The following is a 457,624-nucleotide window of genomic DNA, read 5'->3' as shown; positions in this document are numbered from 1 at the left end:
GCGAGCGGCGAGGCGTCGACGCCCGCGAGGGCCTGCGCCGTGCCCGTGGTGGAGAAACACAGCGCCGCGGCGAGGATCGCGAGGGCGGGGAGCATGCATGAATTGTTACACAATCTGCGCGTCGTCGTGCGTCTCAGTCGCGGAGCGCCGTGACCATCGATCGCAACGCGTGCAGGGCGGCGGCCTGCTCGGCATCCGTCATCCTGCTCAGCATGCGCTTCTCGACGGACCGCACCGCCGCGCTCGCCGCCTCGAGCGACCGCCGGCCCTTGACGGTGAGCCGCGTGGGGAGGGCCTTGCCGACCGGCGGCGCCGCGGGACGCTCGACGATGCCGTCGCGCTCGAGGCTCTGCAGCAGCACGTTCATCGACTGTCGTGTGACGAAAGCGCCGCGCGCGAGGTCGGAGTTCGACAGGCCGGGCCGCTGGGCGAGCAGCTCGAGGCACGAGTAGTGCGTGATCGTCATTCCGAGTGGGCGCAGCACGTCTTCCATTGCTGCGCGCAGAGCGCTCGCCGCTTCTTTCAGGAGGTAGCCGAGCGAGGTGTCCAGATCGATTGCCTCTTGCGCCATGTCAGTATTCTGACATACACTCTGTGTCAGATAACTGACACGCAAGGAGCATGCCATGCCCGCCACCGGACCCGACTTCATCTCTCTGCAGGTGCGCGACCTCGCCGCCTCCCGCGCCTTCTACGAGAAGTACCTCGGCTTGCGCCGTTCGCCCACCGGCCCTCCTCACGCCGTCGTCTTCGACACCGCACCGATCGCCTTCGCTCTGCGCGACCTCGCGCCCGGCACCGACCTCACCGGCGTGGACCAGCCGGGCGTCGGCGTCGCCGTCTGGCTCCACGCCACCGAGGTGCAGCAGATGCACGACGCCCTCGCCGCCGACGGGCACCGGATCGTCACGGCCCCGATCGACGGACCGTTCGGCCGCACCTTCACCTTCGCCGACCCCGACGGCTACCACGTCACCCTGCACGACAGGGCCTGAGCCCGGGGCGGTCCGGGACCGTCCTGCGGAGGCGAGGGGGGAACATCGCGATCGACGCGGCCGTCAGACGCCGTGTCGGCGGCACACTCCGCGGGACGGCGGGGCCCGCCGTGAGAGGGGACCGGATGCCGGCACCCGGGGCGTGCGCCTGAATCCACCCGCCCCGATGCCCGCCGCCGGCCGGTCGGGAGCCCAGGAACGGGCGGGTAACGTAGGTGCATGGCGACGACGGCGGGGCGAGGCATCCTGGCCCTCAGCATCGTCGCGATCCTCCTCGCCATCGGCACGGTTCTCGCCGTGCTGGTCGATCCGTTCACGCGCGAGCAGATGACGGTCGACCCGGCGGCGGAGTGGGTCGCCCGCGTCCTGCTCGTCCTCGGCGTGGTCTGGCTGCTGATCGGCGCGATCGCCGCTCGCACGCGTCTCGTCCGCCGACCCGGAGCGGCCGCCGCCCGCGCATCGTGGATCGCCTCCACCCGCCCCTGGCGCTCTCGAGAGTCCAGCCTCGGGCTGCTCCCGCTCGACCGTTTGCTCATGATCCTCGTGCCCGGCGCGCTTCTCGTCATGACGCGGGTCGTGCAGACGCCCCGCGACGGGCTGTGGGGGATGCTCATCGCCGTCGCCGGGTGGCTCGTGTTCGCCGCCGCCGTGCGTCTGCTGCTCGGACGCCGCTCGCCCTGGCCGATCATCGCGGCGGTGGGCGGGGCCCTCGTCCTGCGGTGCGTGGTGGCGCTGCTGGCCGTGTCGTTGTCGGGGCCGGAGGGCATCTGGTCGACGATCTGGGCGCAATCCTGGGTGCGGGTCCTTTACCTCGCGGTCGCTTTTGCTCTCGTGGCCTGGGTGTTCGTCGTGGCCGGTTGGTCGCTCTCGGCGCAGCTCGGTCGCCGTCGCGCCGCGGGCGTCGCCCTCGCCGGGATGGGCGTCGGTTACGCCCTCCCCGCGGCGACCATCGCGGTGATGGGGGCACGCGATGCCCTCCGCACCTGGAACGAGCAGATCGGCGTGCTGCCGTGGGATCTCGCGCGCTTCACCGGCGCGCGCGACGGGGCGTTCCCCCTCGAGATCATGACGACCACGGCCGTGATCGGCGGGGTCGCCCTGATCGTCGGCATCCTGCTCGCTTTACCGCGCCGCGTGTACGTCCGCTCCGCGCGCTGAGAGTCAGCGTCCGGGGGTCTGGTCGAACGGACCGCCGCGACCGATCTCGCGTACCTCCTTGCCGAGGGGCATGAGCGACACCGGAACCAGTTTGAAGTTCGCGATTCCGAGCGGGATGCCGATGATCGTGACGCACAGCAGCAGCCCGGTGACGATGTGGCCCAGGGCGAGCCACCATCCGGCGAGGATCACCCAGACGACGTTGCCGAGGAACGATCCGACACCGGCGGAGCGCTTCGCGACGATCTCGCGGCCGAACGGCCACAGGGCGTACAGGCCGATACGGAACGAGGCGATGCCCCAGGGGATCGTGACGATGAGGATGCACAGCACGATCCCCGCGGCGAGGTAGCCGAGGAAGAGCCAGAAGCCCGAGAGGGCGAGCCAGAGGACGTTGAGGATCAGGCGCATGCGTCCATCATGGCGACGTCGGCTGAACGGCATCCGAGGGTGACTTCCGGCTCTAACCCGGACCGTCTCGGCGCGCAACCGCCTGCCTGCCGCGCGGAGTCGCCGTTAGCGTGGGCGCACCGAGGAAAGGGATTCGCCATGTCCGACATCACCCGTGCCACACCCGAACGCCGCGTCCTGTCGAGCTTCAGCGACTACACCGGGGCGCAGGCCGCCGTCGACCGGTTGTCGGACGCCGGTTTCCCCGTCGAGCACACCGCGATCGTCGGAACCGGCGTGCGCATCGTCGAGCAGGTGACCGGCCGCCTCACGCGCGGTCGCGCGGCCGGGCTCGGAGCCGCCTCCGGGGCGTGGTTCGGGCTGATGATCGGCGTGCTGATCGGTCTGCTCAGCGTCGGGGGCTTCCTCGGTTTCGTCTTGCTCGGTCTCGTGCTCGGCGCCGTCTGGGGCGCCGTCTTCGGCTTCGTCGGCCACGCCTTCACGGGCGGCCGCCGCGACTTCTCGTCGGTGCAGGGGTTCGAAGCCGAGCGGTGGGATGTGACGGTGGATGCAGAGCACTTCTCCCGCGCGCAGTCGCTGCTGTCGTCGGGAGCGGCGGGCGAAGCGCGCGGCTGAGGTATCCGCGGGCGCCCGGGTGGGTGCCGGGGTCGGCGGTCCGGTCGTGTTGGGGCGTCGTGCGTGGCCCCGGGGCGTGTTCGGTTGCCCCGGGCCACGAGCGGGAGAAGCGCGACCCCCGGGTCTGACCGGCGACGGGTCCGATGTCGGAGGCCCCGCCTAGACTTGACCCCGCCATGACCGATGCCTCCACGCCCCTCATCTTCGATGGCCCTGTGCCGTCGTCGGCCCGACCCGACGCCGACCTCCTCGAGGGGCTGAACGGTCCGCAGCGCGAGGCCGTGACCTATCGCGGCCCGGCGCTGCTCATCGTCGCGGGCGCCGGTTCGGGCAAGACCAGCGTGCTCACGCGGCGCATCGCCTCACTGCTGCGCACCCGCGAGGCGTACCCCAGCCAGATCCTCGCGATCACCTTCACGAACAAGGCCGCGGGTGAGATGCGCGAGCGCGTGCACCAGCTCATCGGTCAGAAGGCCGACGGCATGTGGATCTCGACGTTCCACTCCGCGTGCGTGCGCATCCTCCGCCGCGAGGCCGAGCAGTTCGGCTTCACCAAGTCGTTCACCATCTACGACTCCGGAGACTCTCGTGCGCTCATCAAGCGCCTGGTGAAAGAGCACGAGGGAGACTCGTTCGGCCTGACCCCGGCCGGAACCCAGAGCCGCATCTCGAAGCTCAAGAACGAGCTGGCCGATGCCGAGTCCTACGCGCGGTCCGCCAACATGAGCGACCCGGCCGAGCGGGTGTTCGTCGAGATCTTCGGCTCCTACCAGCGCGAGCTGCAGCGTGCCAACGCCTTCGATTTCGACGACCTCATCGCCCAGACCGTGTACTTGTTCCGAGCATTCCCGCAGGTGGCCGATCGGTACCGCAAGCGGTTCCGGCACATCCTGGTCGACGAGTACCAAGACACCAACCACGCGCAGTATGCGCTCATCCACGAACTCACCCGGCCTCCCGGATCCGACGCCGAGCCGTTCTCGTCGGGCGGCATGATGATCTTCGATGCCGAGCCCGCCGGAGAAGATGCGGCGTCGCTCACGGTCGTCGGTGACTCCGACCAGTCGATCTACGCCTTCCGCGGCGCCGACATCCGCAACATCAGCGAGTTCGAGCGCGACTACCCGGGCGCCAAGGTCGTGCTGCTCGAGCAGAACTACCGCTCCACGCAGAACATCCTGTCGGCGGCCAACGCGGTGATCTCGAACAACTTCGACCGCAAAGACAAGAAGCTCTGGACCGACGTCGGCGCGGGCGATCCGATCATCGGCTTCACCGGCTACTCGCAGCACGACGAGGCCCAGTTCGTGGCCGACGAGATCGAAGCGCTGCATAAGAAGGGCGTCGACTATTCGGGCGTCGCGGTGTTCTACCGCACCAACTCGCAGTCCCGCGCGCTCGAAGAGATCTTCATCCGCTCGGCCGTGCCCTACAAGATCATGGGCGGCACGAAGTTCTACGAGCGCGCCGAGATCAAGGACGCCCTCGCCTACCTCGTCGCCGTCGCCAACCCCGCGGACTCGATGGCGCTGCGGCGCATCCTCAACCGGCCGCGCCGCGGCATCGGTGACGTCACCGAGACCGCCATCGCCCGCTACGCCGCCGAGCACGACATCACCTTCCGTGACGCCCTGGCCAACTCGGCCCAGATCGGCGTCGGCCCGAAGCTGCAGAAGGCCATCGACCAGCTCGACGCGGTGCTGACCGAGGCCACGGCGGTCATGCTCCCGGCATCCGGAGAGCTCGCCCCCTCCACCTCGGTCACCGAGGGTCTGACGCTGCTGCTGAACAAGAGCGGCTACTTCGACGCCCTGCGCGCGAGCAAAGACCCGCAAGACGAGGCGCGCCTCGAGAACCTCGACGAGCTCGTCGCCGTGACACGCGAATTCGCGCGCAACAACCCCGAGGGCACGATCATCGATTTCCTCACCGAGGTCACGCTCGTCGCAGATGCCGACGACCTCGACGACGCGTCGGGTTCGGTGTCGCTCATGACCCTGCACACGGCGAAGGGCCTCGAGTACGACGCGGTGTTCCTCACCGGCGTCGAGGAAGACCTGTTGCCGCACCGCATCTCGGCGAACGAGCCGGGCGGACCGCAGGAGGAGCGCCGACTGTTCTATGTCGGCATCACCCGCGCCCGCAAGCGCCTGCACCTCTCGCTTGCGATGACCCGCGCACAGTTCGGCGAGGTCACGGTCGCGATGCCGAGCCGGTTCCTGCAAGAGATCCCGGCCGACCTCATCGACTGGCGGCAGTCGCCCGGCGACGTCAACGGTCGCGGAGGTTCGCAGTCGCGCGCGCTCAACGCACGCGGCCGACGCCCGGGTCAGCCGGGCAGCGGGGGTAATCGTTACGGTGACGACCTCGTGCCGCTGCCCAAGCGCGCGCCGGCCGACCCGAGCAAGTTCCCCAACCGCATCCCGGCGAAGGTTCGCGACAACGGCGATCTGGAGCTCGCGTCGGGCGACCGCATCCGCCACGACGACTTCGGCGAGGGCCGGGTCGACGCGGTAACTGGCGAGGGCGCGAAGCGCGTGGCGCACGTGCGCTTCGACACGGTCGGGCCGAAGAAGCTGCTCGTCAAGATCGCGCCGATCGCCAAGCTGTAGGGCACGTCGCGCGGCGGTCCGCGGGCGCGGCCCGCGTGGTGGCGTGCGGGTCTGGGTCGTGCGGCCGCGCGCCAGCTCTCGATCCGGCCCGCTCGGCGTGAGACGCCGCCCGCGGGCGGGCTGCGGCGTGCCGCCCCGGGTATGGGCGGTCCTGCGGCGGTGTGCTGCCCCGGTATGCGTGGGCGGGCTGCGGCGGTGCGGCCCCGGTGGGGGCGGTCCTGCGGCGGTGTGCTGCCCCGGTGTACGTGGGCCTGCGGCGGTGTGCTGCCCGCGGCAACACGCATAAACGCTCTTTGCTCTCATAAACGCGCTGTGCTCGCGTTTATGAGAGCAGATCGCGTTTATCGCTGCTCAGTGCGGTCGGTTGTCCGCGTCTTGACCCGCCGGCCGGGCGCGTAAACGCGATCCCGCGGCGTGAGCGCGGTCTCGGCGCCCGCGGCGTGAGCGCTGCTCCGACCCGCTCCGCCCCATACATAAACGCGATTCCGTCGCATAAACGCGCTCTGCTCGCGTTTATGGGCGCGTATCGCGTTTATCGGCGCCTGGATGTGACCGGCCCGACCCGTGGGCGCGCCCCGCTGGCCGGCGGGCCCGGGTCGCGGGCGCCGGCCGAGGCGCACGCACGGGGCCACGCACCCGCCTGGACATGGGGCCACACACGGGGTCACACACGGGCTGGACACGGGGCTGCACCCGGGGCCACGCACGGGGCTGTGCGATGCGCCGGTGCGCTCGCTGTGCGCCTCCGCGCCGAGCGGACGTGCGCCGCGCACCCGCCCTCGCGGACCCGGCCGCGTGAACGGCCCGGATAGGCTTGCGCAATGGCTCTCTTCTCGCGCCGCAAGAAGTCCGACTCCGACGACGCATCGGTCGACCGGCCCGACACCACGATCGAGCCGGGCGAACAGCCCGTCGATCCCGCAGGCCCGAGCGACGCCGCTCCTGTCGCAGAGGTCCCGGCCGAAGCCGCCCCGACCGTGGGCATCTCGATGTCGTCGTTCCGCGGCGTGGGCGCCGGCCCCGACGTGCCGGACCCCTCGTCGACGCCGCCCGTGGCGGCCCGCCCGTCGGCGCGACAGCCCGGCGCGATGGAGGCCCCCGAGGCTCCCGAGACGGTGCCGGGTCTTCGCGACAACGTCCTGCTCGGTAACGCTCTCGCCGAGATCGAGGGGCAGCCCGAACCGACCCAGCTGCTCAACATCGCGCGGCAGCTGCTGCAGGGACACGTCTTCCTTCGCGTGAAGGGCGACGCCCGCGCGCTCCTCGCCGAGGGCAAGGACCTCCCGCTCGCCGTCGCCAACAACGGAGACGAGCAGCTCGTCCTCGCCTACAGCGGCGGCCAGGCCCTGCGCGCCAGCGTCGAGGCGGACGGCGACCGCGACACCTCCGCGATGGGCCAGCCCGTCATGGCCCTGCTGCGTCACGTGCTCGCGGGTCCCTTCGCGGGTCTCATCCTCGATCCCGCGTCCCAGCCGAACCGCGCCGTGCTTCCCAAGGCCCTCCTCGAGCGCATGGTCGCCGAGGTCGACCCCGAACTACGCATCAAGACCGCGCTGTGTGAGACTCGCGATGACTCCACGGCATCCACGATCGTCGATGCCATCGTCGCCGAGGCGCCCCTCTGGATTGGAGTGAACCGCTCCGAAGAGGGGGGCCCGATCGGCGTCGCCGAGTCGCGGTCGGCCACGGGCGAGCGCTTCCTCGAGGTCTTCACGCACCCGCTCGAGCTCCTCGCCCTCGGACGTGGCGACCAGCCGCTGCCCATCCAGCGCACCCAGCTCGCGAAGGCTCTCGCCGGCGACGCGGCGCTGACCGGCATCCTGATCGATCCTGCCGGCCCGTGGATCCGCATCGACCGCGACGAGCTCGCTCCGGTGATCGCTCTGACGGAAGAGGGCTCCGAGCCCACCGCCTGATTCGATGACACGACGGCGGGCCGCTCCCTTTCGGGGGCGGCCCGCCGTCGTTCGTGTCAGACCCCGTACAGTTCGCCGACCGGCACCGCCACCGGAAGCACATTGCCCGCCGGTGCCAGCGGGCACGCCCACATCGGGTCGTACGCGCACGAGGGGTTGTACGCGAAGTTGAAGTCAATGACCAGGGTGTCGGGGGCGGCACCCCGGCCGAGGTCGGCCCCCTTGATCGTGTCGAGCAGGTAGCGCCCACCGCCGTACGTACCGCCGGGGCGGCCGGCCGCGGCATCCCGAACAGGGACGAACAACCCGCCCCCGTACGAGGTCAGCCGCCAGACGTCGAGAGACCCGGTGTCGGGCAGCTCGACGCGACCGATGCGTTCGAACCCCACCTCGCCGTCGGTGCCGGTCGTCGCGACGAACGAGGCCTCATCGGCGTCGAGCAGGGGTACCTCGAAGCGCCATGCGGCGTCGTACGGTGCGAGTGGCAGGCCGACGAACCCTTCGCGCTGCTCCGGGAGCAGGGGAGTGGCCGGGTGATCGGCGAACAGCGCATCTCGCTCGATGCGCCATAGCTCGTGGGCGTCTTCGGGGTCGTCGGCTTCGCGCACCGCGTCGTACAGGGCGAAGACGCGGCGGCGCCAATCGGCGATGTCGAGGGCGGTCCGAGCGGCTGCGGTGGTCATGTGTCGAGCGTAAGGGGCGGCCGGATGCCAGGACTCGGGCTGGACAGCGGGAGCGGTGAGACTGTGGGCGGGGCTGGCGGGCGGGCACCCCGGCGACCGGGACTTCGTGCGGACAACGTCGGGCTGCGAAACCGTGGGTCTCCGCCCCGGGAAATCGCCGTGGCATGGAGGGGCGCTCCAGGTTTCACCGATCGATCAGGTGAGTTGGTCGGCGACACCCTGCAGCTGGTCGGCAAAAGCGATAGACCCTGTTGAAGGACGAAAATCCCAACCGATCGACCCGCTCGATCTGGGCGGCTGGCCCGAGGGTGCACCGGCAGATGCTGTTGATGTCGTGGAGTTCGGAAGACGAGATCGTCGGGACCGACGCGGTCACGCGTGTGCCCCCATATGAGCTCGGAGAGCTGAGCCTTCCAGGGCGACTCCTATGCCGAAGCCGACGAGAACCGTTCCCGTGACGCCATCGATGGTGCGAGACACCTTTCGGCGTCGAAGCCACCGGCTGGACTTCTGGGCTACCAGGGCGAGAGCCGTCGACCAGGCACTACCGATCAGCACGTGCACTCCAGCGAGCGCGAGACCCCACACGATGTGAGGCGCCTCTTCGGGGATGAATTGGGGGAGGATCGCGACGTAGAACGCGCCCATCTTCGGGTTGAGCAGATTCGTCAAAGCGCCTTGGCGCCATCCGCGGAAGAAAGAATCCCCACTGACGGGGCCCTCGTCGCCCGCTCCGGCGGTGCCGGTCCCGCGGATCGCCGACCAGATCATCCGCCCACCGATCCACGCGAGGTAGGCGGCCCCGACGAGACGGATGGCGTCGTAGAGCTGAGCAGAAGCCAGCAGGATCGCGCTGACGCCGATCGCCGCCAGGAAGCCCCACAGGAGGGTTCCTGTTTGGATACCGGCAATGACTCCGAAGGCTCGCCGCTTTCCGCTGACAGCGGCACTGCGGAGGACGAGGGCTGTGTCCAGGCCGGGGGTGACAGTGAGCAGGCCAACCACGAGGGCGAATGACGCGATCACCGAGACGGAGGGCAGCATGTATCGAGGGTAGCGTCGGGGTATCTCGCGGTTGATGTCCTGCCGCTCGACACACGTCGGCTTCGCATGAGGTTGGACGACCCGACCCGAACCCCGTCCCGCAGTGCAACCCGGCAGACACCACCGCCACCCGGGCGCTAGCGTCGGGACATGGCATCCCCCCGCATCACGCTGACCGTGCCGGGCCCCGAGGGTGATCGCGAGGTGGGCATCTCCAACCCCGATCGCGTGCTGTGGCCCGAGGTGGGTATCACCAAGCGCGAGCTCGCCGAGTACCTCATCGCCGTCGCCGATCCCTTCATCGCCGCGAACGGGCACCGGCCGGTGTCGCTCGAGCGCTTCCCCGAGGGCGTGGGCGGCGAGGCATTCTTCTCGAAGAACCCGCCGAAGGGGGCGCCGGACTTCGTCGAGGCCGTGACCGTGACGTACAACAGCGGGCGCCGGCATCCGCAGCTCTTCCTCGGCGAGATCGCGTCGGCGGTGTGGGCCGCTCAGATGAACACGATCGTGTTCCACCCGTGGGCCTCGCTCGCGAGCGACGCGGATCACCCGGTCGAGTTGCGCATCGACCTCGACCCGCAACCGGGCACCGGTATCGCCGAGGCGGTCGCGGCGGCGCACGAGTTGCGGACGGTCCTGCGCGAAGCGGGTCTTGAGGCCTGGATCAAGACCAGTGGCAACCGCGGTCTGCACGTGTTCTGCCCGATCGAGCCGACGCATGAGTTCCTCGACGTCCGGCACGCGGTCATCGCCGCGGCGCGCGAGCTGGAGCGACGGATGCCGGATGCCGTGACCACCAGCTGGTGGAAGGAAGAGCGCGGAGAGCGGATCTTCGTCGACTTCAACCAGGCCAACCGCGACCGCACGATGGCGGGTGCCTACTCGCCCCGAGCGCTGCCGACCGCGACCGTGTCGACGCCGGTGACCTGGGACGAACTCGACGACATCGACCCGCTCGCCTTCACCGTGCGTTCGATTCCCGAGCGATTGGCATCCGTCGGCGATCCGTGGGCGGGATTCGCCGAGAAACCCGAACGCATCGACACGCTGCTGCAGTGGTGGCAGCGCGACCTCGACGACGGGCTGGGGGAGCTGCCGTTCCCGCCCGAGTTCCCCAAGATGCCGGGGGAGCCGCCGCGCGTGCAGCCGTCGCGGGCGAAGGCCCCGGGCGCTTAGGGGTTCAGCGCGTCGCCCGCGGCGCTGCGGTAGTAGAGCACCGCGCGTCCGTACCGCGTGCGGTTCAAGAGCCCCGCGCGTTCCATCACGCGCAGGTGCTGGTTGATCGCCGAGGTCGAGACACCGAGCTGCAGAGCGAGATCGGTGGAGGATGCCGGCTCACCCAGCGCCGCGAGAAGTGTCGCGCGCGTGCGACCGAGCAGGTCGACGACGGCGTCGGGTGCGGGCTGCGCGCTGGTGGACCACATCGCCCCCTGCCCGCGTGCGGGATACATCACCGTGGGCGGGAGGTCGTCGTCGATCGGCGTCGAGACGCGGACGGTGAAGATCGACGGGACGAGGGTGAGGCCTTCGCCGAGGACCGGTCGGCGGCGAATCTCGGGGTTCCACAGCCGCACGTCGAGGTGGCGTCCGTCATAGCGCGCGGCATCCGACAGGCCGTTCAAGACGGTGCCCATGCCCGCTTGCGCGGCGATGCGTCCTCGGTAGGCGATGTCGGCGCGCAGCACCGCGCTCATGCGTGCCCAGTGCGGGGCGAAGCAGAGGTCCCACGTGGTGGCGAGCGCCCGCTGCAGGCGCGCGACGACCAGATCATGACGCCCGCGGAAGACCGCCGGCACCTCTCCGTGCACCCGCTCGAGATCTATATGCAGGCGCGACCGCGAGATGCGGCCGAGCTCGGCCAGTTCGTCGTCGAACGACGTGAGGGGCGAGGCGGGCCGCGGGTTGACGAAGTCGGCCGTCCACTTGCGGTCGTTGATCAGTGCGAGCAGCACGTCGAGATCCAGGAGCGGGCGCACGTCTGCGATCTGGCGGAGCCACGGAGCCTGCAGCGGGTACCCCTCCGGCTGCGACAGGGCCCGGAGTCCGAGGCCCAGCTCCGACAGCGGCGAGATGCCGAAACGGATCGCCGAGATGTCGGCGGCCTCCAACTCGTACCGGATCATGAAGCCCCACGCTACATCGATTGAACGGCATCCCGGCGCCTGGATCAATGGAGACGTGACCAGCACGATCCCCACCGTCCCCCTGAAAACCCTCGTGCAAACGGACAAGACCCTGGGCCGCCTGCTCACGATCACCCTGGTCGACACCCTCGGACGCGGTGCCTTCTTCACCCTGACGACGCTGTACCTCACGCTCATCGTGGGGCTCGAGCCGGTGACGGTCGGCATCGGTCTGACCGTCGCCGGGGCGGTGGGCGTCGCCAGCTCGCTCGTTTTCGGCCACCTCTCGGATCGCTTCAGCGCGCGGATGATGCTGATCGTGCTGCACGTCGTGCAGGGCGCGGCGCTTATCGGCTACCTCTTCGTCCGCGACCTGCCCTCGCTCGTGATCGTCGCCTCTCTCGTCCTGCTCGCTCAGCAGGGCGGCGGGAGCGTCCGCTCCGCCGTCGTCGGACGGGCGTTCCGCGGAGACGACCGCGTACGCATCCGCGCGGCCATGCGCACCGTGACCAACGTCGGCATCGGGGTCGGCACCGCGGTCGCGGCGATCCCGCTCGCCCTCGGCACCCCGTTCGCTTTCCACCTGACCATGACGATCGCGGGCTCGTTCTTCCTCGTGTCCGCCGTGCTCGTCGCGGGGCTCGATCCTGCCCGCGTCGACCTCTCCGTCGCCGAACCCGCGCCGGATGCCCCCGCCGTCGTCGGTCGTAGCCCCTACCGGGACCCACGCTTCTTGTGGTTGACGGCTCTCATGGGGGTGTTCGGCATCCAGTTCGGTGTGTTCGAGATCGGTGTGCCGCTGTGGGTCGTCGCCCACACGATCGCGCCCGACGTCGTGGTGAGCCCGCTGCTCTTGGTCAACACGGTCGTCGTGGTCCTGCTGCAGGTGCGGATGAGCCGTGGGACCGGGACCTTCGCCGGGGCAGGACGCGCGATGAGCAGGGCCGGGTGGCTCATGGTCGCGGCGTGCGCGCTGTGGGCGGGCGCCGGATGGATCGGGGGCGAGGGAGGGGGTCCGGTGGCCGCGGTGATCGTGGTGCTGCTGGCCGCGGCGGTCGTGCACTCCCTCGCCGAGATAACCTCGAGCGCCGCGGGGTGGAGCCTCAGCTTCGACCTCGCCCCGCAGGAGCGCATGGGCAGCTACCAGGGCGTCTACGGCACCGGATACGCGGTCGGCGCGATGATCGCCCCCGTGGTGGTGACGCTCACGGCGATCGATCTCGGCACGGGCGGGTGGGCGATCCTCGCCGCGATGTTCGCCGCGGCGGCTGCCGGGGTCGTCGTGATCGCACGTCGGGCCGAGCGGGAGAGGGGTGCCGCTCCCACCGACTGAGCGACAGTGCGGGAGCCGCCGGACTCAGTCGAGCACGTCGCCCAGGTCGTACGACGCCACCGTCTCGAGCTGTGTGAACGTGCAGGAGCGGGCATCGCGGTCGGGGCGCCAGCGGTCGAACTGCACGGTGTGGCGGAAGCGCATGCCCTCGAGCTGGTCGTAACGCACTTCGAGCACGAGCTCGGGGCGCAGCCGCACGAACGACACGTCTTTCGATGCCGAGAAGCGCGAGCGGTCGGTTTCGCCGACCACGGCGGCGCCGTCTTCGTCGCGCTCCACCAGCGGAGCGAGTTCGTCGATCAGCTCTTTACGGCGTTTGTCGGTCCAGGCGGAGACGCCACCGACGCCGTGCAGGCGACCCTCGTCGTCGTAGAGGCCGACGAGCAGCGATCCGACGCCCTCGCCCGACTTGTGGATGCGGTAGCCGAGGGCGACCACGTCCGCGGTGCGGGCGTGCTTGATCTTGAACATCGTGCGCTTGTTCGGCGCGTACGGCTGGGCGAGCGGCTTGGCGATCACGCCGTCGAGGCCCGCGCCCTCGAACTCGGCGAGCCACCGGCGCGCGAGGTCGGGGTCGTCGGTCGTGCGGGTGACGTGGACCGGGTGCGGCACGGAGCCCAGCAGGTCTTCGAGATGCGCCCGGCGCTCCGAGAACGGCTCGTTCTGCAGGTCGCGGTCGCCGCGCGCGAGCAGGTCGAAGGCGATGAACATCGCCGGCGTCTCTTCGGACAACATGGTCACGCGCGACGCCGCGGGGTGGATCCGTTGCGACAGGGCTTCCCAATCGAGGCGCTGGTGGCCGGCGGCGCCGCGGGCCACCACGACCTCTCCGTCGATCAGGCACGGCTCGGGCAGGATCTCGGCGAACGCCGCGACCAGCTCGGGGAAGTACCGAGTGAGGGGCTTGGCTCCGCGGCTGCCGATCTCGACGTCGGTGCCGTCCCACGACACCAGCGCGCGGAAGCCGTCCCATTTGGGTTCGTAGCTGAAGCCGCCCGCGACCTTGCCGTGCTCGGGCACCTCGGGCACCGACTTCGCCAGCATCGGCGCGGGGATGTCGTAGCCCATGGGTCAGTCCGTGCTCTCGCCCCCGGCCAGCGGCACGGGGTTGCGGCGCTTCTTGCGTCGCGCCCACTCCGCGGGCTTGTCGTCGCCGTTCCAGACGGTGATGATGCCCCACACCACGGCGGTCAGCGGGACCGCCAGCAGGGTGCCGAGGATGCCGCCGATCGCGGTACCGCCGGCCAGCACGACCAGCACGACGAAGGAGTGCAGCTTCATCGAGCGGCCCATGAGCACGGGCTGCAGGAAGTTGCCCTCGAGCTGGTTCACGAGCACGACGATGCCGACGACGATCAGCGCGACGACCCAGCCGTTGGTGACGAGGGCGACGAGCGCGGCCAGGATGCCGGCGGTGACGGCCCCCACGATCGGGATGAACGCGAGCAGGAACACCAGGACGGCCAGCGGAAGGGCGAGCGGGACCTGCAGGATCGCGAGACCGATGCCGATGCCGATCGCGTCGACGGCCGCGACCGAGGCGGTACCGCGGACGTACGAGCCGAGAACGGTCACCGTCTTGTCGCCGATGCGGCGCGCGCGGTCGTAGTCGCGACCGTGGAAGGGGCGGAGCACGAACTCCCACATGCGGGGTCCGTCTTTGAGGAAGAAGAACAGGATGACGACCATCAGGACGAAACCCGTGACGAACGAGGCGATCGCGCTGACGCCGGCGAGAGCTCCGGTGCCGAACTGCGAGCTCGTCACGAAGTCTTGAATGCCTTGCACGGCCTGGTTGACCTGGTCGGGCGAGATGGCGAAGGGGAGCGTGTGGTACCAGTCCTGCGCCTGCTCGAAGCCCTTCTGCGCCTGCGAACTGAGGTACGGCCACTGGTCGATGACCGCGTTGACCACGAGCCAGCCCAGGGCACTCAGCACCACGACGACAGCCAGCAGCGTCAGCAACGTCGCCAGCACCGCCGGCACGCCCTTGCGCCGCATCCACATGGTGACCGGGCCGAACGCCGAGGCGAAGATGAGCGCCAGGATCAGGGGGATGATGACGAGTGTCACTTGCTGGATACCCCAGATGAGACCGGCGACCAGGATCACCACGACGATGATCTGCACCGCGCGAACGGCGAGGCGCCCGAACCCGTCGGCCCAGAGACTCTTCGGCGGCGGTTGGACCGCCTCGGCGACGGAGGTGACGGCGTCGCGCGGCGCGGGGTGACGAGAGAACAGGCCCATGAGCACACGGTAGCGGGGGCCTCCGACATGGCGACGGAGGTTGCGCCGTGCCGGGGTGCCGGATAGGGCGGCGGATGCCGGGAGCCGCGCCGTTCCGCGTGCCGCGGCCCCGCCGTTCACGGTCGACCGGGCCGCGACGTCGCCCGAGGCGGTGACCGGCGCCCGCTCGGAGGGGATCGGGGCGCCGCGTCCCGGCATCCGGGATCGCACGAGCTCGGCCACCTCGATCGGATCAGGGTGCCGGGGATGCGGCATCCGGGATCAGACGAACGCGCTCATTCCGGTGATGTCGCGGCCGAGCAGGAGGGCCTGGACGCTCTCGGTGCCCTCGTACGTGTGGATGGCCTCGATGTCGGCCATGTGCTGCATGACGCCGTTCTCGAGCAGGATGCCGTTGCCGCCGAGCAGGTCGCGGGCGATCGCCGCGACCCGGCGCGCGGCGCGGGTGTTGTGGTACTTCGCGAGCGACGCCTGGGTGGGACGCAGGCCGCCCGACGACTCGAGGTCGGCGAGACGGCGGCAGTACAGCTGCATGGCGGTGAGCTCGTCGAGCATCTGCGCGAGGCGCTCCTGCACCATCTGGAACTTCGCGAGGGGCTTTCCGAACTGCATGCGCTCGGTGGCATACGTCCGCGCGATCTCGTAGCAGGCGGTCGCGTGACCGAGCGCCGACCAGGCCACACCCGAGCGGGTGGCGAACAGCACGACCGACGCGTCCTTGAAGGTGTGAGTGCCGGGCAGCACGGCATCCGCGGGAAGACGCACGCCGTCCATCGCGATGTGAGCCTGGTGGATGCCGCGGAGCGACACCTTTCCGGTGATGACGGTGCCCGTGTAGCCCGGGGCGTCCTGCTCGACGAGGAAGCAGCGAACGTTGCCGTGGTCGTCGCCGCCCTCGTTCTCGACGCGGGCCCAGACGAAGGTGATGCCGCCGGAGGCACCGTTGCCGATCCACTTCTTCGTGCCGCTGAGCGACCAGCCGTCGTCGGTGCGGGTCGCCGTGGTCTCGAGCGAGACGGAGTCGGATCCGTGGTCGGGCTCGGTCAGCGCGAAGGCGCCGAGCACGGTGCCGTCGGCGAGGGGCTTCAGCCACCGCTCCTGCTGCTCGGGCGAGCCGTAGAACGCGAGCGTCCGCAGCGCGAGTCCGCCCTGCACGGCGAGGGCTGTGGCGAGAGAGCCGTCGTGGCGCGAGATCTCCATGTTGACCAGGCCCGCGGCCAGCGGCGAGGTGTACGGGAGTTCGGGGTGCTCGATGCCGTCGGTGAACAGCTCGAGCTCACCCATGCGCTGCACGAGGTCGATCGGGTAGCTCGCGGCATCCCATTCGCCCTGCATGCGCGTGCCGACCTCGTCGGCGAAGGCCTTGGCGGTGTCCCAGACGGCGCGGTCGGCGTCGGGGATGTCGGCGAACACCGCGTAGTAGTCGGTGTCGCGGCGGCCGAGCAGGTCGTAGCGGGCGACGCGCTCTCCGGGGAGCGTGTGGGCATCGGCGTCGATGGTCATGGTTCCCAGTATCGCGCATGTTGGTACTGGGTGTCACGCTTCGGAGTGGACTCGCGGCGAACGCTCGGATGGGTGCGCGGGTGGGCGCCCGGGTGCGCGCGGCGCCGTGTCGCGCGCCCCGCGATGACCGGGCCCGCTTCGACGTCGAGTGTCCACGACACCCGGAAGGTTTTTCGAGATGTCCGGGTGTTTTGGACACTCAACGCAGGGGCCCCGTCCCGCGATGGCGGTGCGTGATTGGACGTTGAGTGTCCACAACACCCGGACGATTTTTCGCAACGTCCGGGTGTTGTGGACACTCAACGGGTGGGTCGGCGGGCGGGCACGCGAGGGCAGGGGCGGGCGGGCACGCGACGGGCGGGTGAGCGGGCACGCGAGGGACGGCCCCGCGAGCCCCGCGCGTCAGTCCCCGAGAGCCCCGCGCAGGCGCCGCGTGACCTCGGCGGCGGGCATGCGACGGGGGAAGGCTGCCACGATCAGGTCGTCGCCGGCCGCGTCGTCGCCGTCGGCGTGCACGCCGTAGCGGCGCAGCACGTCGTCGAGCGCTCGACGGAGAACGGATGCCGGCACCCGAGCCCCCCGCATCAGCCGGCGCAGCACGTGGTTGTGCACCGCCGTGACCGAGGCCGCGAAGCCGACGGCATCCAGGGGGTCGAGGCCGGGGAGCGCCTCGCGCAGGTATTCGTCGAAGAGGCGTTCGTAGCGGAACACCGTCACGATCTCGCGGTCGCGCAGGCCCGGGATCTGCCGCACGATCGCGTAACGGCGCCGCGCGACCTCGGGGTCGGCGGCGAAGTGTCGGAACACCCGCACCGATGCCTCGCAGACGGCGGCCCACGGGTCGTCGTGCGGTTGGTCGAGGTACGCGCGCGTCTCGGTGAGCAGCACCTCGTGGTCGGCGAAGACCACGTCTTCCTTGCCGCCGAACTGCCGGAAGAACGTCGACCGCGATACCCCGGCCGCCTGTGCGATCTGCTCGACCGAGGTCTGGTCGTAGCCGTGCTCGACGAAGAGGTCGATGGCCGCGGACACGACGGCCGTCCGGCTCGAGGGGGCGGCGCTGTCGGTCACGCCCCGAGCCTATCCGCGGCCCGCCGTCGCGCGGGGTCGGGTTACGCGGGGCGGTCCGTAGATGATCGGGGCGGCGGAGGCAACCGGATGCCGAGACCCCCACGCCCGCGATGGGATGAAGGCATGACCTCCTCCCTGTGGCACAGAGACCAGACGCCCGTCGACGGGACGCCGTTCGCACCCGATGCCCGGCACGACGTCGTCATCGTCGGCGCCGGGATCACCGGCCTGTCGACCGCCGTGATGCTCGCCGAGGCGGGAGTCGACGTCGCGATCGTCGACGCGGGCCCCGTGGGGCAGGGGGCGACCGGGGCGTCGGTGGGGATGGCATCCCTTCTGCAGGGGACGACCCTCGCGGCGCTGCGCGCCCACCACCCCGCCGGACTCGTGAAGGCGTACGTCGACGCGAACCGCGCGGGGCAGGAGTGGCTCGCCGAGCGTGCGGGAGCCGCCGCCGACCGCCGCACCGCCTTCACGTTCGGCCGGGGACTCTCGACCGACCCGGCGCTCGACGCCGTCCGCGATGCCGCACGCGAGGCCGGGCTGCCGATCCGTGAAGACGCCCCCGGCGACCTCGGCGGACGCACCCCCGTGCGGGCCCTCGCCCTCGACGACCAGCTCGCCCTCGACCCCGACGCCCTCTCGCGCTCTCTCGCCGAGGCGGCACTCGCGGCCGGGGCGACGCTGCACACGGGCGTCCGCGTGACCGACGTCCGCGCTCTTCCCTCCGGCCGCGTCGACACCGACCACGGCACGATCTTCGGAGACACCGTCGTGCTCGCCACCGGCACGCCCATCACGCGCCGCGGCCTGTACGACCTCAAGACTCGCGCGCTGCGGTCGTGGGCGATCGCGTTCGAGATGGAGGGGGATGCCGAGGCCCCCGGCGGCATGTGGAGCGAGGTCGGCACCGACGGGCGCAGCGTCGTCGCCGCACCGTCGTCGTTCGGGCGCGGGGTGCTGCTGGTGACCGGGGCACGGCATCCGGTCGGCTCCGCACCCTCGGAGGTCGCGCTCGCCGAAGGCCTCGCCGCGTGGGCCCGTCGCACGCTCCCCGTGGGAGCCGAGATCGCCCGCTGGTCGGGACAGGATTACCAGTCGCACAACCTCGTGCCCTTCGTCGGAGGGATGCCGAGGGGCCTCGGGCGCCTGCGCTTCGCCACCGGCTACGCCGGGTGGGGCCTGACCAACGCCCCGGCCGCCGCGATGCGGTTGAGCGACGAGATCCGCGGGGTCTCGCGCAGCGACCGGCCGCAGTGGATGCGCACGATCGGCACGCGCATGACGGTTCCCGCCGACCTCGGCCGCGGCATCGGCGAAGCGGCCCGTCGGGTGGGCGTGGCGGCGGGGGCGTTCGCTGCGGCGGCGCCCGCACCGGTCAAGCGGCCCGCCGAGGGCGCCGGGCTGGTGTCGCGGCAGGGAATACGGATCGCGGCGGTGTCGACGATCGAGGGAGAGACTCGCGCGGTGGTCGCCCCGGCTCCGCTGACGTGGAACGACGCGGAAGGCTCCTGGGACAGCCCCGTCGACGGCTCGCGCTACGCCCCGGACGGGACGCGGCTCGAGGGCGCGGCATCCGCGGATCTGGGCGTGCGCTGAGGCCGCACGGGGTTCGGCTCGGCCGCGCCGAGACGGCACCTCGCTGACAAACCGGTTGCAGGCTGACGCGGAGTCGTCAGCCAGTTGCCGTCCCGACGGCCGCCACCTGGACGACCGCCAGAGTCAGCTCTTCGGCCGGTCAGCTCTTCGCACCCGACAACGCGAGCGCGCCGCCGAGACCGATCATCATGACCCCGCCGGTTCCCGACAGGGTCGAGATGCGCCTCGGCGACCGGGCGAACCACTCGCGGGCGGTGCCGGCGGCCAGGGCCCACACGCTGTCGCAGGTGAGCGCCATGATCTGGAACGTCAGGCCGAGAACGAGCAGCTGCAGCCACACCGCCCCCGCGTGCGGGTCGACGAACTGCGGCAGCACCGCGACGAAGAACGCGATCGTCTTCGGGTTGGTCAATCCCACGACGAACCCTTGACGCAGCAGGGTCCACGACGACGAGGGCCCCCGCGTCGCCCCGGCGACATGAGCGTGGCGGTGACGGATGGCCTGGATGCCGAGCCACACGAGATAGATGGCCCCGACGATCTTCAGGATCGTGAAGGCGACGATCGACGACGCGACGATCGCCCCGACGCCGAAGGCCACCGCGAGCACCGCCGGCACGGTACCGAGCGCGTTGCCGACGACGCTCAGCACGCCCGCGCGGCGGCCGAGCGCGATCGAACGCCCGATCACGAAGAGCACGCTCGGACCCGGGATGACGATGATGATGACCGACGCGGCGACGAACGCCAGCACGTTCTCGATCGGAGGCATGCGTGAACTGTACTGCCGTCGCGTTTCGGGACGGTATCGCGCGTCGGGGCGGGCCGAACACCTGAGATTCGGGATGCCGGTGGCCGTGAACGCGCGCAGGGCGGGGTGGGCGCTCGGTTTCTCAGGAGTTCGGCCCGGCCGCCGCCGTGACCCGCCGCCGCCGAGGCCGCCGGACCTGGCGGCCGCGGCCTCACGCCGGGACGGACTCGCGAGCCAGCAGCTCCGTGATCCGGCCGACGCAGCCGCCGCAGCCGGTACCGGCACGGGTCGCGGCCTTCACGCACGCGACCGTGGGTTCGCCCGCCGCGGCCGCCTCGCGTATCGCCCCGGCGCTGACGCCATTGCACCAGCACACGGTGGCGTCCGCGGCGAAGGGGTCGCCGACGGCGGGCATTCCGGCATCCGCGGCGTCGAGGCGCAGCAGCGATGAGCGGTCGGCGGGCAGCTCTGAGCCGCGCTCGAACAGCAGGGTCAGCTCGGCGCCGGTGCGCGGCATCCCGACCGCGACGAAGCCGGTCAGCACCCCCTCGACAGTGACGAGCTTCACGTAGGCGCCGCGCGCGGGGTCGGCCCAGAGCGTGACCTGGGGGCCGTGGCATCCGGGTGCGTGAGAGAAGGGGTCGGCGTCGACCGCGCCCCCGGCGACCACGTCGATCCCCTCGGCCTTGAGCATCACGACACCGGGGCGCTCGACCGGTGCGGGCGCCTCGACACCCGACGACAGCAGCGCCGCGAGTCGGTCGGCCTGCCGCCAACCGGGGCCGATGAGTCCGCTCGGTCCGCCGGGCACGCGTCCGTCGGGACCGGTGTCGGCGGGGTCGGCGACGTGCGCGCAGTCGCCGATCGCGAAGACGTTCGGGTCGGTCCACGAGCGCGACGATCCGTCGACGAGCACGCCGGCCGAGGTGGCGAGACCCGCGAGCGAGGCGATTTCCGTCCGTGCCCCGACCCCGCACGACAGCACGAGCAGGTCACCGGCGAGCACTTTGCCGTCGGCGCAGACGAGCCCGTCGAACCAGGCCTGACCGTGGTCGTCGTAGCGCTGCACGATGCTTTCGGCGCGCGCGTGGTGCATCATCTCGATGCCCACGGCGCTCGCCGCGGCGGCGAGCACGCGTCCGCCGTTCTCATCGAGCGTCCGGTTCATCGGCGCGGCGGAGTGATACGCCACGACCACCTCGGCGCCTGCCTCGGCGGCGGCGAGGGCGAGTTCCATGCCGAGCACTCCCGCGCCGAGCACGACGATGCGCTGACCCGCCGAGATCGCCGCGCGCACGTGCTCGGCGTCGGCGAGGTCGCGCAGGGCCACGACACCGCGGGGGAGCGGCGCAGTGCCCTGATCGAGAGCAGAAGGGTCGGCCGGTCGCGCGGACCGATGCCGCTGCGCCCGCTCGAGTCCCGCGAGCGTCGGCACGTTCGCCCGCGCGCCGGTGGCGAGCACGAGTCGGTCGTAGGGAATCCGGATGCCATCGTGCAGGCGCACCACCCGGAGGTCGCGGTCGACGCCGACTACCGTCGTCCCGAGCACGAACCGGACCCCGGCATCTTCGGCGACGCGGCGATCGCCCAGGTCGAGCCCTTCTCGGTTCATGCGCCCGACGGCATATTCTGCGAGCAGCACGCGGTTGTAGACGTCGTGCTGTTCGGCGCCGATGACGGTGAGGTCGATCCGCCCCTCGCGCACGGCGGGCAGGAGCCCCTCGATCAACCTCGCCCCGACGGGACCGTAGCCCACCAGCACCACACGCTCAGACATGGGTCTCCTCCTCCGTGCTCGGCGACGGGGTGCTCGGCGACAGGCTGCTCGGCGACGGCGCGCTCGTTACTAGAACGCCCGGCGCCGCACCTCCCACGACTCCGACGAGCGCGGGAGCCACACCCGGGTGCTCCGCCACGACGACCGGCGAAGCCGCGATGTGATGAGGTGCCGGGGTCGTGGCATCCGGGATTGCCTTCACTTGAACCCGCGTGCGCTTGAACTCGGGCATGGCCGACGTCGGGTCGACGATCGCCTCGGTCAGCCGGTTGGCGCACTCGTCGCCCGCGTAGTGGAACGGGAGAAAGACGGTGTCGTGCCGGATGTCGGTGGTCACCGTCGCCCGCGCCCGTACCTCGCCTCGCTCGTTCGACACGGAGACCAGCGCGCCCTCGCGGATGCCGAGCCGAGACGCCGTCGCGGGGTGGATCTCGAGCCGCGCCTCGGGGCGGGCGCCGTCCAGCTCGGCGACGCGGCGGGTCTGCGTGCCCGACTGGTACTGCTGCAGGTAGCGGCCCGTCGTGAGGGTCAGGTCGCCGCCGCGGTCGGTGGGCGTCGGGGGAGTGGCATCCACCGGCACGAGACGAGCCCGACCGTCGGCGTGGGCGAAGCGCTGCGTGAAGGGCCGCGGCGTGCTCTCGGTGCGGTACGGCCAGTACGCCTCGATCCCCGTGTCGAGCAGGGCGTGCGAGAGGCCGGAGTAGTCGGCGACCCCACCCTCCGACGCGCGGGCAAGCTCGTCGAACACCCCGGCCGGGTCGATCGACCAGGTGGATGCCGCGCCCAGGCGCCGCGCGAGCTCCGACATGATCCACAGCTCGCTGCGGGCACCCTCGGGGCCGGGCAGGGCCTGACGACGGCGGATGACCCGGCCCTCGAGCGAGGTCATCGTGCCCTCCTCCTCGGCCCACTGCAGCACGGGAAGCACGATGTCGGCGAGCTCCGCGGTCTCGCTGAGGAAGAAGTCGCACACGATGAGGGTGTCGAGGGCCTGGAGCCGCTCCCGCAGCGCGTCGACGTCGGGCGCCGACACGACGACGTTGGAGCCGGCGACCAGCAGCGTCTTCACCGGCCCGCCGAGTTCGCCGAGCAGGGCGGTGGCGGGGATGCCGGCATCCGGGATCTCCTCCGGTTCGATGCCCCACACCCCGGCGACGTGCCGGCGCGCCTCGGGGTCGCGGATGGAGCGGTAACCGGGGAGCTGGTCGGCCTTCTGGCCGTGCTCGCGTCCGCCCTGACCGTTGCCCTGCCCGGTGAGGGTGCCGTAGCCCGAGCCCTGGCGGCCGACGAGGCCGAGCACGAGCGCGAGGTTGATCGCGGCGGTCGCGGTGGCGGTGCCGTCGGCGTGCTGTTCGACGCCGCGCCCGGTGAGGATGTACGCGCCGCCCGCGGCGAGGCGCCGTGCGGTCTCGCGCAGCTGCGCGACGGGGACGCCGGTGGTGGCGGAGGTGCGCTCGGGCCACCACGCCGAGACGCTGCGGCGGAGGGCATCGAAGCCCTTCGTGCGCTCCTCTATATAGGGACGGTCGGTGAGGCCCTCGGCGAGGACGATGTGCGCGAGGCCGAGCAGCAGCGGCAGGTCGGTGCCGGGGGCGGGCTGCAGGTGGGTGCCGGCGCCGTCTTCGGTGAGGCGTGCGGTGGCCGAGCGGCGCGGGTCGACGACGATCAGGCCGCCCGCGGCCCGGGCTCCGGCGAGGTGCGCGAGGAACGGCGGCATGGTCGCGGCGACGTTGGAGCCGAGCAGCAGGATGGTGCGCGCGTCGTCGAGGTCGGTGACGGGGAACGGGAGGCCGCGGTCCATTCCGAAGGCCCGATTGGATGCCGCTGCCGCCGACGACATGCAGAACCGGCCGTTGTAGTCGATGCGCGAGGTGCCGAGCGCGACGCGGGCGAACTTGCCGAGCTGGTACGCCTTCTCGTTGGTGAGGCCACCGCCGCCGAAGATGGCGTTGGCGTCGGGGCCGTGAGTGGCCTTGGTCTGCCGGAACGCCGCAGCCACGGCATCCAGGGCTTCATCCCAGGTGGTCTCGGCGAGGGTTCCGTCGGGTTGGCGGAGCAGTGGCATCCGGAGTCTGTGGGGGGATGCCAAGAGCTCCGCCGACGTCCAGCCCTTCGCGCAGAGCCCGCCCCGGTTCGTCGGGAAGTCGCGGCCCGTGACCGTCGTTGCGCTGTCGTGCGTGACGGTCATGGCGCACTGCAGCGCGCAGTAGGGGCAGTGGGTGTCGGCGGAGCTCACGGCGTCAGATCCGGGTGCCGGACTTCTTCGACATGCGCAGGTACACGCCCGCGGTCAGGGCGAGGAAGGCGACGTACGCGAGCGCGAACCAGCCGAGGGCGGGGGTGTACGAGCCGAACGTCGTCTTCGAGAAGCCGAGCAGCTGCGGGATGAAGAAGCCGCCGTAGGCGCCGATCGCCGAGATGAGACCGAGGGCCGCGGCCGCCTTGCGCTGGGCGCCGATCCCGCCGTTCGCGCGCAGGGTGAAGATCGTCGGGATCATGCGGTACGTCGAACCGTTGCCCATGCCGGCCGCGGCGAACAGCACCAGGAAGCACAGCAGGAAGACGGCGAAGTTCTGCATCGGCAGGGTGAGGATGACGCCCAGGATGCCGAGACCCATCACCGTGAACGCGCCCATCGTGATGACGGTGCCGCCGAAGCGGTCGGCGAGCTTGCCGCCGTAGGGGCGGGCGAGCGAGCCGACAAGCGCACCCATGAACGCGAGGGTGACGGTGGCGGTGCCGATCGCGAAGCCCTTGAAGTCGGGGAACGTGTCGGCCAGCAGCTTCGGGAAGACCCCGGCGAAGCCGATGAACGAGCCGAACGTGCCGATGTAGAGCACGGCCATGACCCACAGGTGCGGCTCTTTCAGAGCGGCGAGGGATGCCGTGATGTCGGCCTTGGCGCTGGACAGGTTATCCATGCGGAGGTACGCGCCGACCATGGCGACGATGATGAGCGGCACCCAGATGAGACCCGCGAGCGGCAGGTTGAGGGTGGCGGCGGCGCCGACCGTGATGACGATCGGGACGACGAACTGCGCGACCGAGGCGCCGAGGTTGCCGCCGGCGGCGTTGAGTCCGAGGGCGTAGCCCTTCTGCGCGGCCGGGTAGAAGAACGTGATGTTCGCCATCGAGCTGGCGAAGTTGCCGCCGCCGAAGCCGGCGAACGCGGCGATCAGCAGCAGCAGGCCGAACGGGGTCGCGGGGTTGCTGACCGCGATGGCGAGGCCGATGCTCGGGATGAGCAGCAGGCCGGCCGAGACGATCGTCCAGTTGCGGCCGCCGAAGCGCGGAACCATGAACGTGTAGGGGATGCGCAGCGTCGCGCCGACGAGGCTCGGCATGGAGATGAGCCAGAAGATCTCACCCGTCGAGAGCTGGAAGCCCGCGGCCGGCAGTGAGACGACGACGACCGACCACAGCTGCCAGACGACGAACCCCAGGAACTCGGCGAAGATCGACCACCGCAGGTTGCGGGAGGCGATGGCCTTGCCTTCCTTGGCCCACTGCGTGGCGTTCTCGGGGTTCCAGTTGTCGATCCAGCGGCCGGGGCGGTGGACGAGCTGTGCCGCGGCTTCCGCGCTCGCGGCTTCGGCTCGGGTGGTGGGCTGCGCCGGCGTGGCTTCGGGGCGCGGGTCGGTGACGGTCACGGGGTCCTCCGGTGGGCGATGCGGGGGAGGTGCAGCGACCCGCATGGGCGGGACGTGCCGCCAGCGTAGGGAGCGGGCGTTACCCGGGACCGCGTCGGGAGGGGCGGGGAGGTAACGGTTGTCTCACCCGCGGAGGGGGTGGGGGAGAGGGGGAGTTTACGTGGGCGTTACACGAGAGGGGGCGGTGCGATGCGAGGAGTCAGGCAGCGGCGGCTGATATACGACCGACTATCGGTTGCGCCTCACGTTGGCCGATGACTGTTCGGGGGAGTGGTGTCTGGCGGCGCCTCCTCGGCAGGGTGACTCCAATGCGGCTACACGTAAGTAGTGTTCACAGCGACCCTTGGGGGGATTGTCAGACTGCGAGGATGGAGACGAGTGCCCACCCATCGGGCTCGGAGTGTCGAGGAACTATCTGCCTCTCGCTGCCCCTCGCTGCTCATCCCGGTACTCCTTGCCGATGCGATCAATGACCCAGGGAGCTAGTGCCGCGCCGCCAAGGATGACGACAGCGCAGGTGACGAATGCGGGGGCCCACTGGCCGTCGGCGACGATGGCGCCCACGGTGACCACGCCGACTGCCGCGCCGATTGTGTCCGCGTTCGCCTGCAGGCTCATCCCGCGGGCCACCCGGTCGCCGCTCGCCTCTGAGACAAGGGTCTTCTGCAGCGGATAAAGGAGCGCCAGTGAGGCGGACATGATGATCCAGAGTGCGGCGATGAGGATCACGGGCGGTGAGAGGGCGAGCGTTGCTGTGCTCACAGCGGTCGCGAGAGAAGCTGCAATGTAAGCGGGTTTACGACCCCACCGCTCGACGAGACCGTGAAGGGGGCGCGGGAGTAGGGTCATCGCGATACCGCCTGGCAGGTAGACCAGAGCGATTTGCCACACCTCGAGACCAGCCGCTTGCAGCTGGAGCAAGAGCGCCAATCCGACACCTGCCTCGGCGGCAGTGACGACGCCCCCAATCGTCATCAGAGGTGCGAGTCGGCGGGCATGTTCACGGATTCCGCCGGCGAGTTCCGTTCGCACGACGAGCGGTTCCTTAGGGGTGAGCAGCAAGCGCGCGCCGGCGGCGGCCGCCGTGACGGCAAGTCCGATGAAGACCGCCGAGTATCCGAACGCCCCGAGAAGGGCCATCGCTGGCCCCCAGAAGATCCACGATCCGAGAGCCTCTGCGGACATGAGCCCCGCGTATGTTCCCGAGTCGTCGGCGAGGTACTCCGCTGCTATCGCGCGCAGCGAGATCCAGAACAGAGGACCTGCAACCCCGCCGAGGAACGCCGCAATGAATGCAAGTGCGGGTGTATCTGCTATTGCGTAGATCACGCAGCTGAGGCTGAGGGCGAAGGCGCCGACCGCGGCAATTCGGGACCGTGCTCGTGTGTCGGCAAGATATCCGGCGAGGGGTCGAACGAGCACCGATACCACGAGCTCGGCGGCCACTAGCCATCCGATCGCGGGGGCGCCGAGCCCGAGCATCGCGCCCGCCCAGAGCGGGACGAGGAAGTCGAGCAGTTCGACAGGCCCACTCAGCAGGGTTGCCGATGTCCGTATCGCACGGCCGCGCACGGCATTCGTCGACATCTCACCACATTAAAGGAGGGCCCACCTCTACGCCCTGAATAAATCGCAGGGAGGACTCATCCCACTGCCGAGGCAGGTATGCGGGGCCGAAGCCGGTCGTGTCGTGCGCGGTTGCCGCGCGACGCCAGCGGTCCATATTAGGTGAGCGAAAGAGGTGTCAATCGGTTTCCCTCGTGCGGTTACCTGTCGACGCGGCAGGAGGTCAGCCCAGTGCGAAATCCAGACGTGTCAGTAAACTGACATAACTGTCTACTATCGGTTCGGCCGTTCCCGACCCGCCGCCATTGTAAGCGGGTTACCGCTCGAGCTGGCCGGTTGTTGCTGGTCGACCCCGCAAATGGCGGCACAAGCTTGCCTGATTACGCCCCACTACGCCCGAGATCGCCCGCCTCTGCGGCATCCCGTAGCTTCATCTCGCCAACCCCTCCGAAGGCAGGTGAAGCCATGTCCCGCACGATTTCGTCGACAGTCCACCCGATCCAGCGCTGCATGGCGGCCTCGAACCCGTCTGCGTGGTGGGACGGCCTCGTCATCGATACCGACGGCGCGACCGCGACGGTCGCGCTGCTGAACGGCAGCACGGTGCAGCTGCGGATCGTCGGCCCGGCCGTCGACATCGCGGTGGGGGAGCCGGTGGCCTACCACCCGGTCGCCGAACTCCTCAGCGCATCCGCGATCATCACGACCGCGCGCGCCGCATAACCGAGCGGCCGCCGACGACACGTCAGCGGCCGCGCGAAGAAGAGAACTCAGGCGGTCATCGAGGACATCATGGCCTCGCACTTCATGACCATGTCGTCGCAGGCCATGGCGCAGTAGCGGCACATTTCGTCCATGTCGCCGTGCGCGCGGCACTCGGCGGCGCATGCCTTGCCCATGGTCATGCAGGCGGTCATCATGGCGCTCATCACGTCCATGTTCATTCCGGCGGGACGCATCATCATGTGCATCGTCGCCTGAGCCATCTCGACCATGTTCGAGCACATGGCGCAGCACGTGGCCATCTCGGCGCCGTGCATCATGTCGCTGCCGGCGCACATCGCCGCGGCCATCGCGCACGCGTTCAGGGACTGCATGCTTTCCTGCATGGCATTTAGCCCGAAACCGCAGCTGCTGACTCAGTCAGGACAAAGACGGGATGGTGGTGGGGCCGGCGAACCACTCTGGTGGGAGTTCCGGTGCGCGCGCAGCTTGGACGGTGACTTGCGCGGCGATCGCGGATCCCTTGACCTTCACCCACGTCGCAGCGACGAGCCCGTCTCTTTCCAGATGTTCGATGGTGGGCAAGAAGTGCGGGCTGGTCGTCGCGGTGAGTGACCCCACGGCACGGCCGTCGATTCGCACTTCGACTGTGTGCTTCACGATTCCGCGCGCACTCGTCGTCTCGACGCGATGGAGGGTGCCGATCGCGATGCTTTCGGAGCCCGGGTTGACGTGCGGTGAGATTGCCTCGAGGTGGTTCTCCTCCCCCGTCACCTGGACGGCGTTTCCCCACGGGAGGAGAGAGTAGGAAACGCTTGGTGGCTCATTTATAGGGTGAAGCAGATGCGGCTCATTCAGAGCGAGTGAGACCCGAGCATGCAATTTCTTGACTTCATCCCACCCGCGCCGTTGAACAGCCCAGAGCCGGGCGCGAGTCGTGGGCACGTACCCGGCTCGTTCGACTCGGCTGATGGCTGCGTGATAGCGGTCGGCGTCGTCTCGCGCGAGATAACCGACGTGTGAGCCCTCGACGACGACCATGATGGCGCGACGGTGGTAGCGGTTCTCGGGCTCCGTTCGCAGTACGGCGGGGACGTCGGGAATCTCGACCTCGTGATCCAGGCGGAGGGCTCGACCGGTCAAAGTCTTGACCACGGCGGCGATCTCGGAGGTCCTGGCGAACTCTCCCTCGACTTCCGTTGACTTGTACTTGTCGCTGCCGAGCAGCATGTAGGAACCGCGGTTCGACGTCGGCAGAGCTTCGCGTGGCGCGGATGGGGGAGGGGTGGGGCCGGCGCCACGAGCGACCATGCCGTTGGCCCCCGCTTTGTTCGCCGCAGCAGCGGCGCGAGCTTCGGCGCGGGTCGCGTACGAGGTGCGATTGGACCGATCTGCGTCTACGCGAGGCCCAAGGGGTTTCTCGGAGTGCGTGGGCGCTACTCGCGGTAATTCCGCGCGGGCGGGCTGATCGGCTTGGACACTGTTCCATGCTCGGCTGGGCGGCGCAGTCGTCTTAGCGCGTCGACGGAGAATCATCGACCAGATGATCGCGCCTATCGTGAGGAGCGGGGCGAGGAAGATGCCCGCCAGGAACCATCCGGCGGCGGCGGAGAATCGACCCGGAGTTCCTGACGGTTGGCTCGTGTCGACGCCCACCAAGATCACGAACACGATGAGTGCCGCGACATGGATCCCCACCATGATGAGGAGCGGCGTCCTCGGTTGCAGAGATGATCTCGACATTGAGTTGTCGCCCTTCGTTCTTCCGCTCTCGCGCGCCTGAGTCGTTGGTGCTGCGGCCGTGATGCTTTCGGGCGATCGTATAAGCGGGATCGCGGTCGATGCACCGTGCGGGCGGCGGAGAGTCGAAGGTGAACGCGTGACGGTTCCTGCGGTGGGGCTGTGGCTGCGGCCTTGGATCAGGATGCGCGAGGATTCCCTCTTACGAACCTGTGAGACGGATCGTTACCAGGTAATATTACCTGTATACGTTTCGTATCACCGAGGAGGAGCAGTGCAACTTGTCACGCCGAACTCGGCTACGCGCGCGAAGGGCAGCCGCAGCGGCTTCTACCGCAGCGCGAACAGGGGAGCATGGGTGCGGATCGCTCGAGGCGTCTATCTCCCCGAAGGCGCGCCCGCAACGGACTGGGACCAGCTCGAAGCATCGGCCCGACGTCCTGAGGCGACCATCTGCCTCGTTTCGGCGCTCGCCTACTACGACCTCACTGATGTCATACCCGACGCACTCGACGTTGCTATTCCTCGTGGTACCCGCGCTCCCGCGTCAGAAAGTGCCATCCAGTGGCATCGGTTCGATGCGGGCACCTTCTTGTTGGAGCGAGAGGAAGTCGTCATCCCCGGCAGCACTCAGCGGATCGGCATCTACACGCCCGAACGAACGATCGTGGACTGCTTCCGCTTACGAGCCGACACGGGTTATGAGATTCCGCGCGACGCGCTGAAAGAGTGGTTGCGACGCGGAGGGAAGCCCGCGACCTTGATGAAAGTGGCTCGAGCCCTTCCTCGGAGCACCAAGCCTGTACGCGACGCACTCGAGATTCTCGCGTGAGCGGTGTTGAGGTTTTCCGAGCGGTGCGGGCGTTCGCGCGTTCGGGTGCCAGGAACGGCGCTCCGGTGGCGACGCAGGAGTATCTTCTCCGGCACGCACTCGAATCCTTTCTCGCCAGGCTCACGCAAACGAAGGCCATGCATCATGTCGTTGGTGGCGCAAGTCTTTACCGTCCGTCTACCAACGCGGCGACGGATGGATCGAGGTAAAGGCTCGCTGGGCGGATCTCGCTTGAGAACTGCTGGCCCTCAGCTCCCCGCGCTGGAGGGGCCGGGGGAGTTCGTGCGCGATCTGCGGGAGGGGTTGGCGGCGGTGCTTGCGGCGTCGCGGAGAGGTGCCACGAGCTCGGCCGTGCCGCTGCCCCCCGGACGGCATTCGGCCCGCCGTTAGGAGGAAATGTCCGTCGCGACGACGTCCGAAACCGGACGAGCACGTCGCGCCCGCGCCACGAGCACGAGTATCCCCAGACCGCCGGTGATGCCCACCCAGACGACGAGCAGCCCGGTGGCTATCAGCGCCGTGAGCGGGAAGACGGAGAAGGCGACGTCCACTCCTACCGAGCCGGAGTTCGGGGCCCAGGTCGCTCCCGCGGTGAGAAAGGCGTACGCGAGGGCGGTTGACGTGAGCCAGGCGCCTCGCACCCGGCGGCCGCGACGCACCATCGTCGTGGTTCCGCCCACGAGGCCCGCGATGATGGCAACGCTCACCGCCACCAGGGCAACCCACGGCATCGCGGAAGCCGCGAAGCCCCCCATCACGTCGCGGCAGAAGAATGCCCTGTTGTTGCCCCAGCTGGTGCCCGCATGATGGCACTCCGCGCCCAGAAAGGCGATGGAGAAGAGGACGGTTGTGCCACTCGCCACGATCGCGCCGAGGCTGAGGATGAGCCAGCCCCAGCCGAAGCCTGAGCGCGGCCATCGCCCCTTTCCCCTGATCCCCACGTTGTCAGTGTGGCATTTCCCGTGGAAGGTGACCGAGTGTTCTCCGGATGCCGAGGCGTCGATGGGTGCGGTGGGGTCAGTCACGCGGACCGGAGTCGACCACCGCAGCCACCGTCTCGATCTCCACAAGCTGGTCGTCGTACCCCAGCACGGTGACACCGAGGAGTGTGCTCGGCGCGTCATGCTCGCCGAACGCCTCCCGGACGACCTCCCACGCCGACACCAGGTCGGCTTGGCGAGTGGAGGCCACCAGAACACGCGTACTGATGACATCCGTCAGACCTGCGCCCGCCTCGCGAAGTGCGATCGTCATGTTCTCGACGCACGTGGCCGCCTGGGCTGCGTAATCGCCGATGCCGGCGGTCGTGCCGTCGAGGTTCAGCGGGCAGGAACCGGCGAGGAAGATCAGCCGCGCCTCAGCGGGAGCGGTGGCGGCGTACGCATACTCCGCGCGGCCGGAGAGGGCGGTCGAATGGATGAGCGTGACGGCGGAGGGCATCTTCTGACCTTTCGAGGGCGGGCTCAGACGGTGCGGGTCATGAGCACGATCGGGGCGTCGAGCGTCTCGGGGACGGCGACGATTCCGAGCGACTGCACGCCTCTCACCGTAGACCGGGCCGCTGCCGTCACCGCAGGATCCGCTGACCCCTCGGCATCCGGGCGCACGTCATCGCGCCCAGCGTTCCCGCTCCGGCACCGAAGACCACGGCCACCTCTCCTCGGTCCCCGCCTCCACCGGCTTGTACGCCGGCCGGCCGCGAATACACAGTCCGTACAACCAGGTCGTTCCGCACGCGGCGCACTGCGCGAAGAGGACGATCGTGTATTTCAGGTCGGATTCCGCCAGCGGCATCATGTCGCGGAGGGGGACGTCGGCGCGGAGGACGTGCATGCGCCCGTCATCCAGTCGCTCGGCGAGCCGGTCCTCGGTGACGCGAATGTCCAGCTCGCGCTGGCCGTAGCTCATCCGGTACTCAGCGACCGACGTGCAGACGTCGCAGTCGGGGAGTGGGGGATCGGGCGAGAGAGGTGGCATCCCTTGATTCTGCCTGCGCCGTGAAGAGCGGTATGCCTCCCGCGACCGGCCGAATCACGTCGGCGGTGTGCCCGAACGACCTCGCGGATACATCACCGCTCCGATCGTGATCACTGCGCTTCCGATGAACAACACCCGACTCACGGCACCGGTTGGACGCTGCCGGCGACGACCTGCCACCGCCCATCGATGATCGACCAATAGCGGAGGTAGCTCATCTTTCCTTCGATGCGGTGACCGTCGTCGATCAGCCGTGCGTCGACCAACGAGTCGACCCGAGCCCTCCCCGCGTGCTCTCGCGTCGATCGGTGCAGTTCGAGTATCTGCTCGAAGCGCACCGCTCCGGTCGAGTGGGCGTTGAGGTCGGCTTCGCGGTCGGTCACCGAGCCATCAGGAAGCTCGAATGCCAGACCCTCGAAGAGCACGTTCCGCAAGGCATCCGTGTCGCTGCGTCGCATGGCTTCGTGGAGGGCGTCTTGGGCCTCGTCGACGGAGCGCCCCGACGCATCGCGCGTGGTCATGCCCCGAGGCTAGCGCGGGAAGAAATGGCTCGGGACGCGCTTTGCGACGGGCCCGACGGGGTTGTGCTCGTCCGCCCAAGAACGACGACCACCCTCCCGACAGCTTGAAGCCGATGGGCCGGGATTCCTCCCCGCCGACGCACCGTGGCATCCGTGCACCGTGCACACTCCCCGGTGTGAAGTTCGCCACCCGCGCCACTGTGCTGCCCGGCCGACCTTTCTAGCGTGAGGGGAGCGCGAAGACGCGCACCAGAACGCTCGAATCGCGTCCGACGCAGCCGTCGGCGCGGGGAGGTGAACGACGATGTCTCTCGACGAACTCGACACTCGCACCACGACACCGCTCTCGGTGTCCGGCCTCGCGCATCTGCCGTGGCGGAGCCCCTCAGCCGGGACCGGTCGGCCCGCTGTGCGTGACGTGACCGAAGAACTCAGCTACAGCGGACTCGAACGGCGGGCGGCCGCGTGCGCGGAGCAGTTCGCCGCGCGCGGCATCGGACGCGGCGACGTGGTGGCGATCATGCTGCCGAACTCGGTCGCGTTCCTTGCCGCGATGCTGGGCGCCTGGCGCGTGGGCGCAGCCGTCACGCCGGTGAACCCCACGTTCACGGAACGGGAGCTGCGCTACCAGCTCGACGACTCGGGTGCGCGCCTGCTCGTGACGGCCAGCGCCCCCGCGGTCGAGGTCGAGACGCTGGCGCCGGCGGATCTCGCGCGCATCCCCGACGGATCCATCGACGATCCGCCCATCACCCCCGACACGCTGGCCCTGCTCGTGTACACGAGCGGCTCGACCGGCCAACCCAAGGGCGTCATGCTCGATCACGCCAACCTCAGCGCGATGGCCGCCTCCCTCCGCCGCCACATCGAGCTCGGACCCGACGATCAGGCACTGCTCGTCCTGCCCCTCTTCCACGTCAACTCGCTCTGCGTGAGCTTCCTCGCCCCCATCAGCGCGGGCGGCAGCGTGTCGATCCTGGAACGTTTCGCCCCGGGCACGTTCCTCGACGCGGTCCAGCGCTATCGACCCACCTACTTCTCGGCGGTGCCGGCGATCTTCGCGAGACTGGCCGAGGTCCCGCGGGAACAGATTCCGCGCCTGCCCTCGCTGCGCCTGGCGATCTGCGGTGCCGCACCGGCCAGCCCCGAGCTCCTCGCCCTCAGCGAGAAGCGATTCGGCATCCCGATCCTCGAGGGCTACGGCCTCACCGAAGCCACGTGCGCTTCGGCGTGCAACCCCCTGTGGGGCGAGCGCAAGCCGGGCACCGTCGGTCGTGCCCTCCCCGGCCAGCAGATCGCCATCCTCGACGACGAGGGCCGTCTCGTGCCCCCGGGCGTGCGGGGGGAGGTCGCGATCCTCAGCCCCACGGTCATGCGCGGGTACCTCGGACGACCGGATGCCACGGCAGAGGTGATGCGCGGAGGATGGCTGCGCACGGGGGACATCGGCATCCTGGACAAAGACGCCTATCTGACGCTCGTCGATCGGGCCAAGGACATGATCATCCGCGGCGGCGAGAACCTCTACCCCAAAGAGATCGAGGGCTTCCTCGCCACGCACCCCGCGGTGCTCGAGGCCGCGGTCATCGGTCGTCCCGACCCCGTGTACGGCGAGGTCCCCATCGCCGATGTCGTGCTGCACCCCGGCGAGGTCGTCACCGAGGATCAGCTCCGCGCCCACTGCGCCGAGGGCCTCACCAAGATCAAGGTGCCCGCCGAGATCCGCATCGTCACGGATCTCACGCGCAACCCGGTCGGCAAGGTCGACAAGCCCGCGATGCGCCGCGCACTCGCCGCGGCCACCGCCTGACCTCTTCGCTTCCCCCATCCCGTCACCGAAGGAGTTGATCATGGGATTCAAAACCGCGGAGTTTCCGCCCGTCGACACGAGCACATTCCTGCACCAGCCACTGCGCGAGCGGATCAAAGCCCTGACTCTGCACTGGGTGGAGTACGGCTTCGGATCGCCCCGCATGATCGCCGCGACCTACCTCGTGAAGATCGCCGTGCTGTGGCTCTTCATCGGCAGCATCGTCATCACGGCGACGAGCGGCGTGGGATGGTTCTGGCAGGTCGACCAGTGGTGGAACCAGCCGATCGTCTACCAGAAGGCGATCATCTGGACCATGCTGCTCGAAGCGATCGGCCTCGCCGGATCGTGGGGGCCGACGGCGGGCAAGTTCAAGCCCATGACCGGTGGCATCCAGTTCTGGGCGCGACCGGGCACGATCCGGCTACGACCGTGGGCCTGGGTGCCGGGAACGGCCGGTGACACGCGGACCGTGTTCGACGTCGTCGTCTACCTCGGGTTCCTCGCGGCGCTCGCCACGGCGCTCGTGCTCCCCGGCACGGTGACCCCTGCGCTCGCCGCGGCGCTTCCCGAGAACACGAGCGGGTTGGTGCAGACCACCCCCGTGATCGTCGCGATCGCGCTGCTGGTGATCGTGGGCGTGCGCGACAAGACGATCGCGGTCGCCTCGCGCATCGAGCAGTACCTGCCGGCGCTGGTGTTCTTCTCGGTGCTGTCGTTCGTCGACATGATCATCGCGCTGAAGCTGCTCATCGTGGCCGTGTGGGTGTGCGCGGGCATCTCGAAGTTCGGCAGGCACTTCGTCAACGTCATCCCGCCGATGCTCAGCAACACCCCGTTCTGGCCGCCGAGATGGCTCAAGCGCGCCCTGTACCGCGAGTTCCCTCGGGACGTGCGCCCGTCGAAGCTCGCGCACTTCATGGCGCACGCGATGGGGACCACGGTCGAGATCGCCGTTCCGCTCGTGCTTCTGTTCTCGCAGAACTTCTGGGTGACGCTCGCGGCGGTCGTCCTCATCGTGGGCTTCCACCTCTTCATCTTCTCGACCTTCCCGCTCGCCGTCCCGCTGGAGTGGAACACCCTGTTCTGCTACGCCGCGGTGTTCCTCTTCCTCGGCTTCCCCGCGCAGGCGGGGTACGCGGTCACCGACTTCTCGAACGGGTGGCTGCTCGCCGGGATCGTCGCGGCCCTGCTGTTCTTCCCCGCGCTCGGCAACCTCCGCCCCGACAAGGTCTCGTTCCTGCCGTCGATGCGTCAGTACGCGGGCAACTGGGCGTCGGCGCTGTGGACCTTCACGCCGGGGGCGGAGCAGAAGCTGGATGCCGTCATCCGGCCCACGTCGAACCAGGTCGATCAGCTCGTTCAGCTGGGTTACGCCCCCGAGATCGCCGAGATCACGATGCAGCAGACGCTTGCGTGGCGCTCGATGCACAGCCAGGGTCGCGGACTTTTCTCGGTGCTCTACCGGGCGCTGCCCGACATCGAGACCCGCACGATCCGCGAGGGCGAATTCGCCTGCAACTCGGTGATCGGCTTCAACTTCGGCGACGGCCACCTGCACGACGAGTCGCTCATCCGTGCCCTGCAGAGCCGCTGCCACTTCGCGCCCGGGGAGTTCGTGGTGGTATGGGTGGAGTCCCAGGCCATCCACGCGGACTTCCAGGAGTACAAGGTGATCGATGCGGCACGCGGCGTCATCGAGCGGGGAAGATGGCGCGTCGCGGATGCCGTGGCGGCCCAGCCGTGGCTCGCGGACGGCCCCATCCCGCTCGAGCGCTCCTGGCGCGCTGACGCCCCGGGCCAGGTGGCCGACGTGACGAACAACGTCCGCACGGTCTCGCGCAGGCGGGGAGAGCGGGTCCCGAAGTGACGCGCGCGGTGGTCGTCGGCAGCGGTCCCAACGGGCTGGCCGCTGCCGCGACCCTGTCGGCCGCGGGCCTGGACGTACACGTCGTCGAGGCGGCGGACGAACTCGGGGGAGGGGCGCGCAACAGCGAGCCCCTCCTCGCGGGGCTCATCCAGGACCACTGCGCCGCGGTCCACCCGATGGCGGCCGGCTCGCCGTACTTCGCCGACCTCGACCTACCGGAATCGCCCTGGGTGCTCCCCGAGATCGACTGCGCCCACCCGCTCGACGACGGCGACGTGGTGTTGCTCCGTCGCTCGATCGTCGAGACCGCGGCCGGCCTCGGCGCCGACGGATGGCGGTGGCAGACCCTCTTCGGCCCCTCGTCGCGCTCGTTCGCGGCGCTGTCGGAAGACATCCTCCGCCCCCTCGTCGGCATCCCTCGTCACCCCCTGCTGCTCGCGCGGTTCGGCGCCGCTGCCGCGCTGCCCCCGGTGTGGACCGCGCGTGCCTTCGCCGAGGAGCGAACCCGTGCTCTGTTCCTGGGCGTCGCGGCTCACGCGTTCCAACGCCTCGACCAGCCGCTCGTCGGCGGGATCGGCGCGGGCATCATCACCGCCGGACACGCCGTGGGGTGGCCCGTCGTCGCAGGCGGAACGGGAACGCTCACCGCGGCCGTCATCTCCCGGCTCCGTGAGCGTGGCGTGACGTTCGAGACCGGTCGTCGCATACGATCCCGGCGCGACCTGCCCCCGCACGACGTCGCGATGCTCGACGTGCACCCGCACGCCGTCGCCGAGATCCTCGGGGGGAGCCTGCCCCGTCGCATCGCCGAGGCGTTCCGCCGCTTCCGCCCCGGACCCGCGGCCTTCAAGGTCGAGTTCGCGGTCGCCGGCGGCGTGCCGTGGCGAGCGGAAGAGACCGGCCGCGCCGGCACCGTGCACCTGGCGGGGTCGGCGCGCGAGATCGCGGCCGTCGAACGCGACGTCGCCGAGGGGCGGATGCCGGAACGTCCCTTCGTGCTCCTGGGTCAGCAGCACGTCGCCGATCCGCAGCGCTCGGTGGGCAATGTGCACCCCTTGTACGCGTACGCCCACGTGCCCGCCGGCTACACGGGGGATGCCACCGACGCCGTCGTGTCGCAGATCGAGCGGTTCGCGCCGGGCTTCCGCGACCGCATCCGGGCGATGCGGGTCATCACCGCGACGGAGTGGAGCCAGCGCAACCCGAACTTTGTCGGGGGCGACATCCTCACCGGTGCCAAGACACCGCTGCAGTTCATGCTCGGCCCGCGAATCTCGGCGCAGCCGTACGATACGGGGGTGCCGGGCTTCTACCTCTGTTCCGCTGCGACGCCGCCGGGGCCGGGAATCCACGGGCTGTGCGGCGTGAACGCCGCCCGGCGCGCGCTGCGGGGCCTTGCGCCCGCGAGACGGGCCAGGGAGGCGCAGCCCGCGTGACGACGGCATCCGGTTCCGCCGAAGAGCACACGGGCGACGTTTCCGAGCTCCTCGCGCTCGTCGCGCGGCAGCTCGACCTGCGCATGCCCGAGATCGTCCGCGAGATGCGAGACCTGTTGGCATCCCGCATCGACGACCTGGGCGGCGACCCCCAGCTGGTCGAGATGCTGCAGGCGAGCATCGAGGGCAACGTCACGACGATCTGCCACATCCTCGCGAACGGCATCGATCTGGAGAGCCTGCAGCCGACCACGGCCGCCGTCGAGTACGCGGCGCGTCTCGCGCAGCGCGATGTGCCCCTGGCGGCACTGACGCGCGCCTACTACCTGGGTCAGAGCATGTTCCTGCGGCTCGGCATGGACGAGGCCGAGCGCCTCGGCGTGAGCGATCGCGTCAAGATCGACGTCGTCCGCGACATCGCCGACGTCGTGCACCGTTACATCGACTGGATCCTGCAGCTCGTGACCGGCGTGCACGAGCAGGAGCGTCGCCGCTGGTGGACCACCCGAGCGACCCTCAACGCGAGCATCATCCTCAAGGTGCTGCGCGGAGACTCGCTGCCGATCCGCGGGTTCGTCTCGGAGACCGGATACACGCTCGCACAGACGCACCTCGGGGTGATGGCCTGGTCCGACGTGGATGCCGAAGACGCGGCGCGCCAGCACGAGATCGACCTCCTGCTGCGCCGACTGGCCACGGTGGTGCACTCGTCCGCCGCGCCGCTCATCACCGTGGTCGATCGATCCACGGCCTGGGCATGGTTCGGCGGGGCTCGGCTCGACGCGGGAACACTGGCACGGGTGGAGGAACTCGTGGCGACGGTGCCCGGGGTGCGGACCGCCCTCGGCGAGCCGGGCCACGACGTCGAGGGTTTTCGCCGAACGCACGAGCAGGCCGCGATCGCACGGCTCGTGGCGCTGTCGTCGCCCCGCTACCGGGACAGAGCGGTGGTGTCGTACGCCGACCCCCAGGTCGCGCTGGTCCAGCTGCTGACGAAGGATGCCACGGCGACGGCGACGTGGGTGCGCGAGGTTCTGGGCGACTACGCCGGTGCCGGCGAGCAGGCGCGCGTGATGCGCGACACCGTCGCGGCCTACTACGCCGCCGACAAGAACGCGGTGCGCACGGCGGAGCAGCTCGGCGTCCACCGCAATACGGTGCGCCAGCGCGTAGACCGGTTCGAGGCCTCGGTGGGAGCGCGGGGAGTCGATCCCCTGCAGGTGGCGCTCGCCCTGCGGATCTACGACGACCTTCTGCTCGAGGGAGCCGACGCGCGCCACACGTGACAGGCGTTGCGCCGCTCGGCGTGTCCATGCGCCTTCGACTTTCGCCACCAGCGTGCGCCTCGGCGTGCTGCCCCAGCCTCCCGGGTGTCGGTGGTGGGAGCTATCGTCGTGATCGCGAGGGCGACGTGGTCGCTGAACGGTGTGCGGCAAGGACGACGGTGAGCCCGCCGGCCCCGGTCGCGAGCCGCGGGCTTTGTCACGGGAACACGACGCAGACGGAGAGGATCGACATGGGAAAGCGCAAGACTCCGAAGGAAAGAGCCGACGAGGAGCGCCGGTACGCGCGGGCGTCGGCGGCGAGTTCCGATGACGAGTTCGAGCCGTTCTTCACCGATCCGAACCAGGCGATCCGCAACGTCGCCGCCCTGAATCCGAACGCCAGTGCTGCCGTGCTGGATCGTTTCGCCGACGACCGTTTCTGGAGCGTCAGGATCGCCGTGGCCGAGCATCCGTCGACCACGCGTGAGACGCTGTTACGTCTCCTGGAGACCGATCCGCGGCGGCGCGGCGTCGTGCATCACGCGGCACGTGAGCGGCTCGAAGCCGAGGGTGTTCGTTTCGACGACGACGGGGGGATCGTCGCCGAGTGACGCCCGGACTCTGTCGTTGACCTACGTCGTCATGTGCGGTGTTACGCCCCGCTACGCCCCAGATCGCCCGCCCCCGCGGCATCCCGTAGCTTCATCTCACCAACCCCTCCGAAGGCAGGTGAAGCCATGTCCCGCACGATCTCGTCGACAGTCCACCCGATCCAGCGCTGCATGGCAGCCTCGAACCCGTCTGCCTGGTGGGACGGCCTCGTCATCGAGGCCAACGGCTCGACCGCAACGGTCGCCCTGCTGAACGGCACAACGGTTCAGCTGCGGATCGTCGGTCCGGCCGTCGATATCGAGGCGGGGGAGCCGGTGGCGTACCACCCGGTCGCCGAACTGCTCAGCGCGTCCGCGATCATCACGACCGCGCGCGCCGCATAACGGAGCGCCCGTCGACGTGAGTTCGGTGGGTGGTGCTTCGCGAACCGCTGCAGGCGATTGCGCCTTGGCGAAGTCGGGTCGCGACTGAGTTGATGCTTGTCGCGGTTGCGGGTTTGAGTCCGAGGCCCGTGATTGACTCGTGATTATGAGCCCCATTGCGCAGGCCGCCCTTCGAGGTGGCATCCCGCTCGTCATCATGGGCGGAATCGGAAGTGCGCTCCTTCTTCAAGGGCAAGCGGAGAACGGACGCGCGACGCTCGCGGTCGCCGTCATAAGCGCTGCGGTTGCCGGTACCTCGGTCATCTATCAGATCGACCGCTGGTCGCTGCGACGGCAGTCAATTCTTCACTTCGCGATCATGGCGGTGACCGTGTTGCCTGCCCTTTTTCTCAGCGGATGGTTTGCGATAGATACTCCCGCTGGCGTTCTTCTTGTTATCAGCTTGTTTCTGTTTGTGGGATTCGTGCTCTGGTCGAGCTTCTACCTGATCTTCCGCGCGATTAACGCTCGGCCGGCGCGAGCATCGCGCTGAGAAGCACCTCGCCCGCTCCCTGGTTGATGGCTGAAAAGCCGAGCGGCCGCCGACGACACGTCAGCGGCCGCGCGAAGAAGAGAACTCAGGCGGTCATCGAGGCCATCATCGCCTCGCACTTCATGACCATGTCGTCGCAGGCCATGGCGCAGTAGCGGCACATCTCGTCCATGTCGCCGTGCGCACGGCACTCGGCAGCGCATGCCTTGCCCATGGTCATGCAGGCGGTCATCATGGCGCTCATCACGTCCATGTTCATGCCGGCGGGACGCATCATCATGTGCATCGTCGCCTGCGCCATCTCGACCATGTTCGAGCACATGGCGCAGCACGTGGCCATCTCGGCGCCGTGCATCATGTCGCTGCCGGCGCACATCGCCGCGGCCATCGCACACGCGTTGAGCGACTGCATGCATTCCTGCATGGCATCCATGTCCATGGTCATCTCGCCCATGTCCATCGACTTCATCATGTCCATCGTGTCCATCTGGATCTCCCGTGCTCTCGTCGGTTCGGAGGAACCGGAGGCCGCGGAGGGACTCCGGCGTACCGCGATGCTACGCCGCGAGCCGCGTGATTCGACAGGGCTCAGGGGAGGTTGATCAAACCGCCGATGCCGGCTCACATCGTCTTGGACGGCTCCGATCAATCGCCCTCGAGCGGGCGATCTTCCTTGGCTGTCGGCGCTGGATTCGTCATAGTGATCCAGTGACGTGGAAGTATCAGGCGGCGATCATCGGGGGCGGCCCCGCGGGCCTGCAGGCTGCTCTCACCCTCGGGCGAATGCACGTCGAGACGGTCGTCTTCGACGACGGGCGGTACCGGAACGCCTCTTCGTCGGTGATGGGCAATGTGCTCGGGTGGGCGGGCGCGGAGCCCGCAGCGCTCCGGGCCGCCGTGCATGAAGAACTCGCCGCCTATCCCTGGGTGCGCCGCGTGCCCGAGCGCGTCGAGACCGCGCGCGAGGACGGGAGCGGGCTGGTGCTCGTCACCCCGAGCGCGCAGTGGAGCGCCGAACGCCTCCTTCTCGCGAGCGGCGTCGACGACGCGTTGCTGCCCATCCCCGGGGTTCGCGAACTCTGGGGCGACATCGTGCTGCCGTGCCCCTACTGCCACGGTCACGAGTTCGCGCCCGGCCCGATCGCCGTCATCTCCGACGGGGGCCACGCCGAGCATGTGGGCGGGCTGCTACGCGGGCTGTCGTCATCCGTACCGGTCGTCGCACCGGCAGATGTCCTGTCCGTGAGCCGGTCGGCTACCGGGGTGCGGATCGACCTGCGCGACGGCGACGCGGTCGAGGCTGCCTGCGCGTTCATCCCCCCGAACGCACGCGCTCGATCGGGGATCGCGGACGATCTCGGCATCCGCTCCGCCCCGGAGGGGATCGAGATCGATGCGCTCGGGCGCACCAGCCGAGCGGGCGTGTGGGCAGCGGGCGACGTCGCGAAGAGGGTCGATTCTCGAATCCCCGCTGCGGTGGTCACCGCGATGGCGTCGGGGCTGACCGCGGCGGCCGACATCGCGGCATCCGTCGCCCTCGTTCGTGACGGACGGTCCTAACGCACGCTCGCCGCGGTATTCGGCCCCGGTGAGGGGATTCGGATGCCGACAGACCTCAGCTCCAGACCGGCGAGGCGCTGCATGACGACGGGGTCGCCGCGGCGCCAGGCGGCCGCCGCGTCGGGGTCGACCTTCGTGAGTGTGCCCACCTTCTGATGCGAGAGAGCCCGCAGCGCGAGAAGGTCGGTGGTGAGGCCCGCGCGCACCTGAGCCCGGGTGCGCGTCGCGAGCGAGACGAAGCGGAGGCGGGGGAGGAGCCAGACCAGCAGAACGATGAGGATCGGTAGCGCCGCGACTCCGACGCCGAGCGCGATCGCCGCCTGGCGAACGATGTCCTGCTGCGTCTGGCCGACCGCCGCGAGGGTGTCGCCCGCGGAGCTCGCCCTGGTGAACGGGCTGCTGATCCCTTCTCCGATGAAAGGAACTCCTCCGAGTCGCGTGCCCGCGTCGGTCATCGACGTGCGGAAGTCCACGCCGGTGGTCTGCAGCTGACGGCCGAGCTGAGAGAACTGGTCGACGGCGGAGGAGACGGTGATCCCCGCGAAAATGCTCACCGCGATGAGCGCGAGAGCGACGAAGTCGGCGATCACCTGACGCCCGCGTTGCACGGCGAAGTCGGAATACAGTTTCACGCCGTCACTCTGTCACGGGAGGACCGCCGTCGAGGGGAACGTCGAACGGATGCCGTGAACCCGGCGGAGCACACCGGGAGCGATGTCAGCTCGAGGGGCCGACGCGCCGGAACCGCGGGCCCGAATATCCATCGCGTTCGACGTGCTCGGTGAACATCGCGATCGGGCGCACCCACAAAGAGTGGTCGCCGTAGAGCGTGCGGTACGAGACGAAGACCTCTTCGGTCTCGGAGTGCCTCGCAATGCCGAACACCTCGTAGCGCTGGCCCTTGAAGTGCTCGTAGACGCCGGGTTCGATGTGCGGCAGCTCGCTGTGCGTCACGAAGCCGCGGCGGCTTCGTCGGTGCGCGCCTGCAGGTATTCGCAGAGCTTGCCCGTCGTGTACAGCTCCTCGCCGAGGGCGATGAGATTGCCGCCCGAAAGGGGGAACTCGCCGGAGCGCTCCGAGAGAGAGGCCGTCCACGTCCGCTCGCAGTCCACGTTCAACGAGATCGACGCGGGTCCGTGGTTGAGGTGGATTGCCACCATGCCGGATTCGAGGTGCTCGGGGTCGTCCTGGCGGAGCACGTGAACCGTGGCGTGGGCGACACGGTCGTGCTTTTCGTATTCGGTCACCCACTCGTGGATCTCGGCGAAGGTGGGGCGAGCGGAGCAGGTCATGAGTCGAGCCTAGCCGCGGGGGTTGGCGGCGGTTCGATGGCGGCCGGTTGGAGGCTCAGACGCCGCGTGCCTCCCCACCAACCGCGTCGGCGATGGTGGGGGCGATCTCGGCGGATTTTCCGACGCCCTCGCTCGAGTTGAGAGAGAGAACTGCATTTCCTGACGAGACGAAGATGCCGCCGCAGGCGCCGCTGAGTTTCCCCCACGCGGCGAGCGTGTTAGCGCCAGGGAAGACGTTGATGCCGGCTTCGAATCCGTTCACTGTGATGTCGAAGCGTGCCTTCGCGCCCGAGGCGCCAACCTCCGCTCGGACCGGCTCGGAGTGCTCAATGCCCAGCTGATCGAGCGCCCCTAGGAAAGTGTCCGCGGCAGCTTGGATGTCCGAGATGGGCGCTGTGCTTGCTACGTCCGGCGTCGGCGCGGGGGTGACAGCTGCAGTCGCAACGACGGCCGCCGTCGGGGCAGGCGCAGCCTCTCCCGGCTGTGGGGATGAGCACCCTGCGAGAGAAAGAGTCGCAACAACGGCTGCGGCAGCGATAAAGAAGTGGGCGCGTGACATGTGGGGTCTTTCAGTGGAAATGCCTCTGTTCGTCAACGTGATCTCCATGCCGCGCACTGCTCCGTGGAGGATTTCCCACAGGAGCAGTGCGCAACGCAAAGGGTGCTCACGTCATCGATAACGGACGACAGCCTCGCGAATAGCGTCCGCGTGCTCGTAGATTTCATCGAGCTCGTCGATGGCGTGACGAGTCTCGACCTTCTGCTCGTCCAGGAGGCCCAGATATTTCTGTCGTCCATTGAAATGCAGGCGGGCGATCGGCTTTCGGTTGTTGTCGTCGAGCAGCACGGCGAAGTAACTCTTGGCGTCGCGGTGCGTGACGCGGTGCGGCTTAGTCTCTCCGCATGCGATGGCCTTGACGATCTGATAGCCCTCGAGCTCTTCGAGAGTCGTCTCGATCTCGGTGTCGCGCTCGAGGTCCGCCTGCGCCGCGGGCTCGCTCGAAACGGCGGCGGGCGCGTCGCTCGACAGCGGGACGGCGACCCCAGCGCCGGCTCCCAGCGCCGTCTTCAGACGGTCGTTGACGCTTTCGGTGAGGAACTGGCGCGACGCCTTGGTCACGAGCGAAGTGAACTGCTCGCGGACCTTCGCGGTGTACGCACCTTCGTAGACCCGCTGGGTGAAGAACTTGATCCATTCGTCACTCGGTTCGCGGAACTGCCCAGCGATCTCGCGCTTGAGAGCACCGACGTACTTGAGCTCCTCAGCCGCGCTGATGATGGAGTCCAGGTCGAAGTTGTCCTTGCTGAGCTTTTGGACCTCAGGAATCAGTGTGTCGTCAATGTCGAGCAGGTCCAGGACGAGGAACGGCTTGGCATCCATCTTGTTCGGGGCATCGAGATCGGTGAAGAACTGCCAGATCACACCGTTGGTCAGAGCGGCGATACGGGCGTTCGTGGTGGAGAAGTACCGGAACAGTTGCGACGCGTGTTCGATTTTGGGGGCACCGGTCGACGCCTTGCATTCGATGAGGATCTGCACCTCGGCGTCACGCATAATCGCGTAATCGACCTTCTCGCCCTTCTTGATACCCACGTCGGCGGTGAACTCGGGAACGACCTCGAGTGGATCGAACACGTCGTAGCCCAGGATGCTCGAGATGAACGGCATGACGAAAGCGTTCTTGGTCGCCTCCTCGGTGCCGATTGCTGACGCTTGATTGTTCACCTTGGTTGCGAGCGCGGCGAGGCGGTCTTGAAATTCCATCGGTCCCCCATGCTGAGAAATTACTTCCCCGATGGTGGCACGCGCCGACTTCCCTCTGCGCCGTACTCAGGCGGGTTCTTTCGCAATTCGGCCCGGCATTTCCGATTTTGGAAGAGACCGCACTTATCCGGTTATCCGACGTCGGGCTCTCGCACGCCAGCGAGATCCTTCAGGGCGCGGAAGCTCGCCTCGTGCTGCTCCCGGAGGGCCTCCCACCCGGCACTCGGGTCCATCGACTCGGGAGAGGGAATCGCTACCGCGAACCCGTGCTGGGCGCGCGGAACCGCCTCGCCGGGCAGCCGCAACTCCTGCGTGAATGCGCCGGTATCGGGCGCGAACGTCAGGGTGTGCGCGGCGATGTCGTGGTCCCAGTCGGCCGACGGCCACGACATGAAGGCGACGTGGCGCGGGGGATCGAGCGGGGCCGTGACGGACACCCAGCAGCCGTGGTGATCTTCGCCGGGGGAGAGGATCGTGTACGTCCCGCCCTCGCGGTAGATCAGCAGCGCTTCGCGGAACGGCTTTTGCGAGAACATGGCCGTGTAATAGAGGGCTTGCGCGTAGATCGGCTGTCCGAGGGTCAGGGTGACAGTCTGCTGCGGCATCGGGTGGGTGTCCTCTCGAATGCGGGCGGGGTCTCCTCTATCCAGCCATGCGGGCCGCGGGCCGAGGTTGCGCGGAGCGAGGTCTTCGCTATGACGTTGCTGACCGCGCGCGGAACTCAGCGCAGACGTCGAGACGCGGCATCCCTCGTCCGAAGGGAAATCTCACGCCACCGCCCGGACCACCCCCGTGATGATCAGCGTGATCACCGTCGTCCACAGCACGATCGCGGCGGCCTGCCAGGCGAGCACGCGCATCGGCGGCACGCCGGTGGAGGTGAGGGCCGCGGCGGTGAACTGCGTCGGCAGCAGCAGGGGGCCGAGCAGGCTCACGCCCGGGGTTCCGTAGCGGTGGTAGGCCTTTTCGAACTTCTCGCGGCGGGCGGTCGGGGGCTTCTCGATGGCGCCGCGGCGGGTGGTGACGGCGGTGCGCACGCGAGAGGTCGCGAGCACGACTACGGCGACGCAGATGATGTTGCCGACCGCGCCGGCGATGGCGGCGACGATCGGAGGGATGCCGCCGATGATGCCGATCGCCGCGGCACCTTCGCCCTCGATGAACGGCACGGCACCCGCGAGGGCGAGGATGAGCGGTTGGACGAGGTCGGGCACGTCGGCGACGAGGCCCTGGAAGCCGAGGATGAGGTCCGACACGGGATTCGACATGGGGACTCCGGGGGAATGAGGACGCGGCGTATTCCGCGGTGATTCCATCCCATCGGCGGGCGGCTCGTCGCGGCAGTGTCGCGGTGTCACGACCGGGCGGGAAAATGCGGCGCCCCACCCCTGACGAATGTCAGTGGTGGCCTTCACGGCGTCTTCCGGATCGCGTATCGTCGCAAGCCCCGTGGCCGATCCGAAGGAGGAACCGTGCCGAGCTTCCTCGTGTGGATCGAGTACCTCTTCTGGGCGGTCATCGCGGTCGGGGTGCTCGTTCGTCTCGGCGTCGCGCTCGGACGTCGTCGCTCGGGCCGGCGCAAAGACGCCGTGCGACAGGCGATCCGCCCCGTGATCGATGCGGGTGCGGTCGAGTCCGCGTTCTACGGATGGACGCCATCGACCTCGGGGCAGCTTCGGCAGGAGCCCACCTCGATCGAGACGGCGCAGGACCGCGACCGCGTTCCGCCCGAGCTCCCCGACGACCGACCGCTGAGGTGACGCTCCCGCGGCATCCGCGCCGGATTTCGGACAGCCTGAACACTGGGAATGGCGCTCGACGTTCCGCGTCATCACGGGGTGAGGCAACCCGAAATCCTGTCAATCGCGCTCTCAGCTTGCGTTCAGAAATATCGCTGGCCGAGGCTGGAGGCAACGAAGGGGAGTAGCTCCGGGCCGCCTCCGGCCCGCGGCGGTGTCGACATACTGGCGTTCACGATGATCGCCCGGCATCCCACCTCGACCGCTCAGCGGTGAGGCGAGCGAGACCTTCGGCCCGCCCAGGCCGAAGCGTCGCTGTCCCGTCTTCGGTCGCGTCCGACCGGAGTTCTTCCATGCCACGCGCTCTCATCCGCCGTATCGGCCTGTGCCTGCTGATCGCGGCCCCCGCGATCGTCTTCCGGGTGCTCGGGTTCCACCCGAACGCCGTGCTCGATCTCATCGTCTTCGGTGCGGCCGTCGTCGCCGCGAGCTTCCTTCTGGCGTGGGCCGCCGAGGCCGCGCAGAAAGACATCTCGGGCCCGCTGGCCATCGCCATCCTCGCACTGATCGCCGTGCTCCCGGAGTACGCGGTCGACCTCTACTACGCGTTCCGGTCGGGGTACGACCCGTCGTACGAGCAGTTCGCGGCGGCGAACATGACCGGCTCGAACCGGCTCCTTCTCGGCTTCGGGTGGCCGCTCGTCGTGATCGTGGCGTTGATGGTCGCGAACCGCGTCGCGAAGAGCAAGAAGGCCGCACGGGTGACGTTCCTGCAGCTGCCGCGCGAATCCCGCCTCGACGTGGGCTTCCTCGCGGTGCTCGCGGTCGTCGCCTTCGCGATCCCGCTGCTCGGCCACCTCCCGATCTGGTTCGGACTCGTCCTCATCGCCGCGTTCGCCTTCTACCTCTGGCGCGCAAGCCAGGCCGAGAGCGACGGCGAGGAGCACTTCGTCGGCCCCGCCGCGCTCATCGCCGACCTGCCCCAGCGGCCGCGCCGCCTCACCGTCATCGCGCTGTTCGTCGTGGCCGCGGCCATCATCCTCGCGTGCGCCGAACCGTTCGCCGAGGCGCTCGTGGAGTCGGGTTCTGCGTTGGGAATCGACAGCTACTTCCTCGTGCAGTGGCTGGCGCCGCTGGCATCCGAGGCTCCCGAATTCATCATCGCCGTGATGTTCGCGCTGCGCGGTATGGGGGCTGCCGCCATCGGCACCCTCATCGCGTCGAAGATCAATCAGTGGAGCCTGCTGGTCGGCTCGCTGCCCCTCGCGCACTTCTTCGGCGGCGGTGGGGGAGACCTTTCCCTCGACGCGCGCCAGATCGAGGAGTTCGTGCTCACCGGTTCGCAGACCGTGATGGGCGTGGCCATCATCATGGCGCTGCGGTTCCACTGGTGGTCGGCGGCGTCTCTCGCGGCGATCTTCGCGGTGCAGTTCTTCGTCACCGACACCGGAGGCCGGTACATCCTGTCGGGGGTGCAGATCGCGATCGCGATCGTCGCGCTGATCATCCACCGACGCAGCATCCTGCCGACGCTGGCGGCGCCGTTCCGCCGTCGGGTCCGCGGCGACGGGAGCGACGATGCGCTTCTCGCGGGTGCGGAGCCGGCGGCGTCGGGACCGCGACGAGAGGGCGCCTGAGCGGACGGCGGGCACGGAACCCACCCGTGCCCGCCCCCTCTCGCGGGGTCGTCCCGCCCCGCCCGTGACGAATGTCATGCCCGTACTGTGGCGGGTGTGAGCGCCCCCGCACCCGCACCCCTCCGCACTCCCGCGGCGACCTACGCCCGTGACGTCCGCGTCACCTGGTGGTACACCGCCGCCTCGGTGATGTTCCTGCACGTGTTCGCCCTCTTCCTCTGGACGTTCGTCGTCGTCATGCGGGGGACGCCGCTCGACATCGCGCTGGTCCTGATCGGGGCGGCCGGGTCGATGGCATCCGGAGTCCTTCTGCTCGTGCACTACCGCCGCGAGCCCCTCGACGACGGCGACGACTCGGCGCGGCGCCGGGTCTGGCCCCTCGTGCTGGTGGGGATCGCCTCGGCGGCGGTGTTCGGCCTGGGGGCGGGATCCGTGCTCGTCGCGGTGGCCCTCGCGGCGCAGGCGCTGTGCACGGTGCGGTGGCGGGGCGGCATCCGGCTGCGGCTCGTCGTGCTGCTGCTGGTCGTGATCGTGGCGGCGTGGGTCGTCGAGGCCACGCGCCTGAATCCCGACGGCTACCTCACCCTGACCTTCGCCCTGCCGTTGTTCGCGTCGATGCTCGCGCCGCTGACCGCGACCTCGCTGTGGTGGTGGGACATCGTGCGCGAACTCGACCGCGCGCGTCGCGCCGAGGGGCGTCTCGCCGCCGCTCAAGAACGCCTGCGTCTCGCGGGAGACCTGCACGACCTGCAGGGCCACCACCTGCAGGTCATCGCGCTGCAGCTCGAGCTCGCCGAGAAGATGATGGGGAGGGATCCGGATGCCGCGGTCGAACAGGTGCGCGCGGCTCGTGCGAGCGTCGATGAGGCGCGACGCGGCACGCGGGATCTGGCCGCACGGTTCCGCGGGGTGCCCCTGCCCGACGAACTCGCGAACGCCGCAGATCTGCTGCGCGCGGCGGGCCTGACCGTCGACCTGCTGGTCGATACCGAGGCCGGTCGCGCGCCGGCGGACGTGCTCGGGCCGGTGGTGCGCGAGTCCACGACGAACGTGCTGAAGCACGGCGGCGGGGTGTCGGCATCCCTCTCCCTCGCCCGTCACGAGGGGGCGTGGGTGCTGATCGTCGAGAACGACGCGCGGGGGGCCGCGTCTGTCGTCGGCGATGGGGCGGGGCTGTCGGGAATCGTCGAACGCGTGGGTTCGGTGGGAGGGGCAATGGATGCCACCCGCGTCGGCGACCGATTCCGCCTCACTGTCCGCGTGCCCGAGGGGGTGACGGCATGATCCGCGTGCTCATCGCCGACGACGAAGACATGATCCGCACAGCGCTCGCCGCCCTGCTGCGGTTGGAGGACGACCTCGAGGTCGTCGCCGAATGCCGCGATGGCGAGAGCGCCGTGACCGAGGCGCAGCGGCTGAGGCCGGACGTCTGCCTGCTCGACCTCGAGATGCCCGGGCTCGACGGCGTCGACACGGCCGCGAAGATCCTGCGGAGCGTGCCCTCGCGCTGCGTGATCGTCACGCGGCACGCGCGGCCGGGGGTGCTGCGGCGGGCGCTCGGTGCGGGAGTGAGCGGATTCCTGTCGAAGTCGCGACCGGCGGACGACGTGGCGGCCGTCATCCGCGAGGTCGCGGTCGGGCGCCGGTACGTCGACCCCGAGGTCGCGGCCGACGCGCTGAGCGACGAGCGCAGCCCGCTCACCGACCGGGAGCTCGACGTGCTGCGAGCCGGCGCACGAGGGCAGACGGTTGCCGAGATCGCGGCATCCCTCCATCTGTCGGCGGGGACGGTGCGCAACCACGTGTCGTCGGTGCTCGGCAAGCTCGGACTCGCGAGTCGGCAGCAGGCGACGATCCACGCGCGCGAGCGGGGGTGGATTTAGTCGGTGCATCCGACGGGCGAGGGGACGAGTCGGTGGCGACCGTGACGCGGCCGTCGCGAGCGAACGGAGGGGACGAGCGCGGAGGAGCCGACGCACGCGGCGTCACGATGCCCAACGCTCGGCCGAGTGGAACTGGCCGCGCCCCAGCCGGGCGCGCGTATAGGTGACGCCGCGCAGACGCGTGAGGTCGTTCTCGAGGAAAACGCGCAAGAGCTTGGGCGTCACGCCCAGTTCTTCGGCGATGTCGTTCTCGGGCAAACCCATCGCTTCGAGCCGGGCGAATCGCTCCGGATCGACGAGGAGCCGAGCGGCGTACGCGTCGGCGGCGGCCTCCGCACGGGGATCACCCGGGCCCCGGTGTCCGTGAAAGGCGTGTCCGAGTTCGTGTGCGACGACGCAGGCGCGCTCGACGGGGGTGAGGGTGAAGTCGTACACGATCATGCGACGCTCGTGATCGTAGAAGCCCCGATAGGGCTCGGGGAGATGAGCGACGTGAACGGTGACCCCGAGGCGTGCCGCGAGGGCGAGTAGTTCTCGCAAGGCTCCTCCGTCGATGATCAGTCGGTCGACCTCGTCCTCTCGTCGGTGTTGGCGGCGTCGAGGAGACCGGGAGAGACGTGACCGAGGTAGGTCACGTTGTCTGTTTCGTCGAGGGTACGAGGGGCTTCCGACATGGAGGCGAGCAGCTTGACGAGGCCGTCGTGCGGCGAGCCGCTCGACGTGGAGCCGTCGTCGCTGTAGTCGACGAGGGCCATGTCGACGATCTCGCGCGTCGGCACGCGCAGGACCGCCGCGATGCGCTCGAGCTCGGAGACCGTGGTCTCGTTCACCCCGTCTTCGCGTCGCTTCAAGTTCGACAGGGGGATGCCGGTTTGCCGCGCGAGAGCCTCGCGCGTGACATCTCTGCGCCGACGCGCCGCCCGGATCGCCGAACCCAGATGCCGGTCGAACGGGTGGGGCGTCTTCTTCTTACGGGCCATGCCCCCAGCGTAGGAGAGTCCTCCCGTTTCACCGGGCGGGTGAAATCGTTTGAGGGAGTCAAACATGACCCTCTAGCATTCAAACATGACCACTGAGGCGCGCGGGGAGCACCCGACAACGGACGAAGAGGGCGCGCTTCCCGGCGGCGATCGCGGCGCGTGCTCGAAGCGAGATATGTCGGTGCGTGAATTCCTCGCGGAAGGCGCGCGGCGCGGCGTCACGACGGAACAGATGTTCCCGGAGTGAGGCATTCGAGGCATCCGGTCCCCCCGGCGTCGAGTACGTCGTCGCCGCGGCACACGCCCGAGCGGCCCGCTCGGGTAACCGAAAGCCGGTTCACCGCCCGCATCGGGCCCCGACCATCCGCCCAGCCGCCTCGTCGATGTTTCGACCCACTGCAAGAGACGAAGGAAATGACATGACCGAACACACCATCGAGCGAGAGATCGTCTCGGCCATCGTCGAACGACTGGGGCTCGAGATCGATCCTGTCGACGTCGACCTCGACGCGCCGATCTTCTCTTCCCTGGCGGAGGGAACGGAACACGAGGAGTCCTCGCTCAACCTCGACTCCATCGACATCCTCGAGGTCGTCCTCGCCCTCAACGCGACCTTCGATGTCGAACTCCCCGACGATCAACCCGAGGTCTTCACGTCCGTTCGTACGATCGCGGATTACGTGCGCGCGCACCGCGTCGACGCCGCCTGATCGGCGCCCGCTGACCACCGTCGAGAGGCTCCACCGAGGATGAGCACACGCGTATACGTCACCGGCGTCGGGTTGCTGAGTCCGATCGGGAACACGATGAGCGACTTCACCGAATCGCTCCGCGCGGGATCGAGCGGATTTCGGGCGATCCCGTACTTCGACACCGCAGCCTTCCCGTTCGACCGTGGAGCGGTCATCACCGAGCTCCCTGCGGAACTCACGACCCTCGTGGCGGAGCATCCCGAGTGGGAAACCGCGGAGCACTACGGCGTGCACTGTGCGGCCGTCGCGCTTGCCGACGCCGGGTTCGCCGTCGAAGCGCTCGACCCGTTCCGCACGGCCGTGGTCGTCGCGTCGTCGAACGCGGGCGTCGAGACGAATCACACGTACGCGCAGCAGAAGCTCCGTGACGAAGTGATCCCGGGGGCGACCGTCGTGCGAACGCCCGCGACGGTCACCGCGACGATCCGCCGTGCGTTCGGATTGCGCGGGCCCCAAGCCGCGGTCTCCACCGCCTGCGCGGCCGGAAGCAACGCCGTCGGCCGCGCCTACGACTTCATCACGACCGGGCAGGCGGACGTGGCCATCGCGGGCGGTGCGGAACCGTTCTCGATGCTCTCCTTCTCCGGCTTCACCCTGCTCAAGTCGCTGACGCACGACGCCGTCCGGCCGTTCGACGAAGGGCGAGACGGTACGGGTCTGGGAGAAGCGGCATGCGTGTTCGTCCTGGAGAGCGCGGAGTCCGCGATCGCGCGCGGCGCGACGATCTACGGCGAAGTCTGCGGCTACGGCCTCTCCGACGACGCCTTTCACGCGACTGCCCCCGATCCGAGCGGAACCGGTGCCGTTCTGGCGATCACGCAGTGTCTCGCCGACGCCCGGATACGGCCGGAGGACGTGGACTACATCAACGCTCACGGAACCGGAACGCGTTACAACGACGCCATGGAACTCGCCGCGCTGACCCGCGTGTTCGGAGACAGCCTGGCACGTATCCCCATCAGTTCGACGAAGCCGCTGCACGGACACACTCTCAGCTGCGCGGGCAGTCTGGAGATGCTCGTGTGTCTCGCCGCGCTCGAGGGTGGTTTCGTTCCCGGCAACATCGGCACCACGGAGCCGATGCACGGATTCGCCGGACTCGACATCCCACACACCTCCCGTGACGTCGATGGGATGAGCGTCGCGATCTCCACCTCGTTCGGGTTCGGGGGGAACAACACCTGCGTCGCCCTCCGGAGGGTGAGGCGGGGAGAGTGATGGACGCACCGACGTCGCTCGCGCGACATTCTCATCCTGCTCTCGCGCCCGCGGGAATGATCTTCGACGCGTTGGACATCTCCATCGAGCCGAGCGCGGTCGTGGTCATGGCATCCGGAATCCGGTACGCCGATCCGGACGGCCTCGATGACTTCGGCGGACTCGATGCGGCATTCGACCTCTTCGAGGCCGCGGGGTTCAACTGCGAGCAGTTCCGGAGCATGGACGCCGGGCCGTTCCTCGATGCCGCTCGTCGGGAACACGCTCTTGCCGAGCGGCGCTGGAGAGCGACGCCGTTCTACTCCCTCCATCCCGAGTGCGACCCGGTGAGCGGGGCGACGACCGTGCGCCCTGTCGCTCTGAGCGAATTCGGCGACACGACCGTGCGGATCACCTCGACGTTCGCCGACCGGACGGCGTCCTACGAGGATCTGCTGCGCGGCGAATCGTCCCTGTGGGGATACGCGGCGCCCGTGCCCTCGCTGCGGGCGATCCTGGCACCCGCGCGCTACGACCTCGCCGCGCGGGCCCGACGGTCCCTCCGACTCCTCTTCCTGCGAATGGCGACGGCCCGGGACGGCCTGTCCCGACTCGAGTCGTTCGTCTCGAGCCGCCCTCTGCGCGAGAAGACCCAGGCGTACCGGCGCGGCCTGGCGGCGATGGGCGCCGGCGACGACTCGTTCCACCGCTCCGTGCTCGTGGCGGCGATCGAGTCGTACGGCACGGCAACGGTTCCCGATGAGACACACGCGGGCTTCGCCCGCTCGGCCGCGCTGCACCTCGAGTTCCTGGACGGCGCCGATGCGGCGCTCGCCGAGATCGCCCGTGTCGAGCGCGCCGCGCTCGACGCCCATGCACGCGGTGTCGCGGGACGGGTCTGCTCATGAAACTCACGCCACGCACGCAATGGCCCGACCCCTACCTCAGAGGGTCCCATTGCTTCTCGACCATGATCAGAAACGCGTTCCTCGGGACGGAGTTCGTCTTCGATGAAGAGCTCGCGTACGTCATCGGCGGCGGACTCGGGCTGCTGTTCCACCGCGACGGCGACGCCTACTACATCAACAGTCGCATTCACGATCTCGAGCACTTCTTCGCGCGACGAACGGGCTCGCGCATCGAGTTCGTCTCCCACGCCACGGCGGACGCGATGCTGGCCCGCACCCGTGAGTGGGCAGACGCGGGCACGCTCCCGTACCTGTACTGCGAAGCGCGAGAACTGTCGACTTTCCGCGGCGTGCTTCCCTGGGAGGAGGTCCACGCCTTCGGCGAGCACGCGTTGCCGGTGCGGTCGGTCTCGGCGGCCGGCTCGTTGCTCGTGAACGACTACCTGTGGGCGCATCCGATAGAGATGGACGCGGAGGAGGTCGCGACGGCGGCGGCGATGCCGAGTGACGGTGCGATCTCGATGGCCTGCCCTGCCCGCCGATTCGCGGTCGGCCGGCTCATCCCGCCCGAGCACGTGCCCGACGTACGCGAGGTACTCGCCCTGTCCCTCGTCGAGAGTGCGGAGCTCTTCCTCAACCCCGCGAACAACAGCCAGGGGGAGCGGGCTCTCAAGGCCTTCGAGCGAGAACTGGCATCGATGCCCGACACGGTGACTCCCCTCGTCATGCAGGTCGAGCTGGTGTCGATGGCGACGACGCTGGAGAAGATCGGTTCCGGGGGCGGTGCCGGGCGGCACCTGTTCGCACGGGGTCTCCGGACCGCCTCGACGCACCTGGACAACGGCCGTCTCGCGGCGATCGCTACGGAGTACGCCGCCCTCGGCGGGAGGTGGCGTGCACTCGCTCGGGGCATGCGCGCCCACGCCGCACAGCAGGATCCGCGCGTCGGATGGGCGAGCGTGATCACCGCGGTGCGCGAGATCCGGCGGCGCGAGGTCATCGCCGTCACCGAACTGCTGCGCGTCAGCTCCGCTCTCCTGGGGGAGGCCGCGTGATCGTCGCACAGTGGATCGATCGCTCCGAGTACGGCGCGGGTGGACGGCCGTTGCGCCGTGCGGCGGGTCGGGCGCTGCTCTCGGACACGGCACGACTTCTGGGGCTCGGCGGCCTGCGGGTACGCCGTCGTCCCGGCCAACGACCCGAGGCCGAGACTCCCGGCGTCTGGTTCTCGATGTCGCACACGGGCGACCTGACGGTGTGCGCCGTGGCGACGAGCAACGTGGCCATCGATATCGAGCAGCAGAATGCGCGACGGGAGCGTCGCATGGTGAGCGGACCACCGGTCCGCTTCTTCACCGCAGCGGAGCGGGAGCTCATCGCACGCGACCCCTCTCGCCTGCTTCCCGTCTTCACGGCCAAGGAGGCGTGGGCGAAGTATCTCGGCCTCGGCCTCGCCCTCGGGTTCGGCAGCTTCGATGAGGCCAGCGTTATCGCTCGCGACCCGGGTGTCGAGTTCACGCGGGTTTTCATCGACGGCACGGTAGGCACCGCGGTCCACAGGGCGGGAGAGGGCCTCGTCATCCGCCGGCGATCGCTGCGCCCGGAACAGCTCGCGGCGGGGGCCGACATCGATCGAGCGGAGCGGGCGCGATGATCGGAATCGCCGTACGAGACGTGGTCCACTACCGGCGTGAGACGGTCGGCGTCGTCGCGCAGGTGGCCGTGGGTATCGCGCTCTTCGTCATCGCTCTGTCGTTCGTCGCAGCGATCGGGCAGAACGCGGATCGACTGCTCTTCGGCACCGTCGGGGCGCCCTGGCTCGTGCAGCCGGCAACGCGCGATGACGTCCTCTCGGTCGACGCACACGAGATGTCGGACATCGCCGCTGCCGTGGGGGCGACGTCCGTCCATTCGCGCCTGGATCTGAGTGCCAACCTCGAGAGCCCCTCGGCCTCCCCGGATCGGCCGGCGAGCGCATCCGTGACTCTCGTCGGCGCGGACCTGGCAGCCGAACGCACGCTGGCCGAGAACTTCGGACTCCCTCCAGAGCCCCTCGGCGCCGATCGCATCGTGCTCACCGACACCGTCGCCCGGCAACTCGGAGTCGCCTCTGGTGACGTGCTCGTCATCTCGATCGGCGCCGCGCGGCTCACGTACACCGTCGACGCGGTGGTCACGGCATCCACACCCAGCTTCACCCTCGAGAACTGGGTGCTCGTCGATCGAGAGTCGCTCGCCCGGAAAGTCTTCGGCGACGCCGACCGAGCCAACGAATTGCTGATCGATGCACCGCAGACCAGCACCGTCCGCTCCGAGATCGACGCCGCAACCGCCGGCCTCGGCTGCGCGACCACACTCTCCCTCTGGTCGGACACGATGTGGTCGTCCCTCATGCTCGGACCGGCGATCTGGGGTGTCGTGCTCGTCGCGGCGTCGACCTTCACCTTCTTGATCATCTGCATCGGCTTGACCTCGCTCGTCTACTCCGGCTTGCTCGCCCGCGTCGCAGACATCGCCGTGCTGAAGACAGCAGGAGCCCGATCGAGTGCGCTGGGGCGGATGTACCTGACCGAGGTCGTCGCCCAGTACGTGATCGGCTACGTCGTCGGCGGCATCCTGGCCGCGGTCCTGATCGCCGGCGCGAATGCCGTCGGTTTCACCTCGACCGACCAGGCGTTCACCTTCGTGGTCGGGGCGACGACTCTGTCCTTCGCGCCGACGTGGTGGGCGTTCCTCGCTCCGCTCGGCATCGGCTTCGTCCTGACCGTCGCCGTGCTCTGGTTCCCCATCCGTTCGCTGTGCCGGTACCCGGTGCTCGACCTCCTGGAGATTCGATGACCGCATCACGGATCGCGCCGCCGAACGAGATCAGGTTCTCGGTCCGTTTCGCCGAAACGGACATGGCCCGCGTCTACCATCACAGCAACACGTTCGTGTGGTTCGAGGCCGGCCGCTTCGCGCTCATCGAAAAGATGATCGGGGGACAGCCGATGATCGAGGTCGACGGGGTACCGATCTTCGCCCCCGTCACGAAGACTCGTGTCTCGTTCACGGGCTTCGCCAGGTTCGGCGACGAGCTGCGGCTCGAGACCTTCATCAAGCCGCAGGAGACCACGAAGCTCGTCTTCTACTACCGACTGACGAAAGTCGGTGACGGAGCCACCGTCGCCCTCGGGACGACCGAACACGTCACTCTCGTGGAGGGCGGGAGATTCCTCTTCCGCTGGCCGGAGGCGGTCGGGGAGAAGATGAAGACGTTCTTCTTCGAGAATCCCGGCGTGGTGACCGACGGGCGGGGTTTCGATGCGAAGCTCTGACGTCGTGGTCGTCGGCGCCGGAATGGCCGGTCTCGTCGCCGCGGCGCGAATGCTCCACCACGGTCACCGCGTCGTCGTCGTGGAGCGCACCGGTCAGGCGGGCGGTTACTTCGGCGGCTTCGAGAACGAGGCGGGAGACCGATTCGATCTGGCCGTCTCGCATCTCCTCGGCGGAGGGGAAGGCGAGTCCCTCGCTCGCTTGCTCGCGTCGCTCGACCTGAGTGCCGCGGTAGAGTTGGAACCGTTCGACATCGCTGACATCCTCACGATCGGCGAGCGGCGTATCGAAATGCCGATCGGACTGGACCGACTCCAGAAGGAGCTCGCGCGAGAGTTCCCGGCATCCGTCGACGACCTGGCCCGCTTCTTCGACTTCTTGCGGTCGTTTCTCAGCGACGACTCAGCAGATCCTCGCGAACGCGGACGCTTCATGATGCGCCATCACCGTCGCGGGTTCGAGGAGTTCTGCCGGGAGACGATCACCGACCCCGAGCTGCGGACGGCCCTGGCGATGAGGATCCAGTGCGACGACTCATCGCTGCTGGTCATGGCCGGATTCATCACCGAGTGCTACGGCAAGGGGATGGTGTATCCGCGCGGCGGTGTGCGGAACCTCGTCGAATCGATCGTGGACCGCCTGCGGAGCGCGGGCTGCGAGATCATCTTCGACTCCTCGATGACGGACCTGGTCATCGAGGGCAGCCGAGCGAGCGGGGTCGTTCTCGCCGACGGCACGGTGCGACGCGCGGACGTGGTGTTCTTCACCGGGGACGCCCCGAGCCTCGGCGCCCTGCTGGAACGTCACGGTCTCGCCGGCATCGACGCGGGCGGCCGGAGACGAGGGCACTCGTCGCTGAGCCTCTTCCACACTCTCGCCGGCGTCGATCTGACACGCTTCGGTCGTGCCGCGCGTCACTACGTGACTGCGTCGACCGACGTCTTCGAGACCTACCGCGTTCTCGAAACAGGTGCCCTGCCCGAGCACCCGGTCATCAAGGTGCACGTCGTCACCAACATCGATCGCACCGTCGCCGCCCCCGGTCGAGACCTCGTGCGGATCGAGGTCGACATGTACCACGATCCCGACCTCCACGATGCGGATTTCTATGCGGAGTACGCAGATCGCATCGAGGCGACGCTCGCCGGCACGCTCCTGCCCGAACTGCGAACGAGCAGCGTCTATCGACGCATCGTCACACCCATCGACTACGCCGAGTGGTTCGGACACACGGGAGGGTCGGCGACGGGGTGGGCGCACGACGTCGACAACTACATGGTTCGGCGCATCAGCCAGAGGACGAGCCTCGAGAACCTTTTCATCACGGGCCAATGGGGGGAGCACGGCTCGGGATTGCCGCAGCTGATCGCCTCTGCCGACCGGTCCGTCTCCCTCGCGCAACAGCAGCTGAGAAAGCGAGAAAGAGCATGAACGAGCCCCTGGCGATCACCGGCGTCGGCGCGATCTCGTCGCTGGGCCTGTCGGCGAGAGAGCACGCGAAAGACCACGAGAACTGGATCTTCGCCGATGTCGACACGGTGGAGGCCACGTCCTCCGGTTCGATCGGGCACTCGGTCCGTGAGGTGCCGGCGGGGTTCCGGATCCGGGACTACGTCACGTCGGTGGGTCTGCGGCGCAAGCAGAGGTTCAGCCAGCTCGCGATGGCAGCGGCCGTCGACGCGTTCGCGGGGGCCCACTTCGCCGAGCTTCCCGCCGACGCGGAACGGATCGGGATCGTCGCGAACACCGAGTACGGACCGCAGCGGGTCGTCAGCGACTATCTCGACGGCCTGCTCGGGGGCGGGCTCATGAACGCGAGCCCCGCACTGTTCACGCAGACCGTCTACAACGTGGCCAACGGCCAGGCCAGTCTCGCGCTCGGTCTGAAGGGTGCGAACTCGACCCTCGTCGGCGGTTCCGCGGTCGCTTACGGAGCGCAGCTGATCGAGACGGGCAAGGCCGACGCGATCTTCGCGATGTCGCTCGACGAGACGAACGAGATCATGACGGACCACTTCGATGCCGCCGCTGCGGACCTCGACCGCGAGCTTCCCTTCAGCACGGGCGAAGCGGCCGCTGTCGTGGTCCTCGAATCCCCGCGATCGGCCGGGCGACGCGGTGGCGAGCCCATCGCGCACCTCCTCGGGCTCTCCCTCGCCTCGGCGACGAGTGCCGGCGTCAGTTACGTGGACTGGCCGGAGAACGACGACACGATCGCGCACACGATGCGGGCAGCCCTCGGCGATGCGGGACTCGGGGTGGGCGACGTGGACATCGTCGTCGGTACAGCGAACGGACTCGGCGCCATTACCCGGAACGAGATCGCTGCGATCCGGGGGATCGGACACCGAGGTCCTATCGCCCTGCCCCGACTCCTTGCCGGCGAATGCTTCGGCGGCAACGAGGCGCTGGCCCACGTGCTCGCTCTGTCCGCAGCCGAACCCGGCCAGACATTGCTGGTGACGGTATCGACGGTGAACGGCGGCGTCACCTCCGCCCTCGTGAGAAAGGCCTGATCTCAATGCAAGACGCACGAGTGTGTGTGACAGGGGCGACGCGCGGGATCGGCCTCGCCATCGCTGAACGATTCCTCGCGGACGGTGCATCTGTCGCCGTGAACTACCGCAGTGACCGTCCGGAGACCCTCGCCGTCCTGGACCGGCTCGAGAAAGAGCACCCCGGGCGGGTCCTTCCGGTCCGAGCCGATATCTCGTCGTTCGACGAGGTGAAGCGCATGTTCCAGCAGATCAGAGCCGCGTGGGGAGGCCTCGATGTGCAGGTGAACAACGCCGGTCACGCGCAGGACTCTTTCGCGCTCATGATGAGCGAGGACGCCTGGCGATCGGTCGTCGACACGGATCTCTCCGGCACATTCGCGTGCGCCAAGCAGGCCGCGTGGCTCATGGCGGCGCAGAGGTCGGGAACGATCGTCAACATCTCCTCCGTGAGCGCCATCACCAGCCCCGCGGGTCAGGCGAACTACGCGGCAGCCAAGGCCGGGGTTGTCGCCTTCTCGCGGACGCTCGCCAAGGAACTCGCGCGCATGAACATCCGCGTCAATGTGATCGCTCCGGGGTTCGTCGAAACGGAGATGCTCGATCAGCTGCCGTCGGCGATGAAAGACGAGTATCTGGCGCTCATCCCCGACCGGCGATTCGGGAGTGCGGAGGAGATCGCCAACGCCGTCTTCTTTCTCGCGAGCCCTGCGGCTTCGTACATCAACGGGCACTGCCTCGTCGTGGACGGGGGCTTGACCGCATGACCGGGCCGATGAACGCTCCCCGCTCCGCCCCCGTCACCGCCTCTCAGATCATGGAACGGTTGCCGCATCGTCATCCGTTCCTCCTCCTCGATCGCGTCGACGAGCTCGTTCCTGATGTGCGGATCGTCGCCATCAAGAACGTGACGATCAACGAGCCGTACTTCGCCGGACATTTCCCCGGCAACCCGATCATGCCCGGCGTGATGATCATCGAGGCGCTCGCGCAGACGGGCGGCCTGCTCTTCGACATCGGGGGCCGTCTCTGCGTGCTGGCTCGGATCGACGCGGCGCGATTCCGGGGGGTCGTGCGCCCGGGTGACCGGCTCATCCTGACGGCCGACAATCTCGCCCGCCGTGCATCGATGGGCAAGGTGCGTGCGGCCGCCACCGTCGATGGGCGCACCGTCGCGAGCGCCGAGATCAGCTACAGCTTCGTCGAGGGGGCGTCCTCGTGATCGTCGTCGACCATCTCCATCGCACCTATGGTGACGGCCCCGATCTTCTGCACGCGAATCGCGACATCTCTCTTCACATCTCCTCGGGTGAGTTCGTCGTGCTGGCGGGACCGTCCGGGTCGGGCAAGACCACGCTCCTCAACATCATCGGCGGTCTCGATACCGCATCGTCGGGATCGGTTCGGGTCGACGACGTGGAGGTGACGGCCCTGTCGCCCCGAGCGCTCGCCGACTTCCGCCGTGACCGCGTCGGATATGTGTTCCAGCGGTCGAACCTCGTCTCATCGCTCTCGGTGTACGACAACGCGGTGTTGCAGCTCCGGCTGCCGAAGAGGTTGACCCGTGCGGCGCGTGAGCGTACCCGTGCCCTCCTCGACGCGGTCGGGCTCGGCGACAAGCTCGACGCGCTCCCCGCGCAGCTATCGGGCGGGCAGCAGCAGCGCGCGGCCATCATCCGCGCGGTCGCGAGCGATACCGCTCTGGTCGTGGCGGATGAGCCGACGGCGAGTCTCGACTCGGTGAGCGCCGACGGGGTTCTCCGGCTCTTACGTCGGCTCAACGACGAGCACGGCGTGACGATCCTCGTCTCGTCTCATGACGACCGTGTGATCGAGACGGGGCGACGCGTGATCCACCTGACCGACGGCGCGATCGTCTCGGATTCGGGAGCCCCCGGCGGAGGTGGGTCGTGAAGATCGTCGCCGTCCACTCGAGCCCGCGGCCGAACACCCTGAGTCACACGCGGGTGCTGCTTTCCGCCGTGCGGGATTACCTGCTCGGTCGTCGACCCGACTGGTCGTTCGACGACATCGCCCTGTGGGAACGAAGAATCTCGGTGTGCGACGGCAATGGCCGATGCTTCCGCACGGACGGCTGTGTGTTCGACGACGACGTGGAACGGATCATCGAGCAGATGCTCGATGCAGACGGCGTGATCCTGGCGAGTCCGAACTACTGCGCCAACGTGAACTCGACAATGATGACCTTCGTCGAGAGAACGACGCGCCTGAGCCACCGCCGACTGCTCGTGGGAAAGGGAGCGTTGGCGTTGTCGACGTCCGCGAGTCCGGTCGATTCCACTCATGCCTCGGACTATCTCCGACGAGTGCTCGGCAGCTACGGTGCGAGCGTCGTCGAGGCGTACAACGTCGGAAGCCCGATGATCGTCTTCGACTATGGCGACTCGGAGCACGGCCGGATGATGCGCCGTCGCGTCGACGACTTCATCGACGCGGTCTCCGATCCATCGCGACATGTTCCGGATGAGAACTTCGGTGTCGATGTGCGGCAGCAGCTGCGCGACAACCCCGAGTTCACGAGGCGGCTGTTCCGCAGCGATGCCGCTTACTTCGCTGCATCCGAACGTCGGGAGGCAGCCGCTCATGGCTCGGACCGATGACTCGTCCTCGCGTCGCGGACACGCAGGCTCCGGTGAGCGAGGAGCGGGTGTGACGGCGCGCTACATCCTGTTCATGGCGTTCGCGATGATCCGCGCCGATCGGCGAACGGTCCGCACCTTCTCGAGCGTGGCCGTTGCGACGCTCGGCCTTCTGCTTTCCTTCGCCGCCATCAACGGCATGGGCACGATGATGACGCAGTCCGCGAAGGACCTCATCAGCGGTGATGTGTCCGGCTTCGCCCCGGGCTACCGGTACTCGATGCTCAACCCCGCGACCGACGTGGTCTCGTACCTCGACGACGCCGGCGGGCAGTTGGTCTCGGATCTGCGGCGATCGACGGGAGTCACCGCCGTCCGGCCGAGGATCACGGCGGGTGCGCAGCTCTCGGCGCGAGGGACCGATACCGGCGTCGTCGTGGTCGGATCGGACACCGCGGCAGAGGGCTATGTGCTCCTTGCGGGCTCGGCACCGAGGGGAGCCGGGGAGGTGTGCATCAATCAGCGGCAACGCGACGACCTCGGCCTCGCGGTCGGCGACACTCTGACGCTGTCCGTCGCGGGCGCGCCGGAGTCCAACGCCTCGACGCCGGTGCGGGTGTCGTGCGTATACGACAACAGTCGGTTCGGCCTGTTCCGCTCCAGCTTCATCGTGATGGACGTCGCCGGCGTGCAGCAGATCCTCCAACGTCCCCACGCGCTAACACAAGTGCTTCTCACGGTGGCGCCAGGGGTCGACGCAGCGGCCGAGACGAAGGCGTTGGCGACCCGGTTTCCGGGGGTCGCCTTCTTCACCGCGCGAGACACCGCCGGGCTCATCTTCGGGATCCGGGCGGCCCAACGCACGACCATGTGGGCGCTCGTCGGCGTGATGGCGCTGATCTGCGCGGTGCTCGTCGCGAACGTCGTCGCTTTCGCGCTCCGACGGCAGCGCGGCGAGATCGCCACGATGCGGGCGATGGGCTTCGGGGCGAACGCGGTGCGCGCGGTGTACGCCGCACAGACGTTGATCGTCGGAGCCTCGATGATCGCGGTCGGAACGATCGTGTCGATCGTGAGCGTCGTGATATGCGGGGTGATCGGCATCCCGATCGGGAGCGGCGTGCAACTGTTCGGAGAACGCACGCTTCGGCCGTGGCTCGGCATCGGCGATGTAGCCGTCACCGCCGCGGTGATGCTGATCGCCCTGCTCCTCGGGAACGTCCTCTCCACCCGGAGGATGTTGCGCCTGTCGCCGGTCGCGATCGCTCGCGACGTCTGATCCGCCGTCCATGAACCGAGAGAAGACCGCACCCATGGCTCGTCTGTCGCCTTACCGTCGTGGCCACTTCGCGCCCGTTCGGGAGGAGGTGACCGCCTTCGATCTGCCGGTCACGGGCATCATTCCCGAAGACCTCGACGGGCGTTACCTGCGTAACGGCCCCAACCCGCTCGGTGTCGAGCATCCGCGTTTCCACTACTACCTCGGCGCCGGGATGATCCACGGAGTCCGCATCTCCGGGGGCCGCGCCGAGTGGTATCGCAATCGATGGGTCCGGCAGGCTCCGGTGTCTCGCGCGCTGAGGGAGCCGCGGCGCACCTACCGAGTTTTCGGAGGGATGGATGCCGCATCGAACATCAACGTGATCGGCCACGCGGGAAGGACCCTTTCCCTCACAGAGGGGGGAACACTCCCGTTCGAGCTCACGGACGAACTGGACACTGCCGGCCCATGCGACTTCGAGGGTGATCTGCACGGGGCGATGTCTGCTCATCCGAAGGTCGACCCGGTCACCGGGGACCTCCACAGCCTCGGCTACTTCGCGGGGTCGTCCACGGTGGACTACACCGTGGTCGCAGCAACGGGGGCGGTGGTCCATAGCGAGAGCATCGAGCTCCCGCATGCGACGATGATGCACGATTTCGCGCTGACACCGAGCTACCTCGTCCTCATGGATCTGCCGGTGACCTTCCATGCGCTGTCGGCCGTCGCGGGCGACCCGTTCCCCTTCCGATGGAACCCGAGGGCGGTGGCGCGGCTGGGCCTCCTGCGGCGCGGGAGCTCCGAGGCGGAGCCGAAGTGGTTCGAGATCGAGCCCGTGTGGGTCTACCACACCGTCAACGCGTACGACACGCCGAGCGGCATCGTCCTCGACGTCGTGACGCACCCATCCATGTTCCGCGGACGCACGGGGGAGATCAGCGGTCACGGGACTCCGTCGCTCGAACGCTTCACGATCGACACGCGTACGGGTCGAGTGAAGCGAGAGATTCTCGACGATCGCCCGCAGGAGTTCCCCCGTGTCGATGATCGCGTTCTCGGGCGTCCGCACCGATTCGTCTACACCGCGAGCGCCGCCGCGTTCGTCGACACGTGGAGGCCGCGAGAGCTCGACACGATCGCGGACGCCGAGTTCGACAACGTCCTGTTCCGGCACGACCTCCTGGGCGGTCCTACTCAGCGGCGGAGCTTCCCCCGGGACGCGGCGATCGGAGAGGCGGTCTTCGTGGCGCGACGCGGGGGGACGGGCGCCGAAGACGACGGCTACGTGCTCAGTTACGTGCACGAGCCCGGGAGGGGAGCCAGCGACCTCGTGATCCTGTCCGCCGCCGACTTCGAGGGCGACGAACTGGCACGGGTCCATCTGCCCGCGCGCGTACCGCTCGGGCTCCATGGCAACTGGATCCCGACGGATGAGCGCGCCGCCGCAGCGCTCTCCGACGGGGGAGCGACCGCAGTGGACGCGCACGACGTGGCCACTCCGCCCGTCCCGGAGACGGGCCCGTGAGGACGGGACGGCGCCGCGGATGCACGGGGAGAGGGAAGAAGGAGCGCTCATGTCGATAGAGGTCGTCAATCTCTGCAAGGACTACGGGGGACGGCGCGCTGTGCACGACGTGTCCTTTTCTGTGCCGTCGGGTTCCGTCTTCGCGTTCCTCGGGGAGAACGGCGCGGGTAAGTCGACGACGATCGGCTGCATCACGACCACGCTCGCGCCGACGTCGGGCGTGATCTCGGTCAGCGGCTACGACGTGGAGCATCACCCGCACGACGTTCGTGCGAGCATCGGAGCCGTCTTCCAGTCCTCCCTTCTCGACCCTCTGCTCTCCGTGCGCGAGAATCTCGCGGTCCGAGCCGGTTTCTACGGACTCGACATGCGCGAGGCGGGTCGCCGTATCGGAATGCTGTCCGATCTCGTCGGACTCGGCTCATTCCTCGAACGGCGATACGGGACGCTGTCCGGCGGTCAGAAGCGGCGGGCGGACATCGCCCGTGCGCTCGTGCACGAGCCGCGTGTGCTCTTCCTCGACGAGCCCACCGCCGGTCTCGACCCTCAGTCCCGGGAGAGGATCTGGGCGACGATCCACGAGTTGCGCGCGACCGCCGGGACGACGGTCTTCCTCACGACGCATTACATGGAGGAGACCGAGAACGCCGATCGCGTGTGCATCATCGATCGGGGGCGGATCATCGCCGGGGGGACGCCTGCGCAACTGCGCTCTCGATACAGCTCCAGCATCCTCACCGTGCGGTCCGAGGACCACGCCGGGGTGATCGCCGCGTGCCGCGCCCGGGGGATCGATGTCCGTGCGGTGGGTGCTGATCTCGTGATCCCGATGGCGTCGTCGCAGACAGCCAAAGAGCTCCTCGCGGTCCTTCCGATCGACGACTTCGAATTTCGCCACGGAACGATGGACGACGTGTTCCTCACCCTCGTCGGGGGAGCGGACGCATGAGGAGCATCGCCGTGCTGACGACTCGCAACCTCCGCGTGTTCTTTCGAGACCGCGTCGGAGTGTTCTTCTCCTTGCTCTCCGCGCTCATCCTCATCGCGCTCTATGCTCTCTTCCTCGGCGGCATCCAAGTCGACAGCCTCGAAGCGCGGTTCCCGACGGCTCCGGATGCCGATGTCCGATGGTTCGTGAACTCCTGGGTGTTCGCGGGGATCACCATGATCACCACGTTGACGACGTCGATCGCTGCGCTCGGCGTCTTCGTGGACGACAACGTCTCGGGCCGCTTTCGCGACTTCATCGTTTCGCCTATTCGCCGGACTCATCTCATCCTCGGGTACATGATCGCGGGTTTCACGGTCTCCGTCGTGATGACCTCGATCATCATCGCGATCGGCCAGGTGTACCTTCTGACCCAGGGCGACGAGTTGCTGAGCCCCGCCAATGCGGGCGAGACCTGGGGGGCCGTTCTTCTCTCGAGCGCCGCGTTCTCGGCGCTCGCCGCTTTCGCGGTGACGTTCCTGCGGTCCGCGGGAGCATTCACCGCCCTGTCGACCGTCGTCGGGTCGTTGATCGGGTTCTTCTCGGGCGCGTATGTTCCCGCGGGCACCCTGCCGACGTCCGTTGTCGATGGCATCAACCTCCTCCCGTTCGCGCAGGCGGCCATGCTCATCAGACGCCCCTATACCGAGCAGGCGCTCGTCGCGCTCGTCGGGGGACAGGAGGAAACGGCACGCGCCCTTCGCGAGTTCTACGGGATGTCGGCCTCAGTCGGCGGGTTCGCGGTCAGTGCCGGCGTCGCGGTGGGCACGCTCGTGATGGTCGCCGTCGTGTTCGCCTGTCTCGGTGCGTGGCGGTTGTCGCGGACCATCCGGTGATCGTCGTGGTCGACATCCGTGTGTTCGATCCGGTCCGTGACGCGCACCGAGTAGCGGCGTTCTACAACGAAGAGGGGTACGGCCCCATCGCTTCGGGCCGTGCGGCCACCGCCGGCATCCTCCTCGACATCCTCGCCGAACGCGCCGTGAAGCTGTTCATCGTGGCGGAGCAGCACGGCAGGATCGTCGGGACCCTCGGGTACGCCAGGATGTCCGGTCGCCGCGTCGCCCCGGACGGGCAGCTCTTCGCCGTGATGTTCTTCGTCAGCCCCTCCCTGCGCGCCGGTTTCCTCGTCGGTCGGTTGTTCAACGATTCCTTTGCGCGTTTCGCCGACCTCGGTGCGCGATCCCTGCGCGTCGAAGTCGATCCCGCGAATCGTCGGGCTTTCCCCCTCTACGTCCGTATCGGGTTCCGACTGGTCGGTGACGGACGCCCCGACGAGGACGGCTATCTCGAACTCGTCAACCATCTGCCGGGTGTGGCGGCCGCGCTCCAGCCCGAACGATCATCGGTGTCGGGCCCCTCTCGGTACAGTGCCCAGACGATCAGGGAGGCGCGCAGGAAGACCCTGACCAGTGGCGTCGGACGAGATCGAACGGGCGAACCGACGATCTCTTACCACCTCGAGATCGATGGTCGTCCGGTCTCCGCGGTGACCCACGCCGACACCGGAGAGATCCTGTCGGCCACCGTCGGGGGACTCCGGATCGACGGTCGGCGGACCGGCGCGGAGCCTCTCGCCGGTGACTCCCCCGCAGAGGTGGTCCATCCCCTGCCCGGCGGCTTCTCCGCGGTGTTGCAGACCGCGGACGGCACGATTCGCATCGAGCATCCCCGTCATCTCGGTCCGCTCGCCCTGGATCCGTTCCCCGTGGATCGGCGGATTCCGGCCGGGGTCCGTCGTCCGGCGGCACGGATGGTCACGAGCACCGTGGAGGATCAGCGGTGGATCTCTACCGATGGAGAGATCGTGAGGACCGTCGAGTTCGCACGGGGAGGGCTCGACGTCGCGGTGACGCATCGCGACGGGGAGCGCATCGCGATCTTCCCGTGGTCGGGGTTCCGGGCGGCAACGTTGACGGTCACGTCGCCGTCGGCTGGTTCCCCCGCCTCGGCGCATTACATCCGTGGAGTGTGGCCCCGCGATCTCACGGATTTCGAGGCGGCCGCAGAGGATGTCTGCGAGGCGCAGGGTACTCAGGCGGTGTGGATCGAAACGTCCACGGGGCTCGAGCTGCGGATCGAGGTGAATTCCCCCGGACAGTGGCGGATCGAGGGTCCTCATCTTGCTCGCGTCTGCGCCGAGGCGTCGCTGAACTACAGGTATGTTCCCCGAAACGGGTCCGTCTCCGTCATCGCTGCGCGGTCGAGGAACGACGCTCGACGTGGGCGCGAGTCCACGGACCTCCCTGATACCCGTTGTCACGCGCGAGACTCGCCCGTCCGTGTCGAGGCCGCCGCTCGTTGTTCCGCCGCCGATGCCGTCGCCGTCGATGTGAACGAGGGCGTCATGGAATGGAGACTCGGCGGTGTGAGCATCGTGGAGGCGGCACCGCCGGATCGTCGGCTCGGCCCCCTGAGCGGGTTCCGCTCGTCGATGTGGTTCGCGCTGCAGCCCATCCGGTACGACCCTGATGCGGGTGCGGTGTGGGCTCCGCCCGACCCGCGTCTGAGCTATGGAACCGGGATCGACGAATGGTGGGTCGAACCATGCTCGGGTTCGCATCTCATCCTTCACGCGCGCGCGCGACGTGCGGGGTCGAAAACGAGCGAGCTCGTCGTGTATCTCGCGGTGCCGGATGCGGAAGCAGAACTCTGGGACCCCGAACAGGGGTGGTATGCGGAGAGCGCAAGCGGATCCACCTGGCGAGCGTGGACGACGCGATGTCGTATGCATACCCCTCACGGAGTGATGGAGATCGAACCGATGGTGGGTCTCTTCCCCGAGATTCTGGTGAGACGGGGGTCATTCGGCGTCGTCCTGGCGATGCACTCGCAGACCGACCTCCTCGGAGTCGAGGCGGCGTGGCACGTGCGTTTCGTCGCTCGCGCGTCCGCCTCATCCGCGCCGGCCGATGGGTGATGCGCTCCGGGTGGCACAGGATGCCGCCCGCGCGGCGTCGTCACCCCGCCCGCTGTCGATCGCGGTCGTCCCGAGCCAGACGACCGCCGGGACGTGCGCTCGCGCCTCGACGGCCCCACCCGGGATCGCGTACCGTCGACGCGTGACGAACGGGATCTTCAGCTCGGTGAGATGTGAGACCGAGGTGCGGGAGACCGAGACGCCGTACGTCGACCAGCGGAACATCCACTTCTCCGTCAACCGGTGCGGCTTCCACATCGTCGAGTTCTTTCACCCCGGGCATCGCCCCGAGGCCGGGAGCGAGGGCGATCGCCGCGGCCCCGACCGCATGTTCCGGTTCGAGAAGCGGATGCCGGCATGAGCGGCGGCCTGCCCGCGATCGAGTTCATGTTCCCCGGGGCGGGGCGCGACCGGATCGTCGCGGCGATCCGTGCGGGAGAGAAGACGGCGACCAGCTCGCTCGTGCGGGAGTATCTGGTCGCGGGAGACCCGCTGCCTGCCGTCGGGGACCGCGGCGCGGTGGTCGACTCGGCCGGTGAACCGGTGTGCGTCATCGAGACGACCGGGGTGGAGATCGTCGCTCTGCGGGACGTCTCGCTCACCCATGCGCTCGACGAGGGCGAGGGATACACGTCCGTCGCGGAGTGGCGCCGCGGACACGTGCGGTTCTGGACCTCGGATGCCATGCGTGAAGAGCTCGGGGATGATTTCGTCGTCGACGACGACACGTCGGTGGTGTTGGAGCGGTTCGCGGTCGTGGGGTGAGCCTCGCGGTCAGTCGACGACCGCGGCGACCGCCTCGATCTCGACCAGCTGGTCGTCGTAGCCGAGAACGGTGCCACCCATCAGCGTGCTGGGCACGTCATGGTCGCCGAAGGCGTCGCGAACGACGTCCCAGGCGGTGACGAGGTCGGCCTGGCGGGCGGAGGCGACGAGCACGCGCGTGCTGATGACATCGGTCATCTTCGCGCCCGCCGCGCCCAGAGCCCCCGTCATGGTCTCGACGCATTTCGCCGCCTGCGCCGCGTAGTCGCCCACCCCGGCCGTCGAGCCGTCGTCGTTCAGCGGGCAGGATCCGGCGAGGAAGATCAGTCGGGCGTTCGCCGGAGCGGTGGCGGCGTAGGCGTACTGGGCCGCATCCGACAGGGCGGCGGCGCGGATGAGGGTGACGGCGGAGGGCATGGGGCTCCTGACGGCGAGGCGAATGTCGGAGGTCATCGCCAGACTAGGCGCATGCCTCTGTTCGACCACCTCAGTGTCAGCGTCGCCGACGTCGAACGTGCCATCGCGCAGTTCGATCCGATCCTCACCGCCCTCGGCCTGGAGCGGACGGACGGCGAAAACGGGGCGTCGTGGTACGCCGAGGGCGAGACGGAGTTCATCATCCTGCCGGCTCGAGACGCGGCATCCGGTCCCCATGAACACGGGCGGGTCGGCTGGCAGCATCTCGCCTTCGCCGTGAGGTCGCGAGCCGAGGTCGACCGCATGCACGCGCTGGCGACGGATGCCGGCTGGACCGTCGTCCGCGAGCCCAAAGAGTACCCCCGGTTCACGCCGACGTACTATGCGTCGTTCGTCGAGAACGCCGACGGGATCCGCATCGAGTTCATGCACAACCCGGGGTGAGCGGCATCCGCATCCCCTCCCGTCGAAGGGGCAAGGGTCGGGGGTCTCCAGCCCCGTCTAGTAGGGTTGTCGACTGGCGAAGATCTCTTGATATCGAGAGAGTTCGCCTCCTCCCACCACCGATCTCCCAGCGAAGGATTGTCCGTGGATCTCTACGAGTACCAGGCACGTGATCTGTTCGAAAAGTACGAGGTGCCGGTACTCGCCGGCATCATCGCCGACACCCCTGAGGAGGCGAAGGCGGCCGCGGAGAAGCTCGGCGGTGTCGTCGTCGTCAAGGCTCAGGTCAAGACCGGAGGCCGCGGCAAGGCCGGCGGCGTGAAGGTCGCGAAGAACCCCGACGAGGCATTCGAGGCGGCCCAGGCCATTCTCGGCCTCGACATCAAGGGTCACGTCGTCAAGCGCGTCATGGTCGCCGCCGGCGCCCGCATCGCCAGGGAGTTCTACTTCTCGGTGCTGCTCGACCGCGCCAACCGCTCCTACCTCTCGCTCTCGAGCGTCGAGGGCGGCATGGAGATCGAAGAGCTCGCCGTCGAGCGTCCCGAGGCGCTCGCGCGCATCGAGGTCGACCCGATCGAGGGCATCACGCCCGAGAAGGCCCTCGAGATCGCCAAGGCCGCGAAGTTCGACGACGAGCTGGCCCCCAAGGTGGCCGACGTCTTCGTCAAGCTCTTCAACGTCTACAAGGGCGAGGACGCCACCCTCGTCGAGGTGAACCCCCTCATCCAGAGCGAGGACGGCGACATCATCGCCCTCGACGGCAAGGTCTCGCTCGACGAGAACGCCGGCTTCCGCCACCCCGACCACGAGGCGCTCGAAGACAAGGACGCGGCCGACCCGCTCGAGGCCAAGGCCAAGCAGCACGACCTCAACTACGTCAAGCTCGACGGTCAGGTCGGCATCATCGGCAACGGCGCGGGCCTGGTCATGTCGACCCTCGATGTCGTCGCCTACGCCGGCGAGAAGCACAACGGCGTCAAGCCCGCCAACTTCCTCGACATCGGCGGCGGCGCCTCTGCGACCGTCATGGCCGCCGGTCTCGACGTCATCCTCGGCGACGAGCAGGTCAAGAGCGTCTTCGTCAACGTCTTCGGCGGCATCACCTCGTGCGTCGCCGTCGCCGAGGGCATCGTCAAGGCCCTCGAGATCCTCGGTGACGCCGCCACGAAGCCGCTCGTCGTGCGCCTCGACGGCAACCAGGTCGAAGAGGGTCGCCAGATCCTCGCCGCCGCCAACCACCCGCTCGTCACCCTCGCCGCCGGTATGGACGAGGGCGCCGACAAGGCCGCCGAACTGGCCAACGCGTAAGGGATAGGGACAGAAACAATGTCGATCTACCTCAACAAGGACTCCAAGGTCATCGTCCAGGGCATCACCGGCGGTGAGGGCACCAAGCACACCGCCCTCATGCTCAAGGCCGGCACCCAGGTCGTCGGTGGCGTGAACGCCCGCAAGGCCGGCACCACGGTCTCGCACAAGGACGCATCGGGCAACGACGTCGAGCTCCCCGTCTTCGCGTCGGTCGAAGAGGCCATCCGCGAGACCGGCGCCGACGTGTCGATCGCGTTCGTGCCCCCGGCCTTCACCAAGGACGCGATGGTCGAGGCCATCGACGCCGAGATCCCCCTCCTCGTCGTCATCACCGAGGGCGTGCCCGTCGGCGACACCGCCGAGGCGTGGGCGTACTCCAAGGCCAAGGGCGAGAAGACCCGCATCATCGGCCCGAACTGCCCCGGCATCATCACGCCCGGCGAGGCGCTCGTGGGCATCACGCCCGCGAACATCACCGGCAAGGGACCCATCGGCCTCGTGTCGAAGTCGGGCACCCTGACCTACCAGATGATGTTCGAGCTGCGCGACCTCGGCTTCTCGACCGCCATCGGCATCGGCGGCGACCCGGTCATCGGCACCACGCACATCGACGCCCTCGCAGCGTTCGAGGCCGACCCCGAGACCAAGGCGATCGTCATGATCGGCGAGATCGGCGGCGACGCCGAGGAGCGCGCCGCCGACTTCATCAAGGCGAACGTCACCAAGCCGGTCGTCGGTTACGTCGCGGGCTTCACGGCCCCCGAGGGCAAGACCATGGGCCACGCCGGCGCCATCGTCTCGGGCTCGGCCGGTACCGCTCAGGCGAAGAAGGAGGCCCTCGAGGCCGCCGGTGTCAAGGTCGGCAAGACGCCGTCCGAGGCCGCCGCCCTGATGCGCGAGATCATCGAGAGCCTGTAAGCAGCACTCTCTGCGGGGCCCGGATGCCACGGCATCCGGGCCCTTTCGCATGTCCGGCGGGGGCGGGGTGCGGCTGGCCTCGCGCGCGACAGGGTTGCGTGCGTGCGACGACGGGGCGCGAGATCACATGACTCGGCCGAGAACACCTGCCCCGGCGTGTGCGCTCGCCCCGATCACGTGATGTCGGCGGCCGGGCCTGGGCTTCCCGTGCGAGGTCACGTGATCTGGCAGCCGGGCGCCGCCGCCGGGGCCGCATTGCGCGCCGTGCGGAGCACCGCGACAGAGAAGGGGCCCGGATGCCGTGGCATCCGGACCCCTCGCTGGCGCAGGCGTCAGCCGAGCAGGGCCTCGACCGGTCCGCGGGCGAAGAAGACCACGAAGCCGGCGGCGACGATCCACAGCAGCGGGCTGATGCGGCGCGCGCGACCCGACAGGGCCTGGATCAGCACCCAGCTGACGAAGCCCGCGCCGATGCCGTTCGCGATCGAGTAGGTGAGGGGCATCACGGTCACCGTGAGGAAGACCGGGATGAGCACCGACATGTCGCTGAGGTCGACGTGGCGGATCTGCGCCATCATCAGCGCGCCGACGATGACCAGGGCCGCGGCGGCGATCTCGGTGGGGACGATGCTCGTCAGCGGGGTGAAGAACATCGCGAGCAGGAACAGTGCGCCGGTGACGACGTTGGCGAGTCCCGTGCGGGCGCCCTCGCCGATGCCGGAGCCCGACTCGATGAACACGGTGTTCGACGACGACGAGGTCGCACCACCCGCGACGGCGCCGATGCCCTCGATCACGAGCGCCGAGCGCAGACGCGGGAAGGTGCCGTCGGGGGCGGCGAGGCCCGCTTCGCGGGAGAGGCCGGTCATCGTGCCCATCGCGTCGAAGAAGTTCGTGAACACGAGCGTGAAGACGAGCATGAGGGCGGCGAGCACACCGATGCGACCGAACGAGCCGACCAGGTCGACCTGACCGACGAGTGACAGGTCGGGAAGGCCGACCCACTGCGCGGGGAGCGTCGGCACGCTGAGGCCCCAGCCGCCGGGGTTGCCGTCGGCCTTCGCGCCGAGGCCCGTGACGGCCTGGACGATGACCGCGATCACGGTGCCCGAGAGCAGACCGATGAGCAGCGCGGCCTTGACCTTGCGCACCAGCAGCACGGCGGTGATGACCAGGGTGAGCACGAACAGGGCCGTGGGGATCGTGGTGATCGAGCCTCCGACGCCGAGTCCGACCGGCGGAGAGCTGAGACCGGTCGAGGTGACCAGACCGCTGTCGACGAAGCCGATGAAGGCGATGAACAGTCCGATGCCGACCGTGATCGCCGTCTTCAAGGCGAGGGGCACCGCCTCGAAGATCATGCGGCGCAGGCCCGTGACGGCCAACAGCACGATGATGAGGCCGTTGATGACGACGAGGCCCATCGCCTCGGGCCAGGTGACCTGACCGACGATGCCGACCGCGAGGAACGAGTTGATGCCCAGGCCCGCGGCGAACGCGAACGGCAGGCGCGTGACCAGACCGAACAGCATCGTCATCACACCCGCGGTGAGCGCGGTGACGGCGGCGACCTGCGAGAAGCCGAGCGCGTTGCCGGCGACGTCAGGAGTGCCCGACAGGATGATCGGGTTGAGGATGACGATGTACGCCATCGTGACGAAGGTGACGACGCCGCCGCGGATCTCTCCGCCGACGGTCGAGCCGCGGGCGGTGATCTCGAAGAACCGGTCGAGGCCGTTCTTCGGTTCGGGGACGGCCGTGGTCTCGGGAGCGGAAGCGCTCATGAAAGCTCCAGGGAAAAGGGGGAGGGGCTAGACCGGAGGGGAAGACGCCGACGTATCGTGTGAGCTATGTCACTCTCAGGAGAGTATCTCCCCAGCACCAGCGAATGTGCCCGTCAGCAGGCAGAGACCTTCGAAGCCACGGGGGGCAAGGAGTCCGCCGACATGCGGGGCGTACCCATCATCGTCCTCACCACCGTCGGCGCCAAAACCGGTGGTCTGCGCAAGACCGCCCTCATGCGCGTCGAGCACGACGGAAAGTACGCGGTCGTGGCATCCAAGGGCGGTGCTCCCGAGCATCCCGCGTGGTTCTACAACCTCGTGAAGAACCCTCGTGTGGCCCTGCAGGACGGCGACGTGAAGAAGGAGTACGACGCGCACCAGGCCGAGGGCGCCGAGCGCGAGGAGTGGTGGGGCTACGCGACCGAGGTCTGGCCCGACTACGACGAGTACCAGAAGAAGACCGAGCGCCGCATCGAGCTGTTCGTGCTGGAGCCGGTGGACTGAGGCGTCACCCGCGCGCCTGAGCTGCTGAGTGTCCAAGACACCCGGTCGTGTCGAAATTTCATCCGGGTGTCTTGGACACTCAACGCGGGTCGCACGCGCTTTGGCGCCACGCGCGGACTCGGGTGCCACGCGCGCGCGAGCTTGTCGCCGCCGAAAAGTTGAGTGTCCAAGAAACCCGGACGTTCTCGAAATTCGTCCGGGTGTCTTGGACACTCAACGAGAATCACCGGTACGAGCGGGACCGGGGAGGACGCGGCAGCGGCGGATGCCGAGACGTCACGGCCGCGAGCACGCACGGGCCCCGGACGGAGAGCGGATGCCGGGACCCAAACCTCACACCACAGTCACCGCCGCGTGAGCGAAACGTTCGCCGGGGGTAACGCCGGGGCGAGGCCGGGGGAAACCTCGGCTGCCTAGCGTCGGGGCATGGCCCGCTCGAACCCCGCAACCGGAACGAAACACGCCGCAGACGCCCCGGCAAACTCCGTCGCGTACGGTGACGGCATGCTCCACCCCGCGTCATCCGGATCCGTCGTGGTCGTGGGTGCGGGGATGGTGGCCCACCGCTTCGTCGAGAGCCTCACCAGCCGCGACACCGACGGCCGCTGGTCGATCACGGTGCTCGGCGACGAGGCCCGCGGTCCCTACGACCGGGTCGGCCTGACCGGGATCTTCACCGGCAAGACGCCGGACGACCTGGCCCTCGACGCGGCGGTCCTCGACCACGACCGTGTGCGGGTGCACACCGACGCCCGGGTCACGAAGATCGACCGCGCCGCCCGCACCGTCACCACGGTCGGCGGCTCCCTCCACTCGTACGACCGCCTCGTGCTCGCCACCGGGTCGTACGCCGCGCGCCTCGCCCTCGACGGCTTCGACCACCAGGGGTGCTTCGTCTACCGCACGCTCGACGATGTCGCCGGCATGCGCGCCTGGGTCGCGAAGCGCTCGGCCCAGCTCGGCCGGCCCCTGCGCGGCGCGGTCGTCGGTGGGGGTCTGCTCGGACTCGAGGCGGCGGGAGCGCTGCAGGCCGAGGGCGTCTCGCCGTTCGTCCTGCAGTCGAACGAGCGGCTCATGTCGGCCCAGCTCGACCTCGGCGGCGCGAAGGCGCTGCAGCGGCTCATCGAGGCGCGCGGCATCGAGGTGCGCACGAGTTCGGTGACGACGCGGGTGGATGCCGACAAGACCGGCGCCGTGTGCGGCCTCGAGCTGCGCGACGGCACGTGGGAGGCCGTCGACATCGTCGTCTTCACGGTCGGTGTGCGCCCCCGCGACGAGCTCGCGCGCACCGCGGAGCTCGCGGTCGATCCGCGCGGCGGGGTCGTCATCGACGCGGGCTGCGATACCTCCGACCCGGCGATCCTCGCGATCGGCGAGGTCGCCAGCTTCGACGGACAATGCATCGGCCTCGTCGCTCCCGGCTACGCGATGGCCGAGGTCGCCGCGACCCGCCTGCTCGGGGGCGAGGCCGCATTCGACGGCTTCGACACCTCGGCGAAGCTCAAGCTCTCGGGCGTCGAGGTCGCGAGCTTCGGCGACGCGTTCGCCGAGACCCCCAACGCCCTCGACGTCACGTACGCCGACCCGATCTCGGGTGTCTACAAGAAGCTCGTGCTGAGCGACGACGCGCAGACGCTGCTCGGCGGCATCCTCGTGGGTGACGCCTCGGCTTACACGTCGCTGCGCCCCCTCGTCGGTCGCGCGCTGGGCGGCGATCCCGCCGCGTACCTCATGCCGTCCGACCTCGCGCCCGCCCCGCAGGGCGACCTGCCCGACGACGCCATCGTCTGCTCGTGCAACGGCGTCACGGCCGGTACCGTGCGCGGCGCCGTCACCGAGCACGACTGCGCGGATGCCGCCGAGGTCAAGGCGTGCACCAAGGCGGGAGCGGCCTGCGGCTCGTGCTTCACGCTCGTGAAGAAGCTCGTGGCGACCGAGCTGGCGGCATCCGGGAAGGAAGTCTCGAACGGTCTGTGCGAGCACTTCTCGTTCACGCGCGCGCAGCTGTTCGACGCCGTCCGCATCTCGGGGCTGAAGACCTTCACCGCGATCGTCGAGCGCTTCGGCACCGGCCGCGGCTGCGACATCTGCAAGCCGGCGCTCGCGAGCATCCTGGCCAGCCTCTACTCGGGGCACGTGCTCGAGGGCGAGCTCGCGACGATGCAGGACACCAACGACCACGTGATGGCCAACATCCAGCGCGACGGGACGTACAGCGTCGTGCCGCGCATCGCGGGCGGGGAGATCACCCCCGACGGTCTCGTCGTGATCGGCGAGGTCGCCCGCGACTTCGGGCTGTACACGAAGATCACCGGCGGCCAGCGCATCGACATGTTCGGCGCTCGCCTCGAGCAGCTGCCCGCGATCTGGAAGCGCCTCGTCGACGCCGGCTTCGAGTCGGGACAGGCCTACGGCAAGTCCCTGCGCACCGTGAAGTCGTGCGTCGGACAGACGTGGTGCCGTTACGGCGTGCAGGACTCGGTCGGCATGGCCGTGCAGCTCGAGCTGCGGTACCGAGGCCTCCGCTCGCCGCACAAGATCAAGTTCGGCGTCTCGGGCTGCGCGCGCGAGTGCGCCGAGGCGCGCGGCAAGGACGTCGGCGTCATCGCGACCGAGGCCGGCTGGAACATGTACGTCGGCGGCAACGGCGGCTTCACCCCGCGCCACGCGGTGCTCTTCGCCGAGGGTCTCGACGACGACGGCCTCTTGCGGGCCATCGACCGCTTCCTGATGTTCTACATCCGCACCGCCGACCGGCTGCAGCGCACGGCTCCGTGGATGGAGGACTACGAGGGCGGCCTCGAGGCGCTCAAGGGCGTCGTGTTCGACGACACGCTCGGCATCGCCGACGACCTCGACCGCGCCATGGCCGCCCACATCGACAACTACGAGGACGAGTGGGCCGCGACCCTCGCCGACCCCGAGAAGCTCAAGCGCTTCCAGAGCTTCGTCAATGCCCCCGACACCGCCGACCCCACACTGGCGTACGTGGCGGAGCGCGGCCAGCCCCGCCCGGCGACCGCCGAGGAACGCTCCTCCGGTGCGGTCTTCATCGGCGGCACGACCCTGGCGGTGCGCTCGTGACGATCCTGGAGGCGACGAACATGGATGCCGAGACCCCGGCGCCCGACGCATCGGTCGACGCCCTCGCGGGCGCAGGGCGCTCCGCGTGGACCCGCATCTGCCGGGTCGACGACCTGCTCGTCGAGCGCGGTGCCGCAGCCCTCGTCGGCGACCGCCAGATCGCCCTCTTCCGCACCTTCGACGGGCGCATCTTCGCCACCGACCAGGTCGACCCGTTCAGCGGGGCCGCCATACTGTCGCGCGGGATCGTCGGCGACCGCGCGGGCGTGCCCACCGTCGCCTCGCCCATGTACAAGCAGGTGTTCGACCTGCGCACCGGCGCGTGCCTCGACACACAGGGCAAGGAGCCGCTCTCGGTGCGCGTGCACCCGGTGGCGGTGACCGACGGTGACGTGTTCGTCAAGCTCGCCCCCGTGGCGGACGACGGAGAAGGAGACCCCCGATGATCGCTCTCGCAGGACTCGACCTCACCGACAAGCTCGTCGTCTGCGTGGGCGGCGGTTCCGTCGCCCAGAGACGTATCGCCCGGCTGCGCGCGGCTGGTGCCCGGGTGCGGCTCGTCGCCCCCGTCGCGACGCCGGCCCTCGCCGCCCTGGCCGCGTCGGGCGATATCGCGTGGATGCCGCGTGGGTTCGTCGCTGAAGACCTCGACGACGCCTGGTTCTGTCACACGGCCACCGGCTCGGCATCCGTCGACGCCGCCGTCGTCGCCGCCGCCGACGCCCGCCGCGTGTGGTGCGTCAACGCCGGACACGGAGGCAAGGGCACCGCGCGCCTCGCCGCCGAGACCGCGAGCGGCGACGTCATGGTCGGGGTCGTCTCGACCGCCGGCGCCGATCCTCGCCGTAGCGTCGCCGTGCGCGACGCGATCGCCCAGCGCCTCGCCGCGGGCGCCCTCCCTCTCCGCCGCCGACGTCGTCCGCTCGTGGGGAGCGTGGCGCTCGTCGGCGGCGGTCCCGGCCCGATCGACCTGATGACCGTGCGCGCCCGCGCCCTGCTCGCCGAGGCCGACGTCGTCGTGCACGACCGCCTCGGACCCACCGGCGTGCTCCGTGAGCTCGGCGACGACGTGGAGCTCGTCGACGTGGGCAAGCGCCCCCAGCACCACCCCGTGCCGCAGGACGAGATCAACGCGATCCTCGTCGATCGCGCCGCGAAGGGCCTCCGTGTCGTGCGACTCAAAGGCGGTGACCCCTTCGTCTACGGTCGTGGCGGCGAAGAGGTGCTCGCGTGCCGGGCCGCGGGCATCCCGGTCGAGGTCGTGCCGGGCATCTCGAGCGCCATCGCCGTGCCGTCGGCGGCGGGGGTCCCCGTGACTCACCGCGGCGTCGCCGGCACCCTGCACGTCGTGAACGGTCAGGAGACCCCGAGCGAGGCCACCCTCGCGGCCCTCCGCGACGACAGCGCCACCGTCGTCGCGCTCATGGGCGTGAGCGCCCTACCCCGTTTCGTCGCCGCGGCCCGCGCTGCCGGTGCTCCCGAGACCCGCCCCGTCGCCTTCGTCGAGAACGGCCACACCCCCGCTCAGCGCACGATCCGCACGACGCTCGGAGCAGCGATTCAGGATGCCGAGGCCCACCGGCTCGCCAACCCCGCCGTGCTCGTGTTCGGCGAGGTCGCCCGGGCAGATCTGCTCATGCCGGTCGCGGTCGCGGCGCAGGGGGAGGGCATCGGGTGACGACACCCGCGCGGACGATCAGCACGGTGCTCCTCGGATGCACCGTGCTGCTTCCCGTCGACCGGCGGTCGGGGGAGCTGTCGGCCGCGCTCGAACGGCACGGTGCTCGCGTGCGGGTCGCCCCGGCGCTGACGATCATCCCGCACGTCGACGACGACGAGCTCATCGCCGCGACGCGCCAGCTCGTCGCCGACCCGCCCGACGTCGTGGTGGCGACCACCGGGGTGGGTTTCCGCGGGTGGATGGAGACCGCCGACGAGGCGGGGCTCCACGACGAACTGAGCGCCGTGCTGCAGCGCGCACGGATCGTGGCCCGTGGGCCCAAAGCGCGCGGGGCGATCCAACAGGCGGGGTTCGAAGCCGACTGGGTCGCCGAGAGCGAGACCTCGGCGGAGCTGCGCGACTTCCTCGTCGCCGAGGGCATCGCGGGGCTCCATGTCGCGGTCCAGCACCACGGCTCCGGAGCCGACGGCCTCGACGACGCCTTCGAGGCAGCGGGCGCGCGCGTGACGAGTCTCACGATCTACCGGTGGGGCCCGCCGCCCGACCCCGAGGCCGTGGCCGCCTCGACCCGGCAGGTCGCCCGCGGCGAGATCGACGCCGTGCTGTTCACCTCGGCCCCCGCGGCCCGCGAGTGGATCCTGGCTGCCGAGCGCGCCGAGGCGCTCGCGGGGGTGGCATCCCGTGCGCGAGACGGACGGGTGCTCATCGCGGCGGTCGGCCCGATCACGGCCGGTCCCTTGCGCGACGCCGGGATCGATCCCCTCGTCCCCGACCGCGGGCGCCTGGGCGCGCTCGTGCGCGCGGTGGTCACGCACTACGGCGGGGCCGATGCGCCCGTCCTCGCCACGACGGCCGGGCTGCTCGGCATCCGGTCGTCGGGGATCGTGCTCGACGGGGAGTTCACGCCGCTCCCGCGCACGGGCGTCGAGATCCTGCGAGCTCTCGCGCGCGTGCCCGGCGCGGTCGTCTCGCGCGCCGACCTGGTCGCGGCGCTGTCGAACGCCGAGGCCAGCGGCCACGCCGTCGAGGTCGCCGTGGCCCGCACCCGCGAGGCGCTCGGCGGCGCCGATCTCATCCGCACGGTCTACAAACGCGGATACCGGCTCGACGTGATCGATGAGGAGGACTCATGACCGCGGTACTCATCGCCTGCGCCCACGGCACCCGGTTCGAGGAGGGGCGCGTGGTCGTGCGCGAGCTCCTCGAGGTCGTACGCGCGACCGCCCCCGCCGGTGTCGAGGTGCACGAGGCGTACGTCGACGTGCACGGTCCGTACGTCACCGACGTCGTCGCGGCCGCACGCAAGCGCACCTCAGACATCGTGATCGTGCCGCTCCTGCTGTCGACCGGGTACCACACCGAGGTCGACCTGGTGGAGGCGGCCGGCGGTCTTCCCGTGGCTCCCGCGCTCGGCCCGCACCCCGTGCTGGCGGAGATCCTCGCCGATCGCGTCCGCGAGGCGGGAGCGGGAGCGGGCGACACCGTCGTGCTGGCCGCGGCCGGTTCCACGCGGCCGGGCGCGGTCGTCGACGTCGAACGCATGGCGGAGCTCATGGCCGAGGCCGGTGTCGCAGGCCCCGTCGTGACGGCGTACGCCGCGGCATCCGATCCCCGCATCCCGGATGCCGTGGACGCTGCGCGCACCGCCGGTCAGCGAACGGTCGCAGCGAGCTACGTCCTCGCCCCGGGGCACTTCTCGCGTGTCATCGAGAAGGCCGCGGCCGACCTGACCACCGCCCCGATCGGAGCGGATCCGCGGGTGGCGACGGTGGTGTGGGAAAGGTGGCGCGACGCGCGGCGTGCGGGGACCGGCGCGGAGGCGACGGCGTCGGTCGGGGCCGCCCGGGGCGTGCTGGACGCACTGCGCGCTCTCGTCTCGCGCGCTCGCCGCCGCGCCTGAGAGGCGGGCCGGGACGACGCGGGTAGGGTTCCTTTGCCCATGCATCGCCTCCTCATCGCTCTCCTCGCCGCCCTCGACGCCGTCCTGGCTGCCGCGGGCGGTATCGCGGTGGTGCTCGCGCCGCTCGCGCTGCTCTGGGTCTTCGGCATCGGCGATCCCGACTGGGGCGCGCTCTGGCCCGCGTCGGCCGCGGTCTGGCACCTCGGCCACCTCGTGCCGGTGACCATCACCCTGCCCGACGCGTACCTCGCCGCGACCGGCATCGACCCGAGCTTCGCGACCTTCACGCTCTCGCTCGCGCCCCTCGCCTTCGCCGCCTTCACCGGCCTCTTCGCCGCCCGCTCGGGTTCCCGCGCCGCCGAGGCGGGCTCCGGTCTCACCGGGTGGCTGTCAGGCTCGCTCGTCTTCGCGGCGCTCTCCGCGGGCATCGCGCTCACCTCGCAGGCCTCGCTCGTGACATCCGAGACCTGGCTCGCGATCCTGCTGCCGTCACTGGTCTTCCTCGTGCCCTCGCTCATCGGTGCCATCGCGGGCGCGTGGCGCGTCGGCGACGACGGCCCTGTCGACGCCGTGCGCGGATGGATCGAACGGATGCCGTCGACCTGGGCGTCCGTTCCGGGACTCGCCCTGCGCGGACTCGCCATCGCGACCCTCGGGCTCGTCTCGGTGGGCGCCGTGGTCGTGCTGGCGGGGCTGATCGCCCGCGCTTCGCAGGTGATCGGGCTGTACCAGGCGAGTAACGCCGACGGCGTCGGTGCGACCGTCATCGCCCTCGGCCAGCTCCTCTACCTGCCCACACTCGTGCTGTGGGCCGTGTCGTTCGCCGCCGGACCCGGCTTCGCCCTCGGCACCGACACCGCGGTCACCCCCGCGGCGACGCAGGTCGGTGCGCTTCCCGGCATCCCGGTGCTGGGCGCGGTGCCCGATTCGACCTCGTCGTGGCTGCTGCTGCTCGTGCTGCTGCCGGTCGCCGTGGGGGCGCTCACCGGGTGGATCCTGCGATCCCGGATGCCGGTCACCGCCGGCCCCGAGCCGCTCGCGCCCCGACTGGTCCTGGCCGTCGTGGTCGCGGTGCTCACCGGGGGAGTGGGGGCGCTCGCGGCCGTCGTCTCGTCGGGGTCGATCGGCCCAGGACGCCTCGCCGACACGGGCCCGCAGCCGGGGCCGCTCGCCCTGACCCTCGGGCTCGAGGTGCTCGTGGGCCTGGCGATCCTGCTGCTCAGCCCGCGTCTCGGTGGGGACGAGGGCGACGAGCGGCACGAGGAGCCCGATGAGCGCGGCTTCTCGTACGCCGCGCGCGAGCACGTGCCCTTCGACCGCGACGAGCACGGGACGGGCCCGACCCCCACGGGGTCGCCCACCGGGGCGGGGATCCCGCACGACGTGTGGCCGAGCGCGTACCGTGACCCGGATGCCGTCGCCACCGACACCGGACTCGGGGCGCGGGGGAGTGCTCTCGGCGCATTCTCTTCGCCCGTGCCGGCCGTTTCCGCGCCGCCCGTTTCCGAGACCCCCGCGGCGGGTTCGAGCGGCGAGCTCAGCGACGACGAGGTGCGCGCGCGCATCCGCGCGGCCTGGTCGGAGCACGGCGGCGAGCCCGACGGCACGAGCTGAACCGGGCGCGATCGGGGCGGCCGGACAGTGGCGCCCGGACGCGGTGTCCGAGTGGTGCTGCCGGTCCCGAGGGGCCCGCGCGCGCGGACGCACCTGCGTAGACTGAGCGCGTGCTCACGGTCGCCGTCCTCATCTCCGGCGCCGGCTCGAACCTCCGCGCCCTGCTCGAGGCGGCCTCGGCCCCCGGGTTCCCGGCGCGCGTGATCGCGGTCGGCGCCGATCGCGAGGCCGACGGCTTCGCCTACGCCGAGCACTTCGGCATCCCGACCTTCCTCGTTCCCTTCGGGGCGTTCGCGTCCCGCGAGGAGTGGGGCGCCGAGCTCGGTGCGCAGCTCGCCGTGTGGAATCCCGACCTGGTCGTGCTCAGCGGCATGATGCGCCTGCTGCCCGCGGACCTCGTCGCCGAGTGGGAACCGCGCATCATCAACACCCACCCCGCGTACCTGCCGGAATTCCCCGGAGCGCACGGGGTGCGCGATGCCCTCGCCGCGGGCGTCGATCAGACCGGAGCGAGCGTGATCGTCGTCGACTCCGGCGTCGACACCGGCCCGATCCTCGCGCAGGAACGCATCCCCGTGCTTCCCGGCGACGACGAGGACTCCCTGCACGAACGCATCAAGCCCGTCGAGCGACGTCTGCTCATCGACGTCGTCCGTCGGATCGCCGAGGGTGAGCTCGACCTCGCCGCCACGGCATCCCGAACCGCCTGACCCGCTCGACGGGCGCCGGCCCGTCACGCACCCGAACCCGACTCGAGACACAGGAGCCGAACGCCATGGCCGGACCCCGCCACGACCCCGCCGACTACCGCCCCCGCGACGTCGTCCCGATCCGCCGAGCGCTGGTGTCGGTGAGCGACAAGACCGGTCTGCTCGAACTCGGCGCAGCCCTCGCCGCCGCCGGAGTCGAGATCGTCTCGACCGGTGGCTCGGCCACGCTGCTTCGCGATGCCGGCTACGACGTCACCGACGTCTCGGCCGTCACGGGCTTCCCCGAGTCGCTCGACGGGCGCGTCAAGACCCTCCACCCGAGCGTGCACGCGGGTCTGCTCGCCGACCTGCGCCTGGCCTCGCACGAGGCGCAGCTCGAGCAGCTCGACATCCGCCCCTTCGAACTCGTGGTCGTGAACCTCTACCCGTTCGTCGAGACGGTGGCATCCGGTGCCGAGGGCGACGACGTCGTGGAGCAGATCGACATCGGCGGCCCCGCCATGGTGCGTGCATCGGCGAAGAACCACGCGAACGTGGCCATCGTCGTCTCGCCCGAGTCGTATCCCGCCATCATCCAGGCTCTGCAGACGAACGGGGGGACGAATCTCGTGCAGCGTCGCGAGCTCGCGGCGCGCGCCTTCTCGCACACGGCCGCCTACGACACCGCCGTGTCGACGTGGTTCGCCGAGGGCACCCTCGCCGACGACATCGACCTCCCCGCGCACCTGACCATCCAGGCCGAGCGCCTGTCGACCCTGCGCTATGGCGAGAACTCGCACCAGCGCGCCGCGATCTACACGCGCGTCGGCGGACATGGCATCGCCCAGGCGACGCAGCTGCAGGGCAAAGAGATGTCGTACAACAACTACGTCGACGCCGATGCGGCCCTGCGCGCCGCCTTCGACATGGTCAAGCCGGCCGTGGCGATCATCAAGCACGCGAACCCCTGCGGTATCGCGGTCGCGGCCCCGAACGCCCTCGACCCGATCGCCTCGGCGCACCTGCGCGCGCACGAGTGCGACCCCGTCTCGGCCTTCGGCGGTGTGATCGCCGCGAACCGCACGGTCACGCTCAAGATGGCCGAGAACCTGCGTGACATCTTCACCGAGGTCATCATCGCCCCCGACTTCGAGCCCGAGGCGCTCGAGGTGTTCAAGCTCAAGAAGAACCTGCGCGTGCTGCGCCTGCCGGCCGACTGGCAGCAGGAGCGTATGGACGTGCGCCTCGTCTCGGGTGGCCTGCTGCTGCAGGACGCCGACCGGTTCCCCGACGACATCGAGTCGGTGGCGAAGAACTGGGAGCTCGTCTCGGGTGAGCGTCCCGCCGACGAGGACATGGAGAGCCTCATCTTCGCGTGGAAGTCGTGCCGCGCGGTGAAGTCGAACGCGATCGTGCTCGCGAAGGGTTCGGCCACGGTCGGCATCGGCATGGGCCAGGTCAACCGCGTCGACTCCTGCCGCCTCGCGGTCGAGCGCGCCGGTGACCGCGCTGCCGGCTCTATCGCGGCATCCGACGCTTTCTTCCCGTTCGCCGACGGCCCGCAGGTGCTGATCGACGCCGGGATCACGGCGATCATCCAGCCCGGCGGGTCGGTTCGGGATGCCGAGGTCGTCGACGCCGCGCGCGCCGCCGGCGTCACGATGTTCTTCACGGGAGAGCGTCACTTCTTCCACTGAGCCCGCTCGGTGCGTTCGACGCCGTCGCAGCTTCGGTTGCGGCGGCGTCGTCGCGTGTGCGGGGGCGGGGCGCGTGGGCGGGGCGCGCGTGCAGGGGTGGGGCGCGTGTGCGGGGCCGGGGCGCGCGTGCAGGGGCGGGGCGCGTGTGCGGGGCCGGGGCGCGCGTGCGGGGGCGGGGCGCGTGTGCGGGGTTCTCCGAGCTGTCGAGGAGGCTGGGCGTCCGGATACTCACGCATAAACGCTGATCGCGCGCATAAACGCGATGACCACGCGTTTATGCGCGCGATCAGCGTTTATGGCAGCGCGGCGGCGGGCGCGAGGGACGGCCCAGGCAGGAGCGCGATGACGGGGCAGACCGCCGGGGCGGGGAGAGCTCCGCCCGCGTCTCGCTGCGTCAGGCGCTCATCGCGACGAGCGTGGCCACCGTGTTCGCGTTGCGCGCGGTGCCCGTCACGCCGAGGCGTTTCTCGAACCAGCCGGCCTGCAGCTTCGAGCCGCCGATGCCCTCGGGATACCGCACGAACACCTCGCAGCCGTCGAGCACCGCCTCTTCAGGAAAGTCCGCCGGCACATCGAGCGACGCTCCCGGGGCCGGGGGGTCGGCGAGGAACACCGTCTGCACCCACCGTCCTTCGGCGGCATCGGCGAAAGGGTTCCGAGCGTGCGCGTCCGCGAGCTCGGCATGGGTGCGCACGATGACCGGGAGATCGAACCCGAAGGCCTCGCGCACGGCGCCGCGCACCCGATCCGCGACCTCGCGGGGGGAGCGTCCGCCGTCGTCGAGCACGACATTGCCGGCCACCTGGAGCGTGTCGACCTCACCCAGACCCGCGGATGCCAACACCTCGCGCAGCGCGGACATCTTCAGTGCCGTGGGGCCGCCGACACCGCGGAGGAAGGCGACGGTGCGGGACATGAGGTGACTCTACGCCGTTGCCGCGCGGGCACCTCGGGTGCGAATGCCCCGTCTCACGCGGAATCGCGCCCGAGCGTCTCGAGCAGGCGCAGCCACACCTCGCTGACGGTCGGATACGAGGGCACCGCGTGCCAGAGCCGCTTCACCGGCACCTCGCCGACGATCGCCACCGTGGCGGAGTGCAGGAGTTCGGCGATGTCGGGCCCGACGAAGGTGGCGCCGACCAGCACGCCCCGGTCGAGATCGACGATCGCGCGGGCCTTGCCGACGTAGGCGTCGGACTGCTCGCTCGACCCGGCGATGCTCGCGAGGTCGTAGTCGAGCACCTTGGCGTTCAGCCCCTTCTCTTCCGCCTGCTTCGCGGTGAGACCCACCGACGCCACTTCGGGATCGGTGAACGTCACCTGCGGGACGGCGTCGTGGTCGGCGGTGGCGACGTGAGCGCCCCAGGGAGCGTCGTCGACCTCGTCGCCCTTCGCACGAGCCGCGATGACGTCTCCCGCAGCGCGGGCCTGGTACTTGCCCTGGTGGGTCAGCAGCGCGCGGTGGTTGACGTCGCCGACCGCATAGAGCCAGTCGAACCCGCGGACCAGGAGGGTGTCGTCCACATCGAGCCAGTCTCCGGCGGTCAGGCCCACGGCATCCAGCCCCAGGTCCTGCGTACGGGGCGTGCGACCGATCGCGACGAGCACCTCGTCGGCCGTGACCGCCGTGCCGTCGGAGAGCTCGAGCGTGACGCGGCCATCGTCGTCGCGGCGCGCGGAGGTTGTGTCGACGCCCGTCTTGACCGTGACCCCGCGGTCGCGGAGGGAGTCGGCCACGAGTTCGCCGGCGAACGGCTCGTTGCCGCCGAGAAGGCCCGAGCGCGCGACGATGGTGACCGCGGAGCCGAGGCTCTGGAACGCGGTCGCCATCTCGGCACCGACGACTCCGCCGCCGATGATCGCGAGAGATGCGGGGATCTGCTCGACCGCGGTGGCTTCGCGGCTGGTCCATGGCGAGGTGTCGGCCAGGCCCGGGATGTCGGGCAGGAGCGCCGCCGACCCGGTGCACACGGCGACCGCGTGGCGCGCGACGAGGTCGGTGGTCGAGCCGTCGTCGGCGGTGACGCGCACGGTCTTCTCTCCGGTGAGTCTGCCGTGTCCGCGGACGAGGTCGATGCCCGCGCCCTGCAGCCACTCGACCTGACCGGAGTCGTCGTAGTGGCTGGTCATGGTGTCGCGTCGACGCAGCACCGCGGCGACGTCGAGGTCGCCGGTGACGGCCTGCGTGGCGCCGTCGACGTCGCGAGCGGCGCGGAGGGCGGCGGCGCTGCGCAGCAGAGCCTTCGAGGGCATGCACGCCCAGTACGAGCACTCGCCCCCGACGAGTTCGGACTCGACGATGGCCGCCGTGAGACCCGCTTGCACGGCTCGGTCGGCCACGTTCTCGCCGACGGGGCCGGCGCCGATGACGATGAGGTCGTATTCGCGTTCGCTCATGGTGCTCACGCTACCGACGACCTCCGACATCGCACGGGGGTTGCGCCTCGACGGGGCGAGCAGGACGGATGGTCGAAACGGGACCCACGGCCGTGTCCGATTTCCGCCAGCCGATGTCGGAGGTCGATGGCAGGGTGGATGCCATGACCACCACCGTCTCCGAGCTTCCGGGCTTCGCCGAGCGCTATCGCGTGATCCAATCGCGCGACCGCCGCTTCGACGGGCAGTTCGTCACCGCGGTCCGGTCCACGCGCATCTACTGTCGTCCGAGCTGCCCCGCGCGCACGCCCAAAGAAGAGAACGTCACGTTCTACGCCACCTCGGCGGCCGCGCACGAAGCGGGTTACCGCGCCTGCAAGAGGTGTCTGCCCGAGGCTGCCCCCGGTTCGCCCCTGTGGGACGTCCGCGGTGACGTCGTGGCGCGCGCCATGCGTCTCATCGCCGACGGCGTCGTCGATCGCGAAGGGGTTCCGGGACTCGCCCGCCGATTGGGCTATTCCTCGCGTCATCTCACGCGCCTGCTCACCGCGGAGCTGGGGGCCGGTCCTCTCTCCCTCGCCCGTGCCCACCGGGCCCACACGGCCCGCGCGTTGCTCGTCGGCACCGATCTGTCGTCGGCTGACGTCGCTTTCTCGGCCGGGTTCTCGAGCGTCCGACAGTTCACCGACACCATCGGGGAGGTGTTCGGCATGCCGCCGCGCGACCTCCGCGCGCGGCGCTCGCCCGACTCGGGAGTCGAAGCCTCGGCGGGCGAGATCGACCTCGCTCTCCCCGTTCGCGGCCCCATCGACACGATCGGTCTGTTCGGATGGATGAGGGCCCACGCGATCCCCGGTGTCGAAGAGGGCGACGACCGTTCGTTCGCGCGGGTCGCGCGTCTTCCGGCGGGGCCGGCGTGGTTCGAGGTGCGCCTCGCCGACGACGGACGTCTCCGCCTGCGCGCCCGGCTTTCAGCGCTGGCCGACCTGGGTACTCTCATCGCCCGGGTCCGGCGGCTGTTCGACCTCGACGCCGATCCGCTCGCGATCGACGAGGCCCTCGCCCGGCATCCCGAGCTCGCCCCCGCCGTCGCCGCGATTCCGGGCGTCAGGGTGCCCGGGGCGATCGATTCCGGCGAGATGCTGCTCCGCGCCATGATCGGGCAGCAGATCAGCGTCGCCTCGGCTCGGACGATGCAGGGGCGTTTGACCGCCGAACTCGGCGAGCAGACCGCCGTCGGTCCCCGGCCGTTCACGCTCTTCCCCTCGCCTGCCCTGATCGCCGAGCGCGGGCTCGAAGTCTTGCGTGGCCCCGCCGCACGCATGCGGGCGATCGTCGAGACCGCGGCGGCACTGGCCGACGGCAGCCTCGAGCTCGGCGCCGGCGATGACGGCGCCGAGCAACGGGAGCGGCTCCTGTCGATGCGGGGGATCGGTCCGTGGACCGCCGACTACGTGCGGATGCGCGTGCTCGGCGATCCGGACGTCCTCCTCCCCGGAGACGTGGCGGCCCGCGCCGGTGCGGCGGCCCTCGGCCTGCCCTCCGATCCGGCAGGTTTCACGAGCTGGTCCCAGCGACTGGCTCCGTGGCGCAGTTACGCGATGGCGCACTACTGGTACGCCGCACCGGTGACGCAGGCCTGGCGCGCGCCGGCGGAGTCCGCGGCGGTGGTCTCCGCGGCGCCGGCCCGCCGGCGAGGCCCCCGCCTCCGCGCCGACATCGTCCTGCCCTCCTCACCCGCCCCCGAGACAGAGAGCGAGAACCTCGCATGACCGCTGCCACCCTCCAGTTCGTCGAGACCCCCGACGGGCCGTTCGCGATCCTCGCCGATGAGGCCGATCGGGTGCTCGTGTCCGGCTGGACCGACGACACCGAGGCCGTCCTTGCGCGACTTCGCCCCGAACGGCGTCCCACCGACATTCGCGCGGGCGACACTTCGGCGGCCGAGGCCGTGCGCAGGTACTACGGCGGCGACGTCGCCGCGATCGACTCCGTGGTGGTCTCGCAGTGGGGGACGCCCCTCCAGCTCGCCGGGTGGGAGGCGCTGCGCGCGATCGCGGTGGGCACGCCCCTCACCTACACGGGCTTCGCCGCGGCGCTCGGCTCGCCGTCGGCCGTGCGGGCAGCGGCTTCCATCTGCGCCCGAAACGCGGTGGCGCTCTTCGTGCCCTGTCACCGCGTGCTGCGTGGCGACGGGACGATGGGCGGTTTCGCCTGGGGCACGCATGTCAAAGAAAGCTTGCTGGAACGCGAATCCGCCGTCTGATCGGCCCGTCGTCACAAGACGCTCTTGCCTCCAGCGTTTTCTCAGGGATATTCTGGAGGGCTGCCGTCCCCCCGCGGAAGCTTCACCGAACAAGGAGGATGCCATGGACCAGATCGACGCCCCCGTCGCACCGGTTGCCGCCGCGCCCTCCGCCGCTGCACGACTCGGCCGACGCCCCTAGGGCTCCGCGTCCGCGCTCCGGCGCTCCGCTCCGCCCCGATCGACGAATGTCGTCGCGCCCCCCCGGGCATCCCTTTCCGCGCCCGATCCCGGCGCCCGCTTCGACCCCACGAGGATCATGACTCCCTCTTCGCCTCCGCCCCGTCTTTCGACACCGCGCGCGCTCGCGCGGCTTCTCCCCATCGCCCGGCCGGTGCTCCCGCGTCTCATCGCGGGTGCCGTGACCGCCCTCATTGCGAGCCTCCTGGCGCTCGCGATCCCGCTGGTTCTCGAGCAGATCGTCGCCGGCCCCATCGCCTCGCTCGATCCCGCTGCCCTGGTGTGGGGGTCGCTCGCCGTGCTCGCGCTCGGTCTCGCCGAGGCCGCGATGGTGTGGCTGCGGCGCTGGTTCGTGCTCGCGCCGGCGACCAAGGTCGAATACGACCTCCGCCAGTCCTTCTACTCGCGCTTGCAGCGCCTGCCGGTCGCGTTCCACGACCGGTGGCAATCCGGTCAGTTGCTCTCGCGCATGATGCAGGACATCAGCATGCTCCGCCGCTGGCTGGCCTTCGGCGTCATCCTCCTCGTCGTCAACATGCTGACGATCGCCATCGGCGCCGTCCTGCTCTTCCGCTGGCACTGGCTGCTCGGCGCGCTGTTCCTCGTCACCTCGGCGCCCGTGATCTATGTCGGATTCCGCTTCGAGAAGCGCTACGGCGCGCTGACCCGCCAGAGCCAGGACCAGGCCGGAGACCTCGCCACGTCCGTGGAAGAGAGCGTCCACGGTATTCGCGTCCTCAAGGCTTTCGGCCGCGGTGCGCACGCCCTGAAGAAGTTCACCCGCCAGGCGGAGTCGCTGCGCGAGACCGAGATCGACAAGGCCCGCGCGGTCGGATGGATCTGGTTCTGGCTGGTGCTGCTGCCCGACATCGCATTCGCGGTCTGCCTGGGCGCGGGCATCGTCCTGACGCAGCTGGGTCAGCTGCAGGTGCCGGAGCTCGTCGCGTTCTTCGCGATGGCGACCGTGCTGCGGTGGCCGATGGAGTCGATCGGCTTCCTCTTCTCGTTCCTGCTCGACGCGCGCACGGCGACCGACCGCATCTTCGAGGTGTTCGACGAGCAGAACACCATCGTCGATCCCGAGAACCCGCGCAGCATCGGTGAACCCCGCGGGGAGCTCACCTTCGAGAACGCCCATTTCCGGTACCAGGATGCCGCGGACACCGAGCGCGACCTGCTCGACGGAGTCGACCTGGTGCTGCACCCGGGCGAGACGATGGCGCTCGTGGGCCTGACAGGTTCGGGCAAGACGACGCTGACGACCCTCCCCGGCCGCCTGTACGACGTCACCGGCGGACGCGTGCTGATCGACGGCGTCGATGTGCGCGACCTCACGCTCGCCGAACTGCGGCGTCACGTCGGTATGGCGTTCGAAGACGCGACGCTGTTCTCGCAGACTGTGCGCGACAACGTGCTGCTGGGTCGAGAAGACCTGACGCCCGGTTCGGACGAAGCCGACGAGATCCTGCGCGAAGCACTGCAGGTCGCCCAGGCCCAGTTCGTCTACGACCTGCCCGACGGACTCGACACCGTCATCGGTGAAGAGGGGCTCAGCCTCTCCGGCGGACAGCGTCAGCGTCTCGCCCTCGCGCGTGCCGTCGCCGCGCGCCCGGCCGTGCTCGTGCTCGACGATCCGCTGTCGGCTCTCGATGTCGACACCGAGGCGCTCGTCGAGGACGCCCTGCGAGAGGTCCTCAGCGAGACGACCGCCCTGGTCGTCGCGCACCGCCCGTCGACGGTCACCCTCGCCGACCGGGTCGCCCTTCTGGAAGAGGGGCGCATCACCGCGGTCGGCACGCACTCCGATCTGCTGCGCGAAAGCGACCACTACCGTTACGTGATCTCGAGTCTCGAAGAGGCCGAACAGGCCGAACGCGAAGCCCGCACCGGGGCCATCCCCGTCATCACCGACGATGCCCTCGCCGATAAGGAGGCGACCCGATGAGCACCGCCACCGTCTCCGGAACCAGCGGCGAAGACCGCTCCGATTACACGCGCGATGAGAGCCGGTCGATCCGCCAGCGTTCGCTGCGCCTCCTCGGCACGCTCGTGTCCCCCCTGCGCTGGCAGCTCGTCCTGGCCGGTGCCGTTCTCGTCGTGTCGACCGCTCTGCGCGTCGCCGGGCCCGCGCTGATCGCCTTCGGCATCGACAACGCCCTGCCGGCCGTCATCGAGCGATCGGACTGGATGCCGACCATCGGCGTCGTCGGCGTGTACCTGCTCGCGGGCATCGGCGGTGCCGTCCTCATCGGGTGGTACGTGGTCGTCGCTGCGCGCCTCACCCAGGCCGTCATGCTCGACCTCCGCAAGCGCATCTTCCTGCACACGCAGAAGCTGAGCCTCGAGTTCCACGAGTCCTACACCTCGGGCCGCATCATCTCGCGTCAGACGAGCGACCTCGACACGATCCGCGAGTTGCTCGACGGCGGTCTGAACGAACTCGTCTCGGGTGTCCTCTACGGACTGTTCACCCTCGGCGCCCTGTTCCTCATCGACTGGCAGTCGGGTCTGATCCTGACCGTCATGGGGATCCCGATGTACCTGCTCATGCGTTGGTTCTACTCGCGCTCGCAGGTCATCTACCGCGAATCGCGCGTGATCAGCGCGCAGGTGATCGTGAAGTTCGTCGAGTCGATGACCGGCATCCGCGCCGTCAAGGCGTTCCGCAAAGAACCCCGCAACGACCAGGAGTTCGGCAAGCTCGCCGCCGACTACCGCGACGTCAACATGCGCTCGATCAAGCTCTTCGGCACCTTCGAGCCCGGGATCATGGCGGTCGCCGCGGTCTCGGTCGCCGTCGTTCTGCTCTGGGGCGGCGGCCGTGTGATCGCCGGGCCCCTCGAGATCGGCGTGCTCACCGCGGCGGTGCTGTATGTGCGCAACTTCTTCTCGCCTCTGCAGGAAGTCGCCTTCTTCCTCAACTCCTACCAATCGGCGACAGCGGCGCTCGAGAAGGTCTCGGGGGTTCTGGAAGAGGAGCCGACGGTTCCCGACCCGACCGACCCCGTCGACCTGTGGACCGCGAAGGGCCACGTGCGCTTCGACGATGTGACCTTCGGGTACTCCGACGACCGCGTCATCCTGCCGCACTTCTCGCTCGACCTCCCGGCCGGGCAGACGGTCGCCCTCGTCGGTACGACGGGTGCCGGAAAATCGACGCTGGCGAAGCTGGTCTCGCGGTTCTACGACCCCTCGAAGGGGGCCGTGACCCTCGACGACGTCGACCTGCGCCGTCTGCACCCGAAAGATCTGCGTCGCGCGATCGTCATGGTCACGCAGGAGGCCTACCTGTTCAGCGGAACCGTGGCCGACAACATCGCCCTCGGAAAGCCCGATGCCACGATGGACGAGATCCGCGCCGCCGCCCGCGCTGTGGGGGCCGACGCGTTCATCTCGAAGCTGCCCGACGGCTACGACACCGACGTGAACAAGCGCGGTGGCCGCGTCTCGGCGGGTCAGCGTCAGCTGATCTCGTTCGCCCGCGCGTTCCTGGCAGACCCGGCCGTTCTGATCCTCGACGAGGCCACGGCTTCGCTCGACATCCCGAGCGAGCGCCAGATCCAGAACGCGCTGCAGACGCTCCTCGCCGACCGCACGGCCATCATCATCGCCCACCGCCTGTCCACGGTGGCGATCGCCGACCGCGTCCTGGTGATGGAGCACGGCCGCATCATCGAGGACGACACTCCCGCCGCGCTCATCGCGGGGACGGGCAAGTTCGCCCAACTGCACGCCGCCTGGCGCGAGTCCCTCGTCTGACCGGCAGTGCACACCGGATGCCACGTTCCCTCGGGGGCGTGGCATCCGTGTTCCTGCGGGCCCACCGGGGGCCGCCCCGCCGTCCGGGTCGCCAGCGGATTCGGACGAGTGCAGGGGATTCGGATGCAATGCTGATTCTGCCCCGAATCCGTTGCTTGGCGCCGAATCTGTTCGCGTGCATGGGGTGATCCCGCCGGCCGCGGAGCGGCGCGGGGCCTGCTCGCACTTCGCACGGCCGCACGCCGCGCGGGCAACGAATTCGGAGGTTTGCACCAGATTCGGATCGGCAGACCCGAAGCGTCCGAATCCGTTGCACTCATCCGCATCCGTTGGCCTCCGCGAGACGGGGTGGTGCCGCTTCCTCCCGGTCATCGCGCGAGATGCAGCCCCTGAGCGATCACCGTCGAGAGCGTGCGCTCCACGCTGGCCCAGTCCGTCACCACGTCGCGATAGCTGAAGCGCAGCACGGTGTAGCCGCGGGCGATCAACTCGCGATCGTGGGCGAGATCGCGCTGCCGGTCCTGAGGAGTCGAGTGATAGGCGAAACCGTCGAGCTGAACGACGAGACGGTCACCGATCAGAACATCGACGCGGTGGCCAGCGATGAGCACCTGCTGGCGCACCGACACGCCCCAGGGGGACAGGCGCACCACGAAGATCGTCTCGAGCCCGGAGTCCGACCGCCCCGTCGCGATGGAGGCCAATCGCCTCGATGCGGGAGTCCGCCATGACATCTTCGCGACGGCGTCGGGGTGCAGGCGTTCGTGCCGCAGCGCCGATTCCCACACGATCAGGGCCTGCTCGAACGGAAGACAGCTTGCGACGTGCTCGAGACAGTCGGGAACCGACTCGATGAGGTGATGTGCGGGCAACGGCACGAGAGGAGCCGACCAGTGCGTGACGACGTGCGCCGGTGGAGCGTGGCCGTCAGGTTTCACCGCGACGTGAAGCGACGAATCGACTCCCTCGGGGATCCACCAGCCACGCACGGAGGCGGCGCTGACGCATGCGAGCCTGCCGGAAGCCTGGGCGGCGCCGACGAGAGCGGCGGGGGCGTTCTTCGTCGTAACCCAGTATCGCCTGACTCGGTCGACCTCGCCCCGCGTGATGGTTGCGCGCAGTCGACTGGCCGGGATCCCGGCATCCAGGATCTGCTGACGGTGCACGATGCCGCCGCGCGCTGTCACCCACTCGGCGATGTCCATGCGCCCACCCTGCTCCACCGAGCAGAGGAGGATGCGCCGAGCCGGGGCAGATGTGCAGGGGACCGTCGATCCGCATCCTGGGGAGGAGGAGTGGCGATTAAACAGAATCGGATCGCTACAACAGATACGGACGACGAAGCCGATACAGATCCGAATCTGTTGCCTGAATCCGAATCTGTTGCAACGCCAACGCAGCGCCGCGCAAACCCGACGCCGCGCCCGCGCCGGGTTCTACACCCGTGCGCGGGCGATGACCTCGCCGTACTCCGTCTCGCCGACGGGCTCGAACCCCACGCGCTGGAAGAAGGCCTCGGGGCCGCCGACGCCGGGCTCGTAGATGACGTCGACGTGGTCCATGCCGCGCCCGCGGGCCTCTTCGAGCACGGCGGCGATGGCGTAGCTGCCGACACCGCGACCCTGCTCGTCGGCGTCGACGTTGATGCGCCACAGCACCGAGCGGAAGTGCTCCTCGTGCGCCTCGGGGTCGAAGTTCGCGCTGACGAAGCCGACGACCTCGTCGCCGTCGAGCACGACGCGCTGCCACGACGTCTGCGGGTTGCTGACGGTCGCGGCGATCCCGTAGCTGACCGGAGCGAGGAACTGCTCCTGCCCGGGCTTGAGCGACAGGGTGTTCACGGCCACGATCGTGGCGGCGGACAGTTCGACGAGACGCAGGTCAGCCATGGGCCCAGGCTACCGGCACCGCCACCCCGCCCCCAAGATCGCATGCCGTCGCATGCGGTTCTCGTCGCTGCTGCATACGCTGGGCGGGTGCACGATGCCGACCGGCCACCGGGAGCGTCCGAGACGAGTGCGGCGCGCCACCGGATCGCCCTCTCCTGCACGGTGCACGTATCGCAGGACGTTCAGGACGCCGCTCGGCGGGCGTTCGAACAGGCTCTGCAGCGCGCACATCTGCATCCCGCACCGGAGCGAGCGGCGCGCGCGAACCCGAGTGCGACGGGGGAGGCCCTCAGCGTCTACGAGCGTGGCGGCGCCGTCGCCGACGCGCTCTTCACCGGGACCGGTCTCTCCCTGCTGACCACCCGTGTCGGCCCCCTGTCGATGAAGGCGGTCGTCGTCCTCACCACCCGAACGGCGGACGATCAGTGCCGCGTCATCGTGTCGATGGTGGTCGGCGACGAGGTGGCGCCGGAGATCGCCCGAGAGATGGATGCCGCCATCGACGATCTCGTCGCTCGCGGCATCGTCGTCGAGGGCCCCGGCTGGGCGCGGGCGGTCGACGTCCCCCGCGAGAGCCTGGGGCACCCGCAGACCGCGCGAGAGCACGGCATCCGGGGGTGAGAAATCCTCTCCAGACGGCGGAGGGATGCCGAGAACTATCTCGACATCAAGAGACTTTGCCCACGTGCGATAGGCTGAAACGCAACCCTGGCCGCCTCTACGGAGAGATCTGACGTGCCCGATTCCACCATCATTTACACGTACACCGACGAGGCGCCGGCTCTCGCCACCGCGTCGTTCCTGCCCATCGTGCAGGCCGTCACCAAGCAGGCGGGTGTCGACGTCGAAACCCGCGACATCTCGCTCGCCGGCCGCATCCTCGCGGCCTTCCCGCAGCGCCTCACGCCCGAGCAGCAGGTCGGCGACGCTCTCGCCGAGCTCGGCGGGCTCGCCACGCTCCCCGAAGCGAACATCATCAAGCTGCCGAACATCTCGGCATCCATCCCGCAGCTGAAGGCCGCGATCGCCGAGCTCCAGTCGCAGGGCTACGACATCCCGGACTACCCGGACGAGGCGTCGAGCGTCGAAGACAAAGACGTGCGCGCCCGCTACGACCGCATCAAGGGCTCCGCCGTGAACCCCGTGCTGCGCGAGGGCAACAGCGACCGCCGCGCCCCGCTCGCGGTGAAGAACTACGCCAAGAAGCACCCGCACCGCAACAAGGCGTTCGCCGAGGGCTCGAAGACCCGTGTCGCCACGCTCGGTCACGACGACTTCCGCTCGAACGAGAAGTCGGTCGTCCTCGCCGACGACGACGTGCTCACGATCCAGCACGTGGCCGCCGACGGCACCACGAAGACGCTCAAGGAGGGGCTGAAAGTCCTCCAGGGCGAGATCGTGGATGCCACGTTCCTCTCGGCCGCGGCCCTCGACGCGTTCCTCGCCGACACGCTGGCGCAGGCGAAGGCCGACGACGTGCTCTACTCGGTGCACCTGAAGGCCACGATGATGAAGGTCAGCGACCCGATCATCTTCGGTCACGTGGTGAAGGCGTTCTTCGCCGACGTCTTCGACCGTCACGGCGACGCTCTCGCGGCGGCGGGGCTCACCCCCAACGACGGCCTCGGCTCGATCCTCGCCGGTCTGTCGAACGTCGAGGGCGGCGACGCCATCGCCTCCGAGATCCGTGAGGCCCTGGCATCCGGGCCCCGTCTGTCGTATGTCAACAGCGACAAGGGCATCACGAACCTGCACGTGCCCTCCGACGTCATCGTTGATGCCTCGATGCCCGCGCTCATCCGCAACGGCGGCAAGCTGTGGGGTACCGACGGGGGAGAGGACGACACCCTCGCCGTCATCCCCGACTCGTCGTACGCCGGTGTGTATCAGGCGACCATCGACGACGTCATCGCGAACGGCCCGCTCGACCCGGCCACCATCGGTTCGGTCCCCAACGTGGGCCTCATGGCGCAGGCGGCCGAGGAGTACGGCAGCCACGACAAGACGTTCGAGATCCCGGCCCCCGGCCGCGTCCAGGTCGTCGCCTCGAACGGCGACGTGCTGCTCGAGCACGAGGTCGACGCCGGCGACGTCTGGCGCGCGACCCAGACGAAGGACGTCGCGGTCCGCGACTGGGTGAAGCTCGCCGTCACGCGCGCCCGCGCCGCCGGCGTTCCCGCCGTGTTCTGGCTCGATGAGACCCGCGCGCACGACCGCAACCTCATCGCCAAGGTGCACGAGTACCTCGCCGACCACGACACCGAGGGTCTCACGATCGAGATCCTCGCGCCGGCCGCAGCGACGACCTACTCGCTCGAGCGCATCCGCCGCGGAGAGGACACCATCTCGGTCACCGGCAACGTGCTGCGCGACTATCTGACCGACCTGTTCCCGATCCTCGAGGTGGGCACGAGCGCCAAGATGCTCTCGATCGTTCCGCTGCTCGCGGGCGGCGGCCTGTTCGAGACCGGCGCCGGCGGCTCGGCTCCCAAGCACGTGCAGCAGCTCGTCGAGGAGGACTACCTCCGCTGGGATTCGCTGGGTGAGTTCTTCGCCCTCGCGGCCTCGCTCGAGCACCTCGCCGACACCACGGGCAACGAGCGCGCCCGCGTGCTCGCGCAGACCCTCGACGCCGCGACCGGCACGTTCCTCGAGAACGACAAGTCGCCCGGCCGTGCCCTCGGCACGATCGACAACCGCGGCAGCCACTTCTACCTCGCCCTGTACTGGGCGCAGGAGCTGGCGCAGCAGTCGACGGACGCCGACCTGGCCCGGGTGTTCGCCCCGGTCGCCGAGAAGCTGGAAACGTCGGAGCAGACGATCGTCGCCGAGCTCAACGCCGTCCAGGGGCACCACGCCGAGATCGGCGGGTACTACCGACCGAACGCGGAGCTCGTCGAGAAGGTCATGCGCCCCTCGGCCACGCTGAACGCCGTGGTCGACGCCCTGCGCTGAGCCTGAGAACGGAAGAGGGGCGGATGCCGTTGGCATCCGCCCCTCTTCCGTTCGCGTGAGTGGCCAGAAATCGTCGCCCGGCCCGGCCCCAGGCGACGATTCTTGGCCCCTCACGCGCCACGGGCGCCCCGGGAGCCGGGCCGCTCACGCAGGTACGAGACGCACCGGGGGAAACGAAGAGGGGCGGATGCCGATCGGCATCCGCCCCTCTTGGGGACCCGGGCTCAGTAGTGGACCGAGACCTCGGTGCCGCGGTAGGCCCAGTCGTACAGCTCTTTGGCCTGCGGGATCGTCATGTTGATGCAGCCGTGGCTCATCGGCGTTCCGAAGTTGTTGTGCCAGTAGGTTCCGTGGAAACCCTCGTCGCCGTTGAAGTACGCGACCCAGGGCACGTCCTTGGTGCAGTAGTCGTACCCGGGAACGCAGCCCATGTCCTGCATCGGGGTCTTCCAGCCGATACGGAAATTGCCGGTGTGGGTCGCGTGGTCGCCCGCGCCCGACGAGATCGTGTACGTGCGGTACACCTCGCCGTTCTGCCAGAGCGTCGTGGTCTGCGTGCTGAGGTTGACGTCGATGCGGCGCTCGGTCTTGGTGGTGTCGAACGCCGTCTCGGTGACGGGGAGGGCGTACCGCCCGTTGCCTTCGGCGAGCTGCTTCGCGAAGGCTGCGGCCACTCCGCTGGTGTCGCCGAGCGCGCGGCCGGTCTGGCCCTCGGTGAGGGCCTTGATGACTTCTCCGCCAGTGTCGACGATCACGTCGGCGTTGACGGGGGCGCGGTCGACAGCCCCGGGCAGGCCCGCGACGGCGGATTGGATCGCGGCGGTGTCGGCCGAGATGGCGAAGTCGCCCTTGCCGTCGGGGGTGACGGTGAGCCACGAGGCGGCGGTGGCGCGGTCGACGGGGACGGTGCGCTCTTCGCCGACGTAGAAGCCGACCGAGTCGAGGATGCCGTTGAGCGTGGCGACGGCGGCGCCGGCCTCATCGGTCGAGACGGGGGCGTCGACGGGCACGAGGCTCGCGGTGACGGTCGCGCTGCTCTGACCCGCGTCGAACGCGGACTGCAGGGCCGCGGTCACGGCGGCGACGTCGATGCCTTCGCCGGCTTCGGCGGGGGTGGCGACGTACGCCTGCGAGCCCGCGTCGTACGCGATGGAGGCGTCGACGGGCGCACGGTAGGTGCCGGGGGCGCGGTTCTTCAGCGCGGTGGCGGCCTCGTCGGCGTTCACCTGCACCTGCACGCCGGTGCCCTCGGGGAACCACGAAGCGGGCTTCCACATGGGGTTGTCGGCGAAGGCCTTGTCGGCGAGGGCGGCTGCGTCGACGGTCGCGCCGAGGTCGGCTCCCGTGACGGTGACAGCGCCGGCGGGGGAGTCGACGGTGATGGCGGTCTCGGCCAGGCGGTTCGAGATCGCCTGGGCGGCGGCACCGGCGGTGAGACCGCCGATCTGCACGCCCGCGACCGAGGCTCCGGGAGCGATCAGCACGAGCGAGGCGGCGATGAGAGCCACGGCCGTCGCGCCGGCGGGGATGCCGATCCAGAGGCCGGAACGGTTCTTGCGCTTCGTCGGCTCGGGCGGTGCCCAGGCGTAGGTTGCGCCGTCGGTGCCAGGTGCGCCGTCGGTCATGAGTCAAACCCCCCGATAGTCAGTCTTCCTATGCTACGAGTGGATGTTGCGCATACGCCCTGAGCAATATCACGGTCTGATCACGTCGATGGCGCGACGCGGCCATAACGGCCGAGAACGACGCGGAGGTCAGGGGCCGAAGACCTTGCCCGGGTTCAGGATGCCGAGCGGGTCGAAGGCGTGCGCGATGTCGCGTTGCAGCTTCCACTGGTCGTCGCCCAGCTCGTCGATCAACCAGCGCCGCTTCAGCACGCCGATCCCGTGCTCCCCGGTGAGGGTTCCGCCGAGCGCGAGGGCGGCGCGGAACAGTTCTTCGGCCGCCTCCCAGACCACGGGCGGCACCTCGGGGCCCTCGAAGACGAAGTTCGGGTGCAGGTTGCCGTCGCCGGCGTGCGCGACGGCGGGGATGACGAGTCCGAACTCCCGCTCGATCCGGGCGATCTCGTCGAACATGGCGGGCAGAGCGCTGCGGGGGACCGAGACGTCCTCGATGAGGGTCGTGCCGAGCGTCTCCATCGCGGGATGCATCGCGCGGCGGACGGCCAGCAGCGCCTCGCCCTCGGCGGCGTCCGCGGCCACGGCGACGGCGCCGCCCGCCTCGCGCAGGATCTCGGCGATCGCGGACGCCTCGTCGGCGGCGACGGGGCCGTCGGTCTGGATGGTCAGCTGCGCAGCGCCCTCGGGAGGTGCCGGAAGAGACAGCAGGCGGTGCGCGGCCGCGAGGCTCGTGGCATCCATCAGCTCCATGATCGCGGGCTGCACCCCCGAGGCCGTGACCGCGGCGGATGCGACGGCAGCGGCGCGGACACCGTCGAACAGCGCCGTGAGGGTGACGCGCTCGCCCTCGACGAGGCGGCGGAGCTTGAGGGTGGCGCCCACGACGACCCCGAGGGTCCCCTCGGATCCGATGATGAGGGAGGTGAGGTCGAGTCCGGTGACGCCCTTGACGCTCCGGTGGCCGAAGTGCATGAGGCGCCCGTCGGCGAGGACGACGTCGACGCCCAGTACCGCATCGCGCACGACGCCGTACTTCGCGCAGAGCAGGCCACCGGCGCCCGTGGCGATGTTGCCGCCGACCGTCGAGATGGCCCGGCTCGCGGGATCGGGGGCCCACCACACGCCGTGCGGTTCGAGCAGGGCATTGAGTTCGGCGTTCAGGATGCCGGGTTCGACCACGGCCAACAGGTCGTCGGGGCGGACCTCGAGCACGCGGTCCATGCCGCGCACCGAGAGGCTGATCTCGCCGCCGCCGGTGTTGGCTCCGCCCGCGAGTCCGGTGCCGGCTCCGCGGGGGACGACCGGGGTGCGGGTGGCGGTGGCGATGCGCATCACCGTCTGGACGTCGGCGACGGATACCGCGTGAACGACGGCGAGCGGGGTGCCCTCGGCCGCATGTCCCGACTTGTCGGCGCGGGCCGCCTCGAGGGCGGTGGGGTTGGTGTCGACGCGCGGGCCGAGGTCTGCTCGGAGCAGCGCGAGAGTCTGGTCGGCCGCGCTCCGGGGGCGCACGGACGGCGTAGAGTGCGCCGTCTCGTCCGCCGTCATGCCAGGCGCCGTCGGCCGTTCAGCGCGCCGAGGACGACGGCGACGATCGCGAAGATCAGGCCGATCCAGGCCTGGCCCATGCTCCACCACGCGACGGTGGCGGCGGCGTAGACGAACAGCTCGACGAGCGCCCGCACGAAGGGGTGCACGGCGAGCACGGCCCGCGGCGAGACGAAGAGAGCCCACACGAGGATCGCGAGCGCCGGGGCGCCGATGCCGGCGACGATGTTCCCGGGGAACGGCCAGGCGAGGAAGCCCCAGATGGCCAGCGTCACGAAGGCGAACAGGCCGCAGACGACGCTCGCGATCTCCAGCGCCGACGGCCGGGGGCGCATGCCGGGAGCGAGGGGCGCCTGGGCGCGGACGTTGCGGGAGTCGGTCACTCCCTCATTTTACGCGGGCCCCGGGCTCCGGCATCCGCAATGCCTCGGCGTCGAGTCGACCGCGCGGGCGGGGAGTTCCTGTGGAGGAACGGTGGATGCCGAGATACGCGGAGCCGCGAAGGGTTTACCCGCTAAAGTGGCACCGTCGCGACTGGCGTTGAGGTGGGGAACCACCGGGGAGCGACCGCTTGACGGTATTCGACCGCACGCCTGGGTCGATGCGGTATCTACGCGGGCTCGCCGAGCCCGCGGCATCCGGAACCATCGTCAAGGAGATCGCATGACCGATCCGTACTTCAACGCCCCCCTCTCCGAGGTCGACCCCGAGATCGCCGAGGTCCTCGAGCGCGAGCTCAACCGCCAGCGCGGGTTCCTCGAGATGATCGCCTCCGAGAACTTCGTGCCCGTGTCGGTGCTGCAGTCGCAGGGCTCGGTGCTGACCAACAAGTACGCCGAGGGCTACCCCGGACGTCGCTACTACGGCGGCTGCGAAGAGGTCGACGTCGCCGAGTCGCTCGCGATCGAGCGGGCGAAGACCCTGTTCGGTGCCGAGTTCGCCAACGTCCAGCCGCACTCCGGCGCCTCGGCCAACGCCGCCGTGCTGCACGCGATCGCCCGCCCCGGCGACACGCTGCTCGGTCTCGCCCTCGACCAGGGCGGTCACCTGACCCACGGCATGAAGATCAACTTCTCGGGCCGCCTGTACGACATCGTCGCCTACGGCGTCGACCCCGAGACCAGCATCATCGACATGGACGAGGTGCGCCGCCTCGCCCTCGAGCACAAGCCGAAGGTCATCATCGCCGGCTGGTCGGCCTACCCGCGCCAGCTCGACTTCGCCGCCTTCCGCGCGATCGCCGACGAGGTCGGGGCCCTTCTCTGGGTCGACATGGCGCACTTCGCCGGCCTCGTCGCCGCGGGCGTGCACCCCTCACCCATCCCGCACGCGCACGTCGTGTCGACCACCGTGCACAAGACGATCGGCGGTCCCCGCTCGGGCCTCATCCTGACCAACGACGCCGACCTCGCCAAGAAGATCAACACCGCGGTCTTCCCCGGCCAGCAGGGCGGTCCGCTCATGCACGTCATCGCCGCCAAGGCGACGGCGTTCAAGCTGGCTCTCACGCCGGAGTTCAAGGAGCGCCAGGAGCGCACCCTGCGCGGGGCCTCGATCCTCGCCGACCGCCTCACGCAGGACGACGTCAAGAACGCCGGCATCGCCGTGCGCTCGGGCGGCACCGACGTGCACCTCGTGCTCGTCGACCTGCGCGAAGCCGAGATCGACGGCAAGCAGGCCGAAGACCTGCTGCACGACATCCACATCACGGTCAACCGCAACGCCGTGCCGAACGACCCCCGTCCGCCGATGGTGACCTCGGGCCTGCGCATCGGCACCCCCGCGCTCGCGACCCGTGGCTTCGGCGACACCGAGTTCACCGAGGTGGCCGACATCATCGCGCTCGCGCTGATCCCCGGCGCCGACGTCGAGGCCCTGCGCGCGCGTGTGGCGAAGCTCGCCGAGGCCTTCCCGCTCTACCCCGACCTGCAGCAGTGAGTCCGGCCGGGGCGGGCGTCGCGCGTGCGGCCCCGTCCCGGCATCCGGCCCGTCCGTCCTCACCGGGGCGGGCCTCGGCATCCACCGGCCATCATCGCGACGTCGGGCGCCGAGCCCGGCCGGCCCCCTCCCCGCATAAACGCGATTCGCGCACATAAACGCGGGGAGTGAGCGTTTATGCGACCGAGGAGCGTTTATGCGTGACAGCGGATCTCACCGGGCCGGGGCGCCCGCGGCGACGACCCGGCGGTGTCGGACCGGTGCCCGGCCCGCCCCACCCCCGCATAAACGCGATTCGCGCACATAAACGCGGGGAGAGCGCGTTTCTGCGACCGAACAGCGTTTATGCGTGCGATTCCTCGCCCGCACGACCCCGATCGATACTCAAGAAAGAGGGATGCCATGACGGCGACGATCCTCGACGGTAAGGCCGCGTCGGCGGCGATCAAGGCGGAGCTCGCCGAGCGCGTCGCAGCGCTCCGCGAGAGGGGCGTCGTCCCGGGCATCGCGACGGTCCTCGTCGGTGCCGACCCGGCGTCGCAGCTGTACGTCGGCATGAAGCACAAGCAGTCCGAGGCGATCGGCATGAACTCGATCCAGGTCGAGCTGCCGGCCGAGGCGACCCAGGACGAGGTCGAAGCGGTCATCGACCGCCTCAACGCCGACCCCGCGTGCCACGGCTACATCGTGCAGCTGCCGCTGCCGAAGCACCTCGACACCGACGCGATCCTCGAGCGGATCGATCCGGCGAAGGATGCCGATGGCCTCCACCCCACCAACCTCGGCCGTCTCGTGCTCAACGTCAATGCGCCGATCCACACGCCGCTTCCCTGCACGCCGCGCGGGGTCATCGAGCTGCTGCTGCGCAACGACTACGACCTGAAGGGCAAGGAGGTCGTCGTCGTCGGCCGCGGCGTGACGATCGGTCGCTCGATCGGGCTGCTCCTGACGCGCCGCGAGATCAACGCGACGGTGACCCTCACCCACACCGGCACCGCCGACCTCGCGAAGCACCTGCGCGAGGCCGACGTCATCGTCGCCGCCGCGGGCGTCAAGCACATCGTGCGCGCCGCCGACGTCAAGCCGGGCGCCGCGGTGCTCGACGTGGGTGTCACGCGCGAGACCGATCCCGAGACCGGGAAGTCGCGCGTCTATGGCGACGTGCACCCCGACGTCGCCGAGGTCGCCGGCTTCGTCTCGCCCAACCCGGGCGGAGTCGGCCCCATGACGGTCGCCCTGCTGATGACCAACGTCGTCGAGGCCGCGGAGCGCGCGACCGCCGCCTGACGGTGAACCGCGGCCTGCCGCCGGTTGAACAGACGGAGCGTCGCGCGCAATGGGGAGGCGCGCGTGCCCGCGACGTGGCAAGGTTTTCTCATGACTGAGTCCGTGTTGAACGACCTCCTCCGCCGCGTCACCGAGAGCGGCCTGCTCGAAGACGCCCAGATCGACGAAGACAGCGTCATCGGGTCCGGACACCTCGATGCCGCCGGCGTCGAGGTGGAGGTCGACCTCGACCCCGAGATCGACGAAGACGAAGAGCCGGATCTCGACGCGATCATGAGCAACCTCAAAGACGTGCTCTCGGTCGGTGAGGAGCGCTGGCGCGCGATCGTCGAGGAGATCTCGAGCGACATCGAGGACGCCCTCGACGACGACGAGCTCGATGCCGACGTCGACCTGCGTACCGACCTCGAGGCCATCGGCGTGGGTGTGTTCGCCGACGCGATCATCGTGGTGTTCGCCGGTCAGACGTCGTTCCCCGATGCTCTCGTGCACGTTCAGCTCACGCCCGAGCTCGAGGTCGAAGACATCGAGATCATCGGTGACGACGACGAGGAAGACGACGACGCCGACGAGGACTGACTCCCGTTCGAAAGGGTCGCGCCGTACCGGCGCGGCCCTTTCGCGTTCTCAGGCAGTACCGGCGAGGGAAGCCTTCATCGACGTGACCCGCGCCTGCTCGTCGAAGCCGAAGGTGACCGAGCCGGAGGAATCGGTGACGACGGCGCCCGAGAAGGCGTCGTCGGTCCACGTCATGGTCCACCCGGCCAAGCGCGCGAGGTTCCACACGGCCGCGCGCGGATCGGCGGGCGTCGTGGTCGACATGATGCGCGGCATCCGGATCATCGCCTCGGCGACGGTCGGCGCGGGCAGCGGGGCATCGAGAAGCAGCACCGCGCGTGTGCCGGATTCGCCCGAGGGTGCGGAGTAATACGCCGAGCGGCCGGTGATGTCGACGGCGGCTCCGGCGATCTCGTGCGAGACCTGAGTGATCCAGTCGGCGTCGCCCGGGGCGTCTGCGGGGAACGGCACCTCGGGTGAGGTGAGCTCGGCGATCCCGTGGGCCTCGCCGTAGGCGCGGAGCTGCGCGGCCACACCCTGATCGCCGCCTCCCGCGGGGTGCGCCCACCCCCACAGCACGGAGCGGGGACCGGGGGCGATCGACGCGATGAGGTGCGCGCCGCAGACGAAACGTCGGGTCGGGTCGGTGGTCGACGAGAACGCGAACGTCCCCGTCGCGAGGTCGACGTCCCACCGGTGGTCGCCGAGCTGTTCCGCCGCCTGGCCCAGTGCGTCCTGGCGGAGCGCGGTGAAGAACGAGGCGCGATCGGCGAGAGCCCTGAGAGTCGGAAAAGTCGTCACCGCTCCACGCTAGACCGGTCGCTCGGGATCGCGAGCACGAGAACGAGGACTGGCCCTCGACACGACGACGGGCCGGGCCGGTGATCGCCCAGCCCGTCGTCGATTCGAGGATGTCGGCGGCTCTCAGACGATCGCGGCACGGAGCGCGGCGGCGGCGGCGCCCACATCGGGAGCGCTGTAGATGGCGCTGCCGGCGACGGCGACCTGGGCGCCCGCCTTCTGCACGTCGGCGATGCTCGACGCGTTGACGCCCCCGGCGACCGAGAACGGCACGCCCGAGGCTTCTCCGTCGCGCAGCAGCGTGGTGAAGGTGAAGCCCTCCTCGGCCTGCTCGTCGAGTCCGGCGTGCATCTCGACGAACTCGACGCCGAGGGCGATGACCTCCTTCGCGCGGGCCGGCTTGTCGGCGACCCCGATGAGGTCGACGACCACGCCCTTGCCGTGCTTCTTGGCGGCGGTGACCGCTCCGACGATCGTGCTGTCCCCGGCGCTGCCGAGCACCGTCACGAGGTCTGCTCCGGCGCCGAAGGCGATGTCGGCCTCGAGCTCACCGGCATCCATCGTCTTCAGATCGGCGAAGACGATCTTGTCGGGGTGCGCCTTCTTGATGGCGGTGATGGCCGACAGGCCCTCGCTCTTGATGAGGGGCGTGCCGAGCTCGAGGATGTCGACGTGCGGCGCCGCGGCGGCGGCGAGGTCGAGGGCGGCCTCGGTGGTGAGGGTGTCCATGGCGAACTGCAGCTTCATTCGGGGGTCCTAACTGTCGGGGTGGAGGGTCATTCGAGATTCGCGTGGCGGGGCCACAGGTCGTCGGACGAGAGGCCCGAGCGCTGCCAGAGCGCGTCGAAGATCGCGTCGCCGACGAGCACGACGGCCTGCTCGAACAGGCCGCCGGCGTATTGGGTGGAGGCTGTGCCCGAGCGGTCGAGCTTGGTCGCGGCGGGCACCACGACGACGGCGTCCGCCGCCCGTCCGAGGGGTGAGTCGGGCGCGGTGGTGATCGCCACGATGCGTGCGCCGACCTCGGCGGCCGTCTCGACGGCGCGGACGATTCCGGTCGTCGTCCCCGAGCCGCTGGCGGTGAACAGCACGTCGCCGGCGCGGATCGCGGGTGCGGTGGTCTCGCCGACGACGTGAACCGCGAGGCCGAGGTGCATGAGGCGCATCGCCGTCATCTGCAGGGCGAGGCCCGAGCGGCCGGCGCCGAGGACGAACACGCGGTCGGCACCGCCCAGCACCTCGAGCACGTCGTCCGGGGCTTCGCCGGTCGCGAGGCGGTCGACGACCGAGATCAGCTCACCCGAGATGCGGGAGAGGGATGCCGCGATGCCGGCGTCGGAGGAGGTCATGGCTCCATGCTTCGCCGGGGGAGCGGAGCGCGTGGCCGGTCGACGGCACAGGTCGACCTACCCGATCGGGTAGGTTGCCATCCCTGGACTAGGTTTGGGCGGGTGAAGCCGTCCGCCGAGTTGTCGTCCCCCGCGTCTCGCGCCCTCGTCATCGAGCACGAACGCATCGTCGCCGAGCAGGCCGACCGCCACGCCCTGACGCTCGAAGCGGTGCTGGCGATCCTGCGGTCCACGCGCCTCGACGACCGGGCCGCGCGCGCCCTCGCCGTGGAGACCGCGGCCGCCGCTCTCGTCGTCCTGCGGACGTCCACCGATCAGCAGCGCAGCGCCCTGCTGGAACCCGTCACCGGGGCCTTCGCCCGATTGCGCACCGACCTCCGTCCGCTGGTCCGGCACGGCGACCTCGACGTGCAGTTCGTCGAACCGCCGGCGACCGGGCGCGCCCTGCCGGGCGAGGTCGCGCACGAGGCCCGGGCGATCGTCCGCAGCGCCGTGCTCGCCCTGCTCGACCGGGGTACTCCGCACCGCGTGCGCATCCAATGGGACTGCGACGGGCTGAACCTGCTCATCGGTATCCGCGACGACGGAGCGGGCACCCTCACCGCTCATGACGACTCGCTGGGGCCCATCGTCGAGCGGGTCAGCGCGCTCAACGGCGCGTTCGACGTCGCCTCGACACCCGGCTGGGGCTCCGAACTGTCGGTCGTGCTGCCGCTCGATCCGCCCCCGCGCCCCGACTTCCTCGACGAGGCGGTGGATCTCAGCCCCCGAGAGAGCGAGGTGCTCAGCCTCGTCGTGGCGGGCTCGCGCAACCGCGCGATCGCCGAACGCCTCGGGATCAGCGAGAACACCGCGAAGTTCCACGTGTCGAATCTGCTGCGAAAAGCGGGCGTCTCCACGCGGGCCGAGCTCGCGGCCCTCGGGACGGCGCGCGCTCAGTAGCTGTCGCGTTGCGGCGCGCGGGCGGTGACGAACCGCGCCGCCAGCGCCTCGGACGCCCGGGCGAGAAGTGCCACGTCGGCACCGACCGCGACGAAGTCCGCTCCCGCGTCGAGATAGGAGTCGGCCACCGCGGGGTCGAAAGCGTTCACACCCACCGGGATGCCGGCATCCCGAACCGCGGAGAAGACGCGGTGGACCGCGGCCACCACGTCGGGATGCGTCTGCCGACCCAGCAAGCCCATCGACGCCGAGAGGTCGCTGGGCCCGACGAAGACGGCATCCACCCCCTCGACTGCGGCGATGTCGGCGGCGGCGTCGACGCCGGCGGCGGTCTCGATCTGCACGGTGAGCGAGACCTGGTCGGCGGCTTCGGCGAGGTAGCCGTCGACGCGGTTCCAGCGGGCGCTGCGGGCCAGGGCGCTGCCCACTCCCCGGATGCCGTCGGGCGGGTAGCGGGTGGCGGCGACCGCGGCGCGGGCTTCGGCGGCGGACGACACCATCGGCACGATGAGGTTCTGAGCCCCCACGTCGAGCACGCGCTTGATCGTGACCGGGTCGTTCGACGGCACGCGTACGACCGGGGTGACCGGGTAGGCCGCCGCCACCTGCAGTTGCCCGAGGACCTGCTCGATCGAGGTCGCGGAGTGCTCCATGTCGATCAGCAACCAGTCGAGGCCCGAGCCCGCGGCGATCTCCGCGACGACGGGATTCCCCGTGCACAGCCACATCCCGGCCAGGGGACGATCGGATGCCGCGAGGGCGGCGCGGAAGGTCGGGGTCAGACGAAGCGGCACGAGATCGTTCCCATCGGTCCGTAGTCGCAGAGGACGTCATCGCCCCGCGACACCCACATCGGGCGCGTGAACGATCCTGCCAGGATGATCTCGCCCGCCTCCAGGCGCGCGCCGTGCTGGTGGAATTTGTTCGCGAGCCACGCGACCCCGGTGGCCGGGTGGCCGAGGACGCCCGCGGCGACGCCGGTCTCTTCGATCTCGCCGTTACGGCTCAGCAGGCCGGGAACCCAGCGCAGGTCGATCTCGTCGGGACGCTTGTGCACGTCGCCGAGCACCATGGCGCCGTAGGCGGCGTTGTCGCTGATCGTGTCGACGATCGTGCGACCCTCGAGTTCGATGTGCGAGTTCAGGACCTCGAGCGCGGGGACGGCGTAGTCGATCGCGGCGAGGGCGTCGTCGAGCGTGCACTCGGGGCCTTCGAGCGGCGTCTTGAGCACGAAGGCGAGCTCGACCTCGACGCGGACGTTCGAGAAGTGGTCCACCGGGATCTCGGCCCCCGAGCGGTAGACGGTGTCGTCGAACATCACGCCGTAGTCGGGCTCCGTGATCCCTGTCGCCTGCTGCATCGCCTTCGAGGTCAGGCCGATCTTGCGCCCGACGAGCGTGCGGCCGCCGGCGAGCTGCGTATCGCGCCAGCGGCCCTGGATCCGGTACGCGTCGTCGACCGTGGCATCCGGGAATCTCGCCGTGATGCGCGGGATGACGGAGTGGGCGCGGTCGGCCTCGGCGAGTTCGGCCGCGATCGCGTCGATCTGTGCGTCGGTGAGCATGTGTTCTCCTTGGTCGGTCTCCGGAACCTCGTCCCACTTTTGGCGAAGCGTGTCCCACTTCTGGTCGGCTGGGGGGCGCTCAGGCAGCCATAAGTGGGACATCGTCGGGGGAGCGGGCGCGGTCAGAGCTGGTTGCCGAGCTTGAACTCGGCGGAGGGGGCGGATGCCGGCTCCTCCGGAGCACGGGTGTAGCTGAAGCCGTCGGCTCCGATCGTGACGGCCATCTCGCTCGAGTCCTCGCGAGCGCGGACCGGCTGCGGGTTCCCGTCGAGGTCGAGCACGAGCGAGCCCTCGGTGTACCAGCTGGGGACCACGGGGTTGCCCCACCAGTCGCGGCGCTGGTTGTCGTGGACGTCCCAGGTGATGACGGGGTTGTCGGGGTCGCCGGTGTAGTAGTCCTGCGTGTAGATCTCGACGCGGTGGCCGTCGGGGTCGCGCAGGTACAGGTAGAACGCGTTCGAGACGCCGTGGCGGCCGGGGCCGCGCTCGATGGCGTCGGATCGGCGGAGGGCGCCGAGCTTGTCGCAGATGGCGAGGATGTTGTGCTTCTCGTGCGTGGCGAAGCACACGTGGTGCATGCGGGGGCCGTCGCCGCCGGTCATCGCGGTGTCGTGCACGGTGGGCTTGCGGCGCATCCACGCGGCGTAGACGGTGCCCTCTTCGTCCTGGATGTCCTCGGTCACGCGGAACCCGAGCGACTGCATGAAATTCACCGCGCGGGGGACGTCGGGCGTGATCTGGTTGAAGTGGTCGAGGCGAACGAGCTCACCGGGGGAGTGCAGGTCGTAGCGCCACGAGAGGCGCTCCTGGTGCTCGGTGTCGAAGAAGAACTCGTACGGGAAACCGAGCGGGTCGACCACGCGGACGGAATCGCCGATGCCTTTCGTGAAGCCGTTCGGCTCGCGGCGGACGTGGCAGCCGAGCTCCTCGTAGAAGGCGACAGCCCTGTCGAGGTCTTCCGCCGAGCGCACCCGGTACGAGAAGGCGGCCACGGCGGCGATCTCGCCCCGGCGGAGCACCAGGTTGTGGTGGATGAACTCCTCGGTGGAGCGCAGATAGATCGCCTCGTCGTCCTCTTCGGTGACGTGCAGTCCCAGGATGTCGACGTAGAAGACCCGGGATGCCGCGAGGTCGGTGACCACCAGCTCCATGTACGCGCAGCGCAGGATGTCGGGCGCGGGGGCCTTCGGGGTGGGGATCGGGTCGTCGGAGACGATCGGGGCCTCCTGGGTCACCCAGAACCCGGATGAGGTCTTCTCTTCTTCGGTGTGCTTCGTCATTGTTCGCGTCCTTGCGTGGTTGTCGTCGGGGGTCGGAGTTGGCGGTCGAGATCACGTGACGACGACGAGCCCACCCGTCAAGGGCGGTGATGTCGTCCAGGTCACGTGATCTGGTCGGCAGCGCGGCGAGGCGATCCGCCGAGCTGCCGCGCGGACCGGGCTCAGTGCCCCGGGGCCTTGCCGAACGTCGGGTTGTGGGCCCCGCCGAGCGTGATGTGCACGGCCTGCTGGTCGGTGTAGAAGTCGATCGAGCGGTAGCCGCCCTCGTGGCCGAGACCGGAGGCCTTCACCCCGCCGAAGGGGGTGCGGAGGTCCCGGACGTTGTTGGAGTTGAGCCACACCATGCCCGCCTCGACGTTCTGCGCGAACAGGTGGGCGCGCTTCAGGTCGTTCGTCCAGACGTAGGCGGCCAGGCCGTACCTCGTGTCGTTCGCGAGGGCGAGGGCCTCGTCGTCGGTGTCGAAGGGAGTGATAGCGACGACGGGGCCGAAGATCTCCTCCTGGAAGATGCGGGCGTCGGGTGCGACGTCGGCGAACACCGTGGGCCGCACGAAGTTGCCCTCCGCGAACCCCTCGGGGCGGCCGCCGCCGGCGACGAGACGCCCTTCGCTCTTGCCGAGCTCGACGTACGACATGACCTTGTCGTAGTGCTCGGGGTGCACGAGCGCCCCGACCTCGGTGGCGGGGTCGTCGGGGTAGCCGACCCTCACGCGATCGGCCTGGGCGGCGTAGCGCTGTACGAAGTCGTCGTACACCGAGCGCTCCACGAGGATGCGGCTGCCCGCGGTGCAGCGCTCGCCGTTGAGCGAGAAGACCCCGAAGATGGTCGCGTCGATGGCGGCGTCCAGGTCGGCGTCGGCGAAGACGATCGCGGGGCTCTTGCCGCCGAGCTCCATCGACAGGCCCTTCAGGAAGGGCGCGGCGTTGGCGAAGATGAGCTGCCCGGTCGAGCTCTCGCCGGTGAACGAGATGAGCGGCACGTCGGGATGCTTCACGAGCGCATCGCCGGCGTCTTCGCCGAGGCCGTTGACGAGGTTGAACACGCCCTCGGGCAGGCCCGCCTCTTCGAAGATGCCCGCCCACAGGGATGCCGAGAGCGGGGTGAACTCCGCGGGCTTGAGCACCACGGTGTTGCCGGTGGCGAGCGCCGGACCGAGCTTCCACGACTCGAGCATGAACGGGGTGTTCCACGGCGTGATGAGCCCGGCGACACCGATCGGCTTGCGGTTGACGTAATTGAGCTGGCGCCCGGGAACCTTGAAGGCGTCGTCGGTCTGGGCCACGACCAGGTCGGCGAAGAACCGGAAGTTCTCGGCGGCGCGGCGGGCCTGACCGAGGGCCTGCGTGATGGGCAGGCCCGAGTCGAACGACTCGAGCTCCGCGAGGCGCTCGTCGCGAGACTCGACGAGGTCGGCGATGCGGTGCAGCACGCGCGAGCGTTCGCGGGGGAGCATGCGCGGCCACGGGCCGTCGGTGAAGGCCGTGCGGGCGGCCTCGACGGCGAGGTCGATGTCGGCCTTCTTGCCGGCGGCGGCCGTGACATAGGTCTGGTTCGTCACCGGGTCGAGCACGTCGAACGTGTCGCCGTCGACCGAGTCGACGAAACGGCCGCCGATGTAGTGCTGGATGCGCTCGGGCAGCTCGGCGGGGATACGGCGGGTCATGGATGCTCCTTCGTCGGAGGGGGCGGATGCCGATGGCATCCGGGATCAGAAAGCGGGCAGGCCGAGCACCTGGTCGGGGTGCTCGTGGATCATGTAGGCATCGAGAGTGGCCGAGCGGTGACGCCGAGAGACCTTCTCGATCTCGGCGAGCGGGGCGCCGTTCTCGATCAGCACGAGGATGTTCTCGTGCTCGCGGACCGACTCGGCGGCGCGGCCGGGGACGAAGCTGAAGGTGGAGTCGCGCAGGTGCCCGAGGCGCGCCCACTCGGCCTGCACGAGCTCGAGCATGCGGGGGTTGGCGCACTTCTCGAACAGGATCGCGTGGAACTCCTGGTTGAGCGCGGTGAAGGCGCGGGGGTCGAAGTGCTCGAGCGTCTCGACCATGAGCTCGTTGACCTGGCGCGCGCGACGTATGTCGTCGGTCGTCAGAGCTCGGGCCGACAGCGCGGTCGCCGCTCCCTCGAGCAGGCTCAGCGCCTGCATGCTGAAGCGGTAGGCGGTGTCGTCGACCATCGAGACGCGGGCGCCGACGTTCCGCTCGAACATGACCAGCCCCTCGGCCTCGAGCTGGCGGATCGCCTCGCGCACCGGCACGACGCTCATGTCGAGTTCCCCGGCGATCGAGCCGAGCACGAGCCGGTAGCCGGGCGTGAACTCCTGCGAAGCGATGCGGTTCTTGATCCAGTGGTACGCCTGCTGCGACTTGCTCTGGCTCGACGCGTGCGCGGTGGGCGGGGTCGCGGCATCCATCAGGCGTTCCTCTCGCCGTCGAAGCGGGCGCGCCACGCGGCGTTCATCGGGAAGAGTCCCTCGAGGGGACGACCGGATGCCACCTGACGGGCGATCCACGCATCCTCCTGCTCCTGTGCGAGGGCGGCGTCGGCCACCTCGTCGGCCAGAGCGGGCGGGATGACGATCACCCCGTCGCCGTCGCCGACGAGGATGTCGCCGGGCTCGACGGTGGTGCCGCCGCAACCCACCGCGACATCGGTCTCCCACGGCACGTGACGGCGGCCGAGGACGGCCGGGTGCGGGCCGGCGGTGAAGACGGGGATGCCGACCGCGGCCACGGCTTCGGCGTCGCGCACGCCCCCGTCGGTGACGATCGCGGCGGCCTTGCGGGCATGAGCGCGGATCGCGAGGATGTCGCCGAGCGTGCCCGAACCGGTCTCGCCACGGGCCTCGATGACGATCACCTCGCCCTCCTCGACGGCGTCGAAGGCGCGTTTCTGCGCGTTCTGCCCGCCGCCGTGCAGGGCGAAGAGGTCTTCGCGGTGGGGGACGAACCGGAGGGTCCGCGCCGTGCCGACGAACCGGCTGCCGGGGGTGAGGGGGTGCACGCCGTCGATGGTCACGTCGTTGAGGCCGCGCTTGCGCAGCTGCCCGCTGAGGGCGGCGACGGGGACGCGCGAAAGCTTGTCGCGCAGTTCGGGCGAGAGCGAGGGGGCTGCGGCGGTCATGGGGACAGGGGAGTCGGCGGGAACAGGTTCATCCGCGGCGGATCGCCCCGCGTCGGTGGCGTCCCCTGTTCCCGCGGCAGCGGCGGCCGCGGCCGACCCCCACGCCTCGGTGCGCTGGGTGTCATCGACCGCGGGCAGCGAACCGATCGCGGGATCGAACGACCGGTCGCCCTGGGCCACCGTGGTGCGGAGCTTCCCGGTCGACAGGGGGCCGGCATCCACCTGCACCTCGACGACCTGGCCCGGCGTGACGACCGAGGATCCCGCGGGGGTGCCGGTGAGGATGACGTCGCCGGTCTCGAGGGTGAAGTGCTGGGAGAGGTCGGCGACGATCTGCGCGAGGGGGAAGATGAGCCCGGCGGTCGAGTCGTCCTGGACGAGGTCGCCGTCGACCCAGGTGCGCAGGCGCAGGTCCGCCGGATCGACGTCGCGGGCGTCGAGGAGCGCCGGTCCGAGGGGCGTGTAGCCGTCGCCGCCCTTGGAACGGACGTTCGAGCCCTTGTCGTTGGCGCGCAGGTCGTAGAGACCGAAGTCGTTCGCGGCGGTGAGGGATGCCACGTGCGACCACGCGGCGTCGGGCGTCACCCATCGGGCGGGCTCGCCGATGACGAGGGCGATCTCGCCCTCGAACGCGAGCAGCTCGGTGCCCGCGGGACGTTCGATCTCGACGCCCGAGGGGGCGAGGGAGCTCGACGGCTTGAAGAAGTACGAGGGGGCGGCCGGGCGGCGGCCGCGCTGGTCGGCGCGCGAGGCGTAGGCCAGGTGGACGGCCACGATCTTGCCCGGGCGCTCGCCGAGGACGGCGAACCGGGGGTCGGCGGTGTCGTTCATGAAGCTCCCTTGCGTCGTATTCGAAATCGTATATGATCCGAGAGGCGGGGGCAAGCACGACCCCGCCGACCTCTCGACAGCGACGTCGCGGTCTCGACGATGACGTCAAAGGAGCCACTCATGTCCACCGCACCCTCTCGCCGCTCGGCCGGGTTCACCCCGACCGGCACCATCTCGACCTCGGGCGATCGCCGCCGCGTGGTCTTCGCCACCGTGGTCGGAACCACCGTCGAGTGGTACGACTTCTTCCTCTACGCCTCGGCTGCGGGGCTGGTCTTCGGCCAGCTCTTCTTCGCGCCGGCCGGACCCGGGGTCGCGCAGATCCTGTCGTTCCTCACCGTGGGGCTCAGCTTCCTGTTCCGTCCCCTCGGCGCCTTCCTCGCCGGCCATCTCGGCGACAAGTACGGCCGCCGGGTCGTGCTGATGATCACGCTCATCCTCATGGGCGCCTCGACGACCCTGATCGGCGTGCTCCCGACCTTCGACGTCATCGGCGTCGCGGCCCCCGTGCTGCTGATCCTGCTGCGTGTGCTGCAGGGCATCTCGGCCGGAGGCGAGTGGGGCGGCGCGGTGCTCATGGCCGTCGAGCACGCCCCCAAGGCCAAGCGGAGCCTCTTCGGCGCCGCCCCCCAGCTCGGCGTTCCGCTGGGTCTGCTGCTGGCGAGCGGCATGCTCGCCCTCATGGCGGTCGTCGCCCCCGGCGACGCCTTCCTCGCGTGGGGCTGGCGCGTGCCGTTCCTGCTGTCGTTCGTCCTGATCCTCATCGGCTACTATGTGCGCCGGAAGGTCGAGGAGAGCCCGGTCTTCCTCGAGCTCGCCGAGCGCAAAGAGAAGACGCGGATGCCGATCGTGCAGCTGTTCCGCAAGCACGCGCTGCTCGTGCTGATCGCCGCCCTCGTGTTCGCCGGCAACAACGCGGTGGGCTACATGACCACGGGCGGCTACATCCAGCGCTACGCCACCAACCCCGACGGACCCGTGGGTCTGGCCACCGCCGACGTGCTCGGCGCGGTGACCCTGTCGGCGGTGTCGTGGCTCGTCTTCACCTGGATCGGCGGGTGGATCGGCGACGTCATCGGCCGACGCGCCACCTACCTGATCGGGTGGGCGGCGCTGCTGGTCGGGGTCTTCGTGCTGTTCCCGCTCGTCAACACCGCGAGCATCGGCCTGCTGACCCTGGGTCTCGTGGTGCTGACCGTGGGCCTCGGCCTCACCTACGGACCCCAGGCCGCGCTGTACGCCGAGCTGTTCCCGGCATCCATCCGCTTCTCGGGGGTGTCGATCTCGTACGCCCTCGGCGCGATCCTGGGCGGGGCGTTCGCCCCGACGATCGCCGAGGCGCTGGTCAAGGCGACGGGGTCGACCATGTCGGTGACCTGGTACCTCGCGGGCATGGTCATGCTCGGCGCCGTCGCGACGCTCGTGCTGCGCGACCGCAGCGGGATTCCGCTGGGCCCCGACCACGAGGCCGAGCAGTCGGTCAGCCCGGTGCGCGGGCTGTCGAAGGCCTGAGCCCGGCCGTCGCGGTCCCGTCGCGCTTCGGTGCGGCGGGGCCGTTCGGCGCGCCGGGGCGTGCCAGGCCCGGAGCTCTGTGCCCGCACCGAACTCCTGAGATCCGGGCCGCCGGGGGTCGGGCGCGCCGCTCTCCAGACGGCACAGCCCGAATCATTCAGGAGTTGGGCACGGCGGGGCGGGTGCCCGAGGAGGGCGCCCCGGCTCTTTGCGGACGCGCGGATTCTCGGGAGTCCCGCGCCCGACCCGGTCAGCGCGCCGCGATCTCTTCCCAGTACGGTGCGACGACCGCCGCGCTCACGCGCAGATCCAGCAGGAGGAAGTCCCGCTCGGAGGCCGGGCGAGTGACCCAGGATGCCAGGGCCTCGAGGTCGTCGACCGACTCGACCACCACGCCCTCGGCGCCGAACCCGCGCGCGACCGCGGCGAAGTCGACCTGGGGGATGAGCATGGGATCGGGGTGCAGGCCCTTGAGGCCGTAGTTCAGGACCTCGGCTCCGTACTGCGCGTCGTTCCAGACCACGGCGATACCGCGGCCGCCCGCGACCCGGACGGCGGTCTCGAGGTCGGCGAGGGCCATGAGCCCGCCCCCGTCGCCGGTGGTGAGCACGATCGTGGAGTCCGGGCGGGCGACGGCGGCGCCGGGGACGCTCGGGAAGCCCAGGCCGATCGACTGGTACGCCGTTCCGACCATGATCATGCGGTCGGGCGAGGCCACCGGCCAGTACATGTTCGACCAGCCGAGGAAGTGCCCACCGTCCGAGACGATCACGCGGTCCTGGGGCAGCAGTTCGGCGATGCGGGCGGCGGCGGTGCGCGGGTCGAGGCGCCCGTCGGGACCCGTGCCCTGACCCTCGGGCTGGCGGCGGGCGGCGGCGAGGTCGAGGCCCTGGCCCCAGGCCGAGGGCGTCGCGCCCTGCGCGCGGAGGCGGCGCGTGATCTCGATGGCGACGTCAGCGGCATCCCCCCGCACGTACCCGCCGATGTGCGCGTGCGTCGCCGTCGGCGCGAGGTCGACCTGGAAGACGCGCGAGCCGGGGGAGAAGAGCTCGCCGAAGCGCATCGTGAACTGGTTCAGGCTCGCACCGAAGACGACGGCGACATCGGCCTCGCGCACGATCTCCATCGCGCCGGGAGCGCCGAAGCCACCGGCGACACCGAGGTCGCGCGCCGGATCCGAGAACAGGCCGCGGCCCAGGGCGCTGGTCGTGGTCAGCGCTCCGGCGGTGGCGGCGAGGTCGTCCAGCGCCGCTCCCGCGCCGGCCAGCCAGGCGCCGCGTCCCCCCAGGAGCAGCGGTCGTTCGGCCGATGCCAGCGCGTCGACGATCTGGTCGATGACCTTGTCGGCGAAGGCGCCGAGAGGGGGGTGCTCGGGCGTGACCTCGGGGGCGGCGCCGGGGGCCTCGGCGGGCGGGATCGAACCGGCCTCACGGGTGGCGACGTCGTACGGGATGCCGAGAACCACGGGCAGGCGGTAGGTGAGGGCGTGCTCGATCGCGATGACGATGGTGGCCGCCGCGTCGCGGTGACCGACGGTATACGTGCGCGCGCCGACGGCGGCGGCGAGGGCGATCTGGTCCACACCCCAGGGGCGCGGGCCCGAGGTCGGCTCATCGCCGACGATCAGCACGAGAGGCGTGCGCGCCTGGACGGCCTCGGCGAGCGCGGTGAGCGTGTTGGTGAAGCCGGCGCCGTAGGTGGCGGTGGCAGCGGCGAGGCGGCCGCAGGCGCGGTAGTGCGCGTCGGCGGCGACGACGCCCGCCGCCTCATGCCGCACGGCGACGAAACCTGAGGGAGTCTCGCGCCCCAGCGCGTCGAGGAAATAGGCGTTGCCGTTGCCCATGACGCCGAAGACGGTGTCGATGTGGCGAGCGAGGGTGTGCGCGACGTGCGCGGAAACGGTGGGCATGACGAGGGGAGCCTTTCGAGACGGAACGGATGGATGCCGTATGTGTCTCGCGGGGATTCCGCTACGTGCCCTTTTTTCGAGCAGCGACGCACGGCCTCGTGCGCCTGACGGGATCGAGTATAGGGGCGCGGGGCGGTTGTACTCCGGGACCGGGGACGAGAATCCGGCTGCGGGGTGCGATGCCGTCGGTATTATCGAGCGATAACCTCCCCGGAAGGAGAACGGATGCCGAGCCCCCGCCGCCGCACCGCGCGCGACGACGAGTTGCTCACGGCTTCCGTCCGTGCCTTCGCCGCCCGCGGTTACTTCGGCACCTCGACCGCTCAGGTCGCGAGCGAGATGGGGGTGTCGCAGCCCTACGTCATTCGCACCTTCGGGTCGAAGCTCGAGTTGTTCGTGCGCACGCACGCTCACGCCGGGGCCGAGATCACGCGCGCCTTCCGCGGAGCCTCGGGCGCCGGCTTCGACCCCGACCGGCTGGGCGCCGCCTACCGTGAGCTCGTCCTCTCGCGGCCGGAGGCCGTTCTCGTCTGGGCTCACGCGTTCTCGGCCGCGACCGCCGAACCCGAGATCGGGGTCGAGTCACGTCGGCAGTTCGACGAGGTCTACCGCACGCTGCGCGATGCCGGCGCGAGCGACCTCGACCTCTGGGCGTTCATGGGGCGCGGAATGCTGATGAACAACCTGCTCCTCATGCAGGCCCCGCACTTCGGCGATCGCTACGACTTCGGACCTCTCGTCGACCTCGTCTTCGGGCCGCGGCCCGCAACCCCCCGCGGCGCCGCCGGCGCCCCTCGCCTCGATCAGGAGTGACATGAGTGACCTCGTCCCGTTCACCGACAACTTCACCGACCTGTCCAACATGGACGGCTTCCAATTCGAGTTCCGCTGCGAACGCTGCGGCAACGGCTACCGCTCGGCGTTCCGCCCCGACCCGCGCGCCGCGGGGCAGAAGCTCGCCCGCGGCATCGGGAACCTCTTCGGCGGCCCCGTGTCGCAATTCGCGTCGATGGCCGATCGTTTCCTCGACCGCGGCACCAACTCACCCGCGAAAGACGAGGCGCTCCGTGCGGCGACGGCCGAGATCGCGCCGCGATTCCATCAGTGCCGGGGCTGCAGCGACTGGGTCTGCGGCGACGGGTGCTGGAACGACGGGGTGGGTCAGTGCGTGCGCTGCTCGCCGAATGCCACGGAAGAGCTGGCTCAGTTGCAGGCCGAGGCGCGACGTCGTCAGGTGCAGGAGCGGCTCGAGACCGTCGACCTGCTGGGCGGTGCCGACCTCAAGACGCAGGCCCGCCCGCGCTGCGGTGCGTGCGGGGCGCAATCGCACGGCGGGAAGTTCTGCGGCGAGTGCGGTTCCCCGCTCGCGGTGGTCGCGTCGTGCGGCGGATGCGGTTCCGAGAACCCGGCGGGAGCGCGCTTCTGCTCCTCGTGCGGGACGGGCCTGACGGGCTGACGCGCCCTAGAGTGCGCGGCGGATGGCCTCGGCCGCCGCTGTCAGCCGCGACCCGATCGCCGCGTCGTCGCGATCGGTCGCGACGTACACGGCGGCGACGGCGGCCGGCTGCCGCCCCTGCACGCTGAGCGGCGCGGCGACGGCGCGCAGGGTCGGGATGACTTCGTCGTGGCTGGTCGCCCAGCCGCGCTCGGCGGTGTCGGCGACCTCGGCCGCGAGTCGGGCGTCGGCGGCGTCGGGCCAGCGGCCCGGGGGCATCTGCGCGAGGATCGCCCGCCCCGGGGCTCCCCGGGTGACGGGATGCCGCGTCCCCGGCCGCTGCGCGACGGTCGTCGTCGCGTGGCGTGGTTCGACGCTGAGGAGGGTCACGCACTCGTCGTGGTCGAGCACGACGAGGAAGCACGTCATGCCCAGCTCGTTCGCCGCGGCCGTGAGCTCGGGCAGGGCCTCGGCCTGCAGGTCGGCGGCGACCCCCGCGGCGAGAGCCGCCAGGCCCGTTCCCAGGCGCACCGCGCCCGCGGCATCCCTCGTCACGAGTCCGTGGTCCTCGAGCGTGCGCAGGAGTCGATACGCCACGGAGCGGTGGAGCCCGACGCGCGTGGCCAGGTCGTCGATCGTCAGCGGGGTGCGGGCATCGGCGAGTTCTTCGAGCAGGCGGATGCCGCGGCTGAGCGTCTGCGAAGCGGGCGTTGCGTCTTGCCGCGATGACATGGCTCGGCTAACCTTTCGTTCGATAGCAGAACGTTGCGTTCGAATATAGAACACGACGGTCTGGTGAGCAACCTCGACATCGACGTCAGGAGAAACAGTGCAGTTCCACCACCACGGCTATGTCTCGGGTGACCCGCGCGTGCAGAACGCCGCCGGAACCGGCATCGACCGGCCGGCACGCCTCCCCGACGAGGTCGACGTGCTCATCGTGGGGTCCGGTCCCGCCGGAATGCTGCTCGCGGCCCAGATGTCGCAGTTCCCGCACCTCACCACGCGCCTCATCGAGAAGCGGGAGGGGCGACTGTCGCTGGGCCAGGCCGACGGCATCCAGCCGCGCAGCGTCGAGACGTTCCAGGCGTTCGGTTTCGCCGACCGCATCACGGCCGAGGCGTACAACATCGGCTGGATGAACTTCTGGGCACCCGACCCCGAGCACCCCGACCGGATCGTCCGCACGACGCGCACCGAGGACTACGGGTACAAGATCAGCGAGTTCCCGCACCTGATCGTCAATCAGGCGCGCGTGCTCGACTATTTCGCCGAGGCGGCGGCCCACGGGCCCGCGCGCATCGCCCCTGACTACGGCGTGGAGTTCCTCGACCTCGAGGTGCAGGGCGACCACGTCGAGGTGCGCGTGCGTACGACCGAGGGGGAGCGCACGATCCGCGCGAAATACGTCGCGGGGTGCGACGGAGCGCGCAGCGGTGTGCGCCAGGCGATCGGCCGCACGCACGTCGGCGCAGCCGCCCGCCACGCGTGGGGTGTGATGGATGTGCTGGTGGAGACCGACTTCCCCGACTGGCGGATCAAGTGCGCGATCAACGCCGCGGCGGGCAACATCCTGCACATCCCACGCGAGGGCGGCTACCTCAGTCGCATGTACATCGACCTCGGCGAGGTCGCCGAGGACGACGACCACCGCGTGCGTCAGACGCCGATCGACGAGGTCATCCGGAGGGCGAACGAGATCCTGCACCCGTACTCGATCGACGTGAAGCAGGTCGCGTGGCACAGCGTCTACGAGGTGGGCCATCGGGTCACCGATCAGTTCGTCGATGATCTCGATGACCCGCGCGTCTTCCTCACGGGCGACGCCTGCCACACGCACAGCGCGAAGGCCGGCCAGGGCATGAACGTCTCGATGCAGGACGGCTTCAACCTCGGCTGGAAGCTCGGTCACGTGCTCACCGGCCTCGCGCCCGTCGAGCTGCTGCGCACCTACGATCAGGAGCGCCGCCCGGTCGCCCAGCAGCTCATCGACTTCGACCGCGAGTGGTCGTCGCTCATGGCCCGCAAGCCCGGTGAGATCACCGACCCCGACGAGCTCGCGACCTACTACCTCGCCACCGCGGAGTTCCCCTCCGGCTTCGGCACGCACTACGCCCCCTCGCGTATCGTCGCGGCGGACGCCGCCCAGGAACTGGCATCCGGATTCCCGGTGGGCAAACGCTTCCACAGCGTCGAGGTCGTGCGGGTGTGCGACGGCAACGCCGTGCACCTCGGCCACCACGCGAAAGCCGACGGGCGCTGGCGCCTGTACGTCTTCGCGGATGCCGAGGGCACGGCGCTGCAGGACTGGGTCGGCGCGGCGCGGGCCGTCGTCGAGCGGTTCACTCCCGAGGGAGCGGACCTCGACGCCGTCTTCGACGCGAAGGTGGTGTACCCCGGTCGCTGGGAGGACGTGGTCGACGTACCGACGCTCTTCCGCCCGCAGTCCGGGCCGCTGGGGCTCACCGACCTCGAGAAGGTGTTCGCCGCCGCGCCCTCGGCCTGGACGACGGGCGACGTCTTCGCCGAGCGCGGCATCGGCGCCGAGGGGGCCGTGGTCGTCGTGCGGCCCGATCAGTACGTCGCGCACGTGCTGCCGCTCACCGATCCGGTCGGGCTGGAGCGGTTCCTCGCCGGTGCGATGGCGGAGCCCCTGGCCGCGGCATCGCGCTGACGCCGTCGACCCCGGCATCCGCACCCCCACGCATAAACGCGATCCACGCGCATAAACGCGAGCACGGCACGTTTATGCGCGCGGACAGCGTTTATGCGCGCGTGTTCCGCTCGAGCGCCGGGCGTGCGCGCACGCTCGGGACGTCCGCCGGACGCCGTGGGCTGGCCATGACGGCGACCGGAGTCACCCCCTTGTACGCCACGTATATCGGCACGCACCCGCGGGCTGAGAAGAATGGGCGGAGAACCCCGCCCCGATCCTGGAGGATTCATGACTGATTCGCGCGAGAGCGAGCTGCTGGCATCCGTTCCCACCGGTCTGCTCATCAACGGCGAGTGGCGCGCTGCCGAGGGCGGCAAGACCGTCGCGGTCAACGACCCCGCTACCGGCGGAGTCATCCGCGAAATCGCCGACGCGAGTGTCGACGACGGGGTGGCGGCGATGGATGCCGCGGCCGAGGCGTTCCCGTCCTGGGCGGCGACCCCCGCTCGCGAACGCGCCGAGATCCTCCGCCGTGCTTTCGACCTGCTGCAGGAGCGCAAGGAAGACGTCGCGCTGCTGATGACGCTGGAGATGGGTAAGCCCCTCGCTGAGGCGCGCGGAGAGGTCGGCTACGGCGGGGAGTTCCTGCGCTGGTTCAGCGAGGTCACCGCGCACACCCAGGGCCGCTACGGCGCGAACCCCGAGGGCACCGGCCGCATGATCGTCTCGCAGCACCCGGTCGGCCCCTGCTACCTCATCACGCCGTGGAACTTCCCCCTCGCGATGGCCACCCGCAAGATCGCGCCCGCGCTCGCCGCCGGGTGCACGGTCGTCATCAAGCCGGCCACCCTCACCCCGCTCACCACGCTGTTCTTCGCGCAGATCCTGCAGGACGCGGGGCTCCCCGCCGGTGTCGTCAACGTGGTCACGACCACGAACACCGGCCCGGTCTCGGAGCGCATCATCTCCGACCCGCGGCTGCGCAAGCTCTCGTTCACCGGCTCGACCCCCGTCGGCGTGAAGCTGCTGCAGCAGGCCGCACCGGGCGTACTGCGCACGTCGATGGAACTCGGCGGCAACGCCCCCTTCGTGGTGTTCGACGACGCCGACCTCGACAAGGCGGTCGAGGGTGCGATGCTCGCGAAGTTCCGCAACATCGGCCAGGCCTGCACGGCCGCCAACCGCTTCATCGTGCAGCGCTCGATCGCCGACGAGTTCACCCGCCGCGTCACCGAGCGCGTGCGGGGCTTGAAGATCGGCCGCGGCACCGAGGAGGGCGTGCAGATCGGCCCCCTCATCGACGACCGCGCCGTCGACAAGGCCAAGACCCTCGTGGGGGATGCCGTCGAGCGCGGCGCCACCGTCACCACCGGCGGTTCGCCCATCGACGGCCCCGGCACGTTCTTCGAGCCGACCGTCGTGTCCGACGTGAAACCCGGCAGCGACATCCTCCGTGAGGAGATCTTCGGACCCGTGCTCGCGATCATCCCCTTCGACGACGAAGACGACGCCGTGCGCCTCGCCAACGACACCGAGTACGGGCTCGTCTCCTACGTCTTCACCGAGTCGCTCGCGCGCGGCCAGCGCATGATCGACAAGCTCGAGACCGGGATGATGGGCCTCAACGTCGGCGTCGTCTCCAACGCCGCGGCTCCCTTCGGCGGCTGGAAGCAGTCGGGACTCGGCCGCGAGGGCGGCGACGAGGGCATCCACGAGTACCTGCAGACGAAGTACACGCTGACGGCGAACCCGTACGCCTGACCGGGCCGCAGAAGACACCGGATGCCACGACCCCGGCGCCCCGCGAGGGCCCGGGGTCGTGGCATCCGTCGTCCCGGGTAACGACCGCGGGTACCGGCGTCAGTGGCCGGCCGAGCGCACGGATGAAGGGGTCTGCGCGAACTCGCGCTTGAACGCGCGGGTGAAGCCGTCGACATCAAGAAAACCGGTGCGCCGCGCGGCCTCGGCCACGCTCATCCCGCCGCCCAGCAGGGACCGGCTGCGACGCAACCGGCAGGAACGGATGAACGCCGCCGGGGATTCGCCGTCTGCGGCGAAGAGCTTCTGCAGCGTGCGAAGCGACAGGTGGAAGTGGGCGGCGATCCGCTCGGGGGTGAGATCGGGATCGACGCACTGCTCGTCGATCCAGAGGCGTATGCCCTCGACGAGAAGGTGTGGATCGGTGGCGGGCGCGCCCGCGTCGCGGCCCTGGACGACCGCGCGGAGCAGTCCGATGAGCGCATCGCCGATGGCTTCCGCCTCTTCGGCCGCCGGGCGCTGGATCGACGAGGCCAGCAGGGTGAGCGCGCGCAACTGCGCGGAGTCGGGGATGTCGACCGCGGTCAGCCCGGCGAACGTGTGGCCCGCGCTGGTGAGCGTGCGGCGGGGCAATTGCAGCACCACCTCGCTCATCGAAGCGGGAAATGACAGCGCGTACGGGGAGGCGGCGTCGTACATGACCGCCGATCCGGAGCCCAGTTCGGCCGTACGGCCGTGTTGACGGATCCATCCGCGTCCACGACGGTGCAGCGAGAGGAGCACGTCGTCGCGTGGCTGACGGCGAATGAGGTCCTGGTCTCGGTAGACCGTCGACGCCTCGCTCATGACGCGGGTCACCGTGACGGCCGGGCCGAGCCTGACCTGAGCCAGGCTGGCGTGAAAGGCGGCCGCGGTCGCGCTCACGCGGAGGGGGACGAAGGCGCCACTGCACGCGCGCGTCCACTCCGCGACGGAGGAGACAGCCACAGGTGACATGCGGGGATGGTACGCCTGGTTCCCCCTCGCCTGCCTGTCGATCGGGGATGCGGTCGGATATCGTGCGCGAATCGCCGGATGCCGTGACGTCCGTCGATGGGTGGTGCGTGCATCGCCGGACACCGTGCGCGCGAAGTCGGAGACGCGGGCACCCCTCCCTCCTAACGTGTGGGCACCGCGGATCATCCGATGCCGCTCACCCGAAGGAGTCCTCATGCCCGATTACCGCAAGAGCTTCCGCGCCGCCGCCGTGCAGGCCGAACCCGTCTGGAACGACCTGGACGGGGGCATCGACAAACTCGAGGCGTTCGCTCGCGACGCGCGCGACGGTGGCGCCGAGATCGTCGCCTTCCCCGAGGTCTGGCTGCCCGGATACCCCTGGTTCCTGTGGCTGGATTCGGTCGCCTGGCAGTCTCAATTCGTCGTGCCGTACGCCGCGAACTCCCTCGAGATCGGCAGCCCCGAGTGGCAGCGACTCGAATCGGTCGCCCGGTCCCTCGGCATTTCGCTCGCGTTCGGATTCAGCGAGCGCTCGGGCGGATCGCTCTACATGGGGCAGGCGGTGATCGACGCGGACGGAAGAACCCTCAGCACGCGCCGCAAGCTCAAGCCGACCCACGTGGAACGAACGCAGTTCGGCGACGGTGACGGCTCCGACGTCGTGGTCGTCGACACGCCCGTCGGTCGCGTGGGTTCGCTCAATTGCTGGGAGCACCTGCAGCCGCTCACCAAGTACGCGATGTTCTCGCAAGACGAGCAGTTGCACGTCGCCGCGTGGCCGAGCTTCTCGATCTTCGGCGGCGCCGTCAACGCCCTCGGGCCCGAGGTCAATGTCGGTGCGTCACGCCAGTACGCCGTCGAGGGGCAGACCTTCGTTCTCGCTCCGTGCGCGACCGTAGGACCAGCGGCGCAGGAGCTGTTCGCCGACACCGATGCCAAGCGCGCCATGCTGCCACTCGGCGGCGGATACGCCCGGATCTTCGGTCCCGACGGAGGCTCGCTCGCCGACCCGCTCGCACCCGACGAGGAGGGCATCCTCTTCGCCGACATCGACTACTCCGCGATCCTCGCCGCCAAGAACGCCGCCGACCCCGTGGGACACTACTCTCGGCCGGACGTCTTCACCCTCCACCACCGCGACACGGGGCGGTTGCCCAAGGTCGCGGCATCCGCTCGTGACATCCCTGCTGCGGAGCCGGTCGTGGCAGACGACCTCGTCAGCGCGGAATGACGTCGATGGGACTCGAGTCCTCGATCGCGCCGAAGCTTCGGCGCCCCGACCGCCGGCCGAAGCACACGCCCGGCTCGTATCAGCCTCCCTATCCCTCGTTCTCGGCGCGTTTCGGTGACGAGGTCGACGCCGTGGTGATGGCGTCGTTCGGGGTGCAGAGCCGGGACGCAGACGATCCTCGGGCCGCTGCCGCCCTGGGTGAGATGCGCGAGGCGCGCTCCGCGCACGACGGTCCCGGCTCCGTGCAACGCGCTCGCTACATCGACGCACAGGGATATACGACGACGATCGACACGGCGTATTGGAGCGACCCGCGCGCGTTCGAGCGCTGGTTCGCGTCCGTAGGCGCCGCGTGGCTCGACCCCGACCGCGTGGAGGACGGCGTGGGGCGCTTCCTCGAGCTCGTCACGCCCGACCTGGAGCGCTTCGAGACGATCTTCTCCGCCTCCGACCGCCCCGAGGGTGTCGCCGAGGTGGGGACGGAGATGAGCGGGATGATCGAGGAGCACGCCTATTGGGGGTCGATGCGCGACCGCCTTCCGCTCGCGCAGACCGATCCGCTCTGGCCCTCGGGCGAGCTCGTCGTCACCGGATCTGGTCGGGTGCGGGACGTGCGTCTGCATGGCAACGCCTGCCTGATCCGATCGGGGCAGGACATCACCGACACCGGCGATCGTGAGCGCGATCTCTACCTGTCGACCGTCGAACCGCCGCTGCGGGCGGGGATGGATTTCCTCCGCGACGAGGGCGGATCCATCGGGTGCTACGACAATCGCTTCATGGTGGTCCTCGACGAGGACGATCAGCCCACCGACCGGACCTTCGGAATGAGTTGGTGGCGCGACATGGCGGCGCTGGAAGACTGGGCGGCCTCTCACCCGACCCACGTCGAGATCTTCGGAGCGGCGATGCGACATCTCTCGAGTTTCGGGCCGGAGACGCGCCTGCGGCTCTTCCACGAGGTGACCGTTCCGACCGACGTCCAGCAGCGATTCACCTACGTCGGTTGCCACGACGAGACGGGTCTGCTGCGCGCACGGTAGGGACGATCGGATGCCACGACCCCGCGCTCCCCAGGCCCCGGGGCCGTGGCATCCGTGCGTCCGTCCTCCTGCGCGAGTCGCCACGTTTTGTCGCTTGCGAGCCTCCCGAGGCGACCCATCTTGGCGCCTCACGCGTGTGATGCCCCCGGTCAGCCGTCCGCGTGACGATCGAGGAACGCGAAGACTTCGGCGTCGTCGACCCCCGGGAACATGCCGCGGGGGAGCGGCGAGAACATGTATTGGTGCACGCGGGCGCTCGGCCACGCCTTGCCCGACCAGCGCTCCGCGGCCTCGGTGTCGGGGCGGCGGCAGCACGACTCGTCGGGGCAGTGCGAGACACCGCGTGTGGGGGTCTCGCGGCCGCGGAACCACCGCGCGTCGTCGAACGGCACGCCCACGGTGATCGAGAAGTCGCCGCTCGAGGTGCTGCCCGTCTGGGTCGAGCACCAGTAGGTTCCGGCGGGGGTGTCGGTGTACTGGTAGTGCTCGGTGGTGCGGTTGTGCTCGTCGAACGCCGACCGCGCCGAGAACTTCTTGCAGACGATCTGGCCCTCGACCGAACCGGTGACGTCCGTCGGGAGCGGCAGGTCGTCGTTCTCGTACACGCGCGAGATGGCCCCGTCGCCGTCCACGCGCATGAAGTGCAGGCGGATGCCGAGGTGCACGGTCATCAGGTTCGTCATGCGCATGGCCGCGGCCTCGTGGGTCACCCCGAACGCGTCGCGGAAGTCCTCGACAGCGAGGTTGCGGTCCTTCTTCGCCTGGGTGAGGAAGGCGACCGCGCTCGTCTCGGGCATGAGGCAGCACGCGGCGTAGTAGTTGATCTCGAGGCGCTGTTGGAGGAAGTCGGCGTAGTCGGTGGGCGGGCGGTGTCCCAGCAAGCGGTGCGCCATGGCCTGCAGGGCCATCGAGCGCAGTCCGTGACCCCCGGGGATCGACGCGGGCGGCAGGTAGATGCGCCCGTTCTCGAGGTCGGTGACCGAGCGCGCCGAGTGCGGCAGGTCGCTGACGTAGAGGAGCTCGAAACCCAGCTGCTCGGCCATGATGCTCACCGTGCGGTGGGTGAGAGCGCCGGTCGAGTGACCCGCGGCTCGGAGCTGCTTCTCGGCGAGACGCTCGATCTCGGGCAGATGGTTCGACATCTCGCGCATGCGCAGGCGCAGCTCGGTGTTGGCGCGGCGGGCTTCTTCGGGGCTCGCGATCGTCTCGCGCTCGCGCCGCTGCAGTTCGCGGTGCAGGCCCAGCACGGCCTCGATCGTGTCGTCGCTCGTTCCCTTCGTCACTTTGACGGGGGGAATGCCGAGCTGCCGGAAGAACGGGCTGGTCTGGGCGCGTTCGAGTTCGATCTCGAGAGCGGCCCGCCGGTTCGGGGGTTCGCGCGAGAGCAGCTCGGTGACCTCGGTCTCGGTAGCGCGGGCGATCTCCTGCAGGAGCGAGAGCTTGGGCTCGCGTTTGCCGTTCTCGATGAGGCTCAGCTGGCTGCCGGCGACCCCGACCAGGGCGCCGAGCTCGTCGAGGGTGTAGCCCCGAGCGAGACGGTGGTGCCGGATGCGGTGACCCAGGGTCGTGAGCTCGAACGACGATGCCATTCCTTGACCATATCGAAAAATGCGCAATTCTTAACGTACTTTTTCTCGGAAAGAACCGGCGCAGGCGCGCAACATGGAGGAAGACCACCGATTTCGCTCTCAACCGAGGAGAACGACATGGCACTCGCCGACATCTTCAACTCCACGCCGCGCACCGCCGCGCTCGACACTCGCGCGGGCCGCGTGCAGCGCGCCGGTCACGGAGACCGCCCCGCGGTCGAGGGCCCCGGTCTCGCCGCCCTCGTCGCGTGGGTCGACCAGGTCGCCGCTCTCACCCAGCCCGACCGCATCCACTGGGTCGACGGCTCGGCCGCCGAGAACGACGCGCTCCTGCGCGAGATGGTCGACGAGGGCAAGCTCATCAAACTCAATCCCGAATGGCGCCCCGGCTCGTACCTCGCCCGCTCGCACCCCGGCGACGTCGCCCGTCTCGAGTCGCGCACCTACATCGCTTCGAAGCGCGAAGAAGACGCCGGTCCCACGAACAACTGGATCGCCCCCGCCGAGATCCGCGAGACGCTGAACGGGGTCTTCGAGGGCTCGATGCGCGGCCGCACGATGTACGTCGTCCCCTTCTCCATGGGTGCCATCGGCGGACCCCTCAGCCACATCGGCGTGCAGATCACCGACAGTGCCTACGCGGTGGCATCCATCGGCGTCATGACCCGCGTCGGCACCGCGGTCACGCAGCAGATCGCGAACGGTGCACCCTGGGTCAAGACCGTGCACTCGGTCGGCGCGCCTCTCGCCCCCGGCCAGGCCGACGTCGCGTGGCCCTGCAACGATGAGAAGTACATCGTCCACTTCCCCGACACGCTCGAGGTGTGGTCGTTCGGCTCGGGCTACGGCGGCAACGCGATCCTCGCGAAGAAGTGCTTCGCGCTGCGCATCGCGTCGGTCATCGGCCGCGACGAGGGCTGGCTCGCCGAGCACATGCTGCTCATCCGCGTCATCGACCCCGAGGGCAAGGCGTACCACGTGGCCGCCGCGTTCCCCTCGGCCTGCGGCAAGACGAATCTCGCGATGCTGCGGCCGACGATCCCCGGCTGGCGTGTCGAGACCCTCGGCGACGACATCACGTGGATCCGCCCCGGCGAGGACGGGCGTCTGTGGGCCATCAACCCCGAGGCCGGGTTCTTCGGGGTCGCACCCGGCACCGGCGAGTCGACCAACGTCACCGCGATCGAGACGCTGTGGGGAAACACGATCTTCACCAACGTCGCGCTCCGCCCCGACGGCGACGTCTGGTGGGAGGGGCTGACCGACGAGGCGCCCCCGCACCTCATCGACTGGGAGGGCAAGCCCTGGACGCCCGCGTCGGGCCGCCCCGCCGCGCACCCCAACTCGCGCTTCACCGTCGGAGCTGCACAGTGCCCGCAGATCGCCGAGGACTGGGAGGCCCCCGAGGGTGTGCCGCTCGACGTGATCCTCTTCGGCGGTCGCCGCGCCACCAACGTGCCGCTCGTGGTGGAGGCCACCGACTGGTCGCACGGCGTGTTCATCGGCTCGACCGTCTCGAGCGAGAAGACGGCGGCGCAGGAGGGCACGGTCGGCGAGCTCCGCCGCGACCCGTTCGCGATGCTGCCGTTCTGCGGGTACAACATGGGCGACTACTTCGGTCACTGGCTGAAGGTCGGCCAGAAGCTCCGCTTCGACCGCGCGCCCCGGATCTTCCAGGTCAACTGGTTCCGCAAGGGCGACGACGGCCGCTTCCTCTGGCCCGGATTCGGCGACAACGCCCGCGTGATCGACTGGATCATCCGTCGCGTCGACGGCCAGGTCGACGCGGTCGACAGCCCCATCGGTCGTCTGCCCCGGATCGAGGATCTCGAGCTGTCGGGCCTCGACCTCCCCGCCGCCGACCTCGAGGAGCTGTTCTCGATCGACCGCAGCTCGTGGCTCGCCGAGGCCGACCTGACCGAGGAGTTCTACGACACCTTCGGCTCGCACCTGCCGGCCGCCCTGCGCGCAGAGCTCGCCGCGCTGCGCTACCGCCTGCAGCGCTCCTGAGACCGGCTCGCCCGCGCCCGTCTTGTGCGGACGGGTGAGCCCTCGAATCGACGCCCCTCCCGTTCTTGGCGCGCGGGAGGGGCGTCGATGCGCGTGCGCTCAGGATCCGGTCGGCGACTGCTCCTTCTCGCCGGGGCTGTTCGGCGTCCAGCCGTACCAGCCGGCGTCCGTCGCGATCACCGACCACGCCCCGCACGCGAACACCCGGCTCGTCGCGTAGACGTCGGGCGCGTCGTCGAGGTGCACGGTCGGGGCGGACCGTCGCTCCACCTCGACGCAGGTCTTCGGGTCGAGCGCGGAGCCGCTCCGCGTCATCGCGGTGGCGACCTCGCCGTCGCGCTTGGTCTTCAGGACGATCGCGGTCGCATCGGCGGGCAGCCAGGGCACGGTGGTGTCGGCCCGGGCGGCGACGTCGGCCGCATCGGTGTACTCCGCCGTGACCTCCTGCGAGAAAGCCTCCTGGATGCCGGTGCACCCGGCCAGCGAGAGGGAGAGGGCTCCACCCGCGGCGACGGCGAGGGCGAGCAGGAGCGGTGAGGTGCGGTGCGATGTCATGGGTCGATCGTGACCGGGCGGGGGGCTCGGGATCGTCGTCCCCGGGGATGATCCGGCATCCCTCGCGAGACGTATCCCCGCGGCAGCCGGCGCCGCGTCATCCTCCAGATGTACGACGGGGCGACGTGAGGTCGATGACGCGGGCCGGGGGTGATTCGTAGCGTCGGAGACATGCAGCAGCCTCCTTTCGACGCCGCGCCGATGGCCGCGCGGGTCCAGAACCTCACCAAGACCTTCGGGGCCGGCGAATCGCGCGTCCACGCGTTGGACGACGTCACCATCGGCCTCCGACGGGGCGAGTTCACGGCGATCATGGGCCCGTCCGGTTCGGGCAAGTCCACCCTCATGCACGTGATGGCGGGATTGGATGCCGCGACCTCGGGCCGCGTGTTCGTCGGCGACACCGAAATCACCGGTCTCAGCGACCTCGAGCTCACCGTGCTCCGTCGCTCGCGTGTCGGCTTCGTCTTCCAGTCGTTCAATCTCGTGCCGACGCTCGACGTGCTGGGCAACATCACGCTGCCGTTCGAGCTGGCCGGCCGATCGCCTTCGCCCGAGGCTCGACGCCGCATCGACGCGCTCGTCGAGTCGATGGGACTCGGTGACCGCCTGCGTCATCGCCCTCACGAGCTCTCCGGCGGTCAGCAGCAGCGCGTGGCCATCGCCCGGGCCTTGGCGACCCGGCCCGATCTGATCTTCGCCGACGAGCCGACCGGCAATCTCGACTCCCGCACCGGCCGCGAGGTGCTCGCGCTGCTGGGCGCGGCGAGCCGGGAGCACGGGCAATCGATCGCGATGGTGACGCACGATCCCGTCGCCGCCTCGCACGCCGACCGGGTGATCTTCCTCGGTGACGGCCGCGTCGTGGCCGACACCCCCCGCCAGAGCGCGGAGGCGATCTCGGCCTACATGCTCTCGTCCGAGGTCGGGGCGTGAGCGTCGTCGCCGAGCGGCCGGTCGGGGTGTCGCGCCCCCGCCGCCTGCCGCGCGCGGAACGCGGCCTGGGGGCATCGGTGCTCGTGGCCGCGATCTCGAGCGGCTTCGGTACGCTGCTCATCGCCGCGACGGGGTTCATCGGTGCGTGGCTGCTGGCCGCGCCGTACCTGGCGGGCCGCGAGAGCGTCGTCGCGGTCGTGGCGATCCTCAGCACGCTGCTGGTGGGCGTGGCGATGTTCGTCGCGGCGATCGTCACCACCAACACGTTCGCGACCATCGTCGCCGGGCGGACGCGGCAGATCGCTCTGATGCGCCTGATCGGGGCCTCGGCCCGATCGGAGCGGGCGCGCGTCGCTCGTCAGGGCCTCGTCGTGGGAGCCGTCGGTGCCGTCATCGGGCTGGGCGGCGGCACCGCGGTCGCGGCCGTGCTTCTGCCGGTGGCGCGTACCGTCTGGGGGATCGACGTGGGCTACGCGCTCGTCCAGCCGATGCTGGCCGCTCCCGCGGTGATCGTGACGCTCACGACGTGGGCCGCGGCCTGGGCGGGCTCGCGCCGGGTTCTCGAGGTGACCCCCCTGCAAGCGATCTCCGGGGCGACCGAACGCAATCGGAACGAGGCCGTCGGCGGTCGCGGTCGTCGCATCGCCGCGGGGATCCTCTTCGTCGGCGGCACCCTGGTGCTCGCGGCGGGAATCACCCTGGGCCTGCTGTCCCCCCTCGGCGTGGTGGTGGCGTTCGTGGGCGGCATCTTCTCCTTCACGGGACTGAGCCTCGGTGCGGCGGTGATCATGCCGCCTCTGCTGCGGGTGACCGGGCGGTTGTTCGGGCGATCCGCCGAGGCGCGCTTGGCGGCCGAGAACGCCCTGCGCTACCCGGAGCGCTCGAGCCGTATGGCGATCGGGGTCGTGATGGGCGTCACCCTGGTGACGATGTTCGCGGTCGCCTCGCAGTCGGCCCGCGAGGTGCTCATCACCTCGGGCGGCGGCGAACCCCCGGAGGAACTGCTGTCACTCATGGACACCTTCGCCGCGATCATGATGTCGCTCGTGGCGGTGTCGGCGGTGATCGCCGCCGTCGGCCTGGTGAACCTGCTCACCCTCGGGGTGATCCAACGGCGCCGGGAACTCGGCCTGTTGCGCACCCTGGGGTTCGCCGCCCCGCAGATCCGCCGGATGGTCCTGCTCGAGGCGGCGCACCTCACCGTGACCTCGGTCGCGCTCGGTCTCGTGCTCGGCGTGGTCTACGGCTGGGCCGGGGCGCAGTCGCTGCTCGGCTCGATCGGCGTGCCGCCGCTGTTCTCGTCGCCCACGTTGATCCTGCCGAGCATTCCCTGGGCGACCGTAGCGATCGTCGCGCTGGCGACGGCGCTGCTCACCGCCGTCGCCGCCGTCACACCCACGCGCCTGGCCACCGCGGTGTCGCCGATCGACGCTCTCGCGGGCGACTGATCGGTCTGCCCCGGGTTCACGCGCCGTCGTTCAGACCAGTAGCTGATGCTTCGCGAGGTCGCGATACAGCGGAGTGGATGCCACCAGCTCGCTGTGCGTGCCCTGGCCCACCACCCGGCCGTTCTCGAGGACGACGATCAGGTCGCTGTCGACGACGGTCGACAGGCGGTGCGCGATGACCAGCAGCGTGCGGTCGGTCGCCACGGCGTCGATAGCCTCGCGCATGCGCTGCTCGTTGACGCCGTCGAGCGACGAGGTCGACTCGTCGAGCAGGAGCACCGGGGGAGCGGCCAGCAGGGCGCGCGCAATCGCGAGGCGCTGACGCTCTCCGCCCGAGAGCATCACGCCGTCCTCGCCCACCGGTGCGTCGACGCCGAGGGCGTTGCGCTCGAGCACGTCGCCGAGGTTCACCGCGCGTAGGACCCGCTCGCAGTCCGCATCGGTGGCGTCGGGCGAGGCGAGGCGGAGGTTGTCGGCGATCGTACCGGCGAGCGTCGGGGCGTCCTGCTCGACGTAACCGAATCGGGCGCGCAGCTCCGTGCGCGCGAGATCACGGGCGTCGGTTCCGTCGATCAGGATCGCGCCGCTCGTCGGGTCGTAGAAGCGTTCGACGAGGGAGAGGATCGTGCTCTTGCCCGCGCCCGAGGGGCCGACGAGCGCCACTCGCGCTCCGCGCGGGACGGTGAACGACACCCCGCGCAGCACCTCGCGGTCGCTCTCCGGCTCCGCATCGCCGGCATCCAGGTGCACCTCGGCGAGCACCGAGCGCGCTTCCTGCGCGGCGGCCTCTCGCGCCTTCACGACGTGATCGGGGTAGCGGAAGCGCACGTCGCGGAACTCGACGGCCGCGGCATCCGTCATCGGAGAGGCCGCCGAGGGTCGGTCGTCGTCTTCTTCGAGAGGAAGGTCGAGCACCTCTTGGATGCGACCGAGCGCCCCGAGCGCCTGGTTCACCGAGGTGATGGCCCCGATCGCCGAGGCGAGCGGCTGCACGAGAAGGAACAGGAAGATCACGAACGTGACGAGCGATGCGACGTCGATGGCCCCGGATGCCACGCGGTACCCGCCGACGCCGAGCACGACCAACAGCGAGACCTGGAGGGCGACGAAGGCGATCGGCACGATCAGCGCCGAGACGCGCGCGATGCGCACTCCCGCCGCGTAGGCGGCGGTGGCGTTCTCGGTGACGGCGGCGATCTCGCGCTCGGTGGCGCCCGACGCGCGGATCGTGCGGATCGAGCCCACCGCCCGCTCGACGCCCGACGACAGCTCGCCGACCTTGGCCTGCTGGACGGCGGAGGCCGCGCGGATGCGTGTGCTCAGCAGCACGACCACCGCGAGCGAGGCGCCCACGACCACCACGATGAGCACGAGCAGCAGCGGGTCGATGAACGCCATCGCGATGACGGCACCGACGAGGATGAGCGCGTTGCCCACGGCATCCGCGAATCCCTGCGTGAGCACCGCGTACAGCAGCGTCGTGTCGGTGCCCACGCGCGAGACCAGATCGCCCGTCCGGCGGGCGTCGAACTCGCTGATCGGCAGGCGCAGGATGCGCCCGATCAATCGGCGTCGGCTCGAGAACACGACCGCGGTACCGGTGCGCTGCAGCAGGTAGTGCTGGAACCCGGAGATGACCGACGACAGCACCACGAACGCGACCAGCAGCCAGACCAGCGCCCCGAGGGGAACGGCCTCTTGCACGCGCGAGATGACCTGGCCCACGAGCAGCGGCTGCGCGAGGGTGGCGGCGGCGCCGAGGACGCTCAGCACTCCGACGACGATGAGCGTGCGCGTGTGTTCGAGAAGGAAGGGCAGCAGCTGACGGAACGACGCGCGCGGGCCCTCGGGCACACGGCGACCGCGCCGACCGCGCGCGGGAGCGGGAACGGACATGCTCACCTCGGGAAGAAAATGGGGTGCTTCGACCGTACCCCGCGCCATCGATCCCGTCGGTCGCGTTCCTCGCCGGTGAACAGAACACCGGATGCCACGAGGCTCAGGCCCCGCGGCATCCGGTGTGTCGAGAGCAGACGCGTTACGGCGCGGTCGCTCCCGCGGCGATGTTGTCGTCGTAGTCGACGTCCTTCGTCTCGGGCGAGAGCACGAGCGCGACGAGGGTCAGCACGCCCATGGCCGAGAGGTACAGGCCCACCAGCCACGGGTTGCCGTTTCCGGCCGCCCACAGCGCCACGGCCACGATCGGCGCGAGGGCCGCACCGAGGATCGACGAGACGTTGTACGAGATGGCCGAGCCGGTGTAGCGGGTGTTGGTCGGGAACAGTTCCGGCAGGACCGCGCCCATCGGGCCGAACGTCGCCCCCATGAGCAGGAAGCCGAACACGAGGAACGCCTGCACGAGGGCGCCGGTGAACTTCGCATCGGCGGCGGGCAGGAGGAACACCGAGAACAGCAGACCGAAGACGATGATGCCGATCGTCACGCCGATCAGCAGTCGCTTGCGGCCGATCGCGTCGGCGACCGGGCCGGAGAGCATCGTGAAGACGCCGAAGAACACCACACCGATGATCTGCATGATGACGAAGTCGGTGTAGCCGAAGCCGAGGCCGGGGACGTAGGTGGCGGCGTTGAACGCGGTGCCGGCCTTCTCGGCCGCGGCGGCCGCGCCCTCGGCGGTGGGCTTGGTGCCGTACGACAGGGTGAAGCTCGTCATGAGGTAGAAGAGCACGTAGGTGGCCAGCATGATGAAGGTGCCGAGGATCAGCTGCTTCCAGTTGCGGCGGATGACCTCGCCGAGCGGGAACTTGCGGATCGCGCCGCTCTTCTCGGCCTTCGCGAACGACTCGCTCTCGACGAGCTTGAGGCGCACGTAGAGACCGACGATGACCATCACGGCCGAGAACAGGAACGGCACGCGCCAGCCCCAGGTGAGGAACTCCACCGACCGCTGCGCCGTGCCGTCGGGGTGCGGCAGCGCGAAGTTGATGACGAGGAACACCGTGTTGGCGATGATGAAGCCGATCGGGGCACCCAGCTGGGGGAACGTGCCGAACAGGGCGCGCTTGCCCTTGGGGGCGTTCTCGGTCGCGACCAGGGCCGCGCCCGACCACTCGCCACCGAGCGCGAAGCCCTGCGCGAGACGCATGACCAGCAGCAGCACGGCCGCCCAGACACCGATCTCGTTGAAGGTGGGCAGGCAACCGATGAGGAAGGTGGCGACACCCATCGTGAGCAGAGAGGCCACGAGGGTCGCTTTGCGGCCGAAGCGGTCTCCGAAGTGGCCGAAGACGATCGCGCCGAGGGGGCGCGCGACCATGGCGGCGCCGAACACGCTGAACGACAGCAGCAGTGAGGTGGTCTCGTTGCCGGTCGGGAAGAAGAGGATCGGGAAGACGAGGACCGCGGCCGTGGCGTACGCGTAGAAGTCGTAGAACTCGATCGTGGTGCCGATGAGGCTGGCGGTGATGACGCGCGAACGGGGATTCGCGGGCGCTGCGGCCGATCGGGTGGAGGGAGAGGAGATGGTCATGACTGCCTGACGAGAAGGTCGATCAATCGCGTCCGGGATGGGGCGCAGCGGTGGCGCGCCGCGATCACGGGGGTGGGTGTGAGCGGGTGCGCGAAGGAGCACCGGGAACGTCCCCGAGTGAGGGGCGTCTAGACCCTCCAGTCTATGCGCGCGCTGAGCGGCCGCCGAACGGCGCCGGAGCTGTCGTCAGTGCCAGACGACCGCGAGCCCGGCGTTGAGCAGAGCCAGGATGCCGATGGGCCAGAAGATCGCGGGAGGAAGGGTGCCCGTGCGCTTCTGACGAGCCGAACCGATGCCCAGCAGCGCGCCGATGACGATCAGCACGACGAGCTTGACGCCGATCTTGGCGTAGTTGAGGTCGTGGTCGAGGCCCCACGGCGCAGAGAGGGCCAGGCCGGTGACCAGGGAGATGACGAGCGCGTAGCTCATCAACGGCGTCACGCGCGTGCGGCGGGCCACGGCCTCGACGACCCAGGCGCCGAAGAGGACGGCGAACCCGACGAGGTGGACGAGGACGACGACGCTGCGCAGGATCTCCATACCGGTCAGGGTAGGGATGCTGTGCCCTCGCCGCCAGGAAGGGGCGCCTCACCGTCGGGCGTCGCCGCGGGGGTGGGGCGGGGCGGAGAATGTGCAGCGGGGCAAACATCGTCCGCCCCGCTGCACATTTCGCGCCCCTCTGCCGTGCGTGAGCCCGGGCGCCGCGGACCGGGTTCAGCCGCGCAGGTCGCGCAGCACGAGGGCGGTGCGGATGGCGGCATCGGCCGCCTCTTCGCCCTTGTCTTCCTTCGAGCCCTCGAGGCCGGCCCGGTCGAGGCCCTGCTGCTCGTCGTCCAAGGTCAGCACGCCGAAGCCCACGGGCTTGCCCGCATCGAGGGCGACGCGCGTCAGGCCGTCGGTCGCCGCGGACGAGACGAACTCGAAGTGCGGCGTCCCGCCCCGGATGATCACGCCGAGGGCGACCACGGCATCCGCCCCGCCCTCGAAGGCCGCGCGAGCGGCCACGGGCAGCTCGAACGAACCGGGCACGCGCACGACGCGGTACGTCGCGCCGGTGGCGTCGAGCACGCGCTTCGCTCCGGCGATGAGGCCGTCGGTGATCACGTCGTGCCAGGTGCCGGCGATCACGACGACGTTCAGACCCGACGCGTCGACGCCGCCGGTCTCGGGTGCTCCACTGCCGGCCATCAGGCGCTCTCTTCCTTCATGTGCGCGAGGGCGTCGCGCAGGTCGTCCTCGGCGATGATGTGGCCCATGCGGTCGCGCTTCGTCTCGAGGTACTGGTGGTTGTTGGGTCCCACGCCCACGAGCAGGGGAACCTGTTCGACGACGTCGAGACCGAAGCCGCGCAGCTGCGCGACCTTGTCGGTGTTGTTGGTCAGCAGGCGCACCTTGTCGACCCCGAGGTCGGCCAGGATGCCGGCGGCCGCGGCATAGTCGCGCGCATCGGCGGGCAGGCCCAGGGCGAGGTTGGCGTCGACGGTGTCGAGGCCGCGCTCCTGCAGGTTGTACGCGCGCAGCTTGTTGATGAGGCCGATGCCGCGACCCTCGTGACCGCGCATGTAGATGACGATGCCGCCGTCGCGGTCGATCGTGTCGAGTGCCGCCTCGAGCTGGGGGCCGCACTCGCACTTGAGCGAGCCGAACGCCTCGCCGGTCAGGCACTCCGAGTGCACGCGCACGAGCGGTGCCTTCTCGATGAGGTCGCCCGAGACCACCGCGAGGTGGTCGGTGCCGGTGATGCGGTCCTTGTAGGCGAGGAAGCGGAAGGTGCCGTGCGAGGTGGGGACGTTCGACTCGGCGCGCAGGCTCACGCGGCGGCGCGCGGGGGCGGTCGCCGGCAGCGGATCGGTGTCGTTCAGGTAACCGATGAGCTGCTCGATCGTGATGACCGGGATGCCGTCGCGCTCGCCGAGCTCGAAGAGTCCGGGCAGCCGCATCATGCTGCCGTCTTCCGCGACGACCTCGGCGATCGCGCCGACCGGCTCGAGACCCGCGAGACGCATGAGGTCGACCGCGGCCTCGGTGTGACCGGCGCGTTCGCGGACGCCGCCGTCGACGGCGCGCAGCGGCAGGACGTGACCCGGGCGGATGACGCTGGTGGGAGTCGCCTCGGGGTCGGCCAGCACGTTCAACGTGCGCGCGCGGTCGGCAGCGCTGATACCGGTGGTCACACCGGTCGCGGCGTCGACGCTCACCGTGTACGCGGTGCCGCGGGCGTCCTGGTTGACCTCGACCATGGGCGGCAGATCGAGGCGGTCGGCCCATTCGGCGGGCATCGGCGCGCACACGTAGCCGCTCGACCACCGGACGGTCCAGGCGAGGGCCTCGGGGGTCGCCAGCTGCGCCGAGAGGATGACGTCCCCCTCGTTCTCGCGGTTCTCGTCGTCGGCGACCAGGATCGGGCGACCCTGACGAAGGGCCTCCAGGGCCTCGGGGATGGTGGACAGGCTCATGCGGAGCCCCTCTCGGTCGATGCGGCGGCGGCCGCGGGATTCTGTGTCGTACGGAAGGCGAGCATGCGCTGCACGTGGCGCGCGAGGATGTCGGTCTCGAGGTTGACGGGGGTGCCGGCCTCGGCGCGGCCGAGCGTGGTCGCCTCGAGGGTCTCGGGGATGAGCGACACCTCGAGCCAGGGCTCGGACTCGTCGGCCTCGCTGACGGCGCTCACGGTGAGCGAGACACCGTCGATCGCGATGGATCCCTTGTCGACCACGAGGGGCGCGAGGTGAGCCGGGATGCCGACCCGCACGACGCTCCACTGGGCTCCGGGCCGCACCTCGCGGACGACGCCGGTGCCGTCGATGTGCCCCTGCACGATGTGACCGCCCAGGCGACCGTGGGCGGCCGTGGCTCGCTCGAGATTGACCGGGCGTCCGGGGGCGACTCCGGCGAGAGTCGACATGTCGAGGGTCTGCTTCATGACGTCGGCGGTGAACCAGTCCTCGCCCTGATCGACGACCGTGAGGCACACGCCGCTGACCGAGATCGAGTCGCCGTGGCCGGCATCCGACACCGACAGGGGGGCGCGCAACGTCAGCCGCACGCCGTCGCCCGAGGGCTCGACGGCGGTGACGGCACCGATCTCTTCGACGATTCCGGTGAACATCAGGCCACTCCTTCGTTCTCGCCCGCGGTCGCGGGCACAGTCTCGGGGCTTCGGGGCCCGGGCACGGCCGGGCGGGCGACGATCAGGAGGTCGTCGCCGAGGGAGGTGACGGATGCCACCGACAGGCGCTTCGCGGCATCGATGCTCGGCACGCCCACGTCGCCGAGCGCGAGGCGCGAACCCCCGAGCAGCACGGGCGCGATGTAGACGAGAAGTTCGTCGGCGAGGCCCTCGCGCACGAATGCGCTCGCGAGGGTCGGGCCGCCCTCGACGAAGACGCGCTGCACGCCCTGCTCGGCGAGGTCTCCGAGCACCGCATGCAGGTCGTGCGTCGAATAGAACAGGGGGTCGCGCGGGTGACGGCGCACGGCGGCATCCGAAGCCGTCTCGCTCTCGCCGACGATGACGGGCATCGGCTGGTCTTCGAGGAGCGACCCGTCGTCCGCCCTCGCGGTCAGCGCGGGGTCGTCGGAGCGTACGGTGCCAGTACCCGCGACGATCGCATCGGCCTGTGCGCGCCGCGCGTGCACGTCTCGGCGGGCGTCGGGTCCGGTGATCCACTGGCTCGTTCCGTCGGCAGCGGCGGCGCGACCGTCGAGGCTTTGCGCCCACTTCACCGTGACGTGTGGGCGGCCCGTGCGCTGCAGGTGGGTCCAGTCGCGCACGAGCTGTTCGGCGGCATCCGCCTCGGGGCCCGATTCGACGTCGACCCCGGCGGCGCGCAACCTGTCGGCACCGCCCGACGCCGCATCGGTCGGGTCGTCCAGGGCGTACACGACCCGAGCGATACCGGCTTCGATGAGCGCGAGAGCACACGGCCCGGTGCGACCGGTGTGATTGCAGGGCTCGAGGGTCACGACGGCGGTGGCGCCGCGCGCGGCATCCGGAGACAGCTGCGACAGGGCGTCGACCTCGGCGTGCGCGGTCCCGGCGCCCCGGTGGTAACCCTCGGCGAGGATGTCACCGGCGGGGGAGAGGATGACGGCACCCACCTGGGGGTTCAGCCCGCGCGGGCCGCGCCGGGCGAGCTCCAGCGCTCGCCGCATGGCGTCGATCTCGACGGCGGATGCCATTTCCTTGTCCTTCCCGCGGAATCGGGGCAGGGCCAGCGGGAAGGCGCGTCGCGCCATCCGTGCTGCCTCCTATCCGGACTAGCGACGGATACCCGTCGCATCACCGTCGGTCCCGGAATTCCACCGGATCGGCCCCACCGCCGGAGCGGAGGGGTTCGCGGACTATCACCGCCGGTTCGGATTCTCACCGACCCCGGAGCACGTTGTTGCACTTCTGATCCTACTCAACGTGCCTTCGGCGGTTTCATTCCCGGTCATACGGCGACGTTTCGAAAGCAGCCGGCGGTCGACGCCCCGACCTACTTGAGCAACCGCGACAAGCGCCGGTCGGCCAGGAGCTTGCCGCCGGTCTGACACGTGGGGCAGTACTCAAGCGAGTTGTCGGCGAAGAACACGCTGCGCACCTCGTCGCCGCACACGGGGCAGGCCTCGCCGCGGCGTCCGTGCACTCGCATGCCGCGACGCTTCGCATCTTTCAACTCGGCGGGCGGCTTGCCGCGGGCCGCGGTGATCGCCTCGGCGAGAGTGGTCGTCATCGCCTCGAACAGGCGATCGACCTCGTCGTCGGTGAGGTTCGCTGCCAACGCGTACGGCGACATCTTGGCGGCGTGCAGGATCTCATCGGAATAGGCGTTGCCGACTCCCGCGATGATCGACTGATCGCGCAGCACGCCCTTGATCTGCGTACGGCGCCCGTGGAGGAGAGCGCCGAACTCGGCGCGACCGAAATCGTCGTCGAGCGGATCGGGGCCGAGCCGGGCGATGCCGGGTACCTCCGCCGGGTCGGTCACCGCGTAGACGGCCAGCGACTTCTTCGTTCCTGCCTCGGTGAGGTCGAAGCCCGATCCGTCGTCGAAGCCCACGCGCAGCGCGATCGGAGTCTTGCCGGGTTTGATGAGGGTCGTCGGCAGTGCGTCGTACCACCGCAGCCAGCCCGCCTTGGCGAGATGGAAGACGAGGTGGATGCCGCCGTCGGTCGCCACGTCGACGAACTTGCCGTGCCGCTCGACGGCCGTCACCGGGGCGCCGACCAGATCGGTCAGGGGCGGGTCGTACGTCTTGAGGGCGTTGATGGCCGACACGGTGGCTTTGTCGACGCGAAGCCCCGCGAGTCGCCCCCGCAGGAACTCGACGAGCCCCTCGACCTCTGGCATCTCCGGCATGGGCCCATGGTGCCACCGACCCCCGACATCCGGTCGGGCCTTGCGGCCGGCCTAGATCACGGGCCAGGGCTGCCGGTCGCGCCGGTCGGTACGCAGCAGACCGGCCACCCACAGGTCCGACCGGCCGAGCGAATTGACGTGCGCCTGCCGCAGCAGGCCCTCGTAGCGGAAGCCGAGCGAGCGCGCGACGCGCGCCGACCCGAGGTTGCCGACGACGGCGCGCCACTCGATGCGGGCCAGTTCCGGACGCTCGGGGGAGAAGGCCCAGTCGACCACGGCTCGAGCCGCTTCGCTCGCGATGCCGCGCCCCCGCACGGTCGACGACACCCAATACCCGATCTCCGGGGCGCCGCTCGGCAGCTTGGCCAGGCCCACCATCCCGACGAGGCGTTGCTCGAGCCGGATCGCCCACGTCGCCTCCGACCCCTCGGCCCACCAGCCGTGCGCGAGCTCGACGAATGCTTCCGCATCGGCGAGCAGATACGGTGACGGCACCGTCGTGAACCGCTGGATCGCGGCATCCTGGCACTCTTCGTGGATGACGGCGACGTCGCTCACGCGCGGCGCCGACAGCTCGAGGCGGGCGGTGCGAAGGATCTCCGGTTCCATGCGGCCACGCTACCGGCGGCGGCGGACGGGTCTCGCCCCACCTCGGTGTCGGAGAAACGCGTCGGAATCGGATGCCATGAGCCCCGGCATCCGATTGCGGTGCGGTTATCCGATTCCGATGCGCCCGCCCCGGCGGCGCGGACGACGACGCCCGCACGAGCCGAGAGGTCGCGCGGGCGTCGGAGGGGAGGGGTCAGCCGCGGCGCAGCAGACCGATCCGGTCGTACACATCCGTGAGGGTCTTCTCGGCGACGGATGCCGCCTTGCCGGCGTTCACCGCCAGCACGCGGTCGAGCTCGGCGGGGTCGTCGAGCAGTTCGAGGGCGCGGGTGCGCACGGGCTCGAACTCGTTCACGACCACCTCGGCGAGGCCCTTCTTGAAGTCGCCGTAGCCGCGACCGGCGTACTCGTCTTCGATCGAGGAGACCTCGCGGCCGGTCAGGGCCGAGTAGATCACCAGCAGGTTCGAGACGCCCGGCTTCTCGTCGCGGTCGAAGCGCACCGCGCCCTCGGAGTCGGTGACGGCGCGCATGATCTTCTTCGCGCTGACCTTCGGGTCGTCGAGCAGCCACAGCACACCGGCGTCGGACTCGGCCGACTTCGACATCTTCGACGTCGGATTCTGCAGGTCGAAGATGCGGGCGGTCTCACGTCGGATCACGGGCTTGGGCACCGTGAAGGTCTCGCCGAAGCGCTGGTTGAAGCGCTCGGCGAGATCGCGCGTGAGCTCGATGTGCTGCTTCTGGTCGTCGCCGACGGGCACCACATCGGTCTGGTACAGCAGGATGTCGGCGGCCATGAGCACCGGGTAGGTGAAGAGGCCGACGTTGGTGGCATCCGTGCCGTAGCGCGCCGACTTGTCTTTGAACTGGGTCATGCGCCCGGCCTCGCCGAAACCGGTGAGGGTCGAGAGCACCCACTGCAGCTCGGCGTGCGCCGGCACGTGCGACTGCACGTACAGGGTCGAGCGCGAGGGCTCGATGCCGGCGGCGATGTACTGGGCGGCGGTGCGGCGGGTCTTCTCGCGGCGCTCGGCGGGGTCGCCGGGCTGCGTCAGGGCGTGCAGATCGACGACCGAGAAGAAGGCGTCGTACTCGTCCTGGAGGTCGCGCCACTGCAGCAGGGCTCCGATGTAATTGCCGATCTGGAGGCTGTCGGCGGAGGGCTGCATTCCGGAGTAGAGGCGCTGCTGGGTCACCCCTCGATCCTAGGCGTCGGGCGGCCGGGCGTTCGCCGAGGGATCCGTGCGCCGAGGTGAGACGGGGGAGGGATGCCGACGGACGCCCCGCCTCGGCCGGCCTCAGGCCCCGAGCGTGTAGTCGACGATGACGGGGGCGTGGTCGCTCCAGCGAGTGTCGTACGAGGGGGCGCGCTCGACGCTGTACGACGTGACGCGCTCGGCCAGGGCGGGCGTGGCGACGTGGTAGTCGATGCGCCAGCCGCTGTCGGTGTCGAAGGCCTTTCCGCGCATCGACCAGAACGTGTACGGCCCGTCGACCTCGCCGACGGCGTGGCGCCCGACGTCGATCCAGCCCAGGCCCGCGCCCGTCGAACCGTCGACGCCCTCGACCTGCTCGCCCTCGGGTCCGAAGAAGCGGTCGAAGTACGCGCGCTCACGGGGGAGGAAGCCCGCGTTCTTGCGGTTGCCCCGCCAGTTCTTGATGTCGAGCTCGCGGTGACCGACATTGAGGTCGCCCACCACCAGTGCCAGCTCGCGCTCGGCCTTGAGCTCGACGAGGCGGCGTTCCATGGCATCGAGGAACAACCACTTGGCATCCTGCTTCGGGGTGTCGACCTCGCCGCTGTGCACGTAGGCGCTGACGATCGTGACGGTCTCGCCGTCGATGTCGAAATCGGTCTCGATCCATCGGCCGGAGGCGTCGAGCGGCTCGGGACCGAGGTGCGTGCGGGTCTCGACACCGGGGAGGCGGCTGATGATCGCCACGCCCGCGCGGCCCTTCTGCAGCGCCTCGTCGTTGACGATCTCCCACCCCGGCAGGGCCTCAGCCAGCTGCTCGGCGGTCGCCCGCACCTCCTGCAAAGCCACGATGTCGGCGCCCGAGGCGTCGAGCCACTCGGTCATGCCCTTGCGGACGGCGGCACGGATGCCATTGACGTTGACGGAGACGATGCGTACGGAACGAGCCACCCGTCGAGCCTAACGAAGGCCTCCGACATCGAGGTCGCACGCGGCGGTGGCGGGGTACTGCTCAGTCGGGGATGAGCGACACCCGACGCGGCGCGGGGACGTCGGCCCGGGCCCGTGCCAGCTGCTTCTCCGCCGAGCGGAGGGCGCGCTTCGCGCGCCAGCGCCACGGCCACCGCGACATCGCGAGGTGCTTCTCGGCCTCGCGCACCCCGACCTGGGCGGCGATGACGAGGGCCGCCTGTTCCATCGCGAGTCGGTCCTCGGGGGAGCGCAGGGGAACGTCGCGGTCACTCGCGGACACGGCGATCCACGCGGCGGAGACGAGGATCACGATCCCGATGAAGCGGAACCACAGCAGGAACCCGATGAGCACGGCGAAGGTGGCCAGCAGAGGGTTCGACGGCGTGTAGACGAAGAGGAAGCCGGCGGCGACCTGCAGCACGACCATGCCCGTGGCGCCGACGATCGCGCCCGGCCACGTGCGTCGCCAGGTCAGGGTCGTGCCGGTGAGGAAACGGAACAGCGAGGCGAGCGCGACGGTGTTCACGCCGAAGGCCACGACGAGCGACACGACCCGCGCGCCGACCGACCAGCCGAGGGTCTCGCGATCCCACCCGATGAAACCGAACACCAGGTCGACGGCACCGGTGGTGATCGAACCGAGCAGCGCGCCCACGAGGAGGGCGATGCCGAAGAGGAGCGACGCGACGAAGTCGCGGGCCTTCAGCAGCACGTAGTTGCGCAGATCGAAGGGGAGGCCGAAAGTATCGCGTACGGCTCGGCGGGTGAACGTGACGAACCCGATCGCCGTCCACACGACCACCACGACGGCCACGACACCCGTGATCGTGAGGAGTCGACCGCTCTCTTGAGCGACGGCCTCGACCTGGTCACGGTCGACGAGGCCGTTCTCGCTGATAATGCCGGGGATGTAGCTGTTGACGATGTGGATGAGGCCGTCGATCGCGGTCTTGCTGCCGCCGAGCCAGATGCCGACGCCGGCGAAGGCGAGGTACAGGGCCGAGAACACGGCGAACAGCCCCTGGTAGCTCATGCCCGCGGCGAGCAGGAACCCGTTGTGCTGCAGGAAGTGCCGCCAGACCCGGATCGGGAACCACTGCGCGATCCGAGCCGCACGGGCGATCGGCTGGTCGAGGCGCTCGCGCACGGCGGTCTGCGCCGCCTCGAGCCGGTCGCGCAGCGACGCGTCGTCGTCGCGCACCGCGGGAAGCGGCCGCGGGTCGTGGCGGGTCTCGGTCACCGGGAAAGCCTAATGAATGGATGCCGTGACACCCGCGTCGCGCAGAGCTCACGGCATCCGGGATGTCAGGGCCGCTCACGCCGAACGGCGGGGCGCCGAAGCGCACCCGCCGTTCGCGAGGGGGAGGGGTCAGCGACCGCCGCGGAGGACGGCCTGCTTGACCTCGGCGATGGCTTTGGTGACCTCGATGCCGCGGGGGCACGCCTCGGTGCAGTTGAAGGTGGTGCGGCAGCGCCACACGCCCTCTTTGTCGTTGAGGATGTCGAGACGCACGTCTCCGGCGTCGTCGCGCGAGTCGAAGATGAAGCGGTGCGCGTTGACGATCGCGGCGGGGCCGAAGTACTGGCCGTCGGTCCAGAAGACGGGGCACGACGAGGTGCACGCGGCGCACAGGATGCATTTGGTGGTGTCGTCGAACACCTCGCGGTCGACGATCGACTGCACGCGCTCCTTGCCGGGCTCGGGCTTCGAGTTCGAGATGAGGAAGGGCTGCACCTCGCGGTAGGAGGCGAAGAACGGCTCCATGTCGACGATGAGGTCCTTCTCGAGGGGGAGCCCCTTGATCGCCTCGACGTAGATCGGCTGCGAGATGTCGAGATCCTTGATCAGGGTCTTGCAGGCCAGGCGGTTGCGGCCGTTGATACGCATCGCGTCGGAACCGCAGATGCCGTGCGCGCACGAGCGGCGGAACGACAGCGAACCATCGACCTCCCACTTGATCTTGTGCAGCGCGTCGAGCACGCGGTCGGTGGAGTACAGCTCCACGTCGTAGTCGACCCAGCGCGGCTCGTCGTCGACCTCGGGGTCGAAGCGGCGGATGTTGAAGGTGACCAGGAACGACTGGATCCCGGTGTCTTCGGGGGTCTCCGCGACCTCGTCCGAGGTGTCGACCTGTTCGATGACGGTGGATGCCATCTCAGTACTTCCTCTCCAGCGGCGGGTAGCGGAGCTCCCCGGCCTCGTTCTTGGTGAACACCACGGGCTTCCAGCCGAGTTCGATGTGATCGGCCGGGTGCGACGAGTGGGGGTCGCCCGACAGGTACGCCATGGTGTGCTGCATGTAGTTCTCGTCGTCGCGCGTGGGGAAGTCGTCGCGCATGTGACCGCCGCGGCTCTCTTCACGGTTCTGCGCGGAGTACACGACGACCTCGGCGAGGTCGAGCAGGAAGCCCAGCTCGACGGCCTCGAGGAGGTCGGTGTTGAAGCGCTTGCCCTTGTCGTCGACGTGGATGTTCTTGTAGCGCTCGCGCAGGTCCGCGATCACGTCCATGACGTGGGCGAGGGACTCGTGCGTACGGAAGACCTGCGCGCCCTTGTCCATCTCGTCCTGCAGCGTCTTGCGGAGCACCGCGATGCGCTCGGTGCCGCTGTTGTTGCGCAGGTCCTCGATGAGGCCGCGCACCTCCGCGGCGGGGTCCTCGGGGAGCGGCACGAAGTCGGCGGTCTTGACGTACTCGACGGCGTTACGGCCGGCGCGCTTGCCGAAGACGTTGATGTCGAGCAGCGAGTTGGTGCCCAGGCGGTTGGAGCCGTGCACCGAGACGCACGCGCACTCGCCGGCGGCGTAGAGGCCAGGAACGACCGTGTCGTTGTCGGCGAGCACCTCGGCCTTGATGTTGGTGGGGATGCCGCCCATCGCGTAGTGCGCGGTCGGCATGACCGGCACGGGCTCGACGACCGGGTCGACGCCCAGGTAGGTGCGGGCGAACTCGGTGATGTCGGGGAGCTTCGTCTCGAGGACCTCGGCGCCCAGGTGGGTGCAGTCCAGCAGCACGTAGTCGCGGTGGGGACCGGCGCCGCGGCCCTCTGCGACCTCTTGCACCATGCAGCGGGCGACGATGTCACGGGGGGCGAGGTCCTTGATGGTGGGGGCGTAGCGCTCCATGAAGCGCTCACCGCTCGCGTTGCGCAGGATCGCACCTTCGCCGCGCGCACCCTCGGTCAACAGGATGCCGAGACCGGCGAGGCCGGTCGGGTGGAACTGGAAGAACTCCATGTCTTCCAGCGGCAGGCCCTTGCGCCAGACGATGCCCACGCCGTCACCGGTGAGGGTGTGGGCGTTCGAGGTGGTCTTGAAGATCTTGCCGAACCCGCCGGTCGCGAAGATGACGGCCTTCGACTGGAAGACGTGCAGCTCACCGGTGGCGAGGTCGTACGCGACGACGCCGGCCACCTGCGTCTTGCCCGCGGCATCCTTCACCGTGATGAGGTCGAGCACGTAGAACTCGTTGAAGAAGTTGATGCCGAGCTTGACGCAGTTCTGGAACAGCGTCTGGAGGATCATGTGGCCGGTGCGGTCGGCGGCGTAGCACGCGCGACGCACGGGGGTCTTGCCGTGATCGGCCGTGTGGCCGCCGAAGCGACGCTGGTCGATCTTGCCCTCGGGCGTGCGGTTGAACGGCAGGCCCATGTTCTCGAGGTCGATGACGGCGTCGATGGCCTCTTTGGCGAGGATCTCCGCGGCATCCTGGTCGACGAGGTAGTCGCCGCCCTTGATGGTGTCGAAGGTGTGCCACTCCCAGGAGTCTTCCTCGACGTTGGCGAGCGCCGCCGCCATGCCGCCCTGCGCCGCACCGGTGTGCGAGCGGGTGGGGTACAGCTTCGAGATGACGGCGGTCTTCGCGCCGGGTCCGGCCTCGATGGCCGCGCGCATCCCGGCGCCGCCGGCGCCGACGATCACGACGTCGAACTGGTGGTAGTGGACGCCGTCCTTGACGATCGAGTCCGAAGCGGTCTGAGTGCTCACGTGTGCAATACCTCTGCTGTCAGGGGAAAGGAGGGATGCCGTCGGCTCACGCCGCCTGGCACACGTCCCACAGGGAGCTGCTCTCGGTCACACCGAGGCAGGGGTCGAAGGTGAAGACGACGAGGGTGCCGAGCAGGATGAGGAATCCGGCCGAGGCCCACAACGACCCGATGAGGATCTTGCGGACGGTGGCGTTGCCGACGTAGTCGTTGACGATCGTGCGCATGCCGTTGGCGCCGTGGATGAGGGCCAGCCACAGCATCAGGACGTCCCACCACTGCCAGAAGGGCGAGGCCAGCTTGCCCGCGACGAACGCGAAGTCGATCTGGTGGATGCCCTCGCCCGTCATGAGGTTGACGAAGAGGTGGCCGAAGATCAGGACGATCAGCAGCACGCCGGAGGCGCGCATGTAGATCCAGCCCCACTTCTCGAGGTTCGAGCCCTTCTTGCGCACGCTGGGCGTGCGGGGCGCGGGGATCGTGGCGGCTTCTTGGGCGACGGACATCAGTGGCTCCCGGTGACGGCGCTGAAGACGTTGATGAGGTGGCGCGGCGTGAAACCGAGCATGGTGACGACCCAGAGGCCGAGCACGCCCCACCACAGCTGGCGCTGGTGGCGCGTTGCCCAGGGCCAGAAGTCCACGAGGATGATGCGCAGGCCGTTGAACGCGTGGTAAGCGATCGCGCCGACCAACGCCACCTCGCCCAGACCCATGATCGGGTTCTTGTAGGTGCCGATGACCGCGTCGTAGGCCTCGGGGGAGACGCGGATGAGCGCCGTGTCGAGGATGTGCACAAGGAGGAAGAAGAAGATGGCGACACCGGTGATGCGGTGCAGAACCCACGACCACATGCCTTCGCGGCCCCGGTAGAGAGTGCCGCGGGGCCTCTTCGAGGTGGTCTCTTTCACCGACGGCGTGGCACGTGCTGGTGCTGACACGGTCGTCCTCCCTGATCGAACACGGTGTGGGGCCCGCACGGGCTCCCAGCGTCACACGGGCGCCACTGAATACTACGTCCGGCCTATGAACGGCGGGGATTAGGGCCGCCTAAGACTCTCTCGATATCGAGATATCTGCGGATGCCGCTCGCGTCGGCGCCGGCCCGTGCGGAGCCTCCGTGTGCTCGCAGGTGCGACCGCTAGGGTCGGAGCCATGGCAGACCCCGCTATCGACGACTTCTACGCCGTGATCCCCGCCGGAGGGATCGGCAGCCGCCTCTGGCCCCTCTCGCGCGCCGACGCGCCCAAGTTCCTGCACGACCTGACCGGGTCGGGGCAGACCCTGCTGCGCGACACCTGGGACCGGCTCGCCCCGCTCTCGGGCGAGGGGCGCATCGCGGTCGTCACCGGCCGTGCCCACCGTGCCGCCGTCGAGCGCGAGCTTCCGGGTGTGCCCGACCACAACGTCTTCCTCGAGTCCGAGCCGCGCGACTCCTCGGCCGCGATCGGCCTCGCCGCGGCCATCCTCGTCCGTCGTGAGCCCGACGTCATCATCGGCTCGTTCGCGGCCGATCACGTCATCCGGCAGACCCGCCAGTTCGAGTTCGCCGTGCGCCAGGCCGTCGCGGTCGCGCGCGAGGGATACATCTGCACGATCGGCATCCAGCCCGCCGAGCCGTCCGTCGGATTCGGCTACATCAAGCAGGCCGGCGAGCTCATCGTCGACGGCGCCCCCGAGGCCTACCTGGTCGAGCGCTTCGTCGAGAAGCCCGACCTCGACACGGCGAAGGAGTACTTCGCCGACCGGGCGTACCTCTGGAACGCGGGCATGTTCATCACCCGCGCCGACGTCCTGCTCGCCGAGCTCGCCGTCAACGAGCCCGAGCTCCACGCGGGTCTGCTCGAGCTCGCCGAGGCGTGGGACGACCGCGACCGTCGCGGCCCCGCCGTCGACCGCATCTGGCCGGGCCTGAAGAAGATCGCGATCGACTACTCGGTGGCCGAGCCCGCCGCCGAGAAGGGCCGCCTCGCGGTCATCCCGGGGCACTTCGACTGGGACGACGTGGGCGACTTCGCGAGCCTGTCGAAGCTCAACTCCTCGGGGGGTCGGAACGAGCTCGCGATCCTCGGCGAGGACGCGCGCGTGCTCTCCGACGCCTCCAGCGGCATCGTCGTCTCGCAGACGAAGCGCGTGATCAGCCTCATCGGCGTGCGCGACATCGTCGTGGTCGACACGCCGGACGCCCTGCTCGTCACCACGAGCGAGAACGCCCAGCGCGTGAAGGGCGTCGTCGACGCGCTCAAGCTCACGGGTCGAGGCGACGTCCTCTAGCGCCGACGCTCGAAAGGTTCTGAGACCGGATGCCACACTTCGTGGCATCCGGTCTCTCGTTTGGCGTGATGTGTGGCGGGGGCGTGACGCGAGATTGCGTCTTTGTAACCATTGGCGCGCGCGGGGGGTCCCGGCACGCAAGCGCGGCGACACAGTAGGTAACGTGACGGGATCGTCCCTCAAACCCGTTGGGGGCATCCGTCTTGGAGGACCATTCGTGAAGACCACGAAGAAGGCCGTCGTCAGCGGCCTCGCCATGATCGGCGCCGCCGTGCTGCTCGCCGGTTGCGGCGCTGCGCCCGAGAGCAACGGCTCGACCGCTGCGGCCGGGGGAGACCTCGTCGAGGGCTTCACCCCTTGCATCATCTCGGACGACGGCGGCTGGAACGACCGCTCGTTCAACCAGTCGGCCAAGGAAGGCATCGACAAGGCCGCCAAGGAGCTCGGCGTCAAGGCGATCGACGTGGAGTCGAGCTCGGCCAACGACTACGCCCCGAACCTCGAGAACCTCGTCGCCGAGGGCTGCACGTTCATCGTCGCGGTCGGCTTCAAGCTCAGCGCCGACACCGTCGCGTCGGCCAAGGCCAACCCGAACCTGCAGTACGCGATCATCGACGACCGTGCCGACACCGACAACGACGGCAAGACCGACGCGCCGAATATCAAGCCGCTGCTGTTCGACACCGTCCAGGCCGCCTACCTCGGTGGATACGCCGCCGCCGCCTACTCCGCCGAGAACGGCGTCAACAAGGTCGGCACCGTCGGTGGCATCCCGATCCCGCCCGTCACCATCTTCATGGACGGCTTCGTCGACGGCGTCAAGAAGTACGACGAGGACAAGGGCGCCAGCGTCCAGACCTTCGGCTGGGACGTCGCCGCGCAGAACGGCTCGTTCACCGGTGCGTTCGCCGCTAATGACGCGGCCAAGCAGGCCGCTCAGGGTCTGCTCGACCAGGGCGTCGACGTGCTCCTGCCCGTCGGTGGCCCGATCTACAGCAGCGCCGCCGACGCGATCCGCGACAGCGGCTCGAAGAGCGTCATGCTCGGTGTGGACTCCGACCTGGCCAAGGCCGACCCGAACGTGTCGGACCTGGTCCTGACCTCGATCCTCAAGCGCATCGACACCGCCGTGTACGACTCGGTCACGCAGGCCGCCAAGGGCGACTTCGACGTGACGCCGTACGTCGGCACCCTCGAGAACGACGGCGTCGGCCTGGCCGACTTCAACTCGAAGTTCACCCTGCCTGCCGGTCTGCAGGACGAGCTGTCGGCTCTGCGCGAGCAGATCGTCTCCGGCTCGCTGAAGGTCACCTCGCCCAGCTCGCCGTAAGCAGCACGTCTCGCGTCGCGGTCGCTCGGACCAGGAGTCCGGGCGGCCGTGGCCGTGAGGCCCAGAGAATCAGCCGCGGTCACTCGGACCAGGAGTCCGGGCGGCCGCGGCCGTGAGGCCCAGAGAATCAACCGCGGTCGCTCGGACCAGGAGTCCGAGGGACCGCGGTTTCTTTCCGTCTTCTTAACGTCTTCGAATAGGGTGCACAGCATGAAGCTCGAGCTCCGCGGCATCACCAAGCGGTTCGGGTCCCTGGTTGCGAACGACCACATCGATCTGGTCGTCCAGTCTGGTGAGATCCACGCTCTCCTCGGAGAGAACGGTGCCGGTAAATCCACACTCATGAACGTCCTCTACGGCCTGTATCAGGCCGAGGAGGGCGAGATCCTGCTGGACGACGTCGTCCAGCGCTTCCGCGGCCCCGGCGACGCCATGGCCGCGGGTATCGGCATGGTGCACCAGCACTTCATGCTCATCCCCGTCTTCACCGTCGCCGAGAACGTCATGCTCGGTCACGAGAACACCAAGGCCCTGGGTGCGCTCGACCTGAACGCGGCTCGGAAACACGTCCGCGACGTGGCGCAGCGTTTCGGGTTCGAGGTCGACCCCGACGCCCTCGTCGGTGACCTGCCCGTGGGCGTGCAGCAGCGCGTCGAGATCATCAAGGCCCTGTCCCGGGATGCCAAGGTGCTCGTGTTCGACGAGCCCACGGCCGTGCTCACTCCGCAGGAGACCGACGAGCTCATGGGCATCATGCGTCAGCTGCGCGATGAGGGCACGTCCATCGTGTTCATCACGCACAAGCTCCGCGAGGTGCGCGAGGTCGCCGATCGCATCACGGTCGTCCGCCTCGGCAAGATCGTCGGCGAGGCCGAGCCCACGGCGAGCAACGGCGAGCTCGCCTCGCTCATGGTGGGGCGCGCCGTCGAGCTGACCGTCGTCAAGGACGCACCGAAGGCGGCGGCATCCGGCGGTCTGACGGTGCGCAACCTGCGCGTCGTGACCGCGGACGGCACCGTCGTCGTCGACGACGTCGACCTCGACGTGCGGCCCGGCGAGATCCTCGCTGTCGCCGGTGTCCAGGGCAACGGTCAGACCGAACTCGTGGAGGCCATCGTAGGTCTCGCCGAGGGCGTGACGGGCACCGTCGACCTCGACGGCGCCGACCTCGTGGGCAAGAGCGTGCGCGCGATCCTCGACGCGGGCGTCGGATTCGTTCCCGAGGACCGCAAGGAAGACGGACTGGTGGGCGGCTTCTCCGTCGCCGAGAACCTCATCCTCGACCGCTCCTCCGATTCCGCGTTCGTCTCCGGCGGCACGATCAAGCGCGCCGCGCTCACCGCCTTCGCTCGCGACCGCATCGCGGAGTACGACATCCGTACCCAGTCGGCATCCACCCCGGTCGGAACCCTCTCGGGCGGCAACCAGCAGAAGGTCGTCATCGCCCGCGAGATGAGCCGTCCCCTGAAGCTGTTCGTCGCCGCCCAGCCCACCCGCGGCGTCGACGTCGGCTCGATCGAATTCATCCACAAGCAGATCGTCGCCGCGCGCGATGCGGGCGTGCCCGTGATCGTCGTGTCGACCGAGCTCGATGAGATCGCCGCCCTCGGCGACCGCATCGCGGTCATGTACCGCGGCGGCATCGTGGGCATCGTGCCGGGGAACACCCCGCGCGAGGTCCTCGGGCTCATGATGGCGGGCGAGCAGCCCGCGGAGGAGACAGCGTGAGCGGCCACAACCCGAGCACGGGCGCGACCGGGGACGCAGGTCTCCCGCCCGAGCAGCTGCCGACCGCATCGGGGCCGTTGACCGGCCACAGCCCGGCCGAGACGCCCGCGCCGCCCCGCACGAACCAGTTCCTCACCGAGCTGCTGCGTTCGTCGTGGATCACGACGCTCCTCGCCGTCGTCGCGGCGATGATCGTGGGTGGCATCCTGATGGCGGCCACGAATGACCAGGTGCGCGAGACCTCCGGCTACTTCTTCGCGCGGCCCGGCGACATGCTGGGCGCGATCTGGAACTCCGTCTACGGCGGGTACGAGGCGCTGTTCCGCGGTGCGGTCTTCAACTCCCGCGTCTCCGACTTCGGCGCGCAGATCCGCCCGCTCACGAACACTCTCGGGTTCGCGGCTCCGCTGATCGCGGCCGGTCTCGGCGTCGCCCTCGCGTTCCGGGTGGGACTGTTCAACATCGGTGGGCGCGGTCAGATCCTCATCGCCTGCGCCTTCGCCGGTCTCATCACCTTCAACCTCAACCTGCCGATGATCATCCAGTTGCCGCTCACGCTCGTCGCGGGTATCGCGGGTGGAGCGATCTGGGGCGGCATCGTCGGCCTGCTGAAGGCGCGCACCGGGGCGCACGAGGTGATCCTCACGATCATGCTCAACTACGTCGCCTACTACTTGGTGACGTGGATGGTGCGCACCCCGGGACTGCTGCAGCGTCCCGCGGGCGACCAGCCGATCTCGGCGGCAACACCCGCCAACGCCCAGTTCCCCAAGCTCCTCGGGCCGCAGTTCCCCCTTCTCGACCTCGGCTTCGTGCTCGTCGTGATCGCCACCGTGTTCGTCTGGTGGCTCATGGAGCGCTCGAGCCTCGGTTTCCGCCTGCGCGCCGTGGGCGAGAACCCGCACGCGGCTCGCGCCGCCGGCATCTCGGTGCCCCGCATGTACGTCTACGCGATGCTCTTCGCGGGAGGTCTCGCGGGTCTCGCCGGTATGAATCAGATCCAGGGCGCGGTGACCACGGGCTTCGACGGTCTCATCGACTCCGGCATCGGCTTCGACGCCATCACCGTGGCCCTCCTCGGCCGCAGTCGTCCGTGGGGCGTGTTCGCCGCCGGCATCCTGTTCGGGGCTCTCAAGTCGGGTTCGTTCACGATGCAGGCGTCGCAGGGGATCCCCGTCGACATCGTGCTCGTCGTGCAGGCCCTCATCGTGCTCTTCATCGCGGCCCCGCCGCTGGTGCGCACGATCTTCTTCCTCCCCAAGAGCGAGGCCGAGCGCGCGGCCAAAGACCGGGCCAAGGCGGCCAAGAAGGCGGTGGCGGCATGACCGCGACGCATCTCGCGGATGACGCGATCCAGCTGACCACGGTGCGCGTGCGCCACATCAAGCTGGCCGTGAGCCTGGCGGTCGTGACCGTGCTGCTCGCCCTGCTGTTCGCCCTCGTCCCGCGTGACGGGCAGAGCACCTTCCGCCTCGGCGATCCGGCCTCGAACATCGACCTCGGCAGCGTCGCGGTGCCCACCGCGATCACCAGCTGGGGCGTGCTCGTGCTGCTCGTGCTCCTGGCCGCCTGGTCGGTTTGGGACGCGGTCGGCTACCGCCGCACCCCGCTGTGGCTGCCGATCGCCTTCGGCGCGCTGGCCGTGTTCGCCTTCCTCGTGTGGGCGGCGGCCGACGGCCTCGTTCCCGTCACCGGGCTGCTGTTCGGAGCGCTCTCGCTCTCGGTCCCGCTCATCTTCGGTGCCCTCGGCGGAGTGATCGGCGAGCGGGTCGGTGTCGTGAACGTCGCCATCGAGGGGCAATTCCTGTTCGGGGCGTTCAGCGCCGCGCTCGTGGCATCCCTCACCCGCAACCCCTTCCTGGGTCTCGTCGCGGCCATGGTCGGCGGCGTCCTCGTGGCCTTCGTGCTCGCGGCCTTCTCGATCAAGTACCTCGTCGACCAGGTGATCGTCGGTGTCGTGCTGAACGTGCTCGTCACCGGCCTCACCGGCTTCCTCTACGGCGCGCTGCTGGTCCCGAACGAGGACGTGCTGAACCGCCCGGAACGCTTCCCCCGCATCGAGATCCCCCTGCTGGGGGACATCCCGATCATCGGACCGGTGCTGTTCAACCAGACGTTCATCGTCTACCTCATGTACGCCGTCGTCGCGGTGGTCGCGTGGGGCCTGTACCGCACGCGATGGGGCCTGCGCCTGCGCGCCGTGGGCGAGCACCCCCAGGCCGCCGACACCGTCGGCATCAAGGTCAACGCGAGCCGCTTCTGGAACGTCTCGCTCGCCGGGGCGATCGCCGGTATCGGAGGTGCGTACTTCACCCTCGTGTCGGTGGGTCAGTTCACCAAGGAGATGACCGCGGGCCTCGGCTTCATCGCCCTCGCCGCCGTCATCTTCGGGCGCTGGGACCCGATCCGCGCGACGCTCGCCGCGCTGCTGTTCGGTTTCGCGACCAACCTGCAGAACCTGCTGACGGTGCTGCGCACCCCCATCCCCAGCGAGTTCATGCTCATGCTGCCCTACATCGTGACCATCATCGCGGTGGCGGGTTTCGCCGGCCAGATCCGGGGCCCCGCAGCCGCCGGAAAGCCCTACATCAAGGGCTGACCCCCCCTTCCCTTCACGAGAGGACCCCCCACTCCACGATGACCGACATCGACTGGGACGAACTTCGTTCGGCCGCCACGGATGCCATGCACCGCGCGTACGCGCCCTACTCACGCTTCAAGGTGGGCGCCGCGGCGCTCGTCGCCGATGGGCGCATCGTCTCGGGGTGCAACGTCGAGAACGCCTCCTACGGTGTGACGCTGTGCGCCGAGTGCGGTCTCGTGTCCGACCTGCACATGAGCGGGGGCGGCCAGCTCGTGGCCTTCGTCTGCGTCGACGGGGAGGGGCGCACGCTCATGCCGTGCGGCCGCTGCCGTCAGCTGCTGTTCGAGCACGCGATCCCGGGCATGCTGCTCGAGACCGTCAGCGGCATCCGGACCATCGACGAGGTGCTGCCCGACGCCTTCGGCCCGCGCGACCTCGAGGAGGCCGCACGATGAGCGCCGAACAGTACGACGCGGTCGACATCATCCGCGCGCAGCGCGACGGACGCGCCATCACCGAGGGCGAGATCCGCTGGCTGGTCGACGCGTACACGCGCGGCTACGTCATGGACGCGCAGATGTCGGCGTTCACCATGGCGGTGCTGTTGAACGGCCTCGGTCGTGACCAGATCCGCGTGCTCACCGACGCCATGATCGCCTCGGGTGAGCGCATGGACTTCGGTTCCCTCGGCAAGGTGACCGTCGACAAGCACTCGACCGGTGGCGTGGGCGACAAGATCACCCTGCCGCTCGCCCCGCTGGTCGCCGCTTTCGGCGTCGCGGTGCCGCAGCTCTCGGGTCGGGGACTCGGCCACACCGGGGGCACCCTCGACAAGCTCGAGTCGATCCCCGGCTGGCGCGCGGCGCTGTCGAACGACGAGATCATGGCGCAGCTGCGCGACGTGGGCGCGGTCATCTGCGCCGCCGGCACGGGCCTCGCTCCCGCCGACAAGAAGCTCTACGCCCTCCGCGACGTCACCGGCACCGTCGAGGCGATCCCGCTGATCGCCTCGAGCATCATGTCGAAGAAGATCGCCGAGGGCACCGACTCCCTCGTGCTCGACGTGAAGTTCGGCTCGGGCGCCTTCATGCAGGACATCGACCGCGCGCGCGAGCTCGCCGAGACGATGGTCGCGCTGGGCACGGATTCGGGTGTGAACACCACGGCCCTTCTGACCGACATGAACACCCCGCTGGGTCTCGCGATCGGCAACGCCAACGAGGTGCGCGAGTCGGTCGAGGTCCTCGCCGGCGGCGGTCCGGCCGACGTCGTCGAGCTGACGGTGGCCCTGGCCCGCGAAATGCTCACGCTGGCGGGCCAGCCCGACGCCGACGTCGAGGAAGCACTGAAGGACGGCCGCGCGATGGACGTCTGGAACCGCATGATCCGTGCGCAAGACGGAGATCCAGATGCCGACCTCCCCGCGCCCCGCGAGACCCACACGGTCCTCGCCGAGCGTTCGGGCGTCGTCTCGCGCGTCGAGGCCCTCCCGTTCGGGATCGGTGCGTGGCGTCTGGGCGCGGGTCGCGCCCGGGCGGAGGACGCCGTCGTGCACGCGGCGGGCATCGACCTGCACGTCACCGTCGGCCAGTCGGTGACCGCCGGTCAGCCGCTGTTCACCCTGTCGGCGGACGACGAGTCGCGTTTCGAGCGCGCGCTCGGCGCCGTCGAGGGCGCACTCGAGATCGGCGACACCGCCCCCGCGGCAACGCCCATCGTGCGCGAGCGCATCACCGCGTGATGGCATCCGGAAAGAAGGACACCGTGGCATCCGAAGACTTCCGCATCGGCCGGACGAAGATCGCCGAGCTGCCGAAGGTCTCGCTGCATGATCACCTCGACGGGGGCCTCCGCCCGCAGACGGTGCTCGAGCTCGCCGACGAGATCGGTCTCGACCTGCCCGCCGACGACGCGAAGGGCCTCGAGGCGTGGTTCTCCGACCACATCGACGGCGGCTCGCTCGAGGACTACCTCGAGAAGTTCTCGGTCACCGTCGGCGTCATGCAGACCCGCGAGGGCCTCGTACGCGCGGCCAAGGAGTTCGTCGAAGACCTCGCGGCCGACGGCGTGGTCTACGGCGAAGTCCGATGGGCTCCCGAGCAGCACCTCACCCGCGGCCTCAGCCTCGACGACGTCGTGGACGCCGTGCAGGAGGGTATCGAGCAGGGCGAGGATGCCGCCGACGCACGCGGGCGGGACATCCGTGTCGGCCAGCTGTTGACGGCCCTGCGCCACAACGACAACGCGCGCGACATCGCCGAGCTCGCCGTCTCGTGGCGCGGACGCGGCGTGGTCGGCTTCGACCTGGCGGGGCCGGAGGACGGGTTCCTGCCGCAGCGGCATCGCGAGGCGTTCGACTACCTGGCCGAGCAGTTCTTCCCCACGACCGTGCACGCGGGGGAGGGGGCGGGATTGGCATCCATTCGCTCCGCCCTCCTCGACGGTCGGGCGCTCCGCCTCGGCCACGGCGTGCGCATCGCCAACGACCTCGACGTCGTCTCGCGCGAGGGCGAGGAGGTGCAGGTCACCTTCGGCGACCTCGCCCGCTGGGTGCGCGACCGCGAGATCACGCTCGAGCTGTCGCCGACGTCGAACCTCCAGTCGGGAGCCGTCACGGCGTGGGGCGACACGATGGACGCTCACCCGTTCGACCTGCTGTACCAGCTCGACTTCTCGGTGACGGTGAACGTCGACAACCGGCTGATGAGTGCGACCACGCTCACCCGCGAGTTGGGCTTGCTGGCGCAGGCGTTCGAGTACGACCTCGACGACCTCGAGGCGTTCCAGCTGAACGCGGCCGCCGGCGCCTTCCTCCCGGTCGAGGAGCGCGAGGAGCTGATCGAGATCATCTCGGAGGGGTTCCACCGCTGACGCGGTGCGGGCGGCGCTCACCGGTTTCGGTGGGCGCCGCCGTCGTTTCCTAGGAACGGGCGGCACCGAGCTCGCCCGTGCCGAACTCCTGACCTTCCGCGCTGCACGCGTCGTGCGTCGGCGGTGATGGTGTCTGAGGAGCGAGGTTCTCAGGAGTTTCGCTCACCTGACCGTCCGCGCTGACCGCGGGCGGAGTCAGGGCCGCGGCAGGAAGCCCGCGAGCTGCTCGGCGATCACCCGGTCGACCTCGGCGGGGTCGGTCGTGGGGGTGCCATCGCCGGGTTGCGGACCGTAGGAGCCGAACGAGGCGTGCGAGGCGCCGGGGATCTCGACGAAGGTCGCGGTCGCGGGGAGTTCGCCCTTGGCATCCGCGATCTTCTGCGGGGTGGACAGGCCGTCTTCGGATCCCGAGAGGCTGAGGACGGGAAGGCCGGATGCCGACAGGTCGTTCGCGCAGTACGCGGCGAAGAGCACCAGGGCGTCGGCGTCGCCGGCGAGTTGGCAGGCGCGGACGCCGCCGAGGGAATGACCGCCGACAGCCCAGGTCGACACGTCCGGCGCGAGGTCGGTGAACGTCGACAGGGGACGGGGATCGAAGAAGGCCAGGTTGAGCCAGGGGCGCGTGATCACCACGGTCACACCGTCGTCGACGACCGTGTCCGCGAGGGTGGCGATGTACCCCTCCGCCTCGACCTTCGCGCCCGGGATGAAGACCAGTCCCTGCCCGGTCGCCCCCGTCGCGGGGGAGAGGACGATGCCCGCACCGTCATCGGTGATCGTTAGAGCCGGGTTCGCCTGGGCCTCGGCGAGCGGGCCGGGTTCGGCGCCCATCACTCCCACCTGGGTGTAGATCAGGATGCCGACGACCAGCAGCACGACGAGAGCGCCCAACCCGCCGAGAGTCCACCGCAGCCACCGCCGGCGACGGCGAGGATCGCGCGCAGGAGGGGGATCGGCGGGGGTCTCGCTGGGGGTCACCTCTCGAGCGTATCCTCGCCGGTCGGCGTCGAGGCGCGCGGTACCCGACGCCGAAACGCCTCCGCCGATGTGGCGCGCGGGGCGGCACATCGGCGGAGGTTCGGAGCGCAGCGGGTGTCAGGCGGGAAGGGCCGCCTTGCGGGCCGACACGATCTCGACGATGCGCGCGTACAACGGGTGCTCGACGTCGAGGCCGGTGACCTCGGCGGTGAACGTCTCGGCGTCGAGCTCGCGCAGCATCCGCTGCAGGTCGACGGCCTGGGCGTCCTCGGCATCCGAGAACTCCAGAGCCGCGGCCATCGCGGACACCAGCGCATCGACGGGAAGACCCCGGTCGACGGCTTCGGCCGCCGGGCCCACGAAGCGCTCGTGTCGCGAGAGCTTGCGCAGGGGCTGCCGACCCACCCGCCACACGGTGTCGGGGAGGGCGGCGTTGCGGAACCGGCGCAGGATCGTCGCGCGGTACTCGCCCTGCACGTCGGCGTCGAGCTCGTGCTTCTCGACGAGCAGAGCGCTGGTCTCCTCGAGGGCCGCCTCGACCTTGGCCGCGATCTCGTGGTTCGACAGAGCGTCCGAGATGCGGTCGATCCCGGCCTGCGCGCCGAAGTACGCCGTGGTGGCGTGCCCGGTGTTGACCGTGAAGAGCTTGCGCTCGATGTAGGGCTCGAGGTCGTCGACGAAGTGCGCACCGGGGATGTTCGGCGGGGTGTCTCCGAACGGCGGTCGCTCGATCGCCCACTCGTAGAAGGGTTCGACCGTGACGTCGACGCCGCCGCCGGACTGGGCCGGGACGATCCGGTCGACCGCGGTGTTGGCGAAGACGGCACGGGATGCCAAGGCATCCCACGACTCGCCCGCGAGCTCGACCACGTGCTCGCGCAGCTGATCGGTCGCGCCGATCGCGTTCTCGCACGCCATGATCTGCAGCGGGGGGAGGGAGGGGTCGCGGAGGGCGAGACCCGCCACGATGTGCGGGGCCACGAACTTCAGGATCGTGGGGCCGACGGCGGTGGTCACCACGTCGGCGGTCGCGATCTCGTCGACGAGCGCCTCGGCATCCACCGAACTGTCGATCGCGCGGAAGCCGGTCACCTCCTTGTCGACGCCCCCCTCGCCCACCTCGTGGACGGTGTAGGACGACGCCGAATTGATGGCCTCGACCAGGGATGCCGAGACGTCGGAGAAGACGAGCTCGTAGCCGCCCTCGTGCAGGAGCAGGCCGACGAAGCCGCGGCCGATGTTCCCGGCGCCGAAATGGACGGCCTTCATGCGTTGACGGAACCCGAGAGGGCCTCGAACAGCTCCTCGGGCGAGGAGGCGGCCTTCAGACGCGCGACGTCGTCTTCCTCGGAGAAGAGGATGGCGATCTGCGAGAGGATCTCGAGGTGCTCGTCGCCCTTGCCGGCGATGCCGATCACGAAGGTGACGGGCTCTCCGCCCCAGTCGACACCGCCGTCGTAGCGGACGACCGACAGGCCGGAGGTGAGGATGGCCTGCTTGGTCTCGTTCGTGCCGTGGGGGATCGCGAGCTCGTTGCCCATGTACGTCGACACGGTCTCTTCACGCTGCTGCATGGCGGCGAAGTACTCGGCGGTGACGGCGCCGGTGGCCTGCAGCAGGTCGGCGGCTTCCTTCATCGCCTCCTCGCGGGTGGCGCTGCCGGGGTGGATGCGGACGGATTCGCTGCGGAGGACGTCTGACATGGTTCTCGCCTTTCTCGTCGTGCTGTCCAGCCTCGCAAAACGCGGGCCGGACGGGAAGACGCCAGGGGCCGGGCTGACGCACCGGCCCCTGGCGTGCTAGGGGTTACTTCGCTTCGTGCTGCGCGCGCACCATCTCCACGACCTCGTCGTAGCGCGGCGAGTTCATGAAGTTGTCGACCGAGACGTGCACCGAATCGGGCGACTGCGCCTTCGCACGGTCGGTGAGCTGGTTCTGCGTGATGACCAGGTCGGCCGAGCCGTCGAGGTTCGCGATCGCCTGGTTGGTGACCGTGACGCCGTCGATGCCGGCCTTCTTGATCTTGTTGCGCAGGACGCTCGCGCCCATGGCGGACGAGCCCATGCCGGCGTCGCACGCGAACACGATGTTGTTCAGCTGCTTCGTGGCGACGGCGCCGCCTTCGAGCCCGCCGAGCGCCGCATCGACGTCGCGATCGGCCGTCTCGGTGGTGCCCGAGCCGGTGGTGCCGGCGGCACGGGTGCGGAGGGCGCCGAGGGCCGACGACTCCTTGCCCTTGTTCGCCGCGGTCTGGTCGATGGCCGCAGCGAAGCTGTCGCCCTCGGCCTCCTGGTCGCGCTTGCGCGAGGCGCGGAGGATGACGCCGGCCACGAGGAAGGTCACGGCCGCGGCCACGACGACCGACAGGTAGACCACCAGGAGGTTGGCGGGACCGGCGCCGATGGCGGCGACGGTGACGGCGATGATGCTGCCGGGAGCGGCCGGGAAGGCCAGGCCACCCTGGAAGATCATGTTCGTCGCGACACCCGACGCGCCACCGGCGATCAGGGCGAGGATCGTCATGGGCTTGGCGAGCGCGTACGGGAAGTAGATCTCGTGGATGCCGCCGAGGAACTGGATGATGATCGCGCCCGGAGCCGAAGCCTTGGCCGCTCCGACACCGAAGAAGGTGAAGGCGAGGAGGAGGCCCAGGCCGGGGCCGGGGTTGGCCTCGATGAGGAACAGGATCGACTTGCCGGAGTTCGCCGCCTGCTCGATGCCGAGCGGGGTGAACACGCCGTGGTTGATCGCGTTGTTGAGGAACAGCACCTTGGCCGGCTCGACGATGATCGAGAGCACCGGGAGCAGGTTGAACTGCACGAGGAACGCCACGATGCTGCCGAGGACCGCGCTGATGCCGAGGAAGACCGGGCCGAAGGCGAAGAAGCCGACGATCGCGAGGATCATGCCGAGGATGCCGGCCGAGAAGTTGTTCACGAGCATCTCGAAGCCGGGGCGGATCTTGCCGTCCCAGAGCTTGTCCATCTGCTTGGTGATCCAGGCCGCGAGCGGGCCCATGATCATCGCGCCGAGGAACATCGGGATGTTGGTGCCGACGATGACACCCATCACGGCGATCGTGGCGACCACGCCACCGCGCGCACCGTAGACGATGCGTCCACCGGTGTTGGCGATGAGCAGCGGGAGCAGGTACGTGATCATGACGCTGACCAGGCCGACGTAGCCCTGGTACGTGCCGCCGTCGGTGTTCGCGGTCAGCGCGGTCATGGCGCCGGGCCAGTTGATGGCCGCAGCGTCACCGCCGCCGCCGAGGATCTCGGCGACCGGCGCCCAGTGCCAGCCGAAGGGGCTGTTGGCACCGAAGAACCCGGCGGGGATGAAGAGCATGGTGATGAAACCCCATGCGATGAATGCCGCGATGTTCGGCATGATCATGCCGGAGAGGAACGTGCCGAATCGCTGTACCGCGATGCGAGCCCCTCCCGGCTTCTTGGTGGGTGACGTCGTCGTCATTGCTGTGTCTCCTTGACTGGCTGCACGGCCGGAGCCGCGATGGGGGTGCGGCTTACGCCGCCGAGTGGGTGGAGGCTGCCTGGGCGGCCTCTCGGGCGGAGGCCGCGTCGTCGGCGGCCAGGGCTGCCTCGGCGATGCGGCGGGCATCGTCGAGAGAGTGGGTGAGCAGGGTGGCGCGCACGTCGGCGAGGGCGGTGGGGGCCATCGACAGCGTGGTGGCGCCGAGACCGACCAGCACGACGGCGAGCAGCGGGTCGGCCGCCGCCTCGCCGCAGATGCCGACGGGCTTGCCGTTCGTGCGGCCTGCGGCCCCGACCTCGCGGATGAGGCGGAGGACGGCCGGATGCCACGGGTCCTGGAACGACGCGACCGAACCGAGCAGGCGGTCTGCGGCGAGCGTGTACTGCGTCAGGTCGTTGGTGCCGATCGAGGCGAAGTCCGCGATCTGCAGGATGCGGTCGGCGAGCAGCGCGGAGGAAGGCACCTCGACCATCACGCCGGTGGTCTTCAGGCCGTAGTCCTTGGCCAGGGCGGTGAAGTAGCGCGTCTCCTCGACGGTCGAGACCATCGGCGCCATGACCCAGAGGTCGGCCGGACCCGCCTCGGACGCCCGGGTCGCGGCATCCGCCTCCGCCAGGGCGGTGAGCTGCTCGCGCAGGATGTCCTCGCTCGCGCGGAGGGCGCGCAGCCCCCGCAGGCCCAGCGCCGGGTTCTCTTCGTGCGCGTCGTTGAGGAAGGGAAGCGGCTTGTCGGCGCCGGCGTCGAGCACGCGCACGACGACCTTCTTGCCGGGGAAAGCGCTCAGCAGTTCGATGTAGGCGGCGCGCTGCTCTTCGACGGTGGGCGCGGAGCTCGAGCTGAGGAAGAGGAACTCGGTGCGGAACAGACCCACGCCCTCGGCGCCGAGCTCGACGGCCTCGGCCGCACCGCCGGGCTTGCCGAGGTTCGCCAGCAGGGGGACCTTCGTGCCGTCCGAGAGGGCGCCGTCGGTGATCGGAGCGGATGCCGCGGTCCTGCGGGCGTCGGCGCGGTTCTGCGCGCGGGCGAGGTCGTCGTCGGTGGGATCGACGGTGACGACGCCGGCCGCAGCGTCGACGATGACGCTCTGTCCGTCGACGAGGTCTTTCGCGCCGGCCGCGCCGACGACCGCGACGATCGACTTCTCGCGGGCGAGGATGGCAGTGTGCGAGGTGGGGCCGCCCTCGGTGGTGACCAGGGCGAGCACCTTGTCGAGATCGAGCAGAGCGGTATCGGCGGGAGCGAGGTCCTTGGCGACGAGCACGAAGGGGTGGCCGGGATCCGGGATGCCGGGAGCCGCGACGCCCCGCAGGCGCGCGATGACCCGCTGGGCGACGTCGTCGAGGTCCGCTGCGCGCTCACCCAGATAGCCGCCGAGGGCCACGAGCTGCTCGCGGAAGGAGGCGAAGGCGTCGTGCACGGCGAACTCACCGGTCTTGCCAGCGGCCAGGCGGCTGTCGACCTCGGCCTCGAGCGTGGGGTCTTCGGCGATCATCGCCTGTGCCTCGAGCACGTCGCGCGCAGCTCCTCCGGCCTGGGCGCCGCGGGCCTCGAGCTCGCGGGCGACGGCGCCGATGGCCTCGCGCACGCGCGCCGTCTCGTCTTCGACGCTCAGATCGCTCTTCGCGTCCTTGGGTGCGGGCAGAGGCTCGGCCATGCGCGCGATGGGTCCCTGGGCGACGCCCAGGCCGATTCCGACTCCACGGAGTTCCGTCATGGTGCTGTGTTTCCTTTACTCGGCGTCGTGGTCGGTGGTCAGAAGCTCCGCGAGGCGCTCCAACGTCGCTTCGGCGGTGTCGCCGTCGGCGGTGAGGGTCACGTAGTCGCCCTGCTCGAGACCGAGCGCGATGATTCCGAGGATGCTCGCGGCGTTGACGGGGGTGCCGGCGTCTTTGGCGAGGGTCACGGGGATACCGGAGTCTCTCGCCGCCTGCGCGAAGAGCTTCGCGGGGCGCGCGTGCAGGCCGTGCGACGATCCGATACGGACGGTGCGGGTCAAGTGGGGCATGGTGTCCTCTCCGTCGTTTTCAGATCGTGTCCGCGGGCTGGCGGGAACGCAGGGCGTCCTCGACCAGGGCGAGGGTTCGGGCGCCGCTGTGGTCGGTGAAGACATCGTCGGGAAGCAGCACCACGCTCACGCCGCGGGGCGTGGCCTGGAGGCGGATGTCCTCGAGTTCGAGGGCCAGGTGCGGACCCACCAGCACGATGTCGGCCGCGTCCAGGTCGATCGGGAGGGATTGCGAGGTTCCCGCCGATGCGGAGTAGTCCAGGCCCTTCTCGTGGGCAGCGCGACGGACGCGTTGCGCCACGAACGTGCTCGACGCACCCGCTCCACACACCACGAGGATCTTCATCGACCGGCCTTTCTTCCTCTCGATTTTCCGCACCCCGCTCACAGCGGACAACCAGGTTCGTTTCCCACCCCCCGGAACGCGGATGCCGTGACCCCGCCACCGTGCGCGTGCACATCCCCGCGCCCGGCGGGGGAGGGCGTGAAAGGATGGGGGAATCGCCGCTCACCGGTGCGGCGCGGAGGACGGATCGTGACGACGAAAGCTCGCCAAGACCGCCTGCTGGCCCTGTTGCTGCGGGACGGGGAATGGTCGACCGCGGCCTCGCTCGCCGACGCCCTCGGGGTGACTCCGCGCAGCATCCGCTCCTACGTCACGGCCATCAACGCTCGTGTCGCCGGCGGTGCGGCGGTCGAGTCCGGCCCCCTCGGCTATCGCGCCGGGGCCGAGGCGGCCGCAGCGCTGCGCGCCCTCACCGGAACGGATACCGGTACCCCGCGCGACCGCTTGCACACTCTCGTGCGCCGTTTGCTGGACTCCGCCGACGGCATCGAGGTCTTCGACACCGCCGATGCCCTCCACGTCAGCGCGGCGACCCTCGAGGCCGACCTGTCCCGTGTCCGCGGGCTGCTGGGGGGCACCGAGCTGACCCTCGAGCGCTCGGCATCCACCGCTCGTCTCCGGGGAACCGAGGTCGCTCAGCGTCGCCTGTTGTCGAAGCTCGCCCACGACGAGATGGACGCCGGGCTGTTCGACCTCGACGCCCTGCGCCGCACGCTCGGCGAGCAGTCGGTCGGAGCGCGCGCCTTCGGTCCGTTCAAGGCCGAGCTCGTCGCCGAGCTCGGGGCGCTCGGCTACTACGTCAACGAGATCGGCATCGGCGACGTCGTGATGCACATCGCGATCGCCGCCGACCGCACGACCCGCGACCGCGCCCTCGGCTCGCCGGGCGGCGACTCCTCGGACGCGGCGGCCGCGGTGGTCGACGTGCTCGACCGGCTCACTCGAAAGCACATCGGCGTCCAGCTCGGCTCGGGCGATCTGCGGCACCTCGCGACGCTCGTGCTGACGCGCATCGTCGCCCCGGGATCGCCGGGCGGCGACGACGTGCGCTCCCGCCTCGACCCGTCGGTCGAGGCGGCCGTGCGGCGGGTCGTCGAGAACGCGGCATCCGAATTCCTCGTCGACATCGCTCACGACGACTTCATCCTGCGCCTGGCCCTGCACGTGCAGAATCTGCTGCATCGCGCGCGTGAGCAGGCCTGGTCGCGCAATCCGCTGACGCGGTCGCTGAAGTCGACGTACCCGATGATCTTCGAGGTCGCGGTGTACATCGCGAAGGGGCTGCAGGACGGTCTCGGCATCCCGATCCTCGACGACGAGATCGCCTACATCGCCATGCACGTCGGCGGCCGGCTCGAGCGCAGTCGCCGGGCCGACCAGCTGCTGACGGCGACCATCGTCTGCCCCGGGTACTACGAGCTGCACGAGCTGCTGCGCTCGAGCGTCGACCGCTCGCTCGGTCAGGCCATCGAAGTCGTGGGCGTCGAGACGCGCATCGACCCGGCCTGGGACGCGATCGACACCGATCTCGTGCTCACGACCATCGATCCGCCGCGGCCGGGGGATCGGTTCGTGCGCATCCAGCCGTTCCTCACCGGCGCCGACGTGGAGCGGGTCCAGGCCGCGGCCGGGCGCATCCGTCGTGGTCGTCGTCTCGCCCGACTGCGGGCCGAGCTCGAGGGGTACTTCGCGCCCGAGGCCTTCGTGCGGGGGCTGGATGCCGCCGAGGGCGAGGCCGGCGTCATCCGACGCCTCGGTCGGATGCTGGTGGAGCAGGGCGTCATCGACGACGCCTACGTCGCCCGGGCGGTGGAGCGCGAGGCGATCTCGTCGACGGCGTTCACCGACGCCCTCGCCGTGCCGCACGCGATGGGCATGACCGCGACCCGGACCCGCATCGCGATCGGCATCGCCGACCCCTCGATCGCGTGGGGCGAGGGCCGCGTGCAGGTGGTGGCGCTCGTGGCCTTCAGCGAGACCGATCGCGAGGCGTTCCAGACGGTGTTCGAGCAGTTCGTCGAGGTCTTCAGCGAGCGCGACAGCGTGCAGCGCATCGTTCGCCGCGGCACAGACTTCGCTGCGTTCCTGGACGAACTGGTCGCGGTGATCGACGGCTGACCGCGCGCGGCCGGCCGGGGCTCGAACTCCGCGGTCGGCGGACGCGATGCGCTTGCGGGCAGGGAGAGCTCGTTTGCGATCGCGGGGCGCTCCCGCGAGCGTCAGCCCGCCAGGGCATCGGAGCGTGCGACACCGAGCAGGCGCTCGATCGCGTCGGCCGCGCGCGGGGCTGCCCGGCCATCGCCGTAGAGCTCCCGGGCGCGAGACATGCGGGCGTGTGCGGCGGGGTCATCGAGCAGGGTGGCAAGTTCGGCGGCGACTACCTCCCGGCGTGTACCGATGAGCCGCGCGGCTCCGGCCTCGACCCCCTCTCCGCGCTCGGTGGTGTCCCGCACGACCAGGGCGGGCACGCCGAGCGCGGGAGCCTCCTCCTGCACCCCGCCCGAGTCCGTGACCACGCAATGAGCGCGGGCGAGCAGGCGACCGAACTGGGCGTAGGGCAGAGGTTCGCACAGGATCACGCGATCGGTGTCACCCACAGCCGAGAGGACCTCGCGACGTACGCGCGGGTTCGGGTGCATCGGCAGGATGGCCACGACGCCGGAGCGGGCGGTGACCGTCTCGGCCACAGCGGCCACGACGCGCGCGAGCGGGCCGTCCCACGACTCGCGCCGGTGGACCGTGACGAGCACGATCCTTTCCCACCCGTTCGCGATCTCCTCCATCGCGGGATCGTCGAAACGCTGTGGATGCGTCCTCTGCCAGCGGAGGGCATCGATACCGGTGTTGCCCGTGACCACGATCTCGTCGGGAGCGATCCCCTCGGCGCGGAGATTGGCGGCCGCGCTGTCGGTCGGTGCCAGATGAAGCGAGGCCAGTGGCGCGATCAGCCGGCGGTTGCCTTCCTCGGGGAAGGGCGAGCGCAGATCGCCCGATCGCAATCCGGCCTCCAGGTGGATCACGCGCGACCCCGCGTAGTACGCCGCGACGGCGGCGAGCGCGGCACTGGCGGTGTCTCCCTGCACGACGACGGCATCCGGGGCTGCCTCCGCCCAGCGGTGCGCGAGGGCGGCGAAGATCGCGGACGACGTCTCGGCGAGCGATGCCCCGCTCCGAAAGACATCGAGGTCGACGTCGGGCGCGATACCGAACGACGCGTTGACCTCGTCGGCCATCTGCCGGTGCTGACCGGTGACGGTCACGGTCGTGCGCGCGGAACTGCGTCGCCGGAGTTCCGCGACCAGCGGCGCGCACTTCACCGCCTCCGGGCGGGTGCCGTACACGACATCGATCCAGGGACGACTCATCGGCGGTCCTTTCTGCCCGGTCGGGTACCGGTGCGGCGTCGGTCGCGGCGGAGGGGTGCCGCAACATCGAGGTGATCGGCGGGGGACGTGGCACTTCTGGCCGTCGACGTGGTCGTGGAGCCGTCTCGTCGGACGGGGCGCGAGGCGCCCCCGGCGCGTGCGCGACCTCGTCGTCCGACGTCGGGATCCGCGACCCCTCGCCGCGGGGATTCGCGCAGGGCGATGCGCAATACGAGAAGGATCGCGGCGATGAAGCCGGCGATGACGAAGAGCGAGCCGAGGTAGCGATGCACGAGGTCGAAGCCTTCGCGTCCGTATCCGCTGTACGCCCACGCGGCGGAGCCGAAACGGATCATGTTGCTGGCCACGGCGACGGCCACGCCGACGGCGAGACCCAGAACGACCCGCGCGGAGCGTGCGCGCGTCACCCCCAGCACGGCGGCGGCCAGGAGCACCAGCGGGACGACGAGGACGGTCGTCGAGCACAGAGCCGTGATCGAGAGCCCTGCGACCTCGGGGGTGCCGATGCCGAAGTACACGATCGAGCCCGACGCGACCGCGCGACCGGGGGTGAGCGCGGCGACGACGGCGCGCGCGAGCTGTGCCTCGGCCCGACGCGTGTCGGCTTCCGCGATGACCAACAGCGCCGCGATCGCGAGCAGAAGCGCGACCAGCAGCGTGCGATGGGCCCGACCGGCGCGGGGGAGGGAGACGGCCGCGGCGACGCTCACGACTCGACCGCCAGAAGAAGGCGTCCGGCCTCGGCGTTGCGGCGCGTCTTCGTCCACCCGCGCCGCCCCGTCAGCATGCGGCCGAACGCGCGGATCACGCAGACGTAGCTCTGGTACATGTACAGCCAGTAGCCCAGCCCCCACACCGCCGCACGCCAGAGCGGGTGTCGCTCCTCGCGCAGCACGTACACGAGCGGCCAGAGCGAGAACGGCAGGATGCCGGTGAGCACCCAGAGCGGCAGGATCCACGTGGACGACGAGACCCAGCTGAGGATGCCACCGGGCGCGAGGGCCCCCGAAACGAGCATCGCCACGGCCACGCTGGGCCACAGCACCGATCCGGCGAGCTGGATGTAGGGGATCGCGAGGAAGTACGCCGCCTCGAGGGCGCCGGCATTGGTGAAATGACGTGACGAGAAGATGCGCGGGAGGTACCGTGCGCACTGCAGTCCGCCCTGGCACCATCGCGTGCGCTGCGTGAGCAGTCGACGCGCCGAGGGGAGTGCTTCCTGTGAGACCCACGTGTCGTGGGCGTACACCGTCCGATATCCGGCGAGCATGATCCGCAGCCCCACCTCGTAGTCCTCGAGCAGCGCATCGCCCCACGGTTCCCCCTTCGCCGACGAGGCGGCACGGAGGGCACTCAGACGGGTGAACTGCCCGTTTCCACCGAGACCGACCGAGACCGTGCGCATCCGCAGGACCTGCATCGCCGCGATCGTGGTGCGGAACTCGATGTCCTGCATCCTCACGAGGTAGCGAGCCCACGCCTGAGCGAGACGACCCCGTCCCCCCAGGGGTGCGGGGTCGTCTCTGTTGCTCATCCGCACCGCGACCTGTACGGCACCGACGTCGGCTGAGCCGAAGGCGGTGGGGCCCGACGCCTGACGGAGGGCGTTCGGGGCGAGGGATCCATCGGCGTCGAGGACGATCACGATGGTGCGATCGTCTTCGACGCCGCCCTCGCCCCGGGACGCCCGCCAATGCATCAGCTGCGCGTAGGCGGCGTTGAGGGCCGCCCCTTTGCCGGTGCGAGCGTCGGGGAGGCGGCGGATCACCGCGTGCACGAAGCAGTCGCCGGCGGCGACGGTCGAGACGATGTCCCCGGTGCCGTCCGTGCTCGCGTCATCGATGATCCACACGTGCACGTCGGGGAACCGCTCCCGCATCCTCGTCAGCGTCTCCGCGATCACGGTCGCCTCATCCCGGCAGGGGATGAAGGCGTGCCACTCGAACTCCCGACGGTCGCCGCCGCGAGCGCGCCTCCGACGAGCGAACGGGACGACGATGAGCGTCGTGTAGGTCAGGAACATCACCAGGAACACGAACGAGAGCGAGAAGAGGATGTCGAGAGGGTTCACGAGTTTCGTCGGGCCTCTCCGGATGCCGCCGCCTCGTCGCCGTGACCGCGCAGCCACGCCGAGCGCCACGCCAGGAGTGCGCCGAGCAGGGCCGCGCCGGCCCCGACGACGACGAGCGTCGCCGTCGGGGCCGTCGAGCCGGTGACCGCAAGGATCGCGGCCCCTCCGCCCATCGCGCCGTTGCGGTACATCGCGTCAGCCCCGGATGGATGCCGCGCGGGCACGACGACGCAACGCGATCCCGGCCAGAACGATCGCACCGACGCCGATGAATCCGCCGGCCAGGGCTGACGACTCGGGCCCGGCGACCGGAACGGCCAGCTGTCCGGCGTTGGGACCGACCGTCGCGTTCGCGAGGTTCACGCTGGCCACCGACCCGGAGGGACCGAGGCCCAGACGCAGCGCGGTCTGCGTGAACGAACCGTCCGAACCGGTCGACTGCACGTTGACCTGCATCTGTGCCAGTTGCGTCAGCGCATTGCTGAGCGGGGTGACGACGGTGCTGCTGATCCCGTTCAGCGCGGGCACGATCGTCGCCTTCGCGGTGTCGACGGCCGCTTGCAGGGCGATCCCCGCAGCCGCGGTGAAGATGTTCGATCGAAGGTTCGTGGCGAGGGCGCTCGCCGCGTTCAGGACACCGTCGACCTGGCTGACGATCTTGTTCGCAACGGCCTGCGGGACGTACGAGAGCAGGTCGGTGCCCGGCGGCAGAGCGTTGACGCTGGAGACACCGGCGGCCGAGGTCAGGTCGTCGAGCGTCAGCTGGACCGTGCCCGACGAGAACGGATTCGTCAGTCCCGCACCGCTGGTGTTCGCGAGCGCGATCAGCGTGTTCAGCGCCGGGTTGATGATGCCGAGCACACCGGAGACGATCGTGCCGTCGACCACGAAACCGGCGTCGGAGAGGACGTACTGACCGGTCTGCGTGCCGTCGGCGGCTTGCTGGGCGGAGGCGGCCAGCACACCCAGATCGACTTTCAGCCCGACGGGCGCCGACGACGATCCCAGCCGGAAGGTCGCCGACTGGTTCGCGGACGGCGAGCCGACGTTCGAGGGCGTGACCGTGTCCGCGCCGATGAGGCTGGGGGCAGCCGAGACGGCGCCGGAGAACGCGGAAGAACTGCCGTCGTCGCGCGCTTGGGCGTACTGGCCGACAGCGCCGAGCTGGATGATCCCGTTGTCGCCGAAGAGGTTCGTCGATCCCGCCGACAGGCCGACGAGGCCCGCGATCGCCGAGGCGTCGAGCGGCTGGTCGGTGGTGACGTCGCCGCTGGCATCGGGGTTGACCGCCTGCGCTCCCCTCAAGGCGAGGGCGTTGTCGAGCACGTTCGTCCCGAGCAGGGACGTCTCGACGAGCCGCCCGGTGCCCTGTGAGACGACGGCTGCAGCTTGGGCGCTGGTCGCCGGGATGAGCAGAGCGGCGGCGACGGCGACCGCACCTGCGGTCCGCGTCGTGCGCCGCACCCGGCCGTAGGACGTTGATGATCCGGTGGTCATGGTGTCTTCTTCCTGGTCAATCCGCGCGCCATGGAGCCCGCGATCGGGTCGGGTCATGCGGGTCGTGGTGACGCTAGGGGCTCGCAGAGATCGGCACATCGGTGTGGCACACGTAACGTTCCGGAGGGGGCTCTCAGCGTGGTGCTCGGTATGGCTGCGCAAACACTGATGCCTCTCAGTGACGAGGGAGACGCGCGGAATTCGGTGTAGGAACGGAGGGGGGTGCCGCCTCGCGTACCCCTGGTACAAGGGGGTTGCAAACAATGAGTGGTGCTCGAACATTCGTGGGGCGCTCGGTGGAACGAGCCCTGGCGGTAGCCGCCTTCAGCCGGAATCGGAGCGTGTTCGTGACAGGCCCCAGCCGGAGCGGGCGCTCAACGCTCCTGACGTCGGTCGTGAGGGATCTGGCCCGGCCCACGGTTTTCCTGGAACGTCGTCCGAACGGCGTGACACGGTGCGGTCCCCGCACGACGGACCGGCATCCGGTGGCGGGGGAGGACGATGTCGCCGCTCTGATCGACGCGCTCGCCCACGACATCCCTCTCGTCGTCGACGACCTGGACCTGCTCCCGTACCCGGTGCTGGCCCCGCTCATCGACGCCTTCCGCACGACGCCGACCGTCTTCCTGGCCGCCATGTCGCCTCGTCATGTCGTGGCGTCGGCGAGTGCGGAGCGATGGGAGACACTGCGCCCGATGTTCGATCAGTCCGAGGCCCTCGCCATACCCCTGCCGCCGCTGTCTCTGCGCGAGACGGCGGATCTCGGCGATGCCCTGCGCACGGCCCGCTACGGGGCCGATCGCGCGGACGACGCCTGGCACATGGCGCTGCACCACCTCAGCGGGGGGAGCCCGGCCCTCGTGCGCGAGATCGTCGAAGCGGCGGCGGCCCGCGGCCGCCTTCATGCGCTTCTGCCGATCGACCCCCAGAGCGACGCTCTCCCGGGGGCGGTCGTGGCATCCGCGATGAAGATGCTCGCTCCTCTGGACGCTCGTGAGCGACGGATCCTCGCGGCTCTGGCCGAGCTCGGGCCTGTGCCCAACGGGCATCTCGGGTCGATCGTTGCCTCTGACGTCCTTGCGCGGCTGCACGACGGCGGCCTGCTGTCGGCGGGGGCGGATCCCAGTACCTCCGCCGTGAGCGGTGTGATCGCGCGGATGGTGACCGATTCGAGCGATCTCGGTGATTTCGACGACGAGCGGCGAGCTCTGGCGCGAGAACTACTCCTTCTCTCCCGGCACTCGTCGCGTCTGACGCCGGGGGAGGAGAAGTTCTGCGCGCGGTGGGCCGACGCGGCGGGCGACGCGTCGCTCGAGAAGGCCCTCGCCCGGATCCTTCCGCGGGCAGCGCTTGCGCTCGCGCGGTCGAGTTCGCCCTGTGAGGCCCTATCCGTCGCGGAAAGAGTGCTCGAGGCGAAGCCCGATGCGACCGCGTTCTCCGCGCTCATCCTCGCCCGCGTCGCTCTCGGGGAGTACTCCGAGGCCGAACGTCTGCTGGATCACTACCCCGTTCCCACGACGAAGGAGGAGCGCGAGGGGGCTCTCCACGTGCACGTGAGCGTCCTGTTCTCTACCTGCACGGGGATCGACGCGGCCCTGGAGCGGCTGCGGACCTTGGCCGACTGGGCCCCTGACGACGAGGCGTGGCGGCTTCGGCTGGAGTGCTCGGTCAACGCCCTGTCGCTGTCCAGCGGGTCGGCCCCCGACCTTCCGGACAACCTGACCATGCTGGACCCGCACGCGGACGAGGAGACGGTCAGTCTGACCGAGGCGTGTCAGGCGGCCTTCGAGGCCTCGCGCGGCGACAGCGCGAGAGTGCACGAGCTCCTGCACCGACGGCATCAGACGCACGGGATGGACGTGGAGTCGAACTTCACGGTCTTCCGGCTGCACGCCTTCGCCCTGATGATGCTCGGAGAGGATCTGGACCTGGTCCAGAGGGCCACGCGGCGTCGCCTGCTGGTCGCACGATGGGAGGATCGGCAAGACGATGTGGCGCTGCTCGCTCTCACGGACGCGTCGATCCAGGTCATCCGGGGTCGACCTGCGGACGCCCTGCTGAGCCTGGGACTCATCGACGGGAGCCCCACGGAGCCGGTACGCATCTGGTGCGAGGTCGTCCGCGCGGCGGCGCTCGTCGTCAACGGCGATCTCGTGCACGCCGCCGCCGCCATCGAGCGTATCGACGCCGTCTCCGAGGACTGGGGTCGTGGGGGGTTCGGTGCCGTTCGCGACACCGTGTGCGCGCTGTTCGATGCCGCGAGTCGTCGGCCGCTCGCGGCCGCTGCGCGAGCGGAACGGGTGCTCGAACAAGCCCAGCGGACGATGCCCATCCTCGTGCCCGTGCTCCTGCGCTTCCAGCTGCAGAGCGGAGTCCCGGCCGAGGAGGTTCTCGAGCGTGCCGAGCTCCTCACCCAGCAGCTCGACATCGCCTCATTGCACGCCTTCGTGGACGAGTTACGAACGATGACCGGACGCGACGTGGCGCGCTTGGAAGTGTTGACCGCACGCGAGAGGGAGGTCGTCCAGTTCGCCGCGTCGGGGTTCTCGAACGCCGAGATCGCCGCTCGCCTGAGTCTGTCGGTCCGAACCGTCGAATCCCACCTGCACCACGCGCGAACACGACTGGGGATGGGGCGTTACGAGAGGTTCTCGTCCGTGCCCGCCTCACTTGCGGCCGGCAGCCGCTGAGTCGACGGCGCGTACGGGGCGCACGCCGACCGACGTCGTCGTCCCGCGTCCGTGATCCGGACGCGGGACGACGCTCGTCAGCTTCGTGCGGCGACGAGCAACTCCTCGGCGCCGGCGCGCAGCGCGGTCAGACGACGGTTGGCCTTCTTGGCAGAACCCGCGTGCACATCGAGATACAGCTTGAGCTTCGGCTCGGTGCCGCTGGGGCGAACGATCAGGCGCGAGCCGTCCTCGAGCCACAGGCGCAGCACGTCGCCGGGCGGCAGCCCGTCCACCCCGAGGAGCAGATCGTCGATGCGGCTCACGCCGACCTCGCCGACCGCGACGGGCGGATGAGCACGCAGGGATGCCATGATCCCGGCGATCTCGCTCACATCGGTGACCCGGATGGAGATCTGGTCGCTCGCAAAGGCCTCGAACGTCTCCCGGAACTCGCGGAGCAGGTCCGCGACGGTCCGGCCCTGGGCTCGGGCGTCGGCGGCCATGCCCAGCAGTGCGATCGCGGCGGAGATCCCGTCCTTGTCGCGGACGACGTCGGGGTTCACGAGGTAGCCCAGCGCCTCCTCGAAGCCGAAGACGATCCCCGGTGCACGCGAGATCCACTTGAACCCGGTGAGCGTCGCGCGGAAGTCGAGACCGTAGTGCTCGGCCACCGCCTGCAGACCGGGCGACGAGACGAGAGAGCAGGCCAGAGTGCCGCCCGTTCCGGCCGAGGCCGCAGCGCGCGCCGCACGCCAGCCCAACAGCAGACCGATCTCGTTGCCGCTCAACCGGCGCCATCCGCCCTCGGTCTCGGCATCCGGGATCGCGACGGCGAGGCGGTCGGCATCCGGATCGTTCGCGATGACCAGCTCGGCGTCGGACACCCGCGCCGTCTCGAACGCGAGGTCCATCGCGCCGGGTTCCTCGGGATTGGGGAAGGCCACCGTCGGGAAGCGTCCGTCGGGGTGGATCTGCGCCTCGACGAGCACCGGCGCGGGGTATCCGGCCTGCGTCAGCACGCGCGAGAACGTCTCCCATCCCACGCCGTGCATCGCGGTGTACACCCAGCGCAGACCCGAGGCTCCCGCGGGCGCCGGGGCCACCTCGGCGGTGGACGCGATGTACGCCTCGACGACGGACTCGGGGGCGTTGGCGTACCCGACCGAGCGCGGCAGCACCGTGACGTCACCGGCGTCGGCGATGCGCTGGATGTGGGCAGCGATCTCGGCGTCGGCCGGCGACACGATCTGGGCGCCCTGGTCGTCGCCGCCGAGGTAGACCTTGTACCCGTTGTCGTCCGGCGGATTATGGCTGGCGGTGACCATCACGCCGGCGTCGGCGCCCAGGTGCCGCACCGCGAAGGCGAGCACGGGAGTGGGCAGCAGCCGGGGCAGCAGGATCGCATTCAGGCCCGCTCCGGCGAAGATCTCGACCGAGTCGCGCGCGAACACATCGGAGTTGCGCCGACCGTCGTAGCCGACCACGACGGTCGGCGCCTCGCCGGAGGAGCGCTCGTTCAGGTACGCGGCGAAGCCCGCGGCGGCCTGGGCCACGAGGACGCGATTCATGCGGTTCGATCCCGCCCCGAGAGTGCCGCGCAGCCCGGCGGTACCGAAGGCCAGACGGGTCGCGAAGCGGTCCTCGAGGTCGGCGGTCGCCTCGGCATCCCCGCCTTCGACGCGTGCGATGAGCTGCGTCAGCTCGTCACGGGTCACGGCATCCGGGTCCTGCGCGAGCCAGGCGCGGGCGGCGGACAGATACTCGCTCACAGCGAGCCGATCACGCGGGCCAGCAGCGCCGAGATCACCGGCTCGGCCTCGCGGCCGGCTTCGAGCACCTCTTCGTGGCTGAGCGGCGTCTGCTGGATGCCGGCGGCGAGGTTCGTGATGAGCGAGAAGCCGAGGATCTCCATGCCTGCCTGGCGCGCGGCGATGGCCTCGAGGGCGGTCGACATCCCCACGATGTGTCCGCCGATGGTCTTGGCCATCTGCACCTCGGCGGGGGTCTCGTAGTGGGGCCCGCGGAACTGGGTATACACGCCCTCATCGAGGGTCGGGTCGATCGAGCGAGCGACATCCCGCAGGCGCTTCGAGTACAGGTCGGTCAGATCGATGAAGGTCGCGCCCTCGAGCGGCGAGTCGGCGGTGAGGTTGATGTGGTCGCTGATGAGCACGGGCTGGCCCGGCTTCCACGTCTCGCGGATGCCGCCGGCGCCGTTCGTCAGGATCATCGTGGTCGCGCCCGTCGCTGCCGCGGTGCGCACGCTGTGCACGACCCGTCGGACGCCGTGGCCCTCGTAGTAGTGCGTGCGCGCGCCGATGACGAGGACGTTCTTCCCGCCCGGGGTGCGGACGCTGCGGAGCGTTCCGACGTGCCCCTCGAGGGCGGGCTTGCTGAAGCCGGTGACCTCGGTGGCGGGGAACGACGCCGTCTCCTCGCCGATGAGTTCGGCGGCGCGGCCCCAGCCCGACCCGAGGGTCACGGCGATGTCGTGGTGCTCGACGCCCGAGAGGCGGGCGATGTCGGCCGCTGCGGTCGTGGCGACCTCGAACGGGTCGACCGCCGGGTCGTCGAGCGGGTGAGAAGTGCTGTTGGACATTCCCCCACTCTAGAAACTGCGGAGCCCGCGGGCCAGACGGCACACGCCCGTGTTCAGCGTGTCGGGTGAGCCTGAGCGGCGCATCGGCATCCGCCCAGCGCTGACAGAATGGATGCCATGGTGCAGAGCTTCGAGCGCAAGCAGTCCGTCGCTATCGTCGGCGGAGGCCCCGGCGGGTACGAGGCCGCTCTGTCGGCGGCTCAGCTCGGCGCCGACGTGACACTCGTCGAGCGCGCCGGTGTGGGCGGCTCGGCCGTCATCACCGACGTCGTGCCGTCAAAGACCCTCATCGCCACGGCCGACGCGGCCGTCGCCATCCGCAACGCCAGCAGCCTCGGCGTGCAGCTGTTCGCGAAGGACGACCGGGGCAAGCCCCTGACTCCCGAGGTCGCGATCAACCTCGCCGCCGTCAATCAGCGTCTGCTGTCCCTCGCCCGGCAGCAGTCCGACGACATGCGCGCCTCGCTCCTCGAAGCGGGCGTCCGCATCATCTCGGGCCACGGCCGACTCGATGGCAACGGCGCCGTCGTCGTCTCGACCGAGGCCGGCGGCACGGATTTCGATCGCATCGAGGCCGAGACCCTCGTCGTCTCGGTCGGTGCCTCGCCCCGGGAGCTCCCCTCGGCCCAGCCCGACGGCGAGCGCGTCCTCACGTGGACGCAGCTCTACAACATGAAGTCGGTTCCGTCGCATCTCATCGTGGTCGGCTCGGGTGTCACGGGGGCGGAGTTCGCCTCCGCTTACATGAACCTGGGCGCCAAGGTCACGCTCGTGTCGAGCCGCGACCAGGTGCTCCCCGGTGAGGATCAGGATGCCGCGGCCGTCCTCGAACGCGTCTTCCAGCGCGGCGGCATGACGCTGCTGTCGAAGGCGCGGGCCGATTCGGTCGTGAACACCGGCGACGGGGTGGTCGTCACCCTCGCCGACGGACGCACGATCGAGGGCAGCCACTGCCTCATGGCGGTCGGCTCGATCCCCAACACCGCCGGCCTCGGTCTGGAGCAGGCGGGCGTGCAGATGACCCCCTCGGGCCACATCCGCGTCAACCGCGTCGCGCGCACCTCGGTGCCCAACATCTACGCCGCGGGCGACTGCACGAACTTCTACCCCCTGGCATCCGTCGCCTCGATGCAGGGGCGTCAGGCGATCTTCCACGCGCTGGGCGACATCGTCATCCCGCTCGAGACCCGCCGCATCACGGCCAACATCTTCACGGCGCCCGAGATCGCCACGGTGGGCTTCAGCGAGCAGGACGTCACCGAGGGCCGTATCGCCGGCGTGGTGCGCAAGCTCCCGCTGTCGGCGAACCCGCGCGCGAAGATGCAGGGCATCACCGACGGCTTCGTCAAGCTCATCGCGCGCGAGGGCAGCGGCACCGTGATGGGCGGCGTGATCGTCGGGCCCAAGGCGTCGGAGCTCATCTACCCGATCGCGATCGCCGTCGAGCGTCGTCTCACGGTCGATCAGGTCGCGCGCGTGTTCGCGGTGTACCCCTCGCTCACCTCGAGCATCACCGACGCCGCCCGCGCCATGCACATCGTCGACCGCGACGACCCCGGCGAGGACTGAGCGTTCCGGATGCCGCGGCATCCGTCGCCCGGTCGCTGTCGCGCGGGTTTCGGTGACGCATAAACGCTTTCTGCGCCTGGAAACGCGTGCTGCTCGCGTTTATGCGTGTGGATCGCGTTTATGCGTGGGTGGGGCGCGCGGGGAGGACTCGGCGTTCCGGATGCCGTGGGCTCGCGGCATCCGTCGCCCGGGTTTCGTCCCGCGGGGTGTGGTCGACGCATAAACGCTTTCTGCGTGTGGAAACGCGTGGTGCTCGCGTTTATGCGTGTGGATCGCGTTTATGCGTGGGTGGGGCGCGCGGGGAGGACGGCGGAGACGAACGACGGCGCCGCGCCCCCGAGGGAGCGCGGCGCCGGTCGATCGGAACGCGACGTCAGCTGATCAGCAGCAACTGATGACCGGCGGCGACGGTGGTGCCGGCCGACGCATCGATGCTCGCGACGGTGCCGTCCTTGTGGGCCTGGATCGGCTGCTCCATCTTCATGGCCTCGAGCACGACCACCAGGTCGCCCTTGACGACCTGCTGACCCTCTTCGACGGCCACCTTGACGATCGTGGCCTGCATGGGGGACTTGACCGCGTCGCCGGTGGCGCCGGCGGCGGGCGAGGCCCCGTGCGAACGGCGCGTCGGGGGAGCGGCGGCCGGGCGACCGACCTGGGGAGCCGCGGCCGTGATCCGGTCGGGCAGGCTCACCTCGAGACGCTTGCCGGCCACCTCGACGACCACGGTGTGGCGGCCGGCGGCAGCGGCGGGAGCCTCGAGCTCGCCGTCCCACGCGGGGATGTCGTTGACGAACTCGGTCTCGATCCAGCGGGTGAAGACGCCGAACTCGCCGGTCTCGGCGGTGAAGGCGGGGTCGCGAACGACCTTGCGGTGGAAGGGCAGCACGGTCGGCATGCCGGCCACCTCGAACTCGTCGAGGGCGCGGCGCGCACGCTCGAGGGCCTCTGCGCGATCACGACCGGTGACGATGATCTTCGCCAACAGCGAGTCGAAGGCGCCCGAGACGCTGTCACCGGCGGTCACGCCGGAGTCGAGGCGGATGCCGGGGCCGCCGAACGTCTTGAAGACGTGGATGGGGCCGGGCTGGGGGAGGAAGTTGCGGCCCGGGTCCTCGCCGTTGATGCGGAACTCGATCGAGTGACCGACGGGGGCGGGGTCGTTGTAGCCGAGCTCCTCGCCCTCGGCGATGCGGAACTGCTCGCGCACGAGGTCGATGCCCGTGACCTCTTCGGACACCGGGTGCTCGACCTGCAGACGCGTGTTGACCTCGAGGAAGGAGATGGTTCCATCGGCGCCGATGAGGAACTCGCAGGTGCCCGCACCGACGTAGCCGACCTCTGTGAGGATGGCTTTGGATGCCGCATAGAGCACGGCGTTCTGGTCGTCGGTGAGGAACGGGGCGGGGGCTTCCTCGACGAGCTTCTGGTGGCGGCGCTGCAGAGAGCAGTCGCGGGTCGAGACGACGACGACGTTTCCCGCGGCATCGGCGAGGCACTGGGTCTCGACGTGGCGCGGTTTGTCGAGGTACTTCTCGACGAAGCACTCGCCGCGCCCGAAGGCGGCCACGGCCTCGCGCGTGGCCGACTCGAACATCTCGGCGACCTCGTCGAGCTCGCGGGCGACCTTGAGGCCGCGTCCGCCACCGCCGTAGGCGGCCTTGATGGCGATGGGCAGGCCCACCTGCTCGGCGAACGCGATGACCTCGTCGGCTCCCGACACGGGCCCGGGGGTTCCGGGGGCCAGCGGTGCACCGACCTTCTCGGCGACGTGGCGAGCGGTCACCTTGTCGCCGAGGGCCTCGATGGCGTCGGGCGAGGGGCCGATCCACACGAGACCGGCACCGATCACGGCGCGGGCGAAGTCGGCGTTCTCGGCGAGGAAGCCGTAGCCGGGGTGGACGGCGTCGGCGCCCGAGCGGCGGGCGACCGAGAGGATCTTCTCGATCGACAGGTAGGTGTCGGCACTCGTCGACCCGTCGAGGGCGTACGCCTCGTCGGCGAGACGGGTGTGCAGGGCGTCACGGTCCTGATCGGCGTAGACGGCGACGGAAGCCTTCCCCGAATCACGGGCGGCGCGGATGACTCGGACGGCGATCTCGCCGCGGTTGGCGACAAGGACCTTGGCGATCTTCGGCATCCTCCCAGCCTATCGAGGGGGCACCCCCGGCTTTTGACCCTCCTCGACAAGAAACGCCGAAAAACGTGTGGGGGAGTCTACGAACGGTTCCACAGTGCGGTCCACGAACCGCCGAGCTCGCGGACGAGACCCCGGACGGTCGACAGCGACATCCCGACCACCGTGGAGGGGTCGCCCTCGACACGCTCGATGAAGGCGCCCCCGAGGCTGTCGACGGTGAAGGCCCCCGCCACGAGCAGCGGTTCGCCGCTGGCGACGTAGGCCGCGATCTCGTCCTCGTCGACGTCGCCGGCGAAGGTCACCGAGGCCTCCGCCACGGCGTGCGCCTCGCGCGGCGCGCTGCCGGGGGACAGGCGGAACACGCTGTGACCGGAGTGCAGCACGCCGGTGCGCCCGCGCATGTCGAGCCAGCGGGCGGTGGCGGCTTCCGGCGTGTAGGGCTTGCCGAGGATCTCGTCGCCGAGCGCGAACATCGAGTCGCCCCCGATGACGAATCCGTCGAAGTCCGGCTCCTCCGCGTGCAGTCGGCGCGCGACGTCTTCGGCCTTGCGGCGAGCGAGCAGCAGCACGTGCTCCGCCGCGGGAAGCCGCCGCCCCTCGGCGGCCTCGACCGCGGCGACCGCGGCCTCTTCGTCGACCTGAGGCGCGCGCGCTTCGGGCTCGATCCCCGCCTGCCGCAGCAGCATCAGACGGGCCGGAGAGGTGGATGCCAGACACACGCGCATGCGACAACGCTACCGACGCGCGGGCCCGGTCATGGCGCCCGGCTCGCTCCCGGTCGCATGTGACAGGCTCGGAGCATGCACGACGGCGACCTCATCGAACTCGACATCACCGGTATCGCCCACGGCGGTGTGTTCGTCGGCCGGCACGAGGGGCGCGTTGTCTTCGTCTCCGACACCCTGCCGGGCGAACGCGTCCGCGCGCGGCTGACCGATACGCGCAAGAAGGCCTTCTGGCGCGCCGAGGCCGTCGAGGTCGTGGATGCCGCGCCCGAGCGACGCCCGCACGTGTGGCGTTCGGCCGACATCGACGTGGATCCCGCGGAGCGCGTGGGCGGTGCCGAGTTCGGCCACGTCGAGCTGTCGCACCAGCGCTCGTTGAAGGAGCGCGTCGTGCGCGAGGCGATGGAGCGCGTGGGGCGCCTCGAGCTGCCCATCGATCTGCGTCCCGCCGGGGATGCGGATCACCCCGAGACCGCCGACGGAACGGGATGGCGCACCCGTGTGAGCCTGCACGTCGACGGTCAGGGCCGTGTCGGTGCGTACGCCGCACGCTCGCACCACGTCGTGGAGACGCCCGACCTGCCGCTCGCGACCGAGGCGGTCGCCCGTGCGGCCGCCGAGGTGCGCGCGGCAGCACGACCCGGGCGCATCGACCTCGTCCAGCCCGCCGACGGACGCGTCCGGGTCCTCGCGCGGCCCGACGGCGAGCGCTCGAGCGCCGCGCCCGAGGTCGTCGACGAGATCGTGGGCGAGCGCGTCTTCCGCGTCGACGCCGGGGGCTTCTGGCAGGTGCACCGCCTCGCCGCCCAGACCCTGACCACTCTCGTGAAGGCGGAACTCACCGCATCCGTGGGCGAACTCGACCCCGAGGCGACGCACCTCGACCTCTATGGCGGAGTCGGCCTCTTCGCCGCGTCCCTCGGCGAGCTGGGCGGGGCGTCCACGCGCGTCGTCAGCGTGGAGTCGGATCCCCGCGCGACGGAGCACGCCGGAGAGAACCTCGCCGAGTGGGTCGGCGCGCGCGCCGAGACGTCCCGGGTCGATCGGTATGTGCAGAACCTCGCCGCCAATGCCTCCGAGCGCGAGCGCGAACGCCTCACGCGCGGTGTCGTGCTGCTGGATCCGCCGCGTGCGGGTGCAGGGCGCGCGGCCGTGGAGGGTATCGCGGCCCTGTCTCCTTCGGCGGTCGTCTATGTCGCGTGCGATCCCGTCGCCCTCGCCCGTGATCTCGCGCTGTTCGCGGAACTCGGCTATCGGGCGGAGCGCGGCATCCGGGGCGTGGATCTCTTCCCGAACTCGCATCATGTCGAGGCCGTCACGGTCCTGCGCCGCTGACGCGCCGGACCGCGACATCGCTTCCGGCTCCGCACGCCCCCGCGCCGATACGATGTGACAATGACGCGCGTCGCCCTGATCGATGACCACGAGTCGGTCCGACTCGGGTTGGAGGCCGCGCTCGCGCGCACCGAAGCCACCGAGGTCGTCTTCTCGGGTGCGAACGTGGCCTCGTACCTGTCGTGGCGCCGGGCTGCGGCGGCGACTCCCGCCGACGTCGTCGTGCTCGATCTGACGCTCGGCGACGGGACGACGGTCTCGGAGAACGTCGACCGCGTCGTCCGCGACGGTTCGAGCGTGATCATCCACAGCGTCGCCGACCGCGCCGCCGCGGTGCGCGAGGCGCTCGCCGCCGGTGCCGCGGGGATCGTCAGCAAGTCGTCGCCGACGCACGAGGTGCTCGGTGCCATCAGTACCGTCGCCCGCGGCGAGGTGCTCGACAACGTGGAGTGGGCCAGCGCCGTCGAGGGCGATCGCGAGTTCGCCGACGCGCAGCTCTCGACCCGCGAACGAGAGGTTCTTCGTCTGTACGCCGCCGGCCTCCCGTTGAAGGCGGTGGCCGACAGACTGGGTGTCGCCTACTCCACCGCCAAAGAGAACATCACCCGCGTCCGCGTGAAGTACGTCGAGGTGGGGCGCCCGGCACCGACCAAGGTCGATCTGCTGCGCCGTGCCATGGAAGACGGCATCCTGCAGGACGCACCCGATGGCGCTCCCGGCCATGGCTGACACCCGCCGGTCCGTGCTCGACGAGGCGTGGGGACGCATCCCGCACACGCGTGAGGGGCAGGCGGAGCAGGGGGCGTTCACTCAGACGCGCATCGAGCGCGTCATCACGCTCATCGTGGGGCCGGGTTCGCTCGTGCTGGGCCTTCAGGCGTTCGTCGCCGCGTTCGGCCTCGGCGACGAGGCCGTGGGATGGCACACGCCCCTCGTCCTCGCGGTCTTCGTCCCCCTGATGGCCATGATCGTGGCCTGTACCGTGGGCCGGTTCGCGCGGGTGTTCTCGGGCGTTTTCGCGGTGGTCTTCCTGCTCGCCCTGGCGCTCTGGCCGATCGCGACATCCGGCGGCCCGACACCGGTGCCCACCGAGAATCCCTGGATCTTCTACCTCATCAACGTCGCCACCGTGGCGACCGTGGTCGCTTTTCCCCTCTCTTTGCAGATCGCGTGGACGGTCGCGGCCCCACTCCTGTTCGGCGTGGTCCGCCTGCTGCAGGCCGGTGGCCGCAGCGAGTTCTTCGTTCCGATCGCCCTCGACGTCTCGTTCGCCCTCATCCTGGGCAGCGTCCTGGTGACCCTCGGCTGGATGTACCGCTCCATCGCCGCGAACGTGGACCAGGCCCGCGCTTCGGCGGTGTCGAGCTACGCGGCGGCTGCCGCGACCGCCGCGACGGAGCACGAGCGCGTCGCCGTGGCGGCCCTCATGCACGACAGCGTGCTGGGGGCTCTGCTCGCGGCGGACCGCGCGACCACCCCTCGCGAGCGTACCCTCGCGGTCAGCATGGCGCGCGAGGCGCTCACGCGACTGGCCAACGCCGAGAAGGATTCGCTCGAGGGCAGCGACGAACCCGTGTCCGCCCTGCGACTGGCCGACGACATCGAAGCGGCCGCCGAGGACCTCGGTGTCGATCTGACCGTGATCCGCCACGTCGACGAGGGCACCCCGCACGTGCCGGGCCGCATCGCGCGTGCTCTCGTGCTCGCGGCGATGCAGGCGGTCGCCAACGCGGTCCAGCACGCCGACGCTCAGGGGCTCACCGTGCAGTTGACCGGCTACGCCTCTCCGGGAAGCGTCTCGGTGCGCGTGCGCGATACCGGACCCGGCTTCGACATCGCCTCGATACCGGCCGACCGTCTCGGCATCCGCGGTTCGATCAACGCCCGTCTCGCAGCCGTCGGCGGTCGCAGCGAGATCGACTCGCACGCTGGCGGAACCACCGTGACCCTCGAGTGGGAGAGCGGTGACCGCTGGTGACCGTTCGCTCCATCCTGTCGGTCATCGGTCTCGCCTTCACCGCCTATCTCGCCGCGCGCGGCCTCATCTGGACCTCGCCGGAGACCGTCGTGCGCGGATGGCTGATCGTCGCGGCCCTGGTGATCTATCTGCCCGTGACGTGGTTGTGGATCTTCGCGATCGGCGCGCGCGACCGGCGCGGACAGTCCTCGTCCGGGACGCGGGCACGGCTTCCCGCGTGGGGCGTCGCCCTCGCCCTCATCGTCGCGGTGGTCGTCTCGAACGCGTCGTTCCTCGCCGTGACCGAAGCCGGTCGTACGCAGCCGTTCGTCACCTGGGTGATCGGCGGGATCGGTGCACTCATGACCATCGTCATGGTGCGGCGACGCCCCATCGTCGCGTGGATCGGAATGCTCATCCTGGCGGTCTCCACCTCGTTCTGGCTCGGGCCGCTCCAGGCGCTCAGCCTCGGTCTTGTGGGCTCGATCGTCTGGGTCACGGCGGCGCAGCTGGTGACCATCGCCCTCGACCGTGCGGCCCGTGACGCCGAGCGCCTCGCCGAGCTCCAGCAGGCGGCATCCGCGTGGCAGGCCTCGCAGAGCGGCCGTCAGCGCGAGCGTCGACTCCACGTCCAGCGGGCGCTCCAGGCGGCGGGGCCGATCCTGGCCCGCACGATCGAGAACGGCGGCAACCTGCGCCCCGCGGACAAGCAGGCCGCCCGGCGCGCCGAGGCGAGCCTGCGCGACGAACTGCGCGGGAACCGGCTCCTCGACGACGGCGTCCGCGCCGAGATCGACGCCGCACGCCGCCGCGGCTCCGCGGTGAGCCTCTTCGACGAGGGCGGCCTCGAGGGGCTCGGCGCCGCCGACTTGAACGGCATCCGCGCCGAGCTGGCCGAGATCCTGCGCGAGGCGTTGTCGGAACGCGTGATCATCCGCACCTCGCCGCACCACGAGATCGCCGTCACGGTCGTGGGTCGCTCCGCCGCCGGCAGCGCCGGGGGAGACGACGACCAGGTCGATCTCTGGCGCGAGATCCGTCGCCCTCGCTGACCGCGATCCGGGGCGCGCCCCTTCGCCGACAACGGACGACTCGCCGACCCGGCGGTCGATGCGGCACCGTACGCGCGGCCGGCGGCGACGACGTGAGGGGGGGTCCGTCGACGCTGCCATGCCCTCCGCGGGGGAAGAGATGAGGGTGAGGGGCGGCGAATGCGCCTGCCCCTCACCCGTGCGAACGGTTACCCGAAAACCGTCCGCGCGGCCGAATCCGGCTCTAAGGAGCGGTCCGGCCGAACGCGTGATGCGTTCCAGCTCCTCCAGTATTCGGCAGTGTCCCCGAGTCGTCTGTAGGTATTTCGGGGGACATTCCGTACGGATGTCAGCCGGTGAAACCGTGCCACCCCGCGGTGCGGTTCAGCGGGGTCCGCAGACCCCGCGCCGACAGCTCCCAGCGTGAGCGCGGAACGTCGTCGGGAACGGTGGCGTCGGCCACCTCGCGCACGTACGCTTCACCGACCACGACGATCGCCGCAGCCAACTCCTCCTCGGTGGGCGTGCCGCGGACGACCTCCGCCACGAATGGGCGGGGGGCGTCGGCGTCGAGGGCGTCGCTCACAGCGGGATGTTCCCGTGCTTCTTCGCGGGCAGGCTGGCGCGTTTGTTGCGCAGGGCCCGCAGTGCCTTGGCGATCGAGACGCGGGTCTGCGCCGGCTCGATGATCCCGTCGAGCTCGCCGCGCTCGGCGGCCAGGAACGGGGATGCCACGTTGTACGTGTACTCGTTCGCGAGGCGCGTGCGGACGGCGGCGACGTCTTCGCCGGCCTCCTCGGCGCGCTTGATCTCGCCGCGGTAGAGGATGTTCACCGCACCCTGACCGCCCATGACGGCGATCTCGGCGGTGGGCCACGCGAGGTTGATGTCGGCCCCGAGCTGCTTGGAGCCCATCACGATGTACGCGCCGCCGTAGGCCTTGCGCAAAATCACGGTGACCAGCGGCACGGTGGCCTCGGCATACGCGTAGAGCAGCTTGGCGCCGCGGCGGATGACGCCGGTCCACTCCTGGTCGGTGCCGGGGAGGTACCCGGGCACGTCGACGAGCGTGACGATCGGCACCGAGAACGCGTCGCAGAACCGCACGAACCGGCTCGCCTTCTCGCCCGCGTCGATGTTGAGCGTGCCGGCCATCTGCGAGGGCTGGTTGGCGATGATGCCGACGGTACGCCCCTCGATGCGACCGAAGCCGATCACGATGTTCGGCGCGAACAGCGGCTGCACCTCGAGGAACTCCGCGGCATCCACGATCCCGTCGATCACGGTGTGGATGTCGTACGGCTGGTTGGGGGAGTCGGGGATGACCGTGTTCAGCGAGCGGTCGGCATCCGTCGTCTCGAACTCGAAGGGAGTGTCGTAGACGGGGATCTCGGCGAGATTGTTGTCGGGGAGGTAGCTGATGAGGCCCCGCGCGTAGTCGATCGCGTCGTCCTCGTCGTCGGCCAGATAGTGCGCGACGCCCGATCGGGTGTTGTGGGTGTGGGCTCCGCCGAGTTCTTCCATGCCGACGTCTTCGCCGGTGACGGTCTTGATCACGTCGGGGCCGGTGACGAACATCTGGCTGGTCTTGTCGACCATGATGACGAAGTCGGTGAGGGCGGGGGAGTACACCGCTCCTCCGGCGGCCGGGCCCATGATGATCGAGATCTGCGGGATGACTCCCGAGGCGGCGGTGTTCAGCCGGAAGATCTCGCCGTACTTGCCGAGCGCCACGACGCCCTCCTGGATGCGGGCGCCGCCCGAGTCCAGGATGCCGATGATCGGGATGCCGCTGCGCAGAGCCAGCTCCATCACCTTGATGATCTTGTCGCCGGCCACCTCGCCGAGAGAACCGCCGAACGTGGAGAAGTCCTGCGCGTAGACCGCGACGGTGCGGCCGTGGATCGTACCGGTTCCGGTCACGACGGAGTCGCCGTAGGGACGGGACTTGTCCATGCCGAAGGCGGTGGTGCGGTGGCGCACGTACTCGTCGAGCTCGACGAAGGAGCCGGGGTCGACCAGCATCTCGAGGCGCTCGCGGGCGGTGAGCTTGCCCTTCGCGTGCTGCTTGTCGCGTGCGGCGGCTTCGGCATCGACGACCGCCTCCTGGAACCTGCTGCGGAGGTCTGCGATCTTGCCGGCGGTGGTGAAGAGATCGGGCTGGTCGGTCACGCTTTCCACCCTAGCGATCGCATCGCCGCCCGCGTTGGAGGGTGCGCACAAGCGAATGCGCGGGGCGCTGTGGCATCCGCCTATCCCTCCGCGTGCATCCCGGCAGCGATGGACGCAAGTGGATGCCGTGGAGCGGACCCGTTCCCTAGGGTGTGCTCATGCCCATCCCCGCCGCCGGATACCCCCGAGCCGCCGCCCACAGCCCCCGCGTGCAGGTCGTCGAGACGACCGACTCCACCAACGCCGACGTGATCGCCGCGGTCACGGCCGACCCGGCCGGCTGGCCGCACCTCTCGCTGCTGGTGACCGACGACCAGCGCGCCGGGCGCGGGCGCCTCGACCGCACCTGGACCGCCCCGGCCGGGACGGCCCTCGCCGTCTCGGTGGTCGTCGACGCCACGATGATCCCCGCGGAGCAGCGCGGCTGGATCCCGCTCGCTGCGGGAGCGGCGATGACCCGCGCCGTGGGCGCCCAGCTCACGGGCCACGGTGGGACGGCCGAGCTGAAGTGGCCGAACGACGTGCTCGTCGACGGCGGCAAGATCTGCGGCATCCTGGCCGAGGTCGTCCCCGGTGCCCCCGACACCGTCGTCGTGGGGGCCGGGGTGAACACCCGCATGAGCCGAGCCGATCTCCCGGTGACGACCGCGACCTCGTTCGCGGCGATCGGCGCGGACTGCGACGACGACCGGCTGCTCGCCGACTATCTGGACGATTTCGGCAAGACCCTCGCGCGCCTCGTGCACGACGACGTCGAGCGCGTGCACCACGAGATCGAGAAGCTGTGCGCCACGGTCGGCAAAGAGGTGACCGTGGCCATGCCCGACGGTTCGGCGCTCCACGGCACCGCCGCGCGTCTCGACCGCGACGGTCGGCTCGTCGTCGAGTCCGGAACCATCGAGACCGTCGTCTCGGCCGGTGACGTGGTCCACGTGCGCTGACGGTGCCGCGCTCCGCGTGGCACCGGGGCGACCGGGCCCGCGCGTCGCACAATGAGAGCGTGACCCAGCCGTCGAACTCGATCGGGCGCCCGCGCACGCCGGCGCCGGGCACGGCCGCGCCCGAACTGCGCATCGCGCGCCTGCGCTCGCACGCGCGGCGACTCTTCTGGTCGGCCCTCGTGCTCATCGGCGTCGCGGGAGCGACCGCGTACTTCTACGACAACCTGCCGGCGCCGTACGAGAACTGGATGCTGCTGACGGCCGCGGGCGTGCTCGTGCTGCTGCTGGTGGTGATCCCGTATGCGGTGTGGCTGTCGCACACGTGGACCATCACCACGCGCCGCGTGATCGAGCGCTCGGGACCCTTCGGGGCGAACCGCCGCGAGATCTCGCACGTGCGCGGGTACGCGATCCAGATGCGCCGCGGCATCCTGCAGCGGCTGTGGGGGGCAGGGACCCTCTCGCTGTCGAACGGCGTGGAGCCGGCGCTGCGTATGAAGAACATCCCGCACGCGGTCCTCGTGCACGAGACGCTCGTCGATCAGGTCGAGGTCAACCAGATCCTCGCGCACCGCGACGCGCAGACCTTCGGCTCGGGGGCCGTCGGCGGGGTCTGAGCACCGACCTCGCGTCACCCCGGTACCCGGCTCGCGTCCCCGCGGGTGTCCAGACAGAATGGATGCCGACGGAAGGAGCGGCATGGCGCTGCGAGTCGGAGTGGTCGGTGGCGGACAGCTGGCGCGGATGATGATCGCGCCCGCCGTGGAGCTCGGGATCGAGATCCGTGTCCTCGCGGAGGACGAGGGCATGTCGGCGGCGCTCGCCGCCACGGCCGTCGGCGACTACCGCGACGACGAGACGGTGCTGGCCTTCGCCCGCGACGTGGACGTCATCACCTTCGACCACGAGCACGTTCCGCAGGACGTGCTGGCCGCCCTCGTCGATGCCGGCGTTGCGGTGCACCCCGGTCCCGCACCCCTCGGCGTCGCGCAGGACAAGCTGGTCATGCGCGCGAAGATGGCCGAACTCGGACTCCCGCAGCCCGACTGGGCGGCGGTCTCGACGGCATCCGAGCTGCAGGACTTCCTCGACGCTCATGGCGGTCGTGCCGTCGTGAAGACGCCGCGGGGCGGATACGACGGCAAGGGCGTGCGCGTGGTCTCGGCGGCGACCGAAGCCGATGACTGGTTCGCCGCTCTCTCCGAGGACGGCAACGGGGGTTCGTTGCTGGTCGAGGAGCTCGTCGACTTCACGCGTGAACTCGCCCAGCAGGTGGCCCGGCGCCCCTCGGGCGAGGTCCGCGCCTACCCCGTGGTCGAGACCGTGCAGCGCGACGGCGTGTGCGCCGAGGTCGTCGCCCCCGCTCCTCGCGCCGACGCGCGCGTGCAGCGCGTGGCCGCCGAGATCGGCGTCGCCGTCGCCGAGGGGCTCGGAGTCACCGGCATGCTCGCCGTCGAGCTCTTCGAGACGAGCGATGAGCGCATCCTCATCAACGAGCTCGCCATGCGCCCGCACAACAGCGGCCACTGGACGCAGGACGGCGCTGTCACCAGCCAGTTCGAGCAGCACCTGCGCGCGGTACTGGATCTGCCCCTCGGATCGACGGATGCCGTGGCCCCGTGGTCGGTCATGATCAACGTCCTGGGCGGTCCGACCGAGGGAACGCTCGACGAGCGCTTCGCCGCGGCCATGGCCGCGCACCCCTCCGCGAAGATCCACACCTACGGCAAGGCCCCGCGCCCGGGCCGCAAGGTCGGGCACGTCAACGTCGCAGGCAGCGACCTCGACGACGTCGTCTACGAGGGTCGCGCCGCCGCCGCGTTCTTCGACTGAGCGCGGCCAGTGAGCGCGCCGTTCCGAGATCTTCCAGCGAGTCGACCTACCCTGGACCGGTGACCCGGCCGCTGCATTCTTCCGAGACGCCCGTGGTCGGCGTCGTCATGGGCTCCGACTCCGACTGGCGCGTGATGAACGCCGCCAGCGAGGTGCTGACCGAGTTCGGCATCCCGCACGAGGTCGAGGTGGTCTCGGCCCATCGCACTCCCGACAAGCTCGTCCGCTACGGCCGTGATGCGCGTGCGCGCGGTGTGCGCGCCATCATCGCCGGGGCCGGCGGTGCCGCGCACCTCCCGGGCATGTTGGCCTCCGTCACCGCTCTTCCCGTCATCGGCGTGCCGGTGCAGCTGGCGACGCTCGACGGCCTCGACTCGCTGCTCTCGATCGTGCAAATGCCCGCGGGGATCCCCGTCGCGACCGTCTCGATCAACGGGGCCAAGAACGCGGGCCTCTTGGCGGCCCGGATCCTGGGCAGCGCCGACGCCGACCTCGCTGAGCGCGTCGAGGCCTATGCACGTGACCTCGAGGCGCAGGTCGAGGAGAAGAACCGACGTCTGAAGGATTCCCTATGACGCTCGCGGCCGCCCGCCCCCGCTCGAGGGCGCACGTCGTCGAGCAGCGTCCGATGCGCCACCCCGATGCCACGTCGTTGCCCGTGATGACGCGCCGCGGGTGGTGGCTCGTGGCACTGAACTTCCTGCTTCCCGGATCCGCCCAGGTGCTGGCCGGCAACAGGCGGCTGGGCCGGTTCGGTCTCGGAGCGACCCTGGCGATGTGGACGATCCTCGTGCTCACGGGCCTCGGGGCGCTTCTCATGCCCAGCGGCCTGTTCGCGCTGGCCACCGGGTCGTTCATCCCCGATTTCCTGTCGTGGTTCCGCCCCCTGCCGCTGACCCTCGTGCAGATCGCCCTCGTCGGCTATGTCGTGCTGTGGGTCGTGCTGACCATCGACACGCTGCGACTCGTTCGACTCGTGAAGGTCGGGCCCCTGTCTCGCGTGGCCATGGCGATCCTCTCCGTGGCCCTCCTCGTGCTCTCCGGATCGGGGGCGGCGTGGGCGGCCCAGGCGGCCGGGACGACGCGCGACGCCTTCTCGGAGCTCTTCGCGGAATCGGCACCCGTCGTGCCGCCATCCGACGGGTATTACAACATCCTCCTGCTCGGCGCCGACTCCGGTGAGGGACGGGACTCGATGCGCTTCGACAGCATCTCGGTCGTCTCGATCAACGCCGACACCGGCGCGACCACCATCACCGGCATTCCGCGCGACATGCCGCACTTCCCGTTCGCGCCGGGACCCATGCAGGACAAGTACCCGGACGGTCACACCGGCTATGCGAACGCGACCTGCGGCTGGGGGAGCGGAATCAACCAGCTCCGCACCGAGGTCGAGGTGTGCCAGGACGGCAACACGCTCTACCCGAACGCGGTGTCCCAGGGGTCCGAGCCTGGCATCGAGGCGACGAAGGATGCCGCCGAGGGGATCATGGGCATCCAGATCCCGTACTACGTGCTGATCGACATGAAGGGCTTCGCCGACCTCGTCGACGCGCTGGGCGGCGTCGACATCGACGTCAAGGAGCGTCTCCCCAAGGGCGGTCCCGCCTACGACGGCCAGCCGGTCGACGACTGGGCCTTCGGCTGGGTCGAGCCCGGCCAGCAGCACATGAACGGCGACACCGCGCAGTGGTACGCCCGCTCGCGCTACACGACGAGCGACTTCGACCGCATGCGCCGCCAGCGCGAGCTGCAGGAGGCCATCCTCGCGCAGACCACCCCGCAGAACGTGCTCACGCACTTCCAGGATGTCGCTGCCGCGGGCACCAACATCGTCCAGACCGACCTGCCCCAGGGGCTCATCGCCCCGACCCTGGTGAACCTGGCTCTCAAGGCCAAGGACCAGCCGGTCGGAACGCTCGAGCTGACGCCGGCGGGCGGCGTCGACGAGTTCGACCCGGACTATGCCCAGGTGCAGAAGATGGTGCGCGACAAGCTGCACCCGCCGACCGAGACGGAGGCGCCCTCCTCGTGACCGTGACCCTGCGCGTCGTGCTGGACCAGCTCGTCGCCCCGACCTCCCGCGACCTCGCCGAGGCCTCGGCCTCGCTGACCGAGGCCCTCATCGCCACTGCCCCCCGGGGCTGCGACGTGGGTGCCATCGTGCCCTCGCCGGGTATCGCCGACGATGAGGCCATCGCGGGTCTCAGCTCCGAGACGCGTCTGTCGATGCGCCGCCGCGAGCTCGCGGCATCCTGGCAGCTCGGGGTGGCTCCCGGCATCGGCAAGGGACTCATCCACTCGCCGACCCCGCTGGCGCCGCTCGTGCGCCACGATCGCGTGAACGAGACGCACCAGATCGTTGTGACCCTGTGGGATCTCCGGGCGTGGGAGAGCCCCGAGGAGCTGCCCAAGGCCGAGGTCCTCGCCGCTCGCGCGCTGCTGTCGCGGGTGGGTAAGCACGCCGACGCGGTCATCGTCCCCACTCACGCGATGGCGGAGCGCCTCGCGGAGGTCGCGAAATCCAAGCTCGTGAAGAAGGTTCGCGTGATCGGCGGTGCCCCCGCCGCGGGGCTGCGCGTGCCGTCGGACGCGGTGGGGCGCCTGCGCGCCCTCGATCTGCCGCAGACCTTCGTCGTCGCCGCCGGAGGGAGCGCGGCCTCCGACGCCCTCGACGTCGCCTTCTCCGCCGTGGTCGCCTCAGGCTGGGAGGGCGACGTCGTCGTCCTCGACGTTCCCGAGGGGGACGAACCGGCCATCGCCGACCTCGCCTCCGCCGCCGGCCTCGCCGAGGGACGCGTCCACGCCCGCGGCTCCCTCGACCGCTGGGACCGTGCGGCGGTGCTCTCGCACGCGACGGCCTTCGTGACGGCGTGCACCCGGGCCGATTGGCCGTGGCGGGCGGTCGACGCCCTCACGGTGGGTGTCCCCATCGCCGCCGTCGACACCCCCGTGCTGCGCGAGGTGCTGGCCGATGCCGCCGCTCTCGCTCCCTCCGACGGGCTCGGTGCCGCTCTCACCCGCGCCGTGGGTGAGGACGCCGAGCGCCTGCGCGTGCTGGCCGGCGACCGGGCGAAGGGATTCGCGTGGCGGGCCTCGGCCGAGCGGGTGTGGGCGCTGCACGCGGAGCTGTGACGCGGACGGCGGCTTCTACTATGGAGCCATGCAGCGTTCGCGCCTTCGAGGTCTGATCCGGCGCCTCCGCGAAGCCCGAGGGGCAGGTGCGATCGTGCGCGCCGCCGACCGCCTGTGGTGGTACCGCGTCATCTCGGCCTCGTCTCTCGTCGACACCGAGTACTACGCCGCGCAGCTGGGGCTGGGCCGGGTGCCGGCATCCCTCGCCATCGCCCACTACGTCTCGCGGGGATTCCGCCGCGGCATGAGCCTGAACCCGCTGTTCGACGACGTCGTCGCCGGGTGGGAGCTGCCCGAAGTCACGCGCGTTCCCGCCCTGTACGCGTACCTGGTGAACGAGCGCGAGACCATCTCGATCCACCCGTGGTGGGATGCCGTCACCTACGGGGCGGAGCGCGGTGGGCCGGGGCTCGAGGCGGCGTGGGCGAAGCCGAACGAGCAGCTGCAGGTGAGTGCTGCCGGTCACGAGTGGACCCTGACCGTCGCCGAGGTGCGTCGCCGTGCGATTTCGGCCGCGCGCCAGTGGCGTCGAGTAACGCGGACACGTCAGACCGCCCCGCCCCGCGACACCGCTCTCGTCCGCATCGTCCAGGCGCACGATCGTCGCTACGTGCGCAAGCTCGTCCAGGTCGCGCGTCGCGCCGACGAGTGCGACGTCCTCGTCCCTCTCGTCGACGTGGATGCCAGTCAGTGGGTGTCGACGGCTCTGCTCGCCGATCTCGTGCCCGGGGTGCGCGTGAGCGGTCACCGTCGGGGAACGAGCTGGCGGTCGGTCCTCGCGGCGGCGGTTCGGGGCCTATCGGCATCCACCGTTGTCGTTCTCGATCCCCGCGCAGAGTTCGACGACTCGCAGCTCGACGCGCTGATCTCGCAGGCGTCCGCGGGAGCGGCCGTGTGCGCGGCCCATCGCGCGGCCGATGGCACGATCGACGCGGTCGGGGCCGCCGACGTCGGCGGTGCGAGACCGTACGCCCTGTTGTCCGGCCTGCCGGGCGACGATCTGACGGGACTGCCCGAATCGGTCGACGTCCCTCTTCTCTCCGGCCGCACGTTCGCGATGCCCTCTGCGGTGCTGCGGCGCGCTCTCGACGACGTCGATGACGCAGAACCCGACGCCCTCTCGGCGATGTCGCGGACGGTGCGGGACGAACTACCCCTTCGCGCGCTGCCGCGGGTGTCTCCGGTGCTGGACGAACCCGCGTTCGCCTTCGCCCCGAAGCGTGCCGCACACCGCTCCGCGCGCCGAGCCGACGAGCGAGATCGCTCGCGGGCGGAGGATGTGCTCGAGGAAGCAGGGTTCCGCGTCGAGCGCTGGGCGGAGGCGGGTCAAGGCCACGTCGAGCCGGTCCTCAGCTGGATCAGGCCCCACCCCGGCGCTCGGCGCTGGGCGGTCAAGATGTGCGCTCCGGCCGGCAAGCAGGGCGCGGTCTGGGGCGACGCGCACTTCGCGCGGGGGCTCGCCAACGCTCTGCGCCGACTCGGCCACACCGTCGTCGTCGACGCCTACGACGCACGGGCGCGTTCGACGACCTCGGTCGATGACGTCTCGGTCGCCATCCGCGGGCCGTACGCATTCGAGGCGACGTCGACCGGTGTGAATCTCGAGTGGATCATCAGCCACCCCGACTCCCTCACCCGCGAAGAGGCGGCGGGGTTCGACCGCGTCTTCGCCGCGTCACGCGGCTGGGCCGAGCGTGCGGGGCGTCGATGGGGCCTCGAGATCGAGACGCTGCTGCCGTGCACCGACACCGACGTCTTCCACCCCCGTGGCCTGCCGCGCGACGAAGACATCGTCTTCGTCGGCAAGACTCGCGGGGCGGTTCGCCCGAGCGTGGTCGAGCCCGTGAAGGCCGGGATTCCCGTGCGCGTCTACGGACCCGATTGGGCGCACTTCGTGCCCGCCTCGTCGATCGCCGCCAAGTCCATCGCGCACGAGCGTCTCGCTGAGCGCTACGAAACGGCATCCATCGTCCTGAACGATCAGTGGCCCGACATGCAGCGGGAGGGGTTCATGACCCTGCGCCCGTTCGATGTCGTCGCGGTGGAGGGCCGCCTCGTGTCCGAGCCCGTCGAGGGTCTCGAGGACCTCTTCGAGGGAGCGGTTGTCACGTATCGCGACACCGAGCACCTCGTCGAGATGCTTTCGGGCCCGGCCGACGATCTCTTCCCCGACGCCGATCGGCTTCGGAGGATCGCCGCGCGCGTGCGTGAAGAGCATTCCTTCGATGCACGAGCCGTCGTTCTCGACCGAGTGGCGCGCGAGATCGCCGCTCGCGGCCGCTGACACGGGCGGGACTCGGCCGCACCCCTATGCTCGGACCCATGCCTTCTCGCGTGGGAATCGTCGTCCGCACTCGCAGGCGCCCCGATTTTCTTCGGCGGGCCCTTGCAGACATCTCGGCGCAGACGTTCCGCGACTACCGCGTCGTGGTTGTGAACGACGGGGGAGTCCCCGACGAGGTCGAAGCAATAGTCGCTGCCTCCGACGTACGAGACGCCGTGCAGGTCCGCCACATCGCGGAGGGTGAGGGCGGCCGGTGCATCGCCGCGAACGCCGGCGTCCGCGACGCCGGGACGGATCTCGTCGTGCTCCACGACGACGACGACCGCTGGCATCCGGAATTCCTTTCTCGCACCACGGCGTGGCTCGAGGGTCATCCCGGAGCCCCCGCCGTCGCCGTCCCGACCGAGATCGTCTACGAGGAGCGGCGCGGCGGCACCTGGACCGAGGTCGGCCGGGCCCCCTTCTGGGCGGGGATGCAGCGCATCTCGCTCGGCGAGATGATGAGCGTCAACCGCGCGGTCCCGATCTCGGTGCTCTACCGCCGCTCGATCCACGACGAGATCGGGTGGTACGACGAGTCCCTCGACGCGGTCGAGGACTGGGACCTGTACCTGCGCATCCTCCGCAGCGGCGAGATCGGTTTCCTCCCCGGCGAGGCGCTGGCTTTCTGGACGCAGAGACCGGATGCCACGGGCCTCGACGCCAACAGCATGTTCGCGCTCACCGAGGAACACGCCGTCGACGACGCACGCGTTCGCGACCGCGCGCTCGCGGACTGGGTGGGCCGCGAAGGAGAGGGCCTTCCGCTGTACATGGCCGCCCTGCAGGCGGAGCTCAAGGCGCACGTCGACATGCGCCTCGAAGAGGCCGCGGGGCGGTTGCGGGCGGATATCCGAGAGGACCTGCGCCACGAGATCGACTCCCATCAACCGTTCTGGTCGCGCCTGCGGAGTCTTCGACGACGGGTCGGCCGTCGGTAACGAGCTGATGTCGCGCGGCGTGGGCGGGTGCATGTTCGGGATGCCGCACGCATAATGTTGGCGTGAAGAACGCCATCGACGCTGCCGTACCGTCCTCCCTTCGGCGCGCGCGCGTCGTGCTGCCCGTTCTGCTCGTCGCCGGGGTGCTGGCGTTCTCCGGGTGCGCGAGTACATCAGGATCCGCGACCCCGAGCCCGACCGAGACGGCGGCGTCGGCGACCCCGACCGCCTCCCCGACATCGAGCGAGGCGCCCTCCCCGACGACGGCTCCCACCGCCGGCGGCTCCGATGCGACGGACGCGCCGTTCAACGGCCAGATCCTCATCATCACCTCCGAGGTGCGTGACGGTGCCCTGCAGGTCTCCGCCATGGTCCCGGGGGTATCCGAGTCCGGTGGCACGTGCACACTCACCCTGGTGTCGACGGGGGCCAAGGTCGAGTCCACCGCGAACGAGGGCAAGGACGTCACCTACTGCGGTCTGATGTCGATCGCCGTCGGAGACTCATCGGCCGACCCTGCCTTCCAGGTCGCGTATTCCTCCCGCACCACTTCGGCGAAGTCCGCGGTGACGACTGTCGAGCCGACCTCGTGATCCGACCGAATCGCCGCCGCCGTGTGGCGGCGATCATCGCGGCGTGGGCGTGCGGGCTCGCGCTCCTTGTGGCCGCTCCGATCGCGCTGCCCGCCACCGTCGCGCCGGTCGACTCCGCCGCCGCGGCCGACGCGTCCGATTGGAACGCCGGCAACATCATCGACGACGCCGTCTTCTACGACGGCAACGCCATGGGCTCGCCCGAGATTCAGGCGTTCATGGAGCGTCAGGTCCGCAACTGTCAGTCGGGTTACACCTGCGTCAAGGACTACCGGCAGAACACCGACAATCGACCCGTAGACAAGTATTGCAACGGGTACGCGGGGGCCGCGAACGAGAGCGCCTCGACGATCATCGACAAGGTCGCCCGATCGTGCGGGATCAGCCAGAAGGCGCTTCTGGTCTTGCTGCAGAAGGAGCAGGGCCTCATCACCTCGACCGCGCCGTCTTCCTGGAACTACTCGGCAGCGACCGGACAGGGCTGCCCGGACACCGCGCCCTGCGACGCGGCGACCGCGGGATTCTTCTACCAGGTGTACTACGCCGCGCGTCAGTTCGAGGTCTACCGGCTGAACCCGACCTGGTGGGGCTACCAGTCGGGGCGTTGGAACAACATCCTCTACAACCCGAACGGCGGCTGCGGCACGCAACGCGTGTACATCGAGAACCAGGCGACGGCCGGGCTCTACATCTACACGCCCTACGTGCCGAACCAGGCGGCCCTCAACAACCTCTACGGCACCGGTGACGGCTGCTCCGCGTACGGCAACCGCAACTTCTGGCGCACGTTCACCGACTGGTTCGGGTCGACGCGCGTTCCGAGCAACCCGAACGGCCCCTTCGGGTCTCTCGAGGCCGTGACCGCCGTCCCCGGCGGATTCCGAGTGGCCGGGTGGACCATCGATCCCGACAGCGCCGCCTCCCTCGACATCCAGGTCTCCGTCGAGGGTACGGTGACTACCTTCCGGGCCGACACCGCTCGCCCCGACGTGGGTGCGTCGTACCCCGACAAGGGAGCGAATCACGGATTCTCCGTGGTCGTCCCCGCCGCGGCTGTCGGCGACAACAACGTCTGCGTGACCGGCGTGAACGTCGGTCAGGGCAGCGACGCGCGCATCGGTTGTGCGAAGGTGACCGCCCTGGCGGGATCGCCGATCGGCTACGTCGAGGCGGTGACGGCGGTCCAGGGGGGCATCTCCGTGGCCGGGTGGGCGCTCGATCCCGATTCGACCTCGTCCATCGACGTGCACGTCTACGTCGACGGCGTCGGTTCGATCACGACCGCGAATCTCTCCCGCCCGGATGTCGCCTCGGCATACCCCGCGTACGGAGCGGCGCACGGGTTCAGTCGAGTCGTCGCCGCCGCGCCGGGAACGCGCAACGTGTGCCTCTATGCGATCAACACCGGACTGGGTGACAACACGCAACTCGGGTGTCGGAACGTCGACGTCGGGGCGCCGGTCGATCGCGGAAGAGCGCCGATCGGTGCGTTCGACGCGGTCACGGTGGACGGCGCGAACATGACCATCAGCGGCTGGGCGATCGACCCCGACACCGCGGCACCCGTCGAGACCCGCGTCACGGTGACGAACTACCCGCAGATCTCCGTTCGCGCGGATGCGAATCGCCCCGACGTCGGCGCCGCTTACCCTATGTACGGCCCCGCTCACGGGTTCGTCACCACCGCCACGGTCATGGGCGGGACGTACACGGTCTGCGTCACGGCGGTGAACACCGGCGCCGGCGGCGATTCGTCGCTGGGGTGCAAGACCATCACGGTCCCCGTGCCCGATCTCGGCCGCGCGCCCATCGGCTACCTCGACGGCGTCTCCGTCACCGGCAACACGGTGCGGGTCAGCGGTTGGGCTCTGGACCTCGACACGACGTCGCCGATACAGGTCCACATCTACGTCGGCAACGCGGGAGTCGCCTACCGCGCCGACGGCGCGCGTCCGGACGTCGGGGCCGCCTACCCGCTTCAGGGGCCCACTCACGGCTTCGATCAGACCATGACGGCCCCCGTGGGACAGTCATCCGTCTGCGTCTACGGCATCAACAACGGTGCCGGCGGTAACGCCCTCATCGGGTGCCGGACGATCACCGTCGCCGACCACACGAGACCTCCGATCGGCAACCTCGAGTACGTCGGCGTATCAGGACGCTCCATCGTCGTTGCGGGATGGGCGTTCGATCCGGACACGACGTCGCCCATCGATGTGCACGTCTACATCGACGGCGTCGGTCGTCCCATCCGCGCCGATGCCTCTCGTCCGGATGTCGCAGCCGCCTACCCCGGCACGGGCAGCCAGCACGGCTTCACGAGCACTTTCACCTCGACGAGCGGCTCTCACACTGTCTGCGTGTACCCGATCAACGACGTGACGGGACCGAACACGTTCCTGGGCTGCCGCACGGTGACGATTCCCTGACCGCAGCGATGACGAAGGCCGTCGGCCCTTCCGGGGCGACGGCCTTCGTCATGGCGGAGGGGTGATCAGCCGCCGAGGTAACGGACCAGCGACTCGTCGCCGTCGCGCGGTTTGAACCCCGTCGCGCGCAGACGGTCGAGCGCCAGCGTGCTGATCCGGGGACGGGGGGCGACCGGTGACGTCGCCGCGGAGAAGTACTCGTTCGTGGTCACACCCGTGACCTTCGACGGGTCGTGAGCGGTAAGCTCGAACACCCGCCGCGCGATGTCCGCCCAGCTCACCTCGGGGCCGTCGCTCGTCGTGTTGTAGGTGCCGTAGGGCGCCCCGGTGTCGAGCAGGTGGCGCACGGCGCGCGCGATCTCACCGGTGAAGCTGAGACGACCGCGCTGGTCGTCGACCACGCGCGGGCTGATCCCCCGCTCGGCCAGCGAAGCCATGGTACGGACGAAATTCGCGCCGTCCCCGATCACCCAGCTCGTGCGTACGATGTAGTGCTTCGACACGGCGGACACGATCGCGTCGCCGGCCGCTTTGGTCTGGCCGTAGACGCTGAGCGGCGAGAAGGGGGCGTCCTCCGTGTAGCCCCCGCTCTCGCGCCCGTCGAAGACGTAGTCGCTCGACACGTGGACGAGGGTGACACCGTTCGCCTCGGCGACGCGGGCCAGGCTCGCGACGGCGGTGACGTTCGAGGCCCATGCCTCGACGCGCCCCTCGGGAGTCTCGGCCGCGTCGACCTTCGTATACGCGGCGGCGTTGATGATGGTGCCGTAGTCGCGCCACCGGCGCGCGGCATCCAGGTCGGGGGACGTGAGATCGAGATCGTCGCGTGCGGCGTACTCGATCCACGGGTGCTCACCGAACTCGGCGCGCAGTGCGCGGCCCAGCTGGCCGTTCGCGCCGGTGACGAGGATCTTCTTCGGCGGCATGGGCACCACATCCGTCAGGCGGGGGTGCGCCTTGTCTTTCGCGCTGATCTCGACGTCGGAGAGGGGGATCGGCCACTCGATACCGGACGTCTCGTCGGCGAGGTTCAGGAACGTGTACGTGGCGTCGGGCGACCAGTGATCGTTCACGAGGTAGGTGTACGCGGTGTCGGCTTCGAGGGTCTGGTACGAGTTGCCGACTCCGCGCGGAACGAAGATCGCCGTCGACGGGTCGAGCTCGGTCGTGAACACGGCGCCGAAGGTCTCGCCCTCGCGGAGGTCGACCCACGCGCCGAAGATGCGCCCGGTCGCGACCGAGACGTACTTGTCCCAGGGTTCCGCATGGATGCCGCGGGTCGTGCCCACGGCGTCGTTGAACGAGACGTTGTTCTGCACCGGACCGAAGTCGGGCAGATCGATTCCGGCCGCGGTCATCTTCTCGCGCTGCCAGTTCTCTTTGAACCATCCTCGTGCGTCGCCGTGGACGGGCAGATCTAGGACGACGAGACCCGGGATGGGCGTCTCTCGGACGGACAGGGACTTGCCGAAGGCGATCGACACCGCGGTCACTGCCCCTTGCTCGCGTAGAACGCCTCGACGCCGTCCTTGGTGGGTGCCCACCATGCTTCGTTCTCGCGGTACCAGTCGATGGTTGCGGCGAGACCCGACTCGAAGTCGCCGTACGTGGGAGTCCAGCCGAGTTCCGTGCGGAGCTTGGTCGAGTCGATCGCGTACCGCATGTCGTGGCCGGGGCGGTCGGTGACGAGATCGTAGGCGTCGGCGGGCTGACCGGTGATCTGGAGGATGAGTTCGACGACGCTCTTGTTGTCCTTCTCGCCGTCCGCGCCGATCAGATACGTCTCGCCGATCTCGCCCTTGTCGAGGATGGCGAGGACGGCCGAGGAGTGGTCGTCGGCGTGAATCCAGTCGCGGACGTTCTCGCCGGTGCCGTACAGCTTCGGGCGGATGCCGCGGAGCACGTTCGTGATCTGGCGGGGGATGAACTTCTCGACGTGCTGGTAGGGGCCGTAGTTGTTCGAGCAGTTGCTGATGGTGGCGCGGACGCCGAACGAGCGCACCCACGCGCGCACCAGAAGGTCGGACCCGGCCTTGGTCGATGAGTACGGCGACGAGGGGTTGTACGGCGTCTGCTCGGTGAAGCGCGCCGGGTCATCCAGCTCGAGGTCGCCGTAGACCTCGTCGGTCGAGATGTGGTGGAAGCGCACGTCGTGGTGACGGGCGGCCTCGAGCAGCGTGTAGGTGCCGATGATGTTCGTGTCGAGGAACGGGCGCGGGTCGTGCAGGGAATTGTCGTTGTGCGACTCGGCGGCATAGTGGACGACGGCATCGGCTTCAGCCACGAGCGGGTCGACGACGGCCGCATCGGCGATGTCGCCCACCACGAGGCGGACGCGGTCGGCGGGCAGCCCCTCGAGGGAGGCGCGGTTGCCGGCGTAGGTCAGCTTGTCGAGCACGGTCACCGTGTGATCCGTGTGCGCGATGACGTGGTGCACGAAGTTGGAACCGATGAAACCGGCGCCACCGGTCACGAGAAGACGACTCATGCGGTCAAGGTTAGCGGGCCGGGGGTCTTCGTCCCGTGGCCTCGGATTGGCGCCTACAGCGGGATGAGCCAGACTTGACCCCATGCGCGGAATCATTCTGGCGGGCGGCACGGGCTCGCGACTCCATCCCATCACGCTGGGCATCTCCAAGCAGCTCGTGCCCGTGTACGACAAGCCGATGATCTACTACCCGCTGTCGACCCTCATCCTGGCGGGGATCCGCGACATCCTCATCATCACCACCCCTCAGGATGCCGAGCAGTTCCAGCGTCTCCTCGGTGACGGGTCCCGTTTCGGCATCCACCTCACCTATCGAGTGCAGCCGTCGCCCGACGGTCTCGCGCAGGCCTTCATCCTGGGGGAGGAGCACATCGGCTCCGAGCCCGTGGCCCTCGTCCTGGGCGACAACATCTTCTACGGCCAGGGCATGGGGACGCGCTTGCGCCAGTACACCGAGCTCGACGGCGGCGTGGTGTTCGGGTACCGCGTCGCCGACCCCACCGCCTACGGCGTCGTGGAGTTCGACGCGAACGGACGTGTCGTCTCGCTCGAGGAGAAGCCGGTCGTCCCGAAGAGCGACTACGCCGTCCCCGGACTCTACTTCTACGACAACGACGTCATCGAGATCGCACGTGATCTGAAGCCCTCGGCCCGCGGTGAGCTCGAGATCACCGATGTCAACCGCACCTATCTGGAGCAGGGGCGCCTGCGCGTCGAACTGCTGCCGCGCGGGACGGCCTGGCTCGACACCGGGACCTTCGACTCGCTCAGCGAGGCCACGGAGTTCATCCGCACGGTCGAGAAGCGTCAGGGGCTCTCCATCGGCTGCCCCGAGGAGGTCGCGTGGCGCATGGGCTTCCTCACCGACGACGAACTGCGGGATCGTGCCGAGCCGCTGGTCAAGAGCGGGTACGGCAACTACCTGTTGAAGGCACTCGCGCAGGGACACGAATGATCGACGAGAACCCCGGTCGCTTCCCCCTCGGGGGCCGACGCGCCGTCGTGTACGCGGCGACCGCCCGCAAGGGGCGCTTGTCGGGCGCCGTCCATCACGCGCTGACCGGTCTTCGAGAGCTCGCCGATCACCTGGTCGTCGTGACCGGTGCCCTGTCGGCTGACGAGCGCTCCCTGCTGGGGGAGATCGTGGACGAGATCGTCTCGCAAGGGGACGCCGGAGAGGGACTGCACGCGCACGGGCCCTTCGTCCGGTCGCAGGCCGACCGGATGAGCGTCTTCGACGAAGTGGTCCTCACCAACGATCAGTGGTTCGGTCCCGTCGGGCCCCTCCAGCCGGTCGTCGAGCGTATGGAGGATCGTTACCTCGACGTCTGGTCCCTCACCGATCGGCGCGAGGGCGTGCCGGGTTCCCGGACGGAAGGCGGCGACGGTCGCGTCCAGCTCAGCGGATACTGGCTGGCCGTGCGGCAGAGGGTGTGGCAGTCGGACGCGTGGGAGCGCCTGTGGCGGGGGATCAGCGCGACCCCGTCGGAGCGTCGCCACGCGAACGGCGCGGAGGTGGCGCTCAGCGAGCAGCTCACGGCGGCGGGTTTCCGTCTGGCCGCGGCCTTCCCCAGCGAGAACTATCCGGCGGAACACCCCGACATGTTCAATGTCGACCTGCTCCTGGCCGACGGCTGCCCGGCCGTCAAACGCGAGATCTTCAACGGCTACCCGCTCTTCTACGATCAGCACGCGATCGTCGGTCGACGCATCGCCGCGGCCATGGCGGAGCACGGGTACCCCGTCGATCTGTTGTGGAGCGATCTCGCCGCGACGGTCGCGCCCAAGCGCCTCCACACCAACGGCGCCATGCTCGAGGTGCTTCCCGACCGCGAGCTCGCGACCGGGCATGTGCCCTTGCGCATCCTGGGCGTCGTCCACGTCGTCGACCTCGAGCCCCTGCCCGAGCTGATCGCCCGTACCGTGCGCGTGCCCGGGATCGAGCGGATCGTGTTCACGATGGCGGATGCGAACCATCGCGGTTCCATAGAGGCCGCGTGGGAGACGGCGGAGGCCCCCGAGGGGGTCGCCTTCGACGTCCGAGAGGCCCTCGGCCGGAACACCCCCGACACCGCCGTGGTCTTCGACGAGTGTCGAGACCTCGCCCTGGACGGGGGCTTCGACCTCGTCCTGGCCGTCCACACCGGGGCCGCCGCATCGTCGACGCGTAACGCGCGTTTCTACTTCGAGCGCCAGCAGTACGACTGCCTGCTGCACAGCCCGGGGTACACGGCCAACGTCATCCAGCTCTTCCGTGATCGCGCGTCGCTCGGCGTCGTCTTCCCCCCCACTCCGCACATCGGCATGTCCACGCTCGGCGAGGGCTGGAGGGGACAGGCGGATGCCGTCGCGAAGACGATGGAGCGCTTGGGCATCGACGTCCCGCTCGACTGGGCCAGCCCGCTCGCCCCGGTCGGGGGGATGTGGATCGGGCGGCCGGAGGCGCTGCGACTGCTGGGGGAGCAGAAGTGGCCGGTCGGAGAAGAGGCGAGCCTCGTCCACACGCGGTTGCACGCGTACGCGGCAGGGGAGCGCGGCTACCACGCCCGTACGGTCTCGACGGCGGAGCATGCCGGCCTCAGCCACGGCTCGCTGGAATACACCACCGATTTCATGTCGCGGACCTCGTACGGCTACGCCGCGGGATACACGGCACTCCTGCACCGCGCCGGTCCCATCGGTGCGGGCCGCGGTGTCGATTTCGCCCGCATGTGGGTGCGCTACCGGCGTCCGCATTGGTGGGGCACGCTCTCGCGCCTCGGGCGCGCGGCACGCATTGCGCGGGCGGTCGGCCGCTCCGTTCGACGACGACTCCGAAAGGGAGCCTGACGTGGAAACCCCTCACGGCACCATGAGCCGCGCCATCGTCTACGTGATCTACGACAAGAGAGGTCGCGTCGACGAGAGCGTCCTGTTCGCGCTGCGGGGACTTCGTCCCTTCGCGCAACGCCTCGTCGCCGTCGTGAACGGGCGTCTGCGCGACGATGCCCGCGCCGGGCTCGAACTCGTCGCCGACGACGTGCTGCAGCGCGAGAACACCGGTATGGACATCTGGGGGCAGAAGGCGGGTCTGGAGGTCCTCGGGGACGACATCGAATCGTACGACGAGGTTCTGCTCACCAACGACACCTGGTACGGACCGGTACGCCCGTTCGGTCCCGTCTTCGAGCGGATGGATGCCGAGGACGTCGACTTCTGGGGCCTCACCGACCACCCGCGGGTCGAGCTCGATCAGTCGTGGACCGGGGAGGTGATCCCGTACCACCTCCAGTCGTTCTGGATCGCCGTCCGCCGTCGGATGTTCTCCTCCGCCGAGTGGAAGAGCTATTGGGAGGGATTGCCGGTCCTGCAGGACTGGACCGAAGCCGTGACCCGGCACGAGGTCACCTTCACCGACCGTTTCGCCTCCCTCGGCTATCGGCACGCCGTCGTGTTCCCCCATCAGGACTACGACACCGAGAACCCGTCGATCTTCAATGCGGCGCAGATGCTCGACGCGGGCAACCCGATCGTCAAGCGCAAGCCATTCTTCTTCTGGCCGATCACCATGGACCACGAGGCGTCCATCGGCAAGTGGCTCCTCGACAAGGTCGAGTCGTACGGGTATCCGCGCCGGCTGGTCCTGTCGTCGGCCGCGCGGACGTCACCCCCGCGCGACCTGACGACCGACCTCGGGATGACGGACGTCCTTCCCGACATCGACGTGTCGTACGACCCGGAGCGCCCTCTTCGGATCGTCGTCGTGGCTCATATCTTCTACGTCGACATGACCGACGAGATCCTCGACCGGGGCGATCTCCTTCCCTGCGACTACGACCTCGTCGTCACGACTCCGGACGCTCATCGGGCGGAAGCCATCGAAGAGATCCTCGCGGCGCGCGCGCGCCCGGGGCGCCGTACCGAGGTTCGTGTGCTCCCCTCCAACGACGGGCGCGACCAGAGCGCGTTCCTCATCGAGTGTCGCGACATCATCCTGGGCGACGACTACGACCTGATCGTGAAGGTGCACACCAAGCGCACGCCCCAGCAGGGATTCACGGTCGGTCAGCATTTCAAGTCGCAGCAGCTCGACAATCTCCTCCCGAACGCGGGGTACGCGGCCAACCTCGTCGCCCTCTTCCAGAAGGAGGAGGGCCTGGGCCTCGCGTACCCGCCGATGATCCACATCGGTCAGGGAACCCTTGGCCATGCCTGGTGGGGCAACCGGCCGCGGTTCGAGCAGGTGGCCGACCAGCTGGGCATCGAGGTCCCGATCGATGCGGTGTCGCCGTTGGCGCCCTTCGGCTCGATGTACGTCGCCCGTCCCCGCGCCCTCCGCCTTCTCGCGGAACAGCGTTGGCGGTACAGCGAGTTCGGCGGCAAAGAGGCGTATAAGGACGGCGGGCTCGCGCACGTCCTCGAGCGGATGCCTTCCTACGCGGCAGCGGAGAACGGCTTCCACACGCGTACGGTCCTCACCGCGGAATACGCCGCCCTGAGCCACACGGCCCTCGAGTTCAAGCTGGACGAACTCGCCGCGACCATTCCCGGGACGCTGCGCGACAAGGCCCTCTTCCTGCAGCGGGCCGGGTGGATCGGCACGGGACGAGCGGTCGACTTCTTCTTCATGTACCTCCGCGTCAACCGTCCGGACAAGCTCGAACAGGCGGAGAGAATGAGGCGGTTGGCGACGGCCCCGCGCCGCGCTGTCGATCGAGTGAAGCGTCTCCTGGGAGTTTCCAGCACGCCGTCCACATGAGCCGCAGATAGAATTCTGCTCTCCCGAAAGACGATGGTCAGGCTTGGAAAAAACACAAAGATTCGCGGTCCTCGAGGCATTGCCGTTCGCTACCGTCGATGCGCGTGGAATGACACTGCCCGGTCGCGGGGGGAAGATCCGTGAGCTCTTCGCTCGCCGGGACCTCCTTTTCCTGCTGATCCGGCGTGACCTTCAAGCGCGGTACCGGGACAGCTTCCTCGGGTTCCTCTGGACTGTCATCCGCCCATTGATTCAGTTCCTCATGTACTTCATCGTGCTGGGGCAGTTCCTGCGCGCCGCCGAGGGCATTCCGAACTTCGCCATCTACCTCTTCGCCGGCCTTACGCTGTACCAGTTCTTCAACGACACGGTGGCGGGCGCGACGGGATCGATCTTGATGAACGGCGGGCTGGTCAAGAAGATCTATCTCCCCCGTGAGATCTTCCCCTTCGCCAGTGTGGGAGGCGCAGGGTTCATGTTCCTGGTGCAGCTCGCCGTCCTCGTCGTGGCCGCCCTCATCTTCGGCGCCCTCCCCGAGCCCGCACAGATGCTGTGGTTCTTCCCGTCGCTCGGTCTCGTGCTGCTGTACGGCACGGCCATCGGTCTGCTCCTGAGCGCAGTGAACGTCTATCTTCGCGACATTCAGTACCTGACTGAGGTCGTTTTGATGCTCGCCATGTGGGCTTCGCCGATCGTGTACTCATGGCGGATGGTGAGCGATGTGATCGCCCGTTTCTCATTGCCGTCGTGGATGTTGGAGATCTACCTCGCTAACCCGTTGACGCTCGCCATCCTGGGATTCCACAAGACATTCTGGGGGGCGGGTTCCCCGTCTGACTACCCGCCGAATCTGGAGTTGCGCATGCTGATCGCGGGTGTCGTGGGTCTCGTCTTCCTGGTGGTCGCTCACCGTGTGTTCACCCGCCTTCAGGGCAACTTCGCGCAGGAGCTGTGACCGTGACGACGACAGTGGCCCCCGTGGTCGTGAGACTCACCGATGTGCGCAAGCGTTTCAAGGTGCGCCGCGACAACAACCTGAAAGACCGCATCGTCCACCTTGGGCGACAGGGCAAACGGCACCGCGAGGATTTCGTTGCGGTGAAGGATGTGTCGATCGACATCGAAGCGGGCACGACCGTAGCCCTCATGGGCGCGAACGGCTCCGGTAAGAGCACGCTGCTGAAGCTCATCGGTGGCATCGTCTCACCGTCGGCGGGCAGCGTGCAGACGAGGGGGCGCATGGCGGCGCTCCTCGAGCTCGGCGCGGGGTTCCACCCCGATCTCAGCGGCCGCGAGAACATCTACCTCAATGCGTCGATCCTGGGTCTCAGCCGCTCCGAGATCGACGATCGGTTCGACGACATCGTCGAATTCAGTGGCATCAGCGATTTCATCGACACCGCGGTGAAGTTCTACTCGTCGGGAATGTACGTCCGGTTGGCCTTCTCCGTGGCCATCCACACCAACCCTGACATCCTCCTGGTCGACGAGGTTCTCGCGGTGGGCGACGAGGCGTTCCAGCGCAAGTGCATGGACCGCATCGCCCAGTTCCGCGCCGCGGGTTGCACGATCATTCTGGTGAGCCATTCGGCCCAGCAGGTCGCCGAGCTGTGCGACCGCGGCATCGTCCTGCGAAAAGGCGAGATCGTTCACGATGGCGACGTCGATGAGGCGATCGGCGTCTTGCGTGACGTGTTGGAAGGGCGCGACGAGGCCACCGCGACGGAGTCGGCCGCGGCTGCCCCCATCGCCGTCACGTCGATCGAGATCCTCGACGAGAACGGCGAGCGGCGGCGCACGTTCGCATCGGGCGAGGCCATCGACATCCGGCTCACCCTCGTCTCCAGCCACGCGATCGACACTTGGGCGGCGGGCTTCAGCGTGAACACGCCGTTGGGGCATACCGTCTTCGCGTCGAACACCGACCTGTTGAGGACTCCTCTCGAACCGATCGAGGGAGAGACGGTGGTCGATTTCCGCGTCGACGCGTTGCACCTCGGTTCCGGGACGTACCACGTGCATGCGAATGCCGTCGCCCCGGACGAGGGCGGAGTGCACGGCATCGCTCACGGGGCCACGTTCTCGGTCGAGACTCCCGTGCCGACGCTCGGATCGACGACCGCCGACGTCACCGTCGGAGTTCGCGGACGCTGAGGACGGTGCCCGCGGACTCCGCTCAGGCGGACGTCATGCCGTGATTGCTCGTCTCGTTCGTCGAGAGGCGCGCCGCCGCGAGGGTCCGGTGTTGAACCACTCCCAGCAGGACGAAGGCGAATATCAGGGCGGCTGAGCCCGCAGCCCACACGAGGGTGGGCGAGGGGATGCCGTTCCACCACCACTCCGCGCGGGCGCCCAAGCTCAGAGCGGGATCGTCGACCCCTGTCGTGTATCGGCGGATGCCGACGTGAAGCGCGACGACCATCGCGACGCTGAGCCCGACCCCCGCGAAGGTGATGCGGCTGACGGTCCAGCTCCGCTCGATGTCCACGCCCACCGACGCGACCCCGAGGAAGATGACGAGGAGCGGCAGGATGTACCGGGGTTGAACCTGAGCGCCGACCATCGCCTGAGACTGCGCGAGGAGGACGAACGGCACCAGATACAGCGCGATGAGGCTCAGCGCGAAGGCGATGACACGACGCGGTGTCATCCCGCGCGCGCCGACGAAGATCGCTCCTGCGGCCACCATCAGCGACAGGGTGGACACGACGCTGGGCATGTAGGTGTCGAGCCAGCCGAGCCCCCATCCGCCGAGGGCGCCGGCGAGCAGCGTCGGGATGTTCAAGAAGTTGGAGATGTGCTGATCGATCGTCAGCGGCACCGGGTCCAGCGAGAGGCCCGTCACGACGGCGCTTCCCTGCCGCGCCGAGAGGTAGAACCCGACGGCCGCGACCGCGATGACGATCGCGGCGGCAGCTGCCGCCCACATCGAGCGGCCCTTCCGGGCTCCCAGGATGACGGCGAGCACGATGGAGAGCAGAGCGTACGCCGCGGAGTCGGCCCTCGCCCCGGCGCCCATGACACCGCCCAGGACCGCGAGTCCGGCCAGCGCCCAACGTCGTCGGCCGTCCGTGAGCATCGCGCCGTACAGACAGACCCACACCGTCGCGGCGGAGATGTATGCCCACGCAGAAGGATTGGTGGACGCGGCCACGAACATTCCCAGGGGGACGGCAGACCCGACGGCCGAGACGACGAGGGCCGGCCGCAGCCTCCGGGGCAGAGCGAAGAAGACGGCCGAGAGCACTCCGACGGTGAGTGCCGAGTTGAAGATGCGGATGACGAGCACCGAGGTCTGGATGTCGTCGCTCGCGAAGATCGACATCGTGCCGTAGAACAGCGGCGGGTATAGGCCCACGTTCACGCGGGGTGTGTCGCTCATTCCCGTCTCGCTCGGGTTCCAGCACGACCCGCTGACCTCGGGCTTGAAGGCGAAGCACGCGGCGTCCGTCAGGGGAGTGAGGACGCTCCGGGTCTCCGGCTCGCTGCCGGGCGCACACAGGCCCGGGCGTTCTCCGAGCCCGCACCAGATGGAGGGGAGATGGAAGTCGTCGTCGGGGGACGAACCCACGGGGCTCGCGAAGGCCCAGGACACGAGCGACAGGAAGAGGAGAACGGGGATGGCGACGGCGAGGGCCAGGGCACCCCGTCCGCGCGCAGGGGCGGCTGTCGTAGAGGCGGTCGTCACCAGAGCATCGTAGTCGGAGCCCGCGGTGCGCATCCGTAGGTCGGCGGGACCGGTGGATAGGATGGCGGAGACATGACCATCACTACCGACAGAATTCTGGTGATCGTTCCCGCGTGGAACGAGGCCGCCAACGTCGGTTCGACGATCGCCGAGATCCGGGCCGCCGACCCCGCCTACGACGTCGTCGTCGTCGATGACGGATCGGTGGACGGAACCGGCGACGTCGCGGTCGCGGCCGGCGCTCGCGTTCTCACTCTGCCGTTCAACCTCGGGGTGGGCGGGGCGATGAAGACCGGTTTCACCTTCGCGCAGCGCGAGGGGTACCACCGGGCCATCCAGGTGGACGCCGATGGTCAGCACAATCCCGCCGATGTCGCGCGGGTGCTCGCGGGGCTCGCGAACGCCGACATCTCGATCGGCGCCCGTTTCGCCGAGGTCGGCGACTACACGGTGCGTGGCCCCCGGAGGTGGGCCATGGTGGTGTTGGCGAGCGTCGTCTCCCGCGTCGCCGGTACGCGCCTGACGGACGTGACGAGCGGGTTCCGCGCCGCCAACCGTCGCGCGATCGACCAATACGTGCGGTACTACCCGGCCGAGTATCTCGGTGACACCCTCGACTCGCTCGTCGAGGCTGTTCACGCGGGTCTCACCGTCACCCAGGTCCCGGTGGCGATGCGCCCGCGCGTGCACGGCAAACCCAGCCAGAACCCGCTCGGAGCGAGCGTGTACCTGCTTCGTTCCGTCTTCGCGCTCACGCTCGCGGTCCTGCGCGGAACGCTTCGTCGGAGGCCCCGCGCATGACCATCGCCGCTCTGGGGTTCGGCCTCTTCGTCCTCGTGCTCATCGTCGTCTTCCTGATGCGCCGACAGCTGCGTGAGAAGTACGCCACGCTGTGGCTCGTCGTGGGTCTCGCCATCCTGGTCCTGGGTGTGTTCCCCGGTCTGCTCGGCTGGCTCGCCGCGTTCCTCGGGGTCGCCGTCCCGTCGAACCTGCTCTTCGCGCTCGCGCTCGCTCTGCTTGTCGGTGTGGCTCTGCACCTGTCGTGGGAGCTCTCCCGTGCAGAGGAAGAGATCCGCCGAGTCGCCGAAGAAGTCGCGATCCTGCGTACCCAGGTCGACTCCTTGAGGTCGGGCTCCCCGGCGGAGGAGCCCGCGGGTGAGCGCCCCACGGGCGAAGAACCGCGGTCGTCCGGTGGCTCGGGCAGCTGAGGGGCGCACCGGCGCCCTGACCTACATCCTCGCCGCGACCGCCATCGCGGGTGCCGTCGGTTACGCGATCCAGCTCCTCGCCCCCGTCCTGCTGCCGGACAGCGAGTCGTACCTGGGTTTCAGCGTCTATTGGTCGACGGTGTACGTTCTCGTCGCCGCTCTCGCGGGGGTGCAGCAGGAGATCTCACGGGCCACCACACCCGGCGAGACGCCGGCGAGCGGCGCCACGCTCCGGTCGTTCGCCCTCCTGATCGCCGGGGCCGCCGCCGTCGTGGCGGTGGTGACGGCCCTCGTCGTCGCGCCCTCGGCCTTCCCCGACGACACTGTCGGCTCCGCGTTTTGGATCGTCGTGGCGGTGGTCGGGTACGTCGCCACAGCGGTCTTGGCGGGCGTGCTGTACGGCCTGTCGATGTGGCGGGTCGTCGCCGCTCTCGCCGTCGCCGACGCCCTGCTGCGGGCGGTCCTGGTCGGACTCGCCCTGGTGGCCCACGCTCCCCATGCGTGGATCGCCGCGGCTGTCTCGGTGCCTTTCGGAGGCGCTTTCCTCCTGGCCTGGTTCTTCGTGCGCCGACGGATCGTCGGCAACTTCCGCCTCGACGTGGGCGCACGCCGACTGATCGTGAACACCGTCAGCACGGTGACGGCCGCCGCCGCGACCGGTCTGATCGTCACCGGTGTCCCCGTCGTCCTCCGCACGACGATGCCCGACGTCGACGCCGGGATCCTGGCATCCCTCGTCCTGACCATCACCATCACGCGCGCGCCCCTCATCGTGCCGATCATGGCTCTGCAGAGCTACCTCATCGTCGACTTCCGATCGAGCGAAAGGCCGCTTGGACGACGCCTCGCCACGTACCTGGCGGCGCTCGCCGCGGTGACGGCGGTGGGTGCCGCGCTGGCCGTCTTCTTCGCAGAGCCCCTCCTGTCGCAGTTCACGAACGGTCGGTACGAGGTGCCGGGGTGGGTCGCGGGCGGCATCGTCGCGAGCGCGGGGGCGGTCGCTGCGCTCTGCGTGACCGGGCCGGCGCTGCTGAGCCGATCCCGCCACGACTGGTACGTCGGGGGGTGGCTCCTCGCCGCGCTGGCGACGGTGCTCCTGCTCCTGCTCTTGCCGGCAGGACCCTACGAGCGCGTCGTCGTGGCGCTCGCGGTGGCGCCCCTGCTCGGCATCGTCGTCCACGTCGTCGCGCTGCGCCTGCCCGCTCGGGGAACCACAGCAACGGCACGATAGACTTCCGTGCACCCGTCGGACCGCCCCGGGGCAACAGGAGATCCGAAACCCATGACGTCTAGCGAACCCCGCAAACGCGCCCTCATCACCGGCATCACCGGACAGGACGGCAGTTATCTCGCCGAACTCCTGCTCTCGAAGGGGTATGAGGTCCACGGCTTGATCCGACGGTCGTCCTCGTTCAACACGCAGCGCATCGACCACGTCTATCAGCCCGCGCAGGCGGACGACCACCGCCTGTTCCTCCACTTCGGAGACCTGTCCGACGGTTCGCGCCTGGTCACCCTGCTCAACGAGATCCAGCCCCACGAGGTGTACAACCTCGCGGCGCAGTCCCACGTCCGTGTCAGCTTCGACGAGCCCGAGTACACGGGCGACATCACGGGCGTCGGCACGACCCGGCTGCTCGAGGCTATCCGTGCGGCCCACGTCGATTGCCGTTTCTATCAGGCGTCGAGCTCCGAGATGTTCGGGGCGACCCCGCCGCCGCAGAACGAGGACACCCCGTTCTACCCCCGCTCTCCGTACGGCGTCGCGAAGCTCTACTCGTACTGGATCACCCGCAACTACCGCGAGGCCTACGACCTCTTCGCGGTCAACGGCATCCTGTTCAACCACGAATCGCCCCGTCGTGGTGGCACCTTCGTCACCCGCAAGATCACCCGCGCGGCGGCGCGCATCAAGGCGGGTCTGCAGTCGGAGCTGTACCTGGGCAACCTCGACGCCGTGCGTGACTGGGGCTATGCGCCCGAGTACGTCGAAGGCATGTGGCGCATGCTCCAGCACGACGAGCCCACCGACTACGTGCTCGCCACGAACACGGCTTACACGGTCAAGGACTTCCTGCGCTTCACCTTCGAGCACGTCGGCCTCGATTGGGAGAAGTACGTCAAGTTCGACGAGCGCTACCTCCGTCCCACCGAGGTCGATGCGCTCATCGGCGACTACGGCCGGGCCAAGGATCTGCTCGGCTGGGAGCCGAAGGTCCACACACCTCGCCTCGCGCAGATCATGGTCGACGCCGACGCCGCAGCCCTCGAGGTCGAGGGTCGCCCGTTCATCGACCAGGTCCAGAGCTGAGGGCGGGTGCGCGCCCTTCTCACCGGCGGCACCGGTATGCTCGGCTCGAGCATCGTCGATGCGTGGCGAACGCACCGACCCGATGACGAGCTTGTCGTGCCCTCGCGGGGCGACGTCGACCTGACCGATCCCGCCGCCACGCGCGACATCGTGCGGGACGTCGCGCCCGACGTCGTCATCCACTCCGCTGCCTTCGTCGGTGGGATCGGCGACAAGGTCGCCCGGCCGCTGCCCTACCTGCTGGACAACCTCCGTATCGACGCGTCTGTGCTCGCCGCGGCGGTAGCCGCGGAGGTGCCGCGTTATCTCTACGTCGCCTCCGCGGCCGCGTACCCGGCGGCCGCACCCAACCCGATCGCCGAGGAGTCGCTCTTCGACGGCCGCTTGGAGCCGGCGAACGAAGGGTACGGCCTGGCCAAGCTCACCGGACTCACCGCGGTGGGTTACGCCGCGCGGCAGACGGGGGCGGCATACCGGTCGATCCTGCCCTCGAACCTCTACGGTCCGCGCGACTCGTTCGACCCCTCGCGCTCGCATCTCATCGCCTCGACGCTGCTCAAGACCCACCGTGCGCATGTGTCGGCTGCGGATCACGTCGAGGTGTGGGGGGACGGAACCGCACGACGCGAGTTCACGTTCGCCCCCGACCTCGCCCGATGGATGGTCGCGTCGCTCGACCACATGACCTCCTGGCCGGAGTTCATGAACATCGGGGCGGGGTACGACCACAGCATCCGCGAGTTCTACGAGGTGGCCAGCGACGTCGTCGGCTACCGGGGAGGACTCGCGTTCGACACCTCGAAGCCGAGCGGCGTTCCCCGACGGCTCATCGATTCGACTCGCGTGCGCGCCCACGGTTGGGCGCCTCAGACCACTATCCGTGACGGAATGGCGCAGTGCTACGACGCCTTCCTCACCCGCTCCGACACCGAAGGACTCCGATGAACCGCGAACCGGCCTACCCCCTTGCCACCACGACGTGGGATGACGCCGAATACGCAGCGCTCCAGGACGTTATCGCCGGCGGGCGCTTCACCAACGGCCCCCGCGTTCGCGAGTTCGAGAGCGCCTTCGCTGCGCACTTCGGCGCGCAGTTCGCCGTGATGGTCAACTCCGGCAGCTCCGCGAACCTCATCGCCGTCGCGGCTGCCGTTCTCGACCCGCGCTTCGACCTGTCGCGCGGCGACGAAGTGCTCGTGCCCGCGGTGTCGTGGCCGACCACGTACTACCCGCTCTCGCAGTACGGCCTCCGGCCCCGTTTCGTCGACATCGACCTCGACACGCTCAACGTCGACCTCGATCTGCTTGAGGCGGCCATCGGGCCGCGGACGAGGGCCATCATGGCCGTCAATCTGCTCGGCAATCCCAACGACCTCACGCGTCTGCGCGCGATCGCCGAGACCCACGGTCTCGTGCTCCTCGAGGACAACTGCGAGTCCCTCGGCGCCGTCCATGACGGGATCAATGCCGGAACCGCGGGCCTGGCGGGCACCTTCAGCTCGTTCTTCTCGCACCACATCGCCACGATGGAGGGCGGACTCATCGTCACGGACGACGAGCAGCTCTACCAGGAGATGCTGTCGCTGCGGTCCCACGGGTGGACCCGTGAGCTGCCCGATCGCAACCACGTGCACAACAAGAGCGGTGACGCCTGGGACGACCTCTTCCGGTTCGTCCTCCCGGGCTACAACGTGCGTCCCCTCGAGATGGAGGGCGCCCTCGGGATCGAGCAGCTGAAGAAGGTGCCCGCTCTCATCCAGGGGCGTCGCGACAACGCGGCCTACTTCCAGGAGCGGTTCGCCGCCATCGACGCCGTCCGGATCCAGCGGGAGACGGGACAGAGCAGCTGGTTCGGGTTCTCGATGATCCTGGAGGGCCCGTTGACGGGCCGACGGGCCGAGGTTGTGCGTGCGTTCGACGAGGCCGGGATCGAATCCCGTCCGATCGTCGCGGGCAACTTCACGCGCAACCCGGTGATGGCGCACCTCGACGCCGTCGTGCCCGAGTCGCTGCCCGCGGCCGACCGCGTCCACACGGACGGGCTCTTCGTCGGCAACCACCACTACCCGGTGACGGGCGGCCTCGACCTCGTCGCGGAGACGATCGAGCGCGCCGCGGCGAACTGATCGTTTCCGGCGGGCGGGAGCTCCCCGCCCGCGGGAAACGGGTCGCGCACGGCCGACGGGCGCTCGAACGTCGCCTTTAGCGGCCGGGGGACAGGGCCTTCTCGAAGCTGTCGAGAGTGCCGCGCGCCGTGCGCTCCCACGAGAACTCCGCCGCCCGGGCCGGACCGCGGGCCGAGAGGTCGGCCATGACATCGGGCCGGGTGGATGCCGTGACCATGGCGTCGGCGATCGACTGCAGATCGTCGGGGTCGATGAAGAGAGCGACGTCGCCCACGACCTCGCGGTACACCGGGATGTCGCTGATGATCACGGGGACACCCGCCATCATCGCCTCCAGGGCGGGCAGGGAGAACCCGTCGGCGAAAGACGGCATCGCCAGCGCCGTGGCGGTCGAGTAGAGGTCGCGCATCTCTTCGTCGCTGACCCAGCTCTTCAGATCGACCCACTTCTGCATCCCCGTCTCCGCGACCACCTCGACGAGGGGATCGTCTCCGTGGCTCCCTGTCACGACGACGCGCGGGCGGTGCTGTTCGGGCACGAGAGGCAGAGCGCGGATGAGTGAGGGCCAGTTCTTGTGCGGCCTGCGGTTGCCCGTGGCGAGCACCATCGGTCCGTTCTCGCCCGCGCGCGAGCGGTCGGCCCCGGGTACCGCGGTTCCGGCGAGGGGGACGAGGTCGACGCGCGCGGCGGGGACCTTGAGGTATCGCAGGATCGCCTGGCGGGACTCTTCGCTGATGGTGAGGACTCGCGTCGCGTTGCGCGCCGCGAGGCGCTCCATCAGCTTGACCGGCGCGGTGTAGAGCGGCGTCGACATGAACTGGGGGTGGCTCCAGTAGAGCATGTCGTGCATGGTGAGGACCGCCGGCATCCGCGTGTGAGCGGGGCCGAGGATCATCGGTGAGTGGAGGAGGTCCGCCCGGGCACGGGACGCGGCCCGGCCGCACGTGAGTTCACCCCAGGCCCACTGGAATCGGTTCTCTCCGCTGATACCGGAGTCGATCGTCTCTCCGGGGAACCACGACCGGTCGAGGGCGTATCCCTCGCGGCTGAAGTAGCCCACGTACTCGTGCTCGGGAGCAAGACGACCGATCTCCCGGTACAGCTGACGCGCGTAGATCTCCATGCCGCCCTTTTTTCCGGTCAGCGAGAGCAGGTCGACGAAGATTCGTGCCATGGGTCTGGTGGTCCATTTCGGGCGGGGACGGATGAGTGTGCGGGCGGCCGTTCAGCGCCCCGGTGCCTCAGATCGAGAGCACGTGCGCAAGGGCAGATCTTATCCCCGCGCGCGTCCCCTTCCTCAGCACCGTCGGGAGTTCGGCGGCGCCGTGGAGCCGCGAGACGATGCGCAACCGCGCTGTCCTGCGTGTCCGCCGCCATCCGAGGTCGTCCGCGAGGCGGGCGGCGAGTGCGTAGTACCGCCGCTCGTCGGCGAAACGTTCTCCGTCCAACAGCGTCTTCTGGGAGGCGCTCTCGCTGTGCCTGCGGTAAGAGAAAGCGATCTCCGGGTCGTAGGCGAGGGTTGCCCCCGCGAACGCCATGTCCATGAGGAGGGCGAGGTCCTGGATGACGGGGAAGCCGTCGCGGAAATCGAATCGGCGGATGGTCTCGGTCCGGAAGGTCAGCGACGGCCAGTACAGCCAGTTACCGCGGATGAGGCTGGTCGCCATCTCGGGCCCGCGCAGGACTGCGATGTCCGTGCCTCGCCGCGGGGCCAGGAGGTCGTGCTTGACCCGGTCTGTCAGGGGCTGCGACGGGGCGCCGTGCTCATCGATGACCTGCACTCCCGGTTGGATCACGTCGGCGTGCGGGACGGCGGCGATGGTCCGCTTCACGACCTCGACGTAGTTGGGGCGCAGGAGGTCGTCGCAGCCCAGGATGGTGAGGTGTGTGGCCTCGGCGCGTCGCACGCATTCACGGAAGTTCTCGGTGATGCCGACATTCTCGGTATTGCGCGTGTAGGTCACGCGTGCGTCGTCGAGGTTTTGGAAGAAGTCGGCGACCGAGACGTCTGGATAGCAGTCGTCGATGACGGTGAGACGCCAATCGGGGTCGTTCTGCGCCTGCACCGAGCGCACGGCGTCGTACAGCAGGCCCGGGTCGCCCCAGAACGGGATGAAGACGTCGAAGGTCATGCCGAGGCGAGCACCCCGCGGAAGTACTCCACCGTCCGCTCGAGTCCGGCGCGCAGCGCGATCGTCGGCTCCCAGCCGAGCTCTCGACGCGCGAGGTCGATGTTGGGCTGCCGCTGCTTGGGGTCGTCCTGGGGGAGGGCCCGGTGCTCGATGGTCGACGAGCTGCCCGTGATTTCGAGCACGGCGTTCGCGAGCTCGAGCATCGTGAACTCGCCGGGGTTGCCGACGTTGATGGGTCCGGTCACCGAGTGGTCGGTGTTCATGAGACGCACCATGCCGTCGACGAGGTCGTCGACGAAGCAGAACGAGCGGGTCTGCGAGCCGTCGCCGTAGATGGTAATGGGCTCTCCGCGCAACGCCTGCACGATGAAGTTCGACACCACTCGGCCGTCGTTGGGGTGCATGCGGGGGCCGTAGGTGTTGAAGATGCGGATGACCTTGATCGACAGGTCGTGCTGACGCCGGTAGTCGAAGAAGAGCGTCTCGGCGGCGCGCTTACCTTCGTCGTAGCAGGAGCGGGTGCCGATGGGGTTGACGTTGCCCCAGTAGTCCTCGGTCTGCGGGTGAACGGCCGGGTCGCCGTAGACCTCGGAGGTCGAGGCCTGCAGGATCGGCACACGCAAGCGCTTGGCGAGACCGAGCATGTTGATCGCACCCATGACGCTGGTCTTGGTGGTCTGCACCGGGTCGTGCTGGTAGTGCACGGGGGAGGCGGGGCACGCCAGGTTGTAGATCTGGTCGACCTCGACGTAGAGCGGAAAGGTCACGTCGTGACGCATCAGCTCGAAGCGGGGGTTGTCGAAGAGGTGCTCGACGTTGCGGCGGGAACCCGTGAAGAAGTTGTCGACGCAGATGACCTCGTTGCCCTCGGCGAGGAGGCGTTCCGACAAGTGGGACCCGATGAAGCCGGCTCCGCCGGTGATCAAAACTCTCGATGACACTTCCTCACCCTATCAGCGGGGTCATCTGCGCCCACGGGGAGGGCGGTCAGCGCGTGGTCGACACCATCCGTGCCTGACCGAACGTCCGCCCCAGGGCACCCTCGAGGCGTCCCACGAACATGGGCCAGCCGTCCAGGAGAGTGATCGGCCGGGGATTGCGCACGCCGTAGAGCAGACCCGCGCCGGTGAACGCCGCCCGCCACCACAGCGGGTAGCCGTGCATCGCGAAAGCGCGGCCGGTTCCCCGACCGTAGGCGCGGAGCTTGCGGCGCCGCTCGGCGGCACCGAGACCGAAGCCGGTCGAGATCCCGTCGACGTGGACGGATGCGGGCAGCCAGCGGAAGTCGCGGACGAGACCCGGGTCGTGCGCCAGGGCGCGCAGTAAGAGGTCGGTTCCCTCGGCCACCTGCCACGGTGTCGAGGCTCCCGGCCCCATCCGCTCGTCGAAACCGCCGACGGCGTCGAAGAGGGAGCGTCGCATCAGGATCCCCATCTCGATCACCGACCATACGTTGTACTTGTCGAGAGGGGTGCCCGGCTCGGGGAGCGTCGTCTTCGGTCCGCGCTCGTCCCACGAGGTGAACCCCCCGGCGCGGAAGGTCGCGTCGTCGACGGCGTCGTGCAGCGCGGACACGGTGCCGGCCGGATAGGTCGTGTTGTCGTTCGGGAAGGTCACGACGGCTTCACCGGCGGGGAGTGCCGCCACCCCGGTGTTTCGGCCGAGGGAGGCACCTCGACCCGAGGTCGTCGCCGACACGGCGACGCCGCGCTCGGCGAACTCCGCGGCCAGGGCGGCGACCTCGTCTTGTGCCCCCTGTGCGACGAGGACGACGTGGTCGCCTTCGCGCAGCTGCCCCTCGAGCGATGTCAGAAGGGCGCGGAGGGGATCCAGGCGTCCCAGGGTGGTCACGACGAAACCGATGTTCACCAGACGATTCTGCCTGTCTGAGCGGTCGGGTGGGGAATCAGCGCGCCTCGCGGTCGAGGATCCGGTTCCAGGCTGAGGTCGTGGCATCCCACGTGAACCGCGTCGCGTTGGCGAGACTCGCCTCGGACAGTGTGGTTCGCAGATCGGCCGAGCCCGAGATCTCCGAGAGGAGGGATGCCAGCTCTTGCGGTTGTGTCGGCGCGAAGTACCGCGCGGAATCGCCCAGGATCTCCCGATTGATGGGGATGTCGGATGCCAGGACGGGGGCGCCCAGCCGCTGCGCCTCGAGCGGCGGCAGGCCGAACCCTTCGTGCAGGGACGGCCACACGAACGCATCCGCGCGGGCGAAAGCGGCGGCGAGCTCGTCGTCGCTCACCGGACCGGTCCATCGGATCCGCTCGGGATCGATGCCACGAGAGGCCGCGTGCGGAGCCAGCTCCGGGTCGAGGTTGCCGACGAACTCGACCTCGACGTCGGAGGATTCAGGCAGGAGGGCAAGAGCGTCGATCACCGCGCGGGTGTTCTTGGCCGCTCCGTGACGGCCGAAGGCGACCACGCGCGTTCCGCGGTCGCTCGAAGGCGCCTGTCGGGGTGCGAGAGGGAGGCTGTCCGCCCCCTCGTAGACGACCTCGATGGTGGCAAGATCGACCCCGAATCGCTCGGCGATCTCGCGCTGGGACGCGTGGCTGACGGTGACGAGCCGCTGACCGCGGCGCAGCATCCCGAAGCGGACCGCGAGCTGCCACTGCACGCGGAACGGCACGGTGAAGTCCTGAGGTCGGATGGCGGGGGCGATGTCGTGGAGCACGGTGATCTGGCGGCGGTACGACACGGGGGCGATGTTCGCCAGATTCAGCAGAAGCGGTGAGCCGTGGCGACGCAGCCACCGGGGCAGCTCGAGCTGTTCCCACGGGGGGCCGGCGAGGCGCCCGACCGTTTCGGTACGGATCCCCGCCACGCTGGAGGTGTCGGCCGACGCCGGCACCAGCAGCACCACGTCGTCACGCGACTGCGCGAGATGGTGCGTCAGCTCCGTGGCGAAGCGGCGTACTCCGCCGAAGGAGTCGATGAGGAAGCGGCCGTTGACGGCGATGGTCATCGCGCGGTCCTTTCGTGGGGGCGCGCAGCGTGAGGGCTCACGCCGCGGCCTCGGCGGGGGTGTGGCGCAGATCGTGCAGCACCCGCAGGCAGCGGCGGGTGAGCAGGAGAGCCGCGGCTCCCTCGGTGAAGGCGTAGCCGAGTGCGGCACCGATCGGGCCCCAGGCGATGCCGAGGCCGATCATGAGGGGGATTCCGGCCGCCGTGGCGACGAGGGTGGCGCGCATGACGGCGGAGGCCTGTCCCGCCGGGAAGAGCACGAGGCGGGCGACGGCCGTGCGGACGGAGAAGAAGAAGAACACCAGGCCCATGACGAAGAGGATGTCGAAGGGGGCCGGGGCGGCGGGGAGGTAAGCCTGGGTGAGCCAGGGACCGACCAGGGCCAGACCCGCCCATCCGAGCAGGCCGGTGGCGGCGGAGAGCCCGATGGCCAGACGCATCCGACGGCCGCGGTGGGGCCCGTGGGCCTCACCGACCCATGCCTGGAGTGCGTTGGCGAGAGTCATCGGGATGAACTGCCCCAGCTTGAGCATCTTGTCGGCCGTCGCGTAGCCGCTGGCCGCCGCGGGGAGCGAGGTGACGTTGACGACGGGGGCGGGCACGCTCGAGTACCCGCTGAGGCCCGCGTCGTTCAACGCGACCGCGAGATTCGTGCGGAGGAGTCTCGGCAGATCCCGTGGGCGCGGCCACGGTCCCGGATGCCGCCGCAGCAACCGCAGCGTGAAGATCGAGGTACCCACGAGCGTGACGAGGATTCCTGCGAGGGGATAGAGCACGACGACCCCCGTCGTCAGGACGAGTCCGGCCGCGGCGAGGTTCGCCAAAAGACGCGGAGCGGCATCGAAGACGACGATCGTGCGGGGGTCTCCCACCCCGGCGCAGAACCAGGTGAACGACAGGGCGATGAGAGCGCCCTGCATCCCCATCAGGATGGTGAGCCACTCCGAACCGGGAGACGCGACGAACCAGCAGATGACGGCGAGCGCGGGGAGAGCGAGGATCGAGATCGACAGACGTACGGCGATCGACTCGCGGTAGAGGCGCGCGCGTTCGTCGTCATCGGCGGCGATGGAGATGAGAGCCGGACCGACGGTAGCCCATCCCCAGCCGATCGCGATGGCGGCGAAGGTTCCGATCGACTCGCCTGCGATCGCGCTCGCCCACCCCGCCTGGCCGGCGATCGCGGTGATCGCGGGGAGGGCGATGAGGGGCGAGAGGGCCGCGATCGCGGGGATGAGGAGGAACCCGAGCAGGCGCCGCTTCATCGAGGGTGCGGCCGTCATCGTCGTGCCCCCCGGCGAACGGCATCGAGCACTCCCGCGGTCGCCTCGGCCGCGGCGTCCCAGGTGAAGCGCGACGCCCACCGCTGGGCCTCGGACCGCGCGGCGTCGTCGGCGGGAGTCCGCAACGCCGCCGTGATCGCGGCGCCGAAGGCGTTGGCATCCGTCGCATCGGCGTAGTGAGCGGCGTCACCGCCGACCTCCCGCAGGACGGGGACATCGTGGGCGAGGACGGGAACGCGCCGACGCAGCGCGTCGACGACGGGGAGGCCGAAGCCCTCGACGAGGGAAGGGCAGACGTACAGCGCGGCAGACTGGTAGAGCGCCTCGAGCTGCTCGTCGCTGACCCAGCCGGGCAGGATCACGTCGCGCTCGAGGCCGAGACGTGTCACCTCACCGGCGAGCGGGTCGGGCAGGCGGCTCCCGGCGACGACGGTCACGGGACGCTCGGCGGGGGCGATCGTGGCGAGGGCGGCGAGCAGTCCCGGAAAGTTCTTGTGCGGCATGCGGTTGCCGACGCTCAGGACGAGAGGTCGCCCGGCGGGCAGCGCGAGGGAGGACAGGATGCCGCGGGGGTCCGCCACGGGACGCGGTTCCGCGCTGCCGTTGTGCACCACCGACACCCTCCCGGCGGGAACGCCGAGGAAACGTCCGATACTGTCGGCGGCCGCGTGCGACACGGTGATCACGTGGTCGGCGGTCTGTGCCGAACGCCGCATGAGAGTCGAGGTCACGGCACGTTGCGCCCGCTGGGCGAGACCGCCGGGCACTTCGTCGTAGATCGCGTCGTGCACGGTGACCACGCGCGGGACGCCGCGGAGGACCGGGCCGAAGTTCGCCGGCGCCCACACCAGATCGGCGTGTCCCCGCCGCGCGAGCAGGTCGGTCGCCACGACCGCGCCCAGAGCCCACGTCGCCGGATCGGACCCTACCCACCGCACCGTCTGCACGTGGCCGGGGAAGAACGCCGAGACGCGGTCGGCACCGTCGCGACCGGTCAGCGCGGCGAAGCGCGTGTCGGGGAGGAGGGCAGCGATGCGGGGGAGCAGTTCGCGGACGTAGGTCTCGGTGCCCCCGCGCGAGCCGGTGAACCCGAGCAGATCGACGAGGACGCGGCGGTGGGCCATCAGCTCTCGATGACGGCTTCGGGGCGCTGCTCGCGCCGGGGCGTGGTCAGTACGCCCGAGAAGAAGCTCATCATCGCCGTCTGGAAGCCGAGGATGATCAACAACGCACTGGGCACGGCGATGCGCACGGCCTGTGCGGCGTTCTGCGCACCGAAGTCGAGGCTGCCCCACAGGGCGACCTGCACGATGCCGATGATGATGCCGAGGAAGAACAGTCCCACACCGATCAGCAGGCCGCGCTCGGCCGACCACTTCGCCACGATGCGCCGGTATCTCTCGCTCGTCGGCAGGAATCCCTCTTGCGTGGCGTAGAGCTTGGTCAGCCAGAAGAACAACAGGGACTGGAACCCGATCACGCACAGGGCACTGGCGTAGACCATGGTCGTGACGTCGAAGCCGACGCCGCCGATGCGGACACCGCCGAACGCCAGCACGCCGACGGCGATGGCGCCGAAGAAGAATGCCACCAGGCCGGGGTAGACGAACAGCCAGCGGGGAGCGAACAGCAGGAGGAAGCGCAGGTGACGCCAGCCGTCATGCCAGCTGCGCAGGTGCGGCGGGCGTGAGCGACCGTCCTTCTTGAGGGTCGTGGGGACCTCTTCGATGCGGAAGCGGGCGAGAGATGCCCGCACGACCATCTCGGAGGCGAACTCCATGCCGGTGGTCTGCAGGTCGAGCTCGCGGATGCGGGCGCGGTTGAAGCCGCGCAGGCCACAGTGGAAGTCGCGGATGCCGGGCTTGAAGAACAGCTCGCCGATGAACGACAGCACCGGGTTTCCGAGGTACTTGTGCAGCGGGGGCATGGCGCCCGGCTCGATGCCGCCGCGGAAGCGGTTGCCCATGACCAGATCTGCTCCGGCCCGCAGGCGCTCGACGAAGGGCTCGAGGTTCTCGAAGTCGTAGCTGTCGTCGGCGTCGGCCATGATGATGTACCGACCGTGGGCCGTCTCGATGCCGTTGATGAGCGCGGCGCCGTAGCCGCGACGCGGGGCGTGCGAGACGCGGGCGCCGAGCCCCTCGGCGAGGGCCTGCGAGCCATCGGTGCTGCCGTTGTCGGAGATGAGGATCTCGCCCCGGATGCCGCTGCGCTCGAGGAAGCCCTGCGCCTTGCGGATGCAGACTTCGAGCGTCTCGACCTCGTTGAGGCACGGCATGAGGATCGTCAGCTCGACGTCGGACGGTGCGGGAGTGGTCACGGGGTGTCTTCTTTCGTCTTCACCGCGGCGGGGCTCGGCAGCGACAGCGCCGAGATGATGCCGTCCACGGTGCGGCGGATGGTGCGAGTGCCGACGGCGGTGTCGTACCAGGCGCGCGCTGTGCGCCGCAGGTCGTCACCGCCCTCGGCGATGTCCCGGATGGCCCGGGCGAGATCGGCGGGGCGGGTGGTGGGGGAGACGACGCCGTTGACGCCGTCGTCGATGAGTTCGGTTGCGGCGTTGCCCTCGTCGGCGACGAGCACCACCGGAGTGCCGTGGGCATTCGCCTCGACGACGACGAGGCCGTACCCCTCGCGGCGTGACGGGTTGGCCAGGGCGAGGGCTCCGTGCAGCAGCGTGTCGAGTTCGGCATCCGAGACGAAGCCCGGGAAGTCTGTCCACTCCTCGCCGCCGACGCGTCGCACCTCGGCGCGCACGGCCTCGGAGCTGGGCCCGGTGCCGAGCACGACCAGGCGGAGGTCGGGCAGGCTCTTGCGCGCCGCCGCGACGGCGGCCGGGAGAACCTCGACGCGCTTGTCGGGGATGTGCCGGCCGACGTAGAGCACGTACGGCGGAGCCGCGGCCGCCGAGGGGGGAGCCACCTCGACGGCACCGTCGATGAGCCCGGGGCTGACGAGGGGCGCGCCACGCAGCCCCTCGCGCCGCAGACGCGTGGCCGAAAGCTGCGAGTGGCAGGTGGCCAGCGGGGTGACCGCGATGGCCGCGCGCTGCAGGACCCAGGCGATCGTTCCGGTGACGACGCCCGAGTACTCGACCCACTGTCGGCGGTGCCACACCTCGAGGTAGTCGACCGCCAGGCGCGTGCCCGATCCGAGCAGTGCCAGGCGGGCGGCGAAGACGTTGAAGATCGGCAGACCGCTGACGACGACGGCCGCGTACCGACGGCGCCGGCGCACCAGCGCGCCGAACAGCCCCGCCGCGTAGCGCAGGGCCGCAGGGATACGGCGCACACCGTCGTCGGAATACAGCGACAGGCGCCCGGTCACCGGCACGATACGGAAGTGGTCTTCCGGCGGGGTCGCGGCATCCCACTGCACGGCGGTCAGATAGTCGACGTCGAGACCCGAGCGTCCCAGTTCGTCGGCGAAAGCGCGGTACTGCCGCTCACCACCGCCGGTGGAGTACGGGAACAGGCAGTCGTACGCGACCGCCACGGTCGAAGCGCGCGACACCTCAGCACCCCTCGATGCGGAACAACTTGGCGGCCGGGCCCTGCGAATCCACGAGCACGAGGTGCGTGCCGGGAGTGAGGTCCTGGATGCCGCTGTAGGCCGCGGCGCCCGCGGGATCGATGACGTCCTGCGTGCCGAAGTCGAGCACGTAGTCGACGCCGAGCTGATCGACGGTGCGGCACACGGCCGGGTCGGAGTCGATGTCGCGAAGATGCGCGTTGAGGAAGAGCACCTCGGCGGAGGGGTTTCCGAAGACGTGCTTCTGGGTCACCTGGCGGTCTGCGAAGGCGAGCGCGAGGGAGGTACCCGTCCGGGGGCTCCCGGCGATGAGCGCGTCGGGGGGTGTCTCCTCGTCGAGACGCTCGAGCAGCGCCTCTTCGTCGGACGACAGGATGAGGGAGCTGTCGGTATAGGCGTAGGCCTCGTGCACCTGGGCGAGCGCGATTCGGACGTTGGGACCGATCGCCACCGAGAACACGGCGGCGATACCGACCACCACCGCGCCGACGCGGAGCCACCCGGGAACACGTCGTTCGCCAACAGTCGCTCGGACGAGATCGACGATGGCCAGCGCGCCGAGGGTGGCGACGGGGATGGCCACCAGCGGCAGCAGCGCGGCGAGCCGGTTCGAGTCGTTGTACCAGGGGTTGGTGAGCAGCTGACGCAGGGGGCTGTCGATGCGCAGGCCCGAGGCCACGGCGAACAGCGCCACCGCGACGGCGAAGGGCGCGAGGACCGTGAGCAGGCGGGGGCGGCGCGCGACGGCGGCGAAGCCCGCGATCAGCAGCAGAGAGGCGACCACGGTTGGAGTGAACCCGCGCGGTGCGGCGAACAGCCCTTCGCCGAGGGACTGCGACAGTTGCTGCCACGGTGCCCAGCCCGAGTGCTCGGCCCCGGTGCGGAAGACCGCGACGGTACCCGCCAACGCCACGGCGAAGGCGACCACGGCGATCCCGAGCCCGAGGACGGATCCGCGCGTGCGTTCGGTGACCGCGCGCACGGCGAACGCGGTGATGACGACGGCGGCGGCGAAGAACAGCAGGCTGAGGAACGCGTTGGGGTGGCCGAGAAAGGTTCCCCCGGCCAGCAGGGCGACCAGCAGAGCCGAGCGCACCAGGGCGGGGGCACCGCGCTCGGGCAGCATCGTCACGATGACCGCGAGGGCCGCGGGGAGCATGGCGTACCCGACGAGGTTCGGGTACAGCACGCCCCAGTTGAAGAACAGGGCGGGGAAGGCCCCGAACCCCGTCGACAGCGCAGCGGACACGACGTAGGCGGTGCGGCGCTGGGCGAAGAAGGCCCCGGCGAGAGCCATCACCGACGCGGGCCAGAGGATCGACACGATCGCCAGGTTCGACCCGTTCACCGCGACGGGGACGCTCGCGCCCGTCAACTCGGCGCCGAGGGTGGTGAGGGCGTGCCAGGCGTTCGGATAGAAGCCGATGTCGGAGGTGGACCCGATCTGGAACGGCGAAGCGCTGCCGTTCTGCAGGCCCAGGGCGATCGCGTTCAGGTGGACGATGTTGTCGAAGCGCTGCGCGATGTTGCCGGGAGCACCGAAGGCGCGGGCGAACATGACGGCGCTGACGAGGGCCGTCGCCACCAGCGACAGGAGCGCGACCAGTCCCGTTCGGCGCCCGGCGGGCGCGGTGTCGACCCCGGCGACGCGACGCAGGACGAGTGCGATGCCCATGACCAGGAGCGTGACCAGGGCGAGGGGGATCAGGTTCCACCGCAGACCCACGAGGGGGGCGACGGATGCCGCGGCGGCGGCGATCGTGACCGAGATCGCAGGAGCGAGCAGCAGCCGTTGGGGGCTTCGCCAGCCCCAGCCGACGGCGACCACGGCGACGCCGGGGATGATCAGAACGGCAGCGACGGCAAGGTACGCCGGAATCGCGCTGACCCAGTCACCCATGCAATTCCGTCTCCGTCCGCGGCCGTTACGACACGCCATCGTATCGGACGGTCTCTGCGGGGCCGCTGAGCGCGGCCGCGGGGGCACGGATGCGTCCCGGGTAGTATCGACCGGACGTCTCCCGCGGGGTCGTGCCCCCACTCTCGACACGAAAGACGCAGCATTTCATGGACCTTCTCATCGTCGGCTCCGGCTTCTTCGGCCTCACCATCGCCGAGCGCGCCGCCGCCGCGGGCCGCAAGGTCACGGTCATCGATCGTCGTCATCACATCGGCGGCAACGCCTATTCGGCGGACGAGCCCGAGACGGGCATCGAGGTGCATCAGTACGGCGCGCATCTCTTCCACACCTCCAACCCGACGGTGTGGGAGTACGTCAACCGCTTCACGCGGTTCACGAATTACGTGCATCGCGTCTACACGACGCACAAGAACGTGGTCTTCCCCCTGCCGATCAACCTCGGCACGATCAATCAGTTCTTCCAGGCGGCGTACACGCCCGATCAGGCGCGCGCGCTCGTGCACGAGCTCGCCGGGGAGTTCGATGCGAAGGATGCCGCGAACCTCGAGGAACGCGGGATCGCGCTGATCGGTCGTCCCCTGTACGAGGCGTTCATCCGCGACTACACCGCGAAGCAGTGGCAGACCGATCCGAAGGATCTGCCCGCGGAGGTCATCTCGCGGCTGCCCGTTCGCTACACCTACGACAACCGCTATTTCAACGACACGTGGGAGGGGCTGCCCGTCGACGGCTACACCGCGTGGCTGGAGCGGATGGCTGATCACCCGAACATCGACGTCAAGCTCTCGACCGACTACTTCGACGAGTCGCAGCCGCTGAACAAGAAGGCGACCGTCGGCCAGGTGCCGGTGGTCTACACCGGACCGGTGGACCGCTACTTCGACTACGCCGAGGGCGAGCTGTCGTGGCGCACGCTCGACTTCGAGCAGGAGGTTCTGCCGATCGGCGACTTCCAGGGCACCAGCGTGATGAACTACGCCGACGCGGATGTGCCGTACACGCGCATCCACGAGTTCAAGCACTTCCACCCCGAGCGCGCCGACCGGTACCCGACCGACAAGACGGTCGTCGTGCGCGAGTACTCGCGCTTCGCCACGCGCGCCGACGAGCCCTACTACCCGGTCAACACCGCCGACGACCGCGCCGGTCTGCTCGCCTACCGCGAGCTGACCAAGGGAGAGCGCGACGTGCACTTCGGCGGCCGCCTCGGCACTTACCAGTACCTCGACATGCACATGGCCATCGGTTCCGCTCTGTCGATGTGGAACAACCAGCTCGCGTGATGTCCCCGTGCATCTGACCCTCGGGTCGCCCACCCGCTCTGTGCCCGCGCACCGGGGGACGGAGGGGCGCTGGGCGTATCGTCGCGACGTCGACGGGCTGCGCGCCGTCGCCATCTTGCTGGTCGTGTCGTACCACGTCTGGTTCGGCCGGGTCTCGGGCGGCGTCGACGTCTTCCTCATGCTCTCGGCGTTCTTCCTCACCCGTGGGTTCGTCCGTCGCATGGCGGGCCCCGCCCCGGTGCGCCCGGTCCGTCACCTGCTCGGTGTGTTCCGTCGCTTGCTGCCGGCCGCTGCCGTGACCCTGGTCGGCATCCTGGCCGTGGTGTGGGCGGTCTATCCCGAGACGATGTACCGCTCGATCGCCGAGCAGGCGTGGGCGTCTCTCGGCTACGTGCAGAATTGGCTCCTGGCCGCAGACGCGGTGGACTACTACGCGCGCACCGACGTGCCGAGTCCGCTGCAGCACTTCTGGTCGATGTCGGTGCAGGGTCAGGCCTTCGTGCTGTGGGTGATCCTCTTGTGGGTCTGCCAGATCGCGGTCCGCCGTCGCGGGTGGTCCCCCGATCGCGTGGTGGGCGTGGTCTTCGGCGCGGTCTTCGCGATCTCGTTCGTATATTCGGTCGTCCGCACGGCGTCGGCGCAACAGCTGGCGTACTTCGATACCGGGGCGCGGCTGTGGGAGTTCGCCGCCGGGTCTTTGCTGGTCGTGGCGCTGCCCCGTGTCCGGCTCGGCGCGGTCGCCCGCGTCGTCGTCGGGTGGGCGGGCCTGGTCGGACTCCTCGTGCTGGGTGCCGTACTCGACGTCCAGGGCGGGTTCCCGGGGTTCCTCGCGCTGTGGCCGGTGCTGTGCGCGGCGGCCATCGTGGTGGCGGGATCGGGTGAGACCGGGCGGTTCTCACTGGCGAGGGTGCTCTCTGCGCGCCCGCTGCAGGCCGTGGGGCGGGATGCGTATGCGTTGTACCTCGTGCACTGGCCGATCCTCGTGACCTTCCTCGTCGTGAACGGCCGGACCGAGGTGGGGCTGGTGGGAGGGGCGGGGATCATCGTGCTGTCGCTCCTGCTCGCGCGGCTGTTGACCTGGGCCGTCGACCGTCCCGTGCGTGCCTGGCGGAGGACCGACACCTCCTCCCTGGTGCCGGTGACGGTTCTCGCGGTCGCCGCCGCCGTCGTGGCCGTTCCCGTCGGAGCCTGGCAGGCGTCGACGTGGCTGCAGGAGCGCGCGATCGAGGAGCGGGCGCTACAGGCCAATCCCGGGGCCGCTGTGCTGCGCGATCCTTCGTTGTCAAAACCTCCGGCAGACGCCCCGCTGCTGCCGCTTCCGACCCTGATCGACGACGAGTGGGTCCACCTGGACCGCGAGTGCTCGGGGGAGTGGGCGAACGACGTCGAGATGCTGCGCGGGACCTGCTCCGAGACCACCGGCACCCCGCGGGCCCGCCACACCATCGCCGTGATCGGCGACTCGCACGCGCAGCAGATCACGAGCGCCCTGCTCCCGGTCGCCGAGGCCAACGGGTGGGGAGTGGTCTTCCTCATCAAGGGGGGCTGCTCGATGGGTCTCGACGAGCCGGGTATGGACGAGCGCTGCGACGGGTGGCGCGAGGCGGCCATCGAGCTCGTCGAACGAGTGCGACCCGATGCGGCGCTGACGGTCGTGACGCGCTCGGATGCCGGGGAGGACGACGAGCGTCTGCGCCCGGGAATCGAACGCTTCCTCGACCGGATGGACGGCGCGGGGGTGCCGGTGCTGGGCGTCCGCGACAACCCGCGTTTCGCCTTCAACATGTACGACTGCGTGGTCGGGTCCGACGATCCGCTCGACTGCGCGGTTCCGCGGTCGGCATCGCTCGCCGATCGGAACCCCGCCGACGACCTCGACCGCCCGGGTCTGCACCTCGTCGACCTCACGCCGTGGATCTGCCCCGACGACCTCTGCGTCGGCGAGATCGGGAACGTCGCGGTCTACCGCGACGACAACCACCTCAGCCGCCTCTATGCGCGTACGCTCAGTCCGTCCCTGGCCGAGCAGCTTCCGGCCACGATCGGCTGAGCCGCGGACGCACAGGCGTCCCGCGTCGCGTCAGCGCGGACGACTCAGCCGACCGGCTGCGACTGCTCCAGCGGCGGCATCGGCTTCCACGAGGAGTCGCGCAGGATGCGTCGGCCGTCGCGGAGCCCACGGAACAGGTGGCTCGTGCCGGTGATCTTTCGTTCGACCACGACGAGGCGGATGAGTTCCTTCACGAAGGTGAGCGTCGTCCCGAGCGTGAAGGGCAGGGTGCGGTAGACGCCGAGCGCGCGGTAGTACTTCTGCAGGTAGGCGCGATTGCGCATGATGTAGTACCGGTACGCGTCGCTCGACGCGTTCATGTGCCGGATGCCCATGTCCCACTGCTTGATCTCGCGCGTACGGCGCAGCACGAACTCGTTGACGATCACCGAGGGCGTGTGGCGAGAAGCGAGCCAACCGTACAACTGGTCGTCCCAGTAGATGAAGAAGCGGGGATCGGGCAGGCCGATCTTCGCCACGATGTCGCGGTGGATGAACATGCCCTCGAAGCAGCCCGAGTTCATCGGCTTGAAGCCGGACTCGTCGAAGGCGGCGGGGGCGAAGGGGATCGGGATCGCCATCGACTCGGCCACCCGGTACTGCCAGTAGAACTCGCTGCCGTCGTAGTCGTAGCGACGACCCTGGATGCTGCGGAAGCGCGGCGTCCAGTGCCCCATACGAGCGAGCCCGTCCGTCACGACTTCGACGTCGTCGTCCATCAGCCAGATCCATTCGGATCCGAGCTCGTAGGCCGTGCGCATCCCCTCGCTGAACCCGCCCGAGCCGCCGGTGTTGGTCTCGAGCCGCCGGTAGACCAGCTCGGTGGACAGGCGATCGCGGAACGAGTCGACCACCGCGGTGGTGTCGTCGGTCGAGGCGTTGTCGATCACGACGAGGTGACCGGGCGCCGGGTCCATGCGTTCGATGCTCTCGAGGAGCCGCGTCAGCAGGTGCGTGCGGTTGTAGGTGACGACGACGATGGTCGCGGTCTTCGGGTCGAACGGGGCCGTGGTCACGGACGCTCCTCGAAGGTCGCGCGCCAGTTGGCCTCGGAGACGAGCTCGGGCAGGGCGCTGCGGTACTGACGGGACAGGCGGGGCCATTCGCGCTGGAGCCGTCGGTGCAGCTTCCAGCTGTCGACGAGCATGCGACGGAACATCGCGCGATCGCGCGTGTAGATGTTCTTGCCGGAGCCGTCGGCGGCGCTCACGAGGGCGCTGTCGTAGAGCGGGACGCGCCACCAGTGAGCGTCGCCCTTGCCGAATTCGACCTCGGGCTGGCTGATGTTCTCGGGCCTGGGCGTGTGGAACCAGTGCGACACGAGGGTGCGCGCGGTGAAGGTGCGCAGGGCCAGACCCGTGGGGCTGTCGAACTCGTGCTTCTTCAGGCGCTTGAACACCTGGCGCCCGTGACGCGAGCGCAGGGGCACGCCCGAATCTTTGTGCACGACGGTCTCGGCGTGTTTCTTCGCGACCGTGCGAGCGTCGGGCATGGCCGTGGCGAGATTCGCGCGCATGTGGTCCGGCCCGGAGAGCACGTCGCGCAAGGCGCGGTGGCGCAGCTCGACCGGGTAGTACTGCATCATCATGAGGTGCTTGAGGTCGACGCGTCGGCTGTGCCGGATGAGCGTCCCGCCCTGCGGCGAACGCGAGTGCAGAAGCGCGGCGACGATGCGATTGCGGGCGTGGAAGTACGCCTGCCAGTCGATCGAGTCGTCCTTGCCCAGCCACGAGACGTGCCAGAGCGCGACACCGGGCATGGAGACCGTGGGGTAGCCGGCATCCCGAGCCCGAACGCAGAACTCGGCGTCGTCCCACTTGATGAAGGCGGGGAGGGAGAGGCCGATCTCGCGCAGGATGCTGGTGGGGATGAGGCACATCCACCATCCGTTGTAGTCGGCGTCGAGGCGCATGTGCAGCAGCGGGCTCTGGCGCAGATTGGCGACGCTGAAGTCGTGGGGGAGGCGCTCCTGGAACAGGGCCCGCCACATGAAGGGGGCATCGTCGACGACCTCGGCCCAGGCGTGGAGCTTCGGGCGGTCGAGGAGGTCGAACATATGGGCGCCGACGATCGTCGGCACCGAGGCGTACCGGCCGAACACCACCGAGCGGCGGATCGACTCCGGCTCGATCCGCACGTCGTCGTCGAGCAGCTGCACGAAGTCGCTGCCCTCCCGGGCGAGGGTCTCGACCATGGCGCGGGCGAAGCCGCCCGAACCGCCCAGATTGGGCTGGCGCAGCACCTGGAGGGTGTCGCCGAGGCGCTCGGCGACCGCCGGGTAGGCCTCTTGCGCCTCGACAAGATCGGTGCCCTGGTCGATGATGAACACCCGGTCGACGACGTCGAGCACGTCGGGGGCGTCGGCGAGGGCCTCGAGCGTCGAGACGCAGTAGTCGGGCTTGTTGTAGGTCGTGACGCCGATGCTGGCCTTGCCGCCGCGGACGGGCTCCTGCTCCGTTGTCCACTCGGCGCCCTCGAACATCGCGTCCGCCTGGTCGGCGGCCACGTCGAACCAGATCCACCCGCCGTCGCTGTACTGATCGAGCACGAGGTCGAACGAGGTCGCGACGGCGTCGCCGCGCACCTCGCGCGTCTCGATGCGCTGCTTCGTGCCGCCGCCGTTCGAGCGGTACACGAGCACCGTGGCATCCCCCGAGGTGTGCACGGTCAGGCGCACGTGGCGCACGGCCGTCCAGTGCTGCCAGTACGAGGCGGGGAAGGCGTTGAAGTAGGTGCCGAAAGAGACGCGTCGGCCGGCGACGATGCGGGCGCGGTGGCGATCGAGGATGTTGCCGAGCTGGGCGACGTTGGTGACCCGCACCGGCTCCTCGTCGATGGTCGACCACGTCTCGGGGTCGACGTACAACGGAAGGAGGTCGGGGTCGCGGTCGAGCGGCAGCACGGCGTTCTGCAGGGTGTACGTCACGAAGAGATCTTTCGGTCGAGGAGCCGCGGCCGCGGACGGCCAGCGGGCAGTCTACCGGGCGCACGTACCGCGACCCTGAGCGTTCGACGCCCCGGTGCGCGGCTCAGAGCGCGGGGCGCGGCAGTTCTCCCCGCTCGATCGAGATGCTCTGTTCGCTCGGGCCGACCCCCACCAGCGGGGTCTGCTTGATCTTCGCGCCGAAAAGGATCACGAACATCCATCCCCACAGCAGCAGGGGGCCCGAGTCTGTCAGACCCTGCACCACGAGCAGCGCGCCGACGAGGGTCGGCAGCAGGGTGAGCGGGGAGTGCGGTCGATCGTCGCGCAGATCCCAGCGCGGGCGGTCGATCGCGAAGAACCACGAGCGCCACAGGTACGCGAGGTACACGAGCGCCAGCAGCGCCACCCCCACACCGCCGAGCTGAAGGTAGGCGTCGAGCCACATGCCGTGCGCTTGCGTCACCGGCTGCCCGTGGTCGGCGATCCAGCCGCCGATGAGCGGTTCCGAGGTGATCCACGGCGTCGAGAACCCCCACCCGATGATCGGATGCTGATCCGCCCGGGCCAGCACGTCGGCCCAGATCCCCTCGCGTCCGGTGAGGTCGGCACCCCGGCCCAGCACGCCGAAGATCGTGTCGCGCCCGAACCACAGCGCCGCACCGCCGCCCAGGCCGATCGCCGCGTAGAGGAGGTACCAGCGCGTGCGCTCGCCGGGACGGCTCGCGGTGCGCATGACCAGCACGGTGCCGAGCACGAGCGCGACGAAGACCGCGGCGATCGCCCCCGTGATCGACTGCGCGCGCACGAAGAGGAAGCCGGCGACGACGATCCACACGACCAGCAGCGCACGGCGCGGCGCGCCGACCGCGAGGCGGACGCCGAACACGATGACGGCGACGAGCATCACCGCGGCCAGGAGGTCGGCGTCGCCGAAGATGCCCTGGATCCGGCCGCCCGTGAACAGGGCACCTCGAGACCAGGGAACCTGCCCCGGTTCGGTCGCGACGACGAATCCCGGCAGCAGCGGTCCTCGCACGATGACGGACACCGCGAGCTCGAAGACCAGCGACAATCCGACGACCCATTTGGCCGCCGACGCGATCGCGCGCACGACGTCTCTCCAAGTGAGCACCGCCCCGACGAACAGCGCCTGGAACGTCGTGATCCACAGGAGAAGCAGAGTCAGGACGGATGCCGCGGGCCAGGCGCTCCACAGCACCGACGCCGTCGCCCAGACGAGGTATCCCGCGGCGATCCACGGCAGGCGCCGGACGGGGACGGGCGGGCGCACGACGAGCCATACGACGGCGGACACGACGGTGGAGGCCGCGACGACGACCGCGGTGACGGTCGGACCGACCGCATTCAGCAGACCCACCCCGCCGAGGCCCAGGATGAGGAGCAGCACGCACCAGGCCCGCAGCAGCAGATGCCCGGTGGTCTCGCGCGCGGGCGCCGTCGGCAGCGCCGACACGGGGTGATTCGTGTGCATCGCCATGGTGTGTTCAGGGTAGCGGTCGGCATCCGTCGTCGTCGGGTGCGCGCATTAGGCTGACGCCGTGCTGATCGCCATCTCGAACACCCCCCGCGACTACGCCTGGGGCAGCCCCACCCTCATCGCCGATCTCGAGGGCCGCGAGCCCACGGGAGCCCCCGAGGCCGAGGTGTGGTTCGGCGACCACCCGGGTTCGCCGGCCGAGGTGCACGACGGATCCGACCGCACGCTCGACGAGTGGTTGCCCGCCGCCGCGGCAGAGCAGGGCGTTCCCGAGAAGCTGCCCTATCTTCTGAAGCTGCTCGCGGCCGGAGCGCCGCTGTCGATCCAGGTGCACCCCTCGAAGGAGCAGGCGGGCGAGGGCTTCGCGCGCGAAGAGAAGGCGGGCGTCCCGCGCGACGCGGGCGAGCGCAATTACAAGGACGACAATCACAAGCCCGAGGTGATCGTCGCCCTCAGCGACACGTTCACCGCGCTCGCGGGACTGCGCGACCTGGAACGCACGCGCACCCTCGTCGACGCCCTCGGCGACGCCCCCGCCGTGCGGGCGCTGCGTGACCGCCTCTCGGGCGACGACGCTCTGCGCTCGGCGATCGGCTGGCTGCTCGGCGGGGCGGAGCGAGCCGAGATCGAAGAGATCGTGGATGCCGCGGCCTCGGCCGAGGCGCCGCAGTTCGCCGCCGAGCTGGCCCTGACGCGGTCGCTGCACTCCGCCTATCCGGCCGATCCGGGAATCGTGGTCGCGCTGCTGATGAACCTCGTCGAGTTGCGGCGCGGGGAGGCGATCTTCGTGCCCGCGGGCGTGCTGCACGCCTATGTCGCCGGCCTCGGGGTCGAGATCATGGCCGCGAGCGACAACGTCCTGCGCGGCGGCCTGACGCCCAAGCACATCGACGTCGAGGAACTGCTGGGTCTCGTCGATTTCCGTCCGGCTGAGCCGCCGTTCCTGCGCCCGGTCGCCGCGGGAGAGAACGCCGAGATCTTCGCGCCGGGGATCATCGACTTCGCCCTCGGCCACCTCGAGGCGGGCGCGCCGGGGCGAGTGGACCTGCGCGGCGTCGCGATCGCGCTCGGGGTGGCGGGCGAGACCGTGCTCACCGGGTCGTCGGGCGCGCGTATCACCGTGCGGCCGGGCCAGGCGGCCCTCGTCACCCCCGACGAGTCGCCGCTGGCGAGCGACGGTGGGGGCGAGGTCTTCGTCGCCATGCCCGGCGCCTGAGGTCCGCGACACGCCGGGGCGGCGGGTAAAGGTTCACCTCGCCCTTGAGGGTTTACGATCCGCGACTTGACTCAGCGGAATGACACGGGTGTAATTATGACGGCGCGGAACCGCGTCATGGGGGCTCGAGCGAGGCGGAGGACGATATGGCGACATCGCAGTACCGGTCCGGTGTCCCGGAGAATTGGTTCGTCGATCCGGTGGATCTCGGTGTTCCCGGAGTCCGTCGCGACATCGACTCCACCGAAGAGAACACCCTCGCCTGGCAGACCGACGCTCTGTGCTCGCAGACCGATCCCGAGGCCTTCTTCCCCGAGAAGGGCGGATCGACGCGGGATGCCAAGCGCATCTGCACCTCGTGCGATGTGAAGTCCGAGTGCCTCGAGTACGCGCTCCAGAACGACGAGCGCTTCGGCATCTGGGGCGGCCTGAGCGAGCGCGAGCGTCGCAAGCTCAAGCGTCGCGCCTGACCTCGTCATCCGCGGTCCGTCCGTCTGAGCGATCCGTTCGCCGACGGCGCGGCGTCCGTGATCGCGAGAGAGCGCACTTAGGCTGATCCGCGTCATGCCCGACCGTGTTCACGCCATCCTCGTCGTGCGTCCCGAAGGACGCACTCCTGCAGCGAACCATCTGGAGCGCACGCTGGCGGCTCTCGCCGCGCAGACGCGCCCCGTGGATGCGCTCACCATCGTGCTGTGCGGCGCCGACGCCGGGCTGAGGAATCTCGCCGCGTCCTCGGGTGCCGAGGGCGTCATCACGGCACCGGCCAGCACCTCGTTCGCCGCGGCCACGGCGCTCGCCACGCCCCGTCTGACCGGCGACGCCGTGTGGTTGCTCGCGCAGGACACCGCCCCCGACCCCGACGCCCTCGTGCGTCTCGCGGGCGCCCTCGAGCTCTCTCCGCCCCTCGTCGTCGCGGCCCCCAAGCTCGTGGCGTGGGACGACCGCGACGCGATCCTCTCGCTGGGCGTGAGCATGAACCGCTACGGCGGCACGGTCGAGCTCGCGGCCGGCGAACTCGACCAGGGACAACGCGACGGGGATGCCGACGTGCTCGGCGCCGACGTGCGGGGCCTGCTCGTGCGCCGCGACGCGTGGACCGCCCTCGGAGGCCTCGATCCCGCCCTCGGCGGCGCCGACGAGGGACTCGACCTCGGCGTGCGCGCGCGCCTGGCGGGTCACCTCGTCTCGCTCGTGCCCTCCGCCCGTGTCGCCGTCGCCGGAGACGGCGTGGCCGCCATGGCTCGCGGTCGTCGCCGTGCGCGCCGCCGCGCCTTCGCGACACGCACGGCGCAGCTGCACCGCCGACTCGTCTACGCGCCCGCCCCCGCGGTCGCCCTGCACTGGCTCTCGCTGCTGCCGCTGGCCCTGTGGCGCACGGTCCTGCACCTGGTCGCGAAAGTTCCCTACCGGGTGCTGCCCGAATGGGGAGCGACGCTGCTGGTGATGGCTCGGCCGGCCGCCGTCGCCCGTGCTCGCGGCCGCATCCGCTCTTCCCGGAGGGTGGGGTGGTCGCGCCTGTCGCCCCTGCGGGTGTCGCGTGCCGAGATGCGCCTGCGGTGGGAGAGCGACGTCGCCGACCCCGATGCCCCGGTGCGCTCGGAGCTGCGCTTCTTCGTCGGCGGCGGAGCCTGGGCGGTGCTCGGGGCCCTCGCTGTCTCGGCCGCGCTCTTCGCCCCGCTGCTGGCGTGGCCCGTCCTCGGCGGAGGCGCCCTGGCGCCGCTACGACAGAACGTGGCCCAGCTCTGGCAGGACGCCGCCTGGGGTGCACGCCCCCTCGGGCTGGATGTCGTCGGGCCGGCGGATCCGTTCTCGGCGCTCGTCGCGGTGATCGGCTCCCTGTCGCCGGGGGAGCCCTCGCGCGCGTTCGTGGTGCTCTGGGTGCTCGCCCTGCCGCTCGCCGTCCTTGGCGGGTGGTTCGCGGCGACCCGCGTGACGGAGTCATCGATGCTGCGCATCGTCGCCGGTTTCGCCTGGGCTCTCGCCCCGACCTTCCTCGCGGCTCTCGTCGAGGGTCGACCCGCGGGTGTGCTGGTGCACCTGCTCCTGCCGTGGCTGTTCTACGCCGCGAGCGTCGCCCACCGGTCGTGGGCGCCGGCGGGAGCGGCATCCCTCCTCCTCGCCGCCGTCCTCGCGTCGGCTCCCTCTCTGGCTCCCGCCGTCGTGGTGCTGTGGTCGGCAGCGCTGGTGGTCGTCGCCCTGGTGGCCGGTCGCGGAGTCGCCCGGGTCGTCTGGCTCCTCGTCCCCTCCATCGTCGTGTTCGCCCCGCTCGTGTGGACGCAGGTGCGCGCGGGCAACCCCTGGGGCCTTCTCGCCGACCCCGGCGTCGCCTACGCGGGCGCCGAGGCCTCCGCGACGCCGCTCGGGCGCGCGCTGCTCGCCGCGGGATTCCCCACGTCCGACCCGGGCGGCTGGGCGAGCCTGACCGGGGGACCGGTTTGGTGGGTCGGGCTGCTCGTCGCGCCCCTCGCCGTCCTGGCCGTGCTGGCGGTCCTCACCCCGCGGTGGATCACGGCATCCGCCCTCATCGTCCTCACGGTGGTGGGACTGGCCACCGCCTTCGCCGCGGTGGGCATCGCCGTGTCGTTCGACCACTCGATCCCCGTGCCGCTCTGGCCGGGAGCGGGCCTGAGTCTCGCGTGGATCGGCCTCGTCGGCGCGGCCGTCATCGCCCTCGACGCCGGGATCCCCGCGCGCGTCCACGTCCTCCGACCGGTCGGTGCGCTAATCGCTCTCGCGGCCCTCGCGGTCTCGGTCGCCCCCGCTCTCACCGCCCAGACGACCGGGACCGACAGCGGTCGCTCGGTGCTGACGAACGGTCCCGTCTCGACCCTCCCGGCGTTCGTCGCCGCCGAGGGGCGAGGATCGCTCGGCATCGGCACGATCGTCCTCGACCCCCGCGCCGACGGTCTGCGGGTTCAGGTCGTCTGGGGCGGCAGCGCCACCCTCTCGGGTCAGAGCACCGTCGAGGCCACGCGCACCTCGGCCGACGAGGACGACGTCGAGCTCGCGGCCCTCGCGGCGGATCTCGTGACCCCGTCGGCCGACGACGTGGTCTCGCGACTCGCCGAACGCGGCATCTCGTTCGTGCTGCTCGAATCGGCCCCGGCCGGCGAGGACGACGTGATCCGCGGAACGCGGCTGGGAGCCGCCACGTCGCTGGACCAGCGCGACCTGCTCGACCCCGTGGGAGCCACCTCGCGCGGCGACCTCTGGCGCGTGAACACCGCGGTCACCCCGCGCCCGCCCCTCGACGACCACCGGCTCGGACTGCAGCGCCTGGTCGCCGCCGGATCCCTCGCCGTCGTGCTGATCGCCCTCCTGCTCGCCGTACCGACCGCCGCATCGCGGCGGGTCGCCCGCCGCACGCCGCGCATCGTCGGCCCGAACCCGGGAGGAACCCGATGAGCGAGCGTCGCTTCGTCCGGGTCGCCGCCACGAGCGCCCGCGTCATCGCGGGTGCGGCCGTGGCCACGGCCGCCGTCGTCGGCACGGTCGTCGGGATCGCGGCCCCCTGGCCGCAGTACTCCGCGACCCCCGTGCGCGTGCAGGCCACCCCGGCCCCCGGCGACACCCTCCTCGCGTGCGACGGGCCCCTGCTGGCCCTCGGGCGCAGTGCCGATTCCGCGAGCTCCCTGAGCGCGGCGGCGGCGCAGCAGGTCGTCAGCGGCCCCGCAGGCTCGAACGCGACGACAACCGCCCTGACCGGGGCAACGGCCGATTCCTCCGGCGACGCCGAGGCTCTGCGCGCGTCTCCCCGCGACCGCGCTCAGACTCCTCTCGCGGCCGCCGGGTCGGCCACGGCTGCTGCGAGCGATCTCATCGGATTCGCGGCGTCCGCCTGTCGCCCCCCGCTCGCGGAGTCGTGGCTGGTCGGGGGTGCCTCCACGACGGGATCGAACGACCTCGTCGTGCTGGCCAACCCCGGCGACGTTCCGGCAACCGTCCAACTGTCGGTCTACGGGGCGCAGGGCGTCTCGACCCCGGCGAGCGGTCAGAACCTCGTGGTTCCCGCGGGTGGTCGTCGCGTCGTCCCCCTCGCGGGATTGCTGCTGGGAGAAGAGAGCCCGGTCGTGCGCGTCGTCTCATCGGGTGCCCCGGTCCACGCCTCGCTCCAGGCCACGCTGACGCGTCTGCTGCTTCCCGGTGGCGCCGATCAGGTCGCACCGCTCGCCCAGGCCGACACTCGGCTGGTCATGCCGGGCGTGCAGGTGCTCGCCACCGGCGCCGGTCAGGCGGGCACGGTTCTCCGGCTGCTCTCGCCGGGCTCCGACGCCACCGCGACGGTGACGCTGGTTCCGAACGACCCCGCCGTCGCCGCTCCCGCCCCCACTGACATCCCCCTGACCACGGGCCTTCCGACCTCTCTCAACCTGTCGGGTCTCGCCGTCGGCGCCTACACGGTCGATGTCACCGCCACGGCGCCCATCGTGGGGGCGACGTGGTCGACGACCGGTTTCGGGGAGGGGTCGGACTTCGCCTGGTACGTCCCGGCGCCCGAGATCTCGGCCCCGAGCACGGTCGCCGTCGCCGCGGGGGTGGGAGCGAACCTCGTGATCGCCGGCGCCGAGAGCGACACGACCGTCACGCTCACCCCGTCCGACGGAGGCGCGCCCGTCACCACGGCCGTGGCCGCCGGCGCCAGCGTGGCCGTGCCGGTCGCCGCGGGCGTCTACCGCCTCGAATCGGGTTCCCCGGTCCGGGCGGCGGTCTCGTATGCGGGGACGGGGGCCCTGGCCTCCTACCCTCTGTGGCCGGCGGATGCCGCCGCGTCGGCGCTCACGATCCTGCCCTAGCGAACCGCTCGCCCGGCGCGGGTCAGAAGAAGCGGAACCGTTCGGGACCGAGGTCCCACGGGTCGCGATCGAGGTATTCGGCCGCGGCGCGGAAGACCGCACCCTCGATCATCATGCGGCGGTGCAGGTCGTCGTCGAGGTGGGGGTGGCCCAGGCGTTCGATGGGCACCCGGTACAGGATGATGCGCTTCTCTTCGCGCAGGACCGTCCACCGCGGGATGCCGTCGGCAGCCGCGGGCGGCATGATCCCGATCTCGAACGACACCTCGCGCAAGTCGGTCCACGCCGAGCGCAGGAACTCGGCTGCGGCCCCGACGGCGATGTCGAAGCGCTCGACACGCGTGTCGATCGGGGGCAGCGGGGGGCGCACGACGGGGCTGCGGTTCTCGCGGCCGTGGCGACCGTGTCGCGAGGGGCGGGCCACCGGCCGCGCTTCCCGGGATCGGCGACGCATCATGCGCCCATCCTACGTTCGAGGGGCCGGCTCGGTCGTGCCGTGCATTGAGGCGGACCGTGGGTCCCCTGCGGCGGCGGGGCGCGGCATCCCGGATCCGGCGGCGCGGCGTCGAAGCGGTGTCGGAGGGGCTGGCTAGGCTGGCCCGCGATGCGCGACAGACTCTGCTCGAAGGTGGGATGCGCCCGCGAGGCGATGAGCACCCTCACTTACGACTACGGCGACCAGATGGCGGCCCTCGGCCCCCTCGGCCCCGCGGGCGACCCGCACGCGCACGACCTCTGCGCGATCCACGCCGACCGCCTGTCGGTGCCCAAGGGCTGGGTCGTCGTGCGACACGAGACGCTTCGCACCTGACGCGCGGCGCTCCCGCTCGGGGCGCTCAGGCGCGCTCGGTCAGGGCAGCGGCGCGCTCGTTCTCGAGCAGCAGCGCGCGGTACTCGCGATCCCGGCGCACCGACGAGACAGCGCGGACGAGTCCTTCGTCGTCGGACGGCGGGATCGGCGACACGAAGGGGCGGACCGCCTCGGCGAGGGATGCCGCGACCCGGGCGCGCGCGGCGGGCTCGAGGGCGTCGGCCCCGCGCACGAACTGCGCGACGCGAGCGGCGAGGCGGTCGGGCAGTCGCGAGACGTCGGCGATCTCTGCCCACGACTCCCAGCCGGGCGGCAGGCCCGGTGCCGGGGGCGGAAGGCGGCGGGTGCGGGTGCGCTCGCTGGCGGTGCCGGCGAGCAGGTCGCCCAGCCGCTGAGCGCGCGGGGTGAACATGCCGACGACCGCCGCGATCGCGCCGAGGGTGAACCACACCTCGAGCACCCCGGTGAGGGATCGGATGAGGGCCTGGCGGAACCCTGCGGCCCCGCCGTCGGTGCGCACGATCCGCGCGCCCACGGCGAGGCGCCCGAGGCTCCGCCCGCGCGAGAGGGTTTCGACGGTGGTGGGGATCACGACGGTCACGAGCACGAGCAGCGAGATCACGCCGATGCGGATCGCGGCCTCGGGCAGGGTTCCGGCCGCGACCATCGTCGTCAGCAGCAGCGCTCCGCCGATCAGGAGCACGGCGCCGATCAGGAAGTCGATGAACGCTCCGAGGGCGCGCAGGAAGAAGCCGACGGGTTGCACGTCGAGGGCGACGGCCTCTCCGGTGAGCGTCTCGTCCGCGTCCGTGTGCACGAGGGCGACCGCGGGGGAGGGGGTCGTCGACGAAGCCATGCGTACAGTTGACCACATGGACCTCGATGCCCTCACGGCCGCCCGCCGCGACGAGTGGGCGCGGCTCGATGAACTGGGCCGACGCAAACGTCTCAGTGGTCCCGACGTCGACGAGCTGGTCACCCGTTATCGCGCCGCCTCGGCCGATCTCGCCGACATCAAGACCTCCGCCGGGCGCACTCCCGAGGGCGACCACGTCTCGATCCTGCTCGCGCGCACGCGCCTGCGCCTGACGGGCGTCCGTGACAACGTCCTGAAGCAGGTGCCGCGCTTCTTCGTGCTGCAGCTGCCGGCCGCCCTCTACCGCGTGCGCTGGAGCACCCTCGCCGTCACGGTCGGTTTCCTCGTGGTCTCGAGCCTCGTCGCCCTGTGGATCTCGGGCGATCCCGCGGCCGTCGCGGCCCTGGGCGAGAAGAGTCAGCTGCAGAACTACGCCGACGAGCAGTTCGTGAACTACTACCGCGAGAATCCGAATGCGATCTTCGCCGGGTCCGTCTGGACGAACAACGCCTGGATCGCGGCGCAGTGCGTGCTGTTCGGCGTGACGGGCCTGTGGCCGCTCGCCGTCATGATGCAGAACGCCATCGGGGTGGGAACCTCCGCGGCGATCATGTTCTCGTTCGACCGCGGCGACCTGTTCTTCCAGTTCATCCTCCCGCACGGTCTGCTCGAGCTCACCGCGATCTTCGTCGCGGGCGCGGCGGGACTGCAGATCTTCTGGGCCTGGGTCGCTCCCGGGCGGCGCTCCCGGGCGGCGGCGCTCGCCGCGGCGGGGCGATCGCTTGCGACGGTGGCCGTGGGGCTGGTCTTCGCCCTCGCGCTCTCGGGACTCGTCGAGGGGTTCGTGACCCCGCGCGAGTGGCCGTGGCAGATCAAGATCGCCATCGGAGCGCTCGCTCTCGGCGTCTTCCTCTTCTACATGCTCTGGGTCGGTCGCCGCGCGGCGCGCGCGGGTGAGACCGGTGACCTCACCGAATACGAGGCCGGGACTCCTACGCTGACGGCGGGATGACGGCATCCGGATGCCGAGACCGTCTCGGACGGCTGCGGACGACGTTTCCGATCGTTCTCCGGCGTGTCATTTTTGATTAAGTCAAAAGACGCTACGCTGATCGCATGCTCGACAGTCGACCGGACGCTCCCGCGGATGCCCTCATCCGCGACGCGGGTCTACGGGTGACGGCGACCCGTGTCGCCGTCCTCGAGGCCCTGCGTGCCCGGCCGCACGCCACCGCGGACGACGTCTTCGACGGGATCCGCGGTGCCCTTCCCGGCACCAGCAAGCAGTCGGTGTACAACGCGCTCGGCGATTTCGCCGACGCGGGACTCGCGCGCCGTATCGAGCCGGCCGGTCACGCCGGCACGTTCGAGCTGCGCGTGGGGGACAACCACCACCACGTGGTCTGCACCGGGTGCGGCCGCATCGAAGACGTGGACTGCGTCGTCGGTGCGGCGCCGTGCCTGCACATGCCGGAGGGCAGCGGCTTTCTCATAGAGACCGCTGAAGTGACGTTCTGGGGCGTGTGCTCCGATTGTCGAGCGACGTCCGAAGCCGAAAAACCGAGAGGATCCCGATGAGCGACGCTCTGAACGGGTGCCCCGTCTTCCACGATGGAGCCGCCCCCGACGACAACCGACTGCCCGTGGGCGAAGCCCCCGCCGACAGCGAGCCCGCCGGCGCCCTGCCGCACCCGACCCAGGGGTCCGCCAACCGCGTGTGGTGGCCCGAGACGCTGAACGTCAAGATCCTCGCGAAGAACAACGCGCTGCGCGACCCGCTCGACGAGGGCTTCGACTACCGCGCCGCGTTCGAGGCGCTCGACCTCGACGCCGTCAAGCAGGACCTCAAAGCGGTCATGACGACTTCGCAGGACTGGTGGCCCGCCGACTTCGGCCACTACGGGCCGCTCATGATCCGCATGGCCTGGCACAGCGCCGGCACCTACCGCGTGACCGACGGTCGCGGCGGCTCGGGCGCGGGCATGCAGCGCTTCGCCCCGCTGAACAGCTGGCCCGACAACGTCAACCTCGACAAGGCGCGCCGTCTGCTCTGGCCTGTCAAGAAGAAGTACGGCCAGTCCATCTCGTGGGCCGACCTGATGATCCTCGCCGGCAACGTCGCGCTCGAGGACATGGGGTTCCCGACCTTCGGCTTCGCCGGTGGCCGCACCGACGTGTGGGAGCCCGACGACGACGTGTACTGGGGTCCCGAGACCACGTGGCTCGGCGACGAGCGCTACACGGGCAACCGCGAGCTCGAGAAGCCGCTCGCCGCGGTCCAGATGGGTCTGATCTACGTCAACCCCGAGGGACCCAACGGCAACCCCGACCCGCAGCTATCGGCGAACGACATCCGCGAGACGTTCGGGCGCATGGCCATGAACGACGAAGAGACCGTGGCGCTCATCGCCGGGGGTCACACGTTCGGCAAGACCCACGGTGCGGCGAGCGACTCGCACGTCGGCCCCAACCCCGAAGCCGCCGACATCAACGACCAGGGCCTGGGCTGGAAGAACAGCCACGGCACCGGCAAGGGCGATGACACCATCACCAGCGGCCTCGAGGTCACCTGGACCTACCACCCCACCCGCTGGGACAACGAGTTCTTCCACATCCTCTTCGCCTACGAGTGGGAACTCTTCCAGAGCCCCGCGGGCGCGCACCAGTGGCGTCCGGTCAACGGCGGGGGCGAAGGCCTCGTGCCTGAGGCGCACTCCGACGGCCGCCGCGAGCCCCGCATGCTCACCAGCGACCTGGCGCTTCGCGTCGACCCGGCGTATGAGAAGATCTCGCGCCGTTTCGCCGAGGACCCGGCCGCGTTCCAGGATGCCTTCGCCCGCGCCTGGTTCAAGCTGACCCACCGCGACATGGGCCCGCGTGAGCGCTACCTCGGCTCCGAGGTGCCCGCCGAGGTGCTCGTGTGGCAGGACCCCGTGCCCGCCGTCGACCACGAGCTGATCGATCAGGCGGATGCCGCTGCCCTCAAGCAGCAGATCCTCGACAGCGGACTGTCGGTGCAGCAGCTGGTCACCACGACCTGGGCCGCCGCTTCGACCTTCCGCGGCAGTGACAAGCGCGGTGGCGTGAACGGGGCGCGCATCCGCCTCGAGCCGCAGAAGAGCTGGACGGTCAACAACCCCGAGCAGCTTGCATCCGTGCTCTCCGTCCTCGAGGGCGTGAAGGCCGCCTTCGACGCGCAGGGCGACAAGAAGGTCTCGATCGCCGACCTGCTCGTGCTGGCGGGCAACGCCGGTGTCGAGCAGGCCGCCCGCGCCGGTGGCGTCGAGGTCGAGGTGCCCTTCACCCCGGGGCGTACCGACGCCTCGCAGGAGCAGACCGAGATCGAGTCGTTCCGCTGGCTCGAGCCGATCGCCGATGGCTTCCGCAACTACGCGTCGCGCGAGGCGCGCCTGCCCGCGGAGTTCCTGCTGCTCGACAAGGCGAACCTGCTGACCCTCACCGCGCCCGAGATGACCGTGCTCGTCGGCGGCCTACGCGCGATCGGCGCGAACTGGGACGGCAGCGACTGGGGCGTCTTCACCGACACCCCCGGCGCCCTGACGAACGATGTGTTCGCGAACCTCCTCGACCTCGGAACGACGTGGAAGCCGCTGGACAGCGGCAAGCACGCCTTCGAGGGCACGAAAGACGGATCGGGCGAGAAGGTCGGGATCGGCACGCGCGTCGACCTGGTGTTCTCGTCGAACTCCGAGCTGCGCGCGCTCGCGGAGGTCTACGCCTCCGACGACGCCAAGGAGAAGTTCGTCCGCGACTTCGTCGCCGCCTGGCGCAAGGTCACCGAGCTCGACCGGTTCGACCTGGTCTGAGAACGGTTCGCTGCGGCTCGGTCGTCGCGGCACGCGGAAGGCCCGTCCCCTCGCGGGGCGGGCCTTCCGTCGTCGGTGCGCGTGACGTGTCCGGCTGCGCGAGTGGCGTGAGTGCGCGCCAGGCGGCCCTTTTCGGGACATGCTCTGCGCGAAGCGGGACGCACCGACCATGTCCCATTTACGGCTGCCTGAGTGCTCCTCAGGCGGCCCTTTTCGGGACATGCTTTGCGAAAAAGGGGACACGGGGGTCGACGGGAGACCCCGGATGCCGCGGCTCAGGCGCGCGACAGGCGGCGAAGACCCTCATCGATCGACACCGAGGGCGCCCAGTGCAGGTCGCGGCGGATCTCGGTCTGATCGAACCAGTGCGCGGTCGAGAGTTGCTCGGCGAGGAATCGGGTCATCGGCGGCTCGTCCTGTCCCGGGCGCACGGCCCACACCCGCTCGATCAGCGACCCCGCCGCCTTGGCCACGCCCGCGGGCACGCTGAAGCGCGGCGGGGTGACGCCCGAGGCGCGGCAGATCCCGGCGAGCAGGTCGCCGACCGGCCGGGGTTCGCCGTTCGTGAGCACGTACGCGCGGCCGCTGACCTCATCGACGCGATGAAGGGCGGCCACGATGCCGGATGCCGCATTGTCGACGAACGTGGAGTCGATGAGCGCCGTGCCGCCGTCGAGCAGGGGCAGGGTGCCCCGCCGGGCACGCGCGACGACGCGCTCGATGAGCTGCGTGTCGCCCGGGCCCCACACGATGTGCGGGCGGACCGCCACGAGGGCGGTGTCTCCGCCGGCGCGCGAGAGAGCGAGAACCTCGGCCTCGGCCTTCGTACGGGCGTATTCGCCGCGCGCGGCATCCGGATCCGCGGGCTCGGCACCCACACCCGCGAGGGCGTGGCCGGCGTGCGCGACGGAGGGGGAGGAGACGTGCACGACGCGTGAGACGCCCGCGGCGGCGGCGGCATCGAGCAGGATGCGGGTGCCCTCCAGGTTGACCGCGCGGAACTGGGCGGGGTCGCCCGCGAGGGAGACCTTGGCCGCGAGATGCACGACTCCGTCGATTCCCTCGAGCGCTGAGGCCACGGCATCCGGATCCGTGACGGACCCCCGCCTGTCGTCGGCGCCGTCGACGCCGGAGGGTCGGCGCTGCAGGGTGCGCACCTCGTGGCCGGCGTCCTGCAGGGCGCGCACGACCGCGCGGCCGAGGAACCCGGACGACCCGGTGGCGAGGACTCTCACTGCGCCGTCGGCTTCTCGCCGGCGAGCACACGCCCGGCCCAGGCCGAGAGACGCGAGCGGTCGATCTTGGAGTTGTGGCGGATGTCGGTCGGCAAGGTCGGGACGACCAGCACGGCCGCGAGGCGCTGCGCCGTCGCCGCGCGCACCTGATCGGTCAGGTCGGGCGATGCCAACCCCGGGCGCCGCACGCCCGCCTCGACCACGGCGACGACGACCTGCCTGCCCCGGGGGCCCACGCCGACGGCCGCAGCGCGCTCGACCGCGGGGACCGTCTCGACGTCCTGCTCGATGCCCACGGGGGTGACGGGGCCCTCGGCGGTGGTGATGACGTGCGGGAGGCGCCCCTCGATCCACAGGCGACCCTCGGCGTCGAGGTGGCCGACGTCTCCGGTCCGGTGCCAGCGGTCGGGCAGGCCGCGCTGGGCCTCGCGATCGGTGAGGTACAGGCGGAAATATCCGCGCTTGAGGTGGGGCGCCGAGACGACGACCTCGCCGGTGACTCGCGGCTCCGTCGAGGGTTCGCCCGAGGCGCGACCATCGGCGTCGATCGCCGAGATGCGCACCTGACCACTGCCGAGCGGCCGACCGACGCACACGCCCCGGTCGCCCTGCGCCTGTTCGATCTCGGGCAGCGTCACGTCGGCGACGAGCAGGCACTCGGTCATGCCGTACGGGGTGTGGGCCGTCGCGTTCGGCATGAGCGCCTGCGCGCGGCGGAGCAGGTCGACGCTCACGGGAGCCCCGGTCGACAGGAACGTCTCGACGCCCTCGAGAGCGACGCGATCGTCGGCGGTGAGGGCCGACGCCGTCGCGACGACGTTCGACACGGCGGCGGGCGAGAGGAAGACGATCCGCGCGTCCGAGGCGCGCACGGCCGCGGCCACGGCGACCGCCGTCAGGGTGCGCGGGGCGGAGACGTCCATGTCGGGCGTCGCCGACCGCGTGCCCAGGGCCGGCCCCAGGAGGGCGAAGGGGGCGAAACCGGTGACGAGACCCGTCTCGGCGATGACGTCGAAATGCGCCGCGAGGGTGTCTCGGAGCGCCGTGAGCTGGGCGTGCGTGTAGACGACGCCCTTGGCCGGTCCCGTCGAGCCGGAGGTGAAGAGCACCGCGGCCTCGGCCTCCGGGGCGGGGGGAGCGGGCACGGCACGACCGCGTCCGGCGCGGGCGAGGTCGGACAGGCTCGCCTCGACACCCAGGGCGCGGGAGGTGACCGCCGGAAGAGCCGCAGACGAAATGCGGCGCCCCGGCCACCCCAGGGCGCGCGCGGCCGCGAGCCCCGCGACCTCGCCGATCACGACGTCGGGGATCGCACCGCGTACGGCACGGGAGAGGCCGCGGATGCCGAGACCCCGGTCGGCCACGACCACCACGGCGCCGATGCGCAGGCACGCGTAGAGGGCGGCGGTCAGGGTGGGGCCGGGCTGCACGAGCAGCGAGACGCGGTCGCCCGCGCGCACGCCGAAGGCGTCGAGGCCCGCGGCGAGCTCGTCGACGCGAGCGGACAGCTGGCGCCAGCTCACCCGCAACGGGTTTCCGTCGTCGTCGGTGGTCATGTCGATGACGGCGGTGTCGTCGTCGTCGCGGCGCGCGTCGAGGGCGTCCCACAGGTGACCCGACGCATCCCCGGGCGCGGGGGGAGTCTCGGGCGCGGGCGCGGCGGCTGCACGCCTCGCGGCGGCCGAGCGACGCGAACGGGTCGCGGGCGTCACGGCATCCACGACCTTCTCATCGAGCCAGTCGAGCACGACGTCGGCGTAGGGGCGCTCCTCGGCGATCAGGTGTCCGGCGCCCTCGAAACGATGCACGTCGGCTTGCGGCAGTCGGTCGGTGAGATCGTCGAGGTGGTCCTCGCCGAACACCGGGTCTTTAGGGCCGCGCAGAAGCAGGGCGGGCACGGTGAGTTCGCGCAGGCCCGACGACATGCGGTGCAGGGCCGGGGTGCTCTCGTGGTCGGGGGTCGCGGGGATGTCGGCGACGAAACCGCCGATGCCGCGTCGCCGGGCGACGGTCGCGTACGGGGCGCGGAAGGCGGCCTTCACCCCGGGATCGAGCTCGGCCAGGGCCAGGGTGGTGTCGAGGAACGCCGTGGTGCCCGTCGTCCCGGCAGCGAGCATGCCGCGGGCCGTGGCGACGCGCAGGGCGAAGGGGAGCGCCGCACCATCGGGGTGATGGACGGCGGTGTTGAGCGCGACGACGGCGGCGAGGCGATCGCGGTGCTCGACGGCCCAGCCGAGCGAGACGGGTCCGCCCCAGTCGTGACCGATGGTGACGACAGGACCCCGGATGCCGAGCTGCTCGACGAGGGCGTCGAGGTCGGCGATGCGCTGAGCCAGGGTGCGTCGCAGCGAGGAGCGCTCCGAGAAGCCCATCTCGAGCTGGTCGACGGCCACCACGCGCCAGACGGCCGCTCCCCCCTCGGCGCGCGCGAGCGAGGCGTTCACGAGAGCGCGCCAGAGGTACGACCACGTGGGGTTGCCGTGCACGGCGACGATCGTGCCGATCGGCTCGAAGCCGCGCTCGGCCAGGGCGTCGCCGGTGTCGAGCACGTGCCACCGGCGTGTGGCTCCCGCGTCGGCGAGCACGCCGTCGACGCTCACGAGGCGCGACAGGGCCGGATCGAGCCCGGGCAGGCCCGCCGGGGGAAGAACGGCCTGCGGTCCCGTGACGCGCGGGAAGCTCACCAGGCCAGCTCCAGCATCCCGGTGTTCAGTCCGGAGCCCACTCCCATCAGGAGGACGCGATCGCCTCGACGCAGCGTCTTCTGCTCGGCGGCGAGCGTGATCGGGATCGAGGCGGGACCCACGTTGCCGAGGCTCGGGTACGTCACCGGGACGCGCTCGCGGTCGAGCTTGGCCGCGCGGACGATCGCCGAGGTGTGGACTGACGAGACCTGGTGCGTGATGTAGCGGTCCATGCCGGTCCACGCGAACTCGCCCTTCGCCTCTTTCCACGCCGAGACGACGAGGTCGAGGCCGCCCTTGAGCAGAGCCTTGGCGTCGGTGAACATGCCGTCGACGCTGCCGACGCAGAGGTCGTAGAACTGGGTCGCGGCGCGCGTGACCCCGCCCACGATGCGGTGGCCCTCGGGGTGGTCGCTCGCCCGGCCGAGGACGGCGGCTGCGGCTCCCGAACCAAGCGTCAGGGAAGCGAACTCCTGCATGAACGCGTCACGATCCAGGTTTTCGCGCACCAGGCGGTTGATCGTGTTGACCTGGATCTCGTCGGCATCCTCGCCGTTGACGATGAGGGCGTACTTGACCTGGCCGGACTGGATCATGCCGGCGGCGAGGCTCATGCCGTTGATGAAACCGAGGCACGCGTTGGCGACGTCGAAGTTGATCGCCGAGCTCGGCAGACCCAGACCGTGGTGCAGACGCACGGCCACCGAAGGCTCGAGGTGCTTGCGCGTCACCGAGGTGTTGATGATGAGCCCGATCTCGCCGGGGTCGACCCCCGCCTCGGCGAGGGCCTGCTTTCCCGCGGCGATGGTGGCTTCGTCGGAGGACTCGCCCTCCGCCCAGTTGCGACGCTCGTTGACGCCCGCGACGCGGCGCAGGAGACCCGGCTTGAGCTTCAGTCGCTGCAGCGCCGGGGCGAGGCGCTCCTCGATGTCGTCGGACGTCGTGACGCGGCTGGGCAAGACGCTCGCCACCGAAACGAGAGCCACATCGTCGAAGTGCGTGGTGGCGTTACCTGGCAAGAGATCTCCCGCATCCTGTGCGTAGACGGCGCAGCCGGGCGCGGAGGGGACGCGTTGACGGCTGGAAGGGTACCCCCCAGGATAAGCCGCGAGATATGTCGCGGGCTGCATGGGGAGCGGGTGTGCTACAGCCGACCGGCCGCTTTCAACGCGAGATAGCGGTCGGCGACGAGCGGGGGAAGGTCGTCTGCCGACGCCGACACCGCATCGCCGCCGGCGCGCACGATCGCCGCCGCGACGCGCTCGGCGTCGTGCCGGGCGCGCTCGGCGGCGGCGGCGGCGTAGACGTCGGAAGCATCCCGGTGGGCGGGGGTCTCCCCGGGCCCGTCGGTGGCCGTGGCGACCAGCAGGCGCGAGCGGGAGGCGATCGCGGGAAGCGAGGCGAGGAAGGCGCGGGCCGCCTCGGGATCGTCGGCCGCCGTGAGCAGCACCACGAGGGCCGGGCGGACGGCGAACCCGCGGACGTGCGCGAGCGCGGCATCCCAGTCGGTGTCGATCAGCTGCGGATCGACGGGCGCCATGGCGTCGACCAGGGCGGGGAGCAGGGGGCCTCCGTCGACCCGCGTCACGCGCGCCCGCGGCAGTCTGTCGAACATCAGCAGGTGCACGTGGTCGCCCGCGCGGGTGGCCAGCACCGACAGCAGCAGCGCCGCCTCCATGGCGGCGTCGAGGCGCACCCCGTCGCCCACGCGAGCCGCGGCCGTGCGCCCGGTGTCGATGACGATCACGACGTGCCGGTCCCGCTCGGGGCGCCAGGTGCGGAGCATCGTCGTGCCGGCGCGGGCGGTCGCGCGCCAGTCGATCGAGCGCACGTCGTCGCCGCGCACGTATTCGCGGAGGCTGTCGAACTCGGTGCCCTGACCGCGCACCTGCAGGCTCGTGTTGCCGTCGAGCTCGCGGAGCCGGGCCAGGCGTGACGGAAGGTGCCGCCGCGACGTGAACGGCGGGAGCACGCGGATCCGGCCGGGGGCGTCGATGACGCCCTGGCGACCGGCCAGCCCCAGGGGTCCCGCCGCGCGAACGGCGACGAAGGCGCTGCGCAGTTCGCCGCGACGGCGAGGGCGCAACGGCAGGGGCGCGGAGCGTCTCTCTCCGGGCGGCACGGTGAAGCGCTGCCGCTCGGCCGGCGCCCCGGCGGTCGGCTGCCACGCGTCGCGCACGCGGGCGCGCAGCAGACGGGTGCCGAGATTGCGCACGCGCAGCTCTCCGGCCACGGTTTCGTCGCGCAGCGCCCGCTCGGGGTGCGTGCGGGTGATCTCGACCCGGCGCGGGTCGGCGGCGAGCAGGGTGTCGACGACCGCCAGCACCAGGCACAGCAGCACCCACCCGCCGGCGACCGCCCACGCGGAGAGCCCCGCCGTGCTCAACAGCACGAGGGGCACGACGCCGAGGGCGACGAGCAGGGCGAGACGGCCGGTGACGAACATCAGATGGGAACGCGGGTCTGCTGCAGGACGGAGGTGAGGATGGCATCCACCGATACGCCCTCGATCTCCGCCTCGGGACGCAGCCGGATGCGGTGGCGCCACACCGGCACGAGCATGGTCTGCACGTGGTCGGGCGTGATCGCGGGATACCCGCTCAGCCACGCCCACGCCTTGGCGGCGGCGAGCAGGCCGGTGGACGCGCGGGGACTGACCCCGACGAGCACGGAGGGGCTCTGCCGAGTCGCGCGGGCGAGGTCGACGACGTAGCCGAGCAGGTCGTCGTCGACGGCGACGGATGCCGCCGCGCGTTGCGCCGCGAGGATCTGGGGCGCCGTGACGACCGGCGCGACACCGGCGTCGTCGAGACGGCGGGGGTCGAATCCCGCGGCGTGGCGACGCAGAACGTCGACCTCGGCATCGCGACCGGGGAGATCCACGACGAGCTTGAGGAGGAAGCGGTCGAGCTGTGCCTCGGGCAGCGTGTACGTGCCCTCGTGTTCGATGGGGTTCTGCGTCGCGGCGACGAGGAACGGATCGGGGAGTGCCCGGCTCTCTCCGTCGGATGACACCTGTCGTTCCTCCATGGCTTCGAGCAGCGCCGCCTGCGTCTTCGGGGGCGTGCGGTTGATCTCGTCGGCCAGCAGCACGTGGGTGAAGACGGGGCCGGCCCGGAACTCGAAGGTGCCGGCGCGGGCGTCGTAGACGAGGGAGCCGGTGACGTCTCCCGGCATGAGGTCGGGGGTGAACTGCACGCGGCGGGTGTCGAGTCCGAGCGCACGGCTGAAGGACCGCACGAGCAGCGTCTTGGCGACGCCGGGGACACCCTCGAGCAGGACGTGCCCGCGGGAGAGGAGCGCGATGAGGAGGCCGGTGATCGTGCCGTCCTGGCCGACGACGGCTTTGCCGACCTCGAGACGCACGCGGTGCATCGCGTCGCGCAGCTGCGCGTGGTCGTCGCTCGGCGCGACGGAGGCCGCGGCTGCGGGGGTCTCGGGGCTGTCGGTCATCGTGTGGTCCCTTCGGTTCGGACGGCGGCGCGCACGCTCTCTTCGAGATCGCGGAGGCGGTCGGCCGCCGCGACGAGTTCGCGGTCGGTACGGGGGAGGTCGTCGACGAGGATGCCGCGCACGCGCGCGCGGTCCGCGCCGAGTCTCTGGGCGACGGCATCGGCGACCTCGTGCGGGGAGGTTCGGGCGGTGAGGCCGAGAAGGCGACCCAGACGCGCCCGGGCGGCACGGCGGAGCTCGTCGAGCGCGTGCGCAGCGTCCTTCGACGAGGCGTAGAGGCGCGCGCGGCCCTCGGTGGTCTCGGTGGCGCGGACGGTGACGGGAAGGCGCTCGGCCACGAGCGGCCCGAAGCGGCGCCCTCGCCAGATCGCGGCGGCGAGAGCGGCGGTCAGAAGCAGCAGTATGGCGGGAGTCACCCACGCGGGAGTGAGGTCGCCGAGGGTCGGGGCGGCCGTATTCTGGTCGGCGTCGGAGAGGGCGGGCACGTACCAGACGAGCCTGTCGGTCTGTCCGAGCACGCCGAGGGCGAGAGCGGCATTCCCGTCGACGGGGAGGGCCGTGTTCGTGAGAACCGAGAGCCCGTCGAGGGCGGTCACCGTCCGGCCGTCCGTTCCTTCGGACTGCAGAAGCCCGAACTCGCCGTCGACCGGGTAGCAGCCCTGGACACCGTCTCCGGGGCGCAGGAGCTCGCCCACGCGGGCCGTTCCGGCGTTCGAGGCCGCGGCGACGGTGCACTCGGGGGTTGCGGACGCGTCGGGGGAGAAGCCGCCGAGCGCGGAGCCGTCGAGGAGCACCTCCAGCGCGCGAGACCGGGGTTCGACGAGGACGACGTGCTGCGCGCGGTCGGTGAGCTCCCGCAGCGCGTCGTCCGACAGCATCGGGGCATCGCGCAGGACGAGGGTGGCGTCGCCGTCGGCGAGGGCGCGTTCGGCGGCGGCACGGTCGCGAGCGATCGTGACGGTGACACCCTGCCTCTCGAGGACTCGCACGACCGCGCGGGTTCCATCCGGGCCGGCCGAGTCGGGGTCGAAGATCGCGCGCTGGGTGTACCCGCCGTAGACGAGGGTGCCGCCGATCAGAGCGGCGAGCAGGAGACCCGCGCACAGGGCTGCCCAGCCGAGGGCGGATCTCCGGCGCGAACGGATCGGGGCGGCCGAGGCCGTCGGCGCGCTCACCGGGATGCCACCGGTACGACGCGCGCGCGGACGGCGGCATCGTCGAGGTCGGCGACCTGTCGGTAGCGCTCACGGGTGCCGGGGCGGCGCAGGTAACGGATGTCGTCGAACGTCGTGGCGGCCGGGTCGAGCAGCGGGACGAGGGCGGGCAGCGCCGTCGCCGTCTCGCGCGCGAAGGCGCGGACCGTGGCGCCGGGAGGCGGATCGACGAGCCCGCGTTCGGTGAGGCCGCGCGCGAAAGCGCGGAATCGCAGCACGATCGCGTCGTCCCACTCGCCCCGGTCGGCCGCGACCGTCGCGTCGGCGCGGAGGTCGTCGGCGGAGCGGCCGTCGTCGTCGTCGAAGAGCGCGCGAGCCGGCTCCGAGGCGCGCGTCGACAGGCGCGGTCGGCCCCAGATGAGAAGAGCGACGACGATCAGCGCGACGACGATGATGCCCAGCACGACGAGAGCGGACGGACCCCACCCGTCGTTGTCGGGGACACGCAGCAGATCTTCGAGGAACTTCCCGATGGCCTGGGAGATACGGTCGACGATGTTCGGCTCGGCCGCCTGGTACACGGGGTCGCCGAGCTCCTGCTCGGCCCAGTCCCGGGCCTGGTCGGGGTCGGGAAGTAGCGGGAAGGCGGCTGCCATGGCCGTGAGGATCACGCGTCGCCGTTCGAGCCGGGGGCGGCCCATGTCGTCTGCGCGCGGTCGGGGGCGCCCGGCGCGGGCGGGGCCGCGGGGGAGTCCTGCGCGACGGGGGGCACGGGGGGAGCGGGGTAGGCCTGCGGCGCGGGGGCAGTGACCGGCGCCGCGTACGGGGGAGGCGTCGGGGCGGCTGCGGGAGCCGATGGTGCGTAGCCCGGAACAGGTCGGGGGGCCGCATACCCTCGCGGTGCAGCGGCGTACCCTCCCGTCGCGGGAGCGCCGTACCCCGCGTTCCCCGCCGGGGGGCCGTAGCCCGCGAACGCCGGCGGAGCGCCGTAGGGCACCGGGGCGGGGCGCTCGACGACCCGGCCCACACCCACGAGGTAGGGGTCGCGCAGCTCGGCTGCGCCGGAATCGCGGGCCTCCACGTAGGACTGCAGGTCGTGGTCGAGGCCTTCGACACGCATGCGGGCGTCGACGTACACGAGGACGGCGGAGGTGGACTGCACGACGAGAGCGATGCACTGAACCAGCAGGATCCCGAACTGCCCCACGACCTGCACGACGATGAGGCCGACGAGCGCGCCGGCTCCGCTCTCGCCGGTCGGCGCGATGATCGACGGGACGAAGCCCCCGAACAGGCTCAGGGGCAGCGAGATGATCTGCGCCACGACCCCGAAGACCACCGAGATGATCACGACGACCCCGAGCGTCGACCAGAAGCGTCCACGGGTCAGCTGCCACGATCGAGCGATCGCCCGGAAGACGGGGGCGCGCTCGAGGATGATCACGGAGGGGACGAGGAACAGTTTGGGCGTCAACCAGAGGTACAGCGGGATGAGCGCCAGGAAGAACAGCACGCCGACGAGCGCGCCGACCCAGGTCGCGGCGATGACCAGCAGCGCGACGATCCCCGCGAGGACCCCGACGAGCAGCACCACCGCACCGACCGTGAGCGCGCTGTAGCCGACCAGGCGCCAGAACACCGGACGCACCCGCGCCCAGACGGCCCTGAGGGAGGGCTTCTCCGCGACCACCGCGTGCGCCACCTCGGCCACCACGATGCCCTGCACGACGACGCCCAGAACCCCGGACAGGATGCCGAGCACCAGGGCGGCGATGGCGGTGAGGGCGATCGAGCCCGCGATGATCGCGTCGTAGTCGTCGCTGCCGTACGGGACGGTGTCGAGCCGGGAGAAGCTCGCGATCGCCACCCCGGCGATCGCCGCCGTCACGACGATGTAGGCCACGGCCTGGACGACGAGGGCGAAACCCAGCAGCACCTTGGGGTTGTGACGCAGGGCGACGAACGAACGGCCCAAGATGGTGCCGAACCCGTACGGGTGCAGCGGAACGATCCCCGGGCGCGATGCCGGGGTCCAAGACGGGTACGCGGTCATGTGGGGCCCCTCCTCGTCACATGGCGGTGCCCTCATCGTGTCACACACCCCCGACACGTACGCCTGTCGTGCAGGCAGGTCGACTACTCTCGATGGGACGTGCCCCCACCCGGGGCGTAGTGCCCGTCCCCGAGCGGGTTTCGAGACGGAAGACGTACACCCGAATGACTTCACGGATCCTGGTTGTCGATGACGACACCGCGCTGGCCGAGATGATCGGCATCGTGCTGCGCACCGAGGGATTCGAAACGGTGTTCTGCGCAGACGGCGCGCAGGCGGTGGACGCCTGGCGCACCGAGCGCCCCGACCTGATCCTGCTCGACCTCATGCTCCCGGGCGTGGACGGCATCGAGATCTGCACGCGCGTGCGAGCGGAGTCCGGCGTGCCGATCATCATGCTCACGGCGCGCACCGACACGGCCGACGTGGTCAAGGGTCTCGAGTCGGGCGCCGACGACTACATCATGAAGCCGTTCAACCCGAAAGAACTCGTCGCGCGCATCCGAACGCGCCTGCGTCCGGTGCAGGTGCCGGTCGACGAGACCCTGCGCATCGGCGACCTCGTCGTCGATGTCGCCGCGCACGAGGTCCGTCGCGGCGACGCCCCGATCGCCCTCACCCCTCTGGAATTCGAGCTCCTCGTCGCGCTGGCCGAGAAACCGCAGCAGGTGTTCTCGCGCGAGATGCTGCTCGAGCAGGTGTGGGGCTACCACTACAAGGCCGACACCCGCCTGGTCAACGTGCACGTGCAGCGACTGCGCGCGAAGATCGAGGCCGACCCCGACAACCCGCGCATCGTGACCACCGTGCGCGGCGTGGGCTACCGCGCCGGCGCGGTGGCCTGATCTCCTCATGACGGGCGCGGTGCGCACCTTCCCGCGGCCGCGGGCTCGAGGATGGCGCGATTGGCGCGTCGTGCGCGATCGCCTCGCGACGCTGTGGCGCCGCTCGCTGCGCTTCCGCACGATCGTGCTCACGGTGACGCTGACGGCCGCGACGATCCTCGTCACGTGCATCGCCATGGCGCTCGTCATCCAGAACGAACTGTTCACGGCCCGTAAGGACCAGGTGCTGCTCGAGGCGCAGCGCGCCACCGCCGCGGCACAGGCCACCCTCGACGCCGCCGTCGACTCGACCGATCCGGCCGCGGCGCAGACGCTCATGAACGGTATCGCGACGCGCCTGTCGCAGCAGTCCTCGAGCGATCTCATCGCCCTGTACCGCATCGGCCCGCCCTCCCCGCTGGCTCCGCAACCCTTCATCTCCCCGGCTTTCGAGTCCCGTATGGTCACCGACGCCCTGCGCACGCAGGTGCAGTCGAGCCCCGACCTGCAGTGGTGGCAGTCCGTGGCGCTTCCCGCCGACGACGGCCGTGAGGTTCCCGGCATCCTGGTCGGTCATCAACTGCGCTTCCCCGCGGAGGACGGGGTCGACTCGTACGAGCTGTACATGGGGTACGACCTCACCAGTGCCTCGCAGACCCTGGCCTTCGTGCAGGTGCTGCTGTGGGTCGTGGGCCTGGTCCTCGTGCTGCTCATCGGCGCCATCGCCTGGTTCGTCCTCAGATCCGTCACGACTCCGATCGCGGATGCCGCCGAGACCAGCGCCAAGCTCGCGGCAGGGGATCTGGGCGTCAGGCTCCCGGTGCGCGGCGAGGACGAGCTCGCGACCCTGAACCGCTCCTTCAACGCGATGGCCGACAGCATCGAGTCGCAGATCAAGGAGCTCGCCGACCTCTCGCTCGTGCAGCAGCGCTTCGTCTCGGACGTCTCGCACGAGCTGCGCACGCCGTTGACGACGATCAAGCTCGCCGCCGACATGATCAACGACCAGCGCGAGGAGTTCGATCCCGCCACCGGCCGCGCCGCGGAGCTGCTGCACGCGCAGGTGCAGCGCTTCGAGGTGCTCCTCACCGACCTGCTCGAGATCAGCCGCTACGACGCGGGCTCGGTCCAGCTCGAGCTCGAGGCGACGAGCCTGGCCCATCTGGCCGAAGACGTCATCCTCTCCATGGAGCAGCTCGCCGAGGGCCACGGCTCCGACGTGCGCCTCGTCGCCCCGGGCGGCTACACCCCGGTCGACATGGACGCCCGGCGCGTCCGCCGGATCGTCCGCAACCTCCTCGGCAATGCGATCGAGCACGGTGAGGGACGCCCGATCGTGGTGTCGGTCGACAGCGACCGGGATGCCGTGGCCCTCGGCGTCCGCGACTTCGGCCTGGGCATGCAGCCCGACGACGTGGAGCGCGTCTTCGACCGCTTCTGGCGCGCCGACCCCTCGCGCGTGCGCACCATCGGCGGCACGGGCCTCGGCTTGTCCATCGCCCTCGGCGACGCCAAGCTGCACGGCGGTACCCTGTCGGTCTGGTCCGAGCCCGGACGCGGCTCGAACTTCGTGCTCACCCTGCCGCGCGCCGGTCAGCCGGTCAGCAGCTCGCCCCTGCCCCTCGTCCCCGACGACGAGCAGGGCGGGGCCCTCGAAGCCCTGGGCCTCACACAGCCCATCTCGACCCGACCCGGAGTGAGGAAGACGACATGAGACGCGCTCTCGCCCTCGTCGGTCTCGCCCTGGTGCTCGCGTTGACCGCGTGCACGGGCCTTCCGACCTCCGGTTACGTCAATCCCGGGCGCGGCCCCCAGGTCGACGACACGCAGGCCTTCGCCTTCGTCCCCGACGGACCGCAGGACGACGCCTCTCCCGCCGAGATCGTGGAGGGGTTCCTGCGTGCCGGTTCCGGCCCCGCCGACGACTGGGCCACGGCGAAGCTCTTCCTGGCGTCCGGGACCCAGTGGGATCCCCGCGCCCGCGTCACCATCGACCGCCTCGCCGATCGCCGCGCCGCCGCGAACGCCGACGGCACCGGAGTGACCGTCGCGCTCACCACGGTCGCGGGGGTGGATGCCAACGGAGCCTATGCCCCGACGGCCTCGGGCACCGCGGAATCCCTCTCGTTCACCCTCGCGCGCGTCGACGATCAGTGGCGCATCACGTCGGCACCCGACGGGGTCGTGCTGTACGAGGAGGTGTTCCCGACCGTCTACCAGTCGGCATCCATCGCGTACTTCGATCCCACGTGGAGCTTCATCGTCCCCGATGTGCGGTGGTTCCCGCGGGCGCTGGTGGCGAGCCGCGTGGCGACCGCCCTGGTGGACGGGCAGCCCAGCGCGTGGCTCGCCGGCGCGGTCAAGACGGCGTTCCCCGACGAGCTGTCGCTCGTGGGGCGTTCGGTGACGCTGTCCTCCAGCGGCGTCGCCCAGGTGCAGCTGCCGCGCACCGCCCTGAGCCTGGACCGCACGACGCTCGACCGCATGCAGACGCAACTGTCCAAGAGCCTGGTCACGGCCGGCATCAGCGAAGTGCAGATGACGGTGGAGGGCACCCCGGTACCCGCGTCCGAGGTGTCGGTGCGTGTCACCCGGGTCGATCCCTCTCCTGCCGTGCTGACCACCGCCGGCGCGTTCGGTGCGCTCGCCGGAGACACGGTGGAATCGCTCGGCGGACTGTCCGAGGCGATCGAGTCTCTCGCCCCGGCCGCGGTCGAGCTCGAGGCCGACCGGAGCCTCGCGGCGGTCCGCACGCAGCAGGGCGCCGTGGCGAGTGCGCTGGCGGATGGGCGTACCTTCCTGCTCGACGATCGTCCCGGGTTGATCGCCCCCACGATCGACGCCGAGGGGGCGATCTGGAGCGTGCCCGCTTCCGCGCCGACGCAGCTGCGCACGATCTCCGCCGAGGGCGTGCCGCGCAACGTCGGCAATGCCTGGCCCGACGCCTCCGAGATCACCGCGATGCAGATCTCGCGCGACGGGACGCGGGTGGCCGCGATCGTCACGGTCTCGGGCACACGCGAGGTGTGGGTCGCCGGCATCCAGCGCGAGGGCGGCGAGGTCGATCTCGGCGTTCCGCACGTGCTGTCGTTCTCGCAACAGGGGGCCTTCGACCTGGCTTGGCTCGACGACACGACGGTGGGCGTCCTGGCCGACGTCGACGGCGCCAGCCGTCTGCGCGAGCTCAACGTGGGCGGACGAGGGACCGAGGCCGCGGCCCCCGATGGCGCGACCACCCTCGCCGCCGGGAGCACGAGCGTGCGCGTACTCGACGACGCCGGTCGTCTCTACAGCCGTCGTGGAAGCTCGTGGACTCTGGTGGCCACCGGTATCCGCGTGCTCGCCGCCCAGCAGGGCACCACCTCCTGAGACTCCTCCCCACCGGGGAGAGGCGGTCTTCTCTCCCCGGAGGGGGCCGCCGAACCGGCATGCCCTCGTCGGCCCCGGCACGCTGGGTCCATGTCGTTCCGCGCCGTTCTCTCCTCCTCCTTCCGCGATGCCGTGACGTTCTGGCTGCCCGTCTCGTGCGCGGGATGCGGCGTGGTCGACTCCGATCTCTGCTCCGGATGCCGTGACGCCCTGGCCCCGCAGCCGATCCGTCGTGCGATCGAGCCGGGGCTGGCGGTGACGAGCGCCCTCGTCTTCGACGGTGTTGCGGCCCGCGTCGTCCGCGCGCTCAAAGAGGAGGGTCGCACTTCCCTCGCGCGCGACCTCGCTCCCGCGCTGGACGAGGTGCTGCGGCTCTCGGTGCCCGCCGGCGCTCTCGTCACCACGATCCCGGGCACGCGCGCGGCCTTTCGTCGCCGCGGGTTCCGACCGCTCGACGTGCTGATGCAGCGTGCCGGGTGGAGGCACCGGCGGCTGCTGCGCGTCGTCCGTGCGACGCGCGACCAGAGGGGGCTCGGTCGGCGCGCGCGACGCGAGAACGTGCGAGAAGCGTTCGTCAGTCGACCGGTCGCGGGAGGCACGGTCGTCGTCGTCGACGACGTCGTCACGACGGGGGCGACCCTGGCCGAGGCGGCACGCGCTCTGCGCGCGGCGGGAGCGGCCGAGGTCCTCGCCGTGGCGCTCGCGCACACGCCGCGACTAAGGGACTTCCCTGGTGAATCCCGGGTGATTGAGACGTGACATGGCGGTGTCGGACTACTAGCGTGGGGATGACTGAAGGCGACGGATGTTCCGCCCTTAGACCGGGCGGAACCCGGAACAAGGAGGTCACTGATGGACACCAACATCGTCGGAGTGGGAGTCGGTATCACCGATCGTTTCCGCTCGGTCGTCGAAGAGAAGGTCAGCCGCATCGAGCACCTCGCGCCTCGCGCTCAAGCGCTCGAGGTCAAGGTGACTCATCGCTCCTACCGCAACGGTCGTCTGGAGGACGACACGGTCGAGCTCACGCTCGACGGCAAGGGTCCGGTCGTCCGCGCGGAGGCCACCGACACCGACAAGTTCGCGGCCCTCGACCTCGCGGTCGACAAGATCTCCGAGCAGGTGCGTCGCGCGAAGGACAAGCGCATCGATGCGCGCAACCACCCTCGCGGGGCGAAGTTCGAGAAGGGCACCGGAGAACTCTCGGGCATCGACGTGGAGCCCGCGTCCGTCGAGGTGCTTCGCGCCGTCGCCACCGGGTCGGTCCCCGTGCAAGAGAATTCCGCCGAAGAAGAGGACTACACCCCCGTCGTCATCCGACAGAAGGAGTTCGGCGCCGAATGGATGACGGTCGAAGACGCCGTCGACCGCATGGAGCTCGTCGGTCACGACTTCTTCCTCTTCATCGACGCCCGCACCGATCACCCGAGCGTCGTCTATCGCCGCAAGGGGTGGGACTACGGTGTGATCGCTCTCGCGACCCAGGCGTCGCCGGTCGTGGAGATCGCATCCTGACCTGAGAACATCACGAAGCCCTCGGCCGAATGGCCGAGGGCTTCGTCACGCGGGTGGGGCGGGGGCGAACGCGCCGGGTCAGCCGTCGAAGATGTCGCCGAGCAGCGAACCGATGACCAGACCCCCGAGCATGCCGCCGACCATGTTGCCGCCACCCATACCGCCTCCGCGGCCGTAACCGCCGCCCCGGCCATCGTTGCCCCAGTCGTTCGGGCGGGACTGCTCGATGTCGCGCTGGGCGATCTGGAGGGCCTCGGAGGCCAGGGCACCGGCGCGTCGGGCGGTGGCCAGTGCCGTCTCGCGCTGGTCCTCGGGTACGGGTCCCAGCGGCAGGCCCGCGCGCAGGCGCTCGGCTTCGACGAAGCGCGTGCGCGCATCGGCTCCGATCCACCCGCGATGCCCGGTGATGAGCCCGCGCGCGACGGCGAGCTGACGGTCGGCGTCGTCGATCGCGTGCTCCACCTGATCCTGGGAGGGAACGGGGCGGGCCGCTCGCTCGCGCGCGAGGTCGAGATCCGCGTTCGCCTGGCGCAGCGACGACAGCGCCTGGAACGGATCGCTGCGGGATCCCGAAGCGGGGAGGGCGGTCAACGCCTGCTGCAGTGTGGCCATCGCCTGGACCACGGCCGGTGTCTGCGCACCCATCCGCGCCTCGATGAGGTCGTTGCGCGAGTCGTCGACGACGGCGGCGAGAGTCGACTCGGCGCGAAGCGCTTCGATCTCGAAGGTGTCCACGGCATCCAGAAGCGATTCCGCCCGGCGCACCGCCTCGGTGGCGGCCTCGAGGGCGACGGAGGCCTGCTCGCGCTGGCCCGCCTCACGGCGGCGCTCGGAGACGGACGCGGTGTGCACCGCGAAGTCGAGGAGCTGCTCGATCTCTTCGGGATTGCCGCCGATCTGCGAGAGGGCCGAATCGCTGTAGCGGCGCGAGAGTCGATCGACGACCTCACGGGCGTTGGGGATGCGCTGGGCGAGCCGGTCGCGGTCGGCCCGCACGCGCGCCAGTGTCTCGGGGGCGCGGCGCACGGCGTCGATCTTGGGCTGCAGCACCTGGGTGCGCTCCTCGAGGAGGTCTTCGGCCCACTCCGAGAGTTGGATGATGCGCGCATTACGCGTGCGCAGCTCTTCTTTCGTGTCGGGGATCTCGTCGTGGTTCAGCTGGTGCAGCTGGAACGCCTCTGCGAGGTGGGTGCGCACGGACTCGAGGGCCGCCGCGAGGTCTTCCGTGGCCTTGTCGCCGAGCTCGGCGCGGGCGAAGTCGAGCTCGTCGGAGGTCAAGCGGACGCGCTCGTCGGCGGCGACGATCGCAAGCTCCGCCCGGCGTGCCAGATCGGCATCCGCCGCGTCCTGTTCTTCGCGCTTCCTCTTGCCCCAGAAACCGGCCATGGCTCGATCCTAGGCGTCGCTTTCCCTCCCGTCGCCGCGTGTTCGCTGGGGGCGCGCTCCGCCGCTTTCGGATTGTGGCCTCCTCGCAGGTCACGAACGGGTAACACGGATAACATGGGCGATGTATGCCTGTTCGCAGGCCGGCGTCCATGCGGGCGCCGCACCCGACAGATGGAGATGCTTCGTGGCCAATCCGCTCGAGAAACTGCTGCGCGCCGGAGAGGGCCGCATCCTGCGCCGACTGCAGGGCGTCGTGAAGGCGACCGGAGCGCTCGAAGAGGACTACGAGCAGCTCACCGACGACGAGCTGCGCAACGAGACCGTCGAACTGCGTGCCCGCTACGAAGCCGGCGAGACGCTCGACCAGCTCATGCCCGAGGCGTTCGCGGCCGTCCGCGAGGCCGCCAAGCGTACGCTCGGTCAGCGCCCCTACGACGTGCAGATCATGGGCGGCGCGGCACTTCACCTCGGCAACATCGCCGAGATGAAGACCGGTGAGGGAAAGACGCTCACCGCGGCGCTTCCGGCCTACCTCAACGCGATCGCCGGTCAGGGCGTGCACGTCATCACGGTCAACGACTTCCTCGCGAGCTACCAGTCGGAGCTCATGGGTCGCGTCTACCGCGCCCTCGGCATGACGACGGGAACGGTCGTCGCAGGTCAAACCCCCGAGGTGCGCCGCGAGCAGTACGAGGCCGACATCAGCTACGGAACGAACAACGAGTTCGGCTTCGACTACCTGCGTGACAACATGGCCTGGCGCAAAGAAGACCTCGTGCAGCGCGGCCACTTCTACGCCATTGTCGACGAGGTCGACTCGATCCTCATCGACGAGGCTCGCACCCCGCTGATCATCTCGGGCCCGGCATCCGGTGAAGCCAACCGCTGGTTCGCGGAGTTCGCGAAGCTCGCCCGCACCCTCGAGGCCGGCGTCGACTACGAGGTCGACGAGAAGAAGCGCACGATCGGTGTCCTCGAGCCCGGTATCGAGAAGGTCGAGGACTACCTCGGCATCGACAACCTCTACGAGTCGGCGAACACCCCGCTCATCTCGTTCCTCAACAACTCGATCAAGGCGATCGCCCTGTTCAAGCGCGACACCGACTACGTCGTCATGAACGACGAGGTCATGATCGTCGACGAGCACACCGGTCGCATCCTGGTGGGTCGCCGCTACAACGAGGGCATCCACCAGGCGATCGAGGCCAAGGAGGGCGTACCGGTCAAGGCCGAGAACCAGACACTCGCCACGGTCACGCTGCAGAACTACTTCCGCCTGTACGACAAGCTCTCGGGCATGACCGGTACCGCCGAGACCGAGGCCGCCGAGTTCATGTCGACGTACAAGCTCGGCGTGGTGCCCATCCCGACGAACAAGCCGATGATCCGTAAAGACCAGTCCGACCTCGTCTACAAGAACGAGACGGCGAAGTTCGCGCAGGTCGTCGAAGACATCGTCGAGCGGCACGAGAAGGGTCAGCCCGTTCTCGTCGGCACCACGAGCGTCGAGAAGAGCGAGTACCTCTCGCGTCTGCTGGCCAAGAAGGGCATCCGCCACGAGGTGCTCAACGCCAAGAACCACGCTCGCGAGGCCGAGATCGTCGCGCGCGCCGGTCGCCTGGGCGCCGTCACCGTCGCCACCAACATGGCCGGTCGCGGCACCGACATCATGCTCGGCGGAAATGCCGAGTTCCTCGCCGTGCAGGAGATGAAGGCGAAGAACCTCGACCCGGTCGAGACCCCCGAGGCCTATGAGTCCGAGTGGGACAGCGTGTACCAGAGCATGCGCGACACCGTGGCCGAAGAGGCCGCCAAGGTCGTCGAGGCGGGTGGCCTGTACGTGCTCGGTACCGAGCGCCACGAGTCGCGCCGCATCGACAATCAGCTGCGCGGTCGTTCGGGCCGTCAGGGCGACCCCGGCGAGAGCCGCTTCTATCTGTCGCTGACCGACGACCTCATGCGTCTGTTCCAGTCCGGCGCCGCCGAGGCGATCCTCGCCCGCACGAACTTCCCCGACGACGTCGCGATCGAGTCGGGTCTGGTCTCGCGCGCGATCAAGAGCGCGCAGTCGCAGGTCGAGTCGCGCAACGCCGAGATGCGCAAGAACGTCCTGAAGTACGACGACGTCCTCAACCGTCAGCGCGAGGCGATCTACGCCGACCGTCGTCACATGCTCCAGGGCGACGACATCGCCGACCGCGTCCAGCACTTCATCGAAGACGCGATCACCGCCGTCATCGACGACCACACCGGCTCGGGTCACACCGAATCGTGGGACTTCGACGCCCTGTGGACCGAGCTGAAGACCATGTACCCCGTCAGCGTCACGATCGACGAGGTCGTGGCAGAGGCGGGTGGCAACAAGGGGCGCATCACGCCCGAGGGACTGAAGCGCGAGATCATCTCCGACGCCCGCATCGCGTACGAGAACCGCGAGAAGGCCCTCGGTGAGCAGGCACTGCGCGAACTCGAGCGTCGCGTCGTCCTGCAGGTGCTCGACCGCCGCTGGCGCGAGCACCTCTACGAGATGGACTACCTCAAGGACGGCATCGGCCTGCGCGCCATGGCCCAGCGCGACCCGCTCATCGAGTACCAGCGCGAGGGCTACCAGATGTTCCAGTCGATGATGGGGCAGATCAAGGAGGAGTCCGTCGGCTTCCTTTACAACCTCGAAGTCGAGGTGCGCAAGGTCGAGGGCGACGAGGCGCAGGTCGAGGCCAAGGGGCTGGCCCCGACGCCCGTCGAGACCCAGCGCCTGGAGTACTCCGCCGCGAACGACGCGGGAGAGGTCGAGGTCCGCAACGACCGCGGCCAGGTCCAGCAGGCGGCGACCAACCGTCTCCGTCAGGCCGAGCAGCAGGCCGAGCCCGCCGCCGAGCAGGCTCCCGCCGCCCGCGGAGCCTTCGGTCAGCGTGTGGCCCCGGCCGACGAGCCGGCCGCGAGCAACCGCGCCGACCGTCGCGCCGCCAAGAAGAAGTAAGCGCAGACCGGATGCCGCGCCCCGAGGTCGGGGGCGCGGCATCCGCTCTTTCGGGGGTGCTCCGCGGCGTTCCGAGGGGCGCGAGACGCGGCGTCGAGGGGGCCACGCGGTGTCGATTGGCCGGACGCGTGCGGGGATATCCTGAACCGATGAGCCCGCTGCGCCCCCTCGACCAGTCTTCCAAGCTGAAGGACGTCCTGTACGAGATCCGCGGGGAGGCCCTCGTCGAGGCCGATCGACTCGAGGCCGAGGGACACGCGATCCTCAAGCTCAACACCGGTAACCCGGCGATCTTCGGTTTCGAGGCGCCGCACCAGATCGTGCGCGACATGATCGCCTCCGTCCCGAGCGCCCACGGCTATAGCGACAGCCGCGGCATCCTGTCGGCTCGGCGCGCGGTCGTGTCGCGCTACGAGCAGGAGCCCGATTTCCCGCACCTCGACCCCGACCATGTGTTCCTGGGCAACGGTGTGTCCGAGCTGATCACGATGACGATGCAGGCCCTGCTCGACGAGGGCGACGAGGTGCTCATCCCGGCTCCCGATTACCCGCTGTGGACGGCGATGACGAGCCTGGGCGGCGGCACGCCCGTTCACTACCTCTGCGACGAGCAGCGCGAGTGGCAGCCCGACCTCGAAGACATCCGCTCCAAGGTCACGCCCCGCACCAAGGCGATCGTCGTCATCAACCCGAACAACCCCACGGGCGCGGTGTACTCGCGTGAGATCCTCGAGGGCATCGCCGACATCGCCCGCGAGCACTCGCTACTGCTGCTGGCCGACGAGATCTACGACCGCATCCTCTTCGACGACGCGGTACACATCCCGATGGCCACCGTCGCCCCCGACCTGCTCTGCCTGACCTTCAACGGCCTCTCGAAGACCTATCGCGTCGCCGGCTACCGCTCCGGCTGGTTGGCGATCACCGGTCCGAAAGAGCACGCGCAGGGCTTCCTGCACGGCATCAATCTCTTGGCATCCACGCGCTTGTGCCCGAACGTGCCGGCGCAGTTCGCGGTTCAGGCGGCGCTCTCGGGGGTGCAGTCGATCGACGCGCTCATCGCCCCGACGGGTCGTCTTCACGAGCAGAGGGATGCCGCGTGGCAGGGCCTCGAAGCCATCCCCGGGGTCTCGTGCGTCATGCCGAGGGGTGCGCTCTACGCGTTCCCGCGCTTCGACCCCGAGGTGTACGAGATTCCCGACGACGGCAAGTTCGTGCGCGACTTCCTGCTCGCCGAGCACGTGCTGCTCGTACAGGGGTCGGGCTTCAACTGGCCCGCGACCGACCACGTGCGCATCGTGACGCTGCCCGAGGCCCGCGTGATCAGCGATGCGATCGAGCGCCTGGGTAACTTCCTCGTGTCCTGGAGGCCCTGAGGCGCGTGCCCGACCGCCTCGACGGTTCCCTCCGGCGACGGGAGAAGCCGTCGATCAGGAGGTCGCCCGGCCGCGCGACCGGGGTGGACAACGTGCGCCCGTCCGTCGGGGGAGAGGCGGAGAACCTCGCGTCGGCGGACGCCGTTCACGCTGATGTCCGTCACAGCAGACTGAGCGCCGTGATGCGCCAGCGTCGTTCGATCGATTCGAGGCGCAGGGCCACCGCTCGCGTGCGCATGCGGCCCGATACGACGACGGTCGCTTCGATGGCGCCGTCGCGCGGAGAGGAGAGGCGAACGCTTCGGATCTCGTGCATGACCCGGTAGACCTGGACGCGTCGGGCGCTGCGCGCTCGCGCCGCGAGGCTCGTGCGCGTGAGAAGGGTGCGGTACACCTCTTCCGACATCCACCGGGCCAGCTGCTCCGGGTCTCGAACACCGGCGACCACCTCGAGGACGCCGCGCACCATGTTGCCGACGAACACCTCGATGGGCGAGGGGCTCTCTGAGGACGGATTCTTCTCGAAGGCGCTCGGAAAGCGCTCGGTGTGCTGCTCATGTCGTGCGATCTCGCGTCGCCGGGCTGCGTCGGGCATGGATCCTCAATCTGTCGGTCGTTCGTCCAGCGGGGCGGGGATGACGCCGACAGTAGGCGGGCACACGCACACGCGCCGAGGTATCCGCTGTGTCCGTGGATTGTTTGCCTGCGGGGTGAGGCTCGGGAGGAGCGGGTGATCAGGCGTCGCGGCGGATCGCGCCGCGCCCCCACCCCTCCGGAAGGTGGCCTCGGGGGATTGCTGCCGCAGAGCCGCCCGGCGCACGAGCTCGGTCTGCTCGTCGAGATACCGGTCGACGCTGCCGTGGTCGATCCGCCACCGCGGGGGTGAGCCGATCGGAACGCCCCGGAGTCGCCCGCCCGGGACCAGGGCGCGAACGTCCGGTCGTGTGATCCCGAGCATCCGTCCGACGGCCTCCGGACTCGCGAATCGCCCTCTGGGTGAGTCCTTCTCCGCCACGAGATCACGATGTCCACCGTCCTGGGGACAGGGACGACTCACCTCCCCACCGCTGTCGCGGGGCCGAGGGGCAGAGAACCTGCCCAGCGTCTGGGCGCGAATGGACCGCCGAGGATCCCCTTAACCCTCTGAGCCGCGTCGGATTTCACCCGTGCTCTCACCCGTTTCGTCCTGACCGCGCCCACGGCGGCGGCCCACGGCGGCACCCCCCGCGGAGGTTCACCGCGGGGGCTCCCCTAGGGTGGAGGGGTGTCGACACTCAGCGAACTCGTCTACGCCCAGGGCCGCTCCAGCGAGGCGGACGTCGAGTGGCTGCACCGGCTCGCGGGCGACGGGCAGCTGCTCGCCGACCTTGCGTTCGCCGACATCGTCATCTGGGTCCCCACTCCCGACGACTCGTTCGTCGCCGTCGCCCACACGCGGCCCGGGGGAGCGGCGACGCTCTTCTACCGCGACATCGTCGGCGACCGCGTCCGTCCGCAGTGGCGTACCCAGGTGCGAGAGGCCTTCCAGAGCGGCCGCATCGTCGACTCGGCATCCCCCGATTGGTTCGAAGAGACGCCCACGCGCGTGCGCGCGGTGCCGATCGTGCGCGAGCTCTCGCGCGAGGGCCACGCGGTGACGACCGTGGGCGTGCTGACCCGCCACACCAATCTCGGCGAGACGCGGACCCCCTCGCGGCAACAGATCACCTTCAACGACTGCGCCGACGACGTCTTCGGCATGATCGCCTCGGCCGAGTTCCCCGACCTCTCGGCCCCGACCGCCCCCCGGCGCGGGGCTCCCCGCGCCTCTGACGGACTCATCCGTCTCGACGTGGACGGCATCACCACCTTCGCGAGCCCGAACGCGCTCTCGGCGTTCAACCGCATGGGCTTCGACGACGAGCTCGAGGGTGAGTCGCTCGCCGAGGTGACCGCGCGCATCCTCCCGGCCAAGCGCCAGGACGTCGACGAGTCCCTTCCCGTCGTCGTGAGCGGACGCGCTCCCTGGCGTGCCGACATGGAGGCGCGCGGCGTGCAGGTCTCGTTGCGCACGATCCCGCTGCGCGACCGCGGCACGCGCATCGGCGCGATCGTGCTGAGTCGCGACGTGACCGAGATCCGCCACCAGGAGCAGGAACTCATTACCAAGGACGCGACGATCCGCGAGATCCACCACCGCGTCAAGAACAACCTGCAGACGGTCGCCTCGCTGCTGCGCATCCAGGCCCGCCGCACGCACTCCGACGAGGCGCGCGACGCGCTCACCCAAGCCATGCGCCGTGTCTCGGCGATCGCCGTGGTGCACGACACCCTCTCCGAAGGGCTCGCGCAGAACGTCGACTTCGACGATGTCTTCGCGCGCGTGCTCAAGCTCGTGGCGGAAGTCGCCGCCGCCCCCAACACCCGTGCGCGCACACGCACCACGGGCAAGTTCGGAACGCTGCCCAGCCAGTTCGCCACGCCTTTGGCCCTGGCCCTCACCGAGCTCGTGACCAATGCCGTCGAGCACGGTTTGGCCGGCCAAGAGGGAGACGTCGAGATCGCGGCCGAGCGCAGCGGCGAGATGCTCGAGGTCAGCGTCCGCGACACGGGCGTGGGCCTGCCGGAGGGGCAGGTGGGCCGGGGCCTGGGCACGCAGATCGTCCGCACGCTCATCCAGGGCGAGCTCGGTGGCACCATCGACTGGCACACGCTGATGGGCAGCGGCACCGAGGTCACGATCGAGATCCCCCTGCGCTACATCGGCGGCTCCGCGGCCTGACGCGCGGTCGCCGTCCGGCACCCGCCGGTTCGGAATCTCCGCTGCCGCGTGCGCGAGAGCCTCAGCGGTCGCGACCCCCGCGGAACGACGCGGTCCTCGCAGCTACCGGATGCCGTTGGGCGGGGCCGGCGCACATCCACGAGCGACTGCGCGACGAGGCGGCGGAGTCCCCGCGAACGGAAGAAGCCCGCCCCCGAGGGGAGCGGGCTCCTCGCGCGAAGGCGGTCGTCAGGAGGCGCGGCGGGCGCGGGCGGCGCGACGCTTGAGCGCGCGGCGCTCGTCTTCGCTCAGACCGCCCCAGACGCCCGAGTCCTGGCCGGACTCGAGGGCGTACTGCAGGCAGACCTCGGTGACGGTGCAGCGAGCGCAGACCGACTTGGCCTTCTCGATCTGGTCGACCGCGGGGCCGGTGTTGCCGACCGGGAAGAACAGTTCGGGGTCGACGGTCAGGCAGGCTGCTTTGTCGCGCCAATCCATGGGGGTGCTCCTTGTAACAGAAAAAGTGGTCGATTCGGCACCGGCATTCGGGTCCGGTACCCTGGTGGGAACGCGAGCGATTGCTCGCCCCACTTCGCTGTGGGAGCACACGGCTTGTTCCATGCTCCCATAGCGATTCCGCCTGATCAAGAGGTAACCGGCAGGTTTCCAGATCGTAACGGCGCAGGTGCGCCTGTCGGGGAGGGTTTCCGGATGCCGATTCGCCTTGCGGCCGCCGCACTCCTGGGGCTCGAAAGCGTCGGCATCCTGGCCCTGGCGGGCTGGCAGACGGTTGCCCTCATCGGTGGAGACACCGACTCCGCCGTCAGCTCGATCGCCCTCATCGTGCTCACCGTGATCGGCGCGGCCATCGTCGGCGCGTTCGGTGTCGCGACCGCGCGGGACGTCTCGGCCGGACGATCGGGCGGGATCGTGACGCAGCTGCTCATCCTGTCGGTGGCCATCGGAGCGGTGACGGGTGAGTGGGCGTCTCCCGGGATCGCCGTGCTCATCGCGGTCCCCGCGGTCATCGGCCTCGTCCTGCTCGTGCTGGCGGTACGCGCGTCGGCTCCGCGCCGTCGCGACGGCGACTGACCCCGTCGCCCCAGCGCGAAGACCCCGCCGACGCTGTCGCGGGGCGGGGTCGTGGCATCCGGAGATCAGGCGGCGGCGAGACCCAGGGTCTTGCGCAGACGCGCCACGTGGCCGGTGGCCTTGACGTTGTACATCGCCTCGACGATCTTGCCGTCCTCGTCGACGACGAACGTCGAGCGCAGCACGCCGGTGACCGTCTTGCCGTAGTTCTGCTTCTCGCCCCACGCCCCGTAGGCCTCGTGGACGGCGTGGTCGGCGTCGCTGAGGAGCGGGAAGGTCAGTCCGTCGCTGTCGCGGAAAGCGCGCAGCTTCTCGGGCAGGTCGCGCGAGATACCGAGCACCGTGTAGCCGGCGCCCTGCAGCGAGGCCAGGCTGTCGCGGAAGTCGCAGGCCTGGGTGGTGCATCCCGGCGTCTGGGCCGCGGGGTAGAAATACAGGATCACGCGGCGGCCGCGGAAGTCGCCCAGAGAGACGGGGTGTTCGTCCTGGTCGAGGAGGGTGAAGTCGGGGGCGTTATCGCCCTTTTCGAGGTTCGTCACCCCTCCAGCCTAGAACGCTCGATGCCCTGGAACGTCGTCAGCAGGCGCTGCAGCGAGTCGAGCCGGGCGGCGGCTCCGGGTCCCAGGCGTCCGGCCTCCACCGCCTCGATGATCGCGCAGTCGGGTGCATCGGGCAGGTGCGTGCACCCCCGCGGGCACTCTTCGGCGACCTCGGCGAGATCGGTGAAGGCGCCGAGCACGTGCGCGGGGTCGACGTGTCCCAGTCCGAACGATCTCACGCCCGGGGTGTCGATGACCCAGCCCGAGCCGCCGCGGCCGCGGTAGCGCAGCGAGACCGCCGACGACGAGGTGTGACGGCCCCGACCGGTGACGGTGTTGACGTGCCCGATCGCCCGCTCCGAGCCCGTGAGCGCGTTGACCAGCGTCGACTTGCCGACGCCGGAGTGCCCGACGAACACGGTCGAGTGGCCGATGAGCGCCTCGCCGATCTCGTCGAGGGGCATCTCGCCCTGGGCGCTCGTGAACACCCGCAGGTCGAGCCCCACGAAGTGCGCGAGGAACGCGGTCGGGTCGGCCAGGTCGGTCTTCGTGACGACGAGCAGGGGACGGATGCCGGCATCCAGCGCCGCGACCAGATAGCGGTCGACGAGACGGGCGCGGGGTTCGGGGTCGGCTGCAGCGACCACGACGAGCATCTGGTCGGCATTGGCGACGATGACGCGTTCGACCTGGTCGGTGTCGTCGGCGCTGCGGCGCAGCAGGGAGGTGCGCTCCTCGAGGCCGATGATGCGTCCGAGCGTTCCTTCGTCGCCCGAGAGGTCGCCGACCACACGGGCGCGGTCGCCGTTGACGATGGGCTGCTTCCGGAGCTCGCGGGCGCGGGTGGCCAGGACCCGGCGCTCCTCGGGTCCGTCTTCGTCGACGAGGACCGTGTACCGGCCGCGATCGACGCCGAGCACTCGGGCGATCTGCGCGTCGGCGTGGGCGGGGCGTCGCTTGGTGCGGGGCCTGTTGGCCTTCGGGTTGGGACGCACCCGGATGGACGACTCGTCGTATCGGAGGTCGTCTTCGTCGTCGTCGGGACTGTCGAGCCAGCTCACGCGTCAGTCCTCGTTCACGGGCGCGAGTCGTCGAGCATCGTCTGCCACAGGCCCGCGAACTGGGGGAGGGTCTTGGCGGTCGTGCCGATGTCGTCGATGCGCACGCCGGGCACGCGCAGACCGATGAGGGCGCCGGTGGTGGCCAGGCGGTGGTCGTGGTGCGCCTTCCACTCGCCGCCGCTGAGCGGCCGCGGGACGATGCGGATGCCGTCGTCGAGCTCGTGCGCCTCGCCGCCGAGCGAACGCAGGTTGCCGACGAGGGCCGCGATGCGGTCGGTCTCGTGCCCGCGGATGTGGCCGATGCCGTGCAGCGTGGTCGGTCCGTCCGCGAAGGCGGCGAGACCGAAGAGAGTGGGGGCCAGTTCGCCCGCCGCAGACAGGTCGAGGTCGACGCCCAGGATGCCGGCGTCACCGGCGGCCACGGTGAGGGCGCCGGCGCGACGGCTGACGCGCGCCCCCATCTCGGCGAGGATGTCGACGAGGAGGGCTCCCGGCTGCGTGCTGTGCAGGGGCCAGCCCGTGACAGTGACGGAGCCGCCCGTGACCATTGCTGCCGCGAGGAACGGGGAGGCGTTGGAGAGATCGGGCTCGATCGCCACGTCTTTCGCGCGGACGGGTCCTGCCGGAACGACCCACTCGCCCGGAGCAGGACGCTCCACGTGCACGGCACGGTGGGCGAGGGCCTCGACCGTCATATCGATGTGCGGGATGCTCGGCAGGCGCGACCCGACGTGGCGGAGGTGGAGTCCGACGTCGAAACGCGCCGCCGCGAGCAAGAGGCCCGAGACGAACTGACTCGACTGGCTCGCGTCGATCTCGACCTCGCCGCCCCGCACGTGGCCGTGCCCGCGGACGGAGAACGGGAGCGCCCAGTGGCCCCCGTCGTCGATGTCGACGCCGACGTCGCGCAGGGCGCGGATCATCGCCCCCATCGGGCGGTGCAGCGCGCTCTCGTGGGCAGTGACGTGCACGTCGCCCCGGGCGAAGCCGGCCACCGGGGCGATGAATCGCATGACGGTTCCCGCCTGGCCGCAGTCGATCGTGCCGTCGCCCGCAAAAAAGGTCGGGGGAGTGACCAGCAGGTCGGGGCCGAAGGGGGAGCCGGTGTCGATCTCGTCGATCCCGACGCCGAGCACGCGCAACGCGTCGACCATGCGCGCGGAGTCGTCGGAGTGCAGGGGGCCGTGCACCGTGCCGGGGCCGTCGGCGATGGCGGCGAGGATCAGCTCGCGATTGGTCAGCGACTTCGACCCCGGGACGGTGACCGTGGCATCCAGGGGAGCGTCGAAGACAGGCGCGTTCCACTCACCGCGGGGGGTGGCGGCGGAAGGGGAATACCCGAGGGGAGACATCGGTTCCTACCCTACTGAAAGGGGAACGACACGTGACCGCACTTCTCGAACGCGACCGTCTGCCGGGGGCTGCCCCGGGGGCCGTCGACATGCTCGACGTAGACTGGCGCGCGATGAACGACACCGCAGACGCCGGCCCGCAGGCGGAGCCCCGCGCACAGTTCGAAGAGCAGGCCCTGCCCTTCATGGACCAGCTGTACGCCGCAGCCATGCGCATGACGCGCAATCCGGCCGACGCGGCCGACCTGGTGCAGGAGACCTTCGTGAAGGCCTTCGGCTCGTGGGCGACGTTCACGCAGGGGACCAACCTCAAGGCGTGGCTGTACCGCATCCTCACGAATACGTACATCAACACGTATCGCAAGAAGCAGCGCGAGCCGTATCAGAGTGCGATCGACGACCTCGAGGACTGGCAGCTCGGCGGGGCCGAGTCGACCACCGCGAGCAGCGCCCGTTCGGCCGAGGCCGAAGCGATCGACCACATGCCCGCATCCGTCGTGAAGGACGCGCTGCAGTCGATCCCCGAGGATTTCCGGATGGCGGTGTACCTCGCCGACGTCGAGGGATTCGCCTACCAGGAGATCGCCGACATCATGAAAACCCCGATCGGCACGGTCATGAGCCGTCTGCACCGCGGCCGGCGGCTGCTGCGCGACCTGCTGTCGGATTACGCCAAGGAGCGCGGCATCCAGGCCGCGACGGGAGAGACGAAATGAGTGACTGCGGCTGCGACAAGGCGCGACGCGACCTTGAGGAATACCTCCGCAACGAGGTGTGCAAGACCCAGCAGAACGACATCCGCGAGCACCTCGAGAATTGCCCCGGATGCCAGGACGAGGCTCTCGTAGCGCGCACGCTGACCGAGGTGGTCGCCCGTGCGTGCAAAGAGACGGCCCCCGACGAACTCCGCGATCAGGTGCTCTCGCGCCTTCGCGCCATCCAGGCGACGCACTGACGGCACCCGCGCCGGCCCGGCGCGTGTCGGAGGTGATCCCTAGGCTGGGGTCATGGCATCCATCGACACTCTGACGCTGCCCCTCGACCAGACCTCCGCCGCAGACCTCGCCGCCTCAGGGCTCGAGTACGCGCGAGTGGATGCCGACGGAGAGGGGTTCCGTCCTTTCCAGCGAGCGGTGGCCCGGGGCTTCCTGGGTGCGGAATCGACCGACGACGAGGCCGAGAACGCGCGAACGACGCTGCGCACCCGGCGTCTCACCGCGGTCTACGACCGTCAGGGCGTCGAACCCGAGGTGCCCGTCGGCACGATCGACTCGTGGGCGTCCGAGCTCACGACCTCGCCCGGGCGCACGACGCCGCTGTGGTCGATCAGCGCCGTGACGGTGGCGGCGACGCATCGCCGCCGGGGCATCGCCCGCGCCATGATCGGCGGGGAGCTACGCACGGCCGCGGCGGCGGGATTCGCCATCGCCGGCCTCACGGTCACCGAGGCCACCATCTACGGCCGGTGGGGGTTCTCTCCCGCCGCGTGGGCCTCCGACGTCGAGGTCGACACCGGCCGAGCCCGCTGGACCGGCCCGACGGCACCCGGGCGACTCGACTTCGTCCCTCGTGAGGCCGTGGTCGACCGTCTGCGGGCCGTGCACGAGCGCGTGCGCGTGCAGCGTCCGGGCTCGGTGCCCGGGTGGGACGGCCGGTGGCGCGGCGTGGCCGGTCTCGCGCCCGGTGACAAATCGGGCGAGAAGGTGCGCGCCGTCGCCTACCGCACCGCCGAAGGCGACGAGACGGGGATCCTCGTCTACGTGATCGACGAGCGCGACGACTTCTCGGCTCACGATCTCGAGGTGCGCGCGATCTTCGCCGTCGACGGCGAGGCCTCGGCCGCCCTCTGGCGCTTCGCGCTCGAACACGACCTCGTCGGCCGGGTGAAGGCGTGGCTGCAGCCCTCCACACCGCCCGTGCAGTGGATGGTCTCCGACCGACGTGCCGTGACCGCGACGCTCACCGATCACCACTGGCTGCGCATCCTCGACGTGCCCGGGGCGCTGGGCTCTCGTCGATACGCGGCCGGGCTCGATGTGATTTTGCGTGTCGCCGATCCGCTCGGGTTCGCCGAGGGCACGTGGAGTCTGCGGATCGGGGCGGACGGTGAGGCTCAGGTCTCGCCCTCGATCGACCGGCCCGTCGACATCGACCTGACCGTCGGGGCCCTGAGCTCGCTCCTTCTCGGTGGGGTGCGCTCGGCCGAACTCGCGCTCTCGGGTCTCGTGCGCGGCGAGGCCCGCACGCTCGCATCCCTCGACCGTGCGTTCGTTTCGGAGGCCACCCCGCTTCTCGACATCTGGTACTGACGGCTTCTCATAGGAAATGGCAATACGCTGTCGCCGATGTCCGAATCCGCCGCTCCTCCGGCCGCCGAACGCTCTCCGTCGCGTCTGACGGCCGTGGGCGCTGCGCTTCGCCGATATGTGTCGCGCAACCCCGTGGCGATCATCGTCGCCGTGCTGGTCGTCGCGTCCGCGGCGGCGACGGGGTCGCTCTGGGGAGAGGATGCGCTCATCTGGGGCGCGGGGCCGCTGGCCACCTTCGGGAGCGGTCGGTGGTGGACGCTGGCGACGGCACTCGTCATTCCGGACTCGGCGATCGACGCCCTCTCGTCGGTGCTGCTCGCCCTGACCGCCCTGGCCGCGATCGAGCGGCTGGTCGGATCGCGGCGTACGAGCGTCTTCCTGGTGGTCATCGGGCTGAGCGGCCTGGTCGTGGGCATCGGCCTCCACGCGGCGGCGTGGACGATCACCGATCTCCGCCCGGTCGTCGCCGCCGAAGTCCCGGTGCTCGACCCGACCACCGCGATCGCCGGAGCGGTCATGGCGGGGTCGGCCTTCGCGCCGACGCTGTGGCGTCGCCGTCTGCGTCTGGTGGGCTTCGCCCTTCTGGCTCTTTTCGCTCTCTACGCCGGTGACGCCGACTCCTGGTACCGGCTCTCGGCGGCGATCATCGGTCTCGTCGTCGGCGCACTGCTCGCGCGGGGTCGGGAGCGGCGGTCGTGGCACCGCAGCTCGACGCGTGAGACGCGCACCCTTCTCGCTCTTCTGGTCGCGGTCGTGGGCAGCGGGCCGATCGTCGCCCTCGTCAGCGGCGGCGGCCGCGGGCCGCTCTCGCTCGTGGTGGACGCCTACACGCAGTACGACGACGAACTCCTCTCGCAGTGCGGCAGGGTCGCCTCGTCGGTGTGCGATGAGCAGATCGCCCTCCTGATGACCCGGGGAGCAGGCCCCGCCCTCCTGGCGATCGTGCCCCTGGTCCTGCTGCTGGTGGCCGCGTGGGGCCTCCGGCAGGGACGACGCTCGGCGTGGATCGTCGCGGAGTTCGTGCTCGTGGCGTCCGCGGTCCTGCCCGTCGTCTCTCTTCTCGACGGGCGCCTGCGGATCGACCCCTGGGTCGATGGCAGCGGGGCGGAGTACGTCCTGTGGGCGATCGCGACGATCATGATCCCCCTCGCGCTCGCCGCGGCGCTCGTCGTCGCACGTGCCCGGTTCTCGGTCCGTGCGACCCGGCGCGCGGCGCGCGTCGTCGCGGCCGTGGTCTCGCTCGCCTTCCTGGCCTGCGCGACGACGCTCTTCGTCGTCGAGGCCATCGGTCATCGCGCCTTCGACCGAGACGTGTCGATCTTCGATCTGCTCGCTCTGACCCTGCGCCGTTTCCTTCCCCCCGCCTTCACCCACCCGGGCGGATCGACGGCGTTCCCGCACAGCGGACCGGCGCTGTTCGCGTACCAATGGATCGGTGTGCTGTTCTGGGCGATCGTGGTCGCCGCGATCCTGTGGCTCTACCGCCGCTCGCGTCGCCCGGACACCGTCGACGACGGTCACTATCGCGACCTTCTGCGGCGGGGAAGCGACACCCTCGGTTTCCTCGGCACCTGGGCGGGCACCAGCCACTGGTATTCCGAGGACCGTGAGTGCGCCGTCGCCTACCGGCTGAGCGGCGATGTCGCCCTGGCCGTCGGCGACCCCCTCGCCCCCGAGGGGCGACGCGCGGAGGCGTTGCGCGGCTTCACGGACTATTGCGTCGAACACGGGTGGACACCGGCGTTCTACAGCATCCACGGCGAGACTCTCGACGATCTGATCGCCCTCGGCTGGCGGTATGTTCCCGTCGGGGTCGAAACGGTGATGGACCTGCCCGGCCTGACATTCGCCGGCAAGGCCTGGCAGAAGGTGCGGCAACCCCTCACCCGCGCCGAGCGCGAGGGGTACACCGCCGTCTGGTCGCGGTGGCACGAACTGAGCGTCGGTCAGGCGTCGCAGGTGGTCGCGATCGACGAGGAGTGGGTCGCCGACCGCGCGCTCCCCGAGATGGGCTTCACGCTGGGTTCTCTCGACGAGCTGCGCGACCGTGACGTCCGCCTGCTGCTCGCCGTGGGTCCCGATGAACGCATCGAGGCGGTCACGAGCTGGATGCCGTCCTGGACGGCGGGCGAGATCACGGGATGGACCCTCGATTTCATGCGTCGTCGTACCGACGGACCCAACGGCATGATGGAGTTCCTGATCGCGAAGGCCGCTCTCGAGCTGCAGGAGGAGGGCGCGACCGTGCTCAGCCTGTCGGGGGCACCTCTCGCCGACGACCCCGACGAGGCAGCCGATGATGATCCGGCCCCTCTTCGCGCGTTGCTGCGCTGGCTCGCCGAGGTGCTCGAACCCGCGTACGGGTTCGCGTCGCTCTTCCGCTTCAAGGGCAAGTTCCGGCCCCGGTACCGCCCCTTGGCGTTGGCGTACCGCGATCCCCTCGAGCTGCCCGTGATCGGCGCCGCGGTGGGCCGCGCCTACCTGCCCGACGCCTCACGTCGAGAGATGGTCGCTTTGGCCCGGACCGCCTGGGAGGGCCGTCGGTGAACAAGTTCATCCTGTCGTTCGAGCTGATCGACAGCCCCATGTTGCTCATCAGCGCCATCGTCGCTGCGCTGTGCGTGGTCGCTGTCGCCGTATGGCGTCCTCGTCGGCTCGTCAGCACCCTCGTGATCGGTGTCGCGGCCGGGGTGGTCATGTTCATCGTGGCGAAGATCCTCGAGTCGATGAACACGTTCCTAGGCCCGCTGCCGGGGGCTGCGATCTGGTGGGCGTCGGGAGCGGTGGCGGCCGTCGCCATCGGCATCGTCGGGATCTTCCGCCGCCCCTGGCCGCGTCGAGCGATCGGCGCCGTCGCCGTCATCGCCTCGCTCCTCGCCGGCATCCTGGGCGTGAACACCTCGTATGGCGTCACGCACAACCTGGCTGCGATCCTCGGCGTACAGGCGCTCGACCCCGCCTCCCTGCCCCCGCAAGATGCCGTCGCCGGAGACCCGGCGACGCTGTACCAGACGTGGGAGCCTCCCGCGGACATGCCGTCGAAGGGCTCGGTCAGCGCTCTCACCGGCAGCACGAAGATCCCCACCGGTCAGTACGCGGCGCGCGACGCCTCGCTCTACCTGCCGCCGGCAGCCCAGGTCGCCGACCCTCCGGCTCTGCCGCTCCTGGTGTTCATGATGGGCCAGCCCGGGTCGCCCGACCCGACGGCGCTGGCCAAGGCACTCGACGCCTTCGCCGCGAAGAACAAGGGCCTCGCACCCATCGCGATCGTCGTCGATCAGCTGACCGCCCCGGACCGCGACCCCACCTGCGTGGATTCCGCGAAGTACGGCGCCGTCGCGACCTACATCAACCAGCTCGTGCCGCAGTGGGCCGAGAAGAACCTGAACATCGTCACCGACCACAAGTACTGGACCATCGGCGGCTTCTCGAACGGCGGGTCGTGCGCGGCTCTCTACGGGGCGAAGTACCCCGACACGTGGGGCCAGATGCTCGATGTCATGGGCAATGAGTTCCCGGGATCGGAGCACGTCGATCAGACCGTGAAGGACGTCTACAACGGAAACGCGGGCGCCTTCCAAGCCAACAAGCCCGCGGTCGTCATGGCGGCGGCGGCCCCCGGCACTTACAGCGGCCACACCGCCATCTTCACGTGGGGGAGCGAAGACAAGACGTATGGCCCGGGGCAGCTCGCGAATTCGAAGGCGGCGGAAGCGGCGGGATTCACCGTTCTGACGCACATCGTCGAGGGAGCCGGTCACACCGGCGAAGCGCTCGACGGCAGCCTGGCGTATGCCATTCCGGCCCTGGCTCCCACGCTGGGGTTGGCCGCGCCGGCATCCTGAGCTCCGGCGCTCGACCGTCAAGGGTCACCGGTCCCGGCGCCCAGGATTACCGGTTCCCGCGCCGTCTCGGGTCTGCGCGACCGCGGACGGTCCTGCGACCGCACGCGTGCCGGTCCGTGTGGCGGAGTACACGAAGGGCCCGACCGACAGGAATGTCGACCGGGCCCTTCGTGGAAGATCAGCGCGCGAGCGCTTCTTTCATGATCGTGGCGTGTTCATTCGCGTGCACCTTCGGCGAACCGGTCGCGGTCGAGGCCGCGGCCGCGCGCGAGATACGACGGATCGCTCGGCCACCGAGCTGGTCGGCGACTTCGAGGGCGATGAACGGCCACGCGCCCTGGTTCTCGGGCTCGTCCTGAACCCACACCAGCTCGGCGTTCGGGTACTGCGCCAACACGGCGGTCAGCTCCTCAATCGGCGCCGGGTAGTACTGCTCGAGACGTACGAGGGCGATCGCGGGGTTCGGGTTCTTGTCGAGCTCGGCTCGCAGGTCCCAGTGGATCTTTCCCGCGTGCAGCAAGACGCGCGTCACGGCGTTCTTGTCGACACCGCGGTCGTCGTCGAGCACCGGCTCGAAGCGACCCTCGAGGAAGTCCTCGACGGGGCTCGTCGCTCCGCGCAAACGCAGCATCGCCTTCGGGGTGAAGACCACGAGGGGGCGACGGGGACGCTGGTAGGCCTGGCGACGCAGCAGGTGGAAGTACGACGCGGGGGTCGAGGGGCGCGCGACGATCATGTTGTCCTGCGCGCACATCTGCAGGTAGCGCTCGATGCGGGCCGATGAGTGGTCCGGACCCTGGCCCTCGTAGCCGTGGGGAAGCAGAAGCACGACGCTCGACTGCTGCGCCCACTTCTGGTCGGCCGACGAGATGAACTCGTCGATCACCGACTGGGCGCCGTTGGCGAAGTCGCCGAATTGCGCCTCCCACAGCACGAGCGCGTCGGAGCGCTCGACCGAGTAGCCGTACTCGAACGCCATCGCGGCGTACTCGCTCAGCAGGGAGTCGTAGACCCAGAATCGGCCCTGGTTCTCGCTGAGGTTCGCGAGGGGCAGCCATTCCTGACCGTTGTCGCGATCGTGGAGCACGGAGTGGCGTTGCACGAAGGTCCCGCGGCGGGAGTCCTGGCCGGCGAGTCGGACCGGGGTGCCCTCCATCAGCACCGAGCCGAAGGCGAGCAGCTCGCCGAAGGCCCAGTCGATGTTGCCGTTGCGGCTCATGTCGTGGCGCTTCTCGAGGAGCTGCTGGAGCTTCGTGTGCACCGTGAAGCCGTCGGGCTTGTTCACGAAGGCGTCGCCGATGTGATGAACGACCTCGCGCGAGACGCCGGTGGTCTCGGGAGCGCCGACCGCCGGTTCTTCGGCAGCGTCCATGGTGACGACGGGGTTCGTGCCGGTCTCGGCCTCGTGCGTGTCGGCGAAGGCGACCTCGAGGCGGTTCTGGAAGTCCTGCTTCGCCTGCTCGTACTCGTCTTCGGTGATGTCGCCGCGGCCGACGAGCGACTCGGTGTACAGACGGCGCACCGATCGCTTCGCCTCGATGAGGTTCGTCATCAGGGGCTGGGTCATCGACGGGTCGTCGCCCTCGTTGTGACCGCGGCGGCGGTAGCAGACCAGGTCGATGACGATGTCGCGGTGGAACTCCTCGCGATACATGAACGCCAGCTCCGCCGCCCGGACGACGGCCTCGGGGTCGTCGCCGTTCACGTGCAGGATCGGCGCCTGGATCGTCTTCGCGACATCGGTGGCGTACACCGAGGTGCGGGCGTCGGTCGGTGTGGTGGTGAAGCCGACCTGGTTGTTGACCACGACGTGGATCGTGCCGCCCGTGCGGTAGCCGCGCAGCTGCGACATCTGCAGCGTCTCGACCACGACACCCTGACCCGCGAACGCGGCATCGCCGTGCACGAGGATCGGCAGCCACGAGAACGTGCCGATGGGCTTGCGGTCCTGCTTGGCGCGGACGATGCCCTCGAGCACGCCGTCGACGGTCTCGAGGTGCGAGGGGTTGGCGGCCAAGTACACGGGGAGCTCGTCGCCGGCGTCGCCGACGAAGGTGCCCTCGGTGCCGAGGTGGTACTTCACGTCGCCCGAGCCGCGCTTGCTGCCGATCGCCACGGCGCCCTCGAATTCGCGGAACACGTGACCGTAGGTCTTGCCGGCGATGTTGGTGAGCACGTTCAGGCGACCGCGGTGGGCCATGCCGATCGCGGCGCCGTCCAGGCCCGCGGAGGCCGCGCCCTGCAGGATCTGGTCGAGCAGGGGGATGAGAGACTCGCCGCCCTCGAGGCTGAAGCGCTTCTGGCCGACGTACTTGGTCTGCAGGAAGGTCTCGAACGCCTCGGCCTGGTTCAGCTTCGACAGGATGCGCAGCTGCTCGTCGTGGCCGGGCTTGGTGTACTTGACCTCGACGTTGCGCTGGAACCACTGACGCTGCGCCGGGTCCTGGATGTGCATGTACTCGACGCCCATGGTGCGGCAGTACGAGTCGCGCAGCACGCCCAGGATGTCGCGGAGCTTGGCGACGCGCTTGTTGCCGAGGCCGCCGGTGACGAATTCGCGGTCGAGATCCCAGAACGTGAGCCCGTGCGATTCGATCTCGAGGTCGGGGTGCGTGCGCTGGACGTACTCGAGCGGGTCGATGTCGGCCATGAGGTGGCCGCGCACGCGGAAGGAGTTGATGAGCTCCTGGACGCGGGCGCTCTTATCGATGCGCTCCGAGATGTCGACGCTGATGTCGGCCGCCCAGTGGATGGGGGCGTAGGGGATGCGCAACGCGGCGAAGATGTCGTCGTAGAAGCCGCGCTGCCCGATGAGCAGCTCGTGCACCTTCTTGAGGAACTCGCCGGAGCCGGCACCCTGGATGACGCGGTGGTCGTAGGTGCTGGTGAGCGTGATCGTCTTGCCGATCGCGAGCTCGTTGAGCGTCTTCTCGCTCGCGCCCATGAACTCGGCGGGGTAATCGAGGGCGCCGGCGCCGATGATGGCGCCCTGGCCGCGCATGAGTCGCGGCACCGAATGGACCGTACCGATGCCGCCGGGGTTGGTCAGCGAGACCGTGGTGCCCTGGAAGTCGGCCGGCGTCAGCTTGTTGTTGCGGGCGCGGCGGACGAGGTCTTCGTACGAGGCGAGGAACTCGCCGAACGTGAGCGTGTCGGCGCGCTTGATGCTCGGAACGAGCAGCGCGCGCGAGCCGTCGGGCTTGGGCATGTCGATCGCGATGCCCAGGTTGACGTGCGCGGGGGCCACGACCGAGGGCTTGCCGTCGACTTCGGCGTAGTAGACGTTCTGGCTCGGGAACTCCTTGAGCGCCTGGATCAGCGCCCAGCCGATCAGGTGGGTGAAGCTCACCTTGCCACCGCGCGTGCGCGACATGTGGTTGTTGATGACGATGCGGTTGTCGATCATCAGCTTCGCCGGGATCGTGCGCACGCTCGTCGCGGTGGGGACCGTGAGCGAGTCGTCCATGTTGGATGCCAGGGCCTTCGGCATCCCCTTGAGCACCGTCACGCGGTCTTCCTCGGTGCTCTCGGCAGCCGCGGAGGGAACCGCGTTCGGCGCCTGAGCCGGGATGGGCTGCGGCTTGGCCGGCTTCGCCGTGGTGCGGGCGACGGGCGCCTGTCCGACCACGGGGATCGGGGCCGTCACCGGCTTGGGCTCGGACCCCGCCGACGCCGGGGGCGCGGAGGGCGGGGGAGCGGCGGAGGATCCGTCGACGACCGGGTGGTACGCCTCCAGAATCGGCCACCAGGCCTTGTCTACGGAGTGCTTGTCGACTTTGAACTGTTCGTAGAGTTCGTCTACGAGCCACTCGTTCGCGCCGAACTCGCCCTCGCTCGAAGTACCGACGCCCGTCACCTGGCTCGACACAGTCGATCGCCTGCTTTCCTCGATGAAGATTCCTGTGGATACGCGCACGTCGCCGCGCTGCGTGCTTTCCAGCCTAGCCGAGGAATCTGGACGCCCTTCGGGTCTTTACATTCCCCTGATGTGGTGAGGTGGATGCCATGGAGTTCTCCGGCGCGCAGCCCGATGTCGACCTGACGTACTCGGACGTTTTTCTCGTCCCCCGCCATTCCGAGGTGCGCAGCCGCCTCGACGTGGATCTCGCCCCCGCCGACGGCAGCGGGGCGACCATCCCGTTGGTGTCGGCGAACATGAATTCGGTCACGGGGACCCGACTCGCGGCGACCCTGGCGCGTCGCGGCGGACTCGGCGTCCTGCCGCAGGACATGGCGCTGCACGATCTGGTCGAGGCCGTGTCGTGGGTCAAGTCACAGCCCGCGGCGTGGGACACCCCGCTGATCCTCCCGCCCGAGGCCACCGTCGCCGACGCGCGGCGCATCCTTCCCGCTGTGCCCGGCCGGGGCATCGTCGTGGCGACTCCTCGCGAGGACGGCGTCGTCGCCCTGTCCGAGGTTCGCGGCATCGTGCCGGCGGGGCGCCTGGCCACGGCTCTTCCCGATGCGACGCTCGGCGACATCGCCCGTCGTGACGCCGAGCCCATCGACGCGGCCGACGTGCACGACCCCCGCGAGGTCTTCGCGCGGATCGAGGCCGCGGGCGTCGACATCGTCCCGGTCGTCGACGGTGACCGCCTCGTCGGCACGCTGTCGGCGCGCAGCGCCCTGCGCGCCTCCGTCTACCGACCGGGCGTCGACGCACGTGGCCGCCTCATCGTCGCCGCCGCGGTCGGGGTGAACGGCGACGTCGCCACCAAGGCACGCGCCCTCGTCGACGCCGGTGTCGACGTCCTCGTCGTCGACACCGCGCACGGTCACCAGGGACAGATGCTGCGCGCGCTGCGCGCGGTGGCCGCACTCGACCTCGGCATCCCGATCGCAGCCGGCAACGTGGTGACCGCCGACGGCGTGGCCGATCTCACCGACGCGGGCGCGACGATCCTCAAGGTGGGCGTGGGCCCGGGGGCGATGTGCACGACCCGAATGATGACGGCCGTCGGCCGGCCCCAGTTCTCGGCGGTGCTCGAGACCGCCGAGGCCGCGCGCAGCGTCGGAGCCCACGTCTGGGCCGACGGCGGGGTGCGCTACCCGCGCGATGTCGCCCTGGCGCTCGCCGCGGGTGCGGCATCCGTCATGGTCGGCTCGTGGTTCGCGGGAACGATCGAGGCTCCGGGCGAACTGCTCACCGACGCCGGCGGCCGCATCTACAAAGAGTCGTGGGGCATGGCTTCGACGAAGGCCGTGCAGGGGCGCTTCGGCGGCCTCGACCCGTTCGAGCGCGCCCGCAAGGAGCTGTTCGCCGAGGGCATCTCGTCGTCGCGCATCTACCTCGATCCCCAGCGTCCGGGCCTGGAGGACCTGCTCGACATGATCACCTCGGGTGTGCGCTCGTCGTTCACGTACGCCGGTGCGGCCACGGTCGCCGAGTTCCACGAGCGCGCTCGTGTGGGCCTGCAGTCGGCCGCGGGCTACGACGAGGGAAAGGCGCTGCCGGTCAGCTGGTGACCGCGCGCTCGAGGCCGACCGCGGCCTCGAGCGTGATCCATGCCCCCAGCTGCACCGAGAGGTCGAGGTCGTCGCCTTCCGCTCGCGCGGGTCGACGAGGGTCCGCCGGGAAGAGTCCCTCCCGGCACCCGCCCCAGAGGGCGTCGGCGTTTCGTGCCACGAGGCGCCGAGCCGTCCGCGCGAGGACGTCGCCCTCGGCATCCGGCCCCTTCGCGAGATCCCGGGCCGCCTGGGCCAGATAGCGGGCCAGGATGCCGGCGAACAGGCCGCCGTCGCCCCCTCCGGCCGCCGGGAAGAGACCGTCGTCGTCGGCGCACCACCGCTCGACGGCCCGTACCAGGGCGCGAGTGCGTTCGATGTGCGACCACTCATCGTGCGCGGGATCCGCGAGAGCGGGTCCGCCGATCATCAGCTCGAGGCCGATGACGGCGCCCTGGTTGTAGGTCCAGAGCTCGGGGCGGGTCACCCCGTGCTCGATGCCGTCGCGCACGAGATGCGAGGACGGATCGTCGAGGACGGACGCCATCCATCCGGCTAAGCCGGCTGCCTCGGTGCGTCGTCCGGTCAGGGCCAGCACCATGCCGCCCGGGGCGTTGGCCGGAGCGTTGTACAGCGCGCTGTCCACGCGCCAGGGAAGGGCGCCGACGGTCGGGTCCACGGCATCGGCCAGTGTCCGTGCGATCTTGCGCAGGGCGCGGGGATGCCGCCCGCTCTCCGCGAGGGCCAGCCCCATCCACGCGATGTCATCGTAGAAGGGCGTCGTCCACCGGCCGAGCGTACGCAGGGTCACCCCGCGCGCCACGCGCCGGATGAGGCGCCGCCGACGCGCATCGGGGCGATGCGTCTCGGCGTCGGCGAGAACGTGGAGCAGGTGCGCGTGCCACCAGTAATGCCACGTCCGGGGGTTCTCGCGACCGGGCACCGCAGCGTGCGCCCAGGCGACCGGACCGTAACGGCGGAGGTAGCGATCGAGCACCGCGCGTTCCGCGGTGGCGGCGCGCTGCTGCGCCGTGGCGTCGGCATCCATTCGTCCATCCTCCCCAGCGGGTGCGGAGTTGCACGAGACGGATGCCGAGGGGCCGGGGCTGCAATAGAATCGTCCGCACGATGGACGACCCTCCCAGTTGTAGACCCAGGCCCCAACGACCCTCTTCCGCCGAGCGATCGAGCGGGGGTGATGCCTGATGGATTACGTCATGCTGGTTGTGGGGCTCGTGCTCACCGTGGGAACCGGACTCTTCGTCGCGAGCGAGTTCGCCCTCGTCAACCTCGACCGTGCCGACCTCGAATCGCGTCGTGCCGCCGGGGAGACCCGGCTGTCGTTGACGATCGATGCCCTTCGCATCACGTCGACGCACCTGTCGAGCGCGCAACTCGGGATCACCCTCACCACGCTGCTCACCGGTTACACGATGGAACCGGCGATCTCGAACCTGCTGCGGCCGGTGTTCCAGACCTGGGGACTGCCCGAGGCGATCACGGTGTCGCTCGCCGCGATCATCGGTGTCGGCTTCGCCACGGTGCTCTCGATGATCCTCGGCGAGCTCGTCCCCAAGAACTTCGCGCTGGCGATTCCGCGGCAGACGGGCAAGCTCGTCATGCCCTTCCAGGTCGCGTTCACGGCGGTGTTCAAGCCCGCGATCGTCGTGCTCAACGGCAGCGCCAACGGCGTCTTGCGCGCCATGGGCGTCGAGCCCAAGGAGGAGCTGTCGGGAGCGCGTTCCGCCGAAGAGCTGTCGAGTCTTGTCAAGCGCTCGGCCAGCGCGGGCATGCTCGAGAAAGACACGGCGTCCCTCCTCGACCGCAGTCTCACCTTCGCGCGCCTCAGCGCGGCCGATGTGATGACCCCGCGGCCGAGCGTGCACGCGCTCGCCGCGGGCGACCCCGCCGACGACGTGGTGCAGCTCGCCCGGCGCACCGGCCACAGTCGCTTCCCCGTGTACGGCGAGTCGATGGACGACATCGTCGGCGTCGTGCACCTCAAGGCCGCGATCGGCGTGCCGCGCGAGAAGCGCGGTGAGGTGCCCGTGGCCGCCCTGTCGACCGAGCCGCTGCGCGTCCCCGAGACCGTGCACCTCGACGCCCTCGTCTCGGAGCTGCGCTCGCGCGGCTACCAGATGGCGATCGTCATCGACGAGTACGGCGGAACGGCCGGAGTCGTCACCCTCGAAGACCTCGTGGAGGAGATCGTGGGCGAGGTGCTCGACGAGCACGACCGCTCACGCGCCGGCGTGGTGCGCACGAACGCCTTCGTCGCCTTCCCCGGCGATCTGCGCCCCGACGAGGCCCTCGACCGTGCCGGGGTGCGCGTGCCCGAGGGCGAGGTCTACGACACGGTGGGCGGATACATCATGGCCGCGCTCGAGCGCATCCCCGCCGTCGGCGACACCGTCGATCTCGAGGACGGACGACTCGCCGTGCAGCGCATGGACGGCCGTCGCGTCGATCGCGTGCAGTTCACGCCGACCCCGGTCGAGCAGAACGTCGGCGACCTCGTCCGCGAGGCGAAGGGCGGTGACCAGCGATGAGCGACTGGGCCGGAATCGCCTGGCTGGTGGTCCTCCTGGCCGCCAACGCCTTCTTCGTCGGCGCCGAGTTCGCCGTCATCTCGGCACGACGCTCGCAGATCGAGCCGCACGCCGACCGGGGATCGCGCGCCGCCAAGACGGCGCTGTACGCGATGGAGCACGCGACCCTCATGCTGGCGACCTGCCAGCTGGGTATCACGATCTGCTCGCTGCTGATCCTGAACGTCTCGGAGCCCGCGATCCATCACCTGCTCGCGGGACCGCTGGGGCTCACCGGCATTCCCGAGGCGGCGGTGGACGTCGTCGGCTTCGTCGTCGCTCTGCTGGTGGTGTCGTACCTGCACGTGGTGTTCGGCGAGATGGTCCCGAAGAACCTGGCGTTCTCGTTGCCGGACCGCGCCGTCCTGATGCTCGCCCCGCCGCTCGTGGCCGTCTCGAAGGCGTTCCACCCGATCATCGTGGCGCTCAACTGGACCGCGAACCACGTGCTGCGGCTGTTCCGTGTCGAGCCGAAGGACGAGGCCGCCTCGACCTACACGCTCGACGAGGTCGCCACGATCGTCACGCAGTCGCGCCGCGAGGGCGTCCTCGACGACTCGGCTGGAACGGTCACCGCCGTGGTGGAGTTCACCGAGAAGAAGGCGGCCGACATCGCGGTGCCCGTCAGCGCGCTGGTGACCCTCCCCGAGACGACCACCCCCGCAGAGATCGAGCGGGCCGTCGCCCAGCACGGCTACTCGCGCTACGTGATCGTCGACGAGACGGGGCACCCCACCGGGTACGTGCACCTCAAAGACGTGCTGCGCGCGGCGGAGGGATCGGATGCCGACATGGCGCGGCCCATCCCGAGCAAGCGCGTGCACCACATGGTGTCGATGCTCGAGACCACCGACCTCGAGGACGCTCTGGCTCTGATGCGTCGGTCCGGTCGCCACCTCGCACAGGTGCGCGACGAGCGCGGCGACGTGCAGTCGGTCCTCTTCCTCGAGGACGTCATCGAAGAGCTGGTCGGCGAAGTGCAGGACGCCACCGAGCGTCGTCGCTTCGTCTGAACACACGACACCGGATGCCGCGGAGCCGGGGCTCCGTGGCATCCGGTGTCTTCGTGTGAGGTCGCGCGGGTGCGAGCGGCCGGCGCGGCGCGAGATCACGTGACCGTGCCCACAGCACCCGTCGTGGCGCGTGCTGTGGGCGAGATCACGTGATCCGGCCCCTGAAGCGGGCGGTACGGCGCGAGATCACGTGACCTGGATCGGGGCGGTGGTCAGTAGGCGCGAAGGTACTGCGCGGGGGCGGGGGAGTCCGCACCGAGAGCGGCCGCGGCGCGCAGCGCGTAGTGCGGGTCGCGGAGCCACTCCCGACCCGACATGATCGCATCGGCGCGCCCGTCGGCGAGGATCTGCTCGCCGAACGTGGGGTCGTCGATCATGCCGACCGCGCTGACCAGGAGCCCCGTCTCGCGGCGCACGGTGTCGGCATAGTCGACCTGGTAGCCGGGGCCGGGGACGATGCGCTGCTCGGGCACGAGGCCTCCGCTGGACACATCGATGAGGTCGGCGCCCGCGTCGGCGACGAGACGGGCGGCGGCCACGGTGTCGGCGACGTCCCAGCCGCCGTCGGCCGCGTCGGTCGCCGAGAAGCGCACGAACACGGCGGCGTCCCCCGCGGCGGCGCGAACCGCCTCGGTCACGCGGACCAGCAGGCGCACGCGGTTCTCGAACGACCCGCCGTACGCGTCGTCGCGGTGGTTGGTGAGGGGAGAGAGGAACTGGTGCAGCAGGTAGCCGTGGGCGGCGTGCACCTCGACGACCTCGAAACCGGCGCGAACGGCCCGGCGGGTGGCATCCGCGAAGTCGGTGACGACCTTCTCGATCCCCCCGGCATCGAGAGCGACGGGGGCGGCGAAGCTGTCGTAGGCCAGGGCCGAGGGAGCGACGGTGGTCCAACCCCCCTCGGCGGCAGCGATCGTGCCGCGGCCCCCGGTGAGGGGCGAGGTGGTCGAGGCCTTCCGGCCGGCGTGGCCGAGCTGCACCCCGGCGACGGCGCCGCGCGAGCGGATCGCGGCGACGATGGGGGTCCACGCCTCCGCCTGCTCGTCGGTCCAGATACCGGCGTCCTCGGGCGAGATGCGGCCGTCGGGCGAGACGGCCGTCGCCTCGGCGATCACCATGCCGGCACCGCCCGCGGCGAACTGCGCGAGGTGCACGTGGTGCCAGTCGTTCGGGACCCCCTCGATCGCGCTGTACTGACACATGGGGGAGACCCAGAGGCGGTTGCGCACCTCGGTACCGCGGATGGACAGGGGTGTGAAGAGGGCACTCATGAGGACCTTTGCGTTCTAGGGTGACGCCATGACGGCGAAGGACTTCAGCGGGCACGATGTCGCCCGCGCACTGCGGAAGCCAACGGCGGACGACGACAAGTATTCCCGCGGGGTGGTCGGGCTGCGAACCGGCTCGGCCCGGTACCCGGGTGCTGCGGTGCTCGGCGTCGAGGCCGCGTGGCGCACCGGGACGGGGATGGTCCGCTACCTCGGCCCCGCACGTGCCCAGGACTTCGTGCTGCAGCGTCGCCCCGAGACCGTGACGGCCGACGGGCGCGTGCAGGCGTGGGTGATGGGATCGGGTACGGATGCCGCCGAGCGCGACGCGGCCGAGACCGCAGCGCTGCGCGGCATCCTGTCGGGTGAGATCCCCGTGGTCGTCGATGCCGGGGCGCTGGATCTCGTCGCGGGAGCGACGGCCCCCGTGATCGTCACGCCCCACGCGCGGGAGCTCGACCGGTTGCGCGACGGTCTCGGGTTGCCGAGGGTCGATGCGCGCGACGACGGCGCGCGAGAGGCGGCGGCGCGAGAGACGGCCGAGGCCTTCGGGGGAGTCGTGCTCTCGAAGGGCGCGGTCACGATCGTCGCGGCGGCCGGGGGCTGGACGCGACGCGTCTCGGCCGGGACGCCGTGGCTCGCGACCGCGGGCACCGGCGACGTGCTCGGCGGAGTGCTCGGGGCCGTGCTGGCGGGATCGGTGGCCGCCGGGCGGGACGGCGTGGAGGATCTGGCCGCCGCAGCCGCCGCGGCCGCATGGTTGCACGGGAGGGCCGGGCGGGTGGCATCCCTCGCCCGCGGCGACGGCGGGGGCCCCATCGCGGCGCTCGACGTCGCCGAAGCCCTGCCGGGCGTCGTGGCCGCGGTGCTGAGGGACTCGATCGCGTAACGGTTCTCCGCGCCGAGCCGCTCGACGGCGGGGGTCCGGCCCGCCCTGGTCCGGGGCGCCGCGCGTCGCCCGCTTAGGATGAGGCGGTGTTGAGGCGTGTCGTTCCCCTGTTGGTCGCATTCGTCGCCGTGCACGTCGTGGTGGGGGTCCTGGGCTACCAGCAGCCCAACGAACCCATGGGCGATGTGTACCTGGTGTACGAACCCTGGTCGCGGTGCGCCCTCTTCGGCGGCGTCGATGTGACCTCGTGCACGCGGAGCGACGCGTGGGCCTGGCCGGGCATCACCGAGAAGTGGATCTACCCGCAGCTCGCGTTCCTGCCGATGACGTTCGCGTGGGTCTTCGCCTGGGCCGTCGGCTACACCCCGGCGTGGGCGATCACCGTCGCGCTCTTCAACCTCGTCGCCTTCGTCGTGCTGGTCGGCAAGGGGCGTTCGACCGGTCGTGTGCTCGCCGCCTGGTTCTGGCTCGCCGCCATCCTGCTGATCGGCCCCGTGGGGCTGTACCGCATCGACGGCATCACGGTGCCCTTCGCGATCCTCGGCAGCATCTGGATGCTCCGGCGCCCGTTCGTGGCCTCCCTTCTGCTCTCGATCTCGGTGTGGATGAAGGTGTGGCCCGCCGCGATCCTCGCCGCCGGGCTCATCGTCGTTCGCCGCCGGCTCGCTCTCGTGTGGGGAGCCGTCGCGGTGTCGCTCGCGACGATCATCCCCGTCGTGGCCCTGGGCGGAGCGCCCTATGTCTTCGGCTTCGTCGGCGACCAGACCTCGCGCGGCATCCAGATGGAGGCCCCCGTTGGCGGTCTGTACATGTTCCTCGCCGCGTTCTACGTGCCGGGGAGCGAGGTCTACTACGACGGTGGCGTGCTCACCTTCCAGGTGACCGGGCCCGGGGCCGAGCCCCTCATCGCCGCGATGACACCGATCATGCTGCTCACGATGGTCGCCGTCGCGATCGTCGGCGTGGCGAAGATGCGCCGCGGGGCGACCTTCCTCTCGCTCTTCCCGCCGCTGACCCTGGCACTGGTGACGGCGTTCATCGCGCTGAACAAGGTCGGCTCCCCCCAGTACTACGTGTGGCTGTTCGCCCCTGTCGTGCTCGGACTCATGATCGACCGCCGTCGCTGGTACGCCTTCGCCGGGATGACGCTCGTGATCGCCGCGCTCACGCAGTGGATGTACCCGCTGCTGTACGACGGACTCATGGCGACGCACCCGAACCCCTTCCCCGTGGTGGTGCTCGAGGCGCGCAACCTGCTCGCCCTCGTGCTGCTGGTGTGGGCGATCGTGCGCGTCGTGCGCGTTCCCACGGGGCGTGTGCGTCCGCCGGCGGGGCTTCGCGAGATCGTGACGGGGCGCCGTCCGATCCCGGCCCGGGTTCCGACCGGGCGCTGATCGGGGCGAGCCGTCCCGTGCCGCGGGGCGGAGACGTAGTCTCGATCCATGCTCATCGCTTTCTCGGTCGCCCCGTCCGGTGTCGGCACCGCCGCCACGGAGAACCCCGACGGATCCGTTCACGACGCGGTCGCCGCGGCTGTCGCCGTCGTGCGCGCCTCGGGCTTACCGCACCGCACGACCTCGATGTTCACCGAGGTCGAGGGGGAGTGGGACGAGGTGTTCGCCGTGGTGAAGGCGGCGACGGATGCCGTGATGCCCTACGGATCGCGTGTCTCGCTGGTGCTGAAGGCGGATATCCGCCCCGGGCGCACCGGCGAGCTCGACGGCAAGATCGAACGCCTCGAGAACGCTTTGGAGCGCCGCGCGGACTGACCCCCGGGGCGGGGGGAGCGTTCGGCGACCACGCCACTCCCGACTCTCGAAACGATTCGACCCGAGCCCGCGCGCCGACTAGCATCGCCTGGTGACCTCTTCGACGACCTCGAGAGGTGCGGCGATGCGGGCGCTCCTTTCTCTCGCCATCGGCAGTTTCGGCATCGGCATGACCGAGTTCGTGGTGATGGGCCTGCTGCCCAACATCGCCCGCGAACTCGTCCCCGGCGCGTGGGCCGCGTCCCCGGACGACGCGATCGCCCAGGCGGGCTGGCTCATCTCGCTCTACGCCCTGGGCGTCGTCGTCGGAGCTCCCACGATCGCCGGCTCCGTGGCCCGCTTCCCGCGGCACCGCGTGATGATCGTGCTGGCCGCGGCCCTGGCGTTCTTCACCCTGCTGACCGTGATCGCCCCCACGTTCGAGCTCGTCGCGGCATCCCGCTTCCTCGCCGGGCTCCCTCACGGCGCGTACTTCGGCATCGGTGCTCTCGTCGCCGCCGACGCTCTCGGCCCGGGCAACCGCGCCAAGGGCGTGGCGTTCGTCCTCACGGGCCTGACGATCGCCAACGTCGTCGGCGTTCCCCTCGGTACCCTCCTCGGTCAACAGGTCGGCTGGCGCGCCGCCTTCGCCGTGGTCACCGCCATCTTCCTGCTCGCGACGATCTGCATCGCCCTGTTCGTGCCGAAGCACCCCGGCTCACCGGGGCGGCGGCTGCGCGACGAGCTGCGAGTGTTCCGCATCGGTCAGGTCTGGCTCGCCCTCGGCATCGGGGCGATCGGTTTCGGCGGGTTCTTCGCGATGTACAGCTACATCGCCCCCATGATCACCGAGATCGCGGGTCAGCCCGAGTGGGCCGTCTCGCTCGTGCTGGTGCTCGTGGGCATCGGCATGACGATCGGCAACATCGTCGGCGGCGCCCTCGCCGACAAAGACCTGCGGTTCTGGCTCTTCACGGGCCTCGTCGCCCTGGGGGCGGCATCCGTCGGTCTGGCCCTGACGGCGGGGTGGATCGTGAGCCTGGTGCTGTTCGCGTTCCTCGTGGCGTTCTGCGGCTCGGCGCTGAGCCCCGCGATCCAGACGCGCCTCATGGACGTGGCCGAAGACAACCAGTCGATCGCCGCGGCCCTCAACCACTCGGCGCTGAACATCGGCAACAGCCTCGGTGCCTTCTTGGGCGGTCTCGCGATCGCCGCCGGGCTCGGTCTCGTGGCGCCGGCGTGGGTCGGTGCGGTGCTCGCCGCGGGTGGGCTCGTCGTGGCGATCGTGGCGTACCGGGTCGAGGACCGCACCGGACGCCACCCCGATCACCGGATGCCGGCGGCCGAGGCCGCGCAGACCGCGATCACCGGATCGATCCCGACGCAGGGTTGACGCGGTCGGCCGGCCGCCTCCCGCGAGTGTCCAGAACACCCGGACGTTCCGCTGCACTGTCCGGGTGTCGTGGACACTCGACCAGGCGCAGCGGTCGTCGCCATCACCGCCGCTCGGGCCGCGACCCGCACTCGGCGCGCGGGCGGGCTCGCGCGGTGACGGGAACCCCGTCGGGCGGATCGACGGATGCCGTGGGCTCGCGGCATCCGCCGATCGTCAGGTCGCGAGGAGTCGGCGCAGGTGCGCGGCGACCGCGGCGGTCTCGATGAGGAAGCCGTCGTGGCCGAAGTCGCTCGAGAGGACGATCGCGCTGTCTGCGTCGAGGGTGTTCGGGATGCCGCGGGCGATGCGGTGCTGCCCGTCGATGGGGAACAGGCGGTCGCTGTCGACGCCCAGGACGAGGGTCGTGGCGGTGACGCGGCGCAGCGCGTCTTCGACGCCGTCGCGGTCGCGGCCGACGTCGTGCGAGTTCATCGCCTCGACGAGGACGAGGTAGCTGTTGGCGTCGAAGCGCCGCGTGAACTTGTTGCCGTGGAAGTCGAGGTACGACTCGACGGCGAAGCGACCACCGCGGCCGAGTGGGCTCACCCCCGACTGCCACGATCGCTGGAAACGCTGGTTCAGTTCGGTGGGGCTGCGGTAGTTGAGCAGCGCCATGCGCCGGGCGAGGGCGAGACCGCGGTGCGGGCCGTCTCCGTCGCCCGAGTCGTAGTACTCGCCACCCGCGAAGCGCGGGTCGACGCGCACGGTGTCGAGCTGCACGGAGTTCAACGCGATCTGGTCGGCCGTGGTGACGGGGGGTGCGGAGAGGATCGCCGCGCGCTCGACGCGGTCGGGGAAGCCGACGGCCCACTCGAGCGCGTGCATTCCGCCCATCGACCCGCCGACGACGGCGTTCCAGCGCTCGATGCCGAGCTGGTCGGCGAGGAGGGCCTGGGCTCGCACCTGGTCGCGGATCGTGAGGTACGGGAAGCGCGAGGCCCACTCGTAGCCGTCGGGGGCGACGCTCGCGGGACCCGTGGAGCCCTGGCAGCCGCCCAGCATGTTCGGGGCGACGACGAAGTACCGGTCGGTGTCGATCGCGGCCCCCGGCCCCACGAGGTCGCTCCACCAACCGGCCGTGGGGTGCCCGGGACCGGCGGAGCCGCGGACGTGGCTGTCGCCGGTGAGGGCGTGCAGGATGAGCACGGCGTTGTCGCGCGCGGGGGAGAGCTCCCCCCAGGTCTCGAAGGCGAGGCGGAACGCGGGGAGGGACTCGCCGCTCTCGGTCTCGAAGACGCCGAAGGCGGCGAAGCGCCGGTCTCCGACGGGGTCGCCGTCGCGCCAGGCTCCGGTCGCTGGCGGCCTGCCGAGCAGGGATCGGGCGTCGGCCTCCGTCACCGGGGCCGAGGGCACCGTGTCTTCGGAGATCTGCCAGTCCATGGCATCCATTCTCCCTAGGTGGGGAGGATCGCCACGAACTGTTACGACCGGTGTGACGACAAGGGTCTGCGCGGTGCCCCGACCACCGGTGGACACCGTTGTCCAGCCCCCGCCGACGCACGGGTCGGCTCGTCATGATCGCGGCATGGCGAACTTCCTCCTCATCGCGGCCTCGAGCGACATCGGTCAGGCGACGGCGACACGACTGCAGGGCGCGGGTCACCGCGTCGTGACCACCGCGCGGGACTCCTCGCGGATCGAGCCCGATTTCTTCCTGGATGCGACGGATTTCGACGCCGTCGACCACGTCGTCGGCGAGGCGGGGGAGCTCGACGGCATCGCGGTGTTCGCGGGTTCCATGTTGCTCAAGCCCGCGCACCTGACCTCGCGCGCGCAGTACGACGACCTCATCGCCGCCTCGCTCACCACGGCCTTCGCTGCGGTGCGCGCCGCGGGCTCGCACATGCGCGACGGCGGTGCGGTCGTGCTCGTGTCGTCGGCGGCCGCCCTCGCGGGTCTTCCGAACCACGACGGGATCGCCGCGGCGAAGGCCGGAGTGATCGGACTGACCCTGTCGGCGGCGGCGAGCTACGCCGCGCACGGACTGCGCGTGAACGCCGTCGCGCCGGGTCTCGTCCAGACCCGGCTGACCGAGAAGCTCACCTCCAGCGACTTGTCGCGCACGGTGTCGGAGGCGATGCACCCGCTGGGGCGGCTCGGCGAGCCCGACGACGTGGCGCGCGCCGTGGAGTTCCTGCTCGCGCCCGAGAACGCCTGGATGACGGGACAGGTGCTCGGCGTCGACGGCGGGCTGGGGAGTCTGCGGCCGCGTCAGAAGGTGTAGCGCCGGGTTCCGCTCGTGCGCCGGCACGGCCCGGGCGGCCCGGTTCCGGTGGGGGAGGTCCCTTTGGCGGAGGGGATCCGGGCGGCGGAGGGGGAATGCGGCGACGTCGGTCCTCCGCTCCTCGAATCTCCTCCCGCGGGCTCGATCCGAGGCGGTAGGCGCGGTGTGGTCGGACCGATCGCTTCCCCCCAGATGCTCGAGATTCGGAGACGCACGAACGCCCCGCCCGGAGAGCCGAGACGGGGCGTTCGCGACACTGCGTCAGGCGCGCGCGGCCTCGGACAGGCGACGCGCCGACGCGAGGGCCTGGTCGAGGTCGGCCTTGAGGTCGTCGATGTTCTCGAGGCCCACCGACAGTCGCACGAGGCCCGGGGTGACCCCCGCGGTCAGCTGCTGCTCGGGGGTGAGCTGCGAGTGCGTGGTCGAGGCCGGGTGGATGACGAGCGAGCGCACGTCGCCGATGTTGGCCAGGTGGCTGAAGAGGCCGAGCGAGTTGACGAACTCGCGGCCCGCCTCGACCCCGCCCTTGAGCTCGAACGACAGGACCGCACCCACGCCCTTCGGGGCGTAGTTGTTCGCGGCGGCGTACCAGGGCGACGTGGGGAGGCCGGAGTAGTTCACTGTGGCGACGTCGGGGTGCGACTCGAGCCACTCCGCGATCTCCTGTGCGTTCTGGACGTGGCGCTCGATGCGCAGGGACAGGGTCTCGATGCCCTGGATGAGCTGCCACGCGCTCTGGGGGGCGATCGAGGCGCCGAGGTCGCGCAGCAGCTGCACGCGCGCCTTGATGATGTACGCGAGACCGTCGCCGACCGCCTGCGTGTAGACGGCGCCGTGGTACGAGGGGTCGGGCGTGGTCAGGCCCGGGAAGCGGTCGGAGTGCTCGGACCAGCTGAACGTTCCGCCGTCGACGATGACGCCGCCGATCGTGGTGCCGTGTCCGCCGAGGAACTTCGTCGCCGAGTGCACGATGATGTCGGCGCCGTGCTCGAAGGGGCGGATCAGGTACGGGGTCGCGATCGTGTTGTCGACGATGAGCGGCACGCCCGCGTCGTGCGCCACGTCGGCGACCGAGCGGATGTCGAGCACGTTGATCTTGGGGTTGCCGATGGTCTCGGCGAAGAACAGCTTGGTGTTCGGGCGGACGGCGGCGCGCCACTCGGCGGGGTCGTCCTGGTTCTCCACGAACGTGGTCTCGATGCCGAGCTTGGCGAGCGTGTACTTGAACAGGTTGTACGTGCCGCCGTAGATCGAGCTGGACGAGACGATGTGGTCGCCGGCCTGCGCGATGTTGAGCACGGCGAAGGTTTCGGCCGCCTGGCCGCTGGCGACGAGGAGGGCGCCCGTGCCGCCCTCGAGGCCCGCGACGCGCTGCTCGACGACGTCCTGCGTGGGGTTCTGGATGCGCGTGTAGATGTTGCCGAACTCGGCCAGGGCGAACAGGTTCGCGGCGTGGTCGGCGTTGTCGAACACGTACGAGGTGGTCTGGTAGATCGGGGTGGCACGCGCCTTGGTCACCGGGTCGGGCTGGGCACCCGTGTGGATCTGCTTGGTCTCGAAACGCCAGTTCTCGGGTGCCGACATGACTGCTCCTCAGCTTCGGGAGGCCGGGCGAACGCCCTGGCCTGCTGCGAGCGTAGGGATCGCCCCGGGCAGCGACAAGCGCCCCGGACACGGGCCGTAACACCTCGGCCGTCCCGGTGCCGGAAGGGACCGATAGCGTGGATGCCATGACGCGACGCGCAGTGGTGACCGGGGCAAGTTCGGGTATCGGAGAGGCGACGGCGAGGCTCTTGCGCTCGCGCGGGTGGGACGTGGTGGGCGTCGCCCGCCGCGCCGACCGTCTCGAAGCCCTCGAGGCCGAGACGGGTGTCGTCGCGCACGCGGCCGACCTCACCGACGCCGACGGCATCGCGGGTCTTGCGACCTGGCTGGGCGAGACCGGGGGCGTCGACGCCCTCGTGCACGTCGCGGGCGGGGCCCGCGGCAGCGACCGGATCGAAGACGGCGATGCCGAGGATTGGCGCTGGATGTTCGAGGCGAACGTGCTCTCGGGGCAGCGGCTCGTGGCATCCCTTCTCCCGCTCCTGCGCCGGGCCGCGGACGCGAGCGGCCACGCCGACCTGCTCTTCGTCACCTCGACCGCCGCGCAGGTGGCCTATCCGGGCGGCGGTGGGTACAACGCGGCCAAGGCGGGCGAGGCCATGCTCGTGCACGCGCTGCGCCAGGAGCTCAACGGCGAGCCGCTGCGCGTCATCGAGATCGCCCCGGGCATGGTGCGCACGGAGGAGTTCACCCTCAACCGCCTGGGCGGTGATCAGGATGCCGCCGACAAGCTCTACGAGGGGGTCGAGTCGCCGCTCGTCGCCGGCGACGTCGCCGACGTCATCGTCTATGCGCTCGATGCGCCCGGCCACGTCAACCTCGACCTGGTGACCCTGCGCCCCGTCGCGCAGTCGGCGCAGCACCTCCTGGCGCGGGGGCCTCTGACGACACGCTGACGCGATGGCGCGTCCCCCTGACCGGGGGCGCGGCTCAGGCGATCTCTCCGTTCGCGGCGGCCGGACGTGCGCTCGCCTCCGTGTCAGCGAACGCGACCTTCGGCACGAACAGGAGCAGGATCACGGCGAGGAACCCGCCGGCGCTGCAGATGATCCAGACCGTCAGGTACCCGGCGAAGGGGGCGGCCGTGCCGACCACCGCCCCCGCACCGCCCGCGAGGACGACACCGAAGACGGCGGACGACATCGTGCCGCCCACGGTTTTGGTCGTGTTGGTGAGGGCGGTCGCCACTCCCGTCTGTCCGCGGGGAGCAGCCGCTGCGGCCGCCGCCGGCATCGCCGCGACCAGCGCCCCCGATCCGAGTCCGGCGACGCCGAGGCACAGCAGCACCTGCCAGAGCGTGGTGTGCAGCGGAAGGAACAGCGCGTAACCGACACCGACGAGCCCGGCAGCGCCGATCAGCACGAGGCGCGGACTCGCGCGCCGCGAGGTGACGGCGAAGAGGACGGCGCCCACGATGACCGATACGAGGTACACCCCGATCACGTTCGAGCGGTCGGTGGCATCCAATCCGAGTCCGTACCCGAGCGCGGGGTCCGTTCCGGCATAGGTGGCGAGGGGACCCTGCGCGCCCAGCAGGCTGATGCCCACCAGGAAGGCCGTGGTCTGCACCGGCCACATCTCGGGGCGTCGGAGGACGCGGATGTCGATCGCCGGGTCTCGCTGGGCGAGCTCGTAGCGGACGAACATCGCTCCCAGCACGACGCCCGCGAGGAGGAGTCCGACGACGACGACGGGTCCCGGTCCGTCGGGCAACCGCACGAAGGACAGCGCGCCGGTGACGCACAGCAGTGCACCGGCCAGGATCGCGAAGCCGCCCACGTCGAGACGGCGCCGCCCGTCCGGCCGCTCGGACTCCGGGATCCCGAGCCAGATGACGGGGCAGACGACGGTGACCACGATCGCCGGGACGGCGAGCGAGAGGCGCAGGTCGCCTCCGGTGGCGGTGAAGAGGCGTCCGGCTGCGAGAGCGCCGACGATGGCGCCGATCTGTAATCCGACCACCAGGAGGCCGGCCGCCCGCCGCGTCCGTGACACGCCGTGCTGCTCTCGACGGCCGCGGTCGAAGATGAGGGCGATCTCGAGGGGCAGCCAGACGACATAGAAGCCCTGCAGCGCCCAGGCGGCGAGGAAGGCGCCGAACGAGTCCGCGAACACGAGCCACCAACTCGCCGCAGCGGTCGCCAGGGCCGAGAACAGCAGGACGCGCTTGTGGCCGAACATGTCGCCGAGCTTGGCGAGCACGGGGAGCACGAGGGCCGAGAGCAGGAGCTGCGCGGCCTCGAACCAGTTGACGTCGGCGTCGCGGATCCCGAGGTGCGTGACGATGTCGGGGAGGAGAGGCACGTAGAACCCCTGCAGGATGCCGCTGGCGAGTTCCACCAGGACGAACCAACCGATGAGGCCCGCGGTCACCCCGAGCGCGGAGGCGCGCACCCGTGCGACCGCGCCGGAGACGCGCGACATGGCGCGAGAGTAACACCGTCGCCGCGCGTGCCGATGGCACCCCCGGACGCGGCAGAGCCCGACCCGCGGAGCCGGGATGTCGTCGCACGGATCCGGCGTGCTACGTTCACTCGTAAACGTGCAAAAAAAGGGGGCAGTCTGGAGGGGTGCGACGTGCGGTCCGCGGCAAGTGAGGGGGTCGGACTGCGAGGGAACATGACGCCGTCCGAGAGGGTGACCCGGTTCGCGCGGCTCGACGATCCGACGGTCGCCCGCTCTGCCGAGCAGCTCGACGATCCTCTCTCGCCGACTCCGACTTTACGTGCTCTCGCCCCCGCGACCTCCCCGAGTGCAGGCCGGGGCGCATCTGCATCCCGCGGGCGACCGGCGCCGGATCGAGCGTGAGCGGTTCTCGCCAGTGTCGCACCGGCACGGGTTTCGCGCGCACTCGGGCCTGGCCGAAGACCGCGCACGCGGGTTCCGTAGGGGAGGCGCCTAGGGCGGGCCTCTGAATCGGCTGCCAATTGTGTTAGTTTCTGCTTGTAAACAAGCAAAAAGCAGGAGCAACCGTGTCGAGCAGCGTCACTGCACCCTCAGAGCCCGCGTCCCCGATGTCGCCGGAGCGACTCGCGCGCGAGAACCTGCCCCTGGCGAAATACCTCGCGGTCGAGAAGGCGCGCAGTGCCCAGCACGTCGACCTCGACGACCTGCTGTCGGCGGCCTATCTGGGCCTGGCGACCGCGTCGATGGAGTACGCGCCCGAACGCGGCATCCCCTTCGGCGCCTACGCGCGCACCAAGATCACCTGGGCCATCCTGAACGAGATGCGCTCCGCCGATCCCGCGGGTGAGCGCAGTCGCGAGAAGATCGAGCGCGTCCGCGTCGCCGACGAGATCGTGCGCGCGCGCACCGGCCGCGCGGCGAGCGTCCCCGAGCTGGCGGCGGAATCGGGACTCGACGCGGACGTCGTGGTGAAGATGCAGGTGCTCGACGAGATGGTCCGCACGGGAACGAGCTTCGAAGTGCAGTTCGAGGGCGATGACTCCCGTCAGCCGGTCGACCTCACCGACAGCGTGATCCTCCCCGAGCACGCCGTCGAGCAGGCCGAGAAGCAGCGCATGCTCGATCGCATCATCGGAGCGCTGCCCGATCAGATGCGTCGCGTCATCCGCGGCGTGTACCTCGACGAACGCATGGTGAAAGACGTCGCGGCCGATCTCGAGGTGAGCCACGCCTATGTGTCCAAGCTCCGCCGTGTCGGCCTGACGCTCATGCGCGAGGCCCTCGACGCGTGGGAGAACGGCACGGTCCCCGACCGATCGACCGCCACGAAGGCCGCCTTCTTCGACGGCGTCTTCGGCCCCGTCGCCGTGCCGTCGGGCCGCGGAGCGAGAGATGCGGTGTCTTCGAGCGTCGACCTGACGGGACTGGCCCTCCCCGCCTGAGCGCAGAAGTTTCCTCGGGCGGGTCGGTTACACCTCGGCGGATCCGTCGCGATGGTGGGGGATGCGGGGCCACGGACGGCGCCGCATCAAACCCCATCCACGGAGGAACAACATGGGTCTTCAGATTGCAACCAACGTCGGTGCCCTCAACGCGTACCGCAACCTGTCGGCGAACCAGAACGACGTGTCGAAGTCGCTCGAGAAGCTCTCGAGCGGTCAGCGCATCAACCGCGCGGCCGACGACGCCGCCGGCCTCGCCATCTCCGAGGGTCTGCGCTCGCAGGTCAACGGCCTGAACGTGGCCGCGCGCAACGCCCAGGACGGCATCTCGGTCATCCAGACCGCGGAAGGCGCCCTGACCCAGGTCCACTCGATCCTGCAGCGCGTGCGCGACCTCGCGGTGCAGGCGGGTAACGACTCCAACAACCCCGCGTCGCGCGACGCGATCAAGACGGAGATCGACACTCTCGGCGAGGAGCTGACACGCGTCGCCGCGAGCACCAACTTCAACGGCATCAAGCTGCTGAACGGCGAGAACGCCTCGCTGACCTTCCAGGTCGGCGCCGGTGCCGTCGCCGCCGAGGACCAGATCTCGGTCACGCTCACGGACTTCAGCACGCTGGGCGCGACCATCGGTGCGCTGACCGTCGACTCGGCGACCAACGCGGCGACGTCTATCGCGGCCATCGACACCCAGATCTCGAACGTGTCGACCGCGCGTGCCGGTATCGGTGCCGCGCAGAACCGCTTCGAGTCGACCATCAACTCGCTGCAGGTCTCGGCCGAGAACCTCTCCGCCGCCAAGAGCCGCATCGTCGACACCGACATGGCGGCCCAGATGGTCAAGTACACGGCCTCGAACATCCTCGCTCAGGCGGGAACCGCGATGCTCGCCCAGGCCAACCAGTCGGGCCAGGGCGTCCTGCAGCTCCTGCGCTGATCCGCAGCACTGACGCGCCGACGACGCCCGGGCGGGGGATTGCTCCCGCTCGGGCGTCGTTCCCCCCGGGTTCGCTTCACCGACGGAAGGCGGAGACACGATGAACATCGACGGCCTGGCATCCGGTATCAAGACCAAAGATGTCATCGACGCGCTCATGAACGTCGCGGCGATCCCCAAGACTCTGGTCAAGAACAAGATCACCGATCACACGACGATCATCACGAACCTCCAGTCGCTCAACACCTCGCTGCAGAGCCTCGACGACAAGGCGAAGACCGCGGCGACCGCCACCTCGCTCGCGCGCTTCTCGGCGGCGAGCTCCTCGGAGACCGTCACCGTCACCGCGGGGGAGAAGGCGCGGGCGTTCTCGACCGCCGTCGTGGTCGACACCCTCGCCGTCGCGCACACCATCGTGACCGCACCCGGAGGGGCGGATGCATTCGCGGGTCCGTTCACCCTGGTCGCCCGAGACGGCACGGTCACCGAGATCGCCCCGGCCGGTGCCGCGCCGAGCGACCTCGTCGCCGCCCTCAACGCCGCCGGTGCGGGCGTCATCGCCACGGTCGTGCCGGGCGGGCGGGGCGCCGACGGTCAGCCCCTCTCGCGCGTGCAGATCTCCGCGACGCAGACGGGCGCGGACGCCTCCTTCGTCCTGCACCGCGGCAGCGCCGCCGACGTCGCCGCGGGAACCGGTACCGACGTGGCGAGCCAGGCGGGTGCGGCGATCGTCGGACGGGGAACGGATGCCGTGATCCGCCTGTTCGCGGGAACGACCGCCGAGCAGACGGTCACCAGCTCCTCCAACACCTTCGTCGGAATCGGCGAGGGCATCGACGTCACGGTGCGCGCCACGTCGACGCAGCCGATCACGATCACCGTCGCTGCCGACGGCAAGGCGCAATCCGACACCGCGGCGGCCTTCGTGAAGGAGATCGCCGCCCTGATGACGCGTATCGACAACGGCTCGAAGGCCACGGTCGCCGCACCGGGCTCGGCGACCACTCTCGGAGTGTTCACCGGCGACAGCACGGTGCGTTCTCTCCGTGGCGCGCTCTCCGGTGCCGTCCAGGATCCGATCGAGGGTGTCTCGCCGTCGACGATCGGCATCAGCGTCGACAAGTACGGCGCGCTGTCGTTCGACCAGGAGAAGTTCGCCGCGGCGATGCAGGCCGATCCGGTCGCCACGCAAGCGACGTTCTCGGCCGTCGCGGAACGCGTCCACGCGACTACCGCGCGCTACTCCGACAAGTACGACGGCCTGCTGACCCAGCGCATCACGGGCCAGCAGAAAGAGGTCACGTCGCTGCAGCAGCAGGTGGAACGCATGGACCTGCGCCTCGACATGCGTCGAGCCACGCTCGAACGCACATACTCCGCGATGGAAGTGCGGCTGTCGGGGCTGCAGTCGCAGTCGTCATGGCTCACTTCTCAGCTGGCCGCCCTCACCCCGCCGTCGCAGTAACCGCGAACAGGAGACAGATCGATGCCCGTCACCACCCTCGCCCGCGCCCAGCAGGAATACCTCGAGCAGCAGGTGTCGTCCGCCACCCCCGAGCGGCTCGTCACGATGCTCTACGACCGGCTGCTCGTCGATGTCGAGCGCGCACGCGTCGCGCAGCAGAACGGCGACTGGCCGTCGGCGGGCACCTACCTCACGCACGCGCAGGCGATCATCGCGGAGCTGAGCGGTTCGCTCGACAGCGGCTGGGAGGGCTCGGACGGGTTGCGGGGGCTCTACACCTACATCACGGGCCGCCTCATCGTCGCCAACGTCGGTCGCGACGTGGCGGCCACGGAGGAGTGCGGAACCCTCATCGCGCCGCTCCGCGAGGCCTGGCACGCCGCGGCGGCCGCGCTCACCGTCTCGTGACGCGACGATGACCGACGACACGGCGTGGGCCGCCCTCCTGGACGCCTTCGAGCGCGCCCTCGACGCGGGGGACGAGGTCGATCCCGGGGCGTTCGAGCGACCTGCCGGACCGCCGCCGCAGCACCTCGTCACCCGCGCGCGGGACGTGCTCGAGAGGCAGCTCCGCGCGATCGAGGAGCTCGGCGTCGCCCGTGCCGAGCTCGCGCGCGAGATCGCGGCCCTACGGCGGATCCCGCCCACCCGGGTGAGCGCACCCGTCTACCTCGATGTGCGCGGATAACCGGAACCCCCCGCGCGTGCCGTGATCGCTCCGGGCCGGCATCCGTCTGCGCACCCCCTGCGCGGTTACGTCCGAGCGCCCCTGTCGCGATAGTCGGTACCGAGCACGGATCGCTCAACGACTGGCCACGGATCGGCTCGCCCCACGACCGGAGTGCCGCGTGCTCGAATCCGTCACCTCAACAGCCCTGTCCAGCGCCCTCGACGCGTTGTCGATCCGACAGCGCGCGATCGCCGAGAACATCTCGAACGTCAACACGCCCGGCTATCACGCCAAACGCGTGTCGTTCGAGAAGGAGCTCACGACCGCCGTCGAACGGGGGTCCGGGAGCGTCGAAGCGGTCGTCCAGCGCTCGCTCGAGCCCACGCGGCTCAACGGCAACAACGTCAACCTCGACACCGAGACGATGTCGAACATCGACACGGTGCTGCGCTATCAGTTCGCCGCCCAGGCCCTCAGCGGGCAGGCCTCCTCCATCACCAAGGCGATCGGGCAGGCCTCCGCATGAGTTTCGACGCGATCGGCATCGCGGGAACCGGGTTGTCGGCTCACCGCAAGTGGTTGGACGCCATCAGCGACAACATCGCCAACGTCAACACCGCCACCCCCGCCGGCCAGGACATGTTCCGCGAGAAGTACGTCACGGTGGCCGAGGGGGCCGAGACCCCCGGCGTCTACGTCACGGGTGTGCGCGAGTCGACGGCGGAGGGACGTCTGGTCTACGAGCCGGAGCACCCGTACGCCGACGAGAACGGCTACGTGCAGTACCCCAACGTCGACCTCGGCGATCAGATGAGCATGCTGATCCTCGCTCAGCGCGGCTACCAGGCCAACGCCGCCGTCATCGACCGCGCCAAGACGAGCTACGAAGCGGCCCTGCAGATCGGACGAAGCTGATGAGCATCCCCATCGACCCCGTCGCGGCCGCGGGCGTGACGCCCCTGAATCCCCTGAGCTTCGAGCAGACCACCGCGGCACCCCGGATCGGGGGTGCCGCGAGCGGACAGTCGTTCGCCGGTTCGCTCGCAGCCGCCGTCGAGAACCTGCAGCAGCTGCAGTCGACCTCGAACGGCCTCGCCGTGCAGGCCGTCACCGGAGACCTCGACGACATCCACAAGGCCACGCTCGCCTCGACGCGCGCCGGGGTCACGCTCGACCTGATGGTCGCCGTGCGCGATCGCGGTGTCGCCGCATTCAACGACGTCATGCGGATGCAGGCCTAGCCGTGCCCCGCGTGCTCGCGTCTTCGCTCGAGCGGTTCAAACGGATCGTCGCCGGCTTCAGCGTCGCCCAGCGAACGATCGCCGTGATCGGCGCCGCCCTCGTCGTGATGGGCATCATCGCGCTCGGCAGCTGGCTGGCGAAACCGCAGATGAGCCCGCTGTTCACGGGTCTGAGCCCGAGCGACGCCTCAGCCGTCGTGGAGCAGCTCAAGTCGGCGGGGGTGGGCTATGAGCTCACCGAGGGTGGAGCGACGGTCCTCGTGCCCGATGCGCAGGTCTACCCGCAGCGTCTGGCTGCCGCGGCAGCGGGCCTGCCCACCAACGACACCGGGGGGTACACGCTCCTCGACAAGATGGGCGTGACCGCGAGCGAATTCCAGCAGTCGGTGACATACAAACGCGCCATCGAGGGCGAGCTGGCGGCGACCATCGGGGCGATGTCGGGGGTCACCGCGGCATCCGTGCAGTTGGCCATCCCCGAGCAGAGCGTCTTCGTGGCCGATAAGCAGCACCCCACGGCATCCGTCTTCGTCAAGACCCAGGGCGGTGCGAGCCTCAGCGACGATCAGATCGCCGCGATCGTGCATCTGACGAGCGCCTCGATCCCCGGGATGACCCCCGAAGACGTCGCGGTGACCGACCAATCGGGGCGGGTGCTCGCGGCGGTGGGGCAGGGGCTCACCGGTTCCGCGAGCACGCAAGCCTCGGAGCACGAGGCGAAGGTCGCCGGGGCGGTGACGAAGATGCTCGAGACCATCGTCGGCCCGGGCAACTCCACCGTCAGCGTCAGTGCCGACGTGGCCACCTCGACCTCCGAACGCATGGACGAGACGTACACCGCCCCCGAGGGCGGCGTGATGACCAACGAGCAGACCCGCACCCAGACCTCCAGCGGCGGTCAGGCGGGGGGAACGGGCGTGCTGGGACCCGACAACATCGCCGTGCCGAACACCGGGGGAGCGGGGTCGTTCGAATCGGAGGAGTCGACGCGCAACAACGCCGTCAACAAAACGACCGAGAAGACGACGACCCCGGCCGGCGACGTCACCCGGCAGACCGTCAGCATCGCCCTCGACCGCGGGTCGGTGCAGGGGGTCACGGCCGAACAGGTGCAGGCGCTGGTCACCAACGCGGCGGGCATCGACACGGCCCGCGGCGACACGGTCACGGTCGAGTTCGTCGACTTCAGCCAGAGCGCGGCTGCCACGGCCGCCGCGGCGCTCGAGGCGGCCGAGGCCGAGAAGGCCGCCCAGGCGCAGTCCGAGCTCGCGCGCGCGGCCATCATCGGCGGTTCGATCGTGCTCGCGGCCCTCATCCTCGTGATCGCTCTGCTGGTCCGTCGGCGCATGAAGCGACGCACGCTCTACACCGAGGACGGACCGATCGAGTACTTCGCGACGATGACCGAGACCGAGGAGCAGAAGCTCAAGACCCTCAAGGGGCTGGCCGAGCCCATCGCGTTGCCCGCGGTGCCGCCGACCAAGGTCATTCCCACCCTGCTCGATATCGAGGAGGAGCCGGAGTCGCCGCAGGTTCTCGTCGAGCAACGTCGGCGCGAGGTGGAGCAGCTCGCCAAGAGCGACCCGCAGAACGCGGCGAAGGCTCTCGCCCACCTCATGGACGAGGCGATGGCATGAGCCTGGTGAACACCTCGACGACGGATGCCGAGCACGCCCCCGCCACCGCTGTGACCGAGGTGCTCGCCGCGCCGGCGGTCACGATGTCGGGTCTGCGCAAGGCCGCGATCGTCATGCTCAACATGGACCGCGAGACCAGCGCCGAGGTGCTGCGTCATCTCGGCGAGGAACGCGCCGAGCTCCTGGCCGGAGAACTCGCTCAGCTCGGCAGCATCGACACCGCCGCCACCGCGGCAGCGCTCGCCGACTTCCGTCGTATCGCCTCGGGCCGTTCGCTCCTGAGCCGCGGCGGAGAGCAGTTCGCGACCGGACTGCTCGAGACGGCGTTCGGGCGTGAGAAGGCCGTGGGCATGGTGGGGCGTGTGATGTCGCAGGGCGTGGTCTCGTTCGACTTCCTCAACGCGGCGGACCCGACCCAGCTGGCCACGATCCTCGACGGCGAGATGCCGACCACCGTCGCCGTCGTGCTCGCGAACCTCCGCGCGGACCGCGCCGCCGCGGTCCTCGCCGCGCTTCAGGATCCGCTGCGCACCGACGTCGCGCAGGCGATCGCCGAGCTCGGGGTCGCCTCGCAGGAGGCGATCACCGTGGTCGCGGAGTCGCTGCGCGCGCGGACGGGGGTGTTCGGCACGCGTGAGGCGCACGAGGCCATCGGTGGTGTGCAGCCGCTGGTCGACATCATCAACCGGTCCGACACCGCCCTCGAGAAAGCGCTGTTGGCCGGTTTGGACGACCGCGACCGGGTGCTCGCCGAAGAGGTCCGCAGCCGGATGCTGACCTTCGCCGACATCTCGCGGCTCGAGGACCGCGACGCCCAGCGCGTGCTGCGGGGGATCGACCTGCGCGTGCTCGCCCTCGCGCTCAAGGGCGCCGACGAGCAGATCGGCGACGTGATCCGCCGCAACATGACCGAGCGCAACCGAGAGAACCTCGACGAGGAGACGCGGGCGCTCGGACCCGTGCGCATGCGGCAGGTCGACGAGGCTCGTGCCGAGGTCGTGCGTGTCATCCGCGAGCTCGAAGCCGCCGAGGAGATCACGCTCGCACGCGAGGACGACGACGAACTGATCGAGTGATCGCGATGCCGACCGCCCTCCCGGATGCGGTCGGTTACGGCGGGCAGCGCCCGTCGCGATAGTCGGGGAAGAGCACGGATCGCTCGTCGACTTGGCCACGGATCGGCTTCGCCACAACCGCAGGGTGACCACCGTGTCCGATTCCGTCTTCACTCCGCTGGTTCTGCCGCGCGTGGGCGAGGCGCAACCGGACGTTCGGGCTGTCGCCGACAGAGCGCGGGCGCGGGGATACGCCGACGGGTTCGCCGAGGGGCGCCGCGACGCCCGGGTCGAGCTCGAGAGCGAGCGTCTCGCGGCCGAGCGGCGCGTCGCCGCCCGCGACGCCGCAGCCGACGCGGCCCATCGAGCGGCCCTCTCGGCTCTCGGCGAAGCGAGGGCCCGGCTCGACGCCGAGATCGCCGCTCTCGTGGCATCCGACGTGCGACGTCTCGAGGAGCTCGCGATCGAGATGACCGCCGAGATCTTGCGGACGGAGATGTCGGATGCCGCCCGCTCGGCCGCTCACGCGATGCGGCGGGCCGCCGCTCAGACGCCCCGCGCGGCATGGGTGCGGGTGCACCTGAACGAACGCGACCTGCGCACGCTCCACGATGCGGCCGCCGCGGAACTCGCGGAGGGCGTGGAGGTCGTGGCGGACGCCGACGTGGATCCCGGCGGCGCGATCGTCCGGATCGCGCACGGCAGCGTGGACACGCGGATCGGTGCGGCCCTCGAGCGGGCGCGCGCGGAACTCGCTCTGGACGACGACGGCGAGGCCGGCTCGTGAGCGTCGCCACCCGTCGCTGGGAGCGCGCACTGAGGGCGACCGGTCCGCGCCGCTCGGGGGTCGTGAAGGCCGTGGTGGGTCTCGGCGTGGAGGCTCTCGGCATCCCCGCCGCCGTCGGCGACCGCGTGCGCATCGAAGCCGCCGGCGCCGTCGAGATCGAGGCCGAGGTCGTCGCGGTCGACGGTGAAGCCGTGCGCTGCATGCCGATGGGCCCGATGACCGGTGTGCGCGTCGGCGCGGCGGTGCACCACTCCGCTGCGGCGCTGACGGTGCCGACCGGTCGCGGCCTGCTGGGGCGCGTTCTCGATGGTCTCGGTCGCCCGATCGATGGTCTCGGCCCGCTCACCGGCGCCCCCGTCGTCGCCCTGGACAACACCGCGCCCAGCGTCATCGGACGCCAGCGGATCGACCGCCAACTGGGGCTGGGGGTGCGCGCGCTCGACACGATGACCCCCGTCGGCGTGGGCCAGCGGCTCGGACTGTTCGCGGGCTCGGGGGTCGGCAAGTCGTCGCTGATGTCGATGATCGCGCGCGGCTCGACCGCCGACGTCACCGTGATCGCGCTGGTGGGCGAGCGCGGTCGCGAGGTACGGGAGTTCCTCGAGGACGACCTCGGTCCCGAGGGCCTCGCGCGTGCGGTGGTCGTGGTGGCCACCTCGGACCAACCGGCGATGGCGCGCCTGCGGTCGGCGTTCGTCGCGACGCGCATCGCCGAGCAGTTCCGCGACGACGGCCTCGACGTGGTGCTGATGATGGACTCGCTCACGCGTGTGGCGATGGCCCAGCGCGAGATCGGGCTGTCTGCGGGAGAACCGCCCGCGACCCGCGGCTACCCGCCCTCCACCTTCTCGGTGCTGGCGGGTCTGCTCGAGCGCGCGGGCACCGGGCCCACCGGGTCGATCACGGGGTTGTACACCGTGCTCGTCGACGGCGACGATCACAACGAGCCGGTCGCCGACGCCGCGCGCGGGATCCTCGACGGGCACGTGGTGCTCGACCGCGGTCTCGCCGTGCGCGGCCACTTCCCGGCGATCGACGTTCTCGGGTCGGTCTCGCGCGTCGTGTCGAAGGTGACCACGCCCGACCAACGCGAGACGGCGGTGACCCTGCGCCGCGTGCTCGCCGCGCGTCGGCAGGCGAACGACCTCATCGACATCGGCGCGTACAAGGCGGGGGCGAACCCGCTCGTGGATGCCGCCCTCGCCCATCAGGGCGCCATCGACGGGTTCCTCACCCAGCGCATGGACGATCTGACCCCGACCGACGACTCCTGGCGGCGGTTGACCGCCCTGACGACCACCTTCGGAGGACTCTCATGACGTTCCCCCTCTCCGGACTGCTGCGTGTGCGCGGCGTGCAGGAGCGCGCCGCGGCCGAGTCGCTGTCACACGCTCGCGCCGAGGCCGTCGCCGCCGAAACGGCGGTCGAGCACGCGGTATCGAGCCTGAGCGACATCGCCACCGAGATCCACGACCCCGCGACGCTGCGGGCGATGGCCGCGGCCCGATCCTCGGGGCAGGCGGCGCTGGCCGACCTGCGTGCTCTCGCGCAGTTGCGACAGGATGCCGCGGAGGCCGCGTCTGCCGCCCACGTCGAGGCCCGCCGCGAGCTCAAGGGACTCGAGCGGCTCGAGAGCGCCCATCGCGCGAGCGAGCTCGCGCAGGAACGGCGCGCCGAACAGAGCGTGCTCGACGAGATCGCCGTGGGACGTGCGGCGCGCGACGCGGGGAGCGCCGCGTGAGCATGCTGCTGGCGACCGCGGGATCGATGCCCGCCTCGCCCCGGGGTGCGCGCTCGACGGGCGAAGGAGCGGCGACCACGGCCACGCGCACGATCTTCGCGGACGCACTGGCCCACGCCGCGGTGAGCCGGGATGATGCGGCCGGTCCGGTTCTCCCGGCCGAGCCGGTGACCGCCGCGGCAGACACCCTCGACGCCTCCGCGGACGGCTCCGATGATCGTCCTGCCGAACCGGCGCCGTCGTCGGGGTCGGAGGCCACGGCGTTCGGGGCCGAAGCCGTGACCGGTATGGCGATACCCGCCTCCATGGCGGTCCGGACGGACGTCGTTCCGGCGGTCGGGAGCTCCGCGTCGCACACCGCCGCGACGGAGCCGATCGCGGCAGCCGTTGCGGGGGAGCCGTTCGCGCAGACCCCTCCTGCGGCAGCCGGAGCGCCGGAGACCCGACCCCTCGTCGGAGTGCCCCTCGCCGGGATCGCCACCGGCGCGAGACCCGCCAGCGACGGTCGCGAAGACGCGGCGCCCGTCGCGCTCGCCGCGGGGAACGGCGCCGAGAGATCGTCCGATCCGACGACGTGTGCAGCGGTCACGGCCGACACCCGCGCGAACGCCGCCCTGCCGACATCGGCGCGGCCCGGTGCCGCCGTCGCTTCCCCCCGCGAGACCGCGACGGCGGTACCGCCGTCGACCGCGAGCGTCCTCGAGGCACCTCCCGGGCTCGAGGCTCCGCGGGCCGCGTCGGCATCCACCGCCCCGCCGGTCCGCGCCCTTCCCCCGGCCGAAGCCGCGGGACCGGCGGGCATGCCCGAGGCGGCGCCCCCCGGCGGGGTCGTCGTCACCGGGCTCGCCCTCGCCGCCGCGCCGGAGGACGCACCGGCTCGACACGAGGCGGCGCCGTCGGTGGCGGCGACCGCCGGGCCGAGCGGCGTCGCGGCAACCCCGCCCCTCTCGACATCCGCTCCCCTCGCACCCGCCCCGGCCGAGACCGCCGCGCCGAGCTCGGCCCAGCGGTCGATCGCCGCTCAGGTCGCACCCGCGATCGTGCACATCGCGCAGCGCCCGGCGGGCACCCACCGGATCACGCTGACCATCACCCCCGAAGCGACGGGACCGGTGACCGTGCGCGCCCACATCGGGCCCGGGGGCGAGGTGCGCATCGACCTTGCGGGTGCGACCGAGGCGGGCCGCGACGCCCTGCGCGCCATGGTCGCCGACCTCCGCCGCGACCTGGCCGCCGTCAACCCCCACGCTCATCTCAGCGTGGGGTCCGCCCTCTCCGCCGACGCCGGAACCGGCGACCGCGGCGCCCCCTCCGAGAACGGGTCCGACCCGTCCGACCCCGGGCGCGGCTCCCGCCCCGACGACACCGCCCCGTCGGCATCCACCCGCCCTGCCGCCCGTCTCCTGCCCGCGCTCTCGCACGTCGTCCCCGGCGGCGGGCTCGACATTCTCGTCTGAGAGGACCGCCATGCCCGTCACCGCCGTCACCGGCTCACCCGCCCCGATCCCCGCAAACGCGACCACCGCGACGACGACCGCCGCCCCGGCGAAGAAGGGGCTCGACAGCGAGGTGTTCATGAAGCTGCTCGTCACCCAGCTGACGAACCAGGACCCGTCCACCCCGATGGACACCAACCAGATGATCTCGCAGACCACGCAGCTGGCGATGATGGAGCAGCTGACGGCGATGAGCCGCACCTCCACCGAGGCTTTCGCCCTCGACATGCGCCAGGCCGCCTCGACGCTCATCGGCCAGCAGGCCGGCTACCTCGACGCGAAGGGCGCCGCCGTCACCGGGATCGTGACGAAGGTGAGCTTCGACGGCCCCATCCCGCGGGTCACGATCGGCGACGCGACCGTCGCGCTCGATGAGATCACCTCCCTCGCCACCGCCCGGACCGGCACGTCCGCCTGACCACCCACACGAAAGAGACCTCCATGCTCCGTTCCCTCTCGTCCGGCATCTCCGGACTCCGTGCGCACCAGACCATGCTCGACACCACGGGCAACAACATCGCCAACGTCAACACCGCGGGCTTCAAGGGGGCCTCGGTGCTCTTCCAGGACACGCTGTCCCAGGCGGTCGGCGGGGCCGCGATCCCGGGCGCCGACGCCGGAGGTCGCAACCCCGCTCAGGTCGGACTCGGCGTGCAGGTCGCCGGAATCCGCACGAACTTCAGCCAGGGCGCCGCGCAGACCACCGGCCGCGGCGGCGACCTGATGATCCAGGGCGACGGGTTCTTCGCGGTGCGCTCGGGCGGAGAGACCCTCTACACGCGCGCCGGTGGCTTCGGCTTCGACGGCGCCGGCAACATGGTCACCGCCGACGGCGCGTTCGTGCAGGGATGGACCGCCCAGAACGGCGTCGTGGCCACCGGCCAGGCCGCGGGCACCATCTCTCTGCCGCAGGGGGCGGTCTCGCCGGCGCGGGCGACGACGGCGGCGACCGTCACGGGCAACCTGCCCTCGTCCGCGGCCGTCGGCGACCAGCTCGTGCGCGATATCGACGTCCACGACGCCCAGGGTGCCGCCAGGACCCTCAGCCTCACCTTCACCCGGACCGCGACGGGCTGGGACGTCACCGAACCCGCGAGCGGTGCGACCGGCACCCTGTCGTTCACCGACGGGCGCCAGACCGCAGGACTCACTCTGAACGCCGGCGGCGTCGCCGTCGACCTCACCGCGGTCACCGGCTTCGCCGACATGAGCACGGTCGCGATCACCTCGCAGGACGGTGCCGCGGCCGGCACCCTGCAGTCGTACTCGATCACGGGGGACGGCTCGATCGTCGGCACCTTCTCGAACGGCCGCACCGAGACCCTGGCGAAGGTCGCGATGGTGACCTTCGCCAATGCCGAAGGACTCGAGAAGGTCGGCGGGACGGCGTATCGCGCGACCGTCAACAGCGGCGGTGCGCAGATCGGCGAGGCCGGGCAAGCCGGCTTCGGCAAGCTCGTCTCGGGCTCGCTCGAGATGAGCAACGTCGATCTCTCGCAGGAGTTCACCAACCTCATCGTCGCCCAGCGCGGGTTCCAGGCGAGCGCACGCATCATCACCACGAGCGACGAGGTGCTGCAGGAGCTCACCAACCTCAAGCGCTGACCCTCCGCCCCTCGACGGCGCGGCCCACCCGAGTTACCCCCGGTGGGCCGCGTCGCGATAGTCGGGGCCGTCCCCTCACCCCTCGACCGGAGATCTCCCGATGATCACGCTCACCCGTCTCGACCACACGCGATTCGCGGTGAACCCCGATCTGATCGAGCGGGTGCACGAGTCGCCCGACACCACGCTGCACATGGTCGACGGTCGCGTCTACAACGTCGAAGAGAGCCTCGACGAACTCATCGACCGCATCGTCGCTTACCGCGCGCGCGTGCTCGCCGCGGCATCCGCCCTCTCGGTCTCGTCGGAGCGCTGACATGGACATCGCTTTCGTCGTCGGTGTCGTCGTCGCCTTCGGCGCCCTGTACGCCATGATCACGATGGAGGGCGCTCACCTGAGCGCGCTCCTGCTGCCGGCCCCGATGATCCTCGTTCTCGGCTCGACCATCGGCGTCGGCATCGCCAGCCATACGTTGCGCGACGCGATCGCGGCTTTCGGCTCGCTGGGGCGGATGGCGCGTGGACCGCGCTCCACCCCGGCCGCCGTGATCCCGATCCTCGTCGCCTACGCCGAGAAGGCGCGGACCGAGGGGCTGCTGCGTCTCGAGGACGAGCTCGACTCCGCCCCCGACGACTACACCCGCCGCGCCGTGCAGGCGGTGGCCGACGGCGTCGACGCCGAGGAGCTGCGCACGCTGATGGACGACGAGATCGTCACCGAGGCGGCGCGCAACCGCGTGGCCGCGCGCTTCTTGTCCGCCCTCGGCGGGTACGCGCCCACGATCGGCATCGTCGGAACGGTCGTCTCTCTCACGCACGTGCTCGAGAACCTCAACAAGCCCGACGAGCTCGGACACATGATCGCCGCCGCCTTCGTCGCGACCCTCTGGGGTCTGTTGTCGGCCAACTTCATCTGGAACCCCATCGCGGGGCGGCTGAACCGCATGGCCGCCGTCGAGCAGGAGCGCATGACGCTCGTGAGCGAGGGGATCCTGGCCATCCAGGCCGGGAGCGCGCCGCGCCTGGTCGAGGAGCGTCTGCTGGCGCTGACCACCTACAAGCCGAAGAAGAAGAAGGAGCCCCGACCCGACAAGGTCACCGCGACGGGGGATGCCGAGTGAGCAGCAGTCGACGCGCGCGCGGCCGCGGCCACGACGAGGGCGAGCACGACGAGCCCGACGAGCGCTGGGCCGTGTCGTACTCCGACATGGTGACGGTGCTGATGTGCCTGTTCATCGTGCTGTACGCGGTGTCGATCGTCGACGACACCAAGTACGAGCAGCTCAAGAACGGTCTCGCCGAGGCGTTCGGCCAATCCCAGACGCCGGGCGGCGGCGACTTCACCGAGGGTCTCGTGATCCCGCCCGAGCTGCTGGTCGAGGAGGGCGTCGAAGACGTCGCGGCGCGTGCTGCTCGCGAACGCGACGACCTCGAGCAGATGAAGCAGCAGATCACGTCGGCGCTGGCCGCTCAGGGACTGGCGGGGACGGTCGACTTCGTCATCGACGAGCGCGGACTGAAAGTGGGCCTCGTCGGCGCCGAGACGTTCTTCACCGACAACCGCACCGACCTGTCGGCCAAGGCGGATGCCGTCCTCGACGCGATCGGCGACGTGCTGGCCGCCGCGGGGAACCCCCTCAGCATCGAGGGTCACGCCGACCATCGCGCGGCGGTCGCGCCCTACGAGAGCAACTGGGAGCTCAGCAGCGGACGCGCCACCAAGGTCGCGCGTTATCTCGTCGAGCACGAGGGCATCGCCGGTTCCCGGGTGCAGGCGGTCGGCTACTCCGATCAGCGTCCGCTCGTCGAGGGCGACACCGCGGAAGATCTGGCGGCGAACCGCCGCGTCGACATCGTCGTGCAATCCACCGAGGAGGAGCAGGTGCGTGCCCTCATCCCCGGACTCGTCCAGACAGCTCCGCGGGGGTGACCCTCGTGACGACCAGCCCCCAGGAGACCGCCATGTCGACGACCGCCGTTCGAAACGACCCGTTGCGCCGCTATCCCGCCTATGACTTCGGTCGCCCCGCTCAGCTGGGGCGAGAGCACCGGCGTCGGCTCGAGGCGGCCTTCGAGGCGTTCGCGCGCCAGTGGGCCTCGCAGTTGACCGGCAAGGTCCGCATGCGCACCCATCTCACGCTCGAGGGGGTGGAGTCGATGTCGTACCAGGAGTACGCCGACACCCTCCCGACGACGACCGCGATGGTCACCGGTGCGACCGCAGGGCGCGACGAGCCCGGGGTCGTGCAGTTCGATCTGGGCGTGGCGCTGGCGTGGGTCGTGCAGATGCTCGGCGGGAGGAGCAACGCGCCGATCGAGCCGCGCTCCCTCACCCCCATCGAGTCGGCGTTGATCCGTCAGCTCATGGACCGCACCTTCGAGCTGCTGACGACGAGCCTGGGCATGCTGCTCTCGAATCCGCTCGCGTACGCCGGCCTGCACGACAACCCGCAGTACCTGCAGGTCATCTCGCCTGGCGAGGCCGTCATCGTCGCGCGGTTCGACATGCGGATGGGGGAGTCGCACTCGACCGCGACCGTCATGCTGCCCACCGTCGTCGTCGACCGACTCGCCGAGAGCGAACGCGACGCCGCCTCGGCCCACCGGGCGGGTGCGACAGTCGACCAGGTCCTCGGCGCCCCACTGGAGGTGTCGCTGCGCGTCGCGCCGCGGGTCATCGGGGCCGGCGAGGTCCTGAACCTCGCCCCGGGCGACCTGCTGCGTTTCTCGCACCCCGAGACCAAGCCCTTCGAGCTCGTCGTCGGCGACACCCCGATCGCGCGCGCCGTTCCCGGTTCCCAGGGGTCGCGGCTCGCGTGCACGATCACCACCATCCTCGAGGAGACCACCCGATGAGCACCTTCCACGCCGCCGCCATGGCCGCCGCGATCGCGGCGAAGCTCCCCTTCGGCTTCCCCGTGCTGCCCACGCCCTCCACCGACCCGGGGGCGACCGGCACCGCGGTCGTCGTCGCGTTCAGCGGTGCCCCGGGCGCGAGCATCGCGATCCAGGTCGCCGACACCGCGGCCCTCGACGACGGCTCGAGCGACCGACAGCTGTCGGACCGTCTGCACCCCGCTTTCGAAGCGGCCGTGGCCGTCCTCGGAGCCGGCACGCTCGGCGAGGGGGAGGAGACGGATGCCGCGAGCGTCTTCTCCGACGCCGGCGTCCAGGTGTTCGATCTCGTGCGTGAAGACGGCAGCACCGTCGCGCGCGCGGCCATCCGCATCGACGATGCCCGCGCGGTGGCATCCACGGCGGGCCCCGTCCGGCTCAGCCGGATCGCCGGGGTCGAGATGGAACTGGTGGTCGAGATCGGACGCACCCGACTCCCCGTGCGAGACGTGCTGAGCCTCGAGCCGGGTCACGTCGTCGAGTTGGACCGCGCGGCGGGGTCCCCCGCCGACATCACCCTCAACGGGCGCCTCATCGGTCACGGTACGGTCGTCGTCGCCGACGGTGACTTCGCGGTGCGCGTCGAGCGCATCATCGACCAGGCCGGGACCGACTGAACGTGGACGAGCTGCTCCTCGCGGCACGCACCGTCGTCTCGCTCGCCGCGGTGGTGGGGCTCCTGCTCTTCTTGGCCAAGCGCGTGCAGAAGGGACAGGCGGCGGGCGACGGGCCGTTCTCGGCGCTCGTGCCCCGGCGACTCGGCCGGCTGCGCAACCTCCCGGGTCTGTCCTCCCGGCTGAACACGGCGTCCCCCTCCCGTCCGCGCGCGGAGAAGATCACGGTCGTCGCCCGCACCGGTCTCGGCGGCCGCGCCCAGCTCGTCGTGGCGGAGTTCGGGGGTATCCGGTACGTGCTGGGCGTGAGCGAGAAGGGCGTCGACGTGGTCGACACGCAGGAGGTCTCGATCGAGCACGACGCTCACGCAGAGAACATCGTGACGCTGACGGATGCCGGCAGCCCTCGGGACGGCGAGAGCTCCGGGGTTCACGCGGCCTGAGCGGTTACCGCGCGCGGGCCACGTCGCGATAGTCGGTCGCGAGCACGGATCGCTCGACCCCTGGCTACGGATCGGCCTCGTCACCCACGCACGGAGTGCCGTCTTGCCCGTCCCCTCGTCGCGCCCCGCGCCCCGCCGACCTCGGCGTTCCCGCGGGCATCGGGGTGCCGGCATCCTGGGTCTGCTCGCTCTCGTGGCGGTGCTGTTCGTCAGTGAGGTCGTCACGACAGGCGCGGCCGCGGCGACCACGGGGGAGCCGGGCGGCGTCAGCATCAACGGCATCAACGCGACGCCCTCCGACAGCGTCACGACGCTTCTGGGGATCACCGTGCTCAGCGTGGCGCCGGCCCTGCTGCTGATGATGACGAGCTTCACCAAGATCTTCGTGGTGCTCGCGCTGACGCGGAACGCGCTCTCGCTCCCGTCGATCCCGCCGAACCAGGTGCTGGCGGGGCTCAGCCTCTTCTTGACGCTGTTCATCATGTGGCCGGTGCTGACCGAGATCAACCAGCTCGCCGTCGCGCCGTTCACCGCGGGGCAGCTCGACTTCGGGCAGGCCTTCGACGCCGCGCAGGCTCCGCTGCGCACGTGGATGCTGCACTTCACGCGCGAAGAGGACATCGCGTTGATGCACCGCGCCGCGCAGATGGCGAACCCGGACAGCCCCGAGGTCATCCCCCTGTACACGCTCATCCCGGCGTTCATGCTGAGCGAACTGCGTGCCGCGTTCGTGATCGGGTTCATCGTGTTCATCCCGTTCCTCGTGATCGATCTCGTCGTCTCGAGCGCGCTGATGTCGATGGGCATGATGATGCTGCCGCCGGTCATGATCTCGCTGCCCTTCAAGATCCTGCTGTTCCTGCTCGTCGACGGGTGGGGGCTGGTGGTCACCTCGCTGGTGCAGTCGTATCGAGGTGGCACGTGAACCCCGAGGCGGTCATCGACATCGGTGCGAGCGCCCTCATGCTCGCGGCCAAGCTCAGCGCTCCGCTGCTCATCACCGCCCTCGTGGTCGGATTCGCCATCTCGCTCCTGCAGTCGATCACGCAGGTGCAGGAGATGACGATGTCGTTCGTACCGAAGCTGCTGGCGGTCGGGATCGCGCTCATGGTCTGCGGGAATTGGATGATCGCCGAGACCGTCGCTTTCACGCACGAGCTCTTCGGGCGCCTCCCCTCGCTCCTGAACGGCGGCGGATGAACATCCCCATCGACTTCACGTGGCTCGAGGCGACGGCTCTCGCGATCGTGCGCATCACGGCGTTCCTCGTGATCGCGCCGCCTTTCAGCCACGGCTCGATCCCCGCTCGAGTGCGCGCGATGCTCGGGGTGGGGCTCGGGCTGGCGGTGTCGCCCGTCGTCGTTCCGGGCTATCAGCGCCTGGACACCGGGAGCTTCCTGTTCGCGGCCGCGGGGCAGGTGCTCGTCGGGGCGCTGCTCGGTTTCCTGGTCCTGGTGCTCTTCAGTGCGGTCCAGGGCGCGGGATTCCTCGTCGACACCTTCGGCGGGTTCCAGCTCGCCCAGGCCTACGACCCGGGCATGAACGTCAACGGCGCGCAGTTCACCCGTCTGTTCCAGATGACGGCCATCCTGTTGCTGTTCACGTCGGATGCGTACCAGCTCGTGCTCGGCGGCCTGTTCCGCTCTTTCGATGCGGTCTCCGTCGCGGGCATGATCGATCTGTCGCGGCCCGCCGAGGTGCTGACCTCCGCGGTGGGGCAGATGCTGCTCAGCGCCGTGCAGATCGCGGGTCCGCTTCTGATCGTGCTGTTCCTCGCCGACGTCGGACTCGGTCTCGTGTCGCGCGTGGCCCCCGCCCTCAACGCCTTCGCCCTGGGCTTCCCCATCAAGATCGCGCTGACCTTCCTGCTGGTGGGCTTCGTGTTCGCAGCCTTGCCCTCGGTGGTGTCCGCCATCGCCGACGAGGCCGCCCGGCTCGTGATCGGGGTGGGCGAATGAGCGGGACGGATGCCGGGGAGCGCACCGAGAAGGCGACTCCGGAGCGACTGAAGAAGGCGATCGCGAAGGGACGCATCGGTCGCAGTCAGGACTTCACCGCGTGGGTGGGGATCGGTGCAGCCGCCGTGATGATGCCCGCGACGTTGTCCTCGGCCTCTGCGGTGCTGACGGAGCAGACCCTGCGCGTGGGAGCGGTCGCGCAACACCCGACGGTGGATGCCGCCGTCGAATCGCTGGGCGCGGCGATCGCCTCGGTCGGTCAGGTGCTCCTGCCGCTCCTGGTCGTCGTGCTCGCGGCGACCACCCTCACGGCGATCGCCCAGGGCGGCATCCATCTGCGGGGCATCCCCGCGCGCGTGGAGCAATTCGACCTGATCGCGGGCCTCGCTCGCACCGTCGGCGTCGCGGCCCTCTGGGAGGGGATCAAGGCGCTGCTGAAGACCGCGGCGATCGGCGCCGCGCTGTGGAGCGTGGTCGCCGGTCTCGTGCCGATCCTCATGGGCAGCGGTCGCCACCGGATCGCGTGGCTGCTCGAGGTGGCGGGCCAGGCGGTGGCGACGCTGCTCCAGGTGGCGGTGGTCGTGGGCCTGCTCCTGGCGGCGATCGACGTCTTCGTCGTGATCTCGCGCAACCGCAAGCACACTCGCATGACCAAGCAGGAGGCGCGCGACGAGCACAAGAAGAGCGAGGGCGACCCGCTCATCCGCTCGCAGCGTCGAGCGCGTCAGCTCGCGGTGAGCCGCAACCGCATGATCGCCGCGGTGGCCGACAGCGACGTGGTGCTCGTGAACCCGACGCATATCGCTGTCGCTCTGCGCTACGTGCCGGGGACGTCGGCTCCCCGAGTCGTCGCCAAGGGCGGCGGCGTCATCGCGCAGAAGATCCGCGAGCGCGCACAGGAAGCCGGAGTGCCTCTCGTGCGCGACGTCCCGCTCGCGCGGGCTCTGCACGCGAGCGTGGAGGTCGGCCGCGAGATCCCGGAAGAGCTCTACACGGCGGTGGCGCAGGTCCTCGCCTTCATCCAGCACCTGAAGAACAGGGGCTCGCGTACGGGGACGTTCCAGATGCCCCCGGCAGCCCTGACCGGACGCGGCCTGTAGCCGCCCCAGAACCATGACACGAAGGAAGCGCACCGCATGATCGGTCAGTTGCTGTCGAAGGGCGCCGTCCCGGTCGGCGTGGTGGGAATCATCCTGCTGCTCATCGTCCCCATCCCGGTGGGACTGCTCGATCTGCTCATCGTGACCAATATCGCCTTCGCCCTGCTGATCCTGCTGACCGCGATGTTCGTGAAGAAGCCGCTCGATTTCTCGGTCTTCCCGAGCCTGCTGCTGGTGGCGACGCTGTTCCGTCTCGGCCTCAACGTCGCCTCGACGCGTCTGGTCCTGAGCGAGGCGCACGCGGGGCAGGTGATCCAGGCGTTCGGGCAGATCACGATCAGCGGGTCGCTGGTGATCGGCTTCGTCATCTTCCTGATCCTCGCCGTCATCCAATTCGTCGTCGTCACCAAGGGCGCCGAGCGCGTCGCCGAGGTGGGCGCCCGCTTCACCCTGGATGCCATGCCGGGCAAGCAGATGGCCATCGACGCCGACCTCAACGCCGGGCTCATTACCGATGAGCAGGCCCGTGCGCGCCGCGCCGAGGTGGCCGCCGAAGCCGATTTCTACGGGGCGATGGACGGTGCGAGCAAGTTCGTCAAGGGTGACGCGATCGCCGGGATCGTCATCCTCGTCATCAACTTCGTGGGTGGCATCATCATCGGCATGACCATGCACGGCATGGCCATCGACAAGGCCCTCGAGACCTACAGCCTTCTCACGATCGGCGACGGGTTGGTCACTCAGATCCCCGCCCTGCTGATGGCGGTGTCCACGGGCATGATCGTCACGCGCGAGAACGCCGAGGCCGAGCTCGGTCGTGCGGCCGGTCGCCAGCTCCTGCAGTCGCGCACCGCCCTGTTGATCACGGCGATGGCGGCCATCGCGATGGGTCTGATCCCCGGCATGCCGTTCCTGGCCTTCCTGGCGATCGGTGCGGCTTTGCTGTTCGCCGCTTCACGGGTCAAGGCGAACACCGACCGCGCGGCCGCCGACGTGGCCGACGCCGAGGCGCGCGAACGGGCGGAGGCGGCTGCGACGGAGGGCCCCGACGACCTCATGGACACCATGCGCGTGCACGCCCTGGAGATCTCCCTCGCCCCGGACATCGTCGACCTCGCGGCGGGCGGCGCCGGCGACCTGCTCTCCCGGGTGAAGTCGCTGCGGCGGAAGGTGGCCCTCGAGCTCGGAACGCTCATGCCGCCCGTGCGCACGCGTGACAACGTGGGGCTTCCCGCCGAGACCTACGCGATTCTGGTCGCCGGCATCGAGGTGGGCCGCGGCGTCGTTCCTCGCGGACACGTCCTCGCCATCGGCGCGGGGCTGCAGCACCTCCCGGGCACCGCCGTCGTCGATCCGGTGTTCGGTCTGGACGGCAAGTGGGTGCCGACCGAGATGTCGCACGCCGCCGACATGGCGGGAGCCACCGTCATCGACCGGGCCAGCGTCATCATCACGCACCTGTCCGATATCGTCCACGCGCACGCGCACCGCCTGCTCTCACTCGAAGACGTCCGTCAGCTCACCGACCACCTGAAGCAGACCCAGCCGAGCGTCGTGGAGGAGCTGACGCCCGCGCTGCTCCCGCTCGCGCTCGTCCAACGCGTCCTCGCCAGCCTGCTCGCCGAGCGCGTTCCGATCAACGACCTCGGCCGCATCTACGAGTCGCTCGCTCTGCGCGCCAAGTCGACGACAGAGGTGCCCGCGCTCGTCGAGGCCGCTCGCGCGGCTCTCGGACCGGCGATCCCCACGCGCTTCGCCCAGGACGGGCGCCTGCGCGTGGTGATGTTCGACACGCTCCTCGAGCAGCAGATGCTCGAGGGGCTGCGGCACGTGGAGGGTCGTGCGCAGATCGTGTTGAACGCCGACCAGACGATGCAGCTGATGGAGGGTGTCCGCCGCGTGATCGCCGACATCGACCCCGTGGGTGGCGAACCGGTGCTCGTGTGCGCGCCGTCACTGCGTCAGGGGGTGCGGGCGCTTCTGGCCGGGCAGGTGGCGGGCATGCCGATCCTGTCGTACGACGAAGCAGCCGCGGGCGGGTTCGCGACCGACGTGGTCGGCGTCGTCCGTCCGGTGCAGGCCGCCCTCCCGTCGTCCTAGGCGGAGCGAGAACACTCGTAACCGAGAAGAAAAGGTAGTCTGGCGGGGGACGGCGCCGCGGGCGCACCAGCCACGGAAGGCGGCCACACGCACATGCTCGTACTCACTCGACGCCCCGGCGAGAGCATCATGATCGGCGACGACGTGACGGTGACGGTCCTCGGGGTGACGGCGACCGGCGTGCGCATCGGCATCGACGCCCCCCGCGATAGGCGCATCCACCGCAGCGAGATCGTCGTGGCGGTGTCGAATGAGAATCAGGATGCCATCTCCGCGTCGCGATCCGTGAACGCCGAGACGGCCGTGCTCGACGCCCTCCGCGGCGGAGCGCGCGTCGAGGCATCGGACTGACGGGTTACTCGCGCGTCGCCGCGTCGCGATAGTCGGTCCCGTGGTGGGCGTACCCTCCCCACGACTCGACCCGAACGAGGTGACCCACGTGTCCGCTACCGACCTGAGCATGCAGCTGCTGCGTCAGCGTGAGGTGCTCGAGCTGATGCTCTTCAAGCTCGAAGAACTCGAGATGCTCCTGTCTACGGGACGCACGCGCTGGATCGCGCACGCCACCGCCGAGGTCGATCGCGTGGCCAAGGCTCTCACCGCGGGCACCATCGAGCGCGACACCCTCTTCGTCGACGTCGCCGCCGAATGGGGAGTCCCCGAGGCGACCTCCCTACGCGAGCTCATCGATGTGGCACCCACCGACGCGTGGCGTGAGGTCCTGGGATCGCATCACGAAGCCCTGTCGAGCCTCGCCGCGGAGATCGCGGAGAAGAAGGGGTCGGTCAACCAGCACCTGCGTACGGCCCTGCGGGTCACGCAGGAGACGATCGCGGGCCTCGGCGAACCCACCGGCGAGTACGCAGCGAGCGGTTCCCGCGTCGCGGGCGCCGGGTCCCGACTGCTCGACGTGCAGGTGTAGACGATGTCGACGTTCGCAGGGCTCCAGGTGGCCGCCACCGGTCTCGCCGCCGCGCGCGCAGGCATGACCGTCACCGGTCAGAACATCGCCAATGAGACCACCCCGGGCTACACCCGCCAGCGCCTCGAGCAGTCGTCGGTGAGCGCGTCCGGTGCGGCCGGACTGTGGGCCACGGGGTTCTCCGTCGGCGGCGGTGTCTCCGTGCAGGGCATTGCCCGCCTCGGCGACGAGGTTCTCGACGCGCGCGTCCGCGATGCCCTCTCGGCATCCGGATTCTGGTCGGCCCGGTCCTCTGCGGCCCAGAAGGCCGAAGCCCAGATGGCCGAGCCGACGAAAGACGGTCTGGCCGCTCACCTGAATCGCTTCTGGTCCGGATGGTCCGATCTCGCCAACACCCCCGAGCCGGCGGCCGCGCAGGTGGTCCTCACCAACGCCGGGGTGCTCGCCGCGCAGATCGCCGCCGGCTATGACGCCGCGGCCGGGCAGTGGTCCGACCTGCGTGCGCAGATGGATCGCGACCTCGCGGTCGTGAACGTCACCGCGAGCCAGGTCGCCACGCTGAACGGGCAGATCCGCTCGGCCCTGCAGTCCGGGCGCACCGCGAACGAGCTCATCGATCAGCGAAACGTCCTCGCCCAGCAGCTGTCCACGACCATCGGTGCGACGGGTCGGGTCGAAGACGACGGCACGCTCACCCTGCGGATCGACGGCAACGCGCTCGTCAGCGGGGACTCGAGCCGCACCTTGACGATCGCGGGGCCGCGCGCTCTCGCGGATGCCGGGAGGATCACCCTCGCATGGTCGGATCGTCCGGGTGTGCCCGTCGCCGTCACGGGCGGGTCCGTGGGAGGGGCGATCGGCGTGCTCGCGCCGGCTTCCGACGGGGGTACTCTCGCGCGCGTGGCCGACGCCTACAACGCGACAGCCACGGCGCTCGCGCAGGCGGTCAACGAGATCCATCGGTCGGGGCAGACCCGGACGGGCGCCGCCGGGGGAGACTTCTTCGCACTCGCCGCGGACGGGCCCGCAGCCCTCGGACTGTCCGTGGTCCCCACCTCCCTCGACCAGCTGGCTCTGGCTGCGCCCGGCGCGGGAGCCCTCGACACCTCGGTGGCCGATCGCATCTCGACCCTGGCCACCGCGGCCACGGGACCCAGCAAGGGGTGGGCGAGCTTCGTGACCGGTTTCGGGGTCTCCGTCGCCGGCGATGTGCAGCGCGCCGATACGGCGGACCGCAGCGCGATCGCCGCCGTCTCGGGCCAGCAGTCCCACGCGTCGGTCGACGGAGACGAAGAGACCATCAGCCTTCTCACGTATCAGACGGCGTACCAGGCGGCGGCCCGGGTGCTCACCGCCGTCGACGAGGCGCTCGACATCCTCATCAACCGCGTCGGCCTGGTCGGCCGCTGATCCGGGAGCCATCGTGATCGGACGAATCACCAGCAGCACCGTCAACCAACAAGCGCTGCGCACTCTTCAGGCGGGCCTGGCCGACCGCGCACGCCTGCAGGACAAGGCGACCTCGCAACTCGCGATCCGTACCCCCAGCGAAGACCCGACGGTCGCAGCGGCGATCCTCGGTGTGCACGGCGAGCAGGCGCGCGCGTCGCAGTACGCTCGCAACATCAGCGACGCACTGACGTGGGTCACGACGGCCGACACCGCGTTGGGCGCCAGCGTCGACCTTCTCAACAGAGCGCGCGATCTCACCGCCCAGGGCGCGAATTCCGGGGCACTCAGTCCCGCCGCACGCGACTCGATCGCCGCCGAACTCGAGAGCGTGAGCCGCGAGCTCCTCGCGCACGCCAACACCACCGTGCTCGGTCGTACGGTGTTCGCCGGTACCGACGACAGCGGTCGAGCCTTCGATTCCGCCACCTTCGCGTTCACCGGCGTGCCGGGATCGACGGTCGATCGTCGTATCTCGGAGAACGAGACGGTGCGGGTCGACCTCGACGGTGCGGACGCATTCGGGGTCGGGGGGTCCAGCGTCTTCGCGACCCTGCAGGGGATCGCCGCAGATCTGCGGGCGGGTACCGAGGTGGGCTCACGCCTCGCCGAGGTGGACGCTCACCTGAAACAGCTGGTCACAGCGCGGGGAGTCACGGGTGCCCGGCAGGCGCAGATCGAGCGCGCGCAGGCCACGAACGCGAGCGTGGGTGTCGACCTCGAGGCGCGTCGTGCCGAGGTCGAGAACGTCGACACCCTGGAGGTCTACATCGCGCTGCAGTCCGCCGAGCTCGTGTACCAGTCCGCCCTGCAGGTCACCGCCAAGACCCTGCAGACCACTCTCTTGGAGTTCGTGAGATGACGACCGCCCATCCCCTCGTGAGCCTGGACGTCGACTTCGCGGCGTCGCTACCCGGCCTCGAGCCGCGAACGTCCTTCCGTCTCGAGTCGATCGACGCAGCGGAGGGGTTGTACGCCCTGCGCTCCACGATCGACGACCTGCGCCTGTTCCTCCTCGACCCCGTGAGCGGCGGTCTGGACTACCGACCGCGCCTTCCCGCGGCCGCTCTCGCCGACATCGGGGCGGCGGCCGATGAGGCGCGGATGTTCGTCGTCGCGAACCCCGGAGAGGACGGCGTCTCCGTCAATCTGCGAGCGCCGATCCTCATCAACGCGCGGACGGGGGCGGCTGCACAGGTCATCTTCGACGACACGACGTATCCGATCCGCGCCCGTCTGGCTGCGTGATCCGTCATGGCGGCGAGGGTACGTCGTCACGTGACGATCGCGCGCCGAGACAGCGAGTAGGATCGTCGCGAATACGAGCAGAAACGACGATTCGCCCCCGCGACCCGAAACGCGGTGGCGGCGCCCGTCTGACGGCCGAGGCTTCACCGCACCCGTCCGTCCATCCCGGTTCGGTCCACCCGAAGGACACGGCCGACGACGTGCGCATCGCGACCGGCGAGGCAACCCCTCTTCCTGTGGCGACGACGACGCATACGTTCGTAACCGAGCACAAGAGAAGGGTTGGTGAGCAATGCCCGTCCGAGGAACCGATGAGCCCAAGGTGAGCAAGAGAGAGTTCATCCAGCGCGTATCCCAGCGCGCCGGATTGTCTCCGAAGGTCACGCAGGTGGCATACGAGGCGATCTTCGGGGAGATTCTCGACCTCGTGAACGCCGGCAACCGCGTCACGTTGACGGGGTTCGGGAAGTTCTACGCGCAGTCGCACAAGGGTCACAATGTCGTGCTGAACATTCGCGACAATCCCGAGAGCCGGGGTCGCGTCGACGACTACAGCGTGCTGAAATTCTCGGCGACTCGTGAGGTCAACAAGAAGGTGACACAGCCCCGCGACCTGGGCGAGGCACGGCGTCAGCGCTCGAACGAATAGCTGGCCTGTCCGATGAGGGTGAGGCTGATGCGGGCCGGGAGTTCTTCCGGGACCTCTTCGTCTTCGTCCAACGCCTCGATCTTCTGCACGGGGACCGAGAGGGTGCCATCGTCTTCGAAGACGACGTCCCGGGGAATGAACGAGAAGAACAGCACACGGTGGGTGCTGCGCAACTCGATGGTGCGGCTCGCGTCGCTGCGCTCGTGGAGGTTCAGGACCGATTCGTCCGCGAGGACGGAACCGTCGGGGTACGTCGCTTCGACCCGGTAGGTGCTCGGCTCGACCGCCTTGATGTTGAGGTCCTCGACGATGTCGGCGAATGTGGCGTCGGGGTGGTTCATCTCGAACGCGATCGCGCGCAGGTGGTCGTAGGTGAGGTTGACACGACGTGAGAACAGCGCGGCGTTCTCGATCTCGGACGCGGCGGCGTGCGGTGCCTGGTCGAGGAGGTACTCTCGCACATCGTCGGGGCTCGGGTAGTCGAATCGCATGTGGTAGTGGAACCGACCCGGTCGGTTGACGATGTAGTGGCTGACGTCCTGCACGTCGTTGACCGTGAGGCAGTAGATCCGTTTGACCGAGGACGTCCCGTCGAACAGGGTCAGGAACTGGTTCTGGCGGTTGGGGCCGTCGAGCGGACCGCGGCCCGATGAGAAGGTCTTCTCGAACTCGTCGAAGATGACGAGACATTCGTCGAGGGTGTCGAGGAAGTCGACGATGCCCTCGGCGTCCTCGCTGACGAGCACGACCGGAATGCCGCTCTCGATCGCGCGCGCGGCCAGCATGCGCAGGAACATGGACTTTCCCTGCCCTTTGTTGCCCGAGAGCATCACGCCCAGGTTGCGTTCGAAGCGCGCGTACGTGCGGAAGATCTTGTCGACCTTGGCCTCGCGGCGGCCGTAGACCTTTTCCGACCCGACGCCGAGGTTCTCGGTGCGTTGGAGGCTGAAGCCCTCCTTGATGCTGTAGCGCACCCGATACGTGCCGAGGGGAAGCGAGTCGTGAGCCTGGACGGCGGAGTCGTAGACCCGAACCTGTCCGCCGGTTTCGATGTAGGTACTGCTCACTGTGTCGGGCTCCTGTGGGGGAAAAGGGCGTGTCGAGGGGCCTGTCCCTGTCTGAGATTTACATTAGCGTCTTCTCATCTTTGTGTGAGGATTGCCCGAATTTTGACGCAAGAATGTCACGCAGCCCTGCATTTCCGGGCCTTTTCGGTCGTTGCCTACCTCATACCACGTCGCATTCCTAGCGAAGAAGATGAGAACTGCGAGACGGCATTTCGCTATGGTCAGGGAAAAAGCCGAGTGCCTCCCGACACTCCAACAGGCCGTGGGGGCCACATGTCCGAAGATTCCGACCAGCGTGCGACCGCGTTCCAGCTCACGCTTCGCACCGTCGACGACGACGTCGAGCCCGAGGTCTGGCGCGCGACGATCCATAGCGGTGGAGTCACCCGCTTCGGCGGCGAGCCCGGCGCGGCCGAGGCGACCGTGTACCGCGTGCACTACGCGAATCCGCGTTGGGCCGAACAGCTCCAGGATGCCGAGGCGGACCTCACGTCGATCAGCTCGGCATTCGTCGACCGCGAGCTCATCTCCTTGCTCGACGAATCCTCGTTGTTCACCGACAACCTCTGCGTCATCGCCTCGATCCACGTCGAGGATGCCCGGCAGGGGCCGTCGCTGAGCCACGAGCTCGTACGCAGCATCGCGCGGGTGTTCGACGGCGACACCATCGCGTTGCTCACCGCACGACGCACGGGGAACGACGGCGCCACCGGGTTCTGGGCCGACCGCGCGCACTGGGCGGCGATCGGGTTCGTCGACATCCCGGGGACGACCTCGATGATCCTCCCGGTGGGCGCGCGCTCCTAGAACGCCCGCCGCCGCCGCGCGCCCTTAGGGTGAGAGCAATCGAGGAGAGGAATCCGCCGTGACGGACGAACGCGAACGCCTGAGTTGGGACGACTTCGGAGCCGCCACACGCGACATCTCGCGGGCGATCGTGGCCGATGGGTTCCACCCCGAGGTGGTCGTGGCAATCGCCCGGGGCGGGCTGCTCCCGGGAGGGGCCATCGCGTACGGGCTCGGGGCGAAGAACTGCGGGGCCCTGAACGTGGAGTTCTACACGGGCGTGGGCACCGTTCTCGACGCCCCCGAGGTGCTTCCTCCGGCGCTCGACCTCTCCTACCTCTCGGGACGACGGGTGCTCCTCGTCGACGACGTCGCCGACAGCGGCCGCACCCTGGATCTCGCCGTGAGACTCCTGAACCGACAGGGCGCGGACGTGCGCTCCGCGGTCATCTACACCAAGCCCACGACGATCATCGCTCCCGACTACTCGTGGCGAGACACGTCGCTGTGGATCGAGTTCCCCTGGTCGCACCTCGGCTCGGTGCAGGAGGAAGACGCCGCGTGAGCGCGATGACGCTCCCCGAGCTCGCGGACGCGGGTCTGATCGACCGATCGTGGGTCGAGGCCCTCGGGCCGGTGGCCGCCGACATTGCCGCGGTAGGGGAGCGTCTGAGGGCCGAGGGCACGCCGTACCTCCCCGCCGGCGACCTCGTGCTGCGGGCATTCCGCACCCCGCTCGACGAGGTGCGCGTGCTCATCGTCGGACAGGATCCGTACCCGACCCCCGGCCACCCGATCGGCTTGTCGTTCGCCGTCGACCCCCACGTGCGTCCGTTGCCCCGCAGCCTGTCGAACATCTACCGCGAACTCTCCGAAGATCTCGACATCGCGCCCTCGCCGCACGGAGATCTCTCGGCGTGGGCTGCTCAGGGCGTCATGCTGCTCAACAGGGTGCTCACCGTGGCGCCGGGGGCCCCGGCATCCCACCGCGGATGGGGCTGGGAGCGCGTGACGGAGCACGCCATCCGCTGTCTCGTCGACCGACGGGCTCCGCTGGTGGCCGTGCTCTGGGGGAAGGACGCTCAGGGCCTCGCCCCCCTGCTCGGCGAGACGGCGGTCGTGGCCTCGCCGCACCCCTCGCCCCTGTCGGCCAGCCGCGGATTCTTCGGTTCCCGTCCGTTCTCGCGTGTGAACGCGCTGCTCGAGCAACAGGGGGCCCCGCCCGTGGACTGGCGCATTCCCGACTGAGACCCTCGCACGACGGATGCCGCTGTGCGGCGACCGCCCATGGGCATCCTCGTCGTCACACGCGCGAAACCGTGACGCCCGTAGAGTGGCGGGGTGCTGGAAGAGGAGTACGAGAAGAGCCGTCGGCGCCTGCCCGCCCACCTGCGCCCGGCGCCGAAGCCGGAGCAGCCCTTCGCGTTCGAGATCCGGCCGGCGTCCGAGGCGGACATCCCCGATATCCGCGAGATCTACAACTATTACGTCCGCAACTCGGTGGTGACCTTCGACGAAAAGGCCTGGTCGATCGCCAAGTGGCGTGACAAGTTCGCCACCCTTCACAAGCTCGGCCTGCCGTTTCTCGTGGCCGAGTCGCCCAGTGGACAGATTCTCGGTTACGCGCTGGTGCAGCCCTGGCAGTCGAAGTCGGCCTATCGGTACACCGTCGAGAATTCGATCTACCTCGGTCAGGCGGCGGCGGGGAAGGGCCTCGGGCGCGCGCTGCTCGAGGCGCTGATCGCGGCCTGCCAAGAACTCGGCATCCGAGAGATGGTCGCCGCCATCAGCGACAAGGGCGCCGATGCCTCGATCGCCCTGCACGAGAAGCTCGGCTTCACCGAGGTGGGCCGCATGGGCCGGGTCGGGTTCAAATTCGGACGGTGGCTCGGGGTCGTGTACCTGCAGAAGAGCATCCCGTCCACCAAGAAACGACGGAAGCTGTTCGGCTGAGCCGCACGTGCGACGCGGATCCCCGCAGGCTCGGCAACCGGAGGCTGGAGGTGTGCATCGGGGCACGCGGCGCGGTCCTCGGAGGCGCACCGCTCCTCTCCGTCAGCGCCCGCGCGACGGCGCCGGAGCGGCCCGCCGCACCTCGTCGACCAGCGTGCGCCACGGCCCCTCGACCTGCTGATCGCCCAGACGCGCCTGGTGGACGGCGGTGTCGCCCCGGTGCACCTCGATGCGCCACTGATAGCGGTCGGCGCCCGCGGCCGCGGGGGGAGCGGCATCCCAGGGACAACTCTCGACGAGCTGCTGCCACCGGGGGAGCCGGTCGCGATCGGGTTCGGCCCGCCACTGCTTCGAGAGCCCCGCGAGGCCGCCCGAGCGCACGACCAGCACGCTCCAGCGTTCTTCGTCGTCAGGCTCGGGCATCCTCCTCGACGCCGACCCCGGCCCATGCGGCGCGGACGGCGGCGACCTCCTCCGACTCCTCACCGTACTCGCTGGTCGCGGCGCGCAGGGTCGCGGTCGCGAAGGTCGAGAAGTCGGCCGTGGTCGAGAGGGTGCCCGAGGTGATCGTGCGATACCAGATGAGCCCGGCGCGCTCCCAGGCGAAGCCGCCGAGGGCGGTCGCGGCCAAGTAGAACGCGCGGTTGGGGATGCCGGAGTTGATGTGCACGCCGCCGTTATCGTCGTCGGTCTCGACGTAGTCGCGCATGTGCCCGGGCTGCGGGTCTTTGCCGAGCACGTCGTCGTCGTAGGCCGTGCCGGGCGCTTTCATCGAGCGCAGCGCTTCTCCCTGCACGTCCGCGGCGAAGATTCCGGCGCCGATGAGCCAGGACGCGTCGTCGGCGCTCTGGCCGAGGTGGTGCTGCTCGGCGAGGGCCCCGAACACGTCGGACAGCGACTCGTTGAGCGCGCCGGACTGCCCCTGGTACTCGAGGCCCCCGGCGGCCTCGGTCACCCCGTGCCCCAGCTCGTGTGCGATGACGCTCAGCGAGCGGGTGAACCCGACGAAGACGTCGCCGTCGCCGTCGCCGAACACCATGCGCTCGCCGTTCCAGAACGCGTTGTCGTAATCGTCGCCGTAATGGACGGTCGCGAGAAGCGACCCGCCCGCCCCGTCGATGCCGTCACGCGCGAAGGCGTCCCAGAAGAAGTCGTAGGTCTCGCCGAGTCCGTCGTAGGCCTCGTCGACGGCGGCGTCGCCGCTCGGCGCGTCGTCCTCGCTGCGGACACGCCGGCCCGGCAGGTTCTCGGTATTCGCGGCGTCGGAGATGATGCGGTCGGGAGCCGGGGCGGTCTCGGCGACCAGCGTGTCGCCGTCGATCGACAGGCGCAGCCGCGTGCGGGTGGCGCGCGGCGGACGGGGAGCGGCGAGGGTCTTGCGCGCGGCGGCGGCGGCCCGGGCGAGGCGGGGGTCGTCGGTGGCGGCCAGTCGGTCGAGCAGGAACGGGGGAACGATGCCGGGGTTCATGCGCCGAGGCTAGCGCCGACCACCGACATCGCGGCATCCCTTGTTCGACGCGGCCGCGACGTCCTCACGACGCCGGAGCGCCGGCATCCGTCCCGGGCGCGCGGCCGCGCGGTCGCACGCGCCTCAGGCGGGAAGAGTCGGGATGGATGCCAGCAGCTGCCGCGTGTACGCCGCCTGCGGCTGCAGCAGCACCTTCTCGGTGGGCCCCTGCTCGACTATTCGGCCGTCCTTCATCACGACGACCTGGTCGCAGACGTTCTGCACCACGCCGATGTCGTGCGAGACGAGCACGAGGGTGAGGTCTTCTTCGACCCGCAGGCGTGCGAGGAGGTGCAGGATCTGCGCGCGCACGGTCACGTCGAGGGCCGACAGCGGTTCGTCGCCGACGAGGATGCGGGGGCGGTGGACGATCGCTCGCGCCAGGGCGATCCGCTGCCGCTGGCCGCCCGAGAACTCGTGCGGGAACCGTGTGGCCATATCGGCGTCGAGACCGACCTGTTCGAGCACGTCGCGCACGCGCGCACGGCGATCGCCCTCGATCCCGAGCGCCCACAGCGGTTCGCCCACGATGCGGTCGACATTCATACGCGGGTCGAGCGAGGCGTACGGGTCTTGGAAGACGATGCCGGTCGCCCGGCGCAGCCAGTGCAGCGACCGCGCCGAACCCCGCGCATCGACGGGGCGTCCGTCGACCTCGACCGTCCCCGCGCTCGGCACGTCGAGTCCCAGCAGCAGGCGCACGAGGGTGGACTTGCCCGACCCCGATTCGCCGATGATCCCCACTGCGCTGCCCGCGAGCACCGAGAGGTCGACGTCGGCGAGACCCACGGTCCGCTCGGCGCGGCCCACGCCCCGCGTCCGCGGCGTCGGGTAGGTGCGCGAGAGACCTCGCGCGCGCAACAGCGTCTCGGTCACGGGGCCTCCTCGGCGTCGTCGGTCGCGACCCCGCGAGCGGGGAGCTCGGGATGCCACAGCGTGGCGGTCGCATCCCGCAGCAACGCCTGAGTGACGGGCGAGGACGGCGCCCGCAGCAGGTCGGTGACAGGGCCCTCTTCGACCACTCGGCCGTGTTCGAGCACGACGGCGTGGGTCGCGACCTGCGCGAGCACCGCGAGGTCGTGCGTGATGAAGACGAGGGACATCCCGACGTCGTGGACGAGAGATCTCAGCAGCGAGAGGATCCCCGCCTGGATCGTGACGTCGAGCGCCGTGGTCGGCTCGTCGGCGATGAGCAGGCGCGGGCGGCAGGCGAGGGCCATCGCGATCGCGATGCGCTGGCGCTGGCCGCCGGAGAGCTGGTGCGGGTAGCGCGAGACGATGCGCTCGGGGTCGGGGAGCGCGACGCGCTCCGCCTCGGCCACGGCGCGGCGCAGCGCTTCGCGGCGCGAGACGCCCTCGTGGATGCGCACGGACTCCCCGATCTGCCGCCCCACCGTGCGGATGGGGTTGAGGGCCGTCCGCGGCTCCTGGAAGACCATGCCGATGTCGTCGCCGCGCAGGCGGGCGAGCTCGCGGTCGGGGAGCCCGAGGATCTCGCGGCCGTCCCAGAGGATGCTGCCCGAGGCGTGCGCTCCGTCGGGCAAGAGCCCCAGGATGGCAAGGGCGGTCAGCGACTTGCCCGACCCCGATTCGCCGATGAGTCCCACGCGGGCGCCCTCGGGCACCGAGAACGAGACGTCGTCGACGACGGCGCGGTCGCCGATCTCGATCCGCAGGTTCTTCACGACCAGGCTCACGCGACCACCCCCGGCACGTGCGTGCGCGCCGCGGGGGTGCGCTCGCCGAGGGTGGGGTCGGCTGCCTCGCGCAGCGCGTCGCCCAGCAGATTCAACCCCAGCACCGTCAGCGTGATCGCCAGGCCCGGCCACACCACCGTGAGCGGATGCACGGAGATGTACGCCTGCAGATCGCTCAGCAGAACACCCCACGAGGGCTGGGTCACGGGAGCGCCGAAGCCCAGGTACGACAGCCCCGCCTCGGCGAGCACGGCCACGGCCATGCCCCACGACAGCTGCACGATGAACACCGGCGCGACGTTGGGGAGGAGGTGCCGGGTGAGGTTCTGCCCGGTCGACAGTCCGCTCGCCCGCCCCGCGAGCACGAAGTCGCTGTGCAGCACGCGCCGCAGCTCGGGCCGTGTCACGCGCGCGATGTTCACCCCGAACCCGATTCCCACCGACCAGATCACCACCGCGAGGGAGCCGCCCCACACGGCCGAGATCATCATGGCGATGATGAGGACCGGGAACGCGATGAGGATGTCCACGAGGACCGCGACGCTCTCGCGGATCCAGCGCGCGGTGAGCGAACCGAGGGCGGCGAGGACGATGCCGAGCAGCGAGGCCACCGCTCCCGCGCCGACGGCGACGACGACGGTGGTTCGCGCTCCGGCCATGAGCAGGCTCGCGATGTCGCGACCGCTGTTGTCGGTGCCGAGCACGTGCGGCCACGAGGGGTCGCTCCAGCGCGCGCGAGCGTCGACCGCGGCCGGGTCGAAGGGGGTCCAGAAAAGAGAGACGACGGCCGTGACGAGCACGAGGGCGACGATCAGGATGCCGAATCGCCCGGTGCCGAGACTCCAGAGGCGCCGGAGGGTGGTCATGAGGCCTCCCTTTGGCGGGGGTCGATGAGGCGGTGGGCGAGGTCGACCAAGAAGCCGACGAGCAGCACGAATCCCGTGAGCGCCAGCAGTTCGCCCTGCACCTTCGGCAGGTCGCGCGCGGCGACGTCGGTGACGAGCATCCGGCCGACCCCGGGGAGGGTGAAGAGCTGTTCGATGACCACGGCCCCCACGATGATCCCGGCGATCTGCAGACCCAGCACCGTGATGACCGACAGCCCGACGTTGGGCAGGCCGTGGCTCAGCAGGGCGCGGGTGCGCGTGAGGCCCTTGGCCGCTGCTGTGCGCACGTAGTCCTGGCCGAGTGCCTGCAGGGTCGCGCTGCGCACGAACCGCAGCAGCATCGCCCCCTCGACCACGCCGATGGTGAGGGCGGGGAGGATGAGGGCTCGGAACGCTGCCGCGGGATCGTTCCACCCGGCTCGGGGGAAGCCCTGGGGCGGAAGCCACCCCAGCCACACCGCGAACACGACGACGAGCATCATGCCCGCCCACACCGTGGGCACCGCTGCCAGGGCCTGCGCCCCGACGCTCAGCGCCGTGCCGCCGGCTCGTCGGCGCCCGAGAGCGGAGAGGACACCGAACGGGATGCCGACGATCAGAGCGACCGTGAGCGACATCGCCGCGAGCGGCACGGTGACGCGGGCCTTGTCCGCCAGCTCCGAGGCCACGGAGGAGCCGGTGATGAGCGAGGTGCCGAGATCACCGCGAACGAGCCCGCCGATCCAGTCGAGGTACTGCGTCCACAGCGGTGCATCGAGCCCGAGGCTCTCGCGTAGCGCCGCGACCTGCTGCGGGGTCGCCTCCGTGCCGGCGATGAGCTGCGCGACGTCGCCGGGGAGCACCCGGAGCGAGACGAAGATCAGCACGCTGGCCACGGCCAGGCCCAGCACGAGCAGGCCCAGCCGTGTCAGCGTGTAGCGGATCACTCCGCCGCGACCGTCACGCCCGCCAAGGGCAGGCGCACGTTGAGGGAGTTCTTCGGGAAGTTCGCCACGTTCGTGCCGACCGCGGTGAGCGGGGTCGACAGGAACAGCCAGTCGGCGGCATCCTCGTCGCTCACGATGCGGGCGGCCTCGGCGAGCAGGTCGGAGGACTGCTGCTGGTCGGTGGTCGCCAGCGCCTGGCCGTAGAGGCTCTGGACCTCGGCGTTGTCGTAGCCGAAGTAGTACGAGGGGTTCGCCCAGTTGCCGAAGTCGCGCGCTTCGACGTGGCGGACGAAGCTGAGGTCGTAGTCGTGGTTCTTGTAGACGTCCTGCAGCCAGGTGCTGAAGTCGACCGACTTCACCTTCAGCGTGACCCCGACGTCGGCGAACGACGAGACCAGGAAGGTCGGAATGGTGGTCGGATAGACGTTGGGGATCGTCAGCGTGAGGGTGAGGTTCTCGGCCCCGGCCTGGGCGAGCAGCTCACGGGCGCGGTCGGGGTTGTATGAGATGCTGCCCGACAGGTCTTCGTAGCCGGGATCGAGCGGGGCGATAGGGCCGTAGAGCTCCTGGCCCGACCCGAGCGTCTCGATGAGGGCCTTGTGATCGATCGCGAGGCGCAGCGCCTCGCGCACGCGCTGGTCGTTCAGCGGAGCGCGCTGGTTGTTGAAGGCCAACGTGCCCTTGTCGGTGGTCAGGCCGGACTCGATGGTGAAGGCGTTCGTGCCCTCGATCTGCCCGCGCAGCTCGGGGTCGATCTCGAGCGCCACGTCGACGTCGCCGGCGACGGCGGCGTTGGTCGCGGCGCTCTGGTCGGGGATGTAGTCCAGCACGACCTCGGCGACGCCGGCCTTGTCGCCCCAGTACCCGTCGTACCGCGAGAGGGTCAGGCTCTGCCCGGCGTTGCGGCTCTCGACGCGGAAGGGGCCGGTGCCGTTCGCGGCGGTCTGGAAGTTCGTCGTGTCGCCGCTCTTGAAGATGAGACCCGCGCGGCCCGTCATGGCGAAGAGGAAGTCGATGTTGGGCTTGGCGAGCGTCACGACCACCGTCGAGGCGTCGGGGGAGGCGATCGAGGACACGTTCGCCAGGTCGGAGCTGTTCTGGATGGTGGGGTCGTCCTTGGCCGTCTGCAGCGAGGTGACGACATCGTCGGCCGTGAGCGCGCTGCCGTCGTGGAAGGTTACGCCCTGGCGGAGGGTGAAGGTGTAGGTGAGTCCGTCGGGAGACACCGTCCACGCCGTGGCGAGTGCCGCGGCGATCGCGTTGGAGTCGTCGCCGTTGCGGGTGACCAGGCCCTGGTAGACGTTGTCGATGAGAGCCTGCTCGAGCGAGGCGCCGCTGGTGCGGCGGATGTCGAGGTTCGACGGCTCCAGCGACAGACGCACCGTGAGGGTGGCGTTCGGGTCGGCTTCTCCGGTGGGGTTCGGCGTCGTGTTCGAGCCGGTGCACGAGGTGAGCAGGAGCGCTCCGATCAGGAGCATGCTCGTGGCGAGAGCGGTGCGGCGCAGCATTGCGGGGTGTGTCCTTTCGCAGGCCGAGGCATCGGGGTGCTGTGGATGCCGAGCAGGGGTGGCAACAGCCTACTTTCACCCGTATTCCCTCGACGCCGTCTGTGACGGTGCGCGACGCGGGATGACCGGGTTCGGGTCGGCGGGTCAGGGGGTGGTCAGGAGGGGGCGGATCAGACGCGCGAGGCTCTCGGGATCTTCCTCCTGCGCGTTGTGCCCGGTGGACAGAACCCGGACGTCGGCCCCGGGCACACGCCGCGCGAGCTCCTCGGCATCCGTCTTCGTGACGAAACCGCGCTCGCCGCGCACGAGCGTGACGGGGGCGGTGACCTCGCCCAGGTCGTCCCATCCGGTCGCCGACAGCACCGCCTTCACGGCATCCGGGGTCGTGGGGTCGGCCCCGGCGTTCGCGGCGGCCGCGGCGAGGTGCGCGAAGTGATGCTTCCACTCCACCCGGCCGTCGGGGCGTACCCGGGAGTTGAGGAAGACCCCGCGCGCCGCGGCCTCGGGCGAACCGCCCAGGCCGAACGAGAGGGCGCGTTCCACCAGTTCTTCCCGTGACGACCAGTCCGTGGGGCCGGCGAAGAACGCGCGGATCTGCGCGGGACCCGCGCTCGGGTCGACCCCCGGCGTGATGTCGACGATCGCGAGGCGAGTGACGAGATCGGGACGGGATGCCGCGACCGCGGCCGCCGTGAGACCGCCCAGCGAGTGACCCACGAGCACCTGCGGACCCGTCGTCCACTGCTCGAGGGCCGTGATGACGTCGGGGGCGAGGACGCGCGCCACGTATGCCGCGTCGTCGCGCCACGACGAATCGCCGTGGCCGGGGAGGTCGAGAGCCAGAGCGGGCACCCCCAGGTGCAGCAGCGTCGTGTCCCAGGTGTGGGCGTTCAGACCGGCGCCGTGCAGCAGAGTGACCGCCGGGGGAGCGGCCCCCCAGCGCAGACCGCTGAGCGTGCGGCCGTCGGCCAGGGTGAGCCGCACCCGTTCGACGGGAGGGAGTTTGCGGCCGAGATCGGCCGCCTGGGCGGGGAGGAACGAGAACTCGTCGCGCTCGGGCATTCGATCAGCCTGTCACTGTCGACGCCGATGTCGCCATCGCCGCGCCACGGGGCGTCGCCGATTCTCCCCGCCGACCCCCGGCGGGGCCGCCGTAGGCTGTCGCCATGGGCGAAGAACGGCGCGTGCACCTGTCGAAGTCGGCTCCCGAGGCGTACGCCGCGCTGCGTGCGTTCTCGACCACCGTCGGGCGCCTCGCCGTGGAGGCCGGCATCGATGCGCGGCTGCGCGAGATCGTGCAGATCCATGCGTCCCAGCTGAACGGGTGCGCCTACTGCGTGCGCGTGCACGTGGATGCCGCGGTGAAGGCCGGGCTCGACGCCGATGTGATCGCCCAGATCGCGACGTGGCGGGAGTCGGGCGTCTTCGATGAGCGCGAAAGAGCCGCCCTCGAGCTGACGGAGTCGTTCACCTTCATCCACGAGGACGGCATCCCCGACGAGGTCTACGACCAAGCGGGCGGCATCCTGAGTGAGGCCGAGTACGTCGCGCTCAGCTGGGTGCTCGTGGCCATCAACGCCTTCAATCGCGTCGCGATCGCCGGTCGATACCCCGTGCCGCCCCGCGCTTCCTCCCTCGAGACCCCGATTCCGGATGCCGCGGCGTCGGCCGTTCCGGGGGGACCCCACGTGCACGCGGACGGCACCGCGTGACCGGCTCGCTCGTCTCGGGGGCGGTGAATTTCCGCGACGTCGGCGGTCTCCCCGCGGGAGAGCATCGCACACGCTCGGGCGTGCTCTACCGCTCCGGCAACCTCGTCGCGGTGGACGACGCGGGCGTGCAGGACCTCCGGGATCTCGGCATCCGGCGCGTGATCGATCTGCGCGACGAGTCGGAGGTCGCCCATGCGCCCAGCCGTCTCGACGACGGCGTCGAGATCCAGCACGAACCGCTCTTCCTCGGTTCGGTCGCCTCGTTCTTCGCGCGCGACTTGAGCCTCGACGACATGTACGCCGCCCTGATCACGGACTCCGCCGACCGGGTGGTGTCGGCGGTCCGCGGCATCCTGGCGGCCCAGCCCGTGCTCGTGCACTGCACCGTGGGAAAGGATCGCACCGGGGTCACCGTCGCGATCGCGCTCGCCGCGGCCGGGGTCGACCGCGAGGCGGTGATCGCCGACTACGCCCGCACCGAGGAGTTCCTGCCCGCCGAGCGAAACGCGCGGGTGCTGGCGGCGATCCGCGCCGTGCATCCCGATAACGTCCATGCCGAAGCCCTCGCGACCCGCTCGCCCGCTCCGGTCATGCGCGCGCTGCTGCATCGGGTGGATCGGGACTTCGGCTCTTCTGCGGGGTACCTTCTCGCGAACGGAATGACCGAGGCCGAGATCGAGCGGTTGCGCGAGGTGCTGATCGACGGACCGGGCCGCCCGGCGGCGTCTTTCGACGTCGAGATACGGAGCCGGAACTCAGGTTAGGCATACCTATGTCGAGGGTATAGTGGAGGCATCATGTCGATCCCCACGGAGCACAACGCCGCCGCGTGCCGCGCGTCGCGGCACACGCGTGTGCAGCACCTCGTGACGGCTGACGAGACCTCGCTCGCCGAGCTCGAAGCCTTGCTCGCGACGCTGCCGATCTGCTCGACCGGCCGCGTGTTCGTCGAGGTTCCCGACGCGTCGTGGATCGGGTCGATCGCCGCTCCGGCCCGTATGACCCTCACGTGGCTCGACCGCTCGCGTCGCGGCGGAGCCCCCGGAACCGGCCGCGGCTGCGCGACCGGCGAAGCCCTTTCGCGTGCCGTCTCGGGCTGGGCCGGTGAGATGCTGTGCTGCGACGACGACGCGACGCGCGTCATCCTGCTCGGCGGCTACCTCGGCACGGCCGAGATCGTCGACGAACTCGTCGCACGTCACGGCGTCGACGCGCAGGCGATCCACACGCCCGAGCGCTTCGGGCTGGCCACCGCGCGCTGAGGCGCCACGGCTCCTCGGCGCGGACGCAGGCTGTGCGCGGCGCGTTGTCGGTCGGCATCCGCCCGCTCTGCTGAGATCGCGCGTATCGCCGAGGGTTCGATCCGCCCACTGGCTTTCCGACCGGTGCCGCGAGCTGCCGCGGAGAGTCAGGCCCCTCGACGCAGGTAGTTGCCCTCGACCAGGCCCGCCTCGATTTCGAACCGGTTGCGCAGCGGATCGCGTCCGGCGAGGGCGTAGAGCAGCGGCATGAGGAAGCCGTACCGGCGCCACTGCCGTTGGTGGATCGCCTCGTGCCCGAGCACGATGTCGGTCGGCCGGTCGTCACCGGTGAGGAAGCAACCGCCCACGCACACGCCTCCGCGGGGGAACGCCCACGATGGCAGCCCGCGGAACACCCAGAGGCCCTGACGCTTCTCGATGCGTCCCGTGCTCCACAGTGCCCCCCACACCCACCCCACGGTGCAGCCGTACCAGTAACCGACGCGGCTGATCGGAGAGTCGAGCAGCACGCCGGGCAGGAATCGGTCGACGCGCCGGCCCCGCGCCACCGCCCTGTCGGCACGCTCACGCCAGCCCGCCGGAGGCGGGGGAAGAGGGCTCATGCGAGGGCTCCGATCACGCGCAGGATCGTCCCGAGGTCGTCGACGGCTGCGGCCGGGCTCGAGGGAGCGAACTCGGTCAGTGTCGCTCCCGCGAGCGGGAGACGCTCGCGCAGACGGCGAATGGATGCCACGACCTCCGTCGTGCGCGCACCGAAGGGCACGGCCTGGGCGATGCCGCCGATGTCGGCGGGGTCGAGCGCATCGAGATCGACGTGCACGTGGGCGCGCGTTGCTCCGGTGGCGGCGACGGCGTCGGCGAGCGTATCGGGGGAGGCGAGCTCGTCGGCGCGGATCACGGTGATCCGGTGAGCGACGACGAACGCCTCTTCCTCGGGGTCCCAGGCACGCGTCGCCACGAGCACGAGACGCGACGGCGCGATCCCGGGTTCGAGACGGAGGAGGGCCTCGCCCTCGCCGGCGATCGCCCTCAGCGCCATCCCCGCGAAGGCGCCGCTGGGGGAGGACCCCGGGGTGTTCAGGTCGGGGTGCGCGTCGATCCACACGACGGCGAGGTCGTCTCCCGCGATCGCCGAGACGGCTCCCAGCGCGACTCCGCAGTCGCCGCCCACGACGATGGCGGGCTCGTCGGACGCGCGCACGGCTTCTTCGATGCGTTCACGCATGCGCACGAGCGCGCTGTGGCGCTGCACGCGGGTGCCCTGGGCGTCGCCGGCTTCGGCCGGGGGGTCGAGGAGGGTCGTCGACGCACGCGGCAGATCGCCGGCGATGGCTTCAGCGCCGTCGACGAGCTGCATCGCCCGAGCGGAGGACGAGCCCTGCCACTGCGGGGCGACGATGAATCGGGTCATGGCGGTTCCCCTCACCGAGAGATACGAGTGCACCGCCCGAGCGATCGGGCGGTGCACTCGCGGTCGTGGGTCAGACCTGGTCGGGGCTGGGTGCGTCGATCGCGGCGCGCTGCGGACCGCCGACCTTGAGAGCCGCGAGACGGGCCTCGACCTCGGTGAGCTCTCCAACGTCTTCGAGGGCGTTGAACTGAGCGTCGATGCTCGATGCGGCGAGCTCCTGCTTGCCGGCGGCGAGGGCCTCCTGGCGGCGGATCTTGTCTTCGAAGCGGCCGAGCTCGCTCGTCGGGTCGAGCACGTCGATCGACTTGACGGCGTCGTGCACCTTGTTCTGCGCCTCGGCGACCTTGGCGCGAGCGGTGAGCTCGTTGCGCTTGGCCTTGAGCTGCTCCAGCTTGGTCTTCATGCCGTTCAGGCCGTCTTTGAGCTTGTCGACGACCTCGGTCTGCGCGGCGATGGTGGGAGCGGCGGCCTTGGCTTCTCCCTCGGCGGTGATCTGACGCTGGAGGGCGATCTTGGCGAGGTTGTCGAACTTGTCGGCTTCGCTCAGGTTGCCGCCGGCGCGCAGTTCGTCGCCCTTGCGGCTGGCGGCGAGGGCCTTGTTGCCCCACTCGGCCGCCGCCTGGACGTCTTCCTGGTGGTCGCGCTCGAGCAGACGGAGGTTTCCGATCGTCTCGGCGATGGCCGACTCGGCATCGGCGATCGAGTTCGAGTAGTCGCGGACGAGCTGGTCGAGCATCTTCTGCGGGTCCTCGGCCTGGTCGAGGAGCGCGTTGACGTTCGCGCGGACGAGGGTCTGGATGCGACCGAAGATGGACTGCTTGGCCATGCGGGGTGTTCCTTCCTGAGGGCGACGGTGTCGAGTCTGGTGGCGGATTCTACGAATTGTCTGTGATGGCACGGCGAGGCCGCGAGGGGTGGACTAGCGGCGCGACCCCCGTCCACCGCCGGCGCGGCTGCGACCGCCACCCGAAAAGCCGCCGCCGCCCCCGCTGCGGGAGCGGCCACCGCCGGAGAACCCGCCGCCGAACCCGCCGCCGCGCGAGCGCCCGCCGCTGCCGGAGAACCCTCCGCCGGGGCCGCCCAGGCCGCCGAGGCCGCCGCCCCCGAAACCGCCGCGCGAGCGCCCGCCGCCGAGGATGGCGTTCACGGCGATGCCGCCGAGGATCGCGCCCATCATGTCGCCGCCGCCCCCGCCGGCTCCGCCGCCGAAGGCCCCGACGTCGCTCTGCGCGGCGGAGTCGGCGTCTGCCGCGAGCTGAGCCGCGCGCTGGGCGGCGGCGAGGGCTGCGGCGGGGTCGGCGGTACGCAGCTGCTCGGCCTGTACGAGGGCCGCGCCCGCCTCGGCGAGACGCGTGCGTGCCGTCGCTCCGACGGCTCCCCTGCGTGCGGAGATGAAATCTTCGGTCGCGCGCACCTGTGCGCGCGCCTGGACCAGCGTCGTGTCGAGCTGACTTTCGGCGCGGCGACGACGCTCGGCCGCGTCGCGGGCCTCGTCGAGCACCGCGTCGATCGTGGCGTTCGCCTGCTGCAGCGTCTGGACCGCCCGCATCGGGTTCGGACGCGGGGTCGAGAGCGCGCCGCGCGCGTCGTCGAGCTGCGACCGCGCGGAGGCCGCCGCGGCCGCGATGCGTCCCTCGGGATCGGGCAATCGAGAAGCCGCGGCGAGGTCGCCCTCGATCTCTGCGACGAGAGCCGAGGCGCGCTGCTGTGCCTCGGCCAGGGCCGATTCCAGTGCACTCACCGCTCGCTCGAGGGTGTCGGCCTGGGCCACGCCCGCCTGGGCGGCACGGATCGCGACCGCCGCTTCTCCGGTGCGCCCCGCGGCGAGAGCCGCCTCGGCGGCCGCCTCTTGGGTGCTCGCCAGCTCGAGGCGGGCTCGGGCCTGGGCCGGGTTGTCGGCGACGGTGGAGAGCGCGTCGTCGCTGAAGCGCCCGGTCAGGCGCGCGAGCCCGGCCTCCGTCGCGCCGAGGGCCTCGGCGATCGTCGCGTGCTGCCGGCGGGTCGCGGCGAGGGCTCCCGACGCATCGGCCTCGAGGGCGCGCAACTCGTCGAAGGCGGCGGCCTTGGCATCCAGAGCCTCGTCGGCGTCGGCGCACAGCCGCAGGATCTCCATGTAGCCCGCCCGCTGCTGCTCGGGGGTCTCGGGAGTGCCGTCGTCGAGTTGCTGCTGGATCGAGAACGCGCGGTCGAGGTCGGCCTGGGCTTGGGCGAGCGCTTCGCCGAAGGGCGCCGCTGCCTCGTCACCGAACTGCGCGCGGGCGAAACCGAGCTCCTGCTCGCTCGTCTTGACGGCGTCGTCCGTGGCCACGAGAGAGGAACCGGCGCGACGGGAGAGGTCGTCGATGCTCTCCGACGGGGTATCGCCCGCTCCCGACGTCGCCGCGCGCCGACGCCGACGCACGGCCAGCCAGACGAGGGCGGCGGCGATCGCGAGCAGCAGGATGCCCACGATCACGATGGGCACGAGGGGCAGACCGCTCTGCGTGGCGGGAGTCGGGGGAGGGTTCGGCATGTTGCCGCCCGCCTTGGCATGCGCGGTGCGCAGGCCGTCGGCCGCGGCGACCGCCGCGCCCGCGTCGTCGCCCGCCGTGAGCGCCGGTTGCACCCGGTCCTGCTCGATCGAGCTGAGCTGGGCCGCCGAGATGCCGCCCGCATCGACGTCGCCCGAGAGGTAGTACTCGAAGCTGTCGCCTTCGATGGCCACCGCCAGCAGGTATTGGTTGGGCCCGAGCCGATTGCGGTTGGCGGTCTCGTTCGCCCAGTCGTCGGCGCCGGTGGGCTCTTCGAAGCCGTCGACGTAGACGACCCACAGATCCAGTCCCGTCTGCTCCGACAGCGTCACCAGGCGCCTCTGGACATCGGCCTCTTGCGCGTCGGTCAGCACGTTCGCCTGGTCGAGGACATAGCTCGAGCCGAGGGTGGGCGGGGGGATCGCTGCAGCGCTGAGGGGGGCGACCAGGACTCCGACGAACGCGAGCACCAGCACCGCGATCGTGTGCAGCACGGTCGGCTTTCGCATGCAGTCCCCTTCGGTTGCCGGATGCCTCCACCCTATAAACGACCACCGACACCGGGGGAGGAGCGGCGCGTCCGCTGTGAGCGCACGCGAGCGCCGCCTAGGCTCGGACGCTCGGAGGTACACCATGGACGACCGCTACGGAACGGACGTGCTCGCCCGCGGGTGGCGCGAGGCCGGACGCATCGTGCCCGCCGAGGTCGCGGCATCCGCTGATCTCGTCGTCGAGGTCGCGGGCGACGGGTTCGTCGGTGCGGTGACCCGCATCGACGGCATGAACGTCGAGCTGGAGGACCGCTTCGGCAGACGTCGCCTGTTCCCGCTCGGCGGAGGATTCCTCGTCGACGGCAAGCCCGTGGTGCTGAAAGCCCCCGCCGCCGCAGCGAAGGGGCGCACCCGCACGGCATCCGGATCGTTCGCCGTCGCCGACCAGCGCGCCCGCACGGCCCGCGCCAGCCGCATCTTCGTCGAGGGAAAGCACGATGCCGAACTCGTCGAGAAGGTCTGGGGCGCCGACCTGCGCGCCGAGGGAGTCGTGGTCGAGTTCCTCGAGGGGGTCGACCTCCTCGAGCAGGCGCTGGATGCCGAGCCCCCCACCGCCGAGCGCCGATACGGGGTGCTCGTGGACCATCTCGTGCCGAACTCCAAGGAGTCGCGCATCGCCGAGAAGATCGCGCGTGGCCGTCACGGCGCGCACGTGCGCATCGTCGGCCACCCCTTCGTCGACGTGTGGCAGTGCGTCACCCCCCGCGCTCTGGGGATCACCGCGTGGCCCGAGGTGCCGCGCGGCATCGAATGGAAGGTCGGCGTCTGCCGGGCGCTCGGCTGGCCCGCCGAGGAGCAGGCCGATACCGCCCGCGCCTGGCAGCACATCCTGTCGAAGGTCACCACGTTCCGCGACCTCGAGCCGGCCCTGCTCGGCCGCGTCGAGGAACTCATCGATTTCGTGACCGTCCCGTGAGCGGCCGCAAGGTGCCCGTGCGGCACACGCCCGAGGGGCAGCCGAATAACCTGGATGCCATGGACACCGCCCCCGTCTTCCGCGACAAGCCGGTGTCGTTCGTACGCCGCAGCGGTCGCATGTCGGAGGCGCAGGATCGCGCGTGGGCGGAACTCTCGCCGTTCTACCTGCTCCCCGTCGAGCGTGCCGCCGCCACGACCAGTGTGAGGGCGGGCACCGCGATCGACCCGGCCGAGGTCTACGGCCGCACCGCACGCCTCGTGGTCGAGATCGGCTCGGGCCAGGGCCACCAGATCGTCTCGGCCGCCTCCGCCGATCCCGACAGCGACTTCTTGGCCGTCGAGGTGTTCACCGCCGGACTGGCGCGCACCATGCTCGACGCCGACCGGGCGGGCGTGAAGAACCTGCGCCTGGTCGAGGCCAACGCGCCGGAGGCCCTCGAACACCTGCTCCCGGCGGCATCCGTCGACGAAGTGTGGATCTTCTTCCCCGACCCCTGGCACAAGAACAAGCACACCAAGCGTCGCCTCGTCGCCCCCGACTTCGCGCGGATCGCCGCCCAGGCCCTGCGCCCCGGCGGCACTCTGCGCCTCGCGACCGATTGGCAGGACTATGCCGACCAGATGCGCGCCGTGCTCGACGAGGCGCCCGGCTTCGAGCGGGCGTTCGCGGGGGAGTGGGCCGACCGCTTCGAGGGCCGCGTGCTCACCGCCTTCGAACGCAAGGGGCTGCGAGTCGGCCGCGCCATCCGCGACCTGACCTACACGCGGGTCTCCCCGTGACCGCGCACACCGCGGTGCCGGTCCGTGAGCGTTCCACGTGGACGCCCAAGCTCCTCCCGGCGCTGTTGGTGTGCCTCGCCGCTCCGGCGCTGTTCGTCGCGCAGATCGTGTGGCTCGGGTGGGTTCTGCTCGCCCTCGCCGTGGCATCCGGGATTCTCGTCGATCGTCGCCTGGGCGTTCCCATCGCGCGCGGCGGGGAACCGAGCATCGCCCGCGACGTCTCGCTCGTCGCGATCGGCCAGTTCATCGTCAGCCTGATTCCTCTGCACGCCGAGCTCGACAACGCCGCCTTCGTGCGCTTCACGCTCGCTCTCGGCGGCGCGGTCGTGGTGCCGTACGTGATCTCGCGCTTCGTCTACCGCGACAACGCGATCCGTTTCCCCTGGCGCGGCGGCGGGCGATGGACCTGGTGGCAGTGGGCATGGCTCGGCGGAGTCATCGTGCTCGGCTACCTGATCCTGCCGTTCTACTTCATCACCTCGGGGGTGTATCGCAACTGGCCTGAGGTCGTCACCCCCGAGCTCATCGCACGCCTGTTCGTGGGCGTCGGCGCCGTCGGCATCTGGGACGAGCTCTTCTTCATCTGCACGGTCTTCGTGCTGCTGCGTCGGCATTTCCCCGACCTCACCGCCAACCTGTTGCAGGCGGTCGTGTTCGTGTCGTTCCTCTGGGAACTCGGATATCAGGCGTGGGGGCCGCTGCTGACGATCCCCTTCGCGATCGTGCAGGGCTTCCTCTTCCTGAAGACGCGCTCGCTCTGGTACGTCGTGACGGTGCATCTGCTCTTCGACGCCGTGGTCTTCGGCGTCCTCGTCCACGCCCACAATCCCGGGTCGGCATCCATCTTCCTGATCTGACCCCGGACGCCGGCCCCCCGGCTCCCCGCTCCGCCCCACGCAAACCCCTCCGGCTCTCCACCCCGCGCAAACCCTCCGGCGCTCCGCCCCACGCCCCGGTACCCGACCCGCACGCATAAACGCGATCGGCGCGCATAAACGCGAGCAGCGCGTGTTTCTGCGCGCGGAAAGCGTTTATGCGTGGCTCGAGCGGGGGGATGCCGCGGTGCCCGGGTCCTGCCCAGGTCGGGTCACTATCCTGGGGACCGGACGCCCTCCGCGTCCCCGGACGAGGGATCAGTACCCGGACTGCGACAAGACTGGCCAAGGAGCACTGCCATGTCGTGGATCGTCCTCATCCTGTCCGGAATCCTCGAGGCCGTGTGGGCCACCGCCCTCGGTCGTACCGAGGGTTTCACCAAGCTCTGGCCGAGCGTGATCTTCGGCGTCGCGCTCGTGGCGTCCATGGGCGGCCTCGCCTTCGCGATGCGCGAGATCCCCACGGGTACCGCCTACGCGGTGTGGGTCGGGATCGGCGCAGCGCTGACGATCGTGGTCGCGATGGTCAGCGGGACCGAGACCGTCTCGGTGGTCAAGGTGCTGCTCGTGCTGGGCCTGGTGGGATGCGTGGTCGGTCTGAAGCTCGTGGGCGACAGCCACTGACCAGGTCATTTTCCGAAAGTCAACGGGATGGAATGCACGGTTTCATCCGGTACCATCCTCTCCAACTGCACTTGTCCGGGCCAGACACCGTCGTCACTCGCCCACATCTTCCCCTGTGAAAGGTTCCGAGTGAGCGCACCGCCGAGCGAGCTTGTCTCCCCGACCCGTCCGTCGCGCGTCATCGCACGACCGAGTCGTCTCGACCGTCTGCGCGATTCGCGCCTCGGTCGCTCCTTGCGCCAGTACGGTCACGACGTCCTCCGCAAGCCCGAGGGCATCGTCCCGATCGAGCGCGGCGCGTTCACCAAGGTCCTGATCCTGTGGGCCATCGCCCGCGTGGTCAACTTCGGCATGCTGTGGGGTTTCTACTCGATCGCCAAGGCCGCCCGCTGGGGCTTCGGTCCCGACAGCGAGCGACTCGGCACGTTCTTCGACTACCTCACCGGGTGGGATGCCGACCGCTACGGTCAGATCGCCGCGCAGGGGTACCCGATGTCGCTGCCGATGAACGTGTCGGGCGACATCCTTCCCAACAACTGGGCCTTCCTCCCGGTGTTCCCCACCCTGGTCCGCGTGATCTCGGGCGCCACCGGGCTCGGCTGGCAGCCGATCGCCGTGCTGCTGAGCCTCGGGGCCAGCCTGGGCGCCACCTGGCTGCTGTTCGTGCTGATGCGCACGGTCACCAAGCCGCAGCCGGCGTGGTGGGCCGTCGTCTTCTTCTCCTTCGCCCCGATGTCGTTCCTCTTCGTGATCGGCTACAGCGAGGGACTGTTCATGCTGTTGATGTTCGCGGGCATGCTGCTCGCGATCAAACGGCGGTACCTGTGGATCCTGCCGATCGGCCTCATCACGGCCTACACCCGTCCGGGTGTTCTGGCCCTGGGCCTGGCTCTCGGCATCGTGTTCCTCGTGCGCTTCTTCCGCCGCAAGGTCGATCCCTTCCCGATGCGCGAGTGGCTCTCGCTCATGGCATCCGGACTCGTCATCGCGGTGGCGGGTCTGTCGTGGAACCACATCGCGCAGTACGTCACGGGTACGCACAACGCCTACATCCGCACCGAACTCGGCTGGTGGCTCGACTACGTCGGCAACGACGAGTTCACCCCCTTCACCCCGTGGTTCCGCCAGGCGGGTACGCACCTGGGCGTCGTCGGCATCATCCTCGTCCTCGCGCTGATCGTCGCCTTCGCGGCGTTGATGTGGTCGCGCCCCGTCCGCAAGCTCGGCCTGATGGTCGTGGCCTACGGCTTCAGCTACGGCGTCTACATCTTCGCGGTGTTCCTGCCGCAGCAGAGCACGTTCCGCCTGCTCATGCCGATGGCACCCCTGCTCGGTGACGATCGGTGGTCGTCGACCCCGCGTCGGCGCACGGCGATCCTGATCGGATGCCTCGTGCTCCAGGCCGTCGCGATCCTGCTGCTGTGGACGCGCGGCAACCCGTGATCCGGGAGTGACACGACGAGAGGGGCGACGCCGAACGGCGCCGCCCCTCTCGTCGTTCCGGGGTCAGTCGGGCTCGCCGCCGGGTTCGACGGCGTCGACCACATCCTGCTCGGCGGCGTTGTCGGCATCCAGCTCCGCCGATCCGGCGGCGTCTTCCTCGGTGCGGTCGAGGGCGCCCGTCGAGGAGTCCGAGGCGCTGGCGGGCGCCGGCGCAGTCTCGGGCGGGAGGGGGATGGTGGGCTCCGCGGGCGTCGGTGCGGTCGGTTCGGCGGGGTTCGGGGCCATCGGCTCCGAGGGCGTGGGCCGCGAAGGGTCGGACGGAGTCTGGGGGAAGGTCGGCGTGCTCATGCCTCGACTCTCCGCGCCGCCCGCATCCTGTGCGAGCCCCTTCCCCAACCGGCCGCCTCGGTGTACCTGAGCGGGGTTAGGCTTTTGACGGGGCTTCGACGACAAGGGGACGATGTGTCCACGGCACACGACGTGACTCGGCGAGACGCCATCGCGCAGTACCAGCTGTTGGGCGGACCCGCCGAACCCGACCTGCAGGGGCTCGTCGAACTCGCGGCGACGGTGTGCAATGTGCCCACCGCCGTCATCAACATCATCGACGACCGCATGCAGCACCAGGTCGCCGCCGTGGGTATCCAGGCCGCTTCGTGCGCCCGCGAGGACTCCATGTGCGCCGCCGTCATCAGTACCCCGGCGCGCGTCGTGGTACCCGATGCCCGTCTCGACCCCCGCTTTGCCGAGAACGCCTTCGTGACCGGCGAGATCGCGCTCACGCGCTTCTACGCCTCCAGCCCCCTCATCACCCCCTCGGGGATCGCGATCGGCACGCTCTGCGTCTTCGACACCGAGGTCGGCGATCTCTCGGATGCCAGCAGCCGAGCCCTCGACCTGCTCGCGCACCAGGTGATCGATGTCCTCGAACTGCGTCGTGTCCAGCGCGACCTGCTCGACTCCAACGCACAGCTGGAAAGCTTCGCCGCGCAGGTCAGCCACGATCTGCGAAACCCGCTCACCGCCCTGACCGGCTTCCTCGAGCTCGCGGCCGACAGCCCCGAGATGGCCGACGCCCCCCGCGCGGCGCGGTCCCTCGCGCGGGCGGAGGCCGCGGCCGGGCGGATGACGTCGATGGTCACCGATCTGCTCGACTTCGCCCGTATGGGGGGAGCCCGTCCGTACATGACCCGGGTCGACGTGGGCGACACCGTCGACGCCGTGCTCGAAGACCTCGACGGTGCGCTCGTGGACACCGGGGCCGAGGTGACGGTGGAGACGTCGACCTTCGTGCGCGCCGACGACACCCTCCTGCGCGTCCTCCTGCAGAACCTCATCGCCAACGCCGTGAAGTTCACCGTCGCCGCCGAGAAGGTGCCCCGTATCACCGTGGGCGTCGAGACTCTTCCGGACGGGTGGCGCGTCACCGTCGACGACAACGGGGACGCGATCGATCCCGACCTGCGCGAGCGCGTTTTCGAACCCATGCAGCGCGGTCACAGCGGTGAGGTTCCGGGAATCGGCATCGGTCTCGCAACGTGTCGACGCATCGTCGAGGCGCACCGCGGCACGATCGGTCTGGACGCCTCCCCGGCCGGGGGCACGCGCGCCTGGTTCGTCCTCCCGACAGCCGGTTGATCGCTACCGGGCGACGTACCGGGACGCAACCTCCATGACGGGCATCCGGGAAGAGCCGTAGCGTGGGCGGTGTCGATGGGGTTCGTCTCGTCTCCGTCCCCCACCCGGACCGCGAGGAGGAACGCGCCATGGCACGCAACGTGCGCCTGATGCACTGCACGCCCGACGATGTCTTCCGGGTGCTCGCGAACGGCTGGCTGTACCCCCTGTGGGTGGTCGGCACCTCCCGCATGCGCGACGTCGACGAATCCTGGCCCGCCGAGGGGGCGACGCTGCACCACTCCTTCGGGTCATGGCCTGCGGTCATCGACGACACCACCGTGATGCGCGAGTGGGATCCGCCGCGGCGCGCCGTGCTGGAGCCGCACGGCGGCCCCATCGGCGTCGCTCGCGTCGCGATCGATGTGAAAGCCCGCGGTGACCGCTGCGTCGTCCGCATCCAAGAAGAACCCGTCACGGGCCCCACGAGACTCCTGCCCGACACGGTGTTCGACGCGATCACGCGCTACCGCAACGCCGAGACCCTGCACCGCCTGGCCTACCTGGCCGAGGGGGGAGCGCCCGGAACGACGGGCGGGTCTTCGGCGCTCGGCCACGAATCCACCGCCGAGAAGGAGCCGATCGACCGATGAGCGAGAGCTACGACGCGATCATCGTCGGTTCCGGTCCGAACGGGCTCGCCGCGGCCGTCACCCTGGCCCGGTCGGGGCTCGCGGTCGCCGTATTCGAGAAGTCCGACACCTTCGGCGGTGCCGCCTCGACCGCCGAGCTCACCCTCCCCGGGTTCCGGCACGATGTCGGATCGGCGGTGCACCCGCTCGCGCTGGAGTCGTGGTTCTTCCGAGAGTTCGGCCTCGATCGCCGTATCCCTCTCGTCGTCCCCGAGGTCTCCTACGCCCACCCCCTCGACAGCGGGCGCGCAGGACTGGCATTTCGTGATCTCACGCGTGCGGCCGAGGGACTCGGCGTCGACGGTCCGGCGTACGAGCGCCTCATGCGGCCCCTCGTGGACCATCTGCGGGGCGTCGCCGACTTCACGGGCAACGCCCTGCTGCGCGTCCCCGGCGACCCGCTCGCGGCCTTCTTCTTCGGCATCCGCGCTCTCGAACAGGGTGGGCCCTGGTGGAACACGCGCTTTCGTGAGGAGGTCGCGCCCAGCCTCGTCACCGGTGTCTCGGCGCACACGATCTTGCACCAGCCGAGCCTGGCCGCCGGGGGAGCGGGACTGGTGCTCGCCACCTACGGCCACGGCCGCGGGTGGCCGATCCCGATCGGTGGCAGCCAGTCGATCGCCGACGCCATGATCGCCGATATCCGCGCCCACGGGGGAGTGCTGCACGCCGGCGTCGAGGTGACCTCCCTCGACGAGCTGCCCCCGGCCCGCGCCGTGCTCCTCGACACGACCCCGCACTCCCTCATTCGGCTCGCCGGAGATCGGATGCCGGCTTCCTACCGTCGCGTTCTCGAGAGGTTCCGCTACGGGGGCGGCGTCGCCAAGGTCGATTTCGCCCTGTCGGACCCGGTGCCCTGGGCCCATGCCGACGTCGCCCGCGCCGGCACGGTGCACATCGGCGGCACCCGCGCCGAGATCGCAGAGGCCGAGAACGCGGTGGCCCGGGGCGACCTCCCCGACGCCCCTTACGTCTTAGCGGCGCAACCGACGTTGTTCGACTCCACGCGTGCGCCCGAGGGCAAGCACGTGCTGTGGGCCTACACGCACGTTCCGTCGGGGAGTCCCGCCGACCGCGAAGACGCCGTCGTCCGTCAGATCGAGCGTTTCGCCCCGGGCTTCCGCGACACCGTGTTGGCGTCGTCGTCGCGCACGGCCGTCGACATCGCCGCATGGAACCCCAACTTCCCCGGCGGCGACATCTCGGCGGGCGCCCCCACACTCACTCAGCTCCTGGGTCGCCCGGTCTACAGTCCCGATCCGTGGCGCACGCCGATGAAGGGCGTGTACCTGTGCTCGTCATCGACCAGCCCCGGCCCGGGCGTGCACGGCCTCGCCGGGTGGCAGGCTGCGCTCAGCGCGCTCCGGCATGAGTTCGGCACGCGCCTGCGCCCCGACCTCGCTCCCCGCGACGACCAGCTGTCCACGGCGACCCGGTAGCCGTGCCCGAGGGCGACAGCGTCTACCGGCTCCGGCGACGCCTCGAGGCCGCGACCCTCGGTGCCCGGGTGCGGGACGGCGAGCTGCGCTCGGGCAACGCGGCCGGACGCTCGCTCGCGGGGGTTCGCATCGACGGCTACGACACCCATGGCAAGCACCTTCTCACCCGATTCGACGACGGGTCCACCCTGCACACTCATCTGCGCATGCAGGGGAGTTGGACGATCACACGAGCAGGGCGTTCTCTCCCCGCCGCGGTGCGCGAGACGGCGCGCGTGCGGCTGCGACTCGATGACGGGAGAAAGATGTGGGGCCTCGATCTCCCCGTCGTGGAACTCGTCCCCACCGTGCTCGAGAGCCGGGCGATCGGACATCTCGGCCCCGACCCGTTGCGCGACGACTGGGATGCCGCGGAGGCGGCGCGTCGACTCTCGATCCGGCCCGACCGGCCCTTCGTCGCGGCTCTGCTGGACCAGACCGCTGTGGCCGGGCTCGGCAACCTGTGGGTGAACGAGCTCGCTTTCCTGCGTGGCATCCACCCTTTCGCGCCCATCGGGATGACCGACCTCGAGGCGCTCGTGGCTCTCGCGGCACGGTGTCTGCGGATCTCGGCGACCGTTCCCGGGATGTACCAGGTCACCACCGGTGACCGTCGGAGAGGTTCCTCGCATTGGGTGGCGGGACGCGCGGGGCGTCCCTGCCTGCGCTGCGGAACGCGCGTGAGCGTGCGCGACGAGGTGCAGAACGACCCCGAACAGCGGCGGACGTGGTGGTGCCCGCGGTGCCAGCCCCTGCCCGGAACGGCCGATGTCGGGACCCCCGGGTAGAACGGATCCATGGCCGTCGAACGCGAGAACCTCTTGCGCGTCACCCGCATCTACGCAGAGGAGGCCGCTCTCGAACTCGAGCGCGGCCGCGAGATCATCGCGCGCTGGCCCGAGGCCGACATCGTCCGGATCGCCTCGCACTGGCAGATCCCCGAGGTGCACGGCGACGAGACGAACGTCGCCCGCTGGGTGCGCATCAAGACCGAGGCGCTCGTGTTGGGCCTCAAGAAGAGTGTGGCGACGCGGGTCAACGGGCGCTCCGCCGACTTCATCGCGCCCTCGCTCTCCAATGGGTGCGCGATGGCCTGCAGCTATTGCTACGTACCGAGACGCAAGGGCTACAGCAACCCGATCACGGTCTTCGCCAACATCGAGCAGATCACCAGGCACCTCGCGCGGCACGTCGCGGCGCGCGGCCCCAAGTCCGAGCCGAACCAGTGCGATCCCGAGGCATGGGTGTACGACATCGGCGAGAACGGCGATTGCTCCGTCGATGCGTTGATCAGCGAGAACGTGCGCGACGTCTGCGATCTGTTCCGCATGACACCCACGGCCAAGGCATCGTTCGCGACGAAGTTCGTCAACCGCGACCTGCTCGAGTGGGATCCGGCGGGGCGCACGCGCATCCGCTTCTCGCTCATGCCGGCGACGACGGCGAGGGTCACCGATCTGCGCACCTCGCCGATGGCCGATCGGATCGCGGCGATCAACGATTTCGTGGATGCCGGGTACGAAGTGCACGTCAACTTCTCGCCGGTCATCCTCACCCCGACGTGGCTCGCCGACTGGGCAGAACTGTTCGATCAGCTCGACGCCGCCCTCCACGCCCGGGCGAAGGCGCAATTGGCGTGCGAGGTGATCTTCCTCACTCACAACGAGGGTCTCCACGAGGTCAACCTCGGGTGGCATCCGAAGGGGGAAGAACTGCTGTGGACCCCCGCCGTCCAAGAAGAGAAGAGGTCGCAGAACGGGGCGGTCAACGTGCGATACCGTCATCCGCTCAAGGCGCAGGCGGTGGCCGCTCTGGGCGACCTCATCGCGCTCAAGCTCCCGTACTGCCGGGTGCGTTACGCATTCTGAGGCTCAGCTGATCTCGCCGGTGGGTGATCCCTCGGTCGTGGACGCCTCGTCGGCGTCCTGCTGGGCCGCGGCGCCCTCTTCGGGAGACTCGCTTCCCGCTCCCGGGGAGTCGTGACCGGGGGCATCGTCCGCGCGTGCATCGCGATTCGTCATGTTCATCCTCTTCGTCGTCGTTGTGGAGCGACGGTGCCACGGACCACCGTCCGTGTCCAGGGGGTGGACGCTCTCACAGGGGACGAACGCCGAAGCGCTCGGTGAAGTCTGCGCTCGCGGCATCCTCGAAGTCGTCTGCTTCGTCGCGAAGCTCGATGTCGCCCACGACGATCAGAGGTACGGCGCCAAGGCGCCGGCGGTCAACGCGAGGGCGAGGGTCGTGCCACCCACGCCGGTGGCGGTGAGCACGGTGGCCCGCTCGAATCGGCGACGGCGCGAGACGTTCGCCGGGTGAGTGGTCGAACGCACCGACGCCTTGGCCGTGTGGAGGGTGTCGTATCGGCCGACCGGTACGCCGTGCGCATCACGGGAGACGAACCCACCCGCGACCTGGTCGACGCAGCCGAAGTACTCGCCGCCGCGGTGCGCGACCCAGAAGCCGGTGTCGACCTTCGCCCACAGCACGCGGGCCGCGGCCAGGGGAGCGGGGGAGAGGGAGGTCGGGGTCGTCATGTCACGCCGCCGCGGAAAGGGTGCGACGGGCGGGGGCGGTGGTGCGGACCGTCTGCGGACGCTGCGCACTGTCGATCGCAGGGATCTCGACGTTCAGGTCGACGACGAGACCGGCCGAAGAATTGGCCATATCGGCCATGGTCTTCAGCACGGTGGAATTGAGGGTCTCAGGCTCGGCGGAGTCGAAGACGAAGCGGAGAGGGATGGCGGGCTGCAGCCACAGCGTGGAGCGGCCCGGAGTGCCGTCTACGTGCGTCCAGCTGAGCGTGAAGCTCTCGCTCCGTCGAAGCTTGGTGGCCGTGACGACCTTGATGTGGGAGAGCAGACGATCTGGAATCTGGATCGATTCGGTCGTGGTGCCGTAGAACAGGTGGCCCATGGGGTACTCCCTTCGAAAGCGATTAGCTGTCCTTAGAACATACTCGACTAGTAACTAGTTTGTCTAACTATTATTTTCGACGTATAGTTCTCGGAAGAGCGGGAGGAGTGTGCCATGACCGATGTCGGATCCACGTCTCTTCGCTCCGCGCCCGCCGAGTCCACCGAAGAGGTGGCTTACTGGTACGGCGGCGAGCCGTCGGACCGCCGCCAGCGCAGCAAGGCCGTCCTCGAAGCGCTGCGGATCTACCGCGCGGCCGAGGTCGCCATGCGTCGCCGCACTCGCGACTCGATGTCGATGGGAGAGAACGAGCTCCTCGTTCTGCGGTACCTGTTGCGCGACTCGGCCCGCCGTGTCAAACCGGGGGAGCTCACGCGCTATCTCGGTCTCTCCACCGCCTCCACGACGGCGATCCTCGACCGTCTCGAACGATCGGGGCACGTCACGCGCGCAGCGAACCCCGACGACCGGCGCAGCATCTTCATCCAGGCCACCCCCCGCGCGCACGCCGAAGTGCGGCAGACGCTCGGGAACATGCACGATCGCATGCTCGCGGCGGTCATCGACATGACGCCCGAAGAAGCCGCCGCGGTGGTCGCTTTCCTCCGACGTATGAGCGACGCCGTGGACGGCGTGGCGGTCGAGCACCCGGCGGTTGGTTCCCCGTGATCTACGTGCTCGTCGGCGGCCCGCGCGACGGACAGCACGTGGATGACCTGCCTCGCGGCTACCGCCTCTCCCTCAGCGATCCCCAGCCCGAACCCTTCGGAGAGTTCGACACCGTCCGTGCGGTGTGGTTCGAACTCGATGAGGCCATGTTCCGCTCGCCGCAGCGGCGCGACTGAGGCGTATCTCACTCACGCCGGACCGGCAACCCGCCTCGGTTCCTCCCCCGCACCGGCGAAGGTAGGCCTATGCGATGCGTGACCTATGCCGGCGAGACCGTGATCACCACCGACGACGTTGCCGCGTCGTTGATCGAGTTGACCGCGGCGGTGGCGAAAGAGGGTCAGGCCGAAGCCGTCAGCATCCCCATCGTCACCGACGACAAGAAGGTCGCCCAGGCCGAGCTCGTGATCGGTGTCGGCAACGATGTCCTTTCCGCCCCGCTGGAGTGGCACGACGAAGAGCCGGACTTCTCGCACGCCGCCGCAGAGCTCAAGGACCACCGCCTCTTTCCGCGTCCGCATCTTCGGGCGGTCGAGCCCGCGTCGACCTCCGACGAGGAACCCTTCGACTACGACTTCGATCAGCCGACGCAGGCGTGAGCCGACACGGGTGAAATCGTCCCCGCGTGCGGGTGTACGCCCCGGGAGGGCTTGCCGCCGACGCTCGGCATCCGCTAGGTTCTCAAATCCGTGCCGATCGGCACGGTGAGCCGAGGAGAGACGAGACCATGACCGCGAACCGCGATCTGCGTCCGGAGCAGCAGGGAACGTACCTGTTGTTCCCGCTTTCGTCGTACCCTCCGGCGCCGGTCGTCTAGACATCCGTCTTCCCACGCCCCGCACCGTCAGGTCGGGGCGTTTCTCTTTCCACCGGGTGGGGGAGTGCCTCGTCCCGAGGCTCGACTCCGCGCGCGTCAGCGCACCACACGAAGGAAAGGACCCATGCAGAAGCTCACCGAACGTCTCGTGTCGTGGGCGAGCCTGATCGATTACAAGACCATCGACCAGGCCCGTACCTCGTCGCGCATGCCGTTCATCTACCCCCACCTCGCCCTCATGCCCGATGCCCACCTGGGCTTGGGTGCAACGGTCGGGTCGGTCATCCCGACGCTCGGGACGATCATGCCGGCGGCCGTCGGCGTCGACATCGGGTGCGGAATGATCGCCGTCAAGACGCAGTTCCGTGCCGCAGACCTCCCCGGTCGCGATCTCGCAGAGCTGCGGCAGCAGATCGAGCGCGCCATCCCGCTCTCGGCCGGTCGTGACAACCGCAAGATCGTCGCGACCGCCGAGCCGCGGGTGGCCGAGCTCGAGGCGCTCGCCGACGAGGCCGGGTTCGACCCCGCGTCGTACGCCGGTCACTGGCGGCACCAGCTCGGGTCGCTGGGCAGCGGCAACCACTTCATCGAGATCTCGCTCGACGAGAACGACGACGTGTGGATGTTCCTGCACTCCGGCTCGCGCGGCGTCGGCAACCGCATCGCGCAGCACCACATCACGGTGGCGCAGCGGCTCGCGAAGCAGTGGTGGATCGAGCTTCCGCACCCCGATTTGGCCTACCTCGTCGAGGGCACGCTGGAGTTCACTCGGTACATCAGCGAGCTCCGGTGGGCGCAGCATTTCGCCCTGCTCAACCGCGAAGAGATGATGGACCGCGTCGCGAACCAGCTCGGGCGATTCCTCGACGCCCCCGTCGAAGAGCGCGAGCGGATCAACTGCCATCACAACTTCACCGAGTCCGAAACGCACTTCGGCAAGCAGGTGTGGGTGTCGCGCAAGGGCGCGATCATGGCCGACGCCGGTCGTCCGGGCCTCATCCCGGGGTCGATGGGCACGGCCTCGTACGTCGTCGAGGGCCGGGGCAACCCCGTCGCGTTGAACTCCTCTCCGCACGGCGCGGGTCGGGAGTACTCGCGGTCGGCCGCCCGCAAGACCTTCACGCGCGAACAGCTGCGCGAAGCGATGGCGGGGATCGAGTACCGAGACACCGACGCGTTCATCGATGAGATCCCGCAGGCCTACAAGCCGATCGATCGGGTCATGGCCGACGCCGCCGATCTCGTCACGGTGCGGCACACGCTGCGCCAGATCGTCAACGTGAAGGGCGACTGAGACGGATGCCATGGCTGCCACACCGCAGCCATGGCATCCGCCGTTCGGCCGGGGTGGAATACATCGCTCGGGGGATGCGCGGACGGGCGTCGTTTCGCGACGATGGGGGAGAGCTCGCGAAGCCGCGCGGGCGGACACTTCCCCCCGGAGTGAAGATTCATGACCTCTGATCGTGCCCAGACCATCGACCATCATCACGACCCCTCCGACCGGAGTGAACGCCAGAGCACGTGCATTCGCCTCGCGCAGGCCCGCCTGGCGGCTTTCGTGGAGAGCACGGCAGACGACGTCGACGAGACCTCGGACGCGGCCGTGACCGCGCTGCGCTCGGCGGTGTCGTCGGGAGCCGACCTCGACCGCATCTCCGCCGAGCTCGAGGTGAGCACCGGTGCGATTCAGGCGATCGTCGACGGCTCGGTGCCGCTGCGCAGTCTTCATCCCGACGACCGTCTCCGGCCCCGCACCTGACGGGCGTAGTTTCGACGCGGTCGATGTCCCCGCCCTGGGGCCACTCGACTTCTGTGCGGGGTTACGCTCTGGGCATGAAGACCGGCGCCGCGGGCGGCTTTGCGACCATCGACTTCGAGACGACGGGCCTCGTCCCCGAACGTGACGATCGTGCGATAGAGGTGTCCGTCGTGCACTCGGACCCGGACGGAACGATCACGGGGCAGTGGGAGACGCTGATAAATCCGCGTAGAGACCTGGGTGCACAACGCATTCACAACATCTCCGCTCGCGAGATCATCAAGGCTCCTATTTTCGAGAGGGTCGCCGCCGAGCTGCTGGAGCTGCTGTCGGGTCGCGTGGTCGTCGCCCACAACGCGTCTTTCGACCTTCGATTCCTCAACGCCGAGCTCGATCGGATCGACTACAGGCGAGCCGACGACTTCGTCACGGCATGCACGATGCGCCTCGCCCGCACACATCTCGGCAGCGGCCTGGCCCTCGCGGATTGCTGCGATGCCTTCGGTATCCCGCTCGTGGGGGCGCATCGGGCTTCAGCTGACGCGCTGGCCACGGCCCGCCTGCTCGAAGCGTTCATCGCAAGCGGGGGGAGCGAGCAGTGGGATCCGCTTCTGCTGTCAGCCCCGCACCTGACGCCCTTCGATGGTGGGCGCGATGCGTGGCTCGCCCGGGACGAGGTGCCCCCCGTCACCCCCGGTTTCATCGACCGCATAGTGGTGCGGATCCCGGATGTCTCAGAGACCCATGAGCAAGCGGAGTATCTCGCACTCGTCGAGCGAGCCCTTCTCGATCGCTACCTCTCCGAGCACGAGAAGGACGCCCTCGTCGCTCTCGCTGATCGGTCCGGGATCGGGCGGGACACCGCGCATCGGTTGCACCGCGACTATTTCACCGCGTTGGTCAACGTCGTCTGGGCCGACGGTGTCGTCACGGATGTCGAACGGGCGGACGTCGAGCTCGTCGCCGCTCTGCTCGACATCGACGACGAGATGGTGTCCCGTCTTCTTCTCGCGCCGCCCACGCGTTTGACGTCACCTCCGACGGTCGTCCTACAGGAGTTCCTCCTCGCGCCCGGCGACGAGATCGTGCTCACCGGCGAGATGTCGCGTTCGAGGTCCGAGTGGGAGCGGGATCTTCGTTCAGCCGGCTTCGTTCCGAAACCCGCCGTGACCAAGCGAACAGCGATTCTCGTAGCCGCGGACCCCGACTCGCTGTCGGGCAAAGCGCGCAAGGCGCGGGACTACGGCGTCCCCGTCGTCGGAGAAGGCTGGCTGCGCGACCTGCTGGCGAGTGTTTGATGGGCGAGCGCAGGTTCGAATGGGGCGGTCTCAGCGCCGACCGCGGCGACTACGTGACCGCGGCGGAGGCACTGGCGATGCTCGAGGTGCTCGTCGTCGCCCAGGCCGACCTCGCCGTCACGACCGAGCTGCGTGACGGCGCCGCATGGGCGCGCTTCTCGCGTGGAGAGCGCTGGGCCGTCGTCTCGACGCCCGGCTCGCGGTGGTTCTCGGTCGAGACCGACACGGGCCACCGCCTGCAGATCGTCGACGCCAACACCTCGAAAGATCAGAGCGCCCAACTGCTCGCCGTCCATGTCGACGTGGCCGAGGCGTACGTCCGCGGCGAGGCGGTGCCGGTGCGCGCCGGTGGGCTCGGCGGTTCGGTGCTCGCGATCGACGTGAACGGACGGCAGGTGCTGTTGACACAGTCCGTCGGGCGCCGAGTGCGCGGTCTGTTCGGCCGATAGGCCCGGCGGCCGCTCCGGTCAAGCCGGTGCTCCTCGCTCGCGCTCTTGCCAGGCTGGAGGGGTACGCGACGAAGGGAAACCCATGAGCGACTCGCAGAACTCCGCACCCGCCGACGACGCCGCCGACCTCGGCGACGACCCCACGGTCAAGCCGAGCCAGGAGAACGACGTCGACGAGGAAGCCAAGGCTCCCTCCAAGGACGATCCGAACGCCGACCACCAGGCGACGGGAATCGGAGTCATCGGCGACGAGTGATCCGGATGCCGCGGAGCGGGCGTCGAGATCGTCGGCGGTCGCCCCGCGGGTCGGGGCGCGCCGCTCCACGGTGCTAATCTTGACCGGTCCGCCTCCGTAGCTCAGGGGATAGAGCGTTGGTTTCCGGTACCAAAGGTCGCTGGTTCGATTCCAGTCGGGGGCACATCGAGAAGGCCGCGATCATGACGATCGCGGCCTTCGGTCTTGCCGGGTTCAGCCCTCGTCGGTGACGGACCCGGTGGGCTCGGCGTCTTCGACGATGTGCTGCGAACCGAGCTCGTCCGCGACGGCCCGTCCCTGGTCCACGGCCTCTTCGCGGCTGGAGAAGCTCGCCGAGAGCTCGGGCCGGCCCTCGACCGCGTTCTCCCACTGTCCTCGGTTCGATCGTGTGGTCACGTCGTTCTGGCTCATGGCATCCATGTCACACCCGGGCTGTGTCCTCCACCCCCGTCTTGACAGGCGTTGTCAAGACCACCACGCGTTTCCGGCGAAGGCTGACATGCTGGGCAGTACCTTCGAAAGGGGTCTGTCATGAGTGTCGGAGCCGGTATCGCGCTGTTCGTCGTCGGTGCCATCCTCGCCTTCGCGGTCAACCTCCCCAACGACTTCGTCGATCTCACCACGATCGGCTACATCATGATGGGCGCGGGCGTCGTCGTCTTCCTCATCGGGGTCGTGATGCTGGTTCGTCGTCGCCAAACCGATACGGTCACCCGTACCGAAGGAGTGGGGGCGGCGCAGGTCACGCGCTCGAGCACGCGCTCCTCGAACGACGACCTCGTCTGAGCCCCGCGGGGTCGATCCCCGGAGAGCTGATATGACCGAACCCACCCCCACCGTCGCGTACGACCCTGCCGTCGACGACCTGTTCGATGGGCGCTATCGCCTCGGTCGCGTCCTCGGCCAGGGCGGATACGCGCGTGTCTACGAAGCCGTCGACACCGCTCTCGAACGCACCCTCGCCCTCAAAGTGATCGACGGCGACGGCGCCGACCCCTCCGACGTGGCCCGCGTGCGCTCCGAGATCCGGCTGCTCGCGTCCCTGTCGCACCCCTCGCTTGTAACGCTGTACGACGCCAAGCTCGACGCGCAGCCGGCCTACCTGGCCATGGAACTCATCGCCGGACCGACCCTCACCGACCGCATCGCGCGCGGACCGCTTCCGGGGCCCGATGTCGCCCGCATCGGTCGCGAGATCGCCGAGGCGTTCGCCGTCATCCACGGTCGCGGCATCGTCCACCGCGACGTGAAGCCCTCGAACATCCTCATCCGACCCGCCGCCCACGCCGGCGAGAGCCCGCGCGCGACCCTCGCCGACTTCGGCATCGCCTCGCTCGTGGGAGCGACGCGGGTGACGCGCGCCGACACGGTGATCGGCACCGCGGCGTATCTCAGTCCCGAGCAGGCCCGGGGGATGCCGGCCGGCCCCGCGAGCGATGTCTACGCGCTCGGACTCGTCCTGCTCGAGGCGCTGACCGGCTCCCGCCCCTTCGGGTCCCGCACCCCGCACGAGGCCCTCGCCGCCCGTCTCGTCGCGGCTCCCGATATCCCCGCGCAGATCCCGCCTGCGTGGCGTGGAGTTCTCGAGCGGATGACCGCGATCGAGCCGAACGAGAGACCGGATGCCACGGGCCTCATCTCCGAGCTCGGCACCCTCTCGGGGGTGACGGTGCCCGTATCGGCCCCGGCGAAGCCGGCCTCGCCTCTTCCGACGGCCGCCCTTGCCGGCAGCACCGGCCCCACGCGCGTCTTCGAGCCGTCCGCGAACCCGACTCGGCGCCGGGCCGACAGAAAGCCCTCGCCTCGCGCGCTCGTCATCGGCGCCGTCGTTGCGGTTCTCCTGGCCGTCGGAGGCATCGGCATCGCCGCAGCTGTCGGTTCCGGGGGCGGGGCCGACGAGCCCGCTCTGCCGTCGCTTCCCCAGCCCCTCGACCAGCACATGGACGACCTCTGGAAGCAGGTGGGTCCGTGATCCGCCGCGCCGCCCCCGCCGCGGGCCTCCTCCTCGCCGCGGCCATCGTCCTCGCGGCGTGCACCCCGCCGGCTGCGACCCCCACGGCCTGGCAGCAGAACGTGCAGACCGTGGCCGATCAGGCCTCTGGTGGCGACTACGCCTCGGCTCTCGCGAGCCTGGATGCTCTCGAGGCCGACGTGGTCGCCCGCCGTGACGCCGGCGAGATCTCCGCGGACGAAGCCGACGGCATCCTGAGTCGGATCGCCACCGTCCGCGCCGACCTGACTTCTCTGGTCCCGACCCCGACGCCCACCCCCACGACGGAGCCCACGCCCGAACCGTCGCAGGAGACGGTCACCGACGACGGCGGTGACGAGCCCGCCCAGCCGGCTCCCGATGACAAAGATTCGGGCGGGAAAGATGACAAGGGGCCGGGCAACGGCAACGGCAACGGCAAGGGTCCGGGCAAGAAAGACGGCTGAGCCGCTTCGCCCGGAGCGCGCCGAGGGGGTCGGAACGCGTGCGAGGATTGCCCGGTGCCGCGCCGCGTGACCGCTGAACTCGACCTCGATCTCGGGGCCTCCGTCGACCTCATCTTCCAGATCACCGCCGCACAGGGAGCACCCCTCGCGAGCGAGAACCTGACGTTCTCGCAAGGCGATCGTCACTACGCGCCGACCGAGCTCGTCGATCAGGCCGGGAGCCGGCTCCACCGACTCACCGCCGATCAGGGGCAGCTCTCGGTGCGGTACGAGGCGCTCGTGACGGGCCCCGCACACGGTCCGCGAACGAGCGATCTCGAGACCATCGGGTACCTCCGGCCGAGCCGGTACTGCCAGTCCGACGAGGTCTTCGCCCAGGCGCGGCGTCAGTTCCGCGGTCTGTCGGGGCGCGAGCTCCTGGCCGCGGTGTCGAGCTTCGTGGCATCCACCGTCACCTACACGCCCGGGCTCAGCATGGGCACCGACAGCGCCGTGACGACCCTGTCGACCGGTCAGGGCGTGTGCCGTGACTACGCCCACGTCGTGATCGCCCTCCTGCGCGCGATGGACGTGCCGGCTCGCTACGCGGCGTGCTTCGCCCCGGGACTGGAGCCGATGGACTTCCACGCCGTCGCCGAGGCGTACCTCGACGGGGCCTGGTACGTCATCGACGCCACGCGCCTCGCCGACCGCCGCTCGCTCGTGCGGATCGCCACGGGACGCGACGCGGCAGATTGCGCCTTCCTCAGCTTCCACGGCGGCTATGTCGGTCTGGAGCGGATGCACGTGGATGCCGTGCTCGAAGACGCCCCCGCTGCGGAGCCCGACGACCACGAGGCCCTGGTGCAGATCGCCTGACGCGGGCTCCCCGGCGACGCGCTCTAGACTTGACGGGTTATGGATCCCGCAGCCCTCTCCGCCGCCCTGCTCGCCGTCATCGCCCCGCTCGCCGAGGCGCGACGAGAGGGATCCTCGGCCGGGATCACCGCCGCCGACCTTCCGCTCGAGCGGCCCAAGAACCGCGACCACGGCGATTGGGCATCGAACGCCGCCCTGAAGCTCTCCAAGGTCATCGGGGTCAACCCCCGTGAGTTCGCGGCAGAGATTGCCGCGGGCCTCGAATCCGTCGACGGCATCGCGAGCGTCGAGGTCGCCGGCCCCGGCTTCATCAACATCCGCCTCGACGCCGCGGCCGCCGGTGCGCTGGCCCGCATGATCGTCGAGCAGGGCGCCGCGTTCGGCGCGAACGACAGCCAGCGCGGGAACACGATCAATCTCGAGTTCGTCAGCGCCAACCCGACCGGTCCCCTGCACATCGGCCACACCCGCTGGGCGGCCCTGGGCGACGCGATCGCCCGCGTGCTGCTCGCGAGCGGCGCGACGCTGGTCCGCGAGTTCTACATCAACGACGCCGGTGCGCAGATGGAGCGCTTCGGCCGGTCGGTGGTCGCCGCGATCGCCGGTGAGCCGACACCCGAAGACGGCTACGGCGGCGCCTACATCGCCGCACTCGCGGAGCGCGTCCAGGCCGCCCGCACCGACATCCTCGAACTCGACCGCGCGGAGCAGATCTCGGTCGCCACCGAGCTCGCCTACGGCTTCCAGCTCGGCGAGATCCAGGCCTCGCTCGCGCGGTTCAACGTGCACTTCGACGTCTGGTTCTCGGAGCGCGACCTGCACGCCCGCATCGAGGGCCAGCCGAGCCTCGTCGACGAGGCCGTCGACCGCCTGCGCGAGCAGGGTCACGTCTTCGACGAGGACGACGCCGTGTGGGTGCGCACGACCGACTTCGGCGACGACAAGAACCGCGTCATCCGTCGTTCGAACGGCGAGTACACGTACTTCGCCGCAGACGCCGCCTACTACCTGAACAAGGGCGACCGCGGCTTCGCGCACAAGATCTACCTGCTCGGCGCCGACCACCACGGCTACGTCCATCGCCTCAAGGCCCTCGCGGGTGCTGCGGGCGACGACCCCGAGAAGGACATCGAGGTACTCATCGGCCAGCTCGTCTCGATCAACGGTGCGCGCCTGTCCAAGCGGGCGGGGAACATCGTCGAGCTCGACGACCTGCAGGCGTGGCTCGGAACCGACGCCCTGCGCTACTCGCTCGCGCGGTACCCGGCCGACTCGCCGCTGACGCTCGATCCCGAGATCCTGCAGAAGCGCACGAACGACAACCCGGTCTTCTACGTGCAGTACGCCCACGCGCGCACGCACAATGTCGCGCGCAACGCCGCGGACTCCGGCGTCGACCGCTCAGAGTTCGCCCCCGAGCTGCTCGACCACGAGACCGAGTCGGCGCTCCTGGGCGCACTGCAGGAGTACCCGCGCATCGTCGCGTACGCCGCCGAGGTGCGCGAGCCGCACCGCGTCGCACGCTACCTCGAAGAACTCGCGGGCCTGTACCACCGCTGGTACGACAACTGCCGCGTCATCCCGCTCGGCGACGCCCCCGTCGAGTCCGTGCACCGCACGCGCCTGTGGCTGAACGACGCCACCGGCCAGGTGCTGCGAAACGGCCTCGACCTGCTCGGCGTCAGCGCTCCGGAGCGGATGTAGACGATGACGGATGCCACGGCCCCCCGCCGCCGCACCGGTCGGTGGATCGCCGTCCTCGTGGTCGTCGTCGTCCTGCTCGCCGGGGCGATCGTGGCCGCGGAGTTCATCGCCCGCTCGGTCGTGACCAGCACCGTGCGCTCGCTCGTCGTGAAGAACGTCGGCCTGCCCGACGATCAGAACGTCGACGTGTCGGTGTCGGGTCTGGTCCTGCCGCAGCTGCTGGGCGGACGCCTCGACGAGGTCGCCGTGTCGTCGAACGACGTGACCCTCGGGCCGATCACCGGCGACGTCCGGGTCGATCTGCGCGGCGTCCCCGTCTCGGGTGACGCGGCGGCGGACGGCGGAGTGGCTTCGGTGCGTCTCGACCAGGATCAGCTCAAGGCGCTGCTCGCCGAGGTCCCCGACCTCCCGGCCAGCACCGTCACCGTCGCCGCGCCCGACGTGGAGCTGGAGACCTCTCTCTCGCTCTTCGGCATCGCGATCCCCGTCGGCGTCGGGGTCACCCCCGGTGCCGCATCGGGTGATCTGACGCTCACGCCGTCGTCGTTCCAGGTGGGCGGCAACGCGATCGACGCCGACACCCTGCGCGGCCAATTCGGCGGCGTGGCCGATTCCGTTCTGAAGACGACGAGCCTCTGCATCGCTGACCGTCTCCCGAAGGGGCTCACCCTGACGTCGGCCACCGTCCAGGGGCAGGACCTCGTCGCGACCTTCGACGTGGCCGGCGGCATCCTGAACGATCCCGCCCTGCAGAGCGACGGCACCTGCGGCTGACCGTCCCGCCCGACGAAGAGCATCGCCCCGGACGTCCGCGTGTGCGTTCATCCCGGTCGCGTGCCGCGAAGCCCCCGCCCCTTCGGAACCGAGACAGTAGGGGCGGTCGTGTGGGAAAGGGGCGGCATGCGTCGTGCCCTAGACTGCAAGGACTGCCCGCCGCGTGACTCTCCGCGCGGGTGGGAGCCGTGATCCGCGGCCGTCGCGTCGCCGCAAAACCCGATTGGTCCCCCTGTGTCCGCCTCGCACTCCGCGCTCGTGCCCGCCTGGCTCACCGCCCCGGCCGAAGCGAACGAGCTCGTCGCCTCCGTCTGGCCCGCCTCGGCCCACCGCGTCGACGACGGGTCGGTCGAAGTCGGCGGGGTCTCGGTCTTCGATCTCCGTGACCGTTTCGGAACGCCGCTCTACGTCCTCGACGAGGACGAGGTGCGCGCCCATGCCCGTCGTGCGCGCTCCGCTTTCGATGCCGCGGCCGCACGCCACGGCATCCGGGCCCGCGTGTACTACGCGGGCAAGGCCTTCCTGTCGGCCGAGGTCGTGCGCTGGGTCGTCGCCGAGGGTCTCTCCGTCGATGTCTGCACGCGCGGTGAGCTCGAGGTCGCGCTCGCCGCGGGCGCCGACCCCGCGCGCCTGGGCTTCCACGGCAACAACAAGAACGTGAGCGAGCTCGAGCGCGCCGTCGAGGTCGGCATCGGTTCGGTCGTGGTCGACAGCCCGATCGAGATCGAGCGCCTCGCGGCGATCGCCGAGCGGCGCGGAGCCGTGCAGCCGGTGCTCGTGCGGGTGCGCACGGGCGTGCACGCCGAAACACACGCCTTCCTGGCCACGGCGCACGAAGATCAGAAGTTCGGCTTCTCTATCGAGGACGCGGCCGAGGCCGTCGCCCGCATCCGCGAGCTGTCGAGCCTGCGGTTCGTGGGGCTGCACGCGCACATCGGCTCGCAGATCTTCGACTCCTCCGGTTTCCGCGAGTCGGCCGCGCGCCTGGTCGACCTGCACGCCGATCTGCTGGCCGGGGGAGAGATCCCCCTTCTCAACGTCGGCGGCGGCTTCGGCATCTCCTACACGTCGGTCGACGACCCGAAGCCCATCGAAGAGATCGCCGACGGGATCGTCGATGCCATCGCCGACGAGTGCGCGGTGCGCGGCATCCCCCTGCCCGACGTCGCCACCGAACCGGGCCGTGTGATCGTCGGGCAGGCCGGGATCACCCTGTACGAGGTCGGCACGGTCAAGACCGTGACCGCGGGGGAGGACCTCGATCGCACCTACGTCAGCGTCGACGGCGGCATGAGCGACAACGCCCGCCCCGCGCTGTACGGCGCCGACTTCTCGGCGCGCCTCGTCTCTCGCGCGAGTTCCGAGACTCCCGCCCTCTCGCGCGTCGTCGGACGTCACTGCGAGTCGGGCGACATCGTCGTGGATGCCGAGTACCTTCCCGCCGACGTGGCACCGGGCGATCTGCTCGCGGTGCCCGCCACCGGCGCGTACTGCTTCTCCCTCGCGAGCAACTACAACTACACGCCGCGCCCGCCGGTTGTCGCGGTGCGCGACGGACAGGCCCGTGTGATCGTGCGCGGAGAGAGCATCGACGACCTGCTCGCGCGCGACGCCGGGATCCCGGCATCCGATTCCCCCCTTCCCCGAGGTACGACCTCACCACCCCACGGAGACACCGAATGACCGACTACCGCACGCTCCGCGTGGCGCTCCTCGGCGCCGGCGCCGTCGGCTCGCAGGTCGCCGACCTGCTGCTCAAGCACGGCGACGAGCTCGCCGACCGCGCCGGAGCGAAGCTCGAACTCGCCGGCATCGCCGTGCGCAATCTCGACGCCAAGCGCGACGTCGATCTCCCTCAGGAGCTGTTCACCACCGACGCAGACACCCTGATCGTCGGAAGCGACATCGTCATCGAGCTGATGGGCGGCATCGAGCCCGCACGCACGCAGGTGCTGCACGCGATCGCCTCGGGCGCCGACGTCGTCACCGCCAACAAGGCGCTGCTGGCCACGCACGGCTCCGAGGTCTTCGAGGCCGCCGATCAGGTGGGTGCCGAGGTGTACTACGAGGCCGCCGCCGCCGGTGCCATCCCGATCATCCGCCCGCTGCGCGACTCGCTCGCCGGCGACCGGGTGGTACGCATCATGGGAATCGTCAACGGCACGACGAACTACATCCTCGATCGCATGGACACCGAGGGCGCCGACTTCGCCGACGTCCTCGCCCAGGCGCAGGCCCTCGGGTACGCCGAGGCCGATCCCACCGCCGACGTCGAGGGCTACGACGCCGCGCAGAAGGCCGCGATCCTCGCCAGCCTCGCGTTCCACACGACCGTCCCGCTGGATGCCGTCCACCGCGAGGGCATCACCTCGGTCGACGCCGCGATGATCGAGTCGGCGCGTCACGCCGGGTACGTGATCAAGCTGCTCGCGGTGTGCGAGCGTCTGGCCGCCGAGGACGGCGGTACCGAATCGATCTCCGTGCGCGTGTACCCGGCCCTCGTCGAACGCACCCATCCTCTCGCGAGTGTGCACGGTGCGAACAACGCCGTCTTCGTGCAGGCCGAGGCCGCGGGCGACCTGATGTTCTACGGTGCCGGCGCCGGTGGCGTGCAGACCGCCTCCGCGGTCCTCGGCGACGTCGTCTCGGCAGCGCGCCGCCACATCGCGGGTGGTGTGGGCGTCGGCGAGTCGACGCGCGCGAACCTCCCGGCCGTGCCGATCGGTCGCGTCATCACGCGTTACCAGATCACCCTCGAGGTCGACGATCAGCCGGGCGTCCTCGCGACGGTGGCCGGGATTCTCAGTGAGGGGCGCGTCTCGATCGCGACCGTCGAGCAGACGGTCATCGAGGCGACTCCGGATGCCGGAGACTCGGGCGCTGCGACAGGCTCATCGACCGGAGCGGGATCCGCCCGCCTGGTCATCGGAACACACAAGGCACGCGAGCAGGATTTGAGCGAGACCGTCGAGCGTCTCGCCGCGAGCGGCGTCGTCGAGCGCGTGGTCTCCGTGCTGCGTGTGGAAGGGAATTGACATGGCACACCTCTGGGGCGGAGTCCTCCGCGAATACGCCGACCGTCTGGGTGTCACCGACGCCTCCACTGTCGTCACCCTCGGCGAGGGCGGCACGCCGCTGCTTCCGGCGCCGGCGCTCTCGCGCCGCACCGGCGCCGACGTGTGGGTGAAGTACGAGGGGATGAATCCCACCGGGTCGTTCAAGGATCGCGGCATGACCGTGGCTCTCTCGCGTGCCGTCGAGCACGGCGCCAAGGCCGTCATCTGCGCCTCGACCGGCAACACCTCGGCCTCCGCCGCCGCGTACGCCGCGCACGCCGGCATCACCGCCGCGGTGCTCGTGCCCGAGGGCAAGATCGCCATGGGCAAGCTCAGCCAGGCCGTGGCCCACAACGGCCGGCTCATCCAGATCCGCGGCAACTTCGATGACTGCCTCGAGATCGCGCGCGAGCTCGCCGACCACTACCCGGTGCACCTGGTCAACTCGGTGAACCCCGACCGCATCGAGGGGCAGAAGACCGCCGCCTACGAGGTCGTCGAGGTTCTGGGCGACGCCCCCGACTTCCACTTCATCCCCGTCGGCAACGCCGGCAACTACACCGCCTACTCGCGCGGCTACCGCGAAGAGGCCGCCCGCGGTGTCTCCACCCGCGTGCCGCGCATGTTCGGCTTCCAGGCCGCCGGCTCCGCGCCCCTCGTGCGCGGCGAGGTCGTCAAGCAGCCCGAGACCATCGCGAGCGCGATCCGCATCGGCAACCCCGCGTCGTGGGAGCTGGCTCTCGAGGCGCGCGACGCCACCGACGGCTACTTCGGCGCGATCGACGACGCCGGCATCCTCGAGGCGCAGAAGATCCTCGCCGGCGAGGTGGGCATCTTCGTCGAGCCCGCCTCCGCGATCAGCGTCGCGGGTCTGCTCGAACGCGCCGAGGCCGGGGTCGTCCCCGCGGGCGCCAAGGTCGTCCTCACCGTCACGGGCCACGGGCTCAAGGACCCCCAGTGGGCCCTGCGTCGCGCCGACGGCACCGACGTCTCGCCCACTGTCGTCGACGCCGCCACCTCGGAGGTCGCCTCCGTGCTCGACCTGCAGCCGGTGACCGCGTGAGCTCAGGCCCCGGTCGTCGGGTCGCCGTCCGCGTTCCCGCCACCAGCGCGAACCTCGGGCCCGGCTTCGACACCCTCGGCCTCGCCCTGAGCGTCTACGACGAACTCGTCGTCGAGCAGCTCGACGGCGATCGCCTCGAGATCGAGGTCGAGGGCGAGGGGACGGTCGACGTCCCCCGCGACGCCTCGCACCTCGTGGTGCGCGCGATGGCGCACACCTACGCCTCGGTCGGTCGCTCCCTTCCGGGGCTCCGGCTGACGGCGCACAACGTGATCCCGCACGGGCGCGGCATGGGGTCGTCGGGGGCCGCGGTGGTCGCCGGCATCCTGGCCGCCAAGGGCCTGCTCGAGGGAGAGGCCGCCTTCAGCGACGTCGACCTGCTGCGCCTGGCCACCGAGATGGAGGGCCACCCCGACAATGTCGCACCGGGCCTCTTCGGCGGCCTCACCATCGCGTGGATGGATGCCGAGGGCCCCCAGCACAAGCAGCTCATCGTGCATCGTGGTGTGTCGCCGCTGGTCTTCGTGCCGAGCTTCACGATGTCGACCGCCGTCGCCCGGAGCCTGCAGCCGCTGCAGGTGCCGCGCGAGGATGCGGTGTTCAACGTCTCTCGCTCGGCTCTGCTGATCGCGGCGATGACGCAGAGCCCCGAGCTCTTGATGGCCGCCACCGAAGACAAGCTGCACCAGAACTATCGCGCCCAGGCCATGCCCGAGACCGATCGGCTCGTGCGGGCGCTGCGGGCCGAGGGCTTCGCCGCCGTCGTCTCCGGTGCCGGGCCCAGCGTGCTCGTGCTCGCCGACGGTCCGGGGCAGCGACTTGCCGCCGCAGATCTTATGGCATCCGTGGTCGACACCCCGTGGCAGGCGCTCATGCTCGCCGTCGACGTCAAGGGTGGTACAGTGAAAAACGCAGAGGGTTCCGCGTAACTTCGCGAATCTGAGCCTCTGCACCACCTGCGAAATCCGCAACACATCGCGAACCCGGTATCGGCTGCAGTCTCCCGAACCGCTGGTGTCCTTCGTCTGCGTTCTGCACGGCGAAGCGCGATCTGATCACGTTTCATTTTCTGAGGAGCACTCGTGGAGTCCATCTCCGAGACCCAGCCCGTCGACGCGCCCGAGGGTGCAGAGATCCCCACCGAAGAGCAGCCCACGGCTGCGGTGGAGGGCACCGATACCGAGCAGACCGACGCGCCCGAGGGCGAAGCCGCCCCCGAGGCCGAGGAGGCCCCGGTCGCCGCTGACGCCGCCCCCGAGGCGCTGTTCACCGACGACGCTCTCGCCGCCGAGGCCCCGGCCAAGACGGACGCGTCCGCCGCCGACGAGGCGCCCGCCGCCGAGGTCGCCGCGGAACCTGCCGTCGAGGAGGCAGCGCCGGTCGAGAAGCCCGCGCGCGCCCCGCGCAAGCGTGCCCCGCGCCGTGCCAAGAGCGCGACCGCCGAAGAGACGGCCGCCGCCGAGGCCGCCGCCGCCGAGGAGAAGGCCGCCGCCGTCGCCACCGAGGCGCCCGCCGTCGAGGCCGCGACCGACGAGTCCGCGACGACCCCCGTCACCACGGCCGCCGACGTGGCGGAGGACACCGACACCCCCGCGGCCGACGAGGTCGCTGTCGAGGCCCCCGCCGCCGACGCCGCGCCCGCTGACGCGGCACCCGCTGACGCCGCCCCCGCCGACGCCGCACCCGCCGACGCGGCACCCGCTGACGCGGCGCCCGCCGAGCAGGTCGACGCCGCGCCCGCCGATGCTTCCACCGAGCAGACCGACGAGACCCCGGCCCGCGGCCGTGGCCGCAGCCGCTCGCGAAACCGCAACCGCAACAAGGCCGACGCCGACAAGGCCGAGGCGCCGGCGCAGCCCGCCGCCGACGAGGCGGAAGCCCCGCAGCAGCAGGGCGGCCAGCGCGAGAACGCTCGCGACAACGGGTCGCAGAGCGGCCAGCGCGACGGCGGCCAGCGTGACAACGCCCAGAACGGCCAGCAGGCCCAGCAGCAGCAGGGCGGGGCGACCAACAGCCGCAACCGCCAGCGCAACAAGCGCCGCGGCCAGACCACCACTGGCGACGAGTTCGAGACCGAGATCGGCGAGGACGACGTGCTCGTCCCCATCGCCGGCGTCCTCGACGTGCTCGACAACTACGCGTTCGTGCGCACCACCGGTTACCTGCCCGGCCCGAGCGACGTCTACGTCTCGCTCGGTCAGGTCAAGAAGTACAATCTCCGCAAGGGCGACGCCGTCGTCGGCGCCATCAAGCAGCCCCGCGAGGGCGAGCAGCAGGGCCGTCAGAAGTACAACGCCCTCGTGCAGGTCGACTCGATCAACGGCCTGTCGGTCGACGACGCCGCCGCGCGCGTCGAGTTCAACAACCTCACGCCCCTCTATCCGCAGGAGCGCCTGCGCCTGGAGACCGGCCCCGAGAAGCTCACGCAGCGCATCATCGATCTGGTCGCTCCCGTCGGCAAGGGTCAGCGCGGCCTGATCGTCGCGCCCCCGAAGGCCGGCAAGACGATCGTTCTGCAGCAGATCGCCAACGCGATCGCCACGAACAACCCCGAGGTCCACCTCATGGTCGTGCTCGTCGACGAGCGCCCCGAAGAGGTCACCGACATGCAGCGCACGGTCCGGGGCGAGGTCATCGCCTCGACGTTCGACCGCCCGGCCGAAGACCACACCACGGTCGCCGAACTGGCCATCGAGCGCGCCAAGCGTCTGGTCGAGCTCGGCCGCGACGTCGTCGTGCTGCTCGACTCGATCACCCGCCTCGGCCGCGCGTACAACCTCGCCGCCCCCACCTCGGGGCGCGTGCTGAGCGGCGGCGTCGACGCCTCGGCGCTGTACCCGCCCAAGCGCTTCTTCGGCGCCGCGCGCAACATCGAGAACGGTGGATCGCTCACCATCCTCGCCACGGCCCTGGTGGAGACCGGCTCCAAGATGGACGACGTCATCTTCGAAGAGTTCAAGGGCACTGGCAACAGCGAGCTGCGCCTGAACCGCCAGCTCGCCGACAAGCGCATCTTCCCGGCCGTCGACGTCAACGCGTCGAGCACCCGCCGTGAAGAGATGCTGCTGTCGAACGACGAGGTCAAGATCACCTGGAAGCTCCGTCGCGCGCTGGCCGGCCTCGAGCCCCAGCAGGCCCTCGAGGTCGTGCTCGGCAAGCTCAAGGAGACCCAGTCCAACGTCGAGTTCCTCGTGCAGATGCAGAAGTCGATCCCGGCGCCCGCGCGCGGCGGTGACGACAACAGCATCCGCTGATCGGGGCGGGAGGCGCGATGTCGGAGCCCGCGATGTTCGAGTCGGTCCGCGGACTGCTCGAGGAGCACAAGGCCGTCCAGGAAGAGCTCTCCGACCCGGCCGTGCATGCGGACGCCGCGCGCGCCAAGCGCGTCAACCGGCGGTACGCCGAGCTCTCGCGAATCGTCACGGCACACGAGGCCTGGGTCGCGGCATCCGACGACCTCGAGGCCGCTCGCGAACTCGCGCGAGAGGACGACGCGTTCGCCGACGAGGTGCCAGGGCTCGAAGAGCGGGTCGCCGAGACGCAGGAGCGTCTGCGGCGTCTGCTCATCCCGCGCGACCCCGACGACGCCCGCGACGTCATCATGGAGATCAAGGGCGGCGAGGGGGGAGCCGAGAGCGCCCTCTTCGCGGCCGACCTGCTGCGGATGTACCTGCAGTACGCGGCGTCCATGGGCTGGAAGACCGAGCTCCTCGAGCGCACCGAGTCCGACCTGGGCGGCTACAAAGACGTGCAGGTCGCGATCAAGGGATCGTCGAGCGACCCCGCGCAGGGCGTCTGGGCCCACCTGAAGTACGAGGGTGGTGTGCACCGCGTGCAGCGCGTCCCGGCGACCGAGTCGCAGGGGCGCATCCATACTTCGACCACGGGTGTGCTGGTCTTCCCGGAGGTCGACGAGCCCGAAGAGGTCGCGATCGACCCCAACGATCTCAAGATCGACGTGTTCCGCTCGTCGGGTCCCGGCGGACAGTCCGTCAACACGACCGACTCGGCCGTTCGCATCACCCACGTGCCCACGGGCATCGTCGTGTCGATGCAGAACGAGAAGTCGCAGCTGCAGAACCGCGAGGCGGGCATGCGCGTGCTGCGCGCCCGCCTTCTCGCCAAGCAGCAGGAGGAGCGCGACGCGGTCGCCGCCGACGCGCGCAAGTCGCAGATCCGCGGCATGGACCGCTCCGAGCGCATCCGCACATACAACTTCCCCGAGAACCGCATCGCGGACCACCGCACCGGTTACAAGGCGTACAACCTCGACCAGGTCATGGACGGCGCCCTCGGCCCGATCATCGAGTCGGCCATCACGGCCGACGAGGAAGCGCGCCTCGCGGCCCTCGCCGACTCCTAAGCTCGGGTGGTGCTCACCGCCGCCCAGATCGTCACCTTCGACGACACTCCGCCCCCGCCCGGGCTCTCACCGTGGGTCGGCTCGCCCGAGCAGGCGCGGCACATCGAGATCGTGGAACCGGATGCCGACTGGCCGGGGGTCTTCGACACGCTCCGCGCGGGCATCGTCGAGGCGCTCGGCGAGCGTGCGCTGCGGATCGAGCATGTGGGTTCGACGTCGGTGCCGGGGCTGGCCGCCAAACCCGTCATCGACATCGACCTGATGGTCGCCGACACCGACGACGAAGACGCCTACGTGCCCGCCCTCGAGTCGCTCGGGTTCGTGCTCCGCGTGCGCGAGCCGTGGTGGCTCGGGCACCGCTGCCTGGTCTCGGGCGAGCCGGCCGCCAACCTGCACGTGTGGCCGCCCGACAGCCCCGAGGCGGCGCGGCACCGCATCTTCCGCGACTGGCTTCGCACAGACGCGGCCGATCGGGAGCGGTACGCCGCGGTCAAGCGCGAGGTCGCGGCCGACGGCTTGATGAGCGAGTACAACGCCCGCAAAGAGGGCGTGATCCGTGAGATCTACGCACGAGCATTCGTGGCCGCGGGACTTGTGCCCTGACGTCCGCGGTGCCGGCGTGCGACCGTCCGTCCACGACGGTGCGGGATCTCCGGCCCGGACGCAGTACGGGACGCCCCGGCGGTCGGCGACGTGCCGGATCTCCCGCGCGCCATCGCTGAGTGGTCAGGAGCCCCATACGGGCGGGTGGGGGAGCGGACCGCGACGGCTTTCGAGCTGCGCGGCGAGCGACAGCAGGACCGCCTCGCCCCCGGGACGCCCGACCAGCTGGACCGAGACAGGGTGGCCGGTGCCGTCGGCGACGACCGGGAGCGTGATCGCGGGGAGCCCCGCGACGTTGACGAAGCTCGAGTACGGCGCGTATTCGACCTGCATCGCGAACGTGCGCTCGGGGCTGTGCCCCGCGTACGCGCCCACCGGTTGCGGAGCCTGAGCGAGAGCGGGCATGAGGACGGCGTCGAAGGCGGCGAAATCCGCGATCGTCCGCCGCTCGAACGCCCGTGCGGCGGCGAGCCCGTCGAGCAGGTCGAGAGCGTCGAGCCGGCGTCCCTCTTGCACGAGCCACGCGGTCAGCGGTTCCACGAGGTCCATGTCGGCTTCGCCGAGAGGAATCCGCGCCGCGCTCGCCCGCCAGAGCACATGGAACAGCGACGCGTATCCGACCGGATGCCAGTCGGCATCCGTCACCGCGTGACCCGCGTCGGCGAGCCAGGCGGCGGCGGTGTCGAAGGCGTGCCGGGCGTCGACGTCGAGGCGGATGTCTTCGTCGTCGTCCCACGGAGAGACGGTGGTGGCACCGATGCGGAGGTCGACCTGCTCGCGACGCGCGGCTGCGACGAACGGCCCGGTTCCCGAGGCGGCCGTGGCGTAGCGGAACGGGGCGAGACCGACGAGCGCGTCGAGCAGCAGCCCGGCGTCCTCGGCCGAGCGCGCGATCGGCCCCGTCACGGACAGGCCGTCGGGGGAGTCGAAGCCGGAACCGAGGGGCAGTCGCCCGCGCGAGGGCTTCAGCCCGACGACGCCGACGGTCGAGGACGGGATGCGGATGGACCCGCCACCGTCCGACCCCACGGCCGCGGGCAGAAGGCCTGCCGCAACAGCGACCGCGGCACCCCCGCTCGACCCGCCCGCTCCCGAGGACGGGCGCCAGGGATCGCGGGTCGGGGCGTGGATGAGCGGCTCGGTGAAGCCGGTCAGACCGAATTCCGATGTGCTCGTCTTGCCGAGGTTGATGGCCCCGGCGGCGTCGAGGGCGTCGGCGAGAGGGTCGGATGCCACGGGCACGTGGCTCACGCGTGCCCTCGACCCGTAGCGGGTGGCGACGCCGGCGCGCGCCACGAGATCCTTATCGGCCAGCGGGACGCCCCAGAGGGCGCCGTGCGGGGTGCCGGCGCCGAGTGCGTCGGCGCGGTGGAGGGCGGCGTCCGGGGTCGTCTCGACGAAGGCGCCCAGGTCGGAGAACCGGGCGATGCGGTCGAGATAATGTGCGGTCAGCTCGCGCGGACTCACCGTCCCGCTCGTCAGCTCCGCGAGCTGCGCGACCAACGTCAGATCGTGCAGGCGCGTCATGCCACGAGCCTACGGTGTCGGGACCGTGCGACATCCGGCCGGCGGTCTGCGCGTCCGCAGCCCCGTCGCAACACGCCAGTGACGGTGCTCGGCGATGTCGCGACCGGATCTCAGCCGGCGCGCTCCCACGCGGCCACGTCCGCGTCGAGTTGCGCGAGCACCTCGCGCGGAGAGTGACCGAGATGGTGGCGGAACGCACGATGCAGGTGCGAGAGATCGCTGAATCCCCACTTCGCGGCCAGATGCGTCATCGTCGCCCGACCGCGCTCGGCCCGCAGGTCCTCGGCGCACGCGAGGACACGCGTGCGCATCACCGTCTGTCCGTAGGTCAGGGGCGCGCTTTCGTACAGTTGGTGGAGCTTGCGCACCGAGATGGCGAAGTGGCGGGCCATCGCGGCGGGGGAGGTGTCGGCGAACCGGACGTGCCGTTCGAGATGGTGCTCGATGCTCCGGCGCAGCACCTCGTCACCGCCTGCCTCCTCGCGGAGGGCGTCGGTTCGCGTCGAGGGGGAGAGCGCGCGACTGAGGGACGCCACGGCTGCTCCCACAGCATCCGCTTCGCTGTCGCTCATTTGCGACGCCTGTGACCACGACGAGCGCAGGGTGTCGGCGAGGACGGCACCGAGCCCTGTGCCCGTCGAGAACGTGCGGGCCGTGGCCTCGGCCCGCAGGCTCTCGGGTACGTCGCGTACGGGAACGCGGAACGACACGGTGCGCCACGGGTCGAGGTAGTCCAGAGTGAACGAGCGGGTGGCATCCACGATCGTGAACGTCCCGGGGCCCCCTCTCCGAAGAGCAGCTCGGTCTCCGCCTGCAGGCGCGCGAGTTCGCCGAGACCGTCCTCAGCCAGGTCCCCGACCTCATCGCGCCGATCCCCGACCCTCTCGACCGGTTCCGCGCCCTGAAGCCCTTCTATCAGCAGATGGTGGATGCCGGTTTCGTCAAGGCCCTCATCCCCGTCGAGAACGGCGGGCACAAGTTCAGCAACCTGCAGTTCGCGCTCGCCTGCGAGGAGCTCGCGCGCGTCGAGATCAACACTCCGACCATCGTCCTCGGTACGGGTCTCGGCACGTTCCCCATCATCACGGCGGGCACACCCGAGCAGAAGGAGCGCTTCCTCGCGCCGTTCGTCGACGGCAGCCCGGCTCTCGCGGCCATCGCTTTCACCGAGGCCGCCGGGGGCGCCAACTTCGACCACCCCGATCCCCGTTACGGGGTGCAGACCTTCGCCGTCCGCGACGGGGACGAATGGGTCATCAACGGCCGCAAGGCCTACACGACCAACGCCTCCGGCTGGGACGACGAGGGCGCCGATATCATCAGCGTCGTCTGCCGCATCGACGAGACGAAGCCGCCGGCCGAGTCGCTCGCGATCATCGTGGTCGAGAAGGGCACGCCCGGAGTGACGTTCTCGGGCATCATCGACACGATCGGCCACCTCGCCACCAACTCCCCGTACGTGGACTTCGTCGACGCACGCGTGCCGGTCGAGAACCTCATCGGTGCCCCCGGCGACGGGCTCGCGCTGACGAAGGGCTCGTTCTCGTGGACGTGCTCGAGTATCGCCGCGGCCGCCGTCGGAAAGATGCGCCGCGCGTTCGAGATCGCGTTCGATTTCGTCTCGACCGAGAAGCGCTCCGGCAGCGTGCCGGTCATCGACCACCAGAACGCCGGCTACATGCTCGCCGACATCAAGACCCGTATCGAGGTGGGCCGGTACTTCGCCTGGAAGGCCGCGGACCACTTCGACAAGACCGGGGGCCTCGACCGCGAGCTGTCGAACATGTCGAAGATCTACAATTCCGAGCTGTCGGTGCAGACCGTCTACGACGCGATGCGCCTCGTGGGCGTGGACTCGTACGGCGACCGCGCTCCACTCGGCGACATCATGCTGGATGTGCTCTGCCTACCCATCTACGACGGGGGCAATATGGGCGTGCGTCGCCGGCATCTGCACGAGATGCTGCGTACCCCCGGGTACGACCCCCTGGCCGCGGCGGAGAACCGCCTGTCGGTCTGATCGAGCCGCTTCTGTGCGGGCCCGCGGCGATGGCGGGTCCGCACAGGAGTGTTCAGATCCAGTACTCGGGCGTCGTCAGCACCGCTCGGGTGTCTTCGCCGGCGCGGCGCTGACGCGCAGTGGCGGGAACGCCCACGAGCACGCTGTCGGCCGGTGCGTCCCGCGTGACGACGGCGTTCGCCCCCACGACGGAGCGAGCCCCGAGAGTGATCGGCCCGAGGATCTTCGCCCCCGCGCCGACCGCGACCCCGTCGTGCAGGGTGGGGTGGCGCTTCCCGCCCTCGCGCTGACGACCGCCGAGGGTGACGCCGTGATACAGCATGACGTCGTCGCCGACCTCGGCGGTCTCGCCGATCACGACGCCCATTCCGTGGTCGATGAAGAAGCGGCGTCCGATCGTGGCACCGGGGTGGATCTCGACCCCGGTGAGCCACCGCGTCACCTGCGACAGGGCGCGCGCGGGGAAGCGCAGGCCGCGCCGCCAGAGGCGGTTCGCGATCCGGTACGACCAGACGGCGTGCAGGCCCGGATAGAGCAGGGCGATCTCGAGACCGCCGCGCGCCGCGGGGTCGCGGAGTTTGGCGGCCGAGATGTCGTCGCGCAGGTGGGAGAGGACCCCCACGTCAGTCTTCGCGCAGGTGCTCGTAGAGCGCGGTCGAGAGGTACCGCTCGCCGTACGAGGGGATGATGACGACGATGTTCTTGCCGGCCGCCTCGGGGCGACGAGCGACCTCGAGGGCCGCCCAGATCGCCGCACCCGACGACATGCCGACGAGGATGCCGTCCTTGGCCGCGGTCTCGCGGGCGAGGCGGATCGCGTCGTCGAACTCGACGTCGATCACCTCGTCGATGATGTCGCGGTCGAGGATCGCGGGCACGAAGTTGGGGCCGATGCCCTGGATCTTGTGGGGTCCGGGGTGGCCCTTCGTGAGCACGGGGGAGTCGGCGGGCTCGACGGCCACGACCTTCACTCCGGGTACGCGCTCCTTGAGCACCTGGCCGACGCCGGTGATGGTGCCGCCGGTGCCGATGCCGGCGACGAAGTAATCGACCTTGCCGTCGGTGTCGCGCAGGATCTCTTCCGCCGTGGTCTTGCGGTGGATCGCGGGGTTCGCCTCGTTCTCGAACTGGCGGGCCCAGACCGCGCCCGGCGTCTCGGCGACGATGCGCTTGGCCTCGTCGACGGCGTGCGACATGCCCTTGGTCGGATCGGTGAGGACGAGCTCCGCCCCGAAGGCTTTGAGGAGGATGCGGCGCTCCTTCGACATCGACGCCGGCATCGTGAGAATGACCTTGTAGCCGCGGGCGGCGCCCACCATGGCGAGGGCGATGCCCGTGTTGCCGCTCGTCGATTCGACGATGGTGCCGCCGGGCGTCAACTCGCCCGAGGCCTCGGCCGCGTCGACGATCGCGATGCCCAGGCGGTCCTTGACGCTCGACGCGGGGTTGTAGAACTCGAGCTTGGCGAGGATCTGGCCGCCGGCGCCCTCGGCGACGCGGTTGAGCCGCACGAGCGGCGTGTCGCCGAATGCAGAGGTGATGTCGGAGTGGATGCCGGGCATGGCTCGCCTTTCGCCGTCGGTCGGGACGCGATCATTTTAGGCGAGCCTTCCGACACCGCCGGCCCGTGTGACGCCGCGCGACTAGGCTGGGCTCCCGTCATGCCAGAGACCGTCCCGCCCCCTGCCCCCGTCGCCGTTTCCGTCGCGGATGCCGTGCGCTCCGCCGCCCAGCGACTGCACGCGGCGGGAGTGCCCGACCCCCAGGTCGACGCCGAGTTGCTCATGGCCCATGTCCTCGGCTCCTCCCGCGGTGGCGTTCAAGCAGCCGCGGTCCGAGGGGACCGGATGCCGGAGTCGGCCGCGCGGGCGCTCGCCCCTCTGATCGACCGCCGCGCGGCTCGCGAGCCGCTGCAGCACCTCACCGGTCTCGCCCCGTTCCGCTCGATGGAGCTCGCCGTGGGCCCGGGCGTCTTCGTCCCGCGCCCCGAGACCGAGATGGTGGCCCAGCTCGCGATCGACGCGTTGCGCTCCGCGGCATCCGAGGCTCCGATCGCGGTCGATCTCGGCACCGGCTCCGGAGCCATCGCGCTCGCGATGGCCACGGAGGTGCCGTATTCGCGCGTGTTCGCGGCGGAGAACTCGGTCGACGCGTTCGTCTGGACGAAGCAGAACGTGGCCCGACTCGGCGCCGAAAACGTCACGCTCGCCTTCGTCGATCTCGCCGACGCGTTCCCCGAACTCGACGGAACCGTCTCGGTCGTGGCATCCAACCCTCCCTACGTCCCGGATGACGCGATCCCGCGCGATCCCGAGGTGCGCCTCTACGACCCGCCGGCGGCGCTGTACGGAGGACCGGACGGCCTGGATGCCGTGCGCCACCTCAGCCGCGTCGGACTCCGCCTCGGCCACTCCGGTGCGACTCTCGTCATCGAGCACGGCGAGTGGCAGGGGGCGGCGATTCGCGACATCCTCACCGCCGACGGCTGGCGCTCGGCTGCGACCCACCCCGATCTGACGAGCAGGGACCGCGCTACGACCGCCACCCGCCCGTGACCACGCGGGTGGCGGCGCGGGACTAGACTGACGCGCGTTATGTCACCCGTCTACGACTGCCGTGACGAATCGCAGCTGCTGTCCGGAATGCGCCACGCGCGTCAAGCGATCGGCCGCGGCGAACTCGTCGTGCTTCCCACCGACACCGTCTACGGAATCGCCGCAGACGCGTTCAACGCGCGCGCCGTCGCGGGCCTGCTCGAGGCGAAGGGGCGCGGGCGACAGCAGCCGCCGCCGGTCCTCGTTCCCGGTGTCGGTACGCTGCGGGCCCTCGTCGCAGAGATCCCTCCCGCCGTCGACGACCTCGTCCGCGAGTTCTGGCCGGGCGGACTGACGATCGTGCTCCCCGCGCAGCCCTCGCTCTCGTGGGACCTCGGTGACACCCACGGCACGGTCGCGGTCCGCATGCCCGCGCAGAAGATGACGCTCGAGCTCCTCGAAGAGACCGGGCCGCTCGCCGTGTCGAGCGCGAACCTCACGGGTCGCGCCGCGGCGGTCGACATCGACTCCGCCCGCGACATGCTCGGCGACAGCGTGGCCGTCTACCTCGACGCCGGCGTCAGCGAGACGGGCATCGCCTCGACGATCATCGACGCGACGACGCTCGTCGGGGGAGCGGAACCCCGGATCCGCGTCTTGCGCGAGGGGGCGATCTCGCGCGACCGTCTGCGCGCGGTGGTGGGCGACCTCCTCGAGCCCGATCCCGTCGACGACGTCGCCGATCCGTCGGCGGCACCGTCCGCGACGACCCCGGATGCCGAGGCGCCGGGTCCGTGACCCAATACCTCCTCACCATCCTGTTCACGGCGGCGGTCACGCTCGCGCTGTCGTGGGTGGTGTGGAAGCTCGCCCTGCGGTTCAAGCTGTACCCCGGCATCCGCGACCGCGACGTGCACAAGACCCCGACCCCGCGGCTCGGCGGCGTCGCCATGTTCCTCGGCGTGGTGGCGGCCTTCGCGCTCTCGAGCAAAAACCCGTACTTCGCGATCTTCTGGATCGACCCCGTGCCGGTGCTCTCGCTCCTCGGCGCGGTGCTGCTCATCGTGCTCGTCGGCGTCGCCGACGATCTGTGGGATCTCGACTGGATGATCAAGCTCGGGGCGCAGTTCGTAGCGGCCGGCGTCATCGCCTGGTTCGGTCAACTGCAGATCCTGTCGCTTCCGATCGGTGCCCTCACGGTGGGATCGAGCTGGGTGAGCTTCCTGCTGACCGTGTTCGCGATGGTGGTGGTCATGAACGCCGTGAACTTCATCGACGGTTTGAACGGCCTGGTGGCGGGCGTCTGTCTGATCGCGAACGGCGTCTTCTTCGCGTACTCGTACCTTCTCGTGCGCGACACGGGAGCGAGCACCTACTTCAACCTCGCCTCCTTCATCGCGGCGGTGCTCGTGGGGGCGTGTCTGGGGTTCCTGCCGATGAACTGGACTCCGGCCAAGCTCTTCATGGGCGATGCCGGGGCGCTCATGCTCGGGCTGCTCATGGCGAGCTCCGCCGTCGCGATCACCGGACAGCTCGACCCCGCCGTTCTCGACCCGGAGAAGATCGGCCGTTCCCAGCTGCTCGGGGCGTTCATCCCCATCCTGCTGCCCGTGGTCATCGTGCTGCTCCCCCTGCTCGATTTCGGTCTCGCGGTGGTGCGGCGGCAGTGGGCGGGCCGGTCGCCCTTCTCGCCGGATCGCAAGCACCTTCACCACCGCATGCTCGATATGGGGCACACCGACCGCGACGCGGTCCTCATCTTCTACAGCTGGACCGCCGTGGTGAGCCTCGCGTTCCTGCTGATGTACATCGGCACCCAGCAGGGCTGGCCCGGCGACTATGCGATCGGCATCGCCTTCGGCGTGACCGGCGTCGCCGCGTGCGCCGTCCTCACGCTCCTGCCCTCCCAACACCGTCTGCGGCTGACCCGCCGCCCCCGACCCACCCGACCGGAGTCCCCCTCATGAGCAGTGTTCCTCCCGCCCCTCGCCGCCCTCTCTCCAGTACCCCGGTGCTGCGCACCGCCCTGGTCTGGGGCGGCATCGTGACGGCGGTGCTCCTCGTTCTCGGTGCCGTGCTCGGCTTCCTCGTCGGAGGTGGGGGAGGCCTCGGCAGCGCGCTGTCGGGCGTCGCCGTCAGCGCGATCTTCCTCGCGGTGACGGCCATCAGCATCCTCGTGGCGAACCGCTGGTTCGGCGATCCCCTCTACGTTCCGATCTTCTTCGGGATCGTCCTGGGCGGCTGGCTGCTCAAGCTCATCCTGTTCATCGTGGCGATCGTCGTGCTGCGCGGACAGGGCTGGGTCGACCCGGTCGTCTTCTACGTGGCGCTCGTCGTCAGCGTGATCGCCTCGCTCGCCGTCGACGTGGTGGTGCTCCTGCGCATGCGCATCCCGAGCGTGAGCGATGTGACCCTGCCCACCGACCCCGACGCGGGCGACCGCCGATCCTAGGCCCCCGTATCCCATGAGGCGGCACGTCGAGGCCCACTAGTCCGCCGGCGAGACGATCGCTGCAGCCGGACTCATGGATCCGCCGGGAGTTTGATAGGGTTGCCGTAGTACCCACCCGCGATTGGAACTCTTCTCCAGGCTCGCACTTCGGGTAACAATCACCGACCATCGTCGCAACGGTTCACACCGATGCCCCGAAGCTGGAGCCAGCGCTGACTACTCAAGCTGCGACCCTGATCACGAACTTCGCGTCCGCGGGTGCCGAGTTCCACCCGCCGTCCATTTCGGAGTTCTTCCCGGATGCGGTGCTGTTCGAGGGCACGATCTTCGCGATCACGCGTATCAACCTCACGCAGATGCTGGCGACGCTGGCCCTCGTTCTCTTCCTCGTGCTCGGCACTCGCCGCATGAAGATCGTCCCCGGCCGCTTCCAGAGCGTCGCCGAGATGGGCCTCGACTTCGTCCGGGTCAACATCGCCGAGGACATCCTCGGCCGCAAGGACGGCAAGCGCTTCCTGCCGATCCTCACCACCATCTTCTTCATGGTGCTGTTCATGAACATCACGGGTGTCATCCCGTTCCTGAACATCGCCGGCACCAGCGTCATCGCCGTTCCGATGCTGCTCGCGATCGTGGCCTACGTCACCTTCATTTACGCAGGCATCAAGAAGAGCCCCGCCGGCTTCTTCAAGAACGCGCTGCTGCCCTCGGGCGTCCCGTGGCCGCTGTACATCATCATCGTCCCGCTCGAGTTCCTCTCCACGTTCATCATCCGGCCCGTCACCCTGACGCTGCGTCTGCTGATGAACATGGTCGTCGGTCACCTCATGTTGGTGCTGTTCTTCTCGGCGACGCAGTTCTTCGTCGTCGGGCTCAGCGGATGGTGGACGGCTCTCGGCGCCGGTTCGCTGGCCTTCGGCTTCGCCTTCACCCTGTTCGAAATCTTCGTCGCCTTCCTCCAGGCGTACGTCTTCGCGATCCTCACCGCGGTCTACATCCAGCTCGCGGTCGCAGAAGAGCACTGAGCGGCCCGGCGCACGCCGAGCCACCCAACGAAAGGAAAAAACCCGTGGACGCAACTACGGTTCTCGCCCAGGTCACCGGTAACGTCGCCACGATCGGCTACGGTCTCGCCGCCATCGGCCCCGCCATCGGCGTGGGCATCGTCGTCGGCAAGACGATCGAGGGCGTCGCCCGTCAGCCCGAGCTCGCGGGCCGCCTGCAGGTCCTGATGTTCATCGGTATCGCCTTCACCGAGGCGCTCGCCTTCATCGGTATCGCGACCGGCTTCATCTTCACTTGATCCCGGCCGCTCTCGATTCACTGTAAGGAGACAGGATGCTGAACGCTCTTGTCACTCTCGCCGCGGAGCCCGCGGGGGAAGCGCACAACCCGCTGCTTCCTGCGGTCTACGACATCATCTGGTCGGCGGTGTGCTTCGTCGTCATCATCTTCGTGGTGTGGCGCGTCGCTCTGCCGCGCATGGCGAAGCTGCTCGACGAGCGCAGTGCTGCCATCGAGGGCAACATCGCGAAGGCCGACGAGGCCCAGCGTCAGGCCGAGGCCGCCCTCGAGCAGTACACGGCTCAGCTCGCCGAGGCGCGCCGCGAAGCCGGTGAGATCCGCGAGTCCGCCACGCAGGACGGTCGCAAGATCGTCGCCGAGGCGCGCGAGACCGCGGCCGCCGATGCCGCTCGCATCACCGCGTCCGCGCACGCCCAGATCGAGGCCGAGCGTCAGGCCACCCTCGTGCAGCTGCGCTCCGAGGTCGGTACCCTCGCGGTCGACCTCGCCGGCAATGTGATCGGTGAGACCCTGTCCGACGACGCGCGTGCGAACGCCGTGGTCGACCGCTTCCTCGCCGAGCTCGAGGCGTCCGAGAAGGCGGCCAAGTAATGGGCAGCGCGACCACTCAGGCGCGGACCGCGACGACGGAGGCGCTGGCCTCCACGTCGGGCGTCGATCTCGACGTCGCGCGCGAGCTGTTCGCGGCCGTCGGTGCCGTGAGCGGATCGTCGCAGTTGAGCGGCGCGCTGTCCGACTCGTCGGTGCCGGCCCCCGCTCGCGCGGGGCTGGTCTCGGCTGTCTTCGGCTCCACCTACCGTCCCGCCACCGTCGCCCTGCTCTCCAGCGCCGCCCAGCAGCGCTGGTCGAACGACGGGCAGTTCGTGGAGGGTCTCGAAGAGCTGGCGATCCAGGCGACCTCGGTCGCCGAGTCGGCGGACATCGAGTCGGAGCTGTTCGCCTTCTCGCGCACCGTCGCGAGCAACGGCGAGCTCGAGCTCGCTCTCGGTGGGCGCCTCGGCGGCGCCTCGGCGAAGGGGTCGCTCGTCTCGACCCTTCTCGACGGTCGCGCGAGCGCGGGCACTGCACTCATCGTGTCGTCGCTGGTGCAGAACGCCCGCGGTCGCCGTGTGCGCGCTCTGCTGCGCCGTGCCGAGCGCATCGTCGCCGACCAGCGCGCGCGCATCGTCGCGACCGTGTACGCCGCGGCACCTCTGAGCGCCGAGCAGCAGACCCGTCTGCAGAACTCTCTCAGCGCACGTTACGGTTCGGCGGTCACGCTGAACACCGTGATCGACCCGACGGTGGTCGGCGGTCTGCGTGTGCAGGTCGCGGACGACGTCATCGACGCGAGCGTGTCCGCACGTCTCGCTGACCTCCGCCAGCGGATCGCAGGCTAAAGACTTTCCGCCCGAGTGGGCGTGGATCTGGGGGCCGAGTGCCCCACGAACGAAGGAAGACAATGGCAGATCTCTCTATCAGCCCCGACGTCATTCGTGACGCGCTGAAGGACTTCGTCAACGCCTACGAGCCCACCGGCGCTGCGGCGACCGAGGTCGGCGCCGTCGTCGACGCGGCCGACGGCATCGCACACGTCGAGGGCCTTCCGGGCGTCATGGCCAACGAGCTCATCCGCTTCGCGGACGGCACGCTCGGCCTCGCTCAGAACCTCGACGAGAACGAGATCGGTGTGGTCGTCCTCGGCGACTTCGCCGGCATCGAAGAAGGCCAGAGCGTCACCCGCACCGGTGAGGTCCTCTCGGTCGGCGTCGGTGACGGCTACCTGGGTCGCGTCGTCGACCCGCTCGGCAACCCGATCGACGGTCTCGGCGAGATCGCGACCGAGGGCCGTCGCGCGCTCGAGCTCCAGGCGCCCGGCGTCATGCAGCGCAAGAGCGTTCACGAGCCCCTGCAGACCGGCATCAAGGCGATCGACGCGATGATCCCGGTCGGACGCGGCCAGCGCCAGCTCATCATCGGCGACCGCCAGACCGGTAAGACGGCCATCGCGATCGACACGATCATCAACCAGCGGGCCAACTGGGAGTCCGGCGACGTCAACAAGCAGGTGCGCTGCATCTACGTCGCGATCGGCCAGAAGGGCTCGACCATCGCTTCGGTGAAGGGCGCCCTCGAGGAGGCCGGCGCGATGGAGTACACCACCATCGTCGCAGCCCCGGCCTCCGACCCCGCCGGATTCAAGTACCTCGCCCCTTACACCGGCTCGGCCATCGGTCAGCACTGGATGTACGGCGGCAAGCACGTCCTCATCATCTTCGACGACCTCTCGAAGCAGGCCGAGGCCTACCGTGCTGTTTCGCTGCTGCTGCGCCGTCCGCCGGGCCGCGAGGCGTACCCCGGTGACGTCTTCTACCTGCACTCGCGTCTGCTCGAGCGTTGCGCGAAGCTGTCCGACGAGCTCGGGGCCGGTTCGATGACGGGTCTGCCCATCATCGAGACCAAGGCCAACGACGTCTCGGCGTACATCCCGACCAACGTGATCTCGATCACCGACGGCCAGATCTTCCTGCAGTCCGACCTCTTCAACGCCAACCAGCGTCCCGCGGTCGACGTGGGTATCTCGGTCTCGCGCGTGGGCGGTGACGCTCAGGTCAAGTCGATCAAGAAGGTCTCCGGAACGCTGAAGCTGGAGCTCGCGCAGTACCGCTCGCTCGAGGCTTTCGCGATGTTCGCGAGCGACCTCGACGCGGCGTCGCGCCGTCAGCTCGCCCGTGGTGCCCGTCTGACCGAGCTCCTCAAGCAGCCGCAGTACTCGCCGTACCCGGTCGAGGAGCAGGTCGTCTCGATCTGGGCCGGCACGAACGGCAAGCTCGACACCGTCGAGGTGTCCGATGTCCTTCGCTTCGAGCGTGAGCTGTTGGACTACCTCCGGCGCAACTCGACCGTGCTCGACACGTTGCGCGAGACGAACGTGCTCGGCGACGACACGCTCGCGGAGCTGGAGCAGAAGATCGACGCGTTCGCGAAGGAATTCCAGCCCGGCAAGGATCAGGGCGTCGTCGGGGCAGAGAAGGTCGACGCTGCCGATGCGGAAGACGTCAACCAGGAGCGGATCGTCAAGGGCCGTCGCTGATAGCGACGACACGAGAACGGAATCATGGGCGCACAACTGCGGGTCTACAAGCAGAAGATCTCTTCTGCTCAGACGACCAAGAAGATCACGAAGGCGATGGAGCTCATCGCGGCTTCGCGCATCCAGAAGGCGATGGCGCGTGTGCGCGCGGCGTCGCCCTTCGCGCGGGCCGTCACGAGCGCCGTCTCCGCGGTGGCCACGCACTCCTCCGTCGACCACCCGCTGACGACGGAGCGAGAGAACATCCGCCGCTCGGCACTGGTCGTGTTCACCTCCGACCGAGGCCTGGCCGGCGCGTTCAACTCGCAGATCCTCCGCGAGGCTCTCGAGCTGGCCGAGCTCCTGCGGTCGCAGGGCAAGGACGTGGTGTTCTACCTCGTCGGTCGCAAGGCCGTCGGCTACTTCCAGTTCCGTCGCATGGCGAGCGCCGCGCAGTGGGTCGGTGACACCGACACCCCGCAGTTCTCCACCGCGGAGGAGATCTCGGATGCCGTTCTCGAGGCGTACCGCGCCGGTGGCGAGAACGAGGGTGTCGACGAGATCCACCTCGTGTACAACCGCTTCGTCAGCATGATGACGCAGTCGCCCGAATCGGTGCGTCTGCTTCCGCTCGAGGTGCTCGAGGCCGACGAGGCCCCGGGCCAGGCCGAGATCTACCCGCTCTACGAATTCGAGCCGGACGCTGAGACCGTGCTCGATGCGCTCCTGCCGGTCTATGTCCAGAGCCGTATCTTCAACGCCCTTCTCCAGTCGTCGGCTGCCAAGCACGCCGCGACCCAGAAGGCCATGAAGTCGGCCAGCGACAATGCCGACAAGCTCATCACCGACTACACCCGCCTGCGCAACAACGCGCGTCAGGCGGAGATCACGCAGCAGATCGCCGAGATCGTCGGCGGCGCCGATGCTCTGTCATCCGGCAAGTAAGTTCCCAAGGAGAGAAGAAGCCATGAGCCTCACCGCCGAGAAGACCGACGCGGCCGTCGTCGGACGCGTCGCGCGCGTCACCGGCCCGGTCGTCGACATCGAGTTCCCGCATGACGCGATCCCCGAGATCTACAACGCGCTGAAGACCACGATCACCATCGGTGACGAGTCGACCGAGATCACCCTCGAGGTCGCTCAGCACCTGGGTGACGACCTTGTCCGCGCCATCGCCCTCAAGCCCACCGACGGCATCGTCCGCGGCCAGGAAGTGCGCAACACCGGCGGCCCCATCTCGGTGCCCGTCGGCGATGTCACCAAGGGCAAGGTCTTCGACGTCACCGGTGAGGTGCTCAACGCCGCTCCCGGTGAGCAGGTCGAGATCACCGAGCGTTGGGGTATCCACCGCAAGGCGCCGAGCTTCGACCAGCTCGAGTCCAAGACCGAGATGTTCGAGACCGGCATCAAGTCGATCGACCTCCTCACCCCGTACGTCCAGGGTGGAAAGATCGGCCTCTTCGGTGGTGCCGGCGTCGGCAAGACCGTCCTCATCCAGGAGATGATCCAGCGCGTCGCGCAGGACCACGGTGGTGTCTCGGTGTTCGCCGGTGTCGGCGAGCGCACCCGTGAGGGCAACGACCTCATCGGTGAGATGGAAGAGGCGGGCGTCTTCGACAAGACCGCCCTCGTCTTCGGTCAGATGGACGAGCCGCCGGGAACGCGTCTGCGCGTCGCGCTGTCGGCCCTGACGATGGCGGAGTACTTCCGCGATGTCCAGAAGCAGGACGTGCTGTTGTTCATCGACAACATCTTCCGCTTCACGCAGGCGGGTTCCGAGGTCTCGACGCTGCTCGGCCGTATGCCCTCCGCCGTGGGCTACCAGCCGAACCTCGCCGACGAGATGGGCGTGCTCCAGGAGCGCATCACCTCGACGCGTGGTCACTCGATCACCTCGCTGCAGGCGATCTACGTCCCCGCCGACGACTACACCGACCCGGCTCCGGCGACCACGTTCGCGCACCTCGACGCGACCACCGAGCTCTCGCGCGAGATCGCGTCGAAGGGTCTGTACCCCGCCATCGACCCGCTGACGTCGACGAGCCGCATCCTCGACCCGCGCTACATCGGTGCCGACCACTACCGCGTGGCCACCAGCGTGAAGCAGATCCTGCAGAAGAACAAGGAACTGCAGGAGATCATCGCGATCCTCGGTGTCGACGAGCTCTCGGAAGAGGACAAGATCGTCGTGTCGCGCGCACGCCGCATTCAGCAGTTCCTCTCGCAGAACACCTACATGGCCAAGAAGTTCACCGGTGTCGAGGGCTCCACGGTCCCGATCAAGGAGACCATCGAGTCGTTCGACGCGATCGTCAAGGGCGACTTCGACCACGTCGCCGAGCAGGCGTTCTTCAACGTCGGCGGCATCTCCGACGTCGAGGCCAAGTGGGCGCAGATCCAGAAGGAGAACGGCTGACATGTCGTTGCGCGTGAGCCTGGTGTCGGCCGACGCCGAGGTGTGGACGGGGGAGGCCTCGCTCGTCGTGGCCAAGACCGTCGAAGGTGAGATCGGATTCATGCAGGGGCATGAGCCCGTCCTTGCGATCCTCGCCCAGGGCGAGGTGCGCATCACCCGCACCGACGGCTCGAAGATCCTCGCCAACGCCGAGGACGGCTTCCTGTCGATGGCGAACGATGAACTCACGATCGTCGCCGGAAACGCCGCACTCGTCTCCTGACGTCTTCTCTTCATTCGATGCGCGTCGCCCGGTCTCCGGGCGGCGCGCATCGTCTTTCCCACGGAGAATCCATGCTCGTCCTGCTTCCTCCCTCCGAGACCAAGCGTCCCGGCGGCGAAGGCGCTCCCCTCGACTTCGACGGGCTCGCCCTGCCGTCGCTGCGCTCTGCGCGCGAGTCGGTCGTCGATGCGCTCGTCGCTCTCTCCTCCGATGAGGAGGAAGCCGCGCGGGTGCTCAAGATCAGCGCGAAGCGCCGGCACGAGGTCGCTGACAACGCGGCCCTTCGGACCTCGCCGACCCTGCCGGCGATCGATCGCTACACCGGTGTCCTCTTCGACGCTCTCGACGCGGGAAGCCTGGAGGCCCCGGCACGCTCCTGGCTCGGCGATCACGTCATGATCCACTCCGCGCCCCTCGGGCCCGTCGCGGCGCTGGATGGCATTCCGGCCTACCGCCTTGCGGCGGGCACGTCCGTGCCCGGCATCCCGTCGCTGCGACGCATCTGGGCAGGTGCCGTGAGCGAGGCGTGGGAAGAGCTCCGGCCGGATTTCGTCGTCGACCTGCGCTCGGAGGCGTACGCCGCCCTCGGTCCTCTGCCCGCCGGGGTCCCCTCAGCGTACGTCCGCGTCATGAGCGAGGACTCGGGGGGTGAGGCTCGCGCGCTGAACCATTTCAACAAGCACGCGAAGGGCGAGCTCGTACGGGCGCTGGCGTCGCAGGCCGCGCGGATCGGGTCTCTTGACGATCTCCACGCCTGGGCGCAGGGCGCGGGGTGGACGCTCCGCGCCGGCGGCCCTGGCGAGGTGGCGTTGATTGTATGACATCCGAGTGCCCCTGTCAGGAAAGACTCAGGTTCGCTAGCATGTGACACGCGGGGGGCGCACGGATGCTCCTCGCGCACTCGCTTGGAAAGGAACTCGCATGAGTGACTCCTATTACTACGACGACGGAAGCGGCGCCGCCGCTCTCGCCGCAGTCTTGCTCGTCCTGATCCCGATCCTCTTCATCCTCGCCGTCGCGGCGTACGTGATCTCGTCGTTCCTCTACATGAAGATCTTCGAGAAGGCGGGCGTGCAGGGCAAGTGGCGCGCCTGGGTTCCGGTGTACAACGGCCTCGTGGCCGCGAAGCTCGGCGATGTCTCGCCGTGGGTGGTCCTGATCGTCGCGGTCGCCTCGAGCGTGCTGTCGAACATCCCGGTCATCGGCCCGATCTTCAGCCTCGCGATCCTCGCGGTCGCTGTGATGTACTCCTACCGCATCGGTCTGAAGCTCGGCAAGGACTGGCCGCTGCTGCTGCTGTGGCTGATCCCCGGCATCGGTGCACTCATCTGGCTCGCCGTCATCGCGTTCAGCAACAACCGCTGGAACCCCGCGATCGCTCCCGCCCCGTGGGCCAACTCTTTCCTCGCCGACAAGACGGTGTGGAACGGCATCCCGGTCCAGCCGAGCCAGCCCGTCGCCGGTAACGGTGGCGGCTACGCCGGCCCCGGCTACGGAGCGCCCCCGGCGCAGCAGCCGTACAGCCCGCCGGCGACCGGCACGACCCCGCCGCCTCCCGCGACGGGTACGACTCCGCCGCCCCCGGCGCCGCCGACCGGCCCCCAGCTCTGACCTCATCGAAGGGCTCTCCGCCACCGCGGGGAGCCCTTCGTCGTTCCCGGCGATAGCGTGGAGGGATGACGTCCCCTGCGCTTCCTCTTCGTGCCGTCGGCCGTTCCGGACTCCGTGTCTCCGCGGTGGGTCTCGGATGCAACAACTTCGGACGCGTCGGCACGGCGACCGAAACGATCCAGGGCACGCGGGCGGTGCTCGACGCCGCCATCGACGCGGGAGTGACTTTCCTCGACACCGCCGACATGTACGGGAGAGAGTTCGGCCTGTCGGAGCGCCTGATGGGCGAGGCGTTGAAGGGGCGCCGCGACCAGGTCGTCCTCGCGACGAAGTTCGGGCACGCCGACTTCGCTCCCGCGGTCCCGGGAGGGGCGAAGGGCTCGAGGACGCACGTGCGGCGCGCCGTCGAAGACTCGCTCCGTCGCCTTCGGACGGACTGGATCGACCTCTACCAGATGCACACACCCGACCCGGGGACGCCCATCGAGGAGACGCTCGACGCGCTGAGCGACCTCGTGCGCGAGGGCAAGGTCCGCTACGTCGGACACTCGAACTTCGCGGGATGGCAGATCGCCGAGGCCGAGCACGCGGCGACGGGAGTGCGATTCGTGTCGGCGCAGAACCAGTACAGCTTGCTCGCGCGGGCCGCGGAGCGGGAGATCCTCCCCGCGTCCGAGCGCTACGGCTTGGGGCTTCTGCCCTTCTTCCCCCTGCACAACGGATTGCTCACCGGGAAGTTCACGCGTGACGGCGGTCCCGAGGGGAGCCGCATCATGCGCCAGAGGCCGCACCTGTGGCGTGAGGCTCCCTGGGACGCGCTCGAGATCTATCAGGCTTTCTGCGACGCGCGCGGCATCACCATGCTCGAAGCGACTTTCGGCTGGTTCCTGGCCAACCCCGTCGTCGCGAGTGTGATCGCCGGGGCGACGAGCCCCGAGCAGATCCGCGCCAACGCCGCGGCGGCGACCGCCTGGACGCCCAGCGCGGAGGACCTCGCCGAGATCGACGGCATCCTGCCGTTGCCCGCCGATCCTGCCGCGGGGTGACGACATGGATGTCATGTGCACGTGCGGCGCGTACGCGGATCGGCGGCGAGCGTCGACTAAGATGACAGGGCCGTGCGGATCCGCCGGCGCTGTCGGCCAACCGGAGGATTGTTCGTGCCCGAGGTGACCACCCACACGCGTACCGTCCCGCTCGGCGAGACCGTTCTCGAACTGTCGTGGGCGGCGAGCACCGAGGTCGGACGTCGCCGCGAGGTGAATCAGGATGCCGTCCTCGCCGACTACCCGCTGTTCGTCGTCGCAGACGGCATGGGCGGACACCTCGGCGGTGAGATCGCCAGCGCCAGTACCGTCGAACGCCTTCGCGCGGTCGTCGCGACCGGCCCCGTCTCGACCAAGAACATCGAAAAGGCCCTGTCCCGCGCGGTCAAAGACATCGTGGCCCACCCCGAGACGACCGACGAGGGCACGGGGACCACGCTCACGGGCGTCTATCTCGAGACCCAGACGGACGAGCCCCACTGGGTGACGCTCAACATCGGCGACTCGCGCGTGTACCTCCTTCGCGACGGCGAGATCGTCCAGGTGACCACCGACCACTCGGTCGTTCAGGAGCTGATCGCGGCAGGCCGCCTGAGTCCCGAAGAGGCGGAGAATCACCCCTACGGGAACGTCATCACGCGCGCCGTCGGTCCGAGCGACAGCGTCAAGCCCGATTACCTGCGCCTCGACGTGCTCGACGGCGACCGCTTCGTGATCTGCTCCGACGGTCTGACCAAAGAGCTCACCGACTTCGGCATTCGCCACTTCCTCGAGGCAAACGCGAATCCGGCCGCCGCCGTCGAGGCGATGATGGCCGCCGCGCTCGAAAACGGTGGACGAGACAACATCTCGATCGTCGTGCTCGACGTCATCCGTCGGTCCGCCTAAATTCATCTTGACCGCGGAGACCCGCGGATTCTACGTTCGGCATATGACCTCCGCACCCGAACGGACGGCCGGCAAGGGCCTGGCCGCCGGCACCCTGGGCCTCTGGGGCTCGACCGTGATCGGTCTGGCATCCACCGCCCCGGTGTATTCCCTCGTGGCCACCCTCGGCTTCGTGGTTCTCGCCGTGGGAGCCTCGGCGCCGATCGCCTTCGTCCTGGCGTTCGTCCCGATGCTCTTCATCGCCTTCGCTTATCGCGAGCTCAACAACGAGGTGCCCGACTGCGGCACGACGTTCACGTGGGGTACGAAGGCCTTCGGGCCGTGGGTCGGGTGGATGGGCGGCTGGGGCGTCGCGGTGGCCGGAATGGTCGTGCTCGCCAATCTCTCCCAGATCGCGGGCATCTACCTGTGGTCGCTCATCGGCGACGGCTCCCTCGCCGAGAACGTCCCGCTCGTCACCGCGACGGGTGTCGCCTTCATCGCGGCCATGACCTACGTCAGCTACCGCGGGGTGGAGATCGGCGAGCGGATCCAGAACATCCTTCTCGCGGTGCAGTACCTCGTGCTCGCGCTCTTCGTGGTCCTGGCGCTGTGGAAGTTCTTCGACGGGACCGCCCCCAACCCCACCCCGTTCGACCTCGCGTGGTTCAACCCCTTCGGCTTCACCGACTGGAGCGGCTTCACCGAGGCGGTCCTGTTGGCGCTGTTCATCTACTGGGGGTGGGACACCTGTCTGGCCCTGAACGAGGAGACGAAGGACCCGAAGCGCATTCCGGGCCGTGCGGCGCTGCTGACGACTGTGATCCTGCTCGGCACGTACGTGACGGTGACGGTCGCGGCGATGATGTACGCCGGCGTCGGTGAGGACGGCGCCGGTCTGGCGAACCCCGCGAACGCCGACGACGTGTTCCTCGCGCTCAAGGACGGACTGTTCGGCCCGTTCGGGTGGGTGCTCATCGTCGCCGTGCTCATCTCGGCGGTCTCGTCGACGCAGACGACCATCCTGCCCACCGCGCGTGGAACGCTCGCGATGGCGGCGTACAAGGCGCTGCCGCACCGCTTCCAGACGGTGCATCCGCGGTACCGCACACCGTCGTTCTCGACCCTCGTCATGGGCATCGTCGCGAGTGTCTACTACGTGGGCATGACGATCATCAGCGACAACATCCTGCAGGATTCGATCCTGTCTCTCGGGCTCGCGATCGCCTTCTACTACTCCATGACCGGGTACGCCTGCGTCTGGTACTACCGTCGGCAGCTGTTCTCGTCGGCGAAGAACCTCGTGTACCGCGGCATCCTGCCCCTGCTCGGCGCGCTCATGCTGACGTTCGCCTTCGTGCAGTCGGCGATCGACATGTACGACCCGGAGTACGGCAACACCGTCCTGCTGGGGATCGGCGGCACGTTCGTGGTCGGCATCGGATCGCTCGCGATCGGTGTCGTGCTGATGGTGCTGTGGTTCCTGTTCCCCCGCTCCCAGCCGTTCTTCCGGGGCGAGAGCCTCAATCGCGAGACCGAGGTGCTCGTGCCGGACGAGCCGATCGCGCACCCGCGCTCGGTCGACGGGGGTATCTGAGCGGAGACGGTCTCGGATCGGCCGGGAGAGCCGTTCTCGAGGCGTCAGACCGCGGAGCGGATGGACCCGACCTCGCGACCGCCGCCGAGCACCGACAGCGAGAGCTGCGCGACCGTGTCGTCGACCTCCTGCGCGCTCAGGGCTCCGACCCGCTCGAGCAGACGCAGGGCGACGACGTGGCCGGCACGGTTGGAGCCGTCGAGCATCTTGAGGGCGACCGTCGTGCCGTCGGGAGCGGTCATGACCTGCACGCCCTCGGCGCCCATCTTCGAGAAGACGCCGAGTCGCTCGATGACGACCGTGTCGGGTCGCCCGGGCCCGTCGATGGTCCAGGGGTTCTCCTTCACCGCGCGCACGAGTGTGCCGGCGCTCCGGTGCAGGGCGAAGGGGGAGCGTTCCGACGAGGTCGCGATGCGCTGGATGGCCCGTGCGAGCCCGACGAGGCTCATGGCGTAGACGGGCGCGCCGCAGCCGTCGATGGCGGTGGTGGTCGTGCGCTCGCCGACAAGACGCTCGACGACCTCGCGGATGTGGGCCTGGAGCGGGTGCTGGGGGTCGAGGTAGTCGCCCGTGCTCCAGCCGTTGGCCACGCAGGTCGCGAGCATCGCGGCGTGCTTGCCCGAACAGTTCATGCGCAGCGGCGAGGGGGAGGCGTGGTCGCGCACCATGTCGTCGCGTGAGGCGGTGTCGGTCGGCCACGCAGCGGGGCAGCCCAGGTCGTCCTCGGTGAGGCCGGCGGACTGCAGGATGCCGCGGGCCACCTCGGCGTGACGCTCGGTGCCCGCGTGGCTCGCCATCGAGATCGCGAGACGTTCGCCGGCCAGATCGGCCCCGGCCGAGAGGCACGCCAGGGCCTGGAGCGGCTTCATGCTCGAGCGGGGGAGGAAGAGGGCGCTCGCCTCGCCGAGGGTGAGCTTCTCGGATCCGTCGGGGGCGAGGACCACGGCGACGCCGTAGTGACGGGATTCGACGAAGCCGTTGCGGTCCACGACGGCGAGCTCGACGGAGGCGGGAGGCGTTGCGGGCATCCCCCCATCGTATCCCCGGGCCCCCTCCGCCCCCGGGCGCGCGACGGCGCGTGAGAGGACGTCGGCGAGGGGAAAACCGACCGGGATCGCGACCAGAACAGGACGGGTCTCGTTCATCGGAGCGACCCGATTCGGACCCGCGTCCGGAGGGGACGCTGCCTACAGTCGGGTCGCCCGCTTCCGCGGGCCGCTCCCCACAGCTTCGAGTCGTCTGCTCCCGCCGCCCACGAGCGCCGACTCTCCGCGGCGCCCGTCCGCGCGCCGCGGGGGAGCGTACGCACCCGGAAGGACCCGTCACCCATGACCCCCACCCGATCGCGACTGCTCCGCGCGGCCGCGACCCTCGTGGCCGCCGCGAGCCTGCTGGCATCCGCTCCCCCCGCTGTCGCGGCCACGGCCCCGGCCAACGCCGTCGGGGCCGCGCAACTCGTCCTCGTCGAAAGCGTCCACGCGAGCGGCAAGGTGCTCCAGATCGGGGCCGGCGACGCGCAGGTCTCGAGCGCACCGGGAGCGACCGTCCCCGCCGTCGCCTCGATCTCGTCGATGGCGCAGGCCGACCCCCGGACGCTCTCCGCCCAGGCTCTGCGTCTGTACCCTGTCGTCGGCTCGGCCCGCACCTTCCTGATCGCCGACCAGAAGGACCGGGTCCTCATCCGCTCGCGCAACGATCAGGAGACGTTCCGCTACCTGCAGACGGCCGACGTCGCAGACTCCGCCACCGACCCCTACGCCCAGTGGGAGCTGCGCGACGCGGGCAACGGCACGGTGAACCTCGTGAACGTGCAGCGCGATCGCGACGGCAAGGAGTCGGCTCTCGACCTCTACAACTGGAAGACCGCCGACGGATCCGAGGTGCAGACCTACACCCTCAACGCCTCCGCCGCGGTGCAGCAGTGGCGCGTGCACCCCCTCACCCCGACCGTGACCTCGCCCGCGGTCGTGACGACCCCGGGCGTGCTCCCCGCGCTGCCGAGCAGCCTCACCGGGCGCTACGGCTGGGGCCGCACGATCACGCTGTCGCCCATCACGTGGGCGATGCCCGCCGCGACGACGTGGCTGACCCCCGGAGTGGTGTCGGTCGCCGGCTCCGCGAAGGGCCTCTTCGGTGAGGACGTCGCGCTCTCGGCATCCGTCGCCGTCGGCGCGCTCTCGGATGCCGCCGACTCCTCGCTCACCACCTACGCCGGCGCGACGGTGGCCGAGGTCGCCATGCGCGCCCCGAGCACGGTCCAGCGTCGCATCGGCGACACCGGGCAGAGCGTGACCGCTGCCGTGCGGTGGGACTTCTCGAAGGTGACGGATGCCGCGTTCTCGACGCCGGGGACCGTCAGGATCCCCGCGGTATCGGGACTCGGCTTCTCGGCCACCCTTGTCGTCACGGTCGCCGCGGCTCAACAGGTGAACGTCCTGCGCCAGTCGGGAGTGCACCCGGACTGGTCGTTCAAGGACTCCACGACCTTCGCGCTGACCGACGGCAACCGCACCGCCACGGGCTTCGCCGACTGGCGCTCGGGCGGGGCCGCGAACCGCGTGAACCCCAACCGCGTGACCTTCTACCTCGATCAGCCGCGACAGATCACCGGCGTGAACGTGTACGACATCGGCGGCAAGCAGAACATCGGCTCGGTCACGGTGCAGTACCGCACCACGCGCGGGGGGTGGGCGAACCTGCCGTCCGCGACGACCTGGCCGTCCGCGAACACCTCGACCGATCTGCGTCTCGAGGTCACCGCGTCCCGACCGGTCCTGGCGACCGGGCTCCGCGTGCTCGTGAAGAACAAGACCTCGTCCACCTGGATGACCCTGTCCGAGATCGAGGCCTACGGTCCTCAGCTCACCCCCGTCTCCTGAACGACACCCCCGACATGAGAAGAGATATGTTCCCTCGTCTGCGCCGCTCGGTACGCGGCATCTCGGCCGGAATGGTCGTCGGCGCGCTCGCCGTCTCGAGCCTCGCCTTCGGCGGTGCCTCGGTCGCGCTCGCCGCCTCCACCACGACCTCGACCTCGACCCCCGGCGCGCCCGCCGCCTCCTCGGCGGCGGGACCGGCGACCGCGTCGACCCCGGGCACCTCGGCGGCGTCCGGCTCCACGGCGGCGGCCGTCTCGGCATCCGGGACGTCCTCGTCGGCGGGACGCTCGAGCTTCCTGCTGCCGGTGCTGCCGGACACCCAGTTCTACTCGCGCTACAGCGCCTCGCAGTTCGTGCCGCAGTACGGCACCAACCCCTTCGAGGTGCAGACCCAGTGGGTCGTCGACAACAAGAAGACCCTCAACATCCCGTTCGCGATGCAGCTGGGTGACGTCGTCGACCAGCAGGGCAAGAGCGACCAGTGGAGCGCCGCGGCCAAGGCGATGAAGATCCTCGAAGACGGCAAGGTGCCGTACTCGGTGATCCCCGGCAACCACGACGTGGCCGACCAGGGGGCGCGCTCCTCGGAGGGCAACGCCGCGAACTACCTCGCGAACTTCGGCGCCTCGACGCTGCAGCGCCAGGGCGGCTCGACCCTGCTCGGAACCTTCCAGAACGGTTACTCCTCGGCCTACCGTTTCTCGGCCGAGGGTCACGACTGGGTCGTGCTGTCGCTGGGATGGAACGCCTCGGACGACACCTTCGCCTGGGCACAGGGGATCCTGGATGCCAACAAGGGCGTGCCCGTGATCCTGTCGTCGCACGCGATCATCGGCATCGACCAGGACCAGGTGTCGCCGACCAGCTGGTGGTACGGCGACCTGCTGTGGGACAAGCTCATCCGCAAGAACGACCAGATCGTGCTGACGCTGAACGGGCACTTCCACGGCGCGACCATGCGCACGCTGACGAACGACTTCGGGCACCCCGTGCACGAGGTGCTCACCGACTACCAAATGGCCGCGGACGGCGGGAACGGCATCATGACGCTGTTCGAGTTCGACCTGTCGGGCGGGAGCATCGACGTGTCGACCATCTCGCCGTGGGTGGGCAAGAAGCACGCCGACTCGCGGACCTCGACCGACGCCCCCGTGCTCACCGGCACCTGGCAGCAGTTCTCGCTCGCGATGGACTTCGGCTCGCGGTTCGGGTGGGGAGCGCCCTCGGCCGCCCAGGCCGATGGCTCCGACCTCACCGCCGCCGCGAAGGACATCGTGTCGCGGGGATGGACCGGGTCGTCGACGGGGGAGAAGCTCGCCGCCGCGGGCGACGCCTCGGACTACTTCGCCGTGCCGGGGACCGTGGCGCACTGGCGCTTCGGCGACGTGAAGGAGGGTGTGGTCGACGAGAACACCGTCGTCCCCGACATCGCCGGGTCGAGCCCGATGTACCGTCTGCCGCTGGAGCAGACCGACGCCCCCGACGAGCTCGACGACGTCGCGGTCACCCACAAGGACGTTCCGTTCTACTCCGCCGACCGCGGCGCAGTGTGCTTCAGCGACGTGCATCGCAACGCCAGCGGCCCCGACAACCTCGCCTTCCTCACGACCGAGTACGGCGCTCCGGCGACCTCTGCGCATCTGAACGCCCAGTCGGGGTACACCCTCGAGACCTTCCTGCAGATGGATGCCGACTGGACCGAGGCCGCGAACCGCTGGGGCGCCGCGATCAGCCGCGGCGGCGCGCGTAGCTGGATCGGCATCAACGACTCGTCCGACGAGGGGGCGGGAGCGGCGTGGCTGGGGATCTCGAACCTGCGTGAGTACCAGTTCTCGGCGGCGGATACCGCGTCGAAGAACTCGTACACGCTCTGGTCGGGAGAGATCATGCCCGGGAGCTGGCACCATGTCGCGATCGTGGACGACCCCGCGGCGGGAACGGTGATCATGTACGTCGACGGCGTGCCGGTCCTGCGCAACGCCTCGGGAGTGGGCGGCATGATGGCCGCCGATCTCATGCCGTGGGTGATCGGTGCGTCGCTGTGGAACACCGAGCCCGAGCACGGCTGGTACGGGTGCGTGGGTGAGACCCGCATCGTCGATCACGCCCTGCCCCGCGAGCAGTTCCTCTTCCAGCGCGCCGACCTCGACGCCACCGCCTCGGCCTTCGCCGTGACCACGCCGTTGTCGGGCGTGCTGGCCTCGACCGCGACGGTGCCGACCCTCGAGGGGCGCGGTGTCGTGGGTGCGCAGGTCGCGGTCCGCGTCGACGGGGCCGACGCGGGCTCGACAGCCGTCGGCGCCGACGGCGCGTGGCGGTTGACGCTGAAGACGCCCGTCGCAGGCGTCGGCGCGCACGCCCTGTCGTTCGCTCAGTCCATCGGCACGCGGGTCGGGTCGCCGCTCGAGCTGACGGTGACGATGGGAGTGGATGCCGCGTGGACTCCCGATCCCGAGAAGGTGGCGACCGACAAGGAGGGGACGGTCACCGTCACCCCGAGCACCTTCCACGCCGGAGACACGGTGACGGTCGGCGTGCCCGCCGGTCTCGAGGGGAAGGACCTCTACGGGTTTCTCTTCTCGCAGCCGACGGGGCTGGGCACGGCGACCGTGGCGAACCGTGCGATCTCGCTCACGGTTCCCGGGAGCGTGCCCGCGGGCCAGCACCGTCTCGCCGTCTACACCGCGACGGGTGAGCTGGTGGGCTGGGCGCGCGTGAGCGTCGCTCGTCCCGTCGTGACCGTCGACCCGGCTGCGGGCGCCGGTGGCGCTGCGACCGCGGGCACCACGGGCGCGAGCGCCGGCGGGCAGCCGTCGACCCCGCGTCGGGGCGATCTCGCGGCCACCGGTGTGGCCTCGGGAGTCCTGGCCGCTCTGTCGGGCGTCGCCCTGATGCTCGCCGTGCTCGGTCTGGTGCTGCGACGGGTTCGCCGCCGCGCCTGACGATGACGCGAAAGGATCCCCGTCCGGCTCGCCCGGGCGGGGATCTTCGCGCTCCAGTGGCCCGCGCGCGGGCGCGGACGGGCAGACTGGGGACATGAACGGAGAGCACCACTACCGCCTGCGATCGACCTGGACCGGCGACCTGGGGACGGGCACGAGCGGGTACCGCGACTACGAGCGTGCCGTGACCCTCGAGGTCGACGGAAAGCCCGCGATCGCGGCATCCGCCGACAAGCCCTTCCGCGGGGACCCCGCCAAGTGGAATCCCGAAGAACTCCTGATCGCCGCGCTCAGCGAGTGCCATCTGCTGTCGTACCTGCACGCGTGCGTCACGACCGGCGTCGTCGTCACCGGTTACGAGGACGACGCCACCGGCACGATGCAGGAGGACGGCAACAGCGGGGGAGCGTTCACCGAGGTCGTTCTGCGCCCCCGCGTCCGCGTGGCCGAGGAGTCCATGATCGAGGCGGCGGTCGCCGCCCACCGGCAGGCGCGCGAATGGTGCTTCATCGCCAACTCCGTCAACTTTCCCGTGCGACACGAACCCGAGGTCACGGTCGGCTGAGCGCCGAGCGTCGCGGGGAGGATGCCGCGGCGTCGTACAGTGAGCGCATGCAGCTCGAACCCGCCCTGCGCCGACTCGACCGGATCGCCGGGGGCCGTCAGGCCGATCACCGCGTCGCCGTCTCCACCGACCCGAAGGTGCACCGCGCCTTCCGCGCCATCACGCTTCTGCTTGCGGTCGGTTTCGTGCTCGGTGTCGCGACGGTCGTCGTCGCCCTCGTCATGACGATGAACGGCGACGACGTCGGCTTCGCCGTCTGGATGCGCTGCCTCGTGGTGCTCGCCATCACCACGACCCTGTTCTACTTCCTCTGGCGTGCCCGCGTCGGCTGGTACTGGGCGTTCCGTCGGCTGCAGCTGTTCAGCCGCATCTTCCCGGTCATCGCCCTCGTCCTCGCCGCCATCCCGGGGCTCTACCCGTTCTGGGTCGTCAGTGAGCAGATTCTCTTCGCGATCCTGCTCATCGGCGTCTCGGACTACCTGCAGTCCGACGCCGTACGCGCCGCATACCCCAAACCGCAGCGCTGAGTCGCTGGCATCCGCGTGCCGCGAACCCGGCGTGTCGGGGGAGCGAGCGATCTCTGCGACGGCCTCAGGACCTCACGGCCCCGAGAACCGCGGGAACGACGGAACCCCGCCGGCATGAGGCCGACGGGGTTCCGTCGTTCGTGAGGGGCGGGATCAGCGCACGTCGTCGTCGATCCAGTCCATCGACTTGGTGACGGCCTTCTTCCACAGGCGCAGTTCTCGCTCGCGCTCGCCGTCGTCCATGTTGGGCTCCCAGCGCTTGTCTTCCTGCCAGTTGGCACGCAGGTCGTCGAGGTTGTCCCAGAAACCGACCGCGAGGCCCGCCGCGTACGCGGCGCCGAGGGCGGTGGTCTCCGCGACGACCGGACGCACGACCGGCACGCCGAGGATGTCGGCCTGGAACTGCATGAGCGCGTCGTTGGCGGTCATACCGCCATCGACCTTGAGCTCGGCCAGGTCGACGCCGGAGTCGGCGTTGACGGCGTCGAGCACCTCACGCGACTGGAAGGCCGTGGCCTCCAGCGCGGCGCGGGCGATGTGACCGCGGTTGACGTAGCGGGTCATGCCCACGATCGCGCCGCGGGCGTCAGGACGCCAGTACGGTGCGAACAGGCCCGAGAACGCCGGCACGAAGTACACGCCGCCGTTGTCGTCGACGCTCTCGGCGAGCTTCTCGACCTCGGGGGCCGAGGAGATGATGCCGAGCTGGTCGCGCAGCCACTGGATGAGCGAGCCGGTCACGGCGATCGATCCCTCGAGCGCGTAGCGGGCGGGCTGGTCGCCCAGCTTGTAGCCGAGGGTGGTCAGCAGGCCGTTCTTGGAGTGGACGATCTCTTCACCGGTCTGGAAGATGAGGAAGTTGCCCGTGCCGTAGGTGTTCTTGCTCTCGCCCGGGTCGAAGGCCGCCTGGCCGAAGGTCGCGGCCTGCTGGTCGCCCAGGATGCCGGCGATCGGGGTCTCGCGCAGAAGCGACGAGGACTCGACGGTGCCGTAGACCTCGGAGGAGGAGCGGATCTCGGGGAGCATGGAGGCGGGAACGCCGAAGTCGGCGAGGATGTCCTCGCGCCACGAGAGGGTCTCGAGGTCCATGAACAACGTGCGGCTGGCGTTGGTGACGTCGGTGGCGTGCACGCCGCCGTCGATGCCGCCGGTGAGGTTCCAGAGCACCCAGGTGTCGGTGGTTCCGAACAGCAGGTCTCCGGCCTCGGCCTTCTCGCGGGCTCCGTCGACGTTCTCGAGGATCCAGACGATCTTGGTACCCGAGAAGTAGGTCGCCAACGGCAGGCCGACGATGCTCTTGTAGCGCTCCGGATCGCCGTCGGCGAGGCGGTCGACGATCGACTGCGTGCGCGTGTCCTGCCACACGATGGCGTTGTACACCGGCTTTCCGGTGTTCTTGTCCCACACCACCGCGGTTTCGCGCTGGTTGGTGATGCCGACGGCGGCGATGTCGTGGCGGGTGATGTCGGCGCGGCTGAGGGCCAGGCCGATCACCTCCTGGGTGTTGCGCCAGATCTCGGCGGGGTCGTGTTCGACCCAACCCGCGCGCGGGAAGATCTGCTCGTGCTCCTTCTGTCCGACGGAGACGACGCTCCCGGACTTGTCGAAGATCATCGCGCGCGTCGAGGTCGTGCCCTGGTCGATGGCGAGGACGTAGTCGGCCATGGATGGACTCCTTTGTCAGTGTCTGTGATGGGTGAAGCGGAAGGGAGGAGGGCGCGAGAGCGTCGGGCGACGCCCTCGCGAAGAGTGATTACTTGCCGAGACCGAGGAGCACGGGGGCCAGCAGACCCGCGAGCAGGCCACCGACGAGGGGACCGGCGACGGGAACCCACGCGTAGCCCCAGTCGCTCGAACCCTTGCCCTTGATGGGGAGGATCGCGTGGGCGATGCGGGGTCCGAGGTCACGGGCGGGGTTGATGGCGTATCCGGTCGGGCCACCGAGGGAGGCGCCGATGCCGACGACGAGCAGGGCCACGGGAACGGCCGAGAGACCGCCGATACCGGCGGGGACGCCGACGCTGGCCACACCGTAGTCGGCGAAGCCGAAGATCACGAACACCAGGACGAACGTGGCGATGACCTCGGTGAGGAAGTTGAAGCCGTACGAGCGGATCGCGGGGCCCGTAGAGAACACGCCGAGCTTGGCGGCCGGGTCGGGCTCGTCGTCGAAGTGCTGCTTGTACGAGGCCCAGGCGAGCACGGCACCGATGATGGCGCCGACCATCTGCGCGGCCACGGCCACGAGGAACTGGACGAAGGAGATCTTGCCGGCGACCAGGAGGCCGATCGAGACGGCGGGGTTCAGCTGAGCGCCGGAGTAGGCGGAGACGATGACACCGGCGAAGACCGCCAGGCCCCAACCCCAGTTGACCATCAGGGTGCCGCCGGCGTTGCCCTTGGTCTTGGCGAGGGCCACGTTGGCGACCACGCCGCAGCCCAACAGGATGAGCATCGCGGTGCCGACGACCTCCGAGAGGAAGTACAGCCCCAGGTTCACTTCTTGCATGTCGTCATCGACCTTTCTTTCGTCGCCCGGACACCTTCGGCTCGGGCGGTAGTGCGGCTCGGTGCTCCGAACCTACGGCTCACGTGCGGGCGCGCAACAGGTGGCGCGCCCGCACGTTCTCTCAGATTCGGGCCACCCCGGCCTGTGCCAGATCGACACGGTGCGCGGAGCGGAGAATCTCAGTCGTACGGGCCACTTCTTCGTCGACGTGCGCGGAGTCCCAACCGAGGGGCTCGGCGACCGCCTCGGCGACCTCTCGCAGCGTGCGCTCGGTCATGCCGCCGACGAATGCGAGATGCGTGCGGCGCAGCAGAACGTCGATCAGGTGCACGACCTGCTCGTTCTTCGCGATGAAGGCGAGCTCCTCGCGGTAGTAGCCCGCCGCATCGGGAACCGGCGTCGGCTCGGCGGGCAGGGCGGCGAGGATCGCGTCGGCGCGGGTGCCGTAGCGCTCCAGCATCGCCTCGACGAGCTCCGCGGAGTGCGCATTCGTGCGCGCGGCGATCCAGCGGCGACGCTGCTCGGGCGTGGCGGGGAAGCCCGCGCCGCCGCCGATGGGCAGCCCCTGGGTGCTGACGCGGTGGGGGCGGCGCAGCTTCTGCAGGGTCTTCATGCTGAGGTGCTCGGCGAGGGCTCGAAAGGTGGTCCACTTGCCGCCGACGAGGCTCATGGCGGGGACACCCGCGACCTCGTCCTCGACGATGCGATAGTCGCGCGAGACGAAGCCGGGGGCGGTGTCATCGTGGCGGGGGAGCGGGCGGATGCCCGAGAACGTGTAGACGATCTGCGAGCGGTCCACGCCGATGGTCGGGAAGACGTGACCGATGAGGTCGAAGAAGTACTCGATCTCGTCGTCGGTGCACACGACCGGCTTCGAGGGATCGGCGTCGATGTCGGTGGTGCCGACCAGGACGCGGTCCTTCAGCGGGTAGATGAGGACGATGCGGCCGTCGGAGTGCTCGAAGAAGATCTCGCGACCGCCGGTGGCGGCGAGCAGCTCGGGGTTGTCGAGCACGATGTGCGAGCCCTTGGTGCCGCCCATGAAGGTCGTGTCCAGACCCATGGCCTTGTTCGCGAGGTCGGTCCAGGGTCCGGCCGTGTTGAGGACGACCTTCGCCTTGACGCTGAACTCTTCGCCGGACACCTCGTCGCGTACGCGCACGCCGTTGGCGTCGGCACCGACGGCCGAGACGTAGTTGACGGCCTGCGTGCGGCCCGCGCCGGCCTCGATGCCGTCGCGCAGCACGTCGAGGGCGATGCGCTCGGGGTCGTGCATCGAGGCGTCGAAGTAGGTCGCGGTGTAGGCGAGGTCGGGGTTGAGCTTGGGCAGCTCGGACAGCGACTTCTTCTTGCCGAGGAACTTGTGGCGGGGGACGGATCCGCCGTCGCGCGAGAAGGTGTCGTACATGATCAGGCCGACCTTGATGAGAAGGGCGCCGCGCTCATTGGGCTTGCCGCGACCGTGCGTGACGAGAAGGCGGAAGGGTGCCGACAGGATGCCGGAGAACGTCTTGTAGATCGGGATCGTCGTCTCGAGCGGCTTGACGTAGTGGGGGGCCGTCTTGAGCAGGTCGTTGCGCTCGGTGACCGCTTCTTTCACGAGGCGGAACTCGCCGTTCTCGAGGTAGCGGATGCCGCCGTGGACCATGTGGCTGGAGGCCGAGGAGGCGCCGGAGACGAAGTCGCCCCGCTCGACGAGTGCGACGCTGACGCCCTGGAGGGCGAGGTCGCGGAGGGTGGCGAGGCCGTTGATGCCCCCACCGATGATGAGGACGTCGAGGTCTTCGGCGTCGCGGAGCGCCTGGACGTCGGCGCGGAGCGGAGTAGCGGGGGACGACATGTCGACTGCGACCTTTCGTTGTTGGTACGACGATCACAATGCGCCTGTCTGCACGTTGTTGCAAGCCCCTTGAACAAACGTGCAGAATGGTGTCCATGAAGGTAACCGAACGGTGGTGACGCAGACGGAAGAGCGCTCCCGCGACGCTCTGCGGGCGGCACAGCTCTACTACATGCAAGACCTGACGATGGATGCCATCGCTCACGAGATGCGGGTCTCCCGATCGTCGGTGTCGCGTCTGCTTCAGCACGCCCGCGACGTGGGGCTCGTCACGATCTCGATCAGCCCTCCCGACGACGCTCGGGGACAGATGGCCCAGCGGATCGCCGATCGCTTCGGCATCACCGCCCACGTCGTGCCCACTCCCGCGCGCACCTCAGAGGCCGAGCGGCTCGAACGAACGGCGCTGACCGCGGCGCGCATCCTCGCCGAGCGCGTCGAGTCATCGATGACGGTGGGCGTCGCCTGGGGGTCGACGCTCTCGGCCGTCGCCCGCCACGTGCCGCAGAAAGACGTGCACGACACCCACATCGTCCAGATGAACGGTGCGGCCAACGTCCGCACCTCCGGCATCCCGTACGCGGGAGAGATCCTGTCCAAGCTCGGAGCGGCCTGGTCGTCGTCGGTGCACCAATTCCCGGTGCCCGCTCTCTTCGACGATCCGCAGACGAAGCAGGCGATGTGGCGCGAGCGCTCGGTGCGATCCGTGCTCGAGATCCAGCAGCGCGTCGGTCTGTTCGTCTTCGGGCTCGGCTCTCCGCACGCAGACGTGCCCTCGCACGTGTACAGCGGCGACTACTTCGACGAGCGCGACCGCGCCGTCATCGAACGCGAAGGCGTCGTCGGCGACTGCGCCACGGTGTTCTACCGCGCCGACGGGTCGAGTGACATCCCCGAGCTCAACGCCCGCTCCAGCGGCCCCGACCTCGACACGGTCCGGCGCATCCCTCGTCGCTTCTGCGTCGTGTCGAGCCTGTCCAAGCTCGACGGGCTGCGCGGAGCGCTCGCCGCCGATCTCGTGACCGAGCTGGTCGTCGAGGAGTCGCTCGCGCGGCGCCTGCTCAGCGTCACGCGCTGACGCCTGTCGCGCCGAGCGCTCAGCGCTCGCCGAACCCGTCGGCGATGAGCGACTCGAGCTCGTCCAGTGCCGCTCTCGCTTCGGGACCCGACGCGCTCACTCGCACGCGCGATCCCTGCCGGATCCCCAGCGCCATCAGCGCGAGCAGGCTCCGCCCCGAGACCTCGGCGGAGCCCGTCTCGAGATCGGCGATGCGCACCTCCGCATCGTGTCGGGACGCGGCCTTGACGAAGGTGGCCGCGGGCCGCGCGTGCAACCCGGAGGGGTTGGTCACGACGGCCTCGAAGGAGAGCGTCTCGTCGGCCGGGTCGTCCGTCGCGACGGCACCGGATGCCGGGCCCCCGGCGTCTGCGCCCAGCTGCCGCGCCTTCGCGTCCCCGGCGGTGGCGCACTCGGCCGCCACGGCTTCGAGGTCGCCGCCGCCCGCGGCGGTCACCACGGCTGCGACGAGTCCCTCCACGAACGGAGCGGGACTGAGGCGGACCCGTTCGGGCTCCGCGACGAACTCCAGGGCCGTCTCGGCGCTGAGAATCGCGGAACCGAGGTCCATCAGGACGAGAACCCCGTCTCCGGAATCAGCGTCGTCGATCGCGGCGGCGATGGCCACGGCATCCGTTCCCAGATCGTCGTCGGGGCCGCCGGCTGCGATGCGAAGCGTCGGGGGGTCATCCCCGCCCATCTGCAGGGCGAGGTGCGCCGCGGCCTCCGCAAGCGCGCGCGAGTGCGAGACGGCGACCAGGCCGATCACTCGTCGGCCGCCAGGGTGTCGCGCAGAGCCTCGAGCAGCAGGGTCGCCGAGCTCGCGCCCGGGTCGAGGTGGCCCGCACTGCGCTCGCCCAGATAGCTCGCCCGGCCTTTGCGCGCCACGAGGGGTTCGGTCGCGTCGCGTCCCCGGGCCGCGGCCTCCGCAGCGGCGCGGGCGGCCGCGGCGGGGCCGTCGCCGGCGGCGGTGTCCCAGGCATCGAGGGCGGGAGAGAGTGCGTCGATCATCGTCTTATCGCCGAGCTCGGCCTTTCCGCGAGCCACGACCCCGTCGACACCGGCGCGGAGGGCGGCGCCGAGGGCGTCGGCATCCACTTCTCCCCCTGCTGCGAGGGCGGGGCCCATGCGGAGGAAGAGCGTTCCGTAGAGCGGCCCGCTCGCGCCGCCGACCGATGACACGAGGGTCATGCCGACGGTCTTGAACAGGTCGGCGGGGGTATCGGGCACGGGCTCGAGCTTCGCGACGACCGCGTCGAGACCGCGGGCCATATTCGAGCCGTGGTCGGCGTCGCCGATCTCGGAATCGAGCCGGGTGAGCTCGTCCTTGTGCTGCTGCACGGCGTCGCGGAACGCGCGAATCCACGCCACCAGGTCGGCGGTCGAGACCGAGCCGCTCATGCGCCCCACCGCATCCCCGGCGTCACGACGGGGGCGTCCCACAGGCGCAGCATCTCGTCGTCGGCTTTCACGACGGTCAGCGACGCGCCGGCCATGTCGAGGCTCGTGATGAAATCGCCGATCAGCACGCGCTGCACGTCTACCCCGGCCTCGGCGAGCAATGGCGCGATCTCTCCGTACAGCAGGTACTGCTCGATGAGCGGGGTACCGCCGAGGCCCGACAGCAGCACGATCGCCGGCCCCACGGGCTCGGCGAAGTCGCGCACGATCGGATCGACCATGAGCGCTGCGATCTCTCGAGCGGAGGCCAGCTTCACGCGCGAGCGGCCGGGCTCGCCGTGAATGCCGACGCCGACCTCCATCTCGTCGTCGGGGAGGTCGAAGGTGGGGCGGCCCGCGGCGGGGACCGTGCAGCTGGTGAGGGCCACTCCCATCGATCGGCCCGCGGCCGCGACCCGGCGGGCGAGATCGGCGACCGCGGCGAGGTCGGCCCCCTCTTCGGCGAAGGCGCCGACGACCTTCTCCAGGATGACGGTGGTGCCGGTACCGCGGCGACCCGCGGTCCAGGTGGAATCGGTCACGGCGACGTCGTCGGCGACGACGACCGACTCGACCCGCACGCCCGCGGCTTCGGCGAGCTCCGCCGCCATCTCGAAGTTCAGTACGTCGCCGGTGTAGTTCTTCACGATGTGGAGCACCCCCGCACCCGAGTCGACCGCCTGCGTGGCGGCGAGCACCTGGTCGGGGGTGGGGGAGGTGAACACCTCTCCGGCGGCCGCGGCGTCGAGCATGCCGAGGCCGACGAAACCGCCGTGCATCGGCTCGTGCCCGGATCCACCGCCCGACACCAGCGCCACCTTGCCCGTGCGCGTCGCCTCCGCCCGCAGGATGACACGGTTCTCGGCATCCACCCGAAGGTCCGGATGAGCTGCGCGGATGCCGCGGAGGGCCTCCGCCAAGACGTCGGCGGGGTCGTTGACGAACTTCTTCACGGTGCCTCCTCGTTGTGGCGACGACGGTTCGGGCCGTCGGATTCGACCCTGCTCGCCGGGCGTCGTCACGTCAAGGAGGAACTGCCGGTGAGGGTCGAGAGTCAGAGGCGCTCGTGGGGGAGCACCTGCTTGATGCGCTCGATCGGGTTCTGTGCGGGCGCCTCGTTGTAGGCGTTCGCGAGCTCCTGCTCGCTGAGGGCATGGATCGCCGCCATGATCTCGTCGGTGGCGCCGCGACGCGCGCGTCCCGAGGCGGCGGCGCCGTGCGGGGAGAGATCGAGGGGCGCGCCGAAACGCACCGTGATGCGTTCCGCGGTCGTGGGGATCTTCGCGCCGACCGGCATGACCTTGTCGGTGCCGATGAGCCCCACCGGAACGACCGGGGCGCCCGTCTGCAGTGCAAGGAAGGCGACCCCGGTGCGGCCCTTGTAGAGGCGGCCATCGAGCGAGCGCGTGCCTTCGGGGTAGAGCGCCACGGCCCGGCCATCCTCGAGAAGGGTGCGCTGCTGGTCGAGGGCGTCGAGGGCCTTCTGGCCGGCTCCGCGCTCGACGGGGATCGCGCCGATCGCGGTGAAGAACTGGCGCGACGCCCACTTCTCGAAGTACGCCGACTTCGCCATGAAGTGCACGGGGCGGGGGGCGGCGACGGGGATGGCGATCGAGTCGATGAACGACAGATGGTTGCTCGCGAAGATCACCGGCCCGGTACGCGGGACGTTCTCTCGTCCCTCGATGCGCGGGCGATAGACCGCGCGCGCCAGAGGGGCGATGAGGAAACGTCCGAGGCGGTAGGTCGCGCCCATCTGCTCCGGCACGGTCACGGGGGTCTCGGCGGGCAGGTGAGAACTCACTCGATGAGGCTACTCGCCGCCGCATGCTCCTGCGCGCATGGTGCGCGCGATGACATGCCGACACGCGGCGGGCGCCCTCGTACACGGGCCTCTCAGCCGCGGCAAAGCCGGATGCGGGAGGATGGACGCTTCCTGTCTTCCCTCGAGAGGTCACCCGTGCGCTTCCGCCCGATCGCTTCCCTGTCCGTCGTCGCCGCCGCGGCGTTGCTGCTGGCCGGGTGCTCCGGTTCACCCGATGAGGCATCGACGCCCGACGCGAGCGGCTCGGCCGACGCCGGCCAGTGCCAGAGCGCGCTCGCCGACGCGCCGGCCCCCGACGGTCTCGTCGTCTCGGGCGATTTCCAGGGCAAGGTCAACGTCACTCTTCCCGACGGCTACACCCCCTCTGCTCTGCAGCGCACCACCCTGGTCGAGGGCACCGGACAGCAGATCAAGGCGGGCGACGTCCTGAAGGCCAACTTCACGCTGATCGACACCGCCTCGGGCGCCGTGCAGCTGCAGACGCTCGATACCGAGCCGGCCGGCATGGACACGCTCGTCTCCTCGCAGCAGATCTTCGGCGCCGCCCTCGAGTGCGCGCCCATCGGCTCGCGCACCGTGTCGTCGTTCCCCGCCGGCACCCTGGGCGAGGGCTCGCCCGCCTTCGTGCTCGTCGCCGACGCCATCTCGGAACTGCCCACCCGCGCCGAGGGCACCGAGGTCGCTCCCGTGGACGGCATGCCGACGGTGAGCTTCGACGACAACGGCGCCCCCACGACCACGACGAACGCCGACGGCAAGCAGATGCTGCCCCAGCCGACCGCCCCGGCTCCCACCGACGTGCGCATCGAGAACCTCCGCCAGGGTGCGGGGGAGACCGTGAACGCCGGTGACCAGGTCATCGTGCAGTACACCGGAGCGCTGTATGACAGCGGGCAGGTCTTCGACTCGAGCTGGCAGCGCGGCACCCCCGCGCAGTTCCAGACCGACCAGGTCGTCGACGGTTTCCGTCAGGCCCTCGAGGGACAGACCGTCGGCTCGCAGGTCGTCGTCGTCATCCCGCCCGCCGCGGGCTACGGCGACAAGGCGCAGGGCGACATCCCGGCCAATTCGACCCTGTTCTTCGTCGTCGACATCCTGGGCGTCCAGCACGCCACCATGGCGGGCTAAGTAGGCTGAGGGCATGCGCCGCGTCCTCATCCTCGGTTCCACCGGTTCGATCGGGACGCAGGCGCTCGACGTCATCGCGAACAACGCCGACCGCTTCGAGGTCGTCGGGCTCGCCGCCGGCACCGACCGGGCCGGTGTCGAGGCGCAGGCTTCGGCCTTCGGGGTCGAGCACACCGCTCTCGGCGCCGTCGAGGCGGAGCAGCTCGTCCGCGACGTCGAGGCCGACGTGGTGCTCAACGGGATCACCGGATCGGTGGGCCTCGGCCCCACCATCGCCGCCCTCGAGGCGGGGCGCACCCTCGCCCTGGCCAACAAGGAGTCGCTGATCGTCGGCGGCGAACTCGTCACCGCACTCGCGGCACCGGGGCAGATCGTTCCCGTCGACTCCGAGCACTCCGCGATCGCGCAGGCGCTGCGCTCCGGTCACGCCGGAGAGGTGCGCCGGCTCGTGCTCACGGCATCCGGAGGCCCCTTCCGCGGACGATCGCGCGACGAGCTGCAGGACGTCACCCCCGCGGAGGCCCTCGCGCACCCCACGTGGGACATGGGCCGCGTCGTCACGACGAACTCCGCGACACTCGTGAACAAGGGCCTCGAGGTGATCGAGGCGCACCTGCTGTTCGACGTGCCGTACGACCGGATCGCGGTGACCGTGCACCCGCAGTCGATCGTGCACTCGATGGTCGAGTTCGTCGACGGCTCGACCATCGCCCAGGCGTCGCCGCCCGATATGCGCCTGCCGATCTCGCTCGGTCTCGACTGGCCGCACCGCATCGCCGGCGTGGGCGCCCCGCTCGACTGGACGCGCGCCTCGCAGTGGACCTTCGAGCCCCTCGACGAGAAGGCCTTCGGCTCCGTGGCCCTGGCCAAGAAGGTCGGCCGGGCGGGCGCCACATACCCCGCCGTGTTCAACGCGGCCAACGAGCAGGCGGTCGACGCGTTCCACGAGGGGCGTCTGAGCTTCCTCCAGATCGTCGAGCTCATCGAGCGCGTCGTCGATCGCCACGAGCCGCCCGGGAAGCTCATGCGCGAATCGCTCGCCGAAGCCGAGAGTTGGGCGCGACGCACCGCCGACGAGATCATCGCGGCGCGCTGAGTCCCGAGCGGGCGGTCGGCCGGTTCAGGCCGGGAAGTCGACCGGGCGCTCCGGGTCGGACGACGGGGTGCTGTCGACGGGGTACGGAACCGGCCACTGCGGGTCGGGTACGGGCCATCCTGCAGCGCGTAGCGCGCGGCGCGACAGTTCGCGCGCCGAATACGGGGTGCGCACGCCGCGGATGTCGCGGTAGTCCTGGTGGCCGGGACCGGCCCACAGGATCGCGTCGCCCTCTCCGACGAGCTTCACGGCCTCGAGGATCGCGCGCTCCGGCGGGGTGAACTCCAGGATCTCGGCGTCGGGTCGAGCGCGCCGTGCGCCCTCGACCAGCACCTCGCGGATGGTGTCGGGGTTCTCGTGGCGCGGGTGGTGATCCGTGACGACGAGGATGTCGCTTCCCTCGACCGCCGTGCGGCCCATGTCGTGACGCTTCGTGGCGTCGCGGTCGCCGTCGGCGCCGAACACCATGACGACCTTGCCGGGCGTCACGCGCCGGACCGCGGCGAGAGTCTTCTCGAACGCGTCGGGGGAGTGGCCGAAGTCGACGTAGACCGCGGGGCCCGCGGCGCCCGACACGAGCTGGGTCCGACCGGGCAGCGATGCCTCGATGTGCGAGCCGTCGAGGGTGCTGTAGAGGTGTTCCCAGGTGTAGCCGGTCTCGAGCAGCATGACGATCGCCAGTCCCGCGTTCGCGGCCATGTGCCGACCGATCACGGGCACGACGGTGGTGAGGGAGCGGCCCTTGCCGTCGCTGAGGGTGAACTCGGTGCCCTCTTGGCGCTCGTCGACGATGTCGACGGTCCAGTCGGCGGATGCCGCGGCGGCGGCGTTCTCGCTGATCGCCGGGGTGGCGATGGTCACGACGGGGATCTCGGCGCGTGCGGCGATCTCGGCGCCGGAGGCCGAGTCGAGGCAGACGACCCCGCGACGGGCGCGGTCGGGGCGGAAGAGGGGCAGCTTCGCCTCGAAGTACTCGCGCATATCGGCATAGTCGTCGAGGTGGTCATGGGTGAGGTTCGTGAAGCCCGCGACGTCGAAGACGAGGCCATCGACCCGGTGACGGGTGAGCGCCTGCGCGCTCACCTCGACCGCGACGGCCTGCACGCCGCGCTCGCGCATGAGGGCGAGGAGGGCGTGGAACTCGGAAGCCTCGGGGGTGGTCAGGCGCGAGACGATGACCTCGCCCGCGATGTGGCGCTCTGCCGTCGACGACAGGCCGGTGACGACCCCGAGCTGGCCGAGGATGCCCTCGAGCAGGTGCGAGACGCTCGTCTTGCCGTTGGTGCCCGTTGTCGCCAACAGCTGGGGGAGCGTGTCGTCGGGCCCGGTGCCGTACACCCACGCCGACAGGTCGCCGAGGAGCGCACGAGGGTCGTCCACGACGACGATCGGAAGACCCGCGGGGCCCGCGATCTCGGCGCCCGCGTCGTCGGTGATGACCGCGACGGCGCCGCGCTCGGCGGCGGTGGCGGCGAATTCCGCCCCGTGCCGGTTCACGCCGCGGATGGCGACGAAGGCTTCGCCGGCCCGCAGATCGGCGGTGGCCAGCGTGAGGCCGGTGAGGGTGGTCCGGTCGACGTCGCCCACGGTGCGGACGCCGTAGCGTCGGGCGAGTTCGGCGAGGTCGCGGCGCGGCGGGTTCTCCGGGCGGAGGACGGGCGGCAGGTTCGAGGGGGCGGCGGAGGACATCGCATCCATTCTCTCATCCGGCGTCGCACAGACACCGCATCGGGGCCGCACGGGCCGTTCAAAGGCGTGCGGCGGTATCGTCGGCGGGTGACTGCGATCGCGTTCCTCATCGGCGTCATCGTGCTCGTGCTCGGCCTGGCCGTCTCGATCGCGCTGCACGAGGTCGGGCACCTGCTGCCCGCCAAGCTCTTCGGCGTGCGCGTCGGCCAGTACATGATCGGTTTCGGACCGACACTCTGGTCGAAGCGCATCGGCGAGACGGAGTACGGCCTCAAGGTGCTGCCGCTCGGCGGCTTCATCTCGATGGCCGGGATGTACCCGCCTGCGCCCGAGGACGCCAAGCCCGGCACGAAGCGCTCGCGCTTCTTCGCGACGATGGTCCAAGACGCCCGCGACGCGAACGCGGAGACGCTGATCGCCGCCGACGACCGGGTGTTCTACAAGCTGCCGGTCTACAAGCGGATCATCGTCATGCTCGGCGGCCCGGTCATGAACCTCGTCCTCGCCGTGGTGCTGTTCACGATCGCGCTCAGCGGTATCGGCATCCAGCAGGGCACCACCACCGTCGCGTCGGTCTCGCAGTGCGTCATCCCCGCGAGCGAGGGCCGCACCGAGTGCACCCCCACCGATCCCGTCGCTCCGGCGGCGGCCGCCGGCATCCAGCCCGGTGACAGATTCGTTTCGATCGACGGCACTCCCGTCTCGACGTTCGCCGAGGCCGCCGCGATCATCCAGCGTTCGCCCGGGAAGCAGCTCTCGGTCGTCATCGATCGCGACGGCGCGCAGCGCACCGTGCAGTTCACGCCCGCGACCACCGACCGCGCCGTCACCGACGCGAACGGCCGTCCCGTGGTCGACGCCTCCGGCGCGACCGAGTATCAGACCGTCGGATTCGCGGGGATCAGCCCGCAGAGCGCGCTCGTGCGTCAGCCCATCGGCACGAGCCTCGAGGCGACGGGGCAGTACATCGGCTCGGTCGCGCAGATCGTGTCGCAGTTCCCCGTGCGGATCTACGACGTCGTCGTCGACACCCTCAACGGTCAGCCGCGTGACGCGAACAGCCCCATGAGCGTGGTCGGCGCCGGCCGTCTCGCCGGCGACATCGCCGCCGTCGACGCGCCGATCCTCGACCGCGTGCAGACCATGATCACGTTGCTCGGCGGCCTGAACATCGCCCTGTTCGTCTTCAACCTCATCCCGCTGCTCCCGCTCGACGGTGGTCACGTCGTCGTGGCGCTGTGGGACGGCATCAAGCGTCAGATCGCTCGCCTGCGTGGCACGGTCGCCCGTCCCGTGGATGCCACGAAGCTCGTGCCCGTCACTTTCGTCGTCGTGATCCTGCTGGTGGCGACGGGCGGGGTGCTGTTCCTCGCCGACATCGTCAACCCGGTGCAGTTGCTGTAGACGAGCCGGCGGATCGACCCTTTCGCGGAGAAGCGTGAGCCGGTAGGTAGTCCGCCGCGGTCAGAGCGCGTGCGCGATCAGACGCTCCAAAGTCCGCATGCCGTCGCGCGACAGGATCGACTCGAGATGCCCCTGCACGCTCGCGAACGCGGGGCCGCGGAGGGCGTAGACGTCGCCGGTCTCGGGGTCGGCCGCGACCTCGGCCGGGATCTCGATGCGACCCTCCGGGACGGGGAGGGGAGCCCCCGTCGACTCCCCGCGCGCGGTGATCGACTCGACCACGATCCCGCGCTCGGTCGTCCCCGGCGCCACGCGCGCCGTGAACGTGTTGTAGAACCCGATCGAGGCGTCCTCGCCGAAGACGTCGACGCTCTTCTGCAGGCCCTGGTGCGGCTGCGCGAGAGGAGCGAGATCGATGCCGAGCTGGTCGGCGAGGATCTGGTGGCTCAGGCAGACCGCGAGAAGCGGAGCGTGGCGGAAGAGGCGGCGGGAGACGACGCGGCGCATCGCGGACATGCGCGGGCTGTCGTCGCGCGGGTCACCGGGGCCGGGGCCCGAGATCACGAGGTCGGCGGCATCGACCTCGTCGTTCGACGCCTGCGACCAGTGCACGATACGGGTGTCGAGTCCCAGGTGCCGCAGCTGGTGCGCGAGCATCGTCGTGAAGCGGTCCTCGGCATCCACCACGAGCGCCGTGCGGCCCGCGAAAGGGCCCGACCCGTCGGGGTCCTGCGGGTTCATCCAGAAGGGCGCCAAGCGATCGTTGCGGGATGCCAGCAGCTCGGCGATCGCGGGATCCTCGGCGAGCGGTCGGCGCGGGGCGGCGGGGGCGTCGGCATCCGCCCCCTCGGGGGCAACCGGTACGTCGCGCGGAATCGCGCCGATCGCGCCGAGCACGCCGGCGGCCTTGCCGTGGGTCTCGCCCACCTCGCCGTCGGGGTCGGAATGGCGCACGAGCGTCGCCCCGACCGGGACGCGCAGGCGCCCGTCGACGAGGTAGGCCGTGCGGATGAGGATCGGCGCGTCGAGGTCGTGCGTGGGCCCCTCGACCGAGCCGTTCGGGGTGAAGAGGGCCGCGACGCCGGAGTAATAGCCACGCGGAACGGCCTCGTGCCGGGCGATCACGGTGCACGCGTTCTGCATGGGGGAGCCGGTGACCGTCGGGGCGAACATCGTCTCACGGAGGATGTCGCGCGGGTCGAGGTCGCTCGAGCCGCGCAGCATGTACTCGGTGTGCGTGAGGCGCGACATCTCTTTGAGGTGGGGGCCGGTGATGCGGCCACCGTCGCTGCAGACCGCGCTCATCATCTTGAGCTCTTCGTCGACGACCATGAAGAGCTCCTCGGTCTCTTTGGTCGATCGCAGGAACTCGGCGAGCGTCTCGGCCGTCGCCCCGCCCGCCGGGTGCCGGAAGGTTCCCGAGATGGGGTTCATCGTGACGATGCCGTCCTTGGCGCTCACGTGCGCCTCGGGACTCGCACCCACCGCGATGTGATCGGCGGTGACCACGGCGAAGGTCCAGTACGCGCCCTTCTCGTGCTCGAGCAGGGCGCGGAACCACGTGAGCGCGGCGATGCGCGGGTCGACGTCGACACCCGCGACGAAGTCGCGACGGATCACGAAGTTGGCGCCCTCGCCGCGACCGATCTCCTCCGCGATGACGCGGCGCACGATGGCGGCGTAGTCCTCGTCGGTGATGTCGAAGCCGGCGTCCGCAAGAGGGACGGGGGAAGAGGGGAGGGATGCCAGGGCCTCCGCCCGCGGCACCGAGACGCGGTCGTCGATCACCAGGCACCGCAGCGGTGCCCCGTCGTCATGACAGACGAAGCCGCGCTCGCGCACCTGGCGGTAAGGCACGAGAGCGAGCACTTCGCGGGCGACGCCCTCGGCATCCGTCAGGGGGATGTCGGCGAGGAGCTCCACGTCGACGACATCTCCCGTGAGAACCTCGACGGTCGCCCCGTCACGGGCGATGAGAGCGAAGGGAGCGGAACCTGCGGCGAGGTCCGTGAGCAGTGTGGAGGGGTCGAGCCCGGTCATCGAGAGTCTTTCCGTCTGTGCTGAACGAGGATCCGTCGCGGCCGCCGAAAACACGAAGACCGCCCGGGTTCCCCAGGGGGAGGGCGGTCTGTTGCATGCGTGCGCACCGCCTAGACGGTGGGCCACCAGGATGTGTGAGCGCGCATGGCGCCGAACCTACCACAGCAGGCTTTCGGCACCGGTTCAGGCGCCGCACGGTGAGGGCGGCGTAGGCTGAACGCGTGCCTGCTGTGAACCTCGGAATGCCCCGCGTGCCGGAGACCCTCGCGCCCCGTCGCAAGACCCGCCAGATCCGCGTCGGCAAGGTCCTCGTGGGCGGCGACGCTCCGGTGAGCGTCCAGTCGATGACCACGACGCCCACGACCAACATCAACGCCACCCTGCAGCAGATCGCCGAGCTCACGGCATCCGGCTGCGAGATCGTGCGCGTCGCCGTGCCGTCACAGGACGACGCCGACGTGCTGCACATCATCGCGAAGAAGAGCCAGATCCCGGTCATCGCCGACATCCACTTCCAGCCGAAGTACGTCTTCCAGGCGATCGACGCCGGCTGCGGCGCGGTGCGCGTGAACCCGGGCAACATCCGCAAGTTCGACGACCAGGTCGGCGCGATCGCCAAGGCCGCGAAGGACGCGGGGGTGTCGCTGCGCATCGGCGTCAACGCCGGTTCGCTGGACCGTCGCCTGCTCGAGAAGTACGGCAAGGCCACGCCCGAGGCACTCGTCGAGAGCGCCGTGTGGGAGGCCTCGCTGTTCGAGGAGCACGACTTCCACGACTTCAAGATCTCGGTCAAGCACAACGACCCGATCGTCATGGTGAAGGCTTACCGTCTGCTCGCCGAGCGCGGCGACTGGCCCCTGCACCTCGGCGTCACCGAGGCGGGCCCCGCGTTCCAGGGGACGATCAAGAGCGCCACGGCGTTCGGCATCCTGCTCTCGGAGGGCATCGGCGACACGATCCGCGTCTCGCTGTCGGCGCCGCCCGCCGAAGAGGTCAAGGTCGGTCATCAGATCCTGCAGTCGCTGAACCTCCGCGAGCGCAAGCTCGAGATCGTTTCGTGCCCCTCGTGCGGCCGCGCGCAGGTCGATGTCTACACCCTCGCCGACGACGTCACCGAGGGGCTGAAGGATATGACCGTTCCGCTGCGCGTCGCCGTCATGGGCTGCGTCGTCAACGGACCCGGCGAGGCGCGCGATGCCGACCTGGGCGTGGCTTCCGGTAACGGCAAGGGGCAGATCTTCGTCAAGGGAGAGGTCGTCAAGACCGTGCCCGAGAGCGAGATCGTGGCCACCCTCATCGCCGAGGCCAACCGCCTCGCCGCCGAAATGGGCCCCGACGCCGCCACCGGCACCGCGCAGGTCATCACGGCCTGAGCCCCGCGCGTCGTCGCCGGCCTACCGGGCTCTCATCGCCTCCCCACAGCATTCGTTCACCTGGGTGACACCGGCCGTTCGACATCTCGGCGACGGCCGAATCACCGATGCTCACGGAGCAGGCCTACCGTCTGATCCGGTCGCGGCGAGCGTCGCGGCCGATCCCATCGGACGGTCGGAGAGGAGACGCCGCGCACCCCGCGGCACATCACTCATGGAATCACGCACCCTCAGGCTCCATGCGGCGTGGCGCATCGCCATCGCCGGCGCGCTCGTCGTCACCGGCGCCGCGGCGCCGCTCTCGGCGAATGCAGCGAGCTACCCCAGCGACAGCGCCAAGCCCGATCTCGTCACGCTGCTCAGCGGCTACCGCGACTTCTGGACGCCCAGCGGCAAGGGCGATTTCAGCGGCACCGTGGTGAATCCGACGGTGCTGGCCTACAACGACCGGCTGACGGTGTGGATCAACAACAACGCCACCGCCGCGCAGCAGTTCCGCGCGCTGCAGGACTCCGAGTACAACAACAGCGCCAAGACCGCTTACGACCAGTCCTTCACCGTCTCGGGCGGTCTCGGCTCGTCGCTCAGCGCGATCTACGTCAAGGGTCTCAACTCGGGTGCCCTGCCCCTGACACAGGCGCTCATCAACAGCTCGAACGGATCGTCGGGCGCCTACGTGTCCACGAGCACGGCCAAGAACACGTTCAGCTACGCGCGCCCCTTCGTCAAGACCGACCCGAACGCGACCGCCGTCTCGGGCGACGACTCCGCGTGCGCGCCCAGCGTGAACAACGCCTCGTCGCTGAAGAGCATGCGCCAGGGAACGTCCTGGGCCGACGCGGACGGCAACCTGCTCATCACCCGTGTCGCACCGGTCACCGACACCACGCACCAGTTCTCTCCCAGCGACGTGCCCCTCGACGCCGCGTACGGTCAGCCGGGCATCTGCAAGGGTGGCTCGTTCCCGTCCGGCCACACGACCACGGCCTACCAGGCCGGCATCACCCTCGCGACCCTCGTGCCCGAGCTGGGGCCGGAGGTGCTCGCGCGGGCGTCCGAGAACGGCAACAACCGCATCGTTCTCGGTGTGCACTACCCGCTCGACATCGTCGGAGGCCGCATCGACGGCGAGGCCGCCCTCGCCGCCCGCTGGTCGGACGACGCCTACCGCGCCGGCGTGCTGCAGCCCGCCCGCCAGGAGCTGACGACGTACCTGCAGCAGCAGTGCGGAGGCACCCTCGCCGCGTGCATCGCCGCCGAGGCGCCGTACCAGAACGACCCCTACGGCGGGAAGGCCATGCCCGGCGGAACGGCGCAGAAGGTCACCGACCGCGCCTCGGCCGTGTCGGTGTACACCGAACGCCTCACCTACGGCTTCGCCCGCACAGGCACCGCCGGTCAGCCGGCGGCCGTGCCGGCAGGCGCGTCGAACCTGCTGCTGACCGCGTTCCCGCAGCTGACCGACGCGCAGCGCACGTCGATCCTCGCGCAGACCCAGATCGACTCGGGCTATCCGCTCGACCAGACGTCCGGCGGCAACGGATCGTGGCAGCGTCTCAACCTCGCCGCCGCGATGTCGGCAAAGGTGCAGGTCAACGCCGACTCCACCGTCTCGGTGCTCGGCGTCGGCGGCACGGCCCAGGTGCTCCCCGCGCCGACCGGCACGACGCCCGCGCTGACCGCCCCGAACGGCACGACCGTCGCCGCCGGCGGCCAGCTGCAGATCGCGGGCTCGGGATTCGCCGCCGGTCAGAAGCTCACGGTGCAGCTGCACAGCGATCCGGTGACGATCGCGACCGTCACCGCCGATGCGAACGGCGCTTTCGCCGCGACCGTCACGATCCCCGCCTCGACCCCGGCCGGTGCGCACACGATCACGCTCCTGGATGCCACGGGCGCCGTCGTCGCGGGACCGCTCGCGGTCACGGTCACCGGCATGCGCCTGCCCCTGGTGAGCGGATGACGACGAGCCCCGCTCGTCTGCGCCTGGCGCTCATCACGATCACCGCGACGGCGGCTGCGGCCGTCGTCGCGGTGATCGCCGCGTGGGCGCTGGCTCCCGTCGCCCCCGCGGTCCCGGCAGCCGATCCCACGCCCTCGTCGTCCCCGACGCCCGCGACCGCCGCGTCGCCCCGTCCGGTTCCCGCGGTCGACGCCGGCGCGCTGTCGGCGTTGCCCGAGGCGCGCTACGACGCGGTGATCGGAGGGCTCCTCGTCGCCGACACGGCCCTGCCCGCGCACGCCGACGTGTACTCGACGGCATCCGATCTGCCCCTCTTCGGCGACGCCGACGACACGGGACGCGCGGGTGGCAGCGGCGGTCCCGTCGCGCGTCTGGCCGCGCACGACTTCTTGGGCGAGGCCACCCCCGTCGTCGTGGTCCGCACCGAGGGGCCGTGGGCGCTCGTGCTGACGCCCGCCCGCCGCACGCTCCCGTCGGCCGCGCCGGCGGGTCAGCCCGCGGCGGCGCAGACCGCGGCCTGGGCCCCGCTGTCGTCGCTGGCGAAGACGACCGGCCCGACGTCGCGCGTCGAGGTGTCGGTGGCGCAGCGGTCCGTGTCGATCGTCGCCCTCGACGGCACCGTGCAGGCGACGTTCCCCGCCGCCGTCGGTGCCGACGGCACGCCCACGCCGACCGGCGTCATCGGCTACCTCGAGGCGCGATACGTCGACCCGTCGCAGGGGACCGGTGATCACCCCATCCACCTGACGTCGTTGCACTCCGCCGCTGCCGACGAGCCCTTCGGCGGTCACGACGGGGGACTCATCGGCATCCACTACGCGGACCAGCGCGACGGGGCGATCTCGCACGGTTGCGTGCGGATCGGCGCCGACGCGGTCGCGGCGCTCGCCGCGCTCCCGCTCGGCACGCTCGTGGTGCTGCGCTGACGCCCACACCCGAAGGGTGACGACCCCCAGCGCGCAGGCCCAGCCGGGCACGGGGCGCCTCTGGGCATCCGGTAGCCTCGGGGGCCTATGGCCGACACCTCGCCGCCCTCCCTCGCCCGCCCGCTCGTCGCCGGGGTCGTCACCGCCCTCGTCGGGTTCACCAGCACCTTCGCCGTCGTGCTCACGGGCCTCCGTGCCGTGGGGGCCACTCCCGAGCAGGCGGCCAGCGGCCTGCTCGCGATCACGCTCGTGGTCGGGATCGGCTGCGTCGTGCTCGCGGGGCGATACCGCATTCCGATCACGGTCGCGTGGTCGACCCCCGGCGTCGCCCTGCTGGCCGCCACCGGCGCCGTCGACGGTGGGTGGCCGGCGGTCGTGGGCGGCTTCCTCGTCTCGGCCGCGCTGATCCTGTGCACAGCGCTGTTCCCGCCGCTGGGGGCGCTCATCGCCCGCATCCCACCCTCGATCGCGCAGGCGATGCTCGCCGGCGTGCTGCTGCCGCTGTGCGTCGCGCCGTTCGTCGGTCTCGTGAACGACCCCTGGGGCGTTACTCCCGTGCTGCTCGTGTGGCTCGTGGCATCCCGGTTCCTTCCCCGCTGGGCCGTGCCGCTCGCCTTCGTCGCGGCGATCGCGGTGGTCGCGGTGGAGCTGGCCCGAACGGGAGTGGACGCGGATGCCGCGACCCTGATGCCGCGCCTGGAGTTCACGGCTCCCTCTCTCACGGTCGGTGCGGTCGTGGGCATCGCGGTGCCGCTGTTCGTGGTGACGATGGCATCGCAGAACGTGCCCGGAGTCGCGGTGATGCGCAGCCTGGGCTACACGATCCCGTGGCGCCCCGCGATGCTCGTCACCGGGCTCGGTTCGGCCGCCGCGGCCGGCTTCGGGGGGCACGCGATGAACCTCGGCGCGATCAGCGCGGCGATCGCGGCCGGCCCCGACTCGCACCCCGACCCGAAGAAGCGGTGGGTCGCGGGGGTGTCGGCCGGGGGCACCTATCTCGTCCTCGGCGCCCTGTCGGCGGCGTTCGCGGCCATCGTGCTGCTGGCGCCGGCGGGCGTCATCCCGGCGGTCGCGGGTGTGGCGCTGTTCGGCGCCTTCGGTTCGGCGATCCAGCAGGCGATCGACGACCCCGGCGAGCGGGTGCCCGCGGTGGTCACGTTTCTCGTCGCGGCGTCCGGGATCGCGGTGTTCGGGGTGAGCGCGGCGTTCTGGGCCCTGGTCGCGGGGCTCGTGGTGCGCGCAGTGCTGCACGTGGGCCGCCGGGCGGCCTGAGCCCCCAGCCTGACGACGGTCGCGTCGCCGTACGGCACGAACCTCGTGGACCGTCACCGTTTCGTTATCGATCTCGTCGCCGGAAAGGGAACCGATGGCGCCCCCGCGGACATTACCGAGTGTGGATGAAGACGACGCCGGGCTGTGGGACCGGGTACGCCAAGGCGACGAGCTCGCGCTCGCCGCGCTGTTCGATCGGCACGAGACGCGGCTGTTCCGCCATGCGACTCGGCTGCTGACCCATCGGGAGGATGCGAAGGATGCCGTGACCGTGGCCTTCTTCGAGCTGTGGCGCAAACGCGCCTCGGTGCGTCTGGTCGATGGGTCTCCGCTGCCGTGGTTGTTGACGACGGTCGCGCACAGTGCCCGGAACCTGGAGCGGTCGAGCCGGCGCTATCGCGCTCTGCTGGACCGGGCCCCCGTCGCCGAGCACGTGTCGACCGACGCGCCGGACGACAGCGGCGTGCTCTCTGCGCTGAAGCGTCTGCCCGAGCGCGAGCAGGCGGTGGTGGTGCTGTCGGTGCTCGAGGGATATGCCGAGCGCGAGATCGCTCAAGCCCTCGGCATCCCGGCCGGAACGGTCAAATCGCGGCTCGCCCGCGCCAAAGCGAAATTGCGCGACGAGCTCGCGCTGGAAGGGGCACGGGCATGAACGACGAACTGACGCCCTCCGAGCGCGCGGCCCTGCGCGCCCGCATCGTGGGCGGCGCCCACGACATCAAGCCCGTCGGGGCGCACCGCAACGCGTGGATCGCGGGCTCCGTGGCCGCGGCGATGGTGGTCGCGATCGCCGGGGGAGTGGCGGTGACCTCGACGCTCAGCGCGCCGGAGATCGCGACGACGCCGTCGCCGAGTCCGACTGTGACGGCGGCGCCCGTGCCGGTGCCGACCCCGACGGCGACGCCGACGCCGACGCAGGAGCCGGTGGTGCTCCCGCGGGGGTCCGCGCCGTTCGAGGGGGCGTGCGACAACGTGATCGACGGAGCCGACCTCGACGCTGCCGCCGGCATGAAGATGGGGAGGGTCGGGCCGGACTGGATCGACAGCGCCGCCACCGTTCGCGGTGGCATCGAGTGCTTCTGGTACTCCTCCGAGGAGTACTCTGCGGCCTTCGTCGAGGTGGGTGTCTTCCCCGACGGGCAGCAGCCGACGAACCCGGCGTTGGTCCAAGACCCGGGGTGCCGCGACAACTACGGCAGGTTGCTCTGCACCCGGCAGGGCGCCGCCGACGGTATGAACGCGTGGGTACGCATCAGTAGCGTTCGGGGGGACGTCGTCTCGGCGGGTGCGGACCGTGTGCTCGATGCCGTGCTCTCGCGGATCAGCCGGTATCCGGTCGGCGTGGCGGCAGCGGCGCTTCCGACCTGGTGGTCTGCGCCGGACTGTGCGCGGGTGGCAGAGGTCATCGACGCCGAGAGCTTGTCACTTCCTGATGTGACCGTCGAGAAGGTCGACGCGACCTCTGGGCGCGACGGGGCGTGCCGGGTCGCCGCTCCCTCAGAGGACATCTACGCGTCGTGGAGCGCGACGGTGTCCGTTATCGCGGGCGGTGCGGTGAACGTTCCGAGCATCGCGGCGGCGGGAGGGCAGAGGACGGATGTCGCCGGGGCGGCGGAGGCCTACTGGGTTTCGTGGCACGACGGGATCGACGGGGGCGGGAGCGAGGTCCTCGCCGTGAGCGACGGTGAGAACCTGCTCCTCGTGGACGTTCCCTTCAACCTCCTGCCCGCCGGTGGCGACCTGCCCCGCGCGACGACCATCGCGCAGAAGGTCCTCCCCCTCCTGTGATCACCGGGGGCCTCGCCATCGACATGGCGGCGAGGACCCCGGCATCCGCCCCTTCCACCCCCGCGCCCTAGACTCGTCTCTCGTGGTCACCCGTCTGTCGAACTATTTCCTCCGCACGCTTCGCGAAGATCCCTCGGATGCCGAGGTCACGAGCCACCGTCTGCTCGTGCGCGCCGGCTACATCCGTCGCAACGCCCCGGGCGTCTTCGCGTGGCTGCCGCTCGGCCTGAGGGTCAAGGCCAAGATCGAGGCGATCGTCCGCGAAGAGATGGCGAACGCGGGTGCCTTCGAGGTGCACTTCCCGGCGCTGCTGCCGCGTGAGCCCTACGAGGTCACCGGCCGCTGGGAGGAGTACGGCGACGCGCTGTTCCGCCTGCAGGACCGCAAGGGTGCCGACTACCTGCTCGCGCCGACGCACGAGGAGATGTTCACCCTGCTGGTGAAGGACCTGTACTCGTCGTACAAGGACCTACCGCTGACGATCTACCAGATCCAGGACAAGTACCGCGACGAGGCGCGTCCCCGCGCGGGCCTCCTGCGCGGCCGCGAGTTCACGATGAAAGACGCGTACTCGTTCGACGCGACGGATGCCGGACTCGACGCCTCGTACCAGGCTCAGCGCGACGCGTACGAGCGCATCTTCACCCGCCTGGGGCTCGAGTACGTCATCGTGGCCGCCGATGCGGGGGCGATGGGCGGCTCCAAGTCGGAGGAGTTCCTGCACCCGACGCCGATCGGCGAGGACACCTTCGTGCGCTCGGCCGGCGGTTACGCGGCCAACGTCGAGGCGTTCACCACCGTCGTTCCCGAGCCCCTGCCGATCGAGGGCCAACCTGAGCCGGTCGTCTTCGACTCGCCGAACACGCCCACGATCGCCACCCTCGTCGATCACTCGAACGCGCACCTCGACGCCCCGGCCCGCGGCATCGCCGGTCCCGCGACGGCCGAGGCGACCGCCTGGATCGCGGCGCACACGCTGAAGAACGTTGTGCTCGCCCTCACGCACCTCGACGGCAGGCGTGAGCTCGTCGTCGTGGGCCTGCCCGGTGACCGCGACGTCGACGACAAGCGCGTCGAGGTCGCCTTCGCCCCGGCCGAGGTCGAGGCCGCCACCGAAGCGGACTTCGCGAAGAACCCGCTGCTGGTCAAGGGCTACATCGGCCCCTGGTCGCCCACCGGTGCGGTGCTGGGCGAGGAGTCGGCGACGAAGATCCGGTACTACCTCGACCCCCGCGTGGTCGACGGCACCGCGTGGATCACCGGCGCCAACATCGACCAGAAGCACGTGCACTCCCTCGTCGCGGGCCGAGACTTCGTCGGCGACGGCTTCGTCGAGGTCTCGACCGTGCGTGAGGGCGACCCCGCCCCCGACGGCTCCGGCCCCGTGGAGCTCGCGCGCGGCATGGAGATCGGCCACGTCTTCCAGCTCGGTCGCAAGTACGCCGAGGCCCTGGGCCTGAAGGTGCTCGACGAGAACGGCAAGCTCGCCACCGTCACCATGGGGTCGTACGGCATCGGCGTCACCCGCATCCTCGCGATCATCGCCGAGCTCAACAACGACGCCAAGGGGCTCATCTGGCCCTCGTCGGTCGCTCCGTTCGACGTGCACGTGGTGGCCACCGGCCGCGACGCCGTGGCGTTCGAGCTCGCGGCCTCCGTCTCGGAGCAGCTCGAGTCCGCCGGCCTCGACGTGCTGTACGACGACCGCCCGAAGGTCTCGCCCGGCGTGAAGTTCGGCGACGCCGAGCTCGTCGGCATCCCGCGCATCCTCATCGTCGGCCGCGGAGCGGCCGAGGGTCAGGTCGAACTGTGGGACCGCCGCACGGGTGAGCGCGAGACGGTGTCGGTCGACGACGCCGTGGCCGCGCTGACGCGCTGACCCCCTGCCTCCCCGGCGCCTCCCCACCGCGAGGCTGCATCTCGCTGACATTTCGGTTGCAACCTGCAGTCGTCTTCTCAGCGAGATGCCGTCTCGCGGCGTCTGGAGGGCACCCGCGCGACCCTGGCATCGGTAGCGTGGATGCCATGATCTCGGCTCCCCGCCTGCCCCTGTCCGACGGCTCGACGATTCCCCAACTGGGAGTCGGCACCTACAAGGTGCCGGCGGAGGTCACCACCGACCTCGTCGCCGGAGCCCTCGCCGCCGGCTATCGGCACATCGACACAGCCGCGCTGTACGGCAACGAAGCCGAGGTGGGCGAGGGCCTGCGCGCCTCGGGCCTGGAGCGCGACGAGGTCTTCGTCACCACCAAGGTCTGGAACGACGACCAGGGGTTCGACGAAACGCTGCGCGCCTTCGACACCAGTGCGGCGAAGCTCGGCCTCGACCGCGTCGACCTGTACCTCATCCACTGGCCCATCCCCAGCGCCGATCGCTACGTCGACACCTGGCGGGCCCTGCAGCGCTTGCAGGAGGAGGGGCGCGCCACCTCGATCGGCGTCAGCAACTTCTCCGTGCCGCACCTCGAGCGTCTGCGCGAGGAGACGGGTGTCCTCCCCGCCGTGAACCAGGTCGAGCTGCACCCGCGGTTCCCGCAGGACGCGCTCGTCGACTGGCACGCCGCGCACGAGATCGTCACCGAGTCGTGGGCACCGCTCGCGCGTGGAGGTCTGCTCGGCGAACCCCTGCTCGCCCGAATCGCCGAGAAGCACGGCAAGACCCCGGCCCAGGTCGTCGTGCGCTGGCACCTCGATCGTGGGCTCGTGGTGTTCCCGAAGTCGGTGTCGCTCGACCGCATCCGCGAGAACGGCGACGTCTTCGACTTCGTGCTCGACGCCGACGACCATGAGGCGATCGCGACCCTCGATACGGGGGAGCGGACCGGTCGGAACCCCGACCTCGACTGAGACGCGGGTCAGGCGTCGAGACGGGCGTAGCGGGCGCGGAACACGGTGAACACGCCGTAGGCGAGGAATCCCAGCCCGACCAGCGACGCGAGTACCGGTCCCGCGGGCAGCGCGACGAGCGCGGAGGTCGCGCCGTCGAGACCGCCCGCCGTGTCGGGTTCGACGGTGACCGCGGCGACGACCACGAGCACGCCCACGATGACCAGCGCGACGCCCTTGGCCGCGAAGCCGACGACCCCGAGTGCGGTGAGCGCGAAACCCGCGGGGCCGTCGGGCGTGCGCACCTTCGCGTGGAACGACCGTCGCAGCCCCATCCAGACGAACCCGACTCCGACACCGGCGACCGCGAGGCCGACCGCCCCGAGCACGAACCCGCCGATGGGCCACGACAGCACGCCTTCGCTGAGGCTCTCCGCGGCCTGCTCGGCGCGCGGGCGGGCGCCCAGGGCGACGGATGCCGACACGAGGCCGATCGCGACGAAGATCAGGCCCTGCGGCGCTTCGGTGACGACCCGCCCGATGCGGCTCCACAGCGTGAGGCGCCGCGGTGCGAACGCCTGCAGCAGGTGCCACGCGCCCAGCGCGACGAGCCCGACCGCGAGGGCCCAGAGCGCCGCTGCTCCGAGCGGCGCCGCGGCGAGCGCTCGGAACGCCCCCGTCTGGTCGCTGTCCTCCTTCGCGCCGAAGCCGACCGCGATCACGAGTCCGCCGATGAGCAGGTGCAGGATGCCGTTGGCGGCATAACCCGCTCGCGCAGCGACCCGGAAAGCGGGGTTCGCTTCGACCTCACGGGCGGCGGTGCGGGCGGAGGACGGCATCCCGGAACCGTATGCCCATTCCCGCACGGGCGACAATCCGACCGCGCAACGGGGGTGTCGGCATCCGGTCATCCGCCGCCGCCGTGCGGAAGATCCCGTGCGGCGAACGGGTGAAGATCCTGTGTCGTTGCGGTTGCCGCCTTGGCAGTGCGGGGCGCACCTGTCTACGGTCGGAACATGCCCGAGAACACCTCTGAGCTGCGCCCCACGCACCCGCTCGCCATCGCGCCCGTCGTCGCCCCCGCGGCATCCGTCGACGGCTTCGCGAAACAGTTCCTGCAGAACCTCAACTTCGACCAGGGCGTGACCCTGTCGACCTCCGACGTCAACGATCAGTACCTCGCCCTCGCCTACACGGTGCGCGACTACCTGATGGCGCGCTGGTTCGACGACCGTGCGCAGCAGAAGACGCAGCAGGCGAAGACCGTCTGCTACCTCTCGGCCGAGTATCTGCTGGGCCGACAGCTCGACAACAACCTGCTCGCGGCGCGTCTGACCGACATCGCGACCGAGGCCCTCGCGCAGTGCGGCATCGACATCGACGACCTGCGCCAGGTCGAGATCGAACCCGGTCTCGGCAACGGCGGGCTCGGGCGCCTCGCCGCCTGCTTCATCGACTCTCTCGCGACGATGAGCGTGCCCACGATCGGCTACGGCATCCGTTACGAGTACGGCATCTTCCGTCAGGCGTTCGCCGACGGTCAGCAGATCGAGCAGCCCGACGCGTGGCTGCGCATGGGCTCGCCGTGGGACTTCGCCCATCCCGAGGCCGCGCAGACCATCTCGTTCGCCGGCACCACCGAGACCTACGACGACGACGGCGTCGAACGCACCCGCTGGGTGCCCGAGTGGAACGTGCTCGCGGTGCCGTACAACATGATGGTCCCCGGCTACCACAACGGCCGCGTCAACACCCTCCGCCTGTGGCGAGCGGTCGCCACCAACGCGTTCGATCTGCACACCTTCAACTCCGGCGATTACGTCCAGTCGGTGCGCGCGCAGACCTTCGCCGAGAACATCTCGAAGGTGCTCTATCCCGAGGACTCCACGCCCCAGGGTAAAGAACTGCGCCTGCAGCAGCAGTACTTCTTCGTCGCGGCATCCATCGCCGACTTCATCGAGAACGTCCTGCCCGGCGACTTCGACCTCGAGCAGCTCCCCGAGCGCGTGATCTTCCAGCTCAACGACACCCACCCGGTCATCGGCGTGCCCGAGCTCATGCGTGTGCTGGTCGACGAGAAGAAGCTCGAGTGGGATGCCGCCTGGGCCATCACCCAGAAGTGCTTCGCGTACACCTGCCACACGCTGCTGCCCGAGGCGCTGGAGGTCTGGTCGGTCGACCTGCTCGGCCGCCTGCTCCCTCGCCATCTCGAGATCATCTATCGCATCAACGACGAGTTCCTGCTCGAGGTGCGCGAGCGCTTCGGCGACGACGAGATGCTCATCCGCAACATGTCGATCATCGGTGAGCACCCCTACCGCTCCGTGCGCATGGCCTACCTCGCCACGGTGGCGGGTTCCAAGGTCAACGGCGTCGCCGAGCTGCACTCGCAGCTGCTGCGCGACAACGTGCTCAAGGATTTCGCCGCGATGTGGCCGGACAAGTTCACCAACGTCACCAACGGCGTCACGCCCCGCCGCTTCCTGCGCCTGGCGAACCCCGATCTGTCTGCGCTCATCACCGAGGCCCTGGGCGCCGGGTGGACCGTCGACCTCGAGCGCCTCCGCGGCCTCGAGGCCCTGGCCGACGACGCGGACTTCCGGGAGCGCTTCGCGGCGGTGAAGGTGTCGAACAAGCGTCGCCTGAGCCGCGTGCTCGAAGCCCGCGGGGAGGACGCCCTCGACGACGGTCACATGCTCGACGTCATGATCAAGCGCCTGCACGAGTACAAGCGACAGACGCTGAAGGTGCTGCATATCGTCAGCACCTACGAGGGCATCGTGTCGGGTCGTCTGGACGTCGCCGATGTGCAGGCGCGGACGTTCCTCTTCGGCGCCAAGGCCGCCCCCGGCTACGGCATGGCCAAGCGCATCATCCACCTCATCAACGCCGTCGGCGAGGTGGTGAGCGCCGACGAGCGCGTGCAGGGCAAGCTCAAGGTGCTCTACCCGGCGAACTACAACGTCACGCTCGCCGAGAGCATCATCCCCGCCGCCGACCTGTCGGAGCAGATCTCGCTCGCCGGCAAGGAGGCGTCGGGCACGGGCAACATGAAGCTCGCCTTGAACGGCGCGCTCACGATCGGCACCGACGATGGAGCCAACGTCGAGATCCGCAAGCTCGTCGGGGACGACAACTTCTTCCTCTTCGGAATGAGCGAGCCCGAGGTCGAGGCCCTGTGGGCCGAGGGCTACCGCCCCGCCGACTTCTACCAGGGGGACGAGCGGCTGCGGAGCGCCATCGACCTCATCGCCGCGGGCGCCTTCTCGGGCGGCGACCGCACCGTGTTCGAACCGCTCGTGTCGAACCTGCTGTACGAAGACCGGTTCATGGCGCTCGCCGACTTCTCGTCGTACCTCGACGCGCAGGATCGCGTCGACGCCGCCTACGCGGATCAGGACGGGTGGGTACGCGCGGCCATCCTCAACGTCGCGCGCAGCGGGTACTTCTCGTCGGACCGCGCCATGCGCGACTACCTGGAGCGCATCTGGCACGCCACCCCGGTGAGCTGACGCGGTTTCCGGATGCCGCGACCCGGGCGCGCGACGAGGTCGCGGCATCCGGAAGCGCCTGGCAGCAAGACGACGGCGGATGACCGTCGCGGCGCTGCCCCGCGGACCACGACTCTGCGAGGGTGAGGGGACCCGATCCCGGAGGCCCCATGCAGCTCGCCGACTTCCCCGTGCCCGACACCCGCGCCGCGCGCGGCGCCCTCGCCCTGGCGCGGGAGTACCAGTCGCCGGCGTTCACCGCGCATGCCCTGCGCTCGTGGCTGTGGGCCGAGGCCTTCGCGGTGGTCGACGGCATCGTCGCGGTCGACCACGAGCTGCTGTACGTCGCCGCCGTCCTGCACGACATCGGCACCGTGACCGAGTTCGACAACCACACGCTGTCGTACGAGCACGCCGGCGGTCACGTGGGCATCGCTCTCACGGCCGGTGCGGGCTGGCCCCGGGACCGGCGCGAACGCGTCCTCGACGTGATCGTGCGGCACAACTGGCCGAGCGTCGACCCCGATCTGGATGCCGAAGGCTACCTGCTCGAGACGGCGACGGCGCTCGACATCACCGGCGCGCGCCCGGATGCGCTGCCCGCCGACTTCGTGCGCGAGGTGCTGGCCGCATATCCGCGCGGGACGCTCGCGGCCGAGTTCGGCGCGTGCGTCCTGGATCAGGCCGCACGAAAGCCCGACACCACAGCCCGGCGGCTGGTCGACGGGGGAGTGGTGGACAGGCTCGCCGCCCACCCGCTCGAGCGGGTCGCGGCGGAGCCGAACTCCTGAGAATCCGAGCGCGACCGCCCGAGTGACGGCCTGTTCCCGCGGATCGCGGCCGGTCCGGCCCTCATCTCTCCGGAGTTTCGCACGGTCCCGCGCCCCGGAGACGCTGCGCCCTGCGTGTGGCTGATTCGTGCGGCACCCGGGAAACGCCTGTAGACGTGGGTCGCCGGTCGTGCTCGGGTCGCGACGGGCGTGGTATCCCGGGTATCGTAGGAGGGTTGTCGGCGCCGGTCGTGCCGACGAAAGCTGAACAACGGAGGGCCTTGTGGACATCGATCTCGCACTACTGAAGACGATCGAACGCGAGAAGGAGATCCCCTTCGACGAACTCGCGCGCATCATCGAGCAGGCGATCCTGACCGCCTACGCGAAGCACATCTCGCCGACCGGTGAGATCCCCGCGGGGGCTCGCGCCACCCTCGACCGCAAGACCGGTCACGTCGGCATCTTCACCCCCGTCACCGACGACGAGGGTGCGATCATCGGCGAGGAGGAGCAGGCCCCCGACGACTTCGGTCGCATCGCCGCCTTCGCCGCCAAGCAGGTCATCAGCCAGCGTCTGCGAGACATCGCCGACGACGCCGTGCTGGGGGAGTTCCGCGGCAAAGAGGGCGACATCGTCGCCGGCGTCGTCCAGCAGGGCCCCAACCCGCGCATGGTGCACGTCGACCTCGGCACCGTCGAGGCCATCCTCCCGCCCGAGGAGCAGGTGCCCGGCGAGACCTATGCGCACGGCTCGCGCCTGCGCGTCTACGTCACCAGCGTCTCCAAGGGCAACAAGGGTCCGCAGATCACCGTCTCGCGCACCCATCCGGGTCTGGTCCGCAAGCTCTTCGCGCTCGAGGTCCCCGAGATCGCCGCGGGCCTGGTCGAGATCGTCTCGCTCGCTCGCGAGGCCGGCCACCGCTCCAAGATCGCCGTCCAGGCGACTGACCCGACGGTCAACGCCAAGGGCGCCTGCATCGGCGAGCTCGGCCGCCGCGTGCGCGCTGTGACCGAAGAGCTCTCGGGCGAGAAGATCGACATCATCGACTACGACGCCGAGCTGCCGCGTTTCGTCGCGAACGCCCTCTCGCCGGCGAAGGTCACCTCGTCGTTCGTCCTGGATGCCACGACCAAGGCCGTCCGCGCGCTCGTGCCGGACTACCAGCTGTCGCTGGCGATCGGCAAAGAGGGTCAGAACGCTCGTCTGGCCGCCAAGCTGACCGGCGCGAAGATCGACATCCAGCCCGACAGCATCCTCGAAGACAACTGAACGTCCGATCGTCCCCACGATCGCGAGGTGTAGGATGGAAGCCGTACGAACGTGCGTCGGATGCCGCGCACGTGCCCCCCGATCCTCGCTTCTGCGTGTGGTCGCGGACGGATCCGTCCTCGTCGCAGACGAGCGAGCGGTTCTTCCCGGTCGGGGCGCGTGGGTGCACGAGACGGACGCGTGTGTGAGCAAAGCGCTTGCACGCCGCGCCTTCGTACGAGCATTGCGTGTGTCAGGCCCGCTTGACACGCAGACCTTCGAATCACACCACCAGCGAAAAGGCTGAACGGCTATGGACACGAAGTGAACGGCTCGAAATGAGACCCGTCCGCAACTAACGGTCTGCCCTGTCCGGGGTAGGCCCTCAGACAGGAGAATTGTGGCAAAACCACGCGTGCACGAGATCGCTTCCGAGCTCGGCGTCGACAGCAAGGTCGCGCTTGCGAAGCTGAAGGAGCTCGGCGAATTCGTCAAGAGCCCCTCATCCACCATCGAACCCCCGGTCGCTCGTAAGCTCCGCGCTGCGCTGGCCTCCGAAGGCTCGTCTTCCTCTTCGGATGCCAAGCCCGCCGCCTCCGCGGCGCGCCCCGGCGCCCGTCCCGGCCCGGCTCGTCCGGCCGCGACCCCGGGCAACCGTCCGTCGGGTCCCACGCCCGGACCTGCGAAGCCCGCGGCCCCCGCTGCTCCCGCAGCGGCTCCGGCCGAGGCTGCGCCCGTGGCATCCGCCCCGGCTCCCGCGGCCGCGTCTGCGGCGAAGCCGTCGACTCCGTCGTCGCCGCCGAGCCCCGGCTCGACCGCGCCGACCCCCGGTGCTGCGGCACCCGGTGCCGGTGCCCCCAAGCCCGGCCCCAGCGCGCCCCCGCGTCCGGGTGGAGCCCGTCCGGGCAACAACCCCTTCGCGTCCTCGCAGGGCATGGGTCAGCGTCCCGCCGGCCCCCGTCCGGGCAACAACCCCTTCGCCTCGGCGCAGGGCATGGGCCAGCGCCCGACCCCCGGCAACATCCCGCGTCCGCAGGCTCCGCGCCCCGGCGCTCCGCGTCCCGGAGCCCCGCGCCCCGGTGGTGCCGGTCGTCCCGGCGGTGGCGGTCGTCCCGGCGCTCCGTTCCAGCAGCGTCCCGGCGGTCCCGGTCGTCCCGGCGGCGCCGGTGGCGGTTTCCAGCGCCCCGGTGGCGGCGCTCCGGCCGGTGGTTTCGCCGGTCGTCCCGGTGGCGGCGGTGGCCGTGGCCGTGGTCCCGGCGGCGGCACCGCGGGTGCCTTCGGTAAGGGCGGCGGCAAGTCCAAGCAGCGTAAGTCGCGTCGGGCGAAGCGGCAGGAATTCGAGATGCGGTCGGCGCCGGTCGTCGGCGGCGTCAACGTCTCGAAGGGCAACGGCGAGATCATCCGCCTGCGTCGCGGTGCCTCCATCGCCGACTTCGCGGACAAGCTCGAGGCCCTGCGCGGCTACACCGTGCAGCCCGGCACGCTCGTGACCATCCTGTTCAACCTGGGCGAGATGGCCACCGCGACCGAGTCGCTCGACGAGGCCACCTTCGAGGTGCTCGGAGCCGAGCTCGGCTACAAGATCCAGATGGTCTCGCCCGAGGACGAAGACAAGGAGCTCCTCGAGGGCTTCGGTCTCGACCTCGACGCCGAACTCGAGGCCGAGAGCGAGGACGATCTCGAGATCCGTCCTCCCGTGGTCACCGTCATGGGCCACGTCGACCACGGTAAGACGCGACTGCTCGACGCCATCCGCCAGACCAACGTGGTCGCGGGCGAGGCCGGCGGCATCACGCAGCACATCGGTGCGTACCAGATCTGGACCGAGCACGAGGGCATCGAGCGCGCGATCACCTTCATCGACACCCCGGGTCACGAGGCGTTCACCGCCATGCGTGCCCGTGGTGCGCAGGTGACCGACATCGCGATCCTCGTGGTCGCGGCCGACGACGGCATCATGCCCCAGACGGTCGAGGCGCTGAACCACGCCCAGGCGGCGAACGTGCCGATCGTGGTCGCGGTCAACAAGGTCGACAAGCCCGACGCCAACCCGGCCAAGGTGCGCCAGCAGCTCACCGAGTACGGTCTGGTCGCCGAGGAGTACGGCGGAGACGTCATGTTCGTCGACGTCTCGGCTCGTCAGAACCTCAACATCCAGGCCCTCCTGGATGCGGTCCTGCTCACCGCCGACGCCGGTCTCGACCTCACGGCCAACCCGAACAAGGCGGCCCGCGGTGTCGCGATCGAGGCGAAGCTCGACAAGGGTCGCGGTTCGGTCGCCACGGTGCTCATCCAGTCCGGAACCCTCCGCGTCGGCGACGCGATCGTCGCAGGAACGGCGTACGGCCGCGTCCGCGCGATGATGGACGAGAACGGCGAAGCGGTCGAAGAGGCCTACCCGTCGCGTCCCGTCTCGGTTCAGGGCCTCAACTCCGTGCCCCGCGCCGGCGACGTCTTCATCGTCACCGAAGAAGACCGCACCGCCCGTCAGATCGCCGAGAAGCGTGAAGCGGCCGAGCGCAATGCCCAGCTGGCCAAGGCCCGCAAGCGCATCTCGCTCGAGGACTTCACCCGCGCTCTCGAAGAGGGCAAGGTCGAGTCGCTCAACCTCATCATCAAGGGTGACGTGTCGGGTGCCGTCGAGGCGCTCGAAGAGTCGCTGCTCAAGATCGAGGTCGACGACAGCGTCCAGCTGCGCATCATCCACCGCGGTGTGGGTGCGATCACCGAGTCGGACATCAACCTGGCCACGATCGACAACGCGATCGTGATCGGCTTCAACGTCCGTCCCGACACGAAGGCCCGTGAGCGCGCCGCCCGCGAGGGTGTCGACGTGCGGTTCTACTCGGTCATCTACAACGCGATCGACGACGTCGAGCAGTCGCTCAAGGGCCTGCTCAAGCCGGAGTTCGAAGAGGTGCAGTCGGGTGTCGCCGAGATCCGCGAGGTGTTCCGCTCCTCGAAGTTCGGCAACATCGCCGGTGTCATCGTGCGATCGGGAACGATCACGCGAAACGCCAAGGCACGTGTCATCCGCGATGGCGTCGTGCTGGCCGACGGCCTGGCCATCGAGTCGCTGCGTCGCTTCAAGGACGACGTCACCGAGGTGCGTACGGACTTCGAGGCCGGTATCGGTCTGGGCAAGTTCAACGACATCCAGATCGGTGACGAGATCGAGACCACCGAAATGGTCGAGAAGCCGCGAGGCTGATCACATCGAGCGGGAGTCGCGTCATGGGCGCGGCTCCCGCTTCGGCCTGCGGGGGTGTGCATTCCCCCGAGCAGAGCGGGGCCCCTACCCCGATGCTCGGAGGAATGCACACCCCCTCCGGCCTACGCTGGGACGGCTCCGTGACGGGACGCCCGCCGCTGCGATCCACGCGCGGTGGTATGGAGAAGAAGGAGAAGGCAGTGGCAGGGGAACGACAGGCCCGAGTGGCGGACCGGATTCGCGTGGTGCTCGCCGAGCGCCTCGAGAAGGGGCTGCGCGACCCGCGGCTCGGATTCGTCACCATCACCGACGTGCGGGTCACGGGTGACCTCCAGCACGCGTCGGTGTTCTACACCGTCATGGGCGACGAAGCGCACCGCGCCGACACCGCCGCCGCGCTCAAGTCGGCGACCGGCATGCTGCGCAGCGAGGTCGGCAAGAACCTCAACACGCGCCTGACCCCGTCGCTCGAGTTCATCCTCGACGCGATCCCCGAGAACGCCGATCACATCTCGGCGCTGCTACGCGAAGCGCGCGAGCGCGACGAGTCGGTCGCGGGCCTCGCCGCCTCGGCCGCGTACGCCGGCGATGCCGATCCGTACGTCAAACCGCGTGAGGACGACGATGAGGACGCCGCAGACGACGACCTCGACGAGGACGACGCCCCGCGCGCCTGACCTCGACACCACACGGCCGGACCCCGCCTCATCGGCGGAGTCCGGCCGTTCGTCTTGTTGCGGCATCCGGACCGCCGTCCTGCAGATGAGAAGAGTGACACGCCGGTCCGGGGCGGGAACGGGGCGGCGAGTCGGGTGTCGGGTCCGCAGGACGGTGGGTGTCGAAGCGGACTCGGATTCAGGATGCCGGGTGGCCGGGCAGACGCAGGTGATCGTCGACCGCTTCGACAAGGCCGTCGGCGATGAGCGAGTCGATCGCGCGGTCGCGCTGCGCGGCATCCGGCCATTCGGGGATCATCGCGAACGCCGGAACCGCCGCGGGCGCGGCCTCGCGAAGGGTCTTCAGCACCGCCCCGCGGGTCTGCCGATCGCTGCCCTCGTACGTGGCCTGTTTGCGCCGGCGGTCCTCGGATGCCGGATACCCGGCCGCCCGCCATGCGCACTGCGCCGCGAGGGGGCATGCCTCGCACTTCGGCGCTCGGGCGGTGCAGACGATCGCGCCGAGCTCCATCGCGGCGGCGTTGACGATCGCGGCCTCGGCGATGTCGGCGGGGAGCTCGGCCTCCATCGCCTCGAGGTCGCGGCGGTTCGGCGGACCGGGCTGCGCGCGACCCTCGACCGCACGGGCGAGCACGCGGCGGGTGTTCGTGTCGACGACCGGATGCCGATCGCCGTAGGCGAAGACGGCGACGGCCCTCGCGGTGTAGTCGCCAATTCCGGTGAGAGCCAGAAGCGCATCGACGTCGCGGGGAACGACGCCGTCGTGACGATCGCGGATCTCGACGGCGGCGCGGTGCAGCCACAGCGCGCGCCGCGGATAGCCGAGGTTCGCCCACTGCGTGACGGCATCGCCCGGGGGAGAGGCGGCGAGGTCGGCCGGCGTCGGCCAACGGGTCAGCCACGCTTCCAGGTGGGGGACGACGCGGTTCACCGGCGTCTGCTGCAGCATGAACTCGCTCACGAGCGTGCCCCAGGCGCCGAATCCCTCGCGGCGCCAGGGGAGGTCGCGGGCCGCGTCGCGGTACCACGCGATGAGCGGGGCGGCGAGTCCTGGCATCCGTCCAGCCTACGGTCGTCAACGGGGGCCGGACTTCACGCACGAACACCGTTCACGCGCATGAACACGGGCTGCACGCGTTTCTGCGCGTCGATCGCGTTTATGTGTGACGGGGGACGCCGAGACCGGGCTGGCCCGGGGCCGCGGGGGCGGTCGGGTGTCGGTGGTCGACCCTAGGCTGGAGGCATGTCGAGTGAGAACCCCGTCGAGACCCTGCAGCGGAGCCTGCGCGACCTGATGCGGCAGAACGCCCGCGCGGGGCGCGTCGTCGTGGCGGTCGATGCTCTCGACCTCGGCGAGGCGATGGACTTCGCGGGCGAGTTCGAGAAGGCGATCGCCGACGAGGGCACGGCGGTGTTCCATGTCTCCGTCGCCGACGGTGCGCCCGAGGTGCGCGAGTGGTTGATCACGCCGTTCCGGGCGGGCGAGGCGTTCGGTCCCGGGTACGTCGCTCCGAGCGACGCGGTGCTCGTCGTATCGGGCCGCTTCCTGCACCGCCCCGAAGTGCGCGGCCTGTGGAACTTCTCGATCTGGCTCGAGAGCAACCCGCCCATCGGCACCCCGCGCCCCGAGCTCCCCGATACCGAGAAGCAGTACCTCCGCACGGTGCGCCCCAAGGCCGAAGCGTCCGTCATCGTCGAGAACTCCGACCCCTCGCACCCCGTGCAGGTATTCGGAGACTTCTGCTGATGGTGCGTCCCGGAATCCTCCTGGTCGACAAGCCCGGAGGCATCACCAGCCATGACGTCGTCTCGCGCGCCCGGCGCGCGCTCGGAACCCGCAAGATCGGCCACGCCGGCACGCTCGACCCGATGGCCACGGGCCTGCTCGTGCTCGGCGTCGAGGGGGCGACGCGGTTGCTGACCTACATCGTCGGCGCCGACAAGACCTATGAGGCCACCATTCTGCTCGGCGTCGCCACCGACAGCGACGACGCCGACGGAGTCGAATCGGCGCGGGCGGATGCCGCCGACGTCGCGGCGGTGACCGATGAGGCCGTCGCCGCGGGCATCTCCGCCCTCACCGGCGACATCCAGCAGGTGCCCAGCACCGTCTCGGCCATCAAGGTCGCGGGCCGTCGCGCCTACGACCTCGCCCGCGCCGGCGAAGAGGTCGAGCTGAGAGCGCGGAGCGTCACGGTGTCGCGATTCGACGTGCGCGAGATGCGTCGCGGCGACGGTGCGATCGAGCTCGACGTGGTCGTGGACTGCACGAGCGGCACGTACATCCGCGCTCTCGCCCGCGACCTCGGTCGTGCGGTCGGCATCGGAGGGCACCTCACGGCTCTGCGTCGTACGCGCATCGGGGCGTTCGACGTCGCCGCCGCGGCATCCGTCGACGACATCGCCGAAGACGCCCTCGTCGCGCCCGCGACCGCGGCGGCCGTCGTGATGAGCGTCCTCGCCGTGGGTGAGGAAGAGGCGCGAGATCTGCGGCACGGCAAGCGCATCGACGGGGGAGGCCGCCTGACCGGGGCGGTCGCTGCCGCGATCGACCCCGAGGGACGCCTGATCGGCGTCGTCGAGAAGCGCGGAACGCAGCTCAAGAGCGTCATGAACATGCCCGAGGAGGTCGCCCGATGATCCTGTGGTTCACGCTCGCACAGGTGGGGATCGCCGTGATCGCGGGTCTCGTCGCGGTCACAGCCGGTCTCATCGGTCGGCGTCCCGGAGACGTCACCGTCGGCTCTCTCGCGCTCATCGAGCTGCTGCTCCTCGTGCAGATCGTCGTGGCGATCATCGCGCCGCTGGCCGGCAACCCGCCCACCGGGAGCCTGCTGGAGTTCTGGACGTACCTCGTCTCGGCCGCGCTCGTGCCCGTGGCGGGAGCCGCGTGGGCCCTTCTGGAACGCAGTCGCTGGAGCACCGTCGTCATGGGGGTCGCGGCCCTCGCCGTGGCCGTGATGGTGTGGCGCATGCACCAGATCTGGACCGTGCAGATCGCCTGACGCCGGAGCCCCGCTCGCCGAAGCCGCGAGCGAACTAGAATCGACGGGTCATGGCATCCACCACTCCCACCCGCTCCCGGGGGATGACCGGCATCGGCCGTGTCCTCGTCGTCGTCTACGGCATCATGGCGCTCGCCGCCACGGGCCGTTCGTTCGTGCAGATCGTGCGCGAGTTCGCCGACGCCCCCCTCGCATACTCGCTGTCGGCTCTCGCGGCGGTCGTCTACATTCTCGCGACCCTTGCGCTCGTCTTCTCGGCGCGACCGGCCTGGTACCGGATCGCGTGGGTCGCGATCGGTTTCGAGTTGGTCGGCGTTCTCGTCGTGGGAACCCTGAGCCTGGTGCTGCCCGAGCTGTTCCAACACCCGACGGTGTGGTCGGTCTACGGCTACGGGTATCTGTTCATCCCCCTCGTGCTGCCCTTCCTCGGACTCTGGTGGCTCACACGTCACCGCCGGGCGACCCGGTGATCGTCTTCCGCGACCCCGCGGAGGTGCCGGCGCACTTCGGTCCCTCGGTGGTGGCGATCGGCAAGTTCGACGGCGTGCACACCGGGCACCGTGCCGTGATCGATCGCGCGCGCATCGACGCCTCCGACGGGGCGCGGGTTGTCGCGGTGACCTTCGACCGCAACCCGCTGAGCGTGCTGCGCCCCGAGAAGTGCCCTCCCGACGTCATCGGGCCGCACCAGAAGCTCGACCTGCTCGAGCGCGCCGGGGTGGATGCCACGCTGCTGCTCACCTTCGACGAAGAGCTGGCCGCGATCCCCGCCGAGGACTTCGTGCTGAGGGTGCTCGTGCAGGCGCTGCAGGCGCGCACAGTGCTCGTGGGACGTGACTTCCGCTTCGGCGCCGGGGGAGAGGGCGACCCCGACCTGCTGACGCGCATGGGGGCGGAACACGGGTTCCGCGTCGACGTGGTGGACGACGTGCGCGCCGTCCACGCGGACCGGCGGGTGTCATCCACCTGGATCCGCGAGGCGTTGTCGGCGGGCGACGTCGCCACGGCCGCGCGCCTGCTCGGGCGGGCTCCCTCGGTGTGGGGCGAGGTCGTGCACGGACTCAAGCGAGGCCGTGAGCTCGGCTACCCGACCGCGAACCTGTCGCCCGATCTCGAGGGCTTCATCCCCGCGGACGGTGTCTACGCCGGTTGGCTCGTCGACGTCGACGGCGCACGACGCATCAGCTACCCGGCCGCGATCAGCGTCGGCACCAACCCGACGTTCGACGACGTGCACGCGCGCCAGGTCGAGGCCTACGTGATCGACGAGACCGGTCTCGACCTGTACGGCCATCACGTCGAGGTGCGCTTCGTCGAACGAGTGCGCGAGATGACGGCCTTCGACGGCATCGACGCGCTGCTGGTGCAGATGGCGGACGACGTGGAGCGGGCGCGGGCGATCCTGCGCTGAGTGCGAGGTCTCGGGGCATCGCCCCGGGGAAGGTGCGTGGCTCTTCGTAGGGTGCGCGTCCCTGCTCGACGATGCGTCCGCCGCGACAGGTGGTACCGGCGTTCTCGGTCGCCGTTCAGTCCTGCCTCGACAGGTGATTCCGGATGCCGAGGAACGACGCCGCGGCCCCGAGCAGCATCAGCGCGGCGGTGAAGACGGCGGCGCGGTGGAAGCCGCCGAGGTCGAGGGAGCCGCCCACGACCGCCGAGACGGCGGCGATCGCCAGGAGCCCCGCGACGCGTGAGACGGCGTTGTTGACGGCCGAGGCGATGCCGGAACGCTCGGTGTCGATGGCCCCGAGCACGGCCGCGGTGAGCGGTGAGACGGTGGCGGTGAGCCCCAGGCCCCACACGACGACGCCGGGCAGGACCTGCGTCCAGTAGTCGAAGTCGCCGTTGACGTTCAGCAGCAGCAGTGCCCCGGCCGCCATCACGATCGGTCCGAGCGTCATGAACAGGCGCGGGCCGAAGCGCCCCGCGAGGGCGCCCATCCGTGAGCTGAGCAGGATCATCAACACGGTGCTCGGCAGCGACGCGAGCCCGGCGAGGGTGGCGGGCAGCCCCGCGCCCTGCTGCAGGTACACGCTCACCACGAACCCGTTGAGCGACAGTGCGGCGTACACGAAGACGGTCGCGAGGTTGCCCGCCCAGAAGTTGCGCGAGCGGAAGAGGTCGAGCGGCATCATCGGGTCGCGGGCCGTGCGCTGACGCAGGAGGAAACCCGCGAACGACACGATGCCGATGACCCCGGGGAGCCAGATGACGGGGGACGCCCAGCCGAGGTTGGGCTGCTCGATGAGGGCGAAGACGATGCCGCCGAGGCCCAGGGCGCAGAGGACCGCGCCGAGGATGTCGACGCGGGCGCCGGGCCGGCGGTGATCGCGGTGACCGAGACGGGCGAGCAACCACATGGTCACCGCGATGGGCAGCACGTTCACCAGGAACACGAGGCGCCACGACAGCGTGTCGACGAAGATGCCGCCGATGAGGGGACCGGCGATCATGGCGACGGTCGTCGCGCCGGTCCAGATTCCGATCGCGCGGGCCTGGGCGGGCCCGCGGAATGTGGAGGTGATGAGGGCCAGAGAGCTCGGGACGAGGAGGGCGCCGGCGATGCCCTGCAGTGCGCGGGCGACGATGAGGAACTCGGCGGTGGGGGCGGCGGCGATCGCCAGCGAGGTGACTCCGAAACCGATGAGACCGATTCGCAGCACCACGATGCGCCCGAGGACGTCGCTCAGTGATCCCGCGACCAGGATGAACGCGCCGAGCGTCACCAGGTAGGCGTCGACGACCCATTGCTGCGTCGAGAGTCCGCCGCCCAGCTCGCCCGCGATGGCGGGGAGCGCGACGTTGACCACTGTCCCGTCGAGGAACGACACGAACGAGGCCAGGACGGCGATCGACAGGACGACCCGCTGCTCGCGTGTCATCGTCTCGGCCATGGCCCCAGCGTACGGTCCCCGGTGATCGTGCGCGCGGGGTGGACAGCGTCTCCGATGGTGTCGGGGACGCGTCCGAGGAATACCCCCAGGGGGTATCCTGTTCTGGACGGAGTGACCGGAGGAGAAGCCATGCGCGACAACACCGAATCCCCGACGTCGACCGCGGAAGCCGTGCTCGACATCGAGGGCATGACCTGCGCCAGCTGCGTCGCTCGGGTCGAGAAGCGGCTCGGCCGCGTCGACGGCGTCGAGGCCGCGGTCAACCTCGCGACCGAGACCGCGCGGGTCCGGTACCCGGCCGACCTCGACCCCTCGGCTCTCGTCGCGGCCGTGCGCGCCGCCGGCTACGACGCCACCGTGCGCCCGCGGTCCTCGTCTCGCGACACGACGGCGGAGGTCGCGGCATCCCTCCCGCTCCCGACGAACGAGCGACCGGATGCCGACACTCCGACCCCCCGGCCCGTCGCTGTTCCCGCGCCCGGCGGCTACGTCGACGCCACGACCGGCCGCGCCCTCGACGGGGCCGCGGACCACGGCGGCCACGTCCACGACACCGGCGACGCCCCCGAGTCCACTCCGCTCCGCGTGCGGCTGTGGGTGTCGCTCGCACTCGCCATACCTGTCGTCGCTCTCGGCATGATCCCGGCCGTGCAGTTCCCGGGCTGGCAGTGGGTGTCGCTCGTGCTCGCGACCCCGATCGTGCTGTGGGGTGGCTGGCCGTTCCACCGCGCCACGCTGCGCAATGCCCGCCACGGCGCCGCGACCATGGACACGCTCATCACCCTGGGCACGTTCGCCGCCTACCTGTGGAGCGTGTGGGCTCTCGTGTTCGGAACGGCCGGGCGGATCGGAATCCGGCACGAGGTCGTTCTCTTCGGCCCGGTGCACGACGCGACGTCGGTGGTCTATTTCGAGGTCGCGGCCGCGGTGACGGTGTTCCTGCTTCTCGGACGGGTGATCGAGCAGCGCTCCACGCGCCGAGCCGGGGCCGCGCTGCGGGCCCTCCTCGACCTGGGCGCGCGCGACGCCGAGCTCGCCGACGGTCGCCGCATCGACATCGACCGGCTGGCGGTCGGGGATGCCTTCGTCGTGCGTCCGGGAGCCACGGTCGCCACCGACGGTGAGGTAATCGAGGGGCGCGCCTCCATCGACGAGAGCATGCTGACGGGCGAAGCGCTTCCCGTCGATGTCGGGCCGGGGTCCACCGTCACCGGCGGCACGATCGCCTCGGGGGGCCGACTCGTCGTCCGCGCGACCGGGGTGGGAGAGCAGACCCGTCTGGCGCGCATCGCCCGCCTCGTCGAAGACGCCCAGCTCGGCAAGAGCCGCGTGCAGCGTCTCGCCGACCGCATCTCGGGCGTCTTCGTGCCCGTGGTCATCGTCCTCGCCGCGCTGACCCTCGGTGCGTGGCTCCTCGCCGGCCAACCCGTGGCCGCCGGCTTCACCGCGGCCGTCGCGGTGCTCATCATCGCGTGCCCCTGCGCTCTCGGACTGGCCACCCCCATCGCGATCCTCGTCGGCACCGGCCGCGGGGCGCAGCTCGGCATCCTCGTCACCGGACCCGCGGCCCTGGAGTCGGCCGAGCGCATCGACACGATCGTGCTCGACAAGACCGGCACCCTCACCTCGGGCCGGATGAGCGTGGCGCACGTCACGACCGTCGATGGTCAGGATGCCGCTGACGCGTTGCACCGCGTCGCCGCCGTCGAGCGCGGGTCGGAGCACCCCATCGCCCACGCGATCGTCGCCGCCGCGGGGGAGGGGGCGGTCGCGACGGACCTCGAGGCCCTGCCCGGCCGGGGCGTCACGGGAACCGTGGATGGCGTGCGGATCTTCGCGGGGCGTCCGGCGCTCGCCGCGGACCTCGGCGCGCGGCTGCCCGCGGCGCTCGGCGACGCCGTGGAGGCGGGGGAGCAGCGCGGCACCGTCGTCGTGGCCGGGTGGGACGACCCCGACGGCGTCCCCACCGCCCGGGTCGTCATCGAGGTGGCCGACACGATCCGCCCCGAGAGTGCCGCGGCGGTCGCGCAGCTGACCCAGATGGGCCTGGAGCCCGTGCTCCTCACCGGCGACAACGAGCATGTCGCCCGCGCCGTCGCCGATGCACTGGGCATCGAACGCGTACGCGCGGGAGTGCTGCCCGAGGGGAAGGTCGACGCGATCACGGCGCTCCGCGCGGAGGGGCGCACCGTCGCGATGGTGGGCGACGGGGTCAACGACGCCGCGGCTCTGGCATCCGCTGATCTGGGGATCGCGATGGGCGGAGGGACGGATGCCGCGCTGCACGCGAGCGACGTGGCCCTCATGCGCGACGACCCGCGGGGTATCGTCACCGCCCTCGCCCTCAGCCGACGGACGATGCGGGTCATTCGCGGCAACCTCTTCTGGGCGTTCGCGTACAACGTCGCCGCGCTGCCGCTGGCCGCGCTGGGCTTGTTGAACCCGATGCTGGCCGGGGCCGCGATGGCCTTCTCGAGCGTGTTCGTCGTGCTGAACAGCCTGAGGCTGCGACGCGCGGTGTGATCGTGCGCGCGAGGTGCCGCGAACTATCGCCTCGCGGCCTTGTGCGGCGAGAAATTCCGCCACCTCACGCAGAAAGCGGCTTGCGACCGCTAGAATGGTGGCGACCCCGACTTCCGCTGTCCTCGCGAGCCGTTCCGGCGTAGACGCGTTGCGGGTCGCCGACACCGCTTCTTCGGCGGCGGTTCGAGCGACGAACTCCCGGGGTCACTGATCCACCGGCATTCGCCGGACGCTCCGGATTGTCATCCGGACGACACGCTCAGGAGGAGCATGCCGACTACGGCAACCGCGTCCCGAGGCTCGAGCCAACGACGCAGGAAGACCACGTCATCCCGACGCGACGACGAAGCACCCGTCATCCCGATCCTCGCCCGCAAGGTGCGCGAGATCGAGGCCAAGGCGCAGCGCGGAAAGCTCGGGCCCACCAACCGCGTCAAGTTCCAGGTGATCGCTTTCCTCGTGCGCGAGGAGCGCGCCCGGGTCAAGGCCGATACCGAGATCACCGACGCCGCGCGCGCCGAGTTGCTCAAGCGACTCGACGGGGTGGCCACGATCCTCGCGAAGACCGCCGCGCGCGACACGTCGCTGATCCAGCTGCTCGAGGTCGATCAGGCCACGTCGCCGGTCGCCCGGCGTATGCGCCGCGACTGGCTGCTCGAGTCCGGTGCCGAGCTGCCGCCCGACGAGCTCATCATCACCGACAACACGCCGAAGGCCGCCCCGGTCGTTCCCGCGGCGCTCGCCGAGAAGCAGGTCATCCCCGCCTCGATCGAGGCGCGCCAGATGGCGAACCCCTTCCTCGCCCCCGACCTCACGCCCCGCTCGACGGGGGACGCTCCGCGTCGTCGCCTCGACGGCTGGGAGCTCATGGGACCGCTGTACAAGGCGTTCGAGACCGGCGCCGGCGGCTCGGCCGCGAGCATGGAGCTGCCGCCCGTCCCCGAGTTCGACCGGCTCTCGCCGCGCGGGCTCGAGGTCATGCCGCACCAGTCGCGGTTCCTCGAGGCCGTCCGGACCGGGCACCGCTCGTTCCTTCTCGCCGACGAGCCGGGCCTCGGCAAGACCGCGGAGTCGGTGCTCGCCGCATCCGTGGCCGACGCATACCCGCTGCTGGTCGTCGTCCCCAACGTCGTGAAGATGAACTGGGCCCGCGAGGTGCAGCGGTGGACGCCGCAGCGACGCGCCACCGTCATCTCGGGCGGCGGTGCCGACATCGACGCCTTCGCCGACATCTTCATCGTCAACTACGAGATCCTCGACCGGCATCTGTCGTGGCTGTCGTCGATCGGGCTCAAGGGCATCGTCGTCGACGAGGCGCACTTCATCAAGAACCTCACGTCGCAGCGCTCGCAGAACGTGCTGGCCCTGGCATCCCGTGTCCGTCAGCAGACCCGCGACCCGCTCCTTCTCGCGCTGACCGGTACCCCGCTGATCAACGACGTCGAGGATTTCGACGCGATCTGGCGTTTCCTCGGCTGGACCAACGGCGAGAAGCCCGGTCCCGAGCTGATGGAGAAGCTGGATGCCACGGGCCTCACGCCCGCGGACAAGGCGTTCTACCCCGAGGCGCGCGAGGCCGTGATCTCGATGGGCATCGTGCGGCGCAAGAAGAAAGACGTCGCCGCCGACCTGCCCGACAAGCTCGTGGCAGACCTCCCGGTCGAGCTCGACGACGAATACGGCCGGTCGATCCGTCAGGCCGAGCGCGAGCTCGGTGCCCGGCTGGCCGCGAAGTACCGCCGCATCGTCGAGGCGCGCGGCGACCGGGGC

At 70.0% G+C, this 457,624-nt stretch carries 423 protein-coding genes, 1 tRNA gene, 2 pseudogenes and 2 riboswitches (2 of these 428 cut by a window edge); of the genes and pseudogenes, 264 read left to right on the top strand and 162 right to left on the bottom strand.

Annotated elements, in window-relative coordinates:
- Window positions 1–95, bottom strand: the start of a protein-coding gene (locus tag DEU35_RS03500; protein ID WP_116238637.1) for a DMT family transporter. 811 nt of this gene lie to the left of the window's left edge; the window shows 95 of its 906 coding nt (coding positions 1–95); it begins with the start codon at window positions 93–95; the stop codon falls past the left edge of the window.
- A 38-nt stretch (window positions 96–133) separates the two neighbouring features.
- Window positions 134–571 (bottom strand): MarR family winged helix-turn-helix transcriptional regulator, encoded by a 438-nt coding sequence (locus DEU35_RS03495; protein ID WP_116238636.1) that lies wholly within the window; start codon window positions 569–571, stop codon window positions 134–136.
- Between the two features lie 55 nt (window positions 572–626).
- On the opposite strand from DEU35_RS03495, the gene DEU35_RS03490 reads away from it, so the two are divergent.
- Together DEU35_RS03490 and DEU35_RS03485 are read left to right on the top strand one after the other, a co-directional pair.
- On the top strand, window positions 627–995 hold the full coding sequence (locus DEU35_RS03490) for a VOC family protein (protein ID WP_116238635.1): 369 nt from the start codon (window positions 627–629) through the stop codon (window positions 993–995).
- Between the two features lie 219 nt (window positions 996–1,214).
- A complete protein-coding gene (locus tag DEU35_RS03485; RefSeq protein ID WP_116238634.1) occupies window positions 1,215–2,153 on the top strand; it encodes a hypothetical protein in 939 nt (312 codons plus the stop codon).
- Between the two features lie 3 nt (window positions 2,154–2,156).
- Here DEU35_RS03485 and DEU35_RS03480 read toward each other — a convergent pair whose 3' ends face one another.
- Window positions 2,157–2,564: a YccF domain-containing protein gene (locus DEU35_RS03480; protein ID WP_116238633.1), complete on the bottom strand. Its 408-nt coding sequence runs from the start codon at window positions 2,562–2,564 to the stop codon at window positions 2,157–2,159.
- Between the two features lie 138 nt (window positions 2,565–2,702).
- On the opposite strand from DEU35_RS03480, the gene DEU35_RS03475 reads away from it, so the two are divergent.
- From DEU35_RS03475 to DEU35_RS03465, 3 genes are all read left to right on the top strand, one after another.
- Window positions 2,703–3,179, top strand: coding sequence for a general stress protein (locus tag DEU35_RS03475; RefSeq protein ID WP_116238632.1), 477 nt, complete (start codon window positions 2,703–2,705; stop codon window positions 3,177–3,179).
- A gap of 176 nt (window positions 3,180–3,355) precedes the next feature.
- Window positions 3,356–5,791, top strand: a complete 2,436-nt coding sequence (locus DEU35_RS03470; protein ID WP_103206681.1) for an ATP-dependent helicase — start codon at window positions 3,356–3,358, stop codon at window positions 5,789–5,791.
- 821 nt (window positions 5,792–6,612) lie between these two features.
- Window positions 6,613–7,707, top strand: a complete 1,095-nt coding sequence (locus DEU35_RS03465) for an SseB family protein (protein ID WP_116238631.1) — start codon at window positions 6,613–6,615, stop codon at window positions 7,705–7,707.
- 56 nt (window positions 7,708–7,763) lie between these two features.
- Here the strand turns inward: DEU35_RS03465 and DEU35_RS03460 are convergent, their stop codons facing one another.
- Together DEU35_RS03460 and DEU35_RS03455 are read right to left on the bottom strand one after the other, a co-directional pair.
- Complete coding sequence (locus DEU35_RS03460; RefSeq protein WP_103206678.1) at window positions 7,764–8,390, bottom strand: DUF1684 domain-containing protein; 627 nt, start codon at window positions 8,388–8,390, stop codon at window positions 7,764–7,766.
- 372 nt (window positions 8,391–8,762) lie between these two features.
- Window positions 8,763–9,434, bottom strand: coding sequence for a LysE family translocator (locus DEU35_RS03455; RefSeq protein WP_116238630.1), 672 nt, complete (start codon window positions 9,432–9,434; stop codon window positions 8,763–8,765).
- A 150-nt stretch (window positions 9,435–9,584) separates the two neighbouring features.
- On the opposite strand from DEU35_RS03455, the gene ligD reads away from it, so the two are divergent.
- The gene (gene ligD, locus DEU35_RS03450; protein WP_116238629.1) at window positions 9,585–10,610 is read left to right on the top strand and encodes a non-homologous end-joining DNA ligase; all 1,026 of its coding nucleotides are present in this window, start codon (window positions 9,585–9,587) and stop codon (window positions 10,608–10,610) included.
- On the opposite strand, the gene DEU35_RS03445 is transcribed toward ligD, so the two are convergent.
- Window positions 10,607–11,557 (bottom strand): helix-turn-helix domain-containing protein, encoded by a 951-nt coding sequence (locus tag DEU35_RS03445; protein ID WP_103206674.1) that lies wholly within the window; start codon window positions 11,555–11,557, stop codon window positions 10,607–10,609. The genes ligD and DEU35_RS03445 overlap by 4 nt on opposite strands.
- Before the next feature lie 55 nt (window positions 11,558–11,612).
- On the opposite strand from DEU35_RS03445, the gene DEU35_RS03440 reads away from it, so the two are divergent.
- Window positions 11,613–12,890, top strand: a complete 1,278-nt coding sequence (locus tag DEU35_RS03440) for an MFS transporter (protein WP_181904563.1) — start codon at window positions 11,613–11,615, stop codon at window positions 12,888–12,890.
- Window positions 12,891–12,914: 24 nt separating this feature from the next.
- Here the strand turns inward: DEU35_RS03440 and DEU35_RS03435 are convergent, their stop codons facing one another.
- From DEU35_RS03435 to DEU35_RS03420, 4 genes are all read right to left on the bottom strand, one after another.
- On the bottom strand, window positions 12,915–13,958 hold the full coding sequence (locus tag DEU35_RS03435) for an ATP-dependent DNA ligase (RefSeq protein ID WP_116238627.1): 1,044 nt from the start codon (window positions 13,956–13,958) through the stop codon (window positions 12,915–12,917).
- A gap of 3 nt (window positions 13,959–13,961) precedes the next feature.
- On the bottom strand, window positions 13,962–15,140 hold the full coding sequence (locus DEU35_RS03430) for an AI-2E family transporter (RefSeq protein ID WP_116238901.1): 1,179 nt from the start codon (window positions 15,138–15,140) through the stop codon (window positions 13,962–13,964).
- Between the two features lie 261 nt (window positions 15,141–15,401).
- Complete coding sequence (locus tag DEU35_RS03425) at window positions 15,402–16,643, bottom strand: acyl-CoA dehydrogenase family protein (RefSeq protein ID WP_116238626.1); 1,242 nt, start codon at window positions 16,641–16,643, stop codon at window positions 15,402–15,404.
- 402 nt (window positions 16,644–17,045) lie between these two features.
- A complete protein-coding gene (locus DEU35_RS03420; RefSeq protein WP_116238625.1) occupies window positions 17,046–17,714 on the bottom strand; it encodes a TetR/AcrR family transcriptional regulator in 669 nt (222 codons plus the stop codon).
- Window positions 17,715–17,837: 123 nt separating this feature from the next.
- On the opposite strand from DEU35_RS03420, the gene DEU35_RS03415 reads away from it, so the two are divergent.
- Window positions 17,838–19,313, top strand: a complete 1,476-nt coding sequence (locus DEU35_RS03415; RefSeq protein WP_116238624.1) for an FAD-dependent oxidoreductase — start codon at window positions 17,838–17,840, stop codon at window positions 19,311–19,313.
- A gap of 139 nt (window positions 19,314–19,452) precedes the next feature.
- On the opposite strand, the gene DEU35_RS03410 is transcribed toward DEU35_RS03415, so the two are convergent.
- The 5 genes from DEU35_RS03410 to DEU35_RS03390 all read right to left on the bottom strand — a co-directional run bounded on the left by DEU35_RS03410 (window position 19,453) and on the right by DEU35_RS03390 (window position 27,078).
- The gene (locus DEU35_RS03410) at window positions 19,453–20,085 is read right to left on the bottom strand and encodes a LysE family translocator (RefSeq protein ID WP_116238623.1); all 633 of its coding nucleotides are present in this window, start codon (window positions 20,083–20,085) and stop codon (window positions 19,453–19,455) included.
- Between the two features lie 190 nt (window positions 20,086–20,275).
- Window positions 20,276–21,841: an FAD-dependent oxidoreductase gene (locus DEU35_RS03405; protein WP_116238622.1), complete on the bottom strand. Its 1,566-nt coding sequence runs from the start codon at window positions 21,839–21,841 to the stop codon at window positions 20,276–20,278.
- Window positions 21,834–24,077: a molybdopterin oxidoreductase family protein gene (locus DEU35_RS03400; protein WP_258873311.1), complete on the bottom strand. Its 2,244-nt coding sequence runs from the start codon at window positions 24,075–24,077 to the stop codon at window positions 21,834–21,836. Before DEU35_RS03400 ends, DEU35_RS03405 begins: the two co-directional genes overlap by 8 nt.
- A gap of 4 nt (window positions 24,078–24,081) precedes the next feature.
- A complete protein-coding gene (locus DEU35_RS03395) occupies window positions 24,082–25,491 on the bottom strand; it encodes an MFS transporter (RefSeq protein ID WP_116238621.1) in 1,410 nt (469 codons plus the stop codon).
- 411 nt (window positions 25,492–25,902) lie between these two features.
- The gene (locus DEU35_RS03390; protein WP_116238620.1) at window positions 25,903–27,078 is read right to left on the bottom strand and encodes an MFS transporter; all 1,176 of its coding nucleotides are present in this window, start codon (window positions 27,076–27,078) and stop codon (window positions 25,903–25,905) included.
- 444 nt (window positions 27,079–27,522) lie between these two features.
- Between DEU35_RS03390 and DEU35_RS03385 the strand changes: the two genes are divergently transcribed.
- A complete protein-coding gene (locus DEU35_RS03385; RefSeq protein ID WP_116238619.1) occupies window positions 27,523–27,780 on the top strand; it encodes a nuclease in 258 nt (85 codons plus the stop codon).
- A 47-nt stretch (window positions 27,781–27,827) separates the two neighbouring features.
- Here DEU35_RS03385 and DEU35_RS03380 read toward each other — a convergent pair whose 3' ends face one another.
- Both DEU35_RS03380 and DEU35_RS03375 read right to left on the bottom strand, forming a co-directional pair.
- Window positions 27,828–28,154, bottom strand: a complete 327-nt coding sequence (locus DEU35_RS03380) for an aldehyde dehydrogenase (protein ID WP_258873310.1) — start codon at window positions 28,152–28,154, stop codon at window positions 27,828–27,830.
- 46 nt (window positions 28,155–28,200) lie between these two features.
- Complete coding sequence (locus tag DEU35_RS03375) at window positions 28,201–29,010, bottom strand: hypothetical protein (protein ID WP_116238617.1); 810 nt, start codon at window positions 29,008–29,010, stop codon at window positions 28,201–28,203.
- Window positions 29,011–29,794: 784 nt separating this feature from the next.
- On the opposite strand from DEU35_RS03375, the gene DEU35_RS03370 reads away from it, so the two are divergent.
- Entirely contained in the window at window positions 29,795–30,352 is a 558-nt protein-coding gene (locus DEU35_RS03370) for a hypothetical protein (RefSeq protein ID WP_116238616.1), read from the top strand.
- Window positions 30,353–30,738: 386 nt separating this feature from the next.
- Here the strand turns inward: DEU35_RS03370 and DEU35_RS03365 are convergent, their stop codons facing one another.
- From DEU35_RS03365 to DEU35_RS03350, 4 genes are all read right to left on the bottom strand, one after another.
- Complete coding sequence (locus tag DEU35_RS03365; RefSeq protein WP_116238615.1) at window positions 30,739–31,377, bottom strand: hypothetical protein; 639 nt, start codon at window positions 31,375–31,377, stop codon at window positions 30,739–30,741.
- Entirely contained in the window at window positions 31,370–31,792 is a 423-nt protein-coding gene (locus tag DEU35_RS03360; protein WP_116238614.1) for a RidA family protein, read from the bottom strand. Before DEU35_RS03360 ends, DEU35_RS03365 begins: the two co-directional genes overlap by 8 nt.
- Before the next feature lie 168 nt (window positions 31,793–31,960).
- Window positions 31,961–32,329: a hypothetical protein gene (locus DEU35_RS03355; RefSeq protein WP_147301823.1), complete on the bottom strand. Its 369-nt coding sequence runs from the start codon at window positions 32,327–32,329 to the stop codon at window positions 31,961–31,963.
- Window positions 32,330–32,469: 140 nt separating this feature from the next.
- Window positions 32,470–32,850, bottom strand: a complete 381-nt coding sequence (locus DEU35_RS03350) for a nuclear transport factor 2 family protein (RefSeq protein WP_103206650.1) — start codon at window positions 32,848–32,850, stop codon at window positions 32,470–32,472.
- A 304-nt stretch (window positions 32,851–33,154) separates the two neighbouring features.
- Between DEU35_RS03350 and DEU35_RS03345 the strand changes: the two genes are divergently transcribed.
- The 7 genes from DEU35_RS03345 to DEU35_RS03315 all read left to right on the top strand — a co-directional run bounded on the left by DEU35_RS03345 (window position 33,155) and on the right by DEU35_RS03315 (window position 40,758).
- Window positions 33,155–34,660: a class I adenylate-forming enzyme family protein gene (locus tag DEU35_RS03345; protein WP_116238612.1), complete on the top strand. Its 1,506-nt coding sequence runs from the start codon at window positions 33,155–33,157 to the stop codon at window positions 34,658–34,660.
- Window positions 34,661–34,700: 40 nt separating this feature from the next.
- Window positions 34,701–36,530: a DUF3556 domain-containing protein gene (locus DEU35_RS03340; RefSeq protein ID WP_116238611.1), complete on the top strand. Its 1,830-nt coding sequence runs from the start codon at window positions 34,701–34,703 to the stop codon at window positions 36,528–36,530.
- Entirely contained in the window at window positions 36,527–37,966 is a 1,440-nt protein-coding gene (locus tag DEU35_RS03335; RefSeq protein WP_116238610.1) for an NAD(P)/FAD-dependent oxidoreductase, read from the top strand. Before DEU35_RS03340 ends, DEU35_RS03335 begins: the two co-directional genes overlap by 4 nt.
- On the top strand, window positions 37,963–39,252 hold the full coding sequence (locus tag DEU35_RS03330) for a CdaR family transcriptional regulator (RefSeq protein WP_116238609.1): 1,290 nt from the start codon (window positions 37,963–37,965) through the stop codon (window positions 39,250–39,252). Before DEU35_RS03335 ends, DEU35_RS03330 begins: the two co-directional genes overlap by 4 nt.
- Before the next feature lie 230 nt (window positions 39,253–39,482).
- Window positions 39,483–39,842 (top strand): hypothetical protein, encoded by a 360-nt coding sequence (locus tag DEU35_RS03325; protein WP_116238608.1) that lies wholly within the window; start codon window positions 39,483–39,485, stop codon window positions 39,840–39,842.
- Window positions 39,843–40,013: 171 nt separating this feature from the next.
- Window positions 40,014–40,226: a nuclease gene (locus DEU35_RS03320; protein WP_246077928.1), complete on the top strand. Its 213-nt coding sequence runs from the start codon at window positions 40,014–40,016 to the stop codon at window positions 40,224–40,226.
- A gap of 145 nt (window positions 40,227–40,371) precedes the next feature.
- Window positions 40,372–40,758, top strand: coding sequence for a DUF3021 domain-containing protein (locus tag DEU35_RS03315; RefSeq protein ID WP_103207080.1), 387 nt, complete (start codon window positions 40,372–40,374; stop codon window positions 40,756–40,758).
- Window positions 40,759–40,843: 85 nt separating this feature from the next.
- On the opposite strand, the gene DEU35_RS03310 is transcribed toward DEU35_RS03315, so the two are convergent.
- On the bottom strand, window positions 40,844–41,245 hold the full coding sequence (locus DEU35_RS03310) for an aldehyde dehydrogenase (RefSeq protein WP_246077929.1): 402 nt from the start codon (window positions 41,243–41,245) through the stop codon (window positions 40,844–40,846).
- A gap of 221 nt (window positions 41,246–41,466) precedes the next feature.
- On the opposite strand from DEU35_RS03310, the gene DEU35_RS03305 reads away from it, so the two are divergent.
- Window positions 41,467–42,318 carry an NAD(P)/FAD-dependent oxidoreductase gene (locus DEU35_RS03305; RefSeq protein WP_181904562.1) on the top strand — a complete coding sequence of 284 codons (852 nt, stop codon included), beginning with the start codon at window positions 41,467–41,469 and terminating at the stop codon, window positions 42,316–42,318.
- On the opposite strand, the gene DEU35_RS03300 is transcribed toward DEU35_RS03305, so the two are convergent.
- From DEU35_RS03300 to DEU35_RS03270, 7 genes are all read right to left on the bottom strand, one after another.
- Window positions 42,315–42,950: a hypothetical protein gene (locus DEU35_RS03300; protein ID WP_116238606.1), complete on the bottom strand. Its 636-nt coding sequence runs from the start codon at window positions 42,948–42,950 to the stop codon at window positions 42,315–42,317. The genes DEU35_RS03305 and DEU35_RS03300 overlap by 4 nt on opposite strands.
- Window positions 42,951–43,035: 85 nt before the next feature.
- Entirely contained in the window at window positions 43,036–43,272 is a 237-nt protein-coding gene (locus DEU35_RS03295) for a DUF1653 domain-containing protein (RefSeq protein WP_116238605.1), read from the bottom strand.
- Window positions 43,269–43,610 carry a hypothetical protein gene (locus DEU35_RS03290; protein WP_116238604.1) on the bottom strand — a complete coding sequence of 114 codons (342 nt, stop codon included), beginning with the start codon at window positions 43,608–43,610 and terminating at the stop codon, window positions 43,269–43,271. Before DEU35_RS03290 ends, DEU35_RS03295 begins: the two co-directional genes overlap by 4 nt.
- Before the next feature lie 55 nt (window positions 43,611–43,665).
- Window positions 43,666–44,217: a hypothetical protein gene (locus DEU35_RS16795; protein ID WP_147301822.1), complete on the bottom strand. Its 552-nt coding sequence runs from the start codon at window positions 44,215–44,217 to the stop codon at window positions 43,666–43,668.
- A gap of 63 nt (window positions 44,218–44,280) precedes the next feature.
- A complete protein-coding gene (locus DEU35_RS03280) occupies window positions 44,281–45,375 on the bottom strand; it encodes a type I restriction enzyme HsdR N-terminal domain-containing protein (protein ID WP_116238602.1) in 1,095 nt (364 codons plus the stop codon).
- Window positions 45,376–45,506: 131 nt separating this feature from the next.
- Window positions 45,507–45,980, bottom strand: coding sequence for a hypothetical protein (locus DEU35_RS03275; protein ID WP_116238601.1), 474 nt, complete (start codon window positions 45,978–45,980; stop codon window positions 45,507–45,509).
- Window positions 45,981–46,142: 162 nt separating this feature from the next.
- The gene (locus tag DEU35_RS03270) at window positions 46,143–46,643 is read right to left on the bottom strand and encodes a small multidrug efflux protein (protein WP_103206636.1); all 501 of its coding nucleotides are present in this window, start codon (window positions 46,641–46,643) and stop codon (window positions 46,143–46,145) included.
- A gap of 204 nt (window positions 46,644–46,847) precedes the next feature.
- On the opposite strand from DEU35_RS03270, the gene DEU35_RS03265 reads away from it, so the two are divergent.
- The 4 genes from DEU35_RS03265 (at window position 46,848) to DEU35_RS03250 (ending at window position 50,634) form a co-directional block, all read left to right on the top strand.
- Complete coding sequence (locus DEU35_RS03265; protein WP_103206635.1) at window positions 46,848–47,135, top strand: hypothetical protein; 288 nt, start codon at window positions 46,848–46,850, stop codon at window positions 47,133–47,135.
- A gap of 332 nt (window positions 47,136–47,467) precedes the next feature.
- Window positions 47,468–48,751 carry a sodium:proton exchanger gene (locus tag DEU35_RS03260; RefSeq protein WP_116238600.1) on the top strand — a complete coding sequence of 428 codons (1,284 nt, stop codon included), beginning with the start codon at window positions 47,468–47,470 and terminating at the stop codon, window positions 48,749–48,751.
- 96 nt (window positions 48,752–48,847) lie between these two features.
- Window positions 48,848–50,035 carry a sensor histidine kinase gene (locus DEU35_RS03255; RefSeq protein WP_116238900.1) on the top strand — a complete coding sequence of 396 codons (1,188 nt, stop codon included), beginning with the start codon at window positions 48,848–48,850 and terminating at the stop codon, window positions 50,033–50,035.
- On the top strand, window positions 50,032–50,634 hold the full coding sequence (locus DEU35_RS03250) for a response regulator transcription factor (protein WP_116238599.1): 603 nt from the start codon (window positions 50,032–50,034) through the stop codon (window positions 50,632–50,634). Before DEU35_RS03255 ends, DEU35_RS03250 begins: the two co-directional genes overlap by 4 nt.
- 102 nt (window positions 50,635–50,736) lie before the next feature.
- Here the strand turns inward: DEU35_RS03250 and DEU35_RS03245 are convergent, their stop codons facing one another.
- Together DEU35_RS03245 and DEU35_RS03240 are read right to left on the bottom strand one after the other, a co-directional pair.
- Complete coding sequence (locus DEU35_RS03245; protein WP_103206632.1) at window positions 50,737–51,174, bottom strand: ImmA/IrrE family metallo-endopeptidase; 438 nt, start codon at window positions 51,172–51,174, stop codon at window positions 50,737–50,739.
- Between the two features lie 17 nt (window positions 51,175–51,191).
- Window positions 51,192–51,614 carry a helix-turn-helix transcriptional regulator gene (locus DEU35_RS03240; protein WP_103206631.1) on the bottom strand — a complete coding sequence of 141 codons (423 nt, stop codon included), beginning with the start codon at window positions 51,612–51,614 and terminating at the stop codon, window positions 51,192–51,194.
- An 85-nt stretch (window positions 51,615–51,699) separates the two neighbouring features.
- On the opposite strand from DEU35_RS03240, the gene DEU35_RS16980 reads away from it, so the two are divergent.
- The 21 genes from DEU35_RS16980 to DEU35_RS03145 all read left to right on the top strand — a co-directional run bounded on the left by DEU35_RS16980 (window position 51,700) and on the right by DEU35_RS03145 (window position 70,340).
- Window positions 51,700–51,861: a hypothetical protein gene (locus DEU35_RS16980; protein ID WP_181904561.1), complete on the top strand. Its 162-nt coding sequence runs from the start codon at window positions 51,700–51,702 to the stop codon at window positions 51,859–51,861.
- 172 nt (window positions 51,862–52,033) lie between these two features.
- Window positions 52,034–52,324 (top strand): phosphopantetheine-binding protein, encoded by a 291-nt coding sequence (locus tag DEU35_RS03235; RefSeq protein WP_116238597.1) that lies wholly within the window; start codon window positions 52,034–52,036, stop codon window positions 52,322–52,324.
- A gap of 39 nt (window positions 52,325–52,363) precedes the next feature.
- Window positions 52,364–53,584, top strand: a complete 1,221-nt coding sequence (locus DEU35_RS03230) for a beta-ketoacyl-[acyl-carrier-protein] synthase family protein (RefSeq protein WP_116238596.1) — start codon at window positions 52,364–52,366, stop codon at window positions 53,582–53,584.
- Window positions 53,584–54,471, top strand: coding sequence for a hypothetical protein (locus DEU35_RS03225; RefSeq protein WP_147301821.1), 888 nt, complete (start codon window positions 53,584–53,586; stop codon window positions 54,469–54,471). Before DEU35_RS03230 ends, DEU35_RS03225 begins: the two co-directional genes overlap by 1 nt.
- 62 nt (window positions 54,472–54,533) lie before the next feature.
- Window positions 54,534–55,526 carry a DUF4872 domain-containing protein gene (locus tag DEU35_RS03220; protein WP_181904560.1) on the top strand — a complete coding sequence of 331 codons (993 nt, stop codon included), beginning with the start codon at window positions 54,534–54,536 and terminating at the stop codon, window positions 55,524–55,526.
- Window positions 55,523–56,125 carry a 4'-phosphopantetheinyl transferase superfamily protein gene (locus tag DEU35_RS03215; RefSeq protein ID WP_181904559.1) on the top strand — a complete coding sequence of 201 codons (603 nt, stop codon included), beginning with the start codon at window positions 55,523–55,525 and terminating at the stop codon, window positions 56,123–56,125. Before DEU35_RS03220 ends, DEU35_RS03215 begins: the two co-directional genes overlap by 4 nt.
- Window positions 56,122–57,309 (top strand): ABC transporter permease, encoded by a 1,188-nt coding sequence (locus DEU35_RS03210; RefSeq protein ID WP_116238592.1) that lies wholly within the window; start codon window positions 56,122–56,124, stop codon window positions 57,307–57,309. Before DEU35_RS03215 ends, DEU35_RS03210 begins: the two co-directional genes overlap by 4 nt.
- Window positions 57,310–57,371: 62 nt before the next feature.
- On the top strand, window positions 57,372–57,788 hold the full coding sequence (locus DEU35_RS03205) for a thioesterase family protein (protein WP_147301820.1): 417 nt from the start codon (window positions 57,372–57,374) through the stop codon (window positions 57,786–57,788).
- Window positions 57,775–59,217 carry an NAD(P)/FAD-dependent oxidoreductase gene (locus DEU35_RS03200; protein WP_116238590.1) on the top strand — a complete coding sequence of 481 codons (1,443 nt, stop codon included), beginning with the start codon at window positions 57,775–57,777 and terminating at the stop codon, window positions 59,215–59,217. Before DEU35_RS03205 ends, DEU35_RS03200 begins: the two co-directional genes overlap by 14 nt.
- Window positions 59,214–60,302, top strand: a complete 1,089-nt coding sequence (locus tag DEU35_RS03195) for a beta-ketoacyl synthase N-terminal-like domain-containing protein (RefSeq protein WP_181904558.1) — start codon at window positions 59,214–59,216, stop codon at window positions 60,300–60,302. The genes DEU35_RS03200 and DEU35_RS03195 overlap by 4 nt, the downstream gene beginning before the upstream one ends.
- Window positions 60,303–60,307: 5 nt before the next feature.
- A complete protein-coding gene (gene fabG, locus DEU35_RS03190) occupies window positions 60,308–61,048 on the top strand; it encodes a 3-oxoacyl-ACP reductase FabG (RefSeq protein ID WP_258873309.1) in 741 nt (246 codons plus the stop codon).
- Between the two features lie 8 nt (window positions 61,049–61,056).
- Window positions 61,057–61,503, top strand: coding sequence for a 3-hydroxyacyl-ACP dehydratase FabZ (gene fabZ / locus DEU35_RS03185; protein WP_103207078.1), 447 nt, complete (start codon window positions 61,057–61,059; stop codon window positions 61,501–61,503).
- On the top strand, window positions 61,500–62,195 hold the full coding sequence (locus DEU35_RS03180; RefSeq protein ID WP_181904557.1) for an ABC transporter ATP-binding protein: 696 nt from the start codon (window positions 61,500–61,502) through the stop codon (window positions 62,193–62,195). The genes fabZ and DEU35_RS03180 overlap by 4 nt, the downstream gene beginning before the upstream one ends.
- Window positions 62,192–62,902, top strand: a complete 711-nt coding sequence (locus tag DEU35_RS03175) for a flavodoxin family protein (protein ID WP_116238586.1) — start codon at window positions 62,192–62,194, stop codon at window positions 62,900–62,902. Before DEU35_RS03180 ends, DEU35_RS03175 begins: the two co-directional genes overlap by 4 nt.
- Window positions 62,903–62,951: 49 nt before the next feature.
- On the top strand, window positions 62,952–64,160 hold the full coding sequence (locus DEU35_RS03170) for an ABC transporter permease (protein WP_181904556.1): 1,209 nt from the start codon (window positions 62,952–62,954) through the stop codon (window positions 64,158–64,160).
- Window positions 64,161–64,170: 10 nt separating this feature from the next.
- Window positions 64,171–65,667, top strand: coding sequence for a carotenoid oxygenase family protein (locus DEU35_RS03165; protein WP_309545563.1), 1,497 nt, complete (start codon window positions 64,171–64,173; stop codon window positions 65,665–65,667).
- A gap of 49 nt (window positions 65,668–65,716) precedes the next feature.
- Window positions 65,717–66,616 (top strand): ABC transporter ATP-binding protein, encoded by a 900-nt coding sequence (locus DEU35_RS03160; protein WP_116238583.1) that lies wholly within the window; start codon window positions 65,717–65,719, stop codon window positions 66,614–66,616.
- A gap of 11 nt (window positions 66,617–66,627) precedes the next feature.
- Window positions 66,628–67,491: an ABC transporter permease gene (locus tag DEU35_RS03155; RefSeq protein ID WP_246077932.1), complete on the top strand. Its 864-nt coding sequence runs from the start codon at window positions 66,628–66,630 to the stop codon at window positions 67,489–67,491.
- Window positions 67,464–69,575, top strand: coding sequence for a GNAT family N-acetyltransferase (locus tag DEU35_RS03150; RefSeq protein WP_147301819.1), 2,112 nt, complete (start codon window positions 67,464–67,466; stop codon window positions 69,573–69,575). Before DEU35_RS03155 ends, DEU35_RS03150 begins: the two co-directional genes overlap by 28 nt.
- 142 nt (window positions 69,576–69,717) lie before the next feature.
- Entirely contained in the window at window positions 69,718–69,936 is a 219-nt protein-coding gene (locus DEU35_RS17290) for a hypothetical protein (RefSeq protein WP_220340833.1), read from the top strand.
- Entirely contained in the window at window positions 69,933–70,340 is a 408-nt protein-coding gene (locus DEU35_RS03145; RefSeq protein WP_180993369.1) for an ASCH domain-containing protein, read from the top strand. The genes DEU35_RS17290 and DEU35_RS03145 overlap by 4 nt, the downstream gene beginning before the upstream one ends.
- Window positions 70,341–70,349: 9 nt before the next feature.
- Here the strand turns inward: DEU35_RS03145 and DEU35_RS03140 are convergent, their stop codons facing one another.
- Entirely contained in the window at window positions 70,350–70,757 is a 408-nt protein-coding gene (locus tag DEU35_RS03140; protein ID WP_116238899.1) for a RidA family protein, read from the bottom strand.
- A 51-nt stretch (window positions 70,758–70,808) separates the two neighbouring features.
- Between DEU35_RS03140 and DEU35_RS03135 the strand changes: the two genes are divergently transcribed.
- From DEU35_RS03135 to sucD, 3 genes are all read left to right on the top strand, one after another.
- A complete protein-coding gene (locus DEU35_RS03135; RefSeq protein WP_116238581.1) occupies window positions 70,809–71,201 on the top strand; it encodes a VOC family protein in 393 nt (130 codons plus the stop codon).
- A 144-nt stretch (window positions 71,202–71,345) separates the two neighbouring features.
- Window positions 71,346–72,509, top strand: coding sequence for an ADP-forming succinate--CoA ligase subunit beta (gene sucC, locus DEU35_RS03130; RefSeq protein WP_116238580.1), 1,164 nt, complete (start codon window positions 71,346–71,348; stop codon window positions 72,507–72,509).
- A gap of 18 nt (window positions 72,510–72,527) precedes the next feature.
- The gene (gene sucD / locus DEU35_RS03125) at window positions 72,528–73,430 is read left to right on the top strand and encodes a succinate--CoA ligase subunit alpha (RefSeq protein WP_056226628.1); all 903 of its coding nucleotides are present in this window, start codon (window positions 72,528–72,530) and stop codon (window positions 73,428–73,430) included.
- A 332-nt stretch (window positions 73,431–73,762) separates the two neighbouring features.
- Here the strand turns inward: sucD and DEU35_RS03120 are convergent, their stop codons facing one another.
- Window positions 73,763–75,214, bottom strand: a complete 1,452-nt coding sequence (locus DEU35_RS03120; protein WP_103206612.1) for an NCS2 family permease — start codon at window positions 75,212–75,214, stop codon at window positions 73,763–73,765.
- Between the two features lie 66 nt (window positions 75,215–75,280).
- Between DEU35_RS03120 and DEU35_RS03115 the strand changes: the two genes are divergently transcribed.
- The 9 genes from DEU35_RS03115 to purH all read left to right on the top strand — a co-directional run bounded on the left by DEU35_RS03115 (window position 75,281) and on the right by purH (window position 86,383).
- Window positions 75,281–75,718 carry a nitroreductase family deazaflavin-dependent oxidoreductase gene (locus tag DEU35_RS03115; protein WP_116238579.1) on the top strand — a complete coding sequence of 146 codons (438 nt, stop codon included), beginning with the start codon at window positions 75,281–75,283 and terminating at the stop codon, window positions 75,716–75,718.
- A gap of 504 nt (window positions 75,719–76,222) precedes the next feature.
- On the top strand, window positions 76,223–78,802 hold the full coding sequence (gene nirB, locus DEU35_RS03110; RefSeq protein ID WP_116238898.1) for a nitrite reductase large subunit NirB: 2,580 nt from the start codon (window positions 76,223–76,225) through the stop codon (window positions 78,800–78,802).
- Complete coding sequence (nirD, locus tag DEU35_RS03105) at window positions 78,799–79,248, top strand: nitrite reductase small subunit NirD (protein WP_258873308.1); 450 nt, start codon at window positions 78,799–78,801, stop codon at window positions 79,246–79,248. The genes nirB and nirD overlap by 4 nt, the downstream gene beginning before the upstream one ends.
- The gene (gene cobA / locus DEU35_RS03100; protein WP_116238578.1) at window positions 79,245–80,480 is read left to right on the top strand and encodes a uroporphyrinogen-III C-methyltransferase; all 1,236 of its coding nucleotides are present in this window, start codon (window positions 79,245–79,247) and stop codon (window positions 80,478–80,480) included. The genes nirD and cobA overlap by 4 nt, the downstream gene beginning before the upstream one ends.
- A complete protein-coding gene (locus DEU35_RS03095) occupies window positions 80,477–81,616 on the top strand; it encodes a uroporphyrinogen-III synthase (RefSeq protein ID WP_103206609.1) in 1,140 nt (379 codons plus the stop codon). Before cobA ends, DEU35_RS03095 begins: the two co-directional genes overlap by 4 nt.
- Window positions 81,613–82,383: a sirohydrochlorin chelatase gene (locus DEU35_RS03090; RefSeq protein WP_116238577.1), complete on the top strand. Its 771-nt coding sequence runs from the start codon at window positions 81,613–81,615 to the stop codon at window positions 82,381–82,383. The genes DEU35_RS03095 and DEU35_RS03090 overlap by 4 nt, the downstream gene beginning before the upstream one ends.
- A gap of 39 nt (window positions 82,384–82,422) precedes the next feature.
- Complete coding sequence (locus tag DEU35_RS03085; protein ID WP_181904555.1) at window positions 82,423–83,997, top strand: DUF6350 family protein; 1,575 nt, start codon at window positions 82,423–82,425, stop codon at window positions 83,995–83,997.
- Between the two features lie 110 nt (window positions 83,998–84,107).
- A complete protein-coding gene (gene purN / locus DEU35_RS03080) occupies window positions 84,108–84,707 on the top strand; it encodes a phosphoribosylglycinamide formyltransferase (RefSeq protein ID WP_116238576.1) in 600 nt (199 codons plus the stop codon).
- A gap of 65 nt (window positions 84,708–84,772) precedes the next feature.
- Window positions 84,773–86,383: a bifunctional phosphoribosylaminoimidazolecarboxamide formyltransferase/IMP cyclohydrolase gene (gene purH / locus DEU35_RS03075; RefSeq protein WP_116238575.1), complete on the top strand. Its 1,611-nt coding sequence runs from the start codon at window positions 84,773–84,775 to the stop codon at window positions 86,381–86,383.
- Window positions 86,384–86,777: 394 nt separating this feature from the next.
- On the opposite strand, the gene DEU35_RS03070 is transcribed toward purH, so the two are convergent.
- Together DEU35_RS03070 and DEU35_RS03065 are read right to left on the bottom strand one after the other, a co-directional pair.
- Window positions 86,778–87,299 carry a DUF1697 domain-containing protein gene (locus tag DEU35_RS03070; RefSeq protein WP_103206605.1) on the bottom strand — a complete coding sequence of 174 codons (522 nt, stop codon included), beginning with the start codon at window positions 87,297–87,299 and terminating at the stop codon, window positions 86,778–86,780.
- A 53-nt stretch (window positions 87,300–87,352) separates the two neighbouring features.
- On the bottom strand, window positions 87,353–88,780 hold the full coding sequence (locus tag DEU35_RS03065; protein ID WP_116238895.1) for an NAD(P)/FAD-dependent oxidoreductase: 1,428 nt from the start codon (window positions 88,778–88,780) through the stop codon (window positions 87,353–87,355).
- 143 nt (window positions 88,781–88,923) lie between these two features.
- On the opposite strand from DEU35_RS03065, the gene DEU35_RS03060 reads away from it, so the two are divergent.
- The 4 genes from DEU35_RS03060 (at window position 88,924) to DEU35_RS03045 (ending at window position 95,003) form a co-directional block, all read left to right on the top strand.
- Window positions 88,924–90,531 carry an AlkA N-terminal domain-containing protein gene (locus DEU35_RS03060; protein ID WP_116238896.1) on the top strand — a complete coding sequence of 536 codons (1,608 nt, stop codon included), beginning with the start codon at window positions 88,924–88,926 and terminating at the stop codon, window positions 90,529–90,531.
- The gene (locus tag DEU35_RS03055; RefSeq protein WP_116238574.1) at window positions 90,528–91,025 is read left to right on the top strand and encodes a methylated-DNA--[protein]-cysteine S-methyltransferase; all 498 of its coding nucleotides are present in this window, start codon (window positions 90,528–90,530) and stop codon (window positions 91,023–91,025) included. The genes DEU35_RS03060 and DEU35_RS03055 overlap by 4 nt, the downstream gene beginning before the upstream one ends.
- Before the next feature lie 298 nt (window positions 91,026–91,323).
- Complete coding sequence (locus DEU35_RS03050; RefSeq protein WP_116238573.1) at window positions 91,324–93,189, top strand: ABC transporter ATP-binding protein; 1,866 nt, start codon at window positions 91,324–91,326, stop codon at window positions 93,187–93,189.
- Window positions 93,186–95,003 carry an ABC transporter ATP-binding protein gene (locus DEU35_RS03045; protein ID WP_103206602.1) on the top strand — a complete coding sequence of 606 codons (1,818 nt, stop codon included), beginning with the start codon at window positions 93,186–93,188 and terminating at the stop codon, window positions 95,001–95,003. Before DEU35_RS03050 ends, DEU35_RS03045 begins: the two co-directional genes overlap by 4 nt.
- Window positions 95,004–95,371: 368 nt before the next feature.
- Here the strand turns inward: DEU35_RS03045 and DEU35_RS03040 are convergent, their stop codons facing one another.
- Window positions 95,372–96,208, bottom strand: coding sequence for a DUF559 domain-containing protein (locus DEU35_RS03040; RefSeq protein WP_116238572.1), 837 nt, complete (start codon window positions 96,206–96,208; stop codon window positions 95,372–95,374).
- A 231-nt stretch (window positions 96,209–96,439) separates the two neighbouring features.
- On the bottom strand, window positions 96,440–96,892 hold the full coding sequence (locus DEU35_RS03035) for a GNAT family N-acetyltransferase (RefSeq protein ID WP_116238571.1): 453 nt from the start codon (window positions 96,890–96,892) through the stop codon (window positions 96,440–96,442).
- 87 nt (window positions 96,893–96,979) lie between these two features.
- Between DEU35_RS03035 and DEU35_RS03030 the strand changes: the two genes are divergently transcribed.
- Window positions 96,980–97,513: a hypothetical protein gene (locus DEU35_RS03030; RefSeq protein ID WP_147301818.1), complete on the top strand. Its 534-nt coding sequence runs from the start codon at window positions 96,980–96,982 to the stop codon at window positions 97,511–97,513.
- A 114-nt stretch (window positions 97,514–97,627) separates the two neighbouring features.
- Window positions 97,628–99,847, top strand: a complete 2,220-nt coding sequence (locus DEU35_RS03025; RefSeq protein ID WP_116238569.1) for an NADP-dependent isocitrate dehydrogenase — start codon at window positions 97,628–97,630, stop codon at window positions 99,845–99,847.
- Window positions 99,848–100,071: 224 nt separating this feature from the next.
- Here the strand turns inward: DEU35_RS03025 and DEU35_RS03020 are convergent, their stop codons facing one another.
- From DEU35_RS03020 to DEU35_RS03010, 3 genes are all read right to left on the bottom strand, one after another.
- Entirely contained in the window at window positions 100,072–101,472 is a 1,401-nt protein-coding gene (locus DEU35_RS03020; protein WP_103206597.1) for a L,D-transpeptidase family protein, read from the bottom strand.
- 129 nt (window positions 101,473–101,601) lie between these two features.
- The gene (locus DEU35_RS03015; protein ID WP_116238568.1) at window positions 101,602–103,017 is read right to left on the bottom strand and encodes an FAD-binding oxidoreductase; all 1,416 of its coding nucleotides are present in this window, start codon (window positions 103,015–103,017) and stop codon (window positions 101,602–101,604) included.
- Complete coding sequence (locus DEU35_RS03010) at window positions 103,014–103,400, bottom strand: YrdB family protein (protein ID WP_246077934.1); 387 nt, start codon at window positions 103,398–103,400, stop codon at window positions 103,014–103,016. The genes DEU35_RS03015 and DEU35_RS03010 overlap by 4 nt, the downstream gene beginning before the upstream one ends.
- Before the next feature lie 137 nt (window positions 103,401–103,537).
- A riboswitch (ZMP/ZTP riboswitch) is annotated at window positions 103,538–103,623 on the top strand.
- A 57-nt stretch (window positions 103,624–103,680) separates the two neighbouring features.
- Here DEU35_RS03010 and glyA point away from each other — a divergent pair.
- From glyA to DEU35_RS02995, 3 genes are all read left to right on the top strand, one after another.
- Window positions 103,681–104,955, top strand: a complete 1,275-nt coding sequence (gene glyA / locus DEU35_RS03005; protein WP_103206595.1) for a serine hydroxymethyltransferase — start codon at window positions 103,681–103,683, stop codon at window positions 104,953–104,955.
- A gap of 402 nt (window positions 104,956–105,357) precedes the next feature.
- Window positions 105,358–106,242, top strand: coding sequence for a bifunctional methylenetetrahydrofolate dehydrogenase/methenyltetrahydrofolate cyclohydrolase (locus tag DEU35_RS03000; RefSeq protein ID WP_116238567.1), 885 nt, complete (start codon window positions 105,358–105,360; stop codon window positions 106,240–106,242).
- A 90-nt stretch (window positions 106,243–106,332) separates the two neighbouring features.
- Window positions 106,333–106,821 carry a cytochrome C5 gene (locus DEU35_RS02995; protein ID WP_116238566.1) on the top strand — a complete coding sequence of 163 codons (489 nt, stop codon included), beginning with the start codon at window positions 106,333–106,335 and terminating at the stop codon, window positions 106,819–106,821.
- 48 nt (window positions 106,822–106,869) lie between these two features.
- Here the strand turns inward: DEU35_RS02995 and DEU35_RS02990 are convergent, their stop codons facing one another.
- The 3 genes from DEU35_RS02990 to hxlB form a co-directional block, all read right to left on the bottom strand.
- Complete coding sequence (locus DEU35_RS02990) at window positions 106,870–107,601, bottom strand: DUF6882 domain-containing protein (protein WP_103206592.1); 732 nt, start codon at window positions 107,599–107,601, stop codon at window positions 106,870–106,872.
- Window positions 107,602–107,724: 123 nt separating this feature from the next.
- A complete protein-coding gene (gene hxlA, locus DEU35_RS02985; protein ID WP_103206591.1) occupies window positions 107,725–108,348 on the bottom strand; it encodes a 3-hexulose-6-phosphate synthase in 624 nt (207 codons plus the stop codon).
- 29 nt (window positions 108,349–108,377) lie between these two features.
- Window positions 108,378–108,950 (bottom strand): 6-phospho-3-hexuloisomerase, encoded by a 573-nt coding sequence (hxlB, locus tag DEU35_RS02980; protein ID WP_116238565.1) that lies wholly within the window; start codon window positions 108,948–108,950, stop codon window positions 108,378–108,380.
- Between the two features lie 102 nt (window positions 108,951–109,052).
- Here hxlB and DEU35_RS02975 point away from each other — a divergent pair, with 102 nt between their 5' ends.
- Window positions 109,053–109,892 carry a helix-turn-helix transcriptional regulator gene (locus tag DEU35_RS02975; RefSeq protein WP_258027860.1) on the top strand — a complete coding sequence of 280 codons (840 nt, stop codon included), beginning with the start codon at window positions 109,053–109,055 and terminating at the stop codon, window positions 109,890–109,892.
- Here the strand turns inward: DEU35_RS02975 and DEU35_RS02970 are convergent.
- The 6 genes from DEU35_RS02970 to DEU35_RS02945 all read right to left on the bottom strand — a co-directional run bounded on the left by DEU35_RS02970 (window position 109,886) and on the right by DEU35_RS02945 (window position 116,691).
- On the bottom strand, window positions 109,886–110,686 hold the full coding sequence (locus tag DEU35_RS02970) for an HpcH/HpaI aldolase/citrate lyase family protein (RefSeq protein ID WP_103206588.1): 801 nt from the start codon (window positions 110,684–110,686) through the stop codon (window positions 109,886–109,888). The two genes, DEU35_RS02975 and DEU35_RS02970, sit on opposite strands and share 7 nt — an antisense overlap.
- Window positions 110,671–111,456 carry a fumarylacetoacetate hydrolase family protein gene (locus tag DEU35_RS02965; protein WP_116238563.1) on the bottom strand — a complete coding sequence of 262 codons (786 nt, stop codon included), beginning with the start codon at window positions 111,454–111,456 and terminating at the stop codon, window positions 110,671–110,673. Before DEU35_RS02965 ends, DEU35_RS02970 begins: the two co-directional genes overlap by 16 nt.
- A 122-nt stretch (window positions 111,457–111,578) precedes the next feature.
- Window positions 111,579–112,736, bottom strand: coding sequence for a 3,4-dihydroxyphenylacetate 2,3-dioxygenase (gene hpaD / locus DEU35_RS02960; RefSeq protein WP_116238562.1), 1,158 nt, complete (start codon window positions 112,734–112,736; stop codon window positions 111,579–111,581).
- Window positions 112,737–112,897: 161 nt separating this feature from the next.
- Window positions 112,898–114,400, bottom strand: coding sequence for a 5-carboxymethyl-2-hydroxymuconate semialdehyde dehydrogenase (gene hpaE / locus DEU35_RS02955; protein WP_116238561.1), 1,503 nt, complete (start codon window positions 114,398–114,400; stop codon window positions 112,898–112,900).
- Between the two features lie 45 nt (window positions 114,401–114,445).
- A complete protein-coding gene (locus DEU35_RS02950) occupies window positions 114,446–115,150 on the bottom strand; it encodes a GntR family transcriptional regulator (protein WP_116238560.1) in 705 nt (234 codons plus the stop codon).
- The gene (locus DEU35_RS02945) at window positions 115,150–116,691 is read right to left on the bottom strand and encodes a fumarylacetoacetate hydrolase family protein (RefSeq protein ID WP_116238559.1); all 1,542 of its coding nucleotides are present in this window, start codon (window positions 116,689–116,691) and stop codon (window positions 115,150–115,152) included. The genes DEU35_RS02950 and DEU35_RS02945 overlap by 1 nt, the downstream gene beginning before the upstream one ends.
- Before the next feature lie 120 nt (window positions 116,692–116,811).
- On the opposite strand from DEU35_RS02945, the gene DEU35_RS02940 reads away from it, so the two are divergent.
- On the top strand, window positions 116,812–118,203 hold the full coding sequence (locus DEU35_RS02940) for an MFS transporter (RefSeq protein ID WP_116238558.1): 1,392 nt from the start codon (window positions 116,812–116,814) through the stop codon (window positions 118,201–118,203).
- A gap of 250 nt (window positions 118,204–118,453) precedes the next feature.
- Here the strand turns inward: DEU35_RS02940 and DEU35_RS02935 are convergent, their stop codons facing one another.
- Complete coding sequence (locus DEU35_RS02935) at window positions 118,454–120,112, bottom strand: thiamine pyrophosphate-binding protein (protein WP_116238557.1); 1,659 nt, start codon at window positions 120,110–120,112, stop codon at window positions 118,454–118,456.
- A 225-nt stretch (window positions 120,113–120,337) separates the two neighbouring features.
- On the opposite strand from DEU35_RS02935, the gene DEU35_RS02930 reads away from it, so the two are divergent.
- Together DEU35_RS02930 and DEU35_RS02925 are read left to right on the top strand one after the other, a co-directional pair.
- Window positions 120,338–120,925, top strand: coding sequence for a TetR/AcrR family transcriptional regulator (locus DEU35_RS02930; protein WP_103206580.1), 588 nt, complete (start codon window positions 120,338–120,340; stop codon window positions 120,923–120,925).
- Window position 120,926: 1 nt separating this feature from the next.
- The gene (locus tag DEU35_RS02925; protein WP_103206579.1) at window positions 120,927–121,568 is read left to right on the top strand and encodes a zinc ribbon domain-containing protein; all 642 of its coding nucleotides are present in this window, start codon (window positions 120,927–120,929) and stop codon (window positions 121,566–121,568) included.
- A gap of 6 nt (window positions 121,569–121,574) precedes the next feature.
- On the opposite strand, the gene DEU35_RS02920 is transcribed toward DEU35_RS02925, so the two are convergent.
- Window positions 121,575–122,279 (bottom strand): IclR family transcriptional regulator, encoded by a 705-nt coding sequence (locus DEU35_RS02920; RefSeq protein ID WP_116238556.1) that lies wholly within the window; start codon window positions 122,277–122,279, stop codon window positions 121,575–121,577.
- A 97-nt stretch (window positions 122,280–122,376) separates the two neighbouring features.
- Here DEU35_RS02920 and DEU35_RS02915 point away from each other — a divergent pair, with 97 nt between their 5' ends.
- Window positions 122,377–124,221 carry an FAD-dependent monooxygenase gene (locus DEU35_RS02915; RefSeq protein ID WP_116238555.1) on the top strand — a complete coding sequence of 615 codons (1,845 nt, stop codon included), beginning with the start codon at window positions 122,377–122,379 and terminating at the stop codon, window positions 124,219–124,221.
- 270 nt (window positions 124,222–124,491) lie between these two features.
- A complete protein-coding gene (locus tag DEU35_RS02910; protein WP_103206576.1) occupies window positions 124,492–125,964 on the top strand; it encodes an NAD-dependent succinate-semialdehyde dehydrogenase in 1,473 nt (490 codons plus the stop codon).
- A 99-nt stretch (window positions 125,965–126,063) separates the two neighbouring features.
- Here DEU35_RS02910 and DEU35_RS02905 read toward each other — a convergent pair whose 3' ends face one another.
- A complete protein-coding gene (locus DEU35_RS02905; RefSeq protein ID WP_170210579.1) occupies window positions 126,064–126,957 on the bottom strand; it encodes a helix-turn-helix domain-containing protein in 894 nt (297 codons plus the stop codon).
- A gap of 214 nt (window positions 126,958–127,171) precedes the next feature.
- On the opposite strand from DEU35_RS02905, the gene DEU35_RS02900 reads away from it, so the two are divergent.
- Together DEU35_RS02900 and DEU35_RS02895 are read left to right on the top strand one after the other, a co-directional pair.
- On the top strand, window positions 127,172–128,188 hold the full coding sequence (locus DEU35_RS02900) for a carbon-nitrogen hydrolase family protein (RefSeq protein WP_116238553.1): 1,017 nt from the start codon (window positions 127,172–127,174) through the stop codon (window positions 128,186–128,188).
- Window positions 128,185–129,231, top strand: a complete 1,047-nt coding sequence (locus tag DEU35_RS02895) for a phenylacetaldoxime dehydratase family protein (protein ID WP_219728497.1) — start codon at window positions 128,185–128,187, stop codon at window positions 129,229–129,231. The genes DEU35_RS02900 and DEU35_RS02895 overlap by 4 nt, the downstream gene beginning before the upstream one ends.
- A 149-nt stretch (window positions 129,232–129,380) precedes the next feature.
- Here the strand turns inward: DEU35_RS02895 and DEU35_RS02890 are convergent, their stop codons facing one another.
- Window positions 129,381–130,820: an XRE family transcriptional regulator gene (locus DEU35_RS02890; RefSeq protein WP_103206573.1), complete on the bottom strand. Its 1,440-nt coding sequence runs from the start codon at window positions 130,818–130,820 to the stop codon at window positions 129,381–129,383.
- 117 nt (window positions 130,821–130,937) lie between these two features.
- Between DEU35_RS02890 and DEU35_RS02885 the strand changes: the two genes are divergently transcribed.
- The gene (locus DEU35_RS02885; protein ID WP_103206572.1) at window positions 130,938–132,830 is read left to right on the top strand and encodes a phosphoenolpyruvate carboxykinase (GTP); all 1,893 of its coding nucleotides are present in this window, start codon (window positions 130,938–130,940) and stop codon (window positions 132,828–132,830) included.
- A gap of 99 nt (window positions 132,831–132,929) precedes the next feature.
- Here DEU35_RS02885 and DEU35_RS02880 read toward each other — a convergent pair whose 3' ends face one another.
- Window positions 132,930–133,385: a hypothetical protein gene (locus DEU35_RS02880; protein ID WP_116238552.1), complete on the bottom strand. Its 456-nt coding sequence runs from the start codon at window positions 133,383–133,385 to the stop codon at window positions 132,930–132,932.
- A 171-nt stretch (window positions 133,386–133,556) separates the two neighbouring features.
- Here DEU35_RS02880 and DEU35_RS02875 point away from each other — a divergent pair, with 171 nt between their 5' ends.
- Complete coding sequence (locus DEU35_RS02875; protein ID WP_181904554.1) at window positions 133,557–134,321, top strand: ABC transporter ATP-binding protein; 765 nt, start codon at window positions 133,557–133,559, stop codon at window positions 134,319–134,321.
- Window positions 134,318–135,769 (top strand): ABC transporter permease, encoded by a 1,452-nt coding sequence (locus DEU35_RS02870; RefSeq protein WP_258027859.1) that lies wholly within the window; start codon window positions 134,318–134,320, stop codon window positions 135,767–135,769. The genes DEU35_RS02875 and DEU35_RS02870 overlap by 4 nt, the downstream gene beginning before the upstream one ends.
- Window positions 135,770–135,799: 30 nt before the next feature.
- Here DEU35_RS02870 and DEU35_RS02865 read toward each other — a convergent pair whose 3' ends face one another.
- The 16 genes from DEU35_RS02865 to sdhC form a co-directional block, all read right to left on the bottom strand.
- Window positions 135,800–137,665 (bottom strand): ABC transporter ATP-binding protein, encoded by a 1,866-nt coding sequence (locus DEU35_RS02865; RefSeq protein WP_103206570.1) that lies wholly within the window; start codon window positions 137,663–137,665, stop codon window positions 135,800–135,802.
- A gap of 142 nt (window positions 137,666–137,807) precedes the next feature.
- The gene (locus DEU35_RS02860; protein WP_116238551.1) at window positions 137,808–139,259 is read right to left on the bottom strand and encodes an MFS transporter; all 1,452 of its coding nucleotides are present in this window, start codon (window positions 139,257–139,259) and stop codon (window positions 137,808–137,810) included.
- A gap of 186 nt (window positions 139,260–139,445) precedes the next feature.
- The gene (locus DEU35_RS02855; protein ID WP_103206568.1) at window positions 139,446–139,799 is read right to left on the bottom strand and encodes a Fe-S protein; all 354 of its coding nucleotides are present in this window, start codon (window positions 139,797–139,799) and stop codon (window positions 139,446–139,448) included.
- A gap of 174 nt (window positions 139,800–139,973) precedes the next feature.
- Window positions 139,974–140,447: a 6,7-dimethyl-8-ribityllumazine synthase gene (gene ribH, locus DEU35_RS02850; RefSeq protein ID WP_103206567.1), complete on the bottom strand. Its 474-nt coding sequence runs from the start codon at window positions 140,445–140,447 to the stop codon at window positions 139,974–139,976.
- The gene (ribA, locus tag DEU35_RS02845; RefSeq protein ID WP_116238550.1) at window positions 140,447–141,715 is read right to left on the bottom strand and encodes a GTP cyclohydrolase II; all 1,269 of its coding nucleotides are present in this window, start codon (window positions 141,713–141,715) and stop codon (window positions 140,447–140,449) included. Before ribA ends, ribH begins: the two co-directional genes overlap by 1 nt.
- Complete coding sequence (locus tag DEU35_RS02840; RefSeq protein WP_116238549.1) at window positions 141,712–142,368, bottom strand: riboflavin synthase; 657 nt, start codon at window positions 142,366–142,368, stop codon at window positions 141,712–141,714. Before DEU35_RS02840 ends, ribA begins: the two co-directional genes overlap by 4 nt.
- Window positions 142,368–143,441, bottom strand: coding sequence for a bifunctional diaminohydroxyphosphoribosylaminopyrimidine deaminase/5-amino-6-(5-phosphoribosylamino)uracil reductase RibD (gene ribD, locus DEU35_RS02835; protein ID WP_116238892.1), 1,074 nt, complete (start codon window positions 143,439–143,441; stop codon window positions 142,368–142,370). The genes DEU35_RS02840 and ribD overlap by 1 nt, the downstream gene beginning before the upstream one ends.
- 299 nt (window positions 143,442–143,740) lie before the next feature.
- Window positions 143,741–144,604: an Fpg/Nei family DNA glycosylase gene (locus tag DEU35_RS02830; protein WP_116238548.1), complete on the bottom strand. Its 864-nt coding sequence runs from the start codon at window positions 144,602–144,604 to the stop codon at window positions 143,741–143,743.
- A gap of 51 nt (window positions 144,605–144,655) precedes the next feature.
- Window positions 144,656–145,213, bottom strand: a complete 558-nt coding sequence (locus tag DEU35_RS02825) for a GNAT family N-acetyltransferase (RefSeq protein ID WP_103206562.1) — start codon at window positions 145,211–145,213, stop codon at window positions 144,656–144,658.
- 193 nt (window positions 145,214–145,406) lie between these two features.
- The gene (gene trpS, locus DEU35_RS02820; protein WP_103206561.1) at window positions 145,407–146,411 is read right to left on the bottom strand and encodes a tryptophan--tRNA ligase; all 1,005 of its coding nucleotides are present in this window, start codon (window positions 146,409–146,411) and stop codon (window positions 145,407–145,409) included.
- A 102-nt stretch (window positions 146,412–146,513) separates the two neighbouring features.
- The gene (locus DEU35_RS02815; RefSeq protein ID WP_103206560.1) at window positions 146,514–147,362 is read right to left on the bottom strand and encodes an exodeoxyribonuclease III; all 849 of its coding nucleotides are present in this window, start codon (window positions 147,360–147,362) and stop codon (window positions 146,514–146,516) included.
- Between the two features lie 61 nt (window positions 147,363–147,423).
- Complete coding sequence (locus tag DEU35_RS02810; protein ID WP_180993366.1) at window positions 147,424–148,623, bottom strand: YihY/virulence factor BrkB family protein; 1,200 nt, start codon at window positions 148,621–148,623, stop codon at window positions 147,424–147,426.
- A gap of 129 nt (window positions 148,624–148,752) precedes the next feature.
- Window positions 148,753–149,538 (bottom strand): succinate dehydrogenase iron-sulfur subunit, encoded by a 786-nt coding sequence (locus DEU35_RS02805; RefSeq protein WP_103206559.1) that lies wholly within the window; start codon window positions 149,536–149,538, stop codon window positions 148,753–148,755.
- Between the two features lies 1 nt (window position 149,539).
- A complete protein-coding gene (sdhA, locus tag DEU35_RS02800) occupies window positions 149,540–151,369 on the bottom strand; it encodes a succinate dehydrogenase flavoprotein subunit (RefSeq protein WP_116238547.1) in 1,830 nt (609 codons plus the stop codon).
- Window positions 151,370–151,415: 46 nt separating this feature from the next.
- Complete coding sequence (locus DEU35_RS02795) at window positions 151,416–151,874, bottom strand: succinate dehydrogenase hydrophobic membrane anchor subunit (RefSeq protein ID WP_103206557.1); 459 nt, start codon at window positions 151,872–151,874, stop codon at window positions 151,416–151,418.
- Complete coding sequence (sdhC, locus tag DEU35_RS02790; RefSeq protein WP_013583715.1) at window positions 151,874–152,308, bottom strand: succinate dehydrogenase, cytochrome b556 subunit; 435 nt, start codon at window positions 152,306–152,308, stop codon at window positions 151,874–151,876. The genes DEU35_RS02795 and sdhC overlap by 1 nt, the downstream gene beginning before the upstream one ends.
- A 214-nt stretch (window positions 152,309–152,522) precedes the next feature.
- Here sdhC and DEU35_RS02785 point away from each other — a divergent pair, with 214 nt between their 5' ends.
- From DEU35_RS02785 to DEU35_RS02750, 8 genes are all read left to right on the top strand, one after another.
- A complete protein-coding gene (locus tag DEU35_RS02785) occupies window positions 152,523–153,641 on the top strand; it encodes a mannose-1-phosphate guanylyltransferase (protein WP_103206556.1) in 1,119 nt (372 codons plus the stop codon).
- 256 nt (window positions 153,642–153,897) lie between these two features.
- Window positions 153,898–154,971 (top strand): BMP family protein, encoded by a 1,074-nt coding sequence (locus DEU35_RS02780; protein WP_103207067.1) that lies wholly within the window; start codon window positions 153,898–153,900, stop codon window positions 154,969–154,971.
- A 210-nt stretch (window positions 154,972–155,181) separates the two neighbouring features.
- On the top strand, window positions 155,182–156,699 hold the full coding sequence (locus DEU35_RS02775) for an ABC transporter ATP-binding protein (RefSeq protein ID WP_116238546.1): 1,518 nt from the start codon (window positions 155,182–155,184) through the stop codon (window positions 156,697–156,699).
- Window positions 156,696–158,024, top strand: coding sequence for an ABC transporter permease (locus DEU35_RS02770; RefSeq protein WP_103206554.1), 1,329 nt, complete (start codon window positions 156,696–156,698; stop codon window positions 158,022–158,024). Before DEU35_RS02775 ends, DEU35_RS02770 begins: the two co-directional genes overlap by 4 nt.
- Window positions 158,021–159,298: an ABC transporter permease gene (locus DEU35_RS02765; RefSeq protein WP_116238545.1), complete on the top strand. Its 1,278-nt coding sequence runs from the start codon at window positions 158,021–158,023 to the stop codon at window positions 159,296–159,298. The genes DEU35_RS02770 and DEU35_RS02765 overlap by 4 nt, the downstream gene beginning before the upstream one ends.
- Window positions 159,299–159,336: 38 nt before the next feature.
- Window positions 159,337–159,738, top strand: coding sequence for a cytidine deaminase (locus tag DEU35_RS02760; RefSeq protein WP_013583709.1), 402 nt, complete (start codon window positions 159,337–159,339; stop codon window positions 159,736–159,738).
- Window positions 159,735–161,024, top strand: a complete 1,290-nt coding sequence (locus DEU35_RS02755; protein ID WP_103206552.1) for a thymidine phosphorylase — start codon at window positions 159,735–159,737, stop codon at window positions 161,022–161,024. The genes DEU35_RS02760 and DEU35_RS02755 overlap by 4 nt, the downstream gene beginning before the upstream one ends.
- On the top strand, window positions 161,024–162,154 hold the full coding sequence (locus DEU35_RS02750; RefSeq protein WP_246077966.1) for an adenosine deaminase: 1,131 nt from the start codon (window positions 161,024–161,026) through the stop codon (window positions 162,152–162,154). Before DEU35_RS02755 ends, DEU35_RS02750 begins: the two co-directional genes overlap by 1 nt.
- Before the next feature lie 195 nt (window positions 162,155–162,349).
- Here the strand turns inward: DEU35_RS02750 and DEU35_RS02745 are convergent, their stop codons facing one another.
- From DEU35_RS02745 to DEU35_RS02715, 7 genes are all read right to left on the bottom strand, one after another.
- Window positions 162,350–163,132, bottom strand: coding sequence for an alpha/beta hydrolase (locus DEU35_RS02745; protein WP_116238891.1), 783 nt, complete (start codon window positions 163,130–163,132; stop codon window positions 162,350–162,352).
- Between the two features lie 117 nt (window positions 163,133–163,249).
- Entirely contained in the window at window positions 163,250–164,401 is a 1,152-nt protein-coding gene (locus DEU35_RS02740) for a mannitol-1-phosphate 5-dehydrogenase (protein WP_116238544.1), read from the bottom strand.
- Window positions 164,398–164,835, bottom strand: coding sequence for a PTS sugar transporter subunit IIA (locus DEU35_RS02735; RefSeq protein WP_103206550.1), 438 nt, complete (start codon window positions 164,833–164,835; stop codon window positions 164,398–164,400). The genes DEU35_RS02740 and DEU35_RS02735 overlap by 4 nt, the downstream gene beginning before the upstream one ends.
- 103 nt (window positions 164,836–164,938) lie before the next feature.
- Window positions 164,939–166,606: a PTS mannitol transporter subunit IICB gene (locus tag DEU35_RS02730; RefSeq protein WP_103206549.1), complete on the bottom strand. Its 1,668-nt coding sequence runs from the start codon at window positions 166,604–166,606 to the stop codon at window positions 164,939–164,941.
- A 52-nt stretch (window positions 166,607–166,658) separates the two neighbouring features.
- The gene (gene ptsP, locus DEU35_RS02725; RefSeq protein ID WP_116238543.1) at window positions 166,659–168,341 is read right to left on the bottom strand and encodes a phosphoenolpyruvate--protein phosphotransferase; all 1,683 of its coding nucleotides are present in this window, start codon (window positions 168,339–168,341) and stop codon (window positions 166,659–166,661) included.
- Between the two features lie 15 nt (window positions 168,342–168,356).
- Window positions 168,357–168,632, bottom strand: a complete 276-nt coding sequence (locus tag DEU35_RS02720) for an HPr family phosphocarrier protein (protein ID WP_103206547.1) — start codon at window positions 168,630–168,632, stop codon at window positions 168,357–168,359.
- Window positions 168,633–168,651: 19 nt separating this feature from the next.
- Window positions 168,652–168,978 carry a PTS sugar transporter subunit IIB gene (locus tag DEU35_RS02715; RefSeq protein WP_103206546.1) on the bottom strand — a complete coding sequence of 109 codons (327 nt, stop codon included), beginning with the start codon at window positions 168,976–168,978 and terminating at the stop codon, window positions 168,652–168,654.
- Between the two features lie 189 nt (window positions 168,979–169,167).
- Between DEU35_RS02715 and DEU35_RS02710 the strand changes: the two genes are divergently transcribed.
- A complete protein-coding gene (locus DEU35_RS02710) occupies window positions 169,168–171,096 on the top strand; it encodes a transcription antiterminator (RefSeq protein ID WP_174799620.1) in 1,929 nt (642 codons plus the stop codon).
- A 101-nt stretch (window positions 171,097–171,197) separates the two neighbouring features.
- On the opposite strand, the gene wecB is transcribed toward DEU35_RS02710, so the two are convergent.
- The 5 genes from wecB to DEU35_RS02685 are packed head-to-tail and all read right to left on the bottom strand — an operon-like array spanning window position 171,198 to window position 175,932.
- Window positions 171,198–172,343, bottom strand: coding sequence for a non-hydrolyzing UDP-N-acetylglucosamine 2-epimerase (wecB, locus tag DEU35_RS02705; RefSeq protein WP_116238542.1), 1,146 nt, complete (start codon window positions 172,341–172,343; stop codon window positions 171,198–171,200).
- Window positions 172,340–173,074 carry an exosortase S gene (gene xrtS, locus DEU35_RS16970; RefSeq protein WP_181904584.1) on the bottom strand — a complete coding sequence of 245 codons (735 nt, stop codon included), beginning with the start codon at window positions 173,072–173,074 and terminating at the stop codon, window positions 172,340–172,342. The genes wecB and xrtS overlap by 4 nt, the downstream gene beginning before the upstream one ends.
- Window positions 173,071–174,435, bottom strand: coding sequence for a glycosyltransferase (locus DEU35_RS02695; RefSeq protein WP_116238540.1), 1,365 nt, complete (start codon window positions 174,433–174,435; stop codon window positions 173,071–173,073). Before DEU35_RS02695 ends, xrtS begins: the two co-directional genes overlap by 4 nt.
- On the bottom strand, window positions 174,432–174,626 hold the full coding sequence (locus DEU35_RS02690) for a hypothetical protein (RefSeq protein ID WP_116238539.1): 195 nt from the start codon (window positions 174,624–174,626) through the stop codon (window positions 174,432–174,434). The genes DEU35_RS02695 and DEU35_RS02690 overlap by 4 nt, the downstream gene beginning before the upstream one ends.
- 4 nt (window positions 174,627–174,630) lie before the next feature.
- Entirely contained in the window at window positions 174,631–175,932 is a 1,302-nt protein-coding gene (locus DEU35_RS02685; protein ID WP_116238538.1) for a choice-of-anchor G family protein, read from the bottom strand.
- Between the two features lie 485 nt (window positions 175,933–176,417).
- Between DEU35_RS02685 and DEU35_RS02680 the strand changes: the two genes are divergently transcribed.
- A complete protein-coding gene (locus DEU35_RS02680; RefSeq protein ID WP_258873307.1) occupies window positions 176,418–178,622 on the top strand; it encodes a helix-turn-helix transcriptional regulator in 2,205 nt (734 codons plus the stop codon).
- A 77-nt stretch (window positions 178,623–178,699) separates the two neighbouring features.
- Here DEU35_RS02680 and DEU35_RS02675 read toward each other — a convergent pair whose 3' ends face one another.
- Window positions 178,700–180,373: a phospho-sugar mutase gene (locus DEU35_RS02675; protein ID WP_116238537.1), complete on the bottom strand. Its 1,674-nt coding sequence runs from the start codon at window positions 180,371–180,373 to the stop codon at window positions 178,700–178,702.
- A complete protein-coding gene (locus DEU35_RS02670; RefSeq protein WP_116238536.1) occupies window positions 180,370–181,203 on the bottom strand; it encodes a purine-nucleoside phosphorylase in 834 nt (277 codons plus the stop codon). Before DEU35_RS02670 ends, DEU35_RS02675 begins: the two co-directional genes overlap by 4 nt.
- Before the next feature lie 108 nt (window positions 181,204–181,311).
- On the opposite strand from DEU35_RS02670, the gene DEU35_RS02665 reads away from it, so the two are divergent.
- On the top strand, window positions 181,312–182,772 hold the full coding sequence (locus tag DEU35_RS02665; RefSeq protein WP_174799621.1) for an NAD(P)H-quinone dehydrogenase: 1,461 nt from the start codon (window positions 181,312–181,314) through the stop codon (window positions 182,770–182,772).
- Window positions 182,773–183,145: 373 nt separating this feature from the next.
- Here the strand turns inward: DEU35_RS02665 and DEU35_RS02660 are convergent, their stop codons facing one another.
- A complete protein-coding gene (locus DEU35_RS02660; protein ID WP_116238535.1) occupies window positions 183,146–184,912 on the bottom strand; it encodes a biotin carboxylase N-terminal domain-containing protein in 1,767 nt (588 codons plus the stop codon).
- 77 nt (window positions 184,913–184,989) lie between these two features.
- Window positions 184,990–185,637 carry a nucleoside triphosphate pyrophosphatase gene (locus tag DEU35_RS02655; protein WP_116238534.1) on the bottom strand — a complete coding sequence of 216 codons (648 nt, stop codon included), beginning with the start codon at window positions 185,635–185,637 and terminating at the stop codon, window positions 184,990–184,992.
- Between the two features lie 75 nt (window positions 185,638–185,712).
- On the opposite strand from DEU35_RS02655, the gene DEU35_RS02650 reads away from it, so the two are divergent.
- From DEU35_RS02650 to DEU35_RS02635, 4 genes are read left to right on the top strand one after another with little or no spacing between them, the layout of a single operon-like run.
- Window positions 185,713–186,972 (top strand): class I SAM-dependent RNA methyltransferase, encoded by a 1,260-nt coding sequence (locus DEU35_RS02650; RefSeq protein WP_116238533.1) that lies wholly within the window; start codon window positions 185,713–185,715, stop codon window positions 186,970–186,972.
- A gap of 60 nt (window positions 186,973–187,032) precedes the next feature.
- Entirely contained in the window at window positions 187,033–187,701 is a 669-nt protein-coding gene (locus DEU35_RS02645; protein ID WP_103206532.1) for a response regulator transcription factor, read from the top strand.
- Window positions 187,694–188,950 carry an ATP-binding protein gene (locus DEU35_RS02640; protein ID WP_258873306.1) on the top strand — a complete coding sequence of 419 codons (1,257 nt, stop codon included), beginning with the start codon at window positions 187,694–187,696 and terminating at the stop codon, window positions 188,948–188,950. Before DEU35_RS02645 ends, DEU35_RS02640 begins: the two co-directional genes overlap by 8 nt.
- Entirely contained in the window at window positions 188,947–189,981 is a 1,035-nt protein-coding gene (locus DEU35_RS02635) for a hypothetical protein (protein ID WP_103206531.1), read from the top strand. The genes DEU35_RS02640 and DEU35_RS02635 overlap by 4 nt, the downstream gene beginning before the upstream one ends.
- 328 nt (window positions 189,982–190,309) lie before the next feature.
- Here the strand turns inward: DEU35_RS02635 and DEU35_RS02630 are convergent, their stop codons facing one another.
- The gene (locus DEU35_RS02630; protein ID WP_116238532.1) at window positions 190,310–190,546 is read right to left on the bottom strand and encodes an acyl-CoA carboxylase subunit epsilon; all 237 of its coding nucleotides are present in this window, start codon (window positions 190,544–190,546) and stop codon (window positions 190,310–190,312) included.
- A complete protein-coding gene (locus DEU35_RS02625; protein ID WP_373458845.1) occupies window positions 190,543–192,132 on the bottom strand; it encodes an acyl-CoA carboxylase subunit beta in 1,590 nt (529 codons plus the stop codon). The genes DEU35_RS02630 and DEU35_RS02625 overlap by 4 nt, the downstream gene beginning before the upstream one ends.
- A gap of 158 nt (window positions 192,133–192,290) precedes the next feature.
- Between DEU35_RS02625 and DEU35_RS02620 the strand changes: the two genes are divergently transcribed.
- The 10 genes from DEU35_RS02620 to DEU35_RS02575 all read left to right on the top strand — a co-directional run bounded on the left by DEU35_RS02620 (window position 192,291) and on the right by DEU35_RS02575 (window position 204,327).
- Complete coding sequence (locus DEU35_RS02620; protein ID WP_116238888.1) at window positions 192,291–193,073, top strand: biotin--[acetyl-CoA-carboxylase] ligase; 783 nt, start codon at window positions 192,291–192,293, stop codon at window positions 193,071–193,073.
- Between the two features lie 59 nt (window positions 193,074–193,132).
- Entirely contained in the window at window positions 193,133–193,690 is a 558-nt protein-coding gene (locus DEU35_RS02615; protein ID WP_103206528.1) for a PH domain-containing protein, read from the top strand.
- Between the two features lie 82 nt (window positions 193,691–193,772).
- Window positions 193,773–194,906: a 5-(carboxyamino)imidazole ribonucleotide synthase gene (locus DEU35_RS02610; RefSeq protein WP_116238530.1), complete on the top strand. Its 1,134-nt coding sequence runs from the start codon at window positions 193,773–193,775 to the stop codon at window positions 194,904–194,906.
- 107 nt (window positions 194,907–195,013) lie between these two features.
- Window positions 195,014–195,481 carry a 5-(carboxyamino)imidazole ribonucleotide mutase gene (purE, locus tag DEU35_RS02605; RefSeq protein WP_116238887.1) on the top strand — a complete coding sequence of 156 codons (468 nt, stop codon included), beginning with the start codon at window positions 195,014–195,016 and terminating at the stop codon, window positions 195,479–195,481.
- Window positions 195,478–196,941 carry an LCP family protein gene (locus DEU35_RS02600; RefSeq protein WP_116238529.1) on the top strand — a complete coding sequence of 488 codons (1,464 nt, stop codon included), beginning with the start codon at window positions 195,478–195,480 and terminating at the stop codon, window positions 196,939–196,941. The genes purE and DEU35_RS02600 overlap by 4 nt, the downstream gene beginning before the upstream one ends.
- Complete coding sequence (locus tag DEU35_RS02595; protein WP_116238528.1) at window positions 196,938–198,041, top strand: glycosyl transferase; 1,104 nt, start codon at window positions 196,938–196,940, stop codon at window positions 198,039–198,041. Before DEU35_RS02600 ends, DEU35_RS02595 begins: the two co-directional genes overlap by 4 nt.
- Window positions 198,042–198,069: 28 nt before the next feature.
- On the top strand, window positions 198,070–200,325 hold the full coding sequence (locus DEU35_RS02590; protein ID WP_116238527.1) for a glycosyltransferase: 2,256 nt from the start codon (window positions 198,070–198,072) through the stop codon (window positions 200,323–200,325).
- 38 nt (window positions 200,326–200,363) lie between these two features.
- Window positions 200,364–201,305, top strand: a complete 942-nt coding sequence (locus DEU35_RS02585) for a glycosyltransferase family A protein (protein WP_116238886.1) — start codon at window positions 200,364–200,366, stop codon at window positions 201,303–201,305.
- 62 nt (window positions 201,306–201,367) lie between these two features.
- Complete coding sequence (locus tag DEU35_RS02580) at window positions 201,368–201,898, top strand: hypothetical protein (protein WP_116238526.1); 531 nt, start codon at window positions 201,368–201,370, stop codon at window positions 201,896–201,898.
- The gene (locus DEU35_RS02575; protein ID WP_147301816.1) at window positions 201,895–204,327 is read left to right on the top strand and encodes a hypothetical protein; all 2,433 of its coding nucleotides are present in this window, start codon (window positions 201,895–201,897) and stop codon (window positions 204,325–204,327) included. The genes DEU35_RS02580 and DEU35_RS02575 overlap by 4 nt, the downstream gene beginning before the upstream one ends.
- 65 nt (window positions 204,328–204,392) lie before the next feature.
- Here DEU35_RS02575 and DEU35_RS02570 read toward each other — a convergent pair whose 3' ends face one another.
- Complete coding sequence (locus DEU35_RS02570) at window positions 204,393–205,811, bottom strand: bifunctional dTDP-4-dehydrorhamnose 3,5-epimerase family protein/NAD(P)-dependent oxidoreductase (RefSeq protein WP_116238885.1); 1,419 nt, start codon at window positions 205,809–205,811, stop codon at window positions 204,393–204,395.
- Window positions 205,812–205,816: 5 nt separating this feature from the next.
- Complete coding sequence (rfbB, locus tag DEU35_RS02565; RefSeq protein WP_116238524.1) at window positions 205,817–206,815, bottom strand: dTDP-glucose 4,6-dehydratase; 999 nt, start codon at window positions 206,813–206,815, stop codon at window positions 205,817–205,819.
- 82 nt (window positions 206,816–206,897) lie between these two features.
- Between rfbB and rfbA the strand changes: the two genes are divergently transcribed.
- From rfbA to DEU35_RS02540, 5 genes are all read left to right on the top strand, one after another.
- Window positions 206,898–207,770, top strand: coding sequence for a glucose-1-phosphate thymidylyltransferase RfbA (gene rfbA, locus DEU35_RS02560; RefSeq protein ID WP_116238523.1), 873 nt, complete (start codon window positions 206,898–206,900; stop codon window positions 207,768–207,770).
- The gene (locus tag DEU35_RS02555; protein WP_116238522.1) at window positions 207,767–209,644 is read left to right on the top strand and encodes a rhamnan synthesis F family protein; all 1,878 of its coding nucleotides are present in this window, start codon (window positions 207,767–207,769) and stop codon (window positions 209,642–209,644) included. Before rfbA ends, DEU35_RS02555 begins: the two co-directional genes overlap by 4 nt.
- 1 nt (window position 209,645) lies before the next feature.
- Window positions 209,646–211,553, top strand: a complete 1,908-nt coding sequence (locus DEU35_RS02550) for a rhamnan synthesis F family protein (protein ID WP_181904552.1) — start codon at window positions 209,646–209,648, stop codon at window positions 211,551–211,553.
- Between the two features lie 109 nt (window positions 211,554–211,662).
- Window positions 211,663–212,508, top strand: coding sequence for an ABC transporter permease (locus DEU35_RS02545; protein ID WP_116238520.1), 846 nt, complete (start codon window positions 211,663–211,665; stop codon window positions 212,506–212,508).
- Between the two features lie 2 nt (window positions 212,509–212,510).
- Window positions 212,511–213,707, top strand: coding sequence for an ABC transporter ATP-binding protein (locus DEU35_RS02540; RefSeq protein ID WP_116238884.1), 1,197 nt, complete (start codon window positions 212,511–212,513; stop codon window positions 213,705–213,707).
- Window positions 213,708–213,729: 22 nt separating this feature from the next.
- Here DEU35_RS02540 and DEU35_RS02535 read toward each other — a convergent pair whose 3' ends face one another.
- Window positions 213,730–215,241, bottom strand: a complete 1,512-nt coding sequence (locus DEU35_RS02535; protein ID WP_181904550.1) for a DUF2142 domain-containing protein — start codon at window positions 215,239–215,241, stop codon at window positions 213,730–213,732.
- A gap of 72 nt (window positions 215,242–215,313) precedes the next feature.
- Between DEU35_RS02535 and DEU35_RS02530 the strand changes: the two genes are divergently transcribed.
- From DEU35_RS02530 to DEU35_RS02505, 6 genes are read left to right on the top strand one after another with little or no spacing between them, the layout of a single operon-like run.
- The gene (locus DEU35_RS02530; RefSeq protein WP_116238518.1) at window positions 215,314–216,042 is read left to right on the top strand and encodes a glycosyltransferase family 2 protein; all 729 of its coding nucleotides are present in this window, start codon (window positions 215,314–215,316) and stop codon (window positions 216,040–216,042) included.
- Window positions 216,039–216,449 (top strand): DUF2304 domain-containing protein, encoded by a 411-nt coding sequence (locus DEU35_RS02525; protein ID WP_116238517.1) that lies wholly within the window; start codon window positions 216,039–216,041, stop codon window positions 216,447–216,449. The genes DEU35_RS02530 and DEU35_RS02525 overlap by 4 nt, the downstream gene beginning before the upstream one ends.
- Window positions 216,397–217,680, top strand: a complete 1,284-nt coding sequence (locus DEU35_RS02520) for a hypothetical protein (RefSeq protein ID WP_220340831.1) — start codon at window positions 216,397–216,399, stop codon at window positions 217,678–217,680. Before DEU35_RS02525 ends, DEU35_RS02520 begins: the two co-directional genes overlap by 53 nt.
- A gap of 51 nt (window positions 217,681–217,731) precedes the next feature.
- The gene (gene gmd / locus DEU35_RS02515) at window positions 217,732–218,760 is read left to right on the top strand and encodes a GDP-mannose 4,6-dehydratase (protein WP_103206510.1); all 1,029 of its coding nucleotides are present in this window, start codon (window positions 217,732–217,734) and stop codon (window positions 218,758–218,760) included.
- 6 nt (window positions 218,761–218,766) lie between these two features.
- Entirely contained in the window at window positions 218,767–219,705 is a 939-nt protein-coding gene (locus DEU35_RS02510; protein WP_116238515.1) for an NAD-dependent epimerase/dehydratase family protein, read from the top strand.
- Window positions 219,702–220,886, top strand: a complete 1,185-nt coding sequence (locus tag DEU35_RS02505) for a DegT/DnrJ/EryC1/StrS aminotransferase family protein (protein ID WP_116238514.1) — start codon at window positions 219,702–219,704, stop codon at window positions 220,884–220,886. Before DEU35_RS02510 ends, DEU35_RS02505 begins: the two co-directional genes overlap by 4 nt.
- Window positions 220,887–220,962: 76 nt before the next feature.
- On the opposite strand, the gene DEU35_RS02500 is transcribed toward DEU35_RS02505, so the two are convergent.
- From DEU35_RS02500 to DEU35_RS16965, 10 genes are all read right to left on the bottom strand, one after another.
- On the bottom strand, window positions 220,963–222,060 hold the full coding sequence (locus DEU35_RS02500) for a glycosyltransferase family 1 protein (protein WP_116238513.1): 1,098 nt from the start codon (window positions 222,058–222,060) through the stop codon (window positions 220,963–220,965).
- 67 nt (window positions 222,061–222,127) lie between these two features.
- A complete protein-coding gene (locus tag DEU35_RS02495; protein WP_116238512.1) occupies window positions 222,128–223,018 on the bottom strand; it encodes a glycosyltransferase in 891 nt (296 codons plus the stop codon).
- Entirely contained in the window at window positions 223,015–223,959 is a 945-nt protein-coding gene (locus DEU35_RS02490; protein ID WP_116238511.1) for a UDP-glucuronic acid decarboxylase family protein, read from the bottom strand. The genes DEU35_RS02495 and DEU35_RS02490 overlap by 4 nt, the downstream gene beginning before the upstream one ends.
- 46 nt (window positions 223,960–224,005) lie before the next feature.
- The gene (locus DEU35_RS02485; RefSeq protein ID WP_103206502.1) at window positions 224,006–224,887 is read right to left on the bottom strand and encodes a glycosyltransferase family 2 protein; all 882 of its coding nucleotides are present in this window, start codon (window positions 224,885–224,887) and stop codon (window positions 224,006–224,008) included.
- Between the two features lie 37 nt (window positions 224,888–224,924).
- The gene (locus DEU35_RS02480) at window positions 224,925–225,986 is read right to left on the bottom strand and encodes a glycosyltransferase family 1 protein (protein WP_116238510.1); all 1,062 of its coding nucleotides are present in this window, start codon (window positions 225,984–225,986) and stop codon (window positions 224,925–224,927) included.
- Window positions 225,987–226,023: 37 nt separating this feature from the next.
- Window positions 226,024–227,268, bottom strand: a complete 1,245-nt coding sequence (locus tag DEU35_RS02475; protein WP_116238509.1) for a lipopolysaccharide biosynthesis protein — start codon at window positions 227,266–227,268, stop codon at window positions 226,024–226,026.
- Window positions 227,265–228,392 carry a glycosyltransferase family 1 protein gene (locus DEU35_RS02470; protein WP_116238508.1) on the bottom strand — a complete coding sequence of 376 codons (1,128 nt, stop codon included), beginning with the start codon at window positions 228,390–228,392 and terminating at the stop codon, window positions 227,265–227,267. The genes DEU35_RS02475 and DEU35_RS02470 overlap by 4 nt, the downstream gene beginning before the upstream one ends.
- Entirely contained in the window at window positions 228,392–229,588 is a 1,197-nt protein-coding gene (locus DEU35_RS02465) for a glycosyltransferase family 2 protein (RefSeq protein WP_116238507.1), read from the bottom strand. Before DEU35_RS02465 ends, DEU35_RS02470 begins: the two co-directional genes overlap by 1 nt.
- On the bottom strand, window positions 229,585–230,781 hold the full coding sequence (locus DEU35_RS02460; protein ID WP_181904549.1) for a glycosyltransferase family 4 protein: 1,197 nt from the start codon (window positions 230,779–230,781) through the stop codon (window positions 229,585–229,587). The genes DEU35_RS02465 and DEU35_RS02460 overlap by 4 nt, the downstream gene beginning before the upstream one ends.
- A gap of 1 nt (window position 230,782) precedes the next feature.
- Window positions 230,783–232,699 (bottom strand): DUF6541 family protein, encoded by a 1,917-nt coding sequence (locus tag DEU35_RS16965; RefSeq protein WP_181904547.1) that lies wholly within the window; start codon window positions 232,697–232,699, stop codon window positions 230,783–230,785.
- 167 nt (window positions 232,700–232,866) lie between these two features.
- On the opposite strand from DEU35_RS16965, the gene glf reads away from it, so the two are divergent.
- Complete coding sequence (glf, locus tag DEU35_RS02455) at window positions 232,867–234,003, top strand: UDP-galactopyranose mutase (RefSeq protein WP_103206496.1); 1,137 nt, start codon at window positions 232,867–232,869, stop codon at window positions 234,001–234,003.
- Window positions 234,004–234,010: 7 nt separating this feature from the next.
- On the top strand, window positions 234,011–236,053 hold the full coding sequence (locus DEU35_RS02450) for an acyltransferase family protein (RefSeq protein ID WP_116238505.1): 2,043 nt from the start codon (window positions 234,011–234,013) through the stop codon (window positions 236,051–236,053).
- Window positions 236,054–236,097: 44 nt separating this feature from the next.
- On the opposite strand, the gene DEU35_RS02445 is transcribed toward DEU35_RS02450, so the two are convergent.
- The 3 genes from DEU35_RS02445 to DEU35_RS02435 all read right to left on the bottom strand — a co-directional run bounded on the left by DEU35_RS02445 (window position 236,098) and on the right by DEU35_RS02435 (window position 240,477).
- Window positions 236,098–237,069, bottom strand: coding sequence for a glycosyltransferase family 2 protein (locus tag DEU35_RS02445; protein WP_116238504.1), 972 nt, complete (start codon window positions 237,067–237,069; stop codon window positions 236,098–236,100).
- Complete coding sequence (locus DEU35_RS02440; RefSeq protein ID WP_103206493.1) at window positions 237,066–238,979, bottom strand: glycosyltransferase; 1,914 nt, start codon at window positions 238,977–238,979, stop codon at window positions 237,066–237,068. The genes DEU35_RS02445 and DEU35_RS02440 overlap by 4 nt, the downstream gene beginning before the upstream one ends.
- Window positions 238,980–239,082: 103 nt before the next feature.
- Complete coding sequence (locus tag DEU35_RS02435) at window positions 239,083–240,477, bottom strand: O-antigen ligase (protein WP_116238503.1); 1,395 nt, start codon at window positions 240,475–240,477, stop codon at window positions 239,083–239,085.
- A 61-nt stretch (window positions 240,478–240,538) separates the two neighbouring features.
- On the opposite strand from DEU35_RS02435, the gene manA reads away from it, so the two are divergent.
- The 4 genes from manA (at window position 240,539) to DEU35_RS02415 (ending at window position 246,489) form a co-directional block, all read left to right on the top strand.
- Window positions 240,539–241,693, top strand: a complete 1,155-nt coding sequence (gene manA / locus DEU35_RS02430; protein ID WP_116238502.1) for a mannose-6-phosphate isomerase, class I — start codon at window positions 240,539–240,541, stop codon at window positions 241,691–241,693.
- 146 nt (window positions 241,694–241,839) lie between these two features.
- Complete coding sequence (locus DEU35_RS02425; protein WP_074694106.1) at window positions 241,840–242,163, top strand: WhiB family transcriptional regulator; 324 nt, start codon at window positions 241,840–241,842, stop codon at window positions 242,161–242,163.
- A 94-nt stretch (window positions 242,164–242,257) separates the two neighbouring features.
- Entirely contained in the window at window positions 242,258–245,101 is a 2,844-nt protein-coding gene (locus DEU35_RS02420) for a glycosyltransferase (protein ID WP_116238501.1), read from the top strand.
- On the top strand, window positions 245,098–246,489 hold the full coding sequence (locus DEU35_RS02415; RefSeq protein WP_116238500.1) for a DUF5719 family protein: 1,392 nt from the start codon (window positions 245,098–245,100) through the stop codon (window positions 246,487–246,489). Before DEU35_RS02420 ends, DEU35_RS02415 begins: the two co-directional genes overlap by 4 nt.
- A 22-nt stretch (window positions 246,490–246,511) precedes the next feature.
- On the opposite strand, the gene DEU35_RS02410 is transcribed toward DEU35_RS02415, so the two are convergent.
- On the bottom strand, window positions 246,512–246,946 hold the full coding sequence (locus DEU35_RS02410; RefSeq protein ID WP_258027855.1) for a hypothetical protein: 435 nt from the start codon (window positions 246,944–246,946) through the stop codon (window positions 246,512–246,514).
- A 147-nt stretch (window positions 246,947–247,093) separates the two neighbouring features.
- Here DEU35_RS02410 and DEU35_RS02405 point away from each other — a divergent pair, with 147 nt between their 5' ends.
- Entirely contained in the window at window positions 247,094–247,300 is a 207-nt protein-coding gene (locus tag DEU35_RS02405; protein ID WP_103206488.1) for a DUF3499 family protein, read from the top strand.
- Window positions 247,301–247,325: 25 nt separating this feature from the next.
- Here DEU35_RS02405 and DEU35_RS02400 read toward each other — a convergent pair whose 3' ends face one another.
- Window positions 247,326–248,156, bottom strand: a complete 831-nt coding sequence (locus DEU35_RS02400) for an RDD family protein (RefSeq protein ID WP_103206487.1) — start codon at window positions 248,154–248,156, stop codon at window positions 247,326–247,328.
- Between the two features lie 16 nt (window positions 248,157–248,172).
- On the opposite strand from DEU35_RS02400, the gene DEU35_RS02395 reads away from it, so the two are divergent.
- From DEU35_RS02395 to katG, 3 genes are all read left to right on the top strand, one after another.
- A complete protein-coding gene (locus DEU35_RS02395) occupies window positions 248,173–249,168 on the top strand; it encodes a stage II sporulation protein M (RefSeq protein WP_116238499.1) in 996 nt (331 codons plus the stop codon).
- 104 nt (window positions 249,169–249,272) lie between these two features.
- Window positions 249,273–249,734, top strand: coding sequence for a Fur family transcriptional regulator (locus DEU35_RS02390; RefSeq protein ID WP_116238498.1), 462 nt, complete (start codon window positions 249,273–249,275; stop codon window positions 249,732–249,734).
- Entirely contained in the window at window positions 249,731–251,983 is a 2,253-nt protein-coding gene (katG, locus tag DEU35_RS02385) for a catalase/peroxidase HPI (protein WP_116238497.1), read from the top strand. Before DEU35_RS02390 ends, katG begins: the two co-directional genes overlap by 4 nt.
- A 275-nt stretch (window positions 251,984–252,258) precedes the next feature.
- Here the strand turns inward: katG and DEU35_RS02380 are convergent, their stop codons facing one another.
- The 8 genes from DEU35_RS02380 to DEU35_RS02345 form a co-directional block, all read right to left on the bottom strand.
- The gene (locus tag DEU35_RS02380) at window positions 252,259–253,218 is read right to left on the bottom strand and encodes an NAD(P)-dependent oxidoreductase (protein WP_116238496.1); all 960 of its coding nucleotides are present in this window, start codon (window positions 253,216–253,218) and stop codon (window positions 252,259–252,261) included.
- Window positions 253,215–255,902, bottom strand: a complete 2,688-nt coding sequence (locus tag DEU35_RS02375; protein WP_116238495.1) for an alpha/beta fold hydrolase — start codon at window positions 255,900–255,902, stop codon at window positions 253,215–253,217. Before DEU35_RS02375 ends, DEU35_RS02380 begins: the two co-directional genes overlap by 4 nt.
- Window positions 255,899–256,921, bottom strand: a complete 1,023-nt coding sequence (locus DEU35_RS02370; protein WP_116238494.1) for a 3-oxoacyl-ACP synthase III — start codon at window positions 256,919–256,921, stop codon at window positions 255,899–255,901. Before DEU35_RS02370 ends, DEU35_RS02375 begins: the two co-directional genes overlap by 4 nt.
- A 125-nt stretch (window positions 256,922–257,046) precedes the next feature.
- Entirely contained in the window at window positions 257,047–258,348 is a 1,302-nt protein-coding gene (locus tag DEU35_RS02365; protein ID WP_116238493.1) for a DUF58 domain-containing protein, read from the bottom strand.
- The gene (locus DEU35_RS02360; RefSeq protein WP_116238492.1) at window positions 258,348–259,355 is read right to left on the bottom strand and encodes a MoxR family ATPase; all 1,008 of its coding nucleotides are present in this window, start codon (window positions 259,353–259,355) and stop codon (window positions 258,348–258,350) included. The genes DEU35_RS02365 and DEU35_RS02360 overlap by 1 nt, the downstream gene beginning before the upstream one ends.
- Window positions 259,352–260,530, bottom strand: coding sequence for a DUF4350 domain-containing protein (locus DEU35_RS02355; RefSeq protein ID WP_116238491.1), 1,179 nt, complete (start codon window positions 260,528–260,530; stop codon window positions 259,352–259,354). The genes DEU35_RS02360 and DEU35_RS02355 overlap by 4 nt, the downstream gene beginning before the upstream one ends.
- The gene (locus DEU35_RS02350; protein WP_147301815.1) at window positions 260,527–261,165 is read right to left on the bottom strand and encodes a DUF4129 domain-containing protein; all 639 of its coding nucleotides are present in this window, start codon (window positions 261,163–261,165) and stop codon (window positions 260,527–260,529) included. Before DEU35_RS02350 ends, DEU35_RS02355 begins: the two co-directional genes overlap by 4 nt.
- Window positions 261,166–261,176: 11 nt before the next feature.
- Entirely contained in the window at window positions 261,177–262,562 is a 1,386-nt protein-coding gene (locus DEU35_RS02345; protein ID WP_116238489.1) for a glycerophosphoryl diester phosphodiesterase membrane domain-containing protein, read from the bottom strand.
- A gap of 164 nt (window positions 262,563–262,726) precedes the next feature.
- On the opposite strand from DEU35_RS02345, the gene mtrA reads away from it, so the two are divergent.
- The 5 genes from mtrA to hpf all read left to right on the top strand — a co-directional run bounded on the left by mtrA (window position 262,727) and on the right by hpf (window position 268,270).
- A complete protein-coding gene (mtrA, locus tag DEU35_RS02340; RefSeq protein ID WP_103211067.1) occupies window positions 262,727–263,407 on the top strand; it encodes an MtrAB system response regulator MtrA in 681 nt (226 codons plus the stop codon).
- Window positions 263,408–263,414: 7 nt separating this feature from the next.
- Window positions 263,415–265,100 carry an MtrAB system histidine kinase MtrB gene (gene mtrB, locus DEU35_RS02335; RefSeq protein ID WP_103211065.1) on the top strand — a complete coding sequence of 562 codons (1,686 nt, stop codon included), beginning with the start codon at window positions 263,415–263,417 and terminating at the stop codon, window positions 265,098–265,100.
- The gene (locus DEU35_RS02330) at window positions 265,097–266,755 is read left to right on the top strand and encodes an LpqB family beta-propeller domain-containing protein (protein WP_103211063.1); all 1,659 of its coding nucleotides are present in this window, start codon (window positions 265,097–265,099) and stop codon (window positions 266,753–266,755) included. Before mtrB ends, DEU35_RS02330 begins: the two co-directional genes overlap by 4 nt.
- Before the next feature lie 90 nt (window positions 266,756–266,845).
- On the top strand, window positions 266,846–267,514 hold the full coding sequence (locus tag DEU35_RS02325) for a phosphoribosyltransferase family protein (protein WP_116238488.1): 669 nt from the start codon (window positions 266,846–266,848) through the stop codon (window positions 267,512–267,514).
- A gap of 93 nt (window positions 267,515–267,607) precedes the next feature.
- On the top strand, window positions 267,608–268,270 hold the full coding sequence (hpf, locus tag DEU35_RS02320; protein ID WP_116238487.1) for a ribosome hibernation-promoting factor, HPF/YfiA family: 663 nt from the start codon (window positions 267,608–267,610) through the stop codon (window positions 268,268–268,270).
- A gap of 78 nt (window positions 268,271–268,348) precedes the next feature.
- Here hpf and DEU35_RS02315 read toward each other — a convergent pair whose 3' ends face one another.
- Entirely contained in the window at window positions 268,349–269,656 is a 1,308-nt protein-coding gene (locus DEU35_RS02315) for a hypothetical protein (RefSeq protein WP_103211058.1), read from the bottom strand.
- Between the two features lie 184 nt (window positions 269,657–269,840).
- Here DEU35_RS02315 and secA point away from each other — a divergent pair, with 184 nt between their 5' ends.
- On the top strand, window positions 269,841–272,636 hold the full coding sequence (secA, locus tag DEU35_RS02310) for a preprotein translocase subunit SecA (RefSeq protein ID WP_116238486.1): 2,796 nt from the start codon (window positions 269,841–269,843) through the stop codon (window positions 272,634–272,636).
- Between the two features lie 149 nt (window positions 272,637–272,785).
- Entirely contained in the window at window positions 272,786–274,012 is a 1,227-nt protein-coding gene (locus tag DEU35_RS02305) for a pyridoxal phosphate-dependent aminotransferase (protein WP_116238485.1), read from the top strand.
- Between the two features lie 160 nt (window positions 274,013–274,172).
- Here DEU35_RS02305 and DEU35_RS02300 read toward each other — a convergent pair whose 3' ends face one another.
- A complete protein-coding gene (locus tag DEU35_RS02300) occupies window positions 274,173–274,607 on the bottom strand; it encodes an Rv3235 family protein (protein WP_220340830.1) in 435 nt (144 codons plus the stop codon).
- Window positions 274,608–275,276: 669 nt separating this feature from the next.
- On the opposite strand from DEU35_RS02300, the gene DEU35_RS02290 reads away from it, so the two are divergent.
- Window positions 275,277–276,773, top strand: a complete 1,497-nt coding sequence (locus DEU35_RS02290; RefSeq protein ID WP_115915631.1) for a sensor histidine kinase — start codon at window positions 275,277–275,279, stop codon at window positions 276,771–276,773.
- Between the two features lie 228 nt (window positions 276,774–277,001).
- Here DEU35_RS02290 and DEU35_RS02285 read toward each other — a convergent pair whose 3' ends face one another.
- Window positions 277,002–277,250 carry a WhiB family transcriptional regulator gene (locus DEU35_RS02285; RefSeq protein WP_013583608.1) on the bottom strand — a complete coding sequence of 83 codons (249 nt, stop codon included), beginning with the start codon at window positions 277,248–277,250 and terminating at the stop codon, window positions 277,002–277,004.
- 213 nt (window positions 277,251–277,463) lie between these two features.
- On the opposite strand from DEU35_RS02285, the gene DEU35_RS02280 reads away from it, so the two are divergent.
- On the top strand, window positions 277,464–277,844 hold the full coding sequence (locus DEU35_RS02280; RefSeq protein ID WP_116238484.1) for a histidine kinase: 381 nt from the start codon (window positions 277,464–277,466) through the stop codon (window positions 277,842–277,844).
- A gap of 65 nt (window positions 277,845–277,909) precedes the next feature.
- Here the strand turns inward: DEU35_RS02280 and bcp are convergent, their stop codons facing one another.
- From bcp to aroA, 3 genes are read right to left on the bottom strand one after another with little or no spacing between them, the layout of a single operon-like run.
- Window positions 277,910–278,383, bottom strand: coding sequence for a thioredoxin-dependent thiol peroxidase (gene bcp / locus DEU35_RS02275; protein ID WP_103210042.1), 474 nt, complete (start codon window positions 278,381–278,383; stop codon window positions 277,910–277,912).
- Complete coding sequence (gene rsgA, locus DEU35_RS02270; RefSeq protein WP_116238483.1) at window positions 278,380–279,444, bottom strand: ribosome small subunit-dependent GTPase A; 1,065 nt, start codon at window positions 279,442–279,444, stop codon at window positions 278,380–278,382. The genes bcp and rsgA overlap by 4 nt, the downstream gene beginning before the upstream one ends.
- 14 nt (window positions 279,445–279,458) lie before the next feature.
- Window positions 279,459–280,796 (bottom strand): 3-phosphoshikimate 1-carboxyvinyltransferase, encoded by a 1,338-nt coding sequence (aroA, locus tag DEU35_RS02265; RefSeq protein WP_116238482.1) that lies wholly within the window; start codon window positions 280,794–280,796, stop codon window positions 279,459–279,461.
- Window positions 280,797–280,885: 89 nt separating this feature from the next.
- Here aroA and DEU35_RS02260 point away from each other — a divergent pair, with 89 nt between their 5' ends.
- Genes DEU35_RS02260 through DEU35_RS02240 form a run of 5 tightly spaced genes read left to right on the top strand, consistent with a single transcriptional unit; the run spans window position 280,886 to window position 286,950 of the window.
- Window positions 280,886–281,512 carry a sigma-70 family RNA polymerase sigma factor gene (locus tag DEU35_RS02260; RefSeq protein ID WP_103210834.1) on the top strand — a complete coding sequence of 209 codons (627 nt, stop codon included), beginning with the start codon at window positions 280,886–280,888 and terminating at the stop codon, window positions 281,510–281,512.
- Window positions 281,509–281,751: a zf-HC2 domain-containing protein gene (locus DEU35_RS02255; RefSeq protein WP_103210048.1), complete on the top strand. Its 243-nt coding sequence runs from the start codon at window positions 281,509–281,511 to the stop codon at window positions 281,749–281,751. Before DEU35_RS02260 ends, DEU35_RS02255 begins: the two co-directional genes overlap by 4 nt.
- Before the next feature lie 52 nt (window positions 281,752–281,803).
- Window positions 281,804–283,105: a GNAT family N-acetyltransferase gene (locus DEU35_RS02250; RefSeq protein ID WP_116238481.1), complete on the top strand. Its 1,302-nt coding sequence runs from the start codon at window positions 281,804–281,806 to the stop codon at window positions 283,103–283,105.
- A 36-nt stretch (window positions 283,106–283,141) separates the two neighbouring features.
- On the top strand, window positions 283,142–285,652 hold the full coding sequence (locus DEU35_RS02245; RefSeq protein ID WP_103210053.1) for a bifunctional lysylphosphatidylglycerol flippase/synthetase MprF: 2,511 nt from the start codon (window positions 283,142–283,144) through the stop codon (window positions 285,650–285,652).
- On the top strand, window positions 285,649–286,950 hold the full coding sequence (locus DEU35_RS02240; RefSeq protein ID WP_116238480.1) for an esterase family protein: 1,302 nt from the start codon (window positions 285,649–285,651) through the stop codon (window positions 286,948–286,950). Before DEU35_RS02245 ends, DEU35_RS02240 begins: the two co-directional genes overlap by 4 nt.
- 178 nt (window positions 286,951–287,128) lie before the next feature.
- On the opposite strand, the gene DEU35_RS02235 is transcribed toward DEU35_RS02240, so the two are convergent.
- Window positions 287,129–290,818 (bottom strand): multifunctional oxoglutarate decarboxylase/oxoglutarate dehydrogenase thiamine pyrophosphate-binding subunit/dihydrolipoyllysine-residue succinyltransferase subunit, encoded by a 3,690-nt coding sequence (locus DEU35_RS02235; RefSeq protein WP_103210057.1) that lies wholly within the window; start codon window positions 290,816–290,818, stop codon window positions 287,129–287,131.
- 137 nt (window positions 290,819–290,955) lie between these two features.
- Here DEU35_RS02235 and DEU35_RS02230 point away from each other — a divergent pair, with 137 nt between their 5' ends.
- Window positions 290,956–292,416, top strand: a complete 1,461-nt coding sequence (locus DEU35_RS02230) for a GuaB1 family IMP dehydrogenase-related protein (RefSeq protein ID WP_116238479.1) — start codon at window positions 290,956–290,958, stop codon at window positions 292,414–292,416.
- Here DEU35_RS02230 and DEU35_RS02225 read toward each other — a convergent pair.
- Window positions 292,406–293,443, bottom strand: a complete 1,038-nt coding sequence (locus DEU35_RS02225; protein ID WP_116238478.1) for a glycoside hydrolase family 76 protein — start codon at window positions 293,441–293,443, stop codon at window positions 292,406–292,408. The two genes, DEU35_RS02230 and DEU35_RS02225, sit on opposite strands and share 11 nt — an antisense overlap.
- A gap of 157 nt (window positions 293,444–293,600) precedes the next feature.
- On the opposite strand from DEU35_RS02225, the gene DEU35_RS02220 reads away from it, so the two are divergent.
- A complete protein-coding gene (locus DEU35_RS02220; protein WP_103210064.1) occupies window positions 293,601–294,944 on the top strand; it encodes a hemolysin family protein in 1,344 nt (447 codons plus the stop codon).
- The gene (locus DEU35_RS02215; protein WP_103210066.1) at window positions 294,941–295,996 is read left to right on the top strand and encodes a hemolysin family protein; all 1,056 of its coding nucleotides are present in this window, start codon (window positions 294,941–294,943) and stop codon (window positions 295,994–295,996) included. Before DEU35_RS02220 ends, DEU35_RS02215 begins: the two co-directional genes overlap by 4 nt.
- Before the next feature lie 212 nt (window positions 295,997–296,208).
- Here the strand turns inward: DEU35_RS02215 and DEU35_RS02210 are convergent, their stop codons facing one another.
- On the bottom strand, window positions 296,209–297,267 hold the full coding sequence (locus DEU35_RS02210; protein ID WP_116238477.1) for an NADH:flavin oxidoreductase/NADH oxidase: 1,059 nt from the start codon (window positions 297,265–297,267) through the stop codon (window positions 296,209–296,211).
- 28 nt (window positions 297,268–297,295) lie between these two features.
- Between DEU35_RS02210 and DEU35_RS02205 the strand changes: the two genes are divergently transcribed.
- The 4 genes from DEU35_RS02205 to DEU35_RS02190 all read left to right on the top strand — a co-directional run bounded on the left by DEU35_RS02205 (window position 297,296) and on the right by DEU35_RS02190 (window position 301,294).
- Window positions 297,296–298,153, top strand: a complete 858-nt coding sequence (locus tag DEU35_RS02205) for an ADP/ATP-dependent (S)-NAD(P)H-hydrate dehydratase (protein ID WP_116238476.1) — start codon at window positions 297,296–297,298, stop codon at window positions 298,151–298,153.
- A gap of 86 nt (window positions 298,154–298,239) precedes the next feature.
- The gene (locus tag DEU35_RS02200) at window positions 298,240–299,547 is read left to right on the top strand and encodes a glycosyltransferase family 87 protein (RefSeq protein ID WP_116238475.1); all 1,308 of its coding nucleotides are present in this window, start codon (window positions 298,240–298,242) and stop codon (window positions 299,545–299,547) included.
- Window positions 299,548–299,595: 48 nt separating this feature from the next.
- On the top strand, window positions 299,596–299,922 hold the full coding sequence (locus DEU35_RS02195; RefSeq protein ID WP_103210075.1) for a thiamine-binding protein: 327 nt from the start codon (window positions 299,596–299,598) through the stop codon (window positions 299,920–299,922).
- A gap of 124 nt (window positions 299,923–300,046) precedes the next feature.
- Window positions 300,047–301,294 (top strand): MFS transporter, encoded by a 1,248-nt coding sequence (locus DEU35_RS02190; RefSeq protein ID WP_103210077.1) that lies wholly within the window; start codon window positions 300,047–300,049, stop codon window positions 301,292–301,294.
- Between the two features lie 216 nt (window positions 301,295–301,510).
- On the opposite strand, the gene DEU35_RS02185 is transcribed toward DEU35_RS02190, so the two are convergent.
- Window positions 301,511–302,716, bottom strand: coding sequence for a homoserine O-acetyltransferase (locus DEU35_RS02185; protein ID WP_116238474.1), 1,206 nt, complete (start codon window positions 302,714–302,716; stop codon window positions 301,511–301,513).
- A gap of 145 nt (window positions 302,717–302,861) precedes the next feature.
- On the opposite strand from DEU35_RS02185, the gene DEU35_RS02180 reads away from it, so the two are divergent.
- Window positions 302,862–303,560 carry an SDR family NAD(P)-dependent oxidoreductase gene (locus DEU35_RS02180; protein ID WP_103210081.1) on the top strand — a complete coding sequence of 233 codons (699 nt, stop codon included), beginning with the start codon at window positions 302,862–302,864 and terminating at the stop codon, window positions 303,558–303,560.
- A 261-nt stretch (window positions 303,561–303,821) separates the two neighbouring features.
- Here DEU35_RS02180 and DEU35_RS02175 read toward each other — a convergent pair whose 3' ends face one another.
- Window positions 303,822–305,144 carry a bifunctional o-acetylhomoserine/o-acetylserine sulfhydrylase gene (locus tag DEU35_RS02175; protein ID WP_116238473.1) on the bottom strand — a complete coding sequence of 441 codons (1,323 nt, stop codon included), beginning with the start codon at window positions 305,142–305,144 and terminating at the stop codon, window positions 303,822–303,824.
- Between the two features lie 146 nt (window positions 305,145–305,290).
- On the opposite strand from DEU35_RS02175, the gene DEU35_RS02170 reads away from it, so the two are divergent.
- On the top strand, window positions 305,291–306,061 hold the full coding sequence (locus DEU35_RS02170) for an SDR family oxidoreductase (protein WP_180993473.1): 771 nt from the start codon (window positions 305,291–305,293) through the stop codon (window positions 306,059–306,061).
- Window positions 306,062–306,095: 34 nt separating this feature from the next.
- Here the strand turns inward: DEU35_RS02170 and DEU35_RS02165 are convergent, their stop codons facing one another.
- Complete coding sequence (locus DEU35_RS02165) at window positions 306,096–307,589, bottom strand: MFS transporter (protein ID WP_181904546.1); 1,494 nt, start codon at window positions 307,587–307,589, stop codon at window positions 306,096–306,098.
- Window positions 307,590–308,179: 590 nt separating this feature from the next.
- Between DEU35_RS02165 and DEU35_RS02160 the strand changes: the two genes are divergently transcribed.
- The 33 genes from DEU35_RS02160 (at window position 308,180) to DEU35_RS02000 (ending at window position 335,028) form a co-directional block, all read left to right on the top strand.
- Entirely contained in the window at window positions 308,180–309,013 is an 834-nt protein-coding gene (locus DEU35_RS02160; RefSeq protein WP_116238472.1) for a sigma-70 family RNA polymerase sigma factor, read from the top strand.
- A 112-nt stretch (window positions 309,014–309,125) separates the two neighbouring features.
- A complete protein-coding gene (locus tag DEU35_RS02155; protein ID WP_103210087.1) occupies window positions 309,126–309,953 on the top strand; it encodes a flagellin in 828 nt (275 codons plus the stop codon).
- A gap of 100 nt (window positions 309,954–310,053) precedes the next feature.
- Window positions 310,054–311,418 (top strand): flagellar filament capping protein FliD, encoded by a 1,365-nt coding sequence (gene fliD / locus DEU35_RS02150; protein WP_103210089.1) that lies wholly within the window; start codon window positions 310,054–310,056, stop codon window positions 311,416–311,418.
- A gap of 21 nt (window positions 311,419–311,439) precedes the next feature.
- On the top strand, window positions 311,440–311,826 hold the full coding sequence (fliS, locus tag DEU35_RS02145; RefSeq protein ID WP_103210091.1) for a flagellar export chaperone FliS: 387 nt from the start codon (window positions 311,440–311,442) through the stop codon (window positions 311,824–311,826).
- A 7-nt stretch (window positions 311,827–311,833) separates the two neighbouring features.
- On the top strand, window positions 311,834–312,106 hold the full coding sequence (locus DEU35_RS02140) for a hypothetical protein (RefSeq protein WP_103210093.1): 273 nt from the start codon (window positions 311,834–311,836) through the stop codon (window positions 312,104–312,106).
- Window positions 312,107–312,266: 160 nt separating this feature from the next.
- Window positions 312,267–312,614 carry a flagellar basal body protein gene (locus DEU35_RS02135; protein ID WP_103210095.1) on the top strand — a complete coding sequence of 116 codons (348 nt, stop codon included), beginning with the start codon at window positions 312,267–312,269 and terminating at the stop codon, window positions 312,612–312,614.
- Window positions 312,611–313,003 carry a flagellar basal body rod protein FlgC gene (flgC, locus tag DEU35_RS02130; protein ID WP_103210097.1) on the top strand — a complete coding sequence of 131 codons (393 nt, stop codon included), beginning with the start codon at window positions 312,611–312,613 and terminating at the stop codon, window positions 313,001–313,003. The genes DEU35_RS02135 and flgC overlap by 4 nt, the downstream gene beginning before the upstream one ends.
- Window positions 313,003–313,329 (top strand): flagellar hook-basal body complex protein FliE, encoded by a 327-nt coding sequence (fliE, locus tag DEU35_RS02125; protein WP_103210099.1) that lies wholly within the window; start codon window positions 313,003–313,005, stop codon window positions 313,327–313,329. Before flgC ends, fliE begins: the two co-directional genes overlap by 1 nt.
- Before the next feature lie 2 nt (window positions 313,330–313,331).
- Window positions 313,332–314,966 (top strand): flagellar basal-body MS-ring/collar protein FliF, encoded by a 1,635-nt coding sequence (gene fliF / locus DEU35_RS02120; protein ID WP_103210101.1) that lies wholly within the window; start codon window positions 313,332–313,334, stop codon window positions 314,964–314,966.
- Window positions 314,963–316,042: a flagellar motor switch protein FliG gene (fliG, locus tag DEU35_RS02115; protein WP_258873305.1), complete on the top strand. Its 1,080-nt coding sequence runs from the start codon at window positions 314,963–314,965 to the stop codon at window positions 316,040–316,042. The genes fliF and fliG overlap by 4 nt, the downstream gene beginning before the upstream one ends.
- Before the next feature lie 133 nt (window positions 316,043–316,175).
- The gene (locus DEU35_RS02110; protein ID WP_181904544.1) at window positions 316,176–316,808 is read left to right on the top strand and encodes a FliH/SctL family protein; all 633 of its coding nucleotides are present in this window, start codon (window positions 316,176–316,178) and stop codon (window positions 316,806–316,808) included.
- On the top strand, window positions 316,805–318,127 hold the full coding sequence (locus tag DEU35_RS02105; RefSeq protein WP_103210106.1) for a FliI/YscN family ATPase: 1,323 nt from the start codon (window positions 316,805–316,807) through the stop codon (window positions 318,125–318,127). The genes DEU35_RS02110 and DEU35_RS02105 overlap by 4 nt, the downstream gene beginning before the upstream one ends.
- Complete coding sequence (locus DEU35_RS02100) at window positions 318,124–318,549, top strand: flagellar FliJ family protein (RefSeq protein ID WP_103210108.1); 426 nt, start codon at window positions 318,124–318,126, stop codon at window positions 318,547–318,549. Before DEU35_RS02105 ends, DEU35_RS02100 begins: the two co-directional genes overlap by 4 nt.
- On the top strand, window positions 318,546–320,006 hold the full coding sequence (locus DEU35_RS02095) for a hypothetical protein (RefSeq protein ID WP_146035574.1): 1,461 nt from the start codon (window positions 318,546–318,548) through the stop codon (window positions 320,004–320,006). Before DEU35_RS02100 ends, DEU35_RS02095 begins: the two co-directional genes overlap by 4 nt.
- Before the next feature lie 10 nt (window positions 320,007–320,016).
- The gene (locus tag DEU35_RS02090) at window positions 320,017–320,463 is read left to right on the top strand and encodes a flagellar hook capping FlgD N-terminal domain-containing protein (protein WP_103210112.1); all 447 of its coding nucleotides are present in this window, start codon (window positions 320,017–320,019) and stop codon (window positions 320,461–320,463) included.
- Window positions 320,464–320,486: 23 nt separating this feature from the next.
- Window positions 320,487–321,650: a flagellar hook protein FlgE gene (locus DEU35_RS02085; RefSeq protein ID WP_103210114.1), complete on the top strand. Its 1,164-nt coding sequence runs from the start codon at window positions 320,487–320,489 to the stop codon at window positions 321,648–321,650.
- Between the two features lie 100 nt (window positions 321,651–321,750).
- Complete coding sequence (locus tag DEU35_RS02080) at window positions 321,751–321,966, top strand: flagellar FlbD family protein (protein WP_103210116.1); 216 nt, start codon at window positions 321,751–321,753, stop codon at window positions 321,964–321,966.
- Between the two features lies 1 nt (window position 321,967).
- The gene (locus DEU35_RS02075; RefSeq protein WP_116238470.1) at window positions 321,968–322,771 is read left to right on the top strand and encodes a motility protein A; all 804 of its coding nucleotides are present in this window, start codon (window positions 321,968–321,970) and stop codon (window positions 322,769–322,771) included.
- Window positions 322,768–323,580: a flagellar motor protein MotB gene (locus DEU35_RS02070; protein ID WP_116238469.1), complete on the top strand. Its 813-nt coding sequence runs from the start codon at window positions 322,768–322,770 to the stop codon at window positions 323,578–323,580. The genes DEU35_RS02075 and DEU35_RS02070 overlap by 4 nt, the downstream gene beginning before the upstream one ends.
- A gap of 32 nt (window positions 323,581–323,612) precedes the next feature.
- A complete protein-coding gene (locus DEU35_RS02065; RefSeq protein ID WP_103210122.1) occupies window positions 323,613–324,506 on the top strand; it encodes a flagellar motor switch protein FliM in 894 nt (297 codons plus the stop codon).
- A complete protein-coding gene (locus DEU35_RS02060) occupies window positions 324,503–325,162 on the top strand; it encodes a FliM/FliN family flagellar motor switch protein (protein WP_116238468.1) in 660 nt (219 codons plus the stop codon). Before DEU35_RS02065 ends, DEU35_RS02060 begins: the two co-directional genes overlap by 4 nt.
- A gap of 2 nt (window positions 325,163–325,164) precedes the next feature.
- A complete protein-coding gene (locus DEU35_RS02055; RefSeq protein WP_181904541.1) occupies window positions 325,165–325,602 on the top strand; it encodes a flagellar biosynthetic protein FliO in 438 nt (145 codons plus the stop codon).
- Window positions 325,603–325,774: 172 nt separating this feature from the next.
- Entirely contained in the window at window positions 325,775–326,527 is a 753-nt protein-coding gene (fliP, locus tag DEU35_RS02050) for a flagellar type III secretion system pore protein FliP (protein WP_396652084.1), read from the top strand.
- Complete coding sequence (fliQ, locus tag DEU35_RS02045; RefSeq protein ID WP_103210130.1) at window positions 326,524–326,802, top strand: flagellar biosynthesis protein FliQ; 279 nt, start codon at window positions 326,524–326,526, stop codon at window positions 326,800–326,802. Before fliP ends, fliQ begins: the two co-directional genes overlap by 4 nt.
- Entirely contained in the window at window positions 326,799–327,560 is a 762-nt protein-coding gene (locus DEU35_RS02040; protein ID WP_103210132.1) for a flagellar biosynthetic protein FliR, read from the top strand. Before fliQ ends, DEU35_RS02040 begins: the two co-directional genes overlap by 4 nt.
- Entirely contained in the window at window positions 327,557–328,660 is a 1,104-nt protein-coding gene (locus DEU35_RS02035) for a flagellar biosynthesis protein FlhB (RefSeq protein WP_116238465.1), read from the top strand. Before DEU35_RS02040 ends, DEU35_RS02035 begins: the two co-directional genes overlap by 4 nt.
- Before the next feature lie 36 nt (window positions 328,661–328,696).
- The gene (locus tag DEU35_RS02030) at window positions 328,697–330,760 is read left to right on the top strand and encodes a flagellar biosynthesis protein FlhA (RefSeq protein ID WP_103210135.1); all 2,064 of its coding nucleotides are present in this window, start codon (window positions 328,697–328,699) and stop codon (window positions 330,758–330,760) included.
- A gap of 93 nt (window positions 330,761–330,853) precedes the next feature.
- Complete coding sequence (gene csrA, locus DEU35_RS02025; protein ID WP_103210137.1) at window positions 330,854–331,111, top strand: carbon storage regulator CsrA; 258 nt, start codon at window positions 330,854–330,856, stop codon at window positions 331,109–331,111.
- 88 nt (window positions 331,112–331,199) lie between these two features.
- The gene (flgN, locus tag DEU35_RS02020) at window positions 331,200–331,682 is read left to right on the top strand and encodes a flagellar export chaperone FlgN (protein ID WP_246077942.1); all 483 of its coding nucleotides are present in this window, start codon (window positions 331,200–331,202) and stop codon (window positions 331,680–331,682) included.
- 3 nt (window positions 331,683–331,685) lie between these two features.
- Window positions 331,686–333,092 carry a flagellar hook-associated protein FlgK gene (flgK, locus tag DEU35_RS02015; RefSeq protein WP_103210139.1) on the top strand — a complete coding sequence of 469 codons (1,407 nt, stop codon included), beginning with the start codon at window positions 331,686–331,688 and terminating at the stop codon, window positions 333,090–333,092.
- Between the two features lie 13 nt (window positions 333,093–333,105).
- Window positions 333,106–333,993, top strand: coding sequence for a flagellar hook-associated protein 3 (locus DEU35_RS02010; RefSeq protein ID WP_116238464.1), 888 nt, complete (start codon window positions 333,106–333,108; stop codon window positions 333,991–333,993).
- The gene (fliW, locus tag DEU35_RS02005; protein WP_103210142.1) at window positions 333,990–334,379 is read left to right on the top strand and encodes a flagellar assembly protein FliW; all 390 of its coding nucleotides are present in this window, start codon (window positions 333,990–333,992) and stop codon (window positions 334,377–334,379) included. Before DEU35_RS02010 ends, fliW begins: the two co-directional genes overlap by 4 nt.
- Window positions 334,380–334,701: 322 nt before the next feature.
- Complete coding sequence (locus DEU35_RS02000; protein ID WP_218026311.1) at window positions 334,702–335,028, top strand: HU family DNA-binding protein; 327 nt, start codon at window positions 334,702–334,704, stop codon at window positions 335,026–335,028.
- On the opposite strand, the gene DEU35_RS01995 is transcribed toward DEU35_RS02000, so the two are convergent.
- Window positions 335,010–336,095, bottom strand: coding sequence for an AAA family ATPase (locus DEU35_RS01995; RefSeq protein WP_103210146.1), 1,086 nt, complete (start codon window positions 336,093–336,095; stop codon window positions 335,010–335,012). The two genes, DEU35_RS02000 and DEU35_RS01995, sit on opposite strands and share 19 nt — an antisense overlap.
- Before the next feature lie 273 nt (window positions 336,096–336,368).
- On the opposite strand from DEU35_RS01995, the gene DEU35_RS01990 reads away from it, so the two are divergent.
- The 4 genes from DEU35_RS01990 (at window position 336,369) to DEU35_RS01975 (ending at window position 338,834) form a co-directional block, all read left to right on the top strand.
- Window positions 336,369–336,902 (top strand): hypothetical protein, encoded by a 534-nt coding sequence (locus DEU35_RS01990; RefSeq protein ID WP_116238463.1) that lies wholly within the window; start codon window positions 336,369–336,371, stop codon window positions 336,900–336,902.
- A 58-nt stretch (window positions 336,903–336,960) separates the two neighbouring features.
- Window positions 336,961–337,446 carry a phosphoribosyltransferase gene (locus DEU35_RS01985; RefSeq protein WP_103210150.1) on the top strand — a complete coding sequence of 162 codons (486 nt, stop codon included), beginning with the start codon at window positions 336,961–336,963 and terminating at the stop codon, window positions 337,444–337,446.
- Between the two features lie 5 nt (window positions 337,447–337,451).
- Window positions 337,452–338,129 (top strand): uracil-DNA glycosylase, encoded by a 678-nt coding sequence (locus DEU35_RS01980; RefSeq protein ID WP_103210839.1) that lies wholly within the window; start codon window positions 337,452–337,454, stop codon window positions 338,127–338,129.
- 93 nt (window positions 338,130–338,222) lie between these two features.
- The gene (locus tag DEU35_RS01975; protein ID WP_103210152.1) at window positions 338,223–338,834 is read left to right on the top strand and encodes a GNAT family N-acetyltransferase; all 612 of its coding nucleotides are present in this window, start codon (window positions 338,223–338,225) and stop codon (window positions 338,832–338,834) included.
- 102 nt (window positions 338,835–338,936) lie between these two features.
- On the opposite strand, the gene DEU35_RS01970 is transcribed toward DEU35_RS01975, so the two are convergent.
- The 8 genes from DEU35_RS01970 to DEU35_RS01935 form a co-directional block, all read right to left on the bottom strand.
- Entirely contained in the window at window positions 338,937–339,257 is a 321-nt protein-coding gene (locus DEU35_RS01970) for a protealysin inhibitor emfourin (RefSeq protein WP_116238462.1), read from the bottom strand.
- Window positions 339,244–340,302: a M4 family metallopeptidase gene (locus tag DEU35_RS01965; protein ID WP_103210157.1), complete on the bottom strand. Its 1,059-nt coding sequence runs from the start codon at window positions 340,300–340,302 to the stop codon at window positions 339,244–339,246. Before DEU35_RS01965 ends, DEU35_RS01970 begins: the two co-directional genes overlap by 14 nt.
- A gap of 123 nt (window positions 340,303–340,425) precedes the next feature.
- A complete protein-coding gene (locus DEU35_RS01960) occupies window positions 340,426–341,217 on the bottom strand; it encodes an ABC transporter ATP-binding protein (RefSeq protein WP_174799625.1) in 792 nt (263 codons plus the stop codon).
- Window positions 341,214–342,038, bottom strand: a complete 825-nt coding sequence (locus DEU35_RS01955; RefSeq protein WP_116238461.1) for an ABC transporter ATP-binding protein — start codon at window positions 342,036–342,038, stop codon at window positions 341,214–341,216. The genes DEU35_RS01960 and DEU35_RS01955 overlap by 4 nt, the downstream gene beginning before the upstream one ends.
- A complete protein-coding gene (locus DEU35_RS01950) occupies window positions 342,035–342,904 on the bottom strand; it encodes an ABC transporter permease (RefSeq protein WP_103210160.1) in 870 nt (289 codons plus the stop codon). The genes DEU35_RS01955 and DEU35_RS01950 overlap by 4 nt, the downstream gene beginning before the upstream one ends.
- Entirely contained in the window at window positions 342,901–343,851 is a 951-nt protein-coding gene (locus DEU35_RS01945; protein WP_103210162.1) for an ABC transporter permease, read from the bottom strand. The genes DEU35_RS01950 and DEU35_RS01945 overlap by 4 nt, the downstream gene beginning before the upstream one ends.
- The gene (locus DEU35_RS01940) at window positions 343,848–345,359 is read right to left on the bottom strand and encodes an ABC transporter substrate-binding protein (RefSeq protein WP_116238460.1); all 1,512 of its coding nucleotides are present in this window, start codon (window positions 345,357–345,359) and stop codon (window positions 343,848–343,850) included. Before DEU35_RS01940 ends, DEU35_RS01945 begins: the two co-directional genes overlap by 4 nt.
- 144 nt (window positions 345,360–345,503) lie before the next feature.
- Entirely contained in the window at window positions 345,504–346,421 is a 918-nt protein-coding gene (locus DEU35_RS01935; protein ID WP_116238459.1) for an alpha/beta fold hydrolase, read from the bottom strand.
- A gap of 104 nt (window positions 346,422–346,525) precedes the next feature.
- Here DEU35_RS01935 and DEU35_RS01930 point away from each other — a divergent pair, with 104 nt between their 5' ends.
- Genes DEU35_RS01930 through DEU35_RS01920 form a run of 3 tightly spaced genes read left to right on the top strand, consistent with a single transcriptional unit; the run spans window position 346,526 to window position 348,333 of the window.
- On the top strand, window positions 346,526–347,071 hold the full coding sequence (locus DEU35_RS01930; protein ID WP_258873303.1) for a carboxymuconolactone decarboxylase family protein: 546 nt from the start codon (window positions 346,526–346,528) through the stop codon (window positions 347,069–347,071).
- Entirely contained in the window at window positions 347,068–347,835 is a 768-nt protein-coding gene (locus tag DEU35_RS01925) for a tyrosine-protein phosphatase (RefSeq protein WP_103210168.1), read from the top strand. Before DEU35_RS01930 ends, DEU35_RS01925 begins: the two co-directional genes overlap by 4 nt.
- Window positions 347,836–347,868: 33 nt before the next feature.
- On the top strand, window positions 347,869–348,333 hold the full coding sequence (locus DEU35_RS01920; protein ID WP_116238458.1) for an SIP domain-containing protein: 465 nt from the start codon (window positions 347,869–347,871) through the stop codon (window positions 348,331–348,333).
- Between the two features lie 146 nt (window positions 348,334–348,479).
- Here DEU35_RS01920 and DEU35_RS01915 read toward each other — a convergent pair whose 3' ends face one another.
- From DEU35_RS01915 to DEU35_RS17510, 4 genes are all read right to left on the bottom strand, one after another.
- Entirely contained in the window at window positions 348,480–348,935 is a 456-nt protein-coding gene (locus tag DEU35_RS01915; RefSeq protein ID WP_103210172.1) for a Fe-S oxidoreductase, read from the bottom strand.
- On the bottom strand, window positions 348,932–349,744 hold the full coding sequence (locus tag DEU35_RS01910; RefSeq protein ID WP_116238880.1) for an arginase family protein: 813 nt from the start codon (window positions 349,742–349,744) through the stop codon (window positions 348,932–348,934). Before DEU35_RS01910 ends, DEU35_RS01915 begins: the two co-directional genes overlap by 4 nt.
- Before the next feature lie 70 nt (window positions 349,745–349,814).
- Complete coding sequence (locus DEU35_RS01905) at window positions 349,815–350,570, bottom strand: PspA/IM30 family protein (RefSeq protein ID WP_074694165.1); 756 nt, start codon at window positions 350,568–350,570, stop codon at window positions 349,815–349,817.
- 93 nt (window positions 350,571–350,663) lie between these two features.
- Entirely contained in the window at window positions 350,664–352,763 is a 2,100-nt protein-coding gene (locus tag DEU35_RS17510; protein WP_116238457.1) for a TPM domain-containing protein, read from the bottom strand.
- A 124-nt stretch (window positions 352,764–352,887) separates the two neighbouring features.
- Between DEU35_RS17510 and DEU35_RS01895 the strand changes: the two genes are divergently transcribed.
- The 5 genes from DEU35_RS01895 to DEU35_RS01875 all read left to right on the top strand — a co-directional run bounded on the left by DEU35_RS01895 (window position 352,888) and on the right by DEU35_RS01875 (window position 357,445).
- Window positions 352,888–353,721: a DUF3097 domain-containing protein gene (locus DEU35_RS01895; RefSeq protein ID WP_116238456.1), complete on the top strand. Its 834-nt coding sequence runs from the start codon at window positions 352,888–352,890 to the stop codon at window positions 353,719–353,721.
- 59 nt (window positions 353,722–353,780) lie between these two features.
- Window positions 353,781–354,503, top strand: coding sequence for a tRNA (guanosine(46)-N7)-methyltransferase TrmB (trmB, locus tag DEU35_RS01890; protein ID WP_116238455.1), 723 nt, complete (start codon window positions 353,781–353,783; stop codon window positions 354,501–354,503).
- Window positions 354,500–355,360: a CPBP family intramembrane glutamic endopeptidase gene (locus tag DEU35_RS01885; protein ID WP_181904539.1), complete on the top strand. Its 861-nt coding sequence runs from the start codon at window positions 354,500–354,502 to the stop codon at window positions 355,358–355,360. The genes trmB and DEU35_RS01885 overlap by 4 nt, the downstream gene beginning before the upstream one ends.
- Before the next feature lie 243 nt (window positions 355,361–355,603).
- Window positions 355,604–355,668, top strand: a riboswitch (guanidine-III (ykkC-III) riboswitch).
- 10 nt (window positions 355,669–355,678) lie between these two features.
- Window positions 355,679–356,002, top strand: coding sequence for a multidrug efflux SMR transporter (locus tag DEU35_RS01880; RefSeq protein WP_103210182.1), 324 nt, complete (start codon window positions 355,679–355,681; stop codon window positions 356,000–356,002).
- A 129-nt stretch (window positions 356,003–356,131) separates the two neighbouring features.
- Complete coding sequence (locus DEU35_RS01875) at window positions 356,132–357,445, top strand: hypothetical protein (RefSeq protein ID WP_103210184.1); 1,314 nt, start codon at window positions 356,132–356,134, stop codon at window positions 357,443–357,445.
- 63 nt (window positions 357,446–357,508) lie between these two features.
- Here DEU35_RS01875 and DEU35_RS16960 read toward each other — a convergent pair whose 3' ends face one another.
- The gene (locus DEU35_RS16960; protein ID WP_170210588.1) at window positions 357,509–357,793 is read right to left on the bottom strand and encodes a hypothetical protein; all 285 of its coding nucleotides are present in this window, start codon (window positions 357,791–357,793) and stop codon (window positions 357,509–357,511) included.
- A 114-nt stretch (window positions 357,794–357,907) separates the two neighbouring features.
- On the opposite strand from DEU35_RS16960, the gene DEU35_RS01865 reads away from it, so the two are divergent.
- The 5 genes from DEU35_RS01865 to DEU35_RS01845 all read left to right on the top strand — a co-directional run bounded on the left by DEU35_RS01865 (window position 357,908) and on the right by DEU35_RS01845 (window position 363,100).
- Entirely contained in the window at window positions 357,908–359,083 is a 1,176-nt protein-coding gene (locus DEU35_RS01865; RefSeq protein WP_103210187.1) for an ATP-binding protein, read from the top strand.
- Window positions 359,084–359,211: 128 nt separating this feature from the next.
- Window positions 359,212–359,715, top strand: coding sequence for an SRPBCC family protein (locus DEU35_RS01860; protein ID WP_116238878.1), 504 nt, complete (start codon window positions 359,212–359,214; stop codon window positions 359,713–359,715).
- Window positions 359,712–361,193 carry an NAD(P)/FAD-dependent oxidoreductase gene (locus DEU35_RS01855; RefSeq protein WP_116238454.1) on the top strand — a complete coding sequence of 494 codons (1,482 nt, stop codon included), beginning with the start codon at window positions 359,712–359,714 and terminating at the stop codon, window positions 361,191–361,193. The genes DEU35_RS01860 and DEU35_RS01855 overlap by 4 nt, the downstream gene beginning before the upstream one ends.
- Before the next feature lie 2 nt (window positions 361,194–361,195).
- A complete protein-coding gene (locus tag DEU35_RS01850; protein WP_116238453.1) occupies window positions 361,196–362,020 on the top strand; it encodes an Fpg/Nei family DNA glycosylase in 825 nt (274 codons plus the stop codon).
- Between the two features lie 9 nt (window positions 362,021–362,029).
- On the top strand, window positions 362,030–363,100 hold the full coding sequence (locus DEU35_RS01845; RefSeq protein ID WP_116238452.1) for a spore photoproduct lyase family protein: 1,071 nt from the start codon (window positions 362,030–362,032) through the stop codon (window positions 363,098–363,100).
- A gap of 3 nt (window positions 363,101–363,103) precedes the next feature.
- On the opposite strand, the gene DEU35_RS16955 is transcribed toward DEU35_RS01845, so the two are convergent.
- The 3 genes from DEU35_RS16955 to DEU35_RS01835 form a co-directional block, all read right to left on the bottom strand.
- On the bottom strand, window positions 363,104–363,253 hold the full coding sequence (locus tag DEU35_RS16955; protein ID WP_170210589.1) for a hypothetical protein: 150 nt from the start codon (window positions 363,251–363,253) through the stop codon (window positions 363,104–363,106).
- Window positions 363,254–363,424: 171 nt separating this feature from the next.
- Window positions 363,425–363,766, bottom strand: coding sequence for a hypothetical protein (locus tag DEU35_RS01840; RefSeq protein WP_103210197.1), 342 nt, complete (start codon window positions 363,764–363,766; stop codon window positions 363,425–363,427).
- Between the two features lies 1 nt (window position 363,767).
- Window positions 363,768–364,145 (bottom strand): hypothetical protein, encoded by a 378-nt coding sequence (locus DEU35_RS01835; RefSeq protein WP_116238451.1) that lies wholly within the window; start codon window positions 364,143–364,145, stop codon window positions 363,768–363,770.
- Window positions 364,146–364,259: 114 nt separating this feature from the next.
- Between DEU35_RS01835 and DEU35_RS01830 the strand changes: the two genes are divergently transcribed.
- The 9 genes from DEU35_RS01830 (at window position 364,260) to DEU35_RS01795 (ending at window position 369,559) form a co-directional block, all read left to right on the top strand.
- Complete coding sequence (locus tag DEU35_RS01830) at window positions 364,260–364,814, top strand: MarR family winged helix-turn-helix transcriptional regulator (RefSeq protein WP_103210201.1); 555 nt, start codon at window positions 364,260–364,262, stop codon at window positions 364,812–364,814.
- Window positions 364,815–364,852: 38 nt separating this feature from the next.
- A complete protein-coding gene (locus DEU35_RS16950; protein ID WP_170210590.1) occupies window positions 364,853–364,990 on the top strand; it encodes a hypothetical protein in 138 nt (45 codons plus the stop codon).
- Between the two features lie 69 nt (window positions 364,991–365,059).
- A complete protein-coding gene (locus DEU35_RS01820; protein WP_258027961.1) occupies window positions 365,060–365,413 on the top strand; it encodes a hypothetical protein in 354 nt (117 codons plus the stop codon).
- Between the two features lie 342 nt (window positions 365,414–365,755).
- Window positions 365,756–366,925: an RtcB family protein gene (locus tag DEU35_RS01815; protein ID WP_116238450.1), complete on the top strand. Its 1,170-nt coding sequence runs from the start codon at window positions 365,756–365,758 to the stop codon at window positions 366,923–366,925.
- 159 nt (window positions 366,926–367,084) lie between these two features.
- Complete coding sequence (locus DEU35_RS01810; protein WP_116238449.1) at window positions 367,085–367,393, top strand: hypothetical protein; 309 nt, start codon at window positions 367,085–367,087, stop codon at window positions 367,391–367,393.
- 74 nt (window positions 367,394–367,467) lie between these two features.
- Complete coding sequence (locus DEU35_RS01805) at window positions 367,468–368,691, top strand: exonuclease domain-containing protein (RefSeq protein WP_181904537.1); 1,224 nt, start codon at window positions 367,468–367,470, stop codon at window positions 368,689–368,691.
- On the top strand, window positions 368,691–369,140 hold the full coding sequence (locus tag DEU35_RS01800) for a hypothetical protein (RefSeq protein ID WP_103210210.1): 450 nt from the start codon (window positions 368,691–368,693) through the stop codon (window positions 369,138–369,140). The genes DEU35_RS01805 and DEU35_RS01800 overlap by 1 nt, the downstream gene beginning before the upstream one ends.
- Before the next feature lie 82 nt (window positions 369,141–369,222).
- Window positions 369,223–369,396: a hypothetical protein gene (locus DEU35_RS16945; RefSeq protein ID WP_180993479.1), complete on the top strand. Its 174-nt coding sequence runs from the start codon at window positions 369,223–369,225 to the stop codon at window positions 369,394–369,396.
- A 90-nt stretch (window positions 369,397–369,486) separates the two neighbouring features.
- A tRNA-Arg gene (locus DEU35_RS01795) sits at window positions 369,487–369,559 on the top strand.
- A gap of 50 nt (window positions 369,560–369,609) precedes the next feature.
- Here DEU35_RS01795 and DEU35_RS01790 read toward each other — a convergent pair.
- Window positions 369,610–369,807 (bottom strand): DUF2188 domain-containing protein, encoded by a 198-nt coding sequence (locus DEU35_RS01790; RefSeq protein WP_103210844.1) that lies wholly within the window; start codon window positions 369,805–369,807, stop codon window positions 369,610–369,612.
- 120 nt (window positions 369,808–369,927) lie between these two features.
- On the opposite strand from DEU35_RS01790, the gene DEU35_RS01785 reads away from it, so the two are divergent.
- From DEU35_RS01785 to DEU35_RS01725, 13 genes are all read left to right on the top strand, one after another.
- On the top strand, window positions 369,928–370,182 hold the full coding sequence (locus DEU35_RS01785) for a DUF6458 family protein (protein ID WP_116238447.1): 255 nt from the start codon (window positions 369,928–369,930) through the stop codon (window positions 370,180–370,182).
- 31 nt (window positions 370,183–370,213) lie between these two features.
- Window positions 370,214–371,368 (top strand): serine/threonine-protein kinase, encoded by a 1,155-nt coding sequence (locus DEU35_RS01780; RefSeq protein ID WP_116238446.1) that lies wholly within the window; start codon window positions 370,214–370,216, stop codon window positions 371,366–371,368.
- Window positions 371,365–371,832 carry a hypothetical protein gene (locus DEU35_RS01775; RefSeq protein ID WP_116238445.1) on the top strand — a complete coding sequence of 156 codons (468 nt, stop codon included), beginning with the start codon at window positions 371,365–371,367 and terminating at the stop codon, window positions 371,830–371,832. Before DEU35_RS01780 ends, DEU35_RS01775 begins: the two co-directional genes overlap by 4 nt.
- Window positions 371,833–371,886: 54 nt before the next feature.
- Window positions 371,887–372,690: a transglutaminase family protein gene (locus DEU35_RS01770; RefSeq protein ID WP_116238444.1), complete on the top strand. Its 804-nt coding sequence runs from the start codon at window positions 371,887–371,889 to the stop codon at window positions 372,688–372,690.
- A 39-nt stretch (window positions 372,691–372,729) separates the two neighbouring features.
- The gene (argS, locus tag DEU35_RS01765) at window positions 372,730–374,394 is read left to right on the top strand and encodes an arginine--tRNA ligase (protein WP_116238443.1); all 1,665 of its coding nucleotides are present in this window, start codon (window positions 372,730–372,732) and stop codon (window positions 374,392–374,394) included.
- Between the two features lie 3 nt (window positions 374,395–374,397).
- The gene (locus DEU35_RS01760) at window positions 374,398–375,168 is read left to right on the top strand and encodes a DUF2993 domain-containing protein (protein WP_116238442.1); all 771 of its coding nucleotides are present in this window, start codon (window positions 374,398–374,400) and stop codon (window positions 375,166–375,168) included.
- A gap of 234 nt (window positions 375,169–375,402) precedes the next feature.
- Window positions 375,403–376,851, top strand: a complete 1,449-nt coding sequence (gene lysA / locus DEU35_RS01755; RefSeq protein WP_181904535.1) for a diaminopimelate decarboxylase — start codon at window positions 375,403–375,405, stop codon at window positions 376,849–376,851.
- A complete protein-coding gene (locus DEU35_RS01750; protein WP_116238440.1) occupies window positions 376,848–378,203 on the top strand; it encodes a homoserine dehydrogenase in 1,356 nt (451 codons plus the stop codon). Before lysA ends, DEU35_RS01750 begins: the two co-directional genes overlap by 4 nt.
- A gap of 1 nt (window position 378,204) precedes the next feature.
- On the top strand, window positions 378,205–379,287 hold the full coding sequence (gene thrC / locus DEU35_RS01745) for a threonine synthase (RefSeq protein ID WP_103210227.1): 1,083 nt from the start codon (window positions 378,205–378,207) through the stop codon (window positions 379,285–379,287).
- Window positions 379,284–380,216: a homoserine kinase gene (gene thrB, locus DEU35_RS01740; protein ID WP_116238439.1), complete on the top strand. Its 933-nt coding sequence runs from the start codon at window positions 379,284–379,286 to the stop codon at window positions 380,214–380,216. The genes thrC and thrB overlap by 4 nt, the downstream gene beginning before the upstream one ends.
- 153 nt (window positions 380,217–380,369) lie before the next feature.
- Window positions 380,370–382,541, top strand: coding sequence for a transcription termination factor Rho (gene rho, locus DEU35_RS01735; RefSeq protein ID WP_258873302.1), 2,172 nt, complete (start codon window positions 380,370–380,372; stop codon window positions 382,539–382,541).
- A 32-nt stretch (window positions 382,542–382,573) separates the two neighbouring features.
- Window positions 382,574–383,650 carry a peptide chain release factor 1 gene (prfA, locus tag DEU35_RS01730; RefSeq protein WP_116238876.1) on the top strand — a complete coding sequence of 359 codons (1,077 nt, stop codon included), beginning with the start codon at window positions 382,574–382,576 and terminating at the stop codon, window positions 383,648–383,650.
- Between the two features lie 9 nt (window positions 383,651–383,659).
- The gene (locus DEU35_RS01725; protein ID WP_116238875.1) at window positions 383,660–384,253 is read left to right on the top strand and encodes a GrpB family protein; all 594 of its coding nucleotides are present in this window, start codon (window positions 383,660–383,662) and stop codon (window positions 384,251–384,253) included.
- Window positions 384,254–384,376: 123 nt separating this feature from the next.
- Here DEU35_RS01725 and DEU35_RS01720 read toward each other — a convergent pair whose 3' ends face one another.
- From DEU35_RS01720 to DEU35_RS17370, 3 genes and pseudogenes are all read right to left on the bottom strand, one after another.
- Window positions 384,377–385,780 (bottom strand): amidase, encoded by a 1,404-nt coding sequence (locus DEU35_RS01720; RefSeq protein ID WP_116238438.1) that lies wholly within the window; start codon window positions 385,778–385,780, stop codon window positions 384,377–384,379.
- 110 nt (window positions 385,781–385,890) lie between these two features.
- Window positions 385,891–386,172, bottom strand: coding sequence for a helix-turn-helix domain-containing protein (locus tag DEU35_RS17375; RefSeq protein ID WP_258873355.1), 282 nt, complete (start codon window positions 386,170–386,172; stop codon window positions 385,891–385,893).
- A 138-nt stretch (window positions 386,173–386,310) separates the two neighbouring features.
- Window positions 386,311–386,550 (bottom strand): annotated as a pseudogene (locus tag DEU35_RS17370) (hypothetical protein); the annotation flags it as partial.
- A gap of 29 nt (window positions 386,551–386,579) precedes the next feature.
- Between DEU35_RS17370 and DEU35_RS17365 the strand changes: the two are divergent.
- Both DEU35_RS17365 and DEU35_RS17360 read left to right on the top strand, forming a co-directional pair.
- Window positions 386,580–387,236 (top strand): annotated as a pseudogene (locus tag DEU35_RS17365) (acyl-CoA dehydrogenase family protein); the annotation flags it as partial.
- A 3-nt stretch (window positions 387,237–387,239) separates the two neighbouring features.
- The gene (locus DEU35_RS17360) at window positions 387,240–387,800 is read left to right on the top strand and encodes an acyl-CoA dehydrogenase family protein (RefSeq protein WP_258873354.1); all 561 of its coding nucleotides are present in this window, start codon (window positions 387,240–387,242) and stop codon (window positions 387,798–387,800) included.
- A 52-nt stretch (window positions 387,801–387,852) separates the two neighbouring features.
- Here the strand turns inward: DEU35_RS17360 and epsC are convergent, their stop codons facing one another.
- The gene (gene epsC, locus DEU35_RS01705; protein WP_116238435.1) at window positions 387,853–388,422 is read right to left on the bottom strand and encodes a serine O-acetyltransferase EpsC; all 570 of its coding nucleotides are present in this window, start codon (window positions 388,420–388,422) and stop codon (window positions 387,853–387,855) included.
- A 1-nt stretch (window position 388,423) separates the two neighbouring features.
- The gene (gene cysK / locus DEU35_RS01700) at window positions 388,424–389,362 is read right to left on the bottom strand and encodes a cysteine synthase A (protein ID WP_103210240.1); all 939 of its coding nucleotides are present in this window, start codon (window positions 389,360–389,362) and stop codon (window positions 388,424–388,426) included.
- A gap of 99 nt (window positions 389,363–389,461) precedes the next feature.
- Between cysK and prmC the strand changes: the two genes are divergently transcribed.
- The 17 genes from prmC (at window position 389,462) to DEU35_RS01615 (ending at window position 404,942) form a co-directional block, all read left to right on the top strand.
- Entirely contained in the window at window positions 389,462–390,355 is an 894-nt protein-coding gene (prmC, locus tag DEU35_RS01695) for a peptide chain release factor N(5)-glutamine methyltransferase (RefSeq protein WP_116238434.1), read from the top strand.
- A gap of 39 nt (window positions 390,356–390,394) precedes the next feature.
- Complete coding sequence (locus tag DEU35_RS01690) at window positions 390,395–391,132, top strand: L-threonylcarbamoyladenylate synthase (protein ID WP_103210244.1); 738 nt, start codon at window positions 390,395–390,397, stop codon at window positions 391,130–391,132.
- Window positions 391,129–392,301 carry an MraY family glycosyltransferase gene (locus tag DEU35_RS01685; RefSeq protein ID WP_103210246.1) on the top strand — a complete coding sequence of 391 codons (1,173 nt, stop codon included), beginning with the start codon at window positions 391,129–391,131 and terminating at the stop codon, window positions 392,299–392,301. The genes DEU35_RS01690 and DEU35_RS01685 overlap by 4 nt, the downstream gene beginning before the upstream one ends.
- Window positions 392,298–392,786: a hypothetical protein gene (locus DEU35_RS01680; protein ID WP_103210248.1), complete on the top strand. Its 489-nt coding sequence runs from the start codon at window positions 392,298–392,300 to the stop codon at window positions 392,784–392,786. The genes DEU35_RS01685 and DEU35_RS01680 overlap by 4 nt, the downstream gene beginning before the upstream one ends.
- A gap of 212 nt (window positions 392,787–392,998) precedes the next feature.
- A complete protein-coding gene (gene atpB, locus DEU35_RS01675; protein ID WP_103210251.1) occupies window positions 392,999–393,811 on the top strand; it encodes a F0F1 ATP synthase subunit A in 813 nt (270 codons plus the stop codon).
- Window positions 393,812–393,855: 44 nt separating this feature from the next.
- Entirely contained in the window at window positions 393,856–394,089 is a 234-nt protein-coding gene (atpE, locus tag DEU35_RS01670) for a F0F1 ATP synthase subunit C (RefSeq protein ID WP_043360904.1), read from the top strand.
- 35 nt (window positions 394,090–394,124) lie between these two features.
- Window positions 394,125–394,682: a F0F1 ATP synthase subunit B gene (locus DEU35_RS01665; protein WP_103210253.1), complete on the top strand. Its 558-nt coding sequence runs from the start codon at window positions 394,125–394,127 to the stop codon at window positions 394,680–394,682.
- On the top strand, window positions 394,682–395,470 hold the full coding sequence (locus DEU35_RS01660; RefSeq protein WP_116238433.1) for a F0F1 ATP synthase subunit delta: 789 nt from the start codon (window positions 394,682–394,684) through the stop codon (window positions 395,468–395,470). The genes DEU35_RS01665 and DEU35_RS01660 overlap by 1 nt, the downstream gene beginning before the upstream one ends.
- 62 nt (window positions 395,471–395,532) lie before the next feature.
- Window positions 395,533–397,164, top strand: a complete 1,632-nt coding sequence (gene atpA / locus DEU35_RS01655) for a F0F1 ATP synthase subunit alpha (RefSeq protein WP_116238432.1) — start codon at window positions 395,533–395,535, stop codon at window positions 397,162–397,164.
- A gap of 24 nt (window positions 397,165–397,188) precedes the next feature.
- A complete protein-coding gene (locus tag DEU35_RS01650) occupies window positions 397,189–398,088 on the top strand; it encodes a F0F1 ATP synthase subunit gamma (protein WP_103210259.1) in 900 nt (299 codons plus the stop codon).
- 22 nt (window positions 398,089–398,110) lie between these two features.
- Window positions 398,111–399,559: a F0F1 ATP synthase subunit beta gene (gene atpD / locus DEU35_RS01645; protein ID WP_103210262.1), complete on the top strand. Its 1,449-nt coding sequence runs from the start codon at window positions 398,111–398,113 to the stop codon at window positions 399,557–399,559.
- 1 nt (window position 399,560) lies between these two features.
- Complete coding sequence (locus tag DEU35_RS01640; protein ID WP_058597269.1) at window positions 399,561–399,821, top strand: F0F1 ATP synthase subunit epsilon; 261 nt, start codon at window positions 399,561–399,563, stop codon at window positions 399,819–399,821.
- 71 nt (window positions 399,822–399,892) lie between these two features.
- Entirely contained in the window at window positions 399,893–400,642 is a 750-nt protein-coding gene (locus tag DEU35_RS01635) for a YaaA family protein (RefSeq protein ID WP_116238431.1), read from the top strand.
- 100 nt (window positions 400,643–400,742) lie between these two features.
- Complete coding sequence (locus tag DEU35_RS01630) at window positions 400,743–401,432, top strand: large exoprotein (RefSeq protein ID WP_116238430.1); 690 nt, start codon at window positions 400,743–400,745, stop codon at window positions 401,430–401,432.
- 65 nt (window positions 401,433–401,497) lie between these two features.
- Window positions 401,498–402,478 carry an aldo/keto reductase gene (locus tag DEU35_RS01625; protein WP_116238429.1) on the top strand — a complete coding sequence of 327 codons (981 nt, stop codon included), beginning with the start codon at window positions 401,498–401,500 and terminating at the stop codon, window positions 402,476–402,478.
- A 114-nt stretch (window positions 402,479–402,592) separates the two neighbouring features.
- Window positions 402,593–403,366, top strand: coding sequence for a PP2C family serine/threonine-protein phosphatase (locus tag DEU35_RS01620; protein WP_116238874.1), 774 nt, complete (start codon window positions 402,593–402,595; stop codon window positions 403,364–403,366).
- Between the two features lie 43 nt (window positions 403,367–403,409).
- Window positions 403,410–404,942 carry an APC family permease gene (locus DEU35_RS01615; RefSeq protein ID WP_116238428.1) on the top strand — a complete coding sequence of 511 codons (1,533 nt, stop codon included), beginning with the start codon at window positions 403,410–403,412 and terminating at the stop codon, window positions 404,940–404,942.
- Window positions 404,943–404,986: 44 nt separating this feature from the next.
- Here the strand turns inward: DEU35_RS01615 and DEU35_RS01610 are convergent, their stop codons facing one another.
- Window positions 404,987–405,970, bottom strand: coding sequence for an asparaginase (locus DEU35_RS01610; protein WP_180993481.1), 984 nt, complete (start codon window positions 405,968–405,970; stop codon window positions 404,987–404,989).
- Between the two features lie 300 nt (window positions 405,971–406,270).
- Between DEU35_RS01610 and DEU35_RS01605 the strand changes: the two genes are divergently transcribed.
- From DEU35_RS01605 to DEU35_RS01590, 4 genes are all read left to right on the top strand, one after another.
- Window positions 406,271–407,821 (top strand): RICIN domain-containing protein, encoded by a 1,551-nt coding sequence (locus tag DEU35_RS01605; RefSeq protein WP_116238426.1) that lies wholly within the window; start codon window positions 406,271–406,273, stop codon window positions 407,819–407,821.
- 26 nt (window positions 407,822–407,847) lie between these two features.
- Window positions 407,848–410,763, top strand: a complete 2,916-nt coding sequence (locus DEU35_RS01600; RefSeq protein WP_116238425.1) for a LamG-like jellyroll fold domain-containing protein — start codon at window positions 407,848–407,850, stop codon at window positions 410,761–410,763.
- A 94-nt stretch (window positions 410,764–410,857) separates the two neighbouring features.
- Window positions 410,858–411,328: an OsmC family protein gene (locus DEU35_RS01595; protein WP_103210280.1), complete on the top strand. Its 471-nt coding sequence runs from the start codon at window positions 410,858–410,860 to the stop codon at window positions 411,326–411,328.
- Between the two features lie 47 nt (window positions 411,329–411,375).
- Window positions 411,376–411,855, top strand: coding sequence for a hypothetical protein (locus tag DEU35_RS01590; protein WP_103210283.1), 480 nt, complete (start codon window positions 411,376–411,378; stop codon window positions 411,853–411,855).
- Between the two features lie 153 nt (window positions 411,856–412,008).
- Here DEU35_RS01590 and glpK read toward each other — a convergent pair whose 3' ends face one another.
- The 3 genes from glpK to DEU35_RS01575 all read right to left on the bottom strand — a co-directional run bounded on the left by glpK (window position 412,009) and on the right by DEU35_RS01575 (window position 416,204).
- Window positions 412,009–413,520: a glycerol kinase GlpK gene (gene glpK, locus DEU35_RS01585; RefSeq protein ID WP_074694199.1), complete on the bottom strand. Its 1,512-nt coding sequence runs from the start codon at window positions 413,518–413,520 to the stop codon at window positions 412,009–412,011.
- 88 nt (window positions 413,521–413,608) lie between these two features.
- Window positions 413,609–414,364 carry an MIP/aquaporin family protein gene (locus tag DEU35_RS01580; protein WP_103210285.1) on the bottom strand — a complete coding sequence of 252 codons (756 nt, stop codon included), beginning with the start codon at window positions 414,362–414,364 and terminating at the stop codon, window positions 413,609–413,611.
- 121 nt (window positions 414,365–414,485) lie between these two features.
- On the bottom strand, window positions 414,486–416,204 hold the full coding sequence (locus DEU35_RS01575) for a glycerol-3-phosphate dehydrogenase/oxidase (RefSeq protein WP_103210287.1): 1,719 nt from the start codon (window positions 416,202–416,204) through the stop codon (window positions 414,486–414,488).
- Between the two features lie 112 nt (window positions 416,205–416,316).
- On the opposite strand from DEU35_RS01575, the gene DEU35_RS01570 reads away from it, so the two are divergent.
- Entirely contained in the window at window positions 416,317–417,282 is a 966-nt protein-coding gene (locus DEU35_RS01570) for a sugar-binding transcriptional regulator (protein WP_116238424.1), read from the top strand.
- Window positions 417,283–417,301: 19 nt separating this feature from the next.
- Here the strand turns inward: DEU35_RS01570 and dhaM are convergent, their stop codons facing one another.
- From dhaM to DEU35_RS01550, 4 genes are all read right to left on the bottom strand, one after another.
- Window positions 417,302–418,030 carry a dihydroxyacetone kinase phosphoryl donor subunit DhaM gene (gene dhaM / locus DEU35_RS01565; RefSeq protein ID WP_103210291.1) on the bottom strand — a complete coding sequence of 243 codons (729 nt, stop codon included), beginning with the start codon at window positions 418,028–418,030 and terminating at the stop codon, window positions 417,302–417,304.
- The gene (gene dhaL / locus DEU35_RS01560) at window positions 418,027–418,662 is read right to left on the bottom strand and encodes a dihydroxyacetone kinase subunit DhaL (protein WP_116238873.1); all 636 of its coding nucleotides are present in this window, start codon (window positions 418,660–418,662) and stop codon (window positions 418,027–418,029) included. Before dhaL ends, dhaM begins: the two co-directional genes overlap by 4 nt.
- Window positions 418,659–419,654 (bottom strand): dihydroxyacetone kinase subunit DhaK, encoded by a 996-nt coding sequence (dhaK, locus tag DEU35_RS01555; RefSeq protein ID WP_103210293.1) that lies wholly within the window; start codon window positions 419,652–419,654, stop codon window positions 418,659–418,661. The genes dhaL and dhaK overlap by 4 nt, the downstream gene beginning before the upstream one ends.
- 101 nt (window positions 419,655–419,755) lie before the next feature.
- The gene (locus DEU35_RS01550) at window positions 419,756–420,457 is read right to left on the bottom strand and encodes a 1-acyl-sn-glycerol-3-phosphate acyltransferase (RefSeq protein WP_258027979.1); all 702 of its coding nucleotides are present in this window, start codon (window positions 420,455–420,457) and stop codon (window positions 419,756–419,758) included.
- 204 nt (window positions 420,458–420,661) lie between these two features.
- Here DEU35_RS01550 and DEU35_RS01545 point away from each other — a divergent pair, with 204 nt between their 5' ends.
- Window positions 420,662–421,654, top strand: coding sequence for an FKBP-type peptidyl-prolyl cis-trans isomerase (locus tag DEU35_RS01545; RefSeq protein WP_103210297.1), 993 nt, complete (start codon window positions 420,662–420,664; stop codon window positions 421,652–421,654).
- A gap of 13 nt (window positions 421,655–421,667) precedes the next feature.
- Window positions 421,668–422,750, top strand: a complete 1,083-nt coding sequence (gene dxr, locus DEU35_RS01540; RefSeq protein WP_116238423.1) for a 1-deoxy-D-xylulose-5-phosphate reductoisomerase — start codon at window positions 421,668–421,670, stop codon at window positions 422,748–422,750.
- 24 nt (window positions 422,751–422,774) lie between these two features.
- Here dxr and DEU35_RS01535 read toward each other — a convergent pair whose 3' ends face one another.
- Window positions 422,775–424,439 (bottom strand): Mur ligase family protein, encoded by a 1,665-nt coding sequence (locus DEU35_RS01535; protein ID WP_116238872.1) that lies wholly within the window; start codon window positions 424,437–424,439, stop codon window positions 422,775–422,777.
- Between the two features lie 87 nt (window positions 424,440–424,526).
- On the opposite strand from DEU35_RS01535, the gene DEU35_RS01530 reads away from it, so the two are divergent.
- Window positions 424,527–425,843 (top strand): RIP metalloprotease, encoded by a 1,317-nt coding sequence (locus DEU35_RS01530; protein WP_103210300.1) that lies wholly within the window; start codon window positions 424,527–424,529, stop codon window positions 425,841–425,843.
- A gap of 60 nt (window positions 425,844–425,903) precedes the next feature.
- Here DEU35_RS01530 and DEU35_RS01525 read toward each other — a convergent pair whose 3' ends face one another.
- Entirely contained in the window at window positions 425,904–427,883 is a 1,980-nt protein-coding gene (locus DEU35_RS01525) for a chorismate-binding protein (protein WP_116238422.1), read from the bottom strand.
- 242 nt (window positions 427,884–428,125) lie between these two features.
- Here DEU35_RS01525 and ispG point away from each other — a divergent pair, with 242 nt between their 5' ends.
- From ispG to DEU35_RS01485, 8 genes are all read left to right on the top strand, one after another.
- Complete coding sequence (ispG, locus tag DEU35_RS01520; protein ID WP_056228466.1) at window positions 428,126–429,256, top strand: flavodoxin-dependent (E)-4-hydroxy-3-methylbut-2-enyl-diphosphate synthase; 1,131 nt, start codon at window positions 428,126–428,128, stop codon at window positions 429,254–429,256.
- A 214-nt stretch (window positions 429,257–429,470) separates the two neighbouring features.
- Complete coding sequence (locus tag DEU35_RS01515) at window positions 429,471–431,219, top strand: phosphatase PAP2 family protein (RefSeq protein WP_220340828.1); 1,749 nt, start codon at window positions 429,471–429,473, stop codon at window positions 431,217–431,219.
- Window positions 431,216–432,145 carry a L,D-transpeptidase gene (locus tag DEU35_RS01510; RefSeq protein ID WP_116238421.1) on the top strand — a complete coding sequence of 310 codons (930 nt, stop codon included), beginning with the start codon at window positions 431,216–431,218 and terminating at the stop codon, window positions 432,143–432,145. Before DEU35_RS01515 ends, DEU35_RS01510 begins: the two co-directional genes overlap by 4 nt.
- A gap of 87 nt (window positions 432,146–432,232) precedes the next feature.
- Entirely contained in the window at window positions 432,233–433,417 is a 1,185-nt protein-coding gene (locus DEU35_RS01505) for a benzoate/H(+) symporter BenE family transporter (RefSeq protein ID WP_116238420.1), read from the top strand.
- A gap of 121 nt (window positions 433,418–433,538) precedes the next feature.
- The gene (locus DEU35_RS01500) at window positions 433,539–434,069 is read left to right on the top strand and encodes an RNA polymerase sigma factor (protein ID WP_170210594.1); all 531 of its coding nucleotides are present in this window, start codon (window positions 433,539–433,541) and stop codon (window positions 434,067–434,069) included.
- On the top strand, window positions 434,066–435,205 hold the full coding sequence (locus tag DEU35_RS01495; protein WP_116238419.1) for a hypothetical protein: 1,140 nt from the start codon (window positions 434,066–434,068) through the stop codon (window positions 435,203–435,205). The genes DEU35_RS01500 and DEU35_RS01495 overlap by 4 nt, the downstream gene beginning before the upstream one ends.
- 82 nt (window positions 435,206–435,287) lie before the next feature.
- Window positions 435,288–437,084 (top strand): proline--tRNA ligase, encoded by a 1,797-nt coding sequence (locus tag DEU35_RS01490; protein ID WP_116238418.1) that lies wholly within the window; start codon window positions 435,288–435,290, stop codon window positions 437,082–437,084.
- Between the two features lie 146 nt (window positions 437,085–437,230).
- Window positions 437,231–438,052: an aldo/keto reductase gene (locus tag DEU35_RS01485; RefSeq protein WP_116238417.1), complete on the top strand. Its 822-nt coding sequence runs from the start codon at window positions 437,231–437,233 to the stop codon at window positions 438,050–438,052.
- Between the two features lie 8 nt (window positions 438,053–438,060).
- Here the strand turns inward: DEU35_RS01485 and DEU35_RS01480 are convergent, their stop codons facing one another.
- Window positions 438,061–438,870: a DUF1206 domain-containing protein gene (locus DEU35_RS01480; protein ID WP_181904533.1), complete on the bottom strand. Its 810-nt coding sequence runs from the start codon at window positions 438,868–438,870 to the stop codon at window positions 438,061–438,063.
- Window positions 438,871–439,047: 177 nt separating this feature from the next.
- Between DEU35_RS01480 and DEU35_RS01475 the strand changes: the two genes are divergently transcribed.
- The 6 genes from DEU35_RS01475 to rbfA all read left to right on the top strand — a co-directional run bounded on the left by DEU35_RS01475 (window position 439,048) and on the right by rbfA (window position 447,432).
- The gene (locus tag DEU35_RS01475) at window positions 439,048–441,543 is read left to right on the top strand and encodes a glycogen/starch/alpha-glucan phosphorylase (RefSeq protein ID WP_116238415.1); all 2,496 of its coding nucleotides are present in this window, start codon (window positions 439,048–439,050) and stop codon (window positions 441,541–441,543) included.
- Window positions 441,544–441,692: 149 nt separating this feature from the next.
- Complete coding sequence (locus DEU35_RS01470) at window positions 441,693–442,313, top strand: HD domain-containing protein (protein WP_116238414.1); 621 nt, start codon at window positions 441,693–441,695, stop codon at window positions 442,311–442,313.
- A gap of 262 nt (window positions 442,314–442,575) precedes the next feature.
- Window positions 442,576–443,565: a transcription termination factor NusA gene (gene nusA, locus DEU35_RS01465; protein ID WP_103210323.1), complete on the top strand. Its 990-nt coding sequence runs from the start codon at window positions 442,576–442,578 to the stop codon at window positions 443,563–443,565.
- A 34-nt stretch (window positions 443,566–443,599) separates the two neighbouring features.
- Window positions 443,600–443,851, top strand: coding sequence for a YlxR family protein (locus DEU35_RS01460; RefSeq protein ID WP_103210325.1), 252 nt, complete (start codon window positions 443,600–443,602; stop codon window positions 443,849–443,851).
- Between the two features lie 93 nt (window positions 443,852–443,944).
- A complete protein-coding gene (gene infB, locus DEU35_RS01455) occupies window positions 443,945–446,755 on the top strand; it encodes a translation initiation factor IF-2 (RefSeq protein WP_181904532.1) in 2,811 nt (936 codons plus the stop codon).
- Window positions 446,756–446,955: 200 nt separating this feature from the next.
- Window positions 446,956–447,432 (top strand): 30S ribosome-binding factor RbfA, encoded by a 477-nt coding sequence (rbfA, locus tag DEU35_RS01450; RefSeq protein WP_103210850.1) that lies wholly within the window; start codon window positions 446,956–446,958, stop codon window positions 447,430–447,432.
- Between the two features lie 178 nt (window positions 447,433–447,610).
- On the opposite strand, the gene DEU35_RS01445 is transcribed toward rbfA, so the two are convergent.
- Window positions 447,611–448,489 (bottom strand): A/G-specific adenine glycosylase, encoded by an 879-nt coding sequence (locus DEU35_RS01445; RefSeq protein WP_116238412.1) that lies wholly within the window; start codon window positions 448,487–448,489, stop codon window positions 447,611–447,613.
- Between the two features lie 186 nt (window positions 448,490–448,675).
- On the opposite strand from DEU35_RS01445, the gene DEU35_RS01440 reads away from it, so the two are divergent.
- The 5 genes from DEU35_RS01440 to DEU35_RS01420 are packed head-to-tail and all read left to right on the top strand — an operon-like array spanning window position 448,676 to window position 451,848.
- Complete coding sequence (locus DEU35_RS01440; protein ID WP_116238411.1) at window positions 448,676–449,179, top strand: hypothetical protein; 504 nt, start codon at window positions 448,676–448,678, stop codon at window positions 449,177–449,179.
- A complete protein-coding gene (gene truB, locus DEU35_RS01435) occupies window positions 449,179–450,072 on the top strand; it encodes a tRNA pseudouridine(55) synthase TruB (protein WP_116238410.1) in 894 nt (297 codons plus the stop codon). Before DEU35_RS01440 ends, truB begins: the two co-directional genes overlap by 1 nt.
- A complete protein-coding gene (locus DEU35_RS01430) occupies window positions 450,069–450,437 on the top strand; it encodes a hypothetical protein (protein WP_103210336.1) in 369 nt (122 codons plus the stop codon). The genes truB and DEU35_RS01430 overlap by 4 nt, the downstream gene beginning before the upstream one ends.
- Window positions 450,438–450,487: 50 nt before the next feature.
- Window positions 450,488–450,907, top strand: a complete 420-nt coding sequence (locus tag DEU35_RS01425; RefSeq protein ID WP_103210338.1) for a hypothetical protein — start codon at window positions 450,488–450,490, stop codon at window positions 450,905–450,907.
- Entirely contained in the window at window positions 450,904–451,848 is a 945-nt protein-coding gene (locus tag DEU35_RS01420; RefSeq protein WP_103210851.1) for a bifunctional riboflavin kinase/FAD synthetase, read from the top strand. Before DEU35_RS01425 ends, DEU35_RS01420 begins: the two co-directional genes overlap by 4 nt.
- A gap of 115 nt (window positions 451,849–451,963) precedes the next feature.
- Here the strand turns inward: DEU35_RS01420 and DEU35_RS01415 are convergent, their stop codons facing one another.
- Window positions 451,964–453,331 (bottom strand): MFS transporter, encoded by a 1,368-nt coding sequence (locus DEU35_RS01415; protein WP_116238409.1) that lies wholly within the window; start codon window positions 453,329–453,331, stop codon window positions 451,964–451,966.
- A 129-nt stretch (window positions 453,332–453,460) separates the two neighbouring features.
- On the opposite strand from DEU35_RS01415, the gene DEU35_RS01410 reads away from it, so the two are divergent.
- Both DEU35_RS01410 and DEU35_RS01405 read left to right on the top strand, forming a co-directional pair.
- A complete protein-coding gene (locus DEU35_RS01410) occupies window positions 453,461–455,854 on the top strand; it encodes a cation-translocating P-type ATPase (RefSeq protein ID WP_116238408.1) in 2,394 nt (797 codons plus the stop codon).
- A 270-nt stretch (window positions 455,855–456,124) separates the two neighbouring features.
- Window positions 456,125–457,624, top strand: the 5' portion of a protein-coding gene (locus tag DEU35_RS01405; RefSeq protein WP_116238407.1) for a DEAD/DEAH box helicase. Its footprint extends 660 nt past the window's final position; only the first 1,500 of its 2,160 coding nucleotides appear in the window; its start codon is at window positions 456,125–456,127; its stop codon lies beyond the right edge, outside the window.

Origin of the sequence: Microbacterium sp. AG157 (genome assembly GCF_003385695.1) — a bacterium.
Lineage (GTDB): Bacteria > Actinomycetota > Actinomycetes > Actinomycetales > Microbacteriaceae > Microbacterium > Microbacterium testaceum.
The sequence above is the reverse complement of the archived record's forward strand: the minus strand, read 5'-3'. Positions and strand labels throughout refer to the sequence as shown.

Excerpts from the sequence above, each read along its gene's own strand:
- DEU35_RS02180 (WP_103210081.1), top strand. The coding sequence starts at position 302,862 with ATGGCGAACTTCCTCCTCATCGCGGCCTCGAGCGACATCGGTCAGGCG.
- ispG (WP_056228466.1), top strand. The coding sequence starts at position 428,126 with ATGCCCCGCGTGCCGGAGACCCTCGCGCCCCGTCGCAAGACCCGCCAG.
- fliS (WP_103210091.1), top strand. The coding sequence starts at position 311,440 with ATGCCCGTCACCACCCTCGCCCGCGCCCAGCAGGAATACCTCGAGCAG.
- DEU35_RS02255 (WP_103210048.1), top strand. The coding sequence starts at position 281,509 with ATGAGTGACTGCGGCTGCGACAAGGCGCGACGCGACCTTGAGGAATAC.
- DEU35_RS03050 (WP_116238573.1), top strand. The coding sequence starts at position 91,324 with ATGACTCCCTCTTCGCCTCCGCCCCGTCTTTCGACACCGCGCGCGCTC.
- DEU35_RS03490 (WP_116238635.1), top strand. The coding sequence starts at position 627 with ATGCCCGCCACCGGACCCGACTTCATCTCTCTGCAGGTGCGCGACCTC.
- DEU35_RS01905 (WP_074694165.1), bottom strand. The coding sequence starts at position 350,570 with ATGGCCAAGCAGTCCATCTTCGGTCGCATCCAGACCCTCGTCCGCGCG.
- katG (WP_116238497.1), top strand. The coding sequence starts at position 249,731 with ATGAGCGACGCTCTGAACGGGTGCCCCGTCTTCCACGATGGAGCCGCC.
- DEU35_RS02965 (WP_116238563.1), bottom strand. The coding sequence starts at position 111,456 with ATGCTCACCGACGCACAGATCGACGCGATCGCGGCCGAACTCGCCGAG.
- DEU35_RS03475 (WP_116238632.1), top strand. The coding sequence starts at position 2,703 with ATGTCCGACATCACCCGTGCCACACCCGAACGCCGCGTCCTGTCGAGC.
- DEU35_RS02390 (WP_116238498.1), top strand. The coding sequence starts at position 249,273 with ATGCTCGACAGTCGACCGGACGCTCCCGCGGATGCCCTCATCCGCGAC.
- DEU35_RS01415 (WP_116238409.1), bottom strand. The coding sequence starts at position 453,331 with ATGGCCGAGACGATGACACGCGAGCAGCGGGTCGTCCTGTCGATCGCC.
- DEU35_RS17510 (WP_116238457.1), bottom strand. The coding sequence starts at position 352,763 with ATGCGAAAGCCGACCGTGCTGCACACGATCGCGGTGCTGGTGCTCGCG.
- DEU35_RS02795 (WP_103206557.1), bottom strand. The coding sequence starts at position 151,874 with ATGTCCGTCGCCCAAGAAGCCGCCACGATCCCCGCGCCCCGCACGCCC.
- DEU35_RS03055 (WP_116238574.1), top strand. The coding sequence starts at position 90,528 with ATGACCGCTGCCACCCTCCAGTTCGTCGAGACCCCCGACGGGCCGTTC.
- DEU35_RS03325 (WP_116238608.1), top strand. The coding sequence starts at position 39,483 with ATGGGAAAGCGCAAGACTCCGAAGGAAAGAGCCGACGAGGAGCGCCGG.
- DEU35_RS02100 (WP_103210108.1), top strand. The coding sequence starts at position 318,124 with ATGACGTTCCCCCTCTCCGGACTGCTGCGTGTGCGCGGCGTGCAGGAG.
- DEU35_RS01790 (WP_103210844.1), bottom strand. The coding sequence starts at position 369,807 with ATGAGCCAGAACGACGTGACCACACGATCGAACCGAGGACAGTGGGAG.
- DEU35_RS03165 (WP_309545563.1), top strand. The coding sequence starts at position 64,171 with ATGAACCGAGAGAAGACCGCACCCATGGCTCGTCTGTCGCCTTACCGT.
- DEU35_RS02210 (WP_116238477.1), bottom strand. The coding sequence starts at position 297,267 with ATGAGTGCCCTCTTCACACCCCTGTCCATCCGCGGTACCGAGGTGCGC.
- DEU35_RS16955 (WP_170210589.1), bottom strand. The coding sequence starts at position 363,253 with ATGACGAATCGCGATGCACGCGCGGACGATGCCCCCGGTCACGACTCC.
- DEU35_RS01640 (WP_058597269.1), top strand. The coding sequence starts at position 399,561 with ATGTCGTTGCGCGTGAGCCTGGTGTCGGCCGACGCCGAGGTGTGGACG.
- argS (WP_116238443.1), top strand. The coding sequence starts at position 372,730 with ATGGATCCCGCAGCCCTCTCCGCCGCCCTGCTCGCCGTCATCGCCCCG.
- hxlA (WP_103206591.1), bottom strand. The coding sequence starts at position 108,348 with ATGAAGCTGCAGTTCGCCATGGACACCCTCACCACCGAGGCCGCCCTC.
- DEU35_RS01425 (WP_103210338.1), top strand. The coding sequence starts at position 450,488 with ATGGCATCCACCACTCCCACCCGCTCCCGGGGGATGACCGGCATCGGC.
- DEU35_RS02645 (WP_103206532.1), top strand. The coding sequence starts at position 187,033 with ATGACGCGCGTCGCCCTGATCGATGACCACGAGTCGGTCCGACTCGGG.
- DEU35_RS01910 (WP_116238880.1), bottom strand. The coding sequence starts at position 349,744 with ATGACCCGATTCATCGTCGCCCCGCAGTGGCAGGGCTCGTCCTCCGCT.
- DEU35_RS01650 (WP_103210259.1), top strand. The coding sequence starts at position 397,189 with ATGGGCGCACAACTGCGGGTCTACAAGCAGAAGATCTCTTCTGCTCAG.
- DEU35_RS02165 (WP_181904546.1), bottom strand. The coding sequence starts at position 307,589 with ATGTCGCGCGTCTCCGGCGCGGTCGCACGGGTGCGCGCCTCCGCGCTC.
- DEU35_RS02395 (WP_116238499.1), top strand. The coding sequence starts at position 248,173 with ATGGACCTCGATGCCCTCACGGCCGCCCGCCGCGACGAGTGGGCGCGG.
- DEU35_RS02995 (WP_116238566.1), top strand. The coding sequence starts at position 106,333 with ATGACTGAGTCCGTGTTGAACGACCTCCTCCGCCGCGTCACCGAGAGC.
- DEU35_RS01860 (WP_116238878.1), top strand. The coding sequence starts at position 359,212 with ATGGCACGCAACGTGCGCCTGATGCACTGCACGCCCGACGATGTCTTC.
- DEU35_RS02950 (WP_116238560.1), bottom strand. The coding sequence starts at position 115,150 with ATGGATGCCGCGACCCCGCCCACCGCGCACGCGTCGAGCCAGAGCAAG.
- DEU35_RS01935 (WP_116238459.1), bottom strand. The coding sequence starts at position 346,421 with ATGCCCGAGCGCGACGAGTTCTCGTTCCTCCCCGCCCAGGCGGCCGAT.
- DEU35_RS03205 (WP_147301820.1), top strand. The coding sequence starts at position 57,372 with ATGGCCCGCGTCTACCATCACAGCAACACGTTCGTGTGGTTCGAGGCC.
- DEU35_RS01915 (WP_103210172.1), bottom strand. The coding sequence starts at position 348,935 with ATGAGCCCTCTTCCCCCGCCTCCGGCGGGCTGGCGTGAGCGTGCCGAC.
- DEU35_RS01760 (WP_116238442.1), top strand. The coding sequence starts at position 374,398 with ATGACGGATGCCACGGCCCCCCGCCGCCGCACCGGTCGGTGGATCGCC.
- DEU35_RS02555 (WP_116238522.1), top strand. The coding sequence starts at position 207,767 with ATGATCGACGAGAACCCCGGTCGCTTCCCCCTCGGGGGCCGACGCGCC.
- DEU35_RS02585 (WP_116238886.1), top strand. The coding sequence starts at position 200,364 with ATGCCTTCTCGCGTGGGAATCGTCGTCCGCACTCGCAGGCGCCCCGAT.
- DEU35_RS03445 (WP_103206674.1), bottom strand. The coding sequence starts at position 11,557 with ATGATCCGGTACGAGTTGGAGGCCGCCGACATCTCGGCGATCCGTTTC.
- purH (WP_116238575.1), top strand. The coding sequence starts at position 84,773 with ATGGCCGGACCCCGCCACGACCCCGCCGACTACCGCCCCCGCGACGTC.
- DEU35_RS02245 (WP_103210053.1), top strand. The coding sequence starts at position 283,142 with ATGTCCGAATCCGCCGCTCCTCCGGCCGCCGAACGCTCTCCGTCGCGT.
- DEU35_RS02530 (WP_116238518.1), top strand. The coding sequence starts at position 215,314 with ATGACCATCACTACCGACAGAATTCTGGTGATCGTTCCCGCGTGGAAC.
- hxlB (WP_116238565.1), bottom strand. The coding sequence starts at position 108,950 with ATGACCTCCTCCGACGCCGGCATCGCGGCATCCCTCTCCCGCATCTCG.
- atpA (WP_116238432.1), top strand. The coding sequence starts at position 395,533 with ATGGCAGATCTCTCTATCAGCCCCGACGTCATTCGTGACGCGCTGAAG.
- flgK (WP_103210139.1), top strand. The coding sequence starts at position 331,686 with ATGTCGACGTTCGCAGGGCTCCAGGTGGCCGCCACCGGTCTCGCCGCC.
- DEU35_RS03220 (WP_181904560.1), top strand. The coding sequence starts at position 54,534 with ATGATCAGAAACGCGTTCCTCGGGACGGAGTTCGTCTTCGATGAAGAG.
- DEU35_RS01525 (WP_116238422.1), bottom strand. The coding sequence starts at position 427,883 with ATGACCGGGCTCGACCCCTCCACACTGCTCACGGACCTCGCCGCAGGT.
- DEU35_RS02545 (WP_116238520.1), top strand. The coding sequence starts at position 211,663 with ATGACACTGCCCGGTCGCGGGGGGAAGATCCGTGAGCTCTTCGCTCGC.
- DEU35_RS03415 (WP_116238624.1), top strand. The coding sequence starts at position 17,838 with ATGACCTCCTCCCTGTGGCACAGAGACCAGACGCCCGTCGACGGGACG.
- DEU35_RS02660 (WP_116238535.1), bottom strand. The coding sequence starts at position 184,912 with ATGCCGAAGATCGCCAAGGTCCTTGTCGCCAACCGCGGCGAGATCGCC.
- DEU35_RS03235 (WP_116238597.1), top strand. The coding sequence starts at position 52,034 with ATGACCGAACACACCATCGAGCGAGAGATCGTCTCGGCCATCGTCGAA.
- DEU35_RS02805 (WP_103206559.1), bottom strand. The coding sequence starts at position 149,538 with ATGGCATCCACCGTCATCGAACAGGTCGACACCTCGGACGAGGTCGCG.
- DEU35_RS01460 (WP_103210325.1), top strand. The coding sequence starts at position 443,600 with ATGGAAGCCGTACGAACGTGCGTCGGATGCCGCGCACGTGCCCCCCGA.
- DEU35_RS03195 (WP_181904558.1), top strand. The coding sequence starts at position 59,214 with ATGAACGAGCCCCTGGCGATCACCGGCGTCGGCGCGATCTCGTCGCTG.
- DEU35_RS01950 (WP_103210160.1), bottom strand. The coding sequence starts at position 342,904 with ATGACCACCCTCCGGCGCCTCTGGAGTCTCGGCACCGGGCGATTCGGC.
- fliG (WP_258873305.1), top strand. The coding sequence starts at position 314,963 with ATGAGCCTGGTGAACACCTCGACGACGGATGCCGAGCACGCCCCCGCC.
- DEU35_RS03310 (WP_246077929.1), bottom strand. The coding sequence starts at position 41,245 with ATGGACACGATGGACATGATGAAGTCGATGGACATGGGCGAGATGACC.
- fliE (WP_103210099.1), top strand. The coding sequence starts at position 313,003 with ATGAGCATCCCCATCGACCCCGTCGCGGCCGCGGGCGTGACGCCCCTG.
- DEU35_RS03405 (WP_116238622.1), bottom strand. The coding sequence starts at position 21,841 with ATGTCTGAGCGTGTGGTGCTGGTGGGCTACGGTCCCGTCGGGGCGAGG.
- DEU35_RS02880 (WP_116238552.1), bottom strand. The coding sequence starts at position 133,385 with ATGACATCGCACCGCACCTCACCGCTCCTGCTCGCCCTCGCCGTCGCC.
- DEU35_RS16960 (WP_170210588.1), bottom strand. The coding sequence starts at position 357,793 with ATGAGCACGCCGACCTTCCCCCAGACTCCGTCCGACCCTTCGCGGCCC.
- DEU35_RS03225 (WP_147301821.1), top strand. The coding sequence starts at position 53,584 with ATGGACGCACCGACGTCGCTCGCGCGACATTCTCATCCTGCTCTCGCG.
- DEU35_RS02590 (WP_116238527.1), top strand. The coding sequence starts at position 198,070 with ATGCAGCGTTCGCGCCTTCGAGGTCTGATCCGGCGCCTCCGCGAAGCC.
- dhaL (WP_116238873.1), bottom strand. The coding sequence starts at position 418,662 with ATGAGCGGCTCGGTCTCGACCGCCGACCTGGTGGCGTGGATTCGCGCG.
- DEU35_RS17375 (WP_258873355.1), bottom strand. The coding sequence starts at position 386,172 with ATGGCCCGCCACTTCGCCATCTCGGTGCGCAAGCTCCACCAACTGTAC.
- DEU35_RS03140 (WP_116238899.1), bottom strand. The coding sequence starts at position 70,757 with ATGCCCTCCGCCGTCACCCTCATCCGCGCCGCCGCCCTGTCGGATGCG.
- prmC (WP_116238434.1), top strand. The coding sequence starts at position 389,462 with ATGCCAGAGACCGTCCCGCCCCCTGCCCCCGTCGCCGTTTCCGTCGCG.
- DEU35_RS02930 (WP_103206580.1), top strand. The coding sequence starts at position 120,338 with ATGCCGAGCCCCCGCCGCCGCACCGCGCGCGACGACGAGTTGCTCACG.
- DEU35_RS02215 (WP_103210066.1), top strand. The coding sequence starts at position 294,941 with ATGAGCGACTGGGCCGGAATCGCCTGGCTGGTGGTCCTCCTGGCCGCC.
- DEU35_RS01820 (WP_258027961.1), top strand. The coding sequence starts at position 365,060 with ATGCGATGCGTGACCTATGCCGGCGAGACCGTGATCACCACCGACGAC.
- DEU35_RS02415 (WP_116238500.1), top strand. The coding sequence starts at position 245,098 with ATGAGCGAGCGTCGCTTCGTCCGGGTCGCCGCCACGAGCGCCCGCGTC.
- DEU35_RS01470 (WP_116238414.1), top strand. The coding sequence starts at position 441,693 with ATGCAGCTCGCCGACTTCCCCGTGCCCGACACCCGCGCCGCGCGCGGC.
- DEU35_RS02760 (WP_013583709.1), top strand. The coding sequence starts at position 159,337 with ATGACCGACATCGACTGGGACGAACTTCGTTCGGCCGCCACGGATGCC.
- DEU35_RS01440 (WP_116238411.1), top strand. The coding sequence starts at position 448,676 with ATGTCGAGTGAGAACCCCGTCGAGACCCTGCAGCGGAGCCTGCGCGAC.
- DEU35_RS03360 (WP_116238614.1), bottom strand. The coding sequence starts at position 31,792 with ATGCCCTCCGCCGTCACGCTCATCCATTCGACCGCCCTCTCCGGCCGC.
- cobA (WP_116238578.1), top strand. The coding sequence starts at position 79,245 with ATGATCGCTCTCGCAGGACTCGACCTCACCGACAAGCTCGTCGTCTGC.
- DEU35_RS01750 (WP_116238440.1), top strand. The coding sequence starts at position 376,848 with ATGACCGACTACCGCACGCTCCGCGTGGCGCTCCTCGGCGCCGGCGCC.
- DEU35_RS02830 (WP_116238548.1), bottom strand. The coding sequence starts at position 144,604 with ATGCCGGAGATGCCAGAGGTCGAGGGGCTCGTCGAGTTCCTGCGGGGG.
- DEU35_RS02910 (WP_103206576.1), top strand. The coding sequence starts at position 124,492 with ATGACTGATTCGCGCGAGAGCGAGCTGCTGGCATCCGTTCCCACCGGT.
- DEU35_RS02665 (WP_174799621.1), top strand. The coding sequence starts at position 181,312 with ATGGATGCCATGGTGCAGAGCTTCGAGCGCAAGCAGTCCGTCGCTATC.
- DEU35_RS03200 (WP_116238590.1), top strand. The coding sequence starts at position 57,775 with ATGCGAAGCTCTGACGTCGTGGTCGTCGGCGCCGGAATGGCCGGTCTC.
- DEU35_RS02085 (WP_103210114.1), top strand. The coding sequence starts at position 320,487 with ATGCTCCGTTCCCTCTCGTCCGGCATCTCCGGACTCCGTGCGCACCAG.
- DEU35_RS02060 (WP_116238468.1), top strand. The coding sequence starts at position 324,503 with ATGAGCACCTTCCACGCCGCCGCCATGGCCGCCGCGATCGCGGCGAAG.
- DEU35_RS03430 (WP_116238901.1), bottom strand. The coding sequence starts at position 15,140 with ATGGGCCTGTTCTCTCGTCACCCCGCGCCGCGCGACGCCGTCACCTCC.
- DEU35_RS01830 (WP_103210201.1), top strand. The coding sequence starts at position 364,260 with ATGACCGATGTCGGATCCACGTCTCTTCGCTCCGCGCCCGCCGAGTCC.
- DEU35_RS03465 (WP_116238631.1), top strand. The coding sequence starts at position 6,613 with ATGGCTCTCTTCTCGCGCCGCAAGAAGTCCGACTCCGACGACGCATCG.
- DEU35_RS03345 (WP_116238612.1), top strand. The coding sequence starts at position 33,155 with ATGTCTCTCGACGAACTCGACACTCGCACCACGACACCGCTCTCGGTG.
- DEU35_RS02170 (WP_180993473.1), top strand. The coding sequence starts at position 305,291 with ATGACGCGACGCGCAGTGGTGACCGGGGCAAGTTCGGGTATCGGAGAG.
- DEU35_RS01485 (WP_116238417.1), top strand. The coding sequence starts at position 437,231 with ATGATCTCGGCTCCCCGCCTGCCCCTGTCCGACGGCTCGACGATTCCC.
- fliD (WP_103210089.1), top strand. The coding sequence starts at position 310,054 with ATGAACATCGACGGCCTGGCATCCGGTATCAAGACCAAAGATGTCATC.
- DEU35_RS03495 (WP_116238636.1), bottom strand. The coding sequence starts at position 571 with ATGGCGCAAGAGGCAATCGATCTGGACACCTCGCTCGGCTACCTCCTG.
- DEU35_RS03260 (WP_116238600.1), top strand. The coding sequence starts at position 47,468 with ATGCCACGCGCTCTCATCCGCCGTATCGGCCTGTGCCTGCTGATCGCG.
- DEU35_RS02610 (WP_116238530.1), top strand. The coding sequence starts at position 193,773 with ATGGCGCTGCGAGTCGGAGTGGTCGGTGGCGGACAGCTGGCGCGGATG.
- DEU35_RS02865 (WP_103206570.1), bottom strand. The coding sequence starts at position 137,665 with ATGTCCGTTCCCGCTCCCGCGCGCGGTCGGCGCGGTCGCCGTGTGCCC.
- DEU35_RS02190 (WP_103210077.1), top strand. The coding sequence starts at position 300,047 with ATGCGGGCGCTCCTTTCTCTCGCCATCGGCAGTTTCGGCATCGGCATG.
- DEU35_RS03480 (WP_116238633.1), bottom strand. The coding sequence starts at position 2,564 with ATGCGCCTGATCCTCAACGTCCTCTGGCTCGCCCTCTCGGGCTTCTGG.
- mtrA (WP_103211067.1), top strand. The coding sequence starts at position 262,727 with ATGACTTCACGGATCCTGGTTGTCGATGACGACACCGCGCTGGCCGAG.
- DEU35_RS02140 (WP_103210093.1), top strand. The coding sequence starts at position 311,834 with ATGACCGACGACACGGCGTGGGCCGCCCTCCTGGACGCCTTCGAGCGC.
- fabZ (WP_103207078.1), top strand. The coding sequence starts at position 61,057 with ATGAACGCTCCCCGCTCCGCCCCCGTCACCGCCTCTCAGATCATGGAA.
- DEU35_RS01835 (WP_116238451.1), bottom strand. The coding sequence starts at position 364,145 with ATGGGCCACCTGTTCTACGGCACCACGACCGAATCGATCCAGATTCCA.
- DEU35_RS02300 (WP_220340830.1), bottom strand. The coding sequence starts at position 274,607 with ATGCCCGACGCAGCCCGGCGACGCGAGATCGCACGACATGAGCAGCAC.
- DEU35_RS02650 (WP_116238533.1), top strand. The coding sequence starts at position 185,713 with ATGCACGACGGCGACCTCATCGAACTCGACATCACCGGTATCGCCCAC.
- DEU35_RS02155 (WP_103210087.1), top strand. The coding sequence starts at position 309,126 with ATGGGTCTTCAGATTGCAACCAACGTCGGTGCCCTCAACGCGTACCGC.
- DEU35_RS01720 (WP_116238438.1), bottom strand. The coding sequence starts at position 385,780 with ATGACGCGCCTGCACGATCTGACGTTGGTCGCGCAGCTCGCGGAGCTG.
- DEU35_RS02090 (WP_103210112.1), top strand. The coding sequence starts at position 320,017 with ATGCCCGTCACCGCCGTCACCGGCTCACCCGCCCCGATCCCCGCAAAC.
- DEU35_RS02065 (WP_103210122.1), top strand. The coding sequence starts at position 323,613 with ATGTCGACGACCGCCGTTCGAAACGACCCGTTGCGCCGCTATCCCGCC.
- DEU35_RS03380 (WP_258873310.1), bottom strand. The coding sequence starts at position 28,154 with ATGCAGTCCCTGAACGCGTGCGCGATGGCCGCGGCGATGTGCGCCGGC.
- DEU35_RS01430 (WP_103210336.1), top strand. The coding sequence starts at position 450,069 with ATGATCCTGTGGTTCACGCTCGCACAGGTGGGGATCGCCGTGATCGCG.
- DEU35_RS02740 (WP_116238544.1), bottom strand. The coding sequence starts at position 164,401 with ATGAAGGCCGTCCATTTCGGCGCCGGGAACATCGGCCGCGGCTTCGTC.
- DEU35_RS03390 (WP_116238620.1), bottom strand. The coding sequence starts at position 27,078 with ATGTCGACGAATGCCGTGCGCGGCCGTGCGATACGGACATCGGCAACC.
- DEU35_RS01410 (WP_116238408.1), top strand. The coding sequence starts at position 453,461 with ATGCGCGACAACACCGAATCCCCGACGTCGACCGCGGAAGCCGTGCTC.
- DEU35_RS03485 (WP_116238634.1), top strand. The coding sequence starts at position 1,215 with ATGGCGACGACGGCGGGGCGAGGCATCCTGGCCCTCAGCATCGTCGCG.
- hpf (WP_116238487.1), top strand. The coding sequence starts at position 267,608 with ATGGACACCAACATCGTCGGAGTGGGAGTCGGTATCACCGATCGTTTC.
- DEU35_RS03275 (WP_116238601.1), bottom strand. The coding sequence starts at position 45,980 with ATGCCGCAGCAGACTGTCACCCTGACCCTCGGACAGCCGATCTACGCG.
- DEU35_RS01535 (WP_116238872.1), bottom strand. The coding sequence starts at position 424,439 with ATGTCCTCCGCCGCCCCCTCGAACCTGCCGCCCGTCCTCCGCCCGGAG.
- glpK (WP_074694199.1), bottom strand. The coding sequence starts at position 413,520 with ATGGCCGACTACGTCCTCGCCATCGACCAGGGCACGACCTCGACGCGC.
- DEU35_RS01445 (WP_116238412.1), bottom strand. The coding sequence starts at position 448,489 with ATGCCAGGACTCGCCGCCCCGCTCATCGCGTGGTACCGCGACGCGGCC.
- DEU35_RS02825 (WP_103206562.1), bottom strand. The coding sequence starts at position 145,213 with ATGGAACCGGAGATCCTTCGCACCGCCCGCCTCGAGCTGTCGGCGCCG.
- DEU35_RS01605 (WP_116238426.1), top strand. The coding sequence starts at position 406,271 with ATGACCCCCACCCGATCGCGACTGCTCCGCGCGGCCGCGACCCTCGTG.
- DEU35_RS01630 (WP_116238430.1), top strand. The coding sequence starts at position 400,743 with ATGAGTGACTCCTATTACTACGACGACGGAAGCGGCGCCGCCGCTCTC.
- DEU35_RS01615 (WP_116238428.1), top strand. The coding sequence starts at position 403,410 with ATGACCTCCGCACCCGAACGGACGGCCGGCAAGGGCCTGGCCGCCGGC.
- DEU35_RS02780 (WP_103207067.1), top strand. The coding sequence starts at position 153,898 with ATGATCGGCGCCGCCGTGCTGCTCGCCGGTTGCGGCGCTGCGCCCGAG.
- DEU35_RS03320 (WP_246077928.1), top strand. The coding sequence starts at position 40,014 with ATGGCAGCCTCGAACCCGTCTGCCTGGTGGGACGGCCTCGTCATCGAG.
- ribH (WP_103206567.1), bottom strand. The coding sequence starts at position 140,447 with ATGGCCGGCAGTGGAGCACCCGAGACCGGCGGCGTCGACGCGTCGGGT.
- trmB (WP_116238455.1), top strand. The coding sequence starts at position 353,781 with ATGGACACCGCCCCCGTCTTCCGCGACAAGCCGGTGTCGTTCGTACGC.
- DEU35_RS02655 (WP_116238534.1), bottom strand. The coding sequence starts at position 185,637 with ATGCGCGTGTGTCTGGCATCCACCTCTCCGGCCCGTCTGATGCTGCTG.
- DEU35_RS02755 (WP_103206552.1), top strand. The coding sequence starts at position 159,735 with ATGAGCGCCGAACAGTACGACGCGGTCGACATCATCCGCGCGCAGCGC.
- DEU35_RS03145 (WP_180993369.1), top strand. The coding sequence starts at position 69,933 with ATGAGCGGCGGCCTGCCCGCGATCGAGTTCATGTTCCCCGGGGCGGGG.
- DEU35_RS02285 (WP_013583608.1), bottom strand. The coding sequence starts at position 277,250 with ATGGATTGGCGCGACAAAGCAGCCTGCCTGACCGTCGACCCCGAACTG.
- thrC (WP_103210227.1), top strand. The coding sequence starts at position 378,205 with ATGGCACACCTCTGGGGCGGAGTCCTCCGCGAATACGCCGACCGTCTG.
- DEU35_RS02305 (WP_116238485.1), top strand. The coding sequence starts at position 272,786 with ATGAGCCCGCTGCGCCCCCTCGACCAGTCTTCCAAGCTGAAGGACGTC.
- cysK (WP_103210240.1), bottom strand. The coding sequence starts at position 389,362 with ATGCCCGGCATCCACTCCGACATCACCTCTGCATTCGGCGACACGCCG.
- DEU35_RS01600 (WP_116238425.1), top strand. The coding sequence starts at position 407,848 with ATGTTCCCTCGTCTGCGCCGCTCGGTACGCGGCATCTCGGCCGGAATG.
- DEU35_RS02230 (WP_116238479.1), top strand. The coding sequence starts at position 290,956 with ATGGAGTTCTCCGGCGCGCAGCCCGATGTCGACCTGACGTACTCGGAC.
- DEU35_RS03375 (WP_116238617.1), bottom strand. The coding sequence starts at position 29,010 with ATGCTGCTCGGCAGCGACAAGTACAAGTCAACGGAAGTCGAGGGAGAG.
- DEU35_RS02160 (WP_116238472.1), top strand. The coding sequence starts at position 308,180 with ATGTCGCCGGAGCGACTCGCGCGCGAGAACCTGCCCCTGGCGAAATAC.
- hpaE (WP_116238561.1), bottom strand. The coding sequence starts at position 114,400 with ATGACCCGCCGTATCCCCGCCGAGCTGCCCGAGCGCATCCAGCACTAC.
- wecB (WP_116238542.1), bottom strand. The coding sequence starts at position 172,343 with ATGAGTCGTCCCTGGATCGATGTCGTGTACGGCACCCGCCCGGAGGCG.
- DEU35_RS02945 (WP_116238559.1), bottom strand. The coding sequence starts at position 116,691 with ATGAACGACACCGCCGACCCCCGGTTCGCCGTCCTCGGCGAGCGCCCG.
- DEU35_RS02885 (WP_103206572.1), top strand. The coding sequence starts at position 130,938 with ATGGCACTCGCCGACATCTTCAACTCCACGCCGCGCACCGCCGCGCTC.
- DEU35_RS01690 (WP_103210244.1), top strand. The coding sequence starts at position 390,395 with ATGTCACCCGTCTACGACTGCCGTGACGAATCGCAGCTGCTGTCCGGA.
- DEU35_RS02855 (WP_103206568.1), bottom strand. The coding sequence starts at position 139,799 with ATGGAGATCCTGCGCAGCGTCGTCGTCCTCGTCCACCTCGTCGGGTTC.
- dxr (WP_116238423.1), top strand. The coding sequence starts at position 421,668 with ATGCGCCGCGTCCTCATCCTCGGTTCCACCGGTTCGATCGGGACGCAG.
- flgC (WP_103210097.1), top strand. The coding sequence starts at position 312,611 with ATGAGTTTCGACGCGATCGGCATCGCGGGAACCGGGTTGTCGGCTCAC.
- DEU35_RS02690 (WP_116238539.1), bottom strand. The coding sequence starts at position 174,626 with ATGTACCGCAACGGCGCGATGGGCGGAGGGGCCGCGATCCTTGCGGTC.
- DEU35_RS01845 (WP_116238452.1), top strand. The coding sequence starts at position 362,030 with ATGGCCGTCGAACGCGAGAACCTCTTGCGCGTCACCCGCATCTACGCA.
- DEU35_RS02505 (WP_116238514.1), top strand. The coding sequence starts at position 219,702 with ATGAACCGCGAACCGGCCTACCCCCTTGCCACCACGACGTGGGATGAC.
- DEU35_RS02940 (WP_116238558.1), top strand. The coding sequence starts at position 116,812 with ATGTCCACCGCACCCTCTCGCCGCTCGGCCGGGTTCACCCCGACCGGC.
- DEU35_RS01575 (WP_103210287.1), bottom strand. The coding sequence starts at position 416,204 with ATGTCGTCCCCCGCTACTCCGCTCCGCGCCGACGTCCAGGCGCTCCGC.
- aroA (WP_116238482.1), bottom strand. The coding sequence starts at position 280,796 with ATGTCTCCCCTCGGGTATTCCCCTTCCGCCGCCACCCCCCGCGGTGAG.
- DEU35_RS03350 (WP_103206650.1), bottom strand. The coding sequence starts at position 32,850 with ATGACCACGCGCGATGCGTCGGGGCGCTCCGTCGACGAGGCCCAAGAC.
- DEU35_RS02720 (WP_103206547.1), bottom strand. The coding sequence starts at position 168,632 with ATGCCCCACTTGACCCGCACCGTCCGTATCGGATCGTCGCACGGCCTG.
- DEU35_RS01610 (WP_180993481.1), bottom strand. The coding sequence starts at position 405,970 with ATGCCCGCAACGCCTCCCGCCTCCGTCGAGCTCGCCGTCGTGGACCGC.
- DEU35_RS03315 (WP_103207080.1), top strand. The coding sequence starts at position 40,372 with ATGAGCCCCATTGCGCAGGCCGCCCTTCGAGGTGGCATCCCGCTCGTC.
- DEU35_RS02405 (WP_103206488.1), top strand. The coding sequence starts at position 247,094 with ATGCGCGACAGACTCTGCTCGAAGGTGGGATGCGCCCGCGAGGCGATG.
- DEU35_RS01990 (WP_116238463.1), top strand. The coding sequence starts at position 336,369 with ATGTCCGAAGATTCCGACCAGCGTGCGACCGCGTTCCAGCTCACGCTT.
- sucD (WP_056226628.1), top strand. The coding sequence starts at position 72,528 with ATGTCGATCTACCTCAACAAGGACTCCAAGGTCATCGTCCAGGGCATC.
- DEU35_RS03135 (WP_116238581.1), top strand. The coding sequence starts at position 70,809 with ATGCCTCTGTTCGACCACCTCAGTGTCAGCGTCGCCGACGTCGAACGT.
- DEU35_RS01980 (WP_103210839.1), top strand. The coding sequence starts at position 337,452 with ATGACGCTCCCCGAGCTCGCGGACGCGGGTCTGATCGACCGATCGTGG.
- purE (WP_116238887.1), top strand. The coding sequence starts at position 195,014 with ATGGGCTCCGACTCCGACTGGCGCGTGATGAACGCCGCCAGCGAGGTG.
- DEU35_RS02670 (WP_116238536.1), bottom strand. The coding sequence starts at position 181,203 with ATGTCCAACAGCACTTCTCACCCGCTCGACGACCCGGCGGTCGACCCG.
- DEU35_RS02900 (WP_116238553.1), top strand. The coding sequence starts at position 127,172 with ATGCCCGATTACCGCAAGAGCTTCCGCGCCGCCGCCGTGCAGGCCGAA.
- DEU35_RS01625 (WP_116238429.1), top strand. The coding sequence starts at position 401,498 with ATGACGTCCCCTGCGCTTCCTCTTCGTGCCGTCGGCCGTTCCGGACTC.
- DEU35_RS01635 (WP_116238431.1), top strand. The coding sequence starts at position 399,893 with ATGCTCGTCCTGCTTCCTCCCTCCGAGACCAAGCGTCCCGGCGGCGAA.
- DEU35_RS01480 (WP_181904533.1), bottom strand. The coding sequence starts at position 438,870 with ATGCCGTCCTCCGCCCGCACCGCCGCCCGTGAGGTCGAAGCGAACCCC.
- DEU35_RS01810 (WP_116238449.1), top strand. The coding sequence starts at position 367,085 with ATGACCTCTGATCGTGCCCAGACCATCGACCATCATCACGACCCCTCC.
- DEU35_RS03385 (WP_116238619.1), top strand. The coding sequence starts at position 27,523 with ATGTCCCGCACGATTTCGTCGACAGTCCACCCGATCCAGCGCTGCATG.
- nirB (WP_116238898.1), top strand. The coding sequence starts at position 76,223 with ATGCTCCACCCCGCGTCATCCGGATCCGTCGTGGTCGTGGGTGCGGGG.
- DEU35_RS01815 (WP_116238450.1), top strand. The coding sequence starts at position 365,756 with ATGCAGAAGCTCACCGAACGTCTCGTGTCGTGGGCGAGCCTGATCGAT.
- truB (WP_116238410.1), top strand. The coding sequence starts at position 449,179 with ATGGTGCGTCCCGGAATCCTCCTGGTCGACAAGCCCGGAGGCATCACC.
- DEU35_RS03015 (WP_116238568.1), bottom strand. The coding sequence starts at position 103,017 with ATGACGGCGGACGAGACGGCGCACTCTACGCCGTCCGTGCGCCCCCGG.
- DEU35_RS03000 (WP_116238567.1), top strand. The coding sequence starts at position 105,358 with ATGACGGCGACGATCCTCGACGGTAAGGCCGCGTCGGCGGCGATCAAG.
- mtrB (WP_103211065.1), top strand. The coding sequence starts at position 263,415 with ATGACGGGCGCGGTGCGCACCTTCCCGCGGCCGCGGGCTCGAGGATGG.
- DEU35_RS02470 (WP_116238508.1), bottom strand. The coding sequence starts at position 228,392 with ATGGCCCACCGCCGCGTCCTCGTCGATCTGCTCGGGTTCACCGGCTCG.
- DEU35_RS01940 (WP_116238460.1), bottom strand. The coding sequence starts at position 345,359 with ATGCTGCGCCGCACCGCTCTCGCCACGAGCATGCTCCTGATCGGAGCG.
- DEU35_RS02350 (WP_147301815.1), bottom strand. The coding sequence starts at position 261,165 with ATGGCAGCCGCCTTCCCGCTACTTCCCGACCCCGACCAGGCCCGGGAC.
- DEU35_RS02175 (WP_116238473.1), bottom strand. The coding sequence starts at position 305,144 with ATGTCGGCACCCGAGAACTGGCGTTTCGAGACCAAGCAGATCCACACG.
- DEU35_RS03425 (WP_116238626.1), bottom strand. The coding sequence starts at position 16,643 with ATGACCATCGACGCCGATGCCCACACGCTCCCCGGAGAGCGCGTCGCC.
- DEU35_RS03270 (WP_103206636.1), bottom strand. The coding sequence starts at position 46,643 with ATGTCGAATCCCGTGTCGGACCTCATCCTCGGCTTCCAGGGCCTCGTC.
- DEU35_RS02400 (WP_103206487.1), bottom strand. The coding sequence starts at position 248,156 with ATGGCTTCGTCGACGACCCCCTCCCCCGCGGTCGCCCTCGTGCACACG.
- DEU35_RS16965 (WP_181904547.1), bottom strand. The coding sequence starts at position 232,699 with ATGGGTGACTGGGTCAGCGCGATTCCGGCGTACCTTGCCGTCGCTGCC.
- DEU35_RS02500 (WP_116238513.1), bottom strand. The coding sequence starts at position 222,060 with ATGGCACGAATCTTCGTCGACCTGCTCTCGCTGACCGGAAAAAAGGGC.
- DEU35_RS03035 (WP_116238571.1), bottom strand. The coding sequence starts at position 96,892 with ATGGCTGACCTGCGTCTCGTCGAACTGTCCGCCGCCACGATCGTGGCC.
- DEU35_RS01505 (WP_116238420.1), top strand. The coding sequence starts at position 432,233 with ATGGCCGACACCTCGCCGCCCTCCCTCGCCCGCCCGCTCGTCGCCGGG.
- DEU35_RS01895 (WP_116238456.1), top strand. The coding sequence starts at position 352,888 with ATGGACGACCGCTACGGAACGGACGTGCTCGCCCGCGGGTGGCGCGAG.
- DEU35_RS03020 (WP_103206597.1), bottom strand. The coding sequence starts at position 101,472 with ATGACCGACGGCGCACCTGGCACCGACGGCGCAACCTACGCCTGGGCA.
- DEU35_RS02035 (WP_116238465.1), top strand. The coding sequence starts at position 327,557 with ATGAGCGGGACGGATGCCGGGGAGCGCACCGAGAAGGCGACTCCGGAG.
- DEU35_RS02775 (WP_116238546.1), top strand. The coding sequence starts at position 155,182 with ATGAAGCTCGAGCTCCGCGGCATCACCAAGCGGTTCGGGTCCCTGGTT.
- DEU35_RS01495 (WP_116238419.1), top strand. The coding sequence starts at position 434,066 with ATGAACGACGAACTGACGCCCTCCGAGCGCGCGGCCCTGCGCGCCCGC.
- DEU35_RS16945 (WP_180993479.1), top strand. The coding sequence starts at position 369,223 with ATGAGCGACTCGCAGAACTCCGCACCCGCCGACGACGCCGCCGACCTC.
- DEU35_RS02480 (WP_116238510.1), bottom strand. The coding sequence starts at position 225,986 with ATGACCATCGCCGTCAACGGCCGCTTCCTCATCGACTCCTTCGGCGGA.
- DEU35_RS02620 (WP_116238888.1), top strand. The coding sequence starts at position 192,291 with ATGCCCATCCCCGCCGCCGGATACCCCCGAGCCGCCGCCCACAGCCCC.
- DEU35_RS03240 (WP_103206631.1), bottom strand. The coding sequence starts at position 51,614 with ATGGCCCGTAAGAAGAAGACGCCCCACCCGTTCGACCGGCATCTGGGT.
- DEU35_RS02495 (WP_116238512.1), bottom strand. The coding sequence starts at position 223,018 with ATGACCTTCGACGTCTTCATCCCGTTCTGGGGCGACCCGGGCCTGCTG.
- DEU35_RS03460 (WP_103206678.1), bottom strand. The coding sequence starts at position 8,390 with ATGACCACCGCAGCCGCTCGGACCGCCCTCGACATCGCCGATTGGCGC.
- glf (WP_103206496.1), top strand. The coding sequence starts at position 232,867 with ATGGACCTTCTCATCGTCGGCTCCGGCTTCTTCGGCCTCACCATCGCC.
- prfA (WP_116238876.1), top strand. The coding sequence starts at position 382,574 with ATGTTCGAGTCGGTCCGCGGACTGCTCGAGGAGCACAAGGCCGTCCAG.
- DEU35_RS02260 (WP_103210834.1), top strand. The coding sequence starts at position 280,886 with ATGCTCGACGTAGACTGGCGCGCGATGAACGACACCGCAGACGCCGGC.
- DEU35_RS02280 (WP_116238484.1), top strand. The coding sequence starts at position 277,464 with ATGCCGATTCGCCTTGCGGCCGCCGCACTCCTGGGGCTCGAAAGCGTC.
- DEU35_RS02435 (WP_116238503.1), bottom strand. The coding sequence starts at position 240,477 with ATGGCGATGCACACGAATCACCCCGTGTCGGCGCTGCCGACGGCGCCC.
- DEU35_RS02785 (WP_103206556.1), top strand. The coding sequence starts at position 152,523 with ATGGCAGACCCCGCTATCGACGACTTCTACGCCGTGATCCCCGCCGGA.
- DEU35_RS01580 (WP_103210285.1), bottom strand. The coding sequence starts at position 414,364 with ATGCAAGAAGTGAACCTGGGGCTGTACTTCCTCTCGGAGGTCGTCGGC.
- DEU35_RS01840 (WP_103210197.1), bottom strand. The coding sequence starts at position 363,766 with ATGACGACCCCGACCTCCCTCTCCCCCGCTCCCCTGGCCGCGGCCCGC.
- ligD (WP_116238629.1), top strand. The coding sequence starts at position 9,585 with ATGGCATCCCCCCGCATCACGCTGACCGTGCCGGGCCCCGAGGGTGAT.
- DEU35_RS02425 (WP_074694106.1), top strand. The coding sequence starts at position 241,840 with ATGGCGACATCGCAGTACCGGTCCGGTGTCCCGGAGAATTGGTTCGTC.
- DEU35_RS03455 (WP_116238630.1), bottom strand. The coding sequence starts at position 9,434 with ATGCTGCCCTCCGTCTCGGTGATCGCGTCATTCGCCCTCGTGGTTGGC.
- DEU35_RS03065 (WP_116238895.1), bottom strand. The coding sequence starts at position 88,780 with ATGAGCGAACGCGAATACGACCTCATCGTCATCGGCGCCGGCCCCGTC.
- DEU35_RS02220 (WP_103210064.1), top strand. The coding sequence starts at position 293,601 with ATGGATTACGTCATGCTGGTTGTGGGGCTCGTGCTCACCGTGGGAACC.
- DEU35_RS02315 (WP_103211058.1), bottom strand. The coding sequence starts at position 269,656 with ATGGCCGGTTTCTGGGGCAAGAGGAAGCGCGAAGAACAGGACGCGGCG.
- DEU35_RS02840 (WP_116238549.1), bottom strand. The coding sequence starts at position 142,368 with ATGTTCACCGGAATCGTCGAAGAGATCGGTGCCGTCACCGCCGTCGAG.
- DEU35_RS03340 (WP_116238611.1), top strand. The coding sequence starts at position 34,701 with ATGGGATTCAAAACCGCGGAGTTTCCGCCCGTCGACACGAGCACATTC.
- DEU35_RS02040 (WP_103210132.1), top strand. The coding sequence starts at position 326,799 with ATGAACATCCCCATCGACTTCACGTGGCTCGAGGCGACGGCTCTCGCG.
- DEU35_RS02895 (WP_219728497.1), top strand. The coding sequence starts at position 128,185 with ATGACGTCGATGGGACTCGAGTCCTCGATCGCGCCGAAGCTTCGGCGC.
- ribA (WP_116238550.1), bottom strand. The coding sequence starts at position 141,715 with ATGAGCCTGTCCACCATCCCCGAGGCCCTGGAGGCCCTTCGTCAGGGT.
- DEU35_RS01475 (WP_116238415.1), top strand. The coding sequence starts at position 439,048 with ATGCCCGAGAACACCTCTGAGCTGCGCCCCACGCACCCGCTCGCCATC.
- DEU35_RS02765 (WP_116238545.1), top strand. The coding sequence starts at position 158,021 with ATGACCGCGACGCATCTCGCGGATGACGCGATCCAGCTGACCACGGTG.
- DEU35_RS01595 (WP_103210280.1), top strand. The coding sequence starts at position 410,858 with ATGAACGGAGAGCACCACTACCGCCTGCGATCGACCTGGACCGGCGAC.
- DEU35_RS02325 (WP_116238488.1), top strand. The coding sequence starts at position 266,846 with ATGTCGTTCCGCGCCGTTCTCTCCTCCTCCTTCCGCGATGCCGTGACG.
- DEU35_RS01510 (WP_116238421.1), top strand. The coding sequence starts at position 431,216 with ATGACGACGAGCCCCGCTCGTCTGCGCCTGGCGCTCATCACGATCACC.
- DEU35_RS03250 (WP_116238599.1), top strand. The coding sequence starts at position 50,032 with ATGATCCGCGTGCTCATCGCCGACGACGAAGACATGATCCGCACAGCG.
- DEU35_RS02205 (WP_116238476.1), top strand. The coding sequence starts at position 297,296 with ATGACGGCGAAGGACTTCAGCGGGCACGATGTCGCCCGCGCACTGCGG.
- DEU35_RS02030 (WP_103210135.1), top strand. The coding sequence starts at position 328,697 with ATGATCGGTCAGTTGCTGTCGAAGGGCGCCGTCCCGGTCGGCGTGGTG.
- DEU35_RS01590 (WP_103210283.1), top strand. The coding sequence starts at position 411,376 with ATGCAGCTCGAACCCGCCCTGCGCCGACTCGACCGGATCGCCGGGGGC.
- DEU35_RS03115 (WP_116238579.1), top strand. The coding sequence starts at position 75,281 with ATGTCACTCTCAGGAGAGTATCTCCCCAGCACCAGCGAATGTGCCCGT.
- DEU35_RS02330 (WP_103211063.1), top strand. The coding sequence starts at position 265,097 with ATGAGACGCGCTCTCGCCCTCGTCGGTCTCGCCCTGGTGCTCGCGTTG.
- DEU35_RS16980 (WP_181904561.1), top strand. The coding sequence starts at position 51,700 with ATGACCACTGAGGCGCGCGGGGAGCACCCGACAACGGACGAAGAGGGC.
- DEU35_RS02925 (WP_103206579.1), top strand. The coding sequence starts at position 120,927 with ATGAGTGACCTCGTCCCGTTCACCGACAACTTCACCGACCTGTCCAAC.
- DEU35_RS02890 (WP_103206573.1), bottom strand. The coding sequence starts at position 130,820 with ATGGCATCGTCGTTCGAGCTCACGACCCTGGGTCACCGCATCCGGCAC.
- DEU35_RS01855 (WP_116238454.1), top strand. The coding sequence starts at position 359,712 with ATGAGCGAGAGCTACGACGCGATCATCGTCGGTTCCGGTCCGAACGGG.
- DEU35_RS01660 (WP_116238433.1), top strand. The coding sequence starts at position 394,682 with ATGGGCAGCGCGACCACTCAGGCGCGGACCGCGACGACGGAGGCGCTG.
- DEU35_RS02185 (WP_116238474.1), bottom strand. The coding sequence starts at position 302,716 with ATGGACTGGCAGATCTCCGAAGACACGGTGCCCTCGGCCCCGGTGACG.
- DEU35_RS01805 (WP_181904537.1), top strand. The coding sequence starts at position 367,468 with ATGAAGACCGGCGCCGCGGGCGGCTTTGCGACCATCGACTTCGAGACG.
- DEU35_RS02875 (WP_181904554.1), top strand. The coding sequence starts at position 133,557 with ATGCAGCAGCCTCCTTTCGACGCCGCGCCGATGGCCGCGCGGGTCCAG.
- DEU35_RS01880 (WP_103210182.1), top strand. The coding sequence starts at position 355,679 with ATGTCGTGGATCGTCCTCATCCTGTCCGGAATCCTCGAGGCCGTGTGG.
- fliW (WP_103210142.1), top strand. The coding sequence starts at position 333,990 with ATGACGACCGCCCATCCCCTCGTGAGCCTGGACGTCGACTTCGCGGCG.
- DEU35_RS01970 (WP_116238462.1), bottom strand. The coding sequence starts at position 339,257 with ATGCCCGAGCCTGACGACGAAGAACGCTGGAGCGTGCTGGTCGTGCGC.
- csrA (WP_103210137.1), top strand. The coding sequence starts at position 330,854 with ATGCTCGTACTCACTCGACGCCCCGGCGAGAGCATCATGATCGGCGAC.
- rfbA (WP_116238523.1), top strand. The coding sequence starts at position 206,898 with ATGCGCGGAATCATTCTGGCGGGCGGCACGGGCTCGCGACTCCATCCC.
- DEU35_RS02250 (WP_116238481.1), top strand. The coding sequence starts at position 281,804 with ATGGCATCCATCGACACTCTGACGCTGCCCCTCGACCAGACCTCCGCC.
- DEU35_RS03280 (WP_116238602.1), bottom strand. The coding sequence starts at position 45,375 with ATGGAATTTCAAGACCGCCTCGCCGCGCTCGCAACCAAGGTGAACAAT.
- DEU35_RS01550 (WP_258027979.1), bottom strand. The coding sequence starts at position 420,457 with ATGGGCGCGACCTACCGCCTCGGACGTTTCCTCATCGCCCCTCTGGCG.
- DEU35_RS02225 (WP_116238478.1), bottom strand. The coding sequence starts at position 293,443 with ATGGATGCCGACGCCACGGCGCAGCAGCGCGCCGCCACCGCGGAACGC.
- DEU35_RS01920 (WP_116238458.1), top strand. The coding sequence starts at position 347,869 with ATGTCGATCCCCACGGAGCACAACGCCGCCGCGTGCCGCGCGTCGCGG.
- DEU35_RS03435 (WP_116238627.1), bottom strand. The coding sequence starts at position 13,958 with ATGGGCTACGACATCCCCGCGCCGATGCTGGCGAAGTCGGTGCCCGAG.
- DEU35_RS02730 (WP_103206549.1), bottom strand. The coding sequence starts at position 166,606 with ATGACGACGACGTCACCCACCAAGAAGCCGGGAGGGGCTCGCATCGCG.
- DEU35_RS01930 (WP_258873303.1), top strand. The coding sequence starts at position 346,526 with ATGGGCGAAGAACGGCGCGTGCACCTGTCGAAGTCGGCTCCCGAGGCG.
- DEU35_RS03085 (WP_181904555.1), top strand. The coding sequence starts at position 82,423 with ATGCATCGCCTCCTCATCGCTCTCCTCGCCGCCCTCGACGCCGTCCTG.
- DEU35_RS03160 (WP_116238583.1), top strand. The coding sequence starts at position 65,717 with ATGTCGATAGAGGTCGTCAATCTCTGCAAGGACTACGGGGGACGGCGC.
- DEU35_RS03120 (WP_103206612.1), bottom strand. The coding sequence starts at position 75,214 with ATGAGCGCTTCCGCTCCCGAGACCACGGCCGTCCCCGAACCGAAGAAC.
- DEU35_RS01780 (WP_116238446.1), top strand. The coding sequence starts at position 370,214 with ATGACCGAACCCACCCCCACCGTCGCGTACGACCCTGCCGTCGACGAC.
- fabG (WP_258873309.1), top strand. The coding sequence starts at position 60,308 with ATGCAAGACGCACGAGTGTGTGTGACAGGGGCGACGCGCGGGATCGGC.
- DEU35_RS01800 (WP_103210210.1), top strand. The coding sequence starts at position 368,691 with ATGGGCGAGCGCAGGTTCGAATGGGGCGGTCTCAGCGCCGACCGCGGC.
- DEU35_RS03230 (WP_116238596.1), top strand. The coding sequence starts at position 52,364 with ATGAGCACACGCGTATACGTCACCGGCGTCGGGTTGCTGAGTCCGATC.
- DEU35_RS01665 (WP_103210253.1), top strand. The coding sequence starts at position 394,125 with ATGCTGAACGCTCTTGTCACTCTCGCCGCGGAGCCCGCGGGGGAAGCG.
- DEU35_RS03290 (WP_116238604.1), bottom strand. The coding sequence starts at position 43,610 with ATGACCTGCTCCGCTCGCCCCACCTTCGCCGAGATCCACGAGTGGGTG.
- DEU35_RS02750 (WP_246077966.1), top strand. The coding sequence starts at position 161,024 with ATGGCATCCGGAAAGAAGGACACCGTGGCATCCGAAGACTTCCGCATC.
- DEU35_RS03210 (WP_116238592.1), top strand. The coding sequence starts at position 56,122 with ATGATCGGAATCGCCGTACGAGACGTGGTCCACTACCGGCGTGAGACG.
- DEU35_RS02525 (WP_116238517.1), top strand. The coding sequence starts at position 216,039 with ATGACCATCGCCGCTCTGGGGTTCGGCCTCTTCGTCCTCGTGCTCATC.
- atpD (WP_103210262.1), top strand. The coding sequence starts at position 398,111 with ATGAGCCTCACCGCCGAGAAGACCGACGCGGCCGTCGTCGGACGCGTC.
- DEU35_RS16795 (WP_147301822.1), bottom strand. The coding sequence starts at position 44,217 with ATGGAGATCACGTTGACGAACAGAGGCATTTCCACTGAAAGACCCCAC.
- DEU35_RS02080 (WP_103210116.1), top strand. The coding sequence starts at position 321,751 with ATGATCACGCTCACCCGTCTCGACCACACGCGATTCGCGGTGAACCCC.
- DEU35_RS03410 (WP_116238623.1), bottom strand. The coding sequence starts at position 20,085 with ATGCCTCCGATCGAGAACGTGCTGGCGTTCGTCGCCGCGTCGGTCATC.
- DEU35_RS03090 (WP_116238577.1), top strand. The coding sequence starts at position 81,613 with ATGACCGCGGTACTCATCGCCTGCGCCCACGGCACCCGGTTCGAGGAG.
- ptsP (WP_116238543.1), bottom strand. The coding sequence starts at position 168,341 with ATGACGGAACTCCGTGGAGTCGGAATCGGCCTGGGCGTCGCCCAGGGA.
- DEU35_RS02420 (WP_116238501.1), top strand. The coding sequence starts at position 242,258 with ATGCCCGACCGTGTTCACGCCATCCTCGTCGTGCGTCCCGAAGGACGC.
- DEU35_RS02860 (WP_116238551.1), bottom strand. The coding sequence starts at position 139,259 with ATGACCATCTCCTCTCCCTCCACCCGATCGGCCGCAGCGCCCGCGAAT.
- DEU35_RS02905 (WP_170210579.1), bottom strand. The coding sequence starts at position 126,957 with ATGTCACCTGTGGCTGTCTCCTCCGTCGCGGAGTGGACGCGCGCGTGC.
- ribD (WP_116238892.1), bottom strand. The coding sequence starts at position 143,441 with ATGGCATCCGCCGTCGAGATCGACGCCATGCGGCGAGCGCTGGAGCTC.
- DEU35_RS02935 (WP_116238557.1), bottom strand. The coding sequence starts at position 120,112 with ATGCCCACCGTTTCCGCGCACGTCGCGCACACCCTCGCTCGCCACATC.
- DEU35_RS02735 (WP_103206550.1), bottom strand. The coding sequence starts at position 164,835 with ATGTCAGACGTCCTCCGCAGCGAATCCGTCCGCATCCACCCCGGCAGC.
- DEU35_RS02715 (WP_103206546.1), bottom strand. The coding sequence starts at position 168,978 with ATGAAGATCCTCGTGGTGTGTGGAGCGGGTGCGTCGAGCACGTTCGTG.
- DEU35_RS01680 (WP_103210248.1), top strand. The coding sequence starts at position 392,298 with ATGAGCAGTGTTCCTCCCGCCCCTCGCCGCCCTCTCTCCAGTACCCCG.
- DEU35_RS02600 (WP_116238529.1), top strand. The coding sequence starts at position 195,478 with ATGACGCTCGCGGCCGCCCGCCCCCGCTCGAGGGCGCACGTCGTCGAG.
- DEU35_RS03045 (WP_103206602.1), top strand. The coding sequence starts at position 93,186 with ATGAGCACCGCCACCGTCTCCGGAACCAGCGGCGAAGACCGCTCCGAT.
- DEU35_RS02345 (WP_116238489.1), bottom strand. The coding sequence starts at position 262,562 with ATGACCGCGTACCCGTCTTGGACCCCGGCATCGCGCCCGGGGATCGTT.
- rfbB (WP_116238524.1), bottom strand. The coding sequence starts at position 206,815 with ATGAGTCGTCTTCTCGTGACCGGTGGCGCCGGTTTCATCGGTTCCAAC.
- DEU35_RS02365 (WP_116238493.1), bottom strand. The coding sequence starts at position 258,348 with ATGTTCGTCACCGGCCGTCTCGCCCTGCTCGTCGCCCTCGGCGTCGTG.
- DEU35_RS03070 (WP_103206605.1), bottom strand. The coding sequence starts at position 87,299 with ATGTCCCGCACCGTCGCCTTCCTCCGCGGTGTCGGCGGCCCCACGGCA.
- DEU35_RS02685 (WP_116238538.1), bottom strand. The coding sequence starts at position 175,932 with ATGACCACCGGATCATCAACGTCCTACGGCCGGGTGCGGCGCACGACG.
- DEU35_RS02360 (WP_116238492.1), bottom strand. The coding sequence starts at position 259,355 with ATGACCGACAGCCCCGAGACCCCCGCAGCCGCGGCCTCCGTCGCGCCG.
- glyA (WP_103206595.1), top strand. The coding sequence starts at position 103,681 with ATGACCGATCCGTACTTCAACGCCCCCCTCTCCGAGGTCGACCCCGAG.
- DEU35_RS01965 (WP_103210157.1), bottom strand. The coding sequence starts at position 340,302 with ATGAACCCCGGCATCGTTCCCCCGTTCCTGCTCGACCGACTGGCCGCC.
- DEU35_RS02640 (WP_258873306.1), top strand. The coding sequence starts at position 187,694 with ATGGCTGACACCCGCCGGTCCGTGCTCGACGAGGCGTGGGGACGCATC.
- hpaD (WP_116238562.1), bottom strand. The coding sequence starts at position 112,736 with ATGACGAAGCACACCGAAGAAGAGAAGACCTCATCCGGGTTCTGGGTG.
- DEU35_RS02075 (WP_116238470.1), top strand. The coding sequence starts at position 321,968 with ATGGACATCGCTTTCGTCGTCGGTGTCGTCGTCGCCTTCGGCGCCCTG.
- DEU35_RS03040 (WP_116238572.1), bottom strand. The coding sequence starts at position 96,208 with ATGGACATCGCCGAGTGGGTGACAGCGCGCGGCGGCATCGTGCACCGT.
- DEU35_RS03060 (WP_116238896.1), top strand. The coding sequence starts at position 88,924 with ATGACCACCACCGTCTCCGAGCTTCCGGGCTTCGCCGAGCGCTATCGC.
- gmd (WP_103206510.1), top strand. The coding sequence starts at position 217,732 with ATGACGTCTAGCGAACCCCGCAAACGCGCCCTCATCACCGGCATCACC.
- DEU35_RS01785 (WP_116238447.1), top strand. The coding sequence starts at position 369,928 with ATGAGTGTCGGAGCCGGTATCGCGCTGTTCGTCGTCGGTGCCATCCTC.
- DEU35_RS03355 (WP_147301823.1), bottom strand. The coding sequence starts at position 32,329 with ATGCCACCTCTCTCGCCCGATCCCCCACTCCCCGACTGCGACGTCTGC.
- DEU35_RS02410 (WP_258027855.1), bottom strand. The coding sequence starts at position 246,946 with ATGATGCGTCGCCGATCCCGGGAAGCGCGGCCGGTGGCCCGCCCCTCG.
- DEU35_RS02920 (WP_116238556.1), bottom strand. The coding sequence starts at position 122,279 with ATGTCATCGCGGCAAGACGCAACGCCCGCTTCGCAGACGCTCAGCCGC.
- DEU35_RS02195 (WP_103210075.1), top strand. The coding sequence starts at position 299,596 with ATGCTCATCGCTTTCTCGGTCGCCCCGTCCGGTGTCGGCACCGCCGCC.
- DEU35_RS03470 (WP_103206681.1), top strand. The coding sequence starts at position 3,356 with ATGACCGATGCCTCCACGCCCCTCATCTTCGATGGCCCTGTGCCGTCG.
- DEU35_RS01515 (WP_220340828.1), top strand. The coding sequence starts at position 429,471 with ATGGAATCACGCACCCTCAGGCTCCATGCGGCGTGGCGCATCGCCATC.
- DEU35_RS02475 (WP_116238509.1), bottom strand. The coding sequence starts at position 227,268 with ATGACGGCCGCACCCTCGATGAAGCGGCGCCTGCTCGGGTTCCTCCTC.